Source organism: Clavibacter rahimiani (assembly GCF_052654495.1).
The window spans coordinates 1,398,193-1,850,951 of record NZ_CP199790.1 but is presented as its reverse complement, the minus strand read 5'-3'; the positions used below and the strand labels follow the sequence as shown (position 1 = coordinate 1,850,951).

The 452,759-nt window shown below is 73.3% G+C and carries 413 protein-coding genes, 8 tRNA genes, 1 other RNA gene, 2 pseudogenes and 1 riboswitch (2 of these 425 only partly in view); of the genes and pseudogenes, 161 read left to right on the top strand and 263 right to left on the bottom strand.

Going from position 1 to position 452,759, the window contains the following annotated elements:
• Positions 1-55, top strand: the 3' end of a protein-coding gene (locus tag ACT7CP_RS08810; RefSeq protein WP_445441939.1) for a S9 family peptidase. The gene continues 2,033 nt to the left of window position 1, outside the view; only the last 55 of its 2,088 coding nucleotides appear in the window; its start codon lies beyond the left edge, outside the window; it ends in the stop codon at positions 53-55.
• Positions 52-525 carry an NUDIX hydrolase gene (locus ACT7CP_RS08805; protein WP_445441938.1) on the top strand — a complete coding sequence of 158 codons (474 nt, stop codon included), beginning with the start codon at positions 52-54 and terminating at the stop codon, positions 523-525. Before ACT7CP_RS08810 ends, ACT7CP_RS08805 begins: the two co-directional genes overlap by 4 nt.
• A 52-nt stretch (positions 526-577) precedes the next feature.
• Here the strand turns inward: ACT7CP_RS08805 and ACT7CP_RS08800 are convergent, their stop codons facing one another.
• Genes ACT7CP_RS08800 through ACT7CP_RS08775 form a run of 6 tightly spaced genes read right to left on the bottom strand, consistent with a single transcriptional unit; the run spans position 578 to position 6,530 of the window.
• The gene (locus ACT7CP_RS08800; RefSeq protein WP_445441937.1) at positions 578-2,077 is read right to left on the bottom strand and encodes an AMP-binding protein; all 1,500 of its coding nucleotides are present in this window, start codon (positions 2,075-2,077) and stop codon (positions 578-580) included.
• On the bottom strand, positions 2,034-3,182 hold the full coding sequence (locus ACT7CP_RS08795; protein WP_445441936.1) for an MSMEG_0565 family glycosyltransferase: 1,149 nt from the start codon (positions 3,180-3,182) through the stop codon (positions 2,034-2,036). Before ACT7CP_RS08795 ends, ACT7CP_RS08800 begins: the two co-directional genes overlap by 44 nt.
• Positions 3,183-3,194: 12 nt before the next feature.
• Positions 3,195-4,073 (bottom strand): carbon-nitrogen hydrolase family protein, encoded by an 879-nt coding sequence (locus ACT7CP_RS08790; RefSeq protein ID WP_413962878.1) that lies wholly within the window; start codon positions 4,071-4,073, stop codon positions 3,195-3,197.
• A gap of 9 nt (positions 4,074-4,082) precedes the next feature.
• Entirely contained in the window at positions 4,083-5,363 is a 1,281-nt protein-coding gene (locus tag ACT7CP_RS08785; RefSeq protein ID WP_445441935.1) for an MSMEG_0569 family flavin-dependent oxidoreductase, read from the bottom strand.
• Entirely contained in the window at positions 5,360-5,665 is a 306-nt protein-coding gene (locus ACT7CP_RS08780; RefSeq protein ID WP_445441934.1) for an MSMEG_0570 family nitrogen starvation response protein, read from the bottom strand. The genes ACT7CP_RS08785 and ACT7CP_RS08780 overlap by 4 nt, the downstream gene beginning before the upstream one ends.
• Positions 5,658-6,530, bottom strand: coding sequence for a carbon-nitrogen hydrolase family protein (locus tag ACT7CP_RS08775; protein WP_445441933.1), 873 nt, complete (start codon positions 6,528-6,530; stop codon positions 5,658-5,660). Before ACT7CP_RS08775 ends, ACT7CP_RS08780 begins: the two co-directional genes overlap by 8 nt.
• Positions 6,531-6,815: 285 nt before the next feature.
• Here ACT7CP_RS08775 and ACT7CP_RS08770 point away from each other — a divergent pair, with 285 nt between their 5' ends.
• The 6 genes from ACT7CP_RS08770 (at position 6,816) to ACT7CP_RS08745 (ending at position 13,424) form a co-directional block, all read left to right on the top strand.
• Positions 6,816-7,346, top strand: coding sequence for an MSMEG_0572/Sll0783 family nitrogen starvation response protein (locus ACT7CP_RS08770; protein ID WP_413962882.1), 531 nt, complete (start codon positions 6,816-6,818; stop codon positions 7,344-7,346).
• A 12-nt stretch (positions 7,347-7,358) separates the two neighbouring features.
• Positions 7,359-8,468: an MSMEG_0568 family radical SAM protein gene (locus tag ACT7CP_RS08765; RefSeq protein ID WP_445441932.1), complete on the top strand. Its 1,110-nt coding sequence runs from the start codon at positions 7,359-7,361 to the stop codon at positions 8,466-8,468.
• 2 nt (positions 8,469-8,470) lie between these two features.
• Positions 8,471-9,898 (top strand): MSMEG_0567/sll0787 family protein, encoded by a 1,428-nt coding sequence (locus ACT7CP_RS08760; protein WP_445441931.1) that lies wholly within the window; start codon positions 8,471-8,473, stop codon positions 9,896-9,898.
• A 1,292-nt stretch (positions 9,899-11,190) separates the two neighbouring features.
• Positions 11,191-11,376 (top strand): hypothetical protein, encoded by a 186-nt coding sequence (locus ACT7CP_RS08755; protein WP_053775844.1) that lies wholly within the window; start codon positions 11,191-11,193, stop codon positions 11,374-11,376.
• A gap of 141 nt (positions 11,377-11,517) precedes the next feature.
• Positions 11,518-12,546: a phosphotransferase family protein gene (locus ACT7CP_RS08750; protein WP_445441930.1), complete on the top strand. Its 1,029-nt coding sequence runs from the start codon at positions 11,518-11,520 to the stop codon at positions 12,544-12,546.
• Between the two features lie 65 nt (positions 12,547-12,611).
• Positions 12,612-13,424, top strand: a complete 813-nt coding sequence (locus tag ACT7CP_RS08745; protein ID WP_445441929.1) for a phosphotransferase — start codon at positions 12,612-12,614, stop codon at positions 13,422-13,424.
• Between the two features lie 96 nt (positions 13,425-13,520).
• Here the strand turns inward: ACT7CP_RS08745 and ACT7CP_RS08740 are convergent, their stop codons facing one another.
• Together ACT7CP_RS08740 and ACT7CP_RS08735 are read right to left on the bottom strand one after the other, a co-directional pair.
• On the bottom strand, positions 13,521-13,958 hold the full coding sequence (locus ACT7CP_RS08740) for a GNAT family N-acetyltransferase (RefSeq protein WP_445441928.1): 438 nt from the start codon (positions 13,956-13,958) through the stop codon (positions 13,521-13,523).
• Positions 13,959-14,011: 53 nt separating this feature from the next.
• On the bottom strand, positions 14,012-14,497 hold the full coding sequence (locus ACT7CP_RS08735; RefSeq protein WP_445441927.1) for an AAA family ATPase: 486 nt from the start codon (positions 14,495-14,497) through the stop codon (positions 14,012-14,014).
• 181 nt (positions 14,498-14,678) lie between these two features.
• Between ACT7CP_RS08735 and ACT7CP_RS08730 the strand changes: the two genes are divergently transcribed.
• The 3 genes from ACT7CP_RS08730 to ACT7CP_RS08720 all read left to right on the top strand — a co-directional run bounded on the left by ACT7CP_RS08730 (position 14,679) and on the right by ACT7CP_RS08720 (position 16,416).
• Positions 14,679-15,290, top strand: a complete 612-nt coding sequence (locus tag ACT7CP_RS08730) for a hypothetical protein (RefSeq protein WP_445441926.1) — start codon at positions 14,679-14,681, stop codon at positions 15,288-15,290.
• 195 nt (positions 15,291-15,485) lie between these two features.
• Positions 15,486-16,070 carry a hypothetical protein gene (locus ACT7CP_RS08725; RefSeq protein WP_445441925.1) on the top strand — a complete coding sequence of 195 codons (585 nt, stop codon included), beginning with the start codon at positions 15,486-15,488 and terminating at the stop codon, positions 16,068-16,070.
• A complete protein-coding gene (locus tag ACT7CP_RS08720; protein WP_445441924.1) occupies positions 16,063-16,416 on the top strand; it encodes a transcriptional regulator in 354 nt (117 codons plus the stop codon). The genes ACT7CP_RS08725 and ACT7CP_RS08720 overlap by 8 nt, the downstream gene beginning before the upstream one ends.
• Positions 16,417-16,485: 69 nt before the next feature.
• Here ACT7CP_RS08720 and ACT7CP_RS08715 read toward each other — a convergent pair whose 3' ends face one another.
• On the bottom strand, positions 16,486-17,145 hold the full coding sequence (locus ACT7CP_RS08715; RefSeq protein ID WP_445441923.1) for a CatA-like O-acetyltransferase: 660 nt from the start codon (positions 17,143-17,145) through the stop codon (positions 16,486-16,488).
• A 113-nt stretch (positions 17,146-17,258) separates the two neighbouring features.
• Between ACT7CP_RS08715 and ACT7CP_RS08710 the strand changes: the two genes are divergently transcribed.
• The 5 genes from ACT7CP_RS08710 to lepB (ACT7CP_RS08690) all read left to right on the top strand — a co-directional run bounded on the left by ACT7CP_RS08710 (position 17,259) and on the right by lepB (ACT7CP_RS08690) (position 21,780).
• Positions 17,259-17,810, top strand: a complete 552-nt coding sequence (locus ACT7CP_RS08710; RefSeq protein WP_445441922.1) for a GNAT family N-acetyltransferase — start codon at positions 17,259-17,261, stop codon at positions 17,808-17,810.
• A gap of 1,026 nt (positions 17,811-18,836) precedes the next feature.
• Positions 18,837-19,079, top strand: coding sequence for a hypothetical protein (locus ACT7CP_RS08705; RefSeq protein ID WP_445441921.1), 243 nt, complete (start codon positions 18,837-18,839; stop codon positions 19,077-19,079).
• Between the two features lie 188 nt (positions 19,080-19,267).
• Complete coding sequence (locus ACT7CP_RS08700) at positions 19,268-20,053, top strand: alpha/beta fold hydrolase (RefSeq protein WP_445441920.1); 786 nt, start codon at positions 19,268-19,270, stop codon at positions 20,051-20,053.
• A gap of 203 nt (positions 20,054-20,256) precedes the next feature.
• A complete protein-coding gene (locus ACT7CP_RS08695; protein WP_445441919.1) occupies positions 20,257-20,808 on the top strand; it encodes a hypothetical protein in 552 nt (183 codons plus the stop codon).
• 258 nt (positions 20,809-21,066) lie between these two features.
• A complete protein-coding gene (gene lepB, locus ACT7CP_RS08690) occupies positions 21,067-21,780 on the top strand; it encodes a signal peptidase I (protein WP_445441918.1) in 714 nt (237 codons plus the stop codon).
• A 96-nt stretch (positions 21,781-21,876) separates the two neighbouring features.
• Here lepB (ACT7CP_RS08690) and ACT7CP_RS08685 read toward each other — a convergent pair whose 3' ends face one another.
• The 4 genes from ACT7CP_RS08685 to ACT7CP_RS08670 all read right to left on the bottom strand — a co-directional run bounded on the left by ACT7CP_RS08685 (position 21,877) and on the right by ACT7CP_RS08670 (position 24,972).
• Positions 21,877-22,638: a hypothetical protein gene (locus tag ACT7CP_RS08685; protein ID WP_445441917.1), complete on the bottom strand. Its 762-nt coding sequence runs from the start codon at positions 22,636-22,638 to the stop codon at positions 21,877-21,879.
• A 513-nt stretch (positions 22,639-23,151) separates the two neighbouring features.
• Complete coding sequence (locus ACT7CP_RS08680; protein ID WP_445441916.1) at positions 23,152-23,379, bottom strand: hypothetical protein; 228 nt, start codon at positions 23,377-23,379, stop codon at positions 23,152-23,154.
• 258 nt (positions 23,380-23,637) lie between these two features.
• On the bottom strand, positions 23,638-23,850 hold the full coding sequence (locus tag ACT7CP_RS08675) for a hypothetical protein (RefSeq protein ID WP_445441915.1): 213 nt from the start codon (positions 23,848-23,850) through the stop codon (positions 23,638-23,640).
• A 102-nt stretch (positions 23,851-23,952) separates the two neighbouring features.
• Positions 23,953-24,972 (bottom strand): AraC family transcriptional regulator, encoded by a 1,020-nt coding sequence (locus ACT7CP_RS08670; protein WP_445441914.1) that lies wholly within the window; start codon positions 24,970-24,972, stop codon positions 23,953-23,955.
• A gap of 128 nt (positions 24,973-25,100) precedes the next feature.
• Between ACT7CP_RS08670 and ACT7CP_RS08665 the strand changes: the two genes are divergently transcribed.
• Both ACT7CP_RS08665 and ACT7CP_RS08660 read left to right on the top strand, forming a co-directional pair.
• Positions 25,101-25,961: an NmrA family NAD(P)-binding protein gene (locus ACT7CP_RS08665; RefSeq protein WP_445441913.1), complete on the top strand. Its 861-nt coding sequence runs from the start codon at positions 25,101-25,103 to the stop codon at positions 25,959-25,961.
• Between the two features lie 12 nt (positions 25,962-25,973).
• Positions 25,974-26,453: an anthrone oxygenase family protein gene (locus ACT7CP_RS08660; protein ID WP_445441912.1), complete on the top strand. Its 480-nt coding sequence runs from the start codon at positions 25,974-25,976 to the stop codon at positions 26,451-26,453.
• Positions 26,454-26,720: 267 nt separating this feature from the next.
• Here ACT7CP_RS08660 and ACT7CP_RS08655 read toward each other — a convergent pair whose 3' ends face one another.
• Positions 26,721-27,659: an alpha/beta hydrolase fold domain-containing protein gene (locus ACT7CP_RS08655; RefSeq protein WP_413962910.1), complete on the bottom strand. Its 939-nt coding sequence runs from the start codon at positions 27,657-27,659 to the stop codon at positions 26,721-26,723.
• 176 nt (positions 27,660-27,835) lie between these two features.
• Complete coding sequence (locus ACT7CP_RS08650; RefSeq protein ID WP_445441911.1) at positions 27,836-28,687, bottom strand: enoyl-CoA hydratase/isomerase family protein; 852 nt, start codon at positions 28,685-28,687, stop codon at positions 27,836-27,838.
• A 125-nt stretch (positions 28,688-28,812) separates the two neighbouring features.
• Between ACT7CP_RS08650 and ACT7CP_RS08645 the strand changes: the two genes are divergently transcribed.
• Positions 28,813-29,133 (top strand): winged helix-turn-helix transcriptional regulator, encoded by a 321-nt coding sequence (locus ACT7CP_RS08645; RefSeq protein ID WP_413962912.1) that lies wholly within the window; start codon positions 28,813-28,815, stop codon positions 29,131-29,133.
• 41 nt (positions 29,134-29,174) lie between these two features.
• Here the strand turns inward: ACT7CP_RS08645 and ACT7CP_RS08640 are convergent, their stop codons facing one another.
• The gene (locus tag ACT7CP_RS08640; RefSeq protein ID WP_445441910.1) at positions 29,175-30,062 is read right to left on the bottom strand and encodes an NmrA family NAD(P)-binding protein; all 888 of its coding nucleotides are present in this window, start codon (positions 30,060-30,062) and stop codon (positions 29,175-29,177) included.
• A gap of 41 nt (positions 30,063-30,103) precedes the next feature.
• Here ACT7CP_RS08640 and ACT7CP_RS08635 point away from each other — a divergent pair, with 41 nt between their 5' ends.
• Complete coding sequence (locus ACT7CP_RS08635; protein WP_445441909.1) at positions 30,104-30,553, top strand: MarR family winged helix-turn-helix transcriptional regulator; 450 nt, start codon at positions 30,104-30,106, stop codon at positions 30,551-30,553.
• 523 nt (positions 30,554-31,076) lie between these two features.
• Here ACT7CP_RS08635 and ACT7CP_RS08630 read toward each other — a convergent pair.
• Both ACT7CP_RS08630 and ACT7CP_RS08625 read right to left on the bottom strand, forming a co-directional pair.
• Positions 31,077-31,553 (bottom strand): hypothetical protein, encoded by a 477-nt coding sequence (locus ACT7CP_RS08630; RefSeq protein WP_445441908.1) that lies wholly within the window; start codon positions 31,551-31,553, stop codon positions 31,077-31,079.
• Entirely contained in the window at positions 31,550-31,906 is a 357-nt protein-coding gene (locus ACT7CP_RS08625) for a MerR family transcriptional regulator (RefSeq protein ID WP_413962916.1), read from the bottom strand. Before ACT7CP_RS08625 ends, ACT7CP_RS08630 begins: the two co-directional genes overlap by 4 nt.
• 171 nt (positions 31,907-32,077) lie before the next feature.
• Between ACT7CP_RS08625 and ACT7CP_RS08620 the strand changes: the two genes are divergently transcribed.
• Positions 32,078-33,607 carry a SulP family inorganic anion transporter gene (locus ACT7CP_RS08620; RefSeq protein WP_445441907.1) on the top strand — a complete coding sequence of 510 codons (1,530 nt, stop codon included), beginning with the start codon at positions 32,078-32,080 and terminating at the stop codon, positions 33,605-33,607.
• Positions 33,608-33,677: 70 nt separating this feature from the next.
• Here ACT7CP_RS08620 and ACT7CP_RS08615 read toward each other — a convergent pair whose 3' ends face one another.
• Positions 33,678-34,070: a MerR family transcriptional regulator gene (locus ACT7CP_RS08615; RefSeq protein ID WP_413962918.1), complete on the bottom strand. Its 393-nt coding sequence runs from the start codon at positions 34,068-34,070 to the stop codon at positions 33,678-33,680.
• Positions 34,071-34,239: 169 nt separating this feature from the next.
• Between ACT7CP_RS08615 and ACT7CP_RS08610 the strand changes: the two genes are divergently transcribed.
• The 3 genes from ACT7CP_RS08610 to ACT7CP_RS08600 all read left to right on the top strand — a co-directional run bounded on the left by ACT7CP_RS08610 (position 34,240) and on the right by ACT7CP_RS08600 (position 38,736).
• Positions 34,240-35,763 carry a SulP family inorganic anion transporter gene (locus tag ACT7CP_RS08610; protein WP_445441906.1) on the top strand — a complete coding sequence of 508 codons (1,524 nt, stop codon included), beginning with the start codon at positions 34,240-34,242 and terminating at the stop codon, positions 35,761-35,763.
• A 281-nt stretch (positions 35,764-36,044) separates the two neighbouring features.
• Positions 36,045-37,334 carry a Na+/H+ antiporter NhaA gene (gene nhaA, locus ACT7CP_RS08605; RefSeq protein ID WP_413962920.1) on the top strand — a complete coding sequence of 430 codons (1,290 nt, stop codon included), beginning with the start codon at positions 36,045-36,047 and terminating at the stop codon, positions 37,332-37,334.
• Between the two features lie 7 nt (positions 37,335-37,341).
• A complete protein-coding gene (locus tag ACT7CP_RS08600; protein WP_413962921.1) occupies positions 37,342-38,736 on the top strand; it encodes a TrkH family potassium uptake protein in 1,395 nt (464 codons plus the stop codon).
• A gap of 21 nt (positions 38,737-38,757) precedes the next feature.
• On the opposite strand, the gene ACT7CP_RS08595 is transcribed toward ACT7CP_RS08600, so the two are convergent.
• A complete protein-coding gene (locus ACT7CP_RS08595) occupies positions 38,758-40,563 on the bottom strand; it encodes a BCCT family transporter (protein WP_445441905.1) in 1,806 nt (601 codons plus the stop codon).
• A 102-nt stretch (positions 40,564-40,665) separates the two neighbouring features.
• Here ACT7CP_RS08595 and ACT7CP_RS08590 point away from each other — a divergent pair, with 102 nt between their 5' ends.
• Positions 40,666-40,965: a YrhK family protein gene (locus ACT7CP_RS08590; protein WP_413962923.1), complete on the top strand. Its 300-nt coding sequence runs from the start codon at positions 40,666-40,668 to the stop codon at positions 40,963-40,965.
• A gap of 34 nt (positions 40,966-40,999) precedes the next feature.
• Here ACT7CP_RS08590 and ACT7CP_RS08585 read toward each other — a convergent pair whose 3' ends face one another.
• Positions 41,000-41,434, bottom strand: coding sequence for a DUF2254 family protein (locus tag ACT7CP_RS08585; protein WP_445441904.1), 435 nt, complete (start codon positions 41,432-41,434; stop codon positions 41,000-41,002).
• Between the two features lie 18 nt (positions 41,435-41,452).
• On the opposite strand from ACT7CP_RS08585, the gene ACT7CP_RS08580 reads away from it, so the two are divergent.
• The 5 genes from ACT7CP_RS08580 (at position 41,453) to ACT7CP_RS08560 (ending at position 45,221) form a co-directional block, all read left to right on the top strand.
• Positions 41,453-42,190 (top strand): lycopene cyclase family protein, encoded by a 738-nt coding sequence (locus tag ACT7CP_RS08580; RefSeq protein ID WP_445441903.1) that lies wholly within the window; start codon positions 41,453-41,455, stop codon positions 42,188-42,190.
• A 58-nt stretch (positions 42,191-42,248) separates the two neighbouring features.
• Complete coding sequence (locus tag ACT7CP_RS08575; protein WP_445441902.1) at positions 42,249-43,289, top strand: Brp/Blh family beta-carotene 15,15'-dioxygenase; 1,041 nt, start codon at positions 42,249-42,251, stop codon at positions 43,287-43,289.
• 125 nt (positions 43,290-43,414) lie between these two features.
• On the top strand, positions 43,415-43,963 hold the full coding sequence (locus ACT7CP_RS08570) for a TetR/AcrR family transcriptional regulator (RefSeq protein ID WP_413962931.1): 549 nt from the start codon (positions 43,415-43,417) through the stop codon (positions 43,961-43,963).
• Complete coding sequence (locus tag ACT7CP_RS08565; protein ID WP_445441901.1) at positions 43,960-44,520, top strand: dihydrofolate reductase family protein; 561 nt, start codon at positions 43,960-43,962, stop codon at positions 44,518-44,520. Before ACT7CP_RS08570 ends, ACT7CP_RS08565 begins: the two co-directional genes overlap by 4 nt.
• 311 nt (positions 44,521-44,831) lie before the next feature.
• Positions 44,832-45,221 carry a tautomerase family protein gene (locus tag ACT7CP_RS08560; protein WP_445441900.1) on the top strand — a complete coding sequence of 130 codons (390 nt, stop codon included), beginning with the start codon at positions 44,832-44,834 and terminating at the stop codon, positions 45,219-45,221.
• 69 nt (positions 45,222-45,290) lie between these two features.
• On the opposite strand, the gene ACT7CP_RS08555 is transcribed toward ACT7CP_RS08560, so the two are convergent.
• The 8 genes from ACT7CP_RS08555 to ACT7CP_RS08520 form a co-directional block, all read right to left on the bottom strand.
• Positions 45,291-45,836 (bottom strand): CPBP family intramembrane glutamic endopeptidase, encoded by a 546-nt coding sequence (locus ACT7CP_RS08555; RefSeq protein ID WP_445441899.1) that lies wholly within the window; start codon positions 45,834-45,836, stop codon positions 45,291-45,293.
• A gap of 121 nt (positions 45,837-45,957) precedes the next feature.
• Positions 45,958-46,209 carry a hypothetical protein gene (locus ACT7CP_RS08550; RefSeq protein WP_445441898.1) on the bottom strand — a complete coding sequence of 84 codons (252 nt, stop codon included), beginning with the start codon at positions 46,207-46,209 and terminating at the stop codon, positions 45,958-45,960.
• Between the two features lie 128 nt (positions 46,210-46,337).
• On the bottom strand, positions 46,338-46,946 hold the full coding sequence (locus tag ACT7CP_RS08545; RefSeq protein WP_445441897.1) for a recombinase family protein: 609 nt from the start codon (positions 46,944-46,946) through the stop codon (positions 46,338-46,340).
• A gap of 600 nt (positions 46,947-47,546) precedes the next feature.
• Positions 47,547-48,491: a M23 family metallopeptidase gene (locus ACT7CP_RS08540; protein WP_445441896.1), complete on the bottom strand. Its 945-nt coding sequence runs from the start codon at positions 48,489-48,491 to the stop codon at positions 47,547-47,549.
• 80 nt (positions 48,492-48,571) lie between these two features.
• The gene (locus ACT7CP_RS08535; RefSeq protein ID WP_413962945.1) at positions 48,572-49,156 is read right to left on the bottom strand and encodes a DUF305 domain-containing protein; all 585 of its coding nucleotides are present in this window, start codon (positions 49,154-49,156) and stop codon (positions 48,572-48,574) included.
• Between the two features lie 103 nt (positions 49,157-49,259).
• On the bottom strand, positions 49,260-49,736 hold the full coding sequence (locus ACT7CP_RS08530) for a hypothetical protein (protein WP_413962946.1): 477 nt from the start codon (positions 49,734-49,736) through the stop codon (positions 49,260-49,262).
• A gap of 277 nt (positions 49,737-50,013) precedes the next feature.
• Positions 50,014-52,803: a beta-glucosidase gene (locus ACT7CP_RS08525; RefSeq protein WP_445441895.1), complete on the bottom strand. Its 2,790-nt coding sequence runs from the start codon at positions 52,801-52,803 to the stop codon at positions 50,014-50,016.
• Between the two features lie 426 nt (positions 52,804-53,229).
• The gene (locus ACT7CP_RS08520) at positions 53,230-53,790 is read right to left on the bottom strand and encodes a TetR/AcrR family transcriptional regulator (protein WP_445441894.1); all 561 of its coding nucleotides are present in this window, start codon (positions 53,788-53,790) and stop codon (positions 53,230-53,232) included.
• Positions 53,791-53,885: 95 nt separating this feature from the next.
• On the opposite strand from ACT7CP_RS08520, the gene ACT7CP_RS08515 reads away from it, so the two are divergent.
• Entirely contained in the window at positions 53,886-54,896 is a 1,011-nt protein-coding gene (locus ACT7CP_RS08515; RefSeq protein WP_445441893.1) for an NADP-dependent oxidoreductase, read from the top strand.
• Positions 54,893-55,342 carry a nuclear transport factor 2 family protein gene (locus ACT7CP_RS08510; RefSeq protein WP_445441892.1) on the top strand — a complete coding sequence of 150 codons (450 nt, stop codon included), beginning with the start codon at positions 54,893-54,895 and terminating at the stop codon, positions 55,340-55,342. Before ACT7CP_RS08515 ends, ACT7CP_RS08510 begins: the two co-directional genes overlap by 4 nt.
• Before the next feature lie 125 nt (positions 55,343-55,467).
• Here the strand turns inward: ACT7CP_RS08510 and ACT7CP_RS08505 are convergent, their stop codons facing one another.
• Positions 55,468-56,319: a helix-turn-helix transcriptional regulator gene (locus ACT7CP_RS08505; RefSeq protein WP_445441891.1), complete on the bottom strand. Its 852-nt coding sequence runs from the start codon at positions 56,317-56,319 to the stop codon at positions 55,468-55,470.
• A gap of 154 nt (positions 56,320-56,473) precedes the next feature.
• On the opposite strand from ACT7CP_RS08505, the gene ACT7CP_RS08500 reads away from it, so the two are divergent.
• From ACT7CP_RS08500 to ACT7CP_RS08490, 3 genes are all read left to right on the top strand, one after another.
• A complete protein-coding gene (locus tag ACT7CP_RS08500; protein WP_445441890.1) occupies positions 56,474-56,797 on the top strand; it encodes a putative quinol monooxygenase in 324 nt (107 codons plus the stop codon).
• Positions 56,798-56,818: 21 nt separating this feature from the next.
• Positions 56,819-57,511, top strand: a complete 693-nt coding sequence (locus ACT7CP_RS08495) for an SDR family NAD(P)-dependent oxidoreductase (RefSeq protein ID WP_445441889.1) — start codon at positions 56,819-56,821, stop codon at positions 57,509-57,511.
• Positions 57,512-58,289: 778 nt separating this feature from the next.
• Complete coding sequence (locus ACT7CP_RS08490; protein ID WP_445441888.1) at positions 58,290-59,018, top strand: GAF and ANTAR domain-containing protein; 729 nt, start codon at positions 58,290-58,292, stop codon at positions 59,016-59,018.
• A gap of 275 nt (positions 59,019-59,293) precedes the next feature.
• Here the strand turns inward: ACT7CP_RS08490 and ACT7CP_RS08485 are convergent, their stop codons facing one another.
• Together ACT7CP_RS08485 and ACT7CP_RS08480 are read right to left on the bottom strand one after the other, a co-directional pair.
• Positions 59,294-60,190: a dihydrodipicolinate synthase family protein gene (locus tag ACT7CP_RS08485; RefSeq protein WP_413962955.1), complete on the bottom strand. Its 897-nt coding sequence runs from the start codon at positions 60,188-60,190 to the stop codon at positions 59,294-59,296.
• A gap of 147 nt (positions 60,191-60,337) precedes the next feature.
• Positions 60,338-60,574 carry a hypothetical protein gene (locus ACT7CP_RS08480; RefSeq protein WP_445441887.1) on the bottom strand — a complete coding sequence of 79 codons (237 nt, stop codon included), beginning with the start codon at positions 60,572-60,574 and terminating at the stop codon, positions 60,338-60,340.
• Between the two features lie 67 nt (positions 60,575-60,641).
• Here ACT7CP_RS08480 and ACT7CP_RS08475 point away from each other — a divergent pair, with 67 nt between their 5' ends.
• The 4 genes from ACT7CP_RS08475 (at position 60,642) to ACT7CP_RS08460 (ending at position 63,927) form a co-directional block, all read left to right on the top strand.
• Positions 60,642-61,097, top strand: coding sequence for a MarR family winged helix-turn-helix transcriptional regulator (locus ACT7CP_RS08475; protein ID WP_413962956.1), 456 nt, complete (start codon positions 60,642-60,644; stop codon positions 61,095-61,097).
• Positions 61,098-61,428: 331 nt separating this feature from the next.
• Positions 61,429-61,872 carry a hypothetical protein gene (locus ACT7CP_RS08470; protein ID WP_445441886.1) on the top strand — a complete coding sequence of 148 codons (444 nt, stop codon included), beginning with the start codon at positions 61,429-61,431 and terminating at the stop codon, positions 61,870-61,872.
• Positions 61,873-62,128: 256 nt separating this feature from the next.
• On the top strand, positions 62,129-63,154 hold the full coding sequence (locus ACT7CP_RS08465) for a hypothetical protein (protein ID WP_413962958.1): 1,026 nt from the start codon (positions 62,129-62,131) through the stop codon (positions 63,152-63,154).
• A complete protein-coding gene (locus ACT7CP_RS08460; protein ID WP_445441885.1) occupies positions 63,151-63,927 on the top strand; it encodes a hypothetical protein in 777 nt (258 codons plus the stop codon). Before ACT7CP_RS08465 ends, ACT7CP_RS08460 begins: the two co-directional genes overlap by 4 nt.
• A gap of 28 nt (positions 63,928-63,955) precedes the next feature.
• Here the strand turns inward: ACT7CP_RS08460 and ACT7CP_RS08455 are convergent, their stop codons facing one another.
• The 8 genes from ACT7CP_RS08455 to ACT7CP_RS08420 form a co-directional block, all read right to left on the bottom strand.
• A complete protein-coding gene (locus ACT7CP_RS08455) occupies positions 63,956-64,267 on the bottom strand; it encodes a hypothetical protein (RefSeq protein ID WP_445441884.1) in 312 nt (103 codons plus the stop codon).
• Positions 64,268-64,379: 112 nt separating this feature from the next.
• The gene (locus ACT7CP_RS08450; protein WP_445441883.1) at positions 64,380-65,471 is read right to left on the bottom strand and encodes a phosphate ABC transporter substrate-binding protein PstS; all 1,092 of its coding nucleotides are present in this window, start codon (positions 65,469-65,471) and stop codon (positions 64,380-64,382) included.
• A gap of 220 nt (positions 65,472-65,691) precedes the next feature.
• The gene (locus ACT7CP_RS08445; RefSeq protein ID WP_445441882.1) at positions 65,692-66,414 is read right to left on the bottom strand and encodes a hypothetical protein; all 723 of its coding nucleotides are present in this window, start codon (positions 66,412-66,414) and stop codon (positions 65,692-65,694) included.
• A gap of 322 nt (positions 66,415-66,736) precedes the next feature.
• Entirely contained in the window at positions 66,737-67,420 is a 684-nt protein-coding gene (locus ACT7CP_RS08440) for a response regulator (RefSeq protein ID WP_445441881.1), read from the bottom strand.
• Positions 67,417-68,745 (bottom strand): sensor histidine kinase, encoded by a 1,329-nt coding sequence (locus ACT7CP_RS08435; RefSeq protein WP_445441880.1) that lies wholly within the window; start codon positions 68,743-68,745, stop codon positions 67,417-67,419. The genes ACT7CP_RS08440 and ACT7CP_RS08435 overlap by 4 nt, the downstream gene beginning before the upstream one ends.
• A 16-nt stretch (positions 68,746-68,761) precedes the next feature.
• Positions 68,762-70,000 (bottom strand): amidoligase family protein, encoded by a 1,239-nt coding sequence (locus ACT7CP_RS08430; RefSeq protein ID WP_445441879.1) that lies wholly within the window; start codon positions 69,998-70,000, stop codon positions 68,762-68,764.
• A 172-nt stretch (positions 70,001-70,172) separates the two neighbouring features.
• A complete protein-coding gene (locus ACT7CP_RS08425) occupies positions 70,173-72,074 on the bottom strand; it encodes an ABC transporter ATP-binding protein (RefSeq protein ID WP_445441878.1) in 1,902 nt (633 codons plus the stop codon).
• Between the two features lie 297 nt (positions 72,075-72,371).
• Positions 72,372-73,310 carry an SDR family oxidoreductase gene (locus ACT7CP_RS08420; protein WP_445441877.1) on the bottom strand — a complete coding sequence of 313 codons (939 nt, stop codon included), beginning with the start codon at positions 73,308-73,310 and terminating at the stop codon, positions 72,372-72,374.
• A gap of 161 nt (positions 73,311-73,471) precedes the next feature.
• Between ACT7CP_RS08420 and ACT7CP_RS08415 the strand changes: the two genes are divergently transcribed.
• The gene (locus ACT7CP_RS08415) at positions 73,472-74,317 is read left to right on the top strand and encodes a helix-turn-helix transcriptional regulator (protein WP_445441876.1); all 846 of its coding nucleotides are present in this window, start codon (positions 73,472-73,474) and stop codon (positions 74,315-74,317) included.
• 112 nt (positions 74,318-74,429) lie between these two features.
• On the opposite strand, the gene ACT7CP_RS08410 is transcribed toward ACT7CP_RS08415, so the two are convergent.
• Positions 74,430-76,127: a ribonuclease J gene (locus ACT7CP_RS08410; protein ID WP_413962969.1), complete on the bottom strand. Its 1,698-nt coding sequence runs from the start codon at positions 76,125-76,127 to the stop codon at positions 74,430-74,432.
• A 386-nt stretch (positions 76,128-76,513) separates the two neighbouring features.
• Between ACT7CP_RS08410 and ACT7CP_RS08405 the strand changes: the two genes are divergently transcribed.
• Positions 76,514-77,269: a CPBP family intramembrane glutamic endopeptidase gene (locus ACT7CP_RS08405; RefSeq protein ID WP_445441875.1), complete on the top strand. Its 756-nt coding sequence runs from the start codon at positions 76,514-76,516 to the stop codon at positions 77,267-77,269.
• 103 nt (positions 77,270-77,372) lie between these two features.
• Here ACT7CP_RS08405 and ACT7CP_RS08400 read toward each other — a convergent pair whose 3' ends face one another.
• The 8 genes from ACT7CP_RS08400 to zapE form a co-directional block, all read right to left on the bottom strand.
• On the bottom strand, positions 77,373-79,379 hold the full coding sequence (locus ACT7CP_RS08400) for an endo-1,4-beta-xylanase (RefSeq protein ID WP_445441874.1): 2,007 nt from the start codon (positions 79,377-79,379) through the stop codon (positions 77,373-77,375).
• Positions 79,380-79,548: 169 nt separating this feature from the next.
• A complete protein-coding gene (locus tag ACT7CP_RS08395; RefSeq protein ID WP_445441873.1) occupies positions 79,549-80,859 on the bottom strand; it encodes an endo-1,4-beta-xylanase in 1,311 nt (436 codons plus the stop codon).
• Positions 80,860-80,969: 110 nt separating this feature from the next.
• Complete coding sequence (locus ACT7CP_RS08390) at positions 80,970-81,782, bottom strand: putative protein N(5)-glutamine methyltransferase (protein WP_445443975.1); 813 nt, start codon at positions 81,780-81,782, stop codon at positions 80,970-80,972.
• 44 nt (positions 81,783-81,826) lie between these two features.
• Positions 81,827-82,258: a MarR family transcriptional regulator gene (locus ACT7CP_RS08385; protein ID WP_445441872.1), complete on the bottom strand. Its 432-nt coding sequence runs from the start codon at positions 82,256-82,258 to the stop codon at positions 81,827-81,829.
• Between the two features lie 185 nt (positions 82,259-82,443).
• On the bottom strand, positions 82,444-83,283 hold the full coding sequence (locus ACT7CP_RS08380; RefSeq protein WP_413962974.1) for an aldo/keto reductase: 840 nt from the start codon (positions 83,281-83,283) through the stop codon (positions 82,444-82,446).
• Between the two features lie 166 nt (positions 83,284-83,449).
• Positions 83,450-84,247: an SDR family oxidoreductase gene (locus ACT7CP_RS08375; RefSeq protein ID WP_445441871.1), complete on the bottom strand. Its 798-nt coding sequence runs from the start codon at positions 84,245-84,247 to the stop codon at positions 83,450-83,452.
• 139 nt (positions 84,248-84,386) lie between these two features.
• Positions 84,387-85,673, bottom strand: a complete 1,287-nt coding sequence (locus tag ACT7CP_RS08370; RefSeq protein ID WP_413962976.1) for an ammonium transporter — start codon at positions 85,671-85,673, stop codon at positions 84,387-84,389.
• A gap of 251 nt (positions 85,674-85,924) precedes the next feature.
• A complete protein-coding gene (zapE, locus tag ACT7CP_RS08365; protein WP_445441870.1) occupies positions 85,925-86,989 on the bottom strand; it encodes a cell division protein ZapE in 1,065 nt (354 codons plus the stop codon).
• 156 nt (positions 86,990-87,145) lie between these two features.
• Between zapE and ACT7CP_RS08360 the strand changes: the two genes are divergently transcribed.
• The 7 genes from ACT7CP_RS08360 to ACT7CP_RS08330 all read left to right on the top strand — a co-directional run bounded on the left by ACT7CP_RS08360 (position 87,146) and on the right by ACT7CP_RS08330 (position 94,910).
• Positions 87,146-88,057 carry a sulfurtransferase gene (locus ACT7CP_RS08360; RefSeq protein WP_445441869.1) on the top strand — a complete coding sequence of 304 codons (912 nt, stop codon included), beginning with the start codon at positions 87,146-87,148 and terminating at the stop codon, positions 88,055-88,057.
• Positions 88,054-88,494 carry a SufE family protein gene (locus ACT7CP_RS08355; protein WP_413962979.1) on the top strand — a complete coding sequence of 147 codons (441 nt, stop codon included), beginning with the start codon at positions 88,054-88,056 and terminating at the stop codon, positions 88,492-88,494. The genes ACT7CP_RS08360 and ACT7CP_RS08355 overlap by 4 nt, the downstream gene beginning before the upstream one ends.
• Complete coding sequence (locus tag ACT7CP_RS08350; protein ID WP_413962980.1) at positions 88,491-89,237, top strand: dihydrofolate reductase family protein; 747 nt, start codon at positions 88,491-88,493, stop codon at positions 89,235-89,237. The genes ACT7CP_RS08355 and ACT7CP_RS08350 overlap by 4 nt, the downstream gene beginning before the upstream one ends.
• A gap of 93 nt (positions 89,238-89,330) precedes the next feature.
• A complete protein-coding gene (locus ACT7CP_RS08345; RefSeq protein ID WP_307501086.1) occupies positions 89,331-89,927 on the top strand; it encodes a DUF3000 domain-containing protein in 597 nt (198 codons plus the stop codon).
• A gap of 395 nt (positions 89,928-90,322) precedes the next feature.
• Positions 90,323-91,501 (top strand): ribonuclease D, encoded by a 1,179-nt coding sequence (locus ACT7CP_RS08340; protein WP_445443974.1) that lies wholly within the window; start codon positions 90,323-90,325, stop codon positions 91,499-91,501.
• A 71-nt stretch (positions 91,502-91,572) separates the two neighbouring features.
• The gene (locus tag ACT7CP_RS08335; protein ID WP_413962981.1) at positions 91,573-92,784 is read left to right on the top strand and encodes a thiolase family protein; all 1,212 of its coding nucleotides are present in this window, start codon (positions 91,573-91,575) and stop codon (positions 92,782-92,784) included.
• On the top strand, positions 92,781-94,910 hold the full coding sequence (locus ACT7CP_RS08330) for a 3-hydroxyacyl-CoA dehydrogenase NAD-binding domain-containing protein (RefSeq protein WP_445441868.1): 2,130 nt from the start codon (positions 92,781-92,783) through the stop codon (positions 94,908-94,910). Before ACT7CP_RS08335 ends, ACT7CP_RS08330 begins: the two co-directional genes overlap by 4 nt.
• A gap of 58 nt (positions 94,911-94,968) precedes the next feature.
• Here ACT7CP_RS08330 and dxs read toward each other — a convergent pair whose 3' ends face one another.
• From dxs to dut, 5 genes are all read right to left on the bottom strand, one after another.
• On the bottom strand, positions 94,969-96,921 hold the full coding sequence (gene dxs / locus ACT7CP_RS08325; RefSeq protein ID WP_445441867.1) for a 1-deoxy-D-xylulose-5-phosphate synthase: 1,953 nt from the start codon (positions 96,919-96,921) through the stop codon (positions 94,969-94,971).
• Between the two features lie 115 nt (positions 96,922-97,036).
• Positions 97,037-99,850 (bottom strand): aconitate hydratase AcnA, encoded by a 2,814-nt coding sequence (acnA, locus tag ACT7CP_RS08320; protein ID WP_445441866.1) that lies wholly within the window; start codon positions 99,848-99,850, stop codon positions 97,037-97,039.
• 193 nt (positions 99,851-100,043) lie between these two features.
• Positions 100,044-100,829 carry a DUF3159 domain-containing protein gene (locus tag ACT7CP_RS08315; protein WP_445441865.1) on the bottom strand — a complete coding sequence of 262 codons (786 nt, stop codon included), beginning with the start codon at positions 100,827-100,829 and terminating at the stop codon, positions 100,044-100,046.
• Between the two features lie 2 nt (positions 100,830-100,831).
• Complete coding sequence (locus ACT7CP_RS08310; RefSeq protein WP_413962986.1) at positions 100,832-101,521, bottom strand: DUF3710 domain-containing protein; 690 nt, start codon at positions 101,519-101,521, stop codon at positions 100,832-100,834.
• Positions 101,518-101,988 (bottom strand): dUTP diphosphatase, encoded by a 471-nt coding sequence (dut, locus tag ACT7CP_RS08305; protein WP_413962987.1) that lies wholly within the window; start codon positions 101,986-101,988, stop codon positions 101,518-101,520. The genes ACT7CP_RS08310 and dut overlap by 4 nt, the downstream gene beginning before the upstream one ends.
• Positions 101,989-102,026: 38 nt before the next feature.
• On the opposite strand from dut, the gene ACT7CP_RS08300 reads away from it, so the two are divergent.
• Positions 102,027-102,476: a DUF3093 domain-containing protein gene (locus ACT7CP_RS08300; RefSeq protein WP_445441864.1), complete on the top strand. Its 450-nt coding sequence runs from the start codon at positions 102,027-102,029 to the stop codon at positions 102,474-102,476.
• 43 nt (positions 102,477-102,519) lie between these two features.
• Here the strand turns inward: ACT7CP_RS08300 and ACT7CP_RS08295 are convergent, their stop codons facing one another.
• Entirely contained in the window at positions 102,520-102,813 is a 294-nt protein-coding gene (locus ACT7CP_RS08295; RefSeq protein ID WP_012038342.1) for a DUF4193 domain-containing protein, read from the bottom strand.
• A 325-nt stretch (positions 102,814-103,138) separates the two neighbouring features.
• Here ACT7CP_RS08295 and sepH point away from each other — a divergent pair, with 325 nt between their 5' ends.
• Positions 103,139-104,341, top strand: coding sequence for a septation protein SepH (gene sepH, locus ACT7CP_RS08290; RefSeq protein ID WP_445441863.1), 1,203 nt, complete (start codon positions 103,139-103,141; stop codon positions 104,339-104,341).
• Positions 104,342-104,399: 58 nt separating this feature from the next.
• Here the strand turns inward: sepH and ACT7CP_RS08285 are convergent, their stop codons facing one another.
• A complete protein-coding gene (locus ACT7CP_RS08285) occupies positions 104,400-105,539 on the bottom strand; it encodes an alkaline phosphatase family protein (RefSeq protein WP_445441862.1) in 1,140 nt (379 codons plus the stop codon).
• A gap of 84 nt (positions 105,540-105,623) precedes the next feature.
• On the opposite strand from ACT7CP_RS08285, the gene ACT7CP_RS08280 reads away from it, so the two are divergent.
• The gene (locus ACT7CP_RS08280) at positions 105,624-108,170 is read left to right on the top strand and encodes a DNA gyrase/topoisomerase IV subunit A (RefSeq protein ID WP_445441861.1); all 2,547 of its coding nucleotides are present in this window, start codon (positions 105,624-105,626) and stop codon (positions 108,168-108,170) included.
• Positions 108,171-108,238: 68 nt separating this feature from the next.
• Here ACT7CP_RS08280 and ACT7CP_RS08275 read toward each other — a convergent pair whose 3' ends face one another.
• A complete protein-coding gene (locus tag ACT7CP_RS08275) occupies positions 108,239-110,317 on the bottom strand; it encodes a DNA gyrase/topoisomerase IV subunit B (RefSeq protein ID WP_445441860.1) in 2,079 nt (692 codons plus the stop codon).
• Between the two features lie 212 nt (positions 110,318-110,529).
• On the opposite strand from ACT7CP_RS08275, the gene ACT7CP_RS08270 reads away from it, so the two are divergent.
• Entirely contained in the window at positions 110,530-110,757 is a 228-nt protein-coding gene (locus tag ACT7CP_RS08270) for a DUF7455 domain-containing protein (RefSeq protein WP_307501110.1), read from the top strand.
• 99 nt (positions 110,758-110,856) lie between these two features.
• Here the strand turns inward: ACT7CP_RS08270 and ACT7CP_RS08265 are convergent, their stop codons facing one another.
• The 5 genes from ACT7CP_RS08265 to ACT7CP_RS08245 form a co-directional block, all read right to left on the bottom strand.
• Positions 110,857-111,591, bottom strand: a complete 735-nt coding sequence (locus ACT7CP_RS08265; RefSeq protein ID WP_445441859.1) for a type 1 glutamine amidotransferase — start codon at positions 111,589-111,591, stop codon at positions 110,857-110,859.
• On the bottom strand, positions 111,588-112,868 hold the full coding sequence (locus ACT7CP_RS08260; RefSeq protein WP_445441858.1) for a DUF1727 domain-containing protein: 1,281 nt from the start codon (positions 112,866-112,868) through the stop codon (positions 111,588-111,590). The genes ACT7CP_RS08265 and ACT7CP_RS08260 overlap by 4 nt, the downstream gene beginning before the upstream one ends.
• A gap of 3 nt (positions 112,869-112,871) precedes the next feature.
• The gene (locus ACT7CP_RS08255; protein ID WP_413962995.1) at positions 112,872-114,359 is read right to left on the bottom strand and encodes an RNA polymerase sigma factor; all 1,488 of its coding nucleotides are present in this window, start codon (positions 114,357-114,359) and stop codon (positions 112,872-112,874) included.
• Between the two features lie 232 nt (positions 114,360-114,591).
• The gene (locus ACT7CP_RS08250; RefSeq protein WP_413962996.1) at positions 114,592-115,914 is read right to left on the bottom strand and encodes an MFS transporter; all 1,323 of its coding nucleotides are present in this window, start codon (positions 115,912-115,914) and stop codon (positions 114,592-114,594) included.
• Between the two features lie 88 nt (positions 115,915-116,002).
• Positions 116,003-116,923, bottom strand: a complete 921-nt coding sequence (locus ACT7CP_RS08245; protein WP_307501120.1) for a proteasome assembly chaperone family protein — start codon at positions 116,921-116,923, stop codon at positions 116,003-116,005.
• Between the two features lie 172 nt (positions 116,924-117,095).
• Here ACT7CP_RS08245 and ACT7CP_RS08240 point away from each other — a divergent pair, with 172 nt between their 5' ends.
• The 3 genes from ACT7CP_RS08240 to sucB all read left to right on the top strand — a co-directional run bounded on the left by ACT7CP_RS08240 (position 117,096) and on the right by sucB (position 121,595).
• Positions 117,096-118,604: a leucyl aminopeptidase gene (locus ACT7CP_RS08240; RefSeq protein ID WP_445441857.1), complete on the top strand. Its 1,509-nt coding sequence runs from the start codon at positions 117,096-117,098 to the stop codon at positions 118,602-118,604.
• A gap of 90 nt (positions 118,605-118,694) precedes the next feature.
• Positions 118,695-120,068, top strand: a complete 1,374-nt coding sequence (lpdA, locus tag ACT7CP_RS08235; protein ID WP_445441856.1) for a dihydrolipoyl dehydrogenase — start codon at positions 118,695-118,697, stop codon at positions 120,066-120,068.
• 60 nt (positions 120,069-120,128) lie between these two features.
• Positions 120,129-121,595 carry a 2-oxoglutarate dehydrogenase, E2 component, dihydrolipoamide succinyltransferase gene (gene sucB / locus ACT7CP_RS08230; RefSeq protein ID WP_445441855.1) on the top strand — a complete coding sequence of 489 codons (1,467 nt, stop codon included), beginning with the start codon at positions 120,129-120,131 and terminating at the stop codon, positions 121,593-121,595.
• 26 nt (positions 121,596-121,621) lie between these two features.
• Here sucB and ACT7CP_RS08225 read toward each other — a convergent pair whose 3' ends face one another.
• Positions 121,622-123,070 (bottom strand): protein kinase, encoded by a 1,449-nt coding sequence (locus ACT7CP_RS08225; protein ID WP_445443973.1) that lies wholly within the window; start codon positions 123,068-123,070, stop codon positions 121,622-121,624.
• 460 nt (positions 123,071-123,530) lie between these two features.
• Here ACT7CP_RS08225 and ACT7CP_RS08220 point away from each other — a divergent pair, with 460 nt between their 5' ends.
• Together ACT7CP_RS08220 and ACT7CP_RS08215 are read left to right on the top strand one after the other, a co-directional pair.
• Positions 123,531-124,241, top strand: a complete 711-nt coding sequence (locus ACT7CP_RS08220; protein WP_445441854.1) for a DUF4191 domain-containing protein — start codon at positions 123,531-123,533, stop codon at positions 124,239-124,241.
• Between the two features lie 54 nt (positions 124,242-124,295).
• Entirely contained in the window at positions 124,296-125,021 is a 726-nt protein-coding gene (locus ACT7CP_RS08215; protein WP_445441853.1) for a J domain-containing protein, read from the top strand.
• A 52-nt stretch (positions 125,022-125,073) separates the two neighbouring features.
• Here ACT7CP_RS08215 and ACT7CP_RS08210 read toward each other — a convergent pair whose 3' ends face one another.
• The gene (locus tag ACT7CP_RS08210) at positions 125,074-125,502 is read right to left on the bottom strand and encodes an RDD family protein (protein ID WP_445441852.1); all 429 of its coding nucleotides are present in this window, start codon (positions 125,500-125,502) and stop codon (positions 125,074-125,076) included.
• Positions 125,503-125,696: 194 nt separating this feature from the next.
• On the opposite strand from ACT7CP_RS08210, the gene glnA reads away from it, so the two are divergent.
• Positions 125,697-127,121, top strand: a complete 1,425-nt coding sequence (glnA, locus tag ACT7CP_RS08205; protein WP_413963004.1) for a type I glutamate--ammonia ligase — start codon at positions 125,697-125,699, stop codon at positions 127,119-127,121.
• 91 nt (positions 127,122-127,212) lie between these two features.
• Here glnA and ACT7CP_RS08200 read toward each other — a convergent pair whose 3' ends face one another.
• Positions 127,213-130,233, bottom strand: coding sequence for a bifunctional [glutamine synthetase] adenylyltransferase/[glutamine synthetase]-adenylyl-L-tyrosine phosphorylase (locus ACT7CP_RS08200; RefSeq protein ID WP_445441851.1), 3,021 nt, complete (start codon positions 130,231-130,233; stop codon positions 127,213-127,215).
• A gap of 70 nt (positions 130,234-130,303) precedes the next feature.
• On the bottom strand, positions 130,304-131,641 hold the full coding sequence (locus ACT7CP_RS08195) for a glutamine synthetase family protein (protein ID WP_307501138.1): 1,338 nt from the start codon (positions 131,639-131,641) through the stop codon (positions 130,304-130,306).
• 85 nt (positions 131,642-131,726) lie between these two features.
• On the opposite strand from ACT7CP_RS08195, the gene panB reads away from it, so the two are divergent.
• The gene (panB, locus tag ACT7CP_RS08190) at positions 131,727-132,596 is read left to right on the top strand and encodes a 3-methyl-2-oxobutanoate hydroxymethyltransferase (RefSeq protein WP_445441850.1); all 870 of its coding nucleotides are present in this window, start codon (positions 131,727-131,729) and stop codon (positions 132,594-132,596) included.
• Between the two features lie 19 nt (positions 132,597-132,615).
• Here the strand turns inward: panB and ACT7CP_RS08185 are convergent, their stop codons facing one another.
• Positions 132,616-132,798, bottom strand: a complete 183-nt coding sequence (locus tag ACT7CP_RS08185) for an SPOR domain-containing protein (protein ID WP_307501142.1) — start codon at positions 132,796-132,798, stop codon at positions 132,616-132,618.
• Positions 132,799-132,872: 74 nt separating this feature from the next.
• On the opposite strand from ACT7CP_RS08185, the gene ppgK reads away from it, so the two are divergent.
• A complete protein-coding gene (gene ppgK, locus ACT7CP_RS08180; RefSeq protein WP_307501144.1) occupies positions 132,873-133,694 on the top strand; it encodes a polyphosphate--glucose phosphotransferase in 822 nt (273 codons plus the stop codon).
• Between the two features lie 69 nt (positions 133,695-133,763).
• Here the strand turns inward: ppgK and rnpB are convergent.
• From rnpB to ACT7CP_RS08145, 7 genes are all read right to left on the bottom strand, one after another.
• Positions 133,764-134,143, bottom strand: an RNA gene (gene rnpB, locus ACT7CP_RS08175) — RNase P RNA component class A.
• A gap of 62 nt (positions 134,144-134,205) precedes the next feature.
• Positions 134,206-134,940 (bottom strand): zinc ribbon domain-containing protein, encoded by a 735-nt coding sequence (locus ACT7CP_RS08170; RefSeq protein WP_413963007.1) that lies wholly within the window; start codon positions 134,938-134,940, stop codon positions 134,206-134,208.
• A 91-nt stretch (positions 134,941-135,031) separates the two neighbouring features.
• A complete protein-coding gene (locus tag ACT7CP_RS08165) occupies positions 135,032-135,859 on the bottom strand; it encodes a Nif3-like dinuclear metal center hexameric protein (protein ID WP_413963008.1) in 828 nt (275 codons plus the stop codon).
• Between the two features lie 52 nt (positions 135,860-135,911).
• Positions 135,912-136,103, bottom strand: a complete 192-nt coding sequence (locus ACT7CP_RS08160; RefSeq protein ID WP_413963009.1) for a hypothetical protein — start codon at positions 136,101-136,103, stop codon at positions 135,912-135,914.
• Between the two features lie 110 nt (positions 136,104-136,213).
• Positions 136,214-136,825 carry a CbiQ family ECF transporter T component gene (locus tag ACT7CP_RS08155; protein ID WP_445441849.1) on the bottom strand — a complete coding sequence of 204 codons (612 nt, stop codon included), beginning with the start codon at positions 136,823-136,825 and terminating at the stop codon, positions 136,214-136,216.
• Positions 136,822-137,526, bottom strand: coding sequence for an energy-coupling factor ABC transporter ATP-binding protein (locus ACT7CP_RS08150; RefSeq protein ID WP_445441848.1), 705 nt, complete (start codon positions 137,524-137,526; stop codon positions 136,822-136,824). The genes ACT7CP_RS08155 and ACT7CP_RS08150 overlap by 4 nt, the downstream gene beginning before the upstream one ends.
• Positions 137,523-138,164, bottom strand: a complete 642-nt coding sequence (locus ACT7CP_RS08145) for a biotin transporter BioY (protein ID WP_445441847.1) — start codon at positions 138,162-138,164, stop codon at positions 137,523-137,525. The genes ACT7CP_RS08150 and ACT7CP_RS08145 overlap by 4 nt, the downstream gene beginning before the upstream one ends.
• A gap of 88 nt (positions 138,165-138,252) precedes the next feature.
• On the opposite strand from ACT7CP_RS08145, the gene ACT7CP_RS08140 reads away from it, so the two are divergent.
• Positions 138,253-138,846, top strand: a complete 594-nt coding sequence (locus ACT7CP_RS08140) for a TetR/AcrR family transcriptional regulator C-terminal domain-containing protein (protein ID WP_445441846.1) — start codon at positions 138,253-138,255, stop codon at positions 138,844-138,846.
• A 61-nt stretch (positions 138,847-138,907) separates the two neighbouring features.
• Here ACT7CP_RS08140 and ACT7CP_RS08135 read toward each other — a convergent pair.
• Positions 138,908-138,983: transfer RNA gene (locus ACT7CP_RS08135), tRNA-Val, on the bottom strand.
• 91 nt (positions 138,984-139,074) lie between these two features.
• Between ACT7CP_RS08135 and ACT7CP_RS08130 the strand changes: the two genes are divergently transcribed.
• Complete coding sequence (locus ACT7CP_RS08130) at positions 139,075-139,764, top strand: hypothetical protein (protein ID WP_445441845.1); 690 nt, start codon at positions 139,075-139,077, stop codon at positions 139,762-139,764.
• Positions 139,765-139,797: 33 nt separating this feature from the next.
• Here ACT7CP_RS08130 and ACT7CP_RS08125 read toward each other — a convergent pair whose 3' ends face one another.
• Entirely contained in the window at positions 139,798-140,271 is a 474-nt protein-coding gene (locus ACT7CP_RS08125; RefSeq protein WP_445441844.1) for a peroxiredoxin, read from the bottom strand.
• A 239-nt stretch (positions 140,272-140,510) separates the two neighbouring features.
• On the opposite strand from ACT7CP_RS08125, the gene aceE reads away from it, so the two are divergent.
• The 6 genes from aceE (at position 140,511) to ACT7CP_RS08095 (ending at position 148,209) form a co-directional block, all read left to right on the top strand.
• A complete protein-coding gene (aceE, locus tag ACT7CP_RS08120) occupies positions 140,511-143,237 on the top strand; it encodes a pyruvate dehydrogenase (acetyl-transferring), homodimeric type (RefSeq protein WP_445441843.1) in 2,727 nt (908 codons plus the stop codon).
• A 16-nt stretch (positions 143,238-143,253) separates the two neighbouring features.
• A complete protein-coding gene (locus tag ACT7CP_RS08115; protein ID WP_413963017.1) occupies positions 143,254-144,528 on the top strand; it encodes a PucR family transcriptional regulator in 1,275 nt (424 codons plus the stop codon).
• Between the two features lie 94 nt (positions 144,529-144,622).
• Entirely contained in the window at positions 144,623-145,543 is a 921-nt protein-coding gene (locus ACT7CP_RS08110; RefSeq protein WP_445441842.1) for an ACP S-malonyltransferase, read from the top strand.
• Positions 145,544-145,572: 29 nt separating this feature from the next.
• Positions 145,573-146,586: a beta-ketoacyl-ACP synthase III gene (locus tag ACT7CP_RS08105; protein ID WP_445441841.1), complete on the top strand. Its 1,014-nt coding sequence runs from the start codon at positions 145,573-145,575 to the stop codon at positions 146,584-146,586.
• Between the two features lie 53 nt (positions 146,587-146,639).
• On the top strand, positions 146,640-146,888 hold the full coding sequence (locus ACT7CP_RS08100; protein WP_012038305.1) for an acyl carrier protein: 249 nt from the start codon (positions 146,640-146,642) through the stop codon (positions 146,886-146,888).
• Between the two features lie 79 nt (positions 146,889-146,967).
• The gene (locus ACT7CP_RS08095; protein ID WP_445441840.1) at positions 146,968-148,209 is read left to right on the top strand and encodes a beta-ketoacyl-[acyl-carrier-protein] synthase family protein; all 1,242 of its coding nucleotides are present in this window, start codon (positions 146,968-146,970) and stop codon (positions 148,207-148,209) included.
• A 91-nt stretch (positions 148,210-148,300) separates the two neighbouring features.
• Here ACT7CP_RS08095 and ACT7CP_RS08090 read toward each other — a convergent pair whose 3' ends face one another.
• A complete protein-coding gene (locus ACT7CP_RS08090; protein ID WP_119381530.1) occupies positions 148,301-148,819 on the bottom strand; it encodes a DUF3145 domain-containing protein in 519 nt (172 codons plus the stop codon).
• A gap of 258 nt (positions 148,820-149,077) precedes the next feature.
• Between ACT7CP_RS08090 and ACT7CP_RS08085 the strand changes: the two genes are divergently transcribed.
• Positions 149,078-149,677, top strand: coding sequence for a PadR family transcriptional regulator (locus ACT7CP_RS08085; protein ID WP_445441839.1), 600 nt, complete (start codon positions 149,078-149,080; stop codon positions 149,675-149,677).
• A gap of 1 nt (position 149,678) precedes the next feature.
• Here the strand turns inward: ACT7CP_RS08085 and ACT7CP_RS08080 are convergent, their stop codons facing one another.
• Positions 149,679-150,539: a DUF1684 domain-containing protein gene (locus ACT7CP_RS08080; RefSeq protein WP_445441838.1), complete on the bottom strand. Its 861-nt coding sequence runs from the start codon at positions 150,537-150,539 to the stop codon at positions 149,679-149,681.
• Between the two features lie 107 nt (positions 150,540-150,646).
• On the opposite strand from ACT7CP_RS08080, the gene ACT7CP_RS08075 reads away from it, so the two are divergent.
• A complete protein-coding gene (locus tag ACT7CP_RS08075; RefSeq protein ID WP_445441837.1) occupies positions 150,647-150,835 on the top strand; it encodes a hypothetical protein in 189 nt (62 codons plus the stop codon).
• A gap of 75 nt (positions 150,836-150,910) precedes the next feature.
• Here the strand turns inward: ACT7CP_RS08075 and ACT7CP_RS08070 are convergent, their stop codons facing one another.
• Positions 150,911-152,581, bottom strand: coding sequence for a bifunctional 3'-5' exonuclease/DNA polymerase (locus ACT7CP_RS08070; RefSeq protein ID WP_445441836.1), 1,671 nt, complete (start codon positions 152,579-152,581; stop codon positions 150,911-150,913).
• A 247-nt stretch (positions 152,582-152,828) separates the two neighbouring features.
• On the opposite strand from ACT7CP_RS08070, the gene ACT7CP_RS08065 reads away from it, so the two are divergent.
• The 5 genes from ACT7CP_RS08065 (at position 152,829) to ACT7CP_RS08045 (ending at position 157,749) form a co-directional block, all read left to right on the top strand.
• Positions 152,829-153,032, top strand: a complete 204-nt coding sequence (locus ACT7CP_RS08065) for a cold-shock protein (RefSeq protein WP_012038298.1) — start codon at positions 152,829-152,831, stop codon at positions 153,030-153,032.
• A gap of 153 nt (positions 153,033-153,185) precedes the next feature.
• Positions 153,186-153,473 carry a hypothetical protein gene (locus tag ACT7CP_RS08060; protein ID WP_445441835.1) on the top strand — a complete coding sequence of 96 codons (288 nt, stop codon included), beginning with the start codon at positions 153,186-153,188 and terminating at the stop codon, positions 153,471-153,473.
• A 130-nt stretch (positions 153,474-153,603) separates the two neighbouring features.
• Entirely contained in the window at positions 153,604-155,169 is a 1,566-nt protein-coding gene (locus ACT7CP_RS08055; RefSeq protein WP_445441834.1) for a sugar transferase, read from the top strand.
• Positions 155,170-155,201: 32 nt separating this feature from the next.
• Positions 155,202-156,497, top strand: a complete 1,296-nt coding sequence (locus ACT7CP_RS08050; protein ID WP_445441833.1) for an oligosaccharide flippase family protein — start codon at positions 155,202-155,204, stop codon at positions 156,495-156,497.
• Between the two features lie 124 nt (positions 156,498-156,621).
• Complete coding sequence (locus ACT7CP_RS08045) at positions 156,622-157,749, top strand: glycosyltransferase family 4 protein (protein WP_445441832.1); 1,128 nt, start codon at positions 156,622-156,624, stop codon at positions 157,747-157,749.
• A 32-nt stretch (positions 157,750-157,781) separates the two neighbouring features.
• Here the strand turns inward: ACT7CP_RS08045 and ACT7CP_RS08040 are convergent, their stop codons facing one another.
• From ACT7CP_RS08040 to ACT7CP_RS08020, 5 genes are all read right to left on the bottom strand, one after another.
• The gene (locus ACT7CP_RS08040) at positions 157,782-158,879 is read right to left on the bottom strand and encodes an acyltransferase family protein (RefSeq protein ID WP_445441831.1); all 1,098 of its coding nucleotides are present in this window, start codon (positions 158,877-158,879) and stop codon (positions 157,782-157,784) included.
• Between the two features lie 82 nt (positions 158,880-158,961).
• Entirely contained in the window at positions 158,962-160,542 is a 1,581-nt protein-coding gene (locus tag ACT7CP_RS08035; protein ID WP_445441830.1) for an O-antigen polymerase, read from the bottom strand.
• Entirely contained in the window at positions 160,539-161,663 is a 1,125-nt protein-coding gene (locus ACT7CP_RS08030; RefSeq protein WP_445441829.1) for a glycosyltransferase, read from the bottom strand. Before ACT7CP_RS08030 ends, ACT7CP_RS08035 begins: the two co-directional genes overlap by 4 nt.
• Positions 161,660-162,241: an LbetaH domain-containing protein gene (locus ACT7CP_RS08025; RefSeq protein WP_445441828.1), complete on the bottom strand. Its 582-nt coding sequence runs from the start codon at positions 162,239-162,241 to the stop codon at positions 161,660-161,662. Before ACT7CP_RS08025 ends, ACT7CP_RS08030 begins: the two co-directional genes overlap by 4 nt.
• Positions 162,238-163,527: a glycosyltransferase family 4 protein gene (locus ACT7CP_RS08020; RefSeq protein ID WP_445441827.1), complete on the bottom strand. Its 1,290-nt coding sequence runs from the start codon at positions 163,525-163,527 to the stop codon at positions 162,238-162,240. Before ACT7CP_RS08020 ends, ACT7CP_RS08025 begins: the two co-directional genes overlap by 4 nt.
• Before the next feature lie 170 nt (positions 163,528-163,697).
• Between ACT7CP_RS08020 and gmd the strand changes: the two genes are divergently transcribed.
• From gmd to ACT7CP_RS08000, 4 genes are all read left to right on the top strand, one after another.
• A complete protein-coding gene (gene gmd, locus ACT7CP_RS08015; protein WP_445441826.1) occupies positions 163,698-164,750 on the top strand; it encodes a GDP-mannose 4,6-dehydratase in 1,053 nt (350 codons plus the stop codon).
• Positions 164,747-165,751, top strand: coding sequence for a GDP-L-fucose synthase family protein (locus ACT7CP_RS08010; RefSeq protein ID WP_445441825.1), 1,005 nt, complete (start codon positions 164,747-164,749; stop codon positions 165,749-165,751). Before gmd ends, ACT7CP_RS08010 begins: the two co-directional genes overlap by 4 nt.
• A gap of 79 nt (positions 165,752-165,830) precedes the next feature.
• Positions 165,831-166,772, top strand: a complete 942-nt coding sequence (locus tag ACT7CP_RS08005) for a beta-1,6-N-acetylglucosaminyltransferase (RefSeq protein WP_445441824.1) — start codon at positions 165,831-165,833, stop codon at positions 166,770-166,772.
• A 63-nt stretch (positions 166,773-166,835) separates the two neighbouring features.
• A complete protein-coding gene (locus ACT7CP_RS08000; protein ID WP_445441823.1) occupies positions 166,836-167,579 on the top strand; it encodes an SGNH/GDSL hydrolase family protein in 744 nt (247 codons plus the stop codon).
• Positions 167,580-168,015: 436 nt separating this feature from the next.
• On the opposite strand, the gene ACT7CP_RS07995 is transcribed toward ACT7CP_RS08000, so the two are convergent.
• The 4 genes from ACT7CP_RS07995 to ACT7CP_RS07980 all read right to left on the bottom strand — a co-directional run bounded on the left by ACT7CP_RS07995 (position 168,016) and on the right by ACT7CP_RS07980 (position 172,954).
• Entirely contained in the window at positions 168,016-170,208 is a 2,193-nt protein-coding gene (locus ACT7CP_RS07995; RefSeq protein ID WP_445441822.1) for an acyltransferase family protein, read from the bottom strand.
• A gap of 311 nt (positions 170,209-170,519) precedes the next feature.
• Positions 170,520-170,593, bottom strand: a tRNA-Ile gene (locus ACT7CP_RS07990).
• Between the two features lie 12 nt (positions 170,594-170,605).
• Positions 170,606-171,865, bottom strand: a complete 1,260-nt coding sequence (locus ACT7CP_RS07985) for a glycosyltransferase (RefSeq protein ID WP_445441821.1) — start codon at positions 171,863-171,865, stop codon at positions 170,606-170,608.
• Between the two features lie 177 nt (positions 171,866-172,042).
• On the bottom strand, positions 172,043-172,954 hold the full coding sequence (locus ACT7CP_RS07980; protein WP_413963040.1) for a DMT family transporter: 912 nt from the start codon (positions 172,952-172,954) through the stop codon (positions 172,043-172,045).
• Between the two features lie 39 nt (positions 172,955-172,993).
• Between ACT7CP_RS07980 and def the strand changes: the two genes are divergently transcribed.
• The 3 genes from def to ACT7CP_RS07965 all read left to right on the top strand — a co-directional run bounded on the left by def (position 172,994) and on the right by ACT7CP_RS07965 (position 174,202).
• Complete coding sequence (gene def / locus ACT7CP_RS07975) at positions 172,994-173,560, top strand: peptide deformylase (protein WP_445441820.1); 567 nt, start codon at positions 172,994-172,996, stop codon at positions 173,558-173,560.
• A 78-nt stretch (positions 173,561-173,638) separates the two neighbouring features.
• Positions 173,639-173,711, top strand: a tRNA-Asn gene (locus tag ACT7CP_RS07970).
• 125 nt (positions 173,712-173,836) lie between these two features.
• Positions 173,837-174,202 (top strand): hypothetical protein, encoded by a 366-nt coding sequence (locus ACT7CP_RS07965; RefSeq protein WP_445441819.1) that lies wholly within the window; start codon positions 173,837-173,839, stop codon positions 174,200-174,202.
• 37 nt (positions 174,203-174,239) lie between these two features.
• On the opposite strand, the gene ACT7CP_RS07960 is transcribed toward ACT7CP_RS07965, so the two are convergent.
• From ACT7CP_RS07960 to ACT7CP_RS07900, 13 genes are all read right to left on the bottom strand, one after another.
• Positions 174,240-175,268: a lactonase family protein gene (locus ACT7CP_RS07960; protein ID WP_445441818.1), complete on the bottom strand. Its 1,029-nt coding sequence runs from the start codon at positions 175,266-175,268 to the stop codon at positions 174,240-174,242.
• A 57-nt stretch (positions 175,269-175,325) separates the two neighbouring features.
• Positions 175,326-176,231, bottom strand: coding sequence for a D-isomer specific 2-hydroxyacid dehydrogenase family protein (locus tag ACT7CP_RS07955; RefSeq protein ID WP_445443972.1), 906 nt, complete (start codon positions 176,229-176,231; stop codon positions 175,326-175,328).
• Between the two features lie 110 nt (positions 176,232-176,341).
• Entirely contained in the window at positions 176,342-176,800 is a 459-nt protein-coding gene (locus tag ACT7CP_RS07950; protein ID WP_445441817.1) for a hypothetical protein, read from the bottom strand.
• Positions 176,797-177,690: an ABC transporter ATP-binding protein gene (locus ACT7CP_RS07945; RefSeq protein ID WP_445441816.1), complete on the bottom strand. Its 894-nt coding sequence runs from the start codon at positions 177,688-177,690 to the stop codon at positions 176,797-176,799. Before ACT7CP_RS07945 ends, ACT7CP_RS07950 begins: the two co-directional genes overlap by 4 nt.
• 111 nt (positions 177,691-177,801) lie before the next feature.
• Positions 177,802-179,514, bottom strand: coding sequence for a dipeptide ABC transporter ATP-binding protein (locus ACT7CP_RS07940; RefSeq protein ID WP_445441815.1), 1,713 nt, complete (start codon positions 179,512-179,514; stop codon positions 177,802-177,804).
• Positions 179,511-180,494 (bottom strand): ABC transporter permease, encoded by a 984-nt coding sequence (locus tag ACT7CP_RS07935; RefSeq protein WP_445441814.1) that lies wholly within the window; start codon positions 180,492-180,494, stop codon positions 179,511-179,513. Before ACT7CP_RS07935 ends, ACT7CP_RS07940 begins: the two co-directional genes overlap by 4 nt.
• A 1-nt stretch (position 180,495) precedes the next feature.
• Positions 180,496-181,587 carry an ABC transporter permease gene (locus tag ACT7CP_RS07930; protein ID WP_373425932.1) on the bottom strand — a complete coding sequence of 364 codons (1,092 nt, stop codon included), beginning with the start codon at positions 181,585-181,587 and terminating at the stop codon, positions 180,496-180,498.
• A gap of 143 nt (positions 181,588-181,730) precedes the next feature.
• Positions 181,731-183,389, bottom strand: a complete 1,659-nt coding sequence (locus ACT7CP_RS07925) for an ABC transporter substrate-binding protein (RefSeq protein ID WP_445441813.1) — start codon at positions 183,387-183,389, stop codon at positions 181,731-181,733.
• Positions 183,390-183,556: 167 nt separating this feature from the next.
• Positions 183,557-185,467, bottom strand: a complete 1,911-nt coding sequence (gene dnaG, locus ACT7CP_RS07920) for a DNA primase (RefSeq protein ID WP_445441812.1) — start codon at positions 185,465-185,467, stop codon at positions 183,557-183,559.
• Between the two features lie 40 nt (positions 185,468-185,507).
• Positions 185,508-186,767, bottom strand: a complete 1,260-nt coding sequence (locus ACT7CP_RS07915) for a deoxyguanosinetriphosphate triphosphohydrolase (protein ID WP_445441811.1) — start codon at positions 186,765-186,767, stop codon at positions 185,508-185,510.
• 4 nt (positions 186,768-186,771) lie between these two features.
• The gene (gene dusB, locus ACT7CP_RS07910) at positions 186,772-187,986 is read right to left on the bottom strand and encodes a tRNA dihydrouridine synthase DusB (RefSeq protein WP_445441810.1); all 1,215 of its coding nucleotides are present in this window, start codon (positions 187,984-187,986) and stop codon (positions 186,772-186,774) included.
• A 92-nt stretch (positions 187,987-188,078) separates the two neighbouring features.
• Positions 188,079-188,294 (bottom strand): hypothetical protein, encoded by a 216-nt coding sequence (locus ACT7CP_RS07905; RefSeq protein ID WP_413963052.1) that lies wholly within the window; start codon positions 188,292-188,294, stop codon positions 188,079-188,081.
• On the bottom strand, positions 188,291-189,013 hold the full coding sequence (locus tag ACT7CP_RS07900; RefSeq protein WP_413963053.1) for a DsbA family oxidoreductase: 723 nt from the start codon (positions 189,011-189,013) through the stop codon (positions 188,291-188,293). The genes ACT7CP_RS07905 and ACT7CP_RS07900 overlap by 4 nt, the downstream gene beginning before the upstream one ends.
• A gap of 51 nt (positions 189,014-189,064) precedes the next feature.
• Between ACT7CP_RS07900 and ACT7CP_RS07895 the strand changes: the two genes are divergently transcribed.
• Positions 189,065-189,598 (top strand): aminoacyl-tRNA deacylase, encoded by a 534-nt coding sequence (locus ACT7CP_RS07895; RefSeq protein WP_445441809.1) that lies wholly within the window; start codon positions 189,065-189,067, stop codon positions 189,596-189,598.
• 118 nt (positions 189,599-189,716) lie between these two features.
• Here the strand turns inward: ACT7CP_RS07895 and ACT7CP_RS07890 are convergent, their stop codons facing one another.
• From ACT7CP_RS07890 to recO, 4 genes and pseudogenes are all read right to left on the bottom strand, one after another.
• A complete protein-coding gene (locus ACT7CP_RS07890; RefSeq protein ID WP_413963055.1) occupies positions 189,717-191,102 on the bottom strand; it encodes a glycine--tRNA ligase in 1,386 nt (461 codons plus the stop codon).
• Positions 191,103-191,213: 111 nt separating this feature from the next.
• Positions 191,214-192,329, bottom strand: coding sequence for a Gfo/Idh/MocA family protein (locus tag ACT7CP_RS07885; protein WP_413963056.1), 1,116 nt, complete (start codon positions 192,327-192,329; stop codon positions 191,214-191,216).
• Between the two features lie 10 nt (positions 192,330-192,339).
• On the bottom strand, positions 192,340-193,206 hold the full coding sequence (locus tag ACT7CP_RS07880) for an isoprenyl transferase (RefSeq protein ID WP_445441808.1): 867 nt from the start codon (positions 193,204-193,206) through the stop codon (positions 192,340-192,342).
• Between the two features lie 200 nt (positions 193,207-193,406).
• Positions 193,407-194,123 (bottom strand): annotated as a pseudogene (gene recO, locus ACT7CP_RS07875) (DNA repair protein RecO); the annotation flags it as partial.
• Positions 194,124-194,238: 115 nt separating this feature from the next.
• Here recO and ACT7CP_RS07870 point away from each other — a divergent pair.
• On the top strand, positions 194,239-194,916 hold the full coding sequence (locus ACT7CP_RS07870; protein WP_413963058.1) for a trimeric intracellular cation channel family protein: 678 nt from the start codon (positions 194,239-194,241) through the stop codon (positions 194,914-194,916).
• A 99-nt stretch (positions 194,917-195,015) separates the two neighbouring features.
• Here ACT7CP_RS07870 and leuA read toward each other — a convergent pair whose 3' ends face one another.
• The 13 genes from leuA to hrcA all read right to left on the bottom strand — a co-directional run bounded on the left by leuA (position 195,016) and on the right by hrcA (position 210,527).
• The gene (gene leuA, locus ACT7CP_RS07865) at positions 195,016-196,782 is read right to left on the bottom strand and encodes a 2-isopropylmalate synthase (RefSeq protein ID WP_413963059.1); all 1,767 of its coding nucleotides are present in this window, start codon (positions 196,780-196,782) and stop codon (positions 195,016-195,018) included.
• 167 nt (positions 196,783-196,949) lie between these two features.
• On the bottom strand, positions 196,950-199,517 hold the full coding sequence (locus ACT7CP_RS07860) for a bifunctional lysylphosphatidylglycerol flippase/synthetase MprF (protein ID WP_445441807.1): 2,568 nt from the start codon (positions 199,515-199,517) through the stop codon (positions 196,950-196,952).
• Positions 199,514-200,917 carry an alpha/beta hydrolase gene (locus tag ACT7CP_RS07855; protein WP_445441806.1) on the bottom strand — a complete coding sequence of 468 codons (1,404 nt, stop codon included), beginning with the start codon at positions 200,915-200,917 and terminating at the stop codon, positions 199,514-199,516. Before ACT7CP_RS07855 ends, ACT7CP_RS07860 begins: the two co-directional genes overlap by 4 nt.
• 81 nt (positions 200,918-200,998) lie before the next feature.
• On the bottom strand, positions 200,999-201,685 hold the full coding sequence (locus ACT7CP_RS07850; RefSeq protein WP_413963062.1) for a response regulator: 687 nt from the start codon (positions 201,683-201,685) through the stop codon (positions 200,999-201,001).
• A gap of 65 nt (positions 201,686-201,750) precedes the next feature.
• The gene (locus ACT7CP_RS07845) at positions 201,751-203,229 is read right to left on the bottom strand and encodes a sensor histidine kinase (RefSeq protein WP_413963063.1); all 1,479 of its coding nucleotides are present in this window, start codon (positions 203,227-203,229) and stop codon (positions 201,751-201,753) included.
• A gap of 108 nt (positions 203,230-203,337) precedes the next feature.
• Positions 203,338-204,372: a GTPase Era gene (era, locus tag ACT7CP_RS07840; protein ID WP_445441805.1), complete on the bottom strand. Its 1,035-nt coding sequence runs from the start codon at positions 204,370-204,372 to the stop codon at positions 203,338-203,340.
• Positions 204,365-205,687 (bottom strand): hemolysin family protein, encoded by a 1,323-nt coding sequence (locus tag ACT7CP_RS07835; protein WP_445441804.1) that lies wholly within the window; start codon positions 205,685-205,687, stop codon positions 204,365-204,367. The genes era and ACT7CP_RS07835 overlap by 8 nt, the downstream gene beginning before the upstream one ends.
• 10 nt (positions 205,688-205,697) lie before the next feature.
• On the bottom strand, positions 205,698-206,159 hold the full coding sequence (ybeY, locus tag ACT7CP_RS07830; RefSeq protein WP_413963066.1) for an rRNA maturation RNase YbeY: 462 nt from the start codon (positions 206,157-206,159) through the stop codon (positions 205,698-205,700).
• Positions 206,156-207,199: a PhoH family protein gene (locus ACT7CP_RS07825; RefSeq protein WP_413963067.1), complete on the bottom strand. Its 1,044-nt coding sequence runs from the start codon at positions 207,197-207,199 to the stop codon at positions 206,156-206,158. The genes ybeY and ACT7CP_RS07825 overlap by 4 nt, the downstream gene beginning before the upstream one ends.
• A complete protein-coding gene (locus ACT7CP_RS07820; RefSeq protein ID WP_445441803.1) occupies positions 207,186-207,545 on the bottom strand; it encodes a histidine triad nucleotide-binding protein in 360 nt (119 codons plus the stop codon). The genes ACT7CP_RS07825 and ACT7CP_RS07820 overlap by 14 nt, the downstream gene beginning before the upstream one ends.
• Positions 207,546-207,573: 28 nt before the next feature.
• Entirely contained in the window at positions 207,574-208,326 is a 753-nt protein-coding gene (locus tag ACT7CP_RS07815; RefSeq protein WP_445441802.1) for a 16S rRNA (uracil(1498)-N(3))-methyltransferase, read from the bottom strand.
• Positions 208,327-208,328: 2 nt separating this feature from the next.
• Complete coding sequence (gene dnaJ / locus ACT7CP_RS07810) at positions 208,329-209,444, bottom strand: molecular chaperone DnaJ (protein WP_413963070.1); 1,116 nt, start codon at positions 209,442-209,444, stop codon at positions 208,329-208,331.
• Between the two features lie 60 nt (positions 209,445-209,504).
• Positions 209,505-210,527: a heat-inducible transcriptional repressor HrcA gene (hrcA, locus tag ACT7CP_RS07805; RefSeq protein WP_413963071.1), complete on the bottom strand. Its 1,023-nt coding sequence runs from the start codon at positions 210,525-210,527 to the stop codon at positions 209,505-209,507.
• A 192-nt stretch (positions 210,528-210,719) separates the two neighbouring features.
• Here hrcA and ACT7CP_RS07800 point away from each other — a divergent pair, with 192 nt between their 5' ends.
• Positions 210,720-211,115, top strand: a complete 396-nt coding sequence (locus tag ACT7CP_RS07800) for a DUF4870 domain-containing protein (RefSeq protein WP_413963072.1) — start codon at positions 210,720-210,722, stop codon at positions 211,113-211,115.
• A 10-nt stretch (positions 211,116-211,125) separates the two neighbouring features.
• Complete coding sequence (locus ACT7CP_RS07795; protein ID WP_445441801.1) at positions 211,126-211,539, top strand: VOC family protein; 414 nt, start codon at positions 211,126-211,128, stop codon at positions 211,537-211,539.
• A gap of 51 nt (positions 211,540-211,590) precedes the next feature.
• On the opposite strand, the gene hemW is transcribed toward ACT7CP_RS07795, so the two are convergent.
• The gene (hemW, locus tag ACT7CP_RS07790; protein WP_445441800.1) at positions 211,591-212,814 is read right to left on the bottom strand and encodes a radical SAM family heme chaperone HemW; all 1,224 of its coding nucleotides are present in this window, start codon (positions 212,812-212,814) and stop codon (positions 211,591-211,593) included.
• 79 nt (positions 212,815-212,893) lie between these two features.
• On the opposite strand from hemW, the gene ACT7CP_RS07785 reads away from it, so the two are divergent.
• Positions 212,894-213,595, top strand: a complete 702-nt coding sequence (locus tag ACT7CP_RS07785; protein ID WP_445441799.1) for an HAD family hydrolase — start codon at positions 212,894-212,896, stop codon at positions 213,593-213,595.
• Between the two features lie 18 nt (positions 213,596-213,613).
• Here the strand turns inward: ACT7CP_RS07785 and ACT7CP_RS07780 are convergent, their stop codons facing one another.
• Complete coding sequence (locus tag ACT7CP_RS07780) at positions 213,614-214,267, bottom strand: DUF1990 domain-containing protein (RefSeq protein WP_413963076.1); 654 nt, start codon at positions 214,265-214,267, stop codon at positions 213,614-213,616.
• Positions 214,268-214,597: 330 nt separating this feature from the next.
• Between ACT7CP_RS07780 and ACT7CP_RS07775 the strand changes: the two genes are divergently transcribed.
• On the top strand, positions 214,598-215,371 hold the full coding sequence (locus ACT7CP_RS07775; protein ID WP_445441798.1) for a hypothetical protein: 774 nt from the start codon (positions 214,598-214,600) through the stop codon (positions 215,369-215,371).
• A gap of 394 nt (positions 215,372-215,765) precedes the next feature.
• Complete coding sequence (locus ACT7CP_RS07770; RefSeq protein ID WP_445441797.1) at positions 215,766-216,539, top strand: hypothetical protein; 774 nt, start codon at positions 215,766-215,768, stop codon at positions 216,537-216,539.
• 73 nt (positions 216,540-216,612) lie between these two features.
• On the opposite strand, the gene lepA is transcribed toward ACT7CP_RS07770, so the two are convergent.
• From lepA to ACT7CP_RS07755, 3 genes are all read right to left on the bottom strand, one after another.
• Positions 216,613-218,460 carry a translation elongation factor 4 gene (gene lepA, locus ACT7CP_RS07765; protein ID WP_413963079.1) on the bottom strand — a complete coding sequence of 616 codons (1,848 nt, stop codon included), beginning with the start codon at positions 218,458-218,460 and terminating at the stop codon, positions 216,613-216,615.
• A 116-nt stretch (positions 218,461-218,576) separates the two neighbouring features.
• Positions 218,577-219,563 carry an epimerase gene (locus tag ACT7CP_RS07760; RefSeq protein ID WP_445441796.1) on the bottom strand — a complete coding sequence of 329 codons (987 nt, stop codon included), beginning with the start codon at positions 219,561-219,563 and terminating at the stop codon, positions 218,577-218,579.
• Entirely contained in the window at positions 219,560-220,816 is a 1,257-nt protein-coding gene (locus ACT7CP_RS07755; RefSeq protein WP_445441795.1) for an amidohydrolase, read from the bottom strand. Before ACT7CP_RS07755 ends, ACT7CP_RS07760 begins: the two co-directional genes overlap by 4 nt.
• Before the next feature lie 113 nt (positions 220,817-220,929).
• Here ACT7CP_RS07755 and ACT7CP_RS07750 point away from each other — a divergent pair.
• Together ACT7CP_RS07750 and rpsT are read left to right on the top strand one after the other, a co-directional pair.
• Positions 220,930-221,448 (top strand): annotated as a pseudogene (locus ACT7CP_RS07750) (NUDIX hydrolase).
• A gap of 135 nt (positions 221,449-221,583) precedes the next feature.
• Positions 221,584-221,847 (top strand): 30S ribosomal protein S20, encoded by a 264-nt coding sequence (gene rpsT, locus ACT7CP_RS07745; protein ID WP_012038238.1) that lies wholly within the window; start codon positions 221,584-221,586, stop codon positions 221,845-221,847.
• Positions 221,848-221,981: 134 nt separating this feature from the next.
• Here rpsT and holA read toward each other — a convergent pair whose 3' ends face one another.
• The 5 genes from holA to ACT7CP_RS07720 form a co-directional block, all read right to left on the bottom strand.
• Positions 221,982-223,010 carry a DNA polymerase III subunit delta gene (gene holA, locus ACT7CP_RS07740; protein ID WP_445441794.1) on the bottom strand — a complete coding sequence of 343 codons (1,029 nt, stop codon included), beginning with the start codon at positions 223,008-223,010 and terminating at the stop codon, positions 221,982-221,984.
• 77 nt (positions 223,011-223,087) lie between these two features.
• Positions 223,088-224,881: a ComEC/Rec2 family competence protein gene (locus tag ACT7CP_RS07735; protein WP_445441793.1), complete on the bottom strand. Its 1,794-nt coding sequence runs from the start codon at positions 224,879-224,881 to the stop codon at positions 223,088-223,090.
• A complete protein-coding gene (locus tag ACT7CP_RS07730; RefSeq protein WP_445441792.1) occupies positions 224,878-226,035 on the bottom strand; it encodes a ComEA family DNA-binding protein in 1,158 nt (385 codons plus the stop codon). The genes ACT7CP_RS07735 and ACT7CP_RS07730 overlap by 4 nt, the downstream gene beginning before the upstream one ends.
• A 145-nt stretch (positions 226,036-226,180) precedes the next feature.
• Entirely contained in the window at positions 226,181-228,739 is a 2,559-nt protein-coding gene (gene leuS, locus ACT7CP_RS07725) for a leucine--tRNA ligase (RefSeq protein ID WP_445441791.1), read from the bottom strand.
• Positions 228,740-228,837: 98 nt separating this feature from the next.
• Complete coding sequence (locus tag ACT7CP_RS07720) at positions 228,838-230,352, bottom strand: anthranilate synthase component I family protein (RefSeq protein WP_445441790.1); 1,515 nt, start codon at positions 230,350-230,352, stop codon at positions 228,838-228,840.
• Between the two features lie 53 nt (positions 230,353-230,405).
• On the opposite strand from ACT7CP_RS07720, the gene ACT7CP_RS07715 reads away from it, so the two are divergent.
• On the top strand, positions 230,406-231,224 hold the full coding sequence (locus tag ACT7CP_RS07715; protein ID WP_445441789.1) for an aminotransferase class IV: 819 nt from the start codon (positions 230,406-230,408) through the stop codon (positions 231,222-231,224).
• A gap of 23 nt (positions 231,225-231,247) precedes the next feature.
• Here the strand turns inward: ACT7CP_RS07715 and cydC are convergent, their stop codons facing one another.
• The 4 genes from cydC to ACT7CP_RS07695 are packed head-to-tail and all read right to left on the bottom strand — an operon-like array spanning position 231,248 to position 237,114.
• Positions 231,248-232,975, bottom strand: coding sequence for a thiol reductant ABC exporter subunit CydC (gene cydC, locus ACT7CP_RS07710; protein WP_445441788.1), 1,728 nt, complete (start codon positions 232,973-232,975; stop codon positions 231,248-231,250).
• On the bottom strand, positions 232,972-234,693 hold the full coding sequence (gene cydD, locus ACT7CP_RS07705; protein ID WP_445441787.1) for a thiol reductant ABC exporter subunit CydD: 1,722 nt from the start codon (positions 234,691-234,693) through the stop codon (positions 232,972-232,974). Before cydD ends, cydC begins: the two co-directional genes overlap by 4 nt.
• A gap of 4 nt (positions 234,694-234,697) precedes the next feature.
• Positions 234,698-235,702 (bottom strand): cytochrome d ubiquinol oxidase subunit II, encoded by a 1,005-nt coding sequence (gene cydB / locus ACT7CP_RS07700; RefSeq protein ID WP_445441786.1) that lies wholly within the window; start codon positions 235,700-235,702, stop codon positions 234,698-234,700.
• Positions 235,702-237,114, bottom strand: coding sequence for a cytochrome ubiquinol oxidase subunit I (locus ACT7CP_RS07695; RefSeq protein WP_445441785.1), 1,413 nt, complete (start codon positions 237,112-237,114; stop codon positions 235,702-235,704). Before ACT7CP_RS07695 ends, cydB begins: the two co-directional genes overlap by 1 nt.
• A 382-nt stretch (positions 237,115-237,496) precedes the next feature.
• Here ACT7CP_RS07695 and ACT7CP_RS07690 point away from each other — a divergent pair, with 382 nt between their 5' ends.
• On the top strand, positions 237,497-237,934 hold the full coding sequence (locus ACT7CP_RS07690; RefSeq protein WP_413963093.1) for a hypothetical protein: 438 nt from the start codon (positions 237,497-237,499) through the stop codon (positions 237,932-237,934).
• A gap of 293 nt (positions 237,935-238,227) precedes the next feature.
• Here the strand turns inward: ACT7CP_RS07690 and ACT7CP_RS07685 are convergent, their stop codons facing one another.
• Positions 238,228-238,836: a GNAT family N-acetyltransferase gene (locus tag ACT7CP_RS07685; RefSeq protein WP_445441784.1), complete on the bottom strand. Its 609-nt coding sequence runs from the start codon at positions 238,834-238,836 to the stop codon at positions 238,228-238,230.
• 57 nt (positions 238,837-238,893) lie between these two features.
• Here ACT7CP_RS07685 and ACT7CP_RS07680 point away from each other — a divergent pair, with 57 nt between their 5' ends.
• Entirely contained in the window at positions 238,894-239,364 is a 471-nt protein-coding gene (locus ACT7CP_RS07680; protein WP_445441783.1) for a GNAT family N-acetyltransferase, read from the top strand.
• The gene (locus ACT7CP_RS07675) at positions 239,361-240,206 is read left to right on the top strand and encodes a UbiA family prenyltransferase (protein ID WP_445441782.1); all 846 of its coding nucleotides are present in this window, start codon (positions 239,361-239,363) and stop codon (positions 240,204-240,206) included. Before ACT7CP_RS07680 ends, ACT7CP_RS07675 begins: the two co-directional genes overlap by 4 nt.
• Here the strand turns inward: ACT7CP_RS07675 and ACT7CP_RS07670 are convergent.
• From ACT7CP_RS07670 to ACT7CP_RS07635, 8 genes are all read right to left on the bottom strand, one after another.
• Positions 240,199-241,419 carry an FAD-dependent oxidoreductase gene (locus ACT7CP_RS07670; protein ID WP_445443971.1) on the bottom strand — a complete coding sequence of 407 codons (1,221 nt, stop codon included), beginning with the start codon at positions 241,417-241,419 and terminating at the stop codon, positions 240,199-240,201. The genes ACT7CP_RS07675 and ACT7CP_RS07670 overlap by 8 nt on opposite strands.
• Positions 241,419-242,123 (bottom strand): class I SAM-dependent methyltransferase, encoded by a 705-nt coding sequence (locus ACT7CP_RS07665; RefSeq protein WP_445441781.1) that lies wholly within the window; start codon positions 242,121-242,123, stop codon positions 241,419-241,421. Before ACT7CP_RS07665 ends, ACT7CP_RS07670 begins: the two co-directional genes overlap by 1 nt.
• A complete protein-coding gene (locus ACT7CP_RS07660) occupies positions 242,123-243,343 on the bottom strand; it encodes a type III polyketide synthase (RefSeq protein WP_445443970.1) in 1,221 nt (406 codons plus the stop codon). Before ACT7CP_RS07660 ends, ACT7CP_RS07665 begins: the two co-directional genes overlap by 1 nt.
• Positions 243,340-243,789 carry a DUF3618 domain-containing protein gene (locus tag ACT7CP_RS07655; protein WP_445441780.1) on the bottom strand — a complete coding sequence of 150 codons (450 nt, stop codon included), beginning with the start codon at positions 243,787-243,789 and terminating at the stop codon, positions 243,340-243,342. The genes ACT7CP_RS07660 and ACT7CP_RS07655 overlap by 4 nt, the downstream gene beginning before the upstream one ends.
• A 144-nt stretch (positions 243,790-243,933) precedes the next feature.
• Complete coding sequence (locus ACT7CP_RS07650; protein ID WP_445441779.1) at positions 243,934-244,860, bottom strand: ABC transporter substrate-binding protein; 927 nt, start codon at positions 244,858-244,860, stop codon at positions 243,934-243,936.
• Positions 244,861-244,874: 14 nt separating this feature from the next.
• Entirely contained in the window at positions 244,875-245,600 is a 726-nt protein-coding gene (locus ACT7CP_RS07645) for an ABC transporter permease (RefSeq protein ID WP_445441778.1), read from the bottom strand.
• Entirely contained in the window at positions 245,597-246,295 is a 699-nt protein-coding gene (locus ACT7CP_RS07640; protein WP_445441777.1) for an ABC transporter permease, read from the bottom strand. The genes ACT7CP_RS07645 and ACT7CP_RS07640 overlap by 4 nt, the downstream gene beginning before the upstream one ends.
• On the bottom strand, positions 246,292-247,197 hold the full coding sequence (locus tag ACT7CP_RS07635) for an ABC transporter ATP-binding protein (protein ID WP_445441776.1): 906 nt from the start codon (positions 247,195-247,197) through the stop codon (positions 246,292-246,294). Before ACT7CP_RS07635 ends, ACT7CP_RS07640 begins: the two co-directional genes overlap by 4 nt.
• 216 nt (positions 247,198-247,413) lie before the next feature.
• Here ACT7CP_RS07635 and ACT7CP_RS07630 point away from each other — a divergent pair, with 216 nt between their 5' ends.
• Complete coding sequence (locus ACT7CP_RS07630; protein WP_445441775.1) at positions 247,414-248,145, top strand: SOS response-associated peptidase; 732 nt, start codon at positions 247,414-247,416, stop codon at positions 248,143-248,145.
• Between the two features lie 37 nt (positions 248,146-248,182).
• Positions 248,183-249,280, top strand: a complete 1,098-nt coding sequence (locus ACT7CP_RS07625) for an App1 family protein phosphatidate phosphatase (RefSeq protein ID WP_413963106.1) — start codon at positions 248,183-248,185, stop codon at positions 249,278-249,280.
• 66 nt (positions 249,281-249,346) lie between these two features.
• Here ACT7CP_RS07625 and ACT7CP_RS07620 read toward each other — a convergent pair whose 3' ends face one another.
• The gene (locus tag ACT7CP_RS07620; RefSeq protein WP_445441774.1) at positions 249,347-250,216 is read right to left on the bottom strand and encodes an aldo/keto reductase; all 870 of its coding nucleotides are present in this window, start codon (positions 250,214-250,216) and stop codon (positions 249,347-249,349) included.
• Between the two features lie 250 nt (positions 250,217-250,466).
• Here ACT7CP_RS07620 and ACT7CP_RS07615 point away from each other — a divergent pair, with 250 nt between their 5' ends.
• Together ACT7CP_RS07615 and pnuC are read left to right on the top strand one after the other, a co-directional pair.
• Complete coding sequence (locus tag ACT7CP_RS07615) at positions 250,467-250,793, top strand: DUF6504 family protein (protein WP_307501386.1); 327 nt, start codon at positions 250,467-250,469, stop codon at positions 250,791-250,793.
• A gap of 134 nt (positions 250,794-250,927) precedes the next feature.
• Complete coding sequence (gene pnuC, locus ACT7CP_RS07610) at positions 250,928-251,626, top strand: nicotinamide riboside transporter PnuC (protein ID WP_445441773.1); 699 nt, start codon at positions 250,928-250,930, stop codon at positions 251,624-251,626.
• Positions 251,627-251,660: 34 nt separating this feature from the next.
• On the opposite strand, the gene ACT7CP_RS07605 is transcribed toward pnuC, so the two are convergent.
• The 3 genes from ACT7CP_RS07605 to ACT7CP_RS07595 all read right to left on the bottom strand — a co-directional run bounded on the left by ACT7CP_RS07605 (position 251,661) and on the right by ACT7CP_RS07595 (position 255,278).
• Entirely contained in the window at positions 251,661-252,947 is a 1,287-nt protein-coding gene (locus ACT7CP_RS07605; RefSeq protein ID WP_445441772.1) for an LCP family protein, read from the bottom strand.
• Between the two features lie 106 nt (positions 252,948-253,053).
• Positions 253,054-253,803 (bottom strand): dienelactone hydrolase family protein, encoded by a 750-nt coding sequence (locus tag ACT7CP_RS07600; RefSeq protein WP_445441771.1) that lies wholly within the window; start codon positions 253,801-253,803, stop codon positions 253,054-253,056.
• Positions 253,804-253,910: 107 nt separating this feature from the next.
• A complete protein-coding gene (locus tag ACT7CP_RS07595) occupies positions 253,911-255,278 on the bottom strand; it encodes a glucose-6-phosphate dehydrogenase (protein WP_445441770.1) in 1,368 nt (455 codons plus the stop codon).
• Positions 255,279-255,390: 112 nt separating this feature from the next.
• Between ACT7CP_RS07595 and ACT7CP_RS07590 the strand changes: the two genes are divergently transcribed.
• Genes ACT7CP_RS07590 through ACT7CP_RS07580 form a run of 3 tightly spaced genes read left to right on the top strand, consistent with a single transcriptional unit; the run spans position 255,391 to position 260,841 of the window.
• Positions 255,391-258,813 (top strand): DNA polymerase III subunit alpha, encoded by a 3,423-nt coding sequence (locus tag ACT7CP_RS07590; protein WP_445441769.1) that lies wholly within the window; start codon positions 255,391-255,393, stop codon positions 258,811-258,813.
• Between the two features lie 55 nt (positions 258,814-258,868).
• Positions 258,869-259,912 carry an FUSC family protein gene (locus tag ACT7CP_RS07585; protein ID WP_413963113.1) on the top strand — a complete coding sequence of 348 codons (1,044 nt, stop codon included), beginning with the start codon at positions 258,869-258,871 and terminating at the stop codon, positions 259,910-259,912.
• Complete coding sequence (locus ACT7CP_RS07580) at positions 259,909-260,841, top strand: alpha/beta fold hydrolase (RefSeq protein WP_445441768.1); 933 nt, start codon at positions 259,909-259,911, stop codon at positions 260,839-260,841. Before ACT7CP_RS07585 ends, ACT7CP_RS07580 begins: the two co-directional genes overlap by 4 nt.
• Before the next feature lie 137 nt (positions 260,842-260,978).
• Here the strand turns inward: ACT7CP_RS07580 and ACT7CP_RS07575 are convergent, their stop codons facing one another.
• The gene (locus ACT7CP_RS07575; RefSeq protein WP_191148983.1) at positions 260,979-261,545 is read right to left on the bottom strand and encodes a YceI family protein; all 567 of its coding nucleotides are present in this window, start codon (positions 261,543-261,545) and stop codon (positions 260,979-260,981) included.
• A gap of 186 nt (positions 261,546-261,731) precedes the next feature.
• Between ACT7CP_RS07575 and ACT7CP_RS07570 the strand changes: the two genes are divergently transcribed.
• Positions 261,732-262,709 (top strand): NAD(P)H-quinone oxidoreductase, encoded by a 978-nt coding sequence (locus ACT7CP_RS07570; RefSeq protein WP_445443960.1) that lies wholly within the window; start codon positions 261,732-261,734, stop codon positions 262,707-262,709.
• Here the strand turns inward: ACT7CP_RS07570 and ACT7CP_RS07565 are convergent.
• From ACT7CP_RS07565 to ACT7CP_RS07555, 3 genes are all read right to left on the bottom strand, one after another.
• Entirely contained in the window at positions 262,706-264,151 is a 1,446-nt protein-coding gene (locus tag ACT7CP_RS07565; RefSeq protein ID WP_445443959.1) for an MFS transporter, read from the bottom strand. The two genes, ACT7CP_RS07570 and ACT7CP_RS07565, sit on opposite strands and share 4 nt — an antisense overlap.
• A gap of 55 nt (positions 264,152-264,206) precedes the next feature.
• Complete coding sequence (locus ACT7CP_RS07560; protein ID WP_445443958.1) at positions 264,207-264,941, bottom strand: esterase/lipase family protein; 735 nt, start codon at positions 264,939-264,941, stop codon at positions 264,207-264,209.
• A 64-nt stretch (positions 264,942-265,005) separates the two neighbouring features.
• Positions 265,006-265,953, bottom strand: coding sequence for an alpha/beta fold hydrolase (locus tag ACT7CP_RS07555; RefSeq protein ID WP_445443957.1), 948 nt, complete (start codon positions 265,951-265,953; stop codon positions 265,006-265,008).
• Positions 265,954-266,067: 114 nt separating this feature from the next.
• Between ACT7CP_RS07555 and ACT7CP_RS07550 the strand changes: the two genes are divergently transcribed.
• A complete protein-coding gene (locus ACT7CP_RS07550; RefSeq protein WP_445443956.1) occupies positions 266,068-267,186 on the top strand; it encodes a histidinol-phosphate transaminase in 1,119 nt (372 codons plus the stop codon).
• A 36-nt stretch (positions 267,187-267,222) separates the two neighbouring features.
• On the opposite strand, the gene ACT7CP_RS07545 is transcribed toward ACT7CP_RS07550, so the two are convergent.
• Positions 267,223-268,152 carry an SDR family NAD(P)-dependent oxidoreductase gene (locus ACT7CP_RS07545; RefSeq protein ID WP_445443955.1) on the bottom strand — a complete coding sequence of 310 codons (930 nt, stop codon included), beginning with the start codon at positions 268,150-268,152 and terminating at the stop codon, positions 267,223-267,225.
• The gene (locus ACT7CP_RS07540; protein ID WP_445443954.1) at positions 268,149-270,689 is read right to left on the bottom strand and encodes a DEAD/DEAH box helicase; all 2,541 of its coding nucleotides are present in this window, start codon (positions 270,687-270,689) and stop codon (positions 268,149-268,151) included. Before ACT7CP_RS07540 ends, ACT7CP_RS07545 begins: the two co-directional genes overlap by 4 nt.
• An 85-nt stretch (positions 270,690-270,774) precedes the next feature.
• On the opposite strand from ACT7CP_RS07540, the gene ACT7CP_RS07535 reads away from it, so the two are divergent.
• Both ACT7CP_RS07535 and ACT7CP_RS07530 read left to right on the top strand, forming a co-directional pair.
• Complete coding sequence (locus ACT7CP_RS07535; protein WP_445443953.1) at positions 270,775-271,059, top strand: hypothetical protein; 285 nt, start codon at positions 270,775-270,777, stop codon at positions 271,057-271,059.
• A 60-nt stretch (positions 271,060-271,119) separates the two neighbouring features.
• Positions 271,120-272,667: an SDR family NAD(P)-dependent oxidoreductase gene (locus tag ACT7CP_RS07530; protein ID WP_445443952.1), complete on the top strand. Its 1,548-nt coding sequence runs from the start codon at positions 271,120-271,122 to the stop codon at positions 272,665-272,667.
• Between the two features lie 74 nt (positions 272,668-272,741).
• Here the strand turns inward: ACT7CP_RS07530 and ACT7CP_RS07525 are convergent, their stop codons facing one another.
• The 6 genes from ACT7CP_RS07525 to ACT7CP_RS07500 form a co-directional block, all read right to left on the bottom strand.
• A complete protein-coding gene (locus tag ACT7CP_RS07525; protein ID WP_413963124.1) occupies positions 272,742-273,014 on the bottom strand; it encodes an HPr family phosphocarrier protein in 273 nt (90 codons plus the stop codon).
• Between the two features lie 59 nt (positions 273,015-273,073).
• Positions 273,074-275,128 (bottom strand): PTS fructose transporter subunit IIABC, encoded by a 2,055-nt coding sequence (locus ACT7CP_RS07520; protein WP_445443951.1) that lies wholly within the window; start codon positions 275,126-275,128, stop codon positions 273,074-273,076.
• Positions 275,129-275,150: 22 nt separating this feature from the next.
• Positions 275,151-276,122: a 1-phosphofructokinase family hexose kinase gene (locus ACT7CP_RS07515; RefSeq protein ID WP_445443950.1), complete on the bottom strand. Its 972-nt coding sequence runs from the start codon at positions 276,120-276,122 to the stop codon at positions 275,151-275,153.
• Entirely contained in the window at positions 276,119-276,907 is a 789-nt protein-coding gene (locus ACT7CP_RS07510) for a DeoR/GlpR family DNA-binding transcription regulator (RefSeq protein WP_445443949.1), read from the bottom strand. The genes ACT7CP_RS07515 and ACT7CP_RS07510 overlap by 4 nt, the downstream gene beginning before the upstream one ends.
• A gap of 136 nt (positions 276,908-277,043) precedes the next feature.
• Positions 277,044-278,069, bottom strand: a complete 1,026-nt coding sequence (locus tag ACT7CP_RS07505; protein WP_445443948.1) for an SGNH/GDSL hydrolase family protein — start codon at positions 278,067-278,069, stop codon at positions 277,044-277,046.
• 41 nt (positions 278,070-278,110) lie between these two features.
• Positions 278,111-278,434, bottom strand: a complete 324-nt coding sequence (locus tag ACT7CP_RS07500) for a hypothetical protein (RefSeq protein ID WP_413963129.1) — start codon at positions 278,432-278,434, stop codon at positions 278,111-278,113.
• 173 nt (positions 278,435-278,607) lie between these two features.
• Between ACT7CP_RS07500 and ACT7CP_RS07495 the strand changes: the two genes are divergently transcribed.
• A complete protein-coding gene (locus ACT7CP_RS07495) occupies positions 278,608-279,792 on the top strand; it encodes a baeRF2 domain-containing protein (RefSeq protein WP_445443947.1) in 1,185 nt (394 codons plus the stop codon).
• Positions 279,793-279,853: 61 nt separating this feature from the next.
• Positions 279,854-280,192, top strand: a complete 339-nt coding sequence (locus tag ACT7CP_RS07490; RefSeq protein ID WP_413963131.1) for a DUF8129 domain-containing protein — start codon at positions 279,854-279,856, stop codon at positions 280,190-280,192.
• Between the two features lie 109 nt (positions 280,193-280,301).
• Here ACT7CP_RS07490 and ACT7CP_RS07485 read toward each other — a convergent pair.
• From ACT7CP_RS07485 to rplU, 11 genes are all read right to left on the bottom strand, one after another.
• Positions 280,302-280,374, bottom strand: a tRNA-Ala gene (locus ACT7CP_RS07485).
• A gap of 103 nt (positions 280,375-280,477) precedes the next feature.
• Positions 280,478-280,885, bottom strand: coding sequence for a TFIIB-type zinc ribbon-containing protein (locus ACT7CP_RS07480; protein WP_445443946.1), 408 nt, complete (start codon positions 280,883-280,885; stop codon positions 280,478-280,480).
• 34 nt (positions 280,886-280,919) lie between these two features.
• The gene (rsfS, locus tag ACT7CP_RS07475) at positions 280,920-281,297 is read right to left on the bottom strand and encodes a ribosome silencing factor (RefSeq protein ID WP_012299154.1); all 378 of its coding nucleotides are present in this window, start codon (positions 281,295-281,297) and stop codon (positions 280,920-280,922) included.
• A gap of 39 nt (positions 281,298-281,336) precedes the next feature.
• On the bottom strand, positions 281,337-282,974 hold the full coding sequence (locus ACT7CP_RS07470; protein WP_445443945.1) for a hypothetical protein: 1,638 nt from the start codon (positions 282,972-282,974) through the stop codon (positions 281,337-281,339).
• Entirely contained in the window at positions 282,971-283,573 is a 603-nt protein-coding gene (nadD, locus tag ACT7CP_RS07465) for a nicotinate-nucleotide adenylyltransferase (RefSeq protein ID WP_413963134.1), read from the bottom strand. Before nadD ends, ACT7CP_RS07470 begins: the two co-directional genes overlap by 4 nt.
• 17 nt (positions 283,574-283,590) lie before the next feature.
• Positions 283,591-283,806, bottom strand: coding sequence for a hypothetical protein (locus tag ACT7CP_RS07460; protein ID WP_307501438.1), 216 nt, complete (start codon positions 283,804-283,806; stop codon positions 283,591-283,593).
• 131 nt (positions 283,807-283,937) lie between these two features.
• Positions 283,938-285,260: a glutamate-5-semialdehyde dehydrogenase gene (locus ACT7CP_RS07455; RefSeq protein WP_445443944.1), complete on the bottom strand. Its 1,323-nt coding sequence runs from the start codon at positions 285,258-285,260 to the stop codon at positions 283,938-283,940.
• 48 nt (positions 285,261-285,308) lie between these two features.
• Positions 285,309-286,088: a glutamate 5-kinase gene (proB, locus tag ACT7CP_RS07450; RefSeq protein WP_445443943.1), complete on the bottom strand. Its 780-nt coding sequence runs from the start codon at positions 286,086-286,088 to the stop codon at positions 285,309-285,311.
• Between the two features lie 3 nt (positions 286,089-286,091).
• A complete protein-coding gene (gene obgE / locus ACT7CP_RS07445) occupies positions 286,092-287,630 on the bottom strand; it encodes a GTPase ObgE (RefSeq protein ID WP_445443942.1) in 1,539 nt (512 codons plus the stop codon).
• Between the two features lie 119 nt (positions 287,631-287,749).
• The gene (gene rpmA, locus ACT7CP_RS07440; RefSeq protein ID WP_012299161.1) at positions 287,750-288,004 is read right to left on the bottom strand and encodes a 50S ribosomal protein L27; all 255 of its coding nucleotides are present in this window, start codon (positions 288,002-288,004) and stop codon (positions 287,750-287,752) included.
• 24 nt (positions 288,005-288,028) lie between these two features.
• Positions 288,029-288,337, bottom strand: a complete 309-nt coding sequence (gene rplU / locus ACT7CP_RS07435) for a 50S ribosomal protein L21 (RefSeq protein ID WP_012038175.1) — start codon at positions 288,335-288,337, stop codon at positions 288,029-288,031.
• 280 nt (positions 288,338-288,617) lie between these two features.
• Between rplU and ACT7CP_RS07430 the strand changes: the two genes are divergently transcribed.
• Complete coding sequence (locus tag ACT7CP_RS07430; RefSeq protein ID WP_413963138.1) at positions 288,618-288,896, top strand: DUF4031 domain-containing protein; 279 nt, start codon at positions 288,618-288,620, stop codon at positions 288,894-288,896.
• Positions 288,897-288,982: 86 nt separating this feature from the next.
• Here the strand turns inward: ACT7CP_RS07430 and ACT7CP_RS07425 are convergent, their stop codons facing one another.
• A complete protein-coding gene (locus ACT7CP_RS07425) occupies positions 288,983-292,024 on the bottom strand; it encodes an Rne/Rng family ribonuclease (RefSeq protein WP_445443941.1) in 3,042 nt (1,013 codons plus the stop codon).
• Between the two features lie 305 nt (positions 292,025-292,329).
• Between ACT7CP_RS07425 and ACT7CP_RS07420 the strand changes: the two genes are divergently transcribed.
• Positions 292,330-292,938 carry a vitamin K epoxide reductase family protein gene (locus ACT7CP_RS07420; RefSeq protein ID WP_445443940.1) on the top strand — a complete coding sequence of 203 codons (609 nt, stop codon included), beginning with the start codon at positions 292,330-292,332 and terminating at the stop codon, positions 292,936-292,938.
• A 64-nt stretch (positions 292,939-293,002) separates the two neighbouring features.
• On the opposite strand, the gene ndk is transcribed toward ACT7CP_RS07420, so the two are convergent.
• The 7 genes from ndk to ACT7CP_RS07385 all read right to left on the bottom strand — a co-directional run bounded on the left by ndk (position 293,003) and on the right by ACT7CP_RS07385 (position 302,712).
• Positions 293,003-293,422 (bottom strand): nucleoside-diphosphate kinase, encoded by a 420-nt coding sequence (gene ndk / locus ACT7CP_RS07415; RefSeq protein ID WP_445443939.1) that lies wholly within the window; start codon positions 293,420-293,422, stop codon positions 293,003-293,005.
• A gap of 11 nt (positions 293,423-293,433) precedes the next feature.
• Complete coding sequence (locus ACT7CP_RS07410) at positions 293,434-293,937, bottom strand: DUF4233 domain-containing protein (RefSeq protein ID WP_445443938.1); 504 nt, start codon at positions 293,935-293,937, stop codon at positions 293,434-293,436.
• Positions 293,934-295,502, bottom strand: a complete 1,569-nt coding sequence (locus ACT7CP_RS07405) for a bifunctional folylpolyglutamate synthase/dihydrofolate synthase (protein ID WP_445443937.1) — start codon at positions 295,500-295,502, stop codon at positions 293,934-293,936. The genes ACT7CP_RS07410 and ACT7CP_RS07405 overlap by 4 nt, the downstream gene beginning before the upstream one ends.
• Positions 295,499-298,819: an isoleucine--tRNA ligase gene (gene ileS / locus ACT7CP_RS07400; RefSeq protein WP_445443936.1), complete on the bottom strand. Its 3,321-nt coding sequence runs from the start codon at positions 298,817-298,819 to the stop codon at positions 295,499-295,501. Before ileS ends, ACT7CP_RS07405 begins: the two co-directional genes overlap by 4 nt.
• 289 nt (positions 298,820-299,108) lie before the next feature.
• Positions 299,109-300,812 carry an L-lactate permease gene (locus ACT7CP_RS07395; protein WP_445443935.1) on the bottom strand — a complete coding sequence of 568 codons (1,704 nt, stop codon included), beginning with the start codon at positions 300,810-300,812 and terminating at the stop codon, positions 299,109-299,111.
• A gap of 5 nt (positions 300,813-300,817) precedes the next feature.
• Complete coding sequence (locus ACT7CP_RS07390; RefSeq protein WP_413963145.1) at positions 300,818-301,771, bottom strand: L-lactate dehydrogenase; 954 nt, start codon at positions 301,769-301,771, stop codon at positions 300,818-300,820.
• Positions 301,772-301,773: 2 nt separating this feature from the next.
• Positions 301,774-302,712, bottom strand: coding sequence for a universal stress protein (locus tag ACT7CP_RS07385; protein ID WP_445443934.1), 939 nt, complete (start codon positions 302,710-302,712; stop codon positions 301,774-301,776).
• 109 nt (positions 302,713-302,821) lie between these two features.
• Here ACT7CP_RS07385 and ACT7CP_RS07380 point away from each other — a divergent pair, with 109 nt between their 5' ends.
• On the top strand, positions 302,822-304,567 hold the full coding sequence (locus ACT7CP_RS07380; protein ID WP_445443933.1) for a GAF domain-containing sensor histidine kinase: 1,746 nt from the start codon (positions 302,822-302,824) through the stop codon (positions 304,565-304,567).
• Complete coding sequence (locus ACT7CP_RS07375; protein ID WP_445443932.1) at positions 304,564-305,205, top strand: response regulator; 642 nt, start codon at positions 304,564-304,566, stop codon at positions 305,203-305,205. Before ACT7CP_RS07380 ends, ACT7CP_RS07375 begins: the two co-directional genes overlap by 4 nt.
• Before the next feature lie 43 nt (positions 305,206-305,248).
• Here ACT7CP_RS07375 and ACT7CP_RS07370 read toward each other — a convergent pair whose 3' ends face one another.
• Complete coding sequence (locus ACT7CP_RS07370; protein ID WP_445443931.1) at positions 305,249-305,899, bottom strand: FMN-dependent NADH-azoreductase; 651 nt, start codon at positions 305,897-305,899, stop codon at positions 305,249-305,251.
• Between the two features lie 104 nt (positions 305,900-306,003).
• On the opposite strand from ACT7CP_RS07370, the gene ACT7CP_RS07365 reads away from it, so the two are divergent.
• Entirely contained in the window at positions 306,004-306,444 is a 441-nt protein-coding gene (locus ACT7CP_RS07365) for a winged helix-turn-helix transcriptional regulator (RefSeq protein ID WP_445443930.1), read from the top strand.
• A gap of 126 nt (positions 306,445-306,570) precedes the next feature.
• On the opposite strand, the gene ACT7CP_RS07360 is transcribed toward ACT7CP_RS07365, so the two are convergent.
• The gene (locus ACT7CP_RS07360; protein WP_445443929.1) at positions 306,571-307,173 is read right to left on the bottom strand and encodes a DoxX family protein; all 603 of its coding nucleotides are present in this window, start codon (positions 307,171-307,173) and stop codon (positions 306,571-306,573) included.
• A 181-nt stretch (positions 307,174-307,354) separates the two neighbouring features.
• Between ACT7CP_RS07360 and ACT7CP_RS07355 the strand changes: the two genes are divergently transcribed.
• Positions 307,355-308,524, top strand: a complete 1,170-nt coding sequence (locus ACT7CP_RS07355; protein WP_445443928.1) for an acetate/propionate family kinase — start codon at positions 307,355-307,357, stop codon at positions 308,522-308,524.
• A 73-nt stretch (positions 308,525-308,597) separates the two neighbouring features.
• Here ACT7CP_RS07355 and ACT7CP_RS07350 read toward each other — a convergent pair whose 3' ends face one another.
• Positions 308,598-309,446, bottom strand: coding sequence for a universal stress protein (locus tag ACT7CP_RS07350; RefSeq protein WP_445443927.1), 849 nt, complete (start codon positions 309,444-309,446; stop codon positions 308,598-308,600).
• A 126-nt stretch (positions 309,447-309,572) separates the two neighbouring features.
• Positions 309,573-309,749: a hypothetical protein gene (locus ACT7CP_RS07345; RefSeq protein ID WP_413963154.1), complete on the bottom strand. Its 177-nt coding sequence runs from the start codon at positions 309,747-309,749 to the stop codon at positions 309,573-309,575.
• A 150-nt stretch (positions 309,750-309,899) separates the two neighbouring features.
• Here ACT7CP_RS07345 and ACT7CP_RS07340 point away from each other — a divergent pair, with 150 nt between their 5' ends.
• A complete protein-coding gene (locus ACT7CP_RS07340; protein WP_445443926.1) occupies positions 309,900-312,413 on the top strand; it encodes a phosphoketolase family protein in 2,514 nt (837 codons plus the stop codon).
• A 64-nt stretch (positions 312,414-312,477) separates the two neighbouring features.
• On the opposite strand, the gene ACT7CP_RS07335 is transcribed toward ACT7CP_RS07340, so the two are convergent.
• A complete protein-coding gene (locus ACT7CP_RS07335; protein WP_445443925.1) occupies positions 312,478-313,236 on the bottom strand; it encodes a class I SAM-dependent methyltransferase in 759 nt (252 codons plus the stop codon).
• Between the two features lie 57 nt (positions 313,237-313,293).
• Positions 313,294-313,899: a TetR/AcrR family transcriptional regulator gene (locus ACT7CP_RS07330; RefSeq protein WP_413963157.1), complete on the bottom strand. Its 606-nt coding sequence runs from the start codon at positions 313,897-313,899 to the stop codon at positions 313,294-313,296.
• A 104-nt stretch (positions 313,900-314,003) separates the two neighbouring features.
• Between ACT7CP_RS07330 and ACT7CP_RS07325 the strand changes: the two genes are divergently transcribed.
• Genes ACT7CP_RS07325 through ACT7CP_RS07310 form a run of 4 tightly spaced genes read left to right on the top strand, consistent with a single transcriptional unit; the run spans position 314,004 to position 319,265 of the window.
• The gene (locus ACT7CP_RS07325; RefSeq protein ID WP_445443924.1) at positions 314,004-315,650 is read left to right on the top strand and encodes an ABC transporter substrate-binding protein; all 1,647 of its coding nucleotides are present in this window, start codon (positions 314,004-314,006) and stop codon (positions 315,648-315,650) included.
• Complete coding sequence (locus ACT7CP_RS07320; protein ID WP_445443923.1) at positions 315,647-316,702, top strand: ABC transporter permease; 1,056 nt, start codon at positions 315,647-315,649, stop codon at positions 316,700-316,702. The genes ACT7CP_RS07325 and ACT7CP_RS07320 overlap by 4 nt, the downstream gene beginning before the upstream one ends.
• A complete protein-coding gene (locus tag ACT7CP_RS07315) occupies positions 316,699-317,559 on the top strand; it encodes an ABC transporter permease (RefSeq protein ID WP_445443922.1) in 861 nt (286 codons plus the stop codon). The genes ACT7CP_RS07320 and ACT7CP_RS07315 overlap by 4 nt, the downstream gene beginning before the upstream one ends.
• Positions 317,556-319,265 carry a dipeptide ABC transporter ATP-binding protein gene (locus ACT7CP_RS07310; RefSeq protein ID WP_445443921.1) on the top strand — a complete coding sequence of 570 codons (1,710 nt, stop codon included), beginning with the start codon at positions 317,556-317,558 and terminating at the stop codon, positions 319,263-319,265. The genes ACT7CP_RS07315 and ACT7CP_RS07310 overlap by 4 nt, the downstream gene beginning before the upstream one ends.
• Before the next feature lie 18 nt (positions 319,266-319,283).
• Here the strand turns inward: ACT7CP_RS07310 and ACT7CP_RS07305 are convergent, their stop codons facing one another.
• A complete protein-coding gene (locus ACT7CP_RS07305) occupies positions 319,284-320,711 on the bottom strand; it encodes a helix-turn-helix domain-containing protein (RefSeq protein ID WP_445443920.1) in 1,428 nt (475 codons plus the stop codon).
• A gap of 111 nt (positions 320,712-320,822) precedes the next feature.
• Between ACT7CP_RS07305 and ACT7CP_RS07300 the strand changes: the two genes are divergently transcribed.
• The 4 genes from ACT7CP_RS07300 to ACT7CP_RS07285 all read left to right on the top strand — a co-directional run bounded on the left by ACT7CP_RS07300 (position 320,823) and on the right by ACT7CP_RS07285 (position 326,271).
• Positions 320,823-322,781: a phosphoenolpyruvate carboxykinase (GTP) gene (locus ACT7CP_RS07300; RefSeq protein ID WP_445443919.1), complete on the top strand. Its 1,959-nt coding sequence runs from the start codon at positions 320,823-320,825 to the stop codon at positions 322,779-322,781.
• 135 nt (positions 322,782-322,916) lie between these two features.
• A complete protein-coding gene (gene valS, locus ACT7CP_RS07295; RefSeq protein ID WP_445443918.1) occupies positions 322,917-325,559 on the top strand; it encodes a valine--tRNA ligase in 2,643 nt (880 codons plus the stop codon).
• Entirely contained in the window at positions 325,556-326,008 is a 453-nt protein-coding gene (locus ACT7CP_RS07290; RefSeq protein WP_445443917.1) for a GNAT family N-acetyltransferase, read from the top strand. Before valS ends, ACT7CP_RS07290 begins: the two co-directional genes overlap by 4 nt.
• Positions 326,008-326,271, top strand: a complete 264-nt coding sequence (locus ACT7CP_RS07285) for a hypothetical protein (protein ID WP_445443916.1) — start codon at positions 326,008-326,010, stop codon at positions 326,269-326,271. Before ACT7CP_RS07290 ends, ACT7CP_RS07285 begins: the two co-directional genes overlap by 1 nt.
• Before the next feature lie 87 nt (positions 326,272-326,358).
• On the opposite strand, the gene ACT7CP_RS07280 is transcribed toward ACT7CP_RS07285, so the two are convergent.
• The gene (locus ACT7CP_RS07280; protein ID WP_445443915.1) at positions 326,359-327,162 is read right to left on the bottom strand and encodes a methyltransferase domain-containing protein; all 804 of its coding nucleotides are present in this window, start codon (positions 327,160-327,162) and stop codon (positions 326,359-326,361) included.
• 39 nt (positions 327,163-327,201) lie between these two features.
• On the opposite strand from ACT7CP_RS07280, the gene ACT7CP_RS07275 reads away from it, so the two are divergent.
• Positions 327,202-329,265, top strand: coding sequence for a M3 family metallopeptidase (locus ACT7CP_RS07275; RefSeq protein WP_445443914.1), 2,064 nt, complete (start codon positions 327,202-327,204; stop codon positions 329,263-329,265).
• 83 nt (positions 329,266-329,348) lie between these two features.
• Here the strand turns inward: ACT7CP_RS07275 and clpX are convergent, their stop codons facing one another.
• Positions 329,349-330,629: an ATP-dependent Clp protease ATP-binding subunit ClpX gene (gene clpX / locus ACT7CP_RS07270; RefSeq protein WP_116055230.1), complete on the bottom strand. Its 1,281-nt coding sequence runs from the start codon at positions 330,627-330,629 to the stop codon at positions 329,349-329,351.
• 152 nt (positions 330,630-330,781) lie between these two features.
• Between clpX and sfnG the strand changes: the two genes are divergently transcribed.
• A complete protein-coding gene (gene sfnG, locus ACT7CP_RS07265; protein ID WP_413963169.1) occupies positions 330,782-331,924 on the top strand; it encodes a dimethylsulfone monooxygenase SfnG in 1,143 nt (380 codons plus the stop codon).
• Positions 331,925-331,988: 64 nt separating this feature from the next.
• Here sfnG and ACT7CP_RS07260 read toward each other — a convergent pair whose 3' ends face one another.
• From ACT7CP_RS07260 to ACT7CP_RS07245, 4 genes are all read right to left on the bottom strand, one after another.
• Positions 331,989-332,669, bottom strand: a complete 681-nt coding sequence (locus ACT7CP_RS07260; protein WP_191148938.1) for an ATP-dependent Clp protease proteolytic subunit — start codon at positions 332,667-332,669, stop codon at positions 331,989-331,991.
• A 36-nt stretch (positions 332,670-332,705) separates the two neighbouring features.
• On the bottom strand, positions 332,706-333,293 hold the full coding sequence (locus ACT7CP_RS07255; RefSeq protein WP_012038150.1) for an ATP-dependent Clp protease proteolytic subunit: 588 nt from the start codon (positions 333,291-333,293) through the stop codon (positions 332,706-332,708).
• 244 nt (positions 333,294-333,537) lie between these two features.
• Complete coding sequence (gene tig / locus ACT7CP_RS07250) at positions 333,538-334,998, bottom strand: trigger factor (protein WP_445443913.1); 1,461 nt, start codon at positions 334,996-334,998, stop codon at positions 333,538-333,540.
• Positions 334,999-335,063: 65 nt separating this feature from the next.
• A tRNA-Pro gene (locus tag ACT7CP_RS07245) sits at positions 335,064-335,139 on the bottom strand.
• 191 nt (positions 335,140-335,330) lie between these two features.
• Between ACT7CP_RS07245 and ACT7CP_RS07240 the strand changes: the two genes are divergently transcribed.
• The 3 genes from ACT7CP_RS07240 to ACT7CP_RS07230 all read left to right on the top strand — a co-directional run bounded on the left by ACT7CP_RS07240 (position 335,331) and on the right by ACT7CP_RS07230 (position 341,801).
• Positions 335,331-335,401, top strand: a tRNA-Gly gene (locus tag ACT7CP_RS07240).
• 206 nt (positions 335,402-335,607) lie between these two features.
• Complete coding sequence (locus tag ACT7CP_RS07235; RefSeq protein WP_445443912.1) at positions 335,608-341,109, top strand: SCO7613 C-terminal domain-containing membrane protein; 5,502 nt, start codon at positions 335,608-335,610, stop codon at positions 341,107-341,109.
• A gap of 206 nt (positions 341,110-341,315) precedes the next feature.
• Positions 341,316-341,801, top strand: a complete 486-nt coding sequence (locus tag ACT7CP_RS07230; RefSeq protein WP_413963172.1) for a Dps family protein — start codon at positions 341,316-341,318, stop codon at positions 341,799-341,801.
• A gap of 104 nt (positions 341,802-341,905) precedes the next feature.
• Here the strand turns inward: ACT7CP_RS07230 and ACT7CP_RS07225 are convergent, their stop codons facing one another.
• From ACT7CP_RS07225 to ACT7CP_RS07215, 3 genes are all read right to left on the bottom strand, one after another.
• Entirely contained in the window at positions 341,906-342,895 is a 990-nt protein-coding gene (locus tag ACT7CP_RS07225) for an Fpg/Nei family DNA glycosylase (RefSeq protein ID WP_445443911.1), read from the bottom strand.
• Positions 342,896-342,900: 5 nt separating this feature from the next.
• Positions 342,901-343,389, bottom strand: a complete 489-nt coding sequence (locus tag ACT7CP_RS07220) for a ribose-5-phosphate isomerase (RefSeq protein ID WP_413963174.1) — start codon at positions 343,387-343,389, stop codon at positions 342,901-342,903.
• 115 nt (positions 343,390-343,504) lie between these two features.
• Entirely contained in the window at positions 343,505-344,131 is a 627-nt protein-coding gene (locus ACT7CP_RS07215; RefSeq protein WP_445443910.1) for a mycothiol-dependent nitroreductase Rv2466c family protein, read from the bottom strand.
• 150 nt (positions 344,132-344,281) lie between these two features.
• Between ACT7CP_RS07215 and pepN the strand changes: the two genes are divergently transcribed.
• The 3 genes from pepN (at position 344,282) to ACT7CP_RS07200 (ending at position 348,710) form a co-directional block, all read left to right on the top strand.
• Positions 344,282-346,825: an aminopeptidase N gene (gene pepN / locus ACT7CP_RS07210; protein ID WP_445443909.1), complete on the top strand. Its 2,544-nt coding sequence runs from the start codon at positions 344,282-344,284 to the stop codon at positions 346,823-346,825.
• A 191-nt stretch (positions 346,826-347,016) separates the two neighbouring features.
• Complete coding sequence (locus tag ACT7CP_RS07205) at positions 347,017-348,315, top strand: mechanosensitive ion channel family protein (RefSeq protein ID WP_445443908.1); 1,299 nt, start codon at positions 347,017-347,019, stop codon at positions 348,313-348,315.
• Entirely contained in the window at positions 348,315-348,710 is a 396-nt protein-coding gene (locus tag ACT7CP_RS07200; RefSeq protein WP_445443907.1) for a globin, read from the top strand. The genes ACT7CP_RS07205 and ACT7CP_RS07200 overlap by 1 nt, the downstream gene beginning before the upstream one ends.
• 75 nt (positions 348,711-348,785) lie before the next feature.
• Here ACT7CP_RS07200 and ACT7CP_RS07195 read toward each other — a convergent pair whose 3' ends face one another.
• Positions 348,786-349,481 (bottom strand): DUF8185 domain-containing protein, encoded by a 696-nt coding sequence (locus ACT7CP_RS07195; RefSeq protein WP_445443906.1) that lies wholly within the window; start codon positions 349,479-349,481, stop codon positions 348,786-348,788.
• An 82-nt stretch (positions 349,482-349,563) separates the two neighbouring features.
• Between ACT7CP_RS07195 and ACT7CP_RS07190 the strand changes: the two genes are divergently transcribed.
• Complete coding sequence (locus ACT7CP_RS07190; RefSeq protein ID WP_445443905.1) at positions 349,564-350,469, top strand: acyl-CoA thioesterase; 906 nt, start codon at positions 349,564-349,566, stop codon at positions 350,467-350,469.
• A gap of 19 nt (positions 350,470-350,488) precedes the next feature.
• Here the strand turns inward: ACT7CP_RS07190 and ACT7CP_RS07185 are convergent, their stop codons facing one another.
• The 7 genes from ACT7CP_RS07185 to msrA form a co-directional block, all read right to left on the bottom strand.
• Complete coding sequence (locus ACT7CP_RS07185) at positions 350,489-350,968, bottom strand: acyl-CoA thioesterase (protein WP_445443904.1); 480 nt, start codon at positions 350,966-350,968, stop codon at positions 350,489-350,491.
• A gap of 4 nt (positions 350,969-350,972) precedes the next feature.
• The gene (gene ettA, locus ACT7CP_RS07180) at positions 350,973-352,655 is read right to left on the bottom strand and encodes an energy-dependent translational throttle protein EttA (RefSeq protein WP_307501586.1); all 1,683 of its coding nucleotides are present in this window, start codon (positions 352,653-352,655) and stop codon (positions 350,973-350,975) included.
• Between the two features lie 63 nt (positions 352,656-352,718).
• Positions 352,719-353,204, bottom strand: a complete 486-nt coding sequence (locus ACT7CP_RS07175; RefSeq protein ID WP_413963182.1) for a DUF6993 domain-containing protein — start codon at positions 353,202-353,204, stop codon at positions 352,719-352,721.
• Positions 353,201-353,764, bottom strand: a complete 564-nt coding sequence (locus ACT7CP_RS07170; protein ID WP_413963183.1) for a MarR family winged helix-turn-helix transcriptional regulator — start codon at positions 353,762-353,764, stop codon at positions 353,201-353,203. Before ACT7CP_RS07170 ends, ACT7CP_RS07175 begins: the two co-directional genes overlap by 4 nt.
• Positions 353,761-354,150 (bottom strand): hypothetical protein, encoded by a 390-nt coding sequence (locus ACT7CP_RS07165; protein ID WP_445443903.1) that lies wholly within the window; start codon positions 354,148-354,150, stop codon positions 353,761-353,763. Before ACT7CP_RS07165 ends, ACT7CP_RS07170 begins: the two co-directional genes overlap by 4 nt.
• 136 nt (positions 354,151-354,286) lie before the next feature.
• Complete coding sequence (locus tag ACT7CP_RS07160; RefSeq protein WP_445443902.1) at positions 354,287-354,511, bottom strand: hypothetical protein; 225 nt, start codon at positions 354,509-354,511, stop codon at positions 354,287-354,289.
• A 106-nt stretch (positions 354,512-354,617) separates the two neighbouring features.
• Entirely contained in the window at positions 354,618-355,145 is a 528-nt protein-coding gene (gene msrA / locus ACT7CP_RS07155; RefSeq protein WP_445443901.1) for a peptide-methionine (S)-S-oxide reductase MsrA, read from the bottom strand.
• Between the two features lie 170 nt (positions 355,146-355,315).
• On the opposite strand from msrA, the gene ACT7CP_RS07150 reads away from it, so the two are divergent.
• Both ACT7CP_RS07150 and ACT7CP_RS07145 read left to right on the top strand, forming a co-directional pair.
• Positions 355,316-355,552 carry a hypothetical protein gene (locus ACT7CP_RS07150; RefSeq protein ID WP_413963186.1) on the top strand — a complete coding sequence of 79 codons (237 nt, stop codon included), beginning with the start codon at positions 355,316-355,318 and terminating at the stop codon, positions 355,550-355,552.
• A gap of 83 nt (positions 355,553-355,635) precedes the next feature.
• Positions 355,636-356,343, top strand: coding sequence for a hypothetical protein (locus ACT7CP_RS07145; protein WP_445443900.1), 708 nt, complete (start codon positions 355,636-355,638; stop codon positions 356,341-356,343).
• Between the two features lie 73 nt (positions 356,344-356,416).
• Here ACT7CP_RS07145 and nadE read toward each other — a convergent pair whose 3' ends face one another.
• From nadE to ACT7CP_RS07125, 4 genes are all read right to left on the bottom strand, one after another.
• A complete protein-coding gene (gene nadE, locus ACT7CP_RS07140) occupies positions 356,417-357,238 on the bottom strand; it encodes an ammonia-dependent NAD(+) synthetase (RefSeq protein ID WP_445443899.1) in 822 nt (273 codons plus the stop codon).
• Between the two features lie 42 nt (positions 357,239-357,280).
• A tRNA-Arg gene (locus ACT7CP_RS07135) sits at positions 357,281-357,353 on the bottom strand.
• A gap of 14 nt (positions 357,354-357,367) precedes the next feature.
• Positions 357,368-357,730 carry a thioredoxin family protein gene (locus ACT7CP_RS07130; RefSeq protein WP_445443969.1) on the bottom strand — a complete coding sequence of 121 codons (363 nt, stop codon included), beginning with the start codon at positions 357,728-357,730 and terminating at the stop codon, positions 357,368-357,370.
• Complete coding sequence (locus tag ACT7CP_RS07125) at positions 357,727-357,942, bottom strand: SCO4848 family membrane protein (protein ID WP_445443898.1); 216 nt, start codon at positions 357,940-357,942, stop codon at positions 357,727-357,729. Before ACT7CP_RS07125 ends, ACT7CP_RS07130 begins: the two co-directional genes overlap by 4 nt.
• A gap of 58 nt (positions 357,943-358,000) precedes the next feature.
• On the opposite strand from ACT7CP_RS07125, the gene orn reads away from it, so the two are divergent.
• The 3 genes from orn to ACT7CP_RS07110 all read left to right on the top strand — a co-directional run bounded on the left by orn (position 358,001) and on the right by ACT7CP_RS07110 (position 359,219).
• Positions 358,001-358,621, top strand: a complete 621-nt coding sequence (gene orn, locus ACT7CP_RS07120) for an oligoribonuclease (RefSeq protein ID WP_413963191.1) — start codon at positions 358,001-358,003, stop codon at positions 358,619-358,621.
• Positions 358,622-358,664: 43 nt separating this feature from the next.
• Positions 358,665-358,740, top strand: a tRNA-His gene (locus tag ACT7CP_RS07115).
• A 128-nt stretch (positions 358,741-358,868) separates the two neighbouring features.
• Entirely contained in the window at positions 358,869-359,219 is a 351-nt protein-coding gene (locus ACT7CP_RS07110) for a metallopeptidase family protein (RefSeq protein ID WP_445443897.1), read from the top strand.
• Positions 359,220-359,345: 126 nt separating this feature from the next.
• Here ACT7CP_RS07110 and ACT7CP_RS07105 read toward each other — a convergent pair whose 3' ends face one another.
• The 6 genes from ACT7CP_RS07105 to ACT7CP_RS07080 form a co-directional block, all read right to left on the bottom strand.
• A complete protein-coding gene (locus ACT7CP_RS07105; protein ID WP_413963193.1) occupies positions 359,346-359,618 on the bottom strand; it encodes a hypothetical protein in 273 nt (90 codons plus the stop codon).
• Between the two features lie 9 nt (positions 359,619-359,627).
• Entirely contained in the window at positions 359,628-360,173 is a 546-nt protein-coding gene (locus ACT7CP_RS07100) for a nucleoside/nucleotide kinase family protein (RefSeq protein WP_413963194.1), read from the bottom strand.
• On the bottom strand, positions 360,163-360,957 hold the full coding sequence (locus tag ACT7CP_RS07095; RefSeq protein ID WP_445443896.1) for an energy-coupling factor transporter transmembrane component T family protein: 795 nt from the start codon (positions 360,955-360,957) through the stop codon (positions 360,163-360,165). The genes ACT7CP_RS07100 and ACT7CP_RS07095 overlap by 11 nt, the downstream gene beginning before the upstream one ends.
• A complete protein-coding gene (locus tag ACT7CP_RS07090) occupies positions 360,954-362,501 on the bottom strand; it encodes an ABC transporter ATP-binding protein (protein ID WP_445443895.1) in 1,548 nt (515 codons plus the stop codon). Before ACT7CP_RS07090 ends, ACT7CP_RS07095 begins: the two co-directional genes overlap by 4 nt.
• 2 nt (positions 362,502-362,503) lie before the next feature.
• Entirely contained in the window at positions 362,504-363,154 is a 651-nt protein-coding gene (locus ACT7CP_RS07085) for an ECF transporter S component (RefSeq protein WP_445443894.1), read from the bottom strand.
• Positions 363,155-363,189: 35 nt separating this feature from the next.
• Positions 363,190-363,290: riboswitch (TPP riboswitch) on the bottom strand.
• Between the two features lie 95 nt (positions 363,291-363,385).
• Entirely contained in the window at positions 363,386-363,718 is a 333-nt protein-coding gene (locus ACT7CP_RS07080; RefSeq protein WP_012038119.1) for a hypothetical protein, read from the bottom strand.
• Between the two features lie 200 nt (positions 363,719-363,918).
• Between ACT7CP_RS07080 and glgX the strand changes: the two genes are divergently transcribed.
• The 4 genes from glgX (at position 363,919) to ACT7CP_RS07060 (ending at position 371,750) form a co-directional block, all read left to right on the top strand.
• On the top strand, positions 363,919-366,123 hold the full coding sequence (gene glgX, locus ACT7CP_RS07075) for a glycogen debranching protein GlgX (RefSeq protein ID WP_413963199.1): 2,205 nt from the start codon (positions 363,919-363,921) through the stop codon (positions 366,121-366,123).
• Positions 366,120-368,465: a malto-oligosyltrehalose synthase gene (gene treY, locus ACT7CP_RS07070; RefSeq protein ID WP_445443893.1), complete on the top strand. Its 2,346-nt coding sequence runs from the start codon at positions 366,120-366,122 to the stop codon at positions 368,463-368,465. The genes glgX and treY overlap by 4 nt, the downstream gene beginning before the upstream one ends.
• Position 368,466: 1 nt before the next feature.
• On the top strand, positions 368,467-370,269 hold the full coding sequence (gene treZ / locus ACT7CP_RS07065) for a malto-oligosyltrehalose trehalohydrolase (RefSeq protein WP_445443892.1): 1,803 nt from the start codon (positions 368,467-368,469) through the stop codon (positions 370,267-370,269).
• Between the two features lie 167 nt (positions 370,270-370,436).
• The gene (locus ACT7CP_RS07060; protein ID WP_445443891.1) at positions 370,437-371,750 is read left to right on the top strand and encodes a UDP-glucose dehydrogenase family protein; all 1,314 of its coding nucleotides are present in this window, start codon (positions 370,437-370,439) and stop codon (positions 371,748-371,750) included.
• A 24-nt stretch (positions 371,751-371,774) separates the two neighbouring features.
• Here the strand turns inward: ACT7CP_RS07060 and ACT7CP_RS07055 are convergent, their stop codons facing one another.
• From ACT7CP_RS07055 to ACT7CP_RS07025, 7 genes are all read right to left on the bottom strand, one after another.
• A complete protein-coding gene (locus ACT7CP_RS07055) occupies positions 371,775-372,221 on the bottom strand; it encodes a DUF4190 domain-containing protein (RefSeq protein WP_445443890.1) in 447 nt (148 codons plus the stop codon).
• A gap of 11 nt (positions 372,222-372,232) precedes the next feature.
• Positions 372,233-373,525: a DNA polymerase IV gene (locus ACT7CP_RS07050; RefSeq protein ID WP_445443889.1), complete on the bottom strand. Its 1,293-nt coding sequence runs from the start codon at positions 373,523-373,525 to the stop codon at positions 372,233-372,235.
• A gap of 80 nt (positions 373,526-373,605) precedes the next feature.
• A complete protein-coding gene (locus ACT7CP_RS07045) occupies positions 373,606-374,598 on the bottom strand; it encodes an oxygenase MpaB family protein (RefSeq protein ID WP_445443888.1) in 993 nt (330 codons plus the stop codon).
• 150 nt (positions 374,599-374,748) lie between these two features.
• Positions 374,749-375,282: a DUF1697 domain-containing protein gene (locus ACT7CP_RS07040; RefSeq protein ID WP_445443887.1), complete on the bottom strand. Its 534-nt coding sequence runs from the start codon at positions 375,280-375,282 to the stop codon at positions 374,749-374,751.
• A gap of 103 nt (positions 375,283-375,385) precedes the next feature.
• Positions 375,386-376,108 carry an FAD-binding oxidoreductase gene (locus ACT7CP_RS07035; protein WP_445443886.1) on the bottom strand — a complete coding sequence of 241 codons (723 nt, stop codon included), beginning with the start codon at positions 376,106-376,108 and terminating at the stop codon, positions 375,386-375,388.
• A gap of 8 nt (positions 376,109-376,116) precedes the next feature.
• Positions 376,117-376,731: a sulfite oxidase-like oxidoreductase gene (locus ACT7CP_RS07030; RefSeq protein ID WP_445443885.1), complete on the bottom strand. Its 615-nt coding sequence runs from the start codon at positions 376,729-376,731 to the stop codon at positions 376,117-376,119.
• A gap of 57 nt (positions 376,732-376,788) precedes the next feature.
• Positions 376,789-377,343 (bottom strand): GNAT family N-acetyltransferase, encoded by a 555-nt coding sequence (locus ACT7CP_RS07025; RefSeq protein ID WP_445443884.1) that lies wholly within the window; start codon positions 377,341-377,343, stop codon positions 376,789-376,791.
• A 36-nt stretch (positions 377,344-377,379) separates the two neighbouring features.
• Here ACT7CP_RS07025 and ACT7CP_RS07020 point away from each other — a divergent pair, with 36 nt between their 5' ends.
• The gene (locus ACT7CP_RS07020; RefSeq protein ID WP_445443883.1) at positions 377,380-377,886 is read left to right on the top strand and encodes a metallophosphoesterase family protein; all 507 of its coding nucleotides are present in this window, start codon (positions 377,380-377,382) and stop codon (positions 377,884-377,886) included.
• 3 nt (positions 377,887-377,889) lie between these two features.
• Here the strand turns inward: ACT7CP_RS07020 and ACT7CP_RS07015 are convergent, their stop codons facing one another.
• Positions 377,890-379,122 (bottom strand): M20/M25/M40 family metallo-hydrolase, encoded by a 1,233-nt coding sequence (locus ACT7CP_RS07015; protein WP_445443882.1) that lies wholly within the window; start codon positions 379,120-379,122, stop codon positions 377,890-377,892.
• A complete protein-coding gene (locus ACT7CP_RS07010; protein ID WP_445443881.1) occupies positions 379,119-379,481 on the bottom strand; it encodes a hypothetical protein in 363 nt (120 codons plus the stop codon). The genes ACT7CP_RS07015 and ACT7CP_RS07010 overlap by 4 nt, the downstream gene beginning before the upstream one ends.
• Before the next feature lie 140 nt (positions 379,482-379,621).
• Here ACT7CP_RS07010 and ACT7CP_RS07005 point away from each other — a divergent pair, with 140 nt between their 5' ends.
• The 6 genes from ACT7CP_RS07005 (at position 379,622) to ACT7CP_RS06980 (ending at position 387,180) form a co-directional block, all read left to right on the top strand.
• The gene (locus tag ACT7CP_RS07005) at positions 379,622-380,551 is read left to right on the top strand and encodes an oxidoreductase (protein WP_445443880.1); all 930 of its coding nucleotides are present in this window, start codon (positions 379,622-379,624) and stop codon (positions 380,549-380,551) included.
• Between the two features lie 64 nt (positions 380,552-380,615).
• Entirely contained in the window at positions 380,616-382,304 is a 1,689-nt protein-coding gene (locus ACT7CP_RS07000) for a long-chain-fatty-acid--CoA ligase (RefSeq protein WP_445443879.1), read from the top strand.
• Between the two features lie 97 nt (positions 382,305-382,401).
• Positions 382,402-383,400, top strand: coding sequence for an SDR family oxidoreductase (locus tag ACT7CP_RS06995; RefSeq protein WP_445443878.1), 999 nt, complete (start codon positions 382,402-382,404; stop codon positions 383,398-383,400).
• A gap of 9 nt (positions 383,401-383,409) precedes the next feature.
• Entirely contained in the window at positions 383,410-384,858 is a 1,449-nt protein-coding gene (locus ACT7CP_RS06990; protein ID WP_445443877.1) for a phytoene desaturase family protein, read from the top strand.
• Positions 384,859-384,936: 78 nt separating this feature from the next.
• Complete coding sequence (locus ACT7CP_RS06985; RefSeq protein WP_413963217.1) at positions 384,937-385,383, top strand: SRPBCC family protein; 447 nt, start codon at positions 384,937-384,939, stop codon at positions 385,381-385,383.
• 108 nt (positions 385,384-385,491) lie between these two features.
• Positions 385,492-387,180, top strand: coding sequence for a long-chain-fatty-acid--CoA ligase (locus tag ACT7CP_RS06980; RefSeq protein ID WP_445443876.1), 1,689 nt, complete (start codon positions 385,492-385,494; stop codon positions 387,178-387,180).
• Between the two features lie 40 nt (positions 387,181-387,220).
• On the opposite strand, the gene ACT7CP_RS06975 is transcribed toward ACT7CP_RS06980, so the two are convergent.
• Positions 387,221-387,901, bottom strand: coding sequence for a hypothetical protein (locus ACT7CP_RS06975; RefSeq protein WP_445443875.1), 681 nt, complete (start codon positions 387,899-387,901; stop codon positions 387,221-387,223).
• A gap of 255 nt (positions 387,902-388,156) precedes the next feature.
• On the opposite strand from ACT7CP_RS06975, the gene ACT7CP_RS06970 reads away from it, so the two are divergent.
• On the top strand, positions 388,157-389,806 hold the full coding sequence (locus ACT7CP_RS06970; protein ID WP_445443874.1) for a hypothetical protein: 1,650 nt from the start codon (positions 388,157-388,159) through the stop codon (positions 389,804-389,806).
• Positions 389,807-389,827: 21 nt separating this feature from the next.
• On the opposite strand, the gene ACT7CP_RS06965 is transcribed toward ACT7CP_RS06970, so the two are convergent.
• Genes ACT7CP_RS06965 through gatC form a run of 4 tightly spaced genes read right to left on the bottom strand, consistent with a single transcriptional unit; the run spans position 389,828 to position 394,887 of the window.
• Positions 389,828-391,465: an ABC-F family ATP-binding cassette domain-containing protein gene (locus ACT7CP_RS06965; RefSeq protein ID WP_445443873.1), complete on the bottom strand. Its 1,638-nt coding sequence runs from the start codon at positions 391,463-391,465 to the stop codon at positions 389,828-389,830.
• Positions 391,462-392,964: an Asp-tRNA(Asn)/Glu-tRNA(Gln) amidotransferase subunit GatB gene (gene gatB / locus ACT7CP_RS06960; RefSeq protein WP_445443872.1), complete on the bottom strand. Its 1,503-nt coding sequence runs from the start codon at positions 392,962-392,964 to the stop codon at positions 391,462-391,464. Before gatB ends, ACT7CP_RS06965 begins: the two co-directional genes overlap by 4 nt.
• Positions 392,964-394,511: an Asp-tRNA(Asn)/Glu-tRNA(Gln) amidotransferase subunit GatA gene (gatA, locus tag ACT7CP_RS06955; RefSeq protein WP_445443871.1), complete on the bottom strand. Its 1,548-nt coding sequence runs from the start codon at positions 394,509-394,511 to the stop codon at positions 392,964-392,966. Before gatA ends, gatB begins: the two co-directional genes overlap by 1 nt.
• A 7-nt stretch (positions 394,512-394,518) precedes the next feature.
• Entirely contained in the window at positions 394,519-394,887 is a 369-nt protein-coding gene (gene gatC, locus ACT7CP_RS06950; RefSeq protein ID WP_445443870.1) for an Asp-tRNA(Asn)/Glu-tRNA(Gln) amidotransferase subunit GatC, read from the bottom strand.
• Positions 394,888-394,943: 56 nt separating this feature from the next.
• On the opposite strand from gatC, the gene ACT7CP_RS06945 reads away from it, so the two are divergent.
• Positions 394,944-395,387 carry an META domain-containing protein gene (locus ACT7CP_RS06945; RefSeq protein ID WP_445443869.1) on the top strand — a complete coding sequence of 148 codons (444 nt, stop codon included), beginning with the start codon at positions 394,944-394,946 and terminating at the stop codon, positions 395,385-395,387.
• Positions 395,388-395,461: 74 nt separating this feature from the next.
• Here ACT7CP_RS06945 and ACT7CP_RS06940 read toward each other — a convergent pair whose 3' ends face one another.
• The 4 genes from ACT7CP_RS06940 to ACT7CP_RS06925 all read right to left on the bottom strand — a co-directional run bounded on the left by ACT7CP_RS06940 (position 395,462) and on the right by ACT7CP_RS06925 (position 401,849).
• A complete protein-coding gene (locus ACT7CP_RS06940) occupies positions 395,462-396,850 on the bottom strand; it encodes an alpha/beta hydrolase (protein ID WP_445443868.1) in 1,389 nt (462 codons plus the stop codon).
• A 112-nt stretch (positions 396,851-396,962) separates the two neighbouring features.
• Complete coding sequence (ligA, locus tag ACT7CP_RS06935; RefSeq protein ID WP_445443867.1) at positions 396,963-399,479, bottom strand: NAD-dependent DNA ligase LigA; 2,517 nt, start codon at positions 399,477-399,479, stop codon at positions 396,963-396,965.
• Positions 399,480-399,486: 7 nt separating this feature from the next.
• Entirely contained in the window at positions 399,487-400,647 is a 1,161-nt protein-coding gene (gene mnmA / locus ACT7CP_RS06930) for a tRNA 2-thiouridine(34) synthase MnmA (RefSeq protein ID WP_445443866.1), read from the bottom strand.
• Positions 400,644-401,849: a cysteine desulfurase family protein gene (locus ACT7CP_RS06925; protein ID WP_445443865.1), complete on the bottom strand. Its 1,206-nt coding sequence runs from the start codon at positions 401,847-401,849 to the stop codon at positions 400,644-400,646. The genes mnmA and ACT7CP_RS06925 overlap by 4 nt, the downstream gene beginning before the upstream one ends.
• 18 nt (positions 401,850-401,867) lie before the next feature.
• On the opposite strand from ACT7CP_RS06925, the gene ACT7CP_RS06920 reads away from it, so the two are divergent.
• Both ACT7CP_RS06920 and ACT7CP_RS06915 read left to right on the top strand, forming a co-directional pair.
• A complete protein-coding gene (locus tag ACT7CP_RS06920; protein ID WP_445443864.1) occupies positions 401,868-403,925 on the top strand; it encodes a glycogen debranching protein in 2,058 nt (685 codons plus the stop codon).
• 171 nt (positions 403,926-404,096) lie between these two features.
• Positions 404,097-405,407, top strand: coding sequence for an SGNH/GDSL hydrolase family protein (locus ACT7CP_RS06915; RefSeq protein WP_445443863.1), 1,311 nt, complete (start codon positions 404,097-404,099; stop codon positions 405,405-405,407).
• A gap of 83 nt (positions 405,408-405,490) precedes the next feature.
• On the opposite strand, the gene glgP is transcribed toward ACT7CP_RS06915, so the two are convergent.
• Positions 405,491-408,046 (bottom strand): alpha-glucan family phosphorylase, encoded by a 2,556-nt coding sequence (glgP, locus tag ACT7CP_RS06910; RefSeq protein ID WP_445443862.1) that lies wholly within the window; start codon positions 408,044-408,046, stop codon positions 405,491-405,493.
• A gap of 340 nt (positions 408,047-408,386) precedes the next feature.
• Between glgP and ACT7CP_RS06905 the strand changes: the two genes are divergently transcribed.
• Positions 408,387-410,684: an alpha-1,4-glucan--maltose-1-phosphate maltosyltransferase gene (locus ACT7CP_RS06905; protein WP_445443968.1), complete on the top strand. Its 2,298-nt coding sequence runs from the start codon at positions 408,387-408,389 to the stop codon at positions 410,682-410,684.
• Positions 410,681-413,269 carry a 1,4-alpha-glucan branching protein GlgB gene (glgB, locus tag ACT7CP_RS06900; protein ID WP_445443861.1) on the top strand — a complete coding sequence of 863 codons (2,589 nt, stop codon included), beginning with the start codon at positions 410,681-410,683 and terminating at the stop codon, positions 413,267-413,269. The genes ACT7CP_RS06905 and glgB overlap by 4 nt, the downstream gene beginning before the upstream one ends.
• An 83-nt stretch (positions 413,270-413,352) precedes the next feature.
• Here glgB and ACT7CP_RS06895 read toward each other — a convergent pair whose 3' ends face one another.
• Positions 413,353-414,345 carry a tetratricopeptide repeat protein gene (locus tag ACT7CP_RS06895; protein ID WP_445443860.1) on the bottom strand — a complete coding sequence of 331 codons (993 nt, stop codon included), beginning with the start codon at positions 414,343-414,345 and terminating at the stop codon, positions 413,353-413,355.
• On the bottom strand, positions 414,342-416,195 hold the full coding sequence (locus tag ACT7CP_RS06890) for a DUF8094 domain-containing protein (RefSeq protein WP_445443859.1): 1,854 nt from the start codon (positions 416,193-416,195) through the stop codon (positions 414,342-414,344). Before ACT7CP_RS06890 ends, ACT7CP_RS06895 begins: the two co-directional genes overlap by 4 nt.
• A 280-nt stretch (positions 416,196-416,475) precedes the next feature.
• On the opposite strand from ACT7CP_RS06890, the gene ACT7CP_RS06885 reads away from it, so the two are divergent.
• Both ACT7CP_RS06885 and ACT7CP_RS06880 read left to right on the top strand, forming a co-directional pair.
• Positions 416,476-418,248, top strand: a complete 1,773-nt coding sequence (locus tag ACT7CP_RS06885; protein WP_445443858.1) for a coiled-coil domain-containing protein — start codon at positions 416,476-416,478, stop codon at positions 418,246-418,248.
• A 26-nt stretch (positions 418,249-418,274) separates the two neighbouring features.
• Positions 418,275-419,333, top strand: a complete 1,059-nt coding sequence (locus tag ACT7CP_RS06880; RefSeq protein WP_413963237.1) for an AI-2E family transporter — start codon at positions 418,275-418,277, stop codon at positions 419,331-419,333.
• 78 nt (positions 419,334-419,411) lie between these two features.
• Here ACT7CP_RS06880 and ACT7CP_RS06875 read toward each other — a convergent pair whose 3' ends face one another.
• The 10 genes from ACT7CP_RS06875 to ACT7CP_RS06830 form a co-directional block, all read right to left on the bottom strand.
• Positions 419,412-420,146: an alpha/beta hydrolase gene (locus tag ACT7CP_RS06875; RefSeq protein ID WP_445443857.1), complete on the bottom strand. Its 735-nt coding sequence runs from the start codon at positions 420,144-420,146 to the stop codon at positions 419,412-419,414.
• Complete coding sequence (locus ACT7CP_RS06870; RefSeq protein WP_413963239.1) at positions 420,143-420,439, bottom strand: hypothetical protein; 297 nt, start codon at positions 420,437-420,439, stop codon at positions 420,143-420,145. The genes ACT7CP_RS06875 and ACT7CP_RS06870 overlap by 4 nt, the downstream gene beginning before the upstream one ends.
• Positions 420,440-420,626: 187 nt before the next feature.
• Positions 420,627-421,343 carry an aggregation-promoting factor C-terminal-like domain-containing protein gene (locus ACT7CP_RS06865; protein WP_445443856.1) on the bottom strand — a complete coding sequence of 239 codons (717 nt, stop codon included), beginning with the start codon at positions 421,341-421,343 and terminating at the stop codon, positions 420,627-420,629.
• Between the two features lie 105 nt (positions 421,344-421,448).
• Positions 421,449-421,994: a DivIVA domain-containing protein gene (locus tag ACT7CP_RS06860; protein WP_413963241.1), complete on the bottom strand. Its 546-nt coding sequence runs from the start codon at positions 421,992-421,994 to the stop codon at positions 421,449-421,451.
• 10 nt (positions 421,995-422,004) lie between these two features.
• Positions 422,005-423,045: a phosphatidate cytidylyltransferase gene (locus ACT7CP_RS06855; protein ID WP_445443855.1), complete on the bottom strand. Its 1,041-nt coding sequence runs from the start codon at positions 423,043-423,045 to the stop codon at positions 422,005-422,007.
• Positions 423,046-423,564, bottom strand: coding sequence for a ribosome recycling factor (gene frr / locus ACT7CP_RS06850; protein ID WP_413963373.1), 519 nt, complete (start codon positions 423,562-423,564; stop codon positions 423,046-423,048). It lies immediately after the preceding gene.
• Between the two features lie 155 nt (positions 423,565-423,719).
• Entirely contained in the window at positions 423,720-424,436 is a 717-nt protein-coding gene (pyrH, locus tag ACT7CP_RS06845; protein WP_116055109.1) for a UMP kinase, read from the bottom strand.
• Between the two features lie 160 nt (positions 424,437-424,596).
• Positions 424,597-425,424 carry a translation elongation factor Ts gene (tsf, locus tag ACT7CP_RS06840; RefSeq protein WP_413963243.1) on the bottom strand — a complete coding sequence of 276 codons (828 nt, stop codon included), beginning with the start codon at positions 425,422-425,424 and terminating at the stop codon, positions 424,597-424,599.
• A gap of 111 nt (positions 425,425-425,535) precedes the next feature.
• Positions 425,536-426,483, bottom strand: coding sequence for a 30S ribosomal protein S2 (gene rpsB, locus ACT7CP_RS06835; RefSeq protein WP_413963244.1), 948 nt, complete (start codon positions 426,481-426,483; stop codon positions 425,536-425,538).
• Between the two features lie 226 nt (positions 426,484-426,709).
• Positions 426,710-428,167, bottom strand: coding sequence for a sugar porter family MFS transporter (locus ACT7CP_RS06830; protein WP_413963245.1), 1,458 nt, complete (start codon positions 428,165-428,167; stop codon positions 426,710-426,712).
• A gap of 308 nt (positions 428,168-428,475) precedes the next feature.
• Here ACT7CP_RS06830 and ACT7CP_RS06825 point away from each other — a divergent pair, with 308 nt between their 5' ends.
• Positions 428,476-428,871, top strand: a complete 396-nt coding sequence (locus ACT7CP_RS06825; protein ID WP_445443854.1) for a murein hydrolase activator EnvC family protein — start codon at positions 428,476-428,478, stop codon at positions 428,869-428,871.
• Positions 428,872-429,116: 245 nt separating this feature from the next.
• Here ACT7CP_RS06825 and ACT7CP_RS06820 read toward each other — a convergent pair whose 3' ends face one another.
• From ACT7CP_RS06820 to ACT7CP_RS06780, 9 genes are all read right to left on the bottom strand, one after another.
• The gene (locus ACT7CP_RS06820) at positions 429,117-430,103 is read right to left on the bottom strand and encodes a tyrosine recombinase XerC (RefSeq protein ID WP_445443853.1); all 987 of its coding nucleotides are present in this window, start codon (positions 430,101-430,103) and stop codon (positions 429,117-429,119) included.
• Between the two features lie 162 nt (positions 430,104-430,265).
• On the bottom strand, positions 430,266-431,552 hold the full coding sequence (dprA, locus tag ACT7CP_RS06815; RefSeq protein WP_445443852.1) for a DNA-processing protein DprA: 1,287 nt from the start codon (positions 431,550-431,552) through the stop codon (positions 430,266-430,268).
• A 197-nt stretch (positions 431,553-431,749) separates the two neighbouring features.
• Entirely contained in the window at positions 431,750-433,306 is a 1,557-nt protein-coding gene (locus ACT7CP_RS06810) for a YifB family Mg chelatase-like AAA ATPase (RefSeq protein ID WP_445443851.1), read from the bottom strand.
• Positions 433,306-433,662, bottom strand: a complete 357-nt coding sequence (locus tag ACT7CP_RS06805; protein ID WP_445443850.1) for a YraN family protein — start codon at positions 433,660-433,662, stop codon at positions 433,306-433,308. Before ACT7CP_RS06805 ends, ACT7CP_RS06810 begins: the two co-directional genes overlap by 1 nt.
• Before the next feature lie 109 nt (positions 433,663-433,771).
• Entirely contained in the window at positions 433,772-434,095 is a 324-nt protein-coding gene (locus ACT7CP_RS06800; RefSeq protein ID WP_012298192.1) for a DUF2469 family protein, read from the bottom strand.
• Positions 434,096-434,193: 98 nt separating this feature from the next.
• Positions 434,194-434,853, bottom strand: a complete 660-nt coding sequence (locus tag ACT7CP_RS06795) for a ribonuclease HII (protein WP_413963249.1) — start codon at positions 434,851-434,853, stop codon at positions 434,194-434,196.
• Positions 434,853-435,605, bottom strand: a complete 753-nt coding sequence (gene lepB / locus ACT7CP_RS06790) for a signal peptidase I (protein ID WP_445443849.1) — start codon at positions 435,603-435,605, stop codon at positions 434,853-434,855. Before lepB (ACT7CP_RS06790) ends, ACT7CP_RS06795 begins: the two co-directional genes overlap by 1 nt.
• A 66-nt stretch (positions 435,606-435,671) precedes the next feature.
• Positions 435,672-436,016, bottom strand: a complete 345-nt coding sequence (gene rplS / locus ACT7CP_RS06785) for a 50S ribosomal protein L19 (protein ID WP_012298189.1) — start codon at positions 436,014-436,016, stop codon at positions 435,672-435,674.
• Positions 436,017-436,189: 173 nt separating this feature from the next.
• Positions 436,190-436,681 carry a hypothetical protein gene (locus ACT7CP_RS06780; protein ID WP_413963251.1) on the bottom strand — a complete coding sequence of 164 codons (492 nt, stop codon included), beginning with the start codon at positions 436,679-436,681 and terminating at the stop codon, positions 436,190-436,192.
• A 74-nt stretch (positions 436,682-436,755) separates the two neighbouring features.
• Here ACT7CP_RS06780 and map point away from each other — a divergent pair, with 74 nt between their 5' ends.
• Entirely contained in the window at positions 436,756-437,523 is a 768-nt protein-coding gene (gene map / locus ACT7CP_RS06775; protein ID WP_413963252.1) for a type I methionyl aminopeptidase, read from the top strand.
• Positions 437,524-437,551: 28 nt separating this feature from the next.
• Here the strand turns inward: map and trmD are convergent, their stop codons facing one another.
• From trmD to rpsP, 4 genes are read right to left on the bottom strand one after another with little or no spacing between them, the layout of a single operon-like run.
• On the bottom strand, positions 437,552-438,238 hold the full coding sequence (trmD, locus tag ACT7CP_RS06770) for a tRNA (guanosine(37)-N1)-methyltransferase TrmD (protein ID WP_445443848.1): 687 nt from the start codon (positions 438,236-438,238) through the stop codon (positions 437,552-437,554).
• 1 nt (position 438,239) lies between these two features.
• Positions 438,240-438,896, bottom strand: coding sequence for a ribosome maturation factor RimM (gene rimM / locus ACT7CP_RS06765; protein WP_445443847.1), 657 nt, complete (start codon positions 438,894-438,896; stop codon positions 438,240-438,242).
• Positions 438,874-439,110, bottom strand: a complete 237-nt coding sequence (locus ACT7CP_RS06760) for an RNA-binding protein (RefSeq protein ID WP_012038054.1) — start codon at positions 439,108-439,110, stop codon at positions 438,874-438,876. The genes rimM and ACT7CP_RS06760 overlap by 23 nt, the downstream gene beginning before the upstream one ends.
• Positions 439,111-439,113: 3 nt before the next feature.
• Positions 439,114-439,527, bottom strand: coding sequence for a 30S ribosomal protein S16 (gene rpsP / locus ACT7CP_RS06755; RefSeq protein ID WP_445443846.1), 414 nt, complete (start codon positions 439,525-439,527; stop codon positions 439,114-439,116).
• 272 nt (positions 439,528-439,799) lie between these two features.
• On the opposite strand from rpsP, the gene ACT7CP_RS06750 reads away from it, so the two are divergent.
• Together ACT7CP_RS06750 and ACT7CP_RS06745 are read left to right on the top strand one after the other, a co-directional pair.
• A complete protein-coding gene (locus tag ACT7CP_RS06750; protein WP_445443845.1) occupies positions 439,800-440,933 on the top strand; it encodes a glutamate--cysteine ligase in 1,134 nt (377 codons plus the stop codon).
• A gap of 19 nt (positions 440,934-440,952) precedes the next feature.
• Positions 440,953-442,146 carry a MarP family serine protease gene (locus ACT7CP_RS06745; RefSeq protein WP_413963257.1) on the top strand — a complete coding sequence of 398 codons (1,194 nt, stop codon included), beginning with the start codon at positions 440,953-440,955 and terminating at the stop codon, positions 442,144-442,146.
• A gap of 10 nt (positions 442,147-442,156) precedes the next feature.
• Here the strand turns inward: ACT7CP_RS06745 and ACT7CP_RS06740 are convergent, their stop codons facing one another.
• From ACT7CP_RS06740 to ACT7CP_RS06725, 4 genes are all read right to left on the bottom strand, one after another.
• Entirely contained in the window at positions 442,157-442,534 is a 378-nt protein-coding gene (locus tag ACT7CP_RS06740; RefSeq protein ID WP_445443844.1) for a VOC family protein, read from the bottom strand.
• A 167-nt stretch (positions 442,535-442,701) separates the two neighbouring features.
• The gene (ffh, locus tag ACT7CP_RS06735; RefSeq protein ID WP_445443843.1) at positions 442,702-444,273 is read right to left on the bottom strand and encodes a signal recognition particle protein; all 1,572 of its coding nucleotides are present in this window, start codon (positions 444,271-444,273) and stop codon (positions 442,702-442,704) included.
• Positions 444,274-444,332: 59 nt separating this feature from the next.
• The gene (ftsY, locus tag ACT7CP_RS06730; RefSeq protein WP_445443842.1) at positions 444,333-445,205 is read right to left on the bottom strand and encodes a signal recognition particle-docking protein FtsY; all 873 of its coding nucleotides are present in this window, start codon (positions 445,203-445,205) and stop codon (positions 444,333-444,335) included.
• A gap of 20 nt (positions 445,206-445,225) precedes the next feature.
• Positions 445,226-448,930 carry an AAA family ATPase gene (locus ACT7CP_RS06725; protein WP_445443841.1) on the bottom strand — a complete coding sequence of 1,235 codons (3,705 nt, stop codon included), beginning with the start codon at positions 448,928-448,930 and terminating at the stop codon, positions 445,226-445,228.
• 152 nt (positions 448,931-449,082) lie between these two features.
• Between ACT7CP_RS06725 and ACT7CP_RS06720 the strand changes: the two genes are divergently transcribed.
• Positions 449,083-450,201, top strand: a complete 1,119-nt coding sequence (locus ACT7CP_RS06720; protein WP_445443840.1) for a GNAT family N-acetyltransferase — start codon at positions 449,083-449,085, stop codon at positions 450,199-450,201.
• Positions 450,202-450,252: 51 nt separating this feature from the next.
• Here ACT7CP_RS06720 and mutM read toward each other — a convergent pair whose 3' ends face one another.
• The 5 genes in view from mutM to coaD are tightly spaced (at most 25 nt apart) and all read right to left on the bottom strand, a layout consistent with a single transcriptional unit that may run on beyond the window.
• Positions 450,253-451,188 (bottom strand): bifunctional DNA-formamidopyrimidine glycosylase/DNA-(apurinic or apyrimidinic site) lyase, encoded by a 936-nt coding sequence (gene mutM, locus ACT7CP_RS06715; RefSeq protein ID WP_445443839.1) that lies wholly within the window; start codon positions 451,186-451,188, stop codon positions 450,253-450,255.
• A 6-nt stretch (positions 451,189-451,194) separates the two neighbouring features.
• Positions 451,195-451,911 (bottom strand): ribonuclease III, encoded by a 717-nt coding sequence (gene rnc, locus ACT7CP_RS06710; RefSeq protein ID WP_445443838.1) that lies wholly within the window; start codon positions 451,909-451,911, stop codon positions 451,195-451,197.
• Between the two features lie 25 nt (positions 451,912-451,936).
• Positions 451,937-452,140: a 50S ribosomal protein L32 gene (rpmF, locus tag ACT7CP_RS06705; RefSeq protein ID WP_012298174.1), complete on the bottom strand. Its 204-nt coding sequence runs from the start codon at positions 452,138-452,140 to the stop codon at positions 451,937-451,939.
• Between the two features lie 2 nt (positions 452,141-452,142).
• Positions 452,143-452,715, bottom strand: coding sequence for a YceD family protein (locus ACT7CP_RS06700; protein ID WP_307501856.1), 573 nt, complete (start codon positions 452,713-452,715; stop codon positions 452,143-452,145).
• Between the two features lie 19 nt (positions 452,716-452,734).
• Positions 452,735-452,759, bottom strand: the end of a protein-coding gene (gene coaD / locus ACT7CP_RS06695; protein WP_445443837.1) for a pantetheine-phosphate adenylyltransferase. It continues 467 nt past the right edge of the window; the window shows 25 of its 492 coding nt (coding positions 468-492); the start codon falls outside the window, past its right edge; its stop codon occupies positions 452,735-452,737.

Genomic DNA, 452,759 nt, shown 5'->3' with positions numbered 1-452,759 from the left:
GGCGATCCTCGACTGGTGGGCCCGGCACCTGCCGGTCGCCGCGGACGCCCGATGACCGACGGCGAGGTCGTGCGGCACGTCCGCGACACCGCGCGGATCCTGCTCGTCGACGAGCGCGAGCGCCTGCTGCTGTTCCTCACGAACTACTCGGCGAACGTCGACCTGCCGCCGCGCTGGCTGACGCCCGGCGGCGGGATCGACCCGGGCGAGACGCCGGCCGTCGCCGCCCGCCGCGAGCTGTTCGAGGAGACGGGCCTCCGGGTCGACTCCGTCGGCGAGCCCGTCTGGGAGCACGACTACGCGCGCCGGCGCATCGACGGCGGGCTCGACGTCGGGCACTCGACGTTCTACCTCGTGCGGGTCGACGCGTTCGCGCCCGTGTCGGACAACTGGATGCCCGACGAGTTCGACGACATCCACGCGCACCGCTGGTTCGCGCTCGACGAGCTCGCGGCGACGGAGGATCCGATCGAGCCCGCGGAGCTCGTGGACGTCGCGCGCCAGGTGCTGTCCCGGGGCGTCTGAGGCGGCGGGGCGGAGGCCTCCTCGGGCTGCCGCCGGGCCCGGGTGATGCACCTCATGTCCGGTCGGTCGGCGGGTCCGGGGTCCCCGTGGCGCTCGCCGCCGGCGGTGCCTCAGCGCCTCGCCGGGAGTGGGAGCGCCGGTTCGTCTTGCCCGCATCGTCCCGCACGGGCGTCGTGACCACGTGGACGGCCGCCGGTCGCCGCGACGCATCAAGACGGGTCCGGCACCACTGCAGGATCTGCTCCGACGTCGTGTCGCCGTCCGGGGCGTCGACCACGGCCTCGATGCGCTGACCGAGGTCGAGGTCGTCGACGCCGTACGCGACGGCGCTGCGCACCGCCGGGTGCGCTTCGAGGACCCGCTCGACCTCGACGGGGTGGATGCCGGTGCCGGCCCGGAGGATGAGGTCGTCGGCGCGGTCGACGACGTGGACGTAGCCGTCGTGGTCGATGCGGCCGAGGTCGCCGATGGTGTCCCAGCCGTCCGGTGTCCGGGCGGAGGCGCCGCCCACGTAGCGGTAGGTGGCCGCGCCCTCGCGCCGTAGCCAGATGCGCCCGACCGCACCCGCAGCCGCCTCCCGGCCGTCGGCATCCCGGATAGAGACGGCGGTCCCGCCGGACGGCCGGCCGACGCTGCCGGGGTGCGCCAGCCACTCGTCGCCGCGGATGGTCAGGATGCCGTTGGACTCGCTCCCCGCGTAGACCTCTATGACGCGCTCGGGTCCGATCCAGTCCATGAACCGGCGCTTGACGTCCGGCGGGCAGGGAGCGCCCATGTGGAGGACGGTGCGCAGGCTCGTGAGGTCGGCGGCGGCTCGTTCGTCGGCGGGGAGGCGGAGGAGCCGGTGCATCATCGTGGGGACGAGGAGGGCCCAGGTGACGCGGTGCTCGGCGATGGCGCCGAGGACGCGCCGTTCGTCGAAGCGGGGGAGCAGGGCGAGGGTGTGCCCGGTCATGAGGCCTCGGAACGCGTAGGTGAACGTGGCGGAGTGGGTCAGCGGTCCGGCGACGAGCTGGATCTGGTCCCGCGGGAGGAACGACGCCACCGCGACCTCCGGGTCGAGGAGCGCCGGTGCCGTCGAGACGACGACCTTGGGGCGCCCGGTGGACCCGGACGACGTGGGCGCCTTCCACGACCGGGCCCACGCGTCGGGGAGCGCGGCGTCGGACAGGTCGGCGTCCGGCGTCCAGCCGACGGGGACGGAGGGGGTCGCGGGGTCCGCGGAGGGCACGCCGACCACGAGGGCCGGGCGGACCAGCTCCTGGAGCTCCGCCCGCTCGTCGGCGGTGCGGCCGCGCGAGACGGGCTGCGGGGTGGCCCCGCTCTTCCAGACGGCGCAGCAGGCGATGACCGTCTCGATCGTGTTGGGCAGCGCGATGGTCACCAGGGAGTCCTGCTGGACGCCGAGCGCGAGGTAGGCGCGGGCGAGCCGGTTGGAGGCGAGGTCGAGCTGCCGCGCGGAGAGGACCGCGTCGTCGTCCCGGGCGACGACGCGGTCGGGCTCGGCGTCAGCGAGTGAGGTGATGATCCGCGAGATCGACTGCCTGACCACGGTCCCCGTCCTCTCCGACCGCTCGGTAGAAGGCCTCGTGCGCGCGGGCGACGTCGTCCCAGTCGTGGCCGTCGGCGAGGGCGCGTCCGGCGTCCGGATCCGGGCCCTGCCCCGCGAGGCCCGTCGCGAGCGCGTCCGCGATGGACGCGACGTCGCTCGCGTAGGCCACGGTCGTCCCGAAAACCTCGTGCAGGACGGGGAGGTCGCGCGCGACGACGGGGACGCCGGCGGCGACGGCCTCCATGGCCGCGAGCCCGAAGCCCTCCTTGGTGGAGACGAAGGCGAGGGCGCCGGCGGCGGCGACGAGCGCCGGGAGGAGGTCGTCGTCGACGACGCCGAGGACGACGGGCTCGAGGCCGAGCTCGACGACGCGGGCGTCGAAGGCGGCGCGGTAGTCGCGGTAGTCGAAGAGGGTCTCGCCGCCGCCGAAGACGAGCCGGACGTCGGGCTCTCGCCGGCGGAGGAGCGCGAAGGCCTCGAGGAGGTCGAGGCTGCCCTTGCGGGGCTCGATGCCGCCGAGGGCGAGGACGTACCGGCCGAGCGACCGCCGCCATCCGGCCCGGGCGTCCGCGCCGGGCTCCTCGGAGGCGGCCCGGAAGCGCGCGGCGTCGACGCCGTTGGGGATGACGGTGGGATGGAGCCCCCACCCGGCCGCCACGTCCGCGGCGACCGCGGCGGACACGCAGATCCGGGCGATCGGGTCGCGGATCGCGGCGTCGTGGCAGGCGATGAGCTCGGGGGTGGTGAACGCGTCGAGATGGTGGATCGTGCGGATGCAGGGCGCGACGGCGTTGGCGGAGATGCAGTCCTGCGCGTGGACGACGTCGTACGGCTCGTCGGCCCGGGCGGCCGCGAAGGCGTCGCGCATGGTGGCGATGGACCGCTGGATCCGGTCGCCCACGGTCTCGTCGTCGCGCGGTGCGAACGGGACGACCCGGACGGCGACGGCGGGGTCCACGTCGCGGAAGAACGCGCGGTCGCCGCCGCGGCCGAGCGTCCACACGGTGACGTCGTGCCCGCGTCGGGCGAGGGCCTCCGCGAGGGCGAGGGTGTGCACGACCCCGCCGCGGGGCTTGGTGGAGTAGGTCACCTGAGCGATCCGCATGTGGTCTCCTGGTCAGTCCGTGGTGGTCGGGGCGGCCCCGGCGGCTGCGATGCCGGATCCGTAGGCGTGGGTGGCGCGCTGCTGCAGGTGGTCCATGGTGCGGCGGGCCCGGCGGATGTCCGCGCCGACGTCCGCCGTGGCGACCGCGAGGCCGCCCTTGGCCCAGGTCTTCGCGATGATCTCGCCGGCGGGATCGACGATCTTGGCCTGGCCGAGGAAGCGGAGGCCGCCGAGGACGCCCGTCTGGTTGGAGGAGACGAGGTAGAGCTGGTTCTCGGCGGCGCGGGAGCAGTCGTAGAGGTCGAAGAGGTGGGCCTGCCGGTCGTGGCGGAGGCGGTCGGAGCGGTCGGTGACGCTGGCGGGCCAGGCGCTCAGGCAGGCGAGGATCTCGGCGCCGTCGAGGGCGAGGGCGCGGGAGGACTCGGGGAAGGTCTTGTCGAAGTCGATCATCATGCCGATCCGCCCCACGGGGGTGTCGAAGGCCGTGAACGCGTCGCCGGCCCGGTAGGCCTCGGACTCGCCGAGCGGGAGGTGCACCTTGCGGTGCGTCCCGATGACCCGTCCGCCCGAGACGCACACGGCGCTGTTGTACCGGACGTCCCGGTCGTCCTCGAGGACGCGCTCCGCGACGCCGAAGCAGACGGTCATGTCACCGGCCATGTCGGCCACGGCCCGGATCTCGGGACCGTCCATCTCGACGGCGGGCGGGAGGGCGTCGGGGCCGGGATGGATCATGTCGAGGAGGTAGCCGCCGATGGTGGCGTCCGGGAGGACGAGGAGGTCGACGCCGCGGTCGCGGGCCTGGTCGATCATGCCGGGGAGCTTGACGAGCGTCCTCTGGATGTCGCGGCCGAAGTGCGCGGCGACCGCTCCCATGGTGATCTCGGCCATCCGGTCAGGCTATCCGGGCACGGCGGCACCCGCTCCCTGCCGGGCGCGGGCGGCGATGAGGTCGGTCGTGTGCTCGGCGTCGCGGGCGATGGCCGCGAACCGTCCGGACCCCCAGGTGGTGAGCCAGGGGAGGCCCAGGAAGTGGAGGCCGGGGGTCGAGGTGGCGCCGCGGTGGTGGGTGGGGTGCCCGGCCCCGTCGAACACGCCGACCTGCACCCAGGAGTAGTCCGAGCGGAAGCCGGCCGACCAGATGATGCTCGTGATGCCCGCGGCGTGGAGGTCGAGCCCGGTGGTCTCGACCTCGGGTCGCCAGACGGGGGTGTACCGGGGCTCGAGGGGCGCGTCGATCCCGTGCCGGTCGATGTGGCGGTCGATGTCGTCCTTGATGGACTCCATGACCGAGTCCGCGTGGTCGAGGGACGCCCCGGCCGTCGGGGCGAAGGTGACGGCGGTGCCCTCGGCGGCGGTGAGGCGGCCATACAGCCGCATGCCGTCGCGCGCGAAGGCGCGGAGGTCGATGTCGCGGCCGCCGTCGCGGCCCGTCATGTAGTGGTTGGTGGACTCGCGCTTCGTGAGCCCCCCGACCTGGGCCTGGACGGGGATGTCGTAGACGCCCATGTCGCTGAGCCAGGCGATGCAGTCCCGGCCGCGGTAGGAGCGCGCGCACCGGGGCGCGGATCCGAGGGCGAGGTGGACCTGCCGTCCGGCGAGGAACAGGTCCTCGGCGATCTGCGCTCCGGATTGGCCGGATCCGACCACGAGGACGCCGCCCGCCGGGAGGGCCTCGGGGGAGCGGTAGTCCGCGGAGTGGATCTGCACGACCGACGGCGACACGCGTGCGGACACCGCGGGCATGACGGGGCGATGGTAGCCGCCGGTCGCGATGACGACCTGGTCGGCGAGGAGCGTCCCCTGGTCGGTGACGACCTCGAAGCCGCCGGCAGCGGCTCCGCGGAGGCGGGTGACGAGGACGCCCTCGATGACGGGGGCGTCGAAGGAGGCGGCGTAGCGGCGGATCCAGTCGAGGACCTGGTCGCGGGTCATGAACCCGTCGGGGTCGTCGCCGTCGTAGGGGAAGCCGGGGAGAACGCACTGCCAGTTCGGGGTGACCAGGGTGAACGCGTCCCAGCGGCGGTCGGCCCAGTCGTGGGCGATGCGGTCGCGTTCGAGGACGACGTGCCCGATGCCCCGCTGCGTGAGGTGCCAGCTCGCCGAGAGGCCGGCCTGGCCTCCGCCGATGACGGCGACCTCGACGCGGGTGCCGTCGACGACGCGCACGGGCGCGCTCATGCGCGGACCTCCTCGACGGGCAGGGGCGGGTGCATGGCGAGGACGGTCACGGTCCCGCCGTCGAACGCGGCGGCGGCCGCGAGGATCTCGTCCTGCTGCTGTATGGCCGAGGTGCAGGCGAAGCCGTACCGGGCGCGGACGCGCTGGCTCGCGATCTCGAGCGCGGCCGTCGAGCGGGTCACGAAGTCGGCGAGCGGGTAGTCGGCGCCGACGACGAGGTGGTCGTGCATGACGAGGCTGGGGGAGTAGCAGGAGGCCTCCGTGCCGTCGGGCCAGCGGACCCGGAACGTCATCTCAGGCATCGACGAGCGCTCCCTCACCCGTGCGGTAGGCGTCGGGTCGGCGGTCGCGGAGGTGGAACATGCCCTTCCGCATCGCGGCGAAGGTGCCGTCGACGTCGATCTCGGCGACGGCGAGGCCGGCCTCGAGCAGGGTCGTGGCGAGGACGTTGCCGCCCGGGTCGACCACCTTGGCGTTGCCGACGTAGCGGAGGGATCCGAAGGTGCCGGCCTGGTTGGAGGCGATCCAGAACACCTGGTTGTCGAGGGCGCGGGCGGCGTCGAAGAGGTTGAACCGGTACGTCCAGCGGTCCTCCTGCAGGTCCTCGGCGGTGGCGGTGCGGGCCACGGGCCAGGCGGACATGCTGACGATGATCTCGGCGCCGTCCATCGCCAGGGATCGGGCGGCCTCCGGGAACGCCTTGTCGTAGCAGATCTGCAGGCCGACGCGTCCGACGGGGGTGTCGAAGGCCTCGTAGGCGTCCCCGGCGGAGTAGCTCATGTTCTCGCCCAACGGCTGGTGCACCTTGCGGTAGGACCCGTAGACGCGCTCGCCGTCGAGGCAGACGGCGGCGTTGTACCGGGTCTCGCCGTCGTCGGCGAGCTCGCAGAAGCCGATGCAGACCACCATGTCGCCGGCGATCTCCTGGACGCGGCGGATCTCGGGTCCGTCGAGGGCGATGGCGGGCGGGAGCGAGCGGGTCGTGGTCTTGAGCGTGTCCCCGTGGTCGCCGAGCGAGGAGAGGTAGCCGCCGATGGCGGCCTCGGGGAACGCGATCAGCTGCACGCCGACCTCGCGGGCCTCGGCGACGAGGCTGGCGATGAGGTCGTAGTTCAGCTGCAGGTCTCGGGTGAAGTTCGCCGAGACGGCGGCGACGGTCGTCGTCATCGTGCCTCCTGGTGGTGTCGGGGAGCGGGGGCGCGGGGATCCGCGGTGCGCCCAGTCAATGTCATGCCTCGTTTCGGCTTGGTTACGCCGGGAATAAGAATGCGTTTCCCCCGACGCTCCCGAGAGAGGTGAATGCGCATCCGATCTGGTACTTCCCGAGAATTCGTTCCGGGGGGAAACAAAAGGGGTACATCGACGTAATCCGTCCGCAACACATGCCGCTGAGACTCGGACCCACGTCCACGGGCCGCCCCGGCTCTCGTCCGATCGCAAGGAGCACGCACCATGAGCGACACCGACATCGACCAGCAGATCCTCGAGAACATCGAGAAGTCGCGCAACGAGATCGCGCACCCGTCGCTGCCGAAGGGCAGCAGCATCTACGGGTCGACGAAGATCTTCCCGGACTACACGGCGACGAAGGACGAGTACTACTTCCAGCTCGTGCACGGCATCGCGCACGAGTCGTCGGTCAGCTTCGTCGCGGTCCTGCAGGCGACGCGGGCGCTGCGGAAGGGCTTCACGAGCGTCCTCTACTTCTACGGCCCCGGCTCGCTGAACGCGATCGCGAACCGCGGCTTCCCGACCACCGGCGCGGACGGGTTCCCGGGCGAGAACAACATCAACAACGCCCTCGAGACGTTCATCGCCGAGGGCGGCACGGTCTTCTGCTGCCGCTTCGGCCTCGCGCTGCACGGCGCCCGGGAGGAGGACCTCATCGCCGGGGTCATCCCGTGCCACCCGCTGGACGTGCAGGACGCGGTCATCCACTACGCCCGCAAGGGCGCCATCATCAACAGCACCTACATGGTCTGACCCGGTGCCCGCATGACCATCACGAGAGGGACCGTCACCCCGACGCGCAGTCGGCCGACGGACGCGGACGCGCTCACCACGCGCGTCGACGTCGCCATCCGCGGGATCCGCGTCGCCGCACCCGTGCACCGCGAGGGCGGCGCGGGGCCGAGCGACGACGGCCACGTGATGTTCGCGGGCCTGCAGTCCGCCATCCCGGCCAACCCGGACAGCCCCTACCTCGTGGACGACGGTCGCCTGCTGCTGGACGGCGAGGACACGGGCTACGAGGTGAGCGCGGTGGACCGGCCGCGGTTCTACGACCTCGAGACCGCCGAGGGGATCTCCTACGAGAAGATCGCGCGCCTGCACGGCGCCAAGGTGCTGGCCACCACGGTGGTGCAGACCTGCGTCCGCTACGCGGAGTCCGAGCGGTGCCGGTTCTGCTCCATCGAGGAGAGCCTGGCGTCCGGGAGCACGATCGCCGTGAAGACGCCGGCGATGCTGGCCGAGGTGGCGGAGGCGGCGTGGCGGTTGGACGGCGTCGAGCAGATGGTCATGACGACGGGCACGAGCAACGGCCGCGACCGGGGCGCGACGCACATGGCGCGCTGCGTGCGGGCGATCAAGGAGGCCGTGCCGGACCTCATGATCCAGGTGCAGTGCGAGCCGCCGGCCCAGCTGTCGACCATCACCGACCTGTACGAAGCGGGCGCGCGGTCGATCGGCATCCACGTCGAGTCGATGGACGACGACGTGCGTCGTCGGTGGATGCGGGGGAAGTCGCGGGTGTCCATGGACGAGTACCGGGCGGCCTGGCGTGAGGCCGTGCGGGTGTTCGGGCGCAACCAGGTGTCGACCTACCTCCTCGTCGGCCTGGGGGAGGACCCGGACGAGATGGTCGCCGGTGCGCAGGAGCTCATCGACATGGGCGTCTACCCGTTCATCGTCCCGTTCCGTCCGCTGCGGGGGACGCTCGCGACCGACGTCGACGGCGTGACGGCGCCCGACGGCGGGGTGCTGCGCGACGTCACGTTCCGGGTGTCGCGCGCGCTGCAGGCGGCAGGCATGCGCGGGGCGGACCAGAAGGCGGGGTGCGCCGCGTGCGGTGCGTGCTCCGCGCTGCAGACCGCGGGAGGCTGAGCGTGGCGCTGCTCGACGTGCCCGCGCTCATGGGGCCGCGCGTCGTCGTCCGTCCGCCGGAGTTCCTGGTGTCCGTGGCGGACGGCGCCGACGTCGAGGCGTACCACCGCCTCCGTCGCGCCGCCTTCGTGGAGGAGCAGGGGATCTTCGCGGGGAGCGACCGGGACGACATCGACGACGATCCGCGGGCCGTCGTCCTGGTCGCCCGGGCGGGCACGGCCGTCATCGGCGGCGTGAGGATCGCCCCGGTCGGTGCGCGCGACATCGGATGGTGGACGGGGTCGCGGCTCGTCGTCGATCCCGCCGCGCGCGGTGCCCTGGGCGTCGGCTCGGCGCTCGTGCGCGCCGCCTGCGCCCTCGCGGAGCAGAAGGGGGCGATCCGCTTCGACGCCACCGTGCAGACGCGGAGCTCGATCCTCTTCCGGCGCCTCGGCTGGTCGACCACCGGCACCTGCACGATCGGCGGCGTCCCGCACCTGCGCATGCGCTGGCCCATCGACCGGTACCAGCGCCTCGTCGACGCCACGAAGTCCCACCTGCAGGCCCTGCTCGAGCCGCGCTCCGCGGGCGCCCCTGCGTCGTCGGCGAGCCTCGGGGGAGCGGGGTGGATCGGGGACGACGGCGCCCCGGTGCCGGGCACGGACGTCATCGCGGCATGCGACGCGATCCTCCCGTCGATGGTCGAGCGGGATCCGGAGTGGGCCGGCTGGTGCAGCGTCCTCGTCAACGTGAACGACCTCAGCGCGATGGGCGCGACCCCCGTCGGACTGCTCGACGCGGTGGCGGGACGGGACGCGGAGTTCGTGCGCCGCGTCATGGTCGGCATCCGCCGCGGTGCCGCTGCGTGGGGCGTCCCGCTGCTCGGCGGCCACACCCAGATCGGCGTCCCCGCCGCGCTGTCCGTGACGGCGCTCGGGCGGACGGACCACCCGGTCCCGGGAGGCGGCGGGCGCTACGGCGACGCGGTGAGCCTCACGGTCGACGTCACCGGGTCGTGGAAGGACGGCCACCACGGCGCGCAGTGGAACTCGACCGAGGGCCGTCGCCCGGAGGAGCTGCGCGATCTCGCCGCCATGGTCGGCCGAGCTCGACCGGCCGCCGCGAAGGACGTGAGCATGGCCGGCGTCGTGGGCACGCTCGGGATGCTTGCGGAGGCGAGCGGTCTCGGCGCCGTCGTCGACGTCGCCGACGTCCCGATGCCGTCGGCGACGGGTCCCGACGCCGTCGCGATGGGCGAGTGGCTGGGGTGCTTCCCGGGGTTCGGCATGCTGACCGCCGACCGGCCGGGGGAGTCGCGCATGTCGTCGCCGCACGCGGTGACGGCCGAGGTGGGCCGCCTGACGACGGAGCGGGGCGTGACGTTGCGCTGGCCCGACGGGGAGACGACGTGCGCCGTCGCCGACGGCGTCACCGGCCTCGGGCCGGCGTGAGGCGACGACCGGCTCGATGCTCGACTGTCAGGTCGTCGCATGCACGGGCCGCGCGACCGAGTCCCTGATGCCCGAGCGCCGGTCGAGCCGCAGATGGAGGGCGCGAGCCGGACGCCAGTGCGCCGCCTCCGCGCGTCTGATCCATGCACCGATAATGCACATTATGTCATATGGAGTCACGCGGGCGCCGGGGCGTGCCCTTCTGAGCCACGAGCCTCAAGCGTTCGCTACCGGCCGCCTTAAGAGGGCGACACGCACAGCGTGTCGGCGTCTGCGACCCCCGGCCTGGGGGCGGCCATGGAGAGCTAGCACCAATAGCCTCTGACCCATGACCGCCGTCCTCGTCTCGTACGACCTCAATTCGCCGGGCCAGACATACGACAAGCTCATTGAGAAGATCAAGTCCTACGGCACCTGAGCCAACATCCTCAAGTCCACCTGGATCGCCTCAGGCCCCTATCTGACGGCGCAGGGCGTCTCTGACGCGTTAAAGCCGATCCTCGACGCCAACGACGAACTCTTCTGTGTCGAAATCGACGGTAAGGCGCGGCAAGGGTGGCTAGACAAGGAGACCTGGGAGTGGATCCGCAAGGTCGTCTAGGCCACAGGGCGGACCCGTGCGGTAGGCACGACCCCGGCGCCGGCGCACGTCGCAGTTGACACGGCCACGATGTCCCCCCACTACTTGAAGGTGAGCAAGGTCGCGACGAAGCAGCTTCGACGGCTTCACCCCTTAGGTTAAAGATGTCGGACTCACGCCGGCCGCCGTGACGTGGCTTCCTCCCCTACGGTTATGAGTGCACGGCACGTCTGCGTCCTCGTGTCTCCGGTCGAAAAGTCGTAGGATGAGCATGTCGGTGGACATCTATGTCCGCCATTCAGGCCAGCCTCGTGCTGGCCTTCTTCGTGTGCGGCGTCACCCTCGAGGTCTTTACCTGGACGCATGGGGCAAAGACGCTCTTGTGCACTGGGACATAGTGACTGGATACAATCTGGGTCTCCGTATGGCCGGTTTCGGCCGCACGGGTAGGGACCCTCTCACCGCACTAGCCAGCCCACGGGCTGGCTTTTTTCATGCCCGCACGTCTCCTAAACGCGCGCCGGCACCCGATCGTCCATACGGCGCCTCACGGGCGTATCACGCGCATGGACGACGAACAGCTCGAGCGCCCCTGGCGCGCTCCCTTCCCGCACCTCTCGCGACCCTGTCGCCGGTGCCCCTCAAACTCACCCCGCTGTCCGGCGCGGTGTCACCAGGACGCGCTCGCGCGTCCCCTGCGGAGAGGCTCGTCATGACGATCCTGCTTCCCGAGATCCTGGAGGAGGTGAACTTCCTGGTGTCGACGCTCGCGCCTCAGCCGAAGACGGTCGCGATTCTCGTCTTCGCACCGCTCGTCTACATCGCTGCGCTCCGTAGGAGCGACAAGACGATGGACCGCATTGGGAAGGCCACCAAGTTCTGGAACCGCAAGCCCTAGGCCTCGCGGAACTCGAAAAAGCGCACCCTCTTCGCTTAAGGAGAGCTCTGCCTTCACCCGTCTCAACAGGGGATCCCCTACCGGACACGAAGTCGCAGCCTCGGGCGGACGGTGGAGTCGGTCGTGTGCGAGGCTCCGAACGTGGACACCCGATCGGCACTGCTCACCGACGACCCGGCTTATGAGCCGATTCTGCGCAGGACACTGGCCGCAGCAGGGCTGTCCGCGTCCGGGCGCTTCGTCTCGAAGGGTGGATGGGCGAGCCGGGCGTGGGTCGGTGAGGAGCATGTCATCCGCCTCAGCAACGGGCAGGCCCGCGACGCCTACGGACACGAGGCCGCAGTCGTCGCCCTGCTCGACGGCAGCGGTGTGCCGCATGCCCGGCATCTCGCCCACGGTGCTGGTCCTGACGGGGAGTGGTACGTCTCCGAGCGCCTGCCCGGGCGGACGCTCCACAACGCATGGACGGACGCCGCCGCGGGTGAGCGTCGGTCGATCGTGGAGAGTCTCGGAGGCGCGCTCCGCGCGCTCCATCGTGTTCCGGTGCCGGCCGACCTTCGGCCGCCGTGGCTCGTCGATGCTCTCGCCGGTGGTCGATGGCCGGCGTACCACCCGCCGGTCGTGCAGATCACGTTGGATCAGGTCGATGCGGCCCGACGGTCGCCGGGACACGACGCGGGCCTGCTCGATGACGTCGCCGCATGGATCCTAGAGCGCTTGCCGCTATTCGGCGCGGATGCGCTCGTCCTCGTGCACGGCGATCTGCACGGGTCGAACGTCATGGTGGAGCAGGGACGCGTCACGGGCCTCATCGACTTCGCCGAGGCGGTCGCCCAGCCCGCCGACGTAGAGCTCGACACGATCCTCCGCTGGTGCGCGAGGCCCGCGGAGTTCCCGCCCACGCCCGACAAGCGAGGACTGGACGAGGGGTCCCTCGCGGAACTGCCCGGCTGGCTGGGCGGCGTGTACCCGGAGCTGTTCGGGCGTGAGCGGCTGCGTGATCGGCTGGACTTCTACGACCTGCATGTGGAGCTCGCGATCTACGCGCATCATCCCGATGCTGATGTGCGCTCTCTGGCTCGAACCCGTCTCGCTGGCTTGCTGCTCGGGCGCAGCCACCTCGATGGGCTCCTAGCGGGCAGCGGCGCCGCCGATGGCCTCATCCGGTAGGGGATCCCTACCCGGACACGATGTGGTCGTCCGCGACCGCATGCCATCGTGGGCGGATGACGTACGTGGAGCCGCTGCCCGAAGATCCCGAGATCCCCCTCGTCGGCGGCGACGTGACGGAGGGGCTGGTACGGAAGGGCTCGACGGTGCGGCGACCGGTCAGCACGTCATCAGCCCGAGTGCATCAGCTCCTGCAGGAGCTCGAGCGTCGAGGCTTCGACCACGCACCGCGGTACCTGGGCACCGACGGCGACGGACGCCAGGTCCTGACCTTCGTCACCGGCGAGGTCGCCGGCCGCCCCTGGCCCGCATGGGTGGGCGACGACCGCCGCGCTGCAAGCGTGGCTCGTCTGCTGCGGCGCTACGACGACGCCGCAGAGCAGGTGGGGCTGCCCGCGTGGGCCGTCACCGCGTCCGATCCCCCAGCCCTGCCCTCCGCAGGTCCCGCCACCCTCCTCGGACACCGGGACATCACACCGGAGAACGTCGTGTTCCACGACGAGGAGGCGGCCGCGCTCATCGACTTCGACCTCGCCCGCCCATCTGCACGCGTGGAGGAGGTGGCGAACCTCCTGCTGTGGTGGGGGCCTTGGATGCACGAGGACGATCGGCAGGAGGCAGTCAACGGCGTCGATCCCTTCGCGCGCGGCGCACTCTTGGTCGACGCGTACGGGTTGGACGACGACGGGCGGCGCCGACTCGTCCCCGTCTCCCGGGAGATCGCGGACCTCTCATGGCACGCCATGAAGCACCGCGCGGACACGCTGGGCGGTGGCTGGCGACGGATCTGGGATGACGGCATAGGCGACGTGATCCTCCGCCGTCAGGCGTGGCTGGCGGAGAACAATGACGCCCTCACGGCCGCGGTTCGCGGCTGAACCGCATGCATGCCCAGCCGGACGCACCTGTTCCGCGCAGGCCACCCCACGAGCGGCCGTCATCACACCGACTGTCGGCCTTCTGCCTTCGTGGCGTCAGCTGAGCGCTCGTGCGAAGTGGTGAGCCGTGATGTCCATCCGCTCTCGGAGGTAGAACCGGTGGGCGTCGTGGCGTTGCACGCCGGAGTCGAGCTCGATCGACCGGCAGCCCAGCTCCCGCCCGCGAGCCGCAAGAGCGTCCAGGAGCGCCGCGCCGTGGCCACGGGAACGCGCGGCCGCGTCCGTGGCGAGGTCATCGATGTAGAGCTTCCGGATGGCGCTCGTGTTGACCACGACTCGCCAACCCGCGACCGCGACGCAGCGATCGTCCTCGAACAGCGCCGTGAAGCGGAGGCCCTGCGACGCCCCGTTCCTGAGAACGTGGTCGAGCAGCTCGTCGGTGAGATGCGGACGGAGTTCGCGAAGAACAGGGAGCGCAGTCGCCCACTGCGGGTCACCTCGCTCCAGATCGCGCAGCACGGGGGAAGAGGGCATGCCCAGAACCTAGCGCCGCCATGCCACACGAGTACGTCTCGACAAGGGATGCTCTAGCGGACCCCGCGCTGCGGAATGCCTTTCTTCTCCGGAGCGGCGGCGCTCAGCGACTCGATGGCATCAGCGAGCTCACTCACGGGGCGTCGCCCGTCGAGTTCCAGGTGAGCTCCGCGGCGCAGCAGGGGTTCCACCTCTGCAGTGTCGCGCCGGATCGCGTCGCGTTCCTCCGGCGAGTTCCCGTACGGGTTGTTCGTCCGATGCGTGACTCGGTCGAACAGCACGTCAAGTGGTGCGCTCAAGAGGATCACGTAGTCGAAGCGGTCGTAGAACTCGACCTGATTTTCGACGGTGCCGGCAACCACCACGTCACGGCGAGCTGCCAGCAGGTCGGTCATTCGCGCCACGTTCCACGGCCCGCCGTCGTGGTCGGCCCACCCGCCGTAGTCAGTGTCAACCGTGAGGTGGCCGCGGCGTGCGAGTTCAAGGAGCAGGGTCGTCTTGCCCGCTCCGGACATACCGGTGATCAAGAGTCGCGCCATGAAGTCACGCTATCTACCCCTGGAGCCCGGAACGGCCGGCGCGGTATCTGATTGAGCGTCCGGCAGGGGATCTCCTACCGGACACCCTTGGTAATCAATGTCCGTGGTTTGACGGGTCAGTACCTCCGGTCCTGGCCGGGTGCCTGTTGACACCTCCACCTGGTTGCCCTCCACTGAGGACATGTCCTTTTTCTCGCAGCTTCCGCCAGAGCCCATCCAGCCCGAGCCGGAGCGGCGTGAGATCCCCCGTTGGTTGCAGGCGCCTCGTGATGAGATCCCTTTCGCCGTCGCAGTGGTCCGTTGCTTGGCTCGTGTACCAGGCGCCGCTCTGCATCTTCGGCGCCTCGACGTCTACCGAGAGGGCGTCCACTTCGAGCTACAGCTCGACGTGCGTCGTGAAGCCGACTTAGACGACGCACGCGCAGACCTCGTCGACGGCTTCCTGATTCCCCGAGGGCACCGGCATGGGGCAGACCGTCAGTTCCGGTTGGGCGTCACCCTCCCTGATGGCACCAGCAGCGCCACCACTGACGCAGCAGACTGGCGCTTCTCAACCATCGACAACGATCAGCCGCCGGCGGGCCCGCGGCTGTCGCTGGCGGGGGGTGGCGGAAGCGGAGACACGCATCAGTGGACGCAACGAATCTCCGCCTGGCTCTGGCCGCTACCAGAAGACGGCCCGTTGACCCTGCACTTCAGCAGCGATGCGCTCGGCATAGCGGAGGGCTCGATCATCATCGACATCGCCGCGGAGGACTGGCGAGCGGGAGTAGTCGGAGTCTGGGACAGCTGATGACGCTCTCACGCAGTGGCTGCGGCGCGGCGGGGAGTTGACCAGCGCCGTGATCAAGGCCATCGCGGCGGTGTCCGGGTAGGGATCCCTACCCGGACGGTCGATCACTGGCGCCCTGCTCCATGATGCGACCGTTGCGCTCTGCATGGCAGAGTGCCAAGCTCTGCGATACAGAGCAGACGGCGAAGGAGCCCCATGACTGACACGACGACCCACCTCCACCAACGCGTGCACGCACTCCGGCGCGTGTCCTCGATCCCCCTCCTCGTCATCGGCGCAGCCGTCGTCCTCACTTCGATCCTCACCAGCAGTCCGCTGCCGATCGGCGGTCGCGTGTCCGGATCCGTGGCCCTGATCCTCGCGGCCATCGCCCTCTGGCTCTCACTGCGGATCATCTCGGTCCGCAAGGGCATCGGCATGGGACGCGAGCGCATCGGCCTCGTCGCGCTCATCGCCTGCATCGTCGCGATCTTCCCGCTGGTGCCGCTGCTGCTAGGGCCGGCGTTCCTGCTCGGAGCGCTGCTGTTCGCTATCGGCTGGAGGCTCGAGGACCGCTGCCAATGGATCACCGGGGCCCTCGTCGCCGTCCTCTCGATCCCCCTCAGCTTCTTCCTACTGGAGAACATGGTCGCCCCCTACGGGCGGTTCATCACCGGCGACCCGCTCATCCGACCCTCGGCCGACGACATCGTGCTCATGCTCCTCGGACTTGCGGTCGTCGGCATGGGGGTCCTCGCCTGGCGCGAGGAGAACCGCATCACCCGGATGCCGCGTGCCTGACTCGTCCCCTGGAGGGGAGCTGGATCGCTCGGCTGACTTCCGGTCGCTCGACGACGCCGTGCACCAGCGCACCCGCCTCGCGATCCTGACCGTGCTCCTCGAGGCCGGCGAGGCCGACTTCCGGTTCCTCAAGCAGACCCTGGACCTGACCGACGGCAACCTCGGCCGCCACCTCGAGGTGCTGTCCGACGCCGGCTACGTCAGCACGCGACGCGGCTACGACGGCCGGCGCAGCAAGGCGTGGGTCACCCTCACCCGCCGCGGGGCAGATGCCCTCCGCATCGAAGCCGACGCTCTCCGCGCCATCGTCGCCCGCCTCGACCACGGCGGACAGTGCACCGATTGAGCCACTGCCGCGTCCCACTAGGGGATCCCTAACCGGACGCATCTGAGAGAGGGGTAGGCGGCCGGCCGCCTAGTCCAGCCAGCTCGGGGCAGCGGCGAGACTGGTCACCTCGGTGATGAGTCGGGAGACGTGGAAGCCGTCGACGGTCGCGTGGTTGCCCTGAACAGCCAGCGGCATGAGCGTCTGGCCGTCGCGCTGTTCGTACCGGCCGATGGTGAAGATCGGTGACAGGTAGGTCCATGCGTCCTTGAGTTGTAGCTCCATGCTGGTGAATGAGGTCCAGGGCAAGCTCGACACGTCGAACGTGTTGTCAGGGACGTCGTGTTGCGGGACGTACGAGGTCGAGTTCCGGTACTCACTCAGAAGCGGCAGCACGGTGTCGTGGAAAACAGCAAAGTCGTGGTGGTACTCAGCCCAGACCGTGGAGAACGTCTCCGTGGTCGGGTTGAAGACCGTGAAGAACGGGTGGATGACATCCCAGACGGCGAGGTCCCCTGAATCGTCGATCACCATCCGGAACTCGTCGTGACGGTTGACGGCCGTCGCGAGCATCCAGAGCTGCGCGATGAAGGTCTTCCGGTTGGAGGAGCGGAGGCGAGCGGCCAGCTCCGAGACGTCGACGTGCGCAGTGAGCGACCAGAGGCAAGGGCTTTTCTGGGAGAAGTGTTCGAAGTGCTCTCGACGGGGCCAGCGATGCATGTCGACCTTGGTCAGTCCTGCACTGTTCACCCTGCAACCGTAGGTGCAGCGCGCCGATCGCAGCCCGTCTCAGTCAACGATCCCCACGCGGACGGTTGACCCGGACGCCCGCCAGCCGTCGACCTGCGCCCTAGATTCGGATCGTGGACGAACGCATCGAAGTCGTACGGCATGAGGACCTGAGCCCCACGCACCTCGATCAGCTCCGAGCGCTCTTCGACCGCGAGTACCTCAACGACCACGGGCCCTGGACCCCTGACGCTCCCTACGACTACTCCCCCGCAGACACGCACGTGCTCGTCACGCATGATCTCAAGCTGGTCGCGCACGCGGGATTCCAGCGACGCGTCATCACCGTGGGAGACCAAGACGTCGTCGTGGGCGGAACAGGAGGCGTGCTCGTCAGCGAGCACGCCCGCGGAAGCGGGTTGGGCCGACGCCTCATGGCGCAGCTCGCACGCGCGATGCACTCGATGGCCAGCATCGAGTACGGGTACCTGGGCTGCCGGCGGGAGGTGGTGCCGTTCTACGCCTCCAACGGATGGCACCGTGTGGCGGTCACCGAGCACTCCCTCTCACGACGAGACGGGACCATCGTCGTGACGACCGACGACCCGATCCTGATCCTCCCCGTGCTCCGAACCGTCTCCGACTGGCCCACAGGGGTCATCGACCTCCGCGGCACCCCGTGGTGAGCAACGCCGGGGATCCGTCGGCGCCCCCAAGGGCGATGGAGTGACCCGCGCGTCCGATAGTCGATCCTTCTCCGAGACGCCGATCGCGGCAAAAGGCGGGGAACAGACTGGGTGCCATGCAAAGCCAAGCCGCCATACGCCGCCGCCGGATTGGGCAGGTCCTCGTAGTCCTGGCCGTACTCTCGGCTCTTACGCTCCCCTTCCTACTCGGCGCGGTGCTCGACGACTCGATTCGGCACTACGTCACGGTCTGCGCTCCCGTCCTGCTGTTGGGGGCTGGCATGGGGCTGATACTGCGCGGTGATCGTGCCTTCGATCGCGGATTCGACGGCTGGGATGAGGCGGAAACCCCACCGGAACTCGACGAGCCTCCCGCGGGGAATCGCCAGAGCCAGTAGACCCTTCTGGTCTTCACCCGCCCCGGCGGGCAGCACAGGAGCGGTACCGGCGGAAGCTAGTGACGTGTCCGATGGGGGATCCCTACCCGGACATGGGATCAGCGCGTGCGGCGCTCCCGCCGAAGCGCCCAAGCCCCAGCAGCGATGCCGGTAAGCGCGGCTCCTGCGGCGCCGTACGCGAGACCTAGGGCGAGCGTCCCATCACGGGGGTTGGCCCAGTTCTCAACCTCCGGACGACTCGCTAGAGCGGCCTCATTGAGGTACGTAGTGAACGATGCGGCGGCGAGCGTGATGACTACGAAGACCACGACCACGGCAAGCACCCAAAGGAGTGGCGTTCGGCGCCGCGCAAATGGAACTCTGTGAGTCGTCATATGGGAAGACTAAGACGTCTTACCGCGCCAGCTCACTCATATAGAGACCCGTCACACCGACGCCTCGCCCGCCCGCCCTCCTAGGGACTCGACCCGAAGACTCCGGCGAAGCTGCCCCCGGAGCGACGGACAGTCATTCACGCGTACTGGCTGAGGTGTGCGAGGCGCTGTCCGACAGAGAGCCTCTACCCAGACACCCGGCTGCGCTCGTTTCTCTAGCCGGGCCCTATCGCCGCATGCGACAGGATCAAGACATGACTGTCGACCCCGGAACACCCGAAGGCAAGCGTCGTACTCGCAGGGGGCTGCGCATCGGAAGTAGCGCCACCCTGGCCTTCGGCACCCAAGGACTCCTCCTGGTGACAGCTCTCCGCGAGCAGACAACCGCCCTGTGGGCCACCTGGGCCGTCGTGCTCGTGGTGTTCATCGCCGCCTTCATCCTCGAGTCCCGCCGCGAACGAGCCCGTCGCGTACGCGAAGGCACCCCTCTGCACTGACACACGAGCCCCGTCAGCGCGAGCCGAACTTCAAGCCGAGCTCACGGACGTAGCGAACGTCAGAACGTGTCCGGCAGGGGATCCCCGACCGGACACCATGATCGTCCGGAGAGCGGTCGGCTGTTGGGACGGCTTGATGCGCTCCCCTGCGGCGCCGGCGGTGGGCGTCGCGCCGGTAGCCTCACTGCGTGTTTGCATACGAGGTAGGTTCTGGCACGCCGGTGGTGCTGCTGCATGGCTTCGGCTTGGATCACCGATCGCTGCTGCCGTTGGAGCCGACCTTCGAGCGGTCGTCGGGATGGCGTCGCATCTACCTCGACCTCCCCGCGGCGACCCAGTCTCCCGCGGGTGATATCACCAGTTCGCAAGAGATCGCCGACGCCGTGATCGAGGAGGTCTCAGCGCGCGTCGGCGACGAGTCGTTCGCCATCGTAGGCAACTCGTTCGGCGGGATGATCGCCCGACACGTGGCGCACGAGTCACGGTCGCGAGCGCTGGGCCTCGCCACCGTCGCCGGCGTCTTCGTGGCGCCTCATGCGGAGCGAACCGTGCCGCCCCGCACGGTCCTCCATCACGAGCCCGGGGTCGTGTCGATCCTCGGATCCGCGCTCGAGCAGTACCGCGAGGACGCGGTGGTCGAGTCCGTCTACGACGCGCGAGCGTTCTTGCAGCACGTTCTGCCTGGCGTAGTGGGTGCAGACGACGCCGCGCTGGAGCGGATAGCCGGGAGCTACTCGCTCGAAGGCGAGCCCGAGGAGCGTCACCCGGAGCCCTTCACCCAGCCCACCCTGCACATCACCGGTCGCCAGGACGATGTCGTCGGGTACGCCGACGCCTGGGATAGGGTCGAGCACTACCCCCGTGCGTCGTTCGCCGTGCTCGACGGCGCCGGCCACAACCTGCTCTTCGAGCGGTCCGCTCTGTGCTCCATCCTGATCGAGGACTGGCTAGCTAGAGTCCGCCGCGGCTGCTGACGGCTGCGTACCCCTCTTTCAGATGCGTCCGGGGAGGGATCCCTGGCCGGACACGTATGCGTGCCACGACTCATCACGTGTCGGCGAGGACGCCCGCGTCCAACGAATCCACCGCTCCTCCCGCCGCACTACTGGACGGCGTCACAGGCCAATCCACGGCCGCGGCCCCACACGACGCCCGTCCGTGCTGGCACGATGATGCCGTGACCGCCCTGACCCGCCTCGGCTTCGCCACCGTCGACGACCCAGATCGGGAGGGTGACGTCCTTCGTGACGTGACGCTCGACGGGGTCGGCGTCGAGGAGGCCGTCCTAGGCCCAGGGGACGAGCTCACGCCGACCGGGATCCAGAGCCCGCCCTCATGGGACCGGCCGGGGTACCTACGCTCGCTCATAGGCGAGGGCCCGTCCCTCGTCGAGGACATGGCCCCCGGCCGCGTCGCAATCCTCTGCTGTAGCGCCTGCGGGGATCCCTGGTGCGGCTACGTCGGCGCCCGTATTGAGATGACGGACGAGCGCGTGCTCTGGACGGACGTCAGATTTGAGTTCCCGCCCGGCATGACGGAGGCTTTGCCCTCTGGCATCGGGAGCAGGCTCCGCCGCCTCCTCGGGCGGGCCCGGCCCGAGGACCTCGAGCCCTGGCGCCCCGAAGCCGCAATGCCGAACGTGGAGATCACCTTCGAACGCGGCGCGTACGAGGACGCGGTACGCCGCGAGCTGGCCGCGGCCGAGCGCGCGGCCACCGACGGCGGCTGACGCGACCCGTCAGCCGCGCCGCGCCGCCCGGAGCATCGCCGGCCCCAGAGCCCGCGACGTAATGAGCTTGGCGCCGGAGAACACCGATCAGACCGGACGGGTGGGCCAGCACCTGGCCGTACTGTGCAACCACCACCGTCGGGGCTCGACGCAAGAGGCGTCCAGTAGGGGATCCCTTTCCGGACCACCACGGGCGCGGCCGTCCGCCGGCACGGAGTGGGGGTACGTCAGCGCAGACACTGCCCGTATCGTGCGGATGTGACCGACCAGCCCGCGACCGACGACCTCAACACCGGAAGCGCGCGACGCCACCGCGGGTGGAAGCCATTCCTCCGGGACGTCATCGTGATCATGATCGTCGCGCTGCTCGCATCGGTGCTGATCAAGACCTTCCTCGTGCGGTCCTTCTTCATCCCCTCGGGATCCATGGAGAACACGCTCCAGATCAACGACCGCATCCTCGTCAACGAGCTCGTCCCCGACCTCGTTCCCCTCCAACACGGCGACGTCGTCGTCTTCCACGACCCCGGCAACTGGCTCACCCCGGCATCCCCCACCACCAACCCCGTCTCCTGGCTCCTCACCGCCACCGGCCTCGCCCCAACCGACGACGGCGACCACCTCATCAAACGAGTCATCGGCCTCCCCGGCGACACCGTCGCCTGCTGCAACGAGGTCGGCCAGCTCACCGTGAACGACACCCCGATCGCTGAGCCCTACACGCACCTCGCACCCGGCGGCCCCGCATCCGACCTCCCCTTCACCGTCACGGTCCCGGACAACTCGCTCTGGGTCATGGGCGACAACCGCGGCAACTCCGCCGACTCCCGCGCACACACCGACACACCAAGCCGCGGCTTCGTCGCCTACTCCAACGTCGTCGGCCGAGCCATCCTCATCACCTGGCCCCTCGCCCGATGGACCTGGGTCGACAACTACTCGAGCGAGTTCGAGGGATCCGACGGCAAGTAGCGACCCCCATTGATGCGCCTCTCGCGGTCGCCCGCATCGCGTCCGGCAGGGGATCCTTTTCCGGACACCGACGAGCCCGCCCGGTCGCCCGCTTACTCAGCCGATAGGGCGGATCTCGAACGGTCGCGGCTTCGCAAGCCCCACGTCGATGATCCGCCGCGTGCCGAGCGGCGCCTCGAGAGCCACCGCGAACGGTGTCGCCGGATTGCTCTGGCACGTGACGAACCCACGCCCGGAATCCGGTCGCACCCCGATGCCGACCTCCACCCTGTCCTCGAACTCCCGCAGGGCGACGATCTCGACGCGGCCCGCGGCGTCCTCGCCACTGTTGCAAGCGTGTTCCCAGACCTGCAGCTCCAACACCATCGAATCCGGATCCGGCACGGAGTCGAAGGTCACGGTCGGAGCACTGAAGCGACCGAGGTCACGGCGAAGCGGGCATGGCGAGCTGGTCTCGCGATCCCACCCGGAGGTGGATGACGCTGCGCGCACGATGCCCAGCACCTCGTGGTCCGGAACGATCTCCCCGTTCTCCAACTCGTGCGGGTCGTCGAGCTCACGCATGATCATCACGCGCGCCGGGGCCTCCGCGACGACGAACCAGCCGCCCTTCGCCGACAGATCAGCCACGTCGTGGTCCCTCTGCATCACCTCGAGGAATCCGGCCCTCGTGCCCTCGTCCAGATCGCTGGCCGGCCGTCGCTCGTCGTAGGCGGCCTGCGACACGGCGCGACCGTCGCAGTCGTACCCGCCGACACCGAACCAACCCATGCGATGGCCCTCACCGACCACGACCACGCCCCCCGCGAGGGCGGTGACGACCGACAACAGGACCGCCACACTCCGCTTGCGCCTCACGCGGCACCTCTCCTCGGGACTCCGTGAAACAAGGATCACTTGAACTCCCCACCGCAGCGACCCCCTCATCGGGCGGAATCGCATCCCGCCTGGTCCCGACGGCCGTCCGGCAGGGGATCCCTACCCGGACACTGACTGCCCCTCGCACTACCTCAGCGCCCGGAGTCTCGGTCCTCTCGCTTCGCGCGAGCTCGATAAGCCACGCCCAGACTCGCTAGGCCGAGGCCGCATGCCACCGCGGCTGCCCCCAGGCCCCAGATGGGCACCTCCAAGGCGCCAAGCACTCCCCTCGTGCTTACCGCGTTCGGCCCCGCAGCAATCGCGATGATGAGCCCGATGGCAGCCATGACCGACCCGAAGACGATCAGATGCACAGGAGACTTCGGCGGCGGCGATTGGAACGGGTTGACTGGATCCACGGGGCACACGCTATTGGATCGCCGGCAGGACCATCTTGTGCAGGTGTCGGCAGAGAATGGCTACCCGGACCGCTCCCCCAATGCTGCTCAGCGGCTAGAAGCGTGAGGCCGAGCCCTTCTTGCCCGAGTGCTTCCGGCGAAGCGAGCGCGTGAGAAGAAATCCACCGATGAGGACGAAGGCTCCGCCCGCGACGAACCCCAGGACCTGTTGGTCCGGATGCATGGCGCCGTAGACGATGGCCACGATCCCAGCGACGAGGAAGTAGAAGTACTGGGAGCGCATGAACGATCCAGACGCATCTGCGTCCTCGGGCTTACTCATGGCACCAGCCTCGCATGCTGGCTACCCGATGATCGAAGACAGGCACGCCCCGCCCCCCGTACGGCACGGCCGTGCTCTTGCATGCTGAGACGCCAGGAGACGTGTCTCAACAGAGATTCCCTTACCGGACGGGTGACTTCGGCGCTCGCCCGTAAGCCCGTCGAAGGGTGATGCGAGGGCGCCCCGGGAGAGATGCGCGGGCAAGTAGCCGCCTCATCGCCTCACCCGCCCAAGCAGTATGCGGCTAGCTAGGTGCAGTCACCACTTGCCCCGTAGCTTCTGCACGCCACCCCACAGGATCATGAGCACCCCCACCGGAAGCCCGAGCAAGAAGGCACTCTCCGCCCTATCTCCTAGTGGCGCCTCGCCCGAGGGCTGGGCCATCAATACGGCCAATCCGCCGATGGTGCAGAAGCACAGCCCGATGATCACAAACCACTTGCCGGTCATCTGAGGGTCTTGCTTCGTCACGCCGTCTCCCGTCCGGGCTCACTCTACGAGGCCCGCGGGTACCGCCCAGGGCCGGCGCATGCAGTAGCGGGCCGCGACGAAAGGCAGTCCGGTGAAGGATCCCTACCCAGACTCGGATGCGCGCCACGACTCGTCACGTGACGGCGAGGACGCCGCCGGCCTCGTCCGACCGTCGCGGCCGCGACGGATACCCCCTGGCGTGGTTCCCACGATGCGGGTAAAGGCCCGATGGAAGGCAGCCTCGGAGCGGTAGCCGAGCTCCCCGGCGAGCTGTGACGCCGTGATGTCCTCCGTTGCCAGCCGATAGCGCGCGACGTCCATCCGCCACCGGGCGATGTAGGCCATGGGGCTCGCGCCCACGAGCTCCGCAAAGCGCGCGCTGAACGAGGATCGGGACATGGTGGCGGTGCGCGCGAGGCGCTCGAGATCCCATGCGTCGCCGGGCTGGGCGTGCACGGCCTCGAGCACCCGGCCGATGCGCTCATCCCGAAGCGCGCGGATCCACCCGGTGGCCCCGATCTCGTCGCGCCGGATCCACGAGCGGATGGCCTGGACCACGAGGACGTCGGCGAGTCGTGTCGCGACCGTGTCGCCGCCGACCTGAACGGTCGAGAGCTCGTCGGCCATCAGCCGCACGGTGTCGTGGATGGAGGCGCCTGCCGAGGCATCAGCGTCCTCCACTCGCAGCACCTCTGGGAGCCCGCGCATCAGCTGCCGGGCAGCGGGACCCTCGAACGCGACGATCCCGCAGATCAACTGCGTCACCGCCCCCTCTCCCCCGTGCTCGAGCACGGAGAAGCGGTCGCTCAGGTACCGCTGCGGCAGCAGGTCCACCCGCGCACCGCGTCCGCCGTCAGGAGCGCTGAGGAGGTGATGCCCGAGCCCATGCGGCACGAGCGCGAGGTCACCCGGGCGGAGCTCGATCGGTTCCGCGCCCGGCAGACGCAGCCAGCACACGCCGCTGGTGAGGACGTGGAAGCTGACGGAGTCGGCGACCGCCGGCATCTCCAGCGCCCATGGGTCCCGGAGCTCGGCGTGGCAGTAGAAGGTTCCCGTCATGCGCAGGGAATGCAGCACCCGGTCCAACCGGCGACGCGGATCAGCGTCCGGGTCCACTGTCATGGCTCGATCCTCCCACCCGTCACGAGAGGATCCGGACGGATGAGCAAGATCAGGCGACGGAGCAGCATCCTGCCGCCGCGCGCGCTCCCTACCGTCGGATCAGGAGTTCGACGACGAGAGGACGAGCCATGCACGTGATCGCCGGAGCGACAGGACGAGTCGGAGGCGCGACCGCGCGCGCCCTGCTGGGACAGGGGGCCGAGATCCGGGTCCTCGTCCGCCGAGCAGCGGACGCCGAGGACTGGCGGGGTCGGGGAGCCGAGGCGCACATCGTCGACCTCGTCGACAGGGACGCGCTCGACTCGGCGTTGCGCGGATGCGCGGGCTTCTTCGTCCTGCTGCCGTTCGACCCGTCCGTCGACGACCTCGACGCGCACGTCGACGCGCTGATCGCCTCGATCGCGGGAGCCGTCGCCGACCAGCGCGTCCCCCACGTCGTCGCCCTCTCCTCCGGCGGCGCCGATCTCCCCACGGGCACCGGTCCCATCGCGGGCCTGCACCGGTTGGAGCGGGCACTCCGGTCCACCGGCTCCATCATCACCGCGCTCCGACCCGGGCACTTCCAGGAGAAGGTCGCCGACGTCATCGACACCGCCACAACCGCGGGCGTGTTCCCCGTCCTCGCGCCCACCGCCGACGCTCCCGTGCCGATGGTGGCCGCCGCCGACGTGGGTCCGATCGCCGCCCGCAGCCTGCTGGATCCGCCGGCGGTCAGCGAAGCCGTCGACATCGTCGGCCCCTCGTGGTCGGAGAGGGAGGTCGCCGCCGTCCTGGGCGCGGCCCTCGGTGGGGAGCTGCACGTGGAGGTGATCGAGGAGGCCGCATGGCTCACCACGCTCATGGACGCCGGCCTCCCGCCGCACGCCGCCCGCAGCCTCGTGGAGCTGCATCACGCGGATGCGCACGGGCTGCTCGCGCCGCGGGGCGACAGGCGCGTGCACGTGAGCACCGGGATCACAGCCACCATCGAGCAGCTGCTCGCCCGCTGAGGCACGCACCCGGTGAGCCCCTACGCCCCGGACGTGATCCTCCTCGTCGCGATCACCGCGAACGGTCTGCTCGCCGGCGTCTACCTGGCGTTCCCGGTCGCCGTCTCCCCCGCCCTCCGCCGCCTCGACGCACGCACCCACGTGCAGGCATTCGCCAGCATCAACGGCGTCATCGTCAACCCGGTCTTCCTGACCCTGTTCTTCGGGGCGCCGGTCACCGCTGTCGCGGCGGCGGTCATGACCTGGTCGTCAGCGACGTGCCAGGTGACCGGGATCGTCGCGGCAGCGTGCTCCCTGACCGCCTTCGTCATCACCGTGGCCGTCAACGTCCCTCTCAACCGCGCCCTCGAGGAGTCCTACGCGGGCGATGACGCGCGGGCCCTCATCGCCCGCGACAGCTTCGCCGACCGATGGGACCGCGCGAACGCCGCACGCACGGTCGCGTGCCTAGCCGCCGTCCTGACCCTCGGATGGGCCGCCGTCGCATCGTGAACCGCCTACCGACTACGCACGTCTCCCTCGATGCTGCACGGTGCGTGGGGCAGTGTCCGGATGGGGATCGCTATCCGGACGACTTGCCGCGCAAATCTGCGACTGTCGGCGTGCTGTCTGTCTGTCTGTATGTCAGCAAGCCGCAGCAACCCGGGTCGAGGAGGCCGTGGCGGCCCACCTGGTATCCGATGATTCCAGGTAGGCCACCAGTGAAGCACTCCACGACGAGGGGCTAATCCTCCCCGTCAGCCACCTTCCCGGTCAGCGTCAAACGGAGCGAAGGACGCGGTAGCGGTCCGCCAGCGCGCGCTGAGTGGCGCCTGCGTTCTCATCCAGCCACTCGAAGGCGTGCGGGGTCCCGGGGTGAACGTGGAGTTCGAGCGGGACATCGGCGGCCGACAACTTCAGTGCATAGGCGATGCTTTCGTCCCGCATGAGATCGAGATCGCCAACCTCGATGTATGCAGGCGCCAGACCACGGGCATCGATGAGGCGCGCGGGAGAAGTCGACTCCGAGACCGGACCGTCGGCACGGGCGTTCCAGGAGGTCGCGTTCATGGTCGCGGTCCATGCGAGGAAGGGCGCGAGAGCCTCGCTGGCGGTAGCGACCCTGTCGTCGAGCATGGCGTAGATCAGGACCTGCTGGGCGATCTTGATCCCACGATCCCTCGCCATCACGGCGGCCGCCGCGGCGAGCCCGCCGCCGCCGCTGTCACCCATCACAGCGATGCGAGCGGGATCTACCCCTAGCCGGTCCGCGTGCTCGATCAGCCACAGCACCCCGGCGAAGACGTCCTCGCTGAGCTGCTGGCCTTTCCCTTCGGGGGCGACGCGGTAGCCGACTGACAGGATGGGGACGGATGTCTCGGCGACGTAGACACGCATCCTGCGGTCGTAGTGATCGAGAGTGCCGGCCACCTGACCGCCGCCGTGAGCGTAGACGACGGCGGAGCCGGGACGGGCGTCCCCCTTGGTGTACCAGCGGGCCTCGAGCGTGACGCCGCCGCCGACGGGGATGGAGACGTCCTCTCGATCGACGCCGGCCGGGACGGGCGGCGCGAGCTTACCCATTTCGGTGTACTGGTAATTAATCACATCCCTCAGCGCCCGCACGTCGTTCGCGGGCGGCTCGGGCATGTTCATGAAATCTGGCGGCAGTTGCGCTATCGCCTGCGCGAATTGATCGTCAAGACGATAATCGGTCATCAGTTCTTCTCCTCAGAATTTAGGTCGCAGCCCGGGCGCGCCCGATTGATCAGTGTCATGACACGGTCCAGAGCATGCGTTCCGGCGCATGCGGTACCCAGAGCGGTTGCATGGACCGCGACGTGTCGGAGCGTGAAGGCGTCGACTTCTGCGCTCCAGGCATTGCGGAGCGGCATTCAGGACTTCCGGGCGAGGTTCGCCCGGAGGACCTCCTCGAGGTTGAGCTCGACGTCGCGCGTGTGCGCCCCGGCTGCAAGGGCTGCCTTCGCGAGCTCCCCGGAGGCCGGGGTAAAGGTTTCACCGAGGTAGCGGTCCTCCGCGCGCAGTGCATCCTCCAGGGGGCCGTCGGCGGCGTCGATCGCCTTAGTCGCTGCGACGCGGACCCCTGCGGGCAGGTTGGCGATGGTCAGAGCGACCCAGTCGACGTAGGCGTCGAGCTCCGCGGCGGGGAGGGCTCGGTTCACCAATCCCCAGCGCTCGGCTGTCGTAGCGTCGATGAGGCCGCCCGTGAGCACGATCTCGAGGGCCCGAGCGCGCCCCACGAGACGGGGCAGGTGAGCAGTTGCGCCAGCGCCGGGGACAATGCCCGTCAGTGTCTCGAACTGGCCGAATGCGGCGGTCTCGAGCGCTGCAAAGCGGAGGTCGAGGCTGGCGATCATCTCGGGACCGCCGCCGCGGGTGAGACCTGCGACCTTTGCGATGGTGGTCTGGGGAAGGCGGCGCCAGCGTTCGTGGAGCCGCATCATCGGGCCTGTTCCGACGAGCGTGTCCTCTGCGATCGGTAGGGCAGCGTACGTCTCGGGGTTCTCGACAAACGTCAGGTCGCCGTGTGCCAAGAAGAACTCCGGGTTGGCGCTCTGGAGGACGATGACGTGCAGGTCGGGGTCGTTCTCGGCCGACGCAGCAACGGCGTCGAAGTCGAGGAGGAGCTGGGCCGTCATGAGGTTGATGGGCGGGACATCGATCGTGACCCACAGCACGCCGTCCTGGCGCTTGAGCTGGAGGGTGGTCAGGGACTGCTCAGTCATGGTCTTCCTTTGATCAGAGGTGGTATCTCTGGTATACCTGGTACATGACAGGTACTTCAAAGAAACCTGGTACCCCTGGAGTCCAGACCGCTCCCGGCACCATCGTCGGTCCGCAGCGTGAGCTCTTGGATCAGCTCCTCGACAAATGGGGGCAGCTGATACTGACGCTGCTGTGTCAGCAGCCACGACGCTTCAACGAACTCAAACGCGACCTCGACGGGATCACGCAGAAGTCCTTGACGCAGGCGCTACGTCGACTCGAACGCAATGGCCTCGTCGAACGTCAGGTGTTGGAGCAACGGCCCATCGCCGTGGAGTACCGCATCACAACGCTCGGACGCACGCTCGACAAGCCGTTCCTGACCCTCCTCGCGTGGACGGCCGATCATCTCGCCGAAGTGGAACGGCACCGGGAGGCGTACGACGAAGACTCGACGAAGCTGTAGCTCTCGGTTCGTGGCACGACCGCCGGCGCCGCCGCACGCTGTCAACCGAGCAGGGTCACCCGGTGAGCACGAGCCCATTCCCGCATGGAGCGGGGCGGCAGCCCAGTGAGACGCTCGACGTCATTGGTCATGACGTCCACCCTGTCTAGACCGCGGCGGGCGACGCGACCGAACTGCTGACGAAGCCCCTCCGCTTGCCATGCGTCAATGCCGCTGAGCCGCAGTACTGCAGCGAAGATCCTGCTGGGGAGGTGCACGTATCGGACGGGCCGGCCGAGGCCGGCTGACAAGGCGCGAGCGACGCCCGCGCCATCAAGCAGCTCCGGCCCGGTCAGCACGGGTTCGGTGCCGTCATGGACGCCCTCACGGAGCATTCGAGCGGCTACCCGGGCGATGTCGGCGGTGTCGATCCACGGGATTCGGCCGCGACCCATGGTCTGGGGGAACAGTCCGCGTCGGAGGACCGGGGCCGACGACTCCAGGTTCGTCATGAATCCTGCTGCGTGCAGGATCGTCCACTCCATGCCGCTGGAACGCACGAGGGCGTTGACGCGCCAGATGGCGCGCCCCCAAGGCAGGGGTGAGTTCTCAGCGGTGTCTCCCCCGGAGAGGTGCATCACTGCTCGCACTCCCGCATCCTGAGCTGCTCGGACCGCATTCGTCCCGTGCTCGGCCTGCTGCTGGGTCGCAGCCGTGACGAGGAACAGCTGATCCACGCCCTCCAGAGCTCTCGCGAGCCCAGCGCGGTCACCGAGGTCCGCGACCCGGGCGTCGACGCCCGATGCAGCCAAGGCCTCGGCCTGCTCGCGCCGACGCACGATCGCGCGCACGGACACGCCGTCTCGTCGCAGCGCCTCCAGCGTCTTGCCTCCCACATCGCCGGTCACGCCGGTCACCGCCACGACACCATCCACGATCTCTCCAACCATCACGTAACTGATACTGAAGGCTACATGGATACGCTTCGTTCATGACCGCGCCGGAACCTGTCACGCACGACGACATCGACTCGATCGCTGCCTGGACCGTCATTCGTGCCGCACGTGAGCTCGCACGGATGCTCGAGGTGGAATTGCGCGCCACTGGTCTCAGCCCCGTCGAGTTCGGAGTGCTGGCTCAGTTGGCGGCGGCCGATGGGCTCAGTCAGGCCGAGCTCGCCCGCGCGGTCGGGGTCAGGCCTCAGAGCATGACGACCTTGACCGCCAGCCTCATTGGACGTTCGCTCATTGCGCGCGGGGTAGAGGCAGGACGCGGGCGTCACTCTCGCATCGGACTGACCGACACGGGGCGAGCTCTGCTCGCCGATGCTTGGCCAGTGGTCACGGCGAGCAATGACTGGTTCGGCGCCGATCACACCCGCATCACCAACCTGGTCGGGCTGCTGCAGCCGATGCTCAGGAGCACGCATGGTTCCCAATGAGGATCGATAGGGCCGCATCCGCGTCCACGCGCCAATCTTGAACGCGCGCCCAAGTGGTGTCCCCTTATACGGCCAAGTCGGTCACGGAGACGCGGGCGTGACCCCTGTCGCGTCATCGCACGCACCACGTCCCACGCACGTGGAACGCCGGGGTGACTACTACAGGCTGCAGTCCTGTCGACGCCGAACGACCGCCGGCTGACCCGATCAGGCTCGGATGTCGACAATCTTGTCGTCCGCTCTGTCGACAAGCAGCGCCTCATCCTCGCGGAGCGAAAGCCTCTCCGGACGCCCGCACGGTCTTCGCGAGCTCAGTCAGCCCAACGCGACGCACGCGCCATCGAACCTGACCGCGCTGCTGCGGCCTGGATCGACCCCAAACGCGTCGCTCTTGCCGTCCCGATAGGGGATCCCTATCCGGACGCTCTCTCGGCGTCAACCCGACCGTGTGTGATGCGGGGGTCCTTGGCGGTCATCTACGCGGTGCCGGTCTCATACGGCGGCGGGAGGAACGTAGTCAGAGCTACGGGGTGAGGCCGCGGCATGGCATCAATGGCGGCAAGTACTCCGCCGTCATCTCCCACAGCCGGGGCGCCCTCATGGAGGTCGAGCTGCCGAGTGCGTCCTGGTACCAGATCGCTGCCGCTTGGGGCCCATCGCCGGAGGTGACAGCGTCGAGGAATCCGGGCGGGAACGTCAGCAGGTCCGGCGCTGCGTCGGGCGTGGTCGCGCACGTGAGAGCGTGCAGGTAGCGCAGCAATGTGAGGGCGAACAGGAACGTGTTGCCGCTGCGGGTGTCGGGGGCGCTGGCATCGTCCATCGCGGCGAGCTCGAAGCGCCACTCGTCGAGGTCGGCGTCCTGTGCGCACAGCAGGGTGATCTTGGTGAGCATGAAGTCCTGGACGAGGTGCGCGTCCAAGCGGGCCAGCGGGTGCACGAAGCTGGCACTGCGGTCGGGTTCCATGACGCTCATGTGCTCCTCGTTCGGCGTGCGGGTCATCGGGGAAGTAGTTCGCGGAGGCGGTCGATCGCTGCGCCGGCCGCGGCGAGCTCGTCGCGCTCCTCACCGAGGCGAACCGTGACCTTCTGAACGAAGACGATGCGGTCAAGGTGGCTCGCGTCGAGCTCCCCGCGGATCTGCTCGAGCGAGAAGTCCAACGCACGCAGCCACTGGATCAGGCGAAGCCGGTCGACGTCCGCTTGGTCGTAGCGGCGCAACCCGCCCCGCGTGCGGGCGGCCGGGCGGATGAGACCGGCCTCCTCGTAGTGCCGAATCGCACGCAGGGTCAGCCCGGTCACGCCCGCGAGCTGCCCGATGGAACGCATCCCGTCGTGACGCATCTGCACCTGCATTCCACCTCCCGACATGACATCAACACTACTCTTACGTTAGAGTAGCGTGCAGGAGCTCGGCTCTGATCCTTTCCGCTTCCACCTCGGGTGGCGGCAGCACGACCTGCGCAGCGACGCGCCCCAGACCTCACCAGAGCGGGCGCGAAGCCCGCGACAGAACGGAGCCTCTCCATGGCCACACGTACCGCAACCCTCACCCCCGTCCGACACAGGCCACCCGCAGGCCCCACCGTCCTCGAGACCCTGAAGAACCCGCGCATGCTCAGCCGCGAGGTCCTCGCCGGCCTCGTCGTCGCTCTCGCGCTGATCCCGGAGGCGATCTCGTTCTCGATCATCGCCGGCGTCGATCCGCGGATCGGCCTGTTCTCCTCGTTCGTGATGGCGGTGTCCATCGCGTTCCTCGGCGGTCGCCCCGCGATGATCACCGCCGCGACCGGAGCCATCGCCCTCGTGATCGCGCCAGTTGCTCGGGAGTACGGCCTCGACTACTTCATCGCCACGGTGATCCTCGCCGGGGTCTTCCAGATCCTGTTCGCGGTGATCGGCGTCGCGAAGCTGATGCGCTTCATCCCGCGGTCGGTGATGGTCGGGTTCGTGAACGCGTTGGCGATCCTCATCTTCACCTCGCAGCTGCCGCAGCTGATCGGGGTCCCGTGGGCCGTGTACCCGCTGGTCGCGGTCGGCCTCTTGATCATCGTGTTCATGCCGAAGCTGACGAAGGTCATCCCGGCACCACTGGTCGCGATCGTGCTGCTGACCGCCGCGGTGATCGTCATGGGCATCGGCGTCCCCCGGGTGGGAGACGAGGGCGAGCTGCCCCGCAGCCTCCCGTCGCTGTTCTTCCCCGACGTGCCCCTCACCTTCGAGACCTTCCGCATCATCGCCCCGTACGCGGCAGCGATGGCGGTGGTCGGGATCCTCGAGTCGCTGATGACCGCGAAGCTCGTCGACGACATCACCGACTCGCCCAGCAACAAGACCCGCGAGGCATGGGGCCAAGGCGCGGCGAACATGCTCTCCGGGTTCTTCGGCGGCATGGGCGGCTGCGCGATGATCGGCCAGACCCTCATCAACGTGAAGGCCTCCGGTGCCCGCACCCGCATTTCTACCTTCCTCGCCGGGGTCTTCGTCCTGGTCCTGGTGGTGGGCCTTGGCGACATCGTCGCGATCATCCCGATGGCCGCCCTGGTCGCGGTGATGATCATCGTGTCCGTCGGCACCTTCGACTGGCACAGCGTCCGCCCGTCGACGCTGAAGCGCATGCCGATCGGGGAGACCGCCGTCATGGTCCTCACCGTCGTCATCGTCGTCGCCACCCACAACCTCGCCATCGGCGTGGTCGCCGGCGTGGTCGTCGCGATGGTCGTCTTCGCCCGCCGGGTCGCGCACTTCGCCACCGTCGACCGCCGCATCAGCACCGACCCCGCCGGCGCCGAGACGGCGCACTACGAGGTCGACGGGGAGCTGTTCTTCGCCTCCAGCAACGACCTCACCACCCAGTTCGACTACAAGGGCGACCCCGACCGGATCCTCATCGACATGAGCGGATCCCACGTCTGGGACGCCTCCACCGTCGCGACCCTGGATGCGATCACCACGAAGTACCACCAGTACGGCAAGGAGGTGGAGATCGTCGGCATGAACGCCGCCTCCACCGCCATGCACACCCGCCTCGCCGGGAACCTCGGCGGCGGACACTGAGCAGAGCTCCGGGCGGGCAGGCTGGCGTCGACCTCGATGTGACCGTAGTCGTGCCGCGCCTCCTCGCGGGTCAGCGGCGGCGGAGCATCCCGAGGAACTCGTCCGCCTGCGCAAGCTGCTCGACGAGCTTCGCCCGACGCTGCTCAGCATCAGCGATGAACGCGGACAGGGCTTCACGCCGGTCGGCCATCTCGGGGCCGGTCGCCTGGTCGTCGCTGATGCTCGCGACGACCTTCAGGAGCTCCATCATCTCTTCGAGGCTGAACCCGAGCGGCTTCATGCGGCGGATGAGCAGCAGGGTGTCGAGGTCCTCCTGCGTGTACAGCCGGAACCCGCCCTCCGTACGACCGGACGCGGGCAGCAGACCGATCTCGTCGTAGTGCCGGATGGTGCGGTGGGACAGCCCCGTCCGGTCGGCGATCTCGCCGATGTGCATGGTCGTGACGCTCTCCGTCGCAGTCATCGGCCGTCCTCTCCGCTCGCATGGAACCTACCCTTACGTTAGGATAGGGAGATGAGCGCGACCTGATCGTCGACGCCAAACCCCTAGCCTGCCGCACCGGGACGCGCACTGCGCCCACCTCCGGGTCACGGGCACCCTCCCCTTGCTCTTCCTTCTTCACGGAGTCGACATGCCCGCAGCCCCCGCCTTCCGCACGCCCGCAGTCCGGCACACCAGCCCCACCGTGCTGGAGGCGCTGAAGCATCCGCGCCTGCTCGGCCGTGAAGTCCTCGCCGGCCTCGTCGTCGCGCTGGCCCTCATTCCCGAGGCGATCTCGTTCTCGATCATCGCCGGGGTCGACCCCCGGGTGGGCCTCTTCTCGTCGTTCGTGATGGCCGTCGCCATCGCGTTCCTCGGCGGGCGCCCCGCGATGATCACGGCCGCCACCGGTGCCATCGCCCTCGTGGTCGCACCCGTCGTCCGCGACCACGGCCTCGACTACCTCATCGCCACCGTCATGCTCGGCGGGCTCCTCCAGATCGTCCTCGGGTTCCTCGGGGTGGCGCGGCTCATGCGCTTCATCCCCCGGTCCGTGATGGTCGGCTTCGTCAACGCGCTCGCGATCCTCATCTTCTCCGCGCAGATCCCCAACCTCGTCGGCGTCCCCTGGCTCGTGTACCCGCTCGTCGCGGTCGGCATCGTGATCATGGTCGTGATGCCGCGGCTCACCAAGGTGGTCCCGGCACCGCTGGTCGCGATCGTCGTCGTCACGGTCGCCGTCGTCGTCACCGCCCTCGCCGTGCCCACCGTCGGCGACGAGGGCGCGCTCCCGGACAGCCTGCCGAGCCTCTTCATCCCCAACATCCCGCTGACGCTGGAGACCCTGCAGATCATCGCCCCGTACGCGCTGGCCGTCGCGCTCGTCGGCATCCTCGAGTCCCTCATGACCGCGAAGCTCGTCGACGACATCACCGATACCCCCTCGAGCAAGACCCGCGAGACGCTCGGCCAGGGCGGCGCCAACATCCTCTCCGGCCTCTTCGGCGGAATGGGCGGCTGCGCGATGATCGGCCAGACGATGATCAACGTGAAGGCCTCCGGCGCCCGCACCCGCATCAGCACCTTCCTCGCCGGGGTGTTCCTGCTGATCCTCGTCGTCGGCCTCGGCGACATCGTCGCCATCATCCCGATGGCGGCGCTCGTGGCGGTGATGATCATGGTCTCGGTCGGCACCTTCGACTGGCACAGCATCCGCCCCTCGACGCTGCGCCGCATGCCCGTGGGCGAGACGCTCGTCATGATGCTCACCGTCGTCGTGGTGGTCATCACCGATAACCTCGCCATCGGCGTCATCATCGGCGTCATCGCCGCGATGGTCATCTTCGCCCGCCGCGTCGCGCACTTCGCCACCGTCGAGCGCACCGAGCGGACCGCCGAGGACGGCGCCGCCATCGCGCACTACTCCGTCATCGGCGAGCTCTTCTTCGCATCCAGCAACGACCTCACGACCCAGTTCGACTACGCGGGCGACCCCGAGCACGTCATCATCGACATGTCCGGCTCGCACGTCTGGGACGCCTCCACCGTCGCCGCGCTCGACGCGATCACGTACAAGTACGAGCGCCACGGCAAGCACGCGGAGATCACCGGCATGAATGACTCCTCCGCCGCCATGCACGGCCGCCTCGCCGGCAACCTCGGCGCCGGCCACTGACCGACAATCCCCGAGACCTCCTAGATACGCTGGACCTGTGCTACTGACCCGCTCTTCGACCGCCTCCGGCCGACGCGCCCGCGTTGGCCGTCAGGCGTACCCGAAGCGGCTCCTGCTGACCAAGCGCACTTCCGGCACCAACGGGTGGATGAGCCTGTGGGGCAACAACGCCCACGGCGAGATCGCCGGCTGCCCGCCGCCAGCGAAGTAGGCCCGCTCCCGTCGACCATGACGCCGGAGCGGAGACGCTCCCTGCTCACGCTCGTCGACGGAAGACCCCCATGACCTCTCACAACTCCCCCGTACCCGCACCACCCCACGCCCCGGCCGCATCCGGCCGCGGCGCCCGGCTATCCCGCTTCCTCAGCCGTGACACCACCGGCGGCATCCTGCTGCTGATCGCGACCGTCCTCGCGCTCGTGATCGCGAACAGCCCCGCCGTCGGCCTCTACGACCAGGTCCGTGAGTTCCGGTTCGGCCCCGAATCGCTGAAACTGAACCTCAGCGTCGGCGCGTGGGCCGCCGACGGGCTCCTCGCGATCTTCTTCTTCGTCGTCGGCCTGGAGCTCAAGCAGGAGTTCGTCGCCGGGTCCCTCCGCGACCCCCTCGTCGCGGCCCTTCCCATCGCCGCCGCGATCGGCGGCGTCGTCGTGCCCGCCGGCATCTTCGCCCTCATCAACCTCAACGCCGGCCCGGACGCGCTGCAGGGGTGGGCGATCCCCGCGGCGACCGACATCGCGTTCGCCGTCGCCGTGATCGCCGTCGTCGGCAAGCGCCTCCCGCCCGCGCTTCGCACGTTCCTGCTCACCCTCGCCGTGGTCGATGACCTGCTCGCCATCACGATCATCGCCGTCTTCTACACCGCGAGCATCGCGTTCCTGCCGCTGCTGCTGGCTCTCGTGCCCCTCGCTCTGTTCGCGTTCCTCGTGCAGCGCGGGGTGCGCGACTGGTACCTCCTCATCCCGCTCGGCTTCGCTGCGTGGGCGCTCGTGCACGCCTCCGGGATCCACGCCACCATCGCCGGCGTCGCGCTCGGCCTGCTCGTCCCCGCGATCGCCACCGCCCGCGCCGGCGTCACCCACCGGGGCGCAGACGGTCACGAGGAGCGGCACCCGCTCACCCACCACTTCGCCGAGAGGTGGTCCCCCGTCTCCGCCGGCGTCGCGGTCCCGGTGTTCGCGTTCTTCTCCGCCGGGGTCGCCGTCGGCGGCCTGGAGGGTCTCACCGCGTCGCTCACCGACAGCGTCGCCGTGGGCATCATCGTCGCCCTCGTCGTCGGCAAGGCCATCGGCATCACCGGCGCCTCGCTTCTCGTGACCCGCCTGCCCGGGATCCGACTGGATCCGACCCTCGGGTGGTCCGACGTCCTCGGCCTGTCCTTCGTCGCCGGGATCGGGTTCACCGTCTCCCTCCTGGTGGGCGAGCTCGCCTACGGGACCGGCAGCGAGCAGGACGACGTCGTGAAGGTCGGCGTCCTCGTCGGATCCCTCATCGCCGCCATCGTCGGCGGCGGGATCCTCGCCGTCCGCAACCGCCACCACGCCCGCACCTTCACCGGCACGCACGCCTGAGGACATCGTGATCGGCGGACGGGACGGGCGGGCCGAGAGGTCGGACGCTCCGTCGCGCCGCGCCCTGTCCTCCGGCAGCATCCTCCGCCGGTCACCGGCGCTCGTGGCGCTGGGCATCTTCCTGCTCGCGGTGGTCCTGTTCGTCGGGCTGCTGAGCCTGCCCGCGGCCGCCGCGGACGGCCGTCGGACTCCGCTGGTCGACGCGGTGTTCACCGCCGTGTCGGCGATGACGGTCACCGGGCTCGTGACCGTCGACACGGCCACCCACTGGTCCTTCCTCGGGCAGCTGATCATCCTCGCCGGTGTCCAGGTCGGTGGTCTCGGCATCGTGACCATCGCCCTGCTGCTCTCCCGCGCCGTCACGCACAAGCTCGGCGTCCGCGGCCGCATCATGGCGCAGCAGGGCATCGGCACCGACCGGCTGGGCGAGGTCCAGTCGCTGCTGAAGATCGTCGTCCTCACTACGTTCGGCGTGGAGGCGGCCCTCGCGGCGGCCCTCATCCCCGCGTTCATCGTCCGCGACGGGAACGTGCTGTCCGGCATCTGGCATGGGATCTTCTACGCCGTGTCCGCCTTCAACAACGCCGGCTTCGTCACCCACGCCGGCGGCCTCGAGCAGTTCGGCACCGACCCGTTCATCCTCGTGCCGCTCATGGTCGGGGTGTTCATCGGCAGCCTCGGCTTCCCCGTCTTCCTCGTCCTCGTCGCCCACCGCGGGAGGTTCCGGGCCTGGAACCTCCACACCAAGCTCACGGTGACCGTCACCTCCGGGCTGCTGCTCGCCGGCGCCGCTCTCTGGACGATCCTGGAGTGGTCGAACACCTCGACCATCGGCGACCTACCTGCCGGCGAGAAGCTGTTGCACGGCCTGTTCGCGTCGACCATGATGCGAAGCGGCGGCTTCGCGATCGTCGACACCGCCGCCAGCCACCCCGTCACCCTGCTCGCCACCGACGCGCTGATGTTCGTGGGCGGCGGATCCGCCTCCACCGCCGGCGGGATCAAGGTCACCACCATCGCCCTGCTGTTCCTCGCCATCGCGGCCGAAGGCAAGGGCGACAAGCACGTCCGCGTGTTCCGCCGCACCATCCCGGACGCCGCGCTCCGGGTCGCGATCAGCGTCATCTTCCTCGGCGCCACCCTCGTCCTCGTCGCGACCGCGCTGATCATGACCGTCAGCGACGCACCCCTGGACCGGATCCTGTTCGAGGTGATCTCCGCGTTCGCGACCTGCGGGCTCAGCGTGGGACTCAGCGAGGAGCTGCACCCGTTCGGGAAGTACGTCCTCGCCGTGCTGATGTTCACCGGACGCGTCGGCCCCATCGGCTTGGCGTCGGCTCTCGCCATCCGGCGTCGGACGCTCCTCTACGACTACCCCGAGGACCGTCCCGTCATCGGGTAGGCGCCGTCCTGCCGACCTAGGTCACGGTCGGTCGTGCTCTGGGGCTTCCTCCGGCAAGGGCGACGCCGCGGACCGTGCACCCGGAGCCGGAGCCGGTGCGGTGGCGGCCGTCGGCTCCGCGGGTGCCCTCCTCTGCTGGCGACGGAGGATCTCCCAGGGGCGACCGGACCCGCGGACGGGGCGCTCGAGGGGCGCGTCCACCTCGAGGCCGTAGTAGGCACCGACGTGCTCGAGGAGCACATCGCGTTCGGCCTTGTCGTAGGCGCGGCGCTCCCGGCTGAAGGCGATGACGGTCGACCAACAGGTCAGCAGGAGGACGACGCTGAATGGGAGGGCGGTGGTAATGGCCGCGGTCTTGAGCGCATCGAGCCCGCCGGCGAGCAGGAGGGCGATGGCCAGCAGGGCTGCCAGGATCGCGAAGAACACGCGGAGCCAGTTGCGCGGCTCGATGTCGCCGCCGGATGCGATCATCGCCATCACGAGGGACCCGGAGTCGGACGACGTCACGAAGAAGACGCCGATGAGGAGGATCGCGCCGAAGGTCAGCACGGTGCCCGCCGGCAGGTCGCCGAGGAGCGTGAACAGCGAACCGTCGATGTCCACGGTTCCGTCCGCGCCGATGAGGCCGCCCGCGCCGTCTGTCTGCTGGTGGATCGCCGCGCCGCCGAGCACGGCGAACCACAGGAACGTGAGCGTGGTCGGTACGAGGAGCACCCCGGAGACGAACTGGCGGACCGTGCGGCCCTTGGAGATCCGGGCGATGAAGATGCCCACGAAGGGGGCCCACGACATCCACCAGCCCCAGTAGAACGTGGTCCAGGATCCCTGCCAGGCCTCGCCGGCGGCGCCTTGCTGGGCGGTGACGTTGAACGACAGGCCCACCACGTTCTGCAGGTACGCGCCGATGGACTGGACGAAGTCGCGCAGGAGGAACTGAGTCGGTCCCACGATGAGGACGAACAGCAGCAGCGCGGCGGCGAGCACGAGGTTGAAGTTCGAGAGGATCTTCATCCCCTTGGTGACGCCGGTGACGAGGGAGACGACGGTGACGGCGGTGATCACGCCGATGATGGCGATCTGGCTGACGATGCTGCTCTCGGCGAGGCCCGCGCTCTCGAGGCCGGCACCGATCTGGATGACGCCGAGGCCGAGGGAGGTCGCGACGCCGAAGAGGGTGCCGACGAGGGCGAGGACGTCGATGAGGTTCCCCCAGCCGCCGCGGACCCTGTTGCCGAGCAGCGGCTCGAGCGCCCAGCGGATCGAGACGGGACGTCCGCGCCGGTGGATCGCGTACGCGAGCGCGAGTCCGAGGACGACGTAGATCGCCCAGGCGTGCAGGCCCCAGTGCAGGAACGTCTGCGTCATGGCCTGCTGCGCGAGCTGACTCTCCGTGCCGCTGACGCCGGGGCGCGGGGACGCGAAGTGGCTGAGGGGCTCGGAGACGCCGTAGAAGACGAGGCCGATGCCCATGCCCGCCGCGAAGAGGAGGGAGAACCACGACCCGGTGGAGAACTCGGGCTCATCGGTGTCCTTGCCGAGCTTGATCCGACCGAAGCGGCTGAAGCCGACGAAGATTGAGAAGCCGACGAAGAACGCCGCGGCCAGCACGTAGTACCAGCTGAAGTTGCTGACGATGCCGGTCTGCAGGCCCTGGAACAGGGACTCCGCGGCACTCGGCGCGATCAGAGTGAAGCCCACGAAGGCGAGGACGATCGCGGCCGCGGGCCAGAAGACCCACCGCTTCACCCGAGGCGTCGTGTGCGAGGGGCCGGTGGTCGCGGGGGCCGCTTCCTGGGCATCAGGGGTGGTCGGGTCGCTGTCGGTCATGCATTCATGGTGCCCGCTGGAGCCGCACGGCCGCGAATCCGAGGCCGTGCCGTCGAGCTCCCTGCTCCGTGAGAGCGGTGCTGGTCGTGGTTGCATCGGAAGATGACATCGGACGATGACCCGGAGACGACCCGTTCCCTCAGCTTCACGATCGGAAGCGAGGAGCTCGTCATCCGGCACAAGTACGAAGTGGCCAGCATCGTCAACGACGTCATGGTGGCGGCCTGGTTCGTAGTGGGCAGTGTGCTCTTCTTCTCCGAGTCGACGACGACCGCCGGGACGTGGCTCTTCCTCCTCGGCAGCGTGCAGCTGATGATCCGCCCGCTCATCCGGTTGAGCCGGCGCGTGCACCTGACGCGCGTCGGATCGGGCGCCCCCGGGGATACAGGTCGCGACTACTGACCATCGACGGCATGCGCGCGGCGTGCCGGAGCGGTTACGCCAATCGGAGCCGATGCGCGAGTCGCCTGAGGGTCTCCTCGGTCGCATTCGAGTCGATGGCGCTCGACGCGCTCGCGCCGTACGCCGCGGTGAAGGCGGTGACCTCCTCGGCGAGCCGTGATCGTGCGGGACCGTTCGCCACTGGTTCGAGGCGGACCAGGAGTCGCACCACCGCGGTGACGACGTCGGCGTGGTCCATCCCGTATTGGCGGAACGCGCGCATGGACTGGGCGAGGAGCTCCTCCGGGCGGGGCCAGTCGATGAGGAGGCGAACCTCGCCCTCGTCGTCCTCGTAGCGGGTGTGCGGCCCCGGGCGCGTGAACAGCGGAACCAGGGCGCCGCTGAGCGCATCGACCGCTCCGACGGCGGTGAACGGGTCGTTGGTGCCGGACGCGAGTCCGCGCACGCCGATCTCGACGACCTGCTGCACCGCATACCGGAGGTCCTGGTGTCGTTCCCACAGGACGGCCGCGGGACGACGACGGTGTGGCAGCGGTTCGTCGGCCTCCGCCTCCGCACCCACGACGCGGTCTTCGACCCCGACCAGTGCGTCTTGATGGACTTCGACGTCGACCAGTCCCAGGGTCTGCGGTTCGCCTATGTCGTCCCGCTGAGCCGCACGGAGGCGCTGATCGAGAACGTGTACTTCGCCGACCAGGATCCCGATGACGCCGGACACCGCGGGCAGCTTCAGGAGTACCTGCTCGCAAGGTACGGGTTGATGCCATCGGACTACGTCATCGACGGGACGGAGCGGGGGGTGATCCCCATGACCGACGCGGACCTGCGCTCCCCGATGTCCGCACGCCGCATGGCGGTGGGGACCGGTGCCGGCGCGACACGGCCGAGCACCGGGTACGCGTTCCTCCGCATCCAGCGCAGCGCCCGCGCTGCCGCGCGCGCGGTGGCACGCGGGAGACGTCCGGACCTGCAGCTCTCCACGCGCCGGCTGCGCATGCTCGACGCGGTGTTCCTGCGCTTCATGCGCGACCACCCGGATCGGTGCCCGGTCGTCTTCGAGCGGATGTTCGCCCGGACGAGACCGGCGTCCCTCATCCGGTTCCTGTCCGACACGAGCACGCTCGCAGACGAGATCCGCCTCATCGCCGCGCTGCCCGTCGGCTGGTTCCTCGCCGCGGCGCTCCGCACCATCGGGACCAAGGCGCGTGCGCACCTCCACCACTGACAGGCGGGCGCTACCGCCGGCCGCCCGGCAGGCCGTCGGGCGTCGGATCACGGCGCCCGTGCGGGTGCTCTTCGCGCTGCTCGTCGCCGTGTCCATCACGGGGGTGAGCATCCCCACGTGGCTGCAGTACGTGCCCCTGGTCGTGAGCCTCGTCGTCTTCGGCCTCCCCCACGGCGCCCTGGACCACCTCGTCCCCGCACGGCTCGCCGGCCAGCGCCCCACGTGGTGGTCCATCATCACGGTCGTCGCCCTCTATGTGCTCCTCGGCGGGGCGACCCTCGTCCTCTGGGCTGTCGCACCGATGATGGCGTTCGCGTTCTTCATCCTGCTCACCTGGTTCCACTGGGGGCAGGGCGATCTCTGGGCGATGCTCGCCCTCGACGGCGCCACCCACCTCACCACCCGACGCGCACGAGGGGCGGCGCTCCTGATCCGCGGCGCCCTGCCGATGATCGTGCCACTGCTGACCCAAGGCGACACGTACCGGCTCGTGGCTGCCGGCGCGACGACCGTGCTCTCCCCCACCCCCGCGACCCCGCTCCCACACCCGACGCCGGGCACAGCCGTCACAGGGGCCGTGGTCGCCGGGGCGGCCCTGCTGCTCTACGCGTGGAGCACACACCGCACGGCACGGCGTGACCCGGCCGCCCTCCGCGACTGGCGAACCGACATGCTCGACACGATCCTCCTGACGGTGTTCTTCGCCACCGTCCCCGCGATCCTCGCCATCGGCCTTTACTTCTGCGCCTGGCACGCCATACGACACATCATCAGACTCGCCGCCATCGACCCCGCCAACAGGGCCGACGTGGAAGCCGGACGGCTCCTGCACCCGATCCTGCGCTTCGGACGAGATGCGCTGCCGATCACCGCCATCGCACTGGTCCTCCTCGCCGCCCTCGCGGCCAGCAGCCCCTCACCCGCAGACGCACCCGAGCATCTGCTCGGCGTGTACCTGGTCCTGCTCTCCGCACTCACCGTCCCCCACGTGGTCATCGTCACCCTCATGGACGCACGCCAAGGCGTCTGGCGGACCGTGACCACCTCTGCTGCGACCACCGATGGCGGGACAGCCGATCGCCAGGCGCACCGGCCCTGACCCCATCTCAGTAGGGGATCCCTACCCGAAGGCCTTACGTGGTGCGCGTGAGCCCTGCAGCCCACTCGAAGGGCCGGCTGGGGCTCGCATCAACGGAGAATGGTGAATGCTGGTTTACTAACCACGTGGCCAGGCCCAAGAGCAGATCCGACGAGCAGGTGCTCGACGCCATCGACGCGGCCCTGGCCGAGCGTGCACCCATGGCGCCCTGGGCGCTTCGCGACGTAGCACCGGCAGCCGGCATGAGCCCCGCAGGACTGATCAAGCGGTTCGGCTCTAAGGACGCCCTGCTCCTCGCGTTGGCACGGCGCTGGATCCAGAGCATCCCCGACGGCCCCACCCGTCCAGGCGACGACCTGGCGGAGCTCCGCGACTACCTCGACGCCCACTTCGCCGCCCCTTCCGCTGCGGCAGCCATCTCCGGCCTCAGCGCCCTCATGCGCGACCTCGGGTCTCTCGAAGCCGCGTCCCTCCTCCGCGAAGGGTGGAGCAAGCAGGCCCGCTACCTGGCCTCACTGCTCGAGCTCCTGCCCCTGCGCCCGGACGTGGACCCGCATCGCGCTTCGCTGACCCTGCTCGACGCCCTGCACGGCAGCCTCTACCGCCGTGCCGTCGAGCTCGACCCGACCCCGCCCACCCGCACCCTCGACGACCTCCTGGAAGGCTGGACATGACCCGCAACCGCACTTGGAAGGGCTGTGTGTTCATCGGCACGAGCCTCGACGGATTCATCGCACGCCCCGACGGCGACCTCGACTGGCTCACCGACCCCACCCCGCAACCCCACATCACGGGCGCATCTGGGTACGCGGCCCTCACCTGGGAGACGTTCTTCCCGACGATCGACACCCTCGTGATGGGACGCACCACCTACGAGACGGTCCAGGGCATCGACCCGTGGCCGTTCCCGGAGAAGCGGGTCATCGTGCTGAGCACGACGCTCGATCCGGACGACCGGGTGGAGATCGCGCGCACGGTCGACGACGCCGCCGACATGCTCGACGGCGGCGCAGCCGCACGGGTCTACGTCGACGGCGGCCGTACCATCCAGTCGTTCCTCGCGAAGGGCCTCATCGACGAGATGACCGTCTCCATCGCCCCCGTGCTCATCGGGCGAGGACACCGCCTGTTCGGCGACCTCGCCGACGACGTGCAGCTGACCATGCGCGGGCACCACAGCAGCGAAGGCGACGGGCTGCTCCGCGTGACCTACGACATCAGCCGGCCGTGAGCACCGCTCACCGCGTGTCCGACAGGGGATCCCCTGTCGGGACACGTTGGTGCCGCACGCTCCGCCGTGTGACGGATGCGCGTTCCGTAGGCGCTCATTAGCGTTGGACCAATGGACACGGCCTCGATGATCATGGGTGCATCTATCGCTTCGGTGGCCTGGGTGGGTTTCTACCCATGGGCGAAGCTCAAGAGGCTCCGCGAGCTGGAAGCTGCGGTCGCAGCAGACAGTGGCCCGGAAGCGTCACAGTAGGGATCCCCTGTCGAGAGGCGCACATCGCGCTGTCGCCCATGCCCCATTAGCGTTACCGGATGGCTCAGGTGGTTGTGTACGGACAGCGCGTTTCCTTGGATGCGCATCGGCAGGCGCTGTCGGATGCCATCCACAAGGCTGTGATGGTCGCCCTCGAGTATCCGGCGGAGAAGCGCTTCCACCGCTTTATCGCCCTCGCTCCTGCGGACTTCATCTACCCCGCGGATCGAGGGGATGACTACACGATCATCGAGATCTCGATGTTCGAGGGAAGGAGCGAGGCGGCCAAGCGCGCGCTCATCCGGGAGCTCTTCTCGCGGATCGCGTCCGAGGTCGGGATCGCACCGCACAGCGTGGAGATCACCATCACGGAGACACCGCGCGTGAACTGGGGCATCCGCGGTATCAACGCCGAAGACCTCGCGCTCGGCTACACGGTGGAGGTCTAGGCAGCACCGGCGGCTCTGTCCGGGTGGGGATGGGTCACCGGACAGCTGGTCGTCCGAACTGTCCGTGACTCAAGCCGCGAGCAGTCCCGCTCCGAGGTTCCCCACCGCGTGGGACAAGGCGCCCGGCACCACACTCCCCGACCGATGACGGAGCCAACCGAGCAGCAGCCCCGCCACAAACTGCACGGGCAGGATGGGCCACATCGCCGGGTCCACCAGGAGCAGGGGCAGGTGCGGGACGAGGAAAATGAGCGCCTGCACGAGGTTGCCGCGCACGAACCCGAGTCGACGGAAGAGCACACCGCCGATCAGGCCGCGGAACAGGATCTCCTCCCCCACCGCCCGCGCCACGACTGCGACAGCTGCTGCTACTGAGGTCACGGCCGCCACCGTCACGCCAGGCGCCTGCAGCGCCGTCTCCGGTATCACTGCGATCGCCAGATACCCCAGTGCGCCCAAGGGGATGAGCAGTACCAGGGCCCAGAGATAAGAACTGGCAGCACCCCCCGTGATGCCGAGGCGGCCGGCAGCATGCTCACGCCCCCAACGCTTCCCGCCGCCCTGCACCAGGAAGTAGATGAGCGAGGGAATTGAGAAGAGGATGAGCTCGACCATGAGCGCGACGATACGTGCATCGCCGGTCGCAGACCAGATGATCCCAGTGACACCCACAGCTCACACACGCCGACCCTCAGCCGAATAGCGCGTCCGACAGGGGACCGCTCACCGGACGGCCTCAGAGACGCTGGAGCCGGCGCCGGTTGTAGAAGCGGAGCGCCACGTTGCCCACCAGGATGACGACCGTGACGATGCCGGCGCCTAGCGCCAGGCGAGGTAGCCGATCAAGATCCGTGAGCGACATGACGATGGATGCAAGGAGTGTGGCAGCCACCGTCATCGACACGGACTGCAGGTAGGACAGCCCTCGTGCGCGTCGCTGCTGCTCTACGAGATCCGCATCGAGGTCGCCTGCGTCCGGGTCCGCCATGCGCTCAGACTGACACAGCGGCGTCGTTCCCCCGTCGCCACGGCGCCCTCATTCCCGCCCGTCTCAATAGACCGGTCCGGTGAAGAGTCCGGTGAAGGGGGGCTAAGCGAGACACCCTCCACGGCCTCTCAGCTGGTGATGGCGGCGACCGCTTCGGCTCTCTGAATATCCCGAAGTCGCCGGTATATCGTCGCCCTCGACATGTCCATGTCGCGGGCGACCTGGGCGGCCGGAGCGCCGGCATCGATCAACCGGGCCGTGTTCTCGACCTGGCTGTCGGTGAACGCCTGGCGCCGGCCGCCCAGGTCCTTGCCCGCTGCGCGCCGCGTGGACACCGAGTCGGTGATCCGCTCCCGCTTGATCTTGAACTCCATCTGCGCGAGAGCCGCCATGACCGTGAAGACCATCGATCCCATCGGGGTCGCGGTGTCCACGTCTCCCCCGCCGAGGTTCAGCACCCGAAGCGACGCACCCCTCCCCCGCAGGTCCTCCGCGAGGGCGAGCATGTTCTGCGTCGACCGGCCGAGGCGGTCGAGGGTCGTGATGACGAGGCTGTCGCCGTCGTGCAGCGCGCGCAGCGCCTCATCGAAGGCGGGTCGCGATGCACGAGCTCCGGAGACGCCCTGGTCGACGTAGAGGTCGTCGCGTCGGATGCCGGCGGCGAGCAGGTCAGTCGTCTGCCGATCCGTGTCCTGCTGACGCGTCGAAACCCGCGCGTACCCGATGGGCTTCCCCACGACGACCGACCTGTCTCACCGTCATCGATGAACACAGCGAGTCAGTCACCTACTTGAAGCGCACAGTTGCGCAAGACTCCCCTGCCAGCAAGCAGCAGCGCCCCGAGGTCGGACCATGAGACGCCTGCAACGCACGAGATGCGAGACCCGGAGGTCGTGGGACGTCGCGTGACAGCGGTCACTACGCGGCACGCGCAGACGGACGTCGGCTCCGACCGGTGGATCGGCAGCTGGTCGAGCGGAGTCACGCGTTCTCCCCCGGCATCACGGAAGGCCGGCCTCGTCGCAGGGCCTCCGGCGCCTTCGCGGCGCCCGGCACGGACCCCGGTCGCGGCAGTGGCGGGCCGAGGTTCATGGGGGCGGAGAGCAGGACCATCACCCGGACGAGTCCCGCAGCCGCTCGTGCGTCATGGTCCTAGCCCGGCTCTGTGGGGGTCCCCATCCGGAGGCCGCTGGGCGTCGATGAGTCGAACGCATGCCGAGCCGCGTCAGCCTGTGCGTCGCGCCTCTGCGCGGGGCCCAGTCGTCAGAACGGCTCGTCGGCACGAGCGCCACGTCCTCCGGACCCGCCGGCGGGTCCGGACCCGGAGGGATGTGAGCTCATCGCACGTTGGTGATCAACCACTGGTGGGGATCGACGCGCTTCGACCCGTACGCGATCTCGAAGTGCAGGTGCGGACCGGTGCTGGCACCGGTCGTGCCGACACGGCCGACGGGGTCACCGGCCGCCACGACCTGCCCCGCGCGCAGCGGCACGGATCCGAACTGCATGTGCGCGTACGTGCTGCTGACCCGCTTCCCGCCGATCTCGTGATCGATGACGACATGCACGCCGAGCCCCGAGTTGGAGCTCACGACCTGGCGGACGACTCCTGCCGCGATGGACTGGATCGCGGCGCCGTTCCCGGGGGTGAAGTCGAGGCCCTGGTGGTTGGAGGAGCACCCCGAGCACGGGGAGGCACGCGGGCCGAAGGGGCTCGAGATCCTCAGGGACGACGGGATCGGCCAGCGCACGTCCGTCCCGGCCGGGACGGCGGTCGACCGCGCGCCGCTGCTGTCGGCGCCGGACGGGGTGGTGCTGAGCGTCTGGACGGGGACCACGGGCGGCGGCGGAGGCGGCGGCAGCGTGACGGAGAAGCCCGCTTCCGCGATCACGGCGTAGGAGGCGCCGTCGACCTGCAGGGTCTGGATCTCACCGGTGTCGGGATCGTGGACGGTGACGGCGCCGCCGGTGATGTCGTCCGGGACGGCGTACGCCGGGAGGCCGTAGGTCACGGCGATCGCGCCGGCGGCGAGCATCGCGCCGACGGCGGTCCTCCATGGGCTGGTGCCGGTGCGGCGTCCGCTCGTCGCCGGTGCGGCGTGCGCCTGGATCATGCGGGCACGGCGGCGTGCCTCCTGCTGCCAGGTGAGGGACCGGCCGATGTTCGGAGCGGGCTCGGGGTGCTCGAACGTCGTGCGTCGGGTGGCGGTGCCGCGAGCCGGCGGAGCGACGCGGGGACGGCGCTCGCTGGGCGTGCGCGTGGGGGGTGTCTCGTGGAGCAATGAGTGCCTTTCAGAGGGCAGGCAGGACGGCATCAGGGCGTGACCGTCCGCGCTGCGCGGGAGCAGGAGAGGAGGGGACGCTAGGACCCGAGGAGGGCGCGCATGCGGGAGATCTCGTCCTCCTGGGTGGCGACGATGTCCTCCGCCATCTCAATGGCGGCCGCGTTCCGACCGTCCTGGATCTCGGTCTGCGCCATCTCGACGGCGCCGGTGTGGTGCTCGATCATGTGCTCGAGGAACAGCCGCTCAGCCTCGGCGCCCTCGGCCTCGTCGAGCTCCTGCATGTCGGAGTCGGACACCATGCCGTCCATGCCGTGGTCCATGCCGGGCATCTCCTCGACGCCCCACTCGTCAGCCCAGGCGCTCAGCTGCTCGATCTCCGGCACCTGCGCGTCCCTGATCTCCGTCGCCAGCGCGGTGACCTCCCCGCTGATGCCGGTCGTGCCCAGGAGCATGTCGCTCATCTCGATGGCCTGCTCGTGGTGCGGGCGCATCATCTGCACGAACATCTCGTCCGCGTCATTCACGGTGCTGCGTCCGCTCTCGGCTTCGGCGGCGGTGCTGCTCTCGGGTGTCGCTCCGGTGTCGCCGGCAGCGCAGCCGGCGAGTGTCAGCGCGGCCGCGAGGGCGATGCCGGCGCGGAGGATCGGGGTGGTGGTCGTCATCGTCTGTCTGGTCCTGTTCCTGCGATCGGGATGGCAGGGCAGGATCCGTGCAGCGCGCGTGGCGCGACGGATCCGCCCGGGTCTCGGGTCGTTGCAGGACGGGTCAGATGCGGAAGACGGACAGCGCGGCAGGCGTGGGCGGGGGCGGCAGCCATGCCGCGTGCCGGGCGATGCGGGGAGGGAGCCGACGGCCGAGCGGGTCGTCGACGTGCGGGGCACGGCGGAGCGCGCGGAGGAGGGCGATGCCGAGGGCAGCCAGGAGCAGGAGGGTCGCGGAAGCCACCAGGACCACGCCGCCGAGCATCCCGGCGGAGACGAGGTCCGACGCAGGCGCCTCGGCGACGAAGGCGGGCTCCACCGCGGCATCCGCACGGCTGTCGGCCACGCCGTGGCCGGTGCCGTGCGCGTGCAGGTCATCAGCCGAGTGCACGTGCGGCGTGCCCATCGACTCGCCCCAGCCCTGCGCCGTCGGGCTCATCACGACGAGGCCCACGACGATCGCGATCAGGGCGACGAGCTTCACCAGCGAACCGAGGAACGGGGCACCCGCGAGGCGGTCGTGGAGGGTCGGAGTCGACACGGGGACCATGCGAGCTCCTTCCCGTCGCGGCGCGTACCCGGCGTACGTTACCCGATCGTGACGCGAGCGCCGGGCGCTGTTCGTGATCCGGACCCCTCGGCGCCACCCACGGGTCGGCTCCCGGAGCTCGCACGCGGACGCCCTCATCGGAGGGGCGACGGCCCGGCTGCGGACCGTGACGCGACGACCGCCCGCCACCCGTGCCATCGCGCAGGTCCCGGCATGCGACAGGCCCGCACCCCGGTGGGGGTGCGGGCCTGTCGGAGGTCGGACCGGACTAGCGGATCGAGACGGTCCCCTGCTGGCGGATGTCGCCCGACGAGGTGCCGACGTACACCGGCACGGTCCCGGTCGGAGTGACCCAGCGGTCGGCGGCGCTGTCCCAGTAGGAGAAGGCGCGCGCGTCGAGCGCGACCTTGACCTTGGTGGACGCGCCCGTGGCGAGGTCGACCTTCGCGAAGCCGGCGAGCTGCTGCGGAGGCGTCGGGACCGAGGTCGGCAGCGCTCCGACGTAGACCTGGACCGTCTCGGTCCCCGCGCGGGTGCCGGTGTTCTTCAGGTCGACCGTGACGGACACGTCCGCCGTGCCGCCGTTCTTCACCGGCTTGCCGGAGGTGGTCGCCTTGAAGCCGGAGTACCCGAACGTCGTGTAGCTGAGCCCGTGACCGAAGGCGAACTGAGGGGCGATGCCCTCCGCCTTGTACGCGCGGTACCCGATGTTCACGCCGTCCGAGATGGTCGCGGTGCGATCGATCCCGGGGAACGACGCGACGTCCGAGGTCGGCGTGGCGCTGTCGCTCGTGGCGAAGGTCACCGGCAGCTTGCCCGAGGGGTTCACGTCACCGAAGAGCACGGAGGCGATGGCGTTGCCCTGCTCCTGCCCGCCGTACCACGCCTCGACGACCGCGGGGACCTGCGCCGCCCACGGGGTGTTCACCGAGCCGCTCGTGGTGAGCACGACGACGGTGCGGGGGTTGGCCTTCACGACGGCGCTGATGAGGGCGTCCTGCTCGTTGGCCAGCGTCAGGGTCGACTTGTCGCGCCCCTCGCCGACGTAGTCGCGAGCGACGACGACGGCGACGTCCGAGGCCTTGGCCGCGGCCACGGCCTGGGCGACGGCGGGGGTGACGATGCCGTCCGGGTGCGTCCAGGTCATGACCAGATCGGCCCCGCTCTCCTGGTCGGGGTCGTACGCGTCGTTCACGTACTCGACGCGGAGGTCGTGCGCCTCACCGGCGCGCAGCTGCAGCGCGGCCCCCGTGTCGGTGCGCACGGCGTGCGGGTCCGACGCGTCGATGACCTGCGTGCCGTCGAGGAAGAGCCTCGCGCTGCCGAAGCCCGTCAGCGACAGCGTGTAACGACCCGTGGCCGGAGCGGTGATGGTGCCCTTCCAGCGGGCGGACAGGGGTCCGCCGAACTCGTATCCGGGCACCTTCGGCACGGACGATCCGTACAGTCCGCTCAGCGCGAGGAACCCGCCGCTGAGGGCGATCTGGTCCTCGTTGCGCGTGACGGCGGGAGCGCCGGTGCGGTCGGAGTTGAACCAGTACTCGGCGGTGACGCCCGTCGCGGTGGGCTGCCCGAGGGGAGCGAGCACCGAGGAGGGGACCGCGGCGCCGCTGAGGGTGTGCGCGGGGCCGACCGGGTCGGTCCCCTCGGCGTAGGTCACCTTCACGCCCTTGCCCGCACGAGCCGTCAGGGCGTCGAGGGGCGTCACGGAGTAGGTCGGCTTGACGACCGAGCTGCCGCCACCGGTGGCCAGGGCATCCGCGTCGGCACCGATCACCGCGAGGGACCGGATCGACGAGGACAGCGGGAGGACCGGGGCCTTGGCTCCGGCGGGCGTGCCGTTCTTCAGCAGCACGGTGCCGGCTTCGGCGACCTGGCGGGCGACGGCGCCGTCCGCCGCCTCGGGGAGGGCGGTGATCGCGATGGGGGTGTCGAACGAGCCGAACTCGAACATGGTGCGGAGGACGCGGTGCACCTTGTCGTCGATGGTGGCCGTGCTCACGCGCCCCGCCTTGACGGAGTCGATGAGGGCCTGGCCGAAGTAGTTCCCGGCGGGGAACTCGACGTCGAGGCCGGCGTTGGCGGCGCGGTCCGTGCTGTGGGCGGCGGCGTAGTCCGTCTGGATGAAGCCGGCGAAGCCGTAGTCCTCCTTGAGGATGTCGAAGACCTCGGCGCTCTCGCACGCGTAGACGTCGTTGACCTTGTTGAAGGAGCACATGGCCGAGCCGACGCCGGCGTCGATGGCCGCCTCGATGGGAGCGAGGTAGACCTCGCGGAGAGCCCGCTCGGTGACGTCGACGTTGCCGCCGGCGAGACGGCTGGTCTCCTCGTTGTAGGCGGCCGGGTGCTTCACCGTGGCCACCACGTCGTGCGACTGGACGGCCTCGACCTGCGCGGCGAGCAGTGCGGAGACGAGGCGCGGGTCCTCGCCGAGCGACTCGAACTGGCGTCCCCAGCGCGCATCGCGCACGAGGTCGCCGGTCGGGCCGAGCAGTCCGTTCTGGCCGGTCGCGCGGGTCTCGGTGCCCAGCACGTCGCCGTACGCGGTGGCGAGATCGGTGTCCCACGTCGCGCCCAGGGCGATGGGGGCCGGGAGCGCGGTCGCCTCGCCGCGGTTGGTGGTGGAGTTCGTGACCCGGACTCCGGCTCCCGCGTCGGTGAGGAGCAGCGCCGGGATGCCGAGGCGGGCGAGCGGCGCGATGTAGAAGGCGGTCTCTCCGCTGAACTCCCCGTGCAGGCGGGTGACCTTCTCCTCGAGGGTCATCTGCGCGAGGAGCCGGTCCGCGCGCTGGTCGGAGGACAGCTTCGTGTCCATCCACGGACCGTCGACGGGCGCGACCTTCGTGGCCTTGCCGGATCCGTTCGCGATGGCCTTCCGGGCTGCCTCGGAATTGGCGGCGCGACCGTGCGAGCGGGAGTCGGACTTCGGATCGGCGGGGGAATCGGGCTTCGGCGCGGCGGAGGCGGAGATGCCGCCTCCGAGGGCGACGGAGAGGGCGAGGACGCCGGAGAGGGCGGCTGCAGCGCGCCGCTTCCGAGGTCGGGGGATGTTCGACACAGGGTTCCGTTCGGGTGGAGCAACCCGCTCGCGAGCGTCGTTCACCCCTCGCGCGCTCGAGGGGAGCGTTCCGATCGAGGCCGTGGTCGGACGTCACGTGAAGTCGTACGACTCGGCCAGCGCGATGCGGAGAGAGGATCTCGACGGCGAGGCGGGAGTGCGGAGTGGGGATCGCGGTGCGGGGACCGCGTCAGCGCGTCGGGTAAACGCGCAGGGCGAGCATAGGTGTTACCAATCCGCGGATGCAAAAGGGTGCTGCGGTCCCCTCCCCGGCGCGCCGGTATGGAGGGGAAGTGCGCGTCCTGCGTGTCGTTCTGCGGATAGGGGGCCGCGCGGATGGTCCCCGGGCGGGACCTCGCGGGGCACGACCGTGCGCCCCCCCGGCTCGGCGACGATCCCCTCCTCCGCGAGGCGCTCGCCGAGTCGTCAGGTCGCCTTCGCCGGCCCGTCGAAGATCACGTCGGTGATCAACGCCCCGAGGGGATCGGCATGGGCGACGAGGGCGGGCTGCGAGTGGATCCAGGCGGCGGCGCCGGCCAAGCCGAACAGGCCGATGCCGTCCAGATCGGTGCGGGCGGCACCTGCCGCCTGGGCGCGGGCGAGGAGCTCGGATCCGGCCGTCTTCATCGCCGCGCACGAATCGTGGAGAGCGGACTCCGGATCGTCCAGGGCGGACGTCATGAGCTCGACGACCCCGCGGTAGGTGGCGGCGCATGCGACGAAGTCGCGGAGCCATCCCGCGAGCGCGGATCCCGGGTCCTGCTCGGGATCCGCGCTGCTCGCCCGCACCGCCAGGTCGTCGAAGCCCGCGCGCAGCAGGGCCTCCAGGAGGGCGTCCCTCGTCGGGAAGTGGCGGAGCAGCGTGGCGAACCCGACATCGGCTCGCCGGGCGATGTCCCGCAGGGAGGCGTCGACGCCCTGCTCGGCCACGACCTCGCGGGCCACCTCGAGGAGTCGGCTGTAGTTCTTGGCGGCATCAGCCCGCATCCGGCGCTCCTCGCATTGACAAAACGAACCAGTGGTCCGTATATTCGGACCACCGCACCGCTTAGCTTAATGCGGCCCCGACGACAGGAGCCACGATGACCGACGACATGATGGATGCGATCCGAGTGCACGAGGCGGGAGGACCCGAGGTCCTCCGCTACGAGCGCGTCCCGATCCCCGAGCTCCAGGCCGGCGAGGTGCTCGTCCGGGTGCACGCCGTGGGCGTCAACCCGCCGGACCGGTACCTCCGCGACGGCATGCGGATCCTGCCCCCGGAGCTCCGACCGCACGTCCCCTTCCCCGTCATCCTGGGGTCCGACATCTCGGGCGTGGTCGTGGCCGTGGCCGACGACGTCACGTCCTTCGCCGAGGGCCAGGCGGTGTTCGGACTGATCCGCTTCCCCGGGGCCCTCGGTGAGGCGTACGCCGAGTACGTGGCCGCGCCCGCCTCGGATCTGGCCCTCACGCCCGTCGGCCTGGACCACATCCACGCCGCGGCGCTCCCGATGGCCGGCTTGACCGCGTGGCAGCTCCTCGTGGACAACGGCGCCGGCGTGGTCCCGCCGTTCCAGGGGACGGTCCACCGGCCGGTGCCCCTCGGCGCGTCGTCGCGGGTGCTCGTCAATGGGGCGGCGGGCGGCGTCGGGCACATCGCCCTGCAGCTGGCGAAGTGGAAGGGCGCTCACGTCACGGCGATCGCGTCCGGACGGCACGAGGCCTTCCTCCGCGGTCTCGGCGCCGATGAGGTCATCGACTACACGACCGTCGGCGCTGACGAGGTCCCCGAGGGCTTCGACCTCGTCGTGGACAGCGTCGGAGGGCCGACGACCGGGCGCTTCCTACGCTCCGTCGTCCCGGGCGGGGCGCTGTACCCGGTCTTCTTCGGCCCCGTGGACCCGGCCGACGCCGCCGAGAGGGACGTCACCGTGTCCAGCACCCAGGTGCAGGCGAACGGTGGCCAGCTCGCCCGGATCGGCGAGCTGGCGGCGGCCGGAGCGGTGCGGGTCGCCATCGACGGCACGTTCCCCCTGGCGTCGGCCGTCGCCGCCCACGTGCGCGCGGACGAGGGTCACCTCCAGGGCAAGATCGTGCTGACCGTCGCATGAGCGCCCCGAGCTCCACGGTGACCGAGGTCGACCGCCATCTCGCCGCCCAGGTGGTCCTCGCCCGCTACGCGGCCGCCCTGGACGAGCACGACCTCGCCGCCCTCGAGGCGCTCCACGACGTCGCCGCCACCTGGACGTTCACCACGGCCGGACAGCCGGCGCTCGCGCTCATCGAGGGGCGCACCGCGATCCTCGACTTCGTGCGCGGTGCGCCGCGCACGCCCGAGGAGCGCCAGCGGCACGTCGTGACGAACGTCGACGTCCTCCCGGGCGGCGGGGATGAGGGCGAGGTCGAGGCCAGGGGGTACCTCGTGCTGATGTCGGTCGTGAGCGGATCGGTCACCATCGTCGGCACGGGCACCATCCGGCTGCGGCTCGTCCGGGATGCGGACCGGTGGAGGATCCTCGCCCTCGCCGTCGAGTTCGACAGCACACCTGCCGCCTGACCGCCTGCGGCGACGGACCGGGCGAGCAGGCGGCCGGGCCGTGCACGTGGGGCGGACGCCGATGGGGTGCGGCGCCGATCCCCCGGACGATCGGCGCCGTGCTCAGGCGTCCGGTCCGCTCCGTCTCACGTCGCGATCGCGGACCGGATGGCGGTGACCCGCAGGAAGTCGAGCTTGTCCGCGTCGGGACCGCTCGCCGTCGTGGAGTAGACGACGAGCTTGATGTCGGAGTCCGGCACGGTGACGACGTCGCAGTCGAGGGTGACGTCGCCGACGAGCGGGTGGTGGACGGTCTTCACCGATGACTGGTGGGCAGCGGCACGGCCCTCGCGCCAGAGGGCGGCGAAGCGAGGGCTCTGATCGCTGATGCGGTCGATGAAGGACCGGAAGCGCGGATCCCCGCCGAGCGTCGCGGCGGACCGGCGGAGGTCGGCGACGAGTGCGCGCTCGAACGCGTCCGGCCCTCCGTGGGCGGTCGCGATGCCGGCGATGCTGTCGTCCACGAAGGTCTGCACGATGAGGTTCTGCCCGGGATCGCTCGCCACCGATGGCGCCCCGAACAGCGACCGCCACAGCGGGGTCGAGTGGAGGAGCGTCCAGTCGGCGGCGAAGACGGCGAGCGGCAGGTCGGACATGCGGACGAGCATCCGCTGCACCCCCGGCGGGATGTGGTGCGAGACGACGCCGGTGCCGGGCGGCGCCAATCCCGCAGCGCGGTGGAACAGCTCGGTCTCGGGCCGGTCGAGCTGCAGCGCGCGGGCGAGGGACGCCACGATCTGCGCCGACGGGGTGCGGGAGCGCCCCTGCTCCAGGCGCATCACGTAGTCGATGCTGACGCCGGCGAGCTGTGCGAGCTCCTCGCGGCGGAGGCCCGCTGTCCTCCTTCGGCCGTAGGACTCGATCCCGACGTCGCCGGGCTGGAGGCGGCCCCGCCAGGCGCGGAGGAGCCCGGCGAGGGAATCGACGTCAACGGGCACGGCCCCATCCTCCCCCGCCCGACGATGCGCAGCGTGGCACCGGTCGTCCCATGCACGCCCACCTCGCGCGGCCCCGGGTAGCACGATCCTTCCCTGGCTCGCCGACCCGCGGGAGCGCACGCTCGATCCCACGACCTACAGGAGAGGCACGCACATGACCGCAACAGCAGGTGGATACGTCACCGTCATCTGGCAGACGAAGGCCACGCCGGGGAGGGAAGCGGACCTCAAGGCCTTCATCACCGCCGCCGTCACCCCCTCCCGGAACGACGCCGGCAACATCGACTACGAAGCCCACGAGGTCGACGGGACGCCGGGCGCGTTCGTGATCTACGAGCGCTGGGAGACCCGGGAGCACCTCGACGCCCATCTGAGCGCGCCCCGCATGCAGGAGCTCGTCCCGCAGATGCTCGAGCTCATCGACGGATCGATCGAGGACGGCATCACCCTCCTCCGCCCCTTCCGCCCCACCCACTGACGACGCACTCCGAGGAGAACCATGACCATCACCCTCATCACCGGCGGGAACAGGGGCATCGGCTACGAGACGGCCCGCCGCCTCATCGCTGCCGGCCACACCGTGTGGATCGGCGCCCGGGACGCGCGACGCGGCCGCGAGGCCGCCCACGCGCTCGGCGCCTCCTCCGTGCAGCTCGACGTCACGGATGACGCATCGGTCGCCGCGGCGGTCGACACGGTCCGAGAGCTGGCGGGCCATCTCGACGTGCTCATCAACAACGCCGGCATCCTCGGCGACGTCACGTCCCCCGAGGACATGACCGTCGATCAGATCCGCGTCGTGTACGAGACGAACGTGTTCGGCGTCGTCCGCGTCACCAACGCGTTCCTGCCGCTCCTCCGACAGGCAGCGCACCCCTCGGTCGTCAACGTCACGAGCGGGCTGGGGTCGTTCACGATGATCCACGACCCCGAGCGCATCGAGTCGCAGTACCCGCTCGCCGCCTACGGGTCGTCGAAGACCGCCGTGACGATGCTGACCATGCAGTACGCGAAGGCGACCCCGGACGTCCGCTTCAACGCGGTCGACCCCGGGCAGACGGCGACGGAGTTCACCGGGGACCTCGGGCACGCCGTCGAGGACGGCGCCGACGCCGCGGTCCGCATCGCGACCCGGGGAGCTGACACGCCCACGGGGACGGTGACCGACCGCGATGGCGTGCTGCCCTGGTAGCGATGACGGCTCGCTGATCGGGCCCTCCCCGCCTGCTCGACGGTCGCGCGCGTCGTCGAGCAGGCGCGGAGGGAGACGCACGAGGTCGACGCGACGGGCAGCCGGGCGGCCCAGCACGGCACGCGACCGCAGCCCTCCCGGTGTGCCGAGCGGTGTCGCGGATGCGGATCTCCAACCGGCCGCCGCGGAGCTCCGGTCGCGGCCGCGGCTCCGGCTTCGTGTCGACAGGAGAGCGGACATCCGTGCGCACGTGTACCCCACTTCCCCTCCGCTATGGCGCTTCGGCGGTCGAGGGCCTACGTTCCAACCAGTCCCCGATGATTACCCGTTGCTGGGGATGTCGCATCCCGTCGCAGGAGCACGCCCCCCACGCGACGCGATCTCGAACACAACAGTCGTCAGGCCCGAACCCGGACGGCTGTGAGCTGGGCCCGGTCGGCGCTCGCGCGCTCGCCGGGCTCGGACTCGGTGCGACCGACGCCCCTCGCCGGATCCCCTGCACCTCGCCGCACGTCGCTCATGGTCGCCGTTCGTGGTCGCCGGTGTCGACGAAGGAGACCGCAGGGGCCTGCGCCGCTCGCGTGGGAGATCGGGAACGGCGACCCCGTCCACGCGCTCCTCCGTCGAGACGGGTCGGAGATGGTCCGGACAGGCGTGCATCGCCCCTGCGCGGTGCAGGCGTGACCGTCGCCGCGATGCCGACGCCCGTCGGTGATGGCCGGCCGGGCGTCTTAACCTGGATGATCACCGTCCGCTCCGAAGAGAGAGCCCCCTCGCCATGGTCCTCCGTGAGACCCAGCTCGTCGAGACGTTCGTCACCCTGACCGACACGCTCGTCGCCGACTACGACACCGCCGACGTCCTCCACACGCTCGTGGATCGGGCCGTCGAGCTGTTCGACGCCTCGGCCGGCGCGATCCACCTCTACGACGGACGCGGTGCGCTGCAGGTCGTGGCCTCGACGAGCCACCGGAGCGAGTTCATCGGCCTCTCGCAGCTCAACGCCGGAGAGGGCCCGTGCCTCGACGCGTGCGCCACCGGCCAGCTCGTGACGGTGGAGGACAGCGCGGAGATGCGACGCCGTTGGCCGCTCTTCACGGAGGCGTCCTGCGAGTCGGGATACGCGGGGGTCCACGCCATCCCCCTCCGCCTCCGCGACGAGGTCGTGGGGTCGCTGAACCTCTTCCGCGAGTCGGAGGGCCCGCTGAACGGCGCGGACGCGCGCGCCGCGCAGGCCCTGGCGGACGTCGCGACGATCAGCGTCCTGCAGCAGCGCACCCTCGACGAGGCGAACTCCGGGCGCCAGCAGCTGCAGCGCGCGCTCGACAGCCGCGTCGTGATCGAGCAGGCGAAGGGCTTCGTCGCGCAGGCCCAGGGGATCGACGTGGGTCAGGCGTTCGAGATGATCCGGGATCACTCGCGGTCGCACGCGACGAAGATGACGGAGGTCGCCCGCTCGATCGTGGACGGGGGCGTCGTGCTCGACGTGCCCGGTCCGGCCGCCTGACGAGCGTCACCGCGCATCGGCTCTTCGCCCGAGCACGGGCACTGCTGCCGGACCGCGCAGGTAGTGCGGGGCGGGTACGACGAACTCCGCGCCGACGGCCTCGATGTCCGGCTCGCGCCGCACGCCACGGAGTCGCTCGCCGCCGACGCCGCAGCGACCCGCGACGTCCTCGACGGCCCCGAGATGCTCGTCGGCCGCTCGTACGGCGGAGCTGTGGCGACGGTGCCAACGCCACGTGCCCGGCGGCCGTTAGCACGAGCGGACGAGCGCGCGAGCTACCCGCGGAGATCCAGCGCGTCCACGAGCTGCGCCACGCGCGCCCGACCAGCCGCGTCCAGTCCACGGACCGGCCGCGGCAGGCAGTCGGGGGCGACCAGGCCCAGGTGCTCGGCGATCGCGGCGACCACGCGGTAGCTGCCGCCGTGCTCGGCGAACAGGTCCCACAGCGGCTGCAGCCGCGCCGACTCCGCCGACGCAGCGGCGTGGTCGCCGGCGCATGCCGCGCGCGTGATGGTGAGGGCCGGCGCGGGCAGCGTGCCGCCGATGACCGAGTACCACGCGTCGCATCCGGCGATCAGCCCCGTCGCCGCGGAGGCGTCGCCCGACACCCCGATCGTGACGGACGCCGGCACGCGGTCCCGGATGGCCCGCACGCGCGCGGCGGCCTCGGCCGGATCCGCCGGGACGCCGGGGATCTTGATCGACGCGACGTGCGGCAGCTGCGCGATGCGCGCGTAGAGGTCATCGGTGAAGGTCACGTGCGTGGTGCCGGGGTTGTCGTAGACGATCAGCGGCACCGACAGCGCCGCCGTCACGTCCTCGAACAGGCCGTGCACCTCGTCGTCCGAGAGGGCCTGGTACGTCACGGGCGCCAGCAGGACCGCGCTCGCGCCCGCCTGCTGGGCGTCCTCGGCCAGCGCGAGGACCTGCGACGTGCGGAGCGCCCCGATGCCGACGATCACCGGGGTCTCCCCCGCGTGGTCGACCGCGGCGGTCGCCACGCGGCGGCGCTCCTCGCGGTCGAGGTACATGTACGAGCCGGTGGACCCGAGCGCGGTGATCGAGTCGACGCCGGCAGCAGCAGCGCGTTCGACGAGTCCCGCGAACGCGGCCGCATCGAGTGCGCCGTCGCGCAGCGGCGTCAGGGGGAAGGCGCTGAGACCGGTGAGCATGGGGACGTCCGATCTGGTCGAGGGGATCAGCGCCCGGACGGGGCTGTCCGGATCACTGTGCCAGAGCCGACCCGCGCGTCCGGCAGGAGCCCCGTCACCAGGAGCGATCGGCTCGGAGCCCTCCGCGCTCGATGGCGTGCGAGCGCGTCAGGCGGGGCAATGCACCTGCGTGCGAGCTCCCGAGCGATCGATGTCGTGGTCCGGCATCGGCTTCCCGCACATCGGGCACAGCTGCGACCTCGGCACCGGCACCGGGTCGTCGGTGTACGGCCCGAGCGGCGGCGCACCGAGGTACGGCCGCAGCCGCTGGTTGAACCTCTCGACGGCCGCACCGAACCCGCGCTCGCGTGGCTTGCCGTCCTCGTCCCTGGTACCGCGTGTCATAGTATTAAGTGTACGCGGTAAATCATCGCGGGTGCACCGGCGGCGGACGAAGGAAGCGGGACATGAGATGAGCGCGGATCCCCTGACCCTCGACAACCAGGTGTGCTTCGCGGCCGTCCTGGCAGCTCGGACCGTCGTGTCGCTCTACCGGCCGATCCTCGAGCCGCTCGGCCTCACGCATCCGCAGTACCTCGTCATGCTCGCGCTCTGGGAGCGCGACGGCCGGTCGATCTCCGACCTCGGCGGCGCCCTCCAGCTCGAGCCGGCGACGCTGACGCCCCTCCTGAAGCGCCTCGAGGCCGCCGGGCTCGTGCGACGAGCACGCAGCGACGAGGACGAGCGCGTCGTGCGCGTGACCCTCACCGACGCCGGGCGCGCGCTGCGGGAGCAGGCCGAGCACGTGCCGGGCCGCATCGCCGCCCGCACCGGGATGTCGATCGCCGAGCTCACGCAGCTCCGCGACTCCCTGCGCGGCTTCGTCGACCGCCTCGGGGCCGCCCCTGCGGGGTCCGTCGCGATCTAGTGCGGCCGGGGTGTCGGGGCGGGGGGATCTCCCTCCGGAGGCGTTCGCCGGAGTTCCTGGCCATCCCCCACGGGGGCCGCGATCACCTGTCGCGTGGATGTCGGGTCGTCGTCGCGTAGATGCCATGGCCGGGGTCCACCTGTCGGACGCCCGCCCCGTCTCGACCGGGCGTGACGGCCGGGCGCACCCGGGCATCGGATCGTGATCCCCGTCACTGGGGGGTGCGGGTGACGAGGTACGGCGGTAGCTTCCCGAGCAGGGGGACCGCGATGACCTGCGCATCCGCGGGTGTCACCCCCGGGTCCCCACCCAGAACCGAGATGAGCTGCCGATGAGGAACGCGTTCGCTGCCGCTGCGGCCGGTGCGATGCTCATCGCCCTGTCCAGCTGCTCTCAGCCCAGCACGAGCGCACCCGCTCCGGCGGTCACGCCATCTCCGACGGCGACCCCGCGCATGAGCTTCGACGACGGCCTCCTGACCGTCGAGCAGGATCGGGCCGCGGACGGCAGCCACGTCTCCTTCACGGCCCGGCTCGCCGGCCCCCTGTCCTTCGAGGACGGATGCGTCCGCGTGGGCGGCGTCCCCGTCGTCGTGCCGCGCCCCGCGAGCTGGGACGGCGGGACCCTCAGCGTCGGCGACCAGAGCTTCGCGCTCGGCGACGAGCTCGAGATGGTCGGCGGGTACGCGCAGGATCGACAGCCCGGACAACCCACCGACTGCCCCGGTGAGACGTTCTTCGCCGGCGGAGTCGAGCCCCTCGCCGACGAACGCTGAGCGACATCCGTCGAGCTGCAGCATCGCGACGGTTGGCGCTCGCCGCCCCAGGTGGACTGCGAGGCCTCCGCGCGCGCCTGGATGTGCTCCACACCCGCAGCCGCCCGTCCACCACCCGGAGAGCCCTCCCCCGGTCGCCCCGCGTCCGGGACGCCCGTGTGCCGGCCGACCGCGGCCATCCGTCCGTCTCCGGATCTTCGGCGGGCGTCCACGCGCCGGCCTCCCGCGGACCCGGAGCCGGGTGCGACCCTGGGCCATGGTGACGCGACCCCGGGTCCTCGTCGTCGGCCTCGTGGGGGTCGGCCTGCTCGGCGGTGCGCTGGTGCTGCTCGGCTGGACGATCGACGAGAGGCACTTCGCGCGACCGGACGCCGGCTTCGATCGGCTGACGTCGCGCATGGAGGCGCTCCCGGGCGTCGGGGTCCAGCACTCCGAGCGCTGGGTCGAGGCGCCGATGTTCCTGGATCCGGACTCCTGGATCCAGCTCGAGGTCGACGCGGCCGGTCTCCCCGGGGCGCTCACGGCCGTCTGCGAGGCCGAGCATCCGGATGACGTCGCCTGGTCGGTCGTGATCGACACCGGTGCGGGCACCACCGTCACCGTGCACGACGCGGTCCCCGCGGCGAGCGACGCGCGCGGATCCCGGTGCCTCGATCCCGGCTTCGACGTCGTGCGCCTCACCGACGCGGCCGGGCGCCTCGTCCCGGGCCTCGACCTGCAGCCGAGCATCCGGGAGGACGGCGTGCTCGCGCTCGCGTCCCTCGAGCCCGGGATCGGCGACGTCGCCGCGATGCTGCCCCTCGTCGCGCACGCCGACGACCTGCGGGATGCGGCCGGGCTCGCCTCGGACCGACCCGTGGTGATCGACTCGATGACCGTCGGGGTCACGATCGGGCCCGACGAGCACGATCGCTGGCTCGTCCTGCTGGACGGCCTCGTCACCGAGCACGGGGTCGCGAGCCTCTCCGCCGACGACGGCAGCGCGCAGCTGGACGGCATCGCGAAGGTGCAGGTCGTCGCACCCGACGATGCGCACGACGCCGTCCGGGAGCGGATCAGGGCGTCGGGCCTGGCCATCGCCGGGTACCCCGTCCGGTTCCTCCCGTTCGACGAGCCGGACGTCGACGCCGAGCAGCCCGCACCGGTGGCCGCATCGGTCGCCCGGGTCGATCCGTCGGCGTCGGCCTCCCCCGTGGCTCGCGCGCGGATCGCCCCGCCGACATCGCCCGTTCGTCCGGAGGACGCCCGAGGCGGATCGCCCCGACCCACCGTGGGCCCATGAGAGGCGAGGGGACGCGCCGTCCGGCCGTCGGCCCGACGGGGAGGGCGGCGACGGCGCTCGCAGCCGTGCTCGTGCTCGCCTCCGCCGGGCTCCAGCAGCGGGCGGCGCTCGAGCGCTGGCCCGACGACGGGCGCCTCCGCGGCGGCCACTCCATCCAGGACCACCTCTTCGACTACACGTTCCCGGCGGACCCGTGGGAGAGCCTGGGCATCGCCGCGGAGCTGGTCGGGATCGGCTGCCTGCTGCTCGCGTGCGCGCTGCCGCTCGCCTTCGCCGACGCGCGGAGTCGAGGTCACCGAGCGGTCATCCCGGCGGTCGTCGGGGCTGCCGGCTCCTTCGGGTACCTGGGAGTGCATGCGCTCGTCTCCGGGCTGATCCACGCGCCGACCGTCCTGCAGTCGACGCTCGTGGCGGCGGTGCCGGGGCTGCTCGCGCCGGTCAGCCTGATCGCGCTCGTCGTCCTCCACGCCCGGACCCGGCCCGTGACCGCCGCCGCGTGCGCGCTCCTCCTCGGCACGACCCTGCCGGGGCACCTCGTCGCGATGTTCTTCGTTGCGCCCGTGCTCGTCGGCTTCGCGTCCCACGACACCACGCCGTGGACCGAGTCCGTCGTCGCGGCCTGGACGGCCCTGGCCGGGATCCTGCTCCTGGTGGCGGCCGCTGCGCGAGGGCGCGCGGACGGTCGGGGCGGCGCACCGGCTCCGGCTCGTCCGGCCGCGGGGCGCGGACGCGTGGCGCGAGCGGATGGTCGATCCGGGGGTCCGACGGCCTGAGGGACTCGCGCCCCGGGCGCTGCCCGGCTCACCCGGACGCGCGTGGGACGCTCGGGGCCCGCAGCAGGGTCGCGAGCCAGGCGACCAGCGTCGCCGGGATGAGGAGCTCGGTGAGCGCGGGTCGATCCACGACCGTGACGCCGTCGATGAGCCAGGTGCACGTGCGGCCGAGGGGGAACCAGCTCCATCCCGCCTCGCCGAAGACCGATCCCCCGGGCGAGAGCTCGCAGCCGACCGTGTCGCCGAGCAGCAGCTGCTCGGCGACCACCGTCCCGATCCACGCGAGCGCCAGCACGGACCAGGGCAGGAAGCGGACGCGGGGATCTCGGAGGGCTGGCATGCTCCCACCCTCCCGATGCCTCCTCGCGGACGCGTCCTCCGCGGTGATGATCCGCGCGGTGCCCCGTGCCACCTGCTCGACGGCGCACGGTCCGCCGCTCGTCGTCCTCCTGCTACTCGATGGACTCGACGGCGGTCTTCACCTGAGCGGCGACGGCGTCGGACAGCGGCGCCGAGCCGGCCTGGTCGGCCGCTGCCTGCTGGCCCTCGGTGCTGGTGACGTAGCTGAGGTAGGCCCTCACGATCTCGCCGACGGCGGGGTCCTCGTACTCCTGGCAGGCGATGAGGTAGCTGATCAGGACGATCGGGTACACACCGGCCTCCTGCGTCGCGAAGTCGAGCTCGTAGACGATGTCGTTGTCCTCGCGGCCCTCGGCCTGCGGGGAGGCGTCGACGATCGCGGCAGCGGCCTCGGGTGAGTAGCTGACGAACTCCTCCCCGACCTCGATCCTCGCGACACCGAGCTCGCCGGCCTTCGACGCGTCCGCGTAGCCGATGGTGTTCGTGCCACCGGTGACGGGGCTGACGACGCCCGCGGTCTGCGCAGCGGCCTCGCCGCCCTGGTAGGGCCAGACGCCGTCCGGTTCCGCGTCCCAGACGTCGGGCGCGGTGGTGTGGAGGTAGTCGGCGAAGTTCTCGGTGGTGCCGGAGTCGTCGGAGCGGTGCACGGCGGTGATGCCCGCGTCGGGCATGCCGGCGTCGGGGTTGAGGGCGACGATGGCCGGGTCGTTCCACTTCGTGATGGTGCCCCTGAAGATGCCGGCCGCCGTGGCCGCGTCGAGGTTGAGCTCATCGACGCCGTCGATCTGGAAGATCATCGCGATGGGCGAGATGTAGGCGGGGACGTCGATCGGCTTGACGCCGTCGACGCAGTTGCCGAACGTGCCCTCGAGCTCGTCGGTCTTCAGTGCGCGGTCGGAGCCGGCGAACTGGTCGTTCGGACCGCCCTGCATGAAGCCGTCGCGGCCGGCACCCGAGCCCTCGCCCGCGTAGCCGATGGTGACCCCGGGGTTGGCGGTCTGGAACGCGGCCTGCCACACCTCCTGCGCGGAGGACTGCGAGGAGGCGCCCCGGCCGTTGATCGAGCCGGACAGGCCGTCTCCGCCCTCGGCCGGAGCCTGCGGCTCGTTGGACGCGCAGGAGGACAGGGCCAGGGCGACGGCCGCCGCGAGTGCGGCTGCGCTGCTGAGGCGGGTGCTGTTCATGGGGAGCCTTTCGGGATCGAGTGACGCGCGATCGGCCGGCGCGGGGCCGGACGCGATCGCCCGCGGGGATGCGCGTGCGGACGGAAGGGAGGTGTCCGTCCGTTGGGGGTCGTGCGGGGGTGCCGCCCGCGAGCAGCGGGTCCGACGTGGAGTCGATGCAGGTGCGCAGCGCTGCATGGATCGGCGGCGGCGCTGCTGACATCCGGCAGCGGATCCGCTGTCAGAGGGGCAGGATCTCGCCGGCCAGCAGCATCGCGCCGGCGCGCGCCTTCGCGGTGCGGGTGTCGCTCTGCCACAGGGCGGCGATGCGCACCGCGTCGGCGTCGGAGTAGCCGCCCAGGCCGAACGCGGCGATGTCCTGCTCCTCCGTGTACGCGGAGGGGGTCGCGGGGACGGGCTCGTGCGCGAGCAGCAGGCCGCCGACCCGCGCCTTCGCGGCGAACAGCTCGGTCGAGCCCCAGACGGTGGCGAGGCCGAGGGCGTCCTCGTAGTCGGCGCGGGCGAGGAAGAACGCGGCGAGCTGCTGCTCGTCCGAGTACGGCGCCGTCGCCGCCTCGTCGGGGCCGAAGGGCAGCGGCTGGCCGGTCCGCAGCTTCGCTCCGGCCTTGCCCTGCGCGGCTTCCGTGTCCACGCTCCACACGACGGCGAGGTTCACGGCGTCGTCGGCGTACGCCGAGGAGGCGAAGGCGGCCAGGTCGGCCTCCGAGTACACGATCTTCGGCGCCTGGGTGGGAGCGGTGACGGCGGGCGCCGTCACCGCGGCCTCGGCCGAGGCGGGCCGGGTCGGCCCCGCGAGCACCCCGGCGGATCCGAGCGCGATGATCGATCCGGTGAGCAGGCAGGCCGCGGCGGCGGTGACCGCGACGCGCTGGAACGCCGATCCTGAACCCGATCCCGAGCTCGGGCGGCGGTCGGTGGGGGGCTGTCGGGGTGAGTCGGTCATGTCGTGCTCCTCGTCCTGGTCGGCGGGATCCGACGCGATCCGTCGCGTGTCGTCCCTCGGCCGACGCTAGGTGCGCCGGGACCCGGCGACGACGCTCCGGGTGAGGATCGGGCCCTTCGGCACGGGTTCCCCGCCGCGGGGAGGAACGCGGCCGCAACCTGTTCCGTCGCGAGGATGAACGTCGCTGCCGGCCGGGGCGACGTGCGGACGAGTCCGGCCGGCGGCTCGAGCCGGGGCACCCGGGGCATCGGGCCCGCGATCTCGTGTCCCCGGGGCGCTGTCGGCGGTCGACGGACGGCGGCCGTGACGCTCCGCGCAGCCATCACGCGTGCCGACGCGGGCCCGCGCCGGGCCTCGTGAAGCCCGACTGGAAGGCGAACACGGCGGCCTGCACCCTCGTGGTGCTGCCCGTCTTGGCGAGCACGCTCGAGACGTGCGACTTGATGGTCGCGGTGCTGAGGAAGAGCTCCGTCGCGATGTCGACGTTGCTGAGCCCGCGCGCGACGGCGTCGAGCACCTCCCGCTCCCGCTCGCTGAGGGTCGCCAGCGCGGCCAGCCGGAGCGCGTCGGCCTCGACCGGGGCGCTCGGCGCCGCCCTCTGCTCGATGAGCGCCCGCGTCATCGCCGGGTCGATGAGGGAGTCGCCCCGGGCGGCGGAACGCACGGCGGCGGCGATGAGGTCGGGGCCGGAGTCCTTGAGCAGGAAGCCCGACGCGCCGGCGGCGATGCCGTCGAACAGGTGCTCGTCGTCGTCGAAGGTGGTGATGAGGACGACCGCGCAGCCGAGCTCGGGCACGAGCCGACGGGTGGCGGAGATGCCGTCCAGGCGCGGCATGCGGATGTCCATGACGATGACGTCCGGTCGGGTCGCGCGGGCATCGCGGATCGCCTCCTCGCCGTCCGCGCTGCGGCCGACCACGCTGATGTCGTGCTCGGCCTCGAGCATGGTCGCCAGGCCCGCCCGCGCGATGGGCTGGTCGTCCACGACGAGCACCCGGAGGGTCACGCCGGGTCCTCCCGTCCGCCGGACGCGATGGGGCGGGGCAGCTCGGCGTGGACCGACCACCCGGTGCCCGCAGGACGCGGGCCGGCGGCCAGGCTGCCCCCGAGGGAGGCCACCCGCTCGCGCAGGGACGGGGTGCCGGAGCCGCCTCGCGGGACCTCCGGGAAGCGCTCGCGGGCGGGCCCCGGATCCGTCACCGTCACCGTCCACGCCGACGGCACCTCGTCGACGACGACGCGGACGCCGGTCGCCGCGGAGTGCAGCATCACGTTGGTGATGCCCTCCTGCACGACCGCCACGATCACGGAGCGGTGCGCGGGCAGGAGGCCGTCGCCGACGCGGACCGCCACGTCGACGTCGTAGCCGATGCCGCGCACCCGCGCGCAGAGGACGTCGAGCTCGGCGGCGAGGCTCCGCGGCGCGGTGGCGGCGGGGTCGAGCGGCGCGGCCTTGAGGATCCGGACCACGCGGCGGATGCGGGCGAGCACGTCCTGGCCGCCCGCGGCGATGTCGGCGACGGCCGCAGGCAGCTGCTCCGGCTGCCGGTCGGCGACCCGGAGCGCGGCCTGCGCGCGGATGACCAGGGCGGCCACGTGATGGGCGACCTCGTCGTGCAGGTCGCGCGCGATCCGCGTCCGCTCCCGCTCCGCGATGCGTGCCTCCTCGGCCGCCCGCAGCTCGACGAGCTCCCGGTTCTGCGCCGCGAGCGCCACCGCGGCGAGCCGCTGCCGCCGGAGCATGAGGGCGACGAGCACGACGAGGGCGCACGCCACGAGCTCCGCGAACAGGAGCGACCGGTCGACGTCGGTGTCGAGCAGCAGCACGTCGTCGAGCGGCCGCCCGGCGAGGGCGTTGGCGACGATGTCCCGCCAGGGCGTGATCACGAGCACGCCGAGGACGCCGAACGCGGCCGACGCGACGAGGACCGGGCCGCGGCCCGCGATGGCGAGGAACGCGACGACGCCCAGGGGCACCAGCGACTCGGGGGCGCGCACGTACAGGCCGTACAGCTCGGGCGGCAGCGGGCCGAGCGTGGTGTACGCCGTGTAGCCGGCGACGATCACGAGCGTCTCCACGGGCCACCGACCGGCGGTCGCGGCGCCGAGGATCCCGATGGCCCCGAGGTAGGCGTAGCCCGGGAGGCCCTGGGGCTGCCAGCCGAGGTGCAGGGCGACGGCCAGGCCCGAGCCGTAGACGGCTCCGGCGAGGGCGATCGCCGCGAGGGTCCGCAGGAGCCCGGCGTGAGCAGCGGCGAGGGACGCGAGGGCGCCTCGCGGCCGTCCGCCGAGGAGACGGCGTCCGGCTGCCTCCCCTCCGGCGTGCGTCACGCGGCTCACGCTAACGTCACGACGGCCGCGCGTTCTCGGCCGAAGGGATGAGTCCCGCCAGTCGCCGGAGCTCAGCACGCGCGGTCCCCGGGTCGTCCGTCGACGGACGCGGGACGGGCTCCGGCCGCAGGCACCGCGCCAGCAAGCGCTCGACCAGCTCGGCGCGACGGGCGATCTCGGCGCCGTGCAGGGCGCCGGGGAGGATCCGCACCTCGACGGTGTCCCGGCTCGGCTGATCGGTGAGCAGCGCGGTGAGGTTGACGTCGAAGTACTTGGTGAGACCGGTCGCCGCGGCGAGCCCCTGCATGCGTCGCCAGCGCTCGGCCTCCCCGGACGGCGCGGCACCGCCGTCGGTCGCATCGGCGTCGACGAGCTCGAGGAGCGCCGGAGGCAGCGCCTGCAGCCGCACGCAGGCGGGGTTGGTCTCGAGCTCCGCGCGCAGCGGCTGTCCCCAGTGGCCGAAGAGCCGCACGAGATTGGCGAAGGCGGCGGTCGAGCGGAACGGCGCGGCGTCGAGGTGGAGGTGCACGGCGGCCTCCGCGGGGACGCCGAAGCCGGCCTCGCGCGCCGGTCGGAGCAGCGCCTCCAGGGCCGCCTCGTGGTCGTGCCGCAGCGGCGGCGTGACGATCTCGCACGGCCGCTCGCGGCCGTACGCGAGGGCGGTCGCCATGGCGATGCTCGCGCCCGCGCGGTCGCGGAGCCGGCGGACGGGACCGATCGTCTCCACCGCCGTGCCGAAGAGGTCCGCCGCGTCGTCGAGGACGGTCCGGTAGGGCGCGGCCGCGTCGGTGCGGTCGGCGACGAGCCGGAGGAGCCGGGGATCGTCGGACAGCACGCGGTAGAGGCCCGGGTCCGGCCGCTCCCCCGTCCCTGTCCCCGTGCCCGCGCCCGCGCCCGCGCCCGCGCCCGGACGGTGCCCCGGATCCTGCGCCGCGGCCTGCACCTGCTCGCGCCGGAGGTCCGCGACGATCGTGATGTCGTCGACGAGCGTCGCGAGCGGGCCGCCGTCCCGGTCCCGGACGTCGAACCCGGGCGTCAGGTGCCAGAAGTGCCCCATGCCGGGCACGAGCGACGGCTCGGAGTCGGTGTGGAAGAACCGGGTGACGCGTCCCCCGTGCTCGGCGGCGATGCGCTCCGCCAGGGTGAGGCGGCTGGCGCCGGGTGGCGCGATCAGCTCGATCTCGAAGCCGATCCGGCTGCGGAGCTGCGTCACGGCCGCGCCGCTCGGCCGGCGACGGGCGAGGAGGAGGCGCACGCATCGTGCGGAGTGGGACGCGGATGATGCCGTGAGCCGGTCACGCTGTCTCCTCGATGGGTCGGGCGCAGCTGACGCGAGGATCGTGCCGACCATGCCGGTCCACTATCGCATCGCTGGCCGAGGCGCGGTCGCGGGATCCGATCCCCGGCGTCGACGCCGGGCCCCGCGGCTAGCCCCCGCTCCGCGCTCCCTCGTCCGCCGCGACCTCCTTCTGCACCGCGAACTGGGTCCGGTGCAGCTCCTCGTACCGCCCGCCCGCCGCCAGGAGCTCCTCGTGCGTGCCGCGCTGCACGATCGCGCCGTCCTCGACCACGAGGATCAGGTCCGCGCTGCGGATGGTGGAGAGGCGGTGCGCGATCACCATCGCCGTCCGTCCCTCGAGGGCCTCGCTGAGCGCCGCCTGCACGGCGGCCTCCGACGTCGAGTCCAGCGCCGCCGTCGCCTCGTCGAGGATGACGACGCGCGGCTGGGCGAGCAGGAGCCGGGCGATGGTCATCCGCTGGCGCTCACCCCCGGACAGCCGGTAGCCGCGCTCCCCCACCATGGTGTCCAGCTGGTCCGGCAGGGACCGGATGAGCGGCTCCAGCCGGGCGCGGCGGACGGCGTCCCACACCTCGTCCTCGGACGCCTCCGGCCGGGCGAGGCGCAGGTTGGAGAGGACCGTCTCGTGGAACAGGTGGCCGTCCTGCGTCACCATGCCCAGGGTGTGCCGCATCGAGGCGGAGGTGACGTCGCGGACGTCCGTCCCCGCGAGGCGCACGGCGCCGCTGTCGACGTCGTACAGGCGCGCGAGGAGCTGCGCGATCGTCGACTTGCCGGCGCCGGACGTGCCGACGAGGGCGACGGTCTGCCCCGGCTCGATCCGGAAGGACACGCCGTGCAGCACCTCCTCGCCGCCGCGGGTGTCGAGCGTCGCGACCTCCTCGAGGGACGCCAGCGACACCTTGTCGGCGGACGGGTAGGCGAAGCGGACGTCGTCGAACTCGACGGACACGGGGCCCGCGGGGACGGCGACGGCGTCGGGCGCCTCCTGGATGAGCGGTTCGAGGTCCAGCACCTCGAAGACGCGCTCGAAGCTGACCACCGCGCTCATGATCTCCACCCGGGCGTTCGCGAGGCTGGTCAGCGGCGCGTAGAGGCGGGTGAGGAGGAGCGCGAGGGTGACCACCTCGCCGGTGTCCAGCTGGCCGGCGAGCGCCAGGAAGCCGCCGAGCCCGTACACGAGGGCGAGCGCGAGGGCGGAGACGAGCATCAGCGCGGTGAAGAAGACGAACTGCAGCATCGTGCTCCGGACCCCGATGTCGCGGACGCGGGCGGCCCGGACGCGGAACTCCTCGGACTCCTCGTCGGGGCGGCCGAACAGCTTGACGAGGGTGGCGCCGGGAGCCGAGAAGCGCTCCGTCATCTGCGTGCTCATGGCGGAGTTGTGGTCGGCGGCCTCGCGGCGGAGCGCGGCGAGGCGGCTGCCCATGCGGCGGGCGGGCACCAGGAAGACGGGGAGCATGACCACGGCGAGGACCGTCACGAGCCAGGACGTGCTGAGCATGACGACCAGGGTGAGGATCAGCGCCACGAGGTTCGTGACCACGCCGGACAGCGTGCCGCTGAAGGCCTGCTGCGCGCCGATCACGTCGTTGTTGAGGCGGCTCACGAGGGCGCCCGTCCGGGTGCGGGTGAAGAACGCGATCGGCATCCTCTGCACGTGGTCGAAGACGGCCGTGCGGAGGTCGAGGATCACGTCCTCGCCGATCCGCGCGGAGTACCAGCGCGTGACGAGCGACACGGCGGCGTCGGCCACGGCCACGAGGGCGATGACGACGGCGAGCCAGGTGATCGTGCTGACCTCGCCCCGGGCGACGATGACGTCGACCACCTGGCCGGCGAGCACGGGCGTCGCGACCGCGAGGAACGCGCCGACGACCGAGAGCGCGATGAAGACCGCGAGCTTCGCCCGGTACGGCACGGCGAACGTCAGGATCCGCCGCACGGACGCGCGGGAGATGCCGTGCGCTCCGTCCCGGGCGCTCGAGATCTTGTAGAGCGAGCTCCAGGCCGCGCCTTCCATGCTCATGGCGTCTCCTTCGGTGGGCAGCGCGCCCGGATCGAGTGGCGGATCCCCGAGCTCGGGGTCCGTTCCAGCGGCGGCGATCCGGGAGGGCGTCCCGGAGGACGGCCCGGTCGGCGACACCCGCGGCGTCGTGGCCGTGCTCGCGGACGCGTCGGGTGGACCGGCCGACCCGCCCGCGCTCGCTCCCCTCATCATGGGCCACGGACGGCAGGGGCGGCGTCCGCGCAGGCGAGCCGTCACCGGCGGCCGGGTGCGCCCGAGCCCCGGTGGCCGCCGCCGAGGAGGACGGGAGGCGGCGGATCACGCCGGGACGCGCACCCCCGTCAGCTCCTCGGAGAGCGAACACATGCGGCGCGCGTCGTCGGCGTCGGCGACGCGCGGGTAGGGCCGCTGCTCCGCGGGCGGGCCGCCCAGGTGGCCGGGTCCGCTGGGACCGACGAGCCGGCCGCCGCCAGCGGTCGAGGTGGCCGCGTAGAGCGCCGGGAGGGAGGCGCTGTCGGCGGTCCCCACGAGGATCCCGAGCCGCGACAGGAGGCGGATCGTCCGCACGTCGAGCCCGTCGCGGGAGCGGCCCGTCGACGTGCGCGCGGCGAGGAGGCTCGTCGGCGCGATGCCCGGATGGGAGAGGTCGCTCGTGATCCCCCACCCGCCTGCCGCGCTCCGCCGCTGCAGCTCGAGGCCGACGAGGCCGAACGCGATCTTCGACGAGCTGTACGCCTGCATCGCGTGGTAGCGGCGCTCCCACTGGAGGTCGTCCCACTCCACGGCGCCGGCGGTGGCCGCGATGCTGAGCTGCGAGACGACGCGCGCGGATCCCGCCCGCAGCAGCGGCAGCAGCCGGCCCATGAGCGCGAAGTGGCCGAGGTGGTTCGTGCCCAGCTGCAGCTCGAAGCCGTCGGCCGTGGTCCGGCGCTCGGGCGGCGTCATCACGCCGGCGTTCGCGACGAGCAGGTGGAGGGGCGCACCCTCATCCGCGAGGCGGGCCGCGAGCGTCGCGACGGAGTCGAGCGACGCGAGGTCGAGGTCGTGCAGCGCCACGCGGGCGGAGGGGTGGCGCTCCCGGATGCGCGCCACGGCGGCCTCGCCCTTCCGCCGGTCGCGCACCGGCAGGAGCACCTCGGCACCGGCGCCGGCGAGCCGCGTGGCGAGGGCGAGGCCGATGCCGTCGCTGCCCCCGGTGACGAGGGCGCGGCGACCGGCGAGGTCGGGGACGGGGATGTCGATCGGGCGACGGGGCATGGCGGATCCTCCTGGCGACGCCGACGCGGCGGATCCGCGTCGGCTGCGACGAGACTGCCCGGCCCGCGGATCCGGATCCACGGCGCGTCGAGACGTGGATGGCCAGGTCCTGGCTGGGACCGCGGCCACCCGGGAGGATGGACGCGACACCAGGAGGACGCATGCGCCAGATGGATCCCGCGGGGCTCGCCCAGTTCCTCCGCGGCCGCCGCGAGGCGCTCCAGCCCGAGGACGTCGGCCTGCCGCGCACCGCGCGCCGCCGGACGAGCGGGCTGCGCCGCGAGGAGGTCGCGGCGCTGTCCAGCATGTCGGCCGACTACTACGCCCGCATCGAGCGCGGCAGCAGCCCGCAGCCGTCGGAGCAGATGCTCGCCGCGATCGCGCACGGGCTGCACCTCACGGTCGAGGAACGCGACCACCTGCTCCGTCTCGCGGGGCACCAGCCGCCGGTGCGCGGCGGCACGAGCGACCACGTGGCCCCCGGGCTGCTGCGGATCCTCGACCGACTCGAGGACACCCCCGCCGAGGTGGTCACCGAGCTCGGCGAGACGCTGATGCAGACGCCGCTCGGCATGGCGCTCACGGGCGACACCGCCCGCCTCACGGGGCCCGAGCGGAGCATCGGCTACCGCTGGTTCGCCGATCCGGCCACCCGTCGACTCTACGCGGAGGAGGACCACGACCTGCTCGGCCGCCTGTGGGTCTCGGGTCTCCGCGAGGTCGCCACCCGGCGCGGCCCGGAGTCCCGCGCGGCGCGCTACGTGGAGCTGCTGATGCCGCGGAGCGCCGAGTTCCGCGCGCTGTGGGCGACGCACGAGGTGGGCGTCCGGCCGAACGCCGTCAAGCGGTTCGTGCACCCCGAGCTCGGCCGGCTGGAGCTGTCGTGCCAGACGCTCGTGGATCCGGAGCAGTGGCACCACCTGCTCGTCTACACGGCCGCCCCCGGCTCCGAGAGCCACGAGAAGCTGCGCCTGCTGTCGGTGATCGGCAGCCAGGCGATGGGGTGAGGTCCGGGCCGTCCGCCGCGCGGGCGGGACGGGCCCGGGACCCGACCGCTTCGGGGGCGACGCGACCTCCGGCTCCGCGGCGTCGCGGAGCCGGGCGGCCGCCCCGGCCGGGTCAGTCCGCGTCCACCACCACGGCCGTGATGACCGGCTGGCGGCGGTGCTGGCGCTGCAGCCAGCGGGAGAGTCCCTCGCTCATGGCGCGCTCGGCGGCCGGGCCGTCGAGGCGGCGGCGACCTGCGGCGGCGGAGAGGGCCTTGGCGACCGCGGCCTCCGCCTCCTTCTTCCAGCCGTCGTGCGCGACGAACCCGCGGGTGAGGAACTCGGCCGGGTCGAGCAGCCTCTGGCTCGGCTCGTCGAAGATCCCGAGCACGGTGATGTGCCCCTCGCTCGCCAGCGCGCGGCGGTCCTCGAGGGCCTTCTCGGTGGCGACGCCGATGGTGGCGCCGTCGACGAAGACGTAGGGCGCGGGGATCCGGCCGGAGACCGTCGCCTTGCCCTTGACGAGGTCGACGCTCACGCCGTCCTCGATGATGAGGACGTTGCTCTCGGGGAGCCCCGTCCGCACCGCGAGGGCGGCGTTCGCGACGAGGTGGCGCCACTCGCCGTGCACGGGCAGCACGTTGCGGGGCTTCACGAGGTTGTAGCAGTAGACGAGCTCGCCGGCGCTGGCGTGGCCGGAGACGTGGACCTTGGCGTTGCCCTTGTGCACGACGTCCGCGCCCCAGCGGATGAGGCCGTTGATCACGCCGTAGATGGCGTTCTCGTTGCCGGGGATGAGGGAGCTCGCGAGCAGGATCGTGTCGCCCTCCCCCACCTGGATGATGTGCTCGCGGCGCGCCATGCGGGACAGCGCCGCCATCGGCTCGCCCTGCGAGCCGGTGCAGACGAGCACGACCTTGGCGTCGGGCATGCGCTCGAGCTGCTTGAGCTCGACGATGAGGCCCTTCGGCACCTTCAGGTAGCCGAGGTCGGCCGCGATCTTCATGTTGCGGACCATCGAGCGGCCGACGAACGCGACCTTGCGGCCGTGCTTCTCGGCGGCGTCGAGCACCTGCTGGATCCGGTGCACGTGGCTCGCGAAGCTGGAGACGACGATGCGCTTGGGGGCGCTGCGGAACACCTGCTCGATGGCGGGCGCGATGTCCTGCTCCGCGGTCGTGAAGCCGGGCACCTCGGCGTTGGTCGAGTCGGTGAGGAACAGGTCCACGCCCTCCTCGCCGAGGCGGGCGAACGCGCCGAGGTCGGTGAGGCGGCGGTCGAGCGGGAACTGGTCCATCTTGAAGTCGCCGGTGTGGAGGACCATGCCGGCCGTGGTGCGGATCGCGACGGCGAGCCCGTCCGGGATGGAGTGGTTCACGGCGACGAACTCGAGGCCGAAGGCGCCGGCGTCGATGCGGTCGCCCTCGCGGACCTGCCGCGTGACCGGCTTGATCTTGTGCTCCTCGAGCTTCGCGGTGATGAACGCGAGCGTGAGGCGCGAGCCGATGATCGGGATGTCCGGCCGCTCCTTGAGGAGGTACGGGACGCCGCCGATGTGGTCCTCGTGGCCGTGCGTGAGGACGATGCCCGCGATCTTGTCGAGGCGGCCGCGCAGCATGCTGAAGTCGGGGAGGATCACGTCGATGCCGGGCTGGGTCTCCTCGGGGAAGAGCACGCCGCAGTCGACGATGAGCAGCTCGCCGTCCTGCTCGAAGACCGTCATGTTGCGGCCGACGTCGCCGAGCCCGCCGAGCGGGGTGATGCGCATGCCGCCGCGGGGCAGGCGCCCGGGCTTCGCGAGGTCGAGGGAATGGGCGGTGGTGGGAGGCATGGTGCCTTTCTGGTCCGATGGTGCGGGTCGTGCGTGCGACGGCTGCCCGGTCCGGGCGGGTCGCGCTTCGAGGCGGTGCCTCGGGTGGTCATGTGCCCGTCGGCGGCGACGGGTGCGGTCGCACGGGGCCGCGAGGGCGGTCCCGAGCGCCGCGGCAGAGCGGAGCCGGTAGTCGATCCGAGCACGAGGGGCGCGGATCCGACGAGGGCGTCGGAGACCAGTCTCCCAGGCCCGGGAGGGGATCGGCCCCACTCGGGCCCGGGCGCGCCTCGACCCGACGTCGACGCGCGCCGCGGAGCCCCGGCCCGCTCGCGGCCGAGCGACCCGACGCTCGCCGGACATCCGCCGTCCACGGGCGGTCGCACCCCGACCGCTACGGTGCCCCTGTGGATGCGGATCGGTGGCGGGCGGTGGGATTCGGCGCGTCCGTGCACGTGCTCCGGTTCGGGGTGATCATGGCCGCCCTGGCGCTCGCGCCGCGGCTGGGGATCACGGGCTGGTACGCGGGCCTCGCCGCCAACGTGGCCTGCGTCCTCTTCGCGGTGGCGCTCGTGACCGTGCGCGGCCAGTGGCGCGCGTCCGGTCTGCTCCGGCTCCGGGCGAGCAGGTCGGCCCTCCTGTTCCTCGTGCCGTTCGCGCTCGAGGTGCTGCTCTGGGCCGTGCCGGCCGGTCTCGTCGAGCGACCGCCGGGCTTCGGGCTCTTCGCGCTCACCCTGCTCCTGGTGGGCCTCAACGAGGAGCTCACCAGCCGCGTCGTCGTGCTGGAGCGGATGCGGCGCTCCTTCGGTGCCGCCGGGGCCGTCGTGCTCACGGGCGCCCTCTTCGGGCTGCAGCACCTCTCCGCCTTCGCCACCACCTCGCGCACCGTCGACGACGTCCTCCTGAACATCCTCGTCTCCGCCTGCTTCGGCGTCGGCCTGGCGGCGTTCCAGTACCGCTTCCGGTGGGTGCTCCCCCTGGTCCTCCTGCACGGCGCCGCCGACTTCACGACGATCCACTCCGCCGACCCGCTGCCGGACGCGGTCGTCGCGCTCACCTGCGTCGCGTTCCTCGCGACCGCCGCGCTCATCCTCCGGGGCCGCTCAGCGCGGACGGTCGCCGCGGCGGCGCCCCTGCCGGCGGCTGACGCGCGGACGCCCTGACGCGCACGCTCCGGATGCCCCGCCCCGCCCCGCGCCGTCCGGGCACGGAACGGCCCCCGCCTCGCGAGGAGACGGGGGCCGCGCCGTGCCGGGTGTCAGCGCATCACGAACCGGCGCGCGTCACGATCACGTCGAAGGTGGTCGTGCGGACGTTGCCCGCCCGGTCCTTCGCGGTGCAGGTGACGGTCGTCGTGCCGACGGGGAAGATCCCGCTGCGGGGCGGCACGCACACCACCCGCACGTTCCCGTCGCGGGTGTCGATGGCCGACGGGAGCGCGTACGGGACGCGCACCCCGGTGGCCTTCGTCGCGACCGCCCGGATGTCGTCGACGTCCGCGATGCGGGGCGCCGAGAGGTCAACCGGGCGGGCGGGCAGCTGCCGCGGGTCGACGATGCCCCAGTACGCGGGCGCGGCCTGCAGCTCGTCGTCGAACGGCAGCGGCTGCTCCCACGGACGCGCGATCGGCCACGTGCGCAGCCAGCTGCGCGCGTTGCTCGCGCCCCAGAAGGTGACCGAGTCGAGGGACGCGGCCTGCTGGCGGATCATGGCGAAGAGGTCGCGGTAGTAGTACCCGACCTCGGCGCCCGCCTGCGCGTCGTCCGCGTAGACCGGCGTGTACGGGTCCTGCGGCGCGCCGCTCACATCGGCGCCCTCGTTCTGGTTCGACGCGTTCACGTCGAGCTCGGTGATCGCCTGCAGCAGGCCCGTGTCGATGCGCTCGACCGCGCGGATCGAGTCGCGCAGCCACGAGACCGGCCGGGCGAAGTCGACGTGCGCCTGGTGGCCGACGCCGTCGATCGGGACGCCGCGCGCGACGAGCGCGGAGATCAGCTCGAGGTAGTCGGCGCGCTTCGTGGGCAGCTCGGTGTTGTAGTCGTTGATGAAGAGCTCGACGCCCGGGAAGTACTCCCGCGCGAGACGGAAGCCCTCGTCGACGAAGCCCTCGCCCAGCACCTGGAACCAGCGGCTGTCCCGCATGTCGTGCGGGTTGTCGTTCGGGCCGTCGTCGATGACCTCGTTCACGACGTCCATCGCCCAGATCGGGCTGTCCCCGTCGGGGTACCGCGCCGCGATGTGGTCGGCGATCCCCTTCACGTGCGCCTCCATGCGCGCCTTCAGGAGCGCCTGGTCGGCGGGGCTGTCGGTGAGCGGGCGGTCGCCGTCGAGGAAGAACCACGCGGGCGTCTGCGAGTGCCAGAACAGCACGTGGTAGTAGACGTCGATGTCGTTCGCGTCGGCGAAGTCGAGCAGCTGGTCGAGCTGGGTGAAGGTGAACTGCCCCTCGACCGGCTGGACGCTCTCGGGCTTGCCCGCGTTCTCGGGCGTGAAGGCGTCGAACTGGTGACGCACGAGGTCGGCTCCCGCGCCGACGGTCTCGCGACCGTCGATGGCGACGCCCACGTGCTCGATTCCCCGGGCGCCGAGGACGTCCTTCAGCGCCGGGATGTCGGTCTGCACGGGCGTCGCGACGGCCTCGCCGAGCTGGAAGTCGTCGAGGAGGAAGTCGGCGCCGACGGTGCCCTCGACGTAGACCTGCGCCCTGTCGACCGGGCCGCCCAGCGTGTACGTGCCCGTGAGCTCGGTCCAGGCGTCGGCCGTGACGCGCGCGGCCGCGCCGGCGACCCCGTCGTACCCGCTGCCGCCGCCGGTGTCGCGCTGCACGGAGACCTTCAGCGACGCGGGCTCCTCCCCCGCCGCCAGGCGGGCCCAGACCGTGACCTCGACCTGCTGGCCGACGGCGAGCGCGGAGGTCACGTCGAGGGCCGCGCCGTGCCACTCCTGCGTGCGGTCGGTCACGAGCAGGCTGCCCGAGCCGGTGTGGGCCGCCGTGCTCGGCGCGATGCGGACGCCGTCGCCGCGCGGCGCCCAGGCGCCGGTGCCGGACTCGAAGTCGGATCCGATGCCCGCGGGGACGGCGTCGACTGCCTGCGCGGCGGGCACGGCGAGCGCGCCGGCGCCCACCACGAGGCCGAGGGCGGTGAGGGCGGCGAGCCCGCGGCGCGGGGCCGGGCGGATGCCGCGGGTGCGGCCGCCGGCGGACCTGCTGCGGTCCGGGCGGGGAGGGCTGACGTCCGCGAGCGCGGACGGGGTGGTGCGGGGAATGCTCATCGTCGAACACCTTCCGTGTGGTCCGACGTCGATGTCGGATGCTCGCACCGTAGGCACCCACCCCCGTCGGGGGGCGGGGTTTCGAAAAACTTTGTTGCCGAAGGCAACCAACGCGAGGCGGCCCCCGTCCGCGCGAGGACGGGGGCCGCGGTGCGCTGCTCGGTGCGGATCAGCCCCGAGGCAGGGGCGGGCGTGCCGGGAGGCGGCTCTCGTCGACGATGCCCCAGTACGCGGGCATGGTCTCCTGGTGGTCGCCGAACGGGAGCGGCTGCTCCCACGGCTGGGCGACCGCGCTTCCCCGGAGCCAGCTGCGCGCGTCGTCCGATCCCCAGAAGGTGATGGAGTCGAGATCCGCCGCCTCCTCGCGGAACATGCGGAACAGGTCGCGGTAGAACCAGCCGACGGCCGCGGCCGTGTCGGCCGGGTCCGCGTAGATCGGGGTCAGCTTCCGGCCCCGGTTCCCGATCTCGGCGTTCGGCGCCTCCTGCGACGCCCCGACGTCGAGCTCGGAGACCGCCTCGAGGAGCTGCGGGTCGAGCGCCTTCACGGCCCGGATCGACGTGCGGAGCTCCTCGACGGAGCTGCGGATGCCGTCGTGCGTCTGGTGCGACACGCCCTCGACCGGCACGCCGCGCTGCAGCAGCGCCGAGATGAGCCCGAGGTAGTCGGCGCGCTTGCTCGGCACGTCGGTGTTGTACTCGTTGATGAAGAGCTCGACGCCCGGGAAGCGCGCCTTCGCGATGCGGAAGGCGTCGTCGACGAAGCCCTCGCCGAGCACCTGGAACCAGCGCGTGTCCTTCATGTCGTGCGGGTTGCCGTTCGGGCCGTCGTCGATGACCTCGTTGACGACGTCCATGGCCCAGATCGGGCTGTCCCCGTTCGGGTAGCGGGCGGCGATGTGGTCGGCGATCCCCTTCACGTGGGCGTCCATGCGCGACCGGAGGAGCGCCTGGTCGGCGGGGCTGTCCGTGAGCGGGCGGCCGTGGTCGAGGAAGAACCACGCGGGCGTCTGCGGCTGCCAGAAGTCGACGTGGTAGTAGACCTTCATGCCCTGGCGGTCGGCGAAGTCGAGCAGCTGGTCGAGGCCGCCGAAGTCGAAGCGGCCCTCGACGGGCTGGATCGCGTCGGCCTTGCCCGCGTTCTCGGGGGTGAGGGCGTCGAACTGGTGGGCGATGAGCGCCGCGGAGGCGCCCTGCACCTCGTCGCCGCCCATGGCGACGCCGACGTGCTCGATGCCCGCGGCGCCGAGGACGTCCTTGAGGCCGGGCACGGAGGTGCCGGGGACGGAGGCGCTCGCCGTGGATCCGGATCCGGCTGCGGATGCGGAGGCGGTCGGGACGCCGACGGCCGCGGTCGTGACGACGACGGCGGCGGAGGCGAGGGCGGCGAGGCCGCGGCGGCGGCGGCCGGAGCGGACGCGGCGCGTGAGGGAGTGCGCGGGGTTCGTGGCGGAGTCGGGACGGGGCGGGATGGAGGTCATGCATGCCTCTCGAGCGGTGGACGGGACACCGCGACCCTAGGGAGGACCGCCCGGTCGCCGAGCGGACTCCGGACAGGCGGCCCGACGACGGTCGCTCCGGCGTCCCCGGCTCACCCCGCCCGGCGGCCCGTCACGACCCGCGTCCCGTCGTCGTCGTCCGTCACGTCGCCGGGCTCGCCCGCCGGCGCGAGGCGCGCGTCCAGGCCGGCCGCGGCCAGCGCGTCGAGGGCGGAGGCGGCCTGCGCGTCCGCCACCTCGAGCAGGAGGATCCCGCCGGGCGCGAGCCAGTCGACGCTCCCCCGGGCGACGCGGCGCAGCACGTCGAGGCCGTCGTCGCCGCCGTCGCGGGTCGCCTCCGGCTCATGCAGGCGGGCCTCCGGCGGCAGCAGCGCGAGGCCGGCACGCGGGACGTAGGGCACGTTGGCGACGAGGACGCGGATCCGTCCGCGCAGGTCCGCGGGGAGCGCGTCCAGCAGGTCGCCCCGGTGCACCGCGGCGCCGCGCGGCACGAGGTTCTCCGCCGCGCACGCGACGGCGACGGGATCGACGTCGGCTGCGTGCAGGATCGCGCCGGGCACCTCGTCGGCGACCACGGCGGCGATCGCGCCGGAGCCGCAGCAGAGGTCGACGACGAGCGGATCCGGCACCCGGCGCGCCTCCGCGACGGCGGCACGGGCCAGCCGCTCGGTGCGCCGGCGCGGCACGAAGACGCCGGGGCGCACGATGATGCGCCGCCCGGCGAACGCGGCCCACCCGAGGACGGTCTCGAGCGGCTCCCCCGCCACGCGGGCGGCCGTCATGGCCTCGAGCTCGGCGGCCCGGGCTCCGCACGCGTCGTCGGGATGGCGGTCGGCCGCCTCCGCGACGAGCAGCGCGGCCTCCTCCTCGGCGAAGACGCAGCCCGCGGCGCGCAGCCGCGCGATCAGCGGGGCGGTGTCCGGCGCCCCACCGACGGCGAGCGGCCGGCTCAGACGAGCTCCGTGCTGCCGAGGTGCTCGAGGAGCGCCGCGACCCGGACGAGGTCGTCCCCGCGCACCGGCGGCACCGCCTCGCGGGCGGCCCGCTGGAGCCATGCGGCGCGGGCGGCACGGACGCCGGTGAGGAGCGTGCGGCCCGCGTCCGTCAGGCGCAGGAAGGCGCCGGCCTCGTCCTCCGACTCCACGACGAGGCCCTTGTGGAGGAGGGAGGCGAGGCTCGGCACGGTGGCGGCGCGCGCCGTCCGGGTGTCGAGCGCGAGCGAGGCCCGATCGGTCCGCTCGGCCCCGTCGAGCCGCCGGAGGATGAGGACCTGGACCCCGGTGAGCCCGTCCCAGCTCGGGTCCACGGAGGCGTCGATGCGCTCCGTGACCGCGGTGAGGGCGTCCGCGAGACGGGCCTGCGGGAGGGACGGATCGGTCATGGTTCTCCTGACGGTCGCGTGGCGGCCGGGTCGGGGCTCGTGGCTCCGCCCGGGGGCGTCGTGTGGCTCACGCTAGCCCTCTCGCGGCGGCGCGACCGGGCCCCGGCGAGGAGGTCCGGACGCGACGACGCCCGCCGCGGCGGAGGCCGGGGCGGGCGTCGTCGTGCCGGCGAACCGGCGGGCGATCAGGACCGGTACTGCGTGAAGTCCGCCGTCGCCGGGTCGGCGCCGAGGCGCGTGCCGGTCTCGAGCGTGTCGATCTCGGCGAGCTCCTCGACGGACAGCTCGACCTCGATGCTCTGGAAGTTCTGCACGATGCGCTCGGGCGTGACCGACTTCGGGATCACGATGCGACCCTGCGCGAGGTGCCAGGCGAGCACGATCTGCGCGGGCGTGGCGTCGTGCTCCTTCGCGAGGCGCGTGACGATCTCCGACTCGAGGTCGGCGCCCTGGCCGAGCGGGCTGTACGCCTCGACCTCGATGCCGCGCTCGACCGAGAAGGTCGAGAGGTCGTGCTGCTGGAACGTCGGGTGCACCTCGATCTGGTTGACCGCGGGCACGACGTCGGTCTCGGCCGCCAGCTTCTCCAGGTGCTCCGGCAGGAAGTTGGACACGCCGATCGCGCGGATGAGGCCCTCGGCGTGCAGCGCCTCGAACGTCTTCCAGGTCTCGACGTACAGGCCGTGCTTCGGGTAGGGCCAGTGGATGAGGTAGAGGTCCACCGCGTCGACGCCGAGCTTCCGGCGGCTGTCCTCGAAGGCGGTGCGGGCGCTGTCCGTGCCCTGGTCGCCGTTGCGGAGCTTCGTGGTGATGAAGAGCTCCTCGCGCGGGATGCCGGTCGCCTTGATGGCGGCGCCCACGCCCTCCTCGTTGTAGTAGCCGGCCGCGGTGTCGATGTGGCGGTAGCCCGCCTCGAACGCGCGCTCGACGGCCTGCTGGGTCTCCTCGGGCGGGGTCTGGAAGACGCCGAACCCGAGCTGCGGGATGGTGACGCCGTTGTTCAGGGTGATGAGGGGGGATGCCATGTGCTCTCGTCTTCTTCGTCTCGATGGTCACGGTGCGGGGTGCCGTGCTGCTCGCGCCCCGCGTCCTCCCACCGTACGCCCGGCTCGCTCCCGGACGACCGGCCGGGGAGGGCGCTCCGCTCGGAGCGAACAGGGCGGGCGCTCGGTGGATGCTCCGCCGTGCGGATCAGGCGGAGCGCCAGTCGTCGCTCGTGATGTGCGACCCGCCCTGCGGCCCCATCTGCAGCATCCCGCCGTCGACCGCCCAGGACGCGCCGGTCACGTAGCCGGCCCCGTCGGACGCGAGGAACGCGATGACGTCGGCGATCTCGTCCGCGTGGCCGGGGCGGCCGAGCGGGATCCCGGGGCGCGAGGTGCCGCGCGGGTCCTCGTCGGTCTGCCCCGTCATGGGCGTCGCGATCTCGCCGGGCGCGACGCTGTTGACGGTGATCCCGTGCTGCCCGAGCTCGATGGCCGCGGTCTTCACGAGGCCGCCGAGGCCGTGCTTCGCGGCGTCGTAGGCGCTCGCGCCCACCCGGGGCTGGTGCTCGTGGACGCTCGTGACGGCGATGATGCGACCGCCCGCGCCCTTCTCCACCATGATCCGCGCGGCCGCCTGCATCACGACGAAGGCGCCGGTGAGGTCGACGTCGAGCACGTGGGTCCAGCTGGCGAGGTCCACCTCGAGGAACGGGGAGCTGTCGCCCGTCCCGGAGTTGTTGACGAGCACGTCGACGCCGCCCAGCTCGCCGGCGAGCGCGGTGATCGCGTCGCCGGCGGTGGCGACCTCCGACGTGTCGAGGCGTGCGGTGACGGCGCGGACGCCGTGGGCGCGCACCTCCTCGGCGGTGGCCTCGGCGCCCGCCTCGTCCTCGTGCCAGGTGATGCCGACGTCCAGGCCGGCCTTCGCCAGCGCGACGGCGGTGGAGCGGCCGATGCCCGAGTCGGCACCGGTGACGATCGCTGTTCTCGGTGTGAAGTCCATGCTGGCGAGTCAACGCCGTGCTCCCGTGGGTGCCAAGGCCCGGGCGGGCGATCGGCGCGGATCCGCACGGCCCGGACGACGGGACGGGCGCCGCCCTCTCGCGAGGTGCGGCGCCCGTCGGGTCGTGCGATGCGGCGGATCAGCGGCCGGAGGTCTCCAGCACGTAGCCCTCCTCGCCGTGGACGATCGTGTCGATGCCCGCAATCTCGTCCTCGTTCTTCACCCGGAAGCCCATGGTCTTCTGGATGACGATGCCGATGACGTACGAGAGCACGAACGAGTAGATCAGCACGGCGAAGGCGGCGAGCGCCTGCTTGCCCAGCTGCTCGAGCGAGCCCGAGTACACGAGGCCGACGTCGGTGGCGAAGATGCCGATGTAGAGCGTGCCGATGAGGCCGCCGATGAGGTGGATGCCCACCACGTCGAGCGAGTCGTCGAAGCCGAGCTTGAACTTCAGCTCGATCGCCATGGCGCAGACGGCGCCGGCGACCAGGCCGAGCACGATCGCCCAGGTGGGCGAGAGCGAGGCGCACGCCGGGGTGATGGCCACGAGGCCCGCGACGGCGCCGGACGCGGCGCCGACCGAGGTGGGCTTGCCGTCGCGGATCTTCTCGACCACGAGCCAGCCGAGGATGGCCGCGGCGGGCGCCGCGATGGTGTTGAGGAACGCGATGGCCGCGATGCCGTCGGCCGCGAGCTCGGAGCCGGCGTTGAAGCCGAACCAGCCGAACCACAGCAGGCCCGCGCCGAGGAGGACGAAGGGCGGGTTGTGCGGCACGTGCATGCCCTTGGCGAACCCGACGCGCTTGCCGAGGACGAGCGAGAGCGCGAGCGCCGCGGCGCCGGCGTTGATGTGGACCGCCGTGCCGCCCGCGAAGTCGATGGCGCCGACGTTGTAGGCGATCCAGCCGCCGTCGGTGACCGCGCCGTCGGCGAGCGTGAAGTTGAAGACCCAGCTGGCGACGGGGAAGTAGACGACCGTGGCCCAGACGCCCGCGAAGACCATCCACGCGCCGAACTTGGCGCGGTCCGCGATGGCGCCCGAGATGAGCGCGACGGTGATGATCGCGAAGGTCGCCTGGAAGGCGGCGAAGGCGAGCGTCGGGTAGGCCGAGGTCTGCTCGCCGAGGGCCGCCGTGTAGGCGTCGCCGAGGCCGAGCTGGCCGAGGTCGATGCCGAGGATGCCGTCGATGCCGACGAAGCGCGCGTTGCCCGCGGCGCCGTCCGGCCCGTTCCCGAACGTGACCGCGTAGCCGTAGAGCACCCAGAGCAGCCCGATGAGGCCCATGGCCCCGAAGCTCATCATCATCATGCTGATGACGCTCTTGGCCTTGACGAGCCCGCCGTAGAAGAACGCCAGACCCGGCGTCATCAGGAGGACCAGCGCCGCGGCGATCAGGAGGAAGGCGGTGTTGCCTTGATCCATGGTGTTTCACCTCTCGTAGATCGTGCAGGGGGTCGCACCGGACGAGGGCGTGCTGCCGCCCGTGTGGTCGGGAGGTTCGGCGCGAGCCGTGTGCCGGGTACGCGTCCAGTGTCCGGGGGCGAGGTTTCACCGGCTCGCCGGACGTGTTTCGGGCGCGTTACACAGGTGCCGCCCGTGTGAACATCGTGTTTCCGCGCGCCTCGGGGGCGCTCCCGATCGCCTCCCGTCCAGGCCGGACGGAGCGCGATGGGCTAGAGGTCGCGCCCGGCGGCGGTGAGGGAGATGAGCCGCGAGATCGCGCGCAGGTACTTCTTGCGGTAGCCGCCGGCGAGCATCTCCGCGGAGAACGCCTCGTCGAACGGGGTGCCTGACGCGAGCAGCGGGATCTGCGCGTCGTACACGCGGTCGACGAACGCGACGAAGCGGAGCGCGTCGGTCTGGCCCTGCAGCTGCGTCACGTCGCGGAGCGCGATGACGTCGACGCCCTCGATGACCTTGACGTACTTGGAGGGGTGCAGCCGGGAGAGGTGCGCGACGAGCTCCGGGAAGCCGTCGACCGTCACCGACCGGCCGCCGGCCTGCGCGGCGTCGGCGCGCGCGTCGAGCTCGCCCGCCTCCACCGTGATCGCATGGCCCTCGAAGGCGCGGCGGCGGTAGTCGAGCCCGTCGATGCGGATCGTGTCGAAGCGGTCGCTCATGGCCTGGATCTCGCGGAGGAAGTCGGCCGCGGCGAACCGCCCCTCCCCCAGCGCGTTCGGCGGGGTGTTGCTCGTCGCGGCGATCCGGGTGCCGTCGGCGACGAGGTCGGAGAGCAGGCGCGTCATCATCATCGTGTCGCCCGGGTCGTCGAGCTCGAACTCGTCGATGGCCACGAGCGTCGCGCCGCGGAGGATCCCGACCGCGCCCTGGTAGCCGAGCGCGCCGACGAGCGCCGTGTACTCGATGAAGGTGCCGAAGTACTTCGGTCCCGGCATGGCGTGCCAGAGGGACGCGAGCAGGTGGGTCTTGCCGACGCCGAAGCCGCCGTCGAGGTACACGCCGGGCTTCACGGCCGGCGCCTTCCTGCGGGAGAAGAGGCCGCCGCGGGAGGCCTGGCGGTCGCCGGAGAACGCGCGGAGCACCTCGACGGCCTGCGCCTGCGTGTCGTACTCGGGGTCGGGCCGGTAGGTGTCGAAGCGCGCCTCGTCGAACTGGCGCGGCGGCACCAGGTGCGCCGCGATCTCCTCGCCCGTGATGCTCGGCGAGCGGCCGACCAGCGCTCCCGGCGCGGTGCCCTCCGCGTCGTGGCTCCGGGATCCGGTCTCGGCGTTCGTCACAGGTGGGTCTCCGGCTGTCATGGGAAGGTCCCGCGCATCGCGAACCGTTACCGTTGAGGGTGGTCGACGCGGCGCCCTCGGCGCCCGCGCGACACCTCAGACTAATCCGCGTCCCACCGAGCGCGGCCCCCGCGGCCGCGAGATCAGGAGAGCCCCATGGCCGTCGAGCCGGACACCACCCCCAGGTTCGCCGAGTACGCCCACCCGGAGCGCCTCGTCAGCGGCGACTGGCTCGAGGAGCGCCTCCAGGACGGCGCCCTCACGCCCGGCCTCGTGGTCGTGGAGTCCGACGAGGACGTGCTGCTGTACGAGACCGGCCACATCCCCGGCGCGGTCAAGCTCGACTGGCACACCGACCTCAACGACCCCGTGCAGCGCGACTACGTCGACGGCGCGCGGTTCGCCCAGCTCATGTCCGAGCGCGGCATCGCGCGGGACAGCACGGTCGTCATCTACGGCGACAAGAGCAACTGGTGGGCCGCGTACGCCCTGTGGGTGTTCACGCTCTTCGGCCACGAGGACGTCCGCCTCCTCGACGGCGGCCGCGACAAGTGGATCGCCGAGGGCCGCCCGACGACGACGGACCAGCCCGAGGTCACCCCCGTCGAGTACCCGGTCGTCGAGCGCCGCGACGAGGAGATCCGCGCGTTCAAGGACGACGTCCTCGCGCACCTCGGCAACCCGCTCATCGACGTCCGCAGCCCCGAGGAGTACACGGGCCAGCGCACCACCGCGCCGGCGTACCCCGAGGAGGGCTCGCTCCGCGCCGGCCACATCCCCACGTCGCGCAACGTGCCGTGGGCCAAGGCCGCGGCCGAGGACGGCTCCTTCAGGAGCCGGGCCGAGCTCGACGCGGTCTACCGCGAGGGCGCGGGCCTCGGCGACGGCGACGACGTCGTGGTGCTCTGCCGCATCGGCGAGCGCTCCAGCCACACCTGGTTCGTGCTCACGCACCTGCTCGGCTTCGAGGGCGTCCGCAACTACGACGGCTCCTGGACCGAGTGGGGCTCCGCCGTGCGCGTCCCCATCGTGCAGGGCGCCGAGCCGGGGGAGCTGCCCTCCCGATGACCGGCTCCCCCGCGCTGCCCGCGGCGCTCGCCGAGATCCGCGACGACTTCCTCGCGCTCGGGCAGCGCGACCGGCTGCTCCTCCTGCTCGACTTCAGCAACGAGCTCCCGGCGCTGCCCGCGCACTACGCCGAGCACCCGGACCTCCTCGAGCGCGTGGAGGAGTGCCAGTCGCCCGTGTTCATGTTCGTGGACGTCGTCGACGGCGGCGTCCACGTGCACGCGCAGGCGCCGGCCGAAGCCCCCACGAGCCGCGGCTTCGCGTCGATCCTCGCCCAGGGGCTCGACGGGCTCCCGGCCGACGAGGTGCTCGCCGTGCCCGACGACTACCCGTCGACCATCGGCCTCGACGCCGCCGTCTCTCCCCTGCGCATGCGCGGCATGACGGCGATGCTCGGGCGCGTGAAGCGCCAGGTGCGCGAGCGGCTCGCGGGATGAGGATCACGCGGGTCCTCCCCGTCGCGGGGGCGGGCGGCACGGCCGCCTCGCGCGGGCTGGAGGACGACGGCACCCGCGAGTGGCTCGAGGACCTCTACCGTCCGCTCTCCCCCGACCACGTGCGGCTCAACTTCGTGGCCTCCGTCGACGGGAGCGTCGTCGGCGCCGACGGGTCCTCCGACAGCCTCAGCAGCGTCGTCGACCGGCGGATCCTCGGGGTCATCCGGGAGCTCGCGGACGTCGTCCTCGTGGGCGCCGGCACGGTCCGCGCCGAGCGGTACGTCCTGCCCCGCCGCACGCCGCTGGCCGTCGCCACCTCCACGGGCGACCTCGAGGGCCACCGGTTCGACGCCGACGCCGCCGAGGGGCGCCTCCTCGTGCTCTGCCCGCCCGAGGCGCGCGACCGGGCCGTCGCGACCCTCGGCGGCGTCCCCGCGGAGATCGTGTCCGTCCCGCTCGGCGCGGCGGCCGACGGCCGCCTCGGCGGCGACGACGTGGTCGACGCGCTGCGCGGCCGCGGCCTCACGGGCATCGTCTGCGAGGGCGGGCCGGCGCTCGCCGCCGCGCTCCTCGCCGCGGGCCGCGTGGACGAGCTGTGCCTCACGACGTCGCCCGAGCTCGTCACCCCGCTCACGCCGCTGGTCCCCGCGGGCTCCGGCGTGCACGCGGCCATGCGCCTGGAGCAGCTGCTCGTCGACGACGACCACCGCACCTACGCGCGCTGGGCGGTCGGCCGGGGCTGATCCCCGTGGTCGCGCGGCAGCGCCGCCCCGGGGCGGGTGCGTCGTCGCGGCGTGGCTCCCGGACCCGGGCGCGGCGGACCCTAGTCTGCACACGTGGTAGAGACCCGTGACAGCCCCGAGGATCCGCCCGAGTTCCGCGCGGCGCTCGACGCCCTGCGCCGCGCGACCACGCGGTCGGAGCTCGTGCTGACGGAGATCCCCTCGCCGTCGAGCAGCCTGGCCCCGTACGCCGTGGCCCTCGCGGCCGACGTGTCCCCCTCGGGCCACGCCGCGGACTCCGAGCTCGGCACGGGCCGCTTCATCCTGCTGCACGACCCCGAGGAGCCGGACGCGTGGGGCGGCGCCTTCCGCATCGTCTGCTTCGCGCAGGCCCCGCTCGAGACCGACATGGGCACGGATCCGTTCCTCGCCGACGTCGCGTGGTCGTGGCTCGTCGACGGTCTCGCCTCCCGCGGCGCCCGGTACTCGGCGCCCTCGGGGACCGCGACCCGCATCATCAGCACCGGCTACGGCGAGCTGGCCCGGCAGGGCAGCGGCGCGAAGATCGAGCTCCGCGCCTCGTGGACCCCCGCGGACGCCGACGTGACCGCCCATGTGGAAGGCTGGGGGGAACTACTGTGCATGCTCGCCGGGCTGCCTCCCGCGGGCGAAGGAGTGACACTGCTATCAGCGCGACGCACCCGGACGTGAACGCCCCGTCCGACATCCCCGACCCCGACACCGCGACCCCGCCGCCTCCCGCGGCCACGCTGAGCCGTCCCGCCATGGGCGCGTCGCTGTTCTCCGACGTCCCGGGCTCGACCGCCACGGACGGGGTCACCGCCCGCACCCGGACCCGGACCCGCCGGGATCCGGCCGCCGAGGCGGCCGCTCCCGCAGCGCAAGCCGACCGTGCCGACGCCGACCCCGGCACCGCCCCCGAGGCTCCCGCCCCCGAGGGCGGTCGCCGCGGGTCCTCGCGATCCGGACGCCGGTCCTCCCCCGCCTCCGAGCCCGCCGGGCCATCCGCGGAGCAGCCGGCCGACGCCGACGCCCCCACCCGGGCGCCCCTCCGCGAGGTCACGGCCACGGGCGACCTCGGCGTCATCGACACGCGCGAGGACTACCTCCGCGCGGTCGAGGCCATCGCGGCCGGCACGGGCCCCATCGCCGTCGACGCCGAGCGCGCCTCCGGGTTCCGCTACAGCCAGCGCGCCTACCTGATCCAGGTGTTCCGCCGCGGCGCCGGCACCTTCCTCTTCGATCCGCCCGCCGTGGGCGACTTCTCCGAGCTCGACGCGGTCATCCGCGACGTGGAGTGGGTGCTGCACGCGGCGAGCCAGGACCTCGCGTGCCTCCGCGAGGTGGGCCTCGACCCGCAGCGGATCTTCGACACCGAGCTCGCGTCGCGCCTGCTCGGGCTGCCGCGCGTCGGCCTCGGCACCGTGGTGGAGGAGCTGCTCGGGATCCACCTGGCGAAGGAGCACTCCGCCGCCGACTGGTCGACCCGCCCGCTCCCCCGCGCCTGGCTCGTCTACGCCGCCCTCGACGTGGAGCTCCTCGTCGACGTGCGCGACGAGATCGCCCGGCGGCTCGAGGAGCAGGGCAAGACCGCCATCGCGGAGCAGGAGTTCGCCGCCACCATCGCGAAGGAGGCGAAGCCCGCCCGCGTCGAGCCGTGGCGTCGCCTCAGCGGCCTGCACGGGGTCCGCGGCGGCCGCAACCTCGCCGTCGCCAAGGAGCTGTGGGAGGCCCGTGACGCCTACGCGCGCGAGGTCGACACGAGCCCCGGTCGCCTCGTCCCCGACGGCTCGCTCGTCGCGGTCGCCCGCGTCCTGCCGCAGACCAAGCGCGACCTGGCCGCGGTCCGCGAGTTCTCGGGACGGGCGAGCCGCAGCGAGATCGACCGCTGGTGGGCCGCCGTCGAGCGCGGACTCGCCGCCACGGAGTTCCCGCAGCTGCGCGGCACGGGCGAGACCATGCCGCCGGCCAAGGCGTGGGCCGACAGGGACCCCGCCGCCGACCGCCGCCTGAAGCGCGCCCGCGTCGCCGTCCAGGAGGTCGCCACCTCCATGGCCGTGCCCCAGGAGAACCTGCTCACCCCCGAGGTCCTGCGCCGCGTCGCGTGGACGCCGCCCGCCGACCTCGCGCCCGAGGCCGTCGCCGCGGCGCTCGCGTCGTGGGGCGCCCGCCCCTGGCAGATCGAGGCGACGGCCGCTCCGGTGGCCGCGGCCTTTGTGGATGCGGACCAAGCCGACGACGCGACCGACGACGGGGCCTCGTAGGAACAGTCAACGGATTCGGCGCCCCATCGGCCTCTCCCTAGGGTGGGGGAAATCGATGCGAGGAGGCGTCAGTGGTCGAGAGAGCCGAAGTCCATTTCGTGGACGGGGTCCGCACCCCGTTCGGACGAGCGGGCGAGAAGGGCATGTACTGGCGGACCCGGGCCGACGACCTCGTCGTCAAGGCCATGATCGGGCTGCTGGAGCGGAACCCGCAGGTGCCGAAGGACCGGATCGACGAGGTCGCCATCGCGGCCACCACGCAGACGGGTGACCAGGGCCTCACCCTCGGCCGCACCGCCGCGCTCCTCGCGGGGCTCCCCCGCTCCGTCCCCGGCTTCGCGATCGACCGCATGTGCGCGGGCGCCATGACGAGCGTCACCGCGACCGCGGGCGGCATCGCGTTCGGCGCCTACGACCTCGCGATCGCGGGCGGCGTCGAGCACATGGGACGCCACCCGATGGGCTTCGACGCGGACCCGAACCCGCGCTTCCTCGCGGAGCGCCTCGTGAGCGAGGACGCCCTCAACATGGGCCGCACCGCCGAACGCATCCACGACCGCTTCCCGGGCCTCACCCGCGAGCGCGCCGACCGCTACGCGCTCGCCAGCCAGCAGAAGACCGCGCTCGCGTACGCCGCCGGCCACATCCAGCCGGACCTCGTCCCCGTCGCCACCCGGTCCGAGGAGGGCTGGGGCCTCGCGACCCGCGACGAGGCGATGCGCCCGGAGACGACGCTCGAGGGCCTCGCCGGCCTCCGCACCCCGTTCCGCCCGCACGGCCGCGTCACGGCCGGCAACTCGTCGGGCCTCAACGACGGCGCCACCGCCGCCCTGCTCGCGAGCGGCGACGCGGTGAAGGAGCTGGGCCTCGCGCCCAAGATGACCCTGGTGTCGTTCGCGTTCGCGGGCGTCGAGCCCGAGATCATGGGCATCGGCCCGGTCCCGAGCACCGAGAAGGCGCTTCGGAAGGCCGGCCTCACGATCGAGGACATCGGCCTCTTCGAGCTCAACGAGGCGTTCGCGATCCAGGTCCTCAGCCTCCTCGACCACTTCGGCATCGACGACGCCGACCCGCGCGTCAACGAGTACGGCGGCGCCATCGCCGTCGGCCACCCGCTGGCCTCGAGCGGCGTCCGGCTGATGAACCAGCTCGCGCGCCAGTTCGCGCAGCACCCCGAGGTCCGCTACGGCCTCACGGCGATGTGCGTGGGCCTCGGCCAGGGCGGCAGCGTCATCTGGGAGAACCCGCACTTCACCGGCAAGAGGAAGAAGAGGAACAAGTGACCGACACCAGCCGCTTCCGGGAGCTCGTGGCGCTCGATCCCGACGAGGTCGTCACGCACTCGCACGTCCGCGACGTGCCGCTGCCCTCGGGTGGCGTGCTGGCGCTCGTCACGCTCGACAACGGCCGTGACCACACGCGCCCGTCGACCCTCGGCCCGGCCACGCTCCTCGAGCTCGCGGACGCGCTCGACGGCCTGGCCGCCCGTGCCGACGCCGGGGAGATCCGCGGCGTCGCCCTCACCGGGAAGCCGTTCATCCTCGCCGCGGGCGCCGACCTCAGCAAGGTCGGCGAGATCCCGAGCCGCGAGGTCGGGCGCCAGATGGCGCAGCTCGGGCACGACACCCTCGGCCGGCTGCACCGCCTCGGCGTGCCGTCGTTCACGTTCATCAACGGGCTCGCGCTCGGCGGCGGGCTCGAGATCGGCCTGAACTCCGACTACCGCACGGTCGACGCCTCCGTGCCGGCCGTGGCGCTGCCCGAGGTCTTCCTCGGCATCATCCCCGGGTGGGGCGGCGCGTGGCTGCTCCCGAACTTGATCGGGATCGAGAACGCCCTCAAGGTGATCATCGAGAACCCGCTGAAGAACAACCGCACCCTGAAGGCGGCGGACGTGATGGAGCTCGGCATCGCCGACGCGTCCTTCCCGTCGGCGTCGTTCCTCGAGCAGTCGATCCGCTGGGCCGACGGCGTCCTCTCGGGCGCCGTCGAGGTGAAGCGGCCGAACGCGCCCGGGCGCCTCGAGCGCATCGCCAAGTGGGACGTCGCGATCGGCATCGCGCGGAGGTCGCTCGAGCAGCGCATCGGCACGGTCGCGCAGTCGCCGTACCGCGCCCTCGACCTGCTGCAGGCCGCCAAGCGGAGCACCCGCGAGGAGGGCTTCGCCGCTGAGGACGAGGCCCTCGCGGACCTCATCTCGGGCGACCAGTTCCGGGCCAGCATCTACGCGTTCGACCTCGTGCAGAAGCGCGCCAAGCGACCCGCGGGAGCCCCCGACAAGGAGCTCGCCCGGCCGATCACCAAGGTCGGCGTCGTCGGCGCCGGTCTCATGGCGTCGCAGTTCGCGCTGCTGTTCGTCCGTCGCCTGCAGGTGCCCGTGGTCATCACCGACCTCGACCAGGCGCGGGTGGACGCGGGCGTCGCGGGCATCCACAGCGAGATCCGGAAGCTCGCCGAGAAGGGGCGCATCTCCCCCGACGAGGCGAATCGGCTCACGGCGCTCGTCACGGGCACGACCGACAAGGCCGACTTCGCCGACGCGGACTGGGTCATCGAGGCCGTGTTCGAGGAGCTGGGCGTGAAGCAGGCCGTGTTCGCCGAGATCGAGCAGCACGTGTCCGAGACGGCGATCCTCGCCACCAACACGTCGAGCCTCTCGGTCGAGCGGATCGCGGAGCGCCTGGCGCACCCCGAGCGGGTCGTCGGCTTCCACTTCTTCAACCCGGTGGCCGTCATGCCGCTCATCGAGGTCGTGCGCACCCCGCAGACGACCGACGAGACGCTCTCGACGGCCATGCAGGTGGCGCGGAAGCTCAAGAAGAACGCGGTCATCACCCGGGACACCCCGGGCTTCGTGGTGAACCGGATCCTCGCCAAGGTGCTCGGCGAGGCCATGCACGCGGTGGACACGGGCACGCCGTTCGAGGTCGTCGACCGGTCGCTCGCGCCGTTCGGCCTGCCGATGACGCCGTTCGAGCTGCTCGAGCTGGTGGGCCTCAAGGTCGGCGCGCACGTGCTCGACACGCACCACGCCGCCTTCCCGGACCGCTTCTTCGAGAGCCCCAACCTGCACCGGCTCGCCGAGCTCGGTCGCATCTACGCGCGGGACGCCAAGGGACGGCCGACGGGCTTCGACAAGGAGGCCGTGCGCATCGTGAAGGGCGGCGACTCGCCCATGACGGCCGAGGAGATCCGCGCGCGCGTGGAGACCGGGCTCGCCGACGAGGTGCACCGCATGCTCGACGACGACGTGGTGCACGCGGCCGAGGACATCGACCTGTGCCTCATCCTCGGCGCCGGCTACCCGTTCCAGATGGGCGGCCTCACGCCGTACCTCGACCGCGTCGGGGCGAGCGAGCGGGCGTTCGGCGACACGTTCCACCACCCGCCCATCCGCGGCGTGGCGTAGGGACCGCACGCGAGAGGGCCCGGCCGCATCGGCCGGGCCCTCTCGCGTGCGCGGACGGTCAGGCCTGCTCGTCGTCCTCGTGGGCGATGGACACGCGCTCCCCGTCCTCGGGCAGCGGCCGGGCGGCGGGCACGCGGCTGCCGAGCACCTGCGCGACGACGTCGCGCGCGATGTGCTGCGGCGTGAGCCCCACGCGCTCGAGGATCTCCGAACGGGTGCCGTGGTCGAGGAACTCGTCCGGGAGGCCCAGCTCGGTCACGCCCGTGTCGATGCCGGCCTCGCGGAGGTCCTGGCGGATCCGCGTGCCGATGCCGCCGACCACGACGCCGTCCTCGATGGTGACCACGAGCCGGTGGCTGCGCCCGAGCTCGACGACGCTCCGCGGCACGGGGACGACCCAGCGCGGGTCGACCACGGTGGCGCCGATGCCCTGCGCGGCGAGGCGCTCGGCGACCTCGATGCCCATCTTCGCCATGGGCCCGACGGTGACGATGAGCACGTCCTCGGACGTCGACTCGTGCAGCACGTCCACGCCGTCGGGGAGCCGGCGGATCGCCTCGATCTCGTCGCCGACGCTGCCCTTGGAGAAGCGCACCACGGTGGGCCCGTCGTCGACCTTCACGGCCTCGCCCAGCTCCTCGCGGAGCCGCGTGGCGTCACGCGGGGCGCTGAGGCGGATGTGCGGCACGATCTGCAGCAGCGCGAGATCCCACATGCCGTGGTGGCTGGGACCGTCGGGGCCGGTGACGCCCGCGCGGTCGAGCACGAAGGTCACGCCCGCGCGGTGCAGCGCCACGTCCATGAGCACCTGGTCGAACGCGCGGTTGACGAAGGTGGCGTAGAGCGCGACGACGGGGTGCAGGCCGCCGTAGGCGAGGCCGGCGGCGCTCGTGACGGCGTGCTGCTCCGCGATGCCGACGTCGTGCACGCGGTCGGGGTGCTTCTCGGCGAAGCGGTGGAGGCCCACGGGACGGAGCATGGCGGCGGTGATCCCGACGATGCGCGGGTCCTCGTCGGCGAGGGCGAGGATCTCGTCGGCGAACACGCTGGTCCAGCTCACGGCCTGCGAGGGATCGATCGGCTCGCCCGTCTCGGGGTCGATCTGCCCCACCGCGTGGAACTGGTCGGCCACGTCGCGGCGGGCGGGCTCGTAGCCGCGCCCCTTCTCCGTGATGGCGTGCACGATGACGGGTGCGCCGTAGTCGCGCGCCTGCCGGAGCGCCTCCTCCATGGCCGCCTGGTCGTGCCCGTCGATGGGGCCGAGGTACTTGATGTCGAGGTTCGAGTACAGCGCCTCGTTGTCCGTCACGCGGGTGAGGAACCCGTGCAGCCCCCCGCGGAGGCCGCGGTAGAGGCTGTCGCCGGGTGCCCCGAAGACGGCGAAGACGCGCTGGCTCGTCTCGTAGAGCCCGCGGTAGGTGCGGCGCGTGCGCACGGTGTTGAGGAACCGGGCCATGCCGCCGATGGTCGGCGCGTAGGAGCGGCCGTTGTCGTTGACGACGATGATGAGCTTCCGCGTGTTGTCGTCGGAGATGTTGTTGAGCGCCTCCCACGTCATGCCGCCGGTGAGGGCGCCGTCGCCGACCACCGCGACCACGTGGCGGTCGGTCTGCCCCGTGATCCCGAAGGCGCGCGAGATGCCGTCGGCCCAGCTGAGCGAGCTCGATGCGTGCGAGCTCTCGACGATGTCGTGCTCGGACTCCGCGCGCTGCGGGTACCCGGCGAGGCCGCCGGACTCGCGCAGCCGGGAGAAGTCCTGGCGGCCCGTGAGGAGCTTGTGGACGTAGGACTGGTGGCCGGTGTCGAAGACGATGGGGTCCTTGGGCGAGTCGAACACCCGGTGGATCGCGAGCGTCGTCTCGACGACGCCGAGGTTCGGCCCGAGGTGGCCGCCCGTCTTGGAGACCTCCGCGACGAGGAACTGCCGGATCTCCGCGGCGAGCTCGAGCATCTGCTCGGGGCTCAGCCGATCGAGGTCCCGGGGTCCCGTGATCGTCTCGAGGATTCCCATGCTGACCGCCTTCCCATCGGACGCCATGTCGCGACGTCCGCCTCATCGAGTGTACGCAGGGCCCTGCATGCACGAAGGAGGCCGGGCGTCGCCGCCCGGCCTCCTCAGCCTCCTGTTACGCGACCAGGCTGCGCAGCACGTACTGCAGGATGCCGCCGTTGCGGTAGTAGTCCGCCTCGCCGGGGGTGTCGATGCGGACGACCGCGTCGAACTCCACCGTCTCCTTGCCCGCGGGCGAGTCGGAGGTGGGCGCCGCGACGACGCGCACGGTGCGCGGCGTGGTGCCCGAGTTCAGCTCCTCGAGGCCCGTGATGCTGATCTCCTCGGTGCCGTCGAGCCCGAGCGTGTCCCAGGTCTCGCCCGCGGGGAACTGCAGCGGGACGACGCCCATGCCGATGAGGTTCGAGCGGTGGATGCGCTCGAAGCTCTCGGTGATGACCGCCTTGACGCCCAGCAGGCTCGTGCCCTTGGCCGCCCAGTCGCGCGACGAGCCGGAGCCGTACTCCTTGCCGCCGAGGATGACGAGCGGGGTGCCCGCCGCCTGGTAGTTCTGCGCCGCGTCGTAGATGAACGACTGCGGGCCCTCGGGCTGCGTGAAGTCGCGGGTGTAGCCGCCCTCGACGCCGTCCAGCAGCTGGTTGCGGAGGCGGATGTTCGCGAACGTGCCGCGGATCATGACCTCGTGGTTGCCGCGACGCGAGCCGTAGGAGTTGTAGTCCTTCCGCCCGACGCCGTGCTCCTCGAGGTAGTGGCCCGCGGGGCTGTCCGCCTTGATGGATCCGGCGGGACTGATGTGGTCGGTCGTGACCGAGTCGCCGAGCTTCGCGAGGACGCGCGCGCCGGCGATGTCCGAGACCGGCGTGGTCTCCATCGTCATGCCCTCGAAGTACGGGGGCTTCCGGACGTAGGTGGACTCCGCGTCCCACTCGAACGTCGCGCCCGTGGGCGTGGGGAGCGAGCGCCAGCGCTCGTCGCCGTCGAAGACGCCGGCGTACTGGTGCGTGAACATGCCCGTGTCGATGGAGCTGTCGATGGTCGACTGGACCTCGTCGGCGTCGGGCCAGATGTCCTTGAGGAACACGTCGTTGCCGTCGGGGTCCGTGCCGAGCGCGTCGGTGTCGAAGTCGAAGTTCATCGACCCGGCCAGCGCGTACGCGATGACCAGCGGCGGGCTCGCGAGGTAGTTCATCTTCACGTCGGGGTTGATGCGGCCCTCGAAGTTGCGGTTGCCCGAGAGGACGGCCGTCACGGCGAGGTCGTTGTCCTGGACCGCGGTGGAGATCTCGTCGAGCAGCGGGCCGGAGTTGCCGATGCAGGTGGTGCAGCCGTAGCCGACCGTGTAGAAGCCGAGGTCCTCGAGGTACGTCGTGAGGCCGGACTTCTCGTAGTAGTCGGTGACGACCTTGGACCCGGGCGCGAGCGTCGTCTTCACCCACGGCTTGGCCTTCAGGCCCTTCTTGCTGGCGTTGCGGGCGAGGAGCCCGGCCGCGAGCATGACCGACGGGTTGGACGTGTTCGTGCAGGACGTGATGGCCGCGATGGCGACGGCGCCGTGGTCGAGCGTGAAGTCCCGCCCGTCCTCGAGCGTCACGCGCGTGGGCTTCGTGACCGACGTCGGGCTCTGCGACGCGTGGTGCGTCGCGTGCATGGAGTGCTCGTCCTCGGGCTGCAGCTCGCCCGGGTCGGACGCGGGGAAGCTCATCGCGCTCGCGAGGTCGACGATGTCGTGGTCGGTCTGCGCGTAGTCGTTGAGGTCGCGCTCGAACTGCGACTTCGCGTCGGTCAGCTCGATGCGGTCCTGCGGGCGCTTCGGGCCGGCGATGGAGGGGACGACCGTGGAGAGGTCGAGCTCCAGGTACTCGCTGAAGGCGGGCTCCACGTCGGCGTCGTGCCAGAGCCCCTGCTCCTTCGCGTACGCCTCGACGAGCGCGACCTGTTCCTCGCTGCGGCCGGTGAGGCGCAGGTACTCGAGGGTGACGTCGTCGATGGGGAACACGGCGGCGGTCGAGCCGAACTCGGGGCTCATGTTGCCGATGGTGGCGCGGTTGGCGAGCGGGACGGCGCCGACGCCGGTCCCGTAGAACTCGACGAACTTGCCGACGACGCCGTGCTTGCGGAGCATCTGCGTGATGGTGAGCACCACGTCGGTCGCGGTGACGCCCGTGGGGATCTCGCCCGAGAGCTTGAAGCCGACGACCTTGGGGATGAGCATCGAGACCGGCTGGCCGAGCATGGCCGCCTCCGCCTCGATGCCGCCGACGCCCCAGCCGAGGACGCCGAGGCCGTTGACCATGGTGGTGTGCGAGTCGGTGCCGACGCAGGTGTCGGGGTAGGCCTGGAGCACGCCGCCCACCTCGCGCGTCATGGTGACGCGGGCGAGGTGCTCGATGTTGACCTGGTGGACGATGCCGGTGCCGGGCGGGACGACCTTGAAGTCCTCGAACGCCGTCTGGCCCCAGCGGAGGAACTGGTACCGCTCGCCGTTGCGCTCGTACTCGATGTCGACGTTGCGCTCGAGCGCGTCCTCGGAGCCGAAGAGGTCGGCGATGACCGAGTGGTCGATGACGAGCTCGGCGGGCGCGAGCGGGTTGATCTTCGTGGGGTCGCCGCCGAGCTCCCCGACCGCCTCGCGCATGGTCGCGAGGTCGACGATGCAGGGCACGCCGGTGAAGTCCTGCATCACGACGCGCGCGGGCGTGAACTGGATCTCGGTGTCGGGCTCGGCCTCGGGCGCCCAGTCGCCGAGGGCGCTGATCTGGCTGCCGGTGACGTTCTTGCCGTCCTCCGTGCGGAGCAGGTTCTCCAGCAGCACCTTGAGGCTGAACGGGAGACGCTCGTGGCCCGCCACGGTGTCGATGCGGTAGATCTCGTAGTCGGTGTCCCCGACGCGGAGTGTGTCCTTCGCGCCGAAGCTGTTGATTGCAGACACGTGGCCCTCTTCCCTCGCTGGATGGGCGCGGAACTCGATTCCGCCCGTCATCCGATCTTGGTCGCCCGCCGCGGCCGGGTCCAGTAAGGCGACCCTGATCGGGCACGCCGACGCGGGGCGGGACGGCGCCGATGTATCTCGACGTCGAGATGAATCTAGCACCGCGGGACATGGGCAGCCCGCGGCGCGCGGGTCAGGCGGCCGTCGGGCTCGCGGGGTCCTTCGCGTACACGGCACGGACGAACAACCACGACAGCACGAGGAGCACGCCGTAGAGCGGCGTCCCCATCACGAGGCGGGCGACGCCGAGCGCGTCGATCGAGTCCGCGAGGTAGAGCGGGAGCTGCACCGCGAGCCGCAGCGCGAAGAAGCCGACCCACACGAGCGTGAGGAGGCGGAGCGCCCGGGCCTTCCGGCGGTCCTGCCGCCACGCCGTGCCGTCGCCCATGAGGAAGCCCACGGCCACCCCGACGAGCGGCCAGCCGACCACGACCGAGACGAGCAGCACCGCGAAGTACGCGCCGTTCGTCCAGAGGCCGAGCGCGTAGAAGTCGCGTCCCTCCCCGGAGCGCAGCGCCAGGAGGGCCGAGATGACGATGCCGACGAGCCCGCCCACCGCGGGTGCCACGGCGGAGCGCTGGACCAGCCGGGCCACGACGGCCGCGACGGCGACCGCGACCGGCACCGCGACCGAGAGCACGACGTCGCGCGTGATCGTGAAGGCGACGAGGAAGAGGAGCCCGGGCACGATGGCCTCGAGCACGCCGCGCGCGCCGCCCATGGCGGTGAGGAGGGCGGAGGCGGTCATCGTCTCGCCCCGGGCCGCCTGGCCGAGGCCCGCGCGCTCGGCGGCCTGCGCCATGCTCGCGCCGAGCGCCTCGCCGGGCGCGGGCGTGCGGGCCTCGGGATCGACGGGCGTCGCGTCCTCGGCGGCCCGGTCACCCGCGGGATCGCGCCCGGTCGGGCCCTCCCCCGTCACGCTCAGGAGCCCAGCGCGGGGGCCGGGCTCTCGCCGGCGGGAGCCGCGCCCGGGGTGGTGCCGACCTGAGCGGCCGGCATCTTCAGGGGGATGAGGTCGCGCGGGGGCATCGGGGAGGATCCGCGGACCACGACGACGCTGCGGAACAGGTCCTCGACGGCGGCGGCGGCCTCGGGATCGGCGACGGCGCGGCCGGTGATGACGCCGCGCAGGAACCAGCGCGGGCCGTCGACGCCGATGAAGCGCGCCTCGCGGGTGCTCGCCGCCGGCTGGCCGGGCTGCTGCACGACCGGGATGACGGCGTGGAGCTCGGGACCGAACGGGCCGTCGGCCAGGCGGGTGGTGCCGCCCTGCCTCTGGATCTGCTCGCCGATGGTCGTGCGGATCTCGTGCCACAGCCCGCTCGACCGGGGCGCCGCGAACGGCTGCACCTGCAGGCTGGAGTCCGCGAAGTCGAGGCCGACCGCGACGACCTGCTGCGTGCCCTCCGCCACCTCGAGGCGGAGGTGCAGGCCCTCGCGGGGCAGGATCTTGATCCCGCCGAGGTCGACGTAGGGGCGGACCGGGTTCGCCTCGGTCTCGTCGAGCGGACCCTCGTCGGCGCGGTCGTCGGGGGCGGACTTGGCGTCCAGGACGTGCTCGGCGTCGTCCGCGACGGCGTCGTCCGGCTGGTTCGCGTTCTCGTCGGTCATGTTCGGTCTCCTGTGTCTCGGACGGGGAGGGCGCCGGTGCCCGTGGAGCCGAAGCCCCCCGAGCCGCGGTGGCTCCCGGGCAGCTTCTCGACGGGCACGAAGCGCACCCGGCTGACCGGCATGACGACGACCTGCGCGATGCGGTCGCCGACCGCGACATCGTACGGGGCGTCGGCGTCGGTGTTGAGGAGCGTGACCCGGATCTCGCCGCGGTAGCCCGCGTCGACGGTCCCGGGGGCGTTGACGATCGTGATCCCGTGGCGCGCGGCGAGGCCGCTGCGCGGGAGGACGAAGGCGGCGTAGCCGTCCGGGAGGGCGATCGACACGCCGGTCCCCACGGTCGCGCGCTGACCGGGCTCGAGGCGGAGGGACTCCGCGCTCACGAGGTCCGCGCCGGCGTCGCCGGGATGCGCGTAGGCCGGGATCGGGGCGTCGCCCGCGATGAGGACGTCGACGGGATCGGGCACGGTCCGAGGCTAGTGCAGGAATCTGATCGAATAGGCGCATGCATGCGTCCCCCTACAGGGAGCGGCTGTGGCCGGCTCCCTGGCTCTTCGTCGCCACCGCCCTCGTCATCCCCGCGAGCCTGCTCGTGTTCCTCCCCATCAGCGTCCTCGCCGGGGTGGTCGTCGCGATCGTGCTCTACGCGGGCGTGGTCGCGACCCTGGTGCTCACGAGCCCGGTGATCGAGGTGGTCGACGGGCGGCTGCGGGCGGGACGCGCGACCATCGACGTCGACCAGCTGGGCGAGCCCGAGGGCTTCCGGGCCGCGGAGGCCACCGCGGAGCGCGGCACCCGGCTGCACGCGCGGGCGTACCTCGTGATCCGCGGCTGGGTGGATCCGGTGGTGCGGGTGCCGCTCCTCGACGCGGCGGACCCGGCTCCCTACTGGCTCCTCTCCACCCGGACCCCGGAACGACTGATCGCCGCGATCCGAGGATCGCGGCGATCATGACGTTCGGTGGAGGGACATCCCTCCTGCTGGTGGCCCGGCGTCGCTAGGCGGCGCACTCCTGGCAGATGGGGCCGAGCTTCTCCTGGTGGTCGATCTGCGAGCGGTGCTTCACGAGGAAGCAGCTGACGCAGGTGAACTCGTCGGCCTGCGGCGGGAGCACCACCGTCTCGAGCTCGAGGTCGGAGAGGTCGGCTCCGGCGAGGTCGAAGCTCCCGGGGTTGTCGGCATCGTCGACGTCCACGACCCCGGACATGCGGTCCGGGACGCGCTCCTTGAGAGCCTCGATCGAGTCGGAGTCGTCCTCCGTCTTGCGCGGGGCGTCGTAATCAGTTGCCATTCCTGTCCACTTCTCGAATAACCGCCGAACGGAATCGGCGGGCACAGTTTGCATGAATCGCATCCGGATAGCAAACCGTCGGAGGACCCCTCGCGGGGCCCCTGATCGGCGGTTTGGATGCGGGGAGCAGGCCCGTCGCCGGGCCGCGGACGCGGACTCACACGGTACACCGTTCGCGCACTAACTGAGCGCCGTCCGGGGCGGTGATCCCGCCTCCCGGCGCTCTCGTCCCATGCAAGTCGCGGCGCGCCACGCGTATTCCCCGGAAGAGGGGCCGACTCGTGTCATCGTGAATCGTCCAGTGAGCGCGAGAGGCGTGGAACACATGCAGGATCTGAAGATCGTCGGAGTCGAGGACGGCGCCCTCGTCGTCGAGACCGCGGGAGGTGAGCGGCACCGCCTCGTCATGGACGACTCCTTCCGCCAGGCGCTGCGTCGCCAGTCCGACGGGGCCGCGACCACGCGCAAGGCCGCGCCGCGCATCATCCAGTCGTTCATCCGCCAGGGCATGAGCGCCGAGGACGTGGCCCGGGAGACCGGCGCGTCCGTCGAGTACGTCCGCAAGTTCGAGGGGCCGGTCGTCGCCGAGCGCGAGCACGTCGTGCGCAGCGCGATGAAGGTGCCCGTGCACACGGCCATCGAGGTCGACCCCATGGGCCAGGGCACGCTCTTCGGCCAGGTGATCGAGGACCGCCTCGAGTCGCTCGGCGCCGCCGACGTGCGCTGGAGCAGCTGGAAGGAGCAGCTGGGCGGCTGGGTCGTGAAGGTCGCGTTCACGTCCGAGGAGATCGACCACGACGCCCGCTGGTCCTACGACGCCAAGAAGCACGCGCTCTCCCCCGCCAACAACGAGGCCATCACGCTCTCGCAGCAGGGCGAGATCCGCGGCGCCCTCATCCCCCGCCTCCGGGCCCTGCCGCCCGAGGCCGTGGACACGCACCAGGAGGACGGCGTGACGCGCTTCGACAGCGGGGCGTTCCGCCTGCCCGAGCCCTCCGCATCCGCCACCCAGGACACCGCCCCCCAGCAGTGGGAGGCCCCGCGCCGCGACGAGGGCGCGTCCGTCTCGCACCTCGGCCGCCAGGGCAACCACCCCGCGGGCACGCAGCAGCCGGCGCGCGTCGCGCAGGTCGAGCTGAACGAGACGGCCGACCTGCTGGAGGCGCTGCGTCGTCGGCGCGGCGAGCGGGAGTCCGGGCCGCGCGACGACGAGGGGGACGACGCCGTCGAGGAGGCCCCGGCGCCCGCGCCCGCTCCTGCCGCCCGGCGCGACGAGCCGCTGTCCCGCCCGCGCGGCGGCCAGCGCTCGGTGCCCCCGCTGCGCTCCGCGGTGATCCCCGGGATCGGCCGCATCGACACGGGCCGGGACCGCGCGGGCGCCGACGCGGAGGACGAGGGCCTGCGCACGCCGGCGTCCGGTGAGGGCCGCGGATCCGGCAAGCCCTCCGGTCGTCGCGGACGCACCGCGATGCCCAGCTGGGACGAGATCGTGTTCGGCGCGCGCAGCGACGACGACCACCTGGCCTGAGCCCGTCGGGCGGCCGCCCGGGACGGCGCCACCGCCCGGGTCCGCGCGGGCGCCCGGGTCAGGCCCGCGCGAACGCGCCGGCGCGGATGAGCGGAACCAGGCGCTCCTCGTCGGAGAAGGACCCGTGCTGGCCGATCATGCGCCGGGCGCCCTGGTCCCGCGGCCGCCCGTCGTAGTAGGCGATGAGGGCGCGGGTCGCGACCACCACGTCGCCGATGCGCTCGGCGACGCCGGGTCGCAGCGGCCCGTACCAGTCGGCGGCGATCGCCTCCGCGCGCGTGGCCACGTGGGCTCGCGTGCCCTCGGACGCGCGCCAGGCGTCGGCGAGCGCGTCGGCGTCCGTGCCCGGCTCCAGGTGCAGGTGCAGGCAGCGCGGCTCCCCCGCGACGTGGCGGACGCCCGCGACCAGCTCGGGCACCCGGTCGAACAGCACCTGCGACTCGGCGGGCACGTCGACGATGCCGTGGTCTGCCGTGATGAGCGCGCCCTCGCGCGGGCCGAGCCGGTCGAGGAACGGACCGGCGGCCGCGTCGAGCTCCTCGAGGCCGCGCAGCCACCGGTCCGACTGCCAGCCGTGCGCGTGCGCGGCCTGGTCGAGCTCCGGGACGTAGAGGTAGACGAGCGCGCGGGGGGTCCGGTCGAGCAGGGCGCGCGTCGTGGCGAAGCGGTCCGCGATGGACTCGGCCGCGACGAAGGCGGCACCTCGGAGCGCGGCGCGCGAGAAGCCGGACCCGGCGTAGCGCGCCGCGCCCACGACGAAGGCGGGGACACCCGCGGCGGTCGCGCGCTCGAACGCCGTCGGCACGGGCTGCCACTCCTCGGGCACGCTGCGCGCGTCCCAGCCGGAGAGGAGCTTGAGGACGCGGTCGTGCGCGGGATCGAGGGCGCTGTAGCCGACGAGGCCGTGCTCGCCGGCGCGCACGCCGGTCGTGAGCGAGGTGATGCTCGCGGCGGTCGTCGTGGGGAAGCCGACGTCGACGACGTCCTTCTTCCGCCAGCCCTGCACGAGGTGGCGGGCGTGGCCGGCGCGGGCGCGGAGGGCTGCGGATCCGAGGCCGTCGACGAGGACCACGACCGCGCGGTCGACGGGCGGGAGGCCGGCCTCCGACTCCTCCCCCGCGAGGGCGGCGAGGCAACCCGGCATCACCGCGGTGAGGCTCATCCGGCCGGATCCGGGCGCCGGTAGCATGGGGGCCATCCGGCCCAGTCTGCCACAGCAGCCCGGCGCGCATCCGCGTCACGACGCCGATCGACGCAGCGCCGATCCCGACCCAGAGAGTCCATGAGTCCCTCCACCACGAACACCACGCCCGACGAGCCCGCCGAGCGGATCGAGGACGTCGACGTCTCCACCGAGATGGAGAACTCGTTCCTCGAGTACGCCTACTCGGTCATCTACTCCCGGGCCCTGCCCGACGCGCGCGACGGGCTGAAGCCCGTGCAGCGCCGCATCCTCTACCAGATGAGCGAGATGGGCCTGCGTCCCGACCGCGGGCACGTGAAGTCCGCGCGCGTCACGGGCGAGGTGATGGGGAAGCTCCACCCGCACGGCGACTCCGCCATCTACGACGCCATGGTCCGCATGGCCCAGCCGTTCACGCTCCGCGTGCCGCTCATCGACGGGCACGGCAACTTCGGGTCGCTCGACGACGGGCCCGCCGCGCCCCGGTACACGGAGGCGCGGCTCGCGGCGTCCGCCCTCGCGATGGTCGAGGGCCTCGACGAGGACGTCGTCGACTTCGTGCCGAACTACGACAACGCCTTCATGCAGCCGGCCGTGCTGCCCGCCGCGTTCCCGAACCTGCTCGTCAACGGCGCGAGCGGCATCGCGGTGGGCATGGCGACGAACATGGTGCCGCACAACCTCATCGAGGTCGTCGGCGCCGCGCGCCACCTCATCGACCACCCCGACGCGACCCTCGACGACCTGATGGCGTTCGTCCCCGGACCCGACCTGCCCACGGGCGGCACGATCATCGGTCTCTCGGGCGTCAAGGACGCGTACCTGACGGGCCGCGGCAGCTTCAAGACGCGCGCGCGCGTCTCCGTCGAGAGCCTCACGCCGCGGAAGTCGGGGCTCGTGGTCACCGAGCTGCCGTACCTCGTCGGGCCCGAGAAGGTCATCGAGAAGATCAAGGACGGGGTGCAGAGCAAGAAGCTGTCGGGGATCACGAACGTGATCGACCTCACCGACCGCACCCACGGCCTGCGGCTCGTCATCGAGATCAAGACGGGCTTCAACCCGGAGGCGGTGCTCGAGCAGCTGTACCGCTACACGCCGCTCGAGGACGGCTTCAGCATCAACAACGTCGCCCTCGTCGAGGGGAGCCCGCAGACCCTGGGCCTCCGGGAGCTCCTGCAGGTCTACGTGGCGCACCGGCTCGACGTGGTCACGCGACGCACGCGCTACCGGCTCGCCCGGCGGCAGGAGCGGCTGCACCTGGTGCTCGGCCTCCTCATCGCGATCCTCGACATCGACGAGGTCATCCAGGTCATCCGCGGCAGCGACGACACCGAGCAGGCGCGTGCGCGGCTCATGGACGTGTTCGACCTCTCGACGCTGCAGGCCGACTACATCCTGGAGCTCCGCCTCCGCCGCCTCACGCGCTTCAGCCGCATCGAGCTGGAGGAGGAGCGCGACCGGCTGCAGGCCGAGATCGCGGAGCTCGAGGCGATCCTCGCGGACCCGCGCCGGCTCCGCGCCCTGGTGTCGAGCGAGCTGCAGGAGGTCGCCGACCGCTTCGGCACGCCGCGTCGGACGCTCCTCACCGAGGCGGCGCCGAGCGTCGCCGGGGCCGCGAGCCGCCGCTCCGCGCCGGTGCTCGAGATCGCGGACGTGCCCTGCCGGGTTCTCCTGTCGACCACGGGCCGCGCCGTGCGCGTCGACCTGCCGACCGACGCGCCGGGCACTCCCCTGCAGACCGTTCGGCGCAGCGCGCACGACGCCGTCCTCACGGCCATCGAGACCACGAGCCGCACCCGGATCGGCGCCATCACGAACACCGGGCGCCTCGTCACGATGACGCCCGTCGACCTGCCCGTCGTGCCCGTCGCGAGCGTGCAGCTGGGCGCGGGCGTCCGGATCCGCGACTACCTCGGCCTGACCGACAGGAAGGAGCGCGTCGTCGCGCTCGTCGCGCTCGGCACCGAGGAGGCCATCGCGCTCGGCACGCGCCAGGGCGTCGTCAAGCGCGTGGCGCCGTCGGCGCTGCCCGCGAAGCCGGAGTTCGAGGTCATCGCGCTGAAGAAGGGCGACGAGGTCGTCGGCGCGCGCCAGGGCGCCGAGACGGACGAGCTGGTCTTCGTCACGAGCGAGGCGCAGCTGCTGCACTTCCCCGCGGTCTCGGTGCGGCCGCAGGGCGTGCAGGCGGGCGGCGTCGCCGGGGTCAACCTCGGCGCGGGGGCCCGCGTCCTGTTCTTCTCCTCCGTGGCGCCCGAGGGCGCTGAGGTCGTCACGGTCTCCGCGTCGTCCGCGACCATCGCCGGCGTGGATCCGGGCCGCGCCAAGGTGTCCGCGTTCGGTGACTTCCCGCGCAAGGGCCGGGCCACCGGCGGCGTGCGCGCGCACGCGTACCTCAAGGGCGAGGACCACCTGGCCCTCGCCTGGGTCGGCCCGGGACCGGCGCTGGCCGTCGGATCCGCCGGCGAGGTGCGGCAGCTGCCGCCCACGGGCATGAAGCGCGACGGCTCGGGGATCCCGCTCGAGAAGGGCATCGGGAGCGTCGGCCAGGCGGTCACGCCCGCCGAGGCGCCGGACGCCGCGTCGAGCGCCGCCGTGGGCGTGGTCGAGTCCGCGGCCGAGGACGGGTCCGCGCCGCACGAGACCTGACCGGCTCGCCCGCACGACGGCCGCGGACCCCGAGGGTGCGCGGCCGTCGTCGTCCCGTCCCCGGGGCGTCAGACGTCGATGCGGTCCCGCACGCTGCCCGCGCCGTCGATGATGAACTCCTTGCGCGGCGCCACGTCGTTGCCCATGAGCAGCTCGAACATGCGGGTGGCCGCCTCGGCGTCGTCGACCCGCACCCGGCGGAGCGTGCGGTTCCGACGGTCCATGGTCGTGGTGGCCAGCTGGTCGGCGTCCATCTCCCCCAGTCCCTTGTAGCGCTGGATGGGGTCCTGGTAGCGCTTGCCCTGCCGCTTCGCCTGCGCCAGCACTGCCGCGAGCTCGCGCTCGGAGTACGTGTAGATGACGTCGTTGGGCTTCGATCCCGGGTTCATCACCACGACGCGGTGCAGCGGCGGCACCGCGGCGAACACGCGTCCCTCGTCGATCATCGGCCGCATGTAGCGGAAGAGGAGCGTGAGCAGCAGCGTGCGGATGTGGGCGCCGTCGACGTCGGCGTCGCTCATGATGATGATCTTGCCGTAGCGCGCCGCCGAGAGGTCGAACGTGCGGCCGGATCCGGCGCCCAGCACCTGGATGATCGAGGCGCACTCGGCGTTCGAGAGCATGTCGGGCAGGGACGCCTTCTGCACGTTGAGGATCTTGCCGCGGATGGGCAGCAGCGCCTGGTACTCGCTGTCGCGCGCCAGCTTGGCCGTGCCGAGCGCGGAGTCCCCCTCGACGATGAACAGCTCGCTGTTGGCGACGTCGTTCGACCGGCAGTCGACGAGCTTCGCCGGCAGGGACGAGCTCTCCAGCGCGTTCTTCCGACGCTGCGTCTCCTTGTGCGTGCGCGCGGAGATGCGCGACTTCATCTCGCCGACGACCTTCTCGAGGAGCACGGCGGTCTGCGCCTTGTCCTCGCGGCGCGTCGACTCGAAGCGCTCCGCCATCGCCTTCTGCACGACCTGCGACACGATCGCGCGGACGGCCGGCGTGCCGAGCACCTCCTTGGTCTGCCCCTCGAACTGCGGCTCGGGGAAGCGCACCGTGAGCACGGCCGTGAGACCGGCGAGGACGTCGTCCTTCTCCAGCTTGTCCGTGCCGACCTTGAGCTTGCGGGCGTTGGCCTCGACCTGGGCGCGCACGAACTTGAGGAGCCCCGCCTCGAAGCCGGCCTGGTGGGTGCCGCCCTTGGGCGTCGCGATGATGTTGACGAACGACTTGAAGCGCGTGTCGTACCCCGTCCCCCAGCGGAGGGCCATGTCGACGGCGCACGTGCGCGTGAGCTCGGTCGGCACCATGGCGCCGCCGTCGGTGAGCACGGGGACGGTCTCCGTGAAGGTGCCGGATCCCTCGAGGCGCCACGTGTCCGTGAGGGGCGCGTCGACGGCGAGGTGGTCGACGAACTCGGCGATGCCCCCGTCGAAGCGGAACGACTCCCGCACGGGCTGCTCGCCGCGCAGGTCCTCGATGTCGATGCTGAGGCCGGGCACGAGGAACGCGGTCTGCCGCGCGCGGCCGAGCAGCTCCTCGGTGAGGAAGGACGCGCCGCGGGTGAAGATCTGCCGGTCGGCCCAGTAGCGGATCCGGGTGCCGGTGACGCCCTTGCGCACCTTGCCGACGACGCGCAGTTCGCTGCCCGAGGTGAAGGGGCGGAAGGGGGCGTCGGGGCTCGCCTCGCCCTCATCGTCGAAGATGCCCGGCTCGCCGCGGCGGAAGCTCATGGCGTGCGTCCGGCCGTCGCGGTCGACCTCGACGTCGAGGCGCTCCGACAGCGCGTTGACGACGGAGGCGCCGACGCCGTGCAGCCCGCCGGAGGAGGCGTAGGAACCGGATCCGAACTTGCCGCCGGCGTGCAGCTTGGTGAACACGACCTCGACGCCGGAGAGCCCCGTCTTCGGCTCGATGTCCACCGGGACGCCGCGCGCGGTGTCGCGCACCTCGACGCTGCCGTCCGGGTGCAGCCGGACGTCGATGCGGTCGCCGTGACCGCCCAGCGCCTCGTCCACGCTGTTGTCGATGATCTCCCACAGGCAGTGCATGAGCCCGCGGGAGTCGGTCGACCCGATGTACATCCCGGGCCGCTTGCGCACCGCCTCGAGGCCCTCGAGGACGGAGAGATGGCGGGCGGAATAATCGGATGCTGCCACGTGCTGTCCTCCATGTACGTCCGGCGATCGCCGGACGCGAGCCGGTGTCGATCTTAACCGCCACCCGGTGCCTCCCCCTCCGACCCGCCGTCCCCGCCCGCGCCTACGCGCAGAGCGAAACGGCGGCTTCCGGAGGAGCCGACACCCGGGAGCACGTGGTCTACTTGAAGCATTCGGCTCGACCCACGACCCGACCCGGAGGGGAGCATCACATGACACCGACCGCCACCGAGCGTCCCGTCGACGAGCTCGACGACCACCAGCTCACCGCCAACGACCGCTGCGACAGCTGCGGGGCGCAGGCCTACATCCGAGTCGAGGTCAACAGCTCCGAGCTCCTCTTCTGCGCCCACCACGGCAAGAAGTACCAGGAGAAGCTGTCGGCCATCGCGACGAGCTGGCACGACGAGTCGAGCCGCCTGCTCGACGAGCGCGCGTAGCACGGACCACGTCGGCTCCGGCCGACAGGCGAAGGGCGCATCCCCGCGGGGATGCGCCCTTCTTCCATGTCCGGGCCCTCGTCGCCCGAGGGGGCGCCGTCAGTAGTGCGCGGGTCGCGCCATCACGGTGGCGCGCGCCTCGCGGGCCCAGCCGTCGAGCCGGTCGAGCGTCCCCGAGATGTCGGCGGGCAGCTCCCGGTCGCGGCGCGCGAGCGACGCGGCGAGCAGCTCGTCCGCGAGCCGCGGGTTGAGCGCGAGCACGGGACCGCCGAGGTGGGTGCCGATGGAGGCGCCGACGCGCACGCCCTCGCCCCCGCCCTGCCCGCCGTTGCCGAAGCCGGCACGCACGGATCCGAGCGGAGGATGCGCGCCGACGTCGAGCGTCGACCCGTGGTTCTCGTAGCCCACGATCTCGCCCTCGGGCGTGTCCAGCACCAGGTCGCCCACGCGGCGCTCGGTCGTCAGCGTCGTCCGGACCGGGAGCACGCCGGCGCCCACGAGCTCGCCGCCGTCGACGAGCCGCACGGACTCCCCCAGGAGCTGCAGCCCGCCGCCCACCGCGAGGAGCGGGACGCCCGCCTGCTGCAGCGCGACGAGGTGCGCGGCGTGCGCGACGAGGTCGGGCAGGACGGCGCGCTGGGCCGTGAGCGGTCCGGAGCCGATGATCACGAGGTCGGCGTCGCCCGGGTGGCCGTCGCCCGGCGCGTGGCGCACGACCTCCGTGCGGATGCCGCGGATGCGGGCCCGCTCGACGAGGACGGTCACGTTGCCGCGGTCGCCGTTGATCCCGAGCTCCTCGGGGTAGAGGTGCAGGATGCGCAGGGCGTCGCTCACGCGGGTCCTCCCTCGAGGTCCGTGTAGCCGAGGATGCGGCGGATCGCCATCATCTGCTCGTAGTTGACGATCATGGTCTTCACCCCGCGGGACGGCTTCTCCAGCGCGAGGAACGCCTGCACGGCGCGGCGCAGGTCGGGCTCGACGCGGCCGACCTCCAGGCCCTCGTACCCGAAGCGCACCGCGAGCTGGTACCCCTTGGTGCCGGAGACGACGTCGGCGTGGGTGAGCGCCGACAGGTCGGTGTCGTAGATCCACGAGGGGTCCGGCGTGCCGTCGTCCACCGCCAGCAGCACCTGCTCCGGCGGGTCGCCCAGCGCGTCGAGGTTCATCTGCAGGCTCGCCGGGTTCTTCATCATGATGATCTCGATGTCCTCGTCGCCCGCGCGCAGCATCTCGCCGCGCCCGTAGACGGCCGCGACCGAGCCGAGGCCCTGCGCGGCGAGGGCCGGGTCGAACCGCTCCCCCAGGACGCGGCGCGCGGTGGCGAGCGCGCCGGCCGCGTCCACCGCGTAGTGGAGACCGCGCGACGGCAGGTTCACGGCGAGGTCGCCGGATGCGAGGCGGAAGACGGCGTCGCGCCCGGTGAGCGCGACGGCCTCGACCTCGGCCGCCGCCTGCACGAGGTCGGGCGCCTCGGATCCGAAGCGCGGCGCGGACGCGAGCCCGTGCTTGCTGTCGCCGAGGAGCTGCTCGGACACGCCGAACCAGTCCACGGCGGCACGGCCGGCCCGCGCGGTCTGCGCGGCGATGGCGTTGACGTGCGCGTCGTCGCGGTTGGCGACGACCGCCTCCGTGGCCGTGGCGGCGATGCGCTCGAGCATGCCCACGACCCGGTCGGGCTCGTGGAAGCGGTTGAGCTGGTCGATCTGGATGTTGAGGAGCAGCACCGTGCGCGGCGTCAGGAGCGCGGACAGCGCGACGCCGTAGGCCTCGTCGATCTCGAGCACGGCGACGTCGGCCTCGATGCGGCCCGAGGCGTCGGCGTCGGCCAGGACCGCGGACGCGATCCCCTGCGGGAGGTTCCCGCCCGAGGGGTTGGTGAACACGCGGAGCCCGTGCGCCCGGAGGACGGCGGTGAGCATGTGGGTGGTCGTCGACTTGCCGTTCGATCCCGTGACGGCGACCACGCCGTGCGGCAGGTCGGCGATCGTGCGCTCGAGGAAGCGCGGCTCGAGGCGGAGGGCGACGACGCCGGGCACGGCGGATCCGCCGCCGCGGAGACGGGCGGCCCAGCGGGCGGCCCGTCCGGCGGCGACGGCGAGGCGCAGGGGCACGGCCTACTCGAGGTAGTCGCGCAGCGACTGCGAGCGCGACGGGTGGCGGAGCTTGGCCATGGTCTTCGACTCGATCTGGCGGATCCGCTCGCGCGTGACGCCGAACGTGTCGCCGATCTGGTCGAGCGTCTTCGGCATGCCGTCGCCCAGGCCGAAGCGCATGCGGATCACGCCCGCCTCGCGCTCGGAGAGCGAGTCGAGGAGCGACTCGAGCTGCTTCTGCAGCATCGTGAAGCCCACCGCGTCGGCCGGGACGACCGCCTCGGTGTCCTCGATCAGGTCGCCGAACTCGCTGTCGCCGTCCTCGCCGAGGGGCGTGTGCAGCGAGATGGGCTCGCGGCCGTACTTCTGCACCTCGATGACCTTCTCGGGCGTCATGTCGAGCTCGCGCGACAGCTCCTCGGGAGTGGGCTCGCGGCCCAGGTCCTGGAGCATCTGCCGCTGGACGCGGGCGAGCTTGTTGATGACCTCGACCATGTGAACGGGGATGCGGATGGTGCGGGCCTGGTCGGCCATGGCGCGCGTGATGGCCTGGCGGATCCACCACGTGGCGTACGTGGAGAACTTGAAGCCCTTGGTGTAGTCGAACTTCTCGACCGCGCGGATGAGGCCGAGGTTGCCCTCCTGGATGAGGTCGAGGAACTGCATCCCGCGACCCGTGTAGCGCTTGGCGAGGCTGACCACCAGGCGGAGGTTCGCGCCGAGCAGGTGGCTCTTGGCCCGCTGGCCGTCGCGCGCGACCCAGCGGAGCTCCCGCTCGAGCTCGCGCGAGATGCCGGGCGTGTTCGCCAGCTTGTCCTCGGCGAAGAGGCCCGCCTCGATGCGCATGGCGAGCTCGACCTCCTCCGCGGCGTTGAGCAGCGCGACCTTGCCGATCTGCTTGAGGTAGTCCTTGACCGGGTCGGCGGTGGCACCCGTGATGGTCGTGGAGTAGACGGGGACGTCCTCGTCCTCCTCCTTGTTCGACAGGACCATGGCGCCGGTGGGGAGGGGCTCGAGCACGACGGGCGGCTTGGGTGCGGCACCCTCCTCGACGACCTCGTCCTCGGTGTCGTCCTCGACGGCGGGGACCACGACCTCCTCGGCGTCCTCGTCGGTGGGCTCGCCCGCGCCGTCGGCCGGCGCGGCCTTCTTGGCGGCGGTCTTGCGCGGTGCCTTGGCGGGGGCGGCCTCACCGGAAGCGGCGGCGGCCTTCTTGGCGGCCGCGGCCTTGGCGCGGGCGGTCGGCGCCTTCGCGGGCGCCTCCGTCTCGGCGGGAGCGTCCGCCTCGGCGGCGGCGGCTGCGGCCTTGGCGGCGGCTGCCTTGGTCGGCGCCTTGGCGGCGGCCGGCTTCGTCGTCGCGGTCTTCGCCGCGGTGGTCGTGCTGGCCGCGCGGGTGCGGGCGGGCGCGCGCTTCGCGGGTGCCTTCGCCTCACCCGTCGCGGCGTCGTCGGCCGTGCCGGTCGCGGCGGCCGCGTCCAGGGTGGCGGACGGGGTGGAGGGGGTGGCCATGCGAACACCTTTCGTCCCCACGACGACCGGTCGTGCGCTCCGCGCTGCTGCTGCGGGGTGACCTGCCGGAGGTGGGTCGGGGTTGTTTTCGGACATTGCTAGGACCCATGTCAAGTCCGCGGCTCGTGCGCCACCGGAGCGGCGCGGGATGCGGGACATGAACGGGTCCGTACCTGATTATTGCACGGATGTGCGCGCGGGCGAGCCATTGCCGCCCGTGCGTCGGCCGTCGTCACGCGCGGCGGCGGCGTCGCCTGTCGAGGTAGGCAACCCACAGGGGGCCCACGCGTATTCCCTCGTCCGCCAGCACGCGGCGCGTCCGGCGCCGCGTGCGCACGAGCATCACCGTGCCGAACCCGACCACGAGGTACTGCACCGCGAACGCGACCCGGAACGAGTCGAACGCGTAGAGGTCGCTCGCCGCGCCGCCGGCGACCCGGATCCCGTCCTGCACGTCGAGGGCGATCCCGATCAGCAGCATCATCGTGAAGCTCGCCGTGAACCCGGCGACGTTCACGATGCCGGAGGCCGCGCCGAGGCTCCGCGGCGGGTTGAAGGTGCGGGCGAAGTCGAGGCCCACCTGCGAGCCGGGACCGCCGATGCCGATGGCCACGACCACGAGCAGCACGACGGCGAGCGGGGGCACGCCGGGCCAGAGGAGGAGGACCGCCCACGCGGTGCCCATCATCGCGACGATGCCGAGGACGAGGTTGGAGCGGCGGAACGGGAAGCGCCCGGTGAGGATCCCGATGACGGGTCCCACGACCATCCCCGACGCCACGATGACGATGAGGAGGCCGGACGCGAGGGCGGGGCTGTAGCCCAGCGCCCCGACGAGGAACGGGAAGCCCCAGAGGAGGCTGAACACGACGCCGGAGGACTGCGTCACGAAGTGCGACCAGAACCCGAGCTGCGTCCCGGGTCGGCGGAGGCTGCGGCCGAGCTCGCGCATCGAGTCGCTCCAGGTCGCGCGCGATGGTGGGGCGTCGCCGGCCGGGCGGTCGCGCACGGCGACCAGGACGGCCACGAGGGCGACCACCGCCACCGACGCGGAGCCGAGGAAGGCCGGGGTCCACCCGGCGATGTGGAGCACGAGGGAGAGCGGGATCGCCGAGAGCACCTGCCCGAGCTGCCCGACGTTGGCGAACCACTGCGAGAGCACCGGCACCCGCGGGCCCGAGAACCAGGAGTTGATGAGGCGCAGGCCCGAGACGAAGGTCATCGCATCGCCCGCCCCCACGAGCATGCGCCCGAGGATCGCGACCTCGAGCGACGTGGAGAGGGCGAGCGTGACCTGGCCGGCGACCATGAGCAGGGCCCCGCTGGCCAGCAGCGCGCGGGGTCCGATCCGGTCGATGAGGACGCCGACCGGGATCTGCAGGGCCGCGTACACGACGAGCTGCGTGACGGCCAGCGTCGAGAGCAGCGACGCCGATGCGTGGAACCGCTCGCCCGCCTCCACCGAGGCGATCCCGAGCGACCCGCGCTGCAGCACCGAGGAGAGGTACGCCGCCATCGCGACGCCGAGGACGATGCGGGCGCGACGGGTGCTCATCGGGTCGAGGATACCGAGACCGGGAGCACCGGAGCCTCGCCCGGGGCCGCCGCGGGGCGCCCAGAGCGAGGGGATCAGGTCGAACCGATCAGGCCAGGTCGCCGTCGCCGGGGCGCCGGCGGGCGAGGAACTTCTCCAGCTCCGCCGCGATCTCGTCCGCGGTCGGCAGCGCGCCGTCCTCGTCCGTGAGCGGCGACTTGAGCGGGGTGTCCTCCATGTAGCTGTCGTAGCGCTCCTCGAGCGTCGTGACGAGGCGCGCGAGCTCCTGGTTGCCTGCGACCTGCTCGTCGATGCGGCCCACGAAGTCGCGGCCCTCCTCGCGCAGCCGGTCGGTCGGGAAGATGAGCCCGGTGGCGGCGCTGATGCTCTCGAGCGCGGCGACCGCGGCGAGCGGGAACTCGGTGTCCGCGAGGTAGTGCGGGACGAGGAGCACGAAGCCGGCGACGGGGTGCCCCGCGTCGTGGAGGCGGTGCTCGACGAGGTGCAGCGCGTTCGCGGGCACCTGCGTGTGCGGCTTCCAGACGCTGAGCGCGTCGATGAGCTCCGTGCGGTTCCCGCTGACCGTGACGTTGATGTCGCGGGTGTGCGGCACGGGCATCGGGATGCTGTGCACCCAGGTGGTGGTCGAGACGCGGTAGCGGTCGACGATCCCCAGGACGGCGGCGGTGAAGGCCTCCCACCGGAAGTCCGGCTCGAAGCCGGTGAGGAGGAGGAAGGGCTGGCCGATCTCGTCGTGCGCCAGGTACAGGGCGAGCCGCGCCGGCCGGTAGTCGGCGAGGTGGTCCTGGTCGAAGTAGATCGTGGGACGGCGGGCCCGGTAGTCGAGCAGCGTGTCGGTGTCGAAGCGCAGCACGTCGCGGTGGCTCAACGTGCTCAGCAGGTACTCGCTGACCTGGGACACGCCGGATCCCGCGTCGGAGAACCCGGTGAGGCCGGCGACCAGGGGCAGGCCGGTCGGGACCTCGCCGATGTCGGTGTCGATCTCGTACAGTCCGTCCGCGTCAGCCATGCATCAACTCTAGGCCGCGCCCCCGGCACGCCCTCCCGGACGGGGGCCTCTCCGTGCCGCCCACAGCGAACACGCGTGCGACCTCCGGGCCGGCGCGGGCGCGCGTAGGGTCCTGGCGGGCGTCCGCATGCCCCGGCGTATGCCCCGGCGGGCGTCGATAGGCTCGTGGCCCATGACCACTCCCCTCCTCTCCGTGTCCTCCGACCGCGCCGTCGATGTCGAGGCGGACGCGCTCGTCGTCGCCGTCTCCAGCGAGAAGGAGGGCATCCGCGTCCACGCTCCGGAGGGCCTCGAGCTCGACGTCGCGGGCCTGGTCGCGGTGGGCGTGACGGGAGGGCGCGACGAGGTCGTGCGCGTCGCCGGCACGGGCACCGCCGCCCGCGCGATCGCCCTGGTCGGCCTCGGCTCGGCCCCGCTCGACGCGGTCGCGCTCCGCTACGCCGTCGGCACCGCCACCCGCCAGCTGCGCGGCGTGGAGCGCGTGGCCGTCGCGGTCCCCGTGTCGTCGCTCGAGGAGCTCACCGCCGTGCTCGAGGGCGCCGCGCTCGGGACCTACTCCTTCGACGCGTACCGGCACGACTCGCTCGCCGGGCAGAAGCCGCGCGCGTCCGCCGTCACCGTCGTGGCACAGGGCGACTCGTGGACCGCCGAGGACGCCGACGAGGCCGTGGCGCGCGCGACGGCCGTGGCGGACGCCGTCGGCGGCACCAAGGACCTCGTCAACACGCCGCCGCTCGACCTGTACCCCGCGACCTTCGTGGACGCCGTCCGCGAGCGCACGGCCGGCCTGCCCGTCGACGTCCGCGTCTGGGACGAGGAGGCCCTCGCGGCGGACGGGTTCGGCGGGATCTTGGGCGTCGGCCAGGGATCCACGCGCCCGCCGCGCCTCGTGAAGGTCGCCTACTCCCCCGCAGGCGCGACGCGCCACCTCGCGCTCGTCGGCAAGGGCATCACCTACGACACCGGCGGCATCTCGCTGAAGCCCGCCGTGCCGATGATCGGCATGAAGTACGACATGACCGGAGCGGCGACGATCCTCGAGGTCGTCGTCGCAGCGGCGCGGCTGCAGCTCCCCGTGCGCCTCACGGCGTGGCTCTGCATCGCCGAGAACATGCCGTCGGGATCCGCCATCCGCCCGGACGACGTCCTGCGCATGCGCGGCGGCACGACCGTCGAGGTCCTCAACACCGACGCCGAGGGCCGCCTCGTCATGGCCGACGGCATCGTCGCTGCCAGCGAGGAGCACCCGGACGCCATCGTGGACATCGCGACGCTGACCGGGGCCCAGGTCGTGGCCCTCGGCGAGCGGTACTCCGCGGTGATGGGAGAGGACGCGCTCGTCGCGCGCCTCCTCGACGCCGCCCGCGAGCAGGGCGAGAGCATGTGGGGCATGCCCCTCCCGGAGGAGATGCGCGCGCTCCTCGCCTCCGACGTCGCCGACATCGCGAACGTCAAGCCGGGCAACCCCGCGGGCGGCATGCTCGTCGCCGGCGTCTTCCTCAAGGAGTTCGTGGGTCGCACGAGCGACGCCGACGACGCCCCGCGGATCCCGTGGGCCCACATCGACATCGCCGGGCCGTCCCACAACAAGGGCGGCGGGCACGGCTTCACGGGCAAGGGGCCGACCGGCGTCGCAGTCCGCACGCTCCTGGCCCTGGCCGCCGGTTTTTCGCGCGCGTAGTAGGCTCGGAGAGGCCTCCTGAGGGGGTCCCGCGCCTGCCCGGTCGGGCGGTCGCATGACACGACCTGATGCATACGAGGGAGATCCTGGGTGTCGGAACAGAACTTTGACGTGGTGGTGCTCGGCGGCGGGAGCGGCGGATACGCGGCAGCGCTCCGCGCGGTGCAGCTGGGCAAGACCGTGGGCCTCGTGGAGAAGGGCAAGCTGGGCGGCACGTGCCTCCACCGCGGCTGCATCCCCACCAAGGCCCTCCTGCACTCGGCCGAGGTGGCCGACGTCTCGCGGGAGTCGGAGAAGTACGGCGTCAACGCCACGTTCGACGGGGTCGACATCGCGCGCGTCACGGCGTACCGCGAGGCCATCGTCGCCAGCAAGTACAAGGGCCTCCAGGGCCTCATCAAGGCCCGCGGCATCACCGTCATCGAGGGCGAGGGGCGCCTGACCTCCGGCACCACCGTGCAGGTCGGCGACCAGACCATCACCGGCAAGAGCGTCGTCCTCGCGACCGGCTCCTACTCGCGCACGCTCCCCGGCCTCGAGATCGGCGGCCGCGTCATCACGAGCGAGCAGGCCCTCGAGCTCGACTACATCCCGAAGAAGGTCGCCATCCTCGGCGGCGGCGTCATCGGCGTGGAGTTCGCCTCCGTCTGGCGCTCCTTCGGCGTCGACGTGCAGATCATCGAGGCCCTCCCCCACCTCGTCCCGAACGAGGAGGAGTCGATCAGCAAGCAGTTCGAGCGCGCCTTCCGCAAGCGCGGCATCGCCTTCTCGCTCGGCGTGCGCTTCCAGTCGGTCACGCAGGACGACCAGGGCGTCCACGTCACCCTCGAGGACGGAACGTCCTACGACGCGGACATCCTCCTCGTCGCCGTCGGTCGCGGCCCGGCCACGCAGGGCCTCGGCTTCGAGGAGGCGGGCGTGAAGACCGACCGCGGCTTCGTGCTGACGGACGAGCGCCTCCAGACGAGCGTCCCCGGCGTCTACGCCGTCGGCGACATCGTCCCCGGACTGCAGCTCGCGCACCGCGGCTTCCAGCAGGGCATCTTCGTCGCCGAGGAGATCGCGGGCAACAAGCCCGTCGTCGTCGAGGACATCAACATCCCCAAGGTCACCTACTCCGACCCCGAGGTCGCGAGCGTGGGCTACAGCGAGGCCAAGGCCGTCGAGAAGTTCGGCGCCGACAAAGTCTCCAGCTACGAGTACAACCTCGGCGGCAACGGCAAGAGCTCGATCATCGGCACGGCGGGTTCCGTGAAGGTCGTCCGGGTGCAGGACGGCCCCGTCGTCGGCATCCACATGATCGGCGCGCGCGTCGGCGAGCTCATCGGCGAGGGCCAGCTCATCGTCAACTGGGAGGCCTACCCCGAGGACGTCGCCAGCCTGGTGCACGCCCACCCCACTCAGAACGAGGCGCTCGGGGAGGCCCACCTGGCCCTCGCCGGGACTCCTCTGCACGCCCTGTAGCACCCTGCCAACACCGACACACAAGCCGGGTCCGGAGTCGGGCCTGAAGGAGACAACCCCATGAGCGAATCCGTCCACCTCCCCGCACTCGGCGAGAGCGTCACCGAGGGCACGGTGACCCGCTGGCTCAAGAACGTCGGCGACCACGTCGAGGTCGACGAGCCCCTGCTCGAGGTGTCGACCGACAAGGTCGACACCGAGATCCCCTCCCCGGTCGCCGGCGTGATCGAGGAGATCCTGGTCCAGGAGGACGAGACCGTCGAGGTCGGCGCCGTCCTGGTGCGCATCGGCGACGGATCCGGCGGCGGCGACGCGCCGGCCGAGGAGCCCGCTGCCGCTGCCGAGGAGCAGCAGGAGGCTCCCGCCGAGGAGGCGGTGGACGACCAGGTCATCCCCTCCACCGAGGCGGACGACGACGCCGAGGCCCCCTCGCCCGTCGAGCCCGAGCCGGCTCCCGCGGCCGAGCAGGAGGCTCCCGCTCCCGAGGCCACCCCGGCTCCCGCTCCCGCCGCTCCGGCGCCCGTGCCTGCTGCCGCCCCGGCTCCTGCTGCGGCTCCCGCCCCGGCCGCTCCCGCTCCTGCCGCGGCTCCGGCTCCGGCACCGTCCGGCAACGCCGGCTACGTCACCCCGCTCGTCCGCAAGCTCGCGAACGAGCGCGGCGTCGACATCAGCACCGTGACCGGCACCGGCGTCGGGGGGCGCATCCGCAAGGAGGACGTCCTCGCCGCTGCCGAGGCCGCGGCAGCGAAGGCCAGCGCGCCGGCCCCGTCCGCTCCGGCGGCGGCCGCGGCGGCTCCCCTCGAGACGTCCCCGCTCCGCGGCACGACCGCGAAGATGTCCCGCATGCGCAAGCTCATCGCCGACCGCGCGGTCGTGTCGATGCAGTCCACCGCGCAGCTCACCTCGGTGGTCGAGGTGGACGTCACCAAGGTGGCGCGCTTCCGCGACCGCGTGAAGGGCGACTTCCTGGAGAAGACCGGCGTCAAGCTGTCCTTCCTGCCGTTCTTCGCCCTGGCCGCCGCCGAGGCGCTCAAGGCGTACCCCGTCGTGAACGCGACGGTCGACGGTGACAGCATCGTGTACCCCGACCACGAGAACATCAGCATCGCGGTCGACACGGAGCGCGGCCTCCTCACGCCCGTCGTGAAGAACGCCGAGGGAAAGAACCTGGCGCAGTTCGCGTCGGAGATCGCCGACCTCGCCGCCCGCACGCGCGACAACAAGCTGTCGCCGGACGAGCTGGCCGGCGGCACCTTCACGCTGACCAACACGGGATCGCGTGGGGCGCTCTTCGACACTCCCGTCGTGTTCCTGCCGCAGTCCGCGATCCTCGGCACCGGCATCGTGACCAAGCGTCCGGTCGTCATCACGGCCGACGGCCAGGACACCATCGCCATCCGGTCGACCGTGTACCTCGCCCTGTCCTACGACCACCGGATCGTCGACGGCGCTGACGCGTCGCGCTTCCTCGTGGCCGTGAAGAACCGTCTCGAGGCCGGCGCCTTCGACGCCGACCTGGGCATCTAGCCCGCGAGCGCGACCGATGGCGACCGTCACCGGTCGTCCATCAGGTCCCTGATCCGCCACCCGGCCTCCCCCCTGACCATCAGGAGGGAGGCCGGTCGGCGTTCCGGGGCGTCCTCGGACTGGAGCTCCACGACGGCGCCGTCGCCCAGCTGTTGGAGGGGACCGATCCGATCCCCGGAATGCACCGCCGCGTCGTCGAGGGCGCCACCGCCGCCCTCGACGATCCTCATCCTGTCGGCGTCGTCGACGGCGGAGCCGCCCTCATCGACCCCGGAGAGGCACGCCAGGTCGGCGTTCCGCAGGCACGTCGCCCGCATCCGGAGGAGGGCCGGGGCGGCTTCGCCCGGGTCCGCGGATGCCGACGCGAGCGCGTCCGCTCCGGTCGCGCTCTCGGGTCCCGGTGCCGGCGTCGCAGTCGCCTGCGTGACCGCCGCCGGCGGCGCCGTCGTCTCGGCCGACGGATCCTCGGCGGCAGCGGATCCACTGTGCGCAGCATCCGCCAGCGACGGCAGCGCGACGGTCCCCGCGGCGAGCAGCAGGAGGGCGGAGGCGCCGAGCGCCCAGACGCGCGGGCGGACCGAGGCGAGCTCCCCTCGCATCCGCTGGCGCCAGCGCCGCACCCGCGCAGCGGACCTCCGCGACCCATGATCGGGCACGGCGCGGTGCCGGCGTCCGGTGCCGGCACCGGACGCGAGGGCCCCGGAACGCGCGCGTCGCAGGCCGCCGTCACCGTCCCGTGCATCTGAGGTACCGGCATCCATGCCCAGGAGGGCTCCGTCGGCATGCGCGGGCTCGGCCGCATCCGCCAGCGGAGCGCCGTCCGCCACGTCGAGCAGCCGATCCGCGAGGTCGTGGGCCGAGAGGTCGGACTCACCGTGGATGGCGTGGTCGAGGACCTCGAGCCAGTCCTGCCAACGGTCGTCCGAGACGCGTCCGCGTGCGCCGGCGGGGTCCCGGAGAGCCCGGACGATGCGCGCGACCCGGGTCAGGTCCTGCTCGACGGGGTCGACGGCGTGCGCATGCTCGGCGCCTCCGCCGTCGGCCAGCGCGCGAGAGGACCCGAGCCCGCCGAGCATCGGGCGTCCCGTCGCGTCCATGACCACGTGCGTCAGGTCGAGGGCCCCGTGCGCGAACCCGGCCTCGTGGAGATCGCCCAGCCCGCGGAGCACGGAGACGACGAGGGTCACGGTCTCCCCCGGCGTCAGGGCGCCCCGACGCGCGACGAGGGCGGCGGCGGTGCCGCGGGATCCGAGGGACTGCACGATGCAGAGGCTCCCGTCCGCGAGCGTCGCGACGTCACGCAGGGCGACGACGTGCTCGGACGTGACCGCCTGGAGGGCGAGGATCTCCGCCTCCCCACGGCTGCGGTCCGTCGCCGGGACGATCTTCACCGCGACGTTCTCCGCGGCGCGGCCGGCGTCACGTGCCCCCGACGGTCGCCCGAGGTGCACCTCGCAGCGCCGGCCCCTCCCCATGAGCCGCACCAGGCGGTACCCGGCGACGACCGGCGTCCCCTCGACGGCGTCCGCCTTCCTGCGCCGACGTGTCGTGGCGCGCCTCACGTCCTCCGGACCTCCGTCGGCGCGAGCCGCGTTCCCGCCCTGCCGCCGCCGGCCGGCCGATGTCCGCCGGCCCTCCGGGGCACGTCCCTCGCGCATCGCATCACGTCCTCTCGTGTTCCGCTCTCGTGTTCGGCCCTCGTGCTCGGCTCTCGTGCCCGGCTCCCGCGCGACCCGTCACGGGTCGGGCGGGAGCCGCTCCCGGTCGCGAAGGTGGCGCCCGCTCGGGCGGCGGATCCATCGAGAGCATGCACCCGGGGACCCCGACGCGGATCGCACGCCTGTGGGGGACGTGGTGCCTCCCGTCCGCTTCCCGTGACCGGTCGTCCCGCCGCCCCGTTCCGGGACCGTGCCGCGCACCGGTATCCTGGGCGACATGGCCCGCAAGACAGCCTCTCCGAAGGCGCCCAAGGAACCCGGCCGCATCAAGCAGATGTGGCAGGTCTTCCAGATGACCCGGCGATACGACAAGAGCTCGGTCTGGTGGATGCTCCTGGCGCTGCTGGGCCCCGTCGTCGTGGGAATCGTCCTCGCGATCTTCGCCACCGGAGGCAACTGGCTCACCGCGATCCTGTTCGTCATCGCGGGCGTGTTCGCGGGTGTGCTCGCCTTCCTCATCGTGCTCGGCCGCAAGGCGGAGCGCGCCGCGTACCTGCAGATCAAGGGCCAGCCCGGCGCCGTCGGCGTTGTCCTCCGCAGCTCGCTCAAGCGCGGCTGGGTGGGCAGCGAGATGCCCGTCGCCGTGAACGGCAAGTCGCAGGACGCGGTCTACCGTGCGGTCGGCCGGTCGGGCGTCGCCCTCATCGGCGAGGGCCCGAAGAGCCGCACCACGCGCATGCTCGAGGACGAGCGCCGCAAGATCGCGCGCGTCCTCCCCAACGTCCCGGTGCACTTCGTCTTCGTCGGCCCCGACGCCGACTCCGTCGAGCTGCACAAGCTCGCCGGCCGCCTGCAGCGGTTCCCGCGCACCATCACCAAGGCCGAGGTGCTGGCCGTCAACAACCGGCTCACCTCGCTCGGGCAGAACAGCATGCCCATCCCGAAGGGCGTCGACCCCTTCAAGGTCCGCCCGTCGCGGGCGCGCTGATCCGCCCTCCGACCGGCGTTTGCGCGGTCACCTGCCGCGGCGCAGACTGAGCCCATGGATCCGGCCTCCGCTGCGGCACTGCTCGGCGTCGACGTGGACGCCGACCGGGTGGCCATCGGCCGTGCGTACGCGCGCCGGGCGCGCGAGACGCATCCCGACCGCCTGCCCGGCGCGACTCCGCAGCAGCTCCGCGTCGCGCACGAGCGCTTCGTCCAGCTGACGCTGGCGCGCGATGCCCTCCTCCTGCGGCAGCGCACGGCGGCGGGCGGGAGCACGCGCTCGGGCCCGCAGCGCCCGGCGTCATCGTCGCACGGTGCCCCGTCCGGTCCATCGGCCGCCGGCGCGACGAGCGAGCGGCGCTCTCCCTACGGACGATCCCGGCGCGAGCGCGCGAGCCGGGGACTCGGACCCTCCATCGCCGCGGTCTGCGCCCTGGCGGGCGTCCTGGTCGTGCTGGTGAGCTTCCAGGACTCGACGCGCGCGCAGTTCACCACGATCGGGACCGACCTCACCGACGGCGCGACCGTCGTCCCGGTCGTCGATCCGGCGACCCGGGCGAGCGAGTGCGTGGACACGAGCTCGTGCACGCTCCTCGACATGACGGCGCCGGCGGACTGCAGCGCCGCGCTCGTCCGCTTCGAGGTCACGACCGGGAGGTCGGACGACGGCCGCGAGACGGAGAGCCGCGAGCTCGGCGCCGTCCGCGCCGGGTCCCCCGCGCGCGTCGTGCTCGGCGGCCTCGACCCGGAGCTCGTGTACCTGGGCTGCGAGCCGAGCTGACACCGACGTCCGCCGTCCTCGCGGGGAGCGCGCGCCGTGCGTGCGGGACGCGTCAGGACGTGCGGACCAGCACCGTCCCGGAGAAGACGTCGTGCAGGCCGCGCTGGTCGGCGTTCCAGACGACGGCGGGCAGGACGAGGCAGATCAGCAGCGTGCGCACGGCGGGGCGCCACAGCGAGACGTAGCCGCCGACCAGCGGGCGGACGCGCATGCCCAGCACGACGTGCCCGACGCTCCCGCCCAGCGTGACGATGAGCACGTACTGCATGACCGCGAAGATCGCGAGCGTGGCCGCTGAGTCGTACGCGAAGAAGGCCCACGAGACGAGGACCGCGAGGGCCCAGTCGACGCAGACGCCGACGATGCGCCGGCCGGCTCGTGCGACGGAGCCCCGGCCGCGCTCGGGAAGGCCGAGGCGCTCCCCCGGCCACCTGTTGCGTCCGGGATCGCCGAGATCGGACATGGAGGGGGTCGCGGGCACGATCCGATCCTAGGCGCGCCTCCGGTGGATCCCCTGATCCCCGGCGCATGCGGACAGCGGGCGACGCGCCCGGGTCGGTGTGCGTAACATCGCGGAAACACGGTGGTTATGGCGAGGTAACCCCTTCCCCCTAGGGTCGTAAGGGCTGAAACCGTCAGTCTCATCCGCTCCGGCCCCCCTTTTGGAGACACCACATGTTCAGAGACTCATCCGAGGTGCTCGCGTTCATCAAGGACACCGACGTCAAGTTCCTCGATATCCGGTTCACCGACCTGCCCGGGGTGCAGCAGCACTTCAACATCCCCGCCTCCACCGTCGACGAGGAGTTCTTCTCCGTCGGCCAGCTGTTCGACGGCTCCTCGATCCGCGGCTTCGCGAGCATCCACGAGTCGGACATGCAGCTCATCCCCGACGTGACGACGGCGTACGTCGACCCGTTCCGCATCGAGCGCACGCTCATCATGGTCTTCGACATCTACAACCCCCGCAACGGCGAGATCTACGCCCGCGACCCGCGCCAGGTGGCCAAGAAGGCCGAGAAGTTCCTCGCCGCGTCCGGCATCGCCGACACCGCGTTCTTCGCGCCCGAGGCCGAGTTCTACATCTTCGACGACGTCCGCTACGAGGTGAACCAGCACACGAGCTTCTACTCGGTCGACTCCGAGGAGGGCGCCTGGAACTCGGGACGCGAGGAGGAGGGCGGCAACCTCGGCAACAAGACGCCGTACAAGGGCGGCTACTTCCCCGTCAGCCCCGTCGACAAGCAGGCCGACCTCCGCGACGACATCAGCCTCAAGCTGATCGACGCCGGCCTCATCCTCGAGCGCGCGCACCACGAGGTGGGCACGGGCGGCCAGGCGGAGATCAACTACCGCTTCGACACCATGGTCCACGCGGCGGACGACATCCTGAAGTTCAAGTACATCGTCAAGAACACGGCCGAGCAGTGGGGCAAGACGGCCACGTTCATGCCGAAGCCGCTCTTCGGCGACAACGGCTCGGGCATGCACACGCACCAGTCGCTGTGGAACGACGGCAAGCCGCTCTTCTACGACGAGGCCGGCTACGGCGGACTGTCTGACCTCGCGCGCTGGTACATCGGCGGGATCCTCAAGCACGCGCCGGCCATCCTCGCGTTCACGAACCCGACGGTGAACTCCTACCACCGCCTCGTGCCCGGCTTCGAGGCGCCCGTCAACCTGGTCTACTCGGCGGGCAACCGCTCCGCGTCGATCCGCATCCCGATCACGGGCACGAACCCGAAGGCCAAGCGCATCGAGTTCCGCGCTCCCGACGCCTCGAGCAACCCGTACCTCGCGTTCGCGGCGCAGCTCATGGCCGGCATCGACGGCATCAAGAACCGCATCGAGCCGCACGAGCCCGTCGACAAGGACCTCTACGAGCTCCCGCCCGAGGAGGCGAAGAACATCCCGCAGGTTCCCGCGTCCCTCGGTGCCGCCCTCGAGGCGCTCGAGGCCGACCACGAGTTCCTCACGGCCGGCAACGTGTTCACGCCCGACCTCATCGAGACGTGGATCGAGTACAAGCGCGAGATGGAGATCAAGCCCCTCGCGCAGCGCCCGCACCCGTTCGAGTTCGAGCTGTACTACGGCGTCTGATCCCGCCGGCGCCCCGCACCGGGGCGCGTGACGCACGGGCCGTCCTCCTCCGGGAGGGCGGCCCGTCGTCGTGACCGCGCCTGCCGCCGGGTCAGGCGCCGCGCGGCTCGGGACGTTCGTCGAGGCCGTAGAACAGCCGCTCGAAGACCGCCCGGGAGCGACGGGTCACGCCCAGGTACTCCTCCTCGAGCACCGTCGCCGAGCCCGGCGGGTACTCCAGGAGCCGGGCGATGGCGTCCAGCGCGGCGCGGTCGGCGGGCAGCACGTCCGCCGTGCGGTTCGTCCAGAGCGTCATCGCGGAGCGCACGCGGGAGGCGAGGAGCCACGCGTCACGGAGCCGCGCCGCGTCGTCCGGGACGACGAGGCCGGCGTCGACGGCGGCGTCGAGGGCGCCGAGCGTCGTCGGCGTGCGCAGGGCGGGGTGCGCGTGCGCGTGCTGCAGCTGGATCAGCTGCACGAGCCACTCGACGTCGCTGAGGGAGCCGCGGCCGAGCTTCAGGTGACGGGTCGGATCCGCGCCCTGCGGCAGCCGCTCGTTCTCCACGCGCGCCTTGATGCGCTTGATCTCGCGGACGTCCGCTTCGCCCATCCCGTCGGGGTATCGGAAGCGGTCGGCCAGGGCCGTGAAGTCGGCGATGAGGCCGCTGTCGCCGACGACCCCGCGGGCGCGCAGCAGCGCCTGCGCCTCCCACGTGAGCGACCAGCGCTCGTAGTACGCGCGGTAGGACGCGAAGGAGCGGACCACGGGGCCGTTGCGGCCCTCGGGGCGCAGGCCCGTGTCGAGGTCGAGGGGGAGGCGCGAGTCGTCCGTGAGGCGCGTGAGCTCGGACACGATGAGCTGGGCGCGGCGCTGCGCCAGCTCGGGGTCCATCCCCGCGATCGGGCGGTAGACGTGCATGACGTCGGCGTCGGATCCGAAGCCGAGTTCGGCACCGCCGTAGCGGCCCATCGCGACGACCGCGAACTCGGGCCACGGCCCGTCCTCGCGGCGGATCGCGCGCATCACGCCGCGCAGCGTCGCCGAGGTGATGTCGGCGAGCGACGGCCCGAGCGTCTCGACGTGCGTGACGCCGACGATGGCGCCGATGGCGAGGCGGAGGACCTCGCGACGGCGGAGCGTCCGCAGCGCGGCGGCCGCGGAGTCGGCGGTCGGGTGCCGGTTGACGGTCGCGACGGCCTCCTCCTCGAGCGCGGCCCACGTGCGCGGGCGGAGGTCCTCGTCGCGGGCGAGCCACGCGGCGGCCTCGGGCACCCGGTCGAGGAGCTCGGACACGTAGCGGGATCCGGACAGCACCTGCGCCAGGCGCTGGGCCGCACCGGAGGAGTCGCGGAGCATGCGCAGGAACCACGTCGCCTCCCCCAGCGCCTCGCTGAGCCGGCGGAACGCGAGCAGGCCGTGGTCGGGATCCGGGCCGTCGGCGAACCACTGCAGGAGGACCGGGAGCAGGTGCCGCTGGATGGCGGAGCTGCGGGACACCCCCTGGGCGAGGGCGCGGATGTGGGCGAGCGCACCGCGCGCGTCCACGAAGCCGATGGCCGAGAGGCGCGCGGCGGCCTGGTCGCTCGTGAGCGCGAGGGTCTCCTCGGGGAGCGACGCGACGGCGGCGAGGAGCGGTCGGTAGAACAGCCGCTCGTGGAGGGTGCGCACACGGGTCTTGGTCGCGGTCCACCGCGCCGTCAGCTCCTCCGCGCGGGCGTCGAGTCCCGTGCTGCGGGCGAGGACGCGGATCCGCTCCTCGTCGGTGGGCATCAGGTGCGTGCGGTGCAGGCGGTCGAGCTGCAGGCGGTGCTCCAGCAGCCGCAGGTAGCGGTAGTCGCGGGCGAAGTCGCCGGCCTCGGTGCGGCCGATGTACCCGGCGTCGGCGAGGGCCACGAGCGCGGCCAGGGTCCCCCGGTGGCGGACCTCCTCGTCCGTCTGCCCGTGCACGAGCTGGAGGAGCTGCACGGTGAACTCGATGTCGCGGATCCCGCCCGGTCCGAGCTTGATCTGCTGGTCGAGCTGGTCGGCGGGGATGTTGTCGGTGACCCGCGTGCGCATCCGCTGCACCTGGCCGACGAACCCCTCGCGCGAGGCGCTCGACCAGACGAGCGGGGCGACGGCGTCCGCGTACCGCTCCCCCAGCTCCGCGTCCCCGGCGAGCGGGCGGGCCTTGAGCAGGGCCTGGAACTCCCAGTCCTTCGCCCAGCGGTCGTAGTACGCGAGGTGCGACTCGAGCGTGCGGACCAGCGCGCCCGCCTTGCCCTCCGGGCGGAGGTTCGCGTCCACCTCCCACAGGGCCGGCTCGATCTCGTGCTCGTCGATGCCCCGCATGGTGAGCACGGCCAGGCGCGTGGCGAGCTCGACGGCGCGGTGAGGTTCGATGAGCGGCTCGCCGTCGGCGTCGGTCGCGGCCTCCGCCACGAAGATCACGTCGACGTCGCTGACGTAGTTGAGCTCGCGCGCACCGGCCTTGCCCATGCCGATGACGGCCAGGCGAGTGGCGGCGATCTCCTCGGGCCACGCCCGTCCGAAGGTGCCGGGGGCCGAGAGCTCCGCGCGCGCGACCGCGAGGGACGCCTCGAGCGCCGCTCCCGCGAGGTCGGCCAGGGCGGCGGTGACGGGCCGCACGGCCGCGAGCGGGTCCGGGTGGACGAGGTCCCACGCGGCGACCCGGGCGACGAGCGCCCGGTAGCGGATCCGGAGCGCCGCACGCGCCTCCGTGCCGGTCAGCGCGGCGACGCCGTCGACGGCGCCGACCGACGCGAGGAGCTGCTCGCGGACGTCGTCCGGGGCCGGCGCGTGGCCGAGCGGTCGGGCGAACGCGTCGAGCTCCAGGGGGTGCCGGGACAGGAAGTCGGCGAGGCCGCGGGAGGAGCCGAGGACCCGCGCCAGCCGGTGGCGGGCGTCGTCGTCGCCGAGGGCCGCGCGCGTGCGCTCCGGGTCGATCCGCAGCAGGTGCACCAGGGCGTCGAGCGCCGCGTCGGGATCGGCGCTCGGCGTGAGCGCCTCGACGAGGTCCGCCTCGGCCCAGCCCGACAGCTCCGCGGCCTCCGCGAGCGTCGCGCCGACCTCGCTGAGGCGCGCGAAGCCCGCCCGCGCCAGGGCGCCGATCAGGGTCTGTCCGCGTCTCATCGGGGGCTCCGGCCTGGTCGTCGGATGTCGGTGCTCGTGCGGGTGCCGCTCTGCCGGACGGGGATCCGCGTCAGAGCATCTCGAGGTTCGAGCGCAGCTCGTACGGCGTCACCTGGGCGCGGTAGTCGCGCCACTCCTGCCGCTTGTTGAGCAGGACGTAGTTGAACACCTGCTCCCCCAGGGTCTCGGCGACGAGCTCGGAGCGCTCCATGAGCTGGATCGCGTGGTCGAGGCTCGACGGCAGCGGCGCGTATCCGAGGGCGCGGCGCTCGGCGTCGCTGAGGCTCCAGACGTTGTCCTCGGCCTCGGGCGGCAGCTCGTAGCCCTCCTCGATGCCCTTGAGGCCGGCGGCCAGCATGAGCGAGAACGAGAGGTACGGGTTGGCCGCGGAGTCGATGGCGCGGTACTCGACGCGCGAGCTGTTGCCCTTGTTGGGCTTGTACAGCGGCACGCGCACGAGCGCGGAGCGGTTGTTGTGGCCCCACGTGACGAAGCTCGGCGCCTCGCCGCCGCCCCAGAGCCGCTTGTAGGAGTTCACGAACTGGTTGGTGACGGCCGTGATCTCGGGGGCGTGCCGCAGCAGGCCCGCGATGAACTGGCGGCCGATCGTGGAGAGCTGGTACTCGGCGCCGGACGCGTAGAACGCGTTGACGTCGCCCTCGAACAGGGACATGTGGGTGTGCATCCCGCTGCCCGGCTGCGCCGCGAGGGGCTTCGGCATGAACGTCGCGTAGACGCCCTGCTCGATCGCCACCTCCTTGATGACCGTGCGGAACGTCATGATGTTGTCCGCGGTGGTGAGCGCGTCCGCGTAGCGGAGGTCGATCTCGTTCTGTCCGGGGCCCGCCTCGTGGTGGCTGAACTCGACGGAGATGCCGAGGTCCTCGAGCATGCGCACCGAGCGGCGGCGGAAGTCGTGCGCCGTGCCGCCGGGGACGTTGTCGAAGTAGCCGGCCGCGTCGACCGGCTCGGGGCCGTCGACGCCGAACTCGCTCGACTTGAGCAGGTAGAACTCGATCTCGGGGTGCGTGTAGAACGTGAAGCCGCGGTCGGCCGCCTTCTCCAGCGTGCGCTTGAGCACGTTGCGCGGATCGGCGATGGCGGGCTGGCCGTCGGGCGTGGAGATGTCGCAGAACATGCGCGCCGTCGGGTCGATCTCGCCGCGCCACGGGAGGATCTGGAACGTCGTCGGATCCGGGTGGGCCAGCATGTCGGCCTCGTACGAGCGGGTGAGGCCCTCGATGGCGGAGCCGTCGAACCCGAGGCCCTCCGCGAACGCGCCCTCGACCTCGGCCGGGGCGATCGCGACCGACTTCAAGGTGCCGGTCACGTCGGTGAACCACAGGCGCACGAACTTGATCCCGCGCTCCTCGATCGTCCGCAGGACGAAGTCACGCTGCTTGTCCATCCACCACCCTCTCGTCGGTGTCCAACCTACCGGCTGGCCGGGGGTCGGGCGGAGCGCCCGCGGGGCCCGCCGTAGACTTCGCGTCATGCAGAGCCCCGATGCTGCCGTGCCCCCGACCGACCCCGCCGCCCTGCCCGCCGAGCCCGCCGCCGGGCCGAAGCGCGTGCGCATCCGCCACTTCGCGCGGGCGAAGGAGCAGGGCCTCAAGATCACGGGGCTGACGAGCTACGACATGCTCACGGCCGGCGTCTTCGACGAGGCCGGCATCGACTTCCTCCTCGTCGGCGACTCCGCGGGCAACACCGTGCTCGGGTACGACACGACCGTGCCCGTCACGGTCGACGAGCTCATCCCCCTCGCGCGCGCCGTGGCCGCATCCGCCGAGCGCGCGCTCGTCGTGGCCGACCTGCCGTTCGGGTCGTACGAGTCGGGGCCCGACCAGGCCCTCGCCACCTCCGTGCGCTTCATGAAGGAGGCCCGCGCCCACGCCGTGAAGCTCGAGGGCGGCGTGCGCAGCGCGGAGCAGATCCGTCGCGTGGTGACGTCCGGGATCCCGGTCATGGGCCACGTCGGGTTCACGCCGCAGAGCGAGCACGGGCTGGGCGGCCACATCATCCAGGGCCGCGGGGATGCGGCCGAGGCGCTCCTCGCCGACGCGCGCGCCGTGGAGGACGCGGGCGCGTTCGCCGTGGTGCTCGAGATGGTGCCGCAGGAGATCGCGCGGCGGGTCACCGCGGAGCTCCGGATCCCCACGATCGGCATCGGCGCCGGGAACGGGACGGACGGGCAGATCCTCGTGTGGACCGACTTCGCCGGCCTCACCTCCGGTCGTGTGCCGCGGTTCGTGCGTCGCTACGCGGACATGCGCGCGGTGCTGCTCGACGCGGCGACCCGCTACCGGGACGACGTCGTCTCCGGGGCGTTCCCGGACGCGTCCGAGAGCTACTCCGACTGAGGCACGGGCCGAGGGCCGGTCAGTCCCGGTCGCGCTCCTCGGCGGCCCACTGCTCGGCGCGCTCGCGCAGCCTCTGGGGCGCGCGGGCCGCCTCCTCCGCCGTCGCGAACGGTCCGATGCGGTGCGCGCCCGGGGACAGCATCCCCTTCTCCACCTCGCCCGTGCGGTCGTCGTACCAGTACTGCTCGTCGGTGTCGCTCATGCTGCCGATGCTAGGCCCGTCCGCTCCCGGCGCGACGACCGGGACCGCGCGGACGAGCCGGTAGGGTCGCTTGCATGAGCGACGACGCGACGACCGCAATCGGCATCGACATCGGCGGGACCGGCATCAAGGGCGCCATCGTGGACGTCGCGACCGGCGAGCTGCGCAGCGAGCGCGTGAAGCTCCCGACGCCCCAGGGCGGCGAGCCCGAGGACATCGTGGCCACGGTGAAGCAGATCATCGAGGAGCTCGGCGAGGTCCCCGCGGGCACCCCGCTCGGCGTGTGCTTCCCCGCCGCCATCGTCCACGGCACGACCATGTCGGCCGCCAACGTCTCCCCCACGTGGATCGGCCTCGAGGCCGAGAAGCTGTTCGAGGAGCGCCTGGGCCTCGGCATCACCTTCGTCAACGACGCGGACGCGGCGGGCTACGCCGAGGCGCGCTACGGCGCCGCCAAGGACGTGCGCGGCCTCGTGATCATGACCACGCTCGGCACGGGCATCGGCACCGCCCTCATCCACGACGGCGTGCTGATCCCGAACGCGGAGCTCGGCCACATGGACGTCGCGGGCCGCCGCGACTTCGAGCGCCGCGCGTCGTACGCCGCCAAGGAACGGGCCCACCTCAACTGGAAGCGCTGGGCAGCGCGCCTGCAGGTGTACTACGGCCAGCTCGAGAAGCTCATGTGGCCGGAGCTGTTCATCGTCGGCGGCGGCGTCTCGAAGAACCACAAGCACTTCCTGCCGCTGCTCCGCCTGCGCACGCCCATCGTCCCCGCGGAGCTGCGGAACAACGCGGGCATCATGGGCGCCGCGGCCCTCGCCGCCCACGCGGCCGGCGTGAGCCCGCACGCTCCCGCGGCCGAGCTCGTCGACAAGACGAAGCCCGAGGACTGAGCCCGCGCCACGCGGAGCACGACGAAGCGGCCGGACCCCTGGGGATCCGGCCGCTTCGTCGTGTGGATGCGGATGGGCCGGCTGATACGCCGGGTTCTGTCCCGGTGCCGGAGCACCATGGACGGCCATCTATCTCGGAGCTGCGTCACCGCAGCCCTCCAGCGGTCTACCCGGGGACTGGACGAGCAGCCTGTGCGTCCCCTGTTCGACCTTGCTCCGGGCGAGGTTTGCATAGCCGACCCGATCACTCGGGCCGCTGGTGGTCTCTTACACCGCCGTTTCACCCTCACCCGCCGCTCGCGCGACGGGCGGTCTGCTCTCTGTTGCACTGTCTCGCGGGTCGCCCCGGGTGGGTGTTACCCACCGCCCTGCTCTGCGGAGCCCGGACGTTCCTCGACGCGGTCGGTGTCCCGGAGGATCGACCGCGGCGCGACCGTCTTGCCGACCCATCCGCGGGGACGAGTCTAGGGCAGCGGCAGCGGCAGCGGCAGCGGCAGCCGCGGACCGGCGCCTAGAGCCCCGACTCGTCCGTGCGCACAAGGATCGCGTTGCTCTCGGGGTCGATGATGACGTCGTCGGGAGCGCGCTTCCGCAACGCGTCGAGGTCGCTCTGGTGCAGGGCGATGTTGCTGCCGAGCGAGATGCCGCGGTGCAGCATGGCCGCGCCGACGCCGTAGCGGGCGCGCTGCTTCTCGTACAGGGCGAGGAGGTCCTCCGGGAACCGCGGCGCCAGGGCGTCGCGGTCCTTCTGCGCCTGCTCGGCCTGCACGCGCAGCTCGACGGCCGCGGCGTCGCGCTGGGCCTCGACCGCGGCGAGGCGGTCGGCCAGCGCGTCCCGCTCGACGACGACCTCGGCCTGGGCGGCCTGCGCCTCCTCGAGCCGCTGCATCACCTCGAGCTCCACCTCCTCGAGCGTGTCGCGGCGGCGCAGGAGCGACTCCAGCTCGCGCTCGAGCGCCTGCACGTCCTTGGAGCTGCCGCCCGCCTCGATGCGGGTCCGGTCGCGGTCCATGCGGGCCTGCACGACGGCGACGTCGGACTCGATGCGCGTGAGCTCGGTCTGCGCGTCCTCCACCACGCCGGTCCGCTCGCCGAGGCGGCGGCGCACGAGCTCCATCTCCCGCTGCAGCGCGTCGATCTCCTTCAGCTGCGGGAGCTGGGCGAGCTGGCGCTTCAGGTGGGTGAGACGGGTGTCGATCTCCTGCAGGTCGAGGAGCTCCTTCTGGATGCTCGGATCGGCTTTCATGCTCTCCCTCTCGTGGTGCGTGCCCGCCTGCCGTGCAGGCGGGTTCACGGTGCGTGTCGTGGATGCGCGGGAACGGCCGCGCGGCGTGCCGTCACTGCGTGACGACGAAGTCCCAGGGGTCGGTGCGGATGTCGCTGACGACGACCTCCACGTCGGGCAGGGCCGACCGCAGCGTGTCGGCGGCGCGGTCGAGCCACAGCCACTCGCTCGCCCAGTGCGACGTGTCGATGAGGTACGGCGTGCCGCCGCGGAGGGCGGCGGACTCACGCGCCTCGCTCGCCGGGTGGTGGCGGAGGTCGGACGTGATGTAGACGTCGGCCGCCTGCACCTCCGCCGCCCCGAGCAGCGAGTCGCCCGCGCCGCCGCAGAGGGCCACGCGGGTGACGGGGGCGTCGTAGTCGCCGGCGACGCGGATCCCCGTCGCCGTCGGCGGCAGGATCCGGGCGAGCTCCCCGGCGAGGCGGCCGAGCGTGGTGGTCGCGGGGAGGTCGCCGACGCGGCCGATGCCGCGCACGCCGCCCTCGGCGGGGTCGAGCGGGCGGATGGTGCCGGGCACCAGGCCGAGGAGCGCCGCGAGCCGGCCCGACGTGCCCTCCTCGACGACGTCGGCGGTCGTGTGGGAGGCGTGCAGCGCGCAGTCGCCGCGGACGAGATCGGCGAGGAGCCCGCCCTTGTACCCGGTCTCGGCGATGCTCGTGACGCCGCGGAGGAGCAGCGGGTGATGCACGAGCAGGAGGTCGGCGTCGGCGGCGATGGCCTCGTCCACCGTGGCGCGCACGGCGTCGACGGCGAGGTGGATGCGGCGGACCGGGCGACGCGGATCACCGGAGACGAGCCCGGAGGCGTCCCAGTCGGAGGCGCCCGCGGGCGGCCACGCGCCCTCGACGATCCGGATGACGTCGGCGAGGGTGGGGATCACGTGCCCATCGTAACGAAGGGGCGGTCGCGGCCCGTCGTCCGGGCGGGTCCCGTCAGTCGCGGCGGGAGGAGCGGCGGGGCGCGGCCTCGTCGCGCGGTTCGTCCGTGGATGACCCGGGCGAGGGCACGAGCGGCGCGAGGGGCCACAGGCTCCGCTGGGCGGATCCGCGGTGGGTGCTGGATCCGTGCGTCGCGGCGTCGACGACCGACCAGGAGGCGGCGTCCTCGGCCGTGTCGGAGCTCATGCGTGGATGCTACCGCGACGCGCGCACGGCGACCGGGGCCGTACGGCCCGCGGCCATGCGGATCCCGCGGGTGGGCCGCCGTCGACGGACGAGCGTCGCCGGGCCGTGGCTCAGCGGACGCCGCGGGCGGTGAGCGCGTCGCCGAGCTCGTCGGCGTGCTTGAGCGCGAGGACGAGGAAGGGCACCACGAAGGCGCGCACGCTCGGACGGACGCCCCGCGCCCTCTGCGCCTCCCGGACGTCGGCCGCCAGGCGGCCGAGGACGGGCACGGTCCCCGCCGTGACCGTGAGCAGCAGCGCGATGCGCTCCGTGTCGATCCCGAGCCGCTCCAGCGGCCGGAGGCCGCGCTCGACGCTGTCGAGCAGCGCGGTCATGGACGTCGTGAGGACGAGCAGGCCGGCGACGGCCACCGCGGACGTGACCCGTGCCGTGTTCGCCACCGCGGGCTCGGGCCCGAGCAGCACGAGCTGGCTCACGAGCGTGACGAGCACGAGCCAGCGCACGGCGCGCACCTGGGCGATGAGCCGGCGCATCCCGAGCATCCCGTCGCCCAGCTGCGCCGCGGCGTAGGCGGCCACCGCCACGGCGGCGGCGACACCGGCGGCCCACCACGTGGAGGGCAGGAGGGAGACGGCGAGCACCACGACCATGAGCAGGACGAGCTCGGGACCCGCGGGCATCCGCGCGAGGCGGCCCGGCCGACGCGCCGCCGCGGGCGTCACGCGAGCATCGCCTCGTACTCGGCGATGACGGCGGCGGGCTCCCCCGTCCGGATCAGCCGGCCACCCGCGAAGAGGACGGCTGCGTCGCAGCGGGCCGCGGCGGCGAGGTCGTGGGTGACGAGCACGAGCCGGTGCCCGTCCTCGAGGAGGTGGCCCAGGACGCGGCGCGCGTTGCGGGCGTCGAGGTACGCGGTCGGCTCGTCGGCGATGACGAGCTCGGGGCGACGCACGAACGCGCCTGCCAGGGCGAGGAGCTGCTTCTGCCCGCCGGAGAGCTCGTGCGACGAGCGGTCGGCGAGGTCCTGGATGCCGAGGCGGCGGAGGGCCTCGTCGACCCGGGCCGCCGACTCGGCGCGCGGCAGCCGCTCGGGCCGCAGCGAGAACGCGATGTCCTCCGCCACCGTCGGCATGACGATCTGCGCGTCCGGGTTGCTGAACACGAGCGCGACGCGGCGGCGCAGCTCGCGGGATCCGCGCGTCGGGTCGACCCCCAGGACCCGCAGCTCCCCCGTCGTCGCGTCGACCAGCCCGCCGAGCAGGCGGGCGAACGTGCTCTTGCCGGATCCGTTCTCGCCGACCACCGCGAGCGTGCGCACGTCCGTGTCGAGCGTGACGTCCTGGAGCGCCTCGACGTCGCCGAGGCGCACGCCGACGCCCGCGAGGTGCAGCGGGGCGGGAGCCCGTCGCCCGGTCGGCGTCACCGATCCGCCGTGGCGTCGCGCTCCCGACGCGCGGGGCTCCAGCCGGACGCGCGCCGGAAGGCGCGGGGGTAGCCGCGCACCAGCGTCATGACGATGGCCGTCGCGACGGCGGCCTTGACGAGGTCGCCGGGCAGGAAGACGAGGCTGGTCAGCGCCGTCTCGGCCAGCGGCAGGCGGGTGACGAGGCTCTGGACCGGGATCCCCACGGCGTAGATCGCCGCGATGCCGCCGACGAGCATCGCCACCGCGGTGCGCCATGCGGTGGGTCGCCTCCCGCCGAGGTGCACGATGAGGCCGACGACGGCGGCGCCGAGCACCCAGCCGACGAGGTAGCCGGCGGTCGGCCCGACGAAGACGCCGAGGCCGCCGTGGCCGCCGGAGAGGAGCGGGAGGCCCAGCGCGACGAGCGCGAGGAGGACGGCGAGGGCGAGCGCGCCGAGCCGGGGGCCGAGGATCGCACCCGCGAGCATGACCCCGAGCGTCTGCGCGGTGATGGGGACCCCGCCCACCACGCCGATGCTGCCCGGCAGGCCCAGCACCGCGACGACGGCCGCGAGCACGGCGACCCGGGCGAGGTCGGTCGCGTCCACCCGCGACGCGCGCCGGTCGGCGGCGGGGTGGGAGGAGGACGGGGTCATGGGCATCCTTCGATCGGGTGGTGCGAGGAGGTGGTGCCGCCGCGACCTGAACTGCGTTCACCTGAACGCCGTTCACTATAGTGGCGGCATGGCACGAGCGGGCGCGACGGGGCGGCACACCCGGGAGGACGTCGCCCGCACCGCCCTGCGGATCCTCGACGAGCACGGGCTGCCCGACTTCACGATGCGCCGCCTCGCCGCCGCGCTCGATGTCCAGCCGAGCGCCCTCTACTGGCACTTCCCCGACAAGCAGAGCCTCCTCGCGGAGCTGGCGGACCGCATCGTCGCGGAGGCGCGGGACGTCCGGAAGGTCGACGTGCCCGCCTCGTCCGGGTGGACCGGGCGCGTGCGGCACGAGGCGGTGGCCCTGCGAGCGGCGCTCCTCGCGCACCGCGACGGCGCGGAGGTGGTGGCGAGCACCACCGCTCTCGGGCTCGGGGCGTCCGCGGCGCGTGACGCGCTGTCGTCCGCGGTCGCCCAGGGCGGCCTCGGCGAGGCGGCGTGCGCCCGCGCCGCGTCCGCGCTCCTGCACTTCGTCCTCGGGCACGTGGCGCACGAGCAGCAGAGGATCCAGCTCGACCGCCTGGGCCTGCTCCCGGTGGACCCTGCCCGCGAGGATCCCGCCGGCGACTTCGCGTTCGGCGTGGACCTGCTGATCCGGGGCCTCGGCACGCTCGCCTGACGGGAGGCGCGGCCAGGCGCCCGGCGCCCGGCACGCGGCCGAGGCGGTGCGGTGGTGGTGGTGGTGGGCCCTGCCGGGCTCGAACCGACGACATCCACGGTGTAAACGTGGCGCTCTACCAACTGAGCTAAAGGCCCCCGCGTCCGGTCGCCGGGCGCTCCGCCATGCTAGCCGACAGCGTCGGCGCGCCCCGGCTCCGTGGAGCGCGGGCCCCGTAGCCTCTCCCGCGTGTCCATCCACCCCTCGCGCCGTACGGTCGCCGAGCCCCGCTGGCCGGCCGGCGCCGGCGTCCTCGTGGCGGTGGTCCTCTACGGCATCGCGCCCACCGCCGTGCCCCCGGGTGTGCGGATCGCCGTGGTCGTGACGGCCGTCGCCCTCCTCGTGCCGCTGGTCGCGCTCAATCCGCGCCGGCTCGCCCGCGAGACGGCCTGGTCGCGCGGTCTCGGCCTGGTGCTCGGCGGGCTCCTGCTGGTCGCCAACCAGGTCAGTCTCGTCGTGCTGGTGGTCGCGCTCGTGGACGCCTCGGAGGCGGGACCCGAGCTCCTGCTCACGGCGCTGCAGGTCTGGGCCACCAACGTCCTGGCCTTCGCGCTCGTGTTCTGGGAGATGGACCGCGGAGGTCCGGTCGCCCGTCGCGCCCATGCCCGTGAGGCGCTCGCGCCGGCCGACTTCCGCTTCCCGCAGGACGAGGACGCCGGAGGGGTGCCCGGGGCCGCCGGCCGCCCATCCGAGCACGCCGACTGGGTGCCGGGGTTCGTCGACTACGCGTACTTCTCGCTGACGAATTCGATGGCCTACAGCCCCACGGACACGATGCCGCTGCGGCACCGGGCGAAGGCGCTCATGGCCCTGCAGGCGTTCGCGGGCTTCGTGATCCTCGCGCTGGTCATCGCGCGCGCGGTCAACATCCTGAGCTGACCCGCAGCAGCGGATCGGGCAGGCGCGCCCGGATCAGGCGGGGACGAGCGCCAGGTCGCGGATGGCGGAGCGGTAGGCCTCGAGCTCGCGCGCCTCGCCGGGCGCGGTGATGAAGCTGCCGCGGATGATCCCGCGGGTGTCGATGAGGAAGGTCGCGCGGTTCGCGAAGCCCTTCTCCTCGAGGAAGACGCCGTACTCCTTCGCGACCTGGCCGTGCGGCCAGAAGTCCGCGAGGAGCTGGAAGTCGATGCCCTGCTGCTGGGCCCACGCGCGCAGCGTGTGCTTGCTGTCGACGCTGACGCCGATGAGCTCGACGCGGCTGTCGGCGAAGAGGGCGAGGTTCTCCTCGAGCTGGCACATCTCGCCGGTGCACGTCCCGGAGAAGGCGAGGGGGAAGAAGACGAGGGCGACCGCGCGGTGTCCGCGGTACTCGCTCAACCGGACCCGCTCGCCGTACTGGTTGGCGAGCTCGAAGTCGGGAGCCTGTGTGTCGTTGGCCAGGGCCATGGGGTGCGGATCCTTCCGTGCCGGCGAGTGTCTCCTGTCTGGCACGAGGGTCGATCCTACGCCGCCCATCCGGGATGTCCAGCGATGCGGCCGGGGCCGCGCGGACGGGGCGCGCCGACCGCCGTCCGACACCGTCGGTCGGCATGGGTAGGCTGGCCCCTGGCGTACGCGCGGTCTCGCACCCTTCGAGCCCCGTGGCACCGAAGACGATGTCTGCACACCACAGGAAGAGGTCGAGGGTGACTGTCAACGACCAGGATCCGTACTCGGTGAACCACACCGATCAGGATCCGGAAGAGACCGCCGAATGGAACGAGTCCCTCGACGGGCTCGTCGAGACGCAGGGCCGGGGTCGCGCGCGCGACGTCATGCTCAGCCTCCTCAAGCGCTCCAAGGAGCTGCACCTCAACGTGCCGATGGTCCCCACCACGGACTACATCAACACGATCGCGCCGGAGAACGAGCCCGACTTCCCCGGTGACGAGGAGATCGAGCGCCGCTACCGCGCGTGGATCCGCTGGAACGCGGCCGTCACGGTGCACCGGGCCCAGCGCCCCGGCATCGCGGTCGGCGGGCACATCGCCACGTACGCCTCCTCCGCCGCCCTCTACGAGGTCGGCTACAACCACTTCTTCCGCGGCCAGGACCACCCGGGCGGCGGCGACCAGGTCTTCGTGCAGGGCCACGCCTCCCCCGGCACCTATGCGCGCGCCTTCCTCGAGGGCCGCCTGAGCGAGGACCAGCTCGACGGCTTCCGCCAGGAGAAGAGCCACCAGGGCGGCGGCCTGTCGTCGTACCCGCACCCCCGCCTGATGCCGGAGTTCTGGCAGTTCCCCACGGTCTCGATGGGCCTCGGCCCCATCAACGCGATCTACCAGGCGCAGGCGAACAAGTACCTCACCAACCGCGGCATCAAGGACGCCTCCGACCAGCAGGTCTGGGCCTTCCTCGGCGACGGGGAGATGGACGAGGTCGAGAGCCGCGGACAGCTCCAGGTCGCGGCGAACGAGAAGCTCGACAACCTGAACTTCGTCATCAACTGCAACCTGCAGCGCCTCGACGGCCCGGTCCGCGGCAACGGCAAGATCATCCAGGAGCTCGAGAGCTTCTTCCGCGGCGCCGGCTGGAACGTCATCAAGGTCGTCTGGGGCCGCGAGTGGGACGACCTGCTCGCCCGCGACACCGAGGGCGCGCTCCTCGACCTGATGAACCGCACGCCCGACGGCGACTACCAGACCTTCAAGGCCGAGAGCGGTGCCTACATCCGCGAGAACTTCTTCGGGCGCGACGAGCGCACCGCGAAGCTCGTCGAGGGCTACACCGACGACCAGATCTGGAACCTCAAGCGCGGCGGCCACGACTACCGCAAGGTCTACGCGGCGTTCAAGGCGGCGAGCGAGCACACAGGCCAGCCCACGGTGATCCTCGCGAAGACCGTCAAGGGCTACGGCCTCGGCCCGAGCTTCGAGGGCCGCAACGCGACCCACCAGATGAAGAAGCTCACGCTCGACAACCTCAAGCAGTTCCGCGACGAGATGCGGGTGCCGATCACGGACGCGCAGCTCGAGGCGGACCCGTACCTGCCGCCGTACTACCACCCCGGTCAGGACGACGAGGCGATCCAGTACATGCAGGAGCGCCGTCGCGCCCTCGGCGGGTACTCCCCCGAGCGCCGCACGAACCACACGGCCATCTCGCTGCCCGACGACTCGGCGTACCGGATCTCCAAGAAGGGATCCGGCACCCAGGAGATCGCCACAACCATGGCGTTCGTCCGGCTGCTCAAGGACCTCATCCGCGCGAAGGACTTCGGCAACCGCGTCGTCCCGATCATCCCGGACGAGGCCCGCACCTTCGGCATCGACGCCTTCTTCCCGACGGCGAAGATCTACAACCCGAACGGCCAGCACTACACGTCGGTCGACCGCGAGCTGCTGCTCTCCTACAAGGAGAGCCCGCAGGGCCAGATCGTCCACGTGGGCATCAACGAGGCGGGCGCCCTGGCGGCGTTCACCAACCTCGGCACCACGTACTCGACCCAGGGCGAGCCGCTCATCCCGATCTACGTCTTCTACTCGATGTTCGGGTTCCAGCGCACGGGCGACGCGATCTGGGCGGCGGGCGACCAGATGGCGCGCGGCTTCCTCATCGGCGCGACCGCGGGCCGCACCACGCTGACGGGCGAGGGCCTCCAGCACGCGGACGGCCACTCGCTCGTCCTGTCGCAGACCAACCCGGCGGTCGTGTCCTACGACCCGGCGTACGCCTACGAGATCGGGCACATCGTGCGCACCGGCCTCGAGCGGATGTACGGCGGCCAGCACGAGGACCCGAACGTCATGTACTACCTCACGGTCTACAACGAGCCGATCATCCACCCGGCCGAGCCCGAGGACGTGGACGTGGACGGCATCGTCCGCGGCATCCACAAGCTCAAGGACGGCTGGGTCGAGGGGCCGAAGGCGCAGCTGATGGCCTCCGGCGTCGCGGTGCCGTGGGCGCTCGAGGCGCAGAAGCTCCTCGCCGACGACTGGGGCGTGTCCGCCGACGTGTGGTCCGTCACCTCCTGGGGCGAGCTGCGTCGCGACGGCCTGGCGGCGGAGGAGCACAACCTGCTGCACCCGCACTCCGAGACCCGCGTCCCGTACCTGGAGGAGAAGCTCCGCGGAGCCGAGGGCCCGTTCGTCGCGGTCACCGACTTCTCGCACGCCGTCCCGGACCAGATCCGGCAGTTCGTGCCCGGTGACTACTCGACGCTCGGCGCCGACGGCTTCGGCTTCTCGGACACGCGACCGGCCGCGCGCCGCTTCTTCGCGATCGACGGTCCGTCGATGGTCGTGAAGACGCTGCAGCGCCTCGCCAAGCAGGGCAAGGTCGACCAGGACGCGCCGAAGTGGGCGATCGACAAGTACCGCCTGCTCGACGTGACCGCCGGCACGACCGGGTCGGCGGGCGGCGAGGCGTGAGCTGCGCCGACCTGACGTGACCACGAGCGATCGGCACGACACCGACGTGGAGACCGGGGAGACGAAGGCGGAGACGCTGACGTGGCTCCGGTCCCTGTCGGGGGAGCTCGCCAGCGCGACGCTCCAGCGGCTGGAGGACACGCTGCCCTGGTACGGCGACATGCCGCCGGGGCGGCGGTCCGCCGTCGGGCTCGTGGCGCAGGCCGGCATCACGTCGTTCATCCACTGGTACGACGATCCCGACTCGACGCCGTGGATCGCCGCGGACGTGTTCGGTGCGGCACCCCGAGAGCTCCTGCGCTCGGTGAGCCTGCAGCAGACGCTGCAGCTCATCCGGGTCACCGTGGAGGTCGTCGAGGACCGCGTGCGCGACCGGCACCGGACCGTGCGCGACGCGATCCTCCTGTACTCGCGGGAGATCGCCTTCGCGGCCGCCGACGTGTACGCGCGCGCCGCCGAGGCCCGCGGGCTCTGGGACGCGCGGCTCGAGGCCCTGGTGGTCGACAGCATCCTCTCGGGCGAGTACGACGACGAGCTGCCGTCCCGCATCGCCGCGCTCGGCTGGCACGGCCACGGCGAGGTGTCGGTGCTCGTCGGCACCGCGCCCGCCGTGCTCGACGTCGACCAGCTGCGACGCACCGCGCGGCACCTCGACGCGGACGTCCTCATCGGCGTCCAAGGCAGCCGGCTCGTCCTCGTCATCGGGCGCGCGTCGCCCGCGGCCGTGGAGCCCGATGCCCCCGCCCCCGAGGTGCCGCCCGTCACCTTCCTCGAGATCGCCACGCAGCTGGAGCCCGGGTTCGGATCCGGCCACCTGGTCCTCGGGCACGAGGTGCCGAGCCTCGTCGAGGCGTCGCGCAGCGCCCGCGCGGCCCTCGCCGGCTTCGCCGTCGCGCGCTCCTGGCGCAACGCGCCGCGGCCGACGCTCGCCGACGACCTGCTGCCCGAGCGCGCCCTCGCCGGCGATCCGCTCGCCCGCTCCACGCTCATCAACCGGATCTACAAGCCCCTGCAGGCGCACTCCACCGAGCTGCTCGCCACGCTCTGGTGCTACCTGGACACCGGCCGCTCGCTCGAGGCGACGGCGCGCGAGCTGTTCGTCCACCCGAACACGGTGCGGTACCGGCTCAAGCGCGTCTCCGACGTCATCGGCTGGGACGCGACGGGCGCCCGCGAGGCGCTCATCCTCCAGGCCGCGCTCATCATCGGCAGCATCGCCGAGGCGGGCACGACCGTCCCGAAGCAGCAGGGGTCGGGCCGCGCCCGGACGAAGCGGCCGGCGGCCAGGTGAGCGTCCGCGCCTGTGCCCTCGTCACAACGTCGCGGCGGATCCTCTGTAGGACGTGGACTCCGGCACGCCGCTCGCCGAGTGGGAGGGTGGACGGATGATCATCGTCGTCTGCCCGGGTCAGGGCTCCCAGAAGCCCGGCTTCCTCTCCCCCTGGCTCGAGCACCCCGAGCACGCGCGTCGGCTCGGCGAGCTGGGCGACGCGGCCGGGCTCGACCTGGTCACGCACGGCACGACGTCCGACGCGGACACCATCCGCGACACCGCGGTGGCCCAGCCGCTCATCGTCGCGGCGGGCATCATGGCCCTCCACGCGCTGCTCGCCGACGGCCGCGACGCGTACGTCGCCGGGATCGCGGGCCACTCGGTCGGCGAGATCACCGCGGCCGCCGGTGCCGGCATCCTCACGGACGCCGAGGCCATGGCCGTCGTGCGGACCCGCGGCGACGCGATGGCCGAGGCCGCCGCCGTCACCCGCACGGGCATGAGCGCGGTCGTGGGCGGCGACCAGGACGCGGTGCTCGCGCGGCTCGCCGAGTTCGGGCTCGAGCCCGCCAACTTCAACGGCGGCGGGCAGATCGTCGTGGCCGGCGACCCCGAGGCCCTGGCGGCGCTCCAGGCGGAGCCGCTGCGCGGAACCCGCGTGATCCCGCTGCAGGTGGCCGGCGCCTTCCACACCCACCACATGGCCCCGGCCGTCGCGGTGCTGCAGCAGGCGGTCGCCCCGCTCGCTCCCCGCGACCCGCGCTTCCCCATCTGGACCAACCGCGACGGCAGCCGGGTCGAGTCCGGCGCCGCGTTCCTCGACCTCGTCGTCGGCCAGGTCGCGAGCCCCGTGCGCTGGGACCTCTGCATGGAGGCCTTCGACGCCGCGGGTGTGACCGGCCTCATCGAGGTCGCCCCCGCCGGTGCGCTCACCGGCCTCGCGAAGCGCGGCCTGAAGGGCCTCCCCACGCTCGCGCTCTCCACGCCCGACGACCTCCCGGCGGCCATCGACATGCTCGACGCGCACGCCTGACCCGCCTCACCGACACCGAACAGGCACACATGACCGACCAGCCCCGCCCCACCATCCGGACCGCGCCCGTGGTCGAGCGCTTCACCCGCATCTGGGGCCTCGGCGCCGCCCGAGGCGAGCTGGACGTCCCGAACGACGACCTCGTCGGCCCCATCGACTCCTCGGACGAGTGGATCCGCCAGCGCACGGGCATCATCACCCGCAAGCGCGCTGGCGCCGACGTGGACGCGGTCGACCTCGCGACCACCGCGTCGCTCGAGGCCATCGCGAAGGCGGGCATCCGCCCGGAGCAGATCGGCATCGTCCTCGTGAGCACCGTGAGCAACACGGTCCAGACCCCGTCGATGGCCGCGCTCCTCGCCGACCGCATCGGCGCGAACCCGGCCCCCGCCTACGACATCTCGGCCGCCTGCGCCGGGTACACGTACGGCATCGCCCAGGCCGACTCGTTCATCCGGTCCGGCCTCGCCGACTACGTGCTCGTCGTCGGCGCCGAGAAGCTGTCGGACATCGTCGACCCCACCGACCGCTCCATCTCCTTCCTGCTGGGCGACGGCGCCGGTGCGGCGATCGTCGGCCCGAGCGACACCCCCGGCATCTCGCCGACGGTCTGGGGCTCCGACGGCTCCAACTGGGACGCGGTCGGGATGAGCGGCACACTGAAGAGCATGCGCGACGGTTCCGCGTGGCCGACCCTCCGCCAGGACGGCCAGAAGGTCTTCCGCTGGGCCGTCTGGGAGATGGTCAAGGTCGCCAAGGAGGCGCTCGACCGCGCGGGGGTCACGGCCGACCAGCTCGCCGCCTTCATCCCCCACCAGGCCAACATGCGCATCGTCGACGAGTTCGCCAAGCAGCTCGGCCTCCCCGAGTCCGTCGCCATCGCCCGCGACATCGCGACCACGGGCAACACCTCCGCCGCGTCGATCCCGCTCGCCACCCACCGCCTGCTCGAGGAGGACCCGTCGCTCTCCGGCGGCCTCGCCCTGCAGATCGGGTTCGGCGCCGGACTCGTCTTCGGCGCGCAGGTCGTCGTCCTGCCCTGAGCCCCACCGCCCCATAAGCTGTTCCGGTCATCACGAACCACGAGGAGATACACATGGCACTGTCCACCGAAGAAGTCCTGGCCGGCCTGGCCGAGCTCGTCAACGACGAGACCGGGATCGCCACCGACACCGTCGAGATGGACAAGTCGTTCACCGACGACCTGGACATCGACTCGATCTCGATGATGACGATCGTCGTCAACGCCGAGGAGAAGTTCGACGTGAAGATCCCCGACGAGGAGGTCAAGAACCTCAAGACCGTCGGCGACGCCGTCACCTTCATCACCAACGCGCAGTCCTGATCGCGCGGACGACGGCCGGTCCCGCATCCGGGACCGGCCGTCTCCCTCCCCCGTTCCCGACGTCGAGGAGACGCCACGCATGACCACCCCCAAGAAGATCGTCGTCACCGGCATCGGCGCCACGTCGCCCCTCGGCGGCACCGCCGAGGACACCTGGCAGGCGCTCCTCCGCGGCGAGTCGGGCATCACGACCCTCGAGCAGGACTGGGTGGCCAAGTGGGAGATCCCCGTCACCTTCGCCGGGCAGGCCAAGGTGCCGTCCTCCGAGGTGATGCAGCGCATCGAGACCAAGCGCCTCGACCCGTCCAGCCAGTTCGCGCTGACCGCCGCGCGCGAGGCCTGGGCCGACGCCGGCTCGCCCGAGGTCGACCCGCTGCGCTTCGCCGTCGACTGGGCGACCGGCATCGGCGGCGTGTGGACGCTGCTCGATGCATGGGACACCCTCCGCGAGAAGGGCCCGCGCCGGGTCCTCCCCATGACCGTGCCCATGCTCATGCCGAACGGTCCGGCGGCCGCGGTGGGCATGGCCCTCGGTGCGCGCGCCGGCATCCAGACCGTCGTCTCGGCCTGCGCCTCCAGCACCGAGTCGATCGCCAGCGCCTACGAGCACCTCCAGGCGGGCCGCGCCGACATCATCGTCGCCGGCGGCTCCGAGGCGTCCATCCACCCGCTCCCCATCGCGTCGTTCGCCGCGATGCAGGCGCTGTCCAAGCGCAACGACGATCCCGCCCACGCCTCGCGCCCGTACGACATTTCGCGGGACGGCTTCGTCCTCGGCGAGGGCGGCGCGGCGCTCGTGCTCGAGACCGAGGAGCACGCCAAGGCCCGCGGCGCCCGCATCTACGCCGAGCTGATCGGCGGCGCGGTCACCAGCGACGCATTCCACATCACGGCGCCCGACCCCGAGGGGACGGGCGCGGCACGCGCGATGATCGAGACCATCGAGGGCGCGGGCTATTCGCGGAGCGACGTGTCGCACATCAACGTGCACGCGACGAGCACGCCCGTGGGGGACATCGCCGAGTACAAGGCGCTCGAGCGCGTCTTCGGCGAGGCCGTGCACGGCATCCCGGTCAGCGCGACGAAGGCGTCGACGGGCCACCTCCTCGGCGGCGCCGGCGCGATCGAGGCGGTCTTCACGGTGAAAGCACTGGCGGAGCGCACCGCTCCCCCGACGATCAACCTCACCGAGCAGGATCCCGACATAAAGCTCGACGTCGTCACATCGCCCCGCGCGCTCGGCGACGGCGACCTGCTCGCGATCAGCAACTCGTTCGGCTTCGGCGGGCACAACGCGGTCATCGCGTTCCGAAGCGTCTAGCAGCGCACGCACGACGAGGGGCCCCGACCGGATGGTCGGGGCCCCTCGTCGTGCAGGCGGCGGGAGGAGACGCGCGCCGGTGGCCCTCGGGTCAGCCGACCTTGTGCAGCCAGACCACAGGGCTGAAGTCGCTCGCGTGGCGGAACGCCTCGAGCTCGTCGTCCCAGGCCTGGCCCATGGCGAGGCGCAGCTCGCGGTGCAGCTCCAGCGTGTTCGACCCCGCGATGTCCAGGGCGTAGCGGATGCGGTCCTCGGGGATCACCGTGTTGCCGGCGGTGTCGGTCTGCGCGAAGAAGACGCCGAGATCGGGCGTGTGCATCCACCGGCCGCCGTCGCGTCCCGGACCCGCGTCCTCGGTGACCTCGTAGCGGAGGTGCTCCCAGCCCCGGAGGCCGCTCGCGATGGCGGCGCCGGAGCCCTCCGGGCCCTCCCAGTAGTACTCGGCGCGCATGGCGCCCTTGAGCACCGGCTGCGGGTCCCACGTGAAGTTCACGGCGTGACCGAGCGCGCGACCCGCTGCCCATTCGACATGGGGGCAGAGCGCGCGAGGAGAGGAGTGCACGTAGAGCACTCCTCGAGCCGGTCTTGAGTTGGCGACGGGTGCTTCCATGGGTCTCCTCCATCCGATCAGATGCGTCTTCCCCAACGATCTGCATGCGATGGACGAGCTCCACACCTGCCGGTGCGGCCGGCGCGAGCGCCGACGGGTCTCATCATGCCGGGTGATCCTGTGCATCGGCAACATCGCCGCCACGACGCGCCGTCCCGCTCGGGCACTTCACCGGCGGCGGCGGGTCCGGCCAGGATGCATGCCGGGAATGCCTAGGCTCCAGGTGTCGGTCCGCCGGGGCCGGGAGACGAGGCGGGGATGTCGGTGCGACACGCGCTCCTCGCCGTCCTCACCGAGGGCACCTGCTACGGCTACCAGCTGCGGACCGAGTTCGCCCGGCGCACGGGCACCGCCGCGCCGCTCAACGTCGGCCAGATCTACAACACCCTCGACCGGCTCGAGCGCGACGGCCTCGTGGTCAAGGGCGCGACGGACGATGCGGGGCACGTGCCCTACACGATCACGCCGGCCGGGACGGCCGAGGTGGAGGACTGGCTCGCCGCGAGCGTCGGCGACGTCGGGACGCGGGACGAGCTGCTCGTGAAGGTGACGCTCGCGCTGTCGCTGCCCGGGGCCGACGCGCGGGAGGTGGTGCGCGTCCAGAGGGCGAGCACGCGTGAGGAGGCCCGTGCCCTCGCGGAGATCCGCGAGGACCTCGAGCACGCCGACGATCCCCCGCTCGCCCGGCTGCTCGCCGTGGAGGCGCAGGAAGCGCAGGCGGCCGCCCGGCTCGCGTGGCTCGATTCCGCGGAGCGCAGGATCGGTGCCGCCCGCGCGTCGGGAGCGCGGCCGGCGGGTCTGGCGGAGGCGCCGCGTCGGGGCCGTCCGGCGCGACGGACGGACGCGGACGCCGGCTGACCTAGTGGAGCAGGCCCCCGGCCTTCGCGAGCACGTTCTTCTCCCCCGCCTCTATGGGCACGGCGAAGCGGTTCTGCTTGGGCGGCATCGGGCAGTTGAAGTTGTAGCTGAAGGCGCACGGGGGCAGGTACGCCCGGTTGAAGTCGAGGGTGATGGTCCCGTCGGGCGACGGGGCGACCATCAGGAAGCGGCCCACCCCGTAGGTCGACTCGCCGCTCGTCGCGTCGGAGAACACCAGCAGGAGCGCGCGGCCCTCGCGGAAGGCCGCGAGCGAGTAGTCCACGCCGTCCTTCGTGAAGGTGATCTCCCCCGGCACGACCTTGTCCTTCGTCGCCCCGTCGTCCTTGAGGTGCTCGAAGCCCATGGCCCGCCCGCCCTCGATCGGCGTGAAGTCCGCCTTCACGACCCACTCCTCGGAGTACGGGAAGGCGTCGATGCCGCCGAAGTCGCGGATCGCCTCGGACTGCGCGTCCCAGACGCGGAGGGCGTAGGTGCCCTCCTCGCTGGCGATGACGAAGGCCGACACGGTGTCGCTCGCGACGACCGCCGAGGGCTGCGGGTCGTCCCGGCCGCGCACGACCGCCTCGCCGTCGACGAGGACGCCGTCCACGCGGATCCCGTCGGCGGCCGACGCGCGCACGCGGAGCCCGGAGATGCCGGGCTCGAGGGGCGACCAGGTGCCGGGGATCCCATAGACCGGCTGCGGGTCGGCGTCGGACGAGAACCACTGCGTGTTGACGAGCGCGAGGTTGCCCTGGGGCAGGACCACCATCTGCTCGCGGCGGGAGCGGTAGACGGCGAGCACCTCCGCGGGGTCGGTGGGTGCGGGGGCGGTCGCGGCGGTGCCGGCGGGATCGGTCATGGTCCCATCCTCGCCGCCCGCGGGGCCCCGGCCAAGTCGGCGGCGCCGAGCGATGAGCGGTCGCTCCCGGGGTTCCCCGTCGAGGGTGGCGGGCGTACGGTCGGACCATGAGCACAGATCACGAGAGCACCTCGACCGACGACGACGGCACGACGACCCACACCGAGGAGCACGTGGAGTCGTCCTCCTCCTCGGTCACCGAGGAGAGCGGATCCGGCGACCAGACCCCCGACGGCTCCGGCAGCAACACGAGCGAGGGCGAGGACCACGAGGGCGACGTCGGCTCCGGCGGCTGATCCCTCTCCTACGCGCAACACGACGCCCGGTCCCGTGAGGGGCCGGGCGTCGTCGCGTCCGGGCTCCCCGCGCCGTCACTTGGCCTGGGCGTAGTCCTCGACCACCGCGATCGTGACGGGGAAGTCGACGGGCGCATCGCCGAAGAGCAGCCGCCCTGCCTCGGCGGCGGCCTCCGCCACGGCGGCGCGCACCTCGTCGACGCGGTCGTCGGGCGCGTGGACCATCACCTCGTCGTGCAGGAAGAAGACGAGGTGCGGACGGGATCCGGGCCGCTCCAGGGCGGCGAGCCTCCGACGGAGGCCGGCCAGCCAGCACAGCGCCCACTCGGCGGCGCTGCCCTGCACGACGAAGTTGCGGGTGAAGCGCCCCTGGTCCCGAGCGGCGGTGCGCGCCCGGGCGGCGTCCGCCGCGGATGCCTCGCCGGCGCGGCCGATCTGCTGCACGTCGCGCCAGGCATCCCCGGGCGGCGGGGACGAGCGCCCGAGGCGCGTGCTGACCACGCCGCCGCTCTCCCCCGCGCGCGCCGCCTGCTCGACGAAGCCGGTCGCCCGCGGGTAGGCGCGCACGAGCCGGGGCATGAGGCGGCCGCTCTCCCCCGATGTCGCGCCGTACATGGCACCGAGCATCGCGACCTTGGCGTGCGCGCGCGTGTCCACGACGCCCGCGTCGACGAGCCCCTGGTAGAGGTCGCTGCCGCGCCCGGCGTCGGCCATCGCGCGGTCCTCGGCCAGCGCCGCGAGGACGCGGGGCTCCAGCTGCGCGGCGTCGGCGACGACGAGCTTCCAGCCGGGATCCGCGCGCACAGCCGATCGGATCTGGCGCGGGAGCTGCAGCGCGCCGCCGCCGCTCGCCGCCCACCGCCCCGTGACGACCCCGCCGGGGACGTACTCCGGGTGGAAGCGGCCGTCGCGGATCCAGGTCTCCATCCACGTCCAGCCGTTGGCGGTGAGGAGCCGCGACAGCTTCTTGTGCTCCAGCAGCGGCGCGATGACCGGGTGGTCGATCTCCTGGAGCTCCCACTGGCGGGTGCTCGCGGCGTCGATGCCGGCTCGACGCAGCGCGCGGAGGACGTCGGGCGGGCTGTCGACGTTGAGGTCGGGCGCGCGGAGGATGTCCCGGATGCGCGCCGCCAGCGCTGTGAGCGCCGGGGGCGCGCCGCCGTGCGCGGGGCGACCGCCGAGCGCCTGGACGAGGAGGGCATCGTGGACGGCGGTGTCCCACGGCAGCCCGTCCGCGGACATCTCGGCCGCGACGAGCGCGCCCGCGGACTCCGCGGCGAGGAGCAGGCGCAGGCGGCCGGCCGTGGCGCTGCCGGCGACGGCCCGGAGCTGCAGGCGCAGCTCCGCGACCAGGTCGTCCGGCGAGCGGCCCTCCGGCGCGTCGAGGTCGTCGAACAGCGTCGCCGACGAGGAGCGCTCGCGCTCCGCCTGGGGAGCTCGGTCCCACGGCCCCGACGGCATGCGGGCGAGCTCACTGTCCGCGGTGGCGGTGGACAGCCGCAGGATCGCGTGGGAGAGCCGGAGGTCGTGGCACCTCGCGACACGGACGCCCGCCTCCAGGAGCGCGCGCGCCCACACGGACGTGTCGTCCCAGACCCAGCGGGGCGGTTCCTCGGCGCGCTCGCGCGCAGCGGCCACCGCAGGCCAGTCCCGGGTCGGGACGTCCTGGACCGCCGTGACCGTCCCGGAGGCATCGAGGTCGACGAGCCGCACCCCCTCGGGAGTCCGGGCGACCACGATGTGCATGCCCTCATCATCCCGCCCGCCTCCGACGCCCCATGACGCCCGCCCGGCCCTCCACAGGGCGTCACGGAGGGAAACACCGGGTGGGAATGTGCCCGCATCCCCCATCGCGTGCCGTTCACCCGCTAGGGTTGTCATCAAGTCGTCAGGTACTCACGATCCACCCGGTCCGCCGGAGGGTCACGAAGGTCTTTCGACCCGCGGTCCCGGGTCCCGGGATCGATGCATCTCTTTTGAAGGAAATTTCGTCATGGCAACAGGCACCGTCAAGTGGTTCAACGCTGAAAAGGGCTTCGGCTTCATCGCTCCCGACAACGGAACCGCGGATGTGTTCGCTCACTACTCCGCGATCGCGACGGGCGGCTACAAGTCGCTCGACGAGAACCAGAAGGTGGAGTTCGAGGTCGCCCAGGGCCCCAAGGGTCCCCAGGCTGAGAACATCCGCCCGCTCTAACGCCACCCGCTCACCATCGGTGAGCGACGCACGCTGAGCTTCCGAGGACGGCTCCGACCATGTGGTCGGGGCCGTCCTCCATTTAACGGGTCCTCGTCCGGCGCCGGTCCTCCCGCGGTCGGATGCCGAGGACGAGGTGCGCGACCATGGGGCGTGCCCTCCTACCGCATCACCATGACCGTCGGCGCCCTGCGCCCGGGGACAGACCCCGCCTCCGTCCTCCCCGCCGCCGCTGCCGAGGCCACCCGGGTCGCCACCCTCGAGGCCAACGACATCCAGGTCATCCGGGGCGAGCCGCGCCTCACCGTCCGCTTCACCGCGGAGGACGACCCCGCCGCCGAGCGGATCGCTGCCGCCGTGCGCGCCCGCACCGCCGAGCTCGTCGACGTGCCCCGTGCGAGCATCACCCGGCGCGACGGCGGGGCCTGGACGCGGATCTGACGCCACCCCGTGCGGCGGCGGGGTACCGGCCCTGCGCGGCCACCCGCTCGGGGTCACGGATATCGCCTGTAGTCTCGACCACAAGAGCCGACGGCGCCTCAGGGGGACGCACCATCGGCTTGGGGGGACGATGATCGAACAGAAGACGACGCACGACGGGGACGCACGCGAGGCCGGCATCCGTCGGGGCTCGACGCGCAGGACGCCGAAGGGCCTCGGCGGGAACGCCGGTCCCATCACGGAGGCGGATGGCGCGCGTGCCCAGGACTGGCGTCGCGTCTACGCCATGGGCCTCGTCGTCACCGACCTCCTCGTGCTCATCTGGGTCGTGTTCGGGGTGCAGATCGCGTGGTTCGGCTTCGAGACCTCCGACGTGCAGTTCACCGGCCGCCCCGAGGACGTCGCCGTCAGCTACTCCGTCCTATCGGTCGTCATCATCGCGAGCTGGATGGTCGCCCTCGGCCTGTACGGCACCCGTGGCTACCGCGTGCTCGGCACCGGGCCCCAGGAGTACCGGCTGATCCTCGACGCGACCGTGCGGCTGTTCGGCCTGGTCGCCATCGTCGCCTTCCTCGGCCGCATCGACTTCGCCCGCGGCTACGTCATCATCGCCCTGCCCCTGGGCCTCGTCACCCTCGTCCTCAGTCGCTGGATGTGGCGGCAGTGGCTCAACGTGCAGCGCGCCAAGGGCCGCTACTCCTCCCGCGTGCTGCTGATCGGATCCGAGGCGTCGACGGGCTTCCTCGCCCGCGAGCTCGCCCGCCAGCCCTACGCCGGGTACCACGTGGTCGGGGCGTGCATCCCCTCGGGCGTCATCGCCGCGACGCTGCCCGGCACCGGGATCCCCGTCCTCGGCAAGCTGGACGACCTGCAGGCCGCCATGCGCGCGGTCGACGCGGACACCATCGTCATTGCCAGCAACGACGAGCTGTCGCCGGAGCGGATCCGCGAGCTCAGCTGGTCGCTGGAGCCCGGTCGACAGCACCTCGTCGTGGCGCCGAGCCTCACCGACATCGGCGGCCCCCGCATCCACACCCGCCCGGTCGCCGGCCTGCCGCTCATCCACGTGGAGACGCCGCGCTACGAGGGCACCAAGCTCTTCGCGAAGCGGGCGTTCGACATCGTCGCGAGCACGCTGATCCTCGTGGTCGCCTCTCCCCTGCTCCTCGTCATCGCGATGACCATTCGGCTCAGCACCCCGGGGCCCGTGCTCTTCCGCCAGGAGCGGGTCGGCATCAACGGGCGCCCGTTCCAGATGCTGAAGTTCCGCACGATGGTCACGGACGCGGAGGCCCGGCTCCTCGAGCTCGAGAAGCAGTCGCGCGACGCCGGCAACTCGGTGCTCTTCAAGATGAAGGACGACCCCCGGGTCACCCCGATCGGGCGGTTCCTCCGGCGGTACAGCCTCGACGAGCTGATGCAGCTCGTGAACGTCCTCAACGGGACCATGTCGCTCGTGGGACCGCGGCCGCCGCTGGCGCGCGAGGTCGAGGCGTACGAGACGAAGGTGCACCGGCGCTTCCTGGTGAAGCCCGGGATAACGGGGCTCTGGCAAGTGAGCGGCCGGTCGAACCTGTCGTGGGAGGACAGCGTGCGGCTCGACCTGTACTACGTGGAGAACTGGTCGATCGTGGGGGATCTCGTGATCCTGTGGAAGACGGCGCGGGCTGTGCTGCGGCGTGAGGGGGCGTATTGACGGCCGGCGCGACGAGTGATCGGGAACACGGTATGACGACCATCCCCGGCGCGTCGTTCGGCGAGGAGGACAGCGTCCCTGGGCCACCCTCGGACGGCGGCGTCGAATCGCGACGGGATCGCCTCGGTCTGCAGTTCCTCTGGGTTTCGTCCGGCAAGATCATCGCTGCCCTGCTGCAGGCGGCGATCATGCTCCTCCTCGTGCGGGAGGTCTCCCCCGCGCAGTTCGGGTTCTTCTCGGCCGCGTACGGCGTCATCACCATCCCGCAGACCCTGCTCGACCTTGGCCTTCCCACGCTCATCGTCCGCGAGCGCGCCCGGGACGCCCGCGACGGGATCGTGACCGCGGCGCTGAAGCTCAACAATCTGTTCTCGATCGCGCTGTCCGCGCTCCTCCTCATCACTGGCGTGTTCCTCGCCGTCGCCGTCGATGCGCAGTACTGGCTGCTGCTGCCCTTCGCCCTCTGGGCCGCGGCGGAGAGGAACGCCGACGCGTGGCTCGGCGTGGTGCTGGCGGACGGGGACTCGTGGATCAACGTGACGAACCTCGTGCTCCGCCGGGTCCTGAGTCTCGGGATCTTCGTCGGCCTCTCCACGTGGACGGACACGCCGCCGATGCTCGCCATCGCGCTGGCGTTCGCGGTGGCCGCGGCGCTCTCATGGTTCTTCGCCCACGTGTACGTCTCGAAGCGCCTGGTCCTGTCGTCACGGCACACCATGTCGCAGCTCGTGTCGCGCTCGTATCCGTACTGGATAAACTCCGTCTCCTCGCAGATCCAGAACCTCGACGTCGCCTTAACGAGCGCCTTCGCCGGTCCCGCCCAGGCCGGCCTGTACGCGGCGGCCGCGCGGCTGACCAACCCATTGCGGATCCTCCCCAACTCGCTCGCCACGATCTTGCTGCCGGCCGCGTCCAAGCGCACCTCCTCGACGATCGCGTCGCTCTGCAAGCTCGTCGCGGGCGCGACGGCGGTGTTCGGCCTCTTCTACGGCGCGCTCATCCTCGCCATGCCCTGGGCGGTCCCGGTGTTTCTCGGGGACGATTACTCCGGCGCGACGTTCGCGCTCCAAGTGACCTGCGGGGGGCTGGTTTTCGCGTCCGCCAGCTCGCTCGTTAGCACGCTGCTGCTCGGCCTCGGCCTCAAGCACTACGTGGCCACCACGGCTGTCGTGACGACTTTCGCCTGCCTGGCAGGGGTCGTCGCGGGGTCTATTGCAGCCGGGGCGGCAGGGGCGGCGATTGGCCTCGCGTCCGCGTTCGTCTTGCAGAGCGTGCTGCTGTCCAGCCGTCTCGCGGTGTTCGTCATCCGTCGAGAGCCCAACCGGTGAGAGGGGGTCTGTGCCGCGACCGCGGTGCCCGCCGCCGCTCCGCTCCGAGAGACCACCAGGAGGTCACCATTCCCATGCGCGCAGCCCTAGCCGCCATCCGTCCCGTTGTCGCGGGGAGATCGTCGTGACCACCCGTGTGGCCATCACCCAGCCCTATGTCCCCGGCTATCGGGAGCGCCTCTGGGAGCTCGTGATCGCAAGCTTGGCGGACGCCGGCATCGAGTGCCGCGTCTTCCACGGCGGGGATAGGGACCAGGAGCGCGCCATCCGCGACCGCGGCGACGGCGTAGAGCCCCGATGGGCCAGCCGCGTGCGCTCCCTCACCGTCCAGCCCGTGAGGTCCGTCCCGAAGTTCATGTTCCGGCGGCTACCGAGCACCTGGCGGGGGCGCGACGTGCTGCTTGTCACTGAGATGCAGGGGACGAACCTCAACGCATGGCTCCGCGCGGTGCTACGGCAGCCGTACGTCACGCTGGGTCACGGCATCTCGGAGACGACGACGCAGTCGTTCCTTGCGGACGCCGTAGAGGACGCAATGAACGCGCGAGCTGCCCGGGTGCTGACCTACACGGAGGCCGGCCGCCGTCACGTCCTGTCGGCGACGTCACTCGACGAAGACCGTGTGACGGCGTTCCGCAACTCCACGGACACGTCGCGCCTGCAACGGGCGATGTCGGCCGTGACCCCGGAGGTGGAGCGGGCGTTCCGCGAGACGCATGGGATGCCGGAGGACGCGCGCGTCGCGTTCTTCCTCGGGGCGCTAAATCGGTACAAGAGCATCGACCTACTCGTCGACGCGGCTTCGATTGCGCTAAATGCCGATCCGCGGCTGTGGCTGGTCGTCGCCGGTGACGGGGAGTCCCGAGAGATGGTCGAGGCGCTCGCGCGGAAGACCGGACGCGTCGTGCTCCTGGGACAGGCGGGTGCGGAGGCGTACGCGCCGGCCGCGTCCCTGGCCCGGGTGCTCGTCAACCCGGGACGCATCGGCCTGGTGGCCGTCGACGCCCTCGTGATGGGCCTACAGGTGCTGACCACTCAGGGGGCGGCGCACGCTCCCGAACACGAGTACCTCCGACCAGGAGTGGACGTCGTTGAGGTCGCGCCTACAGCGGCGGCCGTCGCGGAGGCGATGCTCGCGGACAGCGCGGTGGACTCACGTCTGAACCGTGAGCACCCGACAATAGAAGGCGCGGCCGAGATCATCACACGCGTGATCCTGTCGGCGGTCCGGGAGATGCACCCCAGGACGTGAGCTCGTCCTGATGATGGGCGCCGGCTGAGCATTCAGGCGGGTCCCGTCGTCATCTCCTCTTGTGCGCGCAATCGGTCACGTCGGTCGTACCGCTGTCGGAGGCGCTGCGACGGCACTTCCACGAACCACCACGAAATAATGGCCGCGAGGAGTGTCGTCGCGATGCTCGCGATCGGCAGCCACCGTGCATCGACGGCTGTGCCAAGCCAAAGCAGGAGCGGGTAGTTCCAGAGGTAGGCGGCGTAGGAGACGGTCCCCAGGGCCAGCAGCGGACGCAGCCACTGCGTCGGGAGCGCGTCCCACGCACGCCACGACGTGATCAAAACGACCGTGAGCACGGCGACGAGGGGGCCCAGCACCAGGTAAGAGCCGATGCTGTCCTTGCCGTCGGGGATCACCGTGAGAAGCAGGAGCGCTGCAGCCGCAGCGGTCCCCGCGACCCGGCGTCGGGACGCTCGCGCCGCGAACCACGCCTTCCAGGACCCGGTACTAATACGGGCTGCTGCGCCGAGGACCATTGCGAGCGCCCACGATGTCGGCAGGCGGTAGATGCGATGCACGTCCGGGTACGTCAGGACCAACGTGGTGCACAGCACCAGGCCCAGCGCCAGCCCCGCGGCGAGGAGCACCGCACGCAGCCTCCCCTTCCGAATCCCCAGCGTGAGGAGCAGCGGCCAGACAAGGTAGAACTGCTCCTCCGTCGCCAGGGTCCAAAGGTGGTCGATCGCGGAGCTCCCGAGGTCGAAGGGGAAGTTGCCCGTGTAAGTGAGCCCCACGATCAGGGCGCGAGTCAGACCGCCGCGTTCGCCGAGCGGATCCAGCGTGAGGGTCACGATTCCTAAGACGGCGAGCATGGTTACCAGCGGAGGCAAGAGCCGGATGGCGCGGTTTCGGTAGAAGCGCATGTACCGGACCCGCCCAGCGCGCTCGACGTCCCGGCTCAGGATGCCGGTGATGAGGTAGCCGCTTAGCGTGAAGAAGATCACGACCCCGACGATCCCACCGGAGCCGAAGGCATCCGGCCAGGCGTGACGGAGGAGCACCAGGGCGATGGCCACGCCCCGAATCAGGTCCAGGCCAGCGACGCGACGGTGAGGGGCGTCGACCCGAATGCCGGTGGTCGCTGTCATGTAGGGCCTCGTCGTTCTCGAAGGGGGTGCGTTCGCGGGTGGGGGCCGTCGGGACCGCCGGTGTCGGCGGCCAGGCCTGCTATCAGCGACTGCCGTATGAGCGACGGCGCGGGGCCCTGTGGCCGACCCTCGTGGCGATGATTTGTTCGCGACCCGTCGGATCAGGCGGGCCGTCAGGTGCCGTCCGCCTGCGAGAGGCGACTATGAGGAGGCTGATTAGGATCACGGCTAGCGTGCTCGTCGCCTGCAGGAGCGAACCGCGCAGCAGGATGAGCATGTAGAACGACAGGATGGCCGCTGTGATGGAGGCCACTCCTGCGCTCTCAAGGGACCGGTGGACGCTACCGTCGGCACTCTTGAGGACGTAGCCGAGAATGAGGAACAGGATCACAACGCCGCCCCAGCCGCCGCTCATAAATGCTTCGGCCCAAAACGGCGCCGAGAGATTCTCGAAGTTATACCCGCGGAACTGAGCGATCAGGACGCCGGTGTCGATCGGCTTGTCCGGCCACAGGGTGCGCGGTACCCAGAAGACGAAGGGACCGAGGAGCTGCTTCCCCCAAACGAAGCCCTCCGACGCCGCGTAGTTGACGGAGTTGACGATCTGCGCGAAGGAGTCGTAGTCGCCGCTGTTGACGAAGGCGGATGCTCCGAGCTCGGATGAGGTGCTGGTCGTCTCGCGTCGGAAGATCGCGAAGAGCGGGAAGGCGGCCAGGAGCAGGAACACCAATGAGCTCATCGATAAGCGGGCTCTAGTGCGCGTCTTGAACCCGCCCGCGAGGACCAGCAAGCTGAAGGCCATGGTGCCGAACAGGTACCGAGACGAGCTGAAGATGTTGATGGCGAAGACCACCGCGAGGAGGGCTGCCGGCAGCATCAGCGTGAAGCTCCGCGCGGTTCCAGTAGTGCTCCTCTCGGAGCGGCGGTAAAGAGCCATCGCGTGAACGCATACGAGGAGGGGAAGCGTCGCCGCCGAGGAGATGATCGTCGCCGTGCTGGGGTCGGGGAATGCGAGGCTCCGGGCGGCGCCCATTTCTTCGCGGCTTGATAGGAACGTGGCGAACCCGATCCGGGACACGTAATAGGCCCAGCCGACGAAGCCAACGGTGGCGAGAAGCGTGATCCGGGTGCGGTCGAGGGTCCATCTCCGCGCGTTCGACTCTGGCGCCAGCGCCACGTGCGCTTCGGGACGGGTACCCCGGAGTCTCCCCACGAGCCCGCCACCGAACATGGCACACACCAGGCCCACGATGACGATCGCGAGCGCCGCGGGCACGTATTCCAGCCTTATATCGGGGGTGGTGCCGGGGAAGCGCCTTGTCAGGATCTGCGCGAACGTGGGCAGCGTGACGAAGACGTAAGCGAACAGCCAGAAGGCGAACGTGAAGAGGCTCTGGCGCCCGGCTCCGATCACGAAGGAGAGCCTCGCGCCGCTGAGGATCAGCGAGACAAGGGACATACCCAGCTCAAGGGGCACAGCGCCGCTGGTGTCGTAGGGCACCGTGGCGAAGACGCCCAGGGGGACGACTCCGCACAGGGTGAGGGTCAGAAGCGTGCTGATGAGCCCGTAGGCCAGTCCCCCGGTCGGCGCGGCCGGAGTGGTGACCAGCTCGCTCGTCCCGACGCGCGGGGGGATGGCCGGTGATCGACGTGCGACGTTCACGCTTCCTCGCTTCGCTCGTATGCCCTGAGCAGCGTCTCGACTACGGCGGAGATGCCGAGGTCCTCGTCTAGGCTCCTACGCATCCCAGCGGCGACCTCCGCGCGCGTCTCCGGTGATGAGAGGAGCAGAGCGACAGCGGACGCCAGGCCGTCCGGGGAGCCATCCGTCACCAGCGCGGCGCCAGCGGCGCGGAGCTCGGCGGCGATACCGCAGTCCTCGGTGAGGACCACGGGGGTCCCGACGGCCAGGGCCTCGAGCACTGTCATCGGGAACACCTCACGCACGCTCGGCAGCACGTAGACGTCCGCCGCCGCCAGACGCTCGGTGGAGGCGCCGGGTGCGATGCTGCCCTCGTGCACCAGGGGCAGGCCCGGACGCGCGGCGATGAACGCCGTCAACGCGGGGAGGTCGCCCTCGTCGGGGCCGACCACGGCGAAGCGCGCCCGGACGCCGCGCTCGTGCAGCAGGGCGGCCATCGCCGCGAACGCGAGCACGCGCTTGCGGGGGTGCAGCCGGGCCAGGAAGAGGACCTCGGGAACCGCATCCGGCTCCCGGTGCCGGGTGACCGACACCGGCGCCACGCCGTTGCGGACCCGGACGACGCGCGCGTCTCCGCGGGACACGCCGCCGAGCGCCTCCTCCTCGGCGTCCGTGAGCGCCAGCACGGCTCGTGCGCCCACGAGGACGCGGCGGACCGCGACGGCGTCGAGGATCCGCGACTTGGCGCGTGCGTCGGCCGTCACCATGCCGTGGGTCTGCAGCACGTACGGCACGCCCGCCCGTCGGCCGACCTCGGCGGCCGAGAGGGCCAGGAGGTGCCGACCGAGGTGGATGTGGACGACGTCGAACTCGCGGACGTGACGCCTCAGCCCCGCGATCATGGCTGGAGAGACCAGTCCGCTGAACCCGAGGCCGGGGAGCGCGCGCGCACGGAACAGGCGCACGTCGACACCATTCACGGCGAGGTCGACCTCGCCGTCCCATCCCGCGACGAGCATGACGCGGTGGCCCTGCCGCGCGAGCTCCCGGCACTGTTCCACGGCCACCGCGACGGGACCGCCGAACGCGCCGTCTGCGGAGACGTAGGGCAGGACGTGGGCGATGCGCAGAGGGCGCGTCACGATGCGGCGAACCGCGAGCCGACGACCGCGCAGTCCGGCCCGGACACGACGGCGTCCGCGGGCACGTCGCCCGCGACCACGGTCATCGGGCGGGCGAGCGCCGAGCGGCCCACGTGCGCGCCGCCGAGCACCAGGCAGCGCGAGGTGATCCACGCTCCCGGCTCGATGACGATAGGGCGCGTGATCAGGGCCATGTCCCGGCGGTGCGCGTGGCTGCCCGTCGTGAGCATCGTCTCCTGGGAGAGGACGACGTCATGGCCGATCGTGATGAGGTCCTGGTTGTGGAACCAGACGCCCTCGCCGATCCAGGAGCGGTCGCCGATGCGGAGCTTCCACGGGAACTTTACCCGCGTGCGCGGTCGGAAGACGACGCCCTCGCCGATCTCGGCCCCGAACGCGCGGAGCGCCCGGACGCGGAGGCCCGAGCTGATCTGCCACGGGTTCGTGACGAGCAGCAGCTCGACGACGGCCCACAGGTACACCGTGCGCTTCGGGCGGTCCCAGGCCTGGTGCTCGCCGGGGGCGCGTGACAGGTCGATCACGGGGACGTCCGTCGCGGCGTCGTGCGCCGCCGTCACGCGGGCACCCCGGCGCCGAGGAGTGCGAGCGACTGGGCGAACCGCACGTAGCGGGCGTGCGCGCTCACGGGCGAGTAGCGGTTCTGGAACATCCGCTCCGCCGCCGTGGTGAGGTGCGCGGCCTGCGCGACGTCGCAGCGCAGGTCCTGCGCCGCCTGCAGGAGCCGCTCGGGGTCGCCGGGCGGGATGATCGAGGCGGCGCCGTGCTCGCTTACGACGCTCTCCGTGATCCCGCCGTCCTCGACGGCCGCGATGATGGGCCGCTTGCAGCTCGTGTACGAGGTGAGCTTCGACGGCATGCTCATCTCGCGCACGCCGGGCTTCTCGTTGAGCAGGAGCGCGTCCGCCGCGGCCAGCGCGTACGGGTAGTCGTCGCCGTCGAGCGGCGGCACGAAGCGGAGCGAGCGGATCCCCTCGGCCTGCGCCTCGAGCGCGGCCCGCTGGTTGCCGTCGCCGACGAGGACGAACTCGATGCCGAGGTCGCGGGTGTCGGACAGGCGCGCGGCCTCGACGACCGACTCCAGCCCCTGCTTCATGCCCATGTTGCCGGTGTGGACGACGGTGAACGCGTCGGCCGTCCAGCCGAGGCGGGCGCGCGCGGCGGCGGTGGAGACGTCCACCGGCGTGATGTGCGTGAAGTTCGGCAGGCCGGTGATGCACCGCTCGTCGATCCCCTGCTCGATGAGCAGGTCGCCGAAGCGGGGCGTGATGACGCCGATGCGGTCGGCGCGGCGGAGCAGCGTGTACTCCCCGGACGCGATGAGGCGCGAGGCGCGGCCGCCCGTGGTGCCGGACTCCCCCGCGGCGTTGCCCGTCAGGTCCTGCACGAGCACGCCGAACGGGCGGCGGCCGTGGCCGAGCGCACCCGCGGCGAGGCCGGCGAGCGACGGCGTGACGGCGATGACGATGTCGCTCGTGTCGCGCCGCACCTCCCGGAGCGCCCCCTGCAGGAAGCTGGCCTCGAGCTTGGCGCGGCCCTGGAGGTCCGGCGTCGCGGGGATGCTGTGGCGGACGCGGGTGATGCGGACGCCGTCGCGCATCTCCTCCCAGCGTCGGCCCTCGGCGTAGCGCTCGTCCTGCAGCTTCCACTGCGGATAGTGCGGTATCCCGGTGACGACGTGCACCGTCGCCCCCGCGTCGGTGAGCGCCTCGGCCATCGCGGTCGTGTACGGCGCGATGCCCGTGGTCTCCGGCCAGTAGTTGATGCCGATCAGGCAGACGCTCAGGCCCCCCAGATCCGGCGCCGTCTGCGTGCGCGCAGCGTCGGTCGTGCTCAAATCCCCCATGAGGTCATTGTGACGCCTAAAGGTTTCGATGTCGTTAACGCGCCGCGCGCCGCCGTCCCCCGATTGCCGTCGCGGGCCGCCCTCGGGTTAGATTCGTGCGGACGGGAGACCGCGCCGGGCACGCGCCCCGCCGTCGCCCGATCGCATCGCATGAGAATCTGGGGGGATCCATGGCCAAGAAGGCCTTCATCACGGGCATCACGGGGCAGGACGGCTCGTACCTCGCCGAGCTGCTGCTCAGCAAGGGCTACGAGGTCCACGGCCTCATCCGCCGTTCGTCGACGTTCAACACGTCGCGCATCGACCACCTCTACCAGGACCCGCACGAGCAAGGCGCGAAGCTCTTCCTGCACTACGGCGACCTGAGCGACGGCTCGCGCCTCACCACGCTGATGATGCAGATCCAGCCGGACGAGGTCTACAACCTCGCGGCGCAGTCCCACGTGCGCGTCTCGTTCGACGAGCCCGAGCACACGGCCGACACGACCGGCACCGGCACCATCCGCCTGCTCGAGGCCGTGCGCCTCTCGGGCATCGAGACCCGCTTCTACCAGGCCTCCTCGAGCGAGCTCTACGGGGCCACTCCCCCGCCGCAGAACGAGACCACGCCGTTCTACCCGCGCTCGCCCTACGGCGCCGCCAAGCTCTACAGCTTCTGGATCACGAAGAACTACCGCGAGGCGTACGACATGTTCGCCGTGAACGGGATCCTCTTCAACCACGAGTCGCCCCGCCGCGGCGAGACCTTCGTCACCCGCAAGATCACGCGCGCCGTCGCCGCCATCCAGGCCGGCAAGCAGGACCACGTCTACCTCGGCAACCTCGACAGCATCCGCGACTGGGGCTACGCCGCCGAGTACGTGGAGGGCATGTGGCGCATGCTGCAGGTCGACGAGCCCGACGACTTCGTGCTCGCGACCGGCGGCAACTTCACGGTGCGCGACTTCCTGGAGACCGCGTTCTCGCACGCGGGCCTCGAGTGGTCCGAGCACGTGCGCTTCGACCCGCGCTACCTCCGCCCCACCGAGGTCGACGCGCTCGTCGGCGACGCCTCGAAGGCGCGCGAGAAGCTCGGCTGGGAGGCCACGGTCGACACCACGATGCTGGCCCGCATCATGGTCGACGCCGACATCGCCGCGCTCGCCTCCGAGGGCAGCCCCTGGATCGACACGGTGCGCCTCGCCAGCTGGGGCACGGCCGAGCCGGCCCCGGTCCAGGCATGACCGCGGCCCCCGCGTCCACCGGCGACGAGCGCGACGCCGTCGCCTTCACGCCCGCGCCACTCGACCGGTCGGCCAGGATCTACGTGGCGGGGCACCGCGGACTCGTCGGCTCGGCGATCGTCCGCCGGCTCGAGGCCGAGGGCTTCACCGACATCGTGGGCCGCACCTCCGCGGAGCTCGACCTCAAGGACCGCGACGCCGTCTTCGCGTTCTTCGCGGCCGAGCGGCCGGTGCACGTGGTGCTCGCCGCGGCCAAGGTCGGCGGGATCCTCGCGAACAGCACCTACCCCGTGGACTTCCTCAGCGACAACCTGCGGATCCAGGTCAACGTGCTCGACGCCGCCCTCGCCCACGGCGTCGATCGGCTGCTGTTCCTCGGGTCGTCCTGCATCTATCCGAAGCTCGCGCCGCAGCCCATCACCGAGGACAGCCTCCTCACCGGGCACCTCGAGCCGACCAACGACGCGTACGCGATCGCGAAGATCGCCGGGATCATGCAGATCCAGGCCGTGCGGCGCCAGTACGGCCTGCCGTGGATCTCGGCCATGCCGACGAACCTCTACGGCCCCGGCGACAACTTCTCGCCGCAGGGATCGCACGTGCTGCCGGCGCTCATCCGCCGCTACGACGAGGCCCGCGCGTCGGGCGCCGAGTCGGTGACGAACTGGGGCACCGGCACGCCGCGCCGCGAGTTCCTGCACGTCGACGACATGGCCGCCGCGTGCCTCCACCTGATGGAGCACTACGACGGGCCCGAGCAGGTCAACGTCGGCACGGGCAGCGACGTCACGATCCGCGAGATCGCGGAGACCATCGCGCGCGTCGTCGGCTTCGAGGGCCGCACCGAGTGGGACACGACGAAGCCCGACGGCACCCCGCAGAAGCTGCTCGACGTCTCCAAGCTCGCCGACGCCGGGTGGACCTCCTCCATCGGCCTCGACGAGGGCCTGCGCTCCACGGTCGAGTGGTACCGGGAGCACATCACGACGCTGCGGGAGTAGCGGGTGTCGATGCGGCGTCCCTACGTCGTCGCGTCACTGAACGATCAGACGAGAGACCGTCCCAGAGACAGGTGCTGCCATGTCCGTATTCCTCATCTACACCTTCCGGGAGCCCGAACTCCTCGCCCGCACGATTCGGAGGCTCGCTCCACATCCGGTCATCGTGCATGTCGACGAGAAGGTGGATCAGGCGCCCTTCACCGCCGCCATCGCGGCCGAGGACAAAAATCGCGTCGAATTCATCGCGGATCGTGTACGTGTCAACTGGGGCGGATACTCGCAGGTCGAGGCCATTAGGCGTCTCGTGCAGGCCGGGATATCCCGGGCGCGGCCGGATGAATACCTCGCCCTGCTCTCCGGTCAGGACTACCCGATCCGGCCCGTGACGGAGCTGGAGGAGATGTTCGCCGGCTCCGCGGGGAAGCAGTTCCTGCGGTACTTCGACGTCGCGGGATCCGAAGAGAAGTACACCTCGCAGGTGGACCGCCGATACCACCGCGACCTCTCCCTCCTCAGCACCCGGACGACGGACGCCCGGCTGAGGCGCGCCCGCAACCTCGCGATCCGCGCGCTGGAGGCCGGATCCCGTGTCGCGGGCCCCCTGCGACCGCCGGCGGGCTTCCGCGTCGCGCACGGCGTGACCCACTTCGCCATGACGGCGGACTTCGCAGCGCACCTCGAGTCGTCGGTGACGCCCGAGCTCGAGCGGTACTTCCGACGAATCTTCGTCGCGGAGGAGAAATTCTACCAGTCGCTCGCCCTCAGCTCCCCCCGCGGACGTGAGACCGGCGGTGCGGAACCGGATGGGTCAGAGCCCTATGCGGGACCCGGCAACTGGCGCTACGCCAACCTCCACCACATCGACCCGTCGCTGACGAAGGTCTACACGGAGGCTGATTGGACGGAAGTAGCCGGCTCCTCCGCTTACTTCCTCCGCAAGTTGGAGATGAGGCGATCAGCCACGCTACTCGATCGTATCGATGGAGAACTCTTAAGTGCTGGGCCTGGCGCGACGCTTTAGACACCCGAGGCGTTTGGGTGTGTCGGGCACATCTGGATGCAGTGACCGCCTACTATTCCTTACGTGGGGAATCGCAGGCGTAGAAGTGACAGCACGGCATGGGGCATCGGTGGAGTTGCTGCCCTAGCAGCGCTTGTCGTCGGGCTGTCCTCTTTCGCTCTAGGTAGCGGCGCGGACGTTGCTCCGAACGCTGGCACCGTCCCGCGATCTGAGGGCTCCACTGCGAGTACCGGACCAGCGGTCATCGAAGCGTCGAACCGGGCTGTCGTGATCGGTGACTCGTACGCTCAAGGAGTAGGGGCCACCAGTAAGGCCAGGTCCTTCCCGTCTCTGCTTGCCGACCGCATGGGCTGGGAACTGACCAACCTCGCTCGCGGCGGTACCGGCTACATCACCACTTCGGACGTCAACGGTTGCGGGCTAGACGTGTGCCCGAACTACCGTCAGATGATTCCCGCCATCGTCGCCGCGCAACCCACATTCGTTGTAGTCACGGGCGGTCGAAACGATCGACCCTCTGACGACCTTACGCGGCAGATTCAAGCCTTTTACCGCGATCTGCGCGTTGCCCTCCCGGACGCGGAGATCTATGCAACTTCACCTTTGACGGACGAAGGCGCTGCACCTGATTCGTTCCAGGGCCTAGCGACGACGATCAAGGAGGCTGCCGAGCGCAACAGCGCCACATATCTCGATCTAGGGCAGCCCTTGGAAGGGCGCCCCGAGTTCATCGCGAAGGATGGTGTCCACCCGAACGATGACGGGCACGCGGCGATCGCGGGTTCGATCCAGCCGCCAGCTGCTTAGGTGCAGCCTTCGGCGGGCCCGTCCTCATCGGATGCCGCGCCTCGAACTTCGGTTGTAGACACATCTCGGCATGATTCGAGGGACTGAGCGGGTGCGCGAGGAACTACGAAACCGCTCATCGGGTACCCGACTTCGACACGCCGTCCGCACGTGAGCGACAGTGGTCCTGGATGAGCTGTATGGATCCGAAAACCGACGGCTCGCTGGAGGAACTGCTCGACGTGTCCAAGCTCGACGACGCCGGGTGGACCTCGTCCATCGTCCTTGACTAGGGCCTCCGTTCGACGGTCGAGTGGGACGGGAGGCACGCACATTATGACGCTGCGGAAGTAGCCCGTCCTCCCGCTCGATACGACGGCCGTCACGCGTCCGCGCGTCTTACGGCTAGCCTGTGTTTTCCGACCCGCGGGCCGGTCGGGCGAGCGGCGTGTGCGGATCAGGCGGGGGCGCCCGCCAGCGCCTCGTCGAGCATCTGCCGGAACGCCGGCGTGATCACGGACGCGTACTGCGGCGTGGTGTGCACGCTGTCGCGCTTCGTGGGCGTGCTCCCGACGAACGACGGGCACTCCTCCTCCCAGCAGAAGAGCGGGGACGTGTCGAGGTACGCGACGCCGAGCGCGGTGGCCGCGTCCTCCTGGGCGCGGTCCCCCACCTTCCAGGCGCCGGGGATGGCGGCCTGGCAGTCGGCGGGCGTGGACACCTTGGTGGCGCACGTCTCGAGCGGCTGGCCGACGGGCGGCGACGAGACGAGGACGACCTGGCCGACGCTCTCCCGGACCTTGCCGACGGTGCTCTGCACGCCCGCCGACCACTCGGTCACCGCAGCGTCGCCGGTGGCCTTCGAGGCGAGCTTCAGCACCTGGCCGTAGCTGTTGCTCACGAAGAGGATCTCCGGCTTCTCCTCCTGGATCGCGGCGACGGCCGCGTCGCGGAACTCCAGGCAGCCGCCCTTCGTGGAGGCGTCCGGGAACTCCCAGTCCACGTCCATGACGGCGCAGCCGGCGTAGGTGAGGCCGCGGATGTGGTGCGTCGCCTCGAAGAGCGCCCGCACGGTCGGCAGCAGCGTGATCCCCGTCGAGTCGCCGAGCACCATGACCGTCGGCTTCCGGCTGTCGCCGAAGGAGCACGAGCGCGGGTTCGCGATGTCGGTGCGGCCGCAGCCCTGGCCGTCCTCGACGGGGACGGCGGTCTTCTCCAGGCCGTCGATCGCCGGGTCGAGGGCGGGCCAGCTCGTGGCCTGCAGGGCGTCGCGGATCTGTCCCTGCAGGGCGCCGAGGGCCCCGTCGGCGAGGGCCGCCGTCTCGGCCGGCGTCTCCGCCTCGGCACCCGCCGACGGGCCGGTCGCGATCGACGACGCGTCCTGGATCTCCTGCTGGCGGACGACGGCGAGGCTGATGAAGGTGACGGTCAGGAGCGCGGCCGTGCCGATCGCGGTGGCCTTGGTCGTGGTCGAGACGCCGAAGCCCTTCTGGCGACGCGAGCGCTTCCTCTTGCGGCGTGCCGCGGCGCCCGGCTCCAGCCAGTGCGAGCGCCGGATGGGGTCCTCCAGGCCGTGGTACGAGAGCACGGAGAGGCCGAGGGTCAGCACGAGCACGATGATCGGGTAGCCGAGGCCCGCGGTGTCCGCGACGGCGGCGAGGATCACGATGACCGGGAAGTGCCAGAGGTAGAGCGAGTACGAGATGTCCCCGAGGTAGCGCGACACCGGGTTCGTGAGCGGCCAGAGGAAGCGCTGGCGACCGCCGGTGCCGCCGGCGATGACGAGCGCGGCACCGACGACCGGGATCGCGGATCCGGGGGCCGGGATGGGCGACGCGCTGCTGAGGGCGAACAGGCCGTACGCGATGACCGCGAGGCCGGCCCACGCGATCACCGGGCGGGCGGCGTCCGGGATGCGGGCGAGCAGGGGCGTGGCGACGGCGAGGAGCGCGCCGATGCCGAGCTCCCATGCGCGGGAGAACGTGGAGAAGTACGCGACGGCCGCGTTGCCCGCGGTGTCGACCATCGCCCAGGCGAAGGAGCCGACCGTGACGACGAGGAGGATCGCCGTGAGGATCCCCCGGTAGCGCCCGGGACCGCGGAACCGCAGCGAGAGCGCGAGGCCGAGGGTCAGGAGGATCGGCCAGACGACGTAGAACTGCTCCTCCACGCCGAGCGACCAGTAGTGCTGCACGGGCGAGACCGCGCTGTCGGCCGCCCAGTAGTCGGTGTCCGTCGCGGCGAAGCGCCAGTTGGCGACGAAGAAGAAGGCGGCGACGCTGTCCCACGCGATGGCGGAGGCGCGGCCGGAGAGGAAGACCATCCAGCTCGCGAGCACGGTCATGAGGAGCACGGCGGTCGAGGCGGGGAGGATGCGCTTGACGCGCTTGCGGTAGAAGTCGGCGAAGGAGATCCGCCCGAGCTTGTCGTGCTGGCGCAGCAGCAGCGACGTGATGATGAAGCCCGAGATGACGAAGAAGACGTCGACGCCCAGGAAGCCGCCGGACGGCCAGGCGAGGAGGTGGTCGAGGATGACCGCGACGACCGCGAGGGCGCGCAGGCCCTGGATGTCGCCGCGGAACGAGCGCGTGCTGGAGCCCTCGGGGGCCACGGCGTCGGGTCGGCGCGTGCGTGTGCTGCTGCTGGTCATCGTGTCCTCGCGGGTGGCGGCGGCGGGATCCGCGGGGGTGCGCGGACGCCTCGACGGCGGGTGGCCGGTGGCGGTCGCAGGCGGCGTCGGGGCCGCCGCGGCCGGGTGATTTCTTCGCCCATGGTATTCCAGCGGACATGCGCCTGGCGGTCTCGACGGCGCCGTGGTAAAGCGGCGGCGGACCCCAGTCCGAGGGGTCACGCGGCGAGGGCGCGGGAGCGGAGGGCGCGGGAGCGAAGGGCACCGAGCGCGGGTGGCGGTGCGCGGGTGGGGCGCGAGCGGGCGGCGCGTGCGCGGATCGCGGATGGGAGTAGGGCGGATGGGACTTGAACCCATGACCGACGGATTATGAGTCCGCTGCTCTGACCAGCTGAGCTACCGCCCCGGGGCGGACGGGCTAGGCGGCGCCGTGGCCGTCCGCGCGTCCGTGCGCCTCGTCCGTGACCGGGGTGGCCACGGACTCGCCACGATACAGGCTCTCGAACGTCGAGATCGTGCGCTCGATGTCGTGCGACGCGACCACCTGGAGGCTCTCGCGCTTCATCCGCTGGAGCTCCTCCTCGGGCGCCTCGAGCACCAGGCGGAGCTTCGCCGCGAGGTCGTCGGCGTCGCCCGGGCGGAAGAGGTAGCCGTTCTCGCCGTCGTGCACGAGGTGCGGGAGCGCCATGGCGTCGGCGGCGACGACGGGCAGCGCGGAGGCCATGGCCTCCATGGTGACGATGGACTGCAGCTCGGCGATGCTCGGCATCGCGAGGACGGTGGCGCGCGTGTACGCGTGACGCAGCTCCTCGTCGGTGACGTAGCCGGTGAACGTCGTGCGGTCGGCGATGCCGAGGTCGGACGCGAGCTTCTCGAGCGCGGTCTTCTGGTCGCCTCCGCCGACGATCTCGAGCTCGGCGTCGAGCGACGCGGGCAGCAGCGCGAACGCGCGGAGCAGCACGTCGATCTGCTTCTCCCCCGTGACCCGGCCGACGAACACGATGCGGTTGCGCGTGCGCGGCGCGAAGTCCGGCGTGTAGTTGGCGGCGTCGATGCCGCAGGAGATCGCGATGACGCCCTCGAGCCCCGTGTACCGCTCGAGGAACTGGGCGGCGCGCCGCGTGGGCGTGGTGACGGCCTCGGCGCGGCCGAAGGTGCGGCGGGCGGCCTTCCACGCCATCGTGATGGCCTTGTCCTGCCACGCGACCGGGAGCAGCGTGTGCTGGAGCATGTTCTCCGGCATGAAGTGGTTGGTGCCGATGATGCGGATGCCGCGCTTGGCGGCCTCGATGCTGAGGCCGCGGCCCGTGATGATGTGCGACTGGAAGTGGACGACGTCGGGCTGGACGGCGTCGAGGATCCGCGCGCTGTTCTGGTTGATGTGCCACGGCAGGGCGAATCGCAGCCAGTCGTGCGGGTACCAGCGCCAGCTGCGGAGGCGGTGCGCCGTGACCTCCTGGCCGTCGTGCACCTCGGTCCACGTGCCGTGCTTGCGGTTCGCGGCCGGGGCGACGATGTGCACCTCGTGCCCGCGTCGGACGAGACCTCCCGCGAGGCGCTCGGCGAAGCGCGCCGCGCCGTTCACGTCCGGCGGGAACGTGTCGGCGCCGATGAGGATGCGCAGCGGGCGATCGGAGGTCGCGGGCTCGCGCGGGGTCGTGTCCGAGGTGTTCGGCAAGAAGTGTCTCTCCAGTGGTGTCGGCGTCCGGCGTGCGCCACGTGGATCCGGGTGGCGCGGGCCGGGTGTCGGGAAGCACCGTATCGCACGGGTCCGCGCACGGGCCGACGGCGCACCGGGCGGCCCGGAGCCCGCGCGGGCGGTCGACGGCGACCGGGCGGAGGGCGCCCCGGCGCGTCAGGAGGCGTGCGGGTGGTGCTTCGCGAGCTGGAACACGCCGGCCACGGCCACGGCGCCCGCGACGAGGAAGGCCACGCCCGCGTAGAACGGGGCGTCGGCCGCCTCCCCCAGGACGGTGACGCCGATGCAGACGGCGACCAGCGGGTCGACGACCGTGAGGCCCGCGATGACGAGGTCCGGCGGGCCCGACGAGTACGCGGTCTGCACGAAGTACGCGCCGAGGAGCGTCGCCGCGATGAGCGCCACGATGCACACGGCCGTGAGCGCGTCGAAGTCGCCCGTGGTGAGGCGGTTGATGACGACCTTGGCGAGCGTCGCGACGAACCCGTAGAGCACGCCCGCGCTGATGATGTAGAAGATCGCGCGCACGTGGCGGCGGAAGTAGAGGAACAGGCCGCCGAGCACCACCAGCACGATGCCGAGGATCACGAGGATCGTGATGAGCTCGGGGGTCCGGATGGGCGTCTCCTTGGCGAAGACGGCCGCGAAGACCACGAAGAGGCCCACGCCGCCGATGCAGAGCGCGACCGCGCGCTTCGCCTTCAGGTCGAGCCGCACGCCGGTGGCGCGCGAGTTGAGGATGGCGGTGACCACGAGCGCCACCGCGCCGAGGGGCTGCACGACGATGAGCGGTGCCAGACGCAGGCTCGCGAGCTGGAACACGATGGCGAGGCCGAGCATCACGGTGCCGGCGACCCACGAGGGTCGACCCAGCAGCGCACCGAGCTGGCGGAGGCTGAGGCCCGAGGTGCTCTTGGTGCCGCGTGCCTCCATCTTCGCGACGCCCTGCGACTGCAGCTGCGCGCCCAGCGAGAGGAACACGGCGCCCACGAGCGCGATCGGGATGCCGAGCGCCTGGTACGGGGTCAGCGTGGCTGCCTGGAGCACGGGGCTGGCGTCGAAGGGCACGCCCCGACCCTACCCGGCGGCCCGCCTATCATCGGCAGCATGGCCGTCCTCCCGATCCGGATCACCGGAGACCCCGTCCTGCACGCCCGCGCCCGCGATGTCGAGGTGTTCGACGACGTCCTGCGGACGCTCGTCGCGGACATGTACGAGACCATGGACGAGGCGCCGGGCGTCGGCCTCGCGGCCCCGCAGGTGGGCGTGCCGCTGCGCGTCTTCGTCTACTCGTACGAGACCGAGGCGGGCGAGCCGCTGCGGGGCGTGGCCGTGAACCCCGACCTCTTCGTCACGCCCGTGCCGGTGCGCGAGGCCGACGACGACACCGAGGAGGAGGGCTGCCTGTCGTTCCCGGGCGAGCGCTTCCCGCTCGTGCGCGCCGAGCGGGCGATCCTCCGGGCGGTCGACCTCGACGGCACGCCGTTCGAGATCGAGGCCGAGGGGTGGTTCGCGCGCATCCTTCAACACGAGTTCGACCACCTCGACGGGTACCTCTACACCGACCGCCTCGCGCACGAGCACGCGAAGCCCGTGGCGAAGGTCATCCGCAAGAGCGGCTGGGGCGTGCCCGGCGTCTCCTGGCTCCCGGGGCGCGACCGCCTCGAGGACTGAGGGGACGCGCCCGGCCGACACGGAGGTGGGCGGAGGCGGCCGGATTCTTTGCTACGCTTTCCAGGTTGCTCCACGTGATCCTCGATAGCTCAATTGGCAGAGCAGCCGGCTGTTAACCGGCAGGTTGTTGGTTCGAGTCCAACTCGGGGAGCGAAGGCCTCGCGGCTCCACCCGCGGGGCCTTTTACTTTGCCCGGGACCGCCGGGTCGACGTCGGCATCCCTCCCGCCCGCTCGCGCGCCGTCACGCCGGACGCCGCTCCGGGTAGCGTCGATCCATGGGGATGTTCGAGGTCGTGGTCGCCCGTCCGAACGACGTCGACCGGCTCTGGCCGCTGCTCGACGAGGACCTCCGCGCGCGCGACGCCCCCGACGATGACGCGGTGGCCGTCGCGCTCCGCCCGCGTCCCGGGGACGCGCCCGCCGGCACGCTGCCGCTCCTCGAGGAGCGGCGCGAGCGCATCGTGGGGCTCGTCGCCGACCCGGAGCGACCCGTGCTCATCGCCTACTCGGGCATCCGCGCGGTCGGCTTCGCGCTGATGGACCGCAACGGCGTCGGCGGACGGGCGTTCACCTCGGACGGCTGGCGCGGGCTCGGCGTCGAGGAGGAGATCCGCGCCGCCGCTCCCCTGCTGCTGCGCTGACGCCGGCGGGCCGGCGGGCCGGCGGGCCGGCCGGCCGTCAGCGGACGGGCAGCAGGTAGGTCGGGGTCGGCACGGCGATGAGGGCGGGCTCCCCGATCGGCAGTCGGGTCGCGGGGTCGAGGCGGAACGAGGTGATGGTGCCGGATCCCTGGTTCGCCACGTGCAGCCGGTCGTCGACGAGCACGTGGTGGCGGGGCGTCTCGCCGCCGCAGTCGAACGCGGCGACGGGGGCGAGCGCGCCGTCCGCCCCGATCGCGACCACGGCGATCCGGTCGGAGCCGCGGAGCCCCACGTAGGCCAGGCGCTCGTCGGCCGACACCTGCACCTCGGCCGCGGAGTCGCGGGCGTCGGGCTCGGCGGCGCAGGACGTGGACGCGGTGAGTCGCCAGGATCCGCCCGACCCCTCGACGGCGTGCAGGGTCCCGTCGAGCTCGCCCACGACGAGGACGCGCCCGGAGGCGAGGAGGGCGAGGTGCCGCGGGCCGGTGCCGGGCGGGAACGCGACGGTCGCGATCCGCTCGAGGCGGACGTCGTGGAGCCGGTGGACGTGCACGGTGTCGGTGCCGAGGTCGGCGCTCAGCACGGTGCCTCCGCCGACGTGCAGCGTGCTGTGCGCGTGCGGGCCGTCCTGCTGCGGGCGCGGGCCGGATCCCTCGGCGGCGAGCAGCTGCGTCGCCTCGCCGATGGTGCCGTCGTCGTGGAGCGGGTGGACGGCGACGGTGCCGTCGCCGTAGTGCGAGGTGAGGAGCAGGTCATCCACGGCGTGGAGGTGGCAGGGTCCGGATCCGCCGCTCGGCTGCCCGCCCGCCCACTGCAGCGAGCCGCCCGGCCCGCGACGGAACGCCTCGACGCGGTCGGCTGCCTCGCCCACCGCGTAGACCATGTCGCCGCGCGCGAGGAGGAACGAGGGCGAGGGCGTCTCGACCGCCGTGCCGACGACCGCGAGGTCGCCCGTGATCGCGTCGACGGCGAGTCCCGTGATGCCGATGCCGGATCCCCCGCCGTCGGCGGTGTACCCGCCCGCCCAGATCGAGACCTCGGGCACGGCGGCTTCCTCGGGCGTCATCACGTCGCCCACCCTACGGGGCGCCCCCGACGAGACGGGCGCCGGCCGCCGGGCGGGTCAGTAGCCGGCGGACGGCTCGACGATGCCGACGAAGTCGCCCGTGCGCATGAACGCCTCCGTGTTGAGCCGGATCCGCTCGGCCAGCAGCGGCCGCACCATGTCCTCCGTGTCGGCCGTGTGCGGCGTGATGAGGCAGCGGGTCTCGGAGAACAGCGGGTGACCGTCCGGGAGCGGCTCGGGCGACGTGACGTCGAGGCCGGCGCCGTGGATCCCGCCGGTGCGGAGGGCCTCGAGCAGGGCGTCGGAGTCGACGAGCGCGCCGCGGGCGATGTTCACGAGCACGGCCGTGTCCTTCATCGCCTCGAGCTGGGCGGCGCCGATGAGGCGGGCCGTGTCGTCGGTGCTGGCGGCGGCGAGCATCACGACGTCCGCGCCTGGGAGGACCTCGTCGAGCCGGTCGGCCGTGACGGTGCGATCGGCGCCCTCGACCGGGTCGCCGCTCCGTCGCACGACGGTGACGGTGCAGTCGAAGGGCGCGAGCAGGCGGATGTACTCCAGGGCGATGCCGCCCGCGCCGACCACGACGACCTCGGCGCCGTAGAGCGAGAGGCCCGCGGAGGATCCCCACGACGTCGCGCGGGCGCGCTCGGGCAGCTGCCGCAGCGCCGCGAGGGTCAGCGCGAGGGCGTGCTCGGCGACGGGCTGGGAGTACGCGCCCTTCGCGCTCGTCCAGACGAGGTCGGGACGGTCGCAGGCGCGGAGCGTGTCGGCGAACGCGTCGACGCCCGCGAAGGGCAGCTGCACCCACTGGACCTGCGGGTTGGCGGCGAGCGTGTCGGTCAGCTCGGCGGCGCGGCGGATGGAGAGCCAGACGATGCCGCGCGTCTCCTCCGAGAGCTCGGCGACCTCGCCGCCGCCCGCGCGGACGGCCTCGAGGTACGCGTCCTCGGTGCGCGGCAGCATCGCCACGGGACCGGGGGTCGGGCGCGCGTCGCCGGTGAGGCGGTGCGGTGTGGCGCCGTCGACCGCGCGGTGGACGCGGCGAGGGGCGGGGGCGGATGCGGCGGTGTCGGTCATGTGCGGGGCCTCCGGGGGTGCGGGATGCGGACGGGCGGTTCGGGGAGCCGGACGGCGGGGACGCGCGCGGCGGTGGCGAGGACGGCGGCGCGGATCCATGCGGCGGCGGCCGACGGGTCGGCGGCAGGCGACGGGGCCGCAGACGCCGCGGCCGCGGGCGCGAGCGCGTCGAGCGGGATCCGCAGGTGCGGCTGCGCGCCCGGCCAGGGCAGCACGGTCTCCGCGGCGAGGCCCGCGGGCGGCGGCGGGATCACGGCGTCGGAGGGCGCGAGGAGGAGCGCGCCGTCGAGGACGCGCGCGACGAGGCGGTCGCCGAGCCGCACGGCCGGGACGCCGAGGACGGTCTCCAGCCGGGCGTCGAGCCCGGCCAGCGCCGTGGCGACGACCGCGGCCGCGTGCGCGTCGTCCCGGTCGGCGGTGCCGTCCGCGTCCGCATCCCGCCCCGAGCCGGTCACGCGCCGTCCGCCCGGGCCGCGTCCGTCGACGGCTCGCGCCCGCGGTCGGCCGCCGAGCGCGACTCGGCGAGCCCCTGCACGTACGGGTGCGTGGGATCCGCCAGGACGTCGTCGATGTCGCCGTAGCCCACCAGCGTCCCCCGGTGCAGCACCGCGAGGCGGTCGGTGAGGCGCTCGACGACCGCGAGGTCGTGGCTGACGACGAGGGCGGAGAAGCCGCCGCGGGACTGCAGGTCGCGGAGGAGGTCGAGCACGGCGACGCGGCTCATCACGTCGACACCGGAGGTGGGCTCGTCGGCGATGAGCAGTCGCGGCCCGAGGACGAGGGCGCGCGCGAGGGCGACGCGCTGGCGCTGGCCGCTGGAGAGCTCGTGCGGGTAGCGGTCCTGCGTGCCCGGCGGCAGGTCGAGCGCCGTGAGCAGGGTGACGACGCGACGCGCGGCCACCTGGCTGTCGAAGCGGCGGTCGCGGGAGAAGATCGGCTCGGCGATGGCCTCGCTCGCGGTGAGCTGCGGGTGGAGCGTGGTGCCGGCGTCCTGCGGCACGTAGCCGATGCCGTAGGTGGTGCGCGTGCGGGCGCGGCGGCCCATGCGCCGCAGTCCCTGGCCGAGCACCGACGCGTCGCCGCCCGTGATGCGCGGCACCGCGGCGCCCTCGTCGCCGGATGGGACGAGGCCCGCGAGCACGCGTGCCAGGGACGACTTCCCGGATCCGCTCGCCCCCACGACCCCGAGCACCTCGCCCGGGAGGAGGCGGAGCGTGACCCCGTCGACGGCGGGCGGCGTCTCGGCGCCGCGTCGGGCGGGGTAGGCGAGCCGGAGGTCCCGCGCGTCGAGCACGGGCTCGGTCGGCTCACCGCTGGCGTCGGCCTCTCGGGGGGTGTGCGTCATGCGCTGCTCCGTCCTCGGCGCGGTCGTCCGGGCGGCGGTGGGCCGGCCGGACGACGGATGCGGGTTCCATCCCATCATGCCCGGCGCGGGCCGGGCGCCGCTCGGAGCCGCCTAGCCGGCGGTCCGCTCGGCGGCGCGCAGCGCGTGCAGCCGGGCGCGGCGCTCGGCCTGCTCCGCCGGGTCGGGCACGGGCAGCGACGCGAGGAGGCGCTGCGTGTACGGGTGCTGCGGGTTCCCCAGCACCTCGGCGCCCGTGCCCTCCTCCACCAGCTCGCCGCGGTACAGCACGGCGATCCGGTCGGCGAGCAGGTCGACGACGGCGAGGTCGTGGCTGATGAACAGCGCCGCGAACCCCAGCTCGCGCTGCAGCTCCGCGAACAGCTCCAGCACGCGCGCCTGCACGGACACGTCGAGCGCGCTCGTGGGCTCGTCGGCGACGAGGAGCGACGGCTCGAGCGCGAGGCCGCGCGCGAGGCTCGCGCGCTGACGCTGGCCGCCGGAGAGCTCGTGCGGGTACCGGTCGCCGAACGCCTTCGGCAGCTGGACCGCCTCCATCAGCTCGTCGACGCGCCCGCGCGCGGCCTGCGGCGACTTCGCCCGGCCGTGCACGATGAGCGGCTCGGCCACGCACTCCGCGATGGTGAGGCGCGGATTGAAGCTCGTCGCCGGGTCCTGGAACACGAATCCGATGTCGCTGCGGAGCTTCCGGAAGTCGCGCTCGCGGACGCCGAGCATCTCCGTGCCGAGGACCTGCAGGGATCCGCCCGTGACGTTCGTGAGCCCCGCGATCGCGCGCCCGATGGTGGTCTTGCCGGAGCCCGACTCCCCCACGAGCCCGAGGACCTCGCCGGCCTCGATGTGGAGGTCGACGCCCTTGACCGCGCGGAACGCGGGGCTCCCGAGGCGGCCCGGGTACTCGATCTCGAGCCCGCGCGCGACGACGACGGGCGCCGCCTGCGTGGTCGACGCCTCCCGTGCCCGCGTGCGCACGGCGGCGCGCTCTACGGTGGCGGCGACGCCCTCGCCGAGCTTCGGCACGGACGCCAGCAGGTTCCGCGTGTACTCCTCCTTCGGCGCCGAGAAGAGCGTCGCGACGTCCGCCTGCTCGACGAGCCGCGAGCGGTACATGACGGCCACGCGGTCCGCCAGGTCGGCGACGACGCCCATGTTGTGGGTGATGAGGATCACGGCCGCGCCGAACTCGTCACGGCAGCGGCGCAGCAGGTCGAGGATCTCGGCTTGCACGGTCACGTCGAGGGCGGTCGTCGGCTCGTCGGCGACGATGAGGCCGGGGTCGAGCACGAGCGCCATGGCGATGACGACGCGCTGCTTCTGCCCGCCCGAGAACTGGTGCGGGTAGTGGTCCACCCGGGTCTCGGGGTCGGGGATGCCCACGCGGCGGAGGATGTCGATCGCCTTCGCGCGCGCCTCCTTCTTGGAGACGCGGCCGTGCGCGCGGAGGCCCTCGATGATCTGCCAGCCGATGGTGTGCACGGGGTTCAGCGCCGTGGACGGCTCCTGGAACACCATCGCGACGTCGCGGCCGCGCACCTGGCGCAGCTTGTCGGCCGAGAGGGAGAGCACGTCGACCGCACCCTGGCCCGTCCGGTCGCTGAGGAGCACGGCGCCGTCGGTGACGGCCGTGTCCGGGAGGAGCCCCAGCACCGTGCGGGCGGTGACGGACTTGCCCGACCCCGACTCCCCCACGATGGCGAGGATCTCGCCGGGCGACACCTTCAGGGACACCCCGTCGACCGCGCGGACGTCGCCGCCGTCGGTCGCGAAGGTCACCCCGAGGTCGCGGATCTCGACGACGTCGCTCATGCGGCCACCTTCTTCTTCTCGGCGCGCTTGCGGGCGCGCAGCTTGGGGTCGGAGATGTCGTTGACGCTCTCGCCGACGAGCGTGAGCCCGAGGACGAGGAGGACGATCGCGACGCCGGGGAAGACGCCCGTCCACCAGACGCCGCTCGCGGTGTCGGCGAGGGCGCGGTTGAGGTCGTAGCCCCACTCCGCGGCGGACGTCGGCGAGATGCCGAAGCCGAGGAAGCCGAGGCCCGCGAGCGTGAGGATGGCCTCGGACGCGTTGAGCGTGAGGATGAGCGGCAGCGTGCGGGTGGAGTTCCGCAGCACGTGCACGAACATGATGCGCGGCGTCGACGTGCCGATGACCTTGGCGCTCTCGACGAACGCCTCCGCCTTCAGCCGCACGACCTCGGCGCGGATCACGCGGAAGTACTGCGGGATGTAGACCACGGTGATGCTCACCGCGGCCGACAGGATGCCGCCCCAGAGGCTCGACTGCCCGCCGTTCAGCACGATGCTCACCACGATGGCGAGCAGCAGCGTCGGGAACGGGTAGATGGCGTCGGCGATGACCACGAGGATCCGGTCGAGCCAGCCGCCGAGGTAGCCGGACACGACGCCGAGCAGGACGCCAGCGAACAGCGACAGGATCACGGCGATGACGACGACGGACAGCGCGGTCTGCGTGCCCCAGACGACGCGCGAGAACACGTCGTAGCCGCCGACGGTGGTGCCCCAGATGTGGGTGCCGTCGGGCGCGGACTGGCGCGGGAAGGAGCCGGCGTCGTCGGCGCCCTGCGCGAAGCCGAACGGGGCGATGAGCGGCGCGAACGCCGCGAGCAGGATGAACAGGCCCGTGATGACGATGCCCGCGATGAGCATCCCGCGCTGGAGGCCGACGCTCTGCCGCACGTGCGAGACGAGCGGGAGGCGCTGCCAAAGCGTCCGGCGGGCCGGCCCGGTCGCGACGGCGACGGGCGTGGTGGTGGTGTCGCTCATGTCAGTACCTCACTCGCGGGTCGATGAGCGCCGCGACGACGTCGACGATGAAGTTGGTCACGGCCACGATCACGGCGAGCAGCGCGACGATGCCCTGCACCGCCACGAAGTCGCGCGAGGCCAGGTACTGCGCGAGCTGGAAGCCGAGGCCCCGCCACTCGAACGTCGTCTCGGTGAGCACGGCGCCGCCGAGCATCACCGCGATCTGCAGGCCGACGACCGTGATGATGGGGATGAGGGCGGGCTTCAGCGCGTGCCGCGTGGTGAGCCGGAACTCGCCGACGCCGCGCGAGCGGGCCGCGTCCACGTACTCGGTGCCGAGCGTGGAGATCACGTTGGTGCGCACCAGCCGCAGGAAGATGCCGGCCGTGAGGAGCCCGAGCGCGAGCGCGGGGAGCACGGCGTGCTCGAGCACGTCGCCCACCGCGGTGGGGCTGCCGAGGCGGAGCGCGTCGATCAGGTAGATGCCCGTGGGGTTCTCCAGGCGGCCGAGCGCGACCGAGACGCGCGTGTCGGCGCGGCCCGAGAGCGGGAGGATCCCGAGCCAGACGGAGAAGACGAGCTTGAGGAGCAGGCCCGCGAAGAAGACGGGGGTCGCGTAGGCGAGGATCGCGAGGATGCGGAGCACCGCGTCGGGGGTGCGGTCCTTGTAGTACGCGGCGACGAGGCCGAGCGGGATGCCGATGAGGAACGCGACGATCAGGGAGTAGATGACGAGCTCGAGCGTGGCCGAGCCGTACTGCAGCAGGATGTCGCTGATCAGCCGGTTGTCGGTGAGCGAGCGGCCGAAGTTGCCCGTCGCGATCTGGCCGAGGTACTCGAGGTACTGCACGATGATCGGCCGGTCGAAGCCCGCCGTGGCGAGCCGCTCCTGCAGCTGCTCCGGGGTGAGCCGGTCGCCGACGGCCGCGGAGATCGGGTCGCCCACGATGCGCATGAGGAAGAACACGAGCGTGACGAGGATGAACACCGTCGGGATGATGAGCACGGCGCGGATGAGGATGTACTGGCCGAGCCCGATCCCCTGCTTCCGGGCCTTGGGCTGCGCCCCGGGGGGTGCGGACGCGGGCACTGCGTCGGGTAGGACTGTCACGAGCGGGTGGGCCTTTCGATTCGTCGTCCGGAGCCGAGCCGGGTGGCACGGAGGGGTGACAGGAGGATGGGGCGCTCCGCGGTAGCGGAGCGCCCCATCATGAGGAGGGCGTCAGTCTATCCGGCGCCCTCCCGGGGGCCGGATCAGCCCTTGGTGATCGGCGCGTAGCGGAACTTGAACGACGCGTCGAGCGTCACGCCGTCCACGCCCTCGCCGGCGACCGCGACCTGCGAGCCCTGGAGCAGGGGCAGGGTCGGCAGGTCGGCGGCGACCTCGTCCTGGATCTGGCCGATGAGCTCGGCGCGCTTCGTGGTGTCGGCCTCGGAGAGCTGCTGCGTGATGAGGTCGGCGACGCCCTGGTCCTCGTAGTGGTTCTTCACGAAGCTCTGCGGGGAGAAGAACGGCGTCAGGTAGTTGTCCGCGTCCGAGTAGTCGGGGAACCAGCCGAGCTGGTACGCCGGGTACTCGTCGTTGACGCGGGCCTTGCTGTACTGGTCCCACAGGGTGGACTGCAGGTTGACCTGGAACAGGCCCGTCTTCTCGAGCTGCTGCTTGACCAGCGCGTACTCGTCGTCGGAGCCGGCGCCGTAGTGGTCCGGGTTGAACTGCAGGTCGAGCGCGACGGGCGTCTGCACGCCCGCGTCGGCGAGGGCCTTGGCGGCCTTGTCGGCGTCGGGCTTGCCGTCGCCGTCGCCGTACAGGCCCTTGAGCGCCTCGTTCGCGCCGGACAGGCCGTCCGCGACGTAGGAGTACAGCGGCGTGTAGGTGCCGTTGTAGACCGCGGTGCTGAGCTCCTCGCGGTCGATGAGGTCGGCGGCCGCCTGGCGCACGGCCAGGGCCTTCGCCTCGTCGGCGTCGCCCGTGGTCTTGCCGAAGGGCTGCGTGTTGAGGTTGAACGTGATGTAGCGGATCTCGCCGCCGGGGCCTTCGATCACCTCGACCTTGTCGTCCTTCTTGAGGTCGGCGATGTCGGTGGCGCCGAGCGAGCGGCCCGCGACGTCGATCTCGCCGTTCTGCACGGCGAGCTTCATCGTGGTCTCGTCGGCGTAGTACTTCGCCGTGACGCCCTCGTTGGCCGCCTTCGGCAGCACGCCCGCGTAGTCCGCGTTGGGCGCGTACGCGATGAGCTGGTTGAGCTGGAAGTCGGTGATGACGTACTGGCCCGCGAAGGCGTTCGCCTCGACGATGTCGGCCGGGTCGGCCAGGGCGTCCGCGGGGAACACCTCCTCGTCGACGATGGGGCCGGCGGGGCTGGAGAGCACCTGCTCGAAGGTCTGGTCGTTGGCGGTCTTCAGCGTGAAGACGACCGTGGTGTCGTCGGGGGCGGCGACGCTCTCGACGTTCGCGAGGAGCGACGAGGGGCCGTTGCCGTTGTCGGCGCCGTTGGCCGCGATGGCCGCGACGCGGTCGAACGTGAACTTGACGTCGCTCGCGGTGAGCGCGTGGCCGTTCGCGAACTTCAGGTCGGGCTTCAGCGTGACGGTGAACTCGTTGGCCGAGGTGTACTCGCCGCTCTCCGCGATGTCGGGCTCGACGTCGGGGCTGCCGTAGGGGCTGTTGAACAGGAACGGGAAGACCTGGTTCTGCACCGCGAACGAGCCGTTGTCGTACGAGCCGGCGGGGTCGAGCGACAGGACCTTGTCGGTCGTGCCGACGATGACCGATCCGCCGCCGGAGGCGCCGCCGTCGTCGGCGAGCGGGTCGCCGGATCCGCCGGAGCAGCCGGCGAGGACGAGGGCCGCGGCGGAGAATCCGGCCGTGGCGAGCAGGACGCGTGAGCGCCGGGGGAATGCGGACGTCATGTTCCGAGTGCCTCTTTCATGAAGGGGGGCGCGCCCGCGCATCGAGGAGACACGGACGCTGTGCTGTGAATGATTTCTAACACACGGGAAACAGCAGCCCGTTCCCCGGGCCCCCGCGGGCGCTCTTCTTCACACGACCGAAACAATGCGTTCCGGGCGCAACGACGCTATTCGCGGAGCGCGCGGCGCTCGGCCTCGACCTGCATCAGCTCGCGCTGGATCTCCTGGTAGCGCTCGCGTTCGTGGGTCGCGTCCGTGCGCTGGAGGCGCCCGATCAGGTCGGCCTTCCGCCGCAGCAGGTCGCGCCCGACGAGCTCCGCGGTGACGCCCTTGACGTAGATCGCGAGCTTGTCGGCGTCGCCCCGGTTCGGCAGCGGCGCGACGCCCAGCTGCTTGACGAGGGTGGCGAACGACTCGGGCACCTCGAGCGCGACGCGGGACAGCCAGTCCGCGCCGCCGAGCGCGTCCATGCTGCCGATGACGCCGTCGCGCACGACGGCGAGGCTCTCGTTCACGAACGTCACCTGCGCGGCGCGCATGACCAGGTCGTTCCCGACGAGCTCGGGGTGCTGGAGCATCGCCATGAGGGCGTCGCGCTCGAGGCGCGTGGCGAGGTCGGTGGGCAGGTCCATGAGCGACATGGAGCGGGCGCTCTCCAGGCCGTCCTCGTCGCCGCCGCGTCCGGATGCGCCGCCGTGCTGTCCGCCCTGCGCGTGACGGCCCTGCGGCGCGCCGCCGGAGCGGTCGGCGCCGTCGGCCGGCATGCTCCGGCCCGCGGTCTGCACGGCGCGGCCGACCTCGCTGAGGTCCATGCCGAGCCAGCCCGCGAGCTCGCGCGCGTAGCCCGGGCGGAGGGACGGGTCGCGGATGTCCGCCACGACGGGGGCGGCGGACCGGAGCGCGGCGACGCGGCCCTCCACGGTCTCGAGGTCGTGGTCCGCGAGGATCTGCTTGATCGCGAACTCGAACATGGGCTTCTTGCCCTGGATCATCCGGCGCACCGCGTCGTCGCCGCGGGTGAGGCGGAGGTCGCACGGGTCGAGGCCGTCGGGCCCGACGGCGACGTAGGTCTGCGCGGCGAAGCGCCGCTCCTCGGAGAACGCGCGCATGGCCGCCTTCTGGCCGGCGGCATCCGGGTCGAACGTGAACACGACCTCGCCGAGGCCGCTGTCGTCGCCGAGCACGCGGCGGAGCACCTTGATGTGGTCGACGCCGAAGGACGTGCCGCACGTGGCCACCGCGGTCGTGATGCCGGCGAGGTGGCAGGCCATGACGTCGGTGTAGCCCTCCACCACCACGACCTGGCGACCGCGGCTCACGTCGCGCTTGGCGAGGTCGAGGCCGTAGAGGACGGAGCTCTTGTGGTAGACGGGCGTCTCGGGGGTGTTGAGGTACTTCGGGCCCTTGTCGTCCTCCCGGAGGCGGCGCGCGCCGAAGCCGACGGTCGCGCCCGTGAGGTCGCGGATGGGCCAGACGAGCCGGCCGCGGAAGCGGTCGTAGGCGCCGCGGTCGCCCTGGCTGAGGAGGCCGGCGGTCACGAGCTCCGCCTCCGTGTAGCCCTTGGCCTTGAGGTGGGTGGAGAGCGCGTCCCAGCTCTGCGGGGCGAAGCCGACGCCGAAGCGCTGCGCCGCGCCCTGGTCGAAGCCGCGCTCCCCGAGGAACGTGCGGCCGATCTCCGCCTCCTCGGATCCGAGCTGCTCGACGAAGAACTCGGCCGCGGCCTCGTTGGCGCCGAGGAGCCGCGAGCGGTTGCCCTGGTCGGTGGCGGCCTGTCCGTCCTCGTAGTGGAGCTGGTAGCCGATGCGCTGCGCCATGCGCTCGACGGCCTCCGCGAAGGTCACGTGGTCCATGCGCTGCAGGAACGTGTAGACGTCGCCGCCCTCGCCGCAGCCGAAGCAGTGGTAGAAGCCGACCTGCGGTCGCACGTGGAAGCTCGGCGTGCGCTCGTCGTGGAACGGGCAGAGGCCCTTGAGCGAGCCGACGCCGGCGGACTTGAGGGTGACGTACTCCCCCACCACGTCGCCCAGGTTCACCCGGGAGCGCACCTCGTCGATGTCGCTCTTGCGGATCAGGGCCATTGCTGCATCCTACGTCCGGGTCGGAGCCCGCTCCCGGGCGTCAGAAGACGGGCCTGGCGCAGAGGCGCTCGTACCAGGCGATGGCGGACTGGTCGGTGAGGCTTGCGACCTGGTCGACGATGACGCGCTTGCGCGCGGCGTCGTCTGCGGCCTCCCGCCAGTCGCCCGCGAAGCCCGGGTCGAGCTCGTCGGCGCCGCGCGCGTGCAGGGCGTCCGCGAGGCCCGCGAGCACCTCGCGCTGACGTGCGTAGATGGGCTGGCGGGTGTTCTTCGACATGACGAAGGCGGCGACGATGCCCTTGAGCACCGCGATCTCGGCCTGGATGGCGCGCGGCACCACGACGTGCGCGCCGAAGCGGATGAGGCTGCGGTCGGTGTGGGTGGCGCGCGTGAGCTGCGTGGCGGCCCCCGCGAAGCGGCCGATGAGCTGGCTGGTGAGGTCCTTCAGCGCCGCCTGCGCGCCGCGGCCGCCGTCATACTCGTCGACCCAGACGTCGAGCGAGTCGAGCCGGTCGAACGCCTGGATGAGCTCCTCGTGCGAGTGCGCCCCGCCGATCCACGCGACCATCGAGTCGACGAGCTCCTCGTGGTCGACCCGGGCGCCGAGTGCGCGCACGTCGACGTAGCCGCCCACGATGGCGTCCTCGAAGTCGTGCACGGAGTACGCGATGTCGTCGCTGAGGTCCATGACCTCGGCCTCGATGCAGCGGCGTCCCGTGGGAGCGCCCTCGCGGAGCCAGGCGAACGCGGCCACGTCGTCGTCGTAGAAGCCGAACTTGCCGCGGCCCGACGGGTCGGGGACGGACTGCGAGCTCGGCCACGGGTACTTGCAGCTCGCGTCGAGGCTGGCGCGCGTGAGGTTGAGGCCGTAGGGCCGGCCGTCCGGCCCGATGACCTTCGGCTCGAGCCGCGTGAGCAGGCGCAGCGTCTGCGCGTTGCCCTCGAATCCGCCGATGTCGGACGCCCAGTCGTTGAGGGCCCGCTCGCCGTTGTGGCCGAACGGCGGGTGGCCGATGTCGTGCGCGAGGCACGCCGTGTCGACGACGTCGGGATCGAGGTCGAGGCTGGAGGCGAGCTCGCGGCCGACCTGGGCCACCTCGAGCGAGTGCGTGAGGCGGTTGCGGGCGAAGTCGAGCCCGGCCATGGGGCTCAGCACCTGCGTCTTGGCGGCGAGGCGCCGGAGCGCGCTGGAGTGCAGGAGCCGGGCGCGGTCGCGCGCGAAGTCGCTGCGTCGGGACGAGTGCTGCTCCGGGTACCAGCGCTCCGCGTCGGTCTCGCTGTACGTGGACCGCTCGGCCATGCCCTCACCCGCCACTGTTGTGGATCTCCCCGTCCGCGATGTCCATCGCATCCGCCGCGTCGATGTCGCGGCTCTCGAGCCAGCGGTCCGGCAGCGCCGTGCGCTTCATGCTGCCCTGGCGGCCGCGCGCGCCCTCGGCGCCCGCGCCCGGGTAGGGCTGTTCGCGGTCGAGGGTGGCGAGCAGGCCGTCGATCTCCGCGAGCGACGACGCCGAGGCGAGCGCGGCGCGCAGGTCGCCGCCCACGGGGTAGCCCTTGAAGTACCAGGCGACGTGCTTGCGCGCGTCCCGGCAGCCGCGCTCCTCGCTCTCGAAGAACTCGGCGAGGAGCTCGACGTGGCGGCGGAACGTGTCGGCGACGGCACCCTGCGTGGGGTGCGCGCGGGGCGTGTCCGCGGGGTCGAGCCCGGCGGCGCGCGCGTGGAAGGCGGCCGCGAGGTCGCCGAAGAGCCAGGGGCGGCCGAGGCAGCCGCGGCCGACGACCACGCCGTCGGCGCCGGTCTCGTCCATCATCCGGATGGCGTCCTCCGCGGCCCAGATGTCGCCGTTGCCGAGGACCGGCACGCTCGTGATCGCCTGCTTGAGCTTCGCGATGGCCGACCAGTCGGCGTGGCCGCTGTAGTAGTCGCTCGCGGTGCGCGCGTGCAGCGCGATGGACGCCACGCCCGCGCCCTCGGCGGCACGGCCGGCCTCGAGGTAGGTGAGGTGGTCGGCGTCGATGCCCTTGCGCATCTTGACGGTGAGCGGCACCGACCCGGCGGCCTGGACGGCGCCCTCGACGATGTCGGTGAAGAGCCCGAGCTTCCACGGGAGCGCCGCTCCCCCGCCCTTGCGGGTGACCTTGGGCACCGGGCAGCCGAAGTTGAGGTCGATGTGGTCGGCGCGGTCCTCCGCGACGAGCATCGTGACGGCCTCGCGCACGGTCTTCGGGTCGACGCCGTAGAGCTGGATGGAGCGCACCTTCTCCGACGGGTGGTGCGTGATGAGGCGCATGGACTCGGGCGTGCGCTCGACGAGGGCGCGGCTCGTGATCATCTCGCTGACGTAGAGGCCCGCGCCGAACTCCCGGCACAGGCGCCGGAAGGCGGTGTTGGTGATGCCCGCCATGGGCGCGAGGACCACGGGCACGTCGAGCGGGATGCCGCCGATGCGGAGGGCGGGCTCGGCGGCGGGCGCGGGCGCGGCGGCGGCCGGGGCGGGGGCGAGGGTCGGAGAGGACATGACGGCTCGATTCTCCCAGACGGGACGGCGGGCGGCGGACGCGGGGCGGGATCCGCGCGGGGACCAGGCGGCGGACGCCTGGGGAGGGACGGTCAGATGGCCCGTCCGGAGTCGATGGCGTCGCGCACCCGCGCGAGGTCGGCCGCGGGAGAGCCCGCGGCGGACGCGTCGGCGGCGACCGTGGACGCGGATCCGCCCGCGCCGGGCACGAGGCACGCGTCGCCCTCGCAGGCGGCCGCGTCCGCGGACCCGCGCATGGCCAGCAGCGGGGCGACGACCGGCAGGGCGCCCGTGGCGGGGGCGTTCATCGCGCATCCTCCTCTGCGGTAACGCGCTCCGGGTCGCCGTCGCGCGCGGCCAGCGCCTCGCCGAGGGCGGAGGCGAAGACGCTCGGGTCCTGCGCGCCGGAGATGCCGAAGCGCTCGTCGATCACGAAGAAGGGGACGCCCTGGATCCCGTACGCGACGGCCTGCGCCTGGTCCGCGCGCACGTCGTCGAGGTGCCGGTGGGACTCGAGGGCCGCGCGCACGTCGTCGGCGTCGAGGCCGACCTCGACCGCGAGGTCCACGAGGTCCGGCACGCGGCCGACGTGGCGCCCCTCGGTGAAGTACGCGCGGAGGAGGCGCTCGACCATCTCGAGCTGGACGCCGCGCTCGCGCGCCAGGTGCAGCAGCTCGTGGGCGAGCACCGTGTTCGTGTGCTGGAGCGCGTCGTAGTCGTAGGAGAGGCCCTCGGCGGCGGCCAGCGCCGTCATGTCCGCGAGCATGGTGCGCACGCGCTCGGCCGGGATGCCCTTGTGGCCCGCGAGGAAGTCGACCTCGGTGCCGGCGAAGTCCACCGGGGTGTCGGGCGCGAGCTCGAAGGAGCGGTACGTGATCTCGATGGGCGGCGCGTCCGGCGTCCGCTCGGCGAACGCGCGCATGCCCGTCTCGAAGCGGCGCTTGCCGACGTAGCACCACGGGCAGGCGATGTCCGACCAGACGTCGACGCGGAGGGCGGGCGGGGCGGAGGCGGAGGAGTCGGTCACGGGTGGGCAACCGGTCGGGAAGGCGGGGCATTCCCCCGGTGTTGCCCGAGCATGGCCGACAGCTCCCCCTCCCCCGTCCCGTCCGGATCCGACGACGCCGCGCTCGAGGGCCGCGCCCGCGTCCTCGCGCACGCCGCCCGCCTCGGGATCGAGGTCGAGGTGGTCGACCGCGCCGACGCCGCGACCCTCGAGGAGGCGGCCGCGGGGCTCGGCATCGCCGCGTCGCACCTCGTGAAGTCGCTCGTGGTGAAGCGGCACGACGGCGCGCTGCTCATCGCCCTCGTGCCGGGCGACCGGCAGATCAGCTGGGCGAAGCTGCGCGCGCTCGTGGGCGTCAACAAGCTCTCGATGCCGGCGCCCGAGGTGGCGCTCGAGGCGACGGGGTACGCGCGGGGCACCATCACGCCGCTGGGCGCATGGGGCGAGCTCCCCGTCTACGCGGACGAGCGGATCGTCGGCCGGCGCATCGGCATGGGCGCCGGCGAGCACGGCTCCTCGGCCCTCGTCGACGCGGACGCGCTCGTCGCCGCCCTGGGCGCGACGGTCGGCGACATCACCGACGAGCTGACGATCCGCCGCCCCTGACCCGCGCGCGGCGGGCCCGGGACGGCGGACCGGGGTCGTGCGCGGCGGGCCCGGGACGGCGGACCGGGGTCGTGCGCGGCGGGCCCGGGACGGCGGACCGGGGTCGTGCGGGCGCGGCTCAGGCGCCGACGAGCTGCCCCGCGAGGTAGCCGACGAGCTCGTCGAGAGGGATGCGCTCCTGCGCCATCGTGTCGCGCTCGCGCACGGTGACGGCCTGGTCGTCGAGCGTGTCGAAGTCGACCGTGACGCAGAACGGCGTGCCGATCTCGTCCTGGCGGCGGTAGCGGCGGCCGATGGCCCCCGCGTCGTCGAACTCGATGTTCCACACCTTGCGGAGCTCCGCGGCGAGCTCGCGCGCGACGGGCGACAGCCGCTCGTTGCGCGACAGCGGCAGCACGGCGACCTTGACGGGCGCGAGGCGACGGTCGAGGCGGAGGACCGTGCGCTTGTCGACGCCGCCCTTCGCGTTCGGCGCCTCGTCCTCGTGGTACGCGTCCACCAGGAACGCCATCATCGACCGCGTGAGGCCGGCCGCGGGCTCGATGACGTACGGGATCCACCGCTCGTTCTTCGTCTGGTCGAAGTAGGAGAGGTCGGTGCCGGACGCCTCAGAGTGGGTGCGCAGGTCGTAGTCGGTGCGGTTCGCGATGCCCTCGAGCTCGCCCCACGCGCCGCCGGCGAAGCCGAAGCGGTACTCGATGTCGACGGTGCGGGTCGAGTAGTGCGAGAGCTTCTCCTGCGGGTGCTCGAAGAGGCGCAGGTTCTCGGGGTCGATGCCGAGGTCGGTGTACCAGGCGTAGCGCTGGTCGATCCAGTACTGGTGCCACTCGGCGTCGGTGCCCGGCTCGACGAAGAACTCCATCTCCATCTGCTCGAACTCGCGCGTGCGGAAGATCCAGTTCTGCGGCGTGATCTCGTTGCGGAAGCTCTTGCCGATCTGGCCGATGCCGAACGGCGGCTTCTGACGGGCGGCGCTCAGGACGTTCGCGAAGTTGACGAAGATGCCCTGCGCGGTCTCCGGGCGGAGGTAGTGCATGCCCTCCTGGTTGTCGACCGGGCCGAGGAAGGTCTTCAGCAGGCCGGAGAAGTTCTGCGGCTCCGTCCACGAGCCGGGCTGGCCGGTGTCGGGGTCGTTGACGTCGGCGAGGCCGTTGACGGGCGGGTGGCCGTGCTTGGCCTCGTACGCCTCGAGGAGGTGGTCGGCGCGGTAGCGCTTGTGGGTGTGGAGCGACTCCACCAGCGGGTCGCTGAAGACCTCGACGTGGCCGGAGGCCTCCCACACGCGGCGGGGCAGGATGACCGAGGAGTCGAGGCCGACGACGTCGTCGCGGCCGTTGACCATGGTCTGCCACCACTGGCGCTTGATGTTCTCCTTCAGCGCCACGCCGAGCGGCCCGTAGTCCCACGCGGAGCGGGAGCCGCCGTAGATCTCACCCGCCTGGAAGACGAACCCGCGCCGCTTGGCGAGGTTGATGACCGGGTCGAGACGCGAGGGGGTTGCCACGATTGCTCCAAGGGATGGGCCGGACTGGGTGCCCGGTCGGCGGACGGCGACCGGTGGGCGGATGCCGGGGGTCGCCGGGAAAGGCGGCCCCCAGTCTACGGGCGGGTCCGCTCAGTCCTCGTCGTCGCCGGCGGTGCGGCGGTGGGCGAGCTCGACGATGCGGACGGTCTCGAGGGATGCGCGCGGCTCCACGGGGACCGGCCCGCGGCCGCGCACGGCGTCGGCCATCGCGGCGTAGAAGTCGGCGTAGCGGCCGCGCTCGGTGGGGATCCGCTCCCCCGCCGGGTCGCCGGACGCCTCGACGAGCGTGCCCCACTCGGACTCGGGCGCCTCGCCGAAGCCGGGGTCGGTGGGCGACGCGCCGTCCTTCAGCAGCGGCTCCTGCGGGTCGAGGCCGTGCACGGCGTACGCGCCCGCGGTGCCCAGCACGCGGAAGCGGGGGCCCGCCAGCGCGGCGACGCGGCTGACGGTGATGTGCGACTGCACGCCCGACTCGTGCAGCAGCGAGTAGAAGGCGTCGTCGTCGCTCGCGGATCCCTCGCGCACGGTCGCGAGCTCGGCCGCGAAGTCGACGACCGGGCCGAAGAGCTCGAGGGCCTGGTCGATGAGGTGGCTGCCGAGGTCGTAGGAGATGCCGGCGGCGTCGGCCGGCGTCTCGCGGTCCTGCCAGCGGTCGCGCACGGGTCCGCCCCAGCGCTCGAAGGTCGACTCGAAGCGGTGCACCTCGCCGAGGCGCCCCGACTCGATGAGCGCCTTGGCGGTGAGGAAGTCGCCGTCGAGGCGACGGTTCTGGAACACGGAGAACGGGAGCCCCAGCGCCTCGGCGCGCTCGATGAGCATGAGCCCCTCGTCGACGGTGGCGACGAACGGCTTGTCCATCACCACGGCCAGGTGCGCGTCGAGGGCCTGCAGCCCCTGGCGGAGGTGCGCGGAGGCGGGCGAGGCGATGACGACCATGTCGAGCTCGCCGGACCGGGCGAACAGCTCGTCGGCCGTCGCGACGACGTCCGCGCCGGGGTGGCGCTCCCGCACCTGCGCCGCGCGGTCGGCGTCCGAGGTGGACACGAGCGCGATCCGGTACTCGGGGCTCGCCTGGAGGAACGGCGCATGGAAGACGCGGCCGGCGAGGCCGTAGCCCACGATCCCGACGCGGATGGGCGCGTCGGCGCCCGGGGTCGATGCGGCGGTGGCGGCGGAGGGACGGGGCGCGGTGTCGGGTGTGCTCACGTCCCCGATGCTACTGAGGGGCGGCCGCCGGGTCGCCCTCGGCGGGGCCGTCCGGGTCCTCCGCGGACCCCTCGTCGGCGTCGCCCGCGTGCGCGTCCACCGCGCCGCCGAACCGGCGGTCGCGGTGCACGTAGCTCTCGACCGCGTCCCAGAGGTCCTTCCGGCGGAAGTCCGGCCAGAGCCGGTCGAGGAAGACCATCTCCGCGTACGCCGACTGCCAGAGCAGGAAGTTGCTCGTGCGCTGCTCGCCGGAGCTGCGGATGAAGAGGTCGACGTCGGGCACGTCGGGGAGGTAGAGGTAGCGCTGGATGGTGCGCTCGTCGACGCGCGACGCCTTGAGCCGCCCGGCGTCCACGTCCTCGGCGATGCGCCTCACGGCGTCGCCGATCTCGGTCCGGCCGCCGTAGTTGATGCACATCGTGAGCGTCATCCCGGTGTTGTGCTTCGTCATCTCCTCGGCCACCTGCAGGTCGTCGATGACGCTCCGCCAGAGGCGCGGACGGCGACCGGCCCAGCGGATCCGCACGTTCCAGGCGTTCAGCTGGTCGCGGCGGCGGTGGATCACGTCGCGGTTGAAGCCCATGAGGAAGCGGACCTCGGCGGGCGACCGCTTCCAGTTCTCGGTCGAGAACGCGTACACGGACAGGTGCGTCGCGCCGAGCTGCACGGCGCCCGCGACGGTGTCGAACCACGCCTCCTCGCCCGCCTGGTGCCCGGCGGTGCGCGGGAGGCCGCGCTGGTTCGCCCAGCGGCCGTTGCCGTCCATGACGACCGCGATGTGCTTCGGCACGAGGTCGGCCGGGATCGCGGGCGGCTGCTCCCCCGTCCAGTCGAGCGGCAGGTCGGTGCGGCCGGGGACCTCGGGGCGTCGGCTCATGGGGTCGTCTCCTGTGCTCGGGGGCGGTCGGCGGTCGTGTCGTCGGGTTCCGGGTCCGCGTCGCGCGGGGTGCCCCGCACGACGGACGCGGTGGCGGCGGCGAGGGCCGCGGCGGGATCCGGATCCCGGGCGTCGAGGTCGGGCGCGTCGAGCGGCACGGGCTGCTCGGTCGCGGGGAGCAGCTGCCGCGCGTCGCTGCGGTCGACGAGGCCGAGAGAGCGGATCCCCCGGTCGAGGTGCCACTGCGCGTACGCCGCCACGACGCCGCTGGCACGCGCCTGCGAGCGGAGCGTGGCCGCCTCGGCGTGCCGCCAGTCGCCCGTGAGGAGGGCCGAGAGGAGCGCGAGCGTGTCCGGGTCGAGCCGCGGGGAGCCGGGCGGGGCGGCCGCGTCGGCCACGACGCCGCCGAGCTGCACGACGAACGCCGAGTGCGGACCGGGCGCCCCCGTCACGGCGCAGTCCTGGAAGCTCGGCGCCCACCCGGCCATCGACAGGCTCCGCAGCAGGTACGAGTCGAGGGTGAGGCTCGCGCCGTGCTCGCGGCGGCTGAGCGAGCGGAGCGCGCCGACGAGGAGGAGGTACTGCTGGAGCGACCCCTCGTCCTCGGTGACGCGGTCGGCCGTCTCGACCATCGCGCTGGCGGCCGTGTAGCTGCCGTAGTCGCTCGCGATGAGGGCGCCGTACGACGCGATGGACTCGGCCTGCGTGATGATGTCGAGGGTCCGGCCCTCGAAGAACTGCGCGTCCGCGACCATGAACGGCTCGAGCCGGGCGCCGAACTTCGACTGCGTGCGGCGGACGCCCTTCGCGACGGCGCGGATCTTGCCGTGCTGCCGGGAGAGCATCGTGACGATCCGGTCCGCCTCGCCCAGCTTGTGGGTGCGCAGGACGACGATCTCGTCACGGTAGAGGGGCACCCGTCGATTATCCGCCCCGCGTGCGACCTCCCCCGCCGCCGCGCGGGCCGCCGACGGGCCGCGGGGCGTCACCCGGCCCGGGAGGGCGGCCGGGCTGTGCTATCAAGGGGAGGCCATGGATCCCGTCCCCCTCACCATCCCGCTCTGGGCGGACCTCCTGGCGGTCAGCATCGGCAGCCTGCAGGGCGCCATGTTCGCGGCGGGCTTCCGCGACCGGCGGCTCGACCTCCTCGGCGTCGCCATCATCGGCACGGCGACGGGCCTCGGCGGCGGCCTGCTCCGCGACGTGTTCCTCGACGTCACGCCCGCCGCGCTCTCCAGCAACTGGCTCATGCTCGTGGCGGTGGCGGCGGCGCTCGGGGGCATGCTGCTCGAGCGGATCTTCACGCGCCTCGACGTCGTCATCACCGTGCTCGACGCGCTCACCATCGGCCTGTTCTGCGCGATCGGCACCTCGAAGGCCCTCGCGGCGGGCGTGCCGGAGGTGCCCGCGGTCTTCATCGGCGTGGTGTCGGCCGTGGGCGGCTCGTTCGTCCGCGACCTGCTGCTCAACCTGCCCATCGCGATGATGCACGTGGGCTCGCTCTACGCGGTCGCCGCGCTCGTGGGCGCGGTCATCGTGGTGGCGCTGGCGGCCTTCGGGGTCCCCATGTGGGTCGCGGCCATCGTCTGCGTCGCCGTGACCGCCACCACGCGGCTCCTCGCGGTGCGCTTCGGCTGGAGCCTGCCGGAGCAGCGCGCGCTCAGCCGCCTCCGGTTCACGGCGCTGCGTCGCCCGCGCCCGCGCCGCTGACCGGGCGCACCGCCGCCGGACGGGCTCCCCGCGCGGAGCGCGCGCACGACGACGGCCGGGCGTCGCCGCCCGGCCGTCGTCGACGTGGTGCCCTGCGGATCAGACCGCGGCGAGCTCCGGCTCCCGGACGCCCCGGCGGATCGCCCGGTTGACGCCCGAGACGATCGCCTCGAGCGACGCCGTCGAGCTGTCCTCGTCGATGCCGACGCCCCAGAGCCGCACGCCGTCGACCTCGAGCTCCACGTAGGACGCGGCCCGCGCGTCGCCGCTCGCGCTCAGCGCGTGCTCCACGTAGTCGAGGAGCCGCACGTCGACGCCCTGGTCGGCGAGCACCTGCAGGAACGCGGCGATGGGGCCGTTGCCGGACGCCTCGGCGCCGCGCACCTCGTCGCCGTCGCGGAGCTCGACCTGGAGGGAGACGGTCCCGCCCATGTCGCTCGAGGTGCGCGTGGACGTGAGCTCGAACCGGCCCCACTTGTCCTCGGCGCGGTCGAGCGGCGCGGGCAGGTACTCGTCCTGGAAGATCGACCAGATCTGCGCGCTCGTGACCTCGCCGCCCTCGGCGTCGGTCTTGGCCTGCACGACGCCGGAGAACTCGATCTGCAGGCGGCGCGGCAGGTCGAGCGAGTGGTCGGCCTTCAGCAGGTACGCGACGCCGCCCTTGCCGGACTGCGAGTTGACGCGGATCACGGCCTCGTAGGAGCGGCCGAGGTCCTGCGGGTCGACCGGCAGGTACGGGACCGCCCACGGGATGTCGTCGACGGTGACGCCCTGCGCGGCCGCGTCGGCGGCCATCGCCTCGAAGCCCTTCTTGATGGCGTCCTGGTGCGATCCGCTGAACGCCGTGTACACGAGGTCGCCCGCCCACGGGCTCCGCTCGGGCACGGCCAGCTGGTTGCAGTGCTCGGCGGTGCGCTTGATCGCGTCGAGGTCGCTGAAGTCGATCTGGGGGTCGATGCCCTGCGTGAACAGGTTGATGCCGAGCGCGACGAGGTCGACGTTGCCGGTCCGCTCGCCGTTGCCGAACAGGCAGCCCTCGATGCGGTCCGCGCCGGCCAGGTAGCCGAGCTCCGCGGCCGCGACGGCGGTGCCGCGGTCGTTGTGCGGGTGCAGCGACACGATGACCTCGTCGCGGCGGTCGAGGTGGCGGCACATCCACTCGATGGAGTCGGCGTAGACGTTCGGGGTCGCCATCTCGACGGTGGCGGGCAGGTTGATGATGACCTTGCGCTCGGGGCTCGGGTCGAGCACCTCGATCACCCGGTTGCAGATCTCGGCGGCGAACTCGAGCTCGGTGCCCGTGTAGCTCTCCGGCGAGTACTCGTAGTAGACGTCGACGTCCGGGATCGTCTCCTCGTACCGCTTGCAGAGCCGGGCGCCCTCGAGCGCGATGTCGATGATCCCCTGGCGGTCGGTGCGGAACACGACGTCGCGCTGCAGGACGCTCGTGGAGTTGTAGAGGTGGACGATCGCCTGCCTCGCGCCGCGGATCGACTCGTAGGTGCGGGCGATGAGGTGCTCGCGCGCCTGCGTGAGGACCTGGATCGTGACGTCCTCCGGGATCGCGTCCTCCTCGATGAGGCTGCGCACGAAGTCGAAGTCGGTCTGGCTGGCCGACGGGAAGCCGACCTCGATCTCCTTGTAGCCCATGCGCACGAGCAGGTCGAACATGATGCGCTTGCGCTCGGGGCTCATCGGGTCGATGAGCGCCTGGTTGCCGTCGCGGAGGTCGACCGCGCACCAGCGCGGCGCCTCGGTGATCCGGCGGGTGGGCCAGGTGCGGTCCGGCAGGTCCACGGCGATCTGCTCGTGGAACGGGCGGTACTTGTGGATCGGCATCCCGCTGGGGGTCTGCGTGTTCTTCATGGTCGTCTCCTCGTCGAATTCGGGTCAGCCGTGACGGGACTCCGCGACGAGGAGGGCCGGATCAGGCCTCGCCGCGGCGACTAAGGAGGAGGCGGCCGGACTGCATGCCCACCACGGTACACCGGCCCCGCGCGTGCGCGCACCGCGGGCGGCCGCCGCCCCGAGAGTCAGCGCGCCGAGCGGAGGACGCGGGTGAGGTCGCGCACCGACGTGGACGGGAGGTACGCGCGCGTGAGCGCGAGGCCCACGGTCGGCAGGGCGGTCGGGTCGGGGTAGGCCATGATCAGCGGCACGAGCTCCGGCTGGAACTTGCGCTTGAACTCCAGCAGCGAGCGGAAGCCGTAGACGGGCTCCAGCGAGTCGGCGAGGAACTCGAGGATCCGCTCGACCGCGCCCTCCTGCCGCTCCTCGCCGGGGTCCGCCGACCCGCCGCCCGTCGCGGAGGAGGCCGCGCGGGTCTGCGCGAGGGGCGCCGCGGACAGGCTCATGAACGCGATGCCGTCCTCCTTCATGCGCATGGCGGAGCGGGCGAGGAGGAACTCCATGACGCCGTTGATGCCGTCCGGCCGGCGGCGCATGAAGTCGAGGGTCCAGCCGACCACCTCGCCGTCGCGCCAGGTCGGCAGCCAGCTGGTGGCGGCCTGCACGCGGTCGTCGGCGTCCACGGCGAGCATGAGGCGCACCTGCGGGTCGCGCAGCTCCTCGACGCCGCCCAGGGTGAAGCCCATCTCGGGCAGCTCCTTCTCGGCGACCCACTCCTCCGACATCTGCTCGATCTGGCTGGCCCATGCGAGCGGGAGCTCGGCCCAGGTGGTCCACTCCGCGCGGATGCCGGCGCGGTCGGCGCGGTTGATGGACGTGCGGACGTCCTGCCACTTCTTGCCCGTGGTCTGCCAGGTGCCCGGCCGCACGACGGTCTCCTCGGCGACGACGAGCGTCTCCCAGCCCATGTCGTGGAACAGCGGCGCCAGGGACGCGGGCACGCTGTAGAAGACGGGCGTCCACCCGTTGTCGTCGGCGAAGCGCGCGAACTGGCCGAGCACGTCCCGGAGCGCCCGGTCGTCGTCGGCGGGCGCTCCGAGGGGCGCCGCGGTGGTGATCGCGACGCTGCCGACCACCCGGTAGGCGACGACCGTGCGGCCGTCGGCCGCGATCCAGTAGGAGTTGCCCGGCCAGGTGGCCATGTGCGAGAGCGAGCCGATCGCGCCGCGCCGGAGCGCCGGCCGCACGAGCGCCTGCGCCCGGGGCACGGCGGCCATGCGGACGTCCGCGATGGCGCGGAGGCTCGCGATGACCAGGATGATCCAGAACGCCGGCCCCACCCCGCGGTACACGACGTCGGTGATCGGGTCGGTCGGGAGGAAATCCAGCGACTCGCCCCGCAGGAACGACGCCGGGATGAAGCGGTCGGGCGCCTCCGCGAGCAGGTCGTTGAGGTCGACCGTGCGGGTGAACCCGTCGGAGAGCGCGAGCCCCACCGCCACGAACAGCGCCATGAGGCCGGCCAGCGCCGCGCCCGTGGTCACGAGGAACCGCCGGATCGCGGGCGCGGTCGAGAGGATCGTGAAGTGCCGGCGCAGCAGCACCAGCACGACGGCGCTGCCGAGCGGCAGCATCACCGACGCGACGAGCGCGGCCACCGCCTCCGGGTGCGCGGACGGGGACGCGGACAGGCGCGCCGACACCATGTCGCGGTGCACGAGCATCCCGAACGCGTACGCCGACAGCACCGCCAGGAGCAGGTTGACGCTCACGGCGAGCCACACCGCGAAGCGGCGGCCGCGCGCCAGTCCGTAGGCCGCGACGAGCAGGGCGAGCAGCGGCGCGACCGACAGCAGGATGGGACCTGCGCCTCCCCCGATGCGGGCGAGCATGATCTCCTGCAGGCAGTCGTGGGTGAAGTCGCTCGAGAGGCAGCGGGTGGAGATGGCGTCGCCGGGGACGCGGTCGTCCACGAACAGCAGCGCGATCGGCGCGAGCGGGCCGTAGCGGCTGCGGGACAGGAGGGCGATGACCGGGCCCGTGCCGAGGATCGCGACGACGGTGGCGAGCATGACGCGGACCTCGTGGTGGGAGCTGCGCTGCCAGCGCGCGCCGCCCGCGGGCCGGTGCACGAGCGCCCCGACGACGCCGCCCACGAGGATCGCGAGCAGGCGGTAGAGGTCGGACGGCTGGCCCGAGTAGAGCAGGAACACGAGGACCACGACCACGAGCACCACGCGGATGCGCCGACGCCACAGCACGCCGGCCCACGCGCTCGAGAGCGCGAGCACGCCGGCGACCGCGGTGAGCGGATCCGCCGTCACGATGCCGCGCACGCCGTGCGACCAGAGCTCGCCGTCCACGAGGCCCTGCGCCTGGACGGCGATGCCGAGGAGGGAGCCCACGGTGCCGGTGAGCACGAAGCCGAGGAGCGTGCGCCACCAGCCCATGAGCCGCTCGGCCACCCCCACGAGCACCAGCACGGCGACGAGGGAGACCACGAGCTCGACGGGGCCGTCCGTGAGGAACGCGGCCGTCGCGGTGGTCCACCAGTGCCCGCGCTCGACGACGGCCACGTAGCCCGTGGCCAGCTGGTGGTGCACGACGCGGCGCCACACCTCGGACACCGCCGGGAGCACGGCGAGCACGAGGATCACGCCGGCGATGCCGAGCGTCACCGGCTGCGCGACGAGGCGCGCGCCCAGGGCGCGGGCGGCGCCCTGCGCGGTGAGGAGCCGCGGTCGTGCCGTCATCGGGTGAGGCCCAGGCGCTGGCCGAGCGTGGGCAGCGCGTCGCCGATGCACCACTTGACCGTGCCCCAGTCGTGCGCGCTGCCCGGCGAGATGCTCAACCGGGAGTCGATGCCCGCGGCCGCCGCGGCCGCCTCCACCTGCTCGACGCCGGGCCGGTAGCCGGCGTCCTGCTCCCCGACGCAGAACACGGCCTGGCTGTCGGCGTAGGGCGCGCGGCTCGTCATGAGGGCGGACGGGATGGACGCGGCGTACCGGTCGTGCGAGCCGCCGAACGCGACGTCGATGGTGGTGGGTCCCGCCCACGGGCCGATCTCCCCGGAGATGTCGACGAAGGCCCCGAAGACGTCCGGGTGCGTCGCGCCGAGCTGCGCGGCGCACGTGCCGCCCTGCGAGAAGCCGAGCAGCGACCACGCCGTCCGGTCGTCGAGCACGCGGAGGTTCGCCCGGATCCACGCGGGCACGTCCACCGAGAGGTAGGTGTCCGAGTTCCCGAGCGGGGAGTCGACGCACATGGGGTTGGCGTCGGAGGACCCCAGCTGGTCGGGCATCACCACGATGGGCGCGATGCCGTGGTGCGCGGCGGCGTACGCGTCGAGGATCGTGTCGAAGCGGCCGGAGGCGATGAGGTCGACGGGCTTCCCCGGCTGCCCCGACATGGCGACGATGACGGGCAGGTCGGGCGCGTCCGGCACCTGGGCCGCGGGCGGCAGGTAGACCAGGGCGTCGCGCGCGGAGAAACCGGAGACGGTGCCCGGGATGCTGACGGTGCCGACGCGGCCGCGGACGGGCAGCTCCTCCGCCGGCGTCCACGACTCCTCGATGGGCACGGTCGCGTCGGGGGCGGGGTCACCGGGCGCCGGCTGCGCCGACGGCAGGTCGGACATGTCGAGGGGCCCGACGCGCGTGAGCCCGAACGCGGCCGCCACGTTCGGGAACTCCTGGAGGTCGGTGTTGATGCCGATCGCCGAGGTGAGCACGACGAGCGGTACCACGAGCACGGCGAGGACGCGGTGGAGGACCCGGATCCGTCGCGGCGGCGCGTCCGTGCCGCCCACTCCCGTGACGCTGCTGCGGCTGCGGACCAGCACGACCACCACGATGCCGAGGCCCATGCCGCCGATCGCCGTCCAGCCGCGGGTGGGGACGGACAGCACCACCCCGAACAGGTCCATCACGTCGCCGAGCAGATAGGCGAGGGCGAGGCCCCCGAGCGAGCCGAGGAGCGCCCCGAGCGCGAGCCAGCCGGCGGTGCGCCGGGGGTCGACGGCATGCGCGCCGGTGAGGAGGCGCGCGCGCCGCGCGACGAGGGCGACCAGCAGGAGGCCGAGGAGCGGGGCGAGCGTGGTCGCGGTGACCGTCGAGGCGGACGTCAGCGACAGCTCTTCGAGATCGTGGAGCACGGGGTTCCTCTGGGCGCGGGCGGATGGGCGGTCGGAATCTACCCGACGGGGATGCGAGCGCCCCGGAGGGGGCGGGAGCGGCTAGTCTCCCGGCCGCGTCCCGGTCAGCCGGTGCTCGAACGCGAAGACCACGAGCTGCACGCGGTCGCGGAGGCTGAGCTTCGCGAGGATCCGGCTCACGTGCGTCTTCACGGTGGCCTCGCTGAGGAACTCGGCCTGCGCGATCTCCGCGTTGCTGAGGCCCCGGGCGGCGAGGACGAAGATCTCCCGTTCGCGCGAGGTCAGCGCGGCGAAGGCCGGCGGCGCCACCCGCGGCTGGGAGCCGGGGTCGAAGTGCTCGAGCAGCTGCCGGGTCGCCGAGGCCGCGATGACGGAGTTGCCCGCGTGGACGGTGCGGATGGCCGCGAGCAGGAACTCGGGGTCGGCGTCCTTCAGGACGAAGCCGCTGGCGCCGGCACGGATGGCGCGCGCGGCGCTCTCGTCGAGGTCGAAGGTCGTGAGCACGAGGATCCGGGGCGGCCGGTCGCCGCGCGCGTCCGCCGCCCGCAGGACCTCGGCGGTGGCCTGGATCCCGTCCATCACGGGCATGCGGATGTCCATGAGGATCACGTCGGGACGCTCGCTGCGCGCGAGGTCGACGGCCTCCTGCCCGTTGGCGGCCTCGCCCGCGAACTCCAGGTCGGCCTGCGAGGAGATGAGCATGCGGACGCCCGTGCGGAACAGGGCCTGGTCGTCGACCAGGGCGACGCGGATGGGTGGGGTGGGCACGGGGGTCCTTCGATCGTGGTCGGCGTGGGAGCGCGTCGCGGACGCGACGGGCGGGAGGGGACGGGTCAGGATCCGGCGGGCCGGTCGTCGCGGGTGCGGCGGGCCGCCCCGCGCGCGGCGGCCGTGCGGTGCGGGCTGGTCGGCGCGCCGGGCGTCGCCGTGCCGGCCGCGGCGGCCTCCGGCGGGAACAGCTCGTCGAGGGTGAGGGGCCGGCTGCCCGGGTCGGCGCCCGCGCCCGCCACGGGGACGCGCGGCACGGGGCGCGTGGCGGGGGCGAAGGGGATCCACGCCGAGACGGTCCACACGCCCTCGCGCACGCCCGCGGAGAACCGGCCGCCGGAGAGCGTCGCGCGCTCGCGCATGCCCGCCAGGCCGTGGCCCACCGGCTGCGCGGGCGGAGTGGGCGCGGGCGGCAGCACGGGCAGGGCGATGATGCCCGTCGTGGTGCGGGCGGGGCGCACCGGGTCCGGGAGCGTGCGGCTGCGCACGGCGACCGAGACGCCGTCGGGCTCCCACGCGAGCTCCACCTCGACCGGGTGCGCGACGTCGCCGTGGCGCAGGGCGTTGGTGAGCGCCTCCTGCACGATCCGGTACACGGCGAGCTGCTGCCCCGTCCCGAAGGCGCCGGGCTGGCCCGTCTCGCCGAACGAGATGGTGAGGCCGGTGGAGCGCATCTGGTCGATGAGGTCGCTCAGCTCCTTGAGCTCGGGCTGCGGGGTGTCGTCCTCGCTGTGCCGGAGCTGCGCGAGCAGGATCCGCACGTCGCCGAGCGCCTGCCGGGCGGTGGTGGAGATGGTGCGGAGCGCCTGGTCCGCGGCGTCGGGATCCACCAGCCGGGCGTACCGCGCCCCGTCGGCCTGGGCGATCACGACCGCCAGCGAGTGCGCGACGACGTCGTGCATGTCCCGCGCGATGCGGTTGCGCTCCTGCTCGACGACGACGTCGTGGAGCGCCCGGGCCTGGTCGCGCTCGGCCGCCTCCTGGGCGTCCCGGCTTGCGTGCGACGCGCGGGAGGCGACGACGAGGCGGCCCGCCGTCCACGACGCGAGGAGCACGCTCCAGGCGCAGAGGAGCAGGAACAGGAAGAGGGTGACGAACGAGGCCCACTCCCCCGTGCTGAAGGCGGCGCTCCCGATGGGCACGCGGCCGGACGCGTAGGAGAGGTACAGCGCGGCGACCACGCCGCCGACGATCGCGGAGGCAAGACCCAGCGCGCGGACGACCCGGCCGCCGTACGCGGCGGTGCAGTACACGACGCCCGCGATGGCGAGGTCGCCGGGCTCCACGCCGCCGCCCCGGCTCATCTGGAAGGCCGCGCCCGCCCACGCGATGGCGAGCGACAGGCCGGGCGACAGGCGGCGCACGGCGAGGGCCGCGCCCATGACGAGCACGAGGAGCAGCGAGATCCCGGAGGTCTGGAAGGCGAAGACCCCGAACGCGCTCGCGGCGGCGACGCCGATCGATCCCGGCGCGAGCACGGCCACGAACGCCGCGGCGAGGACGAGGTCGAGGACGAGCTGGTACCTCGGGATCCGGCGGAGCATGCGACCACCGTACGTGCCGCGCGGGGGCCGGGCGGCCTCCGGAGGCGAGGATCCCCGCGCAGCCTCCCCGATCTCATCCGCGCGATGTACGCGGACGCCGCCGGTCGGTCAGAACCCGAGGCGGCCGAGCAGCTTCGGGTCGCGCTGCCAGTCCTTCGCGATCTTCACGCGCAGCGACAGGAACACGCGCTTGCCCACGAGCGGCTCGATCTGGGCGCGCGCCACCTGGCCGACGTGCTTGAGCCGGGACCCCTGCGCGCCGATGACGATGCCCTTCTGGCTGTCCCGCTCGACGAAGAGGTTCGCGTAGATCTCGAGGAGCTCCTTGTCCTCGCGCTCGATCATGTCGTCGATCGTGACGGCGAGGGAGTGCGGCAGCTCGTCCTGCACGCCCTCGAGCGCGGCCTCGCGGATCAGCTCGGAGATGCGGGCCTCGAGCCCCTCCTCGGTGACGGCGTCCGACGGGTAGAGCTGCTCGGAGACGGGCAGCGCCTTCAGGAGCTCGCCGACGAGCGCGTCGAGCTGGATGGCCTCCACGGCCGAGACGGGCACGATGGCGTCCCACTCGCGCAGCTCCTGCACGGCGAGGAGCTGCTCGGCGACCGCGTGGCGCGAGGCCGAGTCGGTCTTCGTGACGATGGCGATCTTGCGGGCGCGCGGGTACTCGTCGAGCTGCTCGTTGATGAAGCGGTCGCCCGGGCCGATCCGCTCGTCCGCGGGGATGCACAGGCCGATGACGTCGACGTCGCCGAGCGTCGTCTGCACCAGCGCGTTCAGCCGCTCGCCGAGGAGCGTGCGCGGACGGTGGATGCCGGGGGTGTCGACGAGGATCAGCTGCCCGTCGGGACGGTGCACGATTCCGCGGATGGCCTTCCGGGTCGTCTGCGGCTTGGAGCTCGTGATCGCGACCTTCTCCCCCACCAGCGCGTTGGTGAGCGTGGACTTGCCCACGTTCGGGCGGCCGACGAAGGAGACGAAGCCGGCGCGGTAGGCCGGGGCCCCGCCGCGCGGCTTGCGTGCCGTGCGCGCGGGCTCGGCGTCGCGGTCGATGCCCCAGGCCTCGTCGGAGAGCGGCGCGGGCGCCGCCGTCGTGGCGTCGTCGGTCGTGGGGCCCGCCGTGTCGTCGTCCCGGGGATCAGTCATGGTCGTGTCCTCTGCTGGCGGCGGCGCCCGCGGGGGCCGCCTCGTGGTCGTCGTCGGCGTCGACCGCGCGGTCGCGCTCGACGAGGATCGTGCTGATGCGCGTGCGGCGCCCCTCGACCCGGTCGGCCGTGAGGACGAGCCCGCCGACGTGCGCCACGGACCCGCGCTCGGGCAGCCGCCCCAGCGTCTTCGCGAGGAGGCCGCCGGCGCTGTCCACGTCGTCGTCGTCGAGCTCGAGGCCGAACAGGTCGCCCAGCTCGTCGATGGGGAGCCGGGCGCTCACACGGTACACGCCGTCCCCCAGGTCCTCGTACTCGGGCACGTCGCGGTCGTACTCGTCGCTGATGTCGCCCACGAGCTCCTCGATGAGGTCCTCCAGCGTCACGAGGCCGGCGATGCCGCCGTACTCGTCGACGACCATGGCGAGGTGGTTCGACTCCAGCTGCATCTGGCGGAGGAGCGCGTCGGCCTTCTGGGACTCGGGGACGAACACGGCCGGGCGCGCGAGCTGGTCCACGGTCGTGCGCTCGGCCTCCTCGGGCCGCTCGTAGACCATGCGGGCGAGGTCGCGGAGGTAGAGCACGCCCTCGATCTCGTCGGAGTCGCGTCCGGTCACGGGCGCCCGCGAGATCCCGCGGGACAGGAACACGCCGAGCGCGCTGCCGACGTGCACCGTCTGCTCCACGACGACCATGTCGGTGCGCGGGATCATCACCTCGCGCACCACGGTGTCGTTGAACTCGAAGATGGAGTGGATGAGCTCGCGGTCGTCCTCCTCGAGCACCTCCAGCTCCGTGGCCTCGTCGACCATGCTGAGGAGCTGCTCCTCGCTCGTGAAGGTGGCCACGGTCTTGGGGCGCCCGGGCGTGACCCGGTTGCCGAGGGCGACCAGGGCGTCGGCGACGGGTCCGATGGAGACGCGGATCCCCCGCACGAGCAGCGCCGTCCACGCGAGCAGCGGGCGCGCGTGCACCCGGCCGACGGAGCGCGGGCTCGCGCCGACGAGCACGAACGAGACCGCGGTCATGATCGCGGCGGCCACGAGCAGGGTGATCCACCAGCGCTCGATCGTGTACGCGAGCGCCAGGGTCACGAGCACGGCCGCGCTCGTCTCCGCGACGATGCGGACGAAGCTCAGCGAGTTGACGTACGCGCCGGTGTCCGTGGAGATGGCGAGCATCGAGCGGCGCGCCCGGGACGTGAGGGCGAGCTCCTGGATGTCCGCGCGGGACAGCGAGGAGATCGCGGACTCGGCGGCGGCGAACAGGCCGCCGAGGACGACCAGGAGGAAGGCGGGGAGGAGGAGGGCGAGCATCGGCGGCGGGTCAGCGACCGCGCTCGCTCATGGCGAACCCGATCAGGATGTCGCGCTGGAGGCCGAACATCTCGCGCTCCTCGTCGGGCTCCGCGTGGTCGAACCCGAGCAGGTGGAGGATCCCGTGCGTCGTGAGCAGCAGGATCTCCTCGAGCGTCGAGTGCCCGGCCGTGACGGCCTGCTCGGCGGCGACCTGCGGGCACACGACGATGTCGCCGAGGAGCCCGGCCGGCGTCGGACGGTCCTCGGTGCCGGGGCGCAGCTCGTCCATGGGGAAGCTGAGGACGTCGGTGGGGCCCGGCTCGTCCATCCACTGCACGTGGAGCTGCTCCATCGCGCCCTCGTCCACCATCACGATGGCGAGCTCGGCGTCGGGGTGCACGTGCAGGGTGTCGAGCGCGTAGGTCGCGAGCCGCTGGATCGCGGGCTCGTCGACCTCGATCGCCGACTCGTTGTTGATCTCGATGCTCATCGGGTGCTCCCAGGGGCGGTGCGGCGCTCGGCGCGGAGGTGGTCGGCGGCCTGGCGCTCCGCGTCGTAGCGCGTGTACGCGTCCACGATGCGGCCGACCAGGGTGTGCCGCACGACGTCGTCGCTCGTGAGGCGGGAGAAGTGGATGTCGTCCATGCCGTCCAGCACGCGCGTGACGAGCTGCAGTCCGCTCGAGCCCGTGGGCAGGTCGACCTGCGTGATGTCGCCGGTGACGACCATCTTCGAGCCGAAGCCGAGGCGCGTGAGGAACATCTTCATCTGCTCGGGCGTGGTGTTCTGCGCCTCGTCGAGCACGACGAACGCGTTGTTCAGCGTGCGGCCGCGCATGTAGGCGAGCGGCGCGACCTCGATGGTGTTGGAGGCCATGAGCTTCGGCACGAGCTCGGGATCCATCATCTCGTTGAGCGCGTCGAACAGCGGCCGGAGGTACGGGTCGATCTTGTCGGTGAGGGACCCCGGCAGGTAGCCGAGACGCTCCCCGGCCTCGACGGCCGGACGCGTGAGGATGATCCGCTCGACCTCCTTGCGCTGCAGCGCCTGGACGGCCTTGGCCATCGCGAGGTAGGTCTTGCCCGTGCCGGCGGGGCCGATGCCGAACACGATCGTGTTCTCGTCGATCGCCTGCACGTACTCCTTCTGACCCTGCGTCTTCGGGCGGACGGTGCGGCCGCGCGACTGCACGATGGCCTCGCTCAGCACGTCGGACAGGGTCCGCGCGTCGTCCTCGCCGAGCCGCCTGGCGCTCGTCTCGATCTCCTGGGGCTCCACGTGCTGTCCGTCCTCCACCATCGTCACGACCTCGTCGATGAGCCGGCGCGCCGCGGCGACGCCCGCCCGTGTGCCGACGAGCGTGATCTCGTTGCCGCGGACCCGGACGTCGACGTCCGGGTGCTCGCGCTCGATCTGCCGGAGCAGCCGGTCCTGGGGTCCGAGCAGGCGGACCATGAGCACGCCGTCGACGGTCGCGGTCTGCTCCACGCGATCCGCGTCGGCGCCGCCCCGGGGGTCAGAGCCCGACATGGTCCTCCGAGCCGCCGAAGCCGGCGAGCACGTGCGCGTGCACGTGGAAGACCGTCTGCCCGGCGTCCTCGCCCGTGTTGAACACGAGGCGGAACTGGCCGCCCGCGCGCTCGGCGCCGACGCGCGAGGCGACCTCGACGACCTCCGCGAGGAGCCCGGGGTCACCCGCGGCGAGCTCGACGACGTCGCGGTACGTCGGCGTCTTGGGCACCACGAGCACGTGCACGGGCGCCTTCGGCGCGATGTCCTCGAACGCGATGACGCGGTCGGTCTCCGCGACGATCTCGGCCGGGATCTCGCGGGCGACGATGCGCTCGAAGACGGTGGGCTCTCGGGTCTCGCTCATGCGCCCAGCCTACGCGCGCCCCGCGGGGTCACCAGCGCCCGAGGGCGGCGTTGACGAGCGCCAGCGCGGCGGGCCCGGCGGTGGAGGTGCGGAGGATCCCCGACCCGAGCGCGACGGGGACGCCGCCGGCCGCGCGGAGCGACTCGACCTCCGCCGGGCTGATGCCGCCCTCGGGTCCGACGACGAGGAGCACGTCGGTCGCCGGCCCGCCGGCCGGGGCGGACAGGTCGAGGCGGGACAGGCGCGCCTCGGCCGTGGGGTCGAGCACGAGGACGCGGCTGGTGGCGGCGAGGCGCACGAGGTCCTTCGTGCTCGCGAGCTCCTCGACCTCGGGCACGCGCGGCCGGATGGACTGCTTCACGGCCTCGCGCACAATCGCGCGCCAGCGCTCCCGGCCCTTGGCGACCTTCGCGCCCTCCCAGCGGGAGACGGAGCGCTGCGCCTGCCACGGGATCACGGCGTCCACGCCCAGCTCGGTGGCGGCCTGCACGGCCAGCTCATCGCGGTCGCCCTTGGCGAGGGCCTGCACGAGGACCACGCGCGGGGACGGCGCCGGGTGCGCCTCCACCGATCCGACGCGGAGCTCCAGGCGCTGGGCGGCCGCCGACGTCACGGTGCATGACGCGACGGTGCCGCGCCCGTCGCCGACGAGGAGCGCCTCCCCCGCGCGCACGCGGCTCACGATCACCGCGTGCCGCGCCTCCTGCCCGGTGAGCACGATGACGCGGTCGACCGCGAGGTCGCTCGCGCCCATGTCGTCGGCGAGGTAGAAGTGCGCCACAGTCAGACGTTGAGGAAGCGGTCGCGGAGCTTCTGGAAGAGGCCCTGCTGGAAGTGCGCCAGGTGCGGTGCCGGCGCCTTGTTGCGCTTCGCGAACTGCTGGATGAGGTCGCGCTCCTTGTGGTCGAGCTTCTGCGGCGTGACCACCTGGATCCCGATTTTGAGGTCGCCGCGCCCGGAGCCGCGGAGCTTCGTGACGCCGCGGCCGCGGACCGTGATGATCTCCGCGCTCTGGATGCCCGGGCGGAGCTCGAGGTCCACCGCGCCGTCGAGCGCCTCGATGTGCGCGTCGCTGCCGAGGATCGCGTCGACCATGCTCACCTCGACGGTCGCGAGGAGGTCGTCGCCGTTGCGGCTGAAGACGTCGTGGTGCGCGACCTTGATCTCGAGGTACAGGTCGCCGTTCGGGCCGCCCGCGGGACCGACCTCGCCGGAGCCGGGCATCTGGAGGCGGAGGCCCGTGTCGACGCCGGCCGGGATGTCGACCGGGACGGTGCGGCGCGCGCGGACGCGGCCCTGGCCGGCGCACGTGGGGCACGGGTTCGGGATGACCGTGCCGTACCCGCGGCAGGTGCCGCAGGGGCTCGACGTCATGACGTTGCCGAGGAGCGAGCGCACCTGGCGCTGGATGCTGCCGGAGCCGTGGCAGATGTCGCACGTGACGGCGCTCGTGCCGGGCTGCGCGCAGGATCCGTGACAGGTGTCGCACACGACGGCCGTGTCGATCTCGAGGTCGCGGTGCACGCCGAAGATGACCTCGTCGAGCTCGACCTCGACGCGGAGCAGCGCGTCCTGGCCGCGCTCCTGGCGCGACCGCGGGCCGCGCCCGCCCCCGCCGCCCTGCTGGCCGCCGAAGAACGTCTCGAAGATGTCGCCGAACCCGCCGAAGCCCTGGCCGCCCCCGCCGAACCCGGCCTGCGGGCCGAGGTCGTACTGCTGGCGCTGCTGCGGGTCGGACAGCACGTCGTAGGCGTGCGTCACGAGCTTGAACCGCTCGGCCGCGTCGGGGGCGTCGTTGACGTCCGGGTGGAGCTGGCGCGCCTGCTTGCGGTACGCCTTCTTGATCTCCTCTGGCGTCGCCTCGCGGCTCACGCCCAGTACTTCGTAGTGGTCAGCCACGTCGGGCCCTTCGGTGGTGATGGTCGTGGGGATCAGGGGCGGTGCGCCGGCGTGGAGCCGTCACCGCTCCTCGAGCAGGCGCGAGAGGTAGCGCGCGACCGCGCGCACCGACGCCATGTTGGTGGAGTAGTCCATGCGGGTCGGCCCCAGCACGCCGAGGCGCGCGAGCACGCCGCCGGACGAGCTGTAGCCGCTGGTGAGCACGCTCGTCTCGCCGAGGCCGAACGGCGCGTTCTCCCGGCCGATGCTCACGGAGACGCCGTGCTGGTCGGCCTCCATCTCGCCGAGCAGGCGCAGGAGCACCACCTGCTCCTCGATGGCCTCGAGGACGGGCGAGATGCTGCCCGGGAAGTCGCGCTCGGTGCGGGCGAGGTTCGCGGATCCGGCCAGCAGCAGCCGCTCCTGCCGGTTCGCGAGCACCTGCTCGACGAGCGTGCCCGCGAGCGCGGACGCGGCGGCGCGCTGCTGCGGCTCGACCTCGTCCGAGAGCGTCTCGAGGCGGGTCGCCGCCTCCGCGAGGCCGAGCCCGCCGACCGCCTGGTTGATGCGCGCGCGCATCCCGGCCAGGAAGGCGTCGTCCGGGTCGCCCGCGAGCTCGACGACGCGCTGCTCGACGCGGCCCGTGTCGGTGATGAGCACCGTGAGCACGCGCGTCGTCGACAGCGCCACGAGCTCGACGTGCTTCACATGGCTGGTGGCGAGCGACGGGTACTGCACGAGCGCGACCTGGTTGGTGAGCTGCGCGAGGAGGCGCACGGTGCGCGCGAGCACGTCGTCGAGGTCGACCGACTCGCCGAGGAACACGTGGATCGCCTGGCGCTGCGCCGGGGTGAGCGGCCGCACGTCGGCGAGCTGGTCGACGAACAGCCGGTAGCCCTTGTCCGTCGGCACGCGGCCGGAGGACGTGTGGGGCGCGGCGATGAGCTCCTCCTCCTCGAGGAGGGCCATGTCGTTGCGGATGGTGGCGGCCGAGACGCCGAAGGCGTGCCGCTCCACGATGGACTTGGAGCCCACGGGCTCGCGTGAGGACACGTAGTCCTGCACGATCACCCGGAGGACGTCGAGCCCGCGTTCCGAGACCATGGCGGCTCCCTCCTGGCACTCGTCGGTTCTGACTGCCAATCGTACCGCGGCGCGGAGCCTCCTCGGCATTGCCGGTCGCGCGTCGGCACCGGTACCGTGGTGAGGCCAGGCGCCGCCCGGCGCCACCCCGATCCGAAGCGGCCCGCCGACACGAACGCCGGCCGGCGCCGCGCACCGAGAGGCCCCACCGGAATGTCCGCACCCGACCCCCACCCCTACGGCGCCCCCGCACCGCTCACGCCGAGCGAGGACCGCCTGTGGGCGTCGCTCACGCACTTCCTCGCGATCCTCATCGTGCCGACGTTCATCGTGTGGCTCGTGTTCCGCGAGCGCGGCCGCTTCACGGACCAGGAGGGCAAGGAGGCGACGAACTGGACCATCAACGTGACCGGCGCGCTCGTCATCCTCAACGTGCTGCAGGCGATCTTCGTGGTCATCCCGATCCTCGGGATCCTCATCAGCCTCCTGCTCGGCCTCGTCATCTTCGCGGTGGTCGTGGTCAACATCGTCTTCGCGATCATCGGCGGCACGCGCGTCCAGAGCGGCCGCCCCTACCGCTACCCGCTCAACATCCGGTGGATCAAGTAGGCGGTCGCCGGTGAGCGCGCGGATCCGGCACGTCGCCATCGACTGCCGGGACCCGCACGCCCTCTCGCTCTTCTGGGCCGGCGTGACCGGGTTCGAGGAGGATCCGGACGAGCCGAACCGCCCCGGCGACGACGCCGCGTGGCTGGGTGACGCCGTCTCCGGGCTGGGCATCATCCTGCAGCGCGCGGACACGCCGAAGACGGGGAAGAACCGGGTGCACCTCGACCTCGCCCCCGACGACCGCACGCGCGACGAGGAGGTCGAGCGCGTCCTCGCGCTCGGGGCCGCGCTCGTGGCGGACCGGCGGAACGCGGACGGCAGCGGCTGGGTGGTGCTCGCGGACCCGGAGGGCAACGAGTTCTGCGTCGAGCGGAGCGACCTCGAGCGCGCCGCCGGCGACGACGTGGGCGCCGCCGTCCTCTGACGGCCGGGCGACGCGCGCCCGACGGGCTTCGCGCAGCCCGCCCTGGCGCGGTCAGCCCTCCAGGAGCCGGCGGACCACGGCGTCGGCGAGCAGGCGCCCCTGCAGCGTGAGCACGAGCGTGCCGGCGAGGGCCGCGCGCGGATCCACGAGCCCGTCGGCGATGAGCCCCGCGACCTGCCGGCGGCCCTCCGCGGTGAGCGTGGGGATCGCCAGGCCGTCGCGGATGCGGGCGCCGAGCAGCACGCGCTCCACCTCGCGCGTCGCGTCGTCGAGCGTCTCGCGGCCGGCGCCGGGCGACGCGCCCGCGAGCACGCGGTCGGCGTAGGCCGCCGGGTGCTTGACGTTCCACCAGCGCACGCCGCCCACGTGGCTGTGCGCGCCGGGACCGACGCCCCACCAGTCGTGGCCCTGCCAGTAGGCGAGGTTGTGGCGGCTGCGGCGTCCGCCGCGCGCCCAGTTGCTCACCTCGTACCACTCGTACCCGGCCTCGCCGAGCAGGCGGTCGGCGAGCTCGTACATGTCGGCCTGCAGGTCCTCGTCGGGCTCGGGCACCTCGCCGCGGCGGATCTGCCGGGCGAGCTTCGTGCCGGGCTCGACGATGAGCGCGTAGGCGGAGAGGTGGTCGGGCTCCTGCGCGATGGCCTGCTCGAGCGAGGCGCGCCAGTCGTCGAGGGTCTCCCCCGGCGTGCCGTAGATGAGGTCGAGGCTCACCTCGAGGCCCGCCGCGCGCGCGCCGCGGACGACCGGGGCGATGCGCGCGGGGTCGTGCGTGCGCTCGAGCGTGGCGAGCACGCGCGGCACCGCGGACTGCATGCCGAAGGACACGCGCGTGAAGCCGCCCGCCGCGAGGGCCGCGAGGTACGCGTCGTCGACGCTGTCCGGGTTCGCCTCCGTGGTGACCTCGGCGCCCTCCGCGATGCCCCAGGTGTCCCGCACGGCGCCGAGCATCCGGACGAGGTCCGCGACGGGCAGGAGCGTGGGCGTGCCGCCGCCGAGGAAGACAGTGGACGCGGGGCGGGCGGGGACGCCGGAGTCGCGGAGCGCGGACGCGGCGAAGCGCACCTCCTGCACGGCCTGCGTCGCGTAGTCCGACTGCCGCACGCCGCGGAGCTCCGGCGCCGTGTAGGTGTTGAAGTCGCAGTAGCCGCAGCGCACCCGGCAGAAGGGGACGTGGAGGTAGACGCCGAAGGCGCGGGCGTCCGCGCCGTCGGCGGCTGACGCGGGCAGCAGGCCGTCGGCGGGGGCGGGATCGGCGAGGGGCAGGGCGGACGGCATCCGTCCATCATCCCCCGGCCGGGAGGCCGTCCCGTCCGCGGCGTCGGGGCGCGCGTCGGCCCTCCGGCAGGATGGGGGCATGACCGACGCCCCCTCGCCCCGGCCGCTGCACGTCCTCTGGGACGTCGACGGCACCCTGCTCCTCAACAGCCCGCGCTCCGGCAGCATGTACCACCGCGCGATCGAGCTCGCGGCGGGCGCGTCGTTCGAGGACCGCACGGTGCACGCGCACGGGAAGACCGACGGGCAGATCATCTGGGAGACGCTCGACGTCTACGGCCTGCCGGAGTCGCTGCACCCGGCGGTCCGCACGCAGCTCGAGGGCATGTCGCGCGTCGAGCACTACGGCGCCGGGCGGCGCGAGGTGCCGGTCGGCGTCCCCCGTCTCGTCGCCGACGTGGCCGACCGCGGCTGGGTCAACGCGCTGCTCACGGGCAACTCGCCGCTGCGCGCCCGCTACAAGCTGGACGGCGCGGGCCTGGACGTCGACCTGTTCGACTGGGACGCCTCCTTCTTCGGGGACGAGGCCCGGATCCGCAGCGACCTCACCCGGCGCGCGGCCGCGGCGCTGACGGGCGTGCCCGTCGTGATCATCGGCGACACCCCCGCGGACGGCGTGGCGGCCGAGGCGGCCGGCTTCCTGTTCGTCGCCGTGGCCACGGGCGCCTACGACGTCGCGCGGCTGCGGGAGCCCGACGCCCATGCGGCGATCGTGGTGGACGACCTGGCGTCCGGCCACGACGAGGTCATGGCGTACCTCGGCGGGCTCGTCGCGCCCTGAGGCCCGCCCGGCGGCGGGTCAGGCGGACGCGACCGCGGGGTGCAGCGACCGGAGGTAGCGGCGCATGAAGACGCCCTGCACGATGCGGAGCACGGGGCTCGCGAGACGCAGCGGCCACGAGGACGGGCGCGAGAAGACGCGGAGGGTGAGCCAGACGCTGCCGTCCGGCTCGCGGGAGACGAGGAACGCCTCCTCGCCGCTGAACGGGTGGCCGTGCATCGTGCCGTACGCGAACCCGACGCGGTCGGCCTCGTCGACCGTGTAGACGACGCGCACCGGCGCCTCCGGGTGGAACGGGCCGAAGGGCATGCGGAGCACGGCCGAGGTGCCCGACGTGATCCACGGGGTGCCGTCGTCGCCGTAGAGCGCCTCCCGCGGGCGGGCGACGGGCACCTGCGGCACGCCGTCCTCGTCGAACTCGAGGCCCGTGTAGCCGGGCTCGTCGGGGACCTCCTGCTCGATGCGCGTGACCTCGATGCCGCTGCCGCGCTGCACGCCCCAGGTCATGAGGAGGGCGACCGCCTGCTCGAAGCGCTCGTCGCCGCTGCCGAGCCGGGCGCTCGCCTCTGCGGGGCGGTAGCCCTCGGGCGGGTAGGTCATGAGGTCGGCGGCCTGGGTGCCGCCGACGGAGCCGTACGTGACGGCGGTCGCGGTGTAGGTGCTGCGGCGCATGGCGTCCAGACTACGGCGTGGCCCGGGGCGTCCCCCGCGCGCGCCGACGGGGACGGGCTGCGGACGCGGACGGGCGCCCGGGCCCGGCTCGTCGGGGTCCGGCGCGCAGCCCCGCACGGAGGCGCCGACGCTCCCTCATCCCTGCGGATGACATGCGACGGGCGGCCGTCATCCCCGCGTCATAGCAGACTCCGGGGCGTCACGGGATCGTGACGCGGATCCTGGCCCGGAGCCCTCCGCGCCCCCTAGCCTTCACACGACGCCGGGCCTCCCGGTGCCGTCCCCGCTCCCCATGCGGCGCTCGTCGTCGCCCAACGGAAGGCCCTCCCCGTGCATCGTTCCCTCACCGCCCTGGCCGTCGCCGGCTCCCTCGCCGTCGCCGGCCTCGCCGTCGCGACGCCGGCGGCTGCCGCCCCCGCCGGCTCGTTCTACTCGGTGCCCTACGACTCGACGCTCTTCGAGGTGTCGACGGTCGACGGCCGTCCGACCGCGGAGCCCGCGACGTTCGCGTCGTGGTCGGCCGCCGGCCGCCCGGCCCCGCGCGCGGCGGCGACCGAGTACGTGCGCTTCACGTGGGAGTCCACGATCCAGGCCGACAGCACCGCGGGCGGGGCCCGCTTCTCGACGTCGCTGACCTACGACGAGTGGCGCCGCGCGGGATCCCCCACCCCGCGGACCGACCGCCTCCCGGCTGCGGCCGGCATCCTGCAGTACAGCGGCTCGGACGAGCTCTTCGTGGTCGCGAGCTACTCCTCCTTCACGGACGACCCGAGCTTCCACCAGCTGACCTTCGCCGAGTACGCCCACCTCGGCTACCCGGCCGTGGACGCGACCTCCCCGCGCATCTTCACGAAGCTCGCGTGGAACCCGACCCTCGTCGGGCCGATCTCGAGCACGGGCGAGACCGGACCGGTGCCGTTCGAGGTCTGGGACCACTTCGCCCGCCCCACGCCCGCCGTGGTCGCGTCCTACGACGGCGACCGGTTCTGCCAGACCGCCGGCGGGGCCGAGATCCGCTACGTCGGCCAGGCCGCCCCGGACGGCATGGCGCTGACCTTCGGCCAGTGGGTCGCGGCCGGGTCCCCGAAGCCCGTCGCCTGCTGACGCCCCCTCCCCGCACGACCGCGCGCCCCCTGCCTTCCGAGGCAGGGGGCGCGTCGTGCGTGCGGGACCTCGAGGGCCCCGGGGACGTCGAGTGCCCCGCGTGCGCCGGGGGCGGATCGCCCTAGCACGTCGGGCTCCTCCGTGTCATCCACCGGGGCGCTGACGGCCCCTCATCCCTCCGCGCCACCCCGTTCGAGGGTGGCTTCCGCGCGTGATGAAACCGTGATCAGAAAGGGATTCCGTGGCTCCGGCCGACCACTAGCTTGAGCATGCGACGGCAGGCCGGAACGGGTCCGCGGAGCTCGGGAGATCCGGGTGGCGCGTGCCGCAGCTCCTGTCCCACCCTCCATCTCCATCTCTCCCGACGCTCGCCGTCGATCACCGGAAGGCCACCATGAACCGCTCCCTGCCCGCCCTCGCCCTCGTCGGGGCTCTCGCCCTCGGCGGCTCGCTGCTCGCCGCGGCGCCGGCCCAGGCCGCGCCCGGCACCACGTACTACTCCGTGCCCTTCAGCGACTCGCTGATCTCGATCGCCGGGGACGACGCCCAGGACCCGGGCGCGGGCCTCGCGACCTACGCGGAGTGGAAGGCGGACGGCTTCCCGCGTCCCGTCCCGGCGAGGGTCGACTACCGGTCGCTCCCCTGGGACAGCACGGTCTTCGCGGACGTGCAGGGCGGCGCCGTGAGCCTCGCCCTCGACCTCGCGGAGTGGCGACGCGCGGGATCCCCGACGCCGACCCGGAACGTCCTCCCCGGGGCGTCCCTCGTGATCCAGTACTCGACCTCCGACGAGCTGCTGGTCCGCACCGGCATCGGCTGGGGCTCGGATGCCGCCGTCTGGCACACGATGACGTTCGCCGAGTGGCGGAGCCTCGGCTACCCCGCGGTCGACATCCGCGACGCGGCGAGCTACTCGCGCCTCGCCTGGCTCGACACCATCGTCGGCGACGACCCGTACACGGGCGAGTCCGGCCCGATCTCGTTCGACACGTGGCTCGACGCCGGTCGGCCGACCCCGAAGGTCGTGCAGGCGTTCCCGCTGGACCGCTACTGCTCCACCCCCGACGGCACCGAGATCCGCTACGTCGGCCTGGCCGCCCCCGAGGGCCTGGCGCTGACCTTCCGCCAGTGGGTCGCCGCCGGCTCGCCGACGCCGACCGCCTGCTGACGCTCCCTCCCGCACGCGACGCGCCCCCTGCCTCTCGAGGCAGGGGGCGCGTCCTGCGTGCAGCGGGAGCGGGCTACTTGGCCTTCTTCTCCGTGTCGCCCGAGAGCGCGGCGATGAACGCCTCCTGGGGGACCTCGACGCGGCCGACCATCTTCATGCGCTTCTTGCCCTCCTTCTGCTTCTCGAGGAGCTTGCGCTTGCGGGTGATGTCGCCGCCGTAGCACTTGGCGAGCACGTCCTTCCTCATGGCGCGGATGGACTCGCGGGCGATGATCCGGGCGCCGATGGCGGCCTGGATCGGCACCTCGAACTGCTGGCGCGGGATGAGTTCGCGGAGTCGGCCGGTCATCAGCACGCCGTACGCGTACGCCTTGTCGCGGTGCACGATGGCGCTGAACGCGTCCACCTGCTCGCCCTGCAGCAGGATGTCGACCTTGACGAGGTCCGCGTCCTGGGAGCCCGCGGGCTCGTAGTCGAGCGACGCGTAGCCGGCCGTCTTGCTCTTGAGGTTGTCGAAGAAGTCGAACACGATCTCGCCGAGCGGCATCGTGTACCGGATCTCCACGCGGTCCTCGCCGAGGTACTCCATGCCGAGCAGGATCCCGCGCCGGGACTGGCACAGCTCCATGATCGTGCCGACGTAGTCCTTCGGCGCGAGGATCGCGGCCTTCACGACCGGCTCGGAGACGCTCACGATCTTGCCGCCCGGGAACTCGCTCGGGTTGGTGACCGTGACGGTCTGCTTGTCCTCGCTCGTGACCTCGTAGATCACGCTCGGCGCGGTCGTGATGAGGTCGAGGCCGAACTCGCGCGACAGGCGCTCGGTGATGATCTCGAGGTGCAGGAGGCCGAGGAAGCCGCAGCGGAAGCCGAAGCCCAGCGCGACGGACGTCTCGGGCTCGTAGACGAGCGCGGCATCCGACAGCTTCAGCTTGTCGAGCGCGTCGCGGAGGTCGGGGTAGTCGGACCCGTCGATCGGGTAGAGCCCGGAGAAGACCATGGGCAGCGGCTCGGTGTAGCCGGGCAGCGCCTGGGTCGCGGGGCGCGCGGCGGTGGTGACCGTGTCGCCGACCTTGGACTGGCGCACGTCCTTCACGCCCGTGATGAGGTAGCCGACCTCGCCGACGCCGAGGCCGTCGGAGGGCGTGGGCTCGGGTGAGCTGACGCCGATCTCGAGGATCTCGTGGGTGGCGCGCGTCGACATCATCGAGATCTTCTCGCGCGGGCTGAGCTTGCCGTCGATCATGCGGACGTAGGTGACCACGCCGCGGTAGGCGTCGTAGACCGAGTCGAAGATCATGGCGCGGGCGGCGCCGTCGGGGTCGCCGACGGGAGCGGGGATGGTGCGGGAGACGCGGTCGAGCAGCTCCTCGACGCCGGCGCCGGTCTTGCCGGAGACGCGGAGGACGTCGGACGGGTCGCCGCCGATGAGGGACGCGAGCTCGGCCGCGTACTTGTCGGGGTCGGCGGCCGGGAGGTCGATCTTGTTGAGCACCGGGATGATCGTGAGGTCGTTCTCGAGCGCGAGGTAGAGGTTCGCGAGAGTCTGGGCCTCGATGCCCTGCGCGGCGTCCACCAGGAGGATCGCGCCCTCGCATGCGGCGAGCGAGCGGGAGACCTCGTAGGAGAAGTCGACGTGGCCGGGGGTGTCGATCATGTTGAGCGCGTAGGTGCGGCCATCGAGCTCCCACGGCATGCGCACGGCCTGGCTCTTGATCGTGATGCCGCGCTCACGCTCGATGTCCATGCGGTCGAGGTACTGGGCGCGCATGGCGCGCGAGTCGACCACGCCCGTCATCTGCAGCATGCGGTCGGCCAGCGTGGACTTGCCGTGGTCGATGTGGGCGATGATGCAGAAGTTGCGGATGGACGCGGGGTCGGTCGCGGCGGGCCGGAGGGCCTTCGTTGCTAGGGGGCTCACGCGTTCCTTCGAGGGGTCGGTGCGGTGGGGCGGGAACCACGATCATCCCACGCGGCGTCGGCCGGGCCATCCGCGCCCGGCCGCCTCGCGCGCGGTGGCCGGGCCCGGGATCGGGCTCACCGCCGGACGATGTCGGCGACCGCCTCCTCGAGGTGCGGCCAGCGGAAGCGGTAGCCCGCACGCTCGAGCGTCTCGGGGACGACCCAGCGGCTCTTGAGCACGAGCTCCGGCTCCGTGCGGAACAGCCACATGCCGACCTCGAGCATCCAGCGGTTCGCGGCCAGGCCGATCGGCATGCCGACAGCATGGCGGAGGACCTTCATCAGCCGGCGGTTCGTGACGGGCTCGGGGCTCGACGCGTTGACGGGTCCCTCGATCGTCGGCTCGTCGCGGACGAACCGGATGATGCCGACCAGGTCGTCGATGTGCAGCCAGCTGAAGACCTGTCGGCCGTGCGTCGGCTGGTACACGTGATGCGCGCCGGCGCGGATCCGGGACGGGCGCCCCGGGAACCGCCCGTCGAGCTGCGGCCCGCCGAGGCCGAAGCGGGCGAGGCCGAGGAGCGGCTGCAGGGCGCCGTCGCGGCCGAGCACGATCGCGATGCGGAGCGCCACGCGGCGGGTGGACGGCAGGTCGGGCGCGAAGAGCGCGCGCTCCCAGGCCCGGCCGACCGACGGCGAGAAGTCGTCGCCGAGCTCGCCCGTGGACTCGGTCTGCGGACGGTCGGTCGCGTGCCGGTAGACGGTGGCGGTGGAGGCGTTGATCCAGACCGGTACCGGCCGCGCGCTGTCCTGGATCGCGCGCCCGAGCTCCGTCGTCGTCTCGACGCGGGAGCGCAGGATCTCCCGGCGGTTCGCAACGCCGTACCGGCAGTTCACGCTCTTGCCCGCGAGGTTGACGAGGAGGTCGGCGCCGTCGAGCAGGCGGCGGATCCCCTCGGCGTCGCCCCAGCGCGCGTCGGCTCCCGAGCGGCCGATCGTCCGGACCCGGTAGCCCTCCTCGGCGAGCTCGCGGACGAGCACCTGCCCGATGAAGCCCGACGCCCCGGCGACGACCGCGGTGCGGATCGCGGAGCCCTGCTCCCCCTCTGCGCGATCGCTCATGCGCCGAAGCGCGTGCGGCGCTCGACCGTGGTGCCCGTGCCGTCGGCCCACGTGTAGACCGTGTTCCCGCCGATGATGACGTGCTCGGCGCGCGACTGGACGTCGAGCGGATCGCCCGACCAGATGACGACGTCGGCGTCGAGGCCCGGCGTGAGCGCGCCGACGCGGTGGTCGAGGCGGAGGATCGCGGCCGGGTTCGCGGTGATGGCGCGGATCGCGACGTCGGCGGGCAGCCCGTCCTTCACGGCGAACGACGCCTGGTGCACGAGGAAGTCGATGGGCACGACGGGCGCGTCGGTCGTGATCGCGACGAGGACGCCGGCGCGGTGCAGGGCCGCGAGGTTGGCGACCGCGCGGTCGCGGAGCTCGACCTTGGAGCGCGAGGTGATCATCGGCCCGAAGATGACGGGGATGCCGCGCTCGGCGAGCACGTCCGCGATCTTGTCGCCCTCGGTGCCGTGGTTGACGACGAGGCGGTAGCCGAACTCGTCGGCCAGGCGGATCGCGGTGGCGATGTCGTCGTGGCGGTGCGTGTGCTGGTCCCAGGCGAGCTCGCCGTCGAGGACGCGCACGAGCGTCTCCTTGCCGAGGTCGCGCGAGAAGGGCTTGCCCTCCTTCTGGGCGTGGTCGCGGGCGGCGCGGTAGTCCTCCGCGTCGCGGAACGCCCGGCGGATCACCATGGCGACGCCGAGGCGCGTCGACGGCGTGCGGTCCTTCGCGCCGTAGACGCGCTTCGGGTTCTCGCCGAGGGCGCTCTTGACGCTCACGGAGTCGCTGACGAGCTGCTCGTCGATGGTGCGACCGCCCCACGACTTGATCGCGACGGACTGCCCGCCGATCGGGTTGCCGGAGCCGGGCTTGACGACGATGGTCGTGACGCCGCCCTTGAGCGCGTCGCGGAAGCCCTCGTCGTCGATGTCGATGGCGTCGATCGCGCGCACGGAGGACATGTCGGGGTCGGTCATCTCGTTGGTGTCGTTGCCCGCGGGGCCGTTGGCCTCCTCGTGGATGCCGACGTGGCCGTGCGCCTCGACGAAGCCGGGGAGCACCCAGCGGCCGGTGGCGTCGATCACGGTGGCGTCCTCGGGGACCTCCACGTCGGCGCCGACCGCGGCGACGAGGCCGTCGCGGAGGAGGACGGTGCCGCCGGGGATCTGCGCGCCGTCGACGGGGACGACGTGCCCGCCGACGATGGCGGTGACGGAGGAGGCGGAGGCGCGGACGGGGGCGGTGGGATCTGCGGTGGGGGCCATGCTCCGAGCCTAGGACGCGGTCGGCGGGGCGGCGGCGGCGCGGGCGGGCGGCGGGGTCTCCGGATCGCCCCGCCCGCGGCAGGGCCCCGCCCCCGCGTCGATAGGCTCGCGGCATGGGCATCCCCGACTTCGTCGCCTCCCTCCGCGAGCGGATCGGCACTGCTCCCCTCTGGCTCTCGGGCGTCACCGCCGTGATCCTCGACGGCCCGCGCGTGCTCCTCGTCCGCCGCGGCGACACCGGCGCGTGGGCGCCCGTCTCGGGGATCCTCGAGCCCGGCGAGGAGCCGGCCGTGGGCGCGTGGCGCGAGGCCGAGGAGGAGACCGGGGTCGAGGTGGAGGTCGAGCGGCTGGTCGCCGTCGGGACGACCGGCGAGATCACCTACCCGAACGGCGACCGCGCCAGCTACCTCGACCTCACCTTCCGCTGACGGTACGTCTCCGGCGAGGCGCGGGTCAACGACGACGAGTCGCTGGAGGTCGCGTGGTGGCCCGTGGACGCGCTGCCGGACATGCCCGCGGACTTCCTGCGGCGGATCCGGGTCGCCCTCGACGACGCGCCGGAGACGCGGTTCGTGCGCCCCGGCGAGGACGTCTCGCACCAGGACCGCGACGCGCGGGGCGAGATCGCCTGAATTCCCGGCCGCGACCTGGTATCGTCGCCTGTTGGCTTGCGTGTGATCCTCCCCGATCACGCGGTATCGCCGCAGGCGCCCTCTCTCGCTGAGCGGCAACTCATACGACGAAAACTCGAACGGAAGACATAACACGTGGCAAACATCAAGTCGCAGATCAAGCGCATCGGCACCAACAAGAAGGCCCAGGAGCGCAACAAGGCCGTCAAGAGCGAGCTGAAGACGGCCATCCGCTCCGTCAAGACCGCCATCACCGCGGGCGACAAGGACGCGGCCGTCAAGGCCGTCAGCCTCGCCGGCAAGAAGCTCGACAAGGCCGCGAGCAAGGGCGTCATCCACAAGAACCAGGCCGCGAACCGCAAGGGCGCGATCGCCAAGCAGGTCGCCAAGATCGGCTGATCTCCCCCTGGTGAGATCGACGGGCCCCGCGCATCGCGCGGGGCCCGTCGTCGTGTGCGTGCGGGGTGGCTGCGTCGGGGCGCCTGCGCCTGCTCCTTCCTGCGCCCGCTCCGGCGGCGGGAGGCGGCAGCGGGTCAGTCGCGGCCGCGGGACGCGACCGTGCGCACCATGCGCTCGAGCGAGTAGACCGAGTCGCGGCCGCCGCCCTTGACCTGCGCGTCCGCCTCCGCGAGCGCCTCGATGGCGCGGCCGAGGCCGGCGTCGTCCCAGAGCTGGAGGTCGCGCCGCGCCCGGTCGACCTGCCACGGCGCCATGCCGAGCTTGGAGGCGAGCTGGCCGGAGGGACCGGAGACGCCGGACACCTTCGCCATGGTGCGGATCTTCATCGCGAACGCGGCGATGAGCGGCACCGGGTCCGCGCCCGAGGTGAGCGCGTGCCGCAGGAGCACGAGCGTCTCGCCGCTGCGGCCCGCGATGGCGGAGTCCGCGACCGCGAAGGCGTTGATCTCGACCCGGCCGCCGTAGTACTGGTCGACCGTGACCTCGGTGATCTCGTGCGCCGTGTCGGAGATGAGCTGCTGGCAGGCGGACGCGAGCTCGCTCACGTCGTCCTGGAACGCCGCGACGAGCTGGCGCACGGCGCCCGGCGTGATCGAGCGCTTGGCCGCCCGGAACTCGGCGACGGCGAAGTCGTGCTTCTCGCTGTCCTTCTTGAGCTCCGCGCAGACGATCTCGATGCCGCCGCCGGTGCCCGCGCGCACGGCGTCGAGGAGCTTCTTGCCGCGCACTCCCCCGGCGTGCCGGAGGACGACGTACGTGTCGTCGGCCGGGGAGTCGAGGTAGGCGACCGCGTCGAGCAGGAACTGGTCGGAGCACTTCTCCACGTTGACGACGCGGATGAGCCGCGGTTCCGCGAACAGCGACGGGCTGGCCAGCGTGATGAGCTCACCCGGCGCGTAGGAGTCGGCCTCGATGTCGGAGACCTCGATGCTGGGGTCCTCCGCCGTGAGGATGTCCCGGAGGCGGCGCATCGCGCGGTCCGCGAGGAGCGCCTCCGTGCCGGACACGAGGACGATCGGCGCGGGCCGCACCGCGTCCCACGCCAGCTGCGGGATGGCCGCGGACGCCTTGGCCGGGGTGCTGCGGGAGGTCCTGGTCGCCATGCGGGTCCTTCCGGGCGGGGCGTGCGGGGGCGGGGCGTGCGGGTGCGGGAGCCCGGTGCCGGGCGGGCGGATCCAGGTTAGCCGTCGGGTGGGACATCGGCCGTCGCCGGGAGGGCCGCTGGACGCGGGACGGGCCGGGGCCCGCGGCCGAGCGCGATCGCGGCGACGGCCAGCGCGGACGCGACGACGAGGGCGACGACCCCGGCGGCACCGGTCGGCCAGGGGACGCGTCCCCACGGCAGGCCGGAGAGCACAGAGGCGACCGCGGAGATCCACGCGGCCGGCAGCCACGCCAGGCGCAGCACGAGGCTTCCCGCCGCCGGCCAGACGGGCAGGAGCACGCAGGCGACGAGGCCCCCGATGGTGGCCGGTGCGGCGGCGGGCTCTGCCAGCAGGTTGGCGAGCACCCCGTGCACCGGCAGCCCCGGCTGCAGCACGAGGAGCACCGGCTGGCACGCGACCTGCGCGGCCACGGGGATGGCGAGCGCGTCGGCCAGGCGGCGCGGCATCCGGCGCGCGAGACGGTCGGCCAGGGGCGGTGCCAGCACCAGGAGCCCGGCCGTCGCCAGCACGCTCAGCGCGAAGCCGAGGTCGCGCGCCAGCCAGGGATCGCCTGCGAGGAGGACGACCACCGCGAGCGCGAGGGCGGGCAGCCCGCGGGACGGGCGACCGGATGCCGTGGACAGGATGAGCACGGCGGCCATGACGGCGGCGCGGCGCACGCTGGGCTGCGGGGTCACGAGCACCACGAACGCGCCGAGGGCCACGAGCGAGGCGGCGGCGCGCGCGGGACGCCGGAGTCCCAGGGCGGCGGTCAGCGCCAGGACGAGCCCCACGATGACCGCGCAGTTCGCGCCGGACACGGCGGTGAGGTGCGTGAGGGAGCTGTCCTTCATGGTCTGCGCGAGGGCGGGCGCGACGGCCGACACGTCGCCGATCGCGAGTCCCGGGAGGAGCTCCGCCCCGGGTCCCGGCAGGTCGGCCGCGGCGCGGGCGAGACCGGCGCGGAGGCCGTCGGCGACGCCGGACGCCCCGGCCGCGGCGGCGGTCGCGTCCAGCGCGCCGCGGGCCAGCAGCAGGTACGCCGCGCGGTCGGCCGGATCCGCCTGCTTCACGGAGGCGCTCAACCGCACGACCGTGCCCACGCCGAGCCGCCCGCCGCGGGATCCGTCCCGCTCGTCGTGAGGGCGCCCGGCGAAGACGACGACCGGCACCGGAGCGGGCAGCACGACCGTTCCGTCCGCCGCCCGGCCGGATGCGGCCCGCCCCACGTGCAGCGCCGTGAGGTGGCCGACGAGCCGCACGCGACCTCCTGCGCCGCCGGATCCGCCGTGCGTGTGCGAGGCCAGGGGTGCGGGGGGCTCGTCGAGGACCACGTCGGCCACGACCATGCCGTCGGCGGACGCCGCGGCGTCCAGGGCGGCCGGGTGGCGCAGCGGCTCCTGCGCCGCCGCCGCGCCGAGGAGCAGCGCGGTCGCGCCCGCGGACACCGCGACGCCGGCGACCGCACGGAGGAGCGGCGACGTCGCGTGCGGGCCGCCGCCCGCGCGGGGGCTCCGACGGGCACGGGTCGTCGCCCGGGGGTGTCCTCCCCCGCGCCGTGCGCGTGGTCCGACGAGCGCCCCGCTGACCTGTGCCGAGCGGGAACGCGACGTCGCGACGACCACCGCGGTCCCGGCGGTGGCGAGGGCGAGCACCGCCGCGGCGACCGCGAGTCCGGCGGAGGCCCCCCGGACGCCCACGGACAGCGCGGTCGCCGTCCACGCGACCGCGGCGGGGATCGCCAGCCGGAGGTCGACCAGCCGGGCGGAGATCGGAGGCCGGCGCGGCGTCGAGGCCGACCCTCGGCCGCTCCGGACGGGCGGGGTCACACCCGGACCAGCGGGGTGAGGGACGCCAGCGTCCGGTCGCCGATGCCGGGGACGCGACCGAGGTCGGCGACGCGCGCGAAGCGTCCGTGCGCGGACCGCCACGCGATGATGCGGGCGGCGAGCGACGGACCGACGCGAGGGAGCGTCTCCAGCTGCTCCGCGGTCGCGGTGTTGAGGTCGACCGGCGCCGACGGGCTCGCCGCCCCGCCGCCCGCGGCCGATGCGCCCGCGGCCTGGCCGGCGGGTGCGGCGGGCGCCTCTCCCTGCCGCGGGACGACCAGCTGCTCCCCGTCGGAGAGGACGCGCGCGAGGTTCACGCCCGCGGTGTCGGCGCCGTCGGCGAAGCCGTGCGCGGCGGCCAGGGCGTCGACGACGCGGCTGCCGGGGGCCAGGGGGAACAGGCCGGGGGCGACGACCGCGCCGACGACGTGCACGTAGATGGGCGTGCGGGACGTGCTGCGGGATCCGTCGCTGCCGTCCGCGGCGCCCGCGTCGGCCACGCCGTCCTGGCCGTCCGCCGTGCGGCCCGGGGATCCGGCGCTGGCACCCGCAGCGGCTCCGGACCCCGTGCCCGCCGTGCCGTCGTCGTCATCGGCGGTGGAGGTGCCGCCCCCGTCGCGGTCCGTCCCCGCCCCGTGGGCGGCCGAGCTCGCGTGCGCGGGCGGCGGCTCCCCCGCCCGACCGGCCCCCGCCTCCTGGACCGCCGTCACGAATATGGTGACGACCAGGGCCGCGGCGACCAGCACGGCCGCCGCCCCGACGCCCACCCGGAGACGGAGGCGCGTCCGCTGGCCGGGCAGCGCGGCCGGCGCGGACGCGGTGGGCACGTGCTCGTCTCCCGCCGGGTCCCGCGGGTCCGTCGGCGCCTTCGGCACGCGATCCGTCTCGCGGGGTGCGCGGCCGGCCTGCCCCCGGACCGGCCCGTGGGCACGTCCGGTGGCATGCGGGTCCTGGGGATCATGCGGGTCGTCCGGCGGGTACGAGTCCTCGGTGTCGTCCGGCTCTTCCGGGACGAGCGCGCCGTAGCCCGCGTACGTGCCCTCCTCGTCCTCGTCCTCGTCCTCGTCCTCGTCCGCCCCCGGCCAGCGGCCGCTCGCGATCACGGCGAGGTCGACGTCGTCGGGTCCGGGTCGGGATCGGCGGAGGGGGCGCATGCCCGCACGGTAGGTCCTGCCCGACGCGCGGGGATGCGCGGTCGCGGGTCTGGGGATCAGCCGGGCGGCGACGCCCTGGGATGGAGCGAGGGCGGCCCGTCGCCGGACCGCCCTCGTCTCCGCGCGCCGTGGCGCGGCCCGTCCGTCAGGAGGCGGGCGTGGTGGTGATGCTCACGATCTTCGGCGCGCGCACGATGACCTTGTCGATGGTGCGGCCCGCCGTGGAGCGCTTGGCGCCCGGGGTCTCGCGGGCGAGGGCCTCGAGCTCGTCGGCGCCGATGCGTGCGTCGACCTCGAGCTTGTCGCGCACCTTGCCGTCGACCTGCACGACCGCGGTGACGGTGCTCACCACGAGGAGGTTGCGGTCGGCCTTGCGCCAGCCGGCGAAGGCGACCGACCCGGTGTAGCCGAGGCGCTTCCACATGTCCTCGGCCGTGTACGGCGCGAACAGGCTGAGCGCCACGGCCACGACCTCGGTGGCCTCGCGGACCGCGGCGTCGCCGCCGCCCGGCCCCTGGTCGATGGTCTTGCGGATCGCGTTGACGAGCTCCATGGTGCGCGCGATGACGACGTTGAACTTGAACGCCTCGAGCATGCCCGGCGCCTCCGCGAGGAAGCGGTGCGTCACGCGGCGGAGCGCCTCGTCGCCCGTCTTCCACTCGACCTCGGGCGCGCTCGTGATGTCGCCCGTGAGCCGCCAGGCGCGGGCCAGGAACTTCGCGGACCCGGACGGGGAGACGTCCTCCCAGTCGATGTCGTCCTCCGGCGGGCCGGCGAAGGCCATGGTGAGGCGGATCGCGTCGACGCCGTGGCGGTCGATCTCGGAGCCGAGGTCGACGCCGCCCTTGCTCTTGGACATCTTGCTGCCGCCGGAGAGCACCATGCCCTGGTTCAGCAGCGCGCTGAACGGCTCCGTGAAGGTGACGTAGCCGAGGTCGAACAGCACCTTGGTGATGAAGCGCGAGTACAGCAGGTGGAGGATCGCGTGCTCCACGCCGCCCACGTACTGGTCGACGGGCGCCCAGCGGTCGGCGTCGGCCGGGTCGAACGCCTTCGTGGCGTCGTTCGGCGACAGGAAGCGCAGCCAGTACCAGGAGCTGTCCATGAACGTGTCCATGGTGTCGGGGTCGCGCGTGGCGGGGCTCCCGTCCAGCGGGCTCGGCACGTTCGCCCACTCCGTGGCGGCCGCGAGCGGCGACTTGCCCTTGGGGGTGAGGTCGAGGCCCTCGGTGGCCGGCAGGCGCACGGGGAGCTGGTCCTCCGGGACGCGGATCTCGGTGCCCTGCTCGTCGTAGACGATCGGGATCGGCGTGCCCCAGAAGCGCTGGCGGGAGATGAGCCAGTCGCGCAGGCGGTAGTTCTTGGCCGCGCGACCGCGCCCCTCCGCCTCCAGCTGCTCGACGACGCGCTTGATGGCGGGCTGCTTGCTCAGGCCGTTCAGCGCGCCGGAGTTGATGAGGCGCCCCTCGCCCGGCAGAGCCACGCCCGTGCGGCCGGGCAGCACCTCCTCGAGGTCCGGCAGCTCGCCGTCCTCGGGGATGATGCGGATGGCGCCCGTGACGGGCTGGGTGGTGTCGACGACCACGCGCACCGGGAGGTCGAAGGCGCGCGCGAAGTCGAGGTCGCGCTGGTCGTGCGCGGGGACGGCCATGACCGCGCCCGTGCCGTAGTCGGCGAGCACGTAGTCGGCGGCCCAGATGGGGATCCGCTCGCCGTTGACCGGGTTGACGGCCGTTCGGCCGAGCGGGATGCCCGTCTTCGGGCGGTCGGTCGTGGAGCGCTCGATCTCGTTGAGGCGCTGCGTGCGCTCGAGGTAGGCGCGGAACGACTCGCGCACCTCGTCGGACGCCCCCTCGACGAGCTCGGCCGCGAGGTCGCTGTCGGGCGCGACGACCATGAAGGTCGCGCCGTGCAGGGTGTCCGGACGGGTCGTGAACACGGTGACGGGCTCGTCGCGGCCCTCGACCGCGAAGTCGACCTCGGCGCCGACGGAGCGGCCGATCCAGTTGCGCTGCATGCTCAGCACCTTCGCGGGCCACGTGCCCTCGAGCTGGTTGAGGTCGTCGATGAGGCGGTCGGCGTAGTCGGTGATGCGCAGGTACCACTGCGTGAGCTTCTTCTTCACGACGACCGCGCCCGAGCGGTCGGACGTGCCGTCGGGCAGGACCTGCTCGTTCGCGAGGACCGTCTGGTCCACCGGGTCCCAGTTGACCCAGCTGTCCTTCCGGTACGCGAGGCCCTTCTCGTGCATCTTGAGGAACAGCCACTGGTTCCACGTGTAGTACTCGGGGTCGCTCGTGTGGAGCTCGCGCTCCCAGTCGAAGGAGAGGCCGTAGCGCTTCATCGACTGCTTCTGCGTCTCGATGTTCGCGTAGGTCCACTCGCGGGGGTCGACACCGCGCTTGATGGCCGCGTTCTCCGCGGGGAGCCCGAAGGAGTCCCAGCCGATGGGGTGGAGCACGGTGAAGCCCTGCTGGCGCCAGTAGCGCGCGACCGCGTCGCCGAGCGCGAACGCCTCCGCGTGCCCCATGTGCAGGTCGCCCGAGGGGTACGGGAACATGTCGAGGATGTACTTGCGCGGGCGGGTGTCGCTCGCGTCCGGCGTGCGGAACGGCTGCTCGCGCTCCCACACCTCGGACCACTCGGCCTCGATGGCGCGGAAGTCGTAGGTGTCGCCGGGGGTGTCGGGGGTCTCGTGTGCCAAGGGCGCTCTCGATTCGATGCGGGGGTCGCGGCCCGATGGGCCTCGACAAGACTAGTGAACGTGCCGGGCACCTCCCGAACCGGCGCCGCGGGCCGGGATCAGGCGGGCGAGGAGGCCCTGGGGAGGGGCCGGCGGAGACGATCCGGGGCGTCCGCGGACGGCACGCGACCCGCGCGCACGGCGGCCAGGAGCGGCGCGGCCTTGATGCGCACCTCCTCCAGCTCCTCCTCGGGGACGGACAGCGCGGTGATGCCGCCGCCCGCGCCGACCGTCGCGCGGCCGTCCGCGACGACGACCGAGCGGATCACCATGGCGAGGTCCGCGCGGCCGTCGTCGCCGAACCAGCCGAACGCGCCCGCGTAGACGCCCCGCGGGCCGCGCTCGAGGGCCGCGAGGATGCCGACCGCCGCGGACTTCGGGGCGCCCGTCATGGATCCGGCCGGGAACAGCGCCCGCACGGCGTCGACGGCCGAGACGCCCGGCGCGAGCTCGCCCTCGACGCGGCTGACGAGCTGGTGCACCTGCGCGTACGCCTCCACGGCGAACAGGCTCGTGACGCGCACCGAGCCGAGCACGCAGACCCGGCTGAGGTCGTTGCGCATGAGGTCGACGATCATGACGTTCTCGGCGCGCTCCTTCTCGCTCGCGAAGAGGTCGGCGCGGGCGGCCGCGTCGGCGGCGGGATCCGCGTGACGCGGGCGCGTGCCCTTGATGGGGAGCGTGCGCAGGGTGCCCGCGGCGTCGACCTCGACGAAGCGCTCCGGCGACGCGCTCACGAGCACCGTGCCGCCCACGCGGAGGAAGGCGCCGTGGTGCGTGGGGCTCAGGGCGCGGAGCGCGAGGTGCACGCGTACCGGGTCCACGTCGCCGGCGACGCGGGCGCTGTTCGTGAGGCACAGCTGGTAGGCGTCACCGCGGCGGATGGACTCCTGGCAGGAGCGGATGAGGGCGAGGTACGCGGCGTCGTCGTGGCGCCAGGCGGGCGCGGCGGAGTCGTCGACGGAGCCGGAGACGCCGGGGTCGACGGCCGGGGCGGCAGCGACGGGATCGGCGGCGGATCGGGCGGAGAGGGCGGCGAGCTCGTCCTCGACGCGCTCGGGCCAGGTGTCCCCCGCGCGCGCGACCGCCCACACCTCGTGCGTCGCGTGGTCGAACGCGAGGAGCCGCTCGACGCGGAGGAAGGCGGCGGGGACGATGCCGTCGGCAGCATCGTCGTCGCCGGGCGCGACGGGCGGGGCGTGGTGCAGCGGCACGGTCTCGGGCCACGCGTCGTGCGGGATCCAGCCGACGACGCCCAGGCGGAAGGCCAGGCCGGGCGGCAGGGCGGCGGCGGGTTCGGCCGCCGCGAGCCGTGGATCCGCGTCGGCGTCCTCCGCGCGACGACCCGGCACCATCTGCGCGAGCCCGGCGAACACCCCCTGGGGCCAGGTGGCCGCGGTGCCCGCGGACGCCGCGAGGTAGCTCCAGCCCTCCCCCGCCGAGTCGTCGAGCCAGGCGACGTCGCCCGCCGACGCCGCGGAGAAGAGCGCCAGGAACGCCTCCTCCGGATGGTGCCAGGCACCGAGACGGCGGCCGACGACCGGCCGCGCGGCGCGCGCGTCGCCCTCCTGCATGCTCGGCCTCCCGGTGTCGTGAGCGCACCCGGCGGCCGCCTAGCCTCAAGGGTATGAGTTCCGAGACGATCCTCCGGTGGACCCCCGCGGGCTGGGCGCCGGCCGCCGCGGATCCCACCGGTGGAGGAGTCGAGGTCGTGCGGCCCGCGGGGCACCGGGTGCTCGCCGCCGACTCGTTCCTGGTCGACGCGGGGCGCGTGCTCGCCGTCGACGTGCACCGCCAGCGCTTCCTCGCGTCGCTGCGCCTGCAGTCCGCGGCCGTCCCGGATCCGGCCGCGTTCCTCGACGCCGCGGTCGCCGCGCTTCCGCGCGAGGGCGCGTGGTTCCCGCGCGTGGAGGCGCTCCGGGGACCCGACGGCGACGTCGCCCGCCTCCTCGTCCGTCCCGCGCCGGAGCGCACGGCGACGGTGGTGCTCCGCGACCACGACGGCCCCGACCCGCGCACGATGCCGCGCGTCAAGGGCCCCGACCTGCACGCGCTCGGCGCCCTGCGGAGCCGCGCGGCCCGGCACGGCGCGGGCGAGGCGGTGATCCTCGCCGACGACGGCACGATCGCGGAGGGCGCCTACAGCGCGATCCTCTGGTGGCACGGCGACGCCCTCGCGGTCGTGGAGGGCGACGTGCCCCGGATCCCGAGCGTCACCGAGCGCAGCATCGTCGCGCTCGCGACGGCCCTCGGCGTCGACGTGCTGCACGAGCGGGCGCGGCCCGCCGACCTCGACGGGCGGGAGGTGTGGGCCGTGAGCGCGCTGCACGGGATCCGGCTCGTGCGGGAGTGGATCGACGGCCCCGCCGTCGCCGCGGAGCCCGGCCGGGTGCGCGCCTGGCGGACCCGCCTCGACGCGCTGCGGCGCGCGCTGCCGGCGGCCTGAGGGAACCTCGGCGAGGCACGACCTCAGCGGATCCCGCCGCCGTCCGCCGCGGGGCGCAGCTCCACCGTCCGGTCCACGAGCTCCTCGGGGACGTCCGTGTGCGTGAGCAGCAGCACGCCGCGCCCGCGGTGGCGCGCGGCGGTGAGGACGTCGCGCAGCACGGCCTGCGCCCGCTCCGGGTCGACGTCCGCGGTGGGCTCGTCGAGCACGAGGACGGGGAAGTCCGCGAGCAGCGCCCGGGCGAGGGCGATGCGCTGGGCCTGGCCGCCGGACACCAGGCCCCCGCGGTCGCCGACGCGCGCGTCGAGGCCGCCGCGCTCGGCGGCCCATCCCGCGAGACCGACGCGGGCGAGCACCGCGACGAGCTCGGCGTCGGTCGCGTCCTCGCGGGCGAAGAGCAGGTTCTGCCGGATGCTCGCGTCGAAGAGGTGCGGCGTCTGCTCGCAGAGGCCGACGATCCGCCGCACGGCCGAGGGCGGCATCGTCCGGGTGTCCTGACCGTCGAGCTCGTACGCGCCACGGGACTCGAGGAACCGCACGAGCGCCGCGGCCAGCGACGACTTGCCGGATCCGCTCGGGCCGCGCACGACGACCGTCTCCCCCGGCCGGACGACCAGGGACACGGGCGCGAGCGCGTCGCGGGCGGCACCGGGCCAGCGCGTGACGAGGTCACGGACCTCGAGCGTGCATCCCGCGGAAGGTGTGCGGGGCGCAGCGGTGCTGCCCGCCGCCTCGTCCGCGACATCGCCGACGACCGGCTCGACCCCGTCCGCCGTCGGCTCCCGCGGGATCCCCTCCGGCACGGTGGCCGGGACCACGCCCGCCACCCGGTCGGCGCTGGTCCGCACGCGGTGCCACGCCTGGACGGCGAGCGGCACGGACGTCGCCGACTCCACGAGCGCGAGCGGGACCAGCGCCGCGAGGGCCAGCCACGCGGGATCCAGGGCACCGGACGCGAGGCCGGGGACGCCCTGCAGCACGGTCCAGGCGGCGACCGCGCCCGTGCCCGCGAGCACGACGCCCGTGGTGATGCCGGCCGCCGCGGCGCTCCGCAGCTCCGCGCGCCGGAGCGCGTCCGCGGCGCGCTCGACCTCGGCGAGGCGCGCGTCCAGGGCGCCGAAGGCGAGGAGGACGTCGAGGCCGCCGACGAGGTCGAGCACGCGGTCCTGCAGCGCGGCGCGGAGCGGCTGGATCCGGGTCTCGGCGCGCCCCGCGAGCGCCGATGTCGCGCCCACGCCCACGACGAGCGACACCGCGAGCACCAGCAGGAGCCCGATCCCGGCGGCCGGCAGCACCGCTCCCACGACCACCACGCTCGCCGCCTGCACCAGCACCGACACGACGAGCGGCTGGACGACGCGCAGCGGCAGGTCCTGGAGCCGGTCGACGTCGCCGACGAGCCGGGTCAGCAGGTCGCCGCGGCGCGTGTCCCGGAGCCCCGCGGGTGCGAAGGGCAGGATCCGCTCGAAGACGCCCACGCGGAGCGTCGCCAGCGCCCGGAACGCCGCGTCGTGGCTCGTGATCCGCTCCAGGTACCGGAACGCGGCCCGCCCGAGCGCGAACGCGCGGACGCCGACGATCGCCATGCCGAGGAACAGGATCGGGGGCTGCTCCGACGCGCGCGTGATGAGCCACGCGGAGGTCGCGAGGAGCGCGACGGCCCCGACCGCGCTCGCCAGCCCGGCGAGGAGGCCGGGCAGCGCGCGGCGGAGGGGCGGCTGCGCGAGCCGGAGGACGTCGTCGCGGTTCACGGCGCCACCTGCGCGCGCCAGGCGGGCTCGGGCGCGATGCGCGCGGGAGCGGGAGCCGGGGCGGGCGCGGCCGGCGCGGATCCCCGGCCGTCCAGCCGCAGCTCCGCGTCGGCCGCCCGCGCGAGCGCCCCGCGGTGCGTGACGACCACGACCGCGCGCCCCTGGTCGGCGAGCGCGCGGATCCCCGCGGCCAGCCGCGCCTCGGACGCCGCGTCGAGCGCGGAGCTGGGCTCGTCGAGCAGCACGAGCGCGCAGTCGAGCGCGAGCGCCCGGTGCACGGCGCGCGCGACGGCGACGCGCTGCGCCTGCCCGCCGGAGAGCCCCTGGCCGCCGACGCCGAGGCGGAGGTCGGGGTCGATCCCGTCCGCCGCGGCCAGCGCGAGCGCCCGCCGGACGAGCGCGTCATCCGGATCCGCGATCCCCAGGGCGACGTTCTCGCGCACGGTGCCCGCGACGAGCCCGGGTCGCTGCCCCGCCCAGGCGACGTGCTCGGGGCCGGTGGGGCGCGGCGCGCCGTCGGGGTCGGCGTCGTCGACCCAGCCGACGGCGCCGGTCGCCGGCAGCTGCCCGAGGAGCGCGGCGACGAGCGACGACTTCCCGGCCCCGCTCGGCCCCGTCACGGCCGTGACGCATCCCCGGGGGAACCGCGCCGAGAGTCCGGCGATCACGGGTCGCCCGTCGCGGGAGACGCCGAGGTCGCGCACGACGAGCGCGTCGCCCGCCGGTGCGGCCGCACCGTGGACCGCCCGGGCGGACGGGGCGGATCGCGCCTCCTCGAGGATGCCGAGCACGTCGTCGGAGGCCGCGACCCCCTCGGCCGCCGCGTGGAACTGGACGCCGACCTGGCGGATCGGCAGGAACGCCTCCGGCGCGAGCAGCAGCACGAAGAGCCCGACCTCCAGGTCGAGCTGGCCGCCGATCAGCCGCACGCCCACCGAGACCGCGACCAGCGCGACCGACAGCGACGCCGCGAGCTCCAGCACGAAGCCCGAGAGGAAGGAGATGCGCAGCACGCGCATCGTCTCCACGCGGTACTCCTCGGTGACCCGGCGGATGCGGGCCGTCTGCCGCCGCGCGCGCCCGAAGACCAGCAGGGTGGAGAGCCCGTCGACCACGTCGAGGAAGCCGGATGCGAGCTCCGTGAGGCGTGACCACTGCCGCCGCTGGACCTCCTGCGTCGCCCAGCCGATGAGCACCATGAACACGGGGATGACGGGCAGCGTCGCGATGACCGTGATCCCCGTGAGGAGGTCCTGGGCGAGCAGCACCGCCACGACGAGGGGCGTCGCGAGCGCCGTGAGGATCAGCTGCGGCACGTAGCGCGCGAAGTAGGGCTCCAGCGCGTCGAGGCCCGGGCCGACGACCGTCGCCAGGCGGCCCCGGTTGCGGCCCGCGGTCCAGGCGGGTCCGAGGTCGGCGATCGCCCGGAGCGCCCGGCGCCGGAGCTCCGCCGAGACCTGCGCGGCGCCGCGGGCCCCCACCACGTCGAGGAGCCACGCGGCGGCCCCGCGCACGACGGCGGAGGCGACGGCCAGCGCCAGCACGGGGGCGAGATCGGCTGCGCTCGCGCCGGCGATCGCCCGCACGACGAGCTGCGTGAGCGACCAGCAGGCGGCGACGAGCGCGACCGTCTGCACGACGCCGACGAGGGCGCCGACCGCCAGCATCGTGCGGGCCGAGGCGGAGTGCCGCAGCAGCCGCGGGTCGAGGGGCTTCACGGCGTCAGTGGGCGGCCTGGGAGATCACGGCGCGCGTGATGCGCTTCCGGAACACCCAGTACGTCCACGCCTGGTACGCGAGGATCAGCGGCAGCGCGAAGCCGGCGGCCCAGGTCATGATCGTGAGCGTGTACGGCGACGACGACGCGTTCTCGAGCGTGAGCCCGTTCGCGGGGTCGTTCGACGCGGGCATCACGAACGGGTGCAGCGCCGTGAAGAGGCTGGCGACGGCCAGCGCGATGGTCGCCGCGAGCAGGCCGAACGCCCACCGCTCGCGTCCCCGCACGTTCGCGAGGTAGGAGGCGACGAGCGCGACCGCCGCGAGCGCGGCGACGAGTCCCGACAGCGGCGAACCGTGGGCGAGCGTCGTCCACACGAGGAAGGTCGCGGCGATCACGATCGCCGCCGCGCCGACCCGCATCGACATGAGGCGCGCGCGGACCCGGATCGGCCCGTCGGTCTTCAGCGCCGCGAACTGCAGCCCGTTGACGAGGAACAGCGACAGCGTCGTGAGCCCGCCGAGGAGCGCGTACGGGTTCAGCAGGTCGAGCGTGGATCCCACGTAGTCGTGGTTCGCGTCCATCGGCACGCCGCGCACCACGTTCGCGAAGACGACGCCCCAGAGGAACGAGGGCACGACCGAGCCGACGACGATCATCAGGTCGAACGACCCGCGCCACCGGTCGGACGCGCCCTGGTGCCGGTACTCGAACGAGACGCCACGCAGGATCAGGGTGATGAGGATGGCGAGCAGCAGCAGGTAGAAGCCGCTGAACATGGTGGCGTACCACTCGGGGAACGCCGCGAAGAGGGCGGCGCCGGCGACGATGAGCCACGTCTCGTTGAGGTCCCACACGGGGCCGATGGTGTTGATGAGCACGCGTCGGTCGGTGTCGTCCTTCGCGAGGAACGGCAGGCTCATGCCCACGCCGAAGTCGAAGCCGTCGAGCACGAAGTAGCCGACGAAGAGGAAGGCGATGACGCCGAACCAGAGGGTGGGCAGGTCCATCAGTAGACGCTCGCTTCCCGGACGACCTCGCCCGTCTCGGGGTCGGGCTCCGCCTCCGGATCCGGCCCCCTCTGCGCCGCCCGCAGGATGAGGCGGAACTCCACCACGGCGAGCGACCCGTACACGACCGTGAACGCCACGAGCGACAGCAGGACCTGGAGGCCGGTGACGTTCGGCGAGACGGCGGAGGAGGTCTGCAGGAGGCTGAACACGATCCAGGGCTGGCGGCCCATCTCGGTGAAGATCCAGCCGACCGTCATGGCCAGCAGCGGCAGCGGGGCGGCCCAGATGGCGACCTTCCACATCCAGGGACGGGTGATCGCCCGGCCGCCGCGCGTGAACCAGAGGCCCGCGACTGCGACGCCGATGGCCGCCATGCCGAAGCCCATCATCCAGCGGAACGCCCAGTAGGTGACCCAGATGGTGGGCGTGTAGTCGCCGGGGCCGTAGCTCGCGACGTACTGCGCCTGCAGGTCGTTGATCCCCTCGACCGTGCCGTCGAGCGTGTGCGTGGACAGGAACGACAGGAGGTAGGGGATCCGGATGGAGAACAGCTCGCTCGACCCGTCGGGCGTCCCCCAGGTGAAGAGCGAGAACGACGCGGCGGCGCCGGAGGACGTGTCGTAGTGCGCCTCGGCCGCGGCCATCTTCATGGGCTGCGTCTGCACCATCGCGAGCCCGAGCTGGTCGCCCGTGAGGATGGTGAGCGCGCCGGAGGCGACCATGAACCACATGCCGAAGCGCATGGCCGGCATCATCGTGTCGAGGTGCTGGTTGCGGGAGAGGTGCCAGGCGGCGACCGAGATGATGACCGCGGCCGCGCACATGAAGCTCGCGAAGATCGTGTGCGGGAACGCCGCGAGCGCGACCTTGTTGGTGAGCAGCGCCCAGATGTCCGTGAGCTCGGCCCGGCCGCGGGCCTCGTCGATGCGGTAGCCGACCGGGTTCTGCATGAACGCGTTGGCCGCGAGGATGAAGTAGGCCGACAGGATCGACGCGACCGAGACCACCCAGATGGACGCGAGGTGCAGCCTCTTCGGGAGCTTGTCCCAGCCGAAGATCCACACCCCGATGAAGGACGCCTCGAGGAAGAAGGCGAGGAGCCCCTCGAGTGCGAGCGGGGCGCCGAACACGTCGCCCACGAACCGCGAGTACTCCGACCAGTTCATGCCGAACTGGAACTCCTGCACGATGCCCGTGACCGTGCCCATCGCGAAGTTGATGAGGAAGATGCGGCCGAAGAAGCGCGTGAGCCGCAGGTAGTGCTGCCGCCCGGTGCGGACCCAGGCCGTCTGGTAGATCGCGCAGACGAACGCCATGCCGATCGTGAGCGGCACGAAGAGGAAGTGGTAGACGGTCGTCAGGCCGAACTGCCAGCGGGAGAGCAGGAGCGGGTCGAGGAGCTCGTTCACTCGGGGCGACCGGTTCGGCCGGAGCGCGGGCGGTCGGCAGGGGCGGGGGCGGGATGCGGTGTCATGGCGACCGGATGCGCTTCCTGTGGAGGGTGGATCGTGCGGGTCTGAGGCTCCATCGCGACGCCTCCATTCTACGACTTGTAGACGATCCGCGCGAGCCGCCGAGCCCGTCCCGGTCGGGTCGCGTTCGCCCCGTGGCGACGCGGACGACACGCTCCGTTCACCCGGCCGGACGACGCTCGGGGGACGCATCCGGATCGGCGTCGACCCGGTGCGCCCGCCACCCGCGGAGACGGTCGCCGTCCCCGCTCCCGCCGTCGGCCCGGAACCCGGCACCGCACCCACCCGCACCGCGCACGTCGACCGAAGGGCCGCCGCCATGACCTCCTCCGCCCCCGCCTCCCCGGCGCCCGGCCTCGCCGGCGGATCCCCCCTCCCCTCCGCCGGTGCGCCCGCGTCCGCCTACGTGGGCCTCCTCGTCGCGGACGGCGCCCGCCTCACCGCCCGGGTCGCCGAGGCCGCCGAGGACGTCGAGGCCGGGACGGCGGAGCGCTACGACGCCCGGACCGCCACCGTCGAGGACGCCCTCATCGCCGCCCTCGCGCTCGTCGCCGGCGGGCTCGACGTCCGCGACGCGGCGCAGCACGCGGTCGACGGGGATCCCGCGCCCGTCATCCAGGCGCTGCACTCCCTGGCGGGCCGCGGCGGCGTCGAGCCCTACCTCCTGCGCAACGGCCTGACGGTCGACCACTTCCACGCGCTCCGCGACGCGGTCGTCGCGCGCGGGGGCCGCGAGCTCGACGAGTCGCAGGACTGATCCGGCGCGCGGGACGCCGCGCACGTCGCCGCGTCCCTCGTTCTGGGGTCACGCGCGGGTGTCCGCATTATGGGGGACCCGGCTAGAGTCGACCACGAGCGCACGGCCCTTACCCCCCCCCTTGGGCCTGGCGCTCGCAACCCGACGAGCGCGTCCGTCCATCCCCCCCCGGACGGGACCGCTCCCGGACCACGGCTGCGCCCCGTCCCCCGAAGGACCCGGCAGGCCGGAGTGGCCCGGCACCCGTGGCGTTCCCGCGCCCCGTGCCGGGCCATTCGACCGTCCGCCGTCGATCAGCCGGCGTGCGCGCCCGCGGCCGGGTCGTCCGCGGCCGCCGTGCTGCCGTCCGGCGCCGCGGTCACGCCGTCGCCGGCGGTCGGGTCCCCGTCCCCGTCGTCGTCCGCCCCGTCCTCCACGAGGGCCAGGTGCAGGATCGCGAGGTCGAGGGGTCGGCCGTACTTCCAGCCGATGCCGGGCAGCAGCCCCACCCGGCGGAAGCCGAGGCGCTCGTGCAGGCGGATGGATCCGGTGTTGCCCGCCTCGATGTCCGCGAAGACGGCGCGCTTGCCGGCCGCCCGCGCGTGCGCGACGAGCGCCTCGACGAGCGCCCGGCCGATGCCGCGGCCCTGGAACGCCTCGCGCACGTAGACCGAGTCCTCCACCGAGAAGCGGTAGCCGGACATCCGCCGCCACGGGCCGTAGGTGCCGTAGCCGGCCATCGCGCCGTCCACCTCGGCCACGAGGATCGGGTCGCCCTCCTCCGCGGCCCGGCGGAACCACGCCTCGCGCTCGGCGCGGTCGACGGGCTCGTCGGTCCAGAGGGCGGTGCTGGTCAGGATCGCGTCGTTGCGGATCTCCAGCAGGTCGTTGATGTCGCGGGGCTCGGCGGGGCGGATCCTCATGCCGCCAGGGTATCGGCGCGGTGCGGGCCGCACGGCCGGGTGCGGGAGGATCGATCCATGCACCGCACCATCGCCGAGGTCCCGTGGGACGACGAGGACGCGACCCTCCTGCGCGCCGCCCAGCGCACCGAGCTCGACGCCCGCTACGGCGGCGACACGGAGCCCGGCACCAAGCCGACCGCCGCCGACATGGCCGTCTTCCTCGTCGCGCGCGATGAGCGCGGCACGCCCCTCGGCTGCGGCGGGATCCGGCTGCTCGAGGACCGCGGTGACGGCAGGCCGTGGGCGGAGCTCAAGCGCATGTACGTCGTCCCCGTCGCGCGCGGCACGGGCGTCGCGACGGCCCTCCTGCGCGCCCTCGAGGACGCGGCGCGCGGCCTCGGCGTCGTCGACCTCGTGCTGGAGACCGGCGACGCGCAGCCGGACGCCATGCGCTTCTACAGCCGCGAGGGCTGGACGGAGATCCCCCGCTTCGGGGCCTACGCCGACTCCGAGGAGTCGCGCTGCTACGGGCTGACGCTCGCGTGATCCGCCGCCTCCGGCTCCTCGCCCTCTCGTCGCATCCGGGCCCGACGGCGACCGTCACGGTGCTCGCCGCCGGGCTCGCGGTCGCGCTCGGCTACGGACCGGGGCGCGTCCTGGCCGTGGCGCTGGCCGTGCTCCTCGGGCAGCTGTCCATCGGGCTCTCCAACGACTGGATCGACGCGGAGCGCGACCGGAGCGTCGCGCGCTCCGACAAGCCCGTCGCGCGCGGCGAGGTGACGGCCGGGCAGGTGCGGGCCGCGGCGCTCGGGACCGCGGCGGCGTGCCTGGTCGCGTCCGCGGCGCTCGGGCCGTGGTTCCTCCTCGCGCACGTCGTGCTGGTGGGATCCGGCTGGGCCTACAACGCGGGCCTCAAGCGCACCGCGCTGAGCGTCGTCCCGTTCGTCGTCGCGTTCGGGATCCTGCCGACCGTCGTGGCGCTCGGCGCCGCGGATCCGGTGCCGGCGGCCGCGTGGGCGTGGGCGACGGGCGCGGTGCTCGGCGTCTCCATCCACTTCACCAACGTGCTGCCCGACCTCGAGGACGACGCGCGCACGGGCGTGCGCGGGCTCCCCCACCGCCTCGGCCGCATCCCGTCCGGTCTCGTCGCGTTCGGGGCGCTCGCGCTCGGCGCGGTGGCGGCCATGGTCGGGCCGGTGCTCGCGGATCCCGCGCTCCGGGTCACGCCGCTCGCCGTCGCGGGTCTCGTGGTCACGCTGGCGATCGCCGCGTGGGGCGCCGCGCTCGTCCTCACCCGCCCGCCGGGGCGCCTGCTGTTCCAGCTGATCATGGCGGCGTCGCTGCTGCTCGTCGCGCAGGTCGCGCTCAACGCGACCCGACTCATCTGACGCGCGCGCCGGCGTCCCGTCCCATGGCGTAGACGGAGGCGAGCCCCGCCGCGGCCGGCGACGCGAGCACCGCGCGGAGGCCCGCGTCGCGCACCCGCCGCGTGAGGCCCTGCACCGGCCGGCCGAGGGCCGTGTTGATCTCCGACTGCACGGCCGCGCGTCGGGCGCTCGCGAGGCGGTCCCGTTCCCACGCGGCGAGGCGCGCGGGATCCGGCGTCCCGGCCCGGGCGCGCACGGCGTCGACGAGGATCGGCGCGAGGGCGTCGACGTCGAGCCAGCCGAGGTTCATGCCCTGCCCGCCGATGGGGCTGATCTCGTGGGCCGCGTCCCCGACGAGCACCGCGCGCCCGGCGAGGGGGCCGTGCGCGGCGGCCATGCGCCGTGCGAGTCGACGGCGCACGCCGAAGCCGCTCGCGGTCGCGAGCTCCTCCGGGCGGACGACGTGCCCGGTGCGCAGCCGGACGGCCTCGGCGACGAGCGCGGCGGGATCCCCGGCGCGCTCCCCCGCCCGGAGCCCCACGACCCAGCGGCGCAGGCCGCCGGGCAGGGGGAAGGACTCGACGACGCCGTCCGGGTGCAGCGTGATCACGGCATCGTCGCCGCCGTCCGTGCCGTCGGGCGCGTCGCCCATGGCGAAGCGGTCGGGCAGCACCCGTTCGTCGACGTCGATCCCGAGGAGGCCGCGGACGACGCCGCGCGTGCCGTCCGCGCCCACCACGATCGAGGCGGTCGCCTCCACGACGGCACCCGCCGCGTCGACGCCGGTCGCGCGCACCTCGCCGGCCGGCACCCCGCCTCCGGGCATCCCGACCGGATCGGCGTCGAGGCCCGTCAGGGTCACCCCGCGCCGGAGGGCGTCGGGGGCGAGCCCGGCGAGGCGCCGCGCGAGGATCGCCTCGGTGCGCCACTGCGGCAGCGCCGCCACGTAGGGATGCGTGGTCGACACGCCCGCGAAGGAGACGCGCCCGAGCTCCCGGCCGCCCGCCATCGCGATGCCGTGCCGCACCAGCACCGCCTCGGCGACCATCTCGTCCCCGACGCCCAGGCGGTCGAAGGCGTCGAGCGACGGCGCGTGGATCCCGATGGCGCGCGACATCGGGGCGCCCTCGACCCGCGCCTCCCAGACGCGCACGTCGAGCCCGGCCTGCGCGAGGAGCGCGGCGAGGTGGATACCGACGGGCCCGCCGCCCACCACGAGCACGTCGTGCCGCATCACGAGCGCGTGCGTCCCGCGGCGGGGTCGCGGACGAGGAGCACCCGGAAGGGCACGGCGCCCTCGACCCGCCAGCCGGCCGGCACGCGGAGGGCCAGCTCGACGGGCCGCCAGCTGCGGCGGATCGAGCGCAGCCCGTCGACGTGCACGAACGACCCGCGCGCGACGATCCGGGCGAGCGGGTCGTAGGCGGCGTAGGCGAGGCGGCCGCGGGCGATGTCGCTGTGCAGCGCGCGCGGCGCGAGGGCGGCGGAGTCTGCGAGGAACGCGTCGAAGGCGGCCTCGTCGAGGTGGTGCAGCACGTGGTTGCTCGTCACGAGGTCGAAGCGACGTCCCTCGGCCACCAGCTCCGCGCTCGACGCCGGGAGGAACCGGACGTCGGGGTCGACCGGCAGGGCGCGCGCGAACGCGGCGGCGCGCGGATCCGGGTCGATCCCCGTCACGCGGAGCCGCAGCCCGTCGCGCCGGGCCCACCGGGCGAGCGCGAGCGGCACGTCGCCCCCGCCCGACCCGATGTCGAGCAGCGTCGTCTCCCGCTCGGCCGACAGCAGCGGACGGATCCGCGACCGGTAGACCCCGTGCCACCCGGCGACGAGCCGGTTCACGAGGGCGAACCGCGCGTAGGTGCGCGCGAGGGCGTCCGGGTCGCAGTCGGGCGCGTCCATGAGCTCGGTGAGCTCCGTGTCGCGCCGCGACAGGTCCATCAGGCGGTCCGGCGCGTCATGAGCGCCGTCTCGACCGTGAGGCCGGGGCCGAACGCCATGGCGCACACGCGGCCCGCGCCGGGACCGGACGCGACCGCCGGCGCGGATCCCGCGACGTCGGGCCGTCCGGGGACGTCGGCGGGCGGCGTGCCGTGCAGGATCCGCCGCAGCACGAACAGCACCGTGGCGCTCGACATGTTGCCGACCTCCGCGAGCGTCGACCGGGACGCGGCCAGCTGCGCGGGCGCGAGCGCCAGGCGGTCCTCCACGCGGTCGAGGATGCTCCGGCCGCCCGGGTGGATGGCCCAGTCCTCGATCTCCGCGGGGGCGACGCCCTCGAGCGCGGGCACCTGCGCCCACAGCGGCTCGAGCGCGCCCGTGATGTGGTCGTCGATGATCTTCGGCACGTAGCTGGAGAGGATCATGTCGAAGCCCTGGTCGCCGATGGTCCACGCCATGTCGTCCTCGCCGACGGGCGTGAGCACGGTCTCGAAGGCGTCGAGGTCGAGCACGGTGGATCCGGCGGGCGCCGGCCGGGCGGTCACGATCGCGGCCGCGGCCCCGTCGCCGAAGACGGAGGACGCGACGATCGTGTCGGCGTCGTTCGACGAGTGCAGGTGCAGCGAGCACAGCTCCACGCACACGACGAGGACGACGGCGTCCGGGTCGGCGGCGCAGAACTGGGACGCCATGCGGAGCGCCGGGAACGCGCCGTAGCAGCCCATGAAGCCGAGGTGGAAGCGCTGCGTGGACGCGCCGAGCCCGAGCCCGCGGACCACGGCGTAGTCGGGACCGGGCGCGTAGAAGCCCGTGCAGGAGACGGTGACGACGTGCGTGACGTCGTCCGCCTCGATGCCGGCGGCCTCCTCGAGGGCCTGGCGCGCGGCGCCGAGCAGCAGCGCGGGCGCCTCGCGGATGTACGTGTCGTTGCGCGCGCCGGTGCCGGGCGTGAGGATCCGGCCGGTCGCGCGGTCGTAGAAGACCGGCTCGCCGTCGTCGGGGTCGGCCGGCGCGTCGGCGCCCGCCATGCCGGGCGCGGTGCCGAGCTCGCGGATCACCGTGTGGCGCGTGCGGATCCCCGACGCCCCGAAGGCCGCGGAGACGAGCCGGGTGCCGAGGCGCCCGAGCTCCGGCTGGCTGCCGAACAGGTCGCGCACGCCCTCCTGCGCGAGGACGGTCGGCGGCAGCGCCGTGGCGATGGAGCGGATCGAGGCGGTCAGCGTCGGCCGCCGGAGACGACGGCGGCGCCGACCGCGAGGACGACCGCCACGGCACCCGCGCCGATGGAGGCCGCGATGGCCGGCTGCTCGCGCGTGAAGGCGCGCGTGCGCCGCGTCACGTCGTCGGAGGTCGAGCGGACGCGGGACGTGACCTCGTCGCGGAGGCCGCGCGCGCGTCCCACGGCGTCGGCCTTCAGCTCCTGGGCGCGGGCGGGCACGTCGAGCGCGGTCTCCAGCTCGCGGACCGTGCGGGCGAGCTCATCGCGTCCGGTCTGGATGTCGCGCTTGAGCTCCTCGGGGCTGCGCTTCGGAGCGGGCGGGATGTTCGCGCCCTGGCCGCGCGGGGCTGACTCGGCCACCATCTTGTGCTTGCGGACCTCGCGGGCGACCGTGGTGACGGCGCCGATCACGCTCACCTTGCCGGTCGCGTGCTTCTTCTTGGCCATGCGCGGGCTCCTGTCGTCGGGTACGGCGTGCGGTGGATCCATTCTGCTCCGTCGGCCGGGGTGCGGGCACCGACGGGGCGAGGGGCCGGCGCTCGCGCGTCGGCCCCTCGCGGGTGCCGGGCGTCGCCGCCCGGCCGGCCCCTCCTAGAAGAGGGCCTTCTCCTTCAGCCAGTCGGCGGCGATGGCGGCGGGCTCCGCCTTCTCGTCGCCCTGGTTGCGGCGGTTCATCTCCGTGAGGTCCTCGGTGGTCAGCGCGGCCGACACCTCGTCGAGGACGGACGTGATGTCCGCGTCCATCTTCGAGGTCTTCACGAGCGGCACGACGTTCTGCGCCTTGATGAGGTTCTCGGGGTCCTCGAGGGTGACGAAGCCGTTGTCGAGGATCGACGGGGTGGTCGTGTAGATGTTCGCGATGTCGACCTGGCCGTCGAGGAGCGCCTTGACGGTGTTGGGGCCGCCCTGGTCCTCGATGGTGACGAGGCTCGCGTCGACGCCGTACACGTCGGTGAGCCCGGGGATCCCGTACTCGCGCTCGCCCAGCACCGCGCCGCCGCCGACGCGGACGGTCTTGCCCTCGAGGTCCGCGAGGCTCGTGACGCCCTCGGCCTCCGAGTACTCCTTCGTGACGTTGTACGAGTCCTTGTCCTCGGCGGGCGACTCGTCGAGCACCTCGAAGCCCTCGGGCAGGGCGTCGCCGAGCGCCGCGTAGACCTCGTCGCTCGAGGTCGCCGTGGCGTCCGGGTCGTACGCGGCGAGCAGGTTGCCCGTGTACTCGGGGATGAGGTCGATGGACCCCTCCTCGAGCGCCTTGAGGTACACCTCGCGCTCGCCGATCTGCAGGTTGCGCGTGACCTTCACGTCGTTGGCCTCGAGGGCCTGCGCGTAGATCTCGGCCAGGATCACGTTCTCGCCGAAGGCGGCGGAGCCGACGGAGATGGTGTCGGTGGGGGCGGCGGACGCCGACCCGCCCGAGGTGTCGAGGGGGTCGCCGGACGAGCAGCCGGCGAGGGCCATCGCGGTGCCCAACGCGACGGTGCCGACGAGGAGCCGGCGGGAGATGCTGTGGGACATGAGCTGTGTTCCTTTCAGGAGGCGGTGCTGACCGCCGGCCTCGACGAGGTCCGGGCGGAGTCGGGGGTGCGTCCGGCGGCGGCGACGACGCCCCGCGGGATCACGAGGCGCTGCACGACCGCGAACACGGCGTCCACGACGAGCGCGAGGACGGTGACGAGGATCGAGGACGCCAGGAGCAGGGGGAAGTCGCGCGTGGTCAGGCCCGTGAAGATGTCGCGGCCGAGGCCGCCGAGCCCGAGGAAGGCGCCGAGCGTGACGGTGCTGATGACCTGCAGGGTCGCCGCGCGGAAGCCGCTGATGATGAGCGGCAGCGCGAGCGGGATCTCGACCCGGCCGAGGATCTGCCACTCCGTCATCCCGACCGCGCGCGCCGCGTCGATCGCGGGCCGGTCGACCGCCTGGATGCCCGCGTACACGCCGGCGAGGAGCGGCGGGATGCCCAGGATGGCGAACGTGAGGATCGGACCCGTGAGGCCGATGCCGAAGAGCAGGCCGAGGAGCACGAGCACGCCCAGCGTCGGCAGGGCGCGCAACCCGCCGGAGAAGGCGACGGCGACGTTGCGCCCGCGCCCCGTGTGGCCGATGTAGAGGCCGGCCGGGACGGCGATGAGCGCGGCGAGTCCCATCGCCAGGCCCGTGTACCCGAGGTGCTCGAGGAGGCGGGTGCCGTATCCGGTGCTGCCGCCCCAGCCGGAGCCGTCGAGGAGGAGGCCGAAGGCCTCGGCGAAGAGGTTCACGAGGCGCTCGCATCCGTGACGAGGGCGGCGCGGCGGGCGGAGCGCGACCGCGCGCCGAGGGACGGGGTGCTGGCCCACGGCATGAGGAGCTTGCCGGCCAGCAGCAGGATCAGGTCGAACAGGAGCGAGATCAGGAGGATGCCGACGATGCCCGTGAGGATCTCCGTGTAGAACTGGCGCCGGTACCCCGAGAGGATCATGGTGCCGAGGCTCTGGATGCCGGAGAGCGACCCGACGGTCACCATGCTGACCGTGCTCACGGAAACGACGCGGAGGCCGGCGAGGAGGACGGGACCGGCCAGCGGCAGCTCGACCCGCCAGAAGCGGGCCCAGCCGGCGTAGCCCATGGCGGTGGCGGACTGCTTGACGTCCTCGGAGACGGAGGCCAGCGCGTCCGCGGTGATGCGGATCATGAGGGCGACGGCGTAGATGCTGAGCGCGACCACGACGTTGAGGGGGTCGATGATCGTCGTCCCGATGATCGCCGGGATCGACAGGAGCAGCGCGATGGACGGGATCGTGTACAGCGCCCCGCCGACCGCGAGCAGGGAACCCCGCGCGCGGCGGTAGCGGTTGGCGAGCCAGCCCAGCGGCAGCGCGACCACGAAGCCCAGGACGACGGGCGTGGCGGACAGCGCGACGTGCGCGACAGCCAGGTCGAGGACGGTCTGGATGTTGGCGAGGACCCAGTTCACGCGGGTCCCGCACCCTGCGCCGGAGCACCGGGGGCGTGCGCGGCCCCCGCCTCGTTCGGAGCGGATGCGGAGCGGGCGGCGGTGCGCCCCTCGTCGTCGAGCACGCCGACGAGACGGCCGTCGCGGTCGACGAGGACGCGGCCGGTGCCGGTGTCCTCGAGGTGCAGCGCGCGCTTGCCCTTGTCGGCGCCCACGAAGTCGCGGACGAAGTCGTTCGCCGGGTTGGACAGGATCTCCTGCGGCGTGCCCTGCTGGGCGATGCGGCCGCCCTTCTCGAGGATCACGACCTGGTCGCCGAGGAGGAACGCCTCGTCGATGTCGTGCGTGACGAAGACGACGGTCTTGTCGAGCTGGGTGCGCAGCCGGATGAGCTCCTGCTGGAGGTCGTCGCGCACGAGCGGGTCGACGGCGCCGAACGGCTCGTCCATGAGCAGGATGTTCGGGTCGACCGCGAGGCCGCGGGCCACGCCCACGCGCTGCTGCTGGCCGCCGGAGAGCTGCGACGGGTAGCGGTCGGCCATCGACCGGTCGAGGCCCACGGTGTCCATCAGGCGGAGGGCGTCCTCGCGTGCCGTGCGCTTGTCGACGCCGGTGAGCCGCGGCACGGTCGCGATGTTGTCGACCACCTTGCGGTGCGGGAGGAGGCCGGAGTTCTGCATGACGTAGCCGATGCGGCGGCGGAGCTTCACGGCGTCCTCGGTGGCGATGTCGGTGCCGTCGATCTCGATCCGGCCGCTCGTCGGGTCGACCATCCGGTTGATCATGCGCATGAGCGTCGTCTTGCCGCAGCCGGAGGATCCGACGAGGACGGTGGTGGTCCGCGAGGGCACGACGAGGCTGAAGTCCTCGATCGCGAGCGTGCCGTCCGGGTACTGCTTGCGGACGTGGTGGAACTCGATCATGGGTGGCTCATTCCTCGTAGTCACTACGAATCGACACTTGCCAGGTAGACCAGGGAACCACGGAGCCGGGCGATCGTTCGCACGCAGACGATGGCTGACGCCAGTTCGTAACATGTCCGACGCTCCACGGACAGGGGGTTGCGCCACGAGGGGCCCATGCGACAGGGGAGGGCGTGCGGGCGCCCGCCGTCGGACGCGTCGGCCAGGATGGAGGGCATGACGCGCATCCTCGCCAGGTCCCTGACCGCCGACGACCTGGTGGGTCTCCTCGACGTGGATCACGCGGGCGCCGCCGTGCCCGCCCCCTCCTGGCGCATCGTCCCGGGCCAGCGCGTCGCGGTCCTGGTGGACACGCTCCCCCGCCGTCCCGAGGGCGACACGGAGGACCAGGTGCCCGTGCGCCGGCTGGAGTCCGCGCGCTGGGGCCTCGTCCCCGCGGGATCCCCCGGCCCGGACCAGGGTCCGCCGCTCGCCGGGGTCCCGGCGGAGTCGCTCGCCTCCCGTCCGGATCTGCTGCAGGCGCTCGTCGCACGCCGCGCCGCGATCCCCGTGTCGGGCTACTACGAGTGGCACGAGACCGACGACGGGCTCCGCACGCCCTACCTCGTCGGGGCGGGCGACGGCGTCGTGCTGCTCGCGGCGCTGTACGAGTGGTGGCGGGATCCGTCGCGCCCCGCCGACGACCCCGCCCGCTGGGTGCTGAGCTGCGCGGTCCTCACGCGGCCGTCGGCCGGCACGGTGGAGGCGCTCGCGGAGCGGATGCCCGTGGTCCTCTCGCCCGACGTGGTCGAGGAGTGGCTCGACCCCACGGCCGAGGGCTCGCCCGACCTGCTGCGCGCGGTCGCGGCGCAGGCGGAGGACGTGATCGAGCAGCTCGCGATGGACGAGGTCGGCCCCGGCATCGACCAGGACGCGCCGGACACCGCCGAGCTCGCCCGCCCCGTCTGAGGCGTGGCGCGGTCCTCGGGTCTGGTTGACTGACCCCGTGGCCCCCACCTCGAAGAAGAAGAAGAACGCGACCCGCACGCTCCTCGAGTCACCGGCAGCCGCACCCGTGCTGCACCGGGCGGCGCGCATCGAGGACCGCATCCACGAGATCCGCGAGGGCCGCGCCCGCAAGCGCGGCCTCACCCCGACCGTCATCCCGTACGCCGGCTACGGCTCGGTCCGCTGGGTCCGCGTCCTCTGCCGCGTGCTCCTCACGGATCCGCAGAGCCGCCGCGCCCTCGCCGGCGACAAGAGCGTGCGCGGCTGGCGCAGCTTCACGAGCGTGCCGCTGACCGACGTGGCCGTCACGGTCGAGATCGACGGCATCGAGCACGAGGTGCGCGCCGACCGCGGCGGCGTGGTCGACATGGTCGTCGAGGCGTCGCTGCCGAGCGGCTGGCACACCATCCGCCTCCGCGCCCAGGGGTCGGAGACGGTCGAGGCGCCGGTGTTCATCGTCGGCGACGAGGTGCGCACCGGGATCCTCAGCGACATCGACGACACCGTGATGGTCACCGCGCTCCCCCGCCCCTTCCTCGCCGCGTGGAACACCTTCGTGCTCGACGAGCACGCGCGGACGCCCACGCCCGGCATGGCCGTGCTCTACGAGCGCCTCCGCCTCCAGCACACGGGCGCGCCCGTCCTCTACCTGTCCACCGGCGCCTGGAACGTGGCCCCCACGCTCACCCGGTTCCTGTCGCGGAACCTGTACCCGCCGGGACCGATCCTCCTCACCGACTGGGGCCCCACCGTCGACCGGTGGTTCCGCAGCGGCATGGAGCACAAGCGGCTGAACCTGCAGCGGCTCGCGGAGGAGTTCCCCCAGGTGAAGTGGATCCTCGCGGGCGACGACGGCCAGCACGACGAGCTGCTCTACGGCGAGTTCGCCGACGAGCACCCCGACAACGTCGAGGTCGTGCTCATCCGCCAGCTGTCGGCCGGCGAGGCCGTGCTCGCGGGCGGCCGGGCGAAGGCCGAGAAGCGCGCGCTCGACAGCTCGATCCCGTGGGTCTACGCGCCCGACGGCGCCAGCCTGCTCGCGCAGCTCGACGACCTCGGGCTCGCGGACGACTCCGGCACCCGCATCGGCACGTAGGCGACGCCGCACGCACGAGGGCCCCGCAGGAGATCTCCTGCGGGGCCCTCGTGCGTGCGGGACGGATCAGACGGCGTCGGTGAGCGCCTGGAACTCGTCGTCGGTGAGCTCGATGCCCGCCGCGGCGATGTTGTCCTCGACGTGCCCGACCGACTTGGTGCCGGGGATCGGCAGCATGACGGGCGAGCGGCGGAGGAGCCACGCGAGCGCGAGCTGCGAGGGGGTCGCGTCGTGCTGCTTCGCGAGGGCGTCGAGCGGGCCGCCGTCCTTCGCGAGCTCGCCGGTCGCGAGCGGGAACCACGGGATGAACGCGAGGCCCTCGGCCTCGGCGTACTCGAGCAGCGGCTCGGCGTCGCGCTTGGCGAGGTTGAAGAGGTTCTGCACGGAGACGATCTCGGCGATCTCGCGCGCCGCCGTCACGTCGTCGACCGAGACCTCGGACAGGCCGATGTGGCGGATCTTGCCCTCGGACTGCAGGTCCTTGAGCACGCCGATCTGGTCGGCGAGCGGCACGGCCGGGTCGATGCGGTGCAGCTGGTAAAGGTCGATGCGCTCGAGGCCGAGGTGGCGGAGGCTCAGCTCGGCCTGCTGGCGCAGGTACTCGGGGCGGCCGACGGGCTGCCAGTCGCCGGGGCCGGGGCGCGTGAGCCCGCCCTTGGTGGCGACGACGACCTCGTCGGCGTACGGGTGGAGCGCCTCCTTGAGGAGCTCCTCGGCCACGAACGGGCCGTAGGAGTCGGCGGTGTCGAAGAACGTGACGCCGAGCTCGGCGGCGCGGCGGATGACGCGGACGGCCGCGGCCGGATCCTCGGGGGCGCCCCAGACGCCGTCGCCGGTCAGCTGCATGGTGCCGTAGCCGAGCCGGACGACGGGCAGGTCGCCGCCGATGGTGAAGGTGCCGGAGGCCTCGGCGGGGCGGGTGGTGGTGTCGGTCATGTGGACCCTCCTCGGGTGTCGATGACGAGGGGGCGTCTGCCGCCCTCGGGACCCTGGTGCCAACGCGGCGGACCTCCGATCCATGCCCGATGCGCGCGATGCGGACACGACCCTCAGGCTCCGGTGGAGGGTGAGGCGGATCCGCCCGCTCCCCTCGTGGATGTCGGCGCCCGTTCCTACACTCGAAGAAGAGGTTCGAACATCCGTTCGAACGACGAGGCGCGGCCGGCGCGACGACGGGAGGAGCGGCATGATGCGGATCGACGAGGACGTGGAGGTCGAGCTCTCGGGAGACGGATCGCCGCTCCGGTTCACCTGGCGGGGCGTGGTCTACGGCGTCGTCAGCTCGCCCGAGCGGTGGATCGCCCGGGTCGACTGGTGGCAGCGCACGGGCCGCGCCCCCCGCGGCGCGAGCGCCCACCTCCTGGAGCTCAGCATGTGGCGCGTGGAGGCGGTGCCGCTCACCACGGGCGCCCGCCGGGTCGACGGGTCGTTCGACCTGAGCGTCGACGCGCGCGGTCGGTGGTCGCTCGTCACGGCGTCGGACGAGGAGCTGGACACGCGCCTGTTCGCGTGAGGCGGGCGGCCGGGTGACGCCGCGTGACGCTGCGGGGAATAGCGGACGGAGCGCGCGCCTTCACCCCATCGGCGCCGCGCACGGCGCCCCCGCTCGCGATCACCCGGATCGCGCGCGCACGGAGGGATCCCGGCATGGCGGCACTCGAGTGGCTGTTCGACGCGCAGCTCCGCATCGGCGACCAGGTCGTGCTCTGGCGCGAGATCGTCGGCAACCTCTTCGGCCTCGCCAGCGCGCTCGGCGGCATGCGCCGGAAGGTCTGGGCGTGGCCCGTCGGCATCGTCGGCAACGTGCTGCTCTTCACCGTCTTCCTCGGCGCGGTCTTCGGCACGCCGAACCCCGTCAACCTCCTCGGCCAGGCCGGGCGCCAGGTGATGTTCATCGCCGTCTCGATCTACGGCTGGCACCGCTGGAACCAGGCCCGCCACGGCGGCGCCCCCGTCGTCCCGCAGTGGGCGTCCGGCCGTCAGCGCGTCCTCCTCGTGGTCGCGCTCGTCGGCGGCACCGCGATCCTCACCCCGGTCTTCCGCGCGCTCGGCTCCTACGAGCCCGTGTGGGCTGACGCCTGGATCTTCGTCGGCTCGCTCCTCGCCACCTACGGCATGGCCAAGGGGTGGGTGGAGTTCTGGCTGATCTGGGTCGCGGTCGACCTCGTCGGCGTGCCGCTGCTCGTGGGCGCCGGCTACTACGCGTCCGCCTTCATGTACGTCTTCTACGGCGCCTTCACCCTCGCGGGCTTCTTCGTCTGGATGCGCGCCCGCGGATCCGCGGCGCCCGCCGTCGAGACCGTCTTCCCGGACCCGCGGGTCGTCGAGGCGCCCGCCGACCGCTAGGCGCGGCCCGCCCGCTCGCCCGACCCGCCGCGCGCTAGCGGCCCTGGCCGTTGGAGCAGGTGCTCTGCGCCGCGGTCTGCCCGGTGATGCTCGCGTCGAGCACCTCGGACGTCGGCGAGGGAGCAGGCGCGGGCGTGGACCCGTCGGCGGGGGCCTCGGGCGCCGGGGTCGCGGGCGGCGTCGTCGCGGGCGGCGTCGTCGCGCCGTCGGCGGGGACGCTGCCGGACTCGTCGGTCGCCGCCGGCTGGCCGAGCGAGAAGTCCGCATCGGAGGCCAGCAGGCTGACGAGCTGCGCGGCCGCGGCCTCGTCCGGCTGCACGCGCCCGTTCGCCAGCACCTCGCCCGGGTACTGCAGGAAGACCACGTCCTCGAGCGGGATGTCCTTGAAGGTGAGCGCCACCGAGACGAGGGTGTCGAGGTCCGCGAGCGAGGTGGACAGCTGCATGTTGTCGACCACGGCGCGCGCGATGCCGTAGAGCTTGGCGGGGTTGGTCAGCGTGTCCGCGCTCTTGATGGTGCGCACGAGCGCGCTGAGGAAGACCTGCTGGTTGCCGATGCGCGAGATGTCGCTGCCGTCGCCCACGCCGTAGCGCGTGCGGAGGAACTGCACGGCGTCCTTGCCCTGCAGGGTGTGCAGGCCCGGATCCAGCGACAGGTCGGTCTTCGGGTCGTAGATGCCGTTGGCCACGCAGACCTCGACGCCGCCGACCGCGTTGGACATCTCGACCACGCCGTTGAACTGCACGACGCCGCCGTACGGGATGTCGAGCCCGGTGAGGCCCTCGACCATCCGCACGGTGCAGTCGAAGCCGCCGCGGGACAGCGACTCGTTGAGCTGGGCGCGGGTGCTCGCCGCGTACTCCGTGCCGTCGGGGCCCTGGCACGCGGGGATCGGGACGAGCATGTCGCGGGGGAACGAGACGACCGTCGCGCGGGTGCTGTCCTCGCTGATGTGCAGCAGCATCGTCACGTCGTTGAGCGTCGCCGTGCCCACGTCCTCCGCGGCGCCGTACCCGTCGCCCTGGCCGGCCCGGCTGTCGCTGCCGACGATGAGGATGTTCGCGCCGCCGTCGATCCCGCCGAGCGACGGCGGGAGGGCCTGGCCGCTGGAGATGTCGACGGTGTTGCCCGCGACGGTGCGGGAGAGGTCCCAGAACGCGATGCCCGCGACCGAGAGCGTGCTCGCGAGCGCGACCGCGAGCACGCCGGCGATGCCCTTCATCACCGTGCGGCCCGCGCTCGGCGCGCGGAGCCGGCCGTGGCGGGCGATGCCGCGGACGTGGGCACGGTCCGCGCGGGTCCTCTGGGGGGCGTGCTGCATGGGTGGATCTCTCGTCGCCGGGCGGGGAGGCTCGGGCTGGCCGCCCGCATCCTCCACAGGGTAGCCGAGGGCGGTGGAGGGTCCGCCCGGCGCGCGGCCCGATGCGCTAGGGCGCGGGATGCGCCGCGTCGGTCAGATGCGCGTGGAGGAACGCGTCGATCCGCCGCCAGGCGTCCGCGGCCGATGCGGGCTCCGGACCCATGCCCGCCGCGCGCAGCAGCGGACGGAGGATCCGGGGTCCCGTCTCGGCGTCGTTGAGGAACGAGTGCCCGGCGTCCGGGTGCTCGTGCACGTCGTGGTCGATGCCGTGCACCGCGAGGGCCGCCTCGAGCCGGGCGGCGGATCCCGCCAGCGGCCGGTCCCGCCCGCCGTAGCTCGCGACGATGGGGCACGCACCCGAGAGCGCGCCGTCGAGGTCCTCGGGCAGCACGCCGTAGTTGACGCTCGAGACGTCGAACCCGCGGGAGGCCGCCGCGAGGGCGAAGCCGCCTCCCAGGCAGAAGCCGATGACGCCCACGCGGCCCGTGCAGTCGGCGCGGCCCACGAGCAGGCGGCGGGCGGACTCGACGTCCGCGAACGCGCGGCCCTCCCCCGCCACGAGCGCCCGGAAGGTCGCGCCGAGGCAGCGACGCGCACCGCCCGCGGAGAAGAGGTCGGGCAGGAGCGCGAGGAAGCCGGCCTCGGCCAAGCGCTCCGCCTGGCGGCGCATCACGTCGGTGACGCCGAACGCCTCGTGCACCACCACGACCGCGGGCCAGGGCCCCTCGCCGTCGGGCACCGCCAGCACCCCGTGGAGGCCGGGCGACGCCCCGGGGTCGGCGGAGGGGAGGGGGATCTCGGTGAGCGTCACGGCCATGGCCTCAGGCTAGGGCGCTGCAGGGGCTCCGCCGTGGACGGGTGACGGCCCCCAGCGAGCCGTCATGCGGCGGAGCGGGGCAGCCGCACGCGGAGCGGCGGCCGCCGTCAGCGCCAGGCGGTGGGCCCGGCGGATCCGGCGCGGTACTCGGCCATGGGCACGCGGTCGCCCTTCCACGCGCGCATGACGGGCGCGACGATGCGCCAGCACCGCTCGGCCACGTCGCCGCGGACCGAGAGGCGCGGGTCGCCCGCGAGGATGCCGTCGAGCACCTCGCCGTACGGGGTGAGCTCGGGCTGGGCGAAGTCGGCGCGGAACGTGGACTGGGTGAGCGTGAAGGGCTCGCCGGTGCCGTCCATGGTGACCTCGAGCGTGATGCCGTCGGGCTTCAGGTCGATGACGAGGCGGTCGGGGCGGGCGGAGCCGTGCAGGCCGCGCGGCAGATGCGCCACGGGCTTGAACGTGACGACGATGCGCTTGGACGCCTCCTTGAGCGCCTTGCCCGAGCGCAGCCGGAACGGGACGCCCGCCCAGCGCGCGTTCGCGACGCCGAAGGTGACCTCGGCGAGCGTCTCGGTCTGGTTCGCCGGATCCACGCCCTCCTCCTTCGCGTAGGCGGGGATGCGCGTGCCCTCGACGGAGCCCGCGGTGTAGCGGGCGCGGCGGCTGTGCGCTACCGGGTCGTTGTCCCACACCTCGGTGGCGCGGAGGACCGACGCGATGTTCGACCGCAGGTCGTCCGGGTCGATGCTCGCGGGCGGCTCCATCGCGAAGACGGCGAGCACCTGCAGCAGGTGGCTCTGGATCATGTCGACCAGCGCGCCCGACTTGTCGTAGTAGCCGGCGCGGCCCTCGAGCGCGAGCTGCTCGTCGTAGAGGATCTCGACCTTCTCGATGTCCCTCGCGCTCCACACCGACTCGAAGAAGCGGTTGGCGAAGCGCAGCGACACGAGGTTGAGCACGGTGGAGAGGCCGAGGAAGTGGTCGGTGCGGTGGATGCGCTCCTCCGGCACGAGCTTCAGCAGCTGGCGGTTGAGCTGGGCCGCCGTGCGGCTGTTCGAGCCGAACGGCTTCTCCAGCGCGAGCGTGGTGCCCTCCGGCAGGTCGAGCTTCCCCAGCTGCTCGCACACCTCGATGGAGATGGCCGGCGGCAGCGCGAAGTAGAGCGCCGGCGCGCCCTCGCACCCGTCGAGGATGCGCTTCAGGTCGTCCACGTCCGTGGGGTCGGCCTGGATGTACTTGGTGGACGAGACGATGCCCGCCGCGCGCCGCCCCTTCGCGTCGACCGAGTCGAACGCGGCCTTGACCGTCTTCTTCCACTCGTCGGCCCCGCGCTCGCTCCGGCCGGTGCCGATGAGCTGGATGCGGCGCCCCCGGTCGCTCGCCACGAGGCTGCCGAGACCCGGCAGGAGGAGGCGTTCCGTGAGGTCGCCGCTGGCGCCGAGGATGACGAGGGTGGAGGGTTCGCTGGTCATCCTCCGAGACTACGGGTCGCGACCGCGCGGGAGCCGACCTACACTGGGCGAGTCGAACATCCGTTCGAACACCGCGTCCGGGAGGGTGCGGCGGATCCGTCGGGAGGCGCGCGTGAGCTTCACCCACCTGCACGTCGCGTCCGCCTTCTCCGCCCACTTCGGCACCTCGGCGCCCGAGGCGCTGGTCGACGGGGTCGCGGCCGAGGGCGCGTCGGCCGCGGCGATCACCGACCGCGACGGGCTGTACGGCGCGGTCCGCCACATCCGCCGCTCGATCGCCGCGGGCGTCTCCCCCGTCGTGGGCGCGGAGCTCGGCCTCACGGGCGAGCACCCGGGCCGGATCACGGTGCTCGCGCACGGCGGCACGCACGGCCAGGGCTGGGCGGCGCTCAGCCGGCTCATCAGCGCGAGCCACGGGCGGGGCACGGCGCGCAGCACCGCCCGGAGCGCCCAGGCCGGCATCGCGCGCACCCGGCCGCCCGCGTTCCTGCTCGGCGAGGACGGGCCGGTCGGCACGGTCATGCTCGGGCCCGACTCCGACGTGGGCCGCGCCGTCGCCGCGGGCGACCACGCGCTCGCCTCCCGCCACCTGGCCGAGTGGGCGAGGCTCCTGCCCGGCGCGATCGTCGTCGAGGTGGTCTGCCACTACACGGAGCCCGGCGAGTCGGCGAGCCTCCGGCACGCCGCCCGCATGCTCGAGCTCGCCGAGGCCCACCGCGTCCCCGCGGTGCTCACCAACGCGGTGCGCTACCTGGTACCCGACGACGCGCTCACGGGCGACGTGCTCGACGCCGCGGGCACGCTGCGGCCGCTCGGCTCGTTCCGGCTGCAGCCCAACGGCCAGGCGTGGCTCAAGCCGCCGGCCGCCATGCAGGACATCGCGCGGGAGATCGCGGGCGCGTCCTCCCTCGACCGGCGCGCGGGCGAGGCCCTGCTGCGCGCCACCGAGGAGCTCGCCGACCGCTGCCGGCTGGATCCGGACGCCGACCTCGCCTGGCGGAAGCCGAAGCTGCCCGAGAAGTCCGTCATCGGCGTCACGGGCGACCCGGACGAGGCGCTCTGGCGGAAGGCCGAGGCGGGCGTCACCGAGCGCTTCGGGCACGTCGACGAGTCGATGCGGCAGCGCGTGCTCGCCCGCATGCGCACCGAGCTGCAGACCATCACGGGCTTCGGCTTCGCCACCTACTTCCTCACCGTGGCCGACGTGTGCTCCCTCATGCGCGACATGGGCGTGCGCAACCAGGCCCGAGGATCCGGCGCCGGCAGCCTCGTCAACTACCTGCTGCGCATCTCCAACGTCGACCCGCTCGAGCACGACCTCCTCTTCGAGCGCTTCCTCGGCAAGGTGCGCTCTACCCTGCCCGACATCGACATCGACGTGGAGTCCGCGCGCCGGCACGAGGTGTACCACCGGGTGTTCGAGAAGTACGGCAGCAACCGGGTCACGCTGCTGTCGATGCAGAACACCTACCGGGCCCGCGGCGCCGCGCGCGACGCGGGGCTCGCGCTCGACCTCGACGAGCAGCAGATCGACTTCATCGCCAAGAACATCTGGCGCTTCAACGCGCGCGAGTTCCGCGCGGTGCTCGAGACCAAGCCGGAGCTGAAGCCCATCGCCGACCTCGTGCGCGACGACCCGAGCATCGACCTGCTCGTCGACCTCACCGAGCGGCTCGACCGGCTCCCCCGGCACATCTCGATGCACCCGTGCGGCGTGATCCTCGGCGACTCCGACCTCCTCAGCACCAGCCCCGTGCAGCCGAGCGGCATGGGACTGCCCATGAGCCAGTTCGACAAGGACGACATCGACGACATGGGGCTCCTGAAGCTCGACATCCTCGGCGTCCGGATGCAGAGCACCATGGCGTACGCGCTCGACGAGATCCACCGCATCCACGGCCCGCGCTCGGCGGTGGCGGGCGGCATCCCGGTGGACGCGCGCTACGTGCACCGCGACGGGCGCATCGAGCTCGACGAGATCCCGCACGACGACGAGGAGACCTTCGCCGCCATCCGCACGACGCACACGCTCGGCATGTTCCAGATCGAGTCGCCCGGGCAGCGCGAGCTCATCGGCAAGATGCAGCCCGACGTGTACGAGGACCTCATCGCCGACATCTCGCTGTTCCGGCCGGGGCCCATGAAGGGCAACATGGTGGCGCCGTTCCTCGACACGAAGCACGGCATCACCCGGCCCGACTACCTGCACCGCCGGTTCGCGCCGTTCCTCGCGCCCACCTTCGGCGTGGTCATCTACCACGAGCAGGTCATCCGGATCTTCGCCGACTGCATGCAGGTCTCCCTCGCGGAGGCCGACGAGCTGCGCCGCAACATGGAGCGGCAGGACACCGTGGTCGAGGCCGCGTTCCGGGAGCGCACGGCCGCCCACGTGGACGGGCGCACGGGCGAGCGCCCGTTCTCGGACGCCGACGTCGAGCGCATCTGGAAGGCGCTGAAGGGCTTCGGCTCGTTCGGCTTCTGCAAGGCGCACGGCGCGGCCTTCGCGCTGCCCACGTGGCAGAGCGCGTGGCTGAAGACGCACTACCCGGCGGAGTTCCTCGCGGGGATCCTCACGCACGATCCCGGCATGTACCCCAAGCGCCTGCTGCTCACCGAGGCCCGGCGCATGGGCGTGCCCGTGCTGCCGCTCGACGTCAACAGGTCCACGGGCGTCTACCGGGTGGAGCGCGTGGAGGGCGACGCGACGACCGGGCGCACGCGGATCGGCGAGCTGGGGATCCGGCTGTCGCTGCAGGACGTGCACGGGATGAGCGAGGCGGAGCTCGCGCGCATCGAGGCCGGCCAGCCGTTCGACTCCATCACCGACTTCTACGCGAAGGCGCAGCCGTCGCGCGCGCTGCTGGAGCGGCTCGCGGCCGTGGGCGCGCTCGACTCCCTGGCCACCTCGGCCGACGACCTCGCCGCCCGCGGGCCGGCGTCCCGCGGCGACGTCATGGCGTTCGTCCGGCGGCTCACGGCGCGCGCGGCCCGGCCCGCGGATCCGGCCGGGCAGCTGCCGCTGTTCGTCGACGACCGCGACCTCATCCCGCGCGGCTCGCCCGACCCCGACGGCCGCGAGCGGGTGAGCGCCGAGCTCGACATCCTGCAGATGGAGGTCACGGAGCACGTGCTCGAGAGCTACCGGCCCATGCTCGACGAGCTCGGCGTGATCCCCGCGAGCCAGCTCCTCGAGGTGCGCAGCGGCTCGGAGGTGGTGGTCGCGGGGATCCGCATCGCCACGCAGACCCCGCCCATGCGCAGCGGCAAGCGCGTCGTCTTCATCAGCCTCGACGACGGCACGGGCTGCTCCGACTCCACCTTCTTCGACGAGGCGCAGCAGAGGGCCGGGCCCATGCTCTTCGGCACGCGGCTGCTCGTCATCCGCGGGCGCACCCGGCGCACGGGCGAGCGCGGCGTCTCCATCCAGGCGGAGGACGCGTGGGACCTCAAGGAGATGTGGGCCAGGTGGCTGGCCGCCCGGCGGCAGGGCGCGGAGGCCGGCGGCGGGGTCGACGCGGAGGACGCGGTCGCCTGAGGCCCGTCGCGGGCGGGATGATGGGAGGACCCGAGACCGCCGCCGGAGGCCGCACGTGCGCATCACCACGACCGTCCGCACCACCACCCGGATCCCGTTCGTCCAGGTGGTCAAGACCTCCGTCGCCGCGGTCCTCGCCTGGTTCGCCTGCGTCGCGCTGCTGCCGGCCCAGCTGCCGATCTTCGCGACCATCGCGGCCCTCCTCGTGGTGCAGCCGAGCATCAACCAGACCTTCGGCAAGGCGGTCGAGCGCAGCCTCGGCGTGATCACGGGCGTGCTGCTCGCGCTCGCGCTCGGCCTCGCGTTCGGCGGATCCAGCTGGGTGGTGCTCACGGCCGTCGTGGTGGCCGTGCTGGTGGGCTGGGTGTTCCGGCTGACGCCCGGGTCGAGCACGCAGATCCCCATCAGCGCCATGCTCGTGCTCGCCATCGGGCAGCTCTCGCCCGTGTACGCGCTCGACCGCATCGTCGAGACGATCCTCGGCGCGGCCATCGGCGTCGCCGTCAACGTCGCGATCGCGCCGCCCGTGCTGCACGCGGCGAGCCGACGCGCGGTGGTCGGGCTCGCGGGCGAGTGCGCCGCCGCGCTCGACCGCCTCGCCGGCGCGCTGTCGGAGCCGGTGGACCGCGCGGAGCTCGCCCGCATGCTCACCCGGGCGCGCGAGCTCCGGCCGCTGCACACGAAGGCCGTCGCCGAGGTCGACAGGGGGCTCGAGAGCCTCACCCTCAACCCGCGTCGACGCCGGCACCGCGCGCTCCTCGAGGCCGACCGGGAGCTCCTCGCGACGCTCACGGTGCTCGTGAACCGCGTGGTCGGCATGACGCGCGCGGTGCACGACCGCTACGACCCGTCGCTCGCGGAGGAACCCGTCGTCCGCGGCATCGCGACCGAGCTCACGCGGGCCGCCCACGACGTGCGCCTGCTGGCGGAGCACGCGCTCCCCGGCGACGGCGCCGACGGCGACGCGCCGGACGAGGAGCCCGCCCTCACGGCGCCGCTGGTCGTGCTGGAGCCGAGCGAGGAGCACTGGATCCTCATCGGCTCGCTGCTGGAGGACATCCGCCGCATCCGCTCGGAGATCATCGGCGGGGCCGAGTGACGCGTCCGCTCCCGGGCTACAGCCCGCTCGAGCTCGACCCCGACCCGCGCGCCTCCGGCCTCGTGCGCGGCACGACGCCGACGCCCCTCGGCACGGTGCAGCACCACCACGCGCTCGCGCGGTCCTCGGACACCGCGACGGTCCTCCTGCACGGCGCCGCCGGATCGTGGACCACCTGGACGCCGCTGATCCGCACGGCGCGCGAGGCCGGCGTCCCGTTCGCGGACGTCGTCGCGATCGACCTGCCCGGCTGGGGCGGCTCCGCGCTCGACGCGGACGACGCGGACGCGACGGTCGACGCCATCGCCGACGCGGTCGCGTGCGTGGTCGACGGCCTCGGCTACGCGCGCTGGCGCCTCGTGGGCCACTCGATGGGCGGCTTCATCGCGCTGCACCTCGCAGCCCGGGATCCCGCGCGGGCCGTCTCCGTCGAGCTCGTCTCCCCCACCACCTACTCGGTCATCCGGAGCGTCGCGCATCCGATCCGCGCGTTCCGCGTCATCCCGGGCTTCACGATGATGCTCGCCGTCATGCGGACCCTGCGCCGCCTGGGCGGGGTCGGCACGGCGCTCATCCGCGGCACCGGGCGCCTCGGCCTCATGCGCGCGGTCGCCCGGCCGCTCTTCGCGCACGGCGGGCACGTCCGGCGCTCGATCGTCGACGCCATCGCCACCGAGGCCCGGCCGCGCGCGTTCTCGCTCGCGGCGGAGGTCACGCGCGGCTACGACGCGGACGCGCTGTGGTCGCGGATCGCGTGCCCGGTATCCGCGGTGCGCGGCGACGACGACGTGTTCGTCTCCCCGGCCGACCTCGGGCTCCTGGCGCGTACGGTGACGGGCCTCCGCTCCGCGGTGATCCCGGACGCCGGCCACTTCGCGCACGTCGAGCGCCCCGCGGAGACCCTCCGCGCGCTCGGTCGCCTCCCCTGACGCGGGCCCGCCTGCACGACGGCGCTCCCGGCACGACGGCGCTCCCGGCACGACGACGCCCCCGGTCCCAGGAGGGAACGGGGGCGTCGGATCCGCGCGGGGCGGACGCGGTCGGGCCGGGGCCCGACCGGTGGGCGCTAGGCCGCGGGGGTCGCGAGGACCGCCTGGATGTCGAGCGTGATGGTGACCTTGTCGCCGAGCAGCACGCCGCCGGTCTCGAGGGCCGCGTTGTAGGTGAGGCCGAAGTCCTCGCGGTTGACGACCGTGGTCGCCGTCGCGCCGAACTTGGTCTGGCCGTACGGGTCCTGGCCGAAGCCGCCGAACTCGACGTCGAACGTGACGGGCTTGGTGACGCCGCGCATCGTGAACTCGCCGTCGATCTTCGCGTCGCCGTCCTTCTCCACGCGCACGGCGGTGGAGACGAAGTCGATGGTGGGGTGGTTCTCGGCGTCGAAGAAGTCGTTGGTGCGGAGGTGCTGGTCGCGGTTCGGCTCGTTGGTGTCGATCGAGACGATGGTCGCGTGGGCCTTGACGGAGCTCTGCTCGGGGGTGGCGCCCGTGACGATCTCGGCGTCGAAGTCCTTGAACGTGCCCTTGACCTTGCTGATCATGATGTGGCGGATGCTGAAGCCGACGGAGCTGTGGGTCTTGTCGATGGTCCAGGTGCCGGCGATGTATCCGGGGACGGTCGTGGTGTCGCTCATGTTCGTGCCTTTCGTACGGGGTCGAGGGTGGAGGCCGACGGCCTCAGGGATATGCAAGCGCATGGATCCGACATCCATTCCCACATTTCGTTGCGAGTTCATGTATTCCTGACGGTGCCCGTCGCCCCCGTGCCCGGCGCCCGTCGCGCGTCCGTCCGCTCCGGGGCGCGGGCGTACCGTGGCGGGATGCGTGCCATCACCTTCGACTCCCCCGGCGGCCCCGACGTCCTCTCCCTCACCGAGCTGCCGGATCCGGTGGCGGGGCCCGGCGAGGTACTGATCCGCGTGGCCGCGGCGGGCGTCAACCGCGCGGACCTCAGCCAGCGCGAGGGCGCGTACCCGCCGCCCGCGGGGGCGCCGACGCACCTCGGCCTCGAGGTGTCAGGGACGATCGCGGCGGTCGGCCCGGGCGCGACCCGCTGGGCGGTCGGCGACCGCGTGTGCGCCCTGCTCGCGGGCGGCGGCTACGCCGAGCTCGTCGCGGTCGACGAGCGCCACGTCCTGCCCGTGCCGGACGGGCTCGACCTCGTCGAGGCCGCGGGCCTGCCCGAGGTCGTCGCGACCGTGTGGTCGAACGTCGTGCTCGACGCGGGGCTCCGGTCGGGCGAGACGCTGCTCGTGCACGGCGGGTCGAGCGGCATCGGCACCATGGCGATCCAGCTGGCGACGCGCCTCGGCGCCCGCGTGGCCGTGACCGCCGGCAGCCCGGCCAAGCTCGAGGCCTGCCGCGCGCTCGGCGCGGACATCCTCATCGACTACCGGCAGCAGGACTTCGTGACCGCACTCCTCGAGGCCACCGACGGGCACGGCGCCGACGTGGTCCTCGACGCCATCGCCGGCGACTACATCGACCGCGACATCCGCGCCCTCGCGCGCGACGGCCGGATCATGGTCATCGGCGCGCAGAGCGGCGCCCCGACGAGCATCGCCATCGGCCAGCTCATGGCCCGCCGCGGGCGGATCTGGGGCACGACGCTCCGGGCCCGCGACGCCGACGACAAGGCGCGCATCGTCGACGCCGTCCGACGGGACGTGTGGCCCGCCGTGGCCGACGGATCCGTGCGGCCCGTCGTCGACCGCGTGCTCCCGCTCGCGGAGGCCGCCGCCGCGCACGCCCGCGTGGCGTCGTCGCAGCACGTGGGCAAGGTGCTGCTGGCGCTCTAGCGGGCGCCGTCCGACGCGGGCGTCGGCGTCGGCGCGGGCGTCGGCGTCGGCGCGGGCACCGGGCGCCGCGAGCGGATGCCGACGAGCGACACCAGCCCGCCCGCGATGAGGAGCGCCGCCGTCACGAGCACCACCCGGTGGAAGGCCGCCACGTCGAGGTCGGGCCCGGCGACCAGACCGATCGCGGCGATCGCGACGAGGCCCGCGACGCGCGACACCGCGTTGTTCACGGCCGAGGCGATGCCCGCCTGCGCGGACGGCACGGCCTCGAGGATCGTCGAGGTCAGCGGCGCGACCGTCATCGACAGCCCCAGCCCGAAGACGAGGATGCCGGGCAGCAGCTGCCCCCAGTAGTCCACCGGCTCGGCCACGCGCAGCATGAGCAGGTAGCCGGCGCCCGCGACGATCGGGCCCACGCCCATCAGCAGCCGCGGCCCGATCCGCCCGGCCAGCGCCCCGAAGCGCGTCGACAGCAGCAGCATGATCACGGTCGTCGGCACGAGCGCGAAGCCCGCGGCCGTCGCCGAGAGCCCGCCCGTCTGCTGCAGGAACACCGCGATGACGAAGCCGCCGAGCGAGAGCGCGCCGTAGATGCCGACGGTCGCGATGTTGCCGACCAGGAAGTCCCGCTCGCGGAAGAGCGACAGCGGCAGCATCGGATGCGCGGTGCGCCGCTCGCGGAGCACGAAGAGCACGAGGCACGCGACGCCCACGACGAGGCTGCCCACCACGAGCGGGTGGCCGACGCCGAGGCGCGACTGCTCGATGAGCGCGAAGACGGGGCCGCCGATCCCGAGGGCGCCGAGCACCGCACCCGGCACGTCGACGCGCGTGCCCGCCGCCGCCGGCGCGTCGTGCGGCAGCCGGGCGAGGAGGACGAGGGTCACGACGATGGGCAGCACGTTGATCCCGAACACGAGCCGCCAGTCCAGCGCGTCCACCAGCACGCCGCCGAGGACGGGGCCGACGAGCATGGCCGTGCCGGTCCACGCCGTCCAGGATCCGATGGCCTTCGCCTGCGCGGGGCCCCGGAACGCCTGCGCGATGAGGGCGAGCGAGCTCGGCACGAGGAGCGCGCCCGCCGCGCCCTGGGCCGCGCGCGCGGCGATGAGGACGCCCGCGGTCGGGGCGACCGCGCACACGAGCGACGTGACCCCGAAGCCCACGAGCCCCCAGCGGAGCACGCGCACGCGCCCGAAGGCGTCGGAGAGCGAGCCGGCCAGGAGGATCAGCGCGCCGAGGGTGATGAGGTACGCGTCCACGACCCACTGCTGGACGACGAGGCCGCCGCCCAGGTCCTCGCCGATGGCGGGCAGCGCGACGTTCACCACCGTGCCGTCGAGGAACGCGACGAAGGAGGCGAGGATCGCGACGGCGAGGACCGTGCGGCCGCGTCCGTCGGCGGCGCCACCCGCCCGTGCGGGGGCGACGGGCTCGGTCATGTGCCCAGTATGCGGCCCGGCCGGGCCGCGGCCGGTCCACGCGGACGCGGGCGGATCAGGCGGGCGGTGCCGTCGAGGATCCGGCGCGGTCGATCGCGGCCTCGACGCGGCGCAGCACGTCCTCGTCGCCCATGATCCGGAAGTGGCCGGACGCCGCGACGCGCTCGTCCGTGGCGCCGTCGAGCGAGCTGCCGCCGGGGATGTGCGGGTCGAAGCGCGCGAAGATGCTGGTGATCCGGGCGTTCACCTCGCGCGACCGGCCGAGCTCCACGAGCGCGGCGTTCCGCGGCGAGAAGTCGCGGATGCTGCGGACGGGGAACAGGCGCGCGTACGAGGATCCGGCGAAGGGCGCGTTGATCGCGACCATGGCCCGGATGCGCCGGTCGGGGTCGCCGAAGGCCATCAGGTGCTTGCCGATGAGGCCGCCCTTGCTGTGCGCGACCACGATGACGTCGCGCAGGTCCTCGGCCTCGAGGTACGCGCGCGCCCGGCGCGACATCTCGGCGACGCGGCCGACGTTGGCGCCGAGCGAGCCGACCACGTGGACGCCGTGGCCGCGGGCGTGCAGGCGCCGGATGATCGGGAGCATGAACTGCCAGCGCTCGTAGACGCCCGGCAGCACGAGGATCGTCGGCCGGTCGTCGCGGCCGTCCTCGAACGAGGAGGCGTCGTCGCGGGAGAGCGTGGCGGCGGCCTGCCAGCGGAGGACGTACGCGTAGTCGAGCGCCCAGTCCCAGGCCTTGCGGAGGGCCGTCAGCGGCGGGAGGGCGTCGGGTCCGTCGGCGGTCACCGCTCCATCCTGCTCGCGTGCGGGCGGGACGGCCGGGACGCCGGTGGGCTCCGGGATCGGTTCGTCAGTCGACGCGGGCATGCTCGACGATCGCCCGGGCGACGCCCTCGGGATCCGTGAACATGACGACGTGCGGACCGCGGGCGACGTGCACGGAGCCGCGCGGGATGAGGCCCGCGAGGTCCTCCGCGAACGACCGGTCGACCACGGCGTCGCGATGGCCGACGACGACGAGCGTCCGCGCGCGGATCCGCCCCGCCCGGTCCTCGATGCGGTCGCCGATGAGGTGCGGCAGCTGCCGGAGGTAGTACGGGATGCCGCAGCGGAGGAAGTAGTCGCCGAGCACGACCGCGTTCGACATCAGCGGCTCGCGGAGCGTGTCCCGGCCGAGCGCGAGGCCGGCGCGGACGACGCCGCGCTTCCGCGGGTCGAGGGTGGGGCCGATGAGCACGATGCGGTCCGCGATCCCCGGCTGGTCGACGGCGAGCTGCGTGACGATCTGCGCGCCCATCGAGTGGCCGACGATGACGGGGTCGACGAGGCCGTGCATCCGCACGACCTCCGCCACGACGGCGGCGTGGTCGGCGAGCGTCACGTCGCGCCGGACCCGGGGCGACTCGCCGTAGCCGGGGAGGTCGACGGCGTAGACGTCGCCGTGCTCGGCGAGGAGCGCGGCGAGCGGGTGGAAGTACCGGGACGACACGCCGATCCCGTGCACGAGGACGAACGACGGGCGGCGGCCCGCGGCACCCGCGGCTCCGGCGCGGCCCGCGGATCCGATGCCCGCGGGAGCGCTCGACAGCGTGCGGCCGGCGTTGGCGCCCGCCGAGCGGAAGACCTTGATCGCGACGCGGAAGCCGAGGACCGTGCGGCGCTCGAGGTCGTGGTCCACGGGGATCGACCGCGACGGGTAGCGGGGCGACACGAGGAGCCAGCGCGGCGGGACGGACGCGGTGCGGTGCACGTCACCGGGTCGCCGGACGCGGGTGAGCCGGGCGAGGGGGGAGCGCATCCGATGACCCTAGCCGCCCGTCGCCGTGCGGACGCCCGGGTGCGCGTCGGCCGCGGGCGGCTCGCCCTCCCCCGCGATGGGAGGATGGGATCCCGCCGACCCCGAGGAGACCCGATGACGCCCGACTGGTCGAGGACCACCCTCGCCGACCTGCCCCTCCGCGACGGGATCCGCGGCGAGGAGCCGTACGGCGCCCCGCAGCTCGACGTGCCGGTGCTCCTCAACGTGAACGAGAACCCGTACCCGCTGCCCGAGGAGGTGGCCGTCGCCGTCAGCGAGGCCGTGCTCCAGGCCGCGCGCGGGCTGAACCGCTACCCCGACCGCGAGTTCCTCGAGCTCCGCACCGAGCTGGCCGACTACCTCACGGCCGACAGCGGCCTCCCGCTCGGTCCCGAGAACGTCTGGGCCGCGAACGGGTCGAACGAGGTGCTGCAGCAGGTGCTCCAGGCCTTCGGCGGCACCGACCGCGTCGCGCTGTCCTTCGCCCCGCACTACGCGATGTACCCCGAGTACGCGCGGAACACGCTCACCACGTGGGTCTCCGGCCGCCGCCAGGAGGACTTCACGCTCGACCTCGAGGACGTCACGGAGCTCGTCACGCGGCACCAGCCGAGCGTCGTCTTCCTCACCAGCCCGAACAACCCGACGGGCACCGCGCTGACGACCCGGGAGATCGAGCACGTGCTCTCGGTCGCGCCCGGCGTCGTGGTCATCGACGAGGCGTACGCCGAGTTCCGCCGCGAGGGCGTGCCGACCGCGATCTCGCTCCTCCCCGACCACCCGCGCCTCATCGTGTCGCGCACCATGAGCAAGGCGTTCGCGTTCGCGGGCGGTCGTCTCGGCTACCTCGCGGCTGCGCCCGCGGTCGTCGACGCGCTCCGGATCGTGCGGCTGCCGTACCACCTGTCCCGGATCACGCAGGTCAGCGCGACCGCCGCCCTCCGCCACCGCGGCGTGCTGCTCGCGCAGGTCGCGTCGCTCCGCGAGGAGCGGGACGGGCTCGTCGCCTGGCTCCGCGGACGCGGGTTCGAGGTCGCGCCGTCGGACGCCAACTTCGTGCTCTTCGGCCGGTTCCCCGACCGGCACGCGGTGTGGCAGGGGCTGCTCGACCGGGGCGTGCTGATCCGCGAGACGGGCCCCGAGGGCTGGCTGCGCGTCTCCGTGGGCACGCCCGAGGAGACGGCGGCCTTCCGCGACGCGCTCGACGACGTCCTCGGGACGCCCCGGGGCTGACCCGCGTCGGCCGCGAGCCGTCTCCACGGTCCGCGGTCAGGGCCGGAAGCGGATCCCCGTCGCGTCCTCGGCGGCCGACCACAGCTGCTCGGCCACCGCCCGCGAGCGGGCGTGCTCCGCGACGAAGGCGGGAGCAGGCAGGCCCTTCAGCTCGAGCGGCCCGGCCGGTCCCCAGAAGGCGCCGCCCGTGACGCCGTGGGCGGCCGCCGCGTGCGCCACCGGCCACGCGCCCGCGTCCTTGCCCTGCACGAGGACGCGCCCAGCCCCCGCGACGAGGCGGCGGGCGGCGGCGACGCCCCGCGGACGGGCGGTCGGATCCTGCGGCGGCGTGAGCGCGTCCACCGAGTAGCCGGGGTGCGCGGAGAGCGCGATGCGGTCGGATCCCGCGGCCCGCCAGCGCCGGTCGAGCTCGGCCGCGATCATCATGCAGGCCGTCTTCGACCGTCCGTACCGCACGAGCGCGGGCATGCGCCGCTCCCCCGCGAGGTCGCCGAGGTCGAGGGGCGAGAAGCGGTGCGCGAGGGATCCGAGCATCACGACCCGCCCGCCGGCCCGCAGCCGCGGCGCGAGGCCGGCGACGAGCGCGAAGTGCCCGAGCGCGTTCGTGCCCATGAGCTCCTCGAACCCGTCGACGGTCGTCCGCCGCCTCCGGGCCCGGCCGCCCGCGGGTGTCAGCCCGGCGTTGGCGACGACCGCGTCGAGGTCCTCGCGCACGGCGGCGACGCACGCGTCCACGCTCGCGAGGCGGGCGAGGTCGAGCGCGACGACGTCCACGTCGGCACCGGGCACGCGGGTGCGGACGGCCCGCGCGGCGGCGTCCCCGCGCTCGGCCGAGCGGCAGGCCAGGAGCACCCGGGCGCCCGCGCCCGCGAGCTGCGTCGAGGTCCAGAAGCCGATGCCGCCGTTCGCGCCCGTGACGAGGATCGTCCGGCCGGCGAGGTCGGGCAGGACGGGCGCCGCGGTCACGACAGGGTGCCCACGCGGGTCGCGCGCACGACGGCCTCCCCGGCCTCGTTCGACGCGTCGAGGTCGACGACCGCCTCGATCCCCCAGTCGTGGTCGCCCTCGGGGTCGTGCAGCGCCTGCCGCACGGTCCACTCGGTCGGTCCCTCCGTGATCGTGACGAGCGCCTGGCTGCGGGCGTCGCCGTCGGTGAGGATCCGGTCGTACTCGCCGAAGTAGCCGTCGAGCGCGTCGCCCCAGGCGTCCGCGTCGAAGCCGGCCGCGGCGTCGAGGTCGCCGAGCGCGTGCAGGTCCTCGCGGGCGGCGAGCTGCACGCGCCGGAACATCTCGTTCCGCACGAGGATCCGGAACGCGCGCGTGTTCGACGTGAGCAGCTTGGGCGCGGGCGGCAGCACGGGCGCGTCGCCCGGCGGCTGCGTGGGGTGGGACAGCTCCTCCCACTCGTCGAGGAGGCTCGAGTCGACCTGGCGCACGAGCTCGCCGAGCCACTCGATCACGTCGAGCAGCTCCTCGGTCTTCGCCTCGTCCGGGATCGTCTGCCGCATCGCGCGGAACGCGTCGGACAGGTAGCGGAGCACGAGGCCCTCGGAGCGCATGAGCCCGTAGAAGGAGATCAGCTCGCTGAAGCTCATCGCGCGCTCGTACATGTCGCGGACCACGGACTTCGGGCTGAGCGCGAAGTCGCCGATCCACGGCTGGCTGGCCGCGTAGGTCGTGAACGCCTGGTCGAGCAGCTCCTCCAGCGGCTTCGGGTGCGTGATCGACTCGAGCAGCTCCATGCGCTGGTCGTACTCGATGCCCTCGGCCTTCATCGCCTGCACGGCCTCGCCGCGCGCCTTGAACTGCTGCTGCGACAGGATCGGCCGCGGGTCGTCGAGGGTCGCCTCGACCACGCTCACCATGTCGAGCGCGTACGTCGGCGACTCCCGGTCGAGCAGCTCGAACACCGCGACCGCGAACGGGGACAACGGCTGGTTGAGCGCGAAGTCGGCCTGCAGGTCGACCGTGAGCGTGATCCGCGCGGGCCCGCCGTCCGGGTCCGCCTCCTGCTGCACGATGCCCGCGGTGCGGAGCGTCCGGTAGATCGCGAGGGCCCGGCGGGCGAGCGCGAGCTGACGGGCGCGCGGCTCGTGGTTGTCCTCGACGAGCGCGCGCATGTTCGCGAACACGTCGCCGCCGCGCGCGATGACGTTGAGCATCATCGCGTGGCTGACCTGCATGCTCGACGTCAGCCGCTCCGGCTCCGCGTCGATGAGCTTGCGGAAGCTCGGCTCGCCCCAGGAGACGAAGCCCTCGGGCGCCTTCTTCCGCACGAGCTTGCGGCGCTTCTTCACGTCGTCGCCCGCGCGCTCGAGCATCTTGATGTTCTCGGTCTCGTGCTCGGGCGCCTGCGCGACCACGGTGCCCGCCGTGTCGTAGCCGGCCCGGCCCGCGCGCCCCGCGATCTGGTGGAACTCGCGGGCGTTCAGCTGCCGCATCCGGGTGCCGTCGTACTTCGTGAGGCCCGTGAAGAGCACCGTCCGGATGGGGACGTTGATGCCGACGCCGAGGGTGTCCGTGCCGCAGATCACCCGGAGGAGGCCCTGCTGCGCGAGCTGCTCCACGAGCCGGCGGTACTTCGGCAGCATGCCCGCGTGGTGCACGCCGATGCCCGCGCGCACGAGCCGCGAGAGCGTCTTGCCGAAGGCGGTGCTGAAGCGGAAGGCGCCGATGAGCTCGGCGATCTCGTCCCGCTGCTCCCGGGTCACGATCTTGATGCTCGACAGCGCCTGCGCCCGCTCGAGCGCCGCGGCCTGCGCGAAGTGCACGATGTAGACGGGCGCCTGCTTCGTGTCGAGCAGCTCCTCGACCGTCTCCTGGACGGGCGTCACGGCGTAGTGGAAGAAGAGCGGGACGGGCCGCTCGATGCCCGTGATCCGCGCGGTCGGGCGGCCGGTGCGGCGGGTGAGGTCCTCGGCGAGGTCGGTGACGTCGCCGAGGGTCGCCGACATGAGCACGAACTGCGCGCGCGGGAGGAGCAGGAGCGGGACCTGCCAGGCCCAGCCGCGCTGCGGATCGGCGTAGAAGTGGAACTCGTCCATGACCACCTGGTCGACGGGCGTGTCCGCGCCGCCGCGGAGCGACCGGTTCGCGAGGATCTCGGCGGTGCAGCAGATGATGGGCGCGTCCGGGTTCACCGACGAGTCGCCCGTCACCATCCCGACCTGAGCCGCCCCGAACAGCTCCACGAGGGCGAAGAACTTCTCCGACACGAGCGCCTTGATGGGCGCCGTGTAGTAGGAGCGGCGGCCGCGGGCGAGGGCCGCGAAGTGCGCCGCGACGGCGACGAGCGACTTCCCCGTGCCGGTGGGCGTCGAGAGGATGAGGTTCGCGCCCGACGCGATCTCGAGCGCCGCCTCGTCCTGCGCCGGGTACAGCTCGATGCCCCGCGACAGGGCCCACTCGGCGAACGCGTCGTAGATCGCGTCGTCGGTCGCCCCGTCCACGGCCAGCCGGGCCGCCTCCTCGGTGAGCGTGGGGGCGAGGGCGGTGTCGGACATGATGCGTCCATCCTCCCCCACCCGCCCGCCCGGAGTTCTCCACAGGCGGCAGGATCCGCGGGGCGCCACCCCGTACGGTCGCCGGATGCCGTCCCTCCCGCTCGACCCGCGACCCGACCCCGCACCCGCCGACGCCGCGGCCGCACCCGCTCCCACCGACCACGTGCCCGCCGCGCACGACGACGCCACCGCCTCGCCCGCCGGCACGCCGACCGCCGCCCCGCGCGCCCCGGAGGCCGTCCCGGTCGACCCCGAGGCGGAGCGGGCGCGCTGGCGCGACCGCCGCACCGGGCTCATCGCCCTCGTGGTCGTGACGATCGCGCTCTGGGCGGTCATCGCGGCCGCGGTCGGCTTCGCCACCACCATGTAGTGGTGCGGGGCACTCCGGTCGCGGGCCCGGTCGGGCCCTGCGGCCCGGGTATCATCTCCTGTGCCCTCCGACGCCCTGCCCGACGACCCTGCCGCCCCCGCGGATCCCGTCACCCCCGCCGCCGACTCTGCCCCCGCCGCCGACTCTGCCCCCACAGCCGACGCGGCCATCGACCCCGCCGACCTCGCCGTCACGCTCCGCGTCCTCGGCTCGCTCGCCGACATCGACGAGGACCACCCCGACTTCGTCGCGGTCCGCCGCGCCACGGCGTCCATGTTCAAGTCGGTGAAGAAGGCCCGCCGCCTCGAGAAGCGCGAGGCCGTCGCCAGCGCCGACCGCGCGGTCGTCGCGGCCACCGCGACGGGCGCACCCGACCGCATCGACGACGAGACCCGCGGCATCCCCCTCGCCATCACGACGGCGGCGCCCACCGCGGGCACGCTGCTGCGCTCGCGCCCCTGCTACATCTGCAAGCAGCACTACACGCAGGTCGACGCGTTCTACCACCAGCTCTGCCCGGACTGCGCGGCGCTCAACCACGCCAAGCGGGAGGCGCGCACCGACCTGACGGGCATGCGCGCGCTCCTCACCGGCGGGCGCGCGAAGATCGGCATGCACATCGCGCTGCGGCTCCTCCGCGACGGCGCGCACACCACCATCACCACCCGCTTCCCGCGCGACGCGGTCCGCCGCTTCGCCGGCCTGCCGGACGCGCACGAGTGGGTGCACCGCCTCCGCGTCGTGGGTCTCGACCTCCGCGACCCCGCCCAGGTCATCGGCCTCGCCGACGCCGTCGCGGCCGCGGGCCCGCTCGACATCCTCATCAACAACGCCGCGCAGACCGTGCGCCGCTCCCCCGGCTCCTACGCCCCGCTGTCCGAGGCCGAGTCGGCGCCGCTGCCCGACGGGCCGATCCCCGAGCTCCTCACCTTCGGGCACACCAACGACGCGCACCCGGCCGCGCTGGCCGCGAGCGTCGCGGCGCACCCGATCCTCTCGACGGCCACCGGGATCACCGCGGCCGAGGTCACCGAGCTCGCGATGACCGCCGGGTCGTCCTCGCTCGCGCGCCTGGCCGCCGGCACCGCGATCGACGCGGGCGGCCTCGTGCCCGACCTGCACCACGCCAACAGCTGGACGCAGGTGGTGCACGAGGTGGATCCGCTGGAGATGCTCGAGGTCCAGCTCGCCAACGTCACGGCCCCGTTCCTGCTCGTCAGCCGGCTGCGTCCCGCCATGGCCGCGTCGACCGCCCGGCGCAAGTACGTGGTCAACGTCAGCGCGATGGAGGGCCAGTTCGCCCGCGCGTACAAGGGCCCCGGCCACCCGCACACGAACATGGCGAAGGCCGCGCTCAACATGATGACCCGCACGTCCGCCCGCGAGATGCGCGAGACCGACGGGATCCTCATGACGAGCGTCGACACCGGCTGGATCACCGACGAGCGCCCGCACCCCACCAAGGTGCGGCTCGCGGAGGAGGGCTTCCACGCGCCGCTCGACCTGGTGGACGGCGCCGCCCGCGTCTACGACCCCATCGTGACGGGCCAGGCCGGCGAGGACATCTCGGGCGTCTTCCTCAAGGACTACCGCGTCGCCGAGTGGTGACGCACGGGTCCTGACACGACGGGAGGGCCCGGCCGCCGCATCGCGGTGACCGGGCCCTCCCGTCGTGCGGGCGCCTACTCGACGGCGTCGAGATCCGACTCGAGGAGCGCCTTCAGCTCGTCGAGCGCGGCGTCCGCGCCGTCGCCCTCCGCCGTGAGGACGACCTGGTCCCCGTTCGCGGCGCCGAGGCTCATGAGCGACAGGATGCTCGTCGCGTCGAGCGGCGTGCCGCCCGGCTTGCTGATCCGCACGGGCACGCCCGTGCGGCGCACCGCCTCGATGAAGAGGGAGGCGGGTCGGGCGTGCAGGCCCACGCGGCTGCCGATGGTGGCGGTGCGCTCGGTCATGGTGATCTCCTTCGTGCGGGGTGCGGGGTACGGGGTGCGGGTCGGTCGGGGGACGCGGGTCAGGCCGTGACGGGGACGCCCTGGTCGGCGGACGCCGCCTCGGCGACGGCCTCCGGGCGCTTCGCCGTGACGCGCTTGAGGAGCACGACGAGGAACGCGGAGATCACGGTGCCGACGGCGACCGAGGCGAGGAAGCCGAGGAAGGTGCCGTTCATCGCGAAGAGCACGAACACGCCGCCGTGCGGGGCCTGCGAGACGACGCCGAGGCCCATCACCATGGCGCCCGTGACCGCGCCGCCCACGACGCTCGCGGGGATGACGCGCAGCGGGTCGACCGCGGCGAACGGGATCGCGCCCTCGGAGATGAAGGCGGCGCCGAGCAGCCACGCGGCCTTGCCGTTCTCGCGCTCGGCCGGGCTGAAGAGGCGGCGGTCGATCACGGTGGAGGCGAGGGCCAGTGCCAGCGGCGGCACCATGCCGGCGGCCATGACCGCGGCCATGATCGCCCACGGGGCCTGGTTGTCGATGGCACCGGCGCCGAGGCCCGCGACCGCGAACGAGTACGCGACCTTGTTGATGGGGCCGCCGAGGTCGATGCACATCATGACGCCGAGGATCACGCCGAGCAGGATCGCGGACGCGCCGGAGAGGCCGGACAGGAAGTCGTTGAGGCTCCGCGTGAGGGCCGCGATGGGACCGCCGAGCACCATGACCATGAGTCCGGAGGCGACGATGGACGCGAGCAGCGGGATGATCACGACGGGCATGAGGCCCCGCAGCCAGCGCGGCACGTCGATGCGGCCGATCGCGTAGGCGATGCCGCCCGCGAGGAGGCCGCCCACGAGGCCGCCGAGGAAGCCCGCGCCCATGATCACGGACACGGATCCGGCGACGAACCCGGGCGCGATGCCCGGTCGGTCGGCGATGGCGTAGGCGATGTACCCGGCGAGGGCCGGCACGAGGAACGCCATGGACGCGCCGCCGATGACGAACGCGACCGCGCCGAGGTACTGCAGCAGACCGCCGTCGGGGAGGTTCGCGAGCGAGTTCTGCAGCACGACGTCGGAGGCGGTCTCGGTGATCCGGTACCCGCCGAGCAGGAAGCCGAGGGCGATGAGGAGCCCGCCGCCCGCGACGAACGGGATCATGTAGCTGACGCCCGTGAGCAGCCAGCGCTTGAGGCGGGCGCCGACGCCCTGGGACGCCTGCGGGGAGGCCTGCTCGGATCCGCCGGACGCGGCGCCCGCGCCCGGCACGCGCGGCGCGTTCGGGTCCTTCGCGGCGGCGACGGCCTCGGCGACCATCTGGTCGGGCTGGTCGATGCCGCGCTTGACGGGCGCCTGGATGACGGGCTTGCCCGCGAAGCGCGCACGGTCGCGGACGTCGACGTCGACGGCGAAGATCACGGCCGTGGCGCGCGCGATGATCGCGGGGTCCACGGGCGTGACGGAGGAGGATCCCTGCGTCTCCACGTGCAGCTCGACGCCCGCACGCTTCGCGGCGGCGACGAGCGAGTCCGCGGCCATGTAGGTGTGCGCGATGCCGGTCGGGCAGGCGGTGACCGCGACCAGCACGGGCGCGTCGGCGGCCGGGGCCGCGACGGCGGCGGGCTCGGACGCGGCGGCGGACGGCGCGGCCGGCGCGCCCGTCGAGGAGGCCGGCTCGTCCTCGAGCGCCCTCTCGACGAGGGAGACGACCTGGTCCTCCGACGCGGCCGTGCGGAGCGCGTCGACGAACTCCGGCTTGATGAGCGACCGGGCGAGCCGCGACAGGAGCACGAGGTGCTCCTGGTCGGCGCCGTCCGGCGCGGCGATGAAGAAGACGAGGTCGGCGGGGCCGTCCGGCGCGCCGAAGTCCACGGCGGGCCGCGGCCGGGCCATGACGAGCGTGGCCTCCGTCACCGCGGCGGAGCGGCAGTGCGGGATGGCGAGCCCGCCGCCCATGCCCGTGTCGGTCTGCGACTCGCGCGCCCACGCGTCGGCGAAGAGGGCGTCGGCGTCGGTGGCGCGGCCCTCGGCGACGACGCGCTCGGCCAGCGTGCGGACGGCGTGCTCGCGGTCGGCGCCGAGGTCGGCGTCGAGGAGCACGAGGCGGTTCGTGATGAGCGATGGCATGTTCTTCTCCAGGTGGGACGGGTCAGCGATCGGCGGCGATCGGGAGGAGCGGCTGGACGGTGACGCTGTCCGGCCGGGTCTGGTCGGGGGACGGCATGGTGCTGCCGGGGAGGCTCGCGGCGGCGGATCCGTGGGCGACGGCCTGCGCCAGCCGCCCCTCGGGTCCCGCACCGCGGTGGTCGGCGAGCAGGTAGCCCGCGAGCGAGGAGTCGCCCGCGCCCACGGTGCTCACCGGCACGATCGGCGGCATGGTGGCGAGCCACCCGCCGTCGGCCGTGGTGAGGACGGCCCCGCGCGCGCCGAGGGTCGCGAGGACCGCCCGGCAGCCGCGGGAGACGAGGGACCGGGACGCGTCATGGGCGAGGCGCGGGTCGGCCTCGAGCGCGTCCGGGTCGTCGAGGCCGACGAGCTCGGCGAGCTCCTCGGCGTTGGGCTTCACGAGGTCGACGACGGCGCCCGACGCGACGAGCGCGGCCATGGGCGCGCCCGACGAGTCGACGGCGATCCGCGGGGCGGCGTCGCCGAGCTCGGCGCGCACGGCCTGCACGACGCGGGCGTGGAAGTCGTCGTCGAGTCCGGGCGGCAGGGATCCGGCGAGCACGAGCCAGCGGGCGGCGCGCGCGTGCCGGATGACGAGGGCGACCAGCGCGTCGGCCTCGGCCGACGTGAGCACGGGGCCCGGCTCGTTGACCTTGGTCGTCGTGCCGTCGGGCTCGGTGAGGGTGACGTTCTGCCGCACGCGCCCGGCGATGTCGAGCGGGTCGTGCGGGATCCGCTCGGCGGAGAGCGCCACGAGCATCGGGTCGTCGACGCGGCCGGGCAGGAGGGCGAGGGTGTCGAGGCTCGACGCGATGAGGGCGCGGGAGACGTTGACGCCCTTGCCGCCCGGCTGCTCGGCCACGCCGCGGGCGCGCTGCACGGCGCCGCGCGCGAGGGCGCCGGCGAGGTCGATGGTGCGGTCGAGGCTCGGGTTGGCGGTGAGGGTGAGGATCATGCGACCATCACCTCCACCTCGGCGGCGGCCAGCGCATCGGCGAGCGGGCCGTCCGGCGCCTCGTCCGTCACGAGCGTGTCGAGGTCGTCGAGGGCCGCGAAGCCGACGAGCGCCTCCTCCCCCGCCTTCGACGCGTCGACGAGCGCGACGGCCCGGCGGGATCCTCGGGTCAACGCGGTCTTCACGGCCGCCTCCTCCTCGTCGGGCGTGCTCAGGCCGAACTCCGCGTGGATGCCGTTCGCGCCGATGAAGGCGATGTCCGGCCGCAGGCGCGACAGCTGTCCGAGCGTCGCGGGCCCGACCGCGGCGCTCGTGATCCCGCGGAGGCGGCCGCCCAGCAGCTGCACCTCCACGGCGGGGTTCCGGCTGACGGTCTGGGCCACGACCATCGAGTGGGTGACGACGACGAGGGTGCGGCCGGCGACGTCGGGGGTCCAGGCGGCGATGCGCTCGGCGACCAGCCCGGTGGTCGTGCCGGCGTCGACGGCCACGGATCCCTGGAAGCTCGCGGGGATGAGCGCCATGGCCGCGTCGGCGATGCGCGCCTTGGCGTCGGTGTTGCGCGCGCCGCGGGCGTCGAGGCTCTCCTCGGCGCGGGTCGAGCGGTTCGCCCGGACGGCGCCGCCGTGCACCCGGCGGAGGACGCCGCGCGTCTCCAGCTGGGCGAGGTCGCGCCGGACGGTCTCGGTGGTGACGTCGAAGTCGCGGGCCAGGGCGACCACCGCGACACGGCCGGTGCGCTCGAGGAGGGCGACCACCCTGTCCTGGCGTTCCTCGGCGTACATGGGCGGTCTCCTTCGACTCCGCGCGGCGGGTGCACCGCGCGTCCTCGCACTGTAGCCCGCATCCGCAGACGAAGCAACACGTTCCCACACGAACCCACACGTTCCCAGGTGGCGGGAACGTCGCCGCGCGTGGGACTCAGCGCCCGAGCGCCGCGGTCTCCTCGCGGAGCACGTCGGCGATCACGCCCGCCTCCCAGGCGAGTCCCGCCGCGTTGGGGTGCAGCGGCACGGATCCGGCGCTGCCGCCGAGGCCCGCGACGTACGGATCCCCCGCGTCGCCGGCGCAGGAGCCGTGCGCGGCGGTCGGGGTCGCCTGGTCGACGAACCGCGCGCCCGCCTCCGCCGCCGCGCGGGCGATCGCGTCGTCGAGCGCGTGCTGCACACCCGCGAGCCAGACCGCGTCCCGGTCCGTGAGCAGCACCTGCCCGTTCACGGGCGAGGACGCGGTGGCGCGCAGGCAGCCCTCCCGCGGCAGCGCGTCGGGGTCGCCGAGCACGGTGAGGTAGCCCAGCGCCACGATCCGCGCCTCGGGGGCCGCGGCGCGGATCCGGTCGAACGCCTCCGCGAGGCGCGTCGCGACCTCGCCGTCGATGCGGGCGCGGACGGAGTCGGTCCCGCCGGCGGGCGCGAGAGCGTCGACGCAGGTCGCGGGTCCAGCGGCGACGGGGCCGGCCGGGTCGCGCGCGAGGCACCCGCCCACGAGCGCCGGGAACCCGAGGTCGTTGCCGCCGAGGCGCACCAGGACGACGTCGGCGCCGTCGCCCAGGGCGTCGAGCTGCGCGGGGACGGTCTGCCCGCCGCGCTCCCGCGGGGTGACGAGGTCGGCTGTCGTGGCGCCGTCGCAGGCCGCGTCGACCAGGTCGGCTCCGACCGCGGCGACCGCCACGCGGACGGACGCGGTGACCGTCCGGCCGCAGACGCCGGGGTCGCCCGGCACGGGCGCGGCCGGTCCGGTGCCGGTGGAGTAGGAGTCGCCGAGCGAGACGACGCGCAGCGGCGCGGGGGCCGTCGGGAGGACGACGGGCGCGGATCCGGTGCACCCGGTGGCGAGGAGCGTCAGCGCCGCCACCGCTGCGGCGAGCCCGAGGGACCGGAGTCGGTGCGACGTGCTCGGGACCCGGCGGCGTCGCGACCGGATGGGTCGCGCGGTCGGGGCATCCATCCCCTCGACTCTACGCGCGGGGCCGGATCCGGAAGCGCCGGTCAGTCCTCGACGTGGCGCTGGCGGGCGTAGGCGACGACCGCCACGATCAGGCCGACGACGAGCCCGGCCGCCAGCGGGAAGAGGAAGCCGCCCGGGCCGATCTGGGTCACGACGCTGCCGTGGTCGATCCGCGTGCTGACGACGCCGGGGACGTCGAGGCCCGCGTAGCCCTCGGTGCCCTGGGCGAACGAGGTGACGAGGAGGGTCACGATGACGGCCGCGCCGACCACGAACGCGGCCAGGAACCCGAGGACCGCCGAGCCGACCACCGACGTGCGGTGCGGGTCGGCGGCGTGGGTCCGGTGCAGGGTGGCGTGCGACATGGTGGAGCTCCAGGGGGTCGATGACCTACGCCACGGTACCCGGGTCCCCCGAAGGGAGGACAGCCCCCCGATCGGGGAGACGACGTCCGCGCCCCGCCGTGTCAAGGCCCTAGGCGCGCCCGCCCGCGGAGGCGTCGGGTGGATGCACGATCGCGACGAGATGGAGGCATCCCATGACCGACCCCACCCCCGACCGGCCCTCCTGGGCGGAGCTGCTGCGGCGCCCCGGCCCCTGGGTCCAGGTGCACCTCGACGACTCCGTCGACACCGCCGACCCGCCCCAGGTGCTCGAGACCCGGCGGAAGAGCGTCATCGACCGGCTCGCCCGGGACGGCGCGTCCGAGGAGGACCTGGCCCTGGTGTCCTCGGCGCTGGCCCACGAGCCGGCGCCCGGCGGCGCGCGCACGCGGGTGATCCTCGTCGAGTCCGGCGAGCTGGTCGTCGACGAGTCCATCCCGGGCATCCCGACCGAGCCCGAGGAGGCGGGCGTCGTGCCCGTCCCCGACCTCGTGCCGCTCCTCGAGCGGGAGCCCGAGCGCCTCCTCTACGTCGTCGTGGAGACCAGCCGCGACGGCGGCGAGGTGCGGGTCCTGCGCGCCGGCGCCGACGAGCTGATCGCGGAGCGCGCCGTGCAGGGTCGCACGGACACGCTGCACGCCGTGAAGACGGGCGGCTGGCGGCAGGACCACCTGCAGCACCACGCCGAGGAGATCTGGCGGCAGACGCAGGGCGAGCTCGCGGAGCGGATCGACGACGTCGTGCGCCGCCACCGGCCCCGGCTCCTGGTGGTCGCGGGCGACATCCGCGCGCGCCAGCTCCTCGAGGGCGAGCTGGGACCGGAGTCCCGAGCGATCCTCGCCGTCGAGCCCACCAACACCCGCGCGGACGGCGCGGACCCCACGGCGCTGGAGGAGCGGATCCGGACGGAGCTGCAGCGGATCCTCGCGGAGGGCGAGCGCGACGTGCTCGACCGCGTGGCCGAGCACGACGGACGCGGGGACGGCTGGGCCGAGACGCGCGTCGGCGCCGTCGTCCGGGCGCTCGCGAGCGCGCAGGTCGACACGCTGGTGCTCGACGCCGACGCCCTCCGAGACGAGCGGCTCCTCGCGCTCTCCGAGGCGCCGTGGATCGCGACCGCCCCCGAGGACGCGCTCGGCGCGGAGATCCTCGGGCGGGTTCCGGCGCACGTCGCGCTCACCCGGGCCGCCCTGCTCACCGACGCGCGCGTCGTCCTCACCGACTCCACGAGCGCGCCGGACGGCGAGGACGCGATCGGGCTGCCCGGCGGCGGCTCCGTCGCCGCCCTGCTGCGCTGGCCCGAGGGACCCGCGATCCCGGGCACCGGGGCCGTCGCGTGACCCCCGTCCCCGCGGCCCGCCGCGCACCCAGGACCCGCACCACGACACCGGAGGAGGAACGATGACCGACGCACCCCGACACGAGGACCTGCCGCTGCCCGAGTTCGACCACATCCCGCTGGGGACGCTCCCCCAGCGCCTGCACCCGCTCGACGAGCGCCAGGTGCTGCTGCTGGTCGCCTACGAGCGCGCACACGGCGACCGCCTGCCCGTGATGCAGGTGCTGGAGCGGCGGCTGGAGGCGCTGCGCGACGGCGCGGAGCCCACGGGCGCGATCCCCGACGTGATGCCCGAGGTGTCGCAGGGCGGCCACCGGGAGCAGGTGACGCCGGCGACGAGCGGGCCGCCGATCAACCCGCCGTCGCAGGGCGACCCGACGAACCCGGCGCAGCCGCGCTGACGTGGGAGGCGTGCGGTCCGCTCCGGCGGGCCGCACGCCTCCGCGCGCGCTCGGCGCCGTGACATGCGAAGAGCCCCGCCCCTCCGTGAGGAGGAGCGGGGCTCGAGGGTGGATCTGAGGGGATTCGAACCCCTGACCCCCTGCATGCCATGCAGGTGCGCTACCAACTGCGCCACAGACCCGTTCTCCGCTTCCCTGCGGAAGCGACTCGTCTACATTACTACACATTCCGACCGCCTCATGACCAGGGCATCCTCCGCCCGGTCGACCCGCTCGGCGGCCTGCTCAGTCGAAGAGCTCGCTGAGCCAGCTCTCCTTCTTGCGGCGCCTGCCGCCGGACGCGTCGCCCTGCTGGTAGCCGCCGGGCGTCGCGTAGCCGCCGCCGTAGCCGCGGTCGTCGCGGCCATACGGACGGTCCCGGTCGTCGTCACGTCGGCGGTCGTCGTCGCGACGCCGGTCGTCATCTCGACGCCGGTCGTCGCGACCCGGCTCCGGGTACCCGCCGAGCGGCGCGGCCGGAGCCGCGGACGGCGCGGCCGCCGGGGCGGGCCGCGTCTCCTGCTCGGCGCGGTCGAGGATCTTGTCGAGCTCCCCGCGATCGAGCCACACGCCGCGGCAGTCGGGGCAGTAGTCGATCTCGACGCCGCTGCGCTCGCTCATCACGAGGGTCGCGGAGTCGTTGGGGCACTTCATGCGGGGAGCTCCTCGCGGGTGGGACGGACGCGGATCAGGATGCGGAGGCCGTCGGCTCGATCTCGAGGGCGACGACGGGGCAGTCCTTCCAGAGGCGCTCCAGCGAGTAGTACATGCGGTCCTCCTCGGTGAAGACGTGCGCGACGACGTCGCCGAAGTCGAGGAGGATCCAGCGGCCCTCGCTCTTCCCCTCGCGGCGCAGCGGCTTGGCGCCCGCCTCGATCATCTTGTCCTCGATCTCGTCGGCCACCGCCTGCGCGTTGCGCTCGTTGCGGGCCGAGGCGATGAGGAAGACGTCGGTGAGGGGCAGGGGCCCGGAGACGTCGAGCGCGACCAGGTCGATGGCCTGCTTGGAGTCGGCAGCGGAGGCGGCGACCTTGAGCAGGTCGAGGGCGCGGGGAGAAGCGGTCACAGAGTCCTTCCGGGACGGGTGGGATGGTGCATCAGGTGTTCAGAATACATTCGTCATGAACGCGACGACGACGAGTCCGGCGCCGATGACCGCGACGCCGCCGGCCGTGACGGCCGCGACGACGGGCGCGGTGAAGCGCTTGCGGGGCGGCGGCTGGACGACGGCGCGCGTGGAGGTGTGGGTGCTCACCGCACGGCTCGCGCGCACGGGCTCCGAGTCGGACCCCGCGTGCGCGTGGTCGTGGTCGTCGCCCTGCTCGAGCATCCGGTCCATGTCGGCCGTGTCGAACCGGTCGGGGTGCGTGCCCATCGAGCCCAGGCTGCGGGGCAGGTCGATGGAGCCGGTGATGATGATCTCCCCCGTGCTGTTCAGCGCCTGCTGCATGTCGGCCGAATGCGGCACGGACGGGAGGATGAAGTGGTTGCCGGTGTGCGGCTGGTCCTCGTCGACCTGGTCCTGCACCGACCAGTGGCCCGTCGGCGGGGTGAACGGCGTGCGGACGTCGGCGACCGGGGCCTCCGCGACGGGACGGGCCTCCGCGGCGGTGCGGTCGGACGCGTCGTCGCCGTCGGGCTCCTGCGCGGCGGCGGCCGCACGGGTGCCGAACGCCGGCTCGAGCGTCGGGGCGGCGGCGCCCGTGGTCCACGGGACGGGCTCGAGGACGGGGGCCGGGCGCGGATCCTCGTCGCGGCTCGGCGCGTGCGCGGCCAGCGGCGGGACGGTCGGCTGCTCACCCGACGTGTCGACGTCGCGGTCGGCCGCGTCACCGGAGGGGACGATCGGGGCGAAGGGCCAGGCGGAGGGCGTCTCGGACGACGCCATCTCGGCCGAGGGCGGCGTCGCGGACGCGGACTCCGGCTCGCGCGCGGTGGTGTCGTCCGCGGCGGGGCCGTCGGTGGCATCCGTCGTCGGGGTCGCGTCGGTGCCCTCGACCTCGGACATGTCCACGGCCGCCGTCTCGGGGACGTCGGCGGCGGGCGTGCGGCGGTAGGCGCTGCCGTAGGGAGCACGCGGACGCGGCGTGGCGCGCGAGCCGCGGCCGTAGCGGACGTACGGCGGGACGTCGCCGTCCGACGAGGCGGCGGCAGGGGCGTCGTCGACGGCGGGACGCGCGTCGACCGGGCGCTCCTCGGTCGCGGGCTCTTCGGTCGTCGGCTGCTCGGTCGCGGGCTGCTCGGTCGCGGGCTCCTCGGTCGCGGACTCCTCGGCGGCGCTGGCGCCGTCCGCGGCGTCGTCGCCGTGCTCGTGTCCGCGCTGCTGGCGCGCGGCCTCCTCGGCCTCGCGGATGGCGCGGAGCTGGCGGCGGGTGAGCACCCCGCCCGACAGGAGGATCGCGGAGGTCTCGGGGCCGACGCCGGGCGACGTGGGCGTGGCGGCGGGCGTCGGCGACTCGTCGGTCGGATGCGCGGATGCGCCGTCAGCCGGGACCGCCGGCGGCTCCTCCTGCGGGGACCCCTCCGCCACGGCGGGCTGCTCGGACGGGGTCGCGGCGGCGTGCTCGCCCTCCGCGGCGGCGGCGTCCGCCGGGGCGTCGTCCGCCTCGTCGATGCCGAGGGCCTGGGCCCGCGCGCGCTCCGCGGCGCGCATCTCGCGGCGGCTCAGCCCGAGGGTCGCGGGAGCGGGACCGTCGTCGAACGAGGTCGGCCCGGTGTCGGGCGCGTCGTGGGAGGGGGTCATTGCGGGCTCCGATACAGGTGGTGCTTGGAGATGTACTGGACGACTCCGTCGGGGACGAGGTACCACACGGGGAAGCCCCGTCCGACTCGGCTCCGGCAGTCGGTCGAGGAGATCGCCAACGCCGGGACCTCCAGCAATCTTACGTCGGCGTGCGGGAGGCCGCTCTCGGTGAGGTCGTGGCCGGGACGGGTCACGGCGACGAAGCGCGCCAGGTCCCAGAGCTCGGCGACGTCCTTCCAGCCGAGGATCTGCTGGATCGCGTCCGCGCCCGTGATGAAGAACAGCTCCGCGTCCGGGTGCATGCGCCGGATGTCGCGGAGCGTGTCGATCGTGTAGGTGGTGCCGCCCCGGTCGATGTCGACGCGGCTGACGGTGAAGCGCGGGTTGGCCGCGGTCGCGATCACGGTCATCAGGTACCGGTGCTCGCCGTCGGTCACCGTCTGCTTCTGCCACGGCTGGCCCGTGGGCACGAAGATCACCTCGTCGAGCTGGAGGTGCTGCTGCACCTCGCTCGCGGCGACCAGGTGGCCGTTGTGGATGGGGTCGAACGTCCCGCCCATGACCCCGATGCGGAGGCGCGGGGTCGCGGGTGTCGTCATCTGGCCGGTGCTCGCGCTCAGTGCGTCTGGTCGGCGGTGCCGTGGCCCTGCTCGGCGACGGGGGTCTTGGCCCACTTCTCCGAGTGGCGGTTGCTCACGTCGCGGAAGCTGAACATGACGACGCCCAGGGCGACGAACGCGACGGCGGCGACCGCGGGGAAGACCCAGAGCGGGGCGGCGAGCTCCATGGCGTGCTCGGTCTCGGCGAGGAGGGTGGTGGTCAGCGCGTGCATGGGATCTCCGTTCGTGGCACGCCCCGTGGCGCGGAGGCGGCGACTGCCATCCTATCGACGGGCCCCGTGCGAGGAGGCCACACGGCGGGCGTGCCGTCGGCTCGATCCGGGGCGCGCGGGTCCGCCGCCGGTCAGCCCCGGACCTGCCCGCTCCCCCGCACGATCCACTTCGTGCTCGTCAGCTCCTGCAGCCCCATCGGCCCGCGCGCGTGCAGCTTCTGCGTGGAGATGCCGACCTCGGCGCCGAAGCCGAACTCGGATCCGTCGGTGAACCGGGTGGACGCGTTGACCATGACGACCGCGGAGTCGACGGCGGCGAGGAAGCGCTCGGCGACCGCCAGGTCGGAGGTGACGATCGACTCGGTGTGGTGCGTGGACCAGCGGGCGATGTGCGCGACCGCGTCCTCCACGGAGTCCACGACCCGGACGGCGACGTCGAGCGACAGGTACTCGGCCGCCCAGTCCTCGTCGTCGGCGGGCACGGCGGCGGGCCAGAGCGCGCGGACCGCGTCGTCCCCGTGCACCGTGACCCCGCGATCGCGGAGCGCGTCGAGGACGCCGGGGAGGATCCGGGGAGCTGCGTCCCGGTGCACGAGCAGCGTCTCCATGGCGTTGCACACGCTCGGGCGGCTGACCTTCGCGTCGACCGCGATGTCCACGGCCATGCGCGTGTCAGCGGAGGCGTCGAGGTAGACGTGCACGACGCCCGCCCCGGTCTCGATCACCGGGACGGTCGACTCCTCCACCACGGCGCGGATGAGGTCGGCGGACCCGCGGGGCACGAGCACGTCGACGAGTCCGCGGGCCCGCATGAGGCGGGCGGCGCCGGCGCGGCCGTGGGCGTCGACGGTCTGCACGGCGTCGGCGGGCAGCCCGGCGCGCTCGAGGGCGCCGCGCATCACCTCGACGAGGACGGCGTTCGTGCGGAGGGCGGCGGACCCGCCGCGCAGCACCACGGCGTTGCCGCTCTTCAGCGCGAGCGCGGCGATGTCCACCGTGACGTTGGGCCGGGCCTCGTAGATGGCACCGACGACACCGAAGGGCACGCGCACCTGCGAGAGCAGCAGCCCGTTCGGCAGGGTGCGGCCGCGGACGACGTGGCCGAGCGGGTCGTCGAGGCCGCGGATCCCCGTCACCGCGTCGGCGAGGGACGCGACCCGGCGGGCGTCGAGGGTCAGGCGGTCGAGGAGCCCGGCGGCGAGGCCGGACGCGCGTCCGCGGTCGAGGTCCTCGGCGTTGGCGGCGACGATGCGGTCGCTCGCGGCGAGGAGGGCGGCGGCGATGCCGTCGAGCGCGGCGTCGCGCTGCCCGGCGGTGCTCGCGGCGAGCCGCGTGGAGGCGGCGCGGGCGCCGTGGAGGACGGCCTCGAGCGCGGCGTCAGGCAGGTCGTCCGGGCGGGAGGACGCGGCGGTGGCGGGGACGACGTCGGGGACGCCGGAGGCGATCGTGGGCATGACCGGCAGCCTAGCCAGCCGCGCCGCCGTCGCCGGCGGGCGCGCGGATCAGGCGCGGGGCGCGAACCAGGTGCCGACGTGCGCACCGGCGAGGGCCTCGGCGACCTGCGCGGTGGACGTGAGCAGGACGCCCGCGCCCGCCTCGGCGGCCAACCGCGCGGCGGCGACCTTCGTCACCGCTCCCCCGGTGCCGACGCCCGTACCGGTGCTCCCGATCTCGACGCCCGCGAGCTCGTCGCCGAAGTCGACGTGCTCGATGCGCCGGGCCCCGGGCTCCTGGGGAGGGCGCGTGTAGAGCGCGTCCACGTCCGAGAGCAGCAGCAGGAGGTCCGCGTGCACCAGCCGGGCGACGAGCGCCGCGAGCCGGTCGTTGTCGCCGAAGCGGATCTCGTGGGTCGCCACGGTGTCGTTCTCGTTGACGATGGGCAGGAGCCGGAGGCCCAGCAGGCGCTCCATGGCGCGCTGCGCGTTCTCCCGGTGGTCGGGCGCGGCCAGGTCGCCGGCGGTGAGGAGCACCTGCCCGGCGACGATCCCGTAGCGGTCGAGGCTCTCCTGGTACCGGAAGACGAGCACGCTCTGGCCGACCGCGGCGGCGGCCTGCTGCGTGGCGAGGTCGGCGGGACGGTCGTCGAGGCGGAGGAACGGCATCCCCGTGGCGATGGCGCCGGACGAGACGAGCACGACCTCCGCGCCGCGGGCGTGGGCGGAGGCGATCGCGTCCACGAGGGGCGCGATCTGCCCGGCGTTCTCCCCGCTGATGGAGGAAGAGCCGACCTTCACGACTATGCGCCGCGCGGACGCGATGCCCGCGCGCGAGGTCGTGCCCACCCGCTAGGCCTTGTCGTCCGAGGCCGCGTCCTCGTCCGTCGCGTCGTCGTCCGCCCAGAGGCCGGCCTCGCCCTCGCGCACGAGCTGGGCGCGCGCCTCGGCCTTGGCGTCCATGCGCGCGAAGTAGTCCTCGCGACGCGACTGGTTGGTGCGGCGGTTGAGCGGGTCGACGCGGGAGTCGGCGCCGCGGGGGCTCGTGATGAGCTCCGCGGTGGAGGTGAGCGTGGGCTCCCAGTCGAAGACGACGCCGTCGCCCTCGCCGATGACGACGCTGGATCCGGCGACGGCTCCGGCCTTGAACAGGCCGTCCTCGACGCCGAGCTTCGCGAGCCGGTCGGCCAGGTAGCCCACGGCCTCGTCGTTCGTGAAGTCGGTCTGCTGCACCCAGCGCTCCGGCTTGGTGCCGAGGACGCGGAAGATGTCGCCGTAGCTGCCGCCGTCGACGCGGATGCGGAAGGGCTTCTCGTCCACGGCGCGCGGGCGGAGGACGATGCGCGGGGCCTCGGGCTCCTCGGCCGCCTTCGTGCGGGCGTCCTCGACGAGCTCGGCGAGGGCGAAGGACAGCTGGCGCAGGCCCTCGTGGCTCACCGTGGAGATGTCGAAGACGCGGTAGCCGCGGGCCTCGAGCTCGGGCCGCACGAGCTCGGCGAGCTCCTTGGCCTCCGGCACGTCGATCTTGTTGAGCGCGATGAGCTGGGGACGCTCGAGCAGCGGGACCTGGCCGTCGGGGACGGGGTACGCCGCGAGCTCGGTGAGGATGATGTCGAGGTCGGAGATCGGGTCGCGACCGGGATCCAGCGTGGCGCAGTCCAGCACGTGGAGGAGCGCGGAGCACCGCTCGACGTGACGGAGGAACTCGAGCCCGAGGCCCTTGCCCTCGCTCGCGCCCTCGATGAGGCCGGGCACGTCGGCGACGGTGTAGCGCGAGTCCGCGACCTCGACGACGCCGAGGTTCGGGTGGAGCGTGGTGAAGGGGTAGTCGGCGATCTTCGGCTTCGCGGCCGAGATGGCGGCGACGAGGCTCGACTTGCCCGCGGAGGGGTAGCCCACGAGCGCGACGTCGGCGACGACCTTGAGCTCGAGGACGACGTCGCCCTCGTAGCCCCGGGTGCCGAGGAGCGCGAATCCGGGCGCCTTGCGCTTGGTGGTGGCGAGCGACGCGTTGCCGAGCCCGCCCTGGCCGGCCTCGGCCGCGACGTAGCGCATGCCGGGCGTGGCCATGTCGGCCAGCTCGTTGCCGTCGACGTCCTTGACGACGGTGCCGACGGGCACGGGGAGCTCGAGGGCCTCGCCGAGCGTGCCGTGGCGGTGGTCGCCCATGCCGGGGCCGCCGTTGCGGGAGGACCGGTGGGGGCCGCGGTGGTACGGGAGGAGCGTGGTGACCTGGGGGTCGGCCACGAGCACGATGTCGCCGCCGTTCCCGCCGTTGCCGCCGTCCGGGCCCGCGAGGGGCTTGAACTTCTCCCGGCGCACCGAGACGCAGCCGTTGCCGCCGTTTCCCGCCCGCAGGTGGAGGGTCACGGTGTCGACGAATGTCGCCATGGGTGGAGCTCGTTTCTTCTAGAGGTGTCCCTGCAGAACGCACGCAAGGGCGGGCCGAGGCCCGCCCTTGATGTGCTGCGCGGTCATGCCGCTGCAGGGTGTCGTGCTGTCGGCCTGCGTCAGGCCGGGACGACGATGTTGACGACCTTGCGGCCGCCCTTGACGCCGAACTCCACCGAACCGGCGGAGAGGGCGAACAGCGTGTCGTCGCCGCCACGGCCGACGTTGACGCCGGGGTGGAAGTGCGTGCCGCGCTGGCGGACGATGATCTCGCCGGCGCCGACGACCTGGCCGCCGAAGCGCTTCACGCCGAGGCGCTGCGCGTTCGAGTCACGGCCGTTGCGGGTAGAGCTCGCGCCCTTCTTGTGTGCCATCTGCTTCTCCCTGCGTTCTCAGTGCTAGTTGATCTCGGTGACCTGGACGCGCGTGAGGTCCTGGCGGTGCCCCTGGCGCTTCTTGTAGCCGGTCTTGTTCTTGAACTTCTGGATGACGATCTTGGGACCGCGGAGGTCGTTCAGGATCTCGGCGCTGACGGTGACGTCGGCGAGCTTGGCGGCGTCCGTGGTGATGGTGTCGCCGTCGACGAGCAGGACCGCGGGGAGCACGACCTTGCCGCTCTGCTGGTTCTTGACCCGGTCCATCGTGACGATGGTCCCGACCTCGACCTTCTCCTGCCGACCGCCGGCGCGCACAACTGCGTAAACCACTTTTCCGTACCTGTTTTCTCTCGCGGGCTTGACTCACTAGGGACTTGACGCCCTGTGGCCCGAATCATTGGAGGAAGTCTGCCGCAGACGCACGACCCCTCGGGGATCGGCGCATGCCAGCGACTCACGTTACCGGAACGCCGGACAGGGGTCAAACTCCGGACCCCGGGCGTCCTCCGTCGATCATACGCGAGGGTCCGGCCGCCGGGCCGCAACCGCGCCGGGCGCGTCGCGGCGGTCTGCGGATGGGATCGCGTCGACGCCTGCCTATGCTCGCAGGATGAGCGTGCTCCTCGACCGTCCCGCCTGGCCTGCGCACGGGACCCTGTGGGCGCACCTCGTGAGCGACGCGTCGCTGGAGGAGCTGCACGCGTTCGCCCGCGCGGCCGGCGTCCCCGAGCGGAGCTTCGACCGCGACCACTACGACGTGCCGGCCGCCCGCTACGACGAGCTGGTCGCCCGGGGAGCCGAGCCCGTCTCCAACCGCGACCTCGTGCGGCGCCTCCAGGCGAGCGGCCTCCGCGTCACGCAGCGCGAGCGGCGCCTGCCCGGCGCCTGAGGGCCGAACGCGCCGCGGGACGACCGAGGGCCCGGAGCGGATGCTCCGGGCCCTCACGTCTGCGGCCGTCGCGGACGGCCGGCGGATCAGCTGGCGTCGTCCGACGGGGCCGGCGTCGTCAGCGTCGCGGTCGAGACGCGGCGGCTGCGCGAGCGGCCCTGACCCGGCTCCTTGGGCTGCGGCAGCGCGTCGAGCACGGAGCCGAGGAGCTGCTCCGCGTCGGCCGAGCTGACGCGGCGCGGGGCCGTGCGGGCGCTCGCCACCGGGATGTCGAGGATCTGCACGGGCTCGAGGCGGATGGCCTCGCGCGGCTCCAGCGTCGAGAGCGCGGGCTCCTCGACGGCGGTGTCCGCCGGCGTCGGGTCCTCGGCGGGGGCCGTCGGCTCCTCGGCGACGGGCGCCACGGGCTCCGAGCGCTCCTGCTCCACGGTCGCGGACGACGCGCGTCCCCGGCCGCCCCGGCTGCGACGCGGGCGGTCGCCGCGCGGCTGCTCCTCCGCGGCCGCGGCCTCCGGTGCGGTCCGTCCGGCGTCCGGCGTCTCCTCCGGCGTGCGCACGACGTCCTCGACGCGGTCGATGGCGTCGTTCACCGTCTGGATGGTGCTCGTCGCGATCTTCGCGAGGGCCGAGCGCGCGTCCTCGGTGATGCTGTGGGTGCTGGCCGCGGGCGTCCGCTGCTGCTGCTGCTGGGCCTGGCCGCCGCCGTTGCCCCGACCGCCGCCGGTGGACCCGTTGCCGTTGCCGCCGTTGCCGCCGGCGCCGTGCTCCTGGCCCTTGCCGCCGCGACGACGCCCCTGGCCCTGCACGGGCTCCTGGGGGGTCTGCTTGTGGGCCATGAGCGGGTCGTGGTGGATGATGATCCCCCGGCCGGCGCACGCCTCGCAGTTCTCCGAGAACGATTCGAGGAGCCCCAGGCCCAGCTTCTTGCGGGTCATCTGCACGAGGCCGAGCGAGGTGACCTCGGCGACCTGGTGCTTCGTCCGGTCGCGGCTGAGGCACTCCACCAGGCGGCGGAGCACGAGGTCGCGGTTGGTCTCGAGGACCATGTCGATGAAGTCGACGACGATGATGCCGCCGATGTCGCGCAGGCGCATCTGGCGGACGATCTCCTCCGCCGCCTCCAGGTTGTTCTTGGTGACCGTCTCCTCGAGGTTGCCGCCGGATCCGACGAACTTGCCCGTGTTGACGTCGACCACGGTCATGGCCTCGGTGCGGTCGATGACGAGCGAGCCGCCGGAGGGCAGCCAGACCTTGCGGTCGAGCGCCTTCTCGATCTGCTCGCTGATGCGGTGCTCGTCGAAGGAGTCCTTCTCGCCGCGGTACGTCTGCACCCGGTCGATGAGGTCCGGCGCCACGCCGCGGAGGTAGCCCTCGATGATCTCCTGGGCGTCGCCGCCGTCGATCACGAGCTCGCGGAAGTCCTCGTTGAAGACGTCGCGGATGATCTTCAGCAGCAGGTCGGGCTCGGAGTGCAGGAGCGCGGGCGCCTGCGCCTTCTCGACCTGGCTGCTGATCTGGGCCCACTGCGACGTGAGGCGCTCGACGTCGAGCTTCAGCTGCTCCTCGGTCGCGCCCTCGGCGGCCGTGCGGACGATGACGCCCACGTTGTCGGGCAGCACCTCCTTGAGCGTCTTCTTCAGGCGCGCGCGCTCGGTGTCGGGGAGCTTGCGGCTGATGCCGTTCATGGACCCGTTGGGCACGTAGACGAGGTAGCGGCCGGGGAGGCTCACCTGGCTCGTGAGACGCGCGCCCTTGTGGCCGACCGGGTCCTTCGTGACCTGGACGAGCACGCGGTCGCCGGGCTTCAGCGCGACCTCGATGCGGCGCGCGTGGTTGCCGCCGCCCTTGTCGGCGTTCGCGGCCTCCCAGTCGACCTCGCCGGAGTACAGCACGGCGTTGCGGCCGCGGCCGATGTCGATGAAGGCGGCCTCCATGCTCGGCAGCACGTTCTGGACGCGGCCGAGGTAGACGTTGCCGATGAGCGACGCCTCGTCAGCGCGGGCGACGTAGTGCTCGACGAGCACCTGGTCCTCGAGCACGCCGATCTGGATCTTGCCGTCGCGCGAGCGGACGATCATGCTGCGGTCGACCGACTCGCGGCGGGCCAGGTACTCGGACTCCGTGAGGACCGGGCGGCGGCGTCCGGCGTCGCGGCCGTCGCGGCGGCGCTGCTTCTTGGCCTCGAGGCGCGTGGATCCCTTGATCCGCTGCGGCTCGGTGATGAGCTCGGGCTGCTCGCGGGGCGTGCGGACCTTGACGACGGTGCCGGGCGCGTCGTCGCCGTCGCGGCCCTCCTCGCCGGAGCGGCGGCGCGCGCGGCGGCGGACCGACGGGGCGTCGTCCTCCTCGTCGCGGTCGTCGTCGCGGTCGCGGCTGTCACGGCCGTCGCGGCCGGTGCTGCGGTCCTGGCCGCGCCCGCCGCGGCGCGAGGAGCGCGAGGGGCGCTCGTCGCGGTCGAGGTCGTCCTCCTCCTCGCGGCGGTCGTCGCGGCGGTCGTCGCGGCGGTCGTCACGCTCGCGGCGGGCCGGCAGCGGCGCGATGTCCGGAGCCTGGAAGAACACGGAGAGGGACGGGAGCGTGCGGGCCGGGGCGGCGGGCGCCTCGGCTGCAGCGGCCGGGGCCGCCTCGTCCTCGGGTGCCTCCGCGGCGGGTGCGTCGACGTCGGCGGGCGCGTCGACGTCGGCGGGGACCGTCTCCTCGGGCGCGGCGGCGGCCTTGCGGGGGGCCCGCTTGCGGGGCGCCCGGGCGGCAGGCGCGGCGGCCTCCTCCACGGGAGGCGCGACGGGATCGGATCCGGACGCGGGCGCCTCGGCGGACGCGTCGACGCTGGCGCCCTCCGACGAGGAGGCCGCGGGAGCGGATGCGGTGCTGGTGCCGGCGCGACGCGAGCGTCGGGCGACCGGCGTCTCGGGCTGCTCCGGCGTGGACTGGGTGTCGTCGTTCTCGTTCAGGGTGAGGCCCTTCGCTTCGGAGGCGGCGGGCGTGCCGCTCGCCTCGGGGGTCGCGGTCGCGGGGAGGACGGGCGCGCCGTCCGTCTCCGGTGCCGCGTTCGGCTCGGCACGGCGGCCGGTCAGCCGCTCGAAGAGGCTGGGACGCCTCCTGCCGGTGTTCTCGTCTCTCTCCACCATCTCTGGTGCACTCCTCAACCGGTCGGTACGGCCGCGCCGTACCCCGGTAGCTCTCCGAGTGGATCCCCGCCTGGGCGGTTCTCCGTCGATCCTGGTCTGCGACGTCCGGCCCGAGGCTTCGGTCGTGCGCACTGGTACGGAACTGGCTATCCGCCGCCGGACGTGCCGTGCGGCCCGGGTCTGCCCCGGGAAAGACTCTTCATGGCGGTCGTCCCGCGCGGCGGTCCGACCTGCCAGCCAGTATCGCACGCCGACGCCTGTGCGGCCGTCAGGGTCGGCGGTCCGCCGTCTGCCATGATCGCCGCATGACCGCGACCCGGGCCCCCGTGCACCCCCGCTCCCTGGCCCTCCTGCTCGTGGTCACGGGCGTCGTCGGGTGGATCGGGTCGTTCGTCCTCGTGCTCGAGCGGCTGAACCTGCTGGAGAACCCGGGCGCGTCGCTCTCGTGCGACATCAACCCGTTCATCTCCTGCGCGACGGTCATCCGATCACCGCAGGGGTCGCTGCTCGGGTTCCCGAACCCGCTCATCGGCGTCGCCGCGTTCGTCGTGCCGATCGTCCTCGGGATGGCGCTGCTGGCCGGCGCCCGCTTCGCCCGCTGGTTCTGGACCCTCTTCGCGCTGGGCACGCTCGGCGGCTGGCTCTTCGTGACGTGGCTCTTCACGCAGAGCGTCTTCGTGATCGGCGCGCTCTGCCCCTACTGCCTGCTCGTGTGGAGCGCGATGATCCCGCTGTGGTGGGGCACGCTCGCCGCCACCGCCCGCTCGGGGCTGATCCCCGTGCCGTCGGGGATCCGTCGGGCGGCCGACGCCGTGGCCCCCTACACGTGGGCGGTCGTGGTGCTCAACTACGCGATCATCGTCGTCGCCGTGATCGCGACGTTCCCGGCGCTCCTCCCCACGCTCCTCGGCTGAGCGGAGCGGGAGGGACGACGAGGGGCCGACCGGATGATCCGGTCGGCCCCTCGTCGTGCGACGCCTAGAACCAGAGGGCGAGCTCGCGCGCGGCGGACTCGGGCGAGTCGCTGCCGTGCACGAGGTTCTGCGCGACGGCGAGGCCCCAGTCGCGGCCGAGGTCGCCCCGGATCGTGCCGGGAGCGGCGCCCGTCGGGTCGGTGGTGCCGGCGAGCGAGCGGAAGCCCTCGATGACGCGGTTCCCGGCGACGCGCACCGCGACGACGGGGCCGGACTCCATGAACTCCACGAGCGGCTCGTAGAAGGGCTTGCCCTGGTGCTCCTCGTAGTGCTGCTCGAGCAGGGTGCGCTCGGCCTGCACCATGCGGAGGTCGACGATCTGGTAGCCCTTGGCCTCGATGCGGCGGAGGATCTCGCCGGTGAGGCCGCGGGCGACGCCGTCGGGCTTGACGAGGACGAGGGTCTCCTGGACGGGAGCGGTCATGGGTGTCTCTCCTACGGGGTGGGAGCCGGCGGCTCGGTGGTCGGTCGGTGGTCGGTGGGGCGTCCGTCGTCGGGACCCGGGACGCCGTCGGGGCGCGCGGCCGCCTGCTCGTCGAGCATGGCCTGCTCCCAGGCGCCGCGGGCGGCCGCCTTCTCGCGGTCGATGCGGGTGCCCTGGACCATGGCGTAGACCCAGAGGAGCAGGAAGAAGCCGCCGACGGCGTACATGGCCGGCAGCACGAGGCCCGTGAGGACGACGAGCACCTGCACGACCCAGCCGGCGCGGATCCCCGCGCGGGTGCGGAGCGATCCGACGACGGTGAGCATCGCGAGCACGAGGAGCGCGCCGCCGCCGAGCGCGGGCAGCGCCGGCAGGGCCTCGAGGCCGAACGCGACGAGGCTCGCGAGGAACACGACGATGACCTGGAAGCCCATGACGATGGACCCGAGGATCTCGACCGTGGTCCGCGGCGGACGCGGTCGCCGGGTGCGCGCGGGGCGGCCGTCGGTGCTCACGCGGTCTTCCAGCCCTCGTCGAGGGCGTGCGCGATGGCCTCGCCGACGAGCAGGATCGACCCCGTGACGAGTGCGGCGCCCTTCTCGGTCTCGCCCGCGGAGTCGCGCGCGTCGTCGAGGGCGGTGCGGAGGTCGGGCTCGACCGTGACGCGGTCGCGGCCGACGACGCCCACCACGACGCGGGCGAGCTCGTCGGGATCCACGGAGCGCTCCGACGCGGAGCGCGTGACGATGAAGTGGTCGACGACGGGCGCGAGCTCGCGCACGATGCCCTCCGCGTCCTTGTCCTCGAGGATGCCGATGACGGCCGTCACGCGGTCGAAGGTGAAGTAGACGGGCAGCGCGGCGGCGAGCGACGCGGCGCTCGCGGGGTTGTGCGCGGCGTCGACGAGCACGGTCGGCTCGGTGCCGACGACCTGCAGGCGGCCGGGGCTCGTGGCGGTGGCGAGGCCCTCCGCGAGGACGTCCTCGTGGATCGCGTGGTCGCCGCCGCCCAGGAACGACTCGACCGCGGCGATGGCGACCGCCGCGTTCTGCGCCTGGTGCGCGCCGAAGAGCGGCAGGAACACGTCCCGGTAGGTGCCCGCGAGGCCCTGCACGGAGATGACCTGGCCCCCGACCGCGAGGGTCGTGTCGAGGAGGCGGAAGCGCTCCCCCTCCATGGACCAGGTCGACTCGGTGAGCTCCGCGGCGCGGGTGAGCTCGGCCACGACCTCGGGGACCTGCGCGCTCGACACGACGTCGGAGGCGGGCTTCACGATGCCGGACTTGGTGCGCGCGATCTCCGCGACCGTGGATCCGAGCCGCTGCGTGTGGTCGAGCGAGACGGGCGTGAACACCGCGACCTCGCCGTCGGCGACGTTGGTGGAGTCCCACTCGCCGCCCATGCCGACCTCGATCACGGCGACGTCGACGGGCGCGTCCGCGAAGGAGGCGAACGCGAGCACCGTGAGCGCCTCGAAGAACGTGACGGGCTGCTCGCCCGCGGCCACGAGCTCCTGGTCGACCAGGTCGATGAAGGGCTCGACGTCGGCCCAGTTGCGGCTGAGCGCCTCGTCGGTGATCGGCCGGCCGTCGACCACGATGCGCTCGTTGAGGCGCACGAGGTGCGGGCTCGTGAAGAGGCCCGTGCGGAGGCCGGCGGCGCGGAGGATGCTCTCCGTCATCCGGCTCGTCGAGGTCTTCCCGTTGGTGCCCGTGACGTGCACGACCTTGTAGGCGCGGTGCGGGTCGCCGAGCAGCTCGACGACCCGGCGGGTGGCCGAGAGGCGCGGCTGCGGCGCCTGCTCCCCCACCCGGGCGAGGAGCGCCTGGTAGACCTGGTCGCCCTCGCGCTCGAAGTAGTTCTCGTCCTCGACCTCGCGGCCCGCGACGATGGACTGCTCGGCCTCGCGGCGGAGCTCGGCCGCGTCGTCCGCGAAGAGCTGGTCGTCGCTCAGGCCGTCGACGTCGGGGTCGAGGGCGCGCGCCGCGGCGTCGACGCCCTCGTCCGTCTCCGGCTCGAAGTCGTCGTCGCGTCGGATGTCGTCGTCGTCGAAGGGCCGTCCGCCCTGCTGGTCGCTCATGCTCGCTCCACCTCGATGTCCAGGGGGGAACCGCCGCCCACGGTGATGCCGGACGCCGACGGCTCGGCGGCCACGTCGATGCGCAGCGCCACCGCCAGGGTCTCACGGGCGATGAGGTCCCGGAACCGCTCGGCCTGCTCGGCGCCCGCGGCGTCCAGCCGGATCACGAGCGCGATGCGGTCGCTCACGTCGAGCCCCGCGCCCTTCCGCGCGTCCTGGACGTTCCGCACGACGTCGCGCGCGAGGCCCTCGGCCTCGAGCTCGGGCGTCAGCGCGGTGTCGAGCAGCAGGAAGCCGCCGCCCGGCAGGAGCGCGAGCGCCTGGTCGGCGCGGTCGCCCGCCACCTCCAGCAGGAGCTCGTACTCGCCGGCCACGAGCGGCACGCCGCCCGCGACGACCTCGCCGTCCGCCTCGGTCCAGTCGCCCTGGCGCGCGGCCTGGATCACCTGCTGCACGCCCTTGCCGAGGCGGGGCCCCGCGACGCGCGCGTTGACGGTGAGGCGGCGCGTGATCCCCGCGTCGGCGGCGCTCGTGGGGGTCAGCTCCTCGACGGAGACGGCCTTGACGTTGAGCTCGTCGCGGAGGATGTCCTCGAACCGGGCGAGCCCCTCGGCGTCGTCGCTCACGACGGTGAGGCGCGCGAGCGGCTGGCGCACCCGGAGGCCCGACTGCTTGCGGAGCGACAGCGCGGTGGACGCGACCTGCCGGACGCGGTCCATGACCTCGACGAGGCGGTCGTCGGCGGGCAGGTCCGCGGGGTCCGGCCAGTCCTCGAGGTGGACGCTGCGCCCGCCGGTGAGGTCCTTCCAGATCCGCTCGGAGACGAGCGGCAGGAGCGGCGCCGCGACGCGCGCCACGGTCTCGAGGACCGTGTACAGCGTGTCGAACGCCTGCGTGCCGCGGACCGTGCCGTCCGCCTGGGCCTCGACGCCCGCCCAGAAGCGGTCGCGGCTGCGGCGCACGTACCAGTTGGTGAGCACGTCGGCGAAGTCGCGGAGCGCGGCGGCCGCGAGCGTCGAGTCGAGCGCGGTCATGTGCTCCGTGACGTCGGTCACGAGCCGACGGGTGCGCGCCAGGATGTAGCGGTCGAGCACGTCGTCGCTCGTCGTGTCGCGGCGCGCGTCGTAGCCGCCGGGCGCCGCCGAGTTGGCGTAGAGCGAGAAGAAGTACCAGGTGCTCCAGAGGGGCAGGAGGACCTGGCGGACGCCCTCGCGGATCCCCTCCTCGGTGACGACGAGGTTGCCGCCGCGGAGCACGGGGCTCGCGAGGAGGAACCAGCGCATGGCGTCGGATCCGTCGCGGTCGAAGACCTCGTTGACGTCCGGGTAGTTGCGGAGCGACTTCGACATCTTCTGGCCGTCGTTGCCGAGCACGATGCCGTGGCTGACGACGCTCGAGAACGCGGGCCGGTCGAACAGGGCCGTCGACAGCGCGTGCAGCGTGTAGAACCAGCCGCGGGTCTGGCCGATGTACTCGACGATGAAGTCCGCGGGACTGTGCTCCTCGAACCACTCGCGGTTCTCGAACGGGTAGTGCACCTGCGCGAAGGGCATGGATCCCGAGTCGAACCAGACGTCGAGCACGTCCTCGATGCGGCGCATGGTGGAGCGCCCCGTCGGGTCGTCGGGGTTCGGGCGCGTGAGCTCGTCGATGAAGGGACGGTGCAGGTCCGTCGGGCGCACGCCGAAGTCGGCCTCGAGCTCGTCGAGGCTGCCGTACACGTCGACGCGCGGGTACGCGGGGTCGTCGCTCTTCCAGACCGGGATGGGGCTGCCCCAGAACCGGTTGCGGCTGATGGACCAGTCGCGCGCGTTGCCGATCCACTTGCCGAACTGGCCGTCCTTGACGTTCTCGGGCGTCCACGAGATGTCCTGGTTGAGGCGCACCATGTCGTCGCGGAAGTCCGTGACGCGCACGAACCAGCTGGAGACGGCCTTGTAGATGAGCGGGTTCTTGCAGCGCCAGCAGTGCGGGTAGGAGTGCTCGTAGCTGGCCTGGCGGATGAGGCGGCCCTGCGCCTTGAGCATGCGCGTGAGCGTCCTGCCGGCGTCCGACCACAGCTCCCCCGCGACCTCGGGCACGGTGTCGACGAACCGGCCGCCCTCGTCGAGGGACAGGATCACCGGGATGCCGGCGGCGCCGCAGACCTGCTGGTCCTCCTCGCCGTAGGCCGGAGCCTGGTGCACGATGCCCGTGCCGTCGGTGGTGGTGACGTAGTCGGCGACGAGCACCTGCCACGCGTTCTCGGTGCCGAACCGCTCGGTGTCGGCGTAGTGGTCCCAGAGGCGGTCGTACGCGACGCCCTCGAGCTGGCGACCGAGCACGGTGCGGGAGACGGCGGCGCGGGCCTCGTCGGCGGACGCGTAGCCGAGGTCCTTGGCGTAGTTCCCGACGAGGTCCTGGGCGATGAGGTACTCGGATCCGAGCACCTCGGCCGCGAGCTGCACGGAGGAGGCGCGGGGCAGCGAGTCGGGCGCCTCGGAGTCGGGCGTCCCGGCGGGACCCGCGGGCACGACGGCGTAGGTGATGTCCGGGCCGACCGCGAGCGCCATGTTCGTGGGCAGGGTCCAGGGCGTGGTCGTCCAGGCGAGCGCGCGGACGGCGGTGAGGCCGAGCGACTCGGCCTTGGCGCCGACGAGCGGGAACGTGACGGTGACGGACTGGTCCTGGCGCATGCGGTAGACGTCGTCGTCCATCCGCAGCTCGTGGTTGCTCAGCGGCGTCTGGTCGTGCCAGCAGTACGGCAGCACGCGGAAGCCCTCGTAGGCGAGGCCCTTCGTGTGCAGCTCCTTGAACGCCCAGATGACCGACTCCATGAAGTCGACGTCGAGCGTCTTGTAGTCGTCCTCGAAGTCGACCCAGCGCGCCGAGCGGGTGACGTACTCCTCCCACTCGCCCGTGTACTCGAGCACGGAGCGGCGCGCGACGGCGTTGAACCGCTCGACGCCCATCTCCTCGATCTCGCTCTTCTCGGTGATCCCGAGCTGGCGCATCGCCTCGAGCTCGGCGGGGAGGCCGTGCGTGTCCCAGCCGAAGCGGCGGTGGACCTGCTTGCCGCGCATGGTCTGGAAGCGCGGGAACGCGTCCTTGGCGTAGCCGGTGAGGAGGTGCCCGTAGTGCGGCAGGCCGTTGGCGAAGGGCGGGCCGTCGTAGAAGACCCACTCGTCGCATCCCTCGCGCTGCTCGACGGAGGCGCGGAAGGTGTCGTCGCGCTTCCAGAACGCGAGGATGCCCGTCTCGATCTCCGGGAAGCGCGGGCTCGCCGCGACCTGGTCGGGGGCGTGCGGGTCGTCGGGGACGGGACGGGGGTAGGTCATGGCATCTCCTGCGGCGTCGGCTCTCCGCGAGGACGCCCGGATCCGTGTGCGGATCCCCGAGCGCGGTACCACCCCGCTTGCCACGCGACGCGCGGCCACTCTCCTGAGGCGATGACGGGCCCGACCCGTTCGGTTCTACCTGCCCCGCGACGTGCGTGCGGGGCGCTCTTCCGAAGGCTCCCCGGTGATGGCCGGATCGGCGCCTGTGCCACAGATCCTAGCGCGCGGGCCCGCCGTGCGGATCACGGCGGGCCCGCTCCACCCGGCGCTCTGCGCCGGGCGCCGCCCGTCACGCGAGCAGGGTGAGTCCGAGGGTCCAGACGCTGAGGACCGCGAGGATCCCGAGGCTGTAGCCGATGGACGCGCGGAGGATCTCGCTCTCCCGCCCGGTGAGCCCGACGGCGCCCGCCGCGATGGCGATGGACTGCGGCGAGATGACCTTCGCCGCCGCGCCGCCCGCGGTGTTCGCGGCGACGAGCAGGGTCGCGTCGACCCCGATCCGGCCGGCCGTGGTGGCCTGCAGCTGCGCGAACAGGGTGTTGTTGTTCACGACGGACCCGGTGAGGAACACGCCGACCCAGCCGATGACGGGCGCGAGCAGCGGGAACCAGGCGCCCGCGCCGGCGAGCGCGCCGCCGATGCCCGCCGATCCGCCCGAGAGGTTCGCGATCTGCGCGAGCACGAGGATCGCGGCGATGAGCAGGAGCGCCATGCGGAGGTCGCGCCACGTGCCGCGGAGCTGCTCGAGCACCACCGCCCGGGTGAGCGCGCGGGAGGTGAGCGCGGTGATCACGACGGCGAGGAGGATCGCGGTGCCGGTGGCGCCGAGGGGCGTCCAGCTCCACGCGTTCGCGACGACGACGCCGCCCGCGGTGGTGATCCGCCCGGTCACGCCGGGCATCGGCACGGTGACGACGGCCCAGGCGAGCGGCCCGCCGGGCGCGGAGAGCGCCTTGAAGGCGGGCGTGCTCCACACGAAGACCAGCACCGTGAGCACGTAGAACGGGCTCCAGGCGGCGAGGACCTCGCGGGCCGAGCGCCGCACGGGCTCCGCCGTCGGGGTCGTGACGACCGGCGCGGTGAGCGTCGCGGTCGCGGCGGCTCCCCCGCCTCGGGCGGCCGGCTGCGCGCCGTCCCCGCGGGCGGGCGCAGCGGCGCGGGGCTCGCCCTCGTGGAAGACGTGCCGGGGCTGCCAGACGAGGCGCAGCGCGGCGAGCGCGACCATCCCGAGGAGGCCCGGCAGGATCGCGGCGAGCTCGGGTCCGAGGAACAGGAGCACCGCGGCCTGCGTGCCGCTGAAGACCAGGGTCACGACGAGGGTCGCCGGCCAGGTCTCGCGGAGGCCGCGGAACCCGTCGAGGATCATGACGAGGAGGAACGGGATCAGGAGCGTCACCGGCTGGAGGATGAGCGCGAGGTCCCGCGAGAGGTCCATCACGTCGATGCCGCCGACCTGCGCGCCCACGATGACCGGGATGCCGACGGCGCCGTAGGCACCGGCCGCGAAGTTCGCGACCAGGCTGATCATGGCCGCGCGCACGGGCCGGAAGCCGAGCGTCACGAGCATGGCGGCGCAGATCGCGATCGGCACGCCGAACCCGGCGACGCCCTCGAGGAACGCGCCGAAGCAGAAGCTGATGAGGAGCACCTGGATCCGCTGGTCGGGCGAGATCGCGGCGATGGACGCCCGGATCACGTCGAACTTGCCGCTCGCGACCGCCAGCCGGTAGAGCCACACGGCCATGAGGATGATGTACGCGATCGGCCAGATGGCGCTGAGGAGGCCGAGGAGGCCGGCGCCCGCGAGCGCCGGGACCGGCATGCCGAACGTCGCGAGCGCGACGACGACCTCCGCGACGAGCGCGACGCCCGCGGCCTGCAGCCCGGTGAGCTTCACGACCACGAGGCAGAACAGGAACAGGAGGATCGGGATCGCGGCGACGATCGCCGAGAGCCACGGGATGCCGAGCGGATCCGGGTCCTGGGTCCACATGGCGCTCAGGCCTCCACGGTCGCGAGCACGGCGGCGAGCGCGTCGGCGGAGACGTGCAGCTTCTCGAGCTCCGAGCCCGAGAACGGGGTGTTCCGGATGGGGACCGCGCCCGTCGCGCCGACGATCGACGGCACGGACAGCGCGATGCCGTCGATCCCGTGGAAGTCCGCGAGCACGGTGCTGACCGGCAGCACGGCCCGCTGGTCCTGCAGGATCGCCTCGGCGATGCGCGCGCTGGAGAGGCCGATGGCGTGGTTGGTGGCGCCCTTGCCGCGGATGACGCGGTAGGCGGCGTCGCGCACGTCGACGGCGATCATCTCGAGCTCGTCGACCGTCATGCGCGGGTGGCCCTCGGACTCCCACTCGAGGATCGGGACGGTGCCGATCATGGCCTCGTCCCAGAGCGCGAACTCGGTGTCGCCGTGCTCGCCCACGATGTGCGCGTGCACGCTGCTGGTGGAGACGCCGGCGCGGCGCGCGAGCTCCCAGCGCAGGCGCGAGGTGTCGAGCACCGTGCCGGAGGAGAACACGCGGGAGCGCGGGAGGCCCGAGACGCGGGACGCGACCACGGTCATCACGTCGCAGGGGTTCGTGACGAGAAGGTACACGGCGTCGGGGGCGACCTCGAGGAGGCCGGGCATCATCCCCTCGATGATCCCGGCGTTGACGCCCGCGAGGTCGGTGCGCGACTGGCCGGGCCGCTGCTTGGCGCCCGCCGTGATGACGACGACGTGCGAGCCCTCGGCGACCCGCAGGTCGGATCCGCCCGTGATCTCGCTGGCGCCCGTGAACTGGGTGCCGTGCGCGAGGTCGAGCACCTCGGCCTCGACGCGCTCGGCGGCGATGTCGTAGAGCGCCACGTGGCGGGCGGATCCGCGGATGAGGGCGGCGTACGCGACGCTCGCGCCCACGCTCCCGGCTCCGACGACGGTCAGCTTGCTGTTCTCTCTCGTGCTCATGGTCAGGCCTCTTCGGTCTCGATGGCGGGTCGTGCGGATGCGGATGCGTCATCGGATCCGAGGGGCGCGGATGAGCCGGGGAGGATCATCACGGGGACGTTGGCGTTGAGGAGGACCTCGTGGAGGGTGCCGCCGATGCCCGGCGCGGGCGTGCGCCGGGACCGGCCGATGACGAGGAGGGCCCGGTCGCGGGACAGGTTGAGGATCGCCTCGGCGGGGCGCCGGGAGGTGAGGTGCCTCGTGACCTCGAGGCCGGGGTCGACCGCGTGCGCCGCGTCGAGCGCGTCGTGCAGGACCCGGTCGCCGCGGTGGCGGGCGTCGGGTCCGCCCTCCGCGGGGATCGCGTGGACGAGGCTCACGCGGCAGCCGGACGCCGACGCCTCCTCCGCGCCGGCCTCGGCGAGCTCCGCGGAGGTCGCGGTGCCGTCGAGCGCGACCACGATGCCGTCGCGCAGCCGCAGGTCGGCGGAGGGGACCACGACGAGCGGGCCGGGGACGAGGGCGGCGAGCTGCACGCTGCGCACGCCGTAGAGGCGGCCCCGGGCGTAGCCGGTCTTGTCGGACCCGACGACCACGACGTCGTCGGCGCGCGCGGCTCCGGCGAGCGCCAGGGCGACCGGCCCGTCGACGAGCCGCGTCGTCACGGCCACGCCCGGGTGCTCGGCCGCGACGCGCGCGGCCGTGGCGCTGAGGAGGCGCGCGTGCTCGCGCTCGCTCTGCTGGGCGTAGCCGGATCCCATGGCCCCCGCGTCGTCGTCCACGACCCCGACGAGCTGCACCTCGGCGCCGGCGCGCATCGCGCGTCGGACCGCCCAGTCCAGGGCGGTGGCGCTCGCCGAGGAGCCGTCGAGGCCCACGAGCAGGCGTCGGGTGAGGTGCGCCGGGAGGCCGGCGAGGAGGTCCCCCGCGGGTCGCGCCCGTGCCGTCGTCGTCTCGTCCATGGTCGTCTCCGTTCACCGAACAGCTGGTAGGTTTCGAGCGTCGCGCGGCGGGTCACCGTCGCGTAGGGCCGGAGGTCCCGTCGGGATCGCCGGACGGGAGGGGGCATCCGTGCGCACCGAGCACTCGCTGGGCTTCCCGGAGCTCCCCCGGTCCGAGTTCGAGCGGGCCATCGGCGAGCTCGTCGACAAGGCCCAGGGCGTCCTGCGGACGCAGGGCCGGCTCCGCAGCCTGCTGGCCGCGACCCGGTCCGTCGCCGAGGACCTCGACCTCGAGGTCGTGCTGCGCCGCATCGCGCAGGCCGCCGTCGACCTGGTCGGCGCCCGCTACGGCGCGCTCGGCGTGATCGGGCCGGACGGGCGGCTCGAGCAGTTCATCCACGTCGGCATCGACGACGAGCTGGCGGCCCGCATCGGGCACCTGCCGCGCGGGCTCGGCGTGCTGGGCGCGCTCATCGAGGATCCGCGTCCCGTGCGGCGCGAGCACCTGGCCGACGACCCGCGCTCGGCCGGCTTCCCGGCGCAGCACCCGCCGATGGACAGCTTCGTGGGCGTCCCCATCCGGGTGCGCGACGAGGTGTACGGCAACCTCTACCTCACCGAGCACCCCACGGGCGCGTTCAGCGCGGAGGACGAGGAGCTGCTCATGTCGCTCGCCGCGGCGGCGGGCATCGCCATCGACAACGCGCGCCTCTTCGGCGAGTCGGAGCGCCGGCAGGGCTGGGCCCTGGCGCAGGCGGAGGTCTCCTCGGCGCTCCTCGACGAGGACGGCGACGATCCGCTCGGCCTCATCGCGTCGTCCGTGATCCGGCTGACCGACGCCGCGGTCGTCGCGGTCGTCACCCGCACCCCCTCCGGCGCCTACACGACGGAGGACGCGTGGGGCCGGGACGCGGACGCGTACGTCGGCCGCGTGTACAGCGCCGACGAGACGCCGGCGGCCCAGGTCATCGCGTCGGGCAACCCCGCCCTGTCGCTGGGGCTCGCGCATCCCGGATCGCCCGACGGCGAGGCGTCGACGGGCAGCTCGATGACGGTGCCGCTCGCGCGGCCCAGCGGGCTCGACGCGGCGCTCATCGTGTCGCGGGCCGCGGGATCCGCCCGGTTCGTGGACCTCGACCTCGACATGATCGCCGACTTCGCCGCGCACGCGAGCGTCGCCCTGGAGCTCCGCGGGGCCCGGGCATCCCGGGCGCGCGTCAGCCTGCTCGAGGACCGCGGGCGCATCGCGCGCGACCTGCACGACAACGTGATCCAGCGCCTGTTCGCGGCCGGGCTGTCCCTCAATGGGCTCGACCTCGACGCGCTGCCCGCGCACGCCCGCGCCCGGATCGACGGCGTCTCCGGGCTCCTGGACGACGCGATCGCCGAGATCCGCACCTCCGTGTTCGCGCTGCGCGCGTCCCAGCCGCGGGCCGTCGGCGCCCGGCACCGCCTGCTCGACGTCGTCAGTGAGGTGGCGGGCGCGTTCCCCACCCCGCCGCGCATCGCCTTCCACGGTCACATCGACGACGTCGTGACGGGCGAGCTGCTCGACGACGTGGAGGCCGTCGTGCGCGAGGGCCTCGCGAACGCCGTCCGTCACGCCGTCGCGACCGCCGTGGTGGTCGAGGTCGGATGCGAGGACGGCGACACGGTCGTGCGCGTCGTCGACGACGGCGTGGGTCCGGCCGGACGCACCCGCGCGAGCGGCACCGCGAACCTGGGCGCGCGGGCGGCGGCGCGCGGCGGATCCGGCTCCCTCGAGCCCGGCCCCGACGGCGGCAGCGTGCTGACCTGGCGGGTCCCCGCGGTCCCGCCCGGGGCCCCGCGACACGATGCCGACCACGACCCGCACCCCGAGGAGACGACCCCATGACCCGCGTGTTCCTGCTGGACGACCACGAGCTCGTGCGCCGCGGCATCGCCGACGTGATCGAGCGCGCGGACGACCTCACGGTGGTCGGCGAGGCCGGGACGGTGCGCGACGCCGTGGCCCGCGTCGACGCGCTCCGGCCCGACGTCGCCGTGCTCGACGTGCGGCTGCCCGACGGATCCGGCGTGGACGCGTGCCGCGCCATCCGCTCCGGCCACCCCGACCTGCCGTGCATCATGCTCACGGCGTTCGACGACGAGACCGCGCTCGAGGCGGCCGTCCTCGCCGGCGCGCAGGGCTGGCTGCTGAAGGACATCCGCGGGGCGGGCCTCGTGGAGGCGATCCGCCGCGTGGCCGCGGGCGCGGACCTCATGGACCGCGACGTGGTGCGCCGCGCCCGCGCGCGGCTGATGGCGGTGGCGGCCGAGCCCGCGGACGACGTGCGGCTGACCCTCCGCGAGGGCCAGGTGCTCGCGCTCATCACCGAGGGGCTCACCAACCGGCAGATCGGCGAGCGCCTCGGCCTCGCCGAGAAGACCGTGAAGAACTACGTCTCCGGCCTGCTCGACAAGATCGGCGTCGAGCGGCGCACGCAGGCGGCCGTGTACGGGCTGACGCACCCGCGGCGGCCGCGGGCCTGACCGGCCGGTCGGGCACCGCCGCCGGCGCGGGCGCCCAGGTCGGTCAGCTGGCCATGCGCGTCGCGAGGCGGCGTCCGTGATCCCCGGCGCGCGTCTCGGCGAGCGTGCGGAGCTCCGCGGCCATGTCCGTGAACTGGTCGAGTGCCGGGTTCACCCCGACGAGCGTGAACTCGCGCGTGACGACCTCCACGTCGAGCTGCCAGACGTCCTCGAGGATGCGGCGCATCCAGGCGGTCGCGTGGTCCCAGCCCTCGCGCGGGGTCCCGGCCGCGTAGTTGCCGCCCTGGACGGTCACGAGGACGGCGGGCTTCCCCGCGATGGCGGAGGGCTGGCCGGGGGCCATGCGCGGGTCGGTGGACACGAGGTCGACGTACGTCTTGAAGTGCTGGGAGACGCCGAAGTTGTAGAGCGGCACGGCGAAGAGCAGGGCGTCCGCGGAGGCGAGCTCGTCGGTCAGCGTCGCCGCCAGGGCCGCGGCGGCCTGCTGGTCGGGGGTGCGCGCGTCCGCGGGCGTCATCGATCCGGCGACGGCCTCCGCCCAGGAGGTCGACGGGATGGGCTCGGTGCCCAGGTGGCGACGGGTGATCTCCGCGTCAGGGTGAGCGGCGCGCCACTCGCGTTCGACGATGTCGCCGAGGGCGCGGCTCGTCGAGCCGTCGATGCGGATGCTGGCGTCGAGACGGAACAGGGTCATTCTTCTCCTTCAGAGTGCGATGGTTACGAGGAGTGACTATGTACTGTGGGTACCTGTTACCTCAAGCGAGCCCCCGTTACCTCGCCGTCACCCAAGGAGCACCGATGTCGATCGACGCGCGCGGCCAGGCCCTGCAGGACCGGCTCGTGGAGTCCATGCCCCGGATGCGCGCGCTCTGCTCGGGAGAGAGCCCGGAGCTCTTCCGATCGCTGATGTCGCGGGTCGGGGACAAGTGGACGCTGCTCGTCATCGGCGTCCTCGGGAACGATCGCCAGCGCTTCACCGAGATCGCCGACATGATCCCGGGGATCTCCCGCCGGATGCTGACGGTCACCCTGCGCGCCCTCGAACGGGACGGCCTGGTGACGCGCACCGTGTACGCCCAGGTCCCGCCGCGGGTCGAGTACGAGGTCACCGACCTCGGCCACTCCCTGCAGCGCGTCGCCTTCACGGTCGGCGAGTGGGTCGGCGAGCACCAGCACGTGATCGCCGACAACCGCCGGCGCTTCGACGACGCGGCCGCGCCTGCACCCGAGTCCGCCTGATCCGGCGCCGCGCGTCGGCGATCGTCGGACGCTCCCGTCCGCGGACGTCGGCCGATCCCGACGACGGGCGCACGAACGACGGGAGGGCCGGGACCCTCGCGGATCCCGGCCCTCCCGTGACGCGGGCTAGATGAGCCAGCGCTGGTCCCGCACGACCGGCAGACGGCGCCAGGCGCGCCCGAGGCCGAGGGTGTCGCCGGCCGAGAGGAACGCGATCGCGACGAGGGCCAGCGCGTAGACGATGTGGTAGTCGACGAGCGGGTTGGTGGACGCGGTCCCCGCCGTGAACGGCCACTCGGCCAGGTACATCATGAGCATGACGGCCGAGCCGACGACGGCGCTCACGCGGAGGCCGATGCCGAGCACCACCGCGAGGCCGATGCCCAGCATCGCGAGCATGAAGAGCACGTCCACGAGCGGGTTGGCGAGCCCGGCGAAGAACGGCGCGAGCGGACCCGTGACGGCGGGGCTGGTGAGGAAGCCCTGTGCGGGCGTCCCGCCGTTCACCCACGCGCGCTCCGCCGGGGTGGAGAAGCCGAGGCCGAACGTCTTGTCGAGGAAGGCCCACAGGAAGACGAAGCCCGTCGCGATCCGGAGCACGGCGAGCGCGATGCGGCCCCGCCCGGTGGTGACGCGGGTGCGCTCGTCGACGGCGAGGGCGGATGCGGATGCGGTGCTCGAGGTCCGTCCCGCCCCGGATGCGGTGGTGGTGACGGTGTGGGCGGTCATGGTCGTTCCCCTTCGGTGCGATGCGGCGGATGGTGCCTGATGGATCCAGGCTCGTCCCGCCGGGCGCGGGCCGGCAGGGCCCAAGGTCCCGCGACGTGCACGACGCCCGGGCCCGCGCCCCGGTCCGTCAGGGGGACGTTCGCCCCTGGTCACCGGCCACCCGGATCCGCAGAGTCGTCGCATGCCCACCCCGCCTCCCGTCGCGCCTGCCGCGGCCTCCCCCGCCGCCCTCGTCCTCGTGCTCAACGCCGGATCCTCGTCGCTCAAGTACCGCGCCGTCGACCCCGCCACCGGCGCCGCCCGCGTCTCCGGCACCATCGAGCGCATCGGCGAGCACGGCGGCGACGTGCCCGACCACGAGTCGGCGGTGCGCCTCGCCCTGGACCGCCTGCAGGGCCAGGACGCGGAGCCGCCGGTCGCGGTGGGCCACCGCGTGGTGCACGGCGGATCCCTGTTCGACCGCGCCGTGGTCGTCGACGCCGAGGTCGAGGCCGCCATCGACGACCTGTCCGCCCTCGCTCCCCTGCACAACCCCGCGAACCTGGCCGGGATCCGCGCCGCCCGCGCCGTGCTGCCCGACGTGCCGCACGTCGCCGTCTTCGACACCGCGTTCCACCGCACGATCCCCGAGGCCGCGTCCACCTACGCGATCGACGCGGACCTCGCCGCGCGCCACGGCATCCGCCGCTACGGCTTCCACGGCACCTCGCACCGCTTCGTCTCGCGCGCCGCGGCCGCGTTCCTGGGTCGTCCGATCGAGGAGACCCGCATGATCGTGCTGCACATCGGCAACGGCGCGTCCGCCTGCGCGGTCGACCGGGGCCGCTCCATCGAGACCTCGATGGGCATGACCCCGCTCGAGGGGCTCGTGATGGGCACCCGCTCCGGCGACATCGACCCGGCCGTGCTGTTCCACCTGCACCGCCGGGCGGGACTCGGCTTCGACGAGCTGGAGACGCTGCTCAACCGCGGCAGCGGGCTGCTCGGCCTCACCGGATCCGGGGACATGCGCGACGTGCAGGCCGCCGAGCTCGACGGCGACCCGCGCGCCGCCCTCGCGCTGGAGGTCTACCGGCACCGGATCCGCCGCTACGTGGGCGCGTACACGGCGGAGCTCGGCGGCCTCGACGCCGTGGTGTTCACCGCGGGCGTGGGCGAGCACGACTCGCTGCTGCGCCGCCGGAGCCTCGCAGGGCTCGAGCACCTGGGCATCGCGGTGGATCCCGACCGCAACGAGCTCGCCTCCACCCACGCCCGCCGCATCTCGCCCGAGGGCTCGCCGGTGCAGGTGCTCGTGGTGCCGACGGACGAGGAGTGGGAGATCGCGCGGCAGGCGGTGGAGGTGATCTGAGGTCGCGGCCGCCGGGACGGCACGACCGGGCCGAGCGGCGCCCGGCGATCGGCGCCGGCTCGGCCGGATCCGCTCAGGCCGTCGCGCCGGGCCGCGCGCCGCGCTCGCGGCGCGGGTCGTGCATCACCAGCACCGGGCAGTGCGCGTGCTCCGCGCACGACGCGCTCACCGAGCCGAGCAGGAGGCCGACGATGCCCCCGTGACCGCGGCTCCCGACGACCAGCATCTGCGCCGCGCGGCTCTCCTCCACGAGGGCGTGGGCGGGCGGACCCTGCGGCGTGGCGACGGAGATCCAGGCGGGGATCCGGTCGCCGAACCGCGCGCGGAGGGAGTCGTCGATGACCGAGCGCACGTCCTCCTCGGGCGTCGTGTCGCTGCTCGGGAGCTGCTCCGAGACCATCGGGAAGCGCCAGGCCGACACGACGCGCAGGGGCACGCCCAGGGCCTCGGCCATCACCAGCGCGCGGTCGAGCGCGGCCTCGGAGGCGGGGGATCCGTCGACGCCGGCGACCACCGGCCGCGCGTCCGCGGACGGGACGGTCGCGGTCGGTGCCGGCGCGGTCGCGGTGGACGTGGCGGTGCCGGTCGAGGGGGCCGTGACGGTCGGGGGCCGGGTCGCCTCCTGCGCCCACCTGCCCACCGGCACGGGCGGCCGCGCCGGGGTCCGGTCGCGGTCCGCGCCGGTCGCCCGCTCCTCCGCCGCCAGGCGCGAGCGCGCGTCGTGCACGACGAGGTTCCGCAGGTACCCGCGGACGGGGACGCCGTTCCCGACGATGGCGTCGTGGACGTCGCCGGCGACCCGCATCACGCTGTCGCGCGGCACCGCGGGGAAGCGCGTCGCGAGCGATGCCGCGGCCTCGGCGATGACGGCCTGGCGGTCGCCGACCGGGGACGGCGTGCGGGAGGCGGTGCGTGCGGACATGGGGTGCTCCTCGGGATCCAGGTGGCCGGTCGGCCACGCTCCGAGGGTCGCGCGCCTCGGGCGGGGCCGACAGGGGCGGAGGTCCCGCGGGCCGCGCGCCCGGCCCGTGCACCGCGGGGCGCTCAGCTACCGGTCCGCCTGCTCGCGCTCCGCCCGCGTCCGGTGCGTGTCGTAGGCGACGTCGTGCTCGCCGGGGGCGAGGGGCTCCGCGAGGTGGCCGGTGGCGGCCAGGTGCGCGCGCGTCCGGCGCTTGAGCTGGTTCCAGTGCTCGGGGTCCCTCGTGTGCGCGGTGCGATCCGTCATGGCGTGCCTCGTCCTTCGTCGTGTGATCCCAGGCAAGCGCCGTCCCCGCGGCCGCGACAGGGCCATCGGTCCCATGGGCTCCGGCACGGTCCGGACGCCGCGGGACCTTCGCCCCTCCCCGGCCGTCGGCCGCACGCGCACGCTGGCGCCATGAGCACCAGCGCCTCCCCCGTCCCCGTCACCCCCGCCATCCCCGCCGCCTTCCCGCACCGCGCACCCGCCGCGCTCGCGGACGAGGAGCTCGCCCGCCTCGAGACGTGGTGGCGCACCGCGAACTACCTCTCGGTCGGCCAGATCTACCTGCTCGACAACCCGCTGCTCCGCCGCCCGCTCACCCGCGACGACGTGAAGCCCCGGCTCCTCGGGCACTGGGGCACGACCCCCGGACTCAACTTCATCTACGCGCACCTCAACCGGGTGATCCAGCAGCGCGACCTCGACACCGTCTACGTCATCGGCCCGGGCCACGGCGGCCCCGGCATGGTCGCGAACGCGTACCTCGACGGCACCTACACGGAGGTCTACCCGCGCATCACGCAGGACGAGGAGGGCGTGCGCCGCCTGTTGCGCCAGTTCTCGTTCCCCGGCGGGATCCCCAGCCACGTCGCGCCCGAGACCCCGGGCTCCTTCCACGAGGGCGGCGAGCTCGGCTACGCGCTCTCCCACGCCTACGGCGCCGCGTTCGACAACCCCGACCTGCTGGTCGCGGCGGTCGTCGGCGACGGCGAGGCGGAGACCGGCCCGCTCGCCACCAGCTGGCACTCGAACAAGTTCCTCGACCCGCTGGAGGACGGCGTCGTGCTGCCGATCCTCCACCTCAACGGCTGGAAGATCGCGAACCCGACGGTCCTCGCCCGCATCCCCGAGTCCGAGCTGCTCGACCTGATGCGCGGCTACGGCCACACGCCCTACGTCGTCTCGGGCGGCTTCCACGGCGAGGATCCGGCCGCGGTCCACCGCCGCATGGCCGAGACGATGGACCTCGTGCTCGAGCAGATCGCCGACATCAAGGCCGCCGCGGCCGACGGCACGCTCGAGGGCCGCCCGGCCTGGCCGATGATCATCCTCCGCACCCCGAAGGGCTGGACCTGCCCGCCGGAGATCGACGGCCACCCGGCCGAGGACGACTGGCGCGCCCACCAGGTGCCGCTCGCCAGCGCCCGCGACACCGAGGACCACCTCCGCGTGCTCGAGGGCTGGATGCGGTCGTACCGCCCCGAGGAGCTGTTCGACGACGCGGGCGCCCCGGTCGCGCTCGCCACCGCGCTCGCCCCGGTCGGCGCGCGCCGCATGAGCGCGAACCCCGTCGCCAACGGCGGCCTCCTCAAGCGCGACCTCGACCTGCCCGACTTCCGGGACTACGCGGTCGAGGTGCCGACGCCCGGCGGATCCGTGCACGAGCCCACGCGCGTGCTCGGCGACTGGCTCACCGACGTCGTCGTGCGGAACCCGCGGGACTTCCGGATCTTCGGCCCCGACGAGACCGCGTCCAACCGGCTCGGCGGCGTCCTCCGGGTCACCGACAAGCAGTTCGCGGGCGAGCTCCGCCCCACCGACGAGCACCTGGCGCGCGCCGGCCGCGTGATGGAGATGCTGAGCGAGCACCAGTGCCAGGGCTGGCTGGAGGGCTACCTCCTCACCGGTCGCCACGGGCTCTTCACGTCGTACGAGGCCTTCATCCACATCGTCGACTCGATGCTCAACCAGCACGCGAAGTGGCTGAAGGTGTCCAAGGGGATCCCGTGGCGCCGCCCCATCGCGTCGCTCAACTACCTGCTCTCCTCGCACGTCTGGCGCCAGGACCACAACGGCCTCTCGCACCAGGACCCGGGCTTCATCGACCACGTCGTGAACAAGAAGGCCGACGTCGTGCGCGTCTACCTGCCGTTCGACGCGAACACCCTGCTGTCCACCTACGACCACTGCCTGCGCTCGGAGGACTACGTGAACGTGGTGGTCGCCGGCAAGCAGCCGACGTTCGACTGGCTGTCGATGGACGACGCCATCGCGCACATGACGCGGGGCATCGGCATCTTCGACTGGGCCGGCACCGAGGTCGCCGGTCGCGCGCCCGACGTGATCATGGCCTGCGCCGGCGACGTGCCGACGCTCGAGACGCTCGCCGCGGTGTCGATCCTCCGCGAGGAGATCCCGGGTCTCGCGATCCGCGTCGTGAACGTCGTGGACCTCATGCGCCTCCAGTCGGAGGGCGAGCACCCGCACGGCCTGTCCGACGCGGGCTACGACGCGCTGTTCCCGGCCGAGATCCCGGTGGTCTTCGCGTACCACGGTTACCCGTGGCTCATCCACCGCCTCACCTACCGCCGCGCGAACAACGCGCAGCTGCACGTGCGCGGCTACAAGGAGGAGGGATCCACGACGACGCCGTTCGACATGGTGATGCTCAACGACATGGACCGGTACCACCTGGTCATCGACGCCATCGACCGGACCCCGGGGCTCAGCCGCACGCAGGGCCCGCTCCGCCAGCGCATGCAGGACGCCCGGCTCCGTGCGCGCCAGTACACGCGCGAGCACGGCGAGGACATCCCGGTCGTCGCCGACTGGACGTGGGCGGACAGCGTCACGGGCAGCGTGCACGCGGCGAACGTGGGCGTGGGCCAGGTCTCGATCGCGTCGTCCACGGGCGGGGACAACGAGTAGCCGCACGCTCCGGACGGCCCGCGCCGTCCGGGCGCCGCGCGTCCGCCGCGCCTAGCCGCCGCGCCTAGCCGCCGAGCTGGGCGCGGTACGCGTCCGCCCGGTACGGCAGGTCGAGCTCGTCGCGGCCCGCCGTGTCCGGGTGGCCGGCGAGGAGGGTCCGGACGTCGTCGAGGCGGCGCGCGCGCTCGTCGTCGGGGAGGACGATGACGCGGCTGATGGATCCCGCGAGCGCGACGACGTCCTCCGGCCCCATGCGGTGGACGTGCGGGAAGGACGCGTGCTCCACGGGGCCGAAGCCGGGGAACGGGCCGGGCTCGACGGCGCGGCCCGAGGACCGTCCGCCCGGCTGGAGGAGCGCGTCGAGCTCGCGGACCCAGTCGACCTCCAGGTCCATGGCGTTCCAGACGATGCCGAGCAGGCCGCCCGGACGGAGGACGCGCGCGGCCTCGCGGGCCGCGTCGCCCGCGTCCATCCAGTGCCACGCCTGCGCGACCAGCACCGCGTCCTCCTCGCCGTCGTCGAGCGGCATCGACTCGCCGCTGCCGGCCCGCACGTCGACGCCCGGCGACGCCTCCGCGAGGACGGCCCGCATCCCGGGGTCCGGCTCGACCGCGGTGACCCGGAGCCCGCGCGCCGCGAGGAGCCGCGTGAGCTTGCCGGTGCCCGCGCCGAGGTCGACCACGCGGCGGGCCCCGGCGGGGAGCATCCAGGCGAGGGCGGCGTCCGGGTAGCCGGGACGGACCCGGTCGTACTGCGCGGCGACCGCGCCGAACGAGGCGGCGAGGGCGGCGTGGTCGGGATGCGGGGCGGCGTCGGCGGTCATGCGCCCATCCTGGCCCGCGGGAGGGCGGGAGCGCGGTGCCCGCGGGCCGGGCGCGCGTCAGGCCAGCGTCGCGGCGAGGCCGTCGCGGAGCGGATCCAGGGCCCGGCGCACGGCGTCGTCGAGCGGCCCGCGCCCGACGCCCTCCCCCGCCCACGCGATCACCGCGGCGGCCGTCGTCGCGGCGAGCGCGGCCGCGGCGATCCGGACGGGCGCGGCCGACGCCCGGTGCGCGGACGCCCGCGCGAGCGCCTGGGCGACGGGATCCACGAGCGGTGCCGCGCGCGTCACGCCCTCCCCCGCGACGTCGGGCCCGAGGCCCATCACCTCGTGCTGCGTGAGGGCGAGCGGCAGCCAGCCCTCGCCGCGCGTGCGGGCGGCGCGGACGAGCGCGTCGACGACGGCGTCGACGGCCGGCTCCTCCGGATCCGTCGACGCGAGCGCCTCGCCGAACGCGCGCAGCGTGTCGTCGAGGCCCGCCCACAGCAGGTCGGCCTTGGACGCGAAGTAGTTGAAGAACGTGGCGCGGCTGACCCCGGCGCGCTGTGCGATCTGCTCGACGGTGGTGGCGGCGTACGTGTTCTCGAGGAACAGCTCCGCGGCGGCCTCCTCGAGGGTCGCCCGGGACGAGCGGCGCGGGCGGCCGGCGGGACGGGCGGAGGTCATCCGACCATCCTGGCGGATCCGGGCACTCAGGTGCGCGTATTGTTGGACGCGGTACAGAAACCACCCGCACCAGCGCCCGAGCGGCGCGCACATCGGAAGCACCCATGATCCCCACCTCGCGCGCCCGCGCCCTCGCGGGCCTTGGCGCCCTCGCGGCGTCCGCCCTCGTCCTCTCCGGCTGCACGTCGGACACCCCGGAGGCGTCGACGACGCCCGTCTCGGGCGGCACCCTCGTCTACGCGTCCGGCGACGCCGAGCCCGAGTGCCTCGACCCCCACGTCGGCGGCAACTACCCGCAGGCCCTCGTCTCGTCCCAGTTCCTCGAGCCGCTCGTGTCGCTCGACGGGAAGGGCGGGATCACGCCGTGGCTCGCCGACAGCTGGACCTGGAGCGACGACGGCCTCGGCCTCACCCTCGAGCTCCGCGAGGGCGTCTCCTTCACGGACGGCACGCCGTTCGACGCGGAGGCGGTGGTCGCGAACATCCGCCACGTGCAGGATCCCGCCACGCTCTCCTCCACCGGGTACCTCGCGCTGCAGGCGATCACGGAGGCGACCGCGGTCGACGCCTCGACCGTGCAGCTCACCCTCTCGACGCCCGACAGCGCGCTGCTCGAGTCGCTGTCGCAGCCGTGGCTCGCGATGGAGTCGCCGGCCGGGATCGCCCGCGGCACGGACGCGAACTGCGCCCAGCCCATCGGCACCGGCCCGTTCAGCGTCGAGCGCTGGGACCGCCAGCAGTCCATCTCGCTCGTGCGCAACGACGACTACTCCTCGCCGCCCGCGGACGCGGCCCACGAGGGCCCCGCGTACCTCGAGCGCATCGACTGGCGCTTCCTGCCCGACGCCGCCTCGCGCTACGCGGCCCTGCAGAGCGGCGAGGTCGACGTGATCGACAACGCGCAGCCCGACGCCATCGCGTCCGCGTCCTCGGCCGGCACGCTCGGCGAGCTCGACGCCCCGCGGCCCGGCGCCTCCAACCGCATCGAGCTGAACTCGGGCCAGGCGCCCTTCGACGACGAGCGCGTGCGCGAGGCGTTCATCCGCTCGGCGGACGTCGACCCCGGCATCGCCGCGCTCTTCCAGGGCACGGCCGAGCGCTCCCACTCGCCGCTCGCGAGCACCGAGCCCGCCGCCGTCTCCGACCCCGACCTGTTCGCGATCGACACGGACCGGGCCGCGGAGCTCCTCGACGAGGCCGGCTGGTCGACGAAGGACGCCGACGGGATCCGCACGCGGGACGGCCAGCGCCTCACGCTCCGGTTCCCCGTGAGCACCAACCAGTCGATCCCCGCCGAGCAGTCGCTGTTCGAGCAGATCCAGGCGACGACCAAGGCGGTCGGCTTCGACGTGCAGCTGGAGCCCATGGACCTCGGCACCTGGTACGAGGCGCTCGGCGACGACGAGTACGAGCTCGTCAGCGCGCCGTACACGAAGGCCGGGCCGGACGTCCTCCGGATCCTCTACGACACCTCCGGCATCACGCCCGCGCCGAGCGGCTACTTCGCGAACCACGCCAAGGTCTCGGTGCCCGAGATCGACCAGGCGCTCGCCGAGGCGCGCTCCACGACGGACCTCGAGCGCCGGACCGAGCTCTACGCCGACGTGCAGGAGCGCGTAATGGCCGGGTACTGGATCCTGCCGCTCTACGACCAGCAGAACCACTTCCTGCTGGGGACGGCCGTCCAGGGCCTCCGCGCCCTGCCGTCCGTCGCGACCCCGACGCTGTACGACACCTGGCTCGCCCGGTGACGAGGGCCCGCGCCCTCCCCGCGTCCGGCTCCCGTCGACCCGCGCTCCTGCGGGCCGTCGGGGCCCGGATCGGCGGCGCGGTGCTCGTGCTCTGGGCGGTCGCGACCGTCACGTTCCTCGCCGTCCGGCTGATCCCGGGCGACCCCGCGCAGGCGATCCTCGGCGGGCCGGGCTCGCAGGCACCGGCCGAGGCGGTCGCCGCCGTGCGCGCCGAGTACGGGTTCGACCAGCCCCTCCCCGTGCAGTACCTCGCGCAGCTCGGCCGCCTCGCGCAGGGGGACCTCGGCCGCTCCTACGCGCTCCGCGAGGACGTCGTGGCGGTGCTCGCGCGGCAGCTGCCGGGCACGCTGCTGCTGGCGGTGCTCGCGCTCGCCGTGGCGTGGATCCTCGCGCTCGCGCTCGCGCTCGTCTCCACGGGCGCGGGGCGCGTCGCCGGGGCGATCGGCGCGGGCGTCGAGATCGTGGCCGCCTCGCTGCCGCACTTCTGGATCGGCGTGGTGCTGATCCTCGTGTTCTCCACCGGCCTCGGCTGGCTGCCCGCGGTCAGCGGATCCTCGCCCGCGGGCCTCGTGCTGCCCGTGCTGACCCTCGCCATCCCGCTCGCGGGGTTCCTCGGCCAGATCATGCGCGAGGCGCTCCTCGACGCGCTCGACTCCCCCTTCGCCCTCGCCGCCCGAGCGCGCGGCGAGTCCGAGGCCGGGGTGCGCCTCCGGCACGCGCTCCGGCACGCCGCCGCCCCCGGCATCGCGCTGTCCGGCTGGGCCTTCGGCTTCCTGATCTCGGGGGCCGTCGTCGTCGAGCAGGTCTTCGCCCGTCCCGGCCTCGGCCGCACCGCCCTCTCGGCCGTCATGAGCCGCGACGTGCCCGTGATCGTCGGCGTCGTGCTCGTGGTCGCCGTGGTCTACATCGTGCTCACGGCGGTCACCGACCTGCTCGCGCGGCTCGTGGACCCGCGGCTCGTGGACGCGCGCACCGGACCGGTCCCGTCCGCGGCACCCGCCGGCGACTCCGCCGCGGCGTCGCCCGCCACCCCCGCGGCGGCCGGCCGATGAGCGACCCGCGCGCCGAGACGCTGCTCATCGCGGCGCCCTCCCGGCCGCCCGTGCGGATCCTCGCGGCCGCCGGAACGGGTGGCGCCGCGCTCGTGGTCGTCCTGCTCCTCGCCGCGGCCCTCGCGCCCGGCCTCCTCGCGCCCGGCGACCCGCTCGCCATCGCGCCCGCCGAGGCCTTCCGCGCGCCCGGCCCCGGCCACCTGCTCGGCACGGACGAATCCGGCCGCGACGTCCTCACGCGCGTCGTGCACGGCGCGGGGCCCAGCCTCGTCATCGGCGTGAGCGCGACCGCGATCGGCCTCGGCCTCGGCGCCGTGCTCGGGCTCGCCGCCGCGCTCCTCGGGCGCGTCGCCGACTTCGCCGTCAACCGGGTGATCGAGGTCGTGTTCGCGTTCCCCGGGCTCCTGCTCGCGCTCTTCCTCATCGTGATCCTCGGGCCCGGCATCGGCAGCGCCACGCTCGCGGTCGGCATCTCGGCCGCGCCCGGCTACGCGCGCATCATCCGCGGCCGGGTCATGTCGGTGCGCCGCTCCGCGTACGTCGAGGCCGCGACCGTGCTCGGGCGGCCGCCGCTCGTCGTGCTCGCGCGGCACATCCTGCCGAACACCGCCGCGCCGCTGTTCGTGCTCGGGACGCTCGGCGTCGGGCAGGCCATCGTGTGGGCCTCGTCCCTCAGCTACCTCGGGCTCGGGACGGTCCCGCCGGATCCCGAGTGGGGCGCCATGCTCGCCGCGGGCCGCACCTACATCGGCTCCGCGCCGTGGCTCACGGTCGTGCCGGGGCTCATGATCGTCCTCACCGCGACCGCGTCGACCGTGCTCGGCCGGGCGCTCGAGCGACGGGTGCGCGCGTCGTGAGCGGCTCCGCCGGCGTCCCGGGCTCCCCCGCGGCCCCGCTCGCGCTCCGGGTCGAGGACCTCCGCGTCTCCTTCGGCGGCGAGAGCGTCGTCCACGGCGTCTCGCTGCGGATCGCGCCGGGCGAGTGCCTCGCGCTCGTCGGCACGTCCGGCTCCGGCAAGAGCGTCACCGCCCGGAGCCTGCTCGGCCTGGCTGGTGCCGGGGCCGACGTCCGCGCCGACGTGCTCGAGATCGGCGGCCGCGACCTCCGCGACGCGGGTCCCCGCGAGTGGCGCGGCGTCCGCGGGACGGGCGTCGGCCTCGTGCTCCAGGACGCCCTCTCGTCGCTCGACCCGCTCCGGCCGATCGGCCGCGAGATCGGCGACGCGCTCCGCCTCCACGGGATGCGCGACGCGCGGGCCCGGCAGGCGCGCGTGCGGGAGCTCCTCGAGCGCGTCGGGATGCCGGATCCCGAGGTCCGCGCCCACCAACGCTCGGGCGAGCTCTCGGGCGGCCTCCGCCAGCGCGCGCTGCTCGCGGCCGCGATCGCCCTGGATCCACCGCTCCTCGTCGCCGACGAGCCCACGACGGCGCTCGACGCCACCGTGCAGGCGCGCATCATCGACCTCCTCGCCGACCTCCGCACGCGCGGCCAGGCGACCCTCCTCGTGAGCCACGACCTCGCCGTCGTGGCGCGCCTCGCCGACCGCGTCGCCGTGATGCACGACGGCCGCATCGTGGAGGAGGGCCCGACGGCGGACGTCCTCCGCGCTCCCGCCCACCGCCGGACCCGGGCCCTCGTCGCGGCCGTGCCGACCGGGGTGCCGCGCGGCGTGCCGCTGTCGGAGGCGCGCCTCCAGGCCGCGGCCACGCGCGCCGCCACCGCTCCGGCGTCCCCGTCCACGGCGGCATCCCCTCCCGGGGCCGCGACGCCGCCCGACGACCGCGTGGTCCTCCGCGCCACGGGCCTCACCCGCTCCTACCGCGGTCCGGCCGGATCCGTCCGCACGGCCGTCGACGACGTGTCGCTCGAGGTCCGCCGCGGCCGCACGCTCGGCCTCGTCGGCGGCTCGGGCTCCGGCAAGACCACGGTCGCCCGGCTCCTGCTCGCGCTCGAGGAGCCCGACGCGGGCGACGTGACGCTCGACGGCGAGCCGTGGAGCGGGATCCCCGAGCGGGCGCGCCGCAGCCGCCGCCCGCGCGTCGGCGCCGTCTACCAGGACCCGCTGGCATCGTTCGACCCGCGCTGGAGCGTCGACCGGATCCTCCGCGACGCCCTCGCCGTCGCGGGCCCCCCGGGCGTCGACGCGTTCGACTCCCCCGGGACGCTCCTCGCGCAGGTCGGCCTCGATCCCGCGCTCCTCGCCCGCCGCCCCGCGCGGCTCTCCGGCGGCCAGCGCCAGCGCGTCGCCATCGCGCGCGCCCTCGCGGCCCGGCCCGACGTGCTGATCTGCGACGAGCCCGTCTCCGCGCTCGACATCGCCGTGCAGGCGCAGGTCCTCGACCTCCTCGACGAGCTCCAGCGGCGCCTCGGCCTCGGCCTCCTGCTGATCTCGCACGACCTCGGCGTCGTCGCGCACATGAGCGACGAGGTCGCCGTCATGTCCGACGGGCGGATCGTCGAGCGCGGATCCGCCGCCGACGTGCTCGAGCGCCCCACGCATCCCGTCACACGGGCGCTCCTCGCGGCCGTCCCGCGGCTGGATCCCGGGGCCGCCCCGCGCTGACCGGCGGGACGGGCCGCGTCACGCGCCGGCGTGCCGGTCGAGGAACGCGTACAGCTCCCGGTCGTCCACACCGGGGAAGGACCCGCGCGGCAGCGGCGCGAGGATGTGCGCGTGCAGCCGGGCGCTCGGCCACGCGCGGTCGCGCCACCGGTCCGCGTCCTCCGGATCCGCCCGCCGGCAGCACGACTCGTCCGGGCAGCGCGAGACGCTCCGGGCCGTCGTCTCGCGGCCGCGGAACCACTTCGCGTGCGCGAACGGCACGCCGAACGTGATCGAGTACTCGCCCTCGGCCGTGGACCCCGTCTGCGTCGAGCACCAGAACGTGCCCGCGGGCGTGTCCGTGTACTGGTGGAACTCCGTCGTGCGGTTGGTGCGGTCGAACGCCCCGCGCGCCGCCCACTCCCGGCACACGGGCTGCCCCTCGACCGCGCCGGTGACGTCGACCGGCAGCGGCAGGCCGTCGTTCTCGTACGCCTTGTAGACCGCACCGTCCCCGCCGACCCGGAGGAAGTGCACGCGGAGGTCGAGGTGCGTGGTGCTGATGTTCGTGAGCCGGAGCGCGGCCGCCTCGTGCGTCACGCCGAACGCGTCGCGGAAGTCCTCCACCGCGAGGTCGCGGCGCGCCTTCGCCTCGGCGAGGAACGCGACCGACTGGGTCAGCGGCATGAGGCACGCGGCCGCGAAGTAGTTGATCTCCAGCCGCTGCCGCAGGAAGTCGGCGTAGCTCGCGGGCTCCTCGTGGCCGAGCACGCGGTGCGCCATCGCCTGCAGCGCCATCGAGCGGAGGCCGTGGCCGCCGGGGATGGACGCGGGCGGGAGGTAGATCCGCCCCTCGCCGATGTCGGTCACGGAGCGCGTGGAGCGGGGCAGGTCGTCCACGTAGATGAGCTCGAAGCCGAGCCCCTCCGCCATCCGGCTGACGCTGCGGTGCGAGAGGGCGCCGCTGCGGTGGCCGACGTCGGCGAGCATCCGCTCGGCCAGCTCCTCGATCGCGGGGAGGTGGTTGTCGCGCTCGCGCATCATGAGCCGCTGCTCGGTGTTCGCGCGCCTGGCCTCCTCGGGCGTCGCGATGGACTCGCGTGCCCGGCGCGCGAGCTCCCGGTGCAGGCCCACGAGCGCCTCGAGCGTCTCCTGCGGCAGCGCGCGGCTCGCGGGCACCGCGGGGAGGCCGAGCGACCCGTACAGCGACGAGCGCTGGGCCCGGTCAAGCTCGATCTCGAGCGCGGACCGGGCGTCGGGGGCGTCGGCCGCGAGCAGGTGCGTGACGTCGACGCCGAGCGCGCCCGCGATCCGCCCGAGGGTCGAGAGCCGCGTCTCGCGACGGCCGTTCTCGATCATGCTCAGCTGGCTCGGCAGGATCCCCGCCCGCTCCCCCAGCGCCTGGAGCGTGAGCCCCGCGCCCTTCCGCGCGTGCCGGATGCGGCGGCCGATGACGAGCTGGTCCATTCCTTCACCTCTCCGTGAACATCGGCGCTTCTTCACGCCGGCGGATCCCCGAACCCCATCCTGACGGGTCGCAGGCTGGAACAACAGACCGATCGACGAGGACGGACCGACATGACCACCATCCAGGACGCACCCCCGCACACCGCCGCCGGCCGCACGCGCGCCGTCGACCCCGCCGCCCGCCCCGCCGCCGCCCAGGCGGCAGGCGCCGCTCCCCTCCCGCCCGGCGCCGCGGCCCCCGCGCACTGCCGCGACCCGCGCGTCGCCGACTGGGTCGCCGAGGTCGCGCGGCTCACGCTCCCCGACCGGGTCGTCTGGTGCACCGGCAGCGTCGCCGAGTACGACCGCCTCACGCGCCGCATGGTCGAGGACGGCACCCTCATCCGGCTGAACCCGGAGTGGCGGCCGCACAGCTTCCTCGCCCGCAGCGACCCGGCCGACGTCGCGCGCGTCGAGGACCGCACCTTCATCTGCTCGGCCGACCCCGCGGACGCCGGCCCCACCAACAACTGGCGGGACCCCGCGGAGACGCGCGCCGAGCTCCGGGACCTGTTCGCCGGCTCCATGCGCGGCCGCACGCTCTACGTCGTCCCGTTCTCCATGGGCCCGCTCGGCGGCGCGATCTCGCAGCTCGGCGTGCAGATCACCGACAGCCCCTACGTCGTAGCGAGCATGGCGCTCATGACCCGCATGGGCGACGACGCGCTCCGCCTCATCGGCCCCGACACGGCCTGGGTCCGCGCGCTGCACGGCCTCGGCGCGCCCCTGGTCGACGACGCCGGACGTCGCACCCGCGACGTGCCGTGGCCGCACAACGCCGACAAGCGCATCTGCCACTTCCCCGAGGACCGCGAGATCATCTCGTTCGGCTCGGGCTACGGCGGCAACGCGCTCCTCGGCAAGAAGTGCTTCTCGCTGCGCATCGCCTCCGCCATGGCGCGCGACGAGGGCTGGCTCGCCGAGCACATGCTCCTCATCCGGATCACGAGCCCCGAGGGCCGCCGCTTCCACGTGGCGGCCGCCTTCCCGTCGGCGTGCGGCAAGACGAACCTCGCGATGCTCACGCCCACGATCCCCGGCTGGACGGTGGAGACGCTCGGCGACGACATCGCCTGGCTCCGGCCCGACGCCGCGGGCCGCCTCCGCGCCGTCAACCCCGAGCGCGGCCTCTTCGGCGTGGCCCCCGGCACGGGCGAGGACACCAACCCCGTCGCCATGTCGACCGTGTGGGGCAACGCGATCTTCACCAACGTCGCCCTCCGCCCCGACGGCGACGTCTGGTGGGAGGGCATGACCGCGAGGCCGCCGGCCGGCCTCGTCGACTGGCGCGGCGAGCCGTGGTCGCCCGCCTCCGGCACGCCCGCCGCGCATCCGAACGCGCGCTTCACGGTGGGGATCGAGCAGTGCCCGTCGCTCGCGGACGACTGGGACGACCCGGACGGCGTGGTCGTCGACGCGATCCTGTTCGGCGGCCGCCGCGCCACGAACGTGCCGCTCGTCGCCGAGGCGGACGGCTGGGAGCACGGCGTCTTCGTCGGCGCGACGATGGCGTCGGAGCGGACCGCGGCGGCCGAGGGACGGGTCGGCGAGCTGCGGCACGACCCCTTCGCGATGCAGCCCTTCTGCGGCTACGACATGGCGGACCACTGGCGCCACTGGCTCGAGGTCGGGCGGGGGCTCGGCGACGGCGCGCCCCGCGTCTTCCAGGTCAACTGGTTCCGGAAGGGCGAGGACGGGTCCTTCCTCTGGCCGGGCTTCGGCGAGAACGCGCGCGTGCTCGAGTGGATCGTGCGCCGGATCGAGGGCCGCGTCCCCGTCCGCCCGTCCCCGGTCGGCGGCCTGCCGGTGCCCGCGGACCTCGACGTCGCCGGCCTCGACCTGGCGGACGGCGCGCTCGAGGAGCTCCTGGCGCTGGATCCCGCCCTCTGGCTCGAGGAGCTCGACGCCGTGGACGCCCACTTCGCCCGCTTCGGCGACCGCGTCCCCGCGGAGCTCACGGACCGCGTCCACGCGATGCGCCGCGCCTTCCGCGAGGCCGCCGGGGACGCCTCCGCGGACGCCCCCGCATAGCCGGCCGCCGGATGCGCGGGTCCCCCGAGGGCCCCGCATCCGGCCGTCGCGCCCCCATCCGGTAGCGTGAACCCCGCACAGGAGGCACCTCACCATCGACACGGTGCCGTCCACACTGAGGGAACCGGAGCACGCATGGCAGACGAACGACGTCCGGACACCGCCGAGGGGCAGGCCGCACAGGTCGCCCGGGTCCCCGACAAGCCGGCCCTCGAGGGCCTCGAGGCCAAGTGGGGCGACCGCTGGCAGGCCGACGGCACGTACGACTTCCGCCGCGACGAGGCCGCCGCCGGCACCGTCTTCTCCATCGACACCCCGCCGCCCACGGCGAGCGGATCCCTCCACATCGGCCACGTGTTCAGCTACACGCACACCGACGTGATCGCCCGGTACCGCCGCATGCGCGGTGAGAGCGTCTTCTACCCGCTCGGCTGGGACGACAACGGCCTCCCCACCGAGCGCCGTGTGCAGAACTTCTACGGCGTCCGCTGCGACCCGACGCTCCCCTACGACGCCGACTACCGGCCGTCGGAGACCGGCGGCACGTCGAAGCCCGGCGACCAGCAGCCCATCTCCCGCCGCAACTTCATCGAGCTGTGCGAGCGCCTCACCGAGGAGGACGAGAAGCAGTTCGAGGACCTCTTCCGCACGCTCGGCCTGAGCGTCGACTGGCGCCAGAGCTACCGCACCATCGGCGCCGAGGCGCAGGTCGCCTCGCAGCGTGCGTTCCTCCGCAACCTCGTCCGCGGCGAGGCGTACCAGGCCGACGCGCCCACGCTGTGGGACGTCACCTTCCGCACCGCGGTCGCGCAGGCCGAGCTCGAGGACCGCGAGCAGCCGAGCGCGTACCACCGCCTCGCGTTCCACCGCCCCGGCGGCGACGACGTCATCATCGACACCACGCGCCCCGAGCTCCTCGCGGCGTGCGTGGCCCTCGTCGCCCACCCCGACGACGAGCGCTACCAGGGCCTGTTCGGCACGACCGTCACGACGCCCGTCTTCGGCGTCGAGGTCCCCGTCCTCGCGCACCACCTCGCGCAGCCCGACAAGGGATCCGGCATCGCGATGGTCTGCACCTTCGGCGACCTCAACGACGTCGTGTGGTGGCGCGAGCTGCAGCTCGAGAACCGCGCGATCGTCGGCTTCGACGGCCGGGTCGTCTCCGAGGCGCCCGCCGCCATCACGTCGGACGCCGGCCGTGAGGCCTACGCCGCCATCGCCGGCAAGACGGTGTTCTCCGCGAAGGCCGCGATGGTCGAGCTCCTCACGGAGTCCGGCGAGCTCATCGGCGAGCCCCGCAAGATCACCCACCCCGTCAAGTTCTACGAGAAGGGCGACAAGCCCCTCGAGATCGTCTCGACCCGCCAGTGGTACATCCGCAACGGCGGCCGGGACGAGGAGCTGCGCCAGGGTCTCATCGGCCGCGGCCGCGAGATCGGCTTCGTCCCCGACTTCATGCGCGTGCGCTACGAGAACTGGGTCGGCGGCCTCAACGGCGACTGGCTCGTCTCCCGCCAGCGCTTCTTCGGCGTGCCGCTGCCCGTCTGGTACCCGCTCGACGCCGACGGCAACCCCGAGTTCGACCGCGCCATCACGCCGTCGGAGGACCAGCTGCCCGTCGACCCGTCGTCGGATCCCGCCCCCGGCTACTCCGAGGACCAGCGCGGCGTGCCCGGCGGCTTCCAGGGCGAGCTCGACGTGATGGACACGTGGGCCACCTCGTCCCTCACCCCGCAGCTCGCCGGCGGCTGGGAGCGCGACCCGGAGCTGTTCGACCTCGTCTTCCCGTTCTCGATGCGCCCGCAGGGCCAGGACATCATCCGCACGTGGCTCTTCTCGACCGTCCTCCGGGCCGAGCTCGAGCACGGCACCTCCCCCTGGAAGACCGCGGCGATCTCCGGCTGGATCCTCGACCCCGACCGCAAGAAGATGTCGAAGTCCAAGGGCAACGTCGTCACGCCCGCCGCGACGCTCGAGCAGTTCGGCTCGGATGCGGTGCGCTACTGGGCCGCGTCCGCGCGCCTCGGCGTCGACGCCGCGATGGACCCGCAGAACCCGACGCAGATCAAGATCGGCCGCCGGCTCGCGATCAAGGTCCTCAACGCGGCGAAGTTCATCCTGTCCTTCGAGGCGCCGCAGGGCGCACGTGCCACGCACCCCATCGACGTCGGCATGCTCGCCGCCCTGGCCGAGGTCGTCGAGACCGCGACCACGGCGCTCGAGGAGTACGACCACGCCCGCGCGCTCGAGGTCACCGAGAGCTTCTTCTGGACCTTCTGCGACGACTACCTGGAGCTCGTCAAGGACCGCGCGTACTCCGCTGACGCCGACCCGGCCGACCGGGGATCCGCCGTCGCGGCCCTCCGCGAGGCCCTCGACGTGCTGCTGCGACTGTTCGCGCCCTTCGTGCCGTTCGCGGCCGAGGAGGCGTGGAGCTGGTCGCACGACGGCTCGATCCACACCGCCGCCTGGCCGACCGCGCCCGCCCCGGACGCGCCGGCCACCGGCGGAGCCGCCGACCCGCGCCTGCTGGCCCTCGCCGGCCGGGCGCTCGTCGGCATCCGCCGCGCCAAGACCGACGCCAAGGCCTCGCAGAAGACCCCCGTCGCCGAGGCGGTGGTGTCCGCGTCCGCCGAGGACATCCGCTCGCTCGAGCTGGTCGCCCGCGACCTGCGCGCCGTGGGCCGCATCACCGACCTGACGTTCATCGAGGGGGACGGCCCCGCCGTCGCCCGCATCACGCTCGCACCCGTCGAGCCCGAGGAGAACCGCGCATGACCATCTCGATCCGCCCCGTCCGCGACGGCGACTTCTTCCCCTGGTTCGACCTGTTCGCCGAGTACGCGGCGTTCTACGGCACCGAGCTGACCGACGACGCCGCGGTGCTGGCCTGGAGCCACCTCATCGACGACGCGCACGCGAGCACGGCTCTCGTCGCGGTCGACGACGCGCACGAGGGCGCCCTCGTCGGCCTGGCGCACTCCCACCGCTTCGCGCGCCTCGCCCGCGGCACCGACGGCCTCCTGGTCGACGACCTGTACGTGCGCGAGGTGTCGCGTCGCCAGGGCGTGGGCGAGCAGCTGCTGGCCGCGGTCGCCGACGTCGCCCGCCGCGAGGGCGCGACGATGCTGCGCTGGATCACCGCGGAGGACAACGCCGACGCGCAGCGCCTCTACGACCGGGTCGCCCGGCGCACCACGTGGGTCACCTACGAGCAGGACGTCTGATGCAGCTCGGCACGCGCTGGCCCATCGGCGGCACCGCCCCCGCGGAGCTGCCCGAGGTCGTCCTCCTCGCGGTGAAGACCGTCGAGAAGGACATCGTCGACCTCGCCACCGACACCTCCCAGTGGCGCTGGACCCTCACCTGGCTCGAGCGGAAGCCCGTCGTCGAGCTCGACGACGGCACCGTGATCCGCTACGACCCGGCCGAGGACGCGGCGACCATCACGATCCCCGGCGAGTCGACGGACGACCCCTTCGACGACTGACGGGTCCCGCACGACCCGCTCCACGACGGACGCGCCGGCCCTCGGGCCGGCGCGTCCGTCGCGTGCGGGGTGCCGGGCCCGTCGGCGTCAGCGTCGCGCGAGGATCTCCCCGTGCGGCATCGCGAGGAACCCGTCCGCGTCGACCGCCCAGTCCTGCCACCCGGCCCGGATCTCCTGCAGGTCGTCGTCGCTCGCGAAGCCGCCCTCGAGCGCCTGGCCGGCGAACGACGAGGCGACCGCCCGGTCGGCCCAGGCGCCGCCCCACCACGCGCGCTCGTCGTCGGACGAGAAGCACCAGACGGACGCGCTCGACGCGATGTCGGTGAAGCCGGCCTCCCGCGCCCACGCCTTGAGGCGGGATCCGGCGTCGGGCTCCCCGCCGTTCGCGCGGTGCACCGGCAGGTAGACGTCGGCCCACCTGCGCAGGCCGTCGGTCTCCGGGAAGAGCGCGACCTTCGAGTAGATGACGTCCCGGGCCGCGACCAGCCCGCCGGGACGCGTGACGCGGCGCATCTCCGCCAGGGCGCGCACGGGGTCGCCGACGTGCTGGAGCACCTGGTGGGCGTGCACGACGTCGAAGGAGGCGTCGGCGTAGGGCAGCTCGTACACGGATCCCGTGACGAACTCGACGTTCGCGGTGCCGCGGGCCGCGGCCAGCTCGGACGCCTGCCGCACGACGTCCTCCGACATGTCGAGCCCTACGACGCGGCCGGGCCCCACGGCGTCGGCGAGCTCCACCGTGATGGTGCCGGGGCCGCTCCCCACGTCCAGCACGTCGAGGCCCGGCCGCAGGTGCGGTTCCAGGTAGGCGGCGGAGTTCCGGACGGTCCGCGCGCTGTGCACGCGGAGGACGCTCTCGTGGTGGCCGTGGGTGTATCGCTCGCTGTTCACCCTCCGAGCCTAGGTCGGCGCCCGGCCTAGGCTCGCCGTATGACGACGTCCCCGACCCCCTTCCTCGAGCCGAGCTCGCTCCCCTACGGCATGCCCCCGTTCGCCGACATCCGCGAGGAGCACTTCCGCCCCGCGTTCCAGGCCGGCATCGCCGAGCACCTCGCGGAGGTGCGCGCCATCGCGGGGTCGACGGAGCCGCCCACGTTCGAGAACACCCTCGTCGCGCTGGAGCGCTCCGGCCGCGTCCTCGACCGCGTCGGCCACGTCTTCTTCACGCTCTCGTCGGCCGACAGCTCCCCCTTCACCCGCGAGCTCGACGCGGAGATCGCGCCGGAGCTCGCCGCGCACGAGGACGCGATCCGCCTCGACTCCGCCCTCTACGCCCGGATCAGCGCGGTGCACGACGCCCGCCACGACTCGGGCCTCGACGCCGAGTCCGTCTACCTCGTCGAGCGGTACCTCGCCGAGTTCACGGTCGCGGGCGCCGGCCTCGACGACGACGCGAAGGACCGCCTGCGCGACCTCAACCGCCGCCTCTCCACGCTCACGACGCGCTTCGAGTCGAACCTGCTGGAGGACACGAACGACCTCGCCGTGGTCGTGGACGACCCGGCCGAGCTCGACGGGCTGGGGGCGGGCGCCGTCGCGGCCGCCGCGCAGGCCGCCGCCGACCGCGGGCTGGAGGGAAAGCACCTCATCACGCTGGTGCTCCCGACCGGGCACCCGTACCTGTCGCAGCTCACCGACCGCGGGCTGCGCCAGCGGATCATGGAGGCGTCGCTCGCCCGCGGCGCCCGCGGGAACGCGCACGACAACCGCCCGCTCGTGCTCGAGATCACGCGGCTCCGCGCCGAGCGCGCCGCCCTCCTCGGCTTCCCGAGCCACGCGGCCGCGGTCACCGCGGACCAGACGGCGCGCACGCCCGAGGCCATCGCCGACATGCTGGGCCGCCTCGCACCCGCCGCCGCCCGCAACGCCCGCGCGGAGGCCGTGGAGCTGCAGCGCGTCATCGACCGGACCCAGGAGGAGCGCGGCGAGCCGACGTTCGAGCTGGCGGCCTGGGACTGGGCGTTCTACAGCGAGAAGGTGCGCACGGAGCGCTACGACGTCGACACCGAGCGCATGCGCCCGTACCTCGAGTCGGAGCGCGTCCTCCAGGACGGCGTATTCCGCGCCGCGACCCTCCTGTACGGCGTCACCTTCTCGGAGCGCCCGGACATCGTGTCCTACCACCCGGACGCCCGCGTCTTCGAGGTCCGCGACGAGGACGGCTCCCCCGTCGGCCTCTACGTCCTCGACCTCCACACGCGCGACTCGAAGCGCGGCGGCGCGTGGATGAACCCGCTCATCTCGCAGAGCGACCTCCTCGACACGCCCACGGTCGTCCTCAACAACCTCAACGTGCCGAAGCCGCCCGCGGGACAGCCGACCCTCCTCAGCTACGACGAGACGAACACGCTCTTCCACGAGTTCGGCCACGCCCTGCACGGCCTCTTCGCCCGCGTGACCTACCCGCGCTTCGCCGGCACCAACGTGTTCCGCGACTTCGTCGAGTTCCCGAGCCAGGTGAACGAGATGTGGATGCTGTGGCCGGAGATCCTCGCCTCCTACGCCGTGCACCACGAGACCGGGGAGCGGATGCCGGACGAGCTGGTCGCCGCCGTGCAGGCGTCGAGCGCCTTCAACGAGGGCTTCCTCACGAGCGAGTACCTGGGCGCCGCGCTCCTCGACCAGGCGTGGCACCGGATCGGCGTCGACGACGTCGTCGAGGACGTGGACGCCTTCCAGGCCGAGGCCCTCGCCTCCGTCGGCCTCGACGTGCCGGCCGTCCTCCCCCGCTACGCGTCGAGCTACTTCCAGCACACCTTCGCGGGCGGCTACGACGCCGGCTACTACTCCTACATCTGGAGCGAGGTCCTCGACGCCGACACCGTCGAGTGGTTCCACGAGAACGGCGGCCTCACGCGCGCGAACGGCGACCGGTTCCGCGCGCGCCTGCTCGGCGTCGGCGGATCGAAGGACCCGCTGGAGGCGTACCGCGACTTCCGCGGCCGCGACGCCGTGATCGAGCCGCTCCTCGAGCGCCGCGGTCTCGCCGACTGATCCACCTCCCGGCATGACGAGAGCGCCGCACCCCGCGCGGGGTGCGGCGCTCTCGTCGTCCGGGCCGCACGCGGCCCCGCGGATCAGGCGGACTTCTCCGCACGGAGCATCGAGGCGCGCGGCACGATCGTGGGCGCGGCGTTCTGCACGACGGACTCGCGGGTGATGACCACGCGGCCCACCTCGTCGTCCGAGGGGATGTCGAACATGATCGGCCCGAGCACCTCCTCGAGGATGGCCCGGAGCCCGCGGGCGCCCGTCTGCCGCAGGACGGCGAGGTCGGCGATGGACTCCAGGGCGCCCTGCTCGAACTCCAGCTCCACGCCGTCGAGCTCGAACATGCGCTGGTACTGGCGCACGAGCGCGTTGCGGGGCTTGGTGAGGATCTCCATGAGCGCGCGCTGGTCCAGCTGCGTGACCGTCGTGACCACGGGCAGGCGCCCGATGAACTCGGGGATGAGCCCGAACTTGTGCAGGTCCTCCGGGAGCACCTCGCCGAACACGTCGGCGTTCACGTCCTTGCGGTGCAGCGGGGCGCCGAAGCCGATGCCCTTCTTGCCCGCGCGCTGGCTGATGATGTCCTCGAGCCCGGCGAACGCGCCGGCCACGATGAACAGCACGTTGGTCGTGTCGACCTGGATGAACTCCTGGTGCGGGTGCTTCCGCCCGCCCTGCGGCGGCACCGAGGCCACGGTGCCCTCGAGGATCTTCAGCAGCGCCTGCTGCACGCCCTCGCCCGACACGTCGCGCGTGATGCTCGGGTTCTCGGCCTTGCGCGCGATCTTGTCGACCTCGTCGATGTAGATGATGCCGGTCTCGGCGCGCTTCACGTCGTAGTCGGCCGCCTGGATGAGCTTGAGGAGGATGTTCTCCACGTCCTCGCCCACGTAGCCCGCCTCGGTGAGGGCGGTCGCGTCCGCGACGGCGAACGGCACGTTGAGCCGCTTCGCCAGCGTCTGCGCGAGGTAGGTCTTGCCGCAGCCGGTGGGCCCGATGAGGAGGATGTTGCTCTTGGCGATCTCGATCTCGTCGCCCACCGTCTCAGCCGGGCCGATGGTGCCGACGGCGCGGACGCGCTTGTAGTGGTTGTAGACCGCGACGGACAGCGCGCGCTTGGCGGCCTCCTGCCCGATGACGTACTCGTCGAGGAAGCCGAAGATCTCCTTCGGCTTGGGGAGGTCGAACTCGCCCGTGGTCTCCTCGCTGGCCTCGGCCAGGCGCTCCTCGATGATCTCGTTGCAGAGCTCCACGCACTCGTCGCAGATGTAGACGCCCGGTCCCGCGATCAGCTGCTGGACCTGCTTCTGGCTCTTCCCGCAGAAGGAGCACTTGAGCAGATCCGCGCTCTCGCCGATGCGTGCCATGAATGCCTCCCCGGAAGTCGTGCGGTGTGCCACGAGCCTAACCCGTGCATCGGACATGGCCCGGACCCCTGGGAGCACGGCCCGTCGCGTGGTAGTCGTCACACGGCGCAACAGTCCAGGTGCGCGGCGGCGTCCGCACCCACCATGTCCGCATGACCGATGACACCGCCCCCGCATCCCCCGACGCGCTGTCCTTCGCCTACTGGGTCCCGAACGTCTCGGGCGGCCTCGTGACGAGCGACATCGAGCAGCGCACCCACTTCGACTTCGACTTCAACGTCCGCGTCGCGCAGCTCGCCGAGCGCAGCGGATTCGACTACGCGCTGAGCCAGGTGCGGTACGCCGCCTCCTACGGCGCCGACCAGCAGCACGAGTCGACGTCGTTCTCCCTCGGCCTCCTGCTCGCGACCGAGCGCCTCAAGGTCATCGCCGCCGTGCACCCCGGCCTCTGGCACCCGGGCGTGCTCGCGAAGTGGATCATCACGGCCGACCACATGTCGCACGGCCGCGCCGCGGTGAACGTCGTGTCGGGCTGGCTCAAGGACGAGTTCGTCGGGTTCGGCGAGCCGTGGCTGGAGCACGGGGAGCGCTACCGCCGCACCGAGGAGTTCATCCGCGTGCTGCGCGGGCTCTGGACGGAGCAGGACTTCACGCACCTCGGCGACTTCTACCGGATCCACGACTTCACGCTCAAGCCGCCGCCCGTCGCCGTCCCGGGACGCGCGCACCCCGAGATCTTCATGGGCGGCAACAGCACCGACGCCCGGGAGATGGGCGGACGGGTGACGGACTGGTACTTCTCGAACGGCAAGGACTTCGCGGGCTTCGAGGAGCAGCGCGACGACGTGCTCGCCTCCGCCCGTGCTGCCGGCCGCACGGACCGCGTGCGGTTCGGGCTGAACGGCTTCGTCATCGCGCGCGACACCGAGCGCGAGGCCCAGGACGTGCTGGAGGAGATCATCGCCAAGGCGAACCCCGACGCGGTCGAGGGCTTCCGCCAGGCGGTGAAGCAGGCGGGCGCGTCCACCGGGGACGGCAAGGGCATGTGGTCCGACTCCACGTTCCGCGACCTCGTCCAGTACAACGACGGGTTCCGGACGGGCCTCATCGGCACCCCGGAGCAGATCGCGCGGCGCATGGTGGAGTACCGCAAGCGCGGGGTGGACCTGCTGCTGCTCGGCTTCCTGCACTACCTCGAGGACATCGAGGACTTCGGCACGCGGATCCTGCCCATCGTCCGGGAGCTCGAGCGCGAGGCCATCGAGCGCGGGGAGATCGAGGAGCCGGCGGCCTGACGCGTCCGGACGCGCGGAGAGGGGCGGTCGGCTGATGCCGACCGCCCCTCTCGTCCGTGCGGGCCTAGCGGGCGGGGAGCGCCGCCGTCAGGTTCTTGCGCGAGGTGAGCACCTGGTCGATGAGCCCGTACTCGAGCGCCTCGTTCGCGCCGAGGATCTTGTCGCGCTCGATGTCGCGGTTGATCTGCTCGCGGTCGCGGTTGGTGTGGCTCGCGAGCGTGTCCTCGAGCCAGGAGCGCATGCGCATGATCTCCGCGGCCTGGATCTCGATGTCGGACGCCTGCCCGCCGCTCGACTCGCCCGTGGCGGGCTGGTGGATGAGCACCCGCGCGTTGGGGAGCGCGAGGCGCTTCCCGGGCGCGCCGCCCGCGAGCAGCACGGCGGCCGCGGAGGCCGCCTGGCCGAGGCAGACCGTCTGGATCTGCGGCGACACGTACTGCATCGTGTCGTAGATCGCCGTCATGGCCGTGAAGGAGCCGCCGGGCGAGTTGATGTACATCACGATGTCGCGGTCGGGGTCCATCGACTCGAGCACGAGCAGCTGGGCCATGACGTCGTCCGCGGACGCGTCGTCGACCTGCACGCCGAGGAAGATGATGCGGTCCTCGAAGAGCTTCGCGTACGGGTCCTGGCGCTTGTAGCCGTAGGCAGTGCGCTCCTCGAAGCTGGGGAGGATGTACCGCGACGACGGGCTCGTGGCGGTGGAGCCGGCGCCGCGGGCGCCGCCGAAGGTGGGGAGTTCCATGTTCTCTTCTCTTACCTGTCTTCTCTGTCGCGGGCTCTAGGAGGTCTCGGTGCCGCCGCCGCCGACGACGTCGGTCGCCGACTCGCGGATGTGGTCGACGAAGCCGTACTCGAGGGCCTCCTGGGCGGTGAACCAGCGGTCGCGGTCGCCGTCCTCGTTGATCTGCTCGGCCGTCTTGCCGGTCTGGCCCGCGGTGATCTCGGCGAGGCGCTGCTTCATCGAGAGGATGAGCTGGGCCTGCGTCTGGATGTCGCTCGACGTGCCGCCGAAGCCGCCATGGGGCTGGTGCAGCAGGACGCGCGCGTTCGGCGTGATGTAGCGCTTGCCCTTGGTGCCGCTCGTGAGGAGCAGCTGACCCATGGACGCGGCCATGCCGATGCCGACCGTGACGATGTCGTTGGGGACGAACTGCATGGTGTCGTAGATGGCCATTCCTGCGGTGATGGAACCGCCGGGCGAGTTGATGTACAGGAAGATGTCCTTCTCGGAATCCTCCGCCGCCAGCAGCAGGATCTTCGCGCAGATCTCGTTCGCGTTGTCGTCGCGGACCTCGGATCCGAGCCAGATGATGCGGTCCTTCAGCAGTCGGTCAAAAACACCGGGTACCAGTGTCGGTTCGGCCATTGTTCGAGCTCCCATTCATTCGTCGCTTCGAGTCATGAATCTATCGGAGCGGCATCGCCCCGATCGCCGTGTTCGCCGCGGGCGGAGCGCACAGCCGCCTCGGGCGGAGCGCACAGCCGCCGCGGGCGGAGCGCACAGCCGCCGCGGGCGGAGCGCTGCGGTCCCCGGACGCACGAGGGCCCGGGGAGCATGCGCTCCCCGGGCCCTCGTGGTGCGGGACGCCCTGGGCGTCCCGCGGATGCGACTACTCGGAGTCGGCGGCCTTCTCGGCGGCCTTCTTCTTCGCCGGCGCCTTCTTCTTCGGCTTCTCGGCGGGCGCCTCCTCGGCCGCGGGGGCCGCGGCCTCCTCCTCCGCGGGAGCGTCGGCGACGACGGCCTCGGCGTCCGCGTCCGCGGGCTCCTCGACGACGGCGTCGGCGTCGGCGTCGCGCACGACGGGCTGCGTGAACTCGGTGACGTCGACGACCTTGCCGTCCGCGTCCACGACCTTGGCCTTGTCGAGCACGACCGCGAGGGCCTTGTTGCGCGCGACCTCGCCGACCATGGCGGGGATCTGGTTGTTCTGCTGCAGGACCTGGACGAACTCGTTCGGCTCCATGTTGTACTGCTGCGCACCCTGGATGAGGTACTGGGTCAGCTCGTCCTGGCTGACCTTCAGCTCCTCCTTCTCGGCGATGACGTCGAGGAGCAGCTGCTGGCGGAACGCCTTCTCGCTGGACTCCTTGACCTCGGCGCGGTGCACGTCGTCCTCGAGGCGGTTCTCGTTCTCGAGGTGGCGGTGCACCTCGTCCTCGACGAGCTTCTCGGGGACGGGGATCTCGACGCCCTCGAGGAGCTTGTCGACGATCTGGTCGCGGGCCTGGGTGACCTGGCCGAAGACCTTGGACTTGCCGACCTGGACCTTGAGGTCCGCGCGCAGCTCGTCGATGGTGTCGAACTCGCTGGCGATCTGCGCGAAGTCGTCGTCGGCCTCGGGCAGCTCGCGCTCCTTGACGGACTGGACGGTCACGGCGATCTCCGCGGTCTCGCCCTCGTTGTCGCCGCCGAGCAGCTTCGACTCGAAGGTCGTGCTCTCGCCGGCGGTGAGGGACTCGAGGGCCTCGTCGATGCCGTCGATGAGGTCGCCCGAGCCGAGCTCGTAGGAGATGCCGCTCGCGGTGTCGACGGCGTTGCCGGCGATGGTGGCGGTGAGGTCGATCTGGACGAAGTCGCCCGTCTTCGCGGGGCGGTCGACCGTGATCAGCGTGCCGAAGCGGCTGCGCAGGCTGTCGAGCTCGGTGCCGACCTCGTCGTCGGTGACCTCGACGGAGTCCACCGTGAGCTCGAGGCCCTCGTAGGCGGGCAGCTCGAACTCGGGGCGGACGTCGACCTCGATCTCGAGGAGCAGCTCGCCGGTGAGGTCCTTGCCGGGCCACTCCTTGACGTCCGCCTCGGGGCGGCCGAGGGGGCGGATGTCCGTCTCCTTCACGGCGGCCTGGTAGAAGCCGTCCATGCCGTCGTTGACGGCGTGCTCCAGCACGGCCTCGCGGCCGACGCGCTGGTCGATGATGGCGGGCGGCACCTTGCCCTTGCGGAAGCCGGGGATGTTGACCTGCTCGGCGATGTGGCCGTATGCGTGGTCGATGTGCGGCTTCAGGTCTTCGGGGGTCGCAGAGATCGCGAGCTTGACGCGCGTGGGGCTCAGCTTTTCGACCGTGGTCTTCACGTGTGGAGTTCTCCTGTAATCGCGGTACGCGCCTCGGCTGAGACGGCATTTCGTCATCGGGGATGTGGTCGGGGCGACAGGACTCGAACCTGCGGTCTTCCGCTCCCAAAGCGGACGCGCTAGCCACTACGCTACGCCCCGGCTGCCACGCATTCCCTCGGCCGAGGCGGGCGCCGTGCGCCTCGACGTGCAGGCGCGCGGAAGCCGATCCGACCGTGGCACAGCCTATCCGACTCGTGCCGGGCGCTGGTCACCGGCGGCGGGAGGCTGCGCTACGCTGGATCCCGCGCATCCGGCGCACGGCCCCTCGGGGGCGGTGGTGCCGGCATCGCGGGGATGTAGCTCAATGGTAGAGCCTCAGTCTTCCAAACTGATCACGCGGGTTCGATTCCCGTCATCCCCTCTCCTGCGCCCTGCCCGGCGTCGCCCGTCTCGTCGTCTCCGACCTCTGCGTCCGCGGCGTCGCTCGTCGCCGTCCGCCCCCTCCTCCCCAGGTCCCCGGTGCGCGGGCGGCCCCCGTTCGGGGTCGCACGGCCCCTCGGCGACCGGCTTGCCGATAGCGTCCTGAGCGGCGGCCGGGGCGGATCGCCGTCGGAGCGAGGGGGCGGCATGGTCACGGAGGACGCGGGCGCGGCGCGGTGGACGGATCGGTCATGGCCGGCCAGCCCGGAGCACCTCGTCCGCACCGACCTCTGCCCCGCGTGCTTCGCCCCGCTCGGCGCCCTCGTCTGCGCGCGATGCGGGCTCGACGTGCGCGCACCCGAGGCCGCCGACGTGCTGGCCGCGTCGCAGGGCATCGTGCGCCTCGCCCAGGACCGCGATCGGCTCCTCGGCTCGATGCGGGGATGGGCCGCCGCCCGGCTCGCCGTGACGGCGTCGGCGGCCTCGACGGCCTCGGTCGCCTCGACGGGAGCGGCGGCATCACCTGCCGCAGCGCCGGCGGAAGCGCCAGCGGCGTCGCCCCCGCCCCGGCCCGCCGTTGCGGGGGCGACGCCCGCCGGCCTCGCTCCCCCCGCATGGCGCTCGACCACTCCGTCGGCGGTGCCGCGCGTCCCCGCGGCCGCGCCCACCGCCGCGGCCGTGCCCGCCGCACCGGAGCGGCCCCTGCCGAGCGATCCCCCTCGTCGCCGGCTCAGCGTCCCCGTCGTGATGCTGAGCATCGGCGTGGTGCTGCTCTCCGTCGCCGCCGTCTTCTACGTCGTCTACGCCTTCGTCACCTACGGGCTCCTGGTGCGCGCGGCCATCACGGGCGGCGTGACGCTCGCCGCGTTCGTCGCGTCGGCGATCCTGTCCCGGCGGAGGCTCATCGGCACGGCGGAGGCCGTGGGCGTCGTGGGCGTCGTCCTCCTCCACCTCGATGTGTGGGCGGTGCGCGCCTACGACCTGGGCGGCGCGGGATCCGCGGAGCCGTTCGCGTACTTCGGCGTCGGGACCCTCCTCGCGTCCGCCGTCCTCCTCGCGTCGCGACCGGTCATCCGCGTGCGGTCCGCGGGCCTCGCCGCCTGGGCGGGTCTGCCCGTCGCCGCGGGACTGCTGGTCGCGGCGGTGCCCGCCCTGGACGCCGGCACGCGCACCGCGTTCGCGCTCGCGGCGGCCTCCGCCGTCGCGCTCCTGCACGCCATGCCGCGAGTCCGCCCCCTCGTGGCCCCCGACGGCCTCGAGCGGCTCGTGCTGCGGATCACCGGAGTGGCCTCCGCCGCGTTCGCGCTCGTCGCCGGCGCAGCCAGCGCCGCCGATCGGGACGCCGTCCCTGCGCTCCCGCTCCTGGTCGCGGCCGCGGCGGCGGGGGCCCATGCCTGGATCCTCTCGTCGTCGCCGTCGCGCACGCCGTCCGCGACGGATCCGCAGGAGCCGACCCCGGAGGCTGCGGTGGTCGAGACGACCGAGGCGGCCGAGGCGGCCGGCGCGCATCCGCTCCGCGTCCTCGCCGCCGCGGTCGCGGGGACGAGCGCGGCACTGGCCGTCCCCATGACCGCGGTCACCGGCGGCCCCGTCCTCCTCACGCTCTGCGGGCAGGTGGCCGCCGCCGCGCTCGTCGTCGCCGTGCTCGACGTGGCAGCCCGGCGGATCGCGGCGCCTCGCCTCGCGGGGACCACGCGGGTCGCCCGCGCGGCGGCGGGCGTCGTGGCCATCGTCGCGGCGCTCCCCGTGGCGCTCTCCGCGGCGGGTGGAGTCGCCGGAGCGGCGATCGCCGGGCTCCCCCCGTGGGCGCTCGGCCCCGGGGGCGATCCCGTGCTCGACCTCGGGAGGGACAGCGGGATCCTCGCCCTGGCGCAGGACGCGCGTGCCGCGTCCCTGGGCCTCGTGCTCGTCTGGCTGCTGGCGGTGGCCGCGTCCGCGGTGGGTCCCCGGACGGCCGCACGTCGGGGGCCGCTCGCGTGGGCCGGCGCGTGCGTGGTCGTCGCCGCCGTACCGGCGCTCGGCCCGCTCGCCGCCGTGGTCGCCGCGTACGTCGCGGTGGCCGTCGCCGCCTCCGTGTTGCGCTTCCGGGTCGGACGTACGGCCGTGTCGGCCACCACCGCTCCCGACGCGGAAGCCCTCGACGCCCCCGTCCCCGCCGGGCGACCGCGCCCCCTGGATCCGCGCACGGCGCCGCTGACCGCGCTCGGGATCGCCGCGGGCTCGATGGGCTGGCTCGCCTCATGGGGCAGCGCGCCCACCTGGTGGTCGGCGACCCCCGTCCTGCTGGCCCTGCTGGTCGCCTCCTCTCGCGCCGCGCGCACCGACGGCGTGCGTCGCCTCTCGACGGTGACCGCCGTGCTCGTCACGCTGCTGTCCGTGGCCGCCCTGGCGCCTTCGCTGCGCGACGCCGGCACCATCGGCCCTGCTCCGGCCTCCGCCGACCTCGGCCCGGTCGCCGATCCCGCGGTCCTCGTGCTCGCGGCGGCCGGCCTCCTGCTGCTCGGTGCGGGCATCCTCCGGAGCGCGCCGGGTGTCCGGCGGCGGGCCGCGCTGGCCACGGCGCTCCTCCCCGCGCTCCTCGCCTCCGTGCTGGTGTCGGTGAGCGGCGCGGAGCACGCGGGCGGCAGCCTCACCGCGGCCCCCGTCTGGCCGATCGTCGCCCAGGTGCTCCTCGTCGCCGCGCTCGCGTCCTGGACGGTCGGCGGGCGGGCCCGGCGCCCGCTGCCCGCGCCCGTGGCGTCCTCTCCCCTGCACTCCGCGCCGCCGTCCATGTCCTCCGGCCCGTCGGTCGCCCACCGTGCCGTCGACCCCGGGGGGCCGGCGCCCACCGGACGCATGACATCCGCGATAAGTCCGGCGCCGATCGGGTCCCCGGCTCCCGAGCGCGGATGGCGGCTGGCGACCGCCGTGCTGCTCGCGCCCGTGCTCCTGGCGGCCGTGGTCACGATCGCCGCGCTCGTGCCCTCTCGCGGCGACGTGCCGGGAGCGGTCCCCGCGGCCGTCGCCCTGGCAGTCGCCCTGCTGGGCCGGTTCGCCTACCTGCGCACGTCGGCGGCCCTCCGCGTCGCGCTGGATGCCGGTGCGGGCGCCGTGGGCGCCGTCGGCCTGCTCGTCGCGGTCGCGGGTCGTGCCGTCGACGGCACGCACGACCGGCTGTGGATCCCGCTGCTGATCCTGGCCGTGACCGCGCTCGTCCTGGCGTCCGCCGCGGACGGCCTGCTCCTGTCCCGGAGCGTGCGTCGCGCGTGGGCGTGGACCGCGTTCGGCATCGGGATCGCGGCGCTGTGGGCGCGGCTGCTCGCAGGGGAGGTCCGACTGCCCGAGGCGTACGTGCTGCCCGTCGCCGGGACCCTGCTCCTGGTCGCGGCCCTGGTCCACCGGGCGGCCCTCCGCGTCGACGCGCACGAGGGCGAGGGCGGCGGGCCCCGCGTGCGCCGGGGCGTGTCGGCGCTCGTGCTCGCGGGAATCCTCACGGCCGCGCTCCCGCTCGCCCCCGCGGGACGGGCGGACGACGTGGTCCGCCCGCTGGCGCTGACCGTGGTGCTGGCCGTCCTCGCCCTGGTGCCCGCCGCTCTGATGCGCCGCGCCCCCGGACCCGTGCGACCGCTCCTCCGGGCCACGGTCGCAGGCGGCGGGCTCGGGCTGCTGGCCGTCGGGGCCACCCGCGCGCTCCGGCTCACGGCCGGGTACGCCGACCGGACTCCCGCCGTGGACGTGCAGCTCCTCGTCACGGCGCTCCTCCTCGGCGCCACCGGCGTCCTGGTGCTCCGCGCCGCCCGGGACTCCGCGGACACGCGGGTCGCCGGCACGGCCCTGGCCGCCGTCCCCGTGCTGACCGCCCTGGTGCTCGTCCTGTCGGTCCGGCCCGGGCAGGGCGTGGTGCGGCCGCTCGTCGCCGCCGTGCTCCTCGTGTCGCTCACGGGTCTGCTGCTCGCGCTCCGCTCGTCGCATCGGCGCACGCTCGACCTGGTGGCCGCCGTCGCGCACGTCGCGGTCGTCGTCGTCGCCCTGTCCGCCTTGCGCGGCGCCTCGCCCGTCTCGGATGCGGGCGCGCTCGCCGTCCCCGCCGTCGTGGCGGTGCTGGTGGCGGCCCTGGGCGCCGCGGAGCGACTCCGCCGACACACCGCGGCGACGGACGGCACGCCCTCGCTCTCGCACGCGGCGGCCGATGTCGCCGTCGGACTCCTGACGGCGATCACCGTCGCGACGGCGGGCGCCACGGACGCGCGGGGCCTCCCGTCGGCGCTCCTGCTGTCCGCCACCGCCGTGGTCCTCGTCGCGCTCGACCCGCGGTCCGCGGCACGTCGGCGGATGGGCTGGGTCGCGCTCGCGCTCGGAGCGGCCGCGCTGTGGGTCGCGCTGGGGCGCGGTGCCGTCGAGGCGGTCGAGCCCTACGTCCTGCCGCTCGCCGGGGTGCTGCTGCTCGTGGCCGCCGCCCTCGAGCTCGGACTCCCCGCCCGTCTGCGGCTCGCCCGGCGCCCGGAGCGCCGGCGGGCGAGCGGGGCGCCGCTCGTGCTCGCGGCGCTGCTCCTCGCCGTCGTCCCGACCGCGGTGGCCTCCTGGGGCGGCGATCCCGTGCGGGCGCTCGTCCTCGGCGGGGTCGGCGGGGTCGGCCTCATCCTCGTCGCCGCGTCCCTCGGCCGACTCCCCGTCGCGCCCGGGGTCACCTCCGGCGCGACGGCCACGGATCCGCGAGCGCTCCTCCTCGCGACGGCCGGTCCGGCGGCGCTCGCCGTGCTCCTCGTCGGCTACGGCCGACCGCTCGCGCAGCTGGTCCAGGGACTCCCGCCGACCATCGGCCGCACGGACCTGTGGTCGCTCGCGGCCGGGATCGTGCTGGTCCTCGCCGTCGCGCTGCACGGGCAGACGACGGGGCACGCGACGGCGTCGCCCGACGTACCGGGCGACGCCCGCCCGAGGTCCGCGCTCGCGGCGCTGGAGGCCGCGACTCCCCGCGCCCTGGCCCTCGTGTCCGTCCTCGCCACCGCCGGGGTCGGCACCGCCGCCATCGTCATCGCGCACGAGGCCGTCCTCGCCGGCACGACGGTCAGGTCCGCCGTCCTCGTGGCCCTGCTCGGCCTGCTGCACGTCGCGGCTGCGGACACCCGTCCACGCCCGGCACGCGAGGACGACGATCGGCGGACCGGCTCCGACGCGCTGCCCGCGGAGGCCGCGTCGTCCTCGCACGCGCTCCGCGACGTCGGGATCGCGGTGACCGCCCTGGTCGCCGCGGTGCTGGCGTCCGGCGTCCTCGCGGCGACGGGTGCGGCGGATCCGGTCGAGTGGGTCGCCGTTCCCGTGGCCCTCGCGCTGCTGGTGGTCGGCGCACGCCGGCTGTCGCACGACGCCCGAGCGGGCAGCATGCGGCACCTGTCCCCCGGGCTCCTCGTCCTCCTCGTGCCACCGCTCCTCGCCGACCTCGGCCCGAGCCCGGCGTGGCGCATCGTCGGTCTCGGCGCCGTCGCCCTGGCCACGCTCCTCGTCGGAGCTTCCCGACGCCTCCGCGCGCCGTTCCTCATCGGGTCCGCGGTTCTCCTGGTGCACGCCGTCGCACAGCTCTGGCCGTGGATCCGCGACGCCTCGGCGACCGTCCCGTGGTGGGCGTGGGCCGGGATCGGCGGCGTCGTGCTCATCGCGGTCGCCGCGCGGTACGAGCGGCGCGTGCGCGATCTCCGCGAGGTCGCCGCCCGCGTGTCCGCGCTGCGCTGACCGGATCGCGGACGCGGGATGCACGGGGGCCGGCACGCGGCAGCACGGACCGGGTCCGGAGTCACCGCGCGCCCCGCTCGGCTCCCGTGCTGACCGCGCCGCGCCCGGGTAAGCGATGCCTCAGCTTGCTTGCGGCGCCGCCCGCCGTGCGCGAGATTGAGGGCACCGTCCGCAGACCGCAGACCCGTCACGCTCGAGGAGAACCCATGACCGACACCGTCCACGTCCCCACCAGCTCCACCTCGGCCGACGTCGCCGCCGGCGTCGCGCAGTTCCTCAGCCCCGTCGTCGTCAACCTCCAGGCCCTCGCCGTCAACGGCAAGCAGGCGCACTGGCACGTCCGCGGCGCCAACTTCATCGGCGTGCACGAGTTCCTCGACGTCCTCGTCGCCCACGCGCAGGGCTGGGCCGACACGGCCGCCGAGCGCGTCGTCGCCCTCGGCCTTCCGATCGACGCCCGCATCGAGACGGTCGCCGCCGCCACGACCACCGCGCCGCTCACGCCCGGCTTCCGCCAGTCGAGCGCCACGATCGCCGAGGTCATCGCGCAGATCGACGCGACGATGGAGCTCGTCAACCGCGCGGTGCAGGAGCTCGGCGAGATCGACGTCAACAGCCAGGACGTCGCCATCGAGATCGCCCGCGGGCTCGAGAAGGACCGCTGGTTCCTCTTCGCCCACATCAGCGAGTAGCACCGCCGCACAGCACCAGAACCAGCACCAGCACCAGCAGCCGACGACGGTCGAGGGGCCCGGATCCGAACGGATCCGGGCCCCTCCGTCATCTCACGGGCGGGTCACGCCTGGCAGTACGGGCACCAGTAGAGCTTCCGGCCCGCGGCCTCCTCCATCACGATGTGCGTCCCGCACACCCGGCAGGGCAGGCCCTCGCGGTGGTAGACCCAGTGCCGGTCCGCGCGGTTGCGGAGCGCCGCCTCGAGCTTCCTGCCGCGCAGGCCGTCCATGGTCATCATCTGCCCGACCTCGACGCCCTTGCGCAGGAGCCTCGACCAGTCCTTCCAGAGCCCCCGCACGACGTCCTCGGGCACGTCGCGGCCGGGGGTGTGCGGGTTCTGCCGAGCGCGGAACAGGAGCTCCGCGCGGTAGACGTTGCCGATCCCGCTGACCACGGACTGGTCCATCAGCAGCAGGCCGATCGCGGTCGGCTTCCTCCGGACGGTCGCCGTGAACCGGTCCTCGGATCGCTTGCCGCCGTCGACGAGGGGATCCGGCCCGAGCTTGTCGATGGCCTGCTGCACCTCCTCGGGGCTGGCGACGACGCAGGCGGTGGGCCCGCGGAGGTCCGCGACCGCGCGCTCGGTGAGCAGGCGCACGCGCACCTGGCCCACGGGCTCGGGCGGCCACGTCTCCGAGGAGAACGGGTCGTGCACCTTCTCCTGCTCGGCCATGCGCAGTCGCGCGCGCCGCGGGGCGCCGATGCTGGCGAGGGAGTCCTCGGCGTCGGCGTCGACCGGCGCGTCGTCGACGCGGTCGTCCACGGGGACGTCGCCGCGCATCCCGTTCTGCCCCATCCGGTTGAGCGTCGAGACGTCGCCCGCGAAGTCCCACGCGCCGTAGAGACCGAGGTGCACGCGGAGCCACACGCCGCCGTCGAACTCGAGGAACATCTGCTTGCCCACGGCCTTGGCGGCGAGGAGGCGGCGACCGTCGAGCACGGCGGCGCCCTCGGCGAAGCGGCCCTGCGGCGACGACGCCCGCACGACGTCGCCCACGAAGTGCGCCTCGAACTGCTTCGCGATCCGGTGGATCGAATGGCCCTCGGGCACGGCGGCTAGTCGGTGACGGGGTGGCCGGCGATGGCGCCCGTCGTCTCGTACTCGGCGAGCTGCGCGATGCGGCGCGCGTGCCGCTCCTCCTCGGAGAACGGCTCGGCGATGAACGCGTCGATGAAGGCCGTGGCCTCCTCGACGGTGTGCTGGCGGGCGCCGATGGAGATCACGTTGGCGTCGTTGTGCTGGCGCGCGAGGACGGCGGTCGACGGGTTCCAGACGAGCGCCGCGCGCACGCCCTCGACCTTGTTCGCGGCGATCTGCTCGCCGTTGCCGGATCCGCCGAACACCACGCCGAGCGCGGTCTCCCCCGCCCGCTGGTCGGCGACGACGGCGCGGGCCGCGCGGATGCAGAACGACGGGTAGTCGTCGAGCGGGTCGTACGCGCTCGGCCCGTGGTCGACGACGTCGTGCCCGGCGGCCGTCAGGTGGTCGGTGAGGTACCTCGAGAAGTCGAGGCCCGCGTGGTCGGTCGCGATGTGGATGCGCATCGGTGCACTCCTCCTGCCGCCAGGCGGCGTCGTGCCCGCGGCGCGGGCGGTGCCGGCGTGACGCGGCCGGACGCCCGGGGACGTCCGGCCGCGGCGCGCACGGCGGGATGGTGGATCAGTCGAAGATGGGGCCCACGGTGCGCGAGCGCTTGATCTCGAAGAAGCCGGGGTAGGCGGCGACCGCGACGACGCCGTCCCAGAGCTTGACGGCCTCCTCGCCCTTCGGCGCGGGCGAGATGACGGGCCCGAAGAACGCGACGCCGTCGACGGAGATGACGGGCGTGCCGACGTCCTGGCCGACGCGCTCGATGCCGTCGAAGTGGCTGGCGCGCATGGGCTCGTCGTAGCGGTCGGTGCGGCTCGTCTCGGCGAGCTCCGCGGGCAGGCCGAGCTCGGCGAGGACCTCGGGGATCACGACGTCGGCGTCCTTCTGGTCGCGCAGGTGGATCCGCGTGCCGAGCGCGTCGTACAGCGGCTTGACGTGCGCGGCGCCGTGCTCGGCCTCGACGGCGGCGACGAGGCGCGTGAAGCGGAGCGCACGCGGGAGGAAGGCGGCGAAGTTCGGGTCGTCGGCCTTGTCCTCGTTGAGGACGGCGAGGCTCATGACGTGCCAGGTGATGTCGAGGTCGCGGTGGCGGGCGACCTCGTCGACCCAGCGGGAGGTCATCCACGCCCAGGGGCAGGAGGGGTCGAACCAGAACTCGACGGCGGTCGTGCGGGGGCTGTTCTGAACGTCGGACATGCCGCCAGCCTAGGTCAGCCGACGGAATAGGATCGGCTCCGAAGCGGCGCCGCTCCGCCCGCGGCACCCCCGGTCCCCGACCCCGGTGCACCGTCACGCGAGGCGCGCCGCACGCACGGCCCACCCACCTCACGGACGAGCAGGAGCACCATGCCAGGAGAGAACCTCACCCGCGTCGAGGCCGAGGAGCGTGCCGCGCTCCTCGACGTGTCCGAGTACGACGTGACGCTCGACCTCACCCGCGGAGCCGAGGTGTTCGGATCCACCACGACCGTGCGCTTCACCGCGACGGCGGGCGCGTCCACCTTCATCGACGCGATCACGCGCACGGTGCACGCCGTCACGCTCAACGGCCGCGAGCTCGACCCGGCCGACGTCAACGACGGCGTGCGCATCCGCCTCGACGACCTGGCGCAGGAGAACGAGCTGACGGTCGTCGCCGACGCCCTGTACACGAACACGGGCGAGGGCCTGCACCGCTTCGTGGATCCCGTCGACGACGAGGTCTACCTGTACTCGCAGTTCGAGGTGCCGGACTCGCGCCGCATGTTCGCGGTGTTCGAGCAGCCCGACCTCAAGGCCGTCTTCCGCTTCACGGTCACGGCGCCCGCGCACTGGGAGGTCGTGTCGAACTCGCCGACCCCCGCCCCCACGGCCGCCGCGGACGGTGCCTCCACCTGGACCTTCGAGCCGACGCTCCGCATGTCCAGCTACATCACCGCGCTCATCGCGGGCCCCTACGGCGTCGTCCGCAGCGAGCTCACCTCGAGCGACGGCCGCACCATCCCCCTCGGCGTCTTCGCGCGGAAGTCGCTCATGGAGCACCTCGACGCGGACTACGTCTTCGAGAAGACCCGCGAGGGCTTCGCGTTCTACGAGGAGCGCTTCGCGTACCCGTACCCGTTCCCGAAGTACGACCAGCTCTTCGTCCCGGAGTTCAACGCCGGCGCGATGGAGAACGCGGGCGCCGTCACGTTCGTCGAGAGCTACGTCTTCCGCTCCAAGGTCACCGACGCGGTCAAGGAGCGCCGGGTCACGACGATCCTGCACGAGCTGGCGCACATGTGGTTCGGCGACCTCGTCACCATGAAGTGGTGGGACGACCTGTGGCTCAACGAGTCCTTCGCCACCTACATCTCGACCCTGGCCACCGCCGAGGGCACCGAGTGGACCGGCGCCTGGACCACGTTCAACGCCGGCGAGAAGTCGTGGGCGTACAACCAGGACCAGCTGCCGAGCACGCACCCCGTCTACGCGACCATCAACGACCTGGAGGACGTGCAGGTCAACTTCGACGGCATCACGTACGCCAAGGGCGCCTCGGTGCTCCGCCAGCTCGTCGCGTACGTCGGCCAGGACGAGTTCCTCGCGGGCGTCGCCGCGTACTTCCAGCGCCACGCGTTCGGCAACTCCACGCTCCGCGACTTCACCCGCGAGCTCGAGGGCACGAGCGGCCGCGACCTCGAGCGCTGGACCGACCTGTGGCTGAAGACCTCGGGCGTCAACACGCTCCGGCCGGAGATCGAGACGGACGAGGACGGCGTCATCACCTCGTTCGCCGTGCTGCAGGAGGCGGCGGCGGACTACCCGACGCTCCGCCCGCACCGCCTCGCGATCGGCTTCTACGAGCTCCGCGACGCGCACCTCGTCCGCACGGAGCGCTTCGAGCTGGACGTCGACGGCGACCGCACCGAGGTCGCGGAGCTCGTCGGCCGCGCGCGCCCCGCGCTCGTGCTGCTGAACGACGACGACCTCACCTACGCGAAGATCCGCCTGGATCCCGCGTCCCTCGAGGTCGCGATGCGCCACCTCGCCGCGTTCGAGGACTCGCTCGCCCGCTCGCTCGTGTTCGCCTCCGTGTGGGACGCGACGCGCGACGGCGAGATCCGCGCCCGCGACTACGCGCGTCTGGTGCTCGACAACGTCGCCACCGAGGACGAGTCCACGGCCCTCCGCTACGCGCTCGCGCAGCTCACGGTCGCCGCGTCGTCGTACTCGGCGCCCGACCACCGCGAGGAGCTGCTCGCGACGGTCGCGGCCGAGCTGTGGGCGCTCACGTCGCAGGCGGCGCCCGGATCCGACAACCAGTTCCAGTTCCTCCGCACGTTCGCGCAGGTGGCCTCCGAGCCCGCGCAGCTCGACCACGTGCAGGCGCTGCTCGACGGCACGGAGACGCTGGAGGGCGTCGAGATCGACGCGGACCTCCGCTGGGAGCTGCTGACCGCGCTCGTCGCGGGCGGTCGCGCCGGCACGCCGGAGATCGACGCGACCCTCGAGGCGGACCGCACGGCGACGGGCGCGCAGTCCGCGGCGCAGGCGCGTGCCGCGCTCCCCACCGCGGAGGGCAAGCGCGCGGCGTGGGCGTCCGTGTGGGAGGCGGACACCGAGCCGAACACGATCGTCCGCACGACGGGCCTCGGCTTCCGCCGTGCGGCGGACGTCGAGCTGCTCCGCCCGTTCGTCGGCGCGTACTTCGACGCGCTGCAGGGCGTGTGGGAGTCGCGCAGTTACGCCATCGCGGCGGCGCTCATCGGCGGCTTCTACCCGTCGCCGCTGGCGGACGCCGAGCTCCGCGACGCGACCGTCGCCTGGCTCGACGCCAACCCCGAGCCGCCGGCGCTCCGTCGCCTCGTCAGCGAGCTGCTGTCGGGCGTGGAGCGCGCGCTCCGGGCGCAGGCGAAGGACGCCGAGTAGCACCACCCGCAGGACCCCGACGGGGACGGTCGCCCTGGCGGCCGTCCCCGTCGTCGTCTCCGCGGGCTCCTCCGTGCGCGTCCCGCGGGCTCCCGCGACCTGCGCGCGGATCCAGGATCGGCCAGGGAGCCCGCGGCTACACTCGTCCGGATGACCACCCCTCTCCTCCTCCCCGTCGGAAGCGCGTCGCGATGGACCTGAGCATGGTGTGCTGCGGCGACGGCTCGTTCTTCTCCACCTGGGGCACGCTCATCCAGGTCCTCGCCGTCCTCATCGGCGGCATCATCGCCCGCTGGGCGCTGCTCGTGGTGATCCGGAACACGGTCGACCAGATCGTCTCGGGCGTCAAGAAGCGCCAGAACGTCGATGACACGCAGTCGATCCAGGCCTCCCCCCTCACGGCCGTCCGCGTGGTGCAACGGACGCGGACGCTCGGCAGCGTCCTCAGCAACATCACCACGGTCGTGATCGTGGTGATCGTGGTCTCCCTCGTCATCAACATCGCCCTGCCGGGAGCGCTCAGCTCCCTCGCCCTCCTCACCGCCGCCCTCGGCGCCGGCCTCGGCTTCGGGGCGCAGAACATCGTGAAGGACATCCTCAACGGCCTCTTCATGGTCGTGGAGGACCAGCTCGGCGTCGGCGACGTCGTCGACGTCGGTCCCGCCACGGGCGTCGTCGAGACCGTCGGCATCCGGATCACCACCCTCCGCGACGTCAACGGCACGCTCTGGTTCGTGCGCAACGGCGAGATCCTCCGCGTGGGCAACATGTCCCAGGGGTGGGCGCGCGTCGTCATCGACCTCGCGGTGCCCTACGACACCGACGTGCAGGCCGTGCAGGAGCGCACGCTCGCCACCGCCACGGAGCTCGCGACCACGCCCAAGTGGCGCTCGCGCATCGTCGAGAAGCCGGAGCTCTGGGGCATCGAGTCGATCTCCGAGTCGGCCGTGGTGATCCGCGTGGTCGTCAAGACCCGCAGCAACGCCCGCGACGACGTGTCGCGCGAGCTCCGCGCGCGCCTCAAGTCGGCCCTCGACGCGATGGGCGTCACGCTCCCGTCGCTCACGGCCGTGGTCCTCACCGGGTTCGACAGCGCCGCGAGCGTCGGCGGCGCGCACCCGCCCCGCACGGCGTCCACGCCCGTCCAGCAGCCCGACGCGCCCGCCACCCGCAAGCGCACCGGTCGCAAGCTCGTGCACCGCGACCCGGCCAGCCCCTCGGCCGGGCCGGCCACCCCGGTCGTCCGCGGTGCCGCGGGTGCGCCGGTCGACCCGCGCGCGACCCGCACGGTGCCCGCCCAGGACGCCGCCCCCGACCGCCCCGAGGACGAGGACGAGGTCACCGCGACCTGGACCGTCCTGCCCGAGTCCCCCGCGCCGACGGACGCCGAGCCCGGGACCACGTCGGGCTCCCCCGCCACCGCCCCGCCGAAGCCGCCCCGCGCCCCGCGCGTGCCGCGGAAGCCCACCACGCCGCCCGAGGAGTCCTGATGGCCGACCTGCTCGCCAAGTCCTTCTACGACGACGTCGGCGGCCGCCCCACGTTCGAGAAGCTGGTCCGCGTGTTCTACCGCGGCGTCGCCGAGGATCCGGTGCTCGTCGCCATGTACCCCGAGGAGGACCTCGAGGGCGCGATCCAGCGGCTCACCGGATTCCTCGAGCAGTACTGGGGCGGCCCGACGACGTACAGCGAGGAGCGCGGCCACCCGCGCCTGCGCATGCGGCACATGCCGTTCCGCGTGAACCCGGACGCACGCGACCGCTGGCTCGCGCACATGCGCGTGGCCGTCGACTCGCTCGACCTGCCGCCGATGCACGAGGCCCAGCTCTGGGACTACCTCGAGCGCGCCGCGCACGCGATGGTCAACACCTTCGACGAGTCCTGAGGGGCGCGCCGGACGCCCCGGCCGCCGCGCGCGGTCGCGGAGCCGCGCGCCGGCGTGACCCCGGGAGACGCGCGCCTAGAGCCGGCGCACGAGCACGTGCCCGCGCGACGTCGTGAGGCGGGTCCACGGACCCGTGCGGAACACGGCCACCGGCGCCTCGCCGTCGTCCGCCGCGGCGTCGGGCGCCGGATCCGGCCCCAGGAACCCGAGGCTGTAGGCCGCGAAGGCGCCGCCGGCCAGCACGTCGGGCGCCCCCTCCACGGGGCGTCCCCACACCTCGCCGCGCACGCGCGTCACGATCTGCTCGCCGATGCCGGTGGGGACGGCCGCCGCCACCTCCTCGATGCCGGCGCGCGCCGCGTCCCGCAGGGCGGACGCCGCCACGTCGGCGATCCGCTCCCACCCCGCGCGCGGCGGCGAGATGCCCGCCCACGGCGCGGTGGCGGTGTCCGGCGGCACGAGCACGCCGACGGGCTCGCCCGGGGATCCGGTCGCCGGGCCCTCGAGGCGCGCGAGGCGGTCGAGGAGGGCCCGGATGGGCACGACGCTGTCGACGGGCGCCTGCGTCTCCGCGGCGAAGGTGCGGAGCCCGAGCACGGTCGGCGCGCGGTCGAGCAGGCCGGCGGGCTGCAGCACCGAGGTGTAGACGGCGAGCACGCCCCCGGATCCGATGAGGCGCACGGCCCCGTCGTCGACGCGGGCGGAGCGGCCGAGGAAGGTCTGCAGATCGCCGAGGGCGAGGGCGTCCCGGAGGGCGAAGGAGGGCGTCATGGCCTGTCTAAGCTACTGGATGCGCCCACGCGTTCCGCCGGGCGCCCGACCGCCCGAGGTCGGCCCGCCAGGCGGAGGACCCATGACCGACCACGCATCCGACACCCCGGCCGACGGCCCGCTCGCCGGCCTCCTCACCGCCCTCGACCTCACGGACACCGGCGCCCGCACGAGCGAGGACATCTCCACCGGCCCCTCGCAGTGGATGCCCATGGGCCGCGTCTTCGGCGGCCAGGTGCTCGCGCAGTCGCTCGTGGCCGCCATGCGCACCACCGACCCGGACCGCCGCCCGCACAGCATGCACGGCTACTTCCTGCGGCCCGGTGACGTCACGAAGCCGATCACCTTCTCGGTCGACCGCATCCACGACGGCCGCTCGTTCTCCACGCGCCGCACCCAGGCCTACCAGGACGGCCGCCCGATCCTCTCGATGATCGCGTCCTTCCAGGACGCCGACGAGGGCCTCGAGCACCAGGCGCCCATGCCCGAGGGGATCCCGGAGCCGGAATCGCTGCCGAGCGCGCACGACGTCCTGTCCCGCATCGATCACCCCGTCGCGAAGCACTGGGCGAACGACCGCCCGTTCGACATGCGGCACGTCGAGCAGCCCGTCTACTTCGGCGCCGCCGAGGAGCGCGTCGCCCACCAGGCCGTCTGGATCCGCGCCATCGGCCGCCTCCCCGACGACCCCGCGGTGCACCTCGCGTCGATGGCGTACGCGAGCGACTACTCGATCCTCGAGTCCATCTACCGCCGGCACGGCCTCTCGTGGGCGACGCCCGGCATCAAGACCGCGAGCCTCGACCACGCGATGTGGTTCCACCGACCCGGCCGCGCCGACGAGTGGATGCTCTACGTGCAGGAGTCGACGAGCGCGCAGGGCGGCCGCGGCCTGTCCCTGGGCCGCATCTACTCGCGCGACGGCGTGCTGCTGGCGAGCGTCGCCCAGGAGGGCATGGTCCGGGTGCCGCCCGAGGCGCAGGGCTGACCCGCGGGCCGCGTCGCGTTCAGCCGCGCCGGCTGAACGCCACGGGCTCCTCGACGTAGTCCGCCCACGCGGCGCGCTCGTCGTCGGTGATCCGACGCGGGCGGCCCGTCGCGGCGTCGACGAGCACGATGGTGGTCGACGCGCGCGCGTAGAGCTCCGACGGCTCGACGCCCGCGGGCGAGCGGAGCTCGTAGCAGGCCTCGAGGCTGGATCCGCCGAGGCGGCCGAGCCACACCTGGACGTCGAGCGGCCGCCGCCCGTAGGAGATCGGCCGGAGGTACTCGACCTCCTGCCGCGCGATCATCGTCATGGTGGCCGCGCCCGCGGTGGCGTCGATGAGCGCCATGCCCGGGTCCACGCCGTCGCCGTCAGCATCGCCGCGCCAGAACGCGCGGACGCGCGCCTCCTCCAGGAGTCGCAGCACCTCCACGTTGTTCACGTGGTCGTAGGCGTCGAGGTCGGCCCACCGGAGGTGGACCGGGACGTGGACCCGGGTCACGGGATCAGTCGCGCGTGAGCTTGCGGTACGCGGAGCGGTGCGGCTTCGCCGCGTCCGGGCCGAGTCGCTCGACCTTGTTCTCCTCGTACGCCTGGAAGTTGCCCTCGAACCAGTACCAGTTGGCCGGGTCCTCCTCCGTGCCCTCGTACGACAGGATGTGGGTCGCGATCCGGTCGAGGAACCACCGATCGTGGGTGATGACCACGGCGCAGCCGGGGAACTCGAGGAGCGCGTTCTCCAGGCTGCCGAGCGTCTCGACGTCCAGGTCGTTGGTGGGCTCGTCGAGGAGCAGCAGGTTGCCGCCCTGCTTGAGCGTCAGCGCGAGGTTGAGGCGGTTGCGCTCTCCACCGGAGAGGATGCCGGCCTTCTTCTGCTGGTCAGGTCCCTTGAACCCGAACGTGGAGACGTAGGCGCGCGCAGGCACCTCCTGCTTGCCGACCTGGATGTAGTCCTGCCCGTCGGAGACGACCTCGAACAGGGACTTCTCGGGGTCGATGCCGCCGCGGCTCTGGTCGACGTAGGAGATGTCGACCGTGTCGCCGATCCGAAGGTCGCCGCTGTCGAGCGGCTCGAAGCCGACGATGGTCTTGAACAGCGTGGTCTTGCCGACGCCGTTCGGGCCGATGACGCCGACGATGCCGTTGCGGGGCAGCGTGAACGAGAGGTCGTCGATGAGGACGCGCTCGCCGAACTGCTTGTGCAGCTTCGACGCGTCGATGACCTGGGATCCGAGGCGCGGGCCGACGGGGATCTGGATCTCCTCGAAGTCCAGCTTCCTCGTGCGCTCCGCCTCGGTCACCATCTCCTCGTAGCGCGCGAGGCGCGCCTTCGACTTGGCCTGACGGCCCTTGGCGTTGCTGCGGACCCAGTCGAGCTCCTCGGCGAGGCGCTTGGAGAGCTTCGCGTCCTTCTTGCCCTGGACGCTGAGGCGCTCCTGCTTCTTCTCGAGGTAGGTCGAGTAGTTGCCCTCGTACGGGTAGAGGCGCCCGCGGTCGACCTCGGCGATCCACTCGGCCACGTGGTCGAGGAAGTACCGGTCGTGGGTCACGGCGAGGACGGCGCCGGGGTACTTGGAGAGGTGCTGCTCGAGCCAGAGCACGCTCTCGGCGTCGAGGTGGTTGGTGGGCTCGTCGAGGAGCAGCAGGTCGGGCTTCTGGAGCAGCAGCTTGCAGAGCGCGACGCGGCGCTTCTCGCCTCCGGACAGGTTCGCGACCGAGGCGTCGCCCGGCGGGGTGCGCAGCGCGTCCATGGCCTGCTCGAGCTGTGAGTCGAGGTCCCACGCGTCGGCGGCGTCGATGGCCTCCTGCAGCGTGCCCATCTCGGCGAGCAGCGTGTCGAAGTCGGCGTCGGGCTCGGCCATGGCCGCCGAGATCTCGTTGAACCGGTCGATCTGCGCCTTGATCGGGCCGACGCCCTCCTGGACGTTCTCGAGGACGGTCTTCGACTCGTCGAGCTCGGGCTCCTGCATGAGGATGCCCACCGTGTAGCCGGGCGACAGCTTGGCCTCGCCGTTGCTGGGGGTGTCGAGACCCGCCATGATCTTGAGGATCGTGGACTTGCCCGCGCCGTTCGGTCCGACGACGCCGATCTTGGCGCCGGGGATGAACGACATGGTCACGTCGTCGAGGATCAGCTTGTCGCCGACCGCCTTCCGGGCGCGGACCATCGAGTAGATGTATTCAGCCATGGTCCGAGTCTATTGAGTGCCACCGGTCCCGGGATGCCGCCGCGCGCCCGTCGGGTGCGGCGCTCACCAGTCGATGGCGCGCGTCTGCCCCACGAGGCAGCGGCCGGACGACAGCGCCGGCTCGACGTGCGCGCTGAAGCCGTCCTGCGCGCGCTGCCCGATGAGGCACGCGTCCGCCAGGTGCACGGAGACGAGGATCGAGTCCACCGAGTTGCCGAGCGGCGTGCGGTCGGCGGTGACCTCCATGCGGTCCTTCGGGAACCCGGCGCCCACGAGCGCGTCGACGAGGTCGCGGCCCTGCGCGTTGGGGTCGCCCTCCACGACCGCGCGTGCGGTGGACTCGAACGCGGGGAGGTTCTCCTCCGCCGTCCCAGCCGCGTCGACCGGCGGGATGGTCGGCGCGGCGGAGGGCGCCTCGGCGCCGGGGCTCCCGGAGACCGCGGCGGGCGTCGGCTCGGCCGGTGCGGGCGCGGGCGCCGACGTGCAGCCGGCGAGGAGGAGGGCGGCGACGAGCACGGGCGCCACGAGGGCGCGGGTGGCGCGGGTCACGCCGCGGACTCGTCCGCGCAGGACCGGTCGGCGTCGTGGTCGGTGGCCGGGGGGATGGCCAGGTCGTCGCCGTCGGCGCTCCCCCGGCCGTCGTCGAGGGAGGATGCGCGCATGCTGGTGAGGATATCCCGCGCGATGCGCTCGAGCTGCGCGGTCTGCTCCGACGTGAGCGGGTCGAACACCGTGCGGAGCACCTCCTCGGCGTGTCCCGGGGCGGCCGCCACGAGGGTGGCGCGGCCCTCGTCGGTGAGCTCGGCGAGGAGGCTCCGGCCGTCGTGCGGCGACCGCGACCGTCGGACCCAGCCCAGCTGCTCCAGGCGCGTCACGGCGTGGGACGTGCGGCTGGCCGACGCCTGCAGCGCCCGGGCGAGCACGCTCATCGGGAGCGCGCCGCCCTCGGCCTCGGAGAGCCGGACGAGGATCATGTAGTACGCGTGCGGCATGCCGGCGTCCCGGAGGAGCTCCCGCTCGATGCGCTCGCTGACGTGGTTCAGGGCGACGATCACGGTCCGCCAGGCGCGCTGCTGGTCCGGCTCGAGCCACCGGGGGGATCCGCTCATGGTGCGATCCTAGGCTCCGGCGGTACGGCAGTGGCGGAGACCGGCCCGGAGCGGGCGAGCACCACATCCGCGTCGAGCTCCACCGCGTCGTCCTCCGGCCGCGCAGCCCGTCGGGCCCGGAGCCGGCCGACGACCACCACCTCGTCCCCGACCCCGAGGGCGTCCAGCATGACGGCCGCGCCGGTTCCCGCGCACACGGCGAGCACGGCGGGTGCGCCGGTCGCGTGCGGGTCCCCCGTGCCGTCGCGACCGCCCACGAGGAGGCTGGCCACCTCCCAGCCGTCGGTCGTGCGCAGCGCTCGCGGCGGCCCGGCGACGCATCCGTGCAGGGCGACCCGTGCCTCCGCTCGTCGGTCGGCCCCCGCGATGCCCGTGCTGTCCGCCATGCCGCTCCCCTGTACCGCGGTCGGACGACCGCGGGGAGATCATGCGCGCCGGATCGCCGGGACCGGGCCACGGCCGCGACATGCGCGGCGGGCCGCCCGGGCCGGTCCCTGGGGAGGAGCGGCGGCAGCCCGCCGCTCAGTGCTCGGAGAAGCGGAGGTCCTCGTCCCGACCCGCGCGCAGGGCGGACTTCGCGATCTCCAGGGTGGGGTATGTGCCGGCGACGACGCCGCGGTGCAACGACCGCACCTCGTAGCCGTCCTCGTGGGAGTGGATGGAGGCGAGCGCGCCCGTGGCTCCGAAGGCCACCCAGGTCTTGCCCGCGGTGCGCGGGACCCCGCTCGTCGTCGTGCTGGTGGTCATCGACATCGTCGTCGCCTCTCCTCCCCGGGCTCCGTCGCCCGGACGTGCCGATGGTACGCCGACGCCCCGCGGCCGTACAGGCCGCGGGGCGTCGTGGGGAGGTGGATCAGGCGGCGCGCACGTACTGCGCGAACGACTTCCGCACCTTGTTGACCTTGGGCACGGCGACGGCGTTGCAGTAGCCCTGGCCCGGGTTCTTGGCGAAGAAGTCCTGGTGGTACTCCTCCGCGTCGTACCACGTGCCGACGGGCTCGATGGTCGTGACCGCCGTGCCGTCCCACAGCTCGCCGGCGCGCGCGATGGCGTCCCGGAAGAGCTGCTCCTGCTCGGCGTCCGCGGGGAACATGGCCGAGCGGTACTGGGTGCCGACGTCGGCGCCCTGGCGGTTGAGCTGGCGCGGGTCGTGCAGCGTGAAGAACACGTCGAGGATGACGTCGGCGGGGATGACCTCCTCGTCGAAGACCACCTTCACCGCCTCCGCGTGCCCGGTCGCGCCCGTGCACACGGCGTCGTAGGAGGGGTGGGCGGTGTGGCCGCCGATGTAGCCGGAGATGACGTCCTGGACGCCGTCGAGGGTGCGGTAGACCGCATCGAGGCACCAGAAGCAGCCGCCGGCGAGGATGAATGTCTGCATGAGAGATGAACCTACTTCCCGTCGATGCGCGCGAGGTCCGCGGCGGTCGACATGGGAGGGAACCGTCATCGGCCGCCGCCCATTCCAGCCGCCCGCGATGTCGGTGGTGCCCCGTAGCTTCGGGGACATCGAGACACCGCCGGGCCGGCGGCACGCGGACGGAGGACACCATGCCCAGCATCACCTACACCCCCCTCGCGCGCACCGCCGTGCAGGTGCGCGAGCTGCACGACGGCCTGCTGCGCGTCACCCGGCCGGACGGCGCGGTGCTCGGCTACGTCGAGCGCATGCACGAGCCGCAGGGCGAGCGGTTCCGGGCGAAGCGGCTCCGTCGGGATGCCCAGGGCTTCGTGCCCCTCGGCGACTTCTGGGCGCTGCAGGACGCCGTCGACTGCCTCCGCTTCTGAGTCGCGCCAGCCGATGAGCACGCGGCGCGACGCGCCCGCGCCGCCTCCCGGACGGCGCCCGGCACGCGGGGTACGGTCACCGCATGCAGTGGTGGAATGATCTCCTCGATGCCCTCGCGTCCGATCGGGGCACGCAGCTCCTCTCGGGCGTCGTCGTCCCCTTCGTCGCCATCGTGGTCGCCGGCGTCCTCGCCGCGCTCATCGCGCGCGGCGCCACGCAGCGGATCCTCGTGCGGCACGACCGCGAGGTGAAGGCCGCGGCCATCGGCATGCTCGTCGACGCCGCGCGCCAGGCCTCGGTCTGGGACGGCCTCACCGCGCAGGAGCGCGTCCTCGCCGACCGCGCCGCGGGCGAGGCCGACATCCGCATCCGCCTCCTCCCCGTGAAGGGCGCCGCGACGGCCGCCACCTGGGCCGCGCACGAGATCACCGAGTTCAAGCGCGGGAGCGGCAGCTTCGGCTTCCAGTTCGACGCGCAGCTCGCCGAGTTCCGCGACCGCATCGTCGAGTGGCAGCACCACCCGGGGCGCGCCCGCAAGATCTTCCAGGGCGACATCGCCCGCTGGCAGTTCGAGGACGACCAGCCCGCCGCCGACGGCGGGCCCTCCCGCTCCGAGGCACGGCAGCCCGAGCAGACCGCGGTCTCCCCCGTCCCGGTGCCCTGGCGCAGCGGATCGGACGACCAGCCCGCCGCCGAGCGCCGCGTGGAGTCGCCCGACGAGCAGTACAGCCCGCCCGTCCCCTACTCGGCGGCCGCGAACTCCCGAGCCGCGGAGGGCGAGCGCCGCTGACCTCGGCCCCCGCACGACGACGCCCCGCCCCTCTCGGAGGGGCGGGGCGTCGTGGCGTCCGCGAGGGACGGGGTCACTTCCACCAGTCGTCGAACATCGAGGCGGGCACGCGGCGCTTGTGCTCGGTGCTGAGGTAGCGCGCCTCGATGGCCTCCGCCACCTCGTCGTCGACCTCGCCGCCTTCGAGGAAGTCGTCGATGTCCGCGTAGGTGAGGCCGAGGTTCGCCTCGTCGGTCTGGCCGGGCGTCTCGTCGAGGAGGTCGGCCGTCGGCGCCTTCAGGTACAGGCGCTCGGGCGCGCCCAGGTGCTCGAGCAGGGCGCGGCCCTGGCGCTTGGTGAGCCCGGTGAGCGGGAGGACATCCGCGCCGCCGTCGCCGTACTTCGTGAAGAAGCCCGTGACGGCCTCGGCCGCATGGTCCGTGCCGATCACGAGGAGGCGGGCCTGGCCGGCCAGCGCGTACTGGGCGACCATGCGCGAGCGCGCCTTGACGTTGCCCTTCGTGAAGTCGAGCATCCGGTGCCCGGCGGCGTCGGCGTACTCCGCCTCGAACCCGTCGACCGCGCGCTTGATGTCGAACACGACGCTCGACTTGGGCTGGATGAAGCGGAGCGCGAGCTGCGCGTCCTCCTCGTCGGCCTGCACGCCGTAGGGGAGGCGCACGGCGACGAACTCGGCGAGGAGCCCCTCCGCCGCGAGCTCCTCGATCGCGAGCTGGGCCAGGCGTCCGGCGAGGGAGGAGTCCTGTCCGCCGCTGATGCCGAGGACGAAGCCCTCCGCGCCGGTCGACCGGAGGTAGGCCTTGAGGAAGTCGACGCGCTTGCGGACCTCGTCGGCGGGATCGATGGTCGGGCGCACCTCGAGGGCGGCGATGATCTGTGACTGGATGTCGCGCATGCGTCGAATCTACGTGGATCCGGCGGGCCGCGACAGCGGGGGTCCCCCCGGCGCGACTCGAACGCGCAACCGTCGGATTAGAAGGCCGATGCTCTATCCATTGAGCTACGGGGGGTCGTGAGAAGGGTACTACGCGGGGTCCGACGGACCCGGAGCGGCGGGCGCCCCGGTCGCGGCCTCGTCCAGCGCCCGCGCGACCGCCTGCAGGACCTGCGGCGCCGTGGGGACGCCCTCGGCGCGGAGGACCTCGCGGTCGTCCGTGAGCACGAGGATCGTGGGCGTGGAGCGGATGCCCTCCTCCTCGGCCCGGTCCGGATGCGCCGCCACGTCGAGCTCCTCGACGGGGAGCCAGGGCAGCAGCCGCTGGACCTCCGCGAGCACCTTCCGCGTCGCCTGGCAGGGCACGCAGAAGAGCGAGGAGAACATGACGACACGGACGCCGTCGGCCGCCGCGGGACCCGTCGCCCCGGACGCGGGATCGCCGGCGGTCAGGAGAGGAACCCCGCGACGGCGGCGACGATCGAGACGAGCGCGAGGAGGAGCGACACCGACACGAGCACGAGGTGCACCGTGAAGAACGGCGTGCGGGATCCGTCGGCGGCGCGCGCCCGCGGATCCTTCGCGACGCGCTTCAGGAACTGCGGCCAGACGATGACGTTCCAGACGCCGTTGACGACCAGGAGGACGGCCAGGAGGGTGATCACTCCCCCATGGTAGGCGGCCGGGATCCGTGCCGTCCGAGGCCGCCGATAGGATCGCGGGATGGGCAACAACGCTGACCGGCTGGTATGGATCGACTGCGAGATGACGGGGCTCGACCTCGCGATCGACGAGCTGGTGGAGGTCGCGGTGGTCGTCACCGACTTCGACCTCGTGCCCGTGGACGACGGCTTCAGCATCGTGATCAACCCGGACCCCGCTGCCCTCGCCAACATGGGCGAGTTCGTCACCGACATGCACCGCTCCTCGGGCCTCCTCGACGAGATCCCCGCGGGCGTCAGCCTCGCCGACGCCGAGTTCGCGGTGATCGAGTACCTGCTGCAGCACGTGCCCACCGGTGGCAAGGCCCCGATCGCCGGCAACACCATCGGCACCGACCGCGCGTTCCTCGCGAAGTACATGCCGCGGGTCGACGCGCACCTGCACTACCGGAGCGTCGACGTCTCCTCCATCAAGGTGCTCGCGAAGGAGTGGTTCCCCCGGATCTACTTCAACGCCCCCGCGAAGAACGGCGGCCACCGCGCCCTCGCCGACATCCTCGAGTCGATCCGCGAGCTCGAGTACTACCGCCGGGCCGCCTTCGTGCCGGCACCCGGCCCCGCGACCGAGGACGTGCAGGCCATCTCCGCGGACGTCACGTCCGCGTGGGCCCCGCGGCTGTAGTATCCTCGTCATGGCCGTCCGCGAGAGCGGGATCGGCCGCATGGTGGGCGTAGCTCAGTTGGCAGAGCGCTGGCTTGTGGAGCCGGAAGTCGCGGGTTCGAGCCCCGTCGTCCACCCCACCGGGAAGGGCCGGGATCCGAGAGGGTCCCGGCCCTTCCGTCGTCTCCGTGCCGTCGTCTGCGCGCGACCGGCCCCGGCAGGCTGCCGCGGCGGGATCCGCCCGTACGGCGTGTGCGAGGGTGGACCCGTGCTGCACTGCGATCCCGAGGACTTCGAGCGACTGGTGGTCGACGAGCTCGACGAGCTGCCGGACGAGATGGTCGACGGCCTCGACAACGTCGTGTTCGTCGTCGAGGACCGGCCCGAGGACGGCTCGCTCGACCTCCTGGGCCTCTACGACGGCGTGGCCATGACCGAGCGCGGCCAGTACGGGTTCGGCGAGATGCCCGACCGGATCGTCGTGTACCGCGAGCCGCACCTGCACGAGGCCGAGGACCTGGACGACCTGCGCGACCTCGTCCACGTCACGCTCGTGCACGAGATCGCGCACTTCCACGGCATCGACGACGACCGGCTGCACGAGCTCGGCTGGGCCTGAGCTCGACGGCCCCTCGCCCGGTCATCGCCTACCCCGGACGCACGACGCCGGACGCACGACGACCCCGGTGCCGCGTGGCGGGCCGGGGTCGTCGTCGAGGCGCTCGCGCGCCGGGAGGGAGAGGGGTCAGAGCTCGAGGGACTCGTCGTCGCCCTCGCCGAGCACGTCGTCGCTGCCGTCGGCCACGAACGTGTAGGTGACGCGCTGCTCGCCCGCGACCTCGGAGACCGCGCCGGCGCGGTACTGGAACAGCGACTCCTTGCCCTCCACCGCGGACATCGTGCTGATGGTCTCGTCGTGCTGGCCGTCCACGAGGACGCGGGTCTCGGTGGTGCCTTCGAGGGGGCCGTCAGCGAAGACGGCGAGGTAGCGGACGTCGGTGGGTGCGGAATCGGTCATGGGCTCAGGCTACCCGGCCGTCGCGACGGCGTCCGTGCGCACGACGACGTCGGCCAGGGCACGCGGATCCTCCCGCGCGAGGTGGGCGCGCCACTGGGCGTCCCACCGCTCCCACTCGACGGCGAAGGACGCGCCGTCGCGGGCGATGGCGCGGGACCGGCGCACGGCGTCGTCGGCCTCCACCCACACGCGGCGGGTGGCGAGGCGGGCGGAGACGCGGGTGAGGGAGCCGCAGCCCTCGACGACGAGCGGGCGGGCCGGATCCAGGTCGTGCCATCCCGCGGGGGCGTCAGCCGCCCAGTCCCAGCGGCGCCACCGAGGTCGACCGCCCGGGCGCATCTCCGGGAGCACGGCCTCGAGGTGGCGCGAGGCGGCCTCCAGGCCGTCCCAGCCCGGGTAGACGTCGTCGAGGCGGAGGAGCTGCGCACCGGGCGCCAGGTGCGCGGCGGGGTCGCCCTCGCGGATGAGGGCGTCCGCGAGGGTGGACTTGCCGGATCCGGACGGGCCGTCGACGAGGACCAGCGCCGGGCGCCGCTCCCCCGCGTCAGGCCGCAATGAAGTCCCACGTCCCGGCCGCCACCGACGCCGTCACGGACGCGGCGGCCACCAGCACCGCGACGGCCAGCACGAGGGCCTCGCGCCGCCCGACGACACTGGGCCGGGCCCACGTCCGGGCCCCCGGACCGCCGAAGCCGCGCGCCTCCATCGCGGTCGCGAGCTTGCTGCCGCGGCGGATCGAGAGCACGAGCAGCGCGAACGCCTGGCCGGCGAAGCGGCGGACCCGGCCCCGGTCGGCCACGCCGCGCGCACGGCGCGCGAGCTCCAGGGACCGCCAGTCGTCGAGGAGCAGGCCGACCAGACGGACGCCCGCGAGGGCCCCGAGGACGAAGCGCGACGGCAGGCGCCACACCTGCGCGAGGCCGTCGGCGAGGTCCGTCGGGTCGACGGAGGAGAAGAGGATCAGCGACGCCACGCCGATCGCGAGCACGCGGAGCGTCGTGGCGACCGCGAGCAGCACCGAGCCCTCGCTGATCACCACGAGGAGGAACTGGGCGTACACGTCGCCCGACGTGCGGCCGTACAGCAGGATCGTGATCCCTGCACCGGGCGCCGCGATCCAGATGGGGATGCCGCGCACGAGGAGCGCGCGCGGCCGGATCCCCGTGGCGGGCAGGAGCAGCAGCTCCAGCAGGAGCGCCGTGCCGGCGGACACGACGTCGAGGCTGAGCACGAGGACGAGCGTCAGCGCGAGGGCGGCGGCGAGCCGGGCGACCGGGTTCACCGACGCGAGACCCGTGGCGCGGGAAGCGGGCAGGACCTCGGGCGGCGCGGCGCTCATCGCACGACCTCGAGCCGCGCGGGCCCGCCGGGGACGGGATCGAGGCGCAGCACGTCGTCCGCGAGCGCGCGGACGAGGTCCGCGTCGTGCGTCACGGCGAGCACCCCGACGCCCTCGCGGTCGACCAGGTCGGCGAGGAGCGCCACGAGCTCGGCCCACGTGCGGGCGTCCTGCCCGAAGGTCGGCTCGTCGAGGACGAGGAGGCGCGGCGCGGTCGCGAGGGCCGTCGCCACCGACAGGCGGCGCTTCTCCCCGCCGGAGAGCGTGAACGGGTTCGCCCGCGCGAGGCCGTCGAGCCGCAGGCGGACGAGCAGCTCGTCGACGCGGCGCGCGGCCTCCGCCGGGTCCATGCCCACGGCGCGCGGGCCGACCTCGAGCTCTTCGCGCACGGTGGCGGCGAGGAACTGGTGCTCGGGATCCTGGAAGACGGTGCCGATGCGGGCGGCGAGCTCGCGGGAGCGCCAGGCGGCGGGATCCTCGGCCAGGCCGTCGGCCAGCCGCGGCTCGGCGCGGACGCGGCCCGACGACGGAGGCAGCAGGCCGCCGAGCGTCAGGGCGAGCGTGCTCTTGCCGCCGCCGTTGGGGCCGGTGAGCGCGGTGGTCCGGCCCGCGGAGAGGCGGACGCCGATCGCGTCGGCCACGGCCGCGCCGCGACCCCGCCCGACGGCGAGGCCCTCCGCCCGCACGAGCGGCACGGGGGCGGCGGCCACGCGGACGGGCGCCGCGGGCTCGCGCCCGGGGACCCAGACGCCGACCGCGGCGAGCGACGCGCCCTGCTCGCGGAGGACGTCGTCCGGTGCGCCGTCGGCGAGGATCCCGCCGTCGGCGGCGAGGACGACCACGCGGTCGACCAGGTCCCGCCACACGGCGACGCGGTGCTCGATGACGACGAGCGTCGCGCCGGTCGCCTCGACCACCGCCTCCACGGCCCGGCGGACCTCGCCGACGCCCTCGGGGTCGAGGTTCGCGGTGGGCTCGTCGAGGAGGAGGAGCCCCGGCCGCATCGCCAGCACGCCGGCGAGGGCGAGCCGCTGCTTCTGCCCGCCGGACAGCGCGGTCGTCGAGCGATCGAGCGCGACGTCGAGGCCGACGGCGTCGAGAGCGGTGCGCACGCGCGGCCAGATCTCGTCGCGCGGGACGCCGAGGTTCTCGCAGCCGAACGCGACGTCGTCGCCCACGCGGGAGAGGATCACCTGGGCGTCCGGGTCCTGCAGGACGAGCCCGGCGCGGCCCCGCTGGGACGCCGGATCGCGGCCGTCCACGAGCAGGGATCCGCGCGTCTCGCCCTCGTCGTCGCCGCCGAGGACCCCGGCCAGCGCGTGCATGAGCGTCGTCTTGCCGGCCCCGGACGCGCCGAGCAGGAGCACGCGCTCCCCCGGCTCGATCGCCAGGTCGACGTCGCGCACGGCCCAGGCGCTCCGGCCGGCGTGGCGCCAGCCCCACCCGGCGGCGCGGACGGACGCCCCGCCGCGGACGTCGGCCGAAACCTCCACGCCGGGGAGCGGGACCCGGGCGGGCGGCGCCCCGCGGCCCGGACGCCGCACGGTCAGACGCGGGCCGCGGTGTCGCGGCCCGAGGCGAAGCGCGACAGCGCGCCCGTGCGGGCGAGCGCCCGCGCCACGAGCCAGGACAGCATGCCCGCGATCACAGCGCCGGACACGAGCGCCGCGCCGGTGTAGATCGCGACGAACAGGGGGCTGGATCCCGGGTAGTAGGTGATGAGGTCGGTGATCGCCATGCCGAGCCCCGCGCCCATGCCCGCGAGGACGGCGACGTAGGCCCGCCAGTTCGCGTAGAGGAAGACGAGGAGGACGAGCTCCGCGCCGAGCCCCTGCGTGAGGCCCGAGAGCAGCGTCCCGACGCCCCACACGTTGCCGACGAGCATCGAGACGAACGCCGCCAGCAGCTCGCCGTAGAGGGCGGCGCCGGGCTTGCGGATCACGATGCCGGTGAGGACGCCGGCGAAGAGCCACCCGCCGCCGGCCAGGGCCTGGAGACCCGGGAGGAGGGGCTCGAAGAGGCCGCTGACGGGGACGGACGCCGTGTTCCAGACGACGAAGACGAGCCCGGAGGCGACGCCGAGGACGCTGGCCACGACGATGTCGATGACGCGCCAGCGGGCCCGGAGGCCGGAGCGCGGGACGCGGGGGTCCGCGTCGACGGAGGCGGATGCGGTGGACGAGGGTGATGCGGTCACTTGTCGTGCCCTTCTGGTATGCGGAAGAGGGCACGGGTACGAGATGAAAGCCTCCCTGCGCTGGCATGATCCAGATCAGGTTCGACGGTCGAAGATTGGGGATCTTCCTCTCAGCCCGGCTCACCGGACTCCCGTGTTCACCGCGATCCTAGCGCGAGCGGCACGCCCCGGACGCACGGGAGCGCGGACGCCCGAGGGCACCCGCGCTCCGCGGCGGACGGTGGGGAGGCGCTACTTGAGCGTCTTGATGAGCTTGACGAGCACCTTGCCCGAGATCCAGATGACGGGCGTCGCGACCGCGAGCAGCGCGATCACGTTCGGCTGGAAGCGCACCTCGCCGTCGGTCGCGATGTACGCGCCGATGGGCCAGGTCGCGCCGCCGCCCCCGCCGCCGCCCGCGACGTTGCCGTCGGAGTCGGGCAGGTCGCTGCCCCCGCCGAAGCCGTACCAGGCGAATGCCACCGGCACGATGGTCGAGCCGTCGATGTCGAGGGGGTCGCCGTAGACCGTCCCCACTCCGGCGTTCTTCACGTTCTCTGCGAGCTGTGCGACGAGGTTGGTCATGGGTCCCACCGTACCCCGCGGGCCCGCGGAGGATGCGGGTCGATCCGGGTCCTCGCGGTACCCTCGCCCCTGGTGCGTCGCTGCGTCGCATCCGGCCTCCCGCCGTTGCGGCCCACGCGGATCCACCGCCTGCCCCGCCCCCGACGGACCCGCGCACGCGCGCCCCGCCGGTGGACGAGTCGACCCAACTGGAGGACCACTTGCACACCTGGCCCGGAAACCCCTACCCCCTCGGCGCGACCTTCGACGGGAGCGGCACGAACTTCGCCCTCTTCAGCGAGATCGCCGACGCCGTGCAGCTGTGCCTCATCGACGAGGACGGCACCGAGACCCGCGTGGACGTGACCGAGGTCGACGCCCACGTCTGGCACTGCTACCTCCCGCACGTGCAGCCGGGCCAGCGCTACGGCTACCGGGTGACCGCGCCCTACGAGCCGGAGAACGGCCACCGGTCGAACCCCGCGAAGCTCCTGCTTGACCCCTACGCCAAGGCCACCTGCGGCGAGTTCGACTGGCACCCGTCGCTGTTCGCCTACGAGTTCGGCGACCCGTCCAGCCGCAACGACGAGGACTCGGCTCCGCACATGATGCTCGGCGTCGTCGTCAACCCGTTCTTCGATTGGGACGGCGACCGCCTCCCCCGAACGCCCTACAGCGAGACCGTCGTCTACGAGGCGCACGTCAAGGGGCTCACCCAGCTGCACCCGCGGATCCCCGAGGAGCTGCGCGGCACGTACGCCGGCATCGCGCACCCCGCGGTCATCGACCACCTGCAGCACCTCGGCGTCACCGCCATCGAGCTCATGCCCGTGCACCAGTTCGTGCAGGACAACACGCTGCTGGAGAAGGGCCTCCGCAACTACTGGGGCTACAACACGATCGGGTTCTTCGCGCCGCACAACGCGTACTCGTCCACGGGCGAGCTCGGCCAGCAGGTGCAGGAGTTCAAGTCCATGGTGCGGGCGCTGCACGCGGCCGGCATCGAGGTCATCCTCGACGTGGTCTACAACCACACGGCCGAGGGCAACCACCTCGGGCCGACGCTCTCGTTCAAGGGCATCGACAACCAGGCCTACTACCGGCTCATGGAGGACGACCCCACCTACTACATGGACTACACGGGCACCGGCAACTCGCTCAACGTCCGCCACCCGCACTCGCTGCAGCTGATCATGGACTCGCTGCGCTACTGGGTGACCGAGATGCACGTCGACGGCTTCCGCTTCGACCTCGCGTCGGCGCTCGCGCGCGAGTTCTACGACGTCGACAAGCTCGCCACCTTCTTCGAGCTCGTGCAGCAGGACCCGGTGGTGTCGCAGGTCAAGCTCATCGCGGAGCCGTGGGACGTCGGCCCCGGCGGGTACCAGGTGGGCAACTTCCCGCCCCAGTGGACCGAGTGGAACGGCAAGTACCGCGACACCGTGCGCGACTTCTGGCGCGGCGAGGCGTCGTCCCTCGGGGAGTTCGCGGCGCGGATCACGGGCTCCGCCGACCTCTACGAGCACTCCGGCCGCCGCCCGGTCGCGTCGATCAACTTCATCACCGCACACGACGGCTTCACCATCGCCGACCTGGTCTCGTACAACGAGAAGCACAACGAGGCCAACGGCGAGGACAACAACGACGGCGAGAGCCACAACCGCTCGTGGAACATGGGCGTCGAGGGTCCGACGGACGACCCGGTGATCGCCACGCTCCGCGGCCGCCAGCAGCGCAACATGCTCGCCACGATGCTGCTCTCGCAGGGCGTGCCGATGATCCTGCACGGCGACGAGCTCGGCCGCACCCAGCAGGGCAACAACAACACCTACGCGCAGGACAACGAGATCAGCTGGGTGCACTGGGACCAGGCCGACCAGCCGCTCGCGGAGTTCACCGCGAGCGTCGTGCGCCTCCGCAAGGAGCACCCGACCTTCCGGCGCGGGCGCTTCTTCGACGGCCGGCCCGTGCGCCGCGGCGAGGGCGAGCCGCTCCCCGACATCGTGTGGCTCGACGCCGACGCGACGCCGATGGTCGACGACGACTGGGAGTCCGGCCTCCGCGCCATCGGCATGTTCCTCAACGGCAACGGGATCCGCGGGCGCGACCGCCGCGGCGAGGACATCTACGACACCCACTTCCTCCTCTACTTCAACGCGCACGACGAGCCGGTGTCCTTCACGCTCCCGTCGGACGAGTACGCGGACGCGTGGGAGACCGTGATCGACACCGCGGGCGTCGGAGCCGACTCGACGGCCCTCCGCGCGAGTAGCGTCGTGGATGTGGCGGCCAAGGCGCTCGTGGTGCTGCGCGCCTACACCGAGCCCGAGGTGGAGCCCGACCACTCGGTCGCGGCCAGCCTCGCCGTCCTCACCCACTCGCAGGCCGACCGGCCCGCCGCAGATCCAAGGAGCGACATCAGTTGAGAACCCCCATCTCCACCTACCGGTTCCAGGTGCGGGAGTCGTTCGACCTCGCCGCCGTGGCCGAGCAGCTGCCCTACGTGAAGGACCTCGGCGCGGACTGGGTGTACCTCAGCCCGATCCTCACGGCCGAGCCCGGATCCGACCACGGCTACGACGTTGTCGACCACTCGCAGGTCGACCCGACGCGCGGCGGGGCCGCGGGCCTGAAGGCCGTCGCCGACCGGGCCCACGAGCTGGGGATGGGGGTGCTCGTCGACATCGTCCCGAACCACGTCGGCGTCGCCACGCCCGTGGAGAGCCTGTGGTGGTGGGACCTCCTCACGCACGGCACCGCGAGCCGCTACGCGGACGCCTTCGACATCGACTGGGACTTCGGCCGCGGCAAGGTGCGGATCCCCGTGCTCGGCGACGGCGACGACGAGCTCGACCAGCTGCAGCTGGCCCGCGGCGACGACGGCACGGTCGAGCTCCGGTACTACGACCAGCGGTTCCCCGTCGCGCCCGGCACGGCCGAGGACGCGGCGGACGCCCGCACGGTGCACGAGCGCCAGTCCTACGAGCTCGTCAACTGGCGCCGCGCGGACGCCGAGCTCAACTACCGCCGCTTCTTCGCGGTCAACACGCTCGCGGGCATCCGCGTCGAGCTCCCGCGGGTCTTCGAGGAGTCGCACGAGGAGATCTCCCGCTGGTTCCGCGAGGGCCTCGCGGACGGCCTCCGGGTCGACCACCCGGACGGCCTGCTCGACCCGAAGGGCTACCTCGACGACCTGGCGCGGCTCACGGGCGGAGCGTACGTGCTCGTGGAGAAGATCCTCGAGCCCGGCGAGACGCTGCCCACCGACTGGGCGACCGCCGGCACGACGGGCTACGACGCGCTCGCGGAGATCGACCGCGTGCTCGTCGACCCCGACGGCCAGGTCGAGCTCGACCACCTCGACGCCGCGCTCCGCGGCCTGCCCCAGGGCGAGCTCACGAACTGGGCCGACATGATCCGCGGCACGAAGCGCGCCATCGCCGACGGGATCCTCCGCAGCGAGGTGCTCCGCCTCGAGCGCCTCGTGGAGGACGCGCCCGCCGACGCCGCGGACGCCATCGCCGAGCTGCTCGCCACCTTCCCCGTCTACCGCAGCTACCTGCCCGGCGGGATCGAGCACCTCGAGCAGGCCGCCGACGCCGCCCGCCTCAGCCGGCCGGACCTCGTCGCGACCATCGGCGCGCTCATGCCGCAGCTGTCCGACCCGACGACGCTCGTGGCGCAGCGCTTCCAGCAGACGAGCGGCATGGTGATGGCGAAGGGCGTCGAGGACACGGCGTTCTACCGCTACTCGCGCCTCGTCTCGCTCAACGAGGTCGGCGCGGACCCGTCGATCTTCGCGATCGACGTCGACGACTTCCACGCGCGCCAGCAGGAGCGCCAGCGCATCGCGCCGCACGCGATGACCACGCTGTCGACGCACGACACCAAGCGCGGCGAGGACGTGCGCGCCCGCATCGACGTGCTCTCCGAGACGCCCGAGGCCTGGCGCGACGCGCTCGGCCAGCTGCGCGAGGTCGCCCCGACCGGCGACGGCCCGTTCGAGAACCTGCTCTGGCAGACGCTCGTCGGCACCTGGCCCGCCTCGCGCGAGCGCCTGCACGCGTACGCCGAGAAGGCCTCCCGCGAGGCCGGCGACTCGACCATGTGGACCGCGCCCGACGAGGCCTTCGAGGAGCGCATGCACGCCCTCGTCGACGCCGCCTTCGACGACCCGCGCGCCCGCACCATCGTCGCCGGGCTCTACGACCGGCTCTCCGGTCCCGGCTGGTCGAACTCGCTGGCGGCCAAGGCCATCCAGCTCACGGCCCCGGGCATGCCCGACGTCTACCAGGGCAGCGAGCTGTGGGAGACGAGCCTCGTGGATCCCGACAACCGCCGCGAGGTCGACTTCGGCATGCGCCGCTCCGCCCTCGACGCCGTGCTCAAGGGCGCCGAGCCCGGGATCGACGAGACCGGCGCCGCGAAGCTCCTGGTCACCGCGCGGGCGCTCCGCCTCCGCCGCGACCACCCGGAGCTGTTCACCGGCTACGAGCCCGTGCACGCGACCGGCGACGCCGCGTCGCACGTCATCGCCTTCGACCGGGGCGGCGCGATCACGGTCGCGACCCGCCTCCCCGTGGGCCTCGAGACCGGCGGCGGATGGGGCAGCACGTCCCTGACGCTGCCCGAGGGCGAGCTCGTCGACCACGTCAGCGGACGCCGCGTCGACGGCGGCCGCGTGTCCGTCGCCGCCCTCCTCGCCGACTACCCGGTCGCGATCCTCGCGCCCGCCTCCACCGCCGCCGATCTCACCCCCGGGAGCTGACATGACCGACGACCGCTTCGACATCTGGGCCCCGAAGGCCCGCACCCTCGCCCTGTCCGTGGGCGACGAGCGCCTGCCGCTCTCGCCCGTGGGCGACGGCTGGTGGACCCTCGACGCCGAGCGCGCCGAGGCCCTGCCCTCCGGCGACCTCGACTACGGCTACCTCGTGGACGACTCCAACACCCCGCTGCCGGATCCGCGCTCCCGCCGCCAGCCCGAGGGCGTCCACGGCCGCTCGCGCACCTACGACCCGTCGTCCTTCGCGTGGACGGACCAGGCGTGGACCGGCCGCCAGCTCGCCGGCGCCGTCATCTACGAGATGCACATCGGCACCTTCACGCCCGAGGGCACGCTCGACTCCGCCATCGACCGGCTCGACCACCTCGTCGCGCTCGGGGTCGACCTGGTGGAGGTGCTGCCGGTCAACGGCTTCAACGGGACGCACAACTGGGGCTACGACGGCGTCCTCTGGTACGCCGTGCAGGAGACCTACGGCGGACCCGAGGCGTACCAGCGCTTCGTCGACGCGTGCCACGCGCGCGGCCTCGGCGTCGTGCAGGACGTCGTCTACAACCACCTCGGACCGTCGGGCAACTACCTGCCCGAGTTCGGCCCGTACCTCCACGAGGCGTCCGCGAACACGTGGGGCTCCAGCCTCAACCTCGACGGCGAGGACTCCGGCCCCGTCCGCGAGTACATCATCGACAACGCCCTCATGTGGCTCGGCGACTACCACGTCGACGCCCTCCGGCTCGATGCGGTGCACGCGCTCGTCGACCACACGGCCACGCACCTCCTCGAGGAGCTGGCGGTGCAGGTCGACGTGCTGTCCGCGCACGTGGGTCGCCCGCTCACGCTCATCGCGGAGTCCGACCTCAACGACCCGAAGCTGATCACCTCGCGCGAGGCGCACGGCTACGGGCTCGACGCGCAGTGGAGCGACGACTTCCACCACGCGGTCCACGTCGCGCTCACGGGCGAGACCACGGGCTACTACGCGGACTTCGCCTCGCTCGGGGCGCTCGCCAAGGTGATCACGCGCGGCTTCTTCCACGACGGCACGTGGTCGTCGTTCCGCGGCCGCGTGCACGGGCGCCCGCTCGACACCGAGCGGATCCCGGCGCACCGCCTGGTCGTCGCGAACCAGAACCACGACCAGATCGGCAACCGCGCGACGGGCGACCGCCTCACCGCGACGCTCGACGAGGGCGGGCTCGCGCTGGCCGCGGTCCTCACGCTCACGTCGCCGTTCACCCCGATGCTCTTCATGGGCGAGGAGTGGGGCGCGACCACGCCGTGGCAGTTCTTCACGTCGCACCCCGAGCACGACCTCGGCGAGGCGACCGCGAAGGGCCGCATCGAGGAGTTCGAGAAGATGGGCTGGGACGAGTCCGTCGTGCCGAACCCGCAGGACCTCTCGACCTTCCAGGACTCGAAGCTCGACTGGTCGGAGCTGTACGGCGCGGCCGACGCGGACTCGCCGCACGCGCGCCTGTTCGCGCTCTACTCCGAGCTGATCCGCCTCCGCCGTGCGCACCCCGACCTCACCGACCCCCGGTTCGCCGAGGTCGAGGTCGAGGTGCACGAGGAGGCGCGCCTCCTGGTGATGGACCGCGGCGAGCTCTCGATCGTCGTGAACCTGTCCGACGAGGAGCGCCGCGTGCCCGTCGTCGGCGAGCGTCCCGCCCTGCTGCTGCGCACCGCGCCGGGCGTCGCGCTGGGTGACGACGAGGTCGTGCTGCCCGCGCGCACGGCCGCGATCCTCGGCCCGGTGACGGACACCGCGGAGGCCCTGCTGGCCTGATCCACCGCACCCGGGGCGGGGTCCGACGCGGCGCGCGAGCGCTCGTCGGGCCCCGCCCTTCGTCGTCCTTCGTGCGTGCTAGGTTCGTCCTGGCCGGGGCTGGGGGGCACGCCGACGTTGTTCCCGCATGTGCAGCCGGAGGCTCCAACTCCAGGGAACGGACACTCGTGCGCATTTCTGTCATCGGCTGCGGATACCTCGGCGCCGTCCACGCGGCGAGCATGAGCCGGCTCGGCCACGAGGTCGTCGCCGTCGACGTGGACGCGGCCAAGATCGCCGCCCTCCAGTCGGGCGTGGCGCCGTTCTTCGAGCCCGGGCTGCCGGAGCTGCTCACCGAGCAGCTCGCCACGGGCCGCCTCCGGTTCACGACGGACATCGCCGAGGCCGCAGGAGCCCGGGTCCACTTCGTCGCCGTCGGGACGCCGCAGAGGCGCGGCGAGAACGCCGCCGACCTCACGTACGTGGACGCCGCGATCGACGCGCTCATCCCCCACCTCGCCGACGGCGACGTGGTGGCAGGCAAGTCCACTGTGCCCGTCGGGACCGCGCGCCGCCTCGCCGAGCGCGTCCACGCGCGGGTGCCCGGGGCGATCCTCATGTGGAACCCGGAGTTCCTCCGCGAGGGCTTCGCCATCGTGGACACGCTGACGCCCGACCGCTTCGTCTACGGCCTGCCCGCGGGCGACGCCGGCGAGGCTGCCCGCGCCGCGCTCGACGAGGTCTACGCCACGGCCCTCGCCACGGGGACCGCGCGCGTCACGACCGACTACGAGACCGCGGAGCTCGTCAAGGTGTCGGCCAACGCGTTCCTCGCGACCAAGATCTCCTTCATCAACGCCATGGCGGAGGTGTGCGAGGCGACCGGCGCCGACGTCACGCAGCTCGCGGACGCCATCGGGTACGACGACCGCATCGGCCGCCGGTTCCTGAACGCCGGTATCGGATTCGGCGGCGGCTGCCTGCCGAAGGACATCCGCGCGTTCATGGCGCGCGCGGGCGAGCTCGGGGCCGACCAGGCGCTCACGTTCCTCCGCGAGGTGGACTCCATCAACATGCGGCGGCGGGTGCGCGCGGTGGACGTGGCGCGCGAGGTGTGCGGAGGATCCCTGCTCGGCCGCAACATCGCGGTTCTCGGCCTCGCCTTCAAGCCGGAGTCCGATGACGTGCGCGACTCCCCCGCGCTGAGCATCTCCGCGCAGCTGCAGCTGCAGGGCGCGCGCGTGCTGGCCACGGACCCCTATGCCAACGAGAACTCGCGGCGCCGGTTCCCCGAGCTCACCTACGTCGACACCTGGCAGGAGGCGGCGCGCGACGCCGACGCGGTCATGGTGCTGACGGAGTGGAAGCAGTACCGCGCCATCGACCCCGCGGAGCTGAAGGCGATCGTGGCCACGCCCGTCATCGTCGACGGCCGCAACTGCCTCGACCCCGTCGCGTGGCGCGCCGCCGGGTGGCGCTACCGGGGCATGGGTCGGCCGTAGGACGACGCGGACGCCGCCCTGCGGTCAGCGGCCGCTCGTCGCGGCGACACCCGCGACGGTCGTCCCCGCGGCCAGGAGGAACAGGATCACCGCCACCGGGATCAGCAGCAGGAGGCCGTTGAGCACGAGCCCGGTGATCGCGAAGCCGCGGCCGGCCGGCTCCTTGCGCACGCCCACGATGCCGAGGATGAGCCCGACGATCGGGCACACGACGGTCCAGAAGAGGACCAGCGAGACGAGGCCCAGCACCATCGACGTGATGCTGAGGCCCTTGGGCGGCGCCGCCGCGTAGACGGGCTGACCCCAGGGGATGACGGCCGGCGTGGGCGGGACCGGTGCGGGCGCCAGGCCGTAGGGCGCGACGGGCGGGGCCGGCGGCGGGACGGGCGCCCCGGCGGGCGGCGACCCCGGTGCCCGCGATCCCTCCTCGGCGGACGGGTGGGAGGGGGCGGGCGCGGCGGGATCGGTCATGGTGGTCCTCGTCAGTCGGGCGGGTGTCCCGGGACGGTACCGCGCGACGTCGCCTCCGAGCGCGGATCCGACACAGCGGTGCGCTTCGCGCCCGGACGGCGGAGGAGCGACGCCGGGCCGATGGCGCCGCGGCCGAAGCGCTCCGCCGCCTGGTCGACCGTGCGCTCGGCCTCGCGCCAGCCCTCGTCGGCGTCCCACAGGGCGACCGCGCGGTTGTCGGCGTCGTCGAGCTGCTCGGCGCGGACGCCCACCAGCCGGATGCGGTCGCCGGGCCGCGCGACCTGGTCGTACACGTCGCGGATCTCGTCGTAGATGCGGCGCGCCACGTCGGTGGGCTCGGACAGCGTGCGCGAGCGCGTGATGGTACGGAAGTCGGAGTAGCGGAGCTTGAGCGAGACCGTGCGGGCGGTGAGCCCGGCCCGCCGCAGCCGCTCGGCGACGCGCGTGGCCTGGCCGAGGAGCTCCCGGCGGACGATGCCCGGATCCGTCACGTCGTCGTGGAACGTGTTCTCGTGGCCCATGCTCTTCTCCTCGCGGTGGGTGCTGACCCGCCGCGGGTCGCGCCCCCAGGAGAGGTCGTGCAGCCGCGCGCCCGCGGACTCGCCCAGCATGGACTGCAGCGTGGGCAGGGGCGTGTCGGCGATGTCCGCGACCGTGCGGAGCCCGCGGCGGAGGAGCGACTCCTCGGTGGTCTTCCCGACGCCCCACAGCGCGCCCACCGGCAGCGCGTGCAGGAAGGGCAGCGTCTCCGCCGCGGGGATGACGAGCAGGCCGTCCGGCTTGCACCGCGTGCTCGCGAGCTTGGCGACGAACTTGGTGGACGCCGCGCCGACCGAGCAGGTGAGGCCCGTCTCGGCGTGCACGCGGCGGCGGATCATGGCGCCGATCTCGGCCGGCGACCCGAAGAGCCCGCGCGCGCCGGCCACGTCGAGGAACGCCTCGTCGATGCTGAGCGGCTCGACGAGCGGCGTGACGTCGCGGAAGACGCCCATGACGACCATCGACCAGTGCACGTACTTCTCCATGTGCCCGCCGATGACCGTGGCCTGCGGGCAGAGGCGCAGCGCCTGCGCCATGGGCATGGCCGAGCGGACGCCGAAGCGGCGCGCCTCGTAGGTGGCGCTCGTGACGACGCCGCGGCCCGAGGAGCCGCCCACGATGACCGGCGTGCCGCGGAGCTCCGGGCGCTCGAGCAGCTCGACGGCCGCGAAGAACGCGTCCATGTCGACGTGGAGGATGGTCGCCTCGGAGTCGTCCGCGCTCGCGTCGGACGTGCGCCTCGTGGATCCGTCCTGCCTGCTCATGTCGTGTCCACGCTAGCCCGCGCCGCCGACATCGCCCGTCCGCGGGCGGGAGACGGCGGGACGCGCGGGATCCGGCCGGATCAGGCCGCCGGGCGCTCCCGGTGCCCGGCGTCGCCGCGGTCGCGGCGGGGGCAGGGGTCGATCGTGGCGTCCGCCACGGGCTCGCCCCGCAGCCGCGCGATGCGCTTGAGCGCGGCCTCGTGGCTCGTCGACTGCTCGCCCATCACGCGCCCGGCGACGCCGAGCATGACCCGGGTCGACGCGAGCGCCGGGAGCGGGAACGGGCCGAAGGACGCCTTGTCGAGGCCGAGGAGCTCGCGGTAGCGCGGCTCGAGCGAGGCCACGGCGCCGGCGAAGAGGACGCGGTACGCCGGCAGCATCGACGCACGGAGCGGCGGCTCGCGGAGGAAGGAGATCGTCTCGCGGGTGCGCTCGTCGGCGCGGAGGAGTCCCTGGTCGTGGAAGGCGTCGATCTGGGCGTGCAGCTCGGCGTAGGAGCGCGGCGGCGCCTCGACGCCCATCAGCTCGCCGGCCTTGGCCCACTCGGCGACGTAGCGGTCGGGCCCGCCGGGGATGGGCGGCCCCCACTGCAGGTGGGTGCTGAGGAACGCGTCGGTGAACACGATGTGCACCCAGCTCAGCAGGTCGGGGTCGTTGGCGCTGTAGGGGCGCTCGACGCCGCGGCCGTCGACGAAGGTGCCCTGCACCTTGCGGTGGTACCCGCGGACGCGTCGGCTCACGTCGACGGCGGTGTCCCGGTCGCCGAAGGACGTCGTGACGACCCAGCGCACCGTGCCCGCGAGGCGGCCGAGCGGGTCCTCGCGATATCGGGACCAGTCGTGGACACCGGCCATGGCGCCCGGGTGGAGCGTCTGCATGAGGAGGGCGCGGATCCCGGCGACGAGCGACGGCATCCCGCCGTGCACGGCCCAGACGGCGGAGCCGGGGCCGAACCAGCCCTCGTCGTCGCCCTTCTCCAGGTCCTGGATCCACTGGGGCCGCCCCTCGGCATCCGCGGAGAACGTCTCCAGGATGTGGGACTTCCAGCGGTCCGCGAATCTGCTCACGTCCACGAACCTATCCCCCCGTCCGCGCCGTGAGGAGGCCCCCGCGCCCGGGATCGGGCTCGGGGGCGTGACGGGTGCCTGAGCCCACCCCCGTGCGGGGGGCATGCGGCGACGGGCTGCGGGCGTCATGGCTCGCGAGGCTCGCGGGGCGGCCCGTCATGCGTCGAGCAGCGCCACGAGCGCGGCCACCGTCCGGGCGTTGCGCGCCGTCACGGATGCGCCGAGGCCGCGCCAGAACGCCGGGGGCACGCGCGAGGCGGAGACGCCGTCCGGGTGCCACGAGTACACGGCGCCGTCCCCCATGGCGACGAGGTCCGGGGCGATCGACGCGGCGGGCGGGGCGCTGGGCACCGGATCCAGCGGGCGGTCGAGGAAGGAGACGAGGAGGCGCGAGGGATCGTCGGCGACCGGGCCGAACGGGATCCCGGCCGCGATCCGGCGGAAGTCGTCCGCCGCGACGAGGTGGACGTCGGCCGTGACGCCGGTGGCGAGCCGCACGGCGTCCTCGATCGCCACCGCGGCCCCGAGCCCGCTCGGGCGCTCGTGGTCGACGACGGCGTTGCCGCTGCGCAGGTGCGTGCGGACGCCGCGGTAGCCGAGCCCCTCGAGCGCGGCCGTGAGGGCGGACATGGGGACCTGCTTCGCGCGCCCGACGTTGATCCCCCGCAGCAGCACGACCGACCGCTCCACCTGCCACCCGCTCCCCGCGGCGCCGTCGCCGTCCGCACCAGTGTGGCGCGGTCCGCGCACGAGCGGAACCGCCGGGGCGCGAGCGGCCGACCGGGCCGCGCCCTCAGTCCCCGGACGGGCCGAACTGCTCGATGCGGATCGCGTCGCGGTCGACCCCCGCGTCGAGGAGGAGGCGCGTGGCACCGCCCGCGAAGGCGGTGGATCCGCAGACGAACGCCACGCCGGCGCCCGCGGCGAGCCCCGCGACCTCCTCGACCCTGAGCCGCCCGAAGCCGCGCGCGCCGTGCCGCTCGCGCGTCGTCGCCACGAGCGCCCCCGCGGCCTCGAGCTCCGCACGGCACGGCACGTCGGCGGCCGTGCGCGCCGAGACGGCCGCCCGGACGAGGTGCGGGACGCCGAGGCGCCGGGCGTGCCGGAGCATGGACACGAGCGGCACCGCGCCGGTCCCGCCGCCGAGCGCGACGGCGGGGGTCGCGCCGTCCCAGACGAAGAAGCCGCCGATGGGCAGCCGCATCTCGATCTCGTCGCCCACCTCCGCGATGTCCGCGAAGAACCCGCTGACCTCGCCGTCCTCGTAGCGCTCGATCAGCAGCTCGACGCCCGCCTCGTGCGGCGCCGAGAGGATCGAGTACGAGCGCTGCGCCGTGTAGCCGTCCTCCGCGCGCAGCCGCACGACGCAGTGCTGGCCGGGCAGGTGCGGGATCCGGTCGGGCACGTCGAAGCGCACGAGGACGGTCGCGGGCGTCGGGTGCTCGAGCGCGACGACGGTCGCCGTCCGCCACTCGCCCCCGACCGAGGCGGGGACCGCGGGCACGGGCACGGGCACGGGCACGCTCAGCGGTCGCCCTGGTAGCGCTGCTCGCGCCACGGGTCGCCGCGGTCGTGGTAGCCGTTGCGCTCCCAGAAGCCCTGCTGGTCGTGGTCGAGGAGCGTGAGGCGGGCGATCCACTTCGCGCTCTTCCAGAAGTAGAGGTGCGGCACGAGGAGGCGCGCGGGTCCGCCGTGGTCCGCGGCGAGCGGGCGTCCGTCGGCCTCGAACGCGATCCAGGCGCGGCCGCCGCGGACGTCGTCGAGCGGGAGGTTCGTCGTGTAGCCCGAGTGCGAGGTCGCGAGGACGAAGCGGGCCTCGGGCAGCGGGCCGGCCGCGTCGAGGAGGGTGTCGACGCTGACCCCGGCGAAGCGCGTGTCGAGCCGGGTCCAGGTGGTGACGCAGTGGATGTCGCCCGCGTACTCGGAGCGGGGCAGCGCGTGCGCCTGGTCCCAGTCCCACGAGGTCTGGCGCTCCACGAGGCCGTCGACCGCGATCGACCAGCGCGACTCGGGGAGGTTCGGCACGGCCTCAGCCGTGAGGACGGGCCAGCCGCCCTGCGTGTCGTACTGGCCGGGCGGCAGCCGGTCGGCCGCGCCCTTCCGGGGGCGGCCGACGAAGCCGCGGGTGATGCCGGTCATGGGCGCCTCCTGCTGGGGCGGATCGGGACGGGGGTCGCATCCATCATGCCGCGCGGGTCAGCCGACGGCCGGGTCGGACACGGACGCGTCCGCGTCGGACGCGGACGCATCCGCGGGGGCGGACATCATCGCGACCGCGTGCAGGCCGTCGTCGTCGACCAGCTCCCCGACCCGGGCGAAGCCGAGCCGCCCGTGGAAGGCGAGCGACCCCGGGTTGGGCGGGAGCGTGTTGACCTCGCACGTGACGGCGGCGCGGCCGGTGCGGCGGGCCTCCGCGAACACGCGGGCGTAAAGCACCTGGCCGAGCCGGAGCCCGCGGTGCCCGTCGGCGACGACGATGCGGTCGACGTACAGGCCGTCGGCGCCGCGCTCCTCGAACCAGCGGTAGTTGGCGCTGTCGTAGGCGCCGCCCGGCTGCATCGCGAGCAGCATGCCGAGGGGCGGGGCGTCCGGCGCGTCGGCGTCGACCACGGCGATCGCGAGGTCGGCGTGCGCGAGCACCGCGCCGAGCGACGCGGCGTCCATGGGCGGGACCGCGGGCACGGCGGCGTTGTTGAGCGGCACCATCCAGTCGAGTTCGGCGGGCACGAGGTCGCGGGTGGCGGGGGTCACGGATCGAGGGTACGGGAGCCGCGTACCGTGGGATCCGTGACCGCATCGCTCGTCCTCCTCAGCGACACCCACCTCCCGAAGCGGGCCCGGGACCTGCCGCGGGCGCTCTGGCGCGCGATCGACGCGGCCGACGTCGTGGTGCACGCGGGCGACTGGGTCGACGAGCCCGCCCTCGACGCGCTCGAGGCCCGCTCCGCCCGGCTCCTCGCGTGCTGGGGCAACAACGACCCCGCGGGGCTGCGGGCGCGGCTGCCGGAGACGGCGCGCGCGACCATCGAGGGGATCCGGTTCGCCGTCACGCACGAGACGGGCGCGTCGACGGGCCGCGAGCGGCGGATGGACGCCGCGTTCCCCGCGACCGACGTGCTGGTGTTCGGCCACAGCCACATCCCCTGGGACACCGTCACTCCCGCGGGCCTGCGGCTCCTCAACCCCGGCTCCCCCACCGACCGGCGCCGCCAGCCCGACTTCACCTGGATGACCGCGACGGCCGACGCGGGGCGGCTCGACGTCGAGCTGCACCGGTCGGCCACGCGCGACTAGGGCCTACGCGGCGGGCGCTCCCGGCACCGGGCCGTCGGCACGGCCGCAGAAGTCGAGGATCGCGCCCTCGAGCACGTCCGCCAGCCGCCGGATCGAGTCGACCTCGGCCCACTCCTCGGCCGCGTGCGCCCCGCCGCCCGTGACGCCGAGGAGGATGCACGGGATCCCGGCCTCCTGCACGAGGCCGGCGTCGGTCCAGAAGGGCTCGCCGCGGTGCGGGACGGCTGCGCCCGTGATCCGCTCGCCGCTGTCGAGGACGGCGCGCGCGAGCGGACCCTCGACGTCGGCCTCGAAGGCTGCGCGGGCCACGAGCACCTCGAGCTCGGCGTCCATGTCCGGGGTGCGGGCCGCGACGGCGTCGACGGCGGCGCGGAGGCCCGCCTCCACGTCGGCGGGCGACTCGCCCGGGAGGAAGCGCCGCTCGACCGTGAGCACGCAGGAGTCCGCGACCGTCGCCGCGTCCGACCCGCCGTGGATCCGCGACACGCGCACCGCGCCCGACCCGAGGAGCGGGTGCCGGGGCCCGGCGGCGAGGCGCGCGGCGAGGGCGTCCAGCTCGCGGAGCACGAGGCCCGCGTGCGCGACGGCGTCCACGCCCTGCTCCGGCATGGATCCGTGCGCCGCCCGCCCGCGCAGCCGGATCTCGTACCAGCCGAACCCGCGGTGGGCGACGATCGCCTCCGACTGGCTGGGCTCGGAGATCACGGCGCCGTCGACGCGCGTGCCGTCGGCGGCCAGGGCGCGGAGCGCCTCCTCGCTGCCGATGCTCCCGAACTCCTCGTCGGCGACGAGGGCGAGCACGACGTCGCCGCGCGTCCCCGTGCGCCGGGCCCGGTCGGCCGCGACCATCATCGCGGCGAGGCCCGCCTTCATGTCGAACGCGCCGCGGCCGAGGAGCCGGCCGTCCTCGATGCGCGGCAGGAGGCCGCCGCGCTCCGGGTCGCCGGGCGGGACGGTGTCGAGGTGGCCGTCGAGGAGGATCGTGCGGCCGCCGCCCGTGCCGCGCGCGGTCGCGAGCACGGTCGGGCGGCCCGGGGACTCCTCCAGCACGCGGACCTCGAAGCCGCGGGCGCGGAGCCACGCGGCGGCGTGCGCGGCGACGGCCGCCTCCCCCGCGGCGCCCGGCACGAGGTCCGGGTTGGTCGAGTCGATGCGGATGAGCTCCGCGGCGAGGTCGACGGGGTCCGCGGGCCCGGCGGCGGCGTCCGCGGCGGGGCCGAGGTCCGGGCCGCTCACGCGCGCGGCGGGAGGTCGTCGGCGGGCAGCGCGGGGACGGCCCCGTCGCCGTCATCGAGGAGGCGGAGCGCGCTCTGCGGCACCACGACCCGGCGGCTGGCCGTGCCGTCGTCGTCGTCGTCGTCCGACCCGAGCTCGACGACCCAGGCGCGGCCGCGCGCGGTCGGCACCGGGCTGACGCTGCGCAGGCCGTCGGAGGCGGAGGCGACCACGAGGCCCACGGGCTCGCCGTCGAGCGCGGGGTCGCCCGTCGCGGCGGCGCCGTCGAGGATCACGACCACGGCCCCGACCCCGATCGCGTGCGACTCCGCGCCGCCCCGCTCGTCCTCGGATCCGTCCCGGCCGCGTCTCATCCACATGCCCCCATCGTCCCATCGGGCGCCCCTGCGGCGGCTCCGGCGCGCGGCCCGCGACGACCCTGCAGGCCGGTGCCGCCGCCGCACGGCCGACGCCCGGCCGACGTCGGTACCGTGGGGATCCCACCCGACAAGGAGTCCGCGTGCCCCGTCCCACCGACATCATCATCAGCCCGCTCGACGGGAAGCGCGCCGTCGTCACCGGCGGCAACAGCGGCCTCGGCCTCGAGACCGCCCGGCGCCTGGCGGCGGCCGGCGCGTCCGTGGTCCTCACGTCGCGCGACCCGGAGCGCGGCGAGGACGCGGCCGGCGCCATCCGCGACCGCCACCCCGGGGTGCACGTGGAGGTCGGATCCCTCGACCTCGCCGACCTCGCCTCCGTGCGCGCCTTCGCCGACCGGGAGGTCGCGCGCGGGCCGATCGACATCCTGGTCAACAACGCCGGCGTCATGGCCCCGCCGGACCGACGCGAGACGCGCGACGGCTTCGAGATCCAGCTCGGCACGAACCACCTCGGCCACTTCGCGCTGACCGGCCTGCTCCTCCCGGCGCTGCGGGCGGCCGAGGCGCCCCGCGTCGTCGTCGTCTCGAGCCTCGCGCACTGGATGGGCCGCATCGCGTTCGGCGACCTGCAGTCCGAGCAGCGGTACAGCCCCTGGGCGGCCTACGGCCAGGCGAAGCTCGCGAACCTCCTCTTCATGCGCCGCCTGCAGGCCCTCTCCGACGAGCGGGACTGGGGCCTCACGGCGGCCGCGGCGCACCCCGGCATCACCTCCACGAACCTCGCGAAGAACGGACCCGGATCCGGCCCGCGGGGCGTCGCCAGCGACCTGGCGGCGAAGTTCGGGCCGGCGGCCATGGGCCAGGACGTGCGCGTGGGAGCCCTCCCGCAGATCCAGGCCGCGACCGGCCTCGGCGTGCACCCCGGCGACTACTACGGCCCGGCGGGCCCCGGCGGGATGAGCGGCATGCCGCACCTCGCCGCGTCGAGCCCGTGGTCGAAGGACCCGGAGCTCGCCCGCCGCCTGTGGGACGCGTCCGAGCAGCTGACCGGGGTCGTCTTCCCCGCCTAGCCCGCGACCGACGCAGGTCCGATGCGCCCGGGTCACCCCCGGGCGCATTCCCTATGGTGGGGACATGAGCATCGACGCCGACCGGCCCTGGGTACGCAGCTACGCGGACGGGGTGTCGGCGGACATCCCTCCCGTCATCGGATCCCTCGTCGACATGGTCGAGCGCTCCATCCAGCGGCACTCCCGGGCCGTCGCCCTCGAGTTCTTCGGCCGCGAGACGACCTACCGCGAGATGGGCGACCAGATCGCCCGCGCCGCCGAGGGACTCCGCCGACTCGGCGTGCGGAAGGGCGACCGCGTCGCGCTCGTCCTGCCGAACTGCCCGCAGCACATCGTCGCGTTCTACGCGGTGCTCCGCCTCGGCGCGATCGTCGTGGAGCACAACCCGCTCTACACGCCGCGCGAGCTCCGCCACCAGTTCGAGGACCACGGCGCGCGCGTCGTGATCGCGTGGAACACGGTCGTCGGCACCATCCAGGACATGCCGCGCGACGTGCCCGTCGACACCATCGTCTCCGTCGACCTGACCCGTGCGATGCCGCTCGCGACGCGCCTGAAGCTGCGCCTGCCGATCCCCGCCGCGCGCCGGGCCCGCGCCGCCATCACCGCGCCCGTCACCGGCACGGTCACCTGGGAGGAGCTCGTCTCCCACCGCCGCATCGCCGCCTCGCGCCCGCGTCCCGAGCTCGACGACACGGCGATCCTCCAGTACACGAGCGGCACCACCGCGACGCCCAAGGGCGCGATCCTCACCCACCGCAACCTGCACGCCAACGCCATGCAGGGCCGCGCCTGGGTGCCGGGCCTCGCGGACGGCGGCGAGACGGTCTACGGCGTCCTGCCCATGTTCCACGCCTACGGCCTCACGCTCTGCCTCACCTTCGCCATGGCCATCGGCGCGCGCCTCGTGCTCTTCCCCAAGTTCGACGTGGACCTCGTCCTCGCCGCCGCCCGGAAGCACCCGCCGACGTTCCTCCCCGCCGTCCCGCCCATCTACGAGCGGCTCGCGCGCGGCGCGAAGGAGAAGGGGGTCGACCTCACGGGCGTCCGGTTCTCCATCTCCGGGGCCATGAACCTGCCCGTCTCGACCGTCCAGCTGTGGGAGGACCTCACGGGCGGCTACCTCGTGGAGGGCTACGGCCTCACCGAGACCTCGCCCGTCGCGCTCGGCAACCCCATCGGCCCGTCCCGCCGGCCCGGCACGGTCGGCGTCCCGTTCCCGAGCACCGAGGTGCGCGTGGTGGACCCCGAGGACCCGACGGTCGACCGGGCCGCCGGCGAGGAGGGCGAGCTGCTCATCCGCGGGCCGCAGGTCTTCCAGGGCTACTGGCGCCGGCCCGACGAGACGCGCGCGGCGCTCCTCGACGGCGGCTGGTTCCGGACGGGCGACATCGTGCGCGTCGACGCCGACGGGTTCACGACCATCGTCGACCGGATGAAGGAGCTCATCATCACGGGCGGCTTCAACGTCTCCCCCAGCGAGGTCGAGGACGCGGTCCGCGAGGCCCCCGGCGTCCAGTCCGTCGCGGTCGTCGGCCTGCCGTCCGCGAACGGCGGGGAGGACGTGACCGCCGCGGTCGTGCTGGAGCCCGGCGCGACCCTCGACGAGGCCGCCATCCGCGAGTACTGCCGCACCCATCTCGCCGCCTACAAGGTGCCGCGCCGCGTCGTGCAGGTGGACGCGCTGCCCACCTCGCTCATCGGCAAGGTGCTCCGCCGCCAGGTGCGCGAGGACCTCCAGCGCGAAGGCTGACCGCCGCCTGGCAGGTCGTGCCGTCGGGCGGCCTCGGAGACGCGGCCGCCCTACGGTGGAGGAGCACGTTTCGTGCACCAACGAACTGAGGAGCGCCATGACCCGAGGCATCGCCGTCGTCACCGGAGGAACCGCAGGCCTGGGACGGGCCACCGTCCGGGAGCTCGCGGACCGGGGCTGGGACGTGGCCGTGCTCGCCCGGGGCGAGGACGGGCTCGCCGGTGCCGTCGCGGACATCGAAGCCCGCGGACGCCGCGGGCTCGGGATCCCCACCGACGTCGCCGACCGCCTCGCCGTCGAGGCCGCGGCGGACCGCGTCGAGGACGAGCTCGGCCCCATCGACCTCTGGGTCAACGACGCCATGGTCGGCGTCTTCGGCGAGTTCCTCACGACCGACCCGGCCGACTTCGAGCGCGCCACGGCCGTCAACTACTTCGGCTTCGTCAACGGCACGCGCGCCGCGCTCTCCCGCATGGTGCCGCGCGACCGCGGGCACGTGATCCAGGTGGGCTCCGCGCTCGCCCACCGCGGGATCCCGCTGCAGGCCGCCTACTGCGCGGCCAAGCACGCCGTGCAGGGCTTCACCGAGTCGGTGACGACCGAGCTGATCCACAACGGGAGCGCGGTCGTCATCTCCACCGTCGACATGCCCGCTCTCAACACCATCCAGTTCAACTGGGTCAAGTCGCAGCTGCCGCACCACCCGCAGCCGGTGCCGCCCATCTTCGAGCCCGAGGTGGGCGCGCAGGCCATCGCCGCGGTCGCCGACAAGCCGAAGCGCCGCAACTGGGTGGGCGAGCCGACGGTGAAGACCGTCCTCGGCAACCGCTTCGTCGCGAACTGGCTCGACGGCTACCTCGCGAAAGTCGGCTACTCGGGCCAGCAGGCGCCCGACAAGACGCAGCCCATGCTGCCCACCAACCTCTACACGCCGACCCCGGGCGACCACGGCGCGCGCGGCATCTTCAGCGACCAGGCCCGCACGATGAGCCCGCAGATCTGGATCGTCCGCAACCGGGCGAAGACCGTCGCCATCGGCGTGGGCGCGCTCCTCTCGGGCGTCGTCGCCGGTGCCGCCGCGCTCCGTCGCCGCTAGCCTCGACGCATGGGTGACATCGACGCGATCGTGGTCGGCTCGGGGCCGAACGGGCTGGCCGCCGCCGTGACGATGGCGCGGGCCGGACTCCGCGTCGAGGTGCACGAGCGCGCGGACACGATCGGCGGCGGCAGCCGCACGGCCGAGCTCACGCTCCCCGGCTTCCACCACGACGTCTGCTCCGCGGTGCACCCGATGGCGCTCGCGTCCGGGTTCTTCCGGGCGTTCCAGCTCGACCGGCGGATCGATCTCGTCGTCCCCGAGATCTCCTACGCGCATCCGCTCGACGGCGGCCGCTCCGGCATCGCGTACCTCGACATCGAGCGCACCGTCGACGCGCTCGGCGTCGACGGCCCCGCGTGGCGGAGCCTCATGGGACCGCTGGCGGCGACCGCCGACCGCGTGGCCCAGTTCACGAACGGGCCGCTGCTGCAGGTGCCGCGGCACCCGCCGACGGCCATCCGGCTGGGGCTCCGCGCGCTCGAGCAGGGGTCGCCCCTCTGGAACGCGCGCTTCCACGGCGACGTCGCGCCCGCCATGTTCACGGGCGTCGCGGCGCACGCGATCCAGACCATGCCGAGCGTCTCGACCGCCGCGGCCGCCCTCTCCCTCGGCGCCTACGCCCACGCGCGCGGCTGGCCCGTGCCGATCGGCGGCAGCCAGGCCATCGTCGACGCGATGGTCGACGACCTCCGGTCCCACGGCGGCGAGGTCGTCACGGGGTCCGAGGTGCGCACGCTCCGCGAGCTCCCGCCCGCCCGCGCCGTCCTCCTCGACACGAGCGCCCGCGCCCTCGCGCGCATCGCCGAGGACCGCCTCCCCGCGCGCTACCTCCGCGCGATCCGCCGCTTCCGCTACGGGAACGCCGCCTCCAAGGTCGACTTCGCGCTGTCCGGCCCCGTGCCGTGGACGGACCCCGAGCTCCGCCGCGCGGGCACGCTGCACGTCGGCGGCACGCGCGCCGAGATCCAGCGCGCCGAGCACGACGTGGCCGCGGGCCGCCACAGCGACGACCCGTACGTGCTCGTCGCGCAGCCGTCCATCGACGACCCGGGCCGGGCACCCGAGGGGCAGCACGTGCTGTGGGCCTACACGCACGTGCCCGCGGGATCCACGGTCGACCAGACCGAGGCGATCACCCGCCAGATCGAGCGCTTCGCCCCCGGCTTCCGCGACCTGATCCTCGCGTCCCACAGCGTCGACGCCGTGGGCATGGAGGAGCACGACCCCAACTACATCGGCGGCGACATCGCGTCCGGCGCCGCGAGCGTGTGGCAGCTGCTCGCGCGACCGGTGCTCTCGCCGGATCCCTGGCGGACGCCCGCCGCGGGCGTCTACCTCGCGTCGAGCTCGGCCACCCCCGGGCCCGGCGTGCACGGCATGGCCGGCTACCAGGCGGCCCGGAGCGCCCTGCGGCACGAGTTCGGGATCGAGCGCGGGCCCGACCTCTCGCTCTAGCGGCGTCGGCGGAGCCGGTCGAGCCGGCCGAGCTCCGACGGATTACCGCAGCCTGGACGCGGACGGCAGACTGGGGGCATGTCCGTCACCCGCCGCCGCATGAAGTGCTCCCCCTCCGACGTCGCCGAGGTCATCTCGGACGGCTGGCTGTTCCCCGCGTGGGTCGTCGGCGCGTCCCGGATGCGCGCGGTCGACGACGCCTGGCCCGCGGTCGGCGCGAAGCTGCACCACTCCTTCGGCTCCTGGCCCGTCCTCATCGACGACGCCACCACGGTGCTCGAGTGGGACGCCCCGCGCCGCATGGTGATGCAGCCGAAGGGCTGGCCCATCGGCGAGGCGCGCGTCACGATCGAGGTGCGGACCCTGCCCGACGGCTGCGAGGTGCGCATGACCGAGGAGGCCGTGCGCGGACCCGGGCGCCTCGTGCCCGGCCCGCTCATGGACCTGATGCTGCACGCCCGCAACGTCGAGACGCTCCGCCGCCTCGCGTTCCTCGCCGAGGGTCGGCGCGCCGGCCGCGCCTGATCCCCGCGGCGCCCCGCCGCCGCGGACGCACCCGGAGCGCGCCGTCGCCTCCGCGCCGTCGCCTCCGCGTCACCGGCCGGGCGACCCCCGCGCCCTAGGGTGGGAGGGGTGAGCACCCCCACCGACCGGCCCTGGCTGGCCAGCTACGCGCCCGACGTCCCGCACGAGATCGACCTGCCGCAGGGATCGCTCGTCGACATCGTCGACCAGTCGGTGCTCCGCTTCCCCGGCGGCACGGCCCTCGACTTCCTCGGCGAGGAGACCAGCTACCGCGAGCTCGGCGAGCTGATCGCCCGGGCCGCGCAGGGCCTGCACGACGCCGGCGTCCGCGCGGGGGATCCCGTCGCGATCGTCCTGCCCAACTGCCCGCAGCACGTCGTCGCCTTCTACGCGGTGCTGCGCCTCGGCGCGGTGGTCGTCGAGCACAACCCGCTGTACACGCCGCGCGAGCTGCAGCACCAGTTCGAGGACCACGGCGCGCGCACGGTCATCGCGTGGGACAGGTCGGTCGCGACCATCCAGGCCCTGCCGGACGGCGTGCGGCCCGAGCGCATCGTATCGGTCGACGTCACACGCGCCATGCCGCTGAGGACCCGGCTGCTCCTCCGCCTGCCGATCCCGAAGGCGCGGGCGGCGCGCGCGGCCATCGCCGCGAAGGTGACCGGCACCACCACGTGGGAGCGGATCGCCGCCGCGGCGCCCCTGCCGACCGAGCACCCCCGGCCCCGGGCGTCCGACCTCGCGGTGATCCAGTACACGAGCGGCACCACCGGCACGCCGAAGGGCGCCGAGCTCACGCACCTCAACCTCAGCGCGAACGCCGCGCAGTCCCGGGCATGGGTGCCCACGGTCCCCCGCGGCACGAGCGTCGTCTACGCGGTGCTGCCGATGTTCCACGCGTACGGCCTGACCCTCTGCATCACCTTCGCGATGAGCATGGGGTCGCGCCTCGTGCTCTTCCCGCGCTTCGAGCCCGACCTCGTGCTGCAGGCGATCCGCCGCCACCCGCCGACGTTCCTCCCCGCCGTGCCGCCCATCTACGCGCGGCTCCGCGAGGCCGCCGCGGCGGAGGGCGTCTCGCTCGCGGGCATCTCGATCTCCATCTCGGGCGCGATGGCGCTGCCCGAGTCGGTCGTGGTGCCGTGGGAGGAGCAGACCGGCGGCTGGCTCGTCGAGGGCTACGGCCTCTCCGAGTGCTCGCCCGTGCTCATGGCCAACCCCGTCGGCGACACGCGTCGCGCGGGGACCGTCGGCCTGCCGCTGCCCAACACCGAGGTGCGCGTCGTGGATCCCGAGGACCCGTCCGTCGACCGCCCCGCGGGAGAGCCCGGCGAGCTGCTCGTGCGCGGACCCCAGGTGTTCCGCGGCTACCACGGCCGACCCGACGAGACCGCCGCCGTCCTCCTCGAGGGCGGCTGGTTCCGCACGGGCGACGTCGTGACGATCGACGCGGACGGCTTCGTGCGCATCGCCGACCGGATCAAGGAGCTCATCATCACGGGCGGCTTCAACGTCTCGCCGTCCGAGGTGGAGGAGGCCGTGCGCGAGCTGGACGGGGTGCGCGACGCGGCCGTCGTCGGCATCCCCCGCGAGGGCGGCGACGAGGAGGTCGTCGCGGCCGTCGTGCTGGAGGAGGGCGCGACGCTCGACGAGCAGGCCGCCCGCGCGACGCTCCGCGGCGAGCTCGCGGGCTACAAGGTGCCGCGGCGGATCGTGGTGCTCGACGAGCTGCCCACGTCGCTCCTCGGGAAGGTGCTGCGCCGGAAGGTGCGCGAGGGGATCGTCGAGGCGGGGTGACGGCCGGCCGCCGAGGATATCCCCGGCGGCCGCTCCCGGGCTAGAAGAAGTCGCCGCCGCCGAAGTCGCCGCCGCCGAGGTCCGCGCCGCCGCCGAAGTCGCCGGCCCCGAGGTCGCCGCTGCCGAAGTCGCCGGCACCCGCGTCGCCTGCGCCGGCGTCGGACGAGCCCGCGCCCGCTCCCGCGTCGCCGCCCTCGGCACCCGCGTCCGCCCCGGCGTCGCCGCCGTCCGCGCCCGCCTGGTCCTGGCCGACCGCGTCGGGGATGAGCGCCTGCGCGATGGCCGAGCCGACCACGACGCCCGCGATGGTGCCGAGCATGGATCCGGCGATCATGCCGCCCATGCCCATGCCGGCCCCGCCGCCGCCCGCGAGGCCGCCGCGCGGTCCGAGCGTGCGCTCGAGCGTGCCGGGCGCGCGCATCTCGGACCGGGTGGCCGAGCGCGCGAGCGACTCGGGGCGGTCGTCGACGGGGGCGTCCCCGTCGGCCGCGTCCGCGCTCAGCTGGCGGAAGAGGATCTCGCGCTGGTCGGGGGTGAGCTTCTGGAAGGCCTCGAGGTGCACCTCCTCGATCTTCTCGGGCGGCGCCGTGCGGAGGAGGTAGCGGTAGCGCTCGACGGCGACCTCGTCCGCGCTGCGCTCCTGCGGGGCGTCGCCGGCTGCACGGCCGGGTCGATCGGCGGGCTGCTCGTCGCGGCCCAGGAGCCTGTCCAGGAATCCCATGGTGGTGCCTCTCTGAGGGGCCGGATCGGCGGGGGTCGCCGAGCGCATCAGCCAGGCGTCACGCTATCCGGCGCGGCAGGGAGGCGCGTGGGAGGCGCGTGGACGACGCCCGGGCGACCGCCGTCAGGCGGCCCGCCCGGCTCGCCCGGCCCGCGCCGCCGTGCCCGGCGGACGCCCGACGGCCGGGCGGAGGAGTCCGTCCACGCGGGGCGGGCGATCCGCACGCGTGGACCGGGCGTCCCGTACCGTGGTCGGGTGCCGTCCTCGCTCCGCCTCCCCCGGTCCCTCCGCGCCTCCCTCTCCGTGATCGCCGCCGCCGGCCTCGTCGTCGGCCTCGGCGCCTGCACCGCGGAGGATCGCGCCCCCGAGGTGACGCGCCCCGTGACCGCCGCCCCCGACGCCCCGCTCACCGTGGTGGGCGAGGCCGACGACTCGGGCGCGTCCGTGGCGATGAGCGGCAGCCTGTTCCGTTCGGCCCCCGTCGCGGTGCTGGCTCCGTCCGGCGATCCGGCCGCGCAGGAGCTCGGCGCGGAGGCGGCCGTCGCGCTCGGCGCCCCGCTGATCGTCGCCGGGTCCGGCGCCCTGCCCGAGATCCAGCGCCTCGGGTCCTCCGGCGTGCTGGCCGTCGGCGACCTCGCGGAGGACGCGACCGCCGGCCTGCCCGAGACGACGACGGTCGTGCGCGCCGACCACGCGGCCGACGTGGCCCGCGCGACGGGCGCGGACGTCGCCGACGCCGCGGGCGCCGACCCCGCCGCGGCCGTGACGCGCGTGGCCGGGCTCGCCGTGCCCGTGGCCGACGCCTCCCCCGCGCCGTCACCGTCGGTGCCCGCCGGAGACGCCCTCCCGCCCACCGCGCCGGCGGACGCCCTCGCGGGCACCCACGCCCTCGCGACCGACGCCCCGTCGTCCCTCGCCGCGGTCGCCACGGCGCGCGCGGCCGGCGTCGGCGTCACGGTCGTGCCCGACGCGGCCCCGGATCCCCGCGCCTCCGCCGACGCGGTCGCGGCGCTGCACGAGGCGGGCGCCACGCGCACCATCGCCGTCGGCGCCGCCTACGCGGACGACGCCTCCCTCGAGGGCCGGATCCGCGCCGCCTCCACCGGCGACCAGCTGCCCGGCGGCGGCCAGCTCGTCCTCCCCGGCAAGCGGTACGTGGCGCTCTACGGCGCCGCGGGCACGGGCGCGCTCGGCGTGCTCGGCGAGCAGGGCCCCGCGGACGCCGTGGCGCGCGCCAAGGCGCAGGCCGCCGCGTACCAGCCCTTCTCCGACGAGCCGGTGATCCCCATGTTCGAGCTGATCGCGACGGTCGCCGCGGGCTCGGCGGGCCCCGACGGCGACTACTCCTCCGAGATCCCCGTGGAGACCCTGCAGCCGTGGATCGACGCGGCGCGGGACGCGGGCGTCTACGTCGTCATCGACCTGCAGCCGGGACGCACCGACTTCCTCACGCAGGCGAAGCGCTACGAGTCCGTGCTCGCACAGCCGGGCGTCGGCCTCGCCCTCGACCCCGAGTGGCGGCTCGGACCGGACCAGGTGCCGCTGAAGCAGATCGGCAGCGTGTCCGCCGCCGAGGTCGACGCGACCACCGACTGGCTCGCCGGGCTCGTGCGCGACCGCGGTCTCCCGCAGAAGATGCTCGTGCTGCACCAGTTCCGCCTGAGCATGATCCAGGACCGCGCCGCGCTCGACACCGCCCACCCCGAGCTCGCCATGCTCGTGCACGCCGACGGGCAGGGCGGCCAGCCCGACAAGCAGGCCACGTGGCGGGCGCTGCACGCGGACGCGCCGGCCGGCCTCGCGTGGGGCTGGAAGAACTTCATCGACGAGGACACGCCCATGCTGACGCCCGAGCAGACGATGCGCGACGTGTCGCCCGTGCCCGACCTCGTCACGTACCAGTAGGGGCGCGGCCGGGCGGGCCGGTCAGGACTCGGTGACGCGACCCGCGTCGACGTGCCAGTGCCGGTCGAGGCGCACGGCGTCGAGCATCCGCCGGTCGTGCGTGACGAGCAGCAGCGTGCCGTCGTAGGAGTCGAGCGCCTGCTCGAGCTGCTCGATGGCGGGCAGGTCGAGGTGGTTGGTCGGCTCGTCGAGCACGAGCAGGTTGACGCCGCGCGCCTGCAGCAGCGCGAGTCCCGCGCGCGTGCGCTCGCCCGGGGACAGCCCGTCCACGGGACGCGTCACGTGGTCCGCGCGCAGGCCGAACTTCGCGAGCAGCGTGCGGACCTCGGCGGGCGACATGTCCGGCACCTGCGCGGCGAACGACTCGGCGAGCGGCAGATCGCTGCGCAGCGACGCGCGCGCCTGGTCGATCTCGCCGACGTGCACGCTGCGCCCGGGCGACGCCTCGCCGCCGTCGGGGGCGATGCGGCCGAGGATCAGGCCGAGGAGCGTGGACTTGCCCGCGCCGTTGGGGCCGGTGATCCCGATCCGGTCGCCGCCGTCGACCTGCAGCGAGACGGGTCCGAGCGTGAAGGCGCCGCGGGTCACGGTCGCCTGGCGGAGCGTCGCGACCACGGCGCTGGACCGCGGCGCCTGCCCGATCGTGAAGGCCAGCTCCCACTCCTTGCGCGGCTCCTCGACCTCCTCGAGGCGGGCGATGCGGCTCTCCATCTGCCGGACCTTCTGGCCCTGCTTCTCGCTCGACTCGGCCGAGGCCTTGCGGCGGATCTTGTCGTTGTCGGGCGCCTTGCGCATCGCGTTCCGGACGCCCTGCGACGACCACTCGCGCTGCGTGCGGGCGCGCGCGACGAGGTCGGCCTTGGTGTCCGCGAACTGCTCGTACGCCTCCCGCGCGTGGCGGCGGGCGACCTGGCGCTCCTCGAGGAACGCGTCGTAGCCGCCCTCGTACACGCGGACGCTGTCCTGCGCGAGGTCGAGCTCGACGACCGTGGTGACGCAGCGCGCGAGGAACTCGCGGTCGTGCGAGACGAGCACGACGCCGCCGCGGAGTCCGCGCACGAAGGACTCGAGGCGCGCGAGGCCGTCGAGGTCGAGGTCGTTGGTGGGCTCGTCGAGGAGCACGACGTCGAAGCGGCTGAGGAGGAGCGCGGCGAGGGCGACGCGGGCGGCCTGGCCGCCGGAGAGGCCGGCGGTGGGCAGCTCCGGGTCGAGGTCGAGGCCCAGCTCCGCGAGCGTGACGGGCAGGCGCTCGTCGAGGTCGGCCGCGCCGCTCGCCATCCAGCGGTCGAAGGCGGTGCCGTACGCGTCGTCGGCGCCGGGCAGGCCCTCGCCGAGGGCGACGGCCGTGCGGTCGAGCTCCGCGGACGCCTCGGCGCAGCCCGTGCGGCGGGCGACGTAGCCCGCGACGGTCTCCCCCGGGATCCGCTCGTGCTCCTGCGGCAGCCAGCCGATGAACGCGTCGGCGGGCGAGAGCAGCACGCGTCCGTCCTGCGGCGCGTCGACGCCGGCGAGGAGCCGCAGCAGCGTGCTCTTGCCGGCGCCGTTCGCGCCGACGAGGCCGACGACGTCCCCGGGCGCGACCGTGAGGTCGAGCCCGGAGAACAGCGTGCGGTGCCCGTGGCCTCCGGCGAGGCCGCGGGCGACGAGGGTGGCGGTCACGAGGCCTGCGCGCGCTCCAGCACGAGCTCGCGGACGCGGGCCGCGTCCGCCTGGCCGCGCATGGCCTTCATCACGGCACCGATGACGGCGCCCGCGGCCTGCACCTTGCCGTCGCGGATCTTCGCGAGCACGTCGGGCTGCGCCTGGAGCGCGGCGTCGATCGCCTCGATCAGCGGCCCGTCGTCGGAGACGACCGCGAGGCCGCGGGCGTCCACGACCTCCTGGGCCGTGCCCTCGCCGTCGATGACGCCCTCGAGCACGTCGCGCGCGAGGCGGTTCGTGAGCGTGCCGGCCTCGACCAGCTCGATGACGGAGGCGACCTGCTCCGGCGTGATGAGCGTCGCCGCGTCCACGCCGCGCGCGTTGGCGATGCGGGCGATCTCACCCGTCCACCACTTGCGCGCGGCCTGCGGCGCGGCGCCCGCCTCGACCGTGCCGACGAGCTCGGTGAGGAGCCCGGAGTTCACGACGTCCTGGAACTCGAGGTCGGTGAAGCCCCACTCGGCCTTCAGCCGGCGGCGGCGGATCGCGGGCGCCTCGGGCAGCGCGGCCCGCAGCTCCTCGATCAGCTCCGCGCTCGGCTGCACGGGCAGCAGGTCGGGCTCCGGGAAGTAGCGGTAGTCGTCGGCGTCGCTCTTCGGGCGCCCGGCGGACGTGCGGCCGGTGTCCTCGTGCCAGTGCCGCGTCTCCTGCGTGATCGTGCCGCCGGAAGCGAGGATGGCCGCCTGGCGCTGGATCTCGTAGCGGATGGCGCGCTCGACGGAGCGGAGCGAGTTGACGTTCTTCGTCTCCGTGCGGGTGCCGAGCTTGCCGGATCCGCGCGGGCTCAGCGAGATGTTCGCGTCGCAGCGGAGGTTGCCGCGCTCCATCTTCGCGTCCGAGATGCCGAGCGCCACGACGATGTCGCGGATGGTCGAGACGTACGCCTTCGCGAGCTCGGGCGCCTCCGCCTCGGCGCCGTAGATGATGTCCGTGACGATCTCGACGAGCGGAACGCCCGCGCGGTTGTAGTCGACCAGCGAGTGGTCGGCGCCCTGGATCCGGCCCGTCGCGCCGCCCACATGCGTGAGCTTCCCGGCGTCCTCCTCCATGTGCGCGCGCTCGATCGGCACCGTGACGATGCGGCCGTCGGGCATCTCCACCTCGACCGAGCCGCGGAACGCGATGGGCTCGTCGAACTGGCTGATCTGGTAGTTCTTCGCGAGGTCCGGGTAGAAGTAGTTCTTCCGGGCGAAGCGGGAGCTCGGCGCGATCTCGCAGCCGAGCGCGAGGCCCAGGCTGATCGAGTACCGCACGGCCTGCTCGTTCACGACGGGCAGGGAGCCCGGCAGCCCGAGGTCCACCGGCGTGATGTTCGTGTTGGGCTCGCCGCCGAAGAAGTTCGGCGCGTCGGAGAACATCTTCGTGCGCGTGTTCAGCTCCACGTGCACCTCGAACCCGAGCACGGGCTCGAACATCTCGATGGCCTCGTCGTAGTCCATCAGCTCGGCCTTGGCCATCAGTGCGTGTCTCCGTCCGTGGTGCGGCGCGCGGCGCGCGCGAGCTCGGGTGCCTGGGCGAGCAGGGGCCCGCCCCACTGCCGCTCGAGGATCTGCTCGAGGGCGGCGCCGGCCGTGTAGAGGCGCGCGTCCTCGCGGGCGGGCGCCATGAACTGGATCCCGACGGGCAGCCCGTCCTCGGGCGCGAGCCCGATGGGGAGGCCGATGCCGGGGACGCCCGCGAGGTTCGCGGGGATCGTCGTGAGGTCGTTGAGGTACATCGCCAGCGGGTCGTCGAGCTTCTCGCCCAGCTTGAACGCCGTGGTGGGCGCGGAGGGCGTCACGAGCACGTCGACCTGCTGGAACGCGGCGTCGAAGTCGCGCTGGATGAGCGTGCGGACCTTCTGCGCGCTGCCGTAGTAGGCGTCGTAGTAGCCCGCGCTCAGGGCGTAGGTGCCGAGGATGATGCGGCGCTTGACCTCGGGGCCGAAGCCGGCCTCGCGGGTCGCGGCCATGACGTCCTCGACGGTGCCGCCGCCGGGCGGGTTCACCCGGAGGCCGAAGCGCACCGAGTCGAACTTGGCGAGGTTGCTCGACGCCTCGGCCGGGAGGATCAGGTAGTAGGCGGCGATGGCGTGCTCGAAGTTCGGGGCGGACACCTCGACGATCTCGGCGCCGGCCTGCTCGAGGAGCGCGAGCGCCTCGCGGAAGCGCTGCGTGACGCCGGCCTGGAAGCCCTCGCCGTCGAGCTGCTTCACCACGCCGACGCGGACGCCCTTCAGGGCCCCCTCGCGCTGCCCGGCCCGCGCGGCCTCCGCGAAGGAGGGCCAGGCGTCGGTGAGCGACGTGGAGTCGCGCGGGTCGTGGCCGCCGATGACGTCGTGCACGAGCGCGGAGTCGAGCACCGTGCGGGACACGGGCCCGACCTGGTCGAGGCTGGAGGCGAGCGCGATGGCGCCGTAGCGGCTGACGCCGCCGTAGGTGGGCTTGACGCCGACCGAGCCGGTGACGGCCGCGGGCTGGCGGATGGATCCGCCGGTGTCGGAGCCGAGCGCGACGGGCGCCTCGAACGCGGCGACCGCGGCCGCGGATCCGCCGCCCGAGCCGCCGGGGATGCGGTCGAGGTCCCACGGGTTGTGCGTGGCGCCGAACGCGGAGTGCTCGGTGGAGGAGCCCATCGCGAACTCGTCCATGTTGGTCTTGCCGAGGGGCACGAGGCCCGCGGCGCGGAGGCGCTGCACGACGGTGGCGTCGTAGGGCGGGGTCCAGCCCTCGAGCATGCGGGAGCCCGCGGTGGAGGGCATGTCGATCGTGCAGAGCACGTCCTTGATGGCGATGGGGACGCCGGCGAGCGGGCCGAGCGCGGCCCCCTCGGCGCGCTGCGCGTCGATCTCGGCGGCGCGCCCGAGGGCGGCTTCCCCGGAGACGTGCAGGAACGCGTGGACGTCGCCGTCGACGTGGTCGATGCGATCGAGGTGCGCGCGCACGGCGTCGACGCTCGACACGTCGCCGGATGCGAGGCGGTCGGCGAGGGCGGAGGCGCTGAGGCGCGTGAGGTCGTCGGTCATGGTGCTCCTACTGCTCTTCGCCGAGGATCGCCGACACCCTGAAGCGGCTGCCGTCGTGCTCGGGCGCGCCGGCGAGGGCCTGCGCGGTGGTCAGGGTCTCGCCGGGCACATCGGGCCGGTAGACGTTGACCAGCGGGATCGGGTGGCTCGTGGCGGGGACGTCGGGCGTCGCGACCGCGGTGACCTTCGCGACCGACTCGACGATGAGGCCGAGCTCGGCCGTGAGGGTGTCGATCTCCTCGTCGCTCAGGCGGATGCGCGCGAGGCCGGCGAGGTGCTGCACCTGCTCCCGGCTGATCTGCTCCATCGGGGTCGGCGCCTGGGGGGTCTCGTCCCCGCTGGTCGCGTCGGCGGGCTCGGGCCGGGTGTCGGGCATGCGTCTCCAAAGGACTGTGTGCGGGGGTACCGGGAGATTCTATTAGCGTGACCCCCATGCCCACCGCAGCCCGGATCCCCGCCCGACGCCGATCCGGTCGCCGCCTGGGCCTCCCGGTCGCCGCCGTCGCCGCGCTGGTGCTCCTCCCCCTCGCCGGCTGCGCGCCCGTCAGCGACGTGCGCGGCAACTGGCACCTCGTCGCCGGGTCCGACGCCGCGGGGGACCTCGGGGTGGGCGACGCGCTGGTCACGATGCGCGTCGGCGGCGGCGCGATCAGCGGACGCGGGCCCTGCAACGACTACCGCGGCCCGCTCGGCGACGCGGGTGACGGCATGCTCGCCGGCGTGGTCCCGGGCACGCTCCCCTGCGGCGACGGCGGGCTCGAGGCGCGCTACCTCCGGGACATCGTGCGGGTCTCCTCGCTCGAGGTCGAGGACGGCCACCTCGTCGCGAGCGGCGGCGACGTCCGCCTGGAGTACGCCGAGCGCAGCCGGCGCTGACGGCGGGCGGGCTGCTGCTGCCCGTCGCGCGCCGCCCGTGGGCCGCGGGCCGTGCGCCGTGGGCCGCGTGGGTGCTAGCGCCCGCTCGCGGCCGTCGTCAGGTCATCGAGCACCTGCCGGCCGATGCCGATGAGCGCGAGGTTCCGGAACGACTCCGTGCCGCGGTCGAAGTAGCTGTTGTGCCCGACGACGCCCTCCAGGCCGCCGTCGGCCGAGACGCCCGCGGATCCGGGGGTGCCGCCCACGTCGAAGCCCTCCGCGCCGAAGCGGGGGCTGCCGGGGTCCGAGCCGAACCAGCTCGACCCCACGACCGGATCCCACGGCGCCTGCCCGACGAACACGCGGCCGGCGGGCACCGCCAGCTGGGACGCCGTGCGCACGCCGCCGCCCGGCGAGCCGACGACGGCCAGGGCGTCCACGGACGCCCGCCCGCTCGACAGCGCGAGCAGCGCCGCCGTCGAGCCGTAGGAGTGCGCGATGACGCTGAGGTGCGGCGGGTCCTCGCGGCGGAGCCCCTGGATCCCCTGGATCGCGTCCTCCAGGTACGCCGCCCCCTCCTCGGCCAGGTCGAGCGTCCCGATGCCGAGGAGGTCGGGCGTGCGGTAGCCGATCCAGGCGATGGTGGCCGCGCCGCCCGCCGCGCCCGCGCCGCTGCTGCTGCCGCCGCTGCCGAGCAGCGTCGCCTGCTGCTGCTGGAGGCGCGCGGCGACGTCGGTCCAGTCGACCAGGCGGTCGGACACCGAGTAGTACATGCCGGGCACGACGATGTCGACGTAGGACGCGGTCGCGAGGTCGCCCATCACGACGCCGGCGCGGCCCGGCCACACCACGTCGAGCGCGAGGAGGGAGCGCGCGGGGCCGCCGGGCTGGGGCTCGAGCGCCTCCCGCACCTGCGCGAGCAGACGGAGGTCCCGCCCGAGCGCGCGCTGCGCCCCGCGCCCCGGGGTGGCCGCCGCCGTCGCGTGCAGCTCGCGCTCCCGCTGGTCCAGGTAGCGCCGGTTCGCCGCGTCGCGCTCGGCGAACGGCACGCCCTCGAGGTTCCCGACCAGCTCGGGCATCCCCTCGGCGAGGGCGCGGCGCTCGGCGGGCGCGAGGGCGGCCCACCAGGCGACGACGCCGGAGACCGCGGGCGGGCGGCGGATGAGCTCGCGCACCGTGCCGGGGATCGCCCGGGCGAGGCGCTGCAGCTCGGGCACGTCGAGCGCCGGGAGCGCGCCGAGGAGGGCGACGGGCGACGTGCCGCGGAGCGCCGCGTCGGACACGCGCGCGTCCCGGAGCTGCGCCACCACGCGCGCCGGGCTCGGCACGTGCGCGCCCGTCGCGGGGTCGGCCGCGCCGGGACCCGCGAGCACCGCGGTCGGGCCGGGAGCCGCCGCAGCCGGAGCCGCGGGCACGACGACGGCCCCGACCAGCCCGCAGGCGATGGCCGAGGCGATGAGCACCGCGCGGACGCGAGATGACACGATCGGAGAGCCCCCAGTGACCCGGCGCGGGCGGGCCGGCGCCGGAGGGTGGCGGGCCCTGCGCCGATGCGCTCCCATGCTATCGGCGAGGGGAGCGCATCGGGAGGCCCGATCAGGCGGGGTCGGGGTCCCCGTTCGGGGCTGCGTCCGCGGCGGCCTCCGCCGCCAGGACGGCGCCCTCCGCGGGGACGGCGTCCGCCGGAGCCTTCGGCTTCCGCGCGCGCTTCGGCTTCGGCTCGACCGGGGCGGCGTCGGCGTCGGTGTCCGCGGGACCCGCGGGCTCGGCCTCCGGCAGCGCGATGGCGTCCGGCCCCTGCTCCACGAGCAGGCGGAACTCGGCCGCGTCGATGATGCGGACGCCGAGCGCCTCCGCCTTGCCGAGCTTCGAGCCCGCGCCCGGGCCGGCGGCGACGTAGTGCGTCTTCTTGCTGACGCTGGATCCGGCCTTGCCGCCCGCCGCCATGATCGCCTCGAGCGCGCCCTCGCGGGTGTACCCCTCGAGCGATCCGGTGGCGACGACCGTGAGGCCCGCGAGCACGCCGCCCGCGGCCGCCGCGGCACCAGGCCCCGGGTGCCCGGGGACGGCCGTGACGACGCCGGCCCTCTCCCAGCGGTCCACGATCTCGCGGTGCCAGTCGACCTCGAACCAGTCGAGCAGCGCGTCGGCGATGATGCCGCCCACGCCGTCGACGGCCGCGAGCTCCTCGCGGCTGGCGGCGCGGATCGCGTCGAGCGAGCCGAACCAGCCGGCCAGCGCGCGCGCGGCGACCGGGCCGACGTGACGGATGCTGAGCGCCACGAGGATGCGCCAGAGGTCCTGCGTCTTCGCCTTCTCGAGGTTCTCGAGGAGCACCTCGGCCGACTTCGACGGCACGCTGTCGGGGTCGCCCCAGGGGGCGGCCGGGTCGAACTCACCGTCGCGCTTCTGTCGGCGACGCCGGAACGGGGTGACGCGCTTCGCCTCGCCCGTCCTCTCGTCCACCTTGAGCATCCCGGTCTCGGCGTCGCGGACGACGACCGTGATGGGGACGAGGTCGGCCATGGTCAGCTCGAACAGGCCCGCCTCGGTCTCCAGCGGCGGGTCCTCCGGCTCGAGCGGCTGCGTGAGGGCGGCCGCGGCGACCTCGCCGAGGCCCTCGATGTCGAGCGCGCCGCGGGAGGCGACGTGCTCGACGCGCCCGCGCACCTGCGCCGGGCAGCTGCGCGCGTTGGGGCAGCGGAGGTCGATGTCGCCCTCCTTGGCGGGCCGGAGCGGCGTGGAGCACTCGGGGCAGAGCGTCGGCATGACGAACTCGCGCTCGGTGCCGTCGCGGAGCTCGACGACCGGGCCGAGCACCTCGGGGATGACGTCGCCGGCCTTGCGGAGGACGACGGTGTCGCCGATGAGCACGCCCTTGGCCTTCACGACCTGCTGGTTGTGCAGCGTGGCCTGGCGCACCTCGGATCCGGCCACCTCGACCTTCTCCATGACGGCGAACGGCGTGGCCCGGCCGGTGCGGCCGACGCTGACGACGATGTCGAGGAGCTTCGTGTTGACCTCCTCGGGCGGGTACTTGTACGCGGTGGCCCAGCGCGGCGCGCGGCTGGTGGCGCCGAGCTCCTCGTGGAGCCCGAGGTCGTCGACCTTGATGACGATGCCGTCGATCTGGTGCTCGACCTCGGCGCGGTGCGCCCCGTGGCGGCGCACGAAGGCCACGACGTCGGCGACGTCGTCGAAGACGCGGAAGTGCGTGGAGATGGGCAGGCCCCAGCCGGCGAGGAGCCCGTAGACCTCCGACTGCGCGGACACGTGCGCGTCGCGCTCGAGCTCCCGCACGGGCCACGCGCCGATGCCGTGCACGAGCATGCGGAGGCGGCGGATGCGCGCCTGCATGAGCTCGAGGCGCGCCGCGGTCTTCCCCTCCTCCTTCTGACGAAGGGATCCGGCGGCCGCGTTGCGGGGGTTCGCGAAGACGCGCTCGCCCACCTCCAGCTGCCGGGCGTTGAGCTCGTCGAACTCGGCGACGGGGAAGAAGATCTCACCGCGCACCTCCACGAGCGGCGGGTGGCCGGTGCCGGCCAGGCGCTCGGGGACGGTGCCCATGGTGAGGACGTTCTGCGTGACGTCCTCCCCGACGACGCCGTCGCCGCGCGTGGCCGCCGTGACGAGCACGCCGTGCTCGTAGCGCAGGTTGATGGCGAGCCCGTCGATCTTGAGCTCGCTCAGGTAGCGGACCCGGCCGCTGCCGGCGTCGCGCTCGACCTTCGCCGCCCACTCGGCGAGCTCCTCCTCGCTGAAGACGTTGTCGAGGCTGAGCATCCGCTCGGCGTGCGTGACGGGGGCGAAGAGCGTGGTCTCGGCCCGGCCGCCGACCCGCTGGGTGGGGCTGTCCTGGCTGCGGAGCTCGGGATGCGCCTCCTCCAGCGCCTCGAGCTCGTGCACGAGCGCGTCGTACTCGGCGTCGCTGACGGTGCTCGCGTTGCCCTCGTAGTACTCGTCGCGGTGGCGCTCGATCTCGGCGCGCAGCTCGTCGACGCGCGCGGACGCGGCCGCGACGTCGGGGGGCGTGGTGGCGAGCGGCGTGGTGGCGGAGGCGGCGTCATCGGCGGCAGCGGTGGCGGCAGCGGATCCCGTGGTGGCGTCGCTCATGGCCCGGTCACTCCCCCGCCGTCGCGCCGACGAGGTCGGATCGCGCGGGCGGCCGCGCGTCGGCGACGGCGCTCACGGTGCGGTCGATGGTGACCTGGCCGAGCACGCGCGTGCCGGCGTAGACGACGGCGGTCTGCCCGGGGGCGACGCCGAGCAGGTGCTCTCGCGGAATGATCACGAGCTCCACCCTGCCGTCGACCACCGACACCGCGGCGCGCGCGGGGACGGGGTCGGCGTGGGCGCGGATCTGCACGTCGCAGTCGAACGGCTGGTCGGGGCGCGTGGGCGGCGTCCCCGCCCAGCTGAAGGACGATCCGGCGATCTCGCGGATGGCGAGCGCCTCCTGCGGCCCCACCACCACCGTGTTGTCCTTCGGCCGGATCTCCAGCACGAACCGCGGGCGCCCGTCGGCCGCGGGCGTGCCGATCGCGAGTCCCTTCCGCTGCCCGACCGTGAAGGCCGCGGCGCCGGCGTGCGTGCCGATCACGGCACCCGCGCCGTCGAGGATGTCCCCGGGCGCGGCCCCCACGCGGTCGGCGAGCCAGCCGCGGGTGTCGCCGTCCGGGATGAAGCAGATGTCGTGGCTGTCGGGCTTCTGCGCCACCTGGATCCCGCGCGCCGTCGCCTCCGCGCGCACCTCCGCCTTCGAGGGCGTCGAGCCGAGCGGGAAGTACGAGTGCGCGATCTGCTCGGCCGTCAGCACGCCGAGGACGTACGACTGGTCCTTCGCCCACGCAGCCGCGCGGTGCAGCTCGGGCCGGCCGTCGGGGCCCGGGATCACGTCGGCGTAGTGGCCCGTGCAGACCGCGTCGAAGCCGAGGTCGAGCGCCTTCTCCAGGAGCGCGGCGAACTTGATCCGCTCGTTGCAGCGCATGCAGGGGTTCGGGGTGCGGCCCGCCTGGTACTCGGCGACGAAGTCGTCGACGACGTCGGCGGCGAAGCGCTCGGAGAAGTCCCACACGTAGAACGGGATCCCGAGGAGGTCCGCGGCGCGGCGGGCGTCCATCGAGTCCTCGATCGTGCAGCAGCCGCGGGATCCGGTGCGGAGCGTGCCCGGCATCCGGCTGAGCGCGAGGTGCACGCCCGTCACGTCGTGCCCGGCGTCGACGGCGCGGGCGGCGGCCACGGCGGAGTCGACTCCGCCACTCATCGCTGCGAGGATCTTCACCCCGTGAGCCTACGCGCCGCCCGGCCCGCGAGGCCCGCCCGCGAGGCCCGCGCCACGGCGTCCGGGAGGGCCGCGAGGAGCGCGTCGACGTCGGCGTCGGTGGTCGTGCGGCCGAGCGTGAAGCGGAGCGCGCCGCGGGCCTCGTCCTCGGGGACGCCCATGCCGAGGAGCACGTGCGAGACCTCGGGCACGCCGGCCTGGCACGCGGACCCGGTGCTCACCGAGACGCCCGCCATGTCGAGGAGGAGGAGCAGCGAGTCGCCCTGGCAGCCGGCGAAGGTGAGGTGCGCGTTGCCGGGGAGGCGGCCGGCGGGGTCCGGGTCGCCGCGGAGCACGGCGCCCGGGACGTCGCGCAGCGCGGTCGCCACGAGGCGGTCGCGGAGGGCCCGGAGCCGGATCCTCTCGGCGTCGAGCTCGGCGACGGCGAGCGTGACGGCCGCGGCGAACGCGACCGCGGAGGCGGCGTCCTGCGTGCCCGAGCGGACCTGGCGCTGCTGGCCGCCGCCGTGGATCTGCGCGTCCACCCGGGCCTGCCGCGCGAGCACGAGCGCGCCCACGCCGACCGGCCCGCCGACCTTGTGCGCCGAGACGCTCACCGCGGAGACGCCCGCGTCGCGCCAGCGGCGGAACGGGACGGGCATGTGCCCGAGGGCCGCGACCGCGTCGACGTGCACGGGCACGCCGTGCGCGCGGGCGAGCGCGGCGAGCTCCTCGACGGGCTGGATGGTGCCGACCTCGTTGCTCGCGGCGAGGAAGGTGAGGAGGGAGACCGAGGCGGGGTCCGCGGCGAGCGCGGCGCGCACGGCGTCCACCTCGATGCGTCCGAGGGCGTCGATCGGGAGCCGCTCCACGACGGCCCCGCGCCGCTCGAGCCACGCGACCGTGTCGACGGTGGCGTGGTGCTCGCCGTCGGGCACGAGGATCCGGGTGCGCCGGAGATCCTCCGCGACGCGCGCGCCGTGCAGGCCCTTGATCCCGAGGTTCACGGCCTCCGTGCCGCCGGAGGTGAGCACGACCTCCACGGGATCCGCGTCCAGCGCCCGGGCGATGCCCTCGCGCGCCTCCTCCAGCACGCGCCGCGCCTCCTGGCCGTGCGAGTGGATGGAGGACGGGTTCCCCACCAGGGTGAGCGCCCCGGCGAGCGCGGCGATCGCCTCGGGCCGCATCGGGGTGGTCGCGGCGTGGTCGAGGTACACCGTCATGGCCCTAGCCTAGGTCGCATGCCGCGCCCCGGATCGCCCGAGCCCCTGGGGCTGACGCTCTCCGACCAGGGCGGCACGCTGCGCCTCGTGAGCCACGGCGCGTCCGCCGTGGAGCTCACCGTCTCGGCCGTCGACGACCCCCGGCGGGTGGCCGAGGTCGTCGCCATGGAGCGCGGCGACGGCGGCGTGTGGACGGGATCCAGCGCGCGGCTCGTGCCGGGCACGGCGTACTCCGTGCGGGTCGACGGCGACCCCGCGCCCGGCGACTCCTTCGACCCGACCCGGCACCTCATCGACCCGTACGCGCGCGGCCTCGTGCAGGTCGGCCCCGCCGCGTGGCGCTCGGTCGTGACGAGCGACGTGCCCGCGGCGGAGCGCGCCGCCCGCCGCGCCGCGCGACCCGACGTGCCGCGCGACCGGCAGGTGCTCTACGAGCTGCACGTCCGGGGGTTCAGCAAGCTCGACGAGCGGCTGCCGGAGGAGCTCCGGGGCACGTACGCGGGCCTGGGGCACGAGGCGTCCGTCGCGCGCCTGGTCGACCTCGGGATCACGACGGTCGAGCTCCTGCCCGTGCACGCGTCCACGAGCGAGGAGCGGCTGCGCGCGCAGGGCCGGATCAACCACTGGGGCTACAACACGCTCGCCTACCTGGCGCCGCACGCGCCCTACGCCACCCGTCGCGCGCGCGACGCGGGGGCCGATGCCGTCGCCGCCGAGTTCCGCGGCATGGTCGACGCGCTGCACGCGGCCGGGATCCAGGTCGTGCTGGACGTCGTGTACAACCACACGGCCGAAGAGGGCGCGGACGGGCCCGTCACGAGCCTCCGCGGGATCGACGGCTCCCGCTACTACCGGCACGCGCCGGACGGCACGCCCATCGACGTCACCGGCTGCGGCAACACAGTGGACCTGTCCCGGCCGGACGCGCAGCGCCTCGTGCTCGACTCGCTCGAGCACTGGTCCGACGTGATGGGCGTGGACGGCTTCCGGTTCGACCTCGCCGTGACCCTCGGCCGCGACGAGCACGTCGACTTCGACCCCGACCACCCGCTCCTCCGCGCCATCGTCGAGGACGAGGCGCTCCAGGGCCTCCTCATGATCGCCGAGCCGTGGGACGTCGGCATGGGCGGCTGGCGGACCGGCGGGTTCGGATCCGGCTGGAGCGAGTGGAACGACGGCTACCGCGACCGCGTCCGCGACTTCTGGCTCACGGACGTCGGCGAGGCCCGCCGTTCCGGGCGCGCGCCGAACGGCGTCGGGGCGCTCGCGTCGTGCCTGGCCGGATCCTCGGGCACGTTCGCCGCCGAGCGCGGGCCGCTCGCGTCGGTGTCCTTCGTCACGGCCCACGACGGGTTCACGCTCGCCGACCTCACCTCGTACGACCGCAAGCACAACAGCGGCAACGGCGAGTCCAACCGCGACGGGACGGACACGAACCGCTCCTGGAACCACGGGGTGGAGGGGCCGACGCGCGACGCCGCCGTCCTGGCCGCCCGTCGCCGGACCTCGCGGAACCTCCTCGCGACGCTCCTGGTGTCGGCCGGCGTCCCCATGCTCACGATGGGCGACGAGCGCGGCCGCACCCAGCGCGGGAACAACAACGGCTACTGCCTCGACAACGAGGCCACGTGGCTGCACTGGGACGAGGACGCGTGGCGGCTCGACCTGCACGCGACCACGCGGCACCTCCTCCGCATCCGCCGGGAGAACCCCGCGCTCCGGCCCGTGCGCTACGCCGCGCCCGACGCGCACGTGCCGAGCGCGTCCGTGCTCGCCTGGCGCGACGCGGACGGCGCGCCCATGACCGACGCCGCCTGGGAGTCCACGGCCACGCGCACGCTGCAGTGGATCTCCACCTCCACCCCCGAGACCGAGGACCCGAGCACGGTGCTCGTCGTGGTGCACGGCCTCGAGACCCGCCAGGCCGTGACGCTGCCCGTGCACGACGGCGTGACCTCCTGGCGGCTGCTGTGGACGAGCGAGTGGGAGCGGCCCGAGGTCGTGACCGCGGACGACGCGCCCGGCGACCGCGTCGAGGTCGACGGGCCGGCGCTGCGGATCTACCGCGCCGGCTGAGCGCAGCGGGCCGGACGGGGACGGGGGCCGACGCGATCAGACGCGGCTGTCACGGCGTCCGACCCGGACGGGGGCCGCGGCGGGTTCGCGTCCCCCGCCGCTCGTGTGCTCTCCTGGACGGGCCCGCACGATCCGCCGCGCCCGCCGCGCCCGAGACCGAGGACGCCGCCCGTGACCCACGAGTCCCCCGCCCCGCCCGCCGACCCCGACGGCCCCGCCCGTCGCCGCACCCTCACCCGCCGCGCGCTCGTCGCCGGCGGGGGCCTCGCCGCGCTCTCGGCCGTCGCCGCCGTCGCCGGCTGCACGACCACCCCGCGCCCGACCGACCCCACGGCGAGCGCATCCGGCACCCCCTCCCCGGATCCCGGCGACCCGGCCGCCCCGCCCGTCACGGCGTCCGGCGGCCCGCCCATCGCCCCCATGACCTACGCCCCCGACGACGCGCTCGCCGGCTTCTACGCGCTGCGCGACCGCGTGCGCGAGCGCCGCCTCACCGTCGGCGTCCTCGGCGACAGCATCACCGAGGGGCAGGGCGCGTCCACCCTGCAGCACGCCTACCCGGCCCAGCTCCGCGACCGGCTGCGGGGCGCGTACCCGTCGGGCGCGCGCGGCGGGCTCGACTACGTCGCGTCCCGGCACCAGATCACGGTCCCCGCCGACCAGGGCTTCCGCTTCGCCGGGCAGCCCGAGCCGGGCGGCCGCCACGGCTGGGGGCGCCGCGTCGTCCCGCTCACCAAGGCGTCCGGCCCCGGCACGTACACCGCGCGCATGACCTCGGCGCGGGTCTGCTGGTGGGCACCCGGCCTCGACGCCGCCATCACGGTGGCGGTCGACGACGGCGCGCCCGAGACCGTGCGCGCGGAGGCGGGCGGGTCCCTCACCTGGACGAGCCCGGCGCTCGACTCCGCGGAGCACACGATCGAGGTGGCGTGGGCGGGCGGCCGGCCCGAGCTCGAGGGCGCGTGGCTGTTCGACGGCGACGAGGACCGCGGCGTCCACGTCATCGAGGGCGGCAACTCGGGCTCGCAGCTCTGGCAGCTCTCGGAGAAGGCGCGGCCGGACGGCGTGAGCACGTGGATCCGCTCGGCCCCGCGCTTCGAGCTCGACCTGTGGATGCCGGAGCACCTCATCAACGACGTGGTTGTCCGCACGCCCGAGCAGGTGCGCTCCGACGCGGCCGTGCTCATCGAGCTGATCCGCACGACGAGCGAGGCGCCCATCCTCTTCACGCCGCCGTACGAGCGCACGACGCTGCCGATCCCCGGGACCACCTGGGCCGACTACATCGGGGCCCTGCGCGACGCGGCGTCCGTGGATCCGCTCGCCGACGTGTTCGAGATCGGCGCCCACATCCCGCGCATGGTGGGCGAGGGCGCGTCCGACCCGTACGGCTGGATGGGCCCGGGCAACCACCCGAACGACAAGGGGTACGCGCGGTTCGCCGAGGTGCTCGCCGCGAAGCTCACCGCGACGCCGGCCTGACCCGGCCAGGCCAGGCCCGGCCCGGCCCGGCCCACGGGAGCGTCGCGGGCGGGAGCGCGAGGACGCGCGCCCGCCCGCCCGCGTCAGCTCGCGACCGCGACCAGCCCCGGCTCCGCGCTCGACGCCAGCAGCTCGTGCCGCGGCACCACGCGCACGGTGTAGCCGAAGGGACCGGCGCTCGCGAGCGGGACGGTGCCGACGTACTCCTGCTGGCCGCCGGATCCGCCGACGGGCGCGAGCGCGTGGCGCACGACGTCCGTGAGCACGTCGCCGTCGCCCGTCCGCCCGTGCACGACCTCGACGGTGACGTCGTCGACGTCGAGCCCGCCGAGCGCGACCCAGGCGCGGACCCGCAGCTCGTCGCCCACCTGCGCCTGCTGCGCGACGCCCTCGGACTCGACGTGCGCGACCTGCACGGACGGCCAGGCGGCCGCAACCCGTCCCCGCCATGCGGCGAGCTCCCGGGCCCGCGCGTGATCGTCGGCGGCGACGATCCGCTGCGCCCGGCCCGCCGGCACGTACAGCCGCTCGACGTACTGGCGCACCATGCGGTCAGCGCTGAGCTCGGGCGAGAGCGTCCGCAGCGTGTGCCGGATGTCGTGCACCCAGCCCGCGGGCACGCCGTCGGCGTCGCGCTCGTAGAAGCGCGGCGCGATGCGGTTCTCGATGAGGTCGTAGAGCGCGGTCGCCTCCATCGCGTCGCGCTCGGCGCCGTCGTGCGCCCGGTCGGCGGACGGGATGGCCCAGCCGTTGACGCCGTCGAAGTACTCGTCCCACCAGCCGTCGAGGATCGACAGGTTGAGCGCGCCGTTGAGCGCCGCCTTCATGCCGGACGTGCCGCAGGCCTCGAGCGGCCGCAGCGGGTTGTTGAGCCACACGTCGGTGCCCGGGTAGAGCAGCTGCGCCATGCCGATGTCGTAGTCGGGCAGGAACACGAGCCGGCCGCGGATCTCCGGCTCGGCCGCGAAGCGCACGAGCTCCTGGATGAGGCGCTTGCCCTCGTCGTCCGCCGGGTGCGACTTGCCGGCCACGACGATCTGCACGGGCCGGTCCGGGTCGGTGAGGATCCGGCGGAGGCGCTCCCGGTCGTGGAGCATGAGCGTCAGGCGCTTGTAGGTCGGCACGCGCCGGGCGAAGCCGATGGTGAGCACCTCGGGGTCGAGCACGTCCTCGAGCCACGCCGGCTCGACCGCGCCCGGGTTCTGCTCGCGCCAGGCGCGCGTGACGCGTCGGCGGGCGTCGGCGACGAGCTGGCGGCGCATGCGCCCGCGCACGTCCCACAGGTCGCCGTCGGTCACTGTTGGATCCGACCAGTCGGCCTCCGTGGTGTCCCAGGTGCCGAGCCGCTCGCGGGCGAGGGACATGAGCATCGGATCCGTCCACGTGGGCGCGTGCACCCCGTTGGTGACGCTCGTGATCGGCACCTCCTCGGTGTCGAACCCCGGCCAGAGCCCGGCGAACATGCCGCGGCTCACCTCGCCGTGCAGCTGCGAGACGCCGTTGGCGCGCTGCGCGAGGCGGAGGCCCATGAGCGCCATGTTGAACACGCCCGGGTCGCCGCCGTCGTGCGCCTCCGCGCCGAGCTCCAGGACGCGGTCGGCGGGCACGCCCGGCAGGAGGGCGTCGGTCACGTGCGCGTGGACGAGCCCGACGTCGAACCGGTCGATGCCCGCGGGCACGGGCGTGTGCGTCGTGAAGACCGTGCCGGCCCGCACGACCTGCAGCGCCTCGTCGAAGTCGAGCCCGTCGGCCATGAGCGCCTGGATCCGCTCGAGCCCGAGGAAGCCCGCGTGGCCCTCGTTGGTGTGGAACACCCGCGGCACGGGCGACCCGGTGACGCGGGAGTGCGCCGCGATCGCGCGCACCCCGCCGATGCCGAGCAGCAGCTCCTGGTGCAGCCGGTGCTCGCCGCCGCCGCCGTAGAGGCGGTCGGTGACGCCGCGGAGGTCGTCGTCGTTCTCGGGCACGTCCGTGTCGAGGAGCAGCAGCGGGATCCGGCCGACGCGCGCCGTCCAGACGCGCGCGTGCAGCGTGCGGCCGGCGGGCAGGCCCAGCTCGACGTGCACGGGCGCCCCGTCGGCGTCGCGCAGCACCTGGAGCGGCAGGCCGTCCGGGTCGAAGACGGGGTACGTCTCCTGCTGCCAGCCGTCGGAGGAGATCCCCTGGCGGAAGTAGCCCGAGCGGTAGAAGAGGCCGACGCCCACGAGCGGGACCCCGAGGTCGGACGCGCTCTTCAGGTGGTCCCCCGCGAGGATGCCGAGGCCCCCCGAGTACTGCGGCAGCGCGGCGGCGATCCCGAACTCGGGCGAGAAGTAGCCGATCGCCTCGGGCACGTCCCCCTCGAGGGACTGGTACCAGCGGGGCTCCCGCACGTAGGCGCGGAGATCGGCGCGCTGCTCCTCCGCCCACGCGACGAAGCCCTCGTCGGCGGCGAGCTCGCGGAGCCGGTCCTGGTCGACGGCGCCGAGCAGCGCGACGGGATCGTGTCCCGTCCCCTCCCAGAGCTCCGGGCTCACGTGCGCGAACACGCGGCGGGTGGGCTCGTACCAGGACCACCTCAGGTTGCCGGCGAGCTCGTCCAATGCGGACAGCTCCTCCGGGAGGACGGCGCGGACGGTGAACCTGCGGATGGCCTTCACGGGACTCCCTCGGACCGAGATGCAGCGCGCGGACCCGCGCGGATGGGACCCGAGCCTAGGGGCGCGGGGTGCTCGGCACCAGGGTCCCCGACCCGGACGGCACCCGGCCGGACAGGCGGTGTCGGGCGGGCGGCGGTCGTCCGAACGGCGTCCGTCGCCGCCGCGTCGAGCGACAGGCGCCGGGCGCACGGGCTACGGTCGAACAGTGACCACACCCCAGGACGGACCCGATCCCCTCCCCCGCCCGGTGCGCGGCCGTGCAGCCCGCAAGCTCGCCAAGGCCCAGAAGCTCCAGGACGCCCAGAAGCCGCCCGAGCCGCGGCCCCCGCTGATCCCCGAGGTGCCCGCACAGGAGGCGCCGGCACCCGAGGCGCCCGTGATCCCCGCGACGCCGGTCGTCCCGGTGGCGCCGGCTGTGCCCGAGGCCTCCGCGCCCGCCGTGCCCGAAGCCGCCGCGGACTCGGCGCCCTCCGCCGCTCCTGCGCACGCTGCCGACGTCGAGCCCGCGCCGGCCTCCGCACCGGCACCTGCCGCCGCGCCCCGGCACGCCGCCCCGGCCGCCGAGGTCGATGCCGAGCCGACGCCTGCCGCCTCTGCCCCCGCCCCCGCCGCCGCGGACGACGACGACTACGTCCCCGTCATCGGCCGCATCCCGATCCTGTCGCTCACCCCGCAGATCGAGGACGACCTCTGGCCCGCCAAGAGCTTCGTCCACGACGTCGTGCCCTTCGGCGCCACCATCTTCCGCGAGGGCCACGACCTGATCGGCGCCGACGTCGAGCTGACCGACCCGTCGGGCGCCGTCACGTCGCACCGCATGGCGCTCGACCTGACGAAGCCGGGCCTCGACCGCTGGGTCACCACGGCCCAGCTCGAGACGCAGGGCGTCTGGACCTGGCGCGTCAGCGCGTGGTCCGACGACTTCGGCACCTGGCTGCACAACGCCGAGATCAAGGTCCCCGCGGGCCTCGACGTCGACGTGATGCTCGCCCTCGGCGCCGAGGTCCTCGAGCGCGCCGCCGCCGACGACGCCCGCGGCGCCGACGACCAGCGCGTGCTCCGCGACGCCCTCGCCGGCATCGCCGACACCGCCCGCACCGCCGAGGAGCGCCTCGCCGTCGCCACCTCCCCCGAGGTGCTCGCCGCCATCGACCGCGTGCCCGTCCGCAGCCTGGTGACCCCGTCGCCGGTGCGCACCATCGTCGTCGAGCGCGAGCGCGCGGCCGTCGGCTCCTGGTACGAGTTCTTCCCCCGCTCCGAGGGCGCCGTCGAGCACGAGGACGGCTCCTGGACGAGCGGCACCTTCGCCACCGCGGCGCGCCGCCTCCCCGCGATCCGCGACATGGGCTTCGACGTGGTCTACATCCCGCCGGTGCACCCCATCGGCCGCACCAACCGCAAGGGCCCGAACAACACGCTGACCGCCGGACCGCACGACCCGGGATCGCCGTACGGCATCGGCTCCGAGGACGGCGGGCACGACTCCGTCCACCCCGAGCTCGGCACCGTGGACGACTTCCGCGAGTTCGTCCGCGCGGTCGCCGACCACGGCATGGAGCTCGCGATCGACATCGCGTTGCAGGCCTCGCCCGACCACCCCTGGGTCACGACCCACCCGGAGCTCTTCACGACGCTCCCCGACGGGTCCATCGCCTTCGCCGAGAACCCGCCGAAGAAGTACCAGGACATCTACCCGCTGAACTTCGACAACGACCCGGAGGGCTCGTACCGCGAGATGCTCCGCGTCATGCGGGTCTGGCTCGGCCTCGGCGTCAAGATCTTCCGCGTCGACAACCCGCACACCAAGCCGCTCGTGTTCTGGGAGCGCCTCATCCACCAGGTGATGCGCGACGAGCCCGACGCGATCTTCCTCAGCGAGGCGTTCACGCGCCCCGCGATGATGCGCACGCTCGCCAAGATCGGCTTCCAGCAGTCGTACACGTACTTCACCTGGCGGAACACGAAGAAGGAGCTCGAGGAGTACCTCACCGAGGTCAGCCACGAGACGAGCGACTACCTGCGCCCGAACTTCTTCGCGAACACGCACGACATCCTCACGCCGTACCTGCAGTTCGGCGGGCGGGCCGCGTACCGGATCCGCGCCGCCATCGCGGCGACCGCGTCGCCGTCGTGGGGCATCTACTCCGGCTACGAGCTGATCGAGAACGTCGCGCGCCCCGGCGCCGAGGAGAACATCGACAACGAGAAGTACGAGTACAAGCCGCGCGACTGGGCCCGCCAGGAGGAGCTCGGCGGATCCATCGCGCCGGAGATCACGCGCCTCAACGAGATCCGCCGCCAGCACCCCGCGCTCCGCCAGCTGCGGAACCTCGACGTGCACTGGAGCGACGACGACTCGATCCTCGTGTACTCCAAGCACCTCGCGGCCGAGCACACCGGCACGGGCGAGGCCGACACGATCCTCGTGGTCGCGAACGTCGACCCGCACTCCGCGCGCGAGACGCAGGTGTACCTCGACCCCACGCGCTTCGGCCTCGCCGAGGACGCCGTGTTCGAGGTCGAGGACCTCCTCACGGGCGACGTCTACACCTGGTCCACCTCCAACTTCGTCCGACTCGACGCGTTCACGCACCCCGTGCACGTGTTCCGCGTCACTCCGACCGCATCGAAGGGATGACGGACATGACCGACACCACCCCCCAGCAGGACCCCCGCGACGAGAGCGCCGCGGACATCCGGGACGGCGCCGACGTGGTCGTGCCGCCCGCCGCCGAGGCCCGCCCCGAGGTCGGTGCCGACGTCGTCGTGCCCCCGGTCGAGGACCCGGCCCCGGAGGCCGACGCGCCCGCCCGCTCCGACGACCCCGTCCGCCTCCCCGAGGTGGCCGACCACGACCTGCGCGCCGTCGCCGAGGGCGTCCACTCGGGCCCCCACTCGATCCTCGGCCAGCACCCGGTCGCGATCGACGGCGTGAGCGACGACCTCGTCGTCGTCCGGGCCCTGCGCCCGCTCGCCGACGGCGTCGCCGTGGTCCTCTCGACCGGCGCCCGCGTCGAGCTCGCCCACCTCGGCCACGGCGTCTGGCAGGGCGCGCACGTGCTCGGCCTGCAGGACTACCAGGTGGAGGCGCGCTACGGCGACGGCGGCACCTGGACCGCCGAGGACCCCTACCGCTTCCTCCCCACCGTCGGCGACCTCGACCTCTACCTCTTCGGCGAGGGGCGCCACGAGCGCCTCTGGGACGTCCTCGGCGCCCAGCACCGCGAGCACTGGGGCGTCGCGCGGACCTACCCGGGCGTCTCGTTCGCTGTCTGGGCGCCGCACGCCCGCGCCGTCCGCGTCATCGGCGGCTTCAACGGCTGGTACGGCGTGCAGCACGCGATGCGCCGCCTCGACGCGAACGGCGTCTGGGAGCTGTTCGTCCCGGGCGTCGAGCCCGGCGTCTCGTACAAGTTCGAGATCCTCACGCAGGACGGCCGCTGGATCGAGAAGGCGGACCCCATGGCCCGCATGACCGAGGTCCCGCCCGCCACCGCCTCGCGCGTCGAGACGAGCGACTACACGTGGGACGACGGCGCGTGGCTCGAGCAGCGCGCGGCCCGCGACCCGCACGACTCCCCCATGAGCGTCTACGAGATGCACCTCGGATCCTGGCGCCCCGGCCTCGGCTACCGCGAGGTCGCCGGCGAGCTCGTCGCCTACCTGCAGGAGCTCGCGTACACGCACGTCGAGTTCCTGCCGCTCGCCGAGCACCCCTTCGGCGGCTCGTGGGGCTACCAGGTGTCCGGCTACTACGCGCCCACCTCGCGCTTCGGCAGCCCGGACGACCTCAAGTTCCTCATCGACACCCTGCACCGGGCCGGCATCGGCGTCATCGTCGACTGGGTCCCCGCGCACTTCCCCAAGGACGTGTTCGCGCTCGCGCAGTTCGACGGCCAGCCGCTCTACGAGCACACCGACCCGCGCCGCGGCGAGCAGCAGGACTGGGGCACCCTGGTCTTCGACTTCGGCCACTCGCAGGTCCGCAACTTCCTCGTCGCGAACGCCCTGTACTGGTTCGAGGAGTTCCACATCGACGGCCTCCGGGTCGACGCCGTGGCCTCGATGCTCTACCTCGACTACTCCCGCGAGGAGGGCCAGTGGCTGCCGAACGTGCACGGCGGCCGCGAGAACCTCGAGGCGATCAGCTTCCTGCAGGAGGTCAACGCCACGGCGTACCGCACCCACCCCGGCATCGTGATGATCGCGGAGGAGTCCACGAGCTTCCCCGGCGTCACGCGCCCCACGAGCGAGGGCGGCCTCGGCTTCGGCCTCAAGTGGAACATGGGCTGGATGCACGACACGCTCGACTACTCGGCCGTCGACCCCATGTACCGCGCCCACCACCACGGCCAGATCACGTTCTCGATGGTCTACGCGTACACCGAGAACTTCCTCCTCCCCATCAGCCACGACGAGGTCGTGCACGGGAAGGGCTCGCTCGTCGGCAAGATGCCGGGCGACCACTGGCAGAAGCTCGCCAACGTCCGCGCCTACCTGTCGTTCATGTGGTCGCACCCGGGCAAGCAGCTCCTCTTCATGGGCCAGGAGTTCGGCCAGCCGTCCGAGTGGAGCGAGGAGCGCGGCCTCGACTGGTGGATCCTCGACCAGCCCGTGCACCGCGCCCTCTTCGACCTCGTGGGCGCCCTCAACCGCACCTACGTCGACACGCCCGCCCTCTGGGCGCTCGACAACGACCCCGCGGGCTTCGAGTGGATCGACGCCGGGGACGCGGCGCAGAACGTCCTCGCGTTCCTGCGTCGCGACCGCGAGGGCAACCAGGTCGCCGTCGTGCACAACTTCTCCGGCGCGCCCATCTCGGGCTACCGGCTGGGGCTGCCGCAGGCGGGCGTGTGGGAGGAGATCCTCAACACGGACGCCGAGCAGTTCGGCGGATCCGGCGTCGGCAACCTCGGCGCCGTGCACGCGGGCGACGAGGGCTGGCACGGCCGTCCCGCCTCCGCAGAGCTGACGCTCCCGCCGCTGGCCGGCCTCTGGCTGCGCCTGCGACAGGACCCGGCCGACCTCACGCCCGTCGAGGCGCCCGCGCACGCGGCACCGGATGCGGACGAGTCGCCCGTCGACGGCACGCCGTTCGGTGACGCGGCCGACGCGGCCGTCCTGCCGCAGTCCGCCGACGCGCAGCCGCCGGTCGAGGGCCTGTCCGCGACGGGCGAGGCTCCGGCCTCGGACGACGGCACGCCGCCGGTGCCCACGGTCTGACCGACCGCGACCGCGACCGCGGACGACGACGGCGCCGCATCCCCTCGGGGGTGCGGCGCCGTCGTCGTCGGTGGTGCGGGGCGTCAGTAGAGCAGGCGCGTGAGGCGGCGTCGTGCCACGGCGACCCGCGGGTCCTCGAGCCCCACGACCTCGAAGTGCTCGAGGAGGCGCTGGCGCACGGCCTCGCGTCCCTCGGCGTCGAGGCCCGGGAAGAGCGTCAGGAGCCGGTCGAACGCGTCCTCGACGTGCCCGCCCGACAGGTCGAGGTCGGCGACGAGGAGCTGGGCGTCGACGTCGTCCGGGGCAGCCGCGGCAGCGCTGCGGATGCTGTCGGCCGCCGTGCCGTCGAGCCGGTGCAGGAGGCTGACCTGCGCGAGACCCGCGACCGCCAGGGCGTCGCGCGGGTTCTGCGCGATCGCGGTGCGGTACTCGGCGGCGGCCGCCGCGTAGTCGCCCTGCTCGATGAACGCGTAGGCCTCGGCGTGGTGCGGCGGCAGCGGCTCCTCCACCGGGGCGGCGGGGGCGGCGGATCCGTCGGGCGCGACGGCCGTGCCGGTGACGCCGTTCTGCTGCGCGAGCTCCAGCACCTGCTGGATGACGTCGCGCACCTGGTCCTCGGGGATCACGCCGGCGAAGAGGCCGACGGGCCGCCCGCCGATGAGGGCCGCGACCGTGGGCACGGTCTGCGCCTGGAACGCCTGGCCGAGCTGCGGGCTCTGGTCGACGTCGATGCGGACGAGGAGCACGCGGCCGGCCTGCTCGGTGACGACGCGCTCGAGGACGGGCGACAGCTCGCGGCTCGAGGCGAGGCCCGTCGAGACGAGCTCCACGATGACCGGCACGATGCCGGAGATGTCGAGGAACTGCGTGAACGTCGCGTCGTCGGCCGCCAGCACGAGGCCGGGGACGTCGACGGTCTGCGGGGCGCCGGGCGCACCCGCCGGACCCGCCGGGGCGCCGGCCGCCGGAGCACCGGGAGCACCGGCCGCCGCGGCAGGGGCCTGCGCGCGGTTCACGAGCGAGGACAGGTCGACGGCGCCGCGGAGGCTCGCGGCGGAGGGGGGCACGTTCGTCATGGGAGCTCCTTGGCCGAGGTGATGTGGGTGCTGGACGCGTAGAGGCGGATCTTCTCGCCCGAGTTCACCGGGGGGACGTACATGAGCATCTGTGCCGTGCGCACGGTGTCGAAGCCCTTGGCCGAGTCGGTGAGCCCGGTGATCGCTTGGACCTCCGGATTCGCGTTGACCTTGGCGCCCTCGGTGGTGGGCTTCGCCACGATGCCGAGCTGCACGGTCACGCTCACGAGCGCGCCGGACTCGACCGTGGACATCGCGACGGGCGCCGTCGTGTCCGCGGTGGCCGCGAACTCGACCGTGCCCGTCTCGCCGATGGAGGCCGGGAAGTCGACCTTCCGCTTGGCGTCCTGCGCGCGCACGCCGTCGTCCGTCGGGTCGAACAGCCCGGCGAACTCGCTGGCGTCGCCCTTGTTCAGCACGTCCGCGTACGCGGCCGAGAGCTGGTCGGGCTGGACGGCCAGGAGCTTCACGTCCGGAGCCAGGCGCGCCGCGCCGATGGCGGCCGGGGCCACGTCCGGGAGGGCCGCGGTGGTGGACACGGGCATCGCGTAGAGGACGCGGTAGTTGTCCCGCGGGCTCTCCTGCACGAGCGTGAGAGACAGGGTGGGCGCGTCCTCGGTGTCGGGGTCCTTCACCACGGCGGCGATGGTCCGCGGCCAGGCGACCGTCGCCTGCGGCAGCGTGAGCTGCAGGTCGCCCGCGGGGATGGCGGGGACCGCCGCGATGTCGGGCTTGGCCTTCCGCACCTGGTAGTCGGAGGTGCGCTCCTGCAGGGCCGGGCCGGCGAACCGGGGCGCCAGCGTCGCGGCGTCGAGCGACTGGTCGGCCGCCGTGGCGACCTCGGCGACGCGGGAGACGATGCGCTCCGCCTGGTCCTCCGTGACGACGGGCGGATCCGCGTCCTCGGCCTCGCGGGCGGCGTCGAGGGACGAGGTGGGCGTCGGCGTGGCCGTGGAGCCCGCGCCGGCCGTGAGGTCGGCGGGCGCACCCTGGGCGGTGCAGCCGCTCAGCGCGAGGCCGGTGACCACGAGGACGGGGAGAGCGACGAGGCTGCGGCGACCGCGTGCGCGCGGGGCGGGCGCGGATCCGGTGCCGGCGGTGAGCGCGGCACGTCGCGCGGCCGGGCCGATGCGCGGGATGCGCGGGCCGCCGCGGGGCGGGAGGTTGCGGCGGGGGCCGCGGCTGCGGCGCAGGTGGCGGAGCGCGAGGAGGTAGAGGACGAGGCCCACGACCAGGAGCACGATGCCGCCGACGACCAGCGGGACCACCCAGGGCGACTCGCCCTCGGACGGCCACGACACGGCGACGTCGGCGGGGGCGGCGGCCTGGCCGTCCGTCGCGAGGAGGACGCTGACGTCGTCCGGCAGCTTGGTGCTGAGGGACAGCTCGCCCTGGCCGGTCTGCTCGGAGAGCCAGAGGTCGGACCCGCGGGGGTCGGTCACCGTGGACGTCGCCGCGGCGTCGGTGCCGGACCCCTCCGCGGGCGCGCTCGGGGTGGGCGTGGGGCTGGGCGCGGGCGTGGTGGCCTCGGGCTCGACGACCTCGGTCGTCAGCGCGCCCTCGTCGTCCATGCCGATGCGCGTGTACGGGCTGCTGCCGACCCACGCCTCGACGTCGGTCGTGGGGGCGTAGGCCGCGAACAGCTCGCCCGAGCCGCGGACGACGGTGTCCTGCAGGCCCGGGTGCGCGTTGAGCGTCTTCCCGTCGAGGACCGTGTACGCGGCGCCGCCGGCGGAGGACGTGGCCGCGGTGATGCGGTCGGGTCCCGCCAGGAACGTGTGCTGGGCGATCCCCAGCCCGATCATGAGGGCCGCGACCACGAAGGTCGCGATCGCCAGGACGAATCGCACGGGTGTCTCCTCTCGTGTCGTCGCGCGCGGCCGCGTGGTGGCGGTCGAGGTGCCGACCGCGGCGGCCGACGAGCACGGGTGCTCTCGCGACGTTCCGCCGTGCTGCGGGCGGACCGGCGGCGGACGACGACATCGAAGGATACCGGACGACCCTGGGAGCGCCTCCCCCGCCGGCCCCGGGGGGTGTCACTGCGCCCCGGGCCGCGGACGCCGACTCGGTAGGATCGGCACCTGCCGCGCCCCGCCCGGCGTCCGCGAGCCGCCCCGCGAAGGAGTCCCCGTGCCCCACGACGACACGCCGTTCACCCCCGCCATGCGCGGCTACAACCGCGACGAGGTCGACCGGGCCGTCGGCGACCTGCGTCGCGAGCTCATCCGGTCGAACCAGCAGGGCGCCGAGCTGCGGGCCGAGGTCGAGCGCCTCCGCCGCAGCGAGCAGGAGCTGCGCGACGAGCTCGACGAGGTCGGCAGCCCCACGTTCGCCGGCCTCGGGAGCCGGCTCGAGGCCACCCTCCGCGTCGCCGAGGAGCAGTCCACCCGCCTGGTCGCCCAGGCCGACGCCGACGCCGCCCGGCTCCGCCGCTCCACGCAGGAGGAGACGGACGCGCAGCGGGCCGAGGCCGAGGCGACCGCGCGCCACCTCGTCGACTCCGCCCGCGCGCAGGCCGCGCAGATCCTCGACGCCGCCCGCCGCGAGGCCGACGACCTGCGCGAGCGCGCCGACGACCGGGCCGAGGGGCTCCGCAGCGACGCCGAGCGCGAGGCCGCGGCGCTCCTCCTGCGCACGCGCACCGAGGTCGCCGACCTCCGGGGCACCGCCGAGCGCGAGACCGACGCGCTGCGGGCCGAGGCCGCCCGCGAGGTCGCCGAGCTCCGCGCCCGCGTCGACCGCGAGACCGACGAGGCCCGCCGCGAGGCCGCCGACCTCGCCCGCGCCACCGCGCTCGGCCGCGGCGCCCTCGAGCGCGAGCTCGCCGACGCCCGGGCCCGGCACGACGAGGCCGTCGCCGAGGAGCGCGCCGACCTCGACCGCGACGTGCGGGACACCGAGGAGCGTATCCGCCTCGACGAGGAGACGCAGCGCGCGGCCCTGGCCCTGCTGGGCGATCAGACGCGCGCCGACCTCGACGGCGAGATCGAGCAGGCCCGCACCGACTGGGACCGCGAGCTGCAGGCGTCGCGCGACGACTTCGACCGCCGGATCCACGCCGAGCGCACCGCCTTCGACCGCGACGTGGAGGAGACGCGCGCGGCCCTCGAGCGCGAGATCGCCGAGACGCGGGAGGCCCTCGAGCTGGAGGTGGCGACCATCCGCGGCGACCTCGCCCGCGACGTCGAGGAGGCCCGCACGGACCTCGCCCGTGACATCGCGCAGGGGACGGAGGCGCTCGATCGCGAGACGCGGGCGACGCGCGCCCAGCTGGAGCTCGAGGCGGTCACCGCCCGCGCCGCCCTCGAGCGCGAGGTCGCCGAGGCGGAGGCCCTCGAGGCCGACCGCCGCGAGGCCGAGCGGCTGCGCCTGGAGCGCGAGGCCGCCGCCGTGCGCCGCGAGCTCGCCGCGGAGGCCGAGGAGGCGCGCCTGCGGCTCAGCCGCGAGATCGAGCAGGGCCACCTCGACCTCGACGCCGAGATCACCGCGCGCCGCGACCACGACGCGCGCGACGCCGCCGAGCGCCAGCGCGACGCCGCCGAGCGCACGGCCGCCTACCTCGGGGAGGCGGAGGCGCGGCTGCAGGAGGTCACGGCGCTCCTGGCGTCCACCCGCGAGGAGGCCGAGACGCTCGCGGTCGAGAGCCGCGAGGCCGCGCGGAAGGCCCGGGACGACGCCGACCACGACGCGCGCGCCGCCCTCGCCGACGCCGAGCGCCGCGCGCGCGAGACGGTGGCGGACGCGGAGCGCCGCGCGCGCGAGACCGTGGCCGACGCGGAGGAGCGCCTGGACCGCATTAGGATCGAGCGCGAGGCGGTGGCCGCGTACCTCGAGAACGTCCGCGGCGTGCTGACCCAGGCGGACGACGCCTCCTCCTCCGACGATTCCCGCACCGTGCGCTGAGCGCGCTCCGACTCGGAGGCCCCGACGTGAAGATCCAGAACCCCTACCGCCTCGGCCTCCTCGCCGGACTCGGCGTGCTCACCGCGCTCGTCATCGGCGGCGCGCTGGTCTCGCTCGGCACGGTCCTCACCTACGTGGGCACGGCGATCTTCCTGGCGCTCGGCATCGACCCGCTCGTCACCTTCCTCGAGCGCAAGGGCGTGCCCCGCCCGCTCGCGATCCTCGTCATCTTCCTGGTGCTCCTCGGGTCCCTCGCCGGGATCCTGCTGGCGGTGATCCCCGTCGTCGTCAACCAGGCGAGCGCGCTGGTCACCCAGATCGTCCAGTACGCGCAGAGCGTCAGCGGCGACCAGTTCATCGAGAACCTGCAGTCGTTCGTCCCGCGCGAGGTCTTCGACGTGCAGAGCGGCGCGGACCAGCTCATCGAGTACCTCTCGAACGCGTCGAACGTCGCCACCATCACCGGCAACGTCCTCACGGTGGCCTTCACGATCGGCAACGCCCTCTTCGGCATGGTCGTCATCGTGATCCTCACGATGTACTTCACGGCCTCGCTCAACTCCTTCAAGAGCGGCCTCTACAAGCTGATCCCGGCCACCCGGCGCGCGCGCTTCGCCGACATCGCCGAGCAGATCACGCAGTCGGTCGGCCGCTACGTCACGGGGCAGGTCGGGCTCGCGCTCGTGAACGGCGTCCTCAGCTTCATCTACCTCAGCATCGTGGGCGCCGCGCTGCCGGCCGTGTGGGCCTTCATCGCGTTCCTGTTCTCGCTGCTGCCCCTCGTCGGCACGATCACGGGCTCCGCGCTCATCGTGCTGGGCCAGATCGTGCTGCTGCCCGAGTCGATGAACACGTGGATCGCCGTGGCGGTCTACTACCTCGTCTACATGCAGATCGAGGCGTACGTGCTCAGCCCGAACATCATGAACCGCGCCGTCAAGGTGCCGGGCGTCGTGGTGGTCATCGCGGCGCTCACGGGCGGGACGCTGCTGGGCGTGCTGGGCGCGCTCATCGCCGTGCCGGTCGCCGCCGCGGTGCTGCTCATCATCCGGCAGGTCGCGATCCCCCTGCAGAACGAGCGCTGAGCCGGGCGGTCCGCGGCGCGGTCGACCGGCCGCCGTCCGCGCGGCGTCCGACGGCTCGGCGGACGTCGATCGTGGGCGTCAGCCCGCCGGCGGCCACTCGGTCGGGAGCGGGAGCGCCGCCGGGTTCACGGTCCGCACGATCTCGGTGAGGACGCGCGAGACCTGCGTCTCCCCCACCCACAGGTGCTTGGCGCCGTCGACGGCGATCAGCTCGGCCTCGGGCACCGACGCGAAGCGCTCGCGCGCCTCCGCGGGCTGCAGGAAGTCGTCGTGCTCGGGGACGAGGATCACCAGGCGACGCGGATCGCCGTGCCACGCGGCCACCTCGTCGGCCGTGGCCCGGTGCAGCGGCGGCGAGAGGAGGATCGCCCCCTCCACGGGGTGGACGCGCCCGTGCTTCAGCGCGACCTCCGTGCCGAAGGACCAGCCGACGATCCACGGCGCGGGGAGCCCGCGGGCGGCCACGAGGTCCATGGCCGCGGCCAGGTCGTGCCGCTCGCCGTCGCCGCCGTCGAACGCGCCCTCGCTCGTGCCGCGCGCCGACGTGGTGCCGCGCGTGTTGAAGCGCAGCACGGCGAGGTCGGCCAGGGCGGGCAGCCGGAGCGCGGCCTTCCGCAGGACGTGCGAGTCCATGAAGCCGCCGGCCGTGGGCAGCGGGTGCAGCGTGACGAGCGTCGCGACCGGATCCCGATCGGCCGGCAGCGCGAGCTCCCCCACGAGCCGCAGCCCGTCGGCCGTGACCAGCTCGACGTCCTCGCGGCGGGCCGGCAGCTCCGTGGAGCTCGTGATGGGGCGGGGCGCGGTGTCCGTCATGAGACCTTCCAGCAGTGGGTGTGCCAGTGGCGGCGGGCGGCGAGGTCGCTCTCCTCGCCCATCATGCCGTCGGCGCGCCAGGCCACGACGTGCGCGTGGCCGGGCTCGATGTCGAGGGTGCAGCCGGGGCAGCGGTAGACCTTGAGCGCGCGCGCCGCCGAGACGGGCTGCACCTTCCAGATGCGTCCCCGCCGCGTCTCCGTGCGCTGCGAGCCGCTGAGGAGTCGCGTGAGCACGTCCTCGTCGTCGTCCCCCGGGCGACGTCTCCCCCGGGGTCGATTGCTGCGCGGCATGATCCGATCCTAGGCCGCGCCAGGGACCCCTTCCGCAGCCGGCCCGCACCGGCACCCGGCGGCGCAGCGGGAGATGGGGCGTTCCGCTGCCCGCGCGCGGCGCATCGGATCCCCCGTGCTCGGGCCCGAGCCGATCAGCGCGCGGACAGGCCGCCGCTTCGGCGCGTGCGCGCCGCGCGTACGGCCGTCAGTACCAGTTCTTGAGGACGCTGTGCGCCTTCGCGCCGCACGGCGAGCCGTAGCGCGCGTCGATGTACTGCAGGCCCCAGGTGATCTGCGTGGCCGGGTTCGTCTGCCAGTCGGCTCCGACGGACGCCATCTTGCTGCCGGGGAGGGCCTGCGGGATGCCGTAGGCGCCGCTCGGGTTGTAGGCGTTGACGCGCCAGCCGGACTCCTTGGTCCACAGGTAGTCGAGGCAGGCGTACTGGTCGTCCCCCATGCCCTGGGACGCGAGGATGCTGCGGGCGATCCCCTTGGCGCTGCCGGGATCCGGGATCGCGACGGCACCGCTGCCGCCCGTGGGCGCCTTCGCCCCACCCGACGCCTTCGCGTCCGAGCCGGCGGCCGGCGCGGGCGTCGCCACGGGGGGCGGCGGCGGAGGCGGCGGCGCGATGGACTTGAAGCCGGGCTCGATCTCCACGGCGGTGTCGACGCTGGCGACCTGGAGGCTCTGGGCGTCGGCGCGGGCGAGCTGCGCGACGGTGGTCTGGTACTCCTGGTATTGCGGGTTCGCGACCGCGCCGGACGTGGGATCCACGACGTTCACGAGCATGAACGCGGCGGCGGCCCCGAACGCGATCGTCGGGGCGACCACGCGCGAGAACGCGGAGCGCCGTCGCGGAGCGGGCCTCGCGGCGGCGGTGAGCGGCGGGCGAGGAGCGGGGACGTTCGTGTGGCTACCCATGACTCCGCTCGACTCTACCCAACCGATCCGCGATCGGCGACTCCTCCGCCCGATCGGGGGCGTGCTGCCAGGGGCGGGCGATGGGGAGGGAGCGGCGCGACGGCCTCAGCGGACCGCGTTCATGACGTCGACGACCGCGTCCAGCAGCAGGTCGACCTGCGCCTCGCGGTACCCGCCGCGGCGGGGATGGAACGCCACGGTGCGGACGTCGTCGACGCTCATGGGCTTCGTGCCGCGGAAGTACTTCGCGACCCGGTCGGCGAACCGGTCGACCTCGCGCCGGTCGTACCCGGTGGTGAGGAGTCCCGCGCGGTCGAACCGCTCCCCCGCCGGACGGCTGACCCGGTCGAGGATTTCCTGCGCCGCACGGCGGGCCTCCGCGTTCCAGGCCTCGGCGCCCACGCGCGCGACCGTGCGGTCGCGCTCGCGCACGGCGAAGGCGTCCTCCAGGCGCTCGAGGACCCGGTCCACCGCGGCGGCCGAGTAGCCCCCGCGGCGCATGTCGAAGGACACCCGGCGGATGGTCTCGGAGGTCAGCGACCGGTCGGCCTCGTCGTCGTAGCAGCGGCGCGCGTCGCGCAGGAAGGCGTCGACCTGGTCCGGGTCGTAGCCGCGCTCACGGCGGCCGGCGCTCGGGAAGGTGGTGGTCATCCGGGACATCCTACGAGGAACCGCCCGTGACGATGAGGAACAGCGCATAGGCCACGGCGGCCGAGGGCAGCACGGAGTCGAGCCGATCCAGGAAGCCCCCGTGGCCGGGGAGCCAGGAGCTGATGTCCTTGACGCCGAGGTCGCGCTTCATCAGCGACTCGGCGAGGTCGCCGAGCGTGGCGGTCACCACGATGACGAGCCCGAGCACGATCCCGAACCACCAGGCCTCGTGGATCATGAACACCGACAGGAGGATGCCGGCGATGACCGCCGCGGCGACCGCTCCGGCGAACCCCTCCCACGTCTTCTTCGGGCTGATGGTCGGCGCCATGGGGTGCTTGCCGAAGTTGAGGCCGGCGACGTAGGCCCCCGTGTCGCAGCAGACCACGAGGATGAGGAACGCCAGCGTCCACCACTCGCCGCCGTCGCCCGCGGTGAGCAGCACCGCGAACGAGCCGAGGAGCCCCACGTAGGCGAGCAGGAAGACGCTCGAGCCGATGTCGCCCACGAGCGCGCGTGCGGACGTGCGCCGCGCGGGCACCGCCTGCTCGACGACGCGCCAGAGCGCGAGGAACGCCATCCCGCCGAGCAGCCCCAGCCACTGGCCGTCGGGCTGCCCGTAGTACGTGATCGGCACGAGCGCGACGACCGCGATGACGGATCCCACGCGCGGGACGCGACGCCCCGCCTGGCGGAGGGCCGTGGCGAGCTCGTAGGCGGTGAACGCCACGAGCGCGATCCCGATGAGCAGGAAGAGCTGCTTCACGACGACGAGGCTGACGAGCACGACGCCGCCGAGCAGGAGCCCGACCGACACCGCGAACAGCAGGTTGCGGCCCGTCCGCGCGTTGATGCGGTCGTTGGTCGCCTCGAGCGACGCGCGGGTCGCCCGCACCTGGGCGGTGAGGTCGGCGCGCGTCGCCTGCACCTGCGCCTCGAACTCGGCGCGGGTCACGCGGCCGCGGTGGCGGCGGATCCGCGGGGCACCGTCGGCTCCCGGGGCGGGCGGGACGACGGGCGCCCGCTCGACGGGATCCTCGGGGCTGGCCACCTAGACCTCGAGGAGTTCGGTCTCTTTGCGCTTCAGCGCGTCGTCGACCTGGTCGGTGTGCGTCTTGGTGAGGGCCTCGAGCTCCTTCTCGCCGCGCGCGACCTCGTCGTCGCCGACCTCGCCCTTGAGCGCGTCCAGCTCGTCCTTCGAGCGACGGCGGATGTTGCGGACGCTGACGCGCCCCTCCTCCGCCTTGCCGCGGACGATCTTCACGAACTCCTTGCGGCGGTCCTCCGTGAGCTCCGGGAGCGTGAGGCGCACCATCTCGCCGTCGTTGCCGACGGTGGCGCTGAGGTTCGGGACGTTGACGAGGGCCTTCTCGATCTCCTTGAGGGCCGTCTTGTCGTAGGGCGTGACGATGAGCGTGCGCGCCTCGGGGTTGTTCATGCTCGCGAGCTGGCCGAGCGGCGTGGGGCTGCCGTAGTACTCCACCATGACCTTCTGGAAGAGGGCGGGGTTGGCACGGCCGGTGCGCACGGTGCCGAAGTCCTCCTTCACCGACTCGACGGCCTTGCCCATCCGGTCTCGGGCATCTGCGAGGACTTCGGCGACGGTCACGGGTTCTCCTTCGGTAGCGCGGGCGCGGTGGGCGCCCGGTCGATCTTAACGCGGATGGGGAGGCGCTCGGCCCGCGACGCGGCCCCTCGGGCACGTCGCGCGCCGGGCGCCGGACGTCAGTTGGAGACGATGGTCCCGATGCGCTCGCCCCGGATCGCGCGGGTGACGTTGCCCCCGGGCTCCATGCCGAAGACGACCATCTTCATGTCGTTGTCCATGCAGAGGCTGAAGGCGGTCGAGTCGACGACCTTGAGCCCGCGCTGCAGGGCGTCCTGGTAGGTGAGGGTGTCGAGCAGGGTGGCGGAGGAGTCCGTGCGGGGGTCGCCCGTGTAGACGCCGTCGACGCCGTTCTTCGCCACGAGGACCTCGGTGGCCGAGATCTCGAGCGCGCGCTGCGCGGCGACGGTGTCGGTCGAGAAGTACGGCAGGCCGGCGCCGGCGCCGAAGATGACGATGCGGCCCTTCTCCAGGTGGCGCACGGCGCGACGCGGGATGTAGGGCTCGGCGACCTGGGTCATGGAGATGGCGGACTGGACGCGCGTGGCGGCGCCCGCCTGCTCGAGGAAGTCCTGCAGGGCGAGGGCGTTCATCACGGTGCCGAGCATGCCCATGTAGTCCGCGCGGCCGCGGTCCATGCCGCGCTGCGAGAGCTGCGCGCCGCGGAAGAAGTTGCCGCCGCCGACGACGATGGCGACCTCGACGGTCTTCGCGGCCTCCGCGATCTCGCGGGCCAGCGCGCTGACGACGTCCGGGTCCACGCCCATCTGGCCGCCGCCGAAGGACTCCCCCGAGAGCTTCAGGAGGACGCGGCGGGTGGTGGTCTGATCGGTCATGGTGCTGTTCCCGTCCTTGCGTTCCGGTCGCCGGATCCGGCCCCGGTCCCAATGTACTGTGACGCCCCGCCGGCGCCTGCGGCCCGTCGCGCCGCCGGCCCCGCCCGGACATGGAGAAGGGAGCCCGGGTCGCGGACGACCCGGGCTCCCCGTGGTGGTGCTAGGCGCCGACCTTGAAGCGGGCGAAGCCCGTGACCGTGAGGCCCGCGGCCTCGACGACCTTCTTGACCGACTGCTTGTTGTCCTTCGCGTAGTCCTGCTCGAGGAGCGCGACCTGCTTGAAGAAGCCCGTGAGGCGACCCTCGATGATCTTCGGCAGGGCGGCCTCGGGCTTGCCTTCGTTGCGCGAGATCTCGGTGACGATCGCGCGCTCGGCCTCGACCTTGTCGGCCGGGACATCCTCGCGGGCGAGGTACTCCGGGTTCGCGAAGGCGATGTGCTGGGCGATGCTGCGCGCGGTCTCGGCGTCCGAGCCCGAGTAGTCGACGACGACGCCGACCTGGGGCGGGAGGTCCTTCGACGTGCGGTGCAGGTAGATCTCCTGGTGCTCGCCGGTGAGGCGCGCGACGCGGCGGAGGGCGATCTTCTCGCCGAGGATCGCGGCCTGGTCGCTGATCAGCTGGTCGACGGTCTGCTCGCCGGCGGGGGCCTGGAGGGCCTCCTCGACGGTGGACGCGCCGGCCGCGACGACGGCGGCGAGGACGGACTCGGAGAGCGCGATGAACTTGTCGTTCTTGGCGACGAAGTCGGTCTCGCACGCGAGCTCGATGAGGGTGGCGGCGCCGTCCTTCTCGGACGCGGCGACGAGGCCCTCGGCGGTCGAGCGGTCGCCGCGCTTGGCGTTGCCCTTCTGGCCCTTGAGGCGCAGGATCTCGATGGCCTTCTCGATGTCGCCGTCGGCCTCGACCAGCGCGTTCTTGCTGTCCATCATGCCGGCGCCGAGGCGGTCGCGCAGCTCCTTGACGTCAGCGGCAGTGAAGTTCGCCATGCTCATGGACTCCTTCTGTAGGTGATGATCCGGGGTCGTCCCGGAGGTGAGTGCCCGACGGGCGGACGCGGTTCCCCGCGCCCGCCCGTCGGGATGGTGCGTGTGCTCGGACTACTCCGAGACGGGAGCCTTCTCGGCCTCGGTCGCCTCGGCCTCGATCTTCGCCTCGGTGGCGTCGTCGGACTCGGGGGCGTGCACGGGGGCGGGGACCTCGTCCTCGGACTTCGCCTCGTTCTTGGCGGAGACCTCGGCGTCGACGTCGTTCTCCTCGACGGGGAGAGCGGCCTTGGCGGCGTCGCCCTGCTCGAGGAGCTCGCGCTCCCAGTCGGCCAGCGGCTCGGCGGGCGCGGAGCCCTCGGCGTCGGGCTTCTGGTGGCGCTGGATGAGGCCCTCGGCGGCGGCGTCGGCGATGATGCGCGTCAGCAGCGCGACGGAGCGGATCGCGTCGTCGTTGCCCGGGATCGGGTACTGGACCTCGTCCGGGTCGCAGTTGGTGTCGAGGATGCCGATGACGGGGATGCCGAGCTTGCGCGCCTCGTCGATCGCGAGGTGCTCCTTCTTGGTGTCCACGACCCACATCGCCGACGGCGTCTTGGTCAGGTTGCGGATTCCGCCGAGGCTCTTCTCCAGCTTGTCGCGCTCGCGACGCTGGATGAGGAGCTCCTTCTTGGTGAAGCCGCGCGTCGTGTCGTCGAAGTCGACGAGGTCGAGCTCCTTGAGGCGGTTGAGGCGCTTGTGCACGGTCTGGAAGTTGGTCAGCAGACCACCCAGCCAGCGCTGGTTCACGTAGGGCTGGCCGACGCGCTGCGCCTGCTCGGCGATGGACTCCTGCGCCTGCTTCTTCGTGCCGACGAAGAGGATGGTGCCGCCGTGGGCGACGGTCTCCTTGACGAAGTCGTAGGCCTTGTCGATGAGGGCCAGCGACTGCTGGAGGTCGATGATGTAGATGCCGGAGCGCTCGGTGAAGATGAAGCGCTTCATCTTCGGGTTCCAGCGCGTCTTCGGGTGACCGAAGTGGACGCCGCAGTCGAGCAGCTGGCGGATGGTGACGACGGCCATGGCCGTACTCCTGTTCCGGCGCGCGCTCACGCGGCACGCCTCGTCGGTTCGCTCGGCGGTCGGGACGACCGCTGATCCTGGTGCCCGGCGCGCATCCGCTCCTCGGGCGACGGGGATCATCGCCGGAAGGAGACCGAGTGGATGCGGAGGCCTGGTGGGCACGCGTAGTCACCCGACCTGGATCGGGTGCTGGTCGATGCTACCACCCGCGGGGCGGCCCGCCGGATCAGGCGCGCGCGCCGTCCTTGCGCTTCTTGGGCTTGTCGACGAACAGGGTCTCGGCCTCCTCGAGCGACATGCCGTTCGTCTCCGGGATCTTCGTGAGGACGAAGACGAACGAGAGCGCGGCGAAGGCGGCGTACATGCCGTAGGTGAAGGGCAGAGAGAAGGCGGAGAGCGCGGGGAACGAGACGGTGATGACGAAGTTCGCGATCCACTGGGCCATGGCGGCGACGCCGAGGGCCTTGGCGCGGATCCGGTTCGGGAAGATCTCCCCGAGCAGCACCCAGACGAGCGGCCCCCACGACGCGCCGAAGCCGATGACGAACACGTTGGCGGCGACGATCGCGATGACGCCGAAGGGCTGCGGCAGGGAGACCTCGCCGCCGTCGGTGGACGACTGGCTGAAGCAGATGGCCATGACGGCGAGGGACACGGCCATCGCGAGGGAGCCCGTGAGCAGGATCGGGCGGCGGCCGATGCGGTCGACGAGCGCGATGGCGATGAAGGTGACGGCCACGTTCGTGACGGCGGTGATGACGGAGGTGGTGAGCGACTGGGACTCGTCGAAGCCGACCGCCTGCCAGAGCGTCGTCGAGTAGTAGAAGATCACGTTGATGCCGACGAACTGCTGGAACACGGACAGGATGATGCCGATCCAGACGATGCCCTGGAGGCCGAGCTTCGTGCCGCGGAGGGTGCCGGTGCGCTTGGCGACGCGGTCCTCCTCGATCTGGCGCTCGAGGTCGCGGCTCGCGCGGTCGATGTCCTCCTGCTTCCACACGCTCGCGAGGATGGCCTGGGCCTCCTCCTTGCGGCCCTTCTCCACGAGGTAGCGCGGGGACTCCGGGAGGCGGAAGGCGAGGACGCCGTAGATCACCGCGGGGACGGCGCAGACGATGAGCATCCAGCGCCACGCCTCGAGGCCGAACCAGAAGTCCTCCGACGCGCCGCCCGCGGCGCCGGCGAAGACCGCGTCGGAGAGCAGGGCCGTGAAGATGCCGAGCGTGATCGCGAGCTGCTGCAGCGACGCGAGGCGGCCGCGGAGGAGCTTCGGCGAGATCTCGGCGATGTACGCGGGGGCGACGACCGACGCGATGCCGATGCCGAGGCCGCCGACGACGCGCCAGATGGTGAGGTCCCAGACGCTGAACGCGAAGCCGGAGCCGAACGCGCTGACGAAGAAGAGGACGGCGCCGACGATCATCGTCCACCGGCGTCCGAACCGGTCGGCGATGCGGCCGGCCAGGTACGCGCCCAGCGCGCAGCCGAGCAGCGCGCTCGCGACCGCGAGACCGATGAGCGTCTCGCTCAGCTCGAAGCGACCCTGGATCGCGGAGACCGCGCCGTTGATGACCGAGGAGTCGAACCCGAAGAGGAAGCCCCCCACCGCGGCCGAGACGGCCAACCCGATCGCACGTCGCTGGAGCTTCTTCTCATCCCGGGGGGTCGTCGTCTCGTTCACAACGGACCACTCTGCCACTTCTCCGCCACCCGGGGGACCGCGGCGGTCGCCGCCGCCGGGGACGGCACGATGCCGCCGGCGCGACCGGGACGGGGCGCCCCGGGACGGAGGCGCGGATGGACGTGCAGGATGCGGCACGGAGGGCGTGCGCGGTCGCGCTGGCGGCGGGGCTCGTGGTGGGAGGAGCGACGGCCGGGTCTCCCGCTCGTGCGGGTGCGGCGCCGTCGTCCGTCGCTGCGGCGGCGTCGAGTGCTGCGGCGCCGGGTGCTGCGGCGCCGCCCGTGGCCGCTCCCCGGTGGAGGTGGCCCGTGGATCCCCCGCACACCGTGATGCGGCCCTTCGAGGCGCCGACGACCGCGTACGGCCCGGGGCACCGGGGCATCGACATCGCCGCCGAGCCGGGAGCCGAGGTGCGCGCACCCGCGGACGGGACCGTGTCCTTCGCGGGCGTGGTCGTCGACCGGCCCGTGGTGAGCATCCGGCACGCGGACGGGCTCGTGTCGTCGGTCGAGCCGGTCGTCCCCGCGGTGTCCGCGGGCGACGCCGTGGTCGCTGGCCAGCTGATCGGGACCGTCGCCGCGGAGCCGCGCCACGAACCGGACGGCGGGCTCCACCTGGGGGCGCGGCTGCACGGCGAGTACGTGGATCCGGCCCTGCTGCTGGCCGCGCTGCGGCACGCCGTGCTGCTGCCGTTGGACCCCTGAGGGGTCCGGGCTCCGGGCTCCGGGGTACGGGGTACGGGGTACGGGGTACGGGGTACGGGGTACGGGGTACGGGGTACGGCGTCCCGGGTACGGGCTGTCGGACGGGCCGGTCGGAGGATCAGCGGGCCGACGACGACCGGCCCGTCCGGCCACCGATCCCGGGTCGAGATCCCGGCGCTCCCCGCCGGGCCACCGGATCGCGGATCGCGGATCGAGATCAGGGAGCCCGCGTCGGTCGACGGCCGTCAGGCGCGCGGGTGAGCGCCCTCGTAGCTGCGGCGCAGCCGGTCGACGGAGACGTGCGTGTAGATCTGCGTCGTGCCGAGGCTCGCGTGGCCGAGCATCTCCTGCACGGTGCGGAGGTCCGCTCCCCCGTCCAGCAGGTGCGTGGCCGCCGTGTGGCGGAGCGCGTGCGGACCCTGGGGTCCCGAGCCCGGGATGTCCGCGAGCAGGGACGCGACGAGCCCGTAGACCGCCCGCGCGCCGAGTCGCCCTCCCCGCGCACCGAGGAACAGCGCCGTCCCGGTCCGGGCGGAGACCAGGCGCGGTCGTCCGCGGGTCGCGTACGCGTCGAGGGCGTCCGCGGCCGGGACGCCGAACGGGACCACGCGCTCCCGGTCGCCCTTGCCGATCACGCGCACCGTGAGGCGCGAGGCGTCCACGTCGCCGAGCTCGAGGCCGGTGAGCTCGGAGACCCGGAGCGCCGACGCGTACAGCAGCTCGATCACGGCGAGGTCGCGGAGGGCGGCGGGGTCGTCATCCGCGGCGCGCTCCGCCAGGTCGCCCAGCAGCGCGCTCATCTGCTCGCGTGCGAGCACGCGCGGAAGGTGCGATCCGGCGCGTGGGGCCTTGAGCCGCACGGCGGGATCGGCCTCGACCCGGCCAGAGCGCAGGAGCCACGCCCCGAAGCCGCGCACGGCCGCGGAGCGCCGAGCCAGCGTGGCGGGGGCGAGCCGCGCCTGCGATCCGCGCCACATCCAGTCGCGCAGCACCTCGAGGTCCAGGCCCGCGGAGGTCGTGATCCCCAGGCGGGCGGCATGCGCGGCGAGGTCGCGCAGGTCGGACGAGTAGGCGCGCACCGTGTGGGCGGCGCTCCCCCGCTCCCGGCTCATGGAGGTCGCGAAGCCGGTGATGTCCGCCTCCAGCGGCGTCGCGTCAGGCGACCGGGGCGCCGGCGACGGGCGGTCGGCGTCGGCCGACGTCGTCGCACCCGCCGTCCGCATCGTCTCCATCCCGGAAGGCTACGGGGATCGGATCCTCGTCGCCGCCTCACCGCGGCGTGGCTCATGCGGAGGACGGGACCGGACGGCACCCGGCGCGATGGCACGGGACGGCACAGCACGCGGCCCTCACGCCCCGCCCGCGACCGGCACCGGCCAGGTCCTCGAGCCGCGTCAGCGCGACGCAGGACGCCGCACCCAGCCGCCGTCCGGCCGCACGACCGCGCCCTCGAGCTCGAGCAGTCCCAGCACGGACGAGGTCTCCGCCACGCCGAGCCCGGCGCGTGCCGCGACGTCCGCGGTGTCCCGGCCGCGCCGCACGGCCAGCGCGTCGAGCACGCGCGTGACGCGTGGATCCGCGTGGCCGGTCGTGCCCGCGAGCGCGGACGCGGTCTCGGCCCCGCCCGGCGGATCACGTCGGGGATCCTCGACACCGTCCGGCCCCACGATGCTTCCCCACGCGGGGACCAGGTCCATCACGTCCTCCGCGGACGTGATGCAGACCGCCCCCGACTCCCGCAGGAGCCGATGGCAGCCGGACGACGAGACGCTCGTCACGGGACCCGGCACCGCACCCAGGGGCCGCTCGAGGGCGAGCGCGTGGTTCGCGGTGTTCAGCGATCCGCTGCGCGCCCCCGCCTCGACGACGACCGTGGCCGCGCTGACCGCCGCGATGAGGCGGTTGCGCAACAGGAAGCGCCAGCGGGTGGGCGACGCTCCGCACGGCAGCTCCGAGATCACCGCCCCGTCGCGCCGCATGCGGACGAAGAGCTCCGTGTGCCCCGACGGGTAGAGGCGGTCGACGCCGCCGGCCAGGAACGCCACCGTGCAGCCTCCCGATCCGACCGCCGCCCGGTGCGCGGCGCCGTCGACGCCGTACGCGCCGCCGGACACCACCGCGACACCCTGGTCGACGAGACCCGCGGCGAGCTCCGCGGTCACGTGCTCGCCGTAACCGGTCGCGGCGCGTGCGCCCACGACCGCCACCGACCGCGCGAGCGCGGTGAGAGCGTCCGCGGATCCCGTGCACCAGAGCACGAGCGGGGCGTGGGGACCCAGGTCGTCGACGCCGGACGGCCAGAGCGGGTCGCCCGGGACGAGCACGCGCGCGCCGACGGTGCGGGCGGCGTGCAGGCGCGCCAGCGCCTCGCTGCGCACCACGCGAGGCCGCCACCGCTCGAGGGCCGCGGCCACCTCCCCGACGAGAGCGCCGCGCCCGTCCTCCTCGAGGTCGAGGCCGGCGTGGACCATGGCCCCGACCACGGCGTCGGCCGGTGCGCCGTCGACCACGGCGGCGAGGGCGGAGCAGGCGCCGAGCACCCCGATCACCGCGCCCGCGACCCGGTCGCCGGGCTCCGCGATGCCGGACCAGGTGCAGCGCGCCGCCGCGTCCTCCGCACTCGGCTCCCACTCGTCGCCGTCGCCGTCGGGGTCCCGGGGCCCGGGGCGGAGGACCGCCATCAGCTCGCGGAGCTCCCGGGGGGGCAGGCCCAGACGTGCGACGTTCCGGGCCCGCACCGAGTCGGGCTCGCTGATCGTCCTCCTCGGCCCATCGGCATGCCGCCCCCGGGGGCGCAGGGACGGGACCGCATCCACCGCGACCCGTGTCTCCGCGGCATCGAGACCCCGGCGGCGCGGACCGGCGTCCTCCCCCGCGATCACGAGCCGCCCCGCAGCAGGAGCGCGCGCCCGAGGTGATCCGCGTCGGGACTCGCCGCGCCGTCGAGGTCCGCGAGGGTCCAGCCGAGACGGAGCACCCGGTCGTAGCCGCGCATCGTGAGGAGGCCGCGATCCAGGGCGCGGTCGAGCGCGGTCGTCGCGCCGCGGGCGACCCGCGCCTCCCGGCGGAGCCACGTGCCCGCCACGTGGGCGTTGGTGCGCCAGGGTGTCGGCGCCCACCGCTCGGCGGCCGCCCCACGAGCCGCGGTGACGCGCACGCGGGCCGACGCCGTCGTCACCCGGGACGCGTCGTCCGCCGCCCGGTGCACCGCGGTGGTCACGCGTCGCACGCCGAGGCGGATGTCCATCCGGTCCATGAGCGGCCCGGAGAGGCGGGCCAGGTACCGCCGACGCGCCTGGGGCGGACAGGAGCAGTCCGACCCGGCGACGCCGAACGCACCGCACGGGCAGGGGTTGGCGGCCATGACCAGCTGGAAGCGGCCCGGGAAGTGCGCCACGCCGTTGGCGCGGTGGATGCTGATGACGCCCGACTCGAGCGGCTGCCGCAGGCAGTCGAGCACCGCGCCCGCGAACTCGGGAGCCTCGTCGAGGAAGAGGACCCCGCCGCTGGCGCGGACTGCGGCACCGGGGCGGATGCGTCCGCTGCCGCCTCCGACGATGCCCGCGGCGCTCGCCGTGTGGTGGGGCGCCTCCAGGGGCGGCCGGACGGGCAGCTCGGGACCGAGGCGCTCACCGCACAGCGAGCGGATGCAGCCGACCTCCAGCGCCGCCTCCTCGTCGAGGTCGGGCAGGAGCCCGGGGAGCCGCTGGGCGAGCATGGTCTTGCCCGCGCCCGGCGGCCCCAGCAGGAACATGTGGTGGCCGCCCGCGGCGGCGACGACCAGCGCCTCGACCGCCTCCTCGTTGCCGACGACGTCGCCCAGACACGGATCCGCGGGCCGCTCCCCCCGCAGCCCGTGCGGCGCCTCGCCGCCCGGGACGGCGAGCTGGGGCCCGACGACCTCGTCGGGCTCCGGCTCGAGGTCGGCGCCGTGGTGGATCGCCGCGTCCCGGAGGCCCGCGACGGCTATGACGCGCATGTCGGGCACGAGGGAGGCCTCGTCCTCGTGGCATCGCGGCACCATGACCCGGCGGATGCCCGCCCGACGCGCCGCGAGCACCGCGGGCAGGATGCCGTGCGTCGGCCGCAGTCGGCCGTCGAGGCCGAGCTCGCCCAGGTGCACCGTGCCGGCGACCGACTCGGCCGACACCGATCCGCCGGCCGCCAGCACGGCGAGGGCGATGGCGAGGTCGAAGCCCGACCCGTGCTTCGGGAGGACGGCGGGCGAGAGGTTCACGGTGACGCGGCGCACCGGGAACTCGCACCCCGCGTTGCCGGTCGCCGCGCGCACCCGCTCACGGGCCTGGCTCAGCGCGGCGTCCGGCAGCCCGATGAGGACGAACCCCGGGAGCTGGCTGGTGATGTCCGCCTCCACGTCGACGAGGGCCCCGTCGAGGCCGGAGAGCGCGACGGCGAGCGTGCGACCCACGGCCATCAGCAGGCGCTCCGGACGACGTCGACCGTGGGCATGCCGCCGCGCGGCCAGACCACCCCGACCACGTCGATGCGCACGGGTCCCCGCCGTTCCGGATGCGCCTCGCGCCACAGCCCGGCCAGGACCCGCAGCCGCGCCGCCTTGGCTCGGGTGACGGCCTCGAGCGGATGCCCGTAGGCGAGGCCCGCCCGCGTCTTGACCTCCACGAGCACGGTCGTGCCCGCGTGCGTCATCACGAGGTCGATCTCGCCCTCGCGGCAGCGCCAGTTGCGCTCCACGAGCGCGTAGCCCCGCTCGGTCAGATGCCGTGCGGCGAGATCCTCGCCGCGTCGTCCCAGGTCCTGCTCGCGTGTCATGCGCACCTCCGCGAGGAGGATGCGGGACCGCGGGCATGCCGACGGACGCACCGGACAGTCCCGTGGGCTCCGGTTCGACAGATCGCCTGGGGAGGGGCCTTCGGGCGCCCTACTCGTCGATGGCGAGCTCCTTGGGGAGCTCGAACTCCTTGGCCGACAGCTCCTCGACGTTGACGTCCTTGAAGGTGAGCACGCGCACCGACTTCACGAACCGGTCGGAGCGGTAGACGTCCCACACCCACACGTCGGTCATGCTGAGCTCGAAGTAGAAGTCGTGCTCCGTGTCACGGCGCACCAGCTCGACCTCGTTCGCGAGGTAGAAGCGCCGCTCGGTCTCGACCACGTACTTGAACTGGGACACGATGTCCCGGTACTCCCGGTAGAGCGCGAGCTCCACCTCGCGGTCGTAGTCCTCGAACTCGTCGTCATCCATGGTCCGTCGATCCTAACCGCCCGCGGGAGCCGCTCACCGCCGGGGCGCCGCCGCAACGGGCGGCGGCACCTCGTCCGCCGGCATCACCGGCGCCCGCGTCAGGTCGCGGGCGACGCGAGCACGCCGGAGAGCCAGGTGCGCCGGTGGATCCGGGACGCCCCGCTCGCGCGGATCGCGTCGAGGTGCGCCGGGCTGCCGTAGCCCTTGTTGCCCGCCCAGCCGTACTCGGGCGCCTCCTCGTGCCATGCCGCCATGAGCCGGTCGCGATGCACCTTGGCGAGCACGGACGCGGCCGCCACGGACGCGCAGTCCCGATCGGCCTTGACGCGCAGCCGCACCGGGACCGGGTGGGCGAGCGCGGGCGTGAGCCAGTCGTGCGACCCGTCGAGGAGCACGACGCTGTCGAGGAGCGGCACCCCCAGGTGGTGGAGCTCGACGAGCGCGCGACGGCCGGCGAGCCCGAGGCACGCCGTGATGCCGAGCTCATCCACCTCCTGCGCGGACGCCATGCCGACGGCCGAGTGCCGGACCCACGCGGACACCTCGGGGTGGAGCGCCTCGCGGCGCTTCTCGCTGAGCATCTTGGAGTCGCGGAGGCCGGCGGGGAACGCCACGGCGTCGGACCCGAGCGCGGCCATCCCGACCGCGACCGGGCCGGCCAGCGCACCGCGGCCGACCTCGTCGCAGCCGATGACGAGCGATGCGCCCGCCGTCAGGAGCTCGCGTTCCAGCTCGAGGGTGGGATCCGCGACCGGCATCAGCCCGCGGGAGCGGGATCGGGCACGTCGCCGAACGTCCCGGGGTGGTCGCTGAGGATCGACCAGCGGTCGATGGGCCACGTGATGACGAAGGCGCGCCCGACCACGTGGTCGATGGGCACGAAGCCGTGCGTGGGGCCCGACTGGTTGTAGCGGGAGTCCGCGGAGTTCGCGCGGTTGTCGCCCATGACCCAGAGCGAGTCGGCGGGGACGGTGACGTCGAACGGGTCGTCGGAGGCGCTCGTGTCGCCGGGGACGAGCTTGATGTACGGCTCGTCGAGGGGGACGTCGTTGACGCTCATCTGGCCGAGGGAGTTGCAGCAGACGACGTGGTCGCCCGGCAGGCCGATGAGGCGCTTGATGAGGTGGTCGTTGCTGTCCGACGCGGACAGTCCGACGGTGGTGAGCGCCCAGTCGACCGCGGCCGCGATCGGCGGCTTCTCGACGGCGGGCGACGGGAGCAGCCAGCCGCCCGGGTCCCGGAACACGACCACGTCGCCGTGCTGCAGGGGCATGAGGCCGGGCGTGAGCTGGTTCACCACGATCCGGTCGTTGATCTGCAGCGTGTCCTCCATGGACGCGGAGGGGATGTAGAACGACCGGATCAGGAACGCCTTGATCAGGACCGAGACGAGGAGGGCCACCACGAAGATGACGAGGACGTCCCGCAGGAACGTCTTCCACCCCCGGGACGTGCTGCCGCTGTGCTTGCCCGAGGATCTCGTCTCCACGGGCGCCGTGCTGTCTGTCATTTAACCGCCTGAGCTCCCGGCAAGTGTAGATGCCGGGAGCTCGGTCGGATGACAGGTGGGGATGCGCTAGGAGCGCTTCTCCTTGATCTTCGCCTTCTTGCCGCGCAGGTCGCGCAGGAAGTACAGCTTGGCGCGGCGCACGTCGCCGCGCGTCACGACCTCGATGTGGTCGATGACCGGGGAGTGCACCGGGAAGGTGCGCTCGACGCCGACCTGGAAGCTGACCTTGCGGACGCAGAACGTCTCGCGGACGCCCTCGCCCTGACGGCCGATGACGATGCCCTGGAACACCTGGATGCGCGAGCGGCTGCCCTCGACGATGTTGACGTGGACCTTGACCGTGTCGCCGGCGCGGAAGTCGGGGATGTCCGACCGCAGCGACGCCTTGTCGACGGAATCGAGGATGTGCATGGTGTACCGCTCTCTGCAACCGCCACGGGTCGACTGCGCATCAATGTCTGGATGGGGAACGGCCCGCATGGATGGCCGACTCCCCCGTGGCAGGGTCGGCGGCAGGCACGATCGCCCATTGTGTCACCTCGGGCGCGTCGAGCGCAAAGCGCGGGGTCGCGGGGGCGGTGGGATCAGTCGAGTCGGATGGTGCGCCCGGCGTCCGGGCCCTCCGCGGCCTTCCACTCGGGCGGCCTCGGCTGGGCGTCCCGCTCGATCACGGCGATGACCTCCTGCATGCGCTGGCGCGTCTCCTGGACGAGCTGCCGGACGGCCAGCGCGACGAGCGCGACGGCCGCGAGGACCGCGACCACCGCGCACCACGTGCTGACGACCGAGTAGGTCCCGGTGCCGACGACCGCCAGGGTCAGCACGCCCATCGCGACGGCGTCCGTCGGCGAGACCGCGCGGGCCGTGCGCACCGAGCGCCGCGCGAGCACCAGGCCGAGGGCCGCGAGGAGCGCGATGCCGAGGGCGGCCGCCGAGAGCATCACGAGGAGGAGCTCCCACCCGCCGGACCCGAACGCCGCCCAGCCCACGAGGAGCCAGGCGGGGAGCACGACGACCGCGGCGAACTGCCAGCGGTAGAGCGCGCGGCGGAGGCCGAGGACCGGGGGCTGCTGCATGCGCCCATGCTACGAGCGGATCCTGGACGCGCCGAGGGGCACCGCCGGACGCCGCTCGCGTAGGCTCGTCTCCCGTGATGGAACTGCGAACGCCCGCCGAGATGGACCAGATGCGACCCGCCGGGGAGTTCGTGGCCCACGTGCTGACGACCCTGGCCGCGCAGGCCGACGTCGGCGTCAACCTGCTCGACCTCGACCGCACGGCGCACCGCCTGATCCGCGAGCGCGGGGCCGAGTCCTGCTACATCGACTACCACCCGTCGTTCGGGGCGATGCCGTTCGGCAAGGTCCTCTGCACCTCCGTCAACGACGGGGTCCTGCACGGGCTCCCCCACGACTACCGGCTCCAGGACGGCGACCTCCTGAGCCTCGACTTCGCCGCGTCCGTGGACGGCTGGGTCAGCGACTCCGCCGTGAGCATCATCGTCGGCACGCCCCGCGCGGAGGACGTCCGCCTCATCGAGGTCACCACCGCGGCGCTCGAGGCGGGCATCCGCGCGGCGCAGCCCGGCGGGCGCACGGGCGACATCTCGGCCGCCATCGGCGCCGTCGCCACGGAGGCCGGGTACTCCGTCAACACCGACTTCGGCGGCCACGGCGTCGGCCGCACCATGCACGGCGACCCCCACATCGCGAACCAGGGCCGCCCGAACCGCGGCGTGCCGCTGCGTCCCGGCCTCGTCATCGCGATCGAGCCGTGGTTCCTGCAGAGCACGGACGAGATCTACACGGACAAGGACGGCTGGACGCTCCGCAGCGCCGACGGCTCGCGCGGAGCGCACATGGAGCACACGGTCGCGATCACCGAGTCCGGCCCGCTCATCCTCACCGCGCGCGGATGACCCCGTAGCCGGGCAGCCCGCGGGCGGGCTAGTCCGGCAGGAGGTCGGGGCGGACGCGACGCGTGCGCTCGAGCTGCTGCTCGCGCCGCCACGCGGCGATGGCGCCGTGGTTGCCGCTCCGCAGCACGTCCGGCACCGCGAGACCCCGCCACTCCTGCGGCTTGGTGTAGCTGGGGTGCTCGAGCAGGCCGTCGGAGTGGCTCTCCTCGACGAGGCTCGCGGGGTTGCCGACGACGCCGGGCACGAGCCGCCCGACAGCCTCGATCATGGCCATGACCGCGACCTCGCCGCCGTTCAGCACGTAGTCGCCGAGGCTGACGAGCCGGACCCTCGCGCGGGTGGCCGTGTGGTCGACCACGCGCTGGTCGATGCCCTCGTAGCGCCCGCAGCCGAAGGCGAGGTGCGACTCGAGGGACAGCTCCTGCGCCATGGCCTGCGTGAAGACGTCGCCGGCGGGCGACGGGAAGATGACGACCGGGTCCGTGTCGTCGGCGAGCACCTCGTCCATGGCCTCGCCCCACGGCTCGGGCTTCATGACCATGCCGGCGCCGCCGCCGTAGGGCGTGTCGTCGACGGTGCGGTGCCGGTCGTGCGCGTAGGAGCGCAGGTCGTGCACGCGGAGGTCGATGAGGCCGGACTGGCGGGCCCGGCCGAGCAGGGAGATGTCGAGCACCCCGAAGAACTCGGGGAAGATCGAGACGATGTCGATCCGCATGTCAGCGGGCGTCGTCGCCCTCGGGGGCGGGACCGGCGTCGTCGGCGGCAGGGGCCTCGGGGGCCTCGGGACGCTCGTGGGTCTCGGGCCGCTCGTCCGGGATCTCCTCGAAGAGACCGAAGGGCGGGGTCACGACGAGCGTGCCGGCCTCGACGTCCACCGACGGGACGATCGCCTGCACGAACGGCACCAGCACGGTGCCGGACGGCGTGTCGACGTGGAGCAGGTCCTGGGCCGGGAAGTGGTCGACGAGCGAGACGGTGCCCACCTCGACGCCGTCGCGGAGGACCTTCAGTCCCACCAGCTGGTGGTCGTACCAGGCGTCTGGCTCGGCGGGCTCGTCCGCCGGCGGCGTCATCCAGAGGATGGCCTTGGCCAGCGACTCGGCGGCCGTGCGGTCGTCGACGCCCTCGAAGAAGCCGACGGGGTGGCTGTTGTACCAGCGCAGCTCGGTGAGCGTGAGGGTGCGGCCGTGCCAGGGGGACGACTCCGGGACCTGCAGCGTGAACTCGGCACCGGGGACGAACCGCCTGTCGGGGTCGTCCGTGAACAGCTCGAGCTTGACGGCTCCCTTGAGCCCGTGCGCCTTGGTCAGCCGGCCCACGCGGAACGCCGCGGGGTCCCTGGCCTCATCCTCAGGAATCGGTGTCCACCACATCGACGCGGACGCGCTGGCCGTCGGCGAGAGCCGAGACGAGCGTCCGGAGGGCCTTCGCGGTGCGACCCGCGCGGCCGATGACCCGGCCGAGGTCCTCGGGGTGCACGCGCACCTCGAGGACCTCGCCGCGGGGTGATCCCTTGCTCGTCACGGAGACATCATCCGGGTGCTCGACGATGCCCTTGACCAGGTGCGCGAGCGCGGGAGCGAGCATGGGCTAGGCCTGCTCCTCGGTCGCCTCGGCCTCGGCCGGTGCGGCCTCGGGCGCGGGGGCGGCCTTCTCGGTCTTGGGCTTCAGGACCGGCTTCTTCTTCTCGTCCGCGACGTAGGCGGGCTTCGCCTCGCGGGTGCGAACGGTGGAGACGGCGTCCTTGTCGCCCTTGAAGCGACCCCAGTCGCCCGTGAGCTTGAGGAGGGCCTCGACCTGCTCGGTGGGCTGGGCGCCCACGGAGAGCCAGTACTGCGCCCGGTCCGACTGGACCTCGATGAACGAGGGCTCCTCGGTGGGGTGGTACTTGCCGATCTCCTCGATGACGCGGCCGTCGCGCTTGGTGCGCGAGTCGGCGACGACGATGCGGTAGTACGGCGCGCGGATCTTGCCCAGGCGCTTCAGACGGATCTTGACAGCCACAATTCTCCTGAATTTCTTTGTGTGGGGTGAACTGACGGCCGTGAGCGTGGGGGCACACTCGGCATAGGTTCGATGGGGTCTCGCGGCGCCTGATTAGAGGGTCGGACGATCGCGGACTCGACAGATCATTATGGCAGACGCCGGGCCGCGCCGGGACCCCTCGCGTCGGCGCGCCGCGCGGCGTCATCGCCCGCCCGTCCCCGGGGGTGCGTGGCATGATCGGACGACACCCGGCGCATGCGCCCCGAGACCCCGTGGACGGCAGGACCCGCATGCAGATCGACTTCGCCCGCCAGCCCCCCTCCCGCGTCGGGATCGAGTGGGAGCTCGCGTGCGTCGACCGCGGCTCCGGGGAGCTCGCCGGGGCGGCCCCCGAGATCCTCCGCTCCTTCCCGCACACGGACGCGCACCCGCACGTGACCGGCGAGTTCCTCACCAACACGGTCGAGGTCGTGAGCGCCCCGCACGCGCGCGTGGGCTCCGCCGTCGACGACCTGGCGCGCCTCATCGAGCGCGTGGTCGACGTCGCGGACCCGCTCGGCATCGACCTCATGTGCGCCGGCACCCACCCGTTCAGCGTCTGGCCCGACCAGGACGTCACCCCCGGCAACGAGAGGTACGCCACGCTGCTCGACCGCACGAGGTGGTGGGGGCGCCAGATGATGATCTGGGGCGTGCACGTGCACGTCGGGATCGACGACCCGTCGAAGGCGCTCCCCATCCTCAACGCGCTCCTCGTGCACCTCCCCCGCTTCCAGGCGCTCAGCGCGTCGAGCCCGTTCTGGTCCGGGCAGGAGACGGGGTACGCGTCGAACCGCGCGCTCATGTTCCAGCAGCTGCCCACCGCCGGGCTGCCGCCGGACCTCATCACGTGGGCGGACTACGAGCGCCTCGTCGGCGACATGACGCACGTCGGGGTCATCGACCACCACAGCGAGCTGCGCTGGGACATCCGGCCGGCGCCGAAGTGGGGCACCCTCGAGACGCGGGTGTTCGACGGGGTGTCCACGCTCCGGGAGATCGCCTCGCTCGCGGCCCTGGTGCAGTGCCTGGTGCACGACATGTCCGCCGCTCTCGACCGCGGCGAGGAGCTGCCCCGGATGCAGCCGTGGTTCGTGCGCGAGAACAAGTGGCGCGCGGCGCGCTACGGGATGGATGCCATCATCATCCAGGACGCGGCGGGCGACGAGGCCCTCGTCGGCGACGACACCCGTGCGCTCGTGGAGCGCCTCTCCCCCACCGCGGACGCGCTGGGGTGCGAGGCGGAGCTGCGCGGGATCCTCGACATCGTCGACGGCGGCGCCAGCTACCAGCGCCAGCTGCGGGTGGCGGAGGACAACGAGGGCGCGCTCGCCCCCGTCGTCACGCACCTCGTGGAGGAGCTCCGCTCAGGCTTGGGCCGGTGACGCGGGGCAGGATGGGCAGGTGAGCCCCGCCGTCGACATCGTCATCCTCGTCGTCGCCGTGCTCGCGGCCATCGCCGGCTGGCGTCGCGGCGCCATCGTGACGATCGCCGGGCTCGCCGGCATCGTGCTCGGCGTGGGCCTGGCCCTCGCCATCACGCCCGCGTTCCTGGCGCTCCTCGACCAGTTCGGGGTGGCGGACGGGATCCAGCGCACGTTCGCGGCCGCGATGCTCATGCTCGTGACGACCTCGCTCGTCAGCGGAATCCTCGCGCAGATCGCGAGCCTCCTCACGCGCCTGCTCCGGCCCCGCGGCGCCGCGCGCGGGCTCGACCGCGGCGTCGGGGCCGTCGCCGGGCTCGCGGCCTGGGCCGTGTCGGTCTGGTTCATCGGCGGCTTCCTCGGCTCGAGCGGCGTGATCGCCGCGGTGCAGGTGTCCTCGTCGTCCCGCATCGTGCAGGCGCTCGACCGCGCGAGCCCGATCTCGAGCTCCACCGCCCTGTCCGCCCTCGACGACGCCCTGCACGACGTGGGCTACCCGCGCGTCTTCGCGAACGGCGAGGAGGCGATCGCCGACACGGCCGCGCCCGACGGGGACGTGCCGGAGGCCGTGCGCCGCCAGGCCGCGGGCGTCGTGAAGGTCCTCTCGTCGGCACCCGCGTGCGGCACGTCCTCCTCCGGCAGCGGGTGGGTCGTGCAGGACGGGCGCATCGTCACGAACGCGCACGTGGTGGCGGGATCCGACGAGCTCTACGTCCAGCAGGGCGGGACCGGCGAGCTCCTGCCGGCCGAGCTCGTGGTCTTCGACCCCGCGCGGGACGTCGCGGTCCTCGCCGTCCCCGGGCTCACCGCCGCGCCGCTCCCGCTCGGGAGCGAGCTCGCCGCGTCGGACGAGGCGGTCGTCGCGGGCTACCCCGGCGGTGGGCCGTACCAGGCGACGGGCGCGCGGATCCGCGAGGTCGTCGCCGCCCTCGGCACCGACATCCAGCACGAGCAGCCCGTCACGCGCGAGGTCTACTCGGTGCGCGGCACGGTGCGGCCGGGGGACTCCGGCGGCGCGCTGTTCGACCCGCAGGGCCGCGTGGTCGGCCTGGTCTTCGCGACGTCCTCCGTCGACTCCCAGACGGGCTACGCGATGACCCTCGACGAGATCGCGCCCGTCCTCCAGGAGGCGGGGGCGAGCACCCCGGTCGACTCCGGCGCCTGCGGGGTCTGAGCCGCGCGGATCACACCGCGACGACCGACAGCACGTTGCCGGCCGGGTCGCGGAACCACGCGATGTCCGGGCCGTTCCCGCGCATGATCCCCCGGGCGTCGGTGGGCAGCCCCGGGAAGACCGCCATCGGGACGCCCCGCGCGTCCAGCTCGGCGACCGCCGCGTCCACGTCGTCGACCGCGAGGTTCAGGATCGTGAAGTCCGCGGGCACGTGGTCGGCCTTGGGGTAGACGAGCACGCGGGCGCCGGAGCCGGGGAGCACGAGACGCAGCATGCCCATCTCCGGCACCTCCTCGACCTCGAGGCCGAGCGTGCGGCGGTAGAAGGCGAGCGCGGCGGGGATGTCGTCCACGCTGAATCCGCTGAAGGCGATGACGGGTGCGAACACGCGATGCTCCTGACGCCGGGACCGCGGACGGCCGCCGCGGTGCTGCCCCCACGCTGGCACGGTCCGGTCCGCGCGTCGAGGGCGGAGCCCCGGGAGAGCGGAGGAGGGGCCCTCCCGCCTGCGCGGGAGGGCCCCTCCGGGGGATCCGGGGATCCGGTGTCAGCGGGTCAGCGGCCGAGGAACTTCTGGAGCGAGGCGAGCTCCTCCTCGCTCGGGGCGCCGTTCGCGCCGCCCTTCGCCGCGCCGGCCAGGCCGAAGCCGGAGCCCGCGGGAGCCACGGGGCCGCCGATGCGCTGGCCGGACGCGAGCGCCGCGTTCTCCTGCGCGCGCTTCGCCGGGTTGCCCGACTTCGAGCCCTTCTTCTTCTGCTGCACGGGCTTCCGGCTCGAGTGCGCGCCGGGCATCGGGCCCATGCCGGGGATCTGCGGCATGCCGCCGCGGGCGACCGTGCGCATCATCTTCGAGGCCTGCTCGAAGCGCTGCACGAGGCCGTTGACGTCGGTGACGGTCATGCCGGAACCGCGGGCGATGCGGAGGCGGCGCGAGCCGTTGAGGAGCTTCGGGTTCTGCCGCTCGGCCTTCGTCATCGACTGGATGATCGCCTCCGTGCGGACGATCTCCTTCTCGTCGAAGTTCTCCAGCTGCTCCTTCATGGCGCCCATGCCGGGGAGCATGCCCATCATCTTCTTGAGGGAGCCCTTGCCGCGGAGCTGCTGCATCTGCTTGAGGAAGTCGTCGAGCGTGAAGTCGTCGTTCGCGAGCTTCTGCGCGACCTCCATCGCCTCCTCCTCGTCGAAGGCCTGCTGGGCCTGCTCGATGAGGGTGAGGATGTCGCCGAGGTCGAGGATGCGGCTCGCCATGCGGTCGGGGTGGAAGGGCTCGAAGTCGTCGAGGCCCTCGCCCGTGGAGGCGAACATGATCGGGCGGCCGGTGACGGAGGCGACCGAGAGGGCCGCGCCGCCCCGCGCGTCGCCGTCGAGCTTGGAGAGCACGACGCCGGTGAAGTCGACGCCGTCCTGGAACGCCTTGGCGGTCGCGACCGCGTCCTGGCCGATCATCGCGTCGATGACGAAGAGGACCTCGTCGGGGTCGGTGGCCTTGCGGATGTCCGCGGCCTGGCGCATGAGCTCCTGGTCGACGCCGAGGCGGCCGGCCGTGTCGATGATGACGACGCTGTACTGCTTGTCGACCGCGTGCTTCATCGCGTCCTTCGCGACGCGGACCGGGTTGCCACGGCCGTTGCCGGGCTCGGGCGCGAACACGGGGACGCCCGCCTGCTCGCCCACGACCTGCAGCTGCTGCACGGCGTTGGGGCGCTGGAGGTCGGCCGCGACGAGCATGGGCGTGTGCCCGTCCTTCGCGAGCCACTTGCCGAGCTTGCCCGCGAGCGTGGTCTTGCCCGCGCCCTGGAGGCCGGCGAGCATGATGACCGTCGGCGGCCTCTTGGAGAACTGGATGCGGCGCTGCTCGCCTCCGAGGATGGCGACGAGCTCCTCGTTGACGATCTGCACGACCTGCTGCGCGGGGTTCAGCGCCTGGCTGACCTCGCCGCCGAGGGCGCGCTCGCGGACGGACGCGGTGAAGGCCTTGACGACCTCGAGCGCGACGTCGGCCTCGAGCAGCGCGCGGCGGATCTCGCGGACGGTGCCGTCGACGTCCGCGGCGCTGAGCTTGCCCTTGCCGCGCAGGTTCTTGAAGGTCTCGGCGAGGCGGTCCGAGAGTGTTCCGAAGGTAGCCATGGTGGGTCCAGCTTAACCGCCGCTGGGGCGGGGTCGGGCCAGCGCCGGGGGGATGCGGGTCAGCCGACCAGGTTCTGCGCGAACACGTGGGGCGTGAAGCCCGTCAGGTCGCCGATGCCCTCGCCCTGGCCGATGAGCTTGATCGGGATGCCCGTGCGCTCCTGCACGTTGAGGATGAACCCGCCCTTGGCGGATCCGTCGAGCTTCGTGATGACGAGGCCCGTGACGCCGCCGTGCTCGATGAACGCCTGCGCCTGCGCGAGCCCGTTCTGCCCGGTCGTCGCGTCGAGCACGAGGAGGACCTCGGCGATGGGCGACTGCTTCTCGACCACGCGGCGGATCTTCGACAGCTCGTCCATGAGCCCGCCCTTGGTGTGCAGGCGGCCGGCGGTGTCGATGATGACCATCTCCGTGCCCGTGCGCATCGCGTGCTCGACGGTCTGGAAGGCGACGCTCGCGGGGTCCTGGCCGGGCTGCTGCGGGCGGACGATGTCGGCGCCCGCGCGCTCGGCCCAGGTGGCGAGCTGGTCGACGGCCGCGGCGCGGAAGGTGTCGGCCGCGCCGACGACGACGGTGCGGCCGTAGTTGCGGAGGAACTTCGCGAACTTGCCGATGGTGGTGGTCTTGCCGACGCCGTTGACGCCGACCACGAGGATCACGGCGGGGCGGGCGCTGAGCTTCAGCGTGGGGTCGTGCTTCGCGAGGCGCTCCTCGATGCTCTCCCGGAGCATGCGCTGGAGGTCGCGGGGGTCGGTCGTGCGGTAGCGGTCGACCTTCTCGCGGAGGTCGTCGATGGTCGCCTCGGTGACGTCGGGCCCGAAGTCCGCGGTGATGAGGGCGGTCTCGAGGTCGTCCCACGTGGTCTCGTCGATCGTGGGCTTCGCGAACATGCCGCGCAGCGCGCCGGAGAGGGACCAGGGGGTGCGTGCCATGTGCCCAGCGTAGCCGCGCGTCAGGAGGCGGCCCGCTCCTCGCGGTCGGGCTCGGCGGCGGCGCCGGGCGGCGCGTCGCGGCTGACCCGCTGGCCGACCACGGCGCTCACGCCGTCCTGCCGCATCGAGACGCCGTAGAGCGCGTCGGCGATCTCCATCGTGCGCTTCTGGTGCGTGATGACGATGAGCTGCGACGTGTCGCGGAGCTGCTCGAGGATCGTGAGCAGGCGGCCGAGGTTGGCGTCGTCGAGCGCCGCCTCCACCTCGTCCATGATGTAGAACGGGCTCGGCCGGGCGGTGAAGATCGCGATGAGCAGGGCCACGGCCGCGAGCGACCGCTCCCCGCCGGAGAGCAGCGACAGGCGCTCGATGCGCTTGCCGGCCGGGCGCACGCTGACCTCGATGCCCGTCGTGAGCAGCTGCTCGGGATCCGTGAGCTGGATGCTGCCCGTGCCGCCCGGGAACAGGATCGGGAACACCCGGTCGAACGCCTTCCGGGTGTCCTCGAAGGCGTCGGCGAAGACGCCCTGCATGGTGCGGTCGATGTCGTCGATGATCGTGAGGAGGTCCGCGCGCGTCGCGGTCAGGTCGGCGAGCTGCTCCGTGAGGAAGAGGTGCCGCTGCTCGAGCGCCGCGAACTCCTCGAGCGCCAGCGGGTTGACCCGGCCGAGCTGCGCGAGCTTCCGCTCCGCCACCTCGAGGCGGGCGCGCTGCTCCTCGCGGTCGAAGGGGCGCGTGGGGCCGGGCTCGTCGGCGGGATCCGCGTCGCGGTCCTCGGGCACGCCCGCGTCCTCGTGCTCGGGGTCCGGGCCGGACGCCTCGGCCGACCGCTCGCCGGCGTCCGAGCCGGTCTCCCCCGCCGGATCCCGCTCCGCGGCGCGCGCACGCTGCCGCGGCGGGAGCGGCGCCTCCTCGGGCACGGGCACGTCGGGGCCGTACTCGGCGACGAGCACGCCCTCGCCGAGGCCCAGCTCGCTCGCGGCGCGCTCGAGGAGCTGGGACACCTGCAGGCGCTTCTCGTAGATCTGCAGCTCGAGGCCGTGCACGTCCTCGGTGATCCCGTGGAGGCGGGCCCGGAGATCGGCCTCCTCGCGGCGGAGGGCGGCGAGCTCGGCGTTGCGGCCGGCGCGGGACTCCTCCGCGCGCGCGAGCACCAGGCGGGCCTCGGCGGTGCTGCGGTCGGCGGCGCGGACGACGGCCGGCAGCGCGTCGGCGACGGACGCGGCGCGCGCGATCTGGCGGCGGCGGATCACCTGGCGGCGGGCGGCCTCCTCCGCGGCGGCGCGCTCGGCGGCGAGGCGGCGCTCGAGCGCGACCGTGCGCTCCTGCTCCGCCCGCACCCGCTCCCGCGCGGTCTCGACCTGCAGGCGCGCCTCGATCTCGGCCTCGCGCGCGGCCTCCCACTCGGCGACGAGGGCGTCGCGGCCGCTCGCGTCGAGGACGGGGCGCGGGCGGGAGCGGGCCTCGTCGAGGGCGCGGCGGGCGGCGTCCGAGGAGGCGACCGCGTCGTCGACGGACGCGCTCGCGAGGTCGAGGCCGCGCTGGACGCGGGCGAGCTCGGCGGCGGCGGACTCGGCCTGCGCGCGCGAGCGGCTGAGGCGCTCGGCGTGGGCGGCGAGGCGGGCGTCGGCCTCGCGCAGGCCGCCGAGGGCGGCTGCGGCGCGCTCGCGGGCGACGCGGACCCGCTCCCGGCCGGCCGCGAGGTCGACCCGGAGGTCGTCGATGCGGGCGCGGACGCCGGTGAGGGTCGCGGCCGCGGCGTCGCGCGCGGCCACGAGCTCGAGCTTGGAGCGCGTGGCGCCGGCCCCGCCCCGCAGCACGTGCGCGGAGACGACGTCGCCGCCCCGGGTGATGACGGTGGCGGGAGCGCCGGGTCCCCGCGCCAGGTCGACCGCCTGCGCGAGGTCGTCGACGACCACGACGCCCGCGAGGATCCGCCGGACGCCGTCGGGCGCGTCCACGACGGAGGAGACCGGGACGGGGCCCGTGCCGTCGGGCGCGGGCGGCCCGGCCGGGGCCTCGGAGGATCCGGCGACGACCACCTCGACGCGCCCCAGGTCGTCGTCCACCGCACGGCGGAGCGCGGCGACGGCGTCGTCGTGCGTCTCCGCGAGGACCGCGTCGGCGAGGGTGCCGAGCGCGGCCGCGACGGCGGCCTCGTAGCCGGGGCGGACGTGCACGTGCTCCGCGAGGAGGCCGCGCACGCCGGGGAGGCCGGCGGCCACGAGGTCGCTGGATCCGTCCCGCTGGTCGAGCGCGCTCGCGAGGGCCTCGTCGCGCGCGGCCAGGGCGTCGCGCTCCCGCTCGCGCGCGTGCAGCTCCTCGCGCACGGCCTCGATCGCGGACTCCTCGGCGGCGACGTCGGCCTGGGCGTCCTCGTAGGCGCGCGTGAGATCGGATCCGCCCTGCTCGTCGGCCTCGCCCTCCGCCTCGCCGCGCTCCCGCTCCGCCTCGGCCGCCTGCAGCCGGGCGCGGGCGGCGTCGAGCGCGTTCTGCTGCCGGAGGACCTCGCCGCGCACCGCCGCGAGCCGGGAGCCCGCGGTCTCGGCGCGCCCCGTGAGGCCCGCGATCTCGAGGTCGTGCCGCGAGACGAGCGCGCTCTGCGCCTGGATCTCCTCGTCGAGCGCGTCGAGCGCCTGGCGCGCCCGGGCCGTCGCCTGGCGCGCGGCCGCCCACCCCGCCTCGGCCTCGCCGATGAGCCCGGTGAGCCGCTCGGCCTCGTCACGGGACGCCTGCACCTGCGCCGGCGTGATGCCGGCGGCGGCCTCGGGGGCGTCGTCCGCGGATCCGAGGAGCGCGAGCCGCTGCTGCGCGAGCGAGAGCAGGTTCCGCAGGCGCTCCTGCACCTGCTCGAGGGCGAACGCCGTGCGGCGCGCGCCGTCCACCTCGTCGCCCTCCTGCTCCTCGACGATGCGCTCGGAGCGGAGGACGGCCCGGTCGAGCTTCTCCTGGAGCACCATGCGCTCGGTGGTGCGCTCCTCCTCCGTGCGGGTGTGCTCCGCGAGGGCCCGCCGCAGCGTGACCACCTCGTCGGCCACCAGCCGCGCCCGCGCGTCGCGCACGACCGCGGCCACCGTCTGCGCCTGGCGCGCGACCTCCGCCTGCCGCCCGAGGGGCTTCAGCTGGCGGCGGATCTCCCCGGCCAGGTCGCTCAGCCGCGTGAGGTTCGCCTGCATGCCCTCGAGCTTGCGGAGCGTGCGCTCCTTGCGGCGGCGGTGCTTGAGGATCCCCGCGGCCTCCTCGATGAAGCCGCGCCGCTCCTCGGGGGTCGCCCGCAGGACGTTGTCGAGCCGGCCCTGGCCCACGATGACGTGCATCTCCCGGCCGAGCCCGGAGTCGCTGAGGAGCTCCTGCACGTCGAGGAGCCGGCAGGACGTGCCGTTGATCGCGTACTCGCTGCCGCCGTTGCGGAAGAGCGTGCGGCGGATCGCGACCTCGGTGTAGTCGATGGGGAGGGCGCCGTCGGCGTTGTCGATCGTGAGCGTGACCTCGGCGCGGCCGAGCGGCCCGCGGGTGGAGGTGCCGGCGAAGATGACGTCCTCCATCTTGCCGCCGCGGAGGGTCTTCGCGCCCTGCTCGCCCATGACCCAGGCGAGGGCGTCGACGACGTTGGACTTGCCGGATCCGTTCGGCCCGACGACGCAGGTGACGCCCTGCTCGAACTGGAACGTGGTCGGCTGCGCGAACGACTTGAACCCCTTGAGGGTCAGGCTCTTCAGGTGCACGCCCGCCGCCCTCCTCGCCTCATGGTCCAGATCACGGTACCGGACGGCGCGCGCCCGACCGGGAGCCGCGCGCGGGGCGGCCGGCGCATCCCGCCGCCGCTACCGTGGGGGGACGCGGAGCCGACGAGGCCGCGCCGACGAGGGAGCCGACCATGCCGCACGCCGATGCCGATCGCGCCCGGGTCGTGGAGGAGGTCCCGCCGCCCACCGCCGTCGGCGGCGCCGGGTGGGACGACTTCGTCGCGGTGACCGATGTGGTCAACCGCGCGCAGTCGCACGACCTCGGCCACGATGCCTTCATCTGGCTGCCGCAGGAGCTGATCGCCGACTACGCCGACGTCGCCCACGTGCGGAAGCGCCTGTTCGCCGCGCGCGTCGACGGCCGGATCGTCGGCCGCGGGCTCCTCAGCACGTGGCTGGCCGATCCGACGACGTCCGACGTGGCGGTGGCCGTGGATCCCGAGCACCGGGGCCGCGGGATCGGCCGCGCCCTCCGGGAGCGCGTGGAGCGGATCGCGCTCGACGCGGGCTGCCGGACCCTCACCGCCTTCACCACGCACCGCCCGGATCCGGTGGGCACGCCCATCCCCTCCCCCACGGGAGTCGGCGCGGTCGGGTCCGACGACCCCGCGTCGCGCTTCGCCGTGGCCTCCGGCTACCGCCTCGGGCAGACGGCGCGCACGAGCTCCCTCGACACGACCGAGGTCGCGCCCTCGCTCCCCGCCCGCCTCGCCCGCGCCCGGGAGGCCGCGGGCGACGCGTACCGGGTCGTCTCCTGGGTGGACGCGACGCCTGCGCACCTCCTTGACGACATGGCCGTCCTGCACACGCGCATGTCCACTGACGCCCCGCCCGGCGACCTGCCGCAGGTCGAGGACGTCTTCGACGCCGACCGGCTCCGCGCGGCCGAGGCGCGCCGGGCGTCGTCGGGCCGCGTCGGGCTGACGACGGCCGTCGAGCACGTGGCCTCCGGCCGCCTGGTGGGCTTCACCGAGATCGCCGTCTCCCCCAGCGGCCGCCGCTCCGACGGCCACGCGTACACGTACCAGCAGGACACGATCGTGCTGCGCGAGCACCGGGGCCACCGCCTCGGCATGCTCCTCAAGGTCGAGAACCTGCTGCTCCTGGCGCGCGAGGCGCCCGAGGCCGACCGGGTCGTCACCTGGAACGCCGACGAGAACCGGCCGATGCTCGCCGTGAACGAGGATCTCGGCTTCCGCCACGTCGCCACGAGCGGGAGCTGGCTGCGCGAGGTCGGCGCGGCGCGCTGAGCGGTCGGCGGGGCATCGGCCGAGGACGGGCGTGGCCGGTCGGGCCCGGGATCAGGCGGTCGCGGCGTCCGGATCCGGCAGCGCCTGGCAGCGCGGGCAGTAGTGGCTCGAGCGGTTCATGAAGGCCTCGCGCACGATCGGCGTGCCGCACCGCGGGCACGGCTTCCCCTGCTGCCCGTAGGCGTTCAGCGAGTGCGAGAAGTAGCCGGACGCGCCGTTCACGTTCACGTACTGCGCGTCGAAGCTCGTGCCGCCCTCGGCCAGCGCCCGGGCGAGCACGTGGCGCACTTCCGCGAGGAGGCGGAGCGCGCGCCCCCGGCCGAGCGCGTCCGTGGGGTGCGCGTAGTGGATCCGGGCGGCCCACAGCGCCTCGTCGGCGTAGATGTTGCCGATGCCGCTCACGAGCGTCTGGTCGAGCAGGGCACGCTTGATCCCGGTGCGCCGGCGCGCGAGCCGGGCGAGGAGCTCCTCGTCGTCGAAGGCCGGGTCGAGCGCGTCGCGCGCGATGTGGGCGACCTGCGTGGGGACGAGGGCGGCGTCGGATCCGCGCCCGCCCGGGTGCCCGTCGGGCGTGGCGACGAGGCGGTCGACGGCCATCGACCCGAAGATCCGCTGGTCGACGAAGGCGACCACGAGCTCGCCGTGCGCGGGGTGCTCGATGCCCATGCGGATCCGGAGCAGCCCGTCCGGGTCGGAGCCGGGCTCGCGGAGGAGGACCTGGCCGCTCATGCCGAGGTGCGTGACGAGGGCGCGCGGCCCGGTGGCGTCGCGCGCGGCGTCGGGGGCGAGCGGCAGCCAGAGGAACTTGCCGCGGCGGACGGCCGAGGTGATCACCCGGCCGACGAGCAGGTCGACGAACGCGCCCTCGAGGGGGTCGTGCCGCTTGAGGGACCGGGCGTCCAGGATCTCGACGCCCGTGATGCGGGCGCCCGTCACCGCGGGCTCCAGCCCGGCGCGAACGACCTCGACCTCGGGGAGCTCGGGCACCGCGGGTCAGGCCGTGGGGCGCGCCTCGAGGCGCGTCCACGCCTCGAGGGCGGCCGTCATCTCGGCCTGCTTCTTGCTGGACCCCTCGCCCGTGGTGCGGACGGCGTCGCCCACCGAGACGACGGCGTGGAAGCGCTTGCTGTGGTCGGGGCCGCTGTCGCTCACCTCGTAGACGGGCGCGGGCAGGCCCTGGCGCGCGGCGCTCTCCTGGAGCGCGGTCTTCGGGTCCATGGCGGCGCCGAAGCGCGCCGGGTCCTCGAGGAGCGGCGCGATGAGGCGGAGCACGAGACCGGTCGCGGCCTCGCCCCCGGCGTCGAGGTAGCAGGCGCCGATGATGGCCTCGACCGTGTCGGCGAGGATCGACGACTTGGCGCGGCCGCCCGTGAGCTCCTCGCCCCGGCCGAGCAGCAGGTGCTCGCCCAGGCCGATGCCGATGGCCACCTCCGCGAGGGCGACGCTCGAGACGAGGCTGGCGCGCCGCTTGGCGAGCTCGCCTTCGTCGAGGTCGGGGTTCTCGAGGTAGAGCATGACCGTGACGGCCTGCCCGAGGATGGAGTCGCCGAGGAACTCGAGGCGCTCGTTGTGCGGGATGCCGCCGTGCTCGTACGCGTACGAGCGGTGGGTGAGCGCGAGCTCGAGGAGCTCGGGGCTCACGTCCACGGCGAGGAGGCGCCGGAGCGCGTCGCGGTCGCCGTGGACGCGGGATCCCGGGGTGTCGGTCATGTCCGACGTACCGTGCGGGTCGCGACTAGACGTCGGCGACCTTGCGGCCCTTGTACTCCATGTACAGGGGCGTGCCGGCGGCGTCCTCGATCACGCGCGCGCGGTGCGGCATGGAGTAGACGACCTTGCCGTTCTCGATGGTCTTGACGAGCGTGGGAGCCTCGGCCTTCCACTGCGAGCGACGCGCACGCGTGTTGGATCGGGACATCTTTCTCTTGGGAACAGCCATGGCTAACTCTCATCTCTCTGCGTTTCGATGTCGGCGTCTTCACGCGCCGCATCGCTGTCTTCGGAAGCTCGGAAGCCGGACAGGGCCGCCCAGCGCTGATCGATCACGGGCTCCGGGTCGGAGTCCGCCAGGACCAGGCTGATGCCGGGACCCAGATCGACATCCAGGTCCTCGCCCGGCAGTTCGGGCTGGAACGGCAGTGAAAGGACCACCGCATCCCGGATGACCGGCTCCAGGTCCACGTGCTCGTCCTGGACCTGGTAGTCGAAAGCTTCATCAAGAGAGTACGCGAACATCTCCGCGAAATCGACCTGGACACGCTCCTGCATGTCGGCGAGGGTCCGCGCGGACTGCCCGTCGGCCACCGTGTCGACGTCACCGGTGACCAGGATCCCGTCGTGGAGGGACTCCAGCCGCACGTTCACGAGCATCTCGCGGCCCTCGGGGACGCTGATGAGGCCCTCGCCCATGCGCTCCGGGAGGGTGATGGTCAGCTCGAGCTCGCGCATCTCGCCGGGGCGGTGCACGATGTCGTGGACGTTGACCGTGAATGGGGTCTTCTGGAACCGGGACACCCGTACATGGTACGGGTCGTCAGCGGTCCCGTCGGACGGCCAGC

What these genes read in the sequence shown, in the direction of transcription:
- frr (WP_413963373.1), bottom strand. Translation starts at nt 423,564, where the DNA reads ATGGGCAAGGCCGTCGAGTCGGTGAAGGAGGACTTCGGCACCGTGCGC.
- ACT7CP_RS08655 (WP_413962910.1), bottom strand. Translation starts at nt 27,659, where the DNA reads ATGACCGATTATCGTCTTGACGATCAATTCGCGCAGGCGATAGCGCAA.
- ACT7CP_RS08170 (WP_413963007.1), bottom strand. Translation starts at nt 134,940, where the DNA reads ATGAAAGCCGATCCGAGCATCCAGAAGGAGCTCCTCGACCTGCAGGAG.
- ACT7CP_RS08250 (WP_413962996.1), bottom strand. Translation starts at nt 115,914, where the DNA reads ATGAGCACCCGTCGCGCCCGCATCGTCCTCGGCGTCGCGATGGCGGCG.
- ACT7CP_RS08445 (WP_445441882.1), bottom strand. Translation starts at nt 66,414, where the DNA reads ATGACCGACTCACCCCGACAGCCCCCCACCGACCGCCGCCCGAGCTCG.
- nadE (WP_445443899.1), bottom strand. Translation starts at nt 357,238, where the DNA reads ATGCGCGACATCCAGTCACAGATCATCGCCGCCCTCGAGGTGCGCCCG.
- ACT7CP_RS08350 (WP_413962980.1), top strand. Translation starts at nt 88,491, where the DNA reads ATGAGGATCACGCGGGTCCTCCCCGTCGCGGGGGCGGGCGGCACGGCC.
- ACT7CP_RS07470 (WP_445443945.1), bottom strand. Translation starts at nt 282,974, where the DNA reads ATGACCCCCTCCCACGACGCGCCCGACACCGGGCCGACCTCGTTCGAC.
- ACT7CP_RS08295 (WP_012038342.1), bottom strand. Translation starts at nt 102,813, where the DNA reads ATGGCAACTGATTACGACGCCCCGCGCAAGACGGAGGACGACTCCGAC.
- ACT7CP_RS07050 (WP_445443889.1), bottom strand. Translation starts at nt 373,525, where the DNA reads ATGAGCAGGCAGGACGGATCCACGAGGCGCACGTCCGACGCGAGCGCG.
- ACT7CP_RS07715 (WP_445441789.1), top strand. Translation starts at nt 230,406, where the DNA reads ATGAGTTCCGAGACGATCCTCCGGTGGACCCCCGCGGGCTGGGCGCCG.
- orn (WP_413963191.1), top strand. Translation starts at nt 358,001, where the DNA reads ATGGGCAACAACGCTGACCGGCTGGTATGGATCGACTGCGAGATGACG.
- rplS (WP_012298189.1), bottom strand. Translation starts at nt 436,016, where the DNA reads ATGCACATCCTCGATTCCGTCGACAAGGCGTCGCTGCGGTCGGACATC.
- ACT7CP_RS06865 (WP_445443856.1), bottom strand. Translation starts at nt 421,343, where the DNA reads ATGGGTAGCCACACGAACGTCCCCGCTCCTCGCCCGCCGCTCACCGCC.
- ffh (WP_445443843.1), bottom strand. Translation starts at nt 444,273, where the DNA reads ATGGCTACCTTCGGAACACTCTCGGACCGCCTCGCCGAGACCTTCAAG.
- ligA (WP_445443867.1), bottom strand. Translation starts at nt 399,479, where the DNA reads ATGAGCGACGCCACCACGGGATCCGCTGCCGCCACCGCTGCCGCCGAT.
- ACT7CP_RS06985 (WP_413963217.1), top strand. Translation starts at nt 384,937, where the DNA reads ATGTCCGTCACCCGCCGCCGCATGAAGTGCTCCCCCTCCGACGTCGCC.
- ACT7CP_RS08100 (WP_012038305.1), top strand. Translation starts at nt 146,640, where the DNA reads ATGGCACTGTCCACCGAAGAAGTCCTGGCCGGCCTGGCCGAGCTCGTC.
- ACT7CP_RS07420 (WP_445443940.1), top strand. Translation starts at nt 292,330, where the DNA reads ATGACCGCGACCCGGGCCCCCGTGCACCCCCGCTCCCTGGCCCTCCTG.
- sucB (WP_445441855.1), top strand. Translation starts at nt 120,129, where the DNA reads ATGAGCGAATCCGTCCACCTCCCCGCACTCGGCGAGAGCGTCACCGAG.
- ACT7CP_RS08300 (WP_445441864.1), top strand. Translation starts at nt 102,027, where the DNA reads ATGCATGCGTCCCCCTACAGGGAGCGGCTGTGGCCGGCTCCCTGGCTC.
- ACT7CP_RS08040 (WP_445441831.1), bottom strand. Translation starts at nt 158,879, where the DNA reads ATGACAGCGACCACCGGCATTCGGGTCGACGCCCCTCACCGTCGCGTC.
- nhaA (WP_413962920.1), top strand. Translation starts at nt 36,045, where the DNA reads ATGACCTCTCACAACTCCCCCGTACCCGCACCACCCCACGCCCCGGCC.
- ACT7CP_RS08400 (WP_445441874.1), bottom strand. Translation starts at nt 79,379, where the DNA reads ATGAGCATTCCCCGCACCACCCCGTCCGCGCTCGCGGACGTCAGCCCT.
- ACT7CP_RS08630 (WP_445441908.1), bottom strand. Translation starts at nt 31,553, where the DNA reads ATGACCCGCACGCCGAACGAGGAGCACATGAGCGTCATGGAACCCGAC.
- dusB (WP_445441810.1), bottom strand. Translation starts at nt 187,986, where the DNA reads ATGTCCTCTCCGACCCTCGCCCCCGCCCCGGCCGCCGCCGCGCCCGCG.
- hrcA (WP_413963071.1), bottom strand. Translation starts at nt 210,527, where the DNA reads ATGGTCTCGGAACGCGGGCTCGACGTCCTCCGGGTGATCGTGCAGGAC.
- ACT7CP_RS08280 (WP_445441861.1), top strand. Translation starts at nt 105,624, where the DNA reads ATGAGTCCCTCCACCACGAACACCACGCCCGACGAGCCCGCCGAGCGG.
- lepB (WP_445443849.1), bottom strand. Translation starts at nt 435,605, where the DNA reads ATGACAGACAGCACGGCGCCCGTGGAGACGAGATCCTCGGGCAAGCAC.
- ACT7CP_RS07665 (WP_445441781.1), bottom strand. Translation starts at nt 242,123, where the DNA reads ATGGACCTGTCGCGGCGCGACACGGAGCTCACCGAGCTCATGGACGCG.
- ACT7CP_RS07480 (WP_445443946.1), bottom strand. Translation starts at nt 280,885, where the DNA reads ATGAAGTGCCCCAACGACTCCGCGACCCTCGTGATGAGCGAGCGCAGC.
- ACT7CP_RS07030 (WP_445443885.1), bottom strand. Translation starts at nt 376,731, where the DNA reads ATGACCGGCATCACCCGCGGCTTCGTCGGCCGCCCCCGGAAGGGCGCG.
- ACT7CP_RS07390 (WP_413963145.1), bottom strand. Translation starts at nt 301,771, where the DNA reads ATGAGCACGAGAGAGAACAGCAAGCTGACCGTCGTCGGAGCCGGGAGC.
- pyrH (WP_116055109.1), bottom strand. Translation starts at nt 424,436, where the DNA reads ATGACCGATCAGACCACCACCCGCCGCGTCCTCCTGAAGCTCTCGGGG.
- ACT7CP_RS07205 (WP_445443908.1), top strand. Translation starts at nt 347,017, where the DNA reads ATGGACCTGAGCATGGTGTGCTGCGGCGACGGCTCGTTCTTCTCCACC.
- pepN (WP_445443909.1), top strand. Translation starts at nt 344,282, where the DNA reads ATGCCAGGAGAGAACCTCACCCGCGTCGAGGCCGAGGAGCGTGCCGCG.
- ACT7CP_RS07200 (WP_445443907.1), top strand. Translation starts at nt 348,315, where the DNA reads ATGGCCGACCTGCTCGCCAAGTCCTTCTACGACGACGTCGGCGGCCGC.
- dnaG (WP_445441812.1), bottom strand. Translation starts at nt 185,467, where the DNA reads ATGGCCCTGATCCGCAAGAGCGACATCGACGAGGTGCGCTCCCGGGTG.
- ACT7CP_RS08195 (WP_307501138.1), bottom strand. Translation starts at nt 131,641, where the DNA reads ATGGACAAGCAGCGTGACTTCGTCCTGCGGACGATCGAGGAGCGCGGG.
- ACT7CP_RS08415 (WP_445441876.1), top strand. Translation starts at nt 73,472, where the DNA reads ATGCGCCAGATGGATCCCGCGGGGCTCGCCCAGTTCCTCCGCGGCCGC.
- gmd (WP_445441826.1), top strand. Translation starts at nt 163,698, where the DNA reads ATGGCCAAGAAGGCCTTCATCACGGGCATCACGGGGCAGGACGGCTCG.
- trmD (WP_445443848.1), bottom strand. Translation starts at nt 438,238, where the DNA reads ATGCGGATCGACATCGTCTCGATCTTCCCCGAGTTCTTCGGGGTGCTC.
- ACT7CP_RS08185 (WP_307501142.1), bottom strand. Translation starts at nt 132,798, where the DNA reads ATGAGCGACACCGACGAGCAGTACTGGTACGACGACCGCACGGGCGAG.
- ACT7CP_RS07940 (WP_445441815.1), bottom strand. Translation starts at nt 179,514, where the DNA reads ATGAGCGACGTCGTCGAGATCCGCGACCTCGGGGTGACCTTCGCGACC.
- ACT7CP_RS07770 (WP_445441797.1), top strand. Translation starts at nt 215,766, where the DNA reads ATGAACCGCTCCCTGCCCGCCCTCGCCCTCGTCGGGGCTCTCGCCCTC.
- ACT7CP_RS08245 (WP_307501120.1), bottom strand. Translation starts at nt 116,923, where the DNA reads ATGGCTGACGCGGACGGACTGTACGAGATCGACACCGACATCGGCGAG.
- ACT7CP_RS08020 (WP_445441827.1), bottom strand. Translation starts at nt 163,527, where the DNA reads ATGGGGGATTTGAGCACGACCGACGCTGCGCGCACGCAGACGGCGCCG.
- ACT7CP_RS08730 (WP_445441926.1), top strand. Translation starts at nt 14,679, where the DNA reads ATGTCCTTTTTCTCGCAGCTTCCGCCAGAGCCCATCCAGCCCGAGCCG.
- ACT7CP_RS08420 (WP_445441877.1), bottom strand. Translation starts at nt 73,310, where the DNA reads ATGCCCCGTCGCCCGATCGACATCCCCGTCCCCGACCTCGCCGGTCGC.
- ACT7CP_RS07880 (WP_445441808.1), bottom strand. Translation starts at nt 193,206, where the DNA reads ATGAGCCGACGCCCCGAGGTCCCCGGCCGCACCGACCTGCCGCTCGAC.
- obgE (WP_445443942.1), bottom strand. Translation starts at nt 287,630, where the DNA reads ATGGCGACATTCGTCGACACCGTGACCCTCCACCTGCGGGCGGGAAAC.
- ACT7CP_RS06860 (WP_413963241.1), bottom strand. Translation starts at nt 421,994, where the DNA reads ATGACCACCACCTTCCCGAGCGCCGGCCGCCGTGAGCGCGGCTACGAC.
- treZ (WP_445443892.1), top strand. Translation starts at nt 368,467, where the DNA reads ATGACCGACGACCGCTTCGACATCTGGGCCCCGAAGGCCCGCACCCTC.
- ACT7CP_RS07860 (WP_445441807.1), bottom strand. Translation starts at nt 199,517, where the DNA reads ATGACGGCACGACCGCGGCTCCTCACCGCGCAGGGCGCCGCCCGCGCC.
- ACT7CP_RS07870 (WP_413963058.1), top strand. Translation starts at nt 194,239, where the DNA reads ATGGATCCCGTCCCCCTCACCATCCCGCTCTGGGCGGACCTCCTGGCG.
- ACT7CP_RS08765 (WP_445441932.1), top strand. Translation starts at nt 7,359, where the DNA reads ATGACCATCACGAGAGGGACCGTCACCCCGACGCGCAGTCGGCCGACG.
- ftsY (WP_445443842.1), bottom strand. Translation starts at nt 445,205, where the DNA reads ATGGCACGCACCCCCTGGTCCCTCTCCGGCGCGCTGCGCGGCATGTTC.
- ACT7CP_RS06875 (WP_445443857.1), bottom strand. Translation starts at nt 420,146, where the DNA reads ATGACGGACACCGCGCCCCGCCCCATCACGAGCTCCACGGAGCTGCCG.
- ACT7CP_RS08735 (WP_445441927.1), bottom strand. Translation starts at nt 14,497, where the DNA reads ATGGCGCGACTCTTGATCACCGGTATGTCCGGAGCGGGCAAGACGACC.
- ACT7CP_RS07495 (WP_445443947.1), top strand. Translation starts at nt 278,608, where the DNA reads ATGACCGACCCCACCCCCGACCGGCCCTCCTGGGCGGAGCTGCTGCGG.
- ACT7CP_RS08425 (WP_445441878.1), bottom strand. Translation starts at nt 72,074, where the DNA reads ATGAGCATGGAAGGCGCGGCCTGGAGCTCGCTCTACAAGATCTCGAGC.
- ACT7CP_RS07425 (WP_445443941.1), bottom strand. Translation starts at nt 292,024, where the DNA reads ATGGTGGAGAGAGACGAGAACACCGGCAGGAGGCGTCCCAGCCTCTTC.
- ACT7CP_RS08550 (WP_445441898.1), bottom strand. Translation starts at nt 46,209, where the DNA reads ATGGCGGACCCGGACGCAGGCGACCTCGATGCGGATCTCGTAGAGCAG.
- ACT7CP_RS06920 (WP_445443864.1), top strand. Translation starts at nt 401,868, where the DNA reads ATGCCGCGCCCCGGATCGCCCGAGCCCCTGGGGCTGACGCTCTCCGAC.
- ACT7CP_RS07275 (WP_445443914.1), top strand. Translation starts at nt 327,202, where the DNA reads ATGACGACGTCCCCGACCCCCTTCCTCGAGCCGAGCTCGCTCCCCTAC.
- ACT7CP_RS08240 (WP_445441857.1), top strand. Translation starts at nt 117,096, where the DNA reads ATGACCACTCCCCTCCTCTCCGTGTCCTCCGACCGCGCCGTCGATGTC.
- ACT7CP_RS06805 (WP_445443850.1), bottom strand. Translation starts at nt 433,662, where the DNA reads ATGACACGCGAGCAGGACCTGGGACGACGCGGCGAGGATCTCGCCGCA.
- ACT7CP_RS07095 (WP_445443896.1), bottom strand. Translation starts at nt 360,957, where the DNA reads ATGAGCGCCGCGCCGCCCGAGGTCCTGCCCGCTTCCCGCGCCACGGGT.
- ACT7CP_RS07080 (WP_012038119.1), bottom strand. Translation starts at nt 363,718, where the DNA reads ATGACCAACCTCGTCGCACAGCTCGCAGAGAACGTGAAGAACGCCGGA.
- ndk (WP_445443939.1), bottom strand. Translation starts at nt 293,422, where the DNA reads ATGACCGCTCCCGTCCAGGAGACCCTCGTCCTCGTCAAGCCCGACGGC.
- rpmF (WP_012298174.1), bottom strand. Translation starts at nt 452,140, where the DNA reads ATGGCTGTTCCCAAGAGAAAGATGTCCCGATCCAACACGCGTGCGCGT.
- ACT7CP_RS07540 (WP_445443954.1), bottom strand. Translation starts at nt 270,689, where the DNA reads ATGTCCGACACCGCCCTCGCCCCCACGCTCACCGAGGAGGCGGCCCGG.
- ACT7CP_RS07405 (WP_445443937.1), bottom strand. Translation starts at nt 295,502, where the DNA reads ATGAGCGACCAGCAGGGCGGACGGCCCTTCGACGACGACGACATCCGA.
- ACT7CP_RS07150 (WP_413963186.1), top strand. Translation starts at nt 355,316, where the DNA reads ATGCCCAGCATCACCTACACCCCCCTCGCGCGCACCGCCGTGCAGGTG.
- ACT7CP_RS08220 (WP_445441854.1), top strand. Translation starts at nt 123,531, where the DNA reads ATGGCCCGCAAGACAGCCTCTCCGAAGGCGCCCAAGGAACCCGGCCGC.
- ACT7CP_RS08395 (WP_445441873.1), bottom strand. Translation starts at nt 80,859, where the DNA reads ATGACCTCCATCCCGCCCCGTCCCGACTCCGCCACGAACCCCGCGCAC.
- ACT7CP_RS08200 (WP_445441851.1), bottom strand. Translation starts at nt 130,233, where the DNA reads ATGAGACGCGGACAGACCCTGATCGGCGCCCTGGCGCGGGCGGGCTTC.
- ACT7CP_RS08790 (WP_413962878.1), bottom strand. Translation starts at nt 4,073, where the DNA reads ATGGCCGAGATCACCATGGGAGCGGTCGCCGCGCACTTCGGCCGCGAC.
- ACT7CP_RS07490 (WP_413963131.1), top strand. Translation starts at nt 279,854, where the DNA reads ATGACCGACGCACCCCGACACGAGGACCTGCCGCTGCCCGAGTTCGAC.
- ACT7CP_RS06760 (WP_012038054.1), bottom strand. Translation starts at nt 439,110, where the DNA reads ATGCTCGCTCCCGCGCTCGCGCACCTGGTCAAGGGCATCGTCGAGCAC.
- ACT7CP_RS08500 (WP_445441890.1), top strand. Translation starts at nt 56,474, where the DNA reads ATGACCGCAACAGCAGGTGGATACGTCACCGTCATCTGGCAGACGAAG.
- ACT7CP_RS08010 (WP_445441825.1), top strand. Translation starts at nt 164,747, where the DNA reads ATGACCGCGGCCCCCGCGTCCACCGGCGACGAGCGCGACGCCGTCGCC.
- ACT7CP_RS08470 (WP_445441886.1), top strand. Translation starts at nt 61,429, where the DNA reads ATGAGGAACGCGTTCGCTGCCGCTGCGGCCGGTGCGATGCTCATCGCC.
- gatA (WP_445443871.1), bottom strand. Translation starts at nt 394,511, where the DNA reads ATGACCGACGACCTCACGCGCCTCAGCGCCTCCGCCCTCGCCGACCGC.
- ACT7CP_RS08795 (WP_445441936.1), bottom strand. Translation starts at nt 3,182, where the DNA reads ATGCGGATCGCTCAGGTGACCTACTCCACCAAGCCCCGCGGCGGGGTC.
- ACT7CP_RS07955 (WP_445443972.1), bottom strand. Translation starts at nt 176,231, where the DNA reads ATGCTGCCGCGCACCGAGGACGCGTACCTCGAGGCCGTCCGCGCGGGC.
- ACT7CP_RS07290 (WP_445443917.1), top strand. Translation starts at nt 325,556, where the DNA reads ATGACCATCTCGATCCGCCCCGTCCGCGACGGCGACTTCTTCCCCTGG.
- ACT7CP_RS07395 (WP_445443935.1), bottom strand. Translation starts at nt 300,812, where the DNA reads ATGTGGACCCAGGACCCGGATCCGCTCGGCATCCCGTGGCTCTCGGCG.
- ACT7CP_RS06990 (WP_445443877.1), top strand. Translation starts at nt 383,410, where the DNA reads ATGGGTGACATCGACGCGATCGTGGTCGGCTCGGGGCCGAACGGGCTG.
- ACT7CP_RS07510 (WP_445443949.1), bottom strand. Translation starts at nt 276,907, where the DNA reads ATGTACGCCGAGGAACGCCAGGACAGGGTGGTCGCCCTCCTCGAGCGC.
- ACT7CP_RS07330 (WP_413963157.1), bottom strand. Translation starts at nt 313,899, where the DNA reads ATGACCTCCGCCCGTCCCGCCGGCCGCCCGCGCCGCTCGTCCCGGGCG.
- msrA (WP_445443901.1), bottom strand. Translation starts at nt 355,145, where the DNA reads ATGCAGACATTCATCCTCGCCGGCGGCTGCTTCTGGTGCCTCGATGCG.
- ACT7CP_RS06895 (WP_445443860.1), bottom strand. Translation starts at nt 414,345, where the DNA reads ATGACGAACGTGCCCCCCTCCGCCGCGAGCCTCCGCGGCGCCGTCGAC.
- tsf (WP_413963243.1), bottom strand. Translation starts at nt 425,424, where the DNA reads ATGGCGAACTTCACTGCCGCTGACGTCAAGGAGCTGCGCGACCGCCTC.
- ACT7CP_RS07780 (WP_413963076.1), bottom strand. Translation starts at nt 214,267, where the DNA reads ATGCGCCGCAGCACCTACACCGCGACCGCCGTCACGTACGGCTCCGTC.
- ACT7CP_RS07350 (WP_445443927.1), bottom strand. Translation starts at nt 309,446, where the DNA reads ATGTCCGCACGCACCGCCTCCCGCACGCCGTCCCCGGTCGGCGACCGC.
- rpsB (WP_413963244.1), bottom strand. Translation starts at nt 426,483, where the DNA reads ATGGCCGTCGTCACCATCCGCCAGCTGCTCGACTGCGGCGTCCACTTC.
- ACT7CP_RS08410 (WP_413962969.1), bottom strand. Translation starts at nt 76,127, where the DNA reads ATGCCTCCCACCACCGCCCATTCCCTCGACCTCGCGAAGCCCGGGCGC.
- ACT7CP_RS07600 (WP_445441771.1), bottom strand. Translation starts at nt 253,803, where the DNA reads ATGGCCGTGACGCTCACCGAGATCCCCCTCCCCTCCGCCGACCCCGGG.
- ACT7CP_RS07520 (WP_445443951.1), bottom strand. Translation starts at nt 275,128, where the DNA reads ATGCCATCGCTCATCACGAACCGCCTCGTGCTCCTCGACGCCGACCTC.
- ACT7CP_RS07230 (WP_413963172.1), top strand. Translation starts at nt 341,316, where the DNA reads ATGACCGACACCGTCCACGTCCCCACCAGCTCCACCTCGGCCGACGTC.
- ACT7CP_RS07105 (WP_413963193.1), bottom strand. Translation starts at nt 359,618, where the DNA reads ATGACCGATTCCGCACCCACCGACGTCCGCTACCTCGCCGTCTTCGCT.
- ACT7CP_RS08625 (WP_413962916.1), bottom strand. Translation starts at nt 31,906, where the DNA reads ATGCAGGTGCAGATGCGTCACGACGGGATGCGTTCCATCGGGCAGCTC.
- ACT7CP_RS07800 (WP_413963072.1), top strand. Translation starts at nt 210,720, where the DNA reads ATGTCCGCACCCGACCCCCACCCCTACGGCGCCCCCGCACCGCTCACG.
- valS (WP_445443918.1), top strand. Translation starts at nt 322,917, where the DNA reads ATGGCAGACGAACGACGTCCGGACACCGCCGAGGGGCAGGCCGCACAG.
- ACT7CP_RS08450 (WP_445441883.1), bottom strand. Translation starts at nt 65,471, where the DNA reads ATGAACAGCACCCGCCTCAGCAGCGCAGCCGCACTCGCGGCGGCCGTC.
- ACT7CP_RS08620 (WP_445441907.1), top strand. Translation starts at nt 32,078, where the DNA reads ATGGCCACACGTACCGCAACCCTCACCCCCGTCCGACACAGGCCACCC.
- ACT7CP_RS07935 (WP_445441814.1), bottom strand. Translation starts at nt 180,494, where the DNA reads ATGAGCGACACCACCACCACGCCCGTCGCCGTCGCGACCGGGCCGGCC.
- ACT7CP_RS07550 (WP_445443956.1), top strand. Translation starts at nt 266,068, where the DNA reads ATGACGCCCGACTGGTCGAGGACCACCCTCGCCGACCTGCCCCTCCGC.
- holA (WP_445441794.1), bottom strand. Translation starts at nt 223,010, where the DNA reads ATGGCGACCAGGACCTCCCGCAGCACCCCGGCCAAGGCGTCCGCGGCC.
- ppgK (WP_307501144.1), top strand. Translation starts at nt 132,873, where the DNA reads ATGAGCGACGACGCGACGACCGCAATCGGCATCGACATCGGCGGGACC.
- ACT7CP_RS08610 (WP_445441906.1), top strand. Translation starts at nt 34,240, where the DNA reads ATGCCCGCAGCCCCCGCCTTCCGCACGCCCGCAGTCCGGCACACCAGC.
- ACT7CP_RS08385 (WP_445441872.1), bottom strand. Translation starts at nt 82,258, where the DNA reads ATGACCGATCCGTCCCTCCCGCAGGCCCGTCTCGCGGACGCCCTCACC.
- ACT7CP_RS08050 (WP_445441833.1), top strand. Translation starts at nt 155,202, where the DNA reads ATGACGACCATCCCCGGCGCGTCGTTCGGCGAGGAGGACAGCGTCCCT.
- ACT7CP_RS07635 (WP_445441776.1), bottom strand. Translation starts at nt 247,197, where the DNA reads ATGATCGAGTTCCACCACGTCCGCAAGCAGTACCCGGACGGCACGCTC.
- ACT7CP_RS08370 (WP_413962976.1), bottom strand. Translation starts at nt 85,673, where the DNA reads ATGGATCAAGGCAACACCGCCTTCCTCCTGATCGCCGCGGCGCTGGTC.
- ACT7CP_RS07340 (WP_445443926.1), top strand. Translation starts at nt 309,900, where the DNA reads ATGAGCACCAGCGCCTCCCCCGTCCCCGTCACCCCCGCCATCCCCGCC.
- ACT7CP_RS08145 (WP_445441847.1), bottom strand. Translation starts at nt 138,164, where the DNA reads ATGACCCCGTCCTCCTCCCACCCCGCCGCCGACCGGCGCGCGTCGCGG.
- ACT7CP_RS07825 (WP_413963067.1), bottom strand. Translation starts at nt 207,199, where the DNA reads ATGTCGGGCTCTGACCCCCGGGGCGGCGCCGACGCGGATCGCGTGGAG.
- ACT7CP_RS08535 (WP_413962945.1), bottom strand. Translation starts at nt 49,156, where the DNA reads ATGACGACCACCACCCCGATCCTCCGCGCCGGCATCGCCCTCGCGGCC.
- ACT7CP_RS07965 (WP_445441819.1), top strand. Translation starts at nt 173,837, where the DNA reads ATGGGGATGTTCGAGGTCGTGGTCGCCCGTCCGAACGACGTCGACCGG.
- ACT7CP_RS07385 (WP_445443934.1), bottom strand. Translation starts at nt 302,712, where the DNA reads ATGGACGAGACGACGACGGCACGGGCGCGACCCGCGGGGGACCTCCTC.
- ACT7CP_RS07305 (WP_445443920.1), bottom strand. Translation starts at nt 320,711, where the DNA reads ATGGACCAGCTCGTCATCGGCCGCCGCATCCGGCACGCGCGGAAGGGC.
- ACT7CP_RS08225 (WP_445443973.1), bottom strand. Translation starts at nt 123,070, where the DNA reads ATGGGGAGGGGCCGGCGCTGCGAGGTGCACCTCGGGCGACCGTCGGGG.
- ACT7CP_RS06750 (WP_445443845.1), top strand. Translation starts at nt 439,800, where the DNA reads ATGCAGATCGACTTCGCCCGCCAGCCCCCCTCCCGCGTCGGGATCGAG.
- ACT7CP_RS08460 (WP_445441885.1), top strand. Translation starts at nt 63,151, where the DNA reads ATGAGAGGCGAGGGGACGCGCCGTCCGGCCGTCGGCCCGACGGGGAGG.
- ACT7CP_RS07785 (WP_445441799.1), top strand. Translation starts at nt 212,894, where the DNA reads ATGACCGACGCCCCCTCGCCCCGGCCGCTGCACGTCCTCTGGGACGTC.
- ACT7CP_RS08595 (WP_445441905.1), bottom strand. Translation starts at nt 40,563, where the DNA reads ATGACCGACAGCGACCCGACCACCCCTGATGCCCAGGAAGCGGCCCCC.
- ACT7CP_RS07170 (WP_413963183.1), bottom strand. Translation starts at nt 353,764, where the DNA reads ATGAGCGGATCCCCCCGGTGGCTCGAGCCGGACCAGCAGCGCGCCTGG.
- pnuC (WP_445441773.1), top strand. Translation starts at nt 250,928, where the DNA reads ATGGCGGCACTCGAGTGGCTGTTCGACGCGCAGCTCCGCATCGGCGAC.
- ACT7CP_RS07055 (WP_445443890.1), bottom strand. Translation starts at nt 372,221, where the DNA reads ATGACCGATCCCGCCGCGCCCGCCCCCTCCCACCCGTCCGCCGAGGAG.
- dprA (WP_445443852.1), bottom strand. Translation starts at nt 431,552, where the DNA reads ATGGCGGTCCTCCGCCCCGGGCCCCGGGACCCCGACGGCGACGGCGAC.
- cydB (WP_445441786.1), bottom strand. Translation starts at nt 235,702, where the DNA reads ATGGACCTGCCCACCCTCTGGTTCGGCGTCATCGCCTTCCTCTTCGTC.
- ACT7CP_RS08705 (WP_445441921.1), top strand. Translation starts at nt 18,837, where the DNA reads ATGACTGTCGACCCCGGAACACCCGAAGGCAAGCGTCGTACTCGCAGG.
- ACT7CP_RS08640 (WP_445441910.1), bottom strand. Translation starts at nt 30,062, where the DNA reads ATGGTTGGAGAGATCGTGGATGGTGTCGTGGCGGTGACCGGCGTGACC.
- ACT7CP_RS06995 (WP_445443878.1), top strand. Translation starts at nt 382,402, where the DNA reads ATGACCCGAGGCATCGCCGTCGTCACCGGAGGAACCGCAGGCCTGGGA.
- ACT7CP_RS08070 (WP_445441836.1), bottom strand. Translation starts at nt 152,581, where the DNA reads ATGCACATCGTGGTCGCCCGGACTCCCGAGGGGGTGCGGCTCGTCGAC.
- ACT7CP_RS07515 (WP_445443950.1), bottom strand. Translation starts at nt 276,122, where the DNA reads ATGATCCTCACCCTCACCGCCAACCCGAGCCTCGACCGCACCATCGAC.
- ACT7CP_RS07355 (WP_445443928.1), top strand. Translation starts at nt 307,355, where the DNA reads ATGCCCACCCCGCCTCCCGTCGCGCCTGCCGCGGCCTCCCCCGCCGCC.
- ACT7CP_RS08360 (WP_445441869.1), top strand. Translation starts at nt 87,146, where the DNA reads ATGGCCGTCGAGCCGGACACCACCCCCAGGTTCGCCGAGTACGCCCAC.
- sepH (WP_445441863.1), top strand. Translation starts at nt 103,139, where the DNA reads ATGCAGGATCTGAAGATCGTCGGAGTCGAGGACGGCGCCCTCGTCGTC.
- ACT7CP_RS08455 (WP_445441884.1), bottom strand. Translation starts at nt 64,267, where the DNA reads ATGCCAGCCCTCCGAGATCCCCGCGTCCGCTTCCTGCCCTGGTCCGTG.
- ileS (WP_445443936.1), bottom strand. Translation starts at nt 298,819, where the DNA reads ATGACCTACCCCCGTCCCGTCCCCGACGACCCGCACGCCCCCGACCAG.
- ACT7CP_RS08560 (WP_445441900.1), top strand. Translation starts at nt 44,832, where the DNA reads ATGGCTCAGGTGGTTGTGTACGGACAGCGCGTTTCCTTGGATGCGCAT.
- ACT7CP_RS08475 (WP_413962956.1), top strand. Translation starts at nt 60,642, where the DNA reads ATGAGCGCGGATCCCCTGACCCTCGACAACCAGGTGTGCTTCGCGGCC.
- ACT7CP_RS06795 (WP_413963249.1), bottom strand. Translation starts at nt 434,853, where the DNA reads ATGCCGGTCGCGGATCCCACCCTCGAGCTGGAACGCGAGCTCCTGACG.
- ACT7CP_RS06820 (WP_445443853.1), bottom strand. Translation starts at nt 430,103, where the DNA reads ATGGAGACGATGCGGACGGCGGGTGCGACGACGTCGGCCGACGCCGAC.
- ACT7CP_RS07345 (WP_413963154.1), bottom strand. Translation starts at nt 309,749, where the DNA reads ATGACGGATCGCACCGCGCACACGAGGGACCCCGAGCACTGGAACCAG.
- ACT7CP_RS08095 (WP_445441840.1), top strand. Translation starts at nt 146,968, where the DNA reads ATGACCACCCCCAAGAAGATCGTCGTCACCGGCATCGGCGCCACGTCG.
- ACT7CP_RS07680 (WP_445441783.1), top strand. Translation starts at nt 238,894, where the DNA reads ATGCACCGCACCATCGCCGAGGTCCCGTGGGACGACGAGGACGCGACC.
- ACT7CP_RS07365 (WP_445443930.1), top strand. Translation starts at nt 306,004, where the DNA reads ATGTCGATCGACGCGCGCGGCCAGGCCCTGCAGGACCGGCTCGTGGAG.
- ACT7CP_RS08520 (WP_445441894.1), bottom strand. Translation starts at nt 53,790, where the DNA reads ATGCGGGCTGATGCCGCCAAGAACTACAGCCGACTCCTCGAGGTGGCC.
- ACT7CP_RS08375 (WP_445441871.1), bottom strand. Translation starts at nt 84,247, where the DNA reads ATGGACTTCACACCGAGAACAGCGATCGTCACCGGTGCCGACTCGGGC.
- ACT7CP_RS08770 (WP_413962882.1), top strand. Translation starts at nt 6,816, where the DNA reads ATGAGCGACACCGACATCGACCAGCAGATCCTCGAGAACATCGAGAAG.
- ACT7CP_RS07315 (WP_445443922.1), top strand. Translation starts at nt 316,699, where the DNA reads ATGAGCGACCCGCGCGCCGAGACGCTGCTCATCGCGGCGCCCTCCCGG.
- ACT7CP_RS07605 (WP_445441772.1), bottom strand. Translation starts at nt 252,947, where the DNA reads ATGCAGCACGCCCCCCAGAGGACCCGCGCGGACCGTGCCCACGTCCGC.
- ACT7CP_RS07375 (WP_445443932.1), top strand. Translation starts at nt 304,564, where the DNA reads ATGACCCGCGTGTTCCTGCTGGACGACCACGAGCTCGTGCGCCGCGGC.
- ACT7CP_RS08160 (WP_413963009.1), bottom strand. Translation starts at nt 136,103, where the DNA reads ATGAGCTCCGACACGGCCGAGGACGCCGCCTCCTGGTCGGTCGTCGAC.
- ACT7CP_RS06925 (WP_445443865.1), bottom strand. Translation starts at nt 401,849, where the DNA reads ATGACGGTGTACCTCGACCACGCCGCGACCACCCCGATGCGGCCCGAG.
- ACT7CP_RS06870 (WP_413963239.1), bottom strand. Translation starts at nt 420,439, where the DNA reads ATGCCGCGCAGCAATCGACCCCGGGGGAGACGTCGCCCGGGGGACGAC.
- ACT7CP_RS07460 (WP_307501438.1), bottom strand. Translation starts at nt 283,806, where the DNA reads ATGCACGCGCTGACCACCACCCTCCTCGCCGAGACCGAGCACGCCATG.
- ACT7CP_RS07300 (WP_445443919.1), top strand. Translation starts at nt 320,823, where the DNA reads ATGACCACCATCCAGGACGCACCCCCGCACACCGCCGCCGGCCGCACG.
- ACT7CP_RS08635 (WP_445441909.1), top strand. Translation starts at nt 30,104, where the DNA reads ATGACCGCGCCGGAACCTGTCACGCACGACGACATCGACTCGATCGCT.
- ACT7CP_RS07670 (WP_445443971.1), bottom strand. Translation starts at nt 241,419, where the DNA reads ATGCGGCACGACGTGCTCGTGGTGGGCGGCGGGCCCGTCGGTATCCAC.
- ACT7CP_RS07925 (WP_445441813.1), bottom strand. Translation starts at nt 183,389, where the DNA reads ATGACGTCCGCATTCCCCCGGCGCTCACGCGTCCTGCTCGCCACGGCC.
- ettA (WP_307501586.1), bottom strand. Translation starts at nt 352,655, where the DNA reads ATGGCTGAATACATCTACTCGATGGTCCGCGCCCGGAAGGCGGTCGGC.
- ACT7CP_RS08740 (WP_445441928.1), bottom strand. Translation starts at nt 13,958, where the DNA reads ATGCCCTCTTCCCCCGTGCTGCGCGATCTGGAGCGAGGTGACCCGCAG.
- ACT7CP_RS07760 (WP_445441796.1), bottom strand. Translation starts at nt 219,563, where the DNA reads ATGAGCGATCGCGCAGAGGGGGAGCAGGGCTCCGCGATCCGCACCGCG.
- ACT7CP_RS07325 (WP_445443924.1), top strand. Translation starts at nt 314,004, where the DNA reads ATGATCCCCACCTCGCGCGCCCGCGCCCTCGCGGGCCTTGGCGCCCTC.
- hemW (WP_445441800.1), bottom strand. Translation starts at nt 212,814, where the DNA reads ATGCCGTCCGCCCTGCCCCTCGCCGATCCCGCCCCCGCCGACGGCCTG.
- nadD (WP_413963134.1), bottom strand. Translation starts at nt 283,573, where the DNA reads ATGACGACACCCGCGACCCCGCGCCTCCGCATCGGGGTCATGGGCGGG.
- ACT7CP_RS08065 (WP_012038298.1), top strand. Translation starts at nt 152,829, where the DNA reads ATGGCAACAGGCACCGTCAAGTGGTTCAACGCTGAAAAGGGCTTCGGC.
- ACT7CP_RS08490 (WP_445441888.1), top strand. Translation starts at nt 58,290, where the DNA reads ATGGTCCTCCGTGAGACCCAGCTCGTCGAGACGTTCGTCACCCTGACC.
- ACT7CP_RS08270 (WP_307501110.1), top strand. Translation starts at nt 110,530, where the DNA reads ATGACACCGACCGCCACCGAGCGTCCCGTCGACGAGCTCGACGACCAC.
- ACT7CP_RS06975 (WP_445443875.1), bottom strand. Translation starts at nt 387,901, where the DNA reads ATGGGATTCCTGGACAGGCTCCTGGGCCGCGACGAGCAGCCCGCCGAT.
- ACT7CP_RS07260 (WP_191148938.1), bottom strand. Translation starts at nt 332,669, where the DNA reads ATGGAACTCCCCACCTTCGGCGGCGCCCGCGGCGCCGGCTCCACCGCC.
- rnc (WP_445443838.1), bottom strand. Translation starts at nt 451,911, where the DNA reads ATGACCGACACCCCGGGATCCCGCGTCCACGGCGACCGCGACGCGCTC.
- ACT7CP_RS07820 (WP_445441803.1), bottom strand. Translation starts at nt 207,545, where the DNA reads ATGAGCGAGACCCGAGAGCCCACCGTCTTCGAGCGCATCGTCGCCCGC.
- ACT7CP_RS08380 (WP_413962974.1), bottom strand. Translation starts at nt 83,283, where the DNA reads ATGGCATCCCCCCTCATCACCCTGAACAACGGCGTCACCATCCCGCAG.
- ACT7CP_RS08650 (WP_445441911.1), bottom strand. Translation starts at nt 28,687, where the DNA reads ATGACTGAGCAGTCCCTGACCACCCTCCAGCTCAAGCGCCAGGACGGC.
- ACT7CP_RS07905 (WP_413963052.1), bottom strand. Translation starts at nt 188,294, where the DNA reads ATGAACGCCCCCGCCACGGGCGCCCTGCCGGTCGTCGCCCCGCTGCTG.
- ACT7CP_RS08090 (WP_119381530.1), bottom strand. Translation starts at nt 148,819, where the DNA reads ATGGAAGCACCCGTCGCCAACTCAAGACCGGCTCGAGGAGTGCTCTAC.
- ACT7CP_RS08785 (WP_445441935.1), bottom strand. Translation starts at nt 5,363, where the DNA reads ATGAGCGCGCCCGTGCGCGTCGTCGACGGCACCCGCGTCGAGGTCGCC.
- ACT7CP_RS08080 (WP_445441838.1), bottom strand. Translation starts at nt 150,539, where the DNA reads ATGACCGATCCCGCCGGCACCGCCGCGACCGCCCCCGCACCCACCGAC.
- ACT7CP_RS07565 (WP_445443959.1), bottom strand. Translation starts at nt 264,151, where the DNA reads ATGACCGAGCCCGTCGCCCCCGCACGGGCGGGTGGCGCCGCCGACGGA.
- gatC (WP_445443870.1), bottom strand. Translation starts at nt 394,887, where the DNA reads ATGCCCGACACCCGGCCCGAGCCCGCCGACGCGACCAGCGGGGACGAG.
- ACT7CP_RS08005 (WP_445441824.1), top strand. Translation starts at nt 165,831, where the DNA reads ATGTCCGTATTCCTCATCTACACCTTCCGGGAGCCCGAACTCCTCGCC.
- ACT7CP_RS07335 (WP_445443925.1), bottom strand. Translation starts at nt 313,236, where the DNA reads ATGACCGCCGACGCCGCCCCGCATCCCGACCACGCCGCCCTCGCCGCC.
- ACT7CP_RS08125 (WP_445441844.1), bottom strand. Translation starts at nt 140,271, where the DNA reads ATGGCCCTGGCCAACGACACACAGGCTCCCGACTTCGAGCTCGCCAAC.
- ACT7CP_RS07235 (WP_445443912.1), top strand. Translation starts at nt 335,608, where the DNA reads ATGGTCACGGAGGACGCGGGCGCGGCGCGGTGGACGGATCGGTCATGG.
- ACT7CP_RS08355 (WP_413962979.1), top strand. Translation starts at nt 88,054, where the DNA reads ATGACCGGCTCCCCCGCGCTGCCCGCGGCGCTCGCCGAGATCCGCGAC.
- ACT7CP_RS08215 (WP_445441853.1), top strand. Translation starts at nt 124,296, where the DNA reads ATGGATCCGGCCTCCGCTGCGGCACTGCTCGGCGTCGACGTGGACGCC.
- ACT7CP_RS08555 (WP_445441899.1), bottom strand. Translation starts at nt 45,836, where the DNA reads ATGGTCGAGCTCATCCTCTTCTCAATTCCCTCGCTCATCTACTTCCTG.
- ACT7CP_RS07720 (WP_445441790.1), bottom strand. Translation starts at nt 230,352, where the DNA reads ATGCAGGAGGGCGACGCGCGCGCCGCGCGGCCGGTCGTCGGCCGCCGT.
- ACT7CP_RS07655 (WP_445441780.1), bottom strand. Translation starts at nt 243,789, where the DNA reads ATGGCCAAGAAGAAGCACGCGACCGGCAAGGTGAGCGTGATCGGCGCC.
- ACT7CP_RS07360 (WP_445443929.1), bottom strand. Translation starts at nt 307,173, where the DNA reads ATGACCGCCCACACCGTCACCACCACCGCATCCGGGGCGGGACGGACC.
- ACT7CP_RS08680 (WP_445441916.1), bottom strand. Translation starts at nt 23,379, where the DNA reads ATGAGTAAGCCCGAGGACGCAGATGCGTCTGGATCGTTCATGCGCTCC.
- ACT7CP_RS08590 (WP_413962923.1), top strand. Translation starts at nt 40,666, where the DNA reads ATGACATCGGACGATGACCCGGAGACGACCCGTTCCCTCAGCTTCACG.
- ACT7CP_RS08510 (WP_445441892.1), top strand. Translation starts at nt 54,893, where the DNA reads ATGAGCGCCCCGAGCTCCACGGTGACCGAGGTCGACCGCCATCTCGCC.
- ACT7CP_RS08255 (WP_413962995.1), bottom strand. Translation starts at nt 114,359, where the DNA reads ATGGCCACCCCCTCCACCCCGTCCGCCACCCTGGACGCGGCCGCCGCG.
- ACT7CP_RS08755 (WP_053775844.1), top strand. Translation starts at nt 11,191, where the DNA reads ATGACGATCCTGCTTCCCGAGATCCTGGAGGAGGTGAACTTCCTGGTG.
- ACT7CP_RS08480 (WP_445441887.1), bottom strand. Translation starts at nt 60,574, where the DNA reads ATGACACGCGGTACCAGGGACGAGGACGGCAAGCCACGCGAGCGCGGG.
- ACT7CP_RS07730 (WP_445441792.1), bottom strand. Translation starts at nt 226,035, where the DNA reads ATGCGCCCCCTCCGCCGATCCCGACCCGGACCCGACGACGTCGACCTC.
- ACT7CP_RS07145 (WP_445443900.1), top strand. Translation starts at nt 355,636, where the DNA reads ATGCAGTGGTGGAATGATCTCCTCGATGCCCTCGCGTCCGATCGGGGC.
- ACT7CP_RS06780 (WP_413963251.1), bottom strand. Translation starts at nt 436,681, where the DNA reads ATGCAGCAGCCCCCGGTCCTCGGCCTCCGCCGCGCGCTCTACCGCTGG.
- ACT7CP_RS07220 (WP_413963174.1), bottom strand. Translation starts at nt 343,389, where the DNA reads ATGCGCATCCACATCGCGACCGACCACGCGGGCCTCGACTTCTCGAGG.
- ACT7CP_RS07430 (WP_413963138.1), top strand. Translation starts at nt 288,618, where the DNA reads ATGAGCGTGCTCCTCGACCGTCCCGCCTGGCCTGCGCACGGGACCCTG.
- ACT7CP_RS08615 (WP_413962918.1), bottom strand. Translation starts at nt 34,070, where the DNA reads ATGACTGCGACGGAGAGCGTCACGACCATGCACATCGGCGAGATCGCC.
- ACT7CP_RS07190 (WP_445443905.1), top strand. Translation starts at nt 349,564, where the DNA reads ATGACCGACCACGCATCCGACACCCCGGCCGACGGCCCGCTCGCCGGC.
- ACT7CP_RS08105 (WP_445441841.1), top strand. Translation starts at nt 145,573, where the DNA reads ATGACCGACCAGCCCCGCCCCACCATCCGGACCGCGCCCGTGGTCGAG.
- def (WP_445441820.1), top strand. Translation starts at nt 172,994, where the DNA reads ATGGCCGTCCTCCCGATCCGGATCACCGGAGACCCCGTCCTGCACGCC.
- ACT7CP_RS08665 (WP_445441913.1), top strand. Translation starts at nt 25,101, where the DNA reads ATGCACGTGATCGCCGGAGCGACAGGACGAGTCGGAGGCGCGACCGCG.
- ACT7CP_RS07010 (WP_445443881.1), bottom strand. Translation starts at nt 379,481, where the DNA reads ATGTGGATGAGACGCGGCCGGGACGGATCCGAGGACGAGCGGGGCGGC.
- glgB (WP_445443861.1), top strand. Translation starts at nt 410,681, where the DNA reads ATGACGGACATGACCGACACCACCCCCCAGCAGGACCCCCGCGACGAG.
- ACT7CP_RS08780 (WP_445441934.1), bottom strand. Translation starts at nt 5,665, where the DNA reads ATGCCTGAGATGACGTTCCGGGTCCGCTGGCCCGACGGCACGGAGGCC.
- panB (WP_445441850.1), top strand. Translation starts at nt 131,727, where the DNA reads ATGCAGAGCCCCGATGCTGCCGTGCCCCCGACCGACCCCGCCGCCCTG.
- ACT7CP_RS07165 (WP_445443903.1), bottom strand. Translation starts at nt 354,150, where the DNA reads ATGGCGGACAGCACGGGCATCGCGGGGGCCGACCGACGAGCGGAGGCA.
- ACT7CP_RS08285 (WP_445441862.1), bottom strand. Translation starts at nt 105,539, where the DNA reads ATGGCCCCCATGCTACCGGCGCCCGGATCCGGCCGGATGAGCCTCACC.
- ACT7CP_RS08775 (WP_445441933.1), bottom strand. Translation starts at nt 6,530, where the DNA reads ATGACGACGACCGTCGCCGCCGTCTCGGCGAACTTCACCCGAGACCTG.
- gatB (WP_445443872.1), bottom strand. Translation starts at nt 392,964, where the DNA reads ATGGCCAAGGCCGAGCTGATGGACTACGACGAGGCCATCGAGATGTTC.
- ACT7CP_RS06945 (WP_445443869.1), top strand. Translation starts at nt 394,944, where the DNA reads ATGCCCACCGCAGCCCGGATCCCCGCCCGACGCCGATCCGGTCGCCGC.
- ACT7CP_RS07630 (WP_445441775.1), top strand. Translation starts at nt 247,414, where the DNA reads ATGACGCGCATCCTCGCCAGGTCCCTGACCGCCGACGACCTGGTGGGT.
- ACT7CP_RS07595 (WP_445441770.1), bottom strand. Translation starts at nt 255,278, where the DNA reads ATGACCAGCGAACCCTCCACCCTCGTCATCCTCGGCGCCAGCGGCGAC.
- dxs (WP_445441867.1), bottom strand. Translation starts at nt 96,921, where the DNA reads ATGGGAATCCTCGAGACGATCACGGGACCCCGGGACCTCGATCGGCTG.
- ACT7CP_RS07195 (WP_445443906.1), bottom strand. Translation starts at nt 349,481, where the DNA reads ATGACGCCCTCCTTCGCCCTCCGGGACGCCCTCGCCCTCGGCGATCTG.
- ACT7CP_RS08515 (WP_445441893.1), top strand. Translation starts at nt 53,886, where the DNA reads ATGACCGACGACATGATGGATGCGATCCGAGTGCACGAGGCGGGAGGA.
- ACT7CP_RS07690 (WP_413963093.1), top strand. Translation starts at nt 237,497, where the DNA reads ATGACCTCCTCCGCCCCCGCCTCCCCGGCGCCCGGCCTCGCCGGCGGA.
- era (WP_445441805.1), bottom strand. Translation starts at nt 204,372, where the DNA reads ATGACTGATCCCCGGGACGACGACACGGCGGGCCCCACGACCGACGAC.
- ACT7CP_RS07615 (WP_307501386.1), top strand. Translation starts at nt 250,467, where the DNA reads ATGATGCGGATCGACGAGGACGTGGAGGTCGAGCTCTCGGGAGACGGA.
- ACT7CP_RS08110 (WP_445441842.1), top strand. Translation starts at nt 144,623, where the DNA reads ATGATCATCGTCGTCTGCCCGGGTCAGGGCTCCCAGAAGCCCGGCTTC.
- sfnG (WP_413963169.1), top strand. Translation starts at nt 330,782, where the DNA reads ATGACCGATGACACCGCCCCCGCATCCCCCGACGCGCTGTCCTTCGCC.
- ACT7CP_RS07895 (WP_445441809.1), top strand. Translation starts at nt 189,065, where the DNA reads ATGGCCGACAGCTCCCCCTCCCCCGTCCCGTCCGGATCCGACGACGCC.
- ACT7CP_RS07455 (WP_445443944.1), bottom strand. Translation starts at nt 285,260, where the DNA reads ATGCCCACGATCGCCTCCGGCGTCCCCGACGTCGTCCCCGCCACCGCC.
- rimM (WP_445443847.1), bottom strand. Translation starts at nt 438,896, where the DNA reads ATGTGGTGGACACCGATTCCTGAGGATGAGGCCAGGGACCCCGCGGCG.
- ACT7CP_RS07685 (WP_445441784.1), bottom strand. Translation starts at nt 238,836, where the DNA reads ATGAGGATCCGCCCCGCCGAGCCCCGCGACATCAACGACCTGCTGGAG.
- ACT7CP_RS08310 (WP_413962986.1), bottom strand. Translation starts at nt 101,521, where the DNA reads ATGACCGACGAGAACGCGAACCAGCCGGACGACGCCGTCGCGGACGAC.
- ACT7CP_RS07370 (WP_445443931.1), bottom strand. Translation starts at nt 305,899, where the DNA reads ATGACCCTGTTCCGTCTCGACGCCAGCATCCGCATCGACGGCTCGACG.
- ACT7CP_RS07575 (WP_191148983.1), bottom strand. Translation starts at nt 261,545, where the DNA reads ATGAGCGACACCACGACCGTCCCCGGATACATCGCCGGCACCTGGACC.
- ACT7CP_RS08140 (WP_445441846.1), top strand. Translation starts at nt 138,253, where the DNA reads ATGGCACGAGCGGGCGCGACGGGGCGGCACACCCGGGAGGACGTCGCC.
- ACT7CP_RS06810 (WP_445443851.1), bottom strand. Translation starts at nt 433,306, where the DNA reads ATGGCCGTGGGTCGCACGCTCGCCGTCGCGCTCTCCGGCCTCGACGGG.
- ACT7CP_RS06720 (WP_445443840.1), top strand. Translation starts at nt 449,083, where the DNA reads ATGCCGCACGCCGATGCCGATCGCGCCCGGGTCGTGGAGGAGGTCCCG.
- ACT7CP_RS07835 (WP_445441804.1), bottom strand. Translation starts at nt 205,687, where the DNA reads ATGCTCGCCCTCCTCCTCCCCGCCTTCCTCCTGGTCGTCCTCGGCGGC.
- ACT7CP_RS08465 (WP_413962958.1), top strand. Translation starts at nt 62,129, where the DNA reads ATGGTGACGCGACCCCGGGTCCTCGTCGTCGGCCTCGTGGGGGTCGGC.
- ACT7CP_RS07915 (WP_445441811.1), bottom strand. Translation starts at nt 186,767, where the DNA reads ATGGCCGAGCGGTCCACGTACAGCGAGACCGACGCGGAGCGCTGGTAC.
- ACT7CP_RS07960 (WP_445441818.1), bottom strand. Translation starts at nt 175,268, where the DNA reads ATGACGCCCGAGGAAGCCGCCGTGCCCGAGGTCTCGATCTGGGCGGGC.
- ACT7CP_RS07945 (WP_445441816.1), bottom strand. Translation starts at nt 177,690, where the DNA reads ATGACGCACACCCCCCGAGAGGCCGACGCCAGCGGTGAGCCGACCGAG.
- ACT7CP_RS06800 (WP_012298192.1), bottom strand. Translation starts at nt 434,095, where the DNA reads ATGGATGACGACGAGTTCGAGGACTACGACCGCGAGGTGGAGCTCGCG.
- ACT7CP_RS08725 (WP_445441925.1), top strand. Translation starts at nt 15,486, where the DNA reads ATGACTGACACGACGACCCACCTCCACCAACGCGTGCACGCACTCCGG.
- ACT7CP_RS08055 (WP_445441834.1), top strand. Translation starts at nt 153,604, where the DNA reads ATGATCGAACAGAAGACGACGCACGACGGGGACGCACGCGAGGCCGGC.
- ACT7CP_RS07845 (WP_413963063.1), bottom strand. Translation starts at nt 203,229, where the DNA reads ATGCTCCGCCGGATCCCGAGGTACCAGCTCGTCCTCGACCTCGTCCTC.
- ACT7CP_RS08085 (WP_445441839.1), top strand. Translation starts at nt 149,078, where the DNA reads ATGTCGGTGCGACACGCGCTCCTCGCCGTCCTCACCGAGGGCACCTGC.
- ACT7CP_RS07255 (WP_012038150.1), bottom strand. Translation starts at nt 333,293, where the DNA reads ATGGCCGAACCGACACTGGTACCCGGTGTTTTTGACCGACTGCTGAAG.
- ACT7CP_RS08670 (WP_445441914.1), bottom strand. Translation starts at nt 24,972, where the DNA reads ATGACAGTGGACCCGGACGCTGATCCGCGTCGCCGGTTGGACCGGGTG.
- ACT7CP_RS07755 (WP_445441795.1), bottom strand. Translation starts at nt 220,816, where the DNA reads ATGGCCCCCACCGCAGATCCCACCGCCCCCGTCCGCGCCTCCGCCTCC.
- clpX (WP_116055230.1), bottom strand. Translation starts at nt 330,629, where the DNA reads ATGGCACGCATCGGCGAGAGCGCGGATCTGCTCAAGTGCTCCTTCTGC.
- ACT7CP_RS07620 (WP_445441774.1), bottom strand. Translation starts at nt 250,216, where the DNA reads ATGACCGACACCACCACCCGCCCCGCCGAGGCCTCCGGCACCTTCACC.
- ACT7CP_RS07000 (WP_445443879.1), top strand. Translation starts at nt 380,616, where the DNA reads ATGAGCATCGACGCCGACCGGCCCTGGGTACGCAGCTACGCGGACGGG.
- ACT7CP_RS07285 (WP_445443916.1), top strand. Translation starts at nt 326,008, where the DNA reads ATGCAGCTCGGCACGCGCTGGCCCATCGGCGGCACCGCCCCCGCGGAG.
- ACT7CP_RS08565 (WP_445441901.1), top strand. Translation starts at nt 43,960, where the DNA reads ATGACCCGCAACCGCACTTGGAAGGGCTGTGTGTTCATCGGCACGAGC.
- ACT7CP_RS07505 (WP_445443948.1), bottom strand. Translation starts at nt 278,069, where the DNA reads ATGGATGCCCCGACCGCGCGACCCATCCGGTCGCGACGCCGCCGGGTC.
- ybeY (WP_413963066.1), bottom strand. Translation starts at nt 206,159, where the DNA reads ATGAGCATCGAGATCAACAACGAGTCGGCGATCGAGGTCGACGAGCCC.
- ACT7CP_RS07525 (WP_413963124.1), bottom strand. Translation starts at nt 273,014, where the DNA reads ATGACCGAGCGCACCGCCACCATCGGCAGCCGCGTGGGCCTGCACGCC.
- ACT7CP_RS07650 (WP_445441779.1), bottom strand. Translation starts at nt 244,860, where the DNA reads ATGTCCCACAGCATCTCCCGCCGGCTCCTCGTCGGCACCGTCGCGTTG.
- ACT7CP_RS07160 (WP_445443902.1), bottom strand. Translation starts at nt 354,511, where the DNA reads ATGACCACCAGCACGACGACGAGCGGGGTCCCGCGCACCGCGGGCAAG.
- glnA (WP_413963004.1), top strand. Translation starts at nt 125,697, where the DNA reads ATGTTCAGAGACTCATCCGAGGTGCTCGCGTTCATCAAGGACACCGAC.
- leuA (WP_413963059.1), bottom strand. Translation starts at nt 196,782, where the DNA reads ATGAAGAACACGCAGACCCCCAGCGGGATGCCGATCCACAAGTACCGC.
- ACT7CP_RS07570 (WP_445443960.1), top strand. Translation starts at nt 261,732, where the DNA reads ATGCGTGCCATCACCTTCGACTCCCCCGGCGGCCCCGACGTCCTCTCC.
- ACT7CP_RS08075 (WP_445441837.1), top strand. Translation starts at nt 150,647, where the DNA reads ATGAGCACAGATCACGAGAGCACCTCGACCGACGACGACGGCACGACG.
- ACT7CP_RS07535 (WP_445443953.1), top strand. Translation starts at nt 270,775, where the DNA reads ATGCCGTCCCTCCCGCTCGACCCGCGACCCGACCCCGCACCCGCCGAC.
- ACT7CP_RS07500 (WP_413963129.1), bottom strand. Translation starts at nt 278,434, where the DNA reads ATGTCGCACGCCACCCTGCACCGGACCCACGCCGCCGACCCGCACCGC.
- ACT7CP_RS08805 (WP_445441938.1), top strand. Translation starts at nt 52, where the DNA reads ATGACCGACGGCGAGGTCGTGCGGCACGTCCGCGACACCGCGCGGATC.
- ACT7CP_RS07995 (WP_445441822.1), bottom strand. Translation starts at nt 170,208, where the DNA reads ATGACCAGCAGCAGCACACGCACGCGCCGACCCGACGCCGTGGCCCCC.
- ACT7CP_RS07215 (WP_445443910.1), bottom strand. Translation starts at nt 344,131, where the DNA reads ATGTCCGACGTTCAGAACAGCCCCCGCACGACCGCCGTCGAGTTCTGG.
- ACT7CP_RS07555 (WP_445443957.1), bottom strand. Translation starts at nt 265,953, where the DNA reads ATGCGCTCCCCCCTCGCCCGGCTCACCCGCGTCCGGCGACCCGGTGAC.
- ACT7CP_RS08495 (WP_445441889.1), top strand. Translation starts at nt 56,819, where the DNA reads ATGACCATCACCCTCATCACCGGCGGGAACAGGGGCATCGGCTACGAG.
- ACT7CP_RS08485 (WP_413962955.1), bottom strand. Translation starts at nt 60,190, where the DNA reads ATGCTCACCGGTCTCAGCGCCTTCCCCCTGACGCCGCTGCGCGACGGC.
- rpmA (WP_012299161.1), bottom strand. Translation starts at nt 288,004, where the DNA reads ATGGCACACAAGAAGGGCGCGAGCTCTACCCGCAACGGCCGTGACTCG.